The organism is Bacteroidota bacterium (assembly GCA_016706255.1).
Lineage (GTDB): Bacteria > Bacteroidota > Bacteroidia > Chitinophagales > BACL12 > UBA7236.
Genome location: JADJJZ010000003.1, coordinates 1 through 461373 on the forward strand (window position 1 = coordinate 1; position 461373 = coordinate 461373).

General features: G+C 36.6%; 397 protein-coding genes, 3 tRNA genes and 20 pseudogenes (1 of these 420 only partly in view). 187 read left to right on the plus strand and 233 right to left on the minus strand.

Annotated features, from left to right (window positions below):
• From IPI65_01645 to IPI65_01665, 5 genes and pseudogenes are all read right to left on the minus strand, one after another.
• Positions 1 to 1045 (minus strand): annotated as a pseudogene (locus IPI65_01645) (thiamine pyrophosphate-dependent dehydrogenase E1 component subunit alpha).
• Between the two features lie 959 nt (positions 1046 to 2004).
• A complete protein-coding gene (locus IPI65_01650; GenBank protein ID MBK7440261.1) occupies positions 2005 to 2292 on the minus strand; it encodes a hypothetical protein in 288 nt (95 codons plus the stop codon).
• Between the two features lie 241 nt (positions 2293 to 2533).
• Complete coding sequence (locus tag IPI65_01655) at positions 2534 to 2848, minus strand: hypothetical protein (GenBank protein MBK7440262.1); 315 nt, start codon at positions 2846 to 2848, stop codon at positions 2534 to 2536.
• A gap of 217 nt (positions 2849 to 3065) precedes the next feature.
• A complete protein-coding gene (locus IPI65_01660; protein MBK7440263.1) occupies positions 3066 to 4403 on the minus strand; it encodes an OmpA family protein in 1338 nt (445 codons plus the stop codon).
• A gap of 832 nt (positions 4404 to 5235) precedes the next feature.
• On the minus strand, positions 5236 to 6621 hold the full coding sequence (locus IPI65_01665; GenBank protein ID MBK7440264.1) for an iron-sulfur cluster-binding protein: 1386 nt from the start codon (positions 6619 to 6621) through the stop codon (positions 5236 to 5238).
• Between the two features lie 167 nt (positions 6622 to 6788).
• On the opposite strand from IPI65_01665, the gene IPI65_01670 reads away from it, so the two are divergent.
• The 4 genes from IPI65_01670 (at position 6789) to IPI65_01685 (ending at position 10793) form a co-directional block, all read left to right on the plus strand.
• Positions 6789 to 8033, plus strand: a complete 1245-nt coding sequence (locus tag IPI65_01670; GenBank protein MBK7440265.1) for a citrate transporter — start codon at positions 6789 to 6791, stop codon at positions 8031 to 8033.
• A gap of 194 nt (positions 8034 to 8227) precedes the next feature.
• Positions 8228 to 8689 carry an RNA polymerase sigma factor gene (locus tag IPI65_01675; protein ID MBK7440266.1) on the plus strand — a complete coding sequence of 154 codons (462 nt, stop codon included), beginning with the start codon at positions 8228 to 8230 and terminating at the stop codon, positions 8687 to 8689.
• Positions 8682 to 9836 (plus strand): energy transducer TonB, encoded by a 1155-nt coding sequence (locus tag IPI65_01680; protein MBK7440267.1) that lies wholly within the window; start codon positions 8682 to 8684, stop codon positions 9834 to 9836. Before IPI65_01675 ends, IPI65_01680 begins: the two co-directional genes overlap by 8 nt.
• Before the next feature lie 24 nt (positions 9837 to 9860).
• Positions 9861 to 10793 (plus strand): hypothetical protein, encoded by a 933-nt coding sequence (locus IPI65_01685; protein MBK7440268.1) that lies wholly within the window; start codon positions 9861 to 9863, stop codon positions 10791 to 10793.
• Here the strand turns inward: IPI65_01685 and IPI65_01690 are convergent.
• From IPI65_01690 to IPI65_01745, 12 genes are all read right to left on the minus strand, one after another.
• Positions 10790 to 12295 (minus strand): AMP-binding protein, encoded by a 1506-nt coding sequence (locus IPI65_01690; protein ID MBK7440269.1) that lies wholly within the window; start codon positions 12293 to 12295, stop codon positions 10790 to 10792. The two genes, IPI65_01685 and IPI65_01690, sit on opposite strands and share 4 nt — an antisense overlap.
• A gap of 10 nt (positions 12296 to 12305) precedes the next feature.
• Positions 12306 to 13952: an aromatic amino acid lyase gene (locus IPI65_01695; protein ID MBK7440270.1), complete on the minus strand. Its 1647-nt coding sequence runs from the start codon at positions 13950 to 13952 to the stop codon at positions 12306 to 12308.
• Positions 13953 to 14081: 129 nt separating this feature from the next.
• On the minus strand, positions 14082 to 15296 hold the full coding sequence (gene ccrA / locus IPI65_01700; protein MBK7440271.1) for a crotonyl-CoA carboxylase/reductase: 1215 nt from the start codon (positions 15294 to 15296) through the stop codon (positions 14082 to 14084).
• On the minus strand, positions 15296 to 16849 hold the full coding sequence (locus IPI65_01705) for an AMP-binding protein (GenBank protein MBK7440272.1): 1554 nt from the start codon (positions 16847 to 16849) through the stop codon (positions 15296 to 15298). The genes ccrA and IPI65_01705 overlap by 1 nt, the downstream gene beginning before the upstream one ends.
• 1 nt (position 16850) lies before the next feature.
• Entirely contained in the window at positions 16851 to 17609 is a 759-nt protein-coding gene (locus IPI65_01710; GenBank protein MBK7440273.1) for an SDR family oxidoreductase, read from the minus strand.
• Positions 17606 to 18607: a ketoacyl-ACP synthase III gene (locus tag IPI65_01715; protein ID MBK7440274.1), complete on the minus strand. Its 1002-nt coding sequence runs from the start codon at positions 18605 to 18607 to the stop codon at positions 17606 to 17608. The genes IPI65_01710 and IPI65_01715 overlap by 4 nt, the downstream gene beginning before the upstream one ends.
• 5 nt (positions 18608 to 18612) lie before the next feature.
• The gene (locus IPI65_01720; GenBank protein ID MBK7440275.1) at positions 18613 to 19668 is read right to left on the minus strand and encodes a hypothetical protein; all 1056 of its coding nucleotides are present in this window, start codon (positions 19666 to 19668) and stop codon (positions 18613 to 18615) included.
• Positions 19665 to 19976, minus strand: coding sequence for an acyl carrier protein (locus tag IPI65_01725; GenBank protein ID MBK7440276.1), 312 nt, complete (start codon positions 19974 to 19976; stop codon positions 19665 to 19667). The genes IPI65_01720 and IPI65_01725 overlap by 4 nt, the downstream gene beginning before the upstream one ends.
• Positions 19973 to 20794: an IS3 family transposase gene (locus IPI65_01730; protein MBK7440277.1), complete on the minus strand. Its 822-nt coding sequence runs from the start codon at positions 20792 to 20794 to the stop codon at positions 19973 to 19975. The genes IPI65_01725 and IPI65_01730 overlap by 4 nt, the downstream gene beginning before the upstream one ends.
• Entirely contained in the window at positions 20788 to 21147 is a 360-nt protein-coding gene (locus IPI65_01735) for a transposase (protein ID MBK7440278.1), read from the minus strand. Before IPI65_01735 ends, IPI65_01730 begins: the two co-directional genes overlap by 7 nt.
• A gap of 74 nt (positions 21148 to 21221) precedes the next feature.
• Positions 21222 to 21875, minus strand: coding sequence for a hypothetical protein (locus tag IPI65_01740; GenBank protein ID MBK7440279.1), 654 nt, complete (start codon positions 21873 to 21875; stop codon positions 21222 to 21224).
• A 103-nt stretch (positions 21876 to 21978) separates the two neighbouring features.
• On the minus strand, positions 21979 to 22221 hold the full coding sequence (locus tag IPI65_01745) for a DUF5005 domain-containing protein (protein ID MBK7440280.1): 243 nt from the start codon (positions 22219 to 22221) through the stop codon (positions 21979 to 21981).
• Positions 22222 to 22429: 208 nt separating this feature from the next.
• Here IPI65_01745 and IPI65_01750 point away from each other — a divergent pair, with 208 nt between their 5' ends.
• The 5 genes and pseudogenes from IPI65_01750 (at position 22430) to IPI65_01770 (ending at position 26897) form a co-directional block, all read left to right on the plus strand.
• A complete protein-coding gene (locus IPI65_01750) occupies positions 22430 to 23359 on the plus strand; it encodes a COX15/CtaA family protein (protein MBK7440281.1) in 930 nt (309 codons plus the stop codon).
• A gap of 175 nt (positions 23360 to 23534) precedes the next feature.
• A pseudogene (gene rfbA, locus IPI65_01755) lies at positions 23535 to 24394 on the plus strand (glucose-1-phosphate thymidylyltransferase RfbA).
• Positions 24395 to 24431: 37 nt separating this feature from the next.
• The gene (galE, locus tag IPI65_01760; protein MBK7440282.1) at positions 24432 to 25466 is read left to right on the plus strand and encodes a UDP-glucose 4-epimerase GalE; all 1035 of its coding nucleotides are present in this window, start codon (positions 24432 to 24434) and stop codon (positions 25464 to 25466) included.
• A 17-nt stretch (positions 25467 to 25483) separates the two neighbouring features.
• Positions 25484 to 26291 (plus strand): annotated as a pseudogene (locus IPI65_01765) (DUF475 domain-containing protein).
• Between the two features lie 27 nt (positions 26292 to 26318).
• On the plus strand, positions 26319 to 26897 hold the full coding sequence (locus IPI65_01770) for a DUF1211 domain-containing protein (GenBank protein ID MBK7440283.1): 579 nt from the start codon (positions 26319 to 26321) through the stop codon (positions 26895 to 26897).
• An 11-nt stretch (positions 26898 to 26908) separates the two neighbouring features.
• On the opposite strand, the pseudogene IPI65_01775 reads toward IPI65_01770, so the two are convergent.
• From IPI65_01775 to IPI65_01810, 8 genes and pseudogenes are all read right to left on the minus strand, one after another.
• Positions 26909 to 28016: pseudogene (locus IPI65_01775) on the minus strand (saccharopine dehydrogenase NADP-binding domain-containing protein).
• 50 nt (positions 28017 to 28066) lie between these two features.
• Positions 28067 to 28258, minus strand: coding sequence for a hypothetical protein (locus tag IPI65_01780; GenBank protein ID MBK7440284.1), 192 nt, complete (start codon positions 28256 to 28258; stop codon positions 28067 to 28069).
• Positions 28259 to 28545: 287 nt separating this feature from the next.
• The gene (locus IPI65_01785; GenBank protein MBK7440285.1) at positions 28546 to 28683 is read right to left on the minus strand and encodes a hypothetical protein; all 138 of its coding nucleotides are present in this window, start codon (positions 28681 to 28683) and stop codon (positions 28546 to 28548) included.
• Between the two features lie 240 nt (positions 28684 to 28923).
• Positions 28924 to 29073 (minus strand): hypothetical protein, encoded by a 150-nt coding sequence (locus tag IPI65_01790; GenBank protein MBK7440286.1) that lies wholly within the window; start codon positions 29071 to 29073, stop codon positions 28924 to 28926.
• Between the two features lie 20 nt (positions 29074 to 29093).
• The gene (locus IPI65_01795) at positions 29094 to 29240 is read right to left on the minus strand and encodes a hypothetical protein (protein MBK7440287.1); all 147 of its coding nucleotides are present in this window, start codon (positions 29238 to 29240) and stop codon (positions 29094 to 29096) included.
• A 301-nt stretch (positions 29241 to 29541) separates the two neighbouring features.
• Positions 29542 to 29754: a hypothetical protein gene (locus IPI65_01800; protein ID MBK7440288.1), complete on the minus strand. Its 213-nt coding sequence runs from the start codon at positions 29752 to 29754 to the stop codon at positions 29542 to 29544.
• Between the two features lie 64 nt (positions 29755 to 29818).
• Positions 29819 to 29983: a hypothetical protein gene (locus IPI65_01805; protein ID MBK7440289.1), complete on the minus strand. Its 165-nt coding sequence runs from the start codon at positions 29981 to 29983 to the stop codon at positions 29819 to 29821.
• A gap of 1 nt (position 29984) precedes the next feature.
• Positions 29985 to 30509 carry an ATP-grasp domain-containing protein gene (locus IPI65_01810; GenBank protein ID MBK7440290.1) on the minus strand — a complete coding sequence of 175 codons (525 nt, stop codon included), beginning with the start codon at positions 30507 to 30509 and terminating at the stop codon, positions 29985 to 29987.
• 415 nt (positions 30510 to 30924) lie between these two features.
• Between IPI65_01810 and IPI65_01815 the strand changes: the two are divergent.
• A pseudogene (locus IPI65_01815) lies at positions 30925 to 31843 on the plus strand (NAD-dependent epimerase/dehydratase family protein).
• A 37-nt stretch (positions 31844 to 31880) separates the two neighbouring features.
• Here the strand turns inward: IPI65_01815 and IPI65_01820 are convergent.
• The 8 genes and pseudogenes from IPI65_01820 to IPI65_01855 form a co-directional block, all read right to left on the minus strand.
• The gene (locus tag IPI65_01820) at positions 31881 to 32192 is read right to left on the minus strand and encodes a T9SS type A sorting domain-containing protein (GenBank protein ID MBK7440291.1); all 312 of its coding nucleotides are present in this window, start codon (positions 32190 to 32192) and stop codon (positions 31881 to 31883) included.
• Between the two features lie 45 nt (positions 32193 to 32237).
• A complete protein-coding gene (locus IPI65_01825) occupies positions 32238 to 32924 on the minus strand; it encodes a hypothetical protein (protein MBK7440292.1) in 687 nt (228 codons plus the stop codon).
• A gap of 286 nt (positions 32925 to 33210) precedes the next feature.
• Positions 33211 to 34014 (minus strand): annotated as a pseudogene (locus tag IPI65_01830) (hypothetical protein).
• A 319-nt stretch (positions 34015 to 34333) separates the two neighbouring features.
• Positions 34334 to 35578, minus strand: a complete 1245-nt coding sequence (locus IPI65_01835) for a HAMP domain-containing histidine kinase (protein ID MBK7440293.1) — start codon at positions 35576 to 35578, stop codon at positions 34334 to 34336.
• A pseudogene (locus tag IPI65_01840) lies at positions 35575 to 36252 on the minus strand (response regulator transcription factor). The gene IPI65_01835 and the pseudogene IPI65_01840 overlap by 4 nt, the downstream one beginning before the upstream one ends.
• 235 nt (positions 36253 to 36487) lie before the next feature.
• A complete protein-coding gene (locus IPI65_01845) occupies positions 36488 to 37711 on the minus strand; it encodes a hypothetical protein (protein MBK7440294.1) in 1224 nt (407 codons plus the stop codon).
• Positions 37712 to 38740: a PorV/PorQ family protein gene (locus IPI65_01850; GenBank protein ID MBK7440295.1), complete on the minus strand. Its 1029-nt coding sequence runs from the start codon at positions 38738 to 38740 to the stop codon at positions 37712 to 37714.
• 477 nt (positions 38741 to 39217) lie between these two features.
• The gene (locus IPI65_01855; protein ID MBK7440296.1) at positions 39218 to 40801 is read right to left on the minus strand and encodes a choice-of-anchor B family protein; all 1584 of its coding nucleotides are present in this window, start codon (positions 40799 to 40801) and stop codon (positions 39218 to 39220) included.
• Positions 40802 to 40877: 76 nt separating this feature from the next.
• Here IPI65_01855 and IPI65_01860 point away from each other — a divergent pair, with 76 nt between their 5' ends.
• The 3 genes from IPI65_01860 (at position 40878) to hpt (ending at position 43510) form a co-directional block, all read left to right on the plus strand.
• Complete coding sequence (locus IPI65_01860; GenBank protein MBK7440297.1) at positions 40878 to 41519, plus strand: O-methyltransferase; 642 nt, start codon at positions 40878 to 40880, stop codon at positions 41517 to 41519.
• 90 nt (positions 41520 to 41609) lie between these two features.
• Positions 41610 to 42977, plus strand: coding sequence for a LysM peptidoglycan-binding domain-containing protein (locus IPI65_01865; protein MBK7440298.1), 1368 nt, complete (start codon positions 41610 to 41612; stop codon positions 42975 to 42977).
• Positions 42978 to 42982: 5 nt separating this feature from the next.
• The gene (gene hpt, locus IPI65_01870) at positions 42983 to 43510 is read left to right on the plus strand and encodes a hypoxanthine phosphoribosyltransferase (GenBank protein MBK7440299.1); all 528 of its coding nucleotides are present in this window, start codon (positions 42983 to 42985) and stop codon (positions 43508 to 43510) included.
• 108 nt (positions 43511 to 43618) lie between these two features.
• Here hpt and IPI65_01875 read toward each other — a convergent pair whose 3' ends face one another.
• Genes IPI65_01875 through IPI65_01885 form a run of 3 tightly spaced genes read right to left on the minus strand, consistent with a single transcriptional unit; the run spans position 43619 to position 45125 of the window.
• Positions 43619 to 44356 (minus strand): hypothetical protein, encoded by a 738-nt coding sequence (locus IPI65_01875; protein ID MBK7440300.1) that lies wholly within the window; start codon positions 44354 to 44356, stop codon positions 43619 to 43621.
• Positions 44357 to 44361: 5 nt separating this feature from the next.
• Positions 44362 to 44781, minus strand: a complete 420-nt coding sequence (locus tag IPI65_01880; protein ID MBK7440301.1) for a hypothetical protein — start codon at positions 44779 to 44781, stop codon at positions 44362 to 44364.
• Between the two features lie 53 nt (positions 44782 to 44834).
• Positions 44835 to 45125: a nucleotidyltransferase domain-containing protein gene (locus IPI65_01885; GenBank protein ID MBK7440302.1), complete on the minus strand. Its 291-nt coding sequence runs from the start codon at positions 45123 to 45125 to the stop codon at positions 44835 to 44837.
• A gap of 112 nt (positions 45126 to 45237) precedes the next feature.
• Here IPI65_01885 and IPI65_01890 point away from each other — a divergent pair, with 112 nt between their 5' ends.
• Genes IPI65_01890 through IPI65_01900 form a run of 3 tightly spaced genes read left to right on the plus strand, consistent with a single transcriptional unit; the run spans position 45238 to position 47817 of the window.
• Positions 45238 to 45837, plus strand: coding sequence for an adenylate kinase (locus tag IPI65_01890; GenBank protein MBK7440303.1), 600 nt, complete (start codon positions 45238 to 45240; stop codon positions 45835 to 45837).
• Positions 45838 to 45874: 37 nt separating this feature from the next.
• Positions 45875 to 46879 (plus strand): GTPase ObgE, encoded by a 1005-nt coding sequence (gene obgE / locus IPI65_01895; GenBank protein MBK7440304.1) that lies wholly within the window; start codon positions 45875 to 45877, stop codon positions 46877 to 46879.
• Between the two features lie 20 nt (positions 46880 to 46899).
• On the plus strand, positions 46900 to 47817 hold the full coding sequence (locus IPI65_01900) for an EamA family transporter (protein ID MBK7440305.1): 918 nt from the start codon (positions 46900 to 46902) through the stop codon (positions 47815 to 47817).
• On the opposite strand, the gene IPI65_01905 is transcribed toward IPI65_01900, so the two are convergent.
• Positions 47814 to 48197, minus strand: a complete 384-nt coding sequence (locus tag IPI65_01905; GenBank protein ID MBK7440306.1) for a RidA family protein — start codon at positions 48195 to 48197, stop codon at positions 47814 to 47816. The two genes, IPI65_01900 and IPI65_01905, sit on opposite strands and share 4 nt — an antisense overlap.
• 178 nt (positions 48198 to 48375) lie before the next feature.
• Between IPI65_01905 and IPI65_01910 the strand changes: the two genes are divergently transcribed.
• Entirely contained in the window at positions 48376 to 51207 is a 2832-nt protein-coding gene (locus IPI65_01910; protein ID MBK7440307.1) for a choice-of-anchor L domain-containing protein, read from the plus strand.
• Position 51208: 1 nt separating this feature from the next.
• Here the strand turns inward: IPI65_01910 and IPI65_01915 are convergent, their stop codons facing one another.
• From IPI65_01915 to IPI65_01945, 7 genes are read right to left on the minus strand one after another with little or no spacing between them, the layout of a single operon-like run.
• Positions 51209 to 52672: a B12-binding domain-containing radical SAM protein gene (locus tag IPI65_01915; GenBank protein ID MBK7440308.1), complete on the minus strand. Its 1464-nt coding sequence runs from the start codon at positions 52670 to 52672 to the stop codon at positions 51209 to 51211.
• Positions 52672 to 53622: a nucleotidyltransferase domain-containing protein gene (locus IPI65_01920; GenBank protein ID MBK7440309.1), complete on the minus strand. Its 951-nt coding sequence runs from the start codon at positions 53620 to 53622 to the stop codon at positions 52672 to 52674. Before IPI65_01920 ends, IPI65_01915 begins: the two co-directional genes overlap by 1 nt.
• A 56-nt stretch (positions 53623 to 53678) precedes the next feature.
• The gene (locus tag IPI65_01925; protein ID MBK7440310.1) at positions 53679 to 54338 is read right to left on the minus strand and encodes a methyltransferase; all 660 of its coding nucleotides are present in this window, start codon (positions 54336 to 54338) and stop codon (positions 53679 to 53681) included.
• The gene (locus IPI65_01930; GenBank protein MBK7440311.1) at positions 54339 to 55847 is read right to left on the minus strand and encodes a radical SAM protein; all 1509 of its coding nucleotides are present in this window, start codon (positions 55845 to 55847) and stop codon (positions 54339 to 54341) included.
• A 1-nt stretch (position 55848) separates the two neighbouring features.
• On the minus strand, positions 55849 to 56919 hold the full coding sequence (locus IPI65_01935; protein ID MBK7440312.1) for a glycosyltransferase family 4 protein: 1071 nt from the start codon (positions 56917 to 56919) through the stop codon (positions 55849 to 55851).
• Positions 56892 to 58259: a B12-binding domain-containing radical SAM protein gene (locus IPI65_01940; protein MBK7440313.1), complete on the minus strand. Its 1368-nt coding sequence runs from the start codon at positions 58257 to 58259 to the stop codon at positions 56892 to 56894. The genes IPI65_01935 and IPI65_01940 overlap by 28 nt, the downstream gene beginning before the upstream one ends.
• Positions 58260 to 58290: 31 nt before the next feature.
• Complete coding sequence (locus IPI65_01945; GenBank protein ID MBK7440314.1) at positions 58291 to 59076, minus strand: methyltransferase domain-containing protein; 786 nt, start codon at positions 59074 to 59076, stop codon at positions 58291 to 58293.
• A gap of 53 nt (positions 59077 to 59129) precedes the next feature.
• Between IPI65_01945 and IPI65_01950 the strand changes: the two genes are divergently transcribed.
• Positions 59130 to 61325, plus strand: a complete 2196-nt coding sequence (locus IPI65_01950; GenBank protein ID MBK7440315.1) for a gliding motility-associated C-terminal domain-containing protein — start codon at positions 59130 to 59132, stop codon at positions 61323 to 61325.
• Positions 61326 to 61332: 7 nt separating this feature from the next.
• Here the strand turns inward: IPI65_01950 and IPI65_01955 are convergent, their stop codons facing one another.
• The 5 genes from IPI65_01955 to mutL form a co-directional block, all read right to left on the minus strand.
• Positions 61333 to 62835 (minus strand): cysteine--tRNA ligase, encoded by a 1503-nt coding sequence (locus tag IPI65_01955; GenBank protein ID MBK7440316.1) that lies wholly within the window; start codon positions 62833 to 62835, stop codon positions 61333 to 61335.
• Positions 62836 to 62905: 70 nt separating this feature from the next.
• Positions 62906 to 64003 carry an endonuclease/exonuclease/phosphatase family protein gene (locus tag IPI65_01960; GenBank protein ID MBK7440317.1) on the minus strand — a complete coding sequence of 366 codons (1098 nt, stop codon included), beginning with the start codon at positions 64001 to 64003 and terminating at the stop codon, positions 62906 to 62908.
• On the minus strand, positions 64003 to 64896 hold the full coding sequence (locus IPI65_01965; protein ID MBK7440318.1) for a rhomboid family intramembrane serine protease: 894 nt from the start codon (positions 64894 to 64896) through the stop codon (positions 64003 to 64005). Before IPI65_01965 ends, IPI65_01960 begins: the two co-directional genes overlap by 1 nt.
• Positions 64897 to 64898: 2 nt before the next feature.
• Positions 64899 to 65609, minus strand: coding sequence for a rhomboid family intramembrane serine protease (locus IPI65_01970; protein ID MBK7440319.1), 711 nt, complete (start codon positions 65607 to 65609; stop codon positions 64899 to 64901).
• An 8-nt stretch (positions 65610 to 65617) separates the two neighbouring features.
• Positions 65618 to 67426 (minus strand): DNA mismatch repair endonuclease MutL, encoded by a 1809-nt coding sequence (gene mutL / locus IPI65_01975; GenBank protein MBK7440320.1) that lies wholly within the window; start codon positions 67424 to 67426, stop codon positions 65618 to 65620.
• Between the two features lie 218 nt (positions 67427 to 67644).
• On the opposite strand from mutL, the gene IPI65_01980 reads away from it, so the two are divergent.
• A complete protein-coding gene (locus IPI65_01980; GenBank protein MBK7440321.1) occupies positions 67645 to 70605 on the plus strand; it encodes a serine hydrolase in 2961 nt (986 codons plus the stop codon).
• A 159-nt stretch (positions 70606 to 70764) separates the two neighbouring features.
• Here IPI65_01980 and bshA read toward each other — a convergent pair whose 3' ends face one another.
• Positions 70765 to 71895 carry an N-acetyl-alpha-D-glucosaminyl L-malate synthase BshA gene (gene bshA / locus IPI65_01985; protein MBK7440322.1) on the minus strand — a complete coding sequence of 377 codons (1131 nt, stop codon included), beginning with the start codon at positions 71893 to 71895 and terminating at the stop codon, positions 70765 to 70767.
• A 169-nt stretch (positions 71896 to 72064) separates the two neighbouring features.
• On the opposite strand from bshA, the gene IPI65_01990 reads away from it, so the two are divergent.
• The 13 genes from IPI65_01990 to murI all read left to right on the plus strand — a co-directional run bounded on the left by IPI65_01990 (position 72065) and on the right by murI (position 84438).
• Positions 72065 to 72517, plus strand: a complete 453-nt coding sequence (locus IPI65_01990; GenBank protein MBK7440323.1) for a GatB/YqeY domain-containing protein — start codon at positions 72065 to 72067, stop codon at positions 72515 to 72517.
• A gap of 42 nt (positions 72518 to 72559) precedes the next feature.
• Positions 72560 to 73111 carry a CvpA family protein gene (locus IPI65_01995; protein ID MBK7440324.1) on the plus strand — a complete coding sequence of 184 codons (552 nt, stop codon included), beginning with the start codon at positions 72560 to 72562 and terminating at the stop codon, positions 73109 to 73111.
• A complete protein-coding gene (locus tag IPI65_02000) occupies positions 73108 to 73680 on the plus strand; it encodes an aminodeoxychorismate/anthranilate synthase component II (GenBank protein MBK7440325.1) in 573 nt (190 codons plus the stop codon). Before IPI65_01995 ends, IPI65_02000 begins: the two co-directional genes overlap by 4 nt.
• Before the next feature lie 60 nt (positions 73681 to 73740).
• Positions 73741 to 74499, plus strand: a complete 759-nt coding sequence (locus tag IPI65_02005) for an alpha/beta hydrolase (protein ID MBK7440326.1) — start codon at positions 73741 to 73743, stop codon at positions 74497 to 74499.
• A gap of 1 nt (position 74500) precedes the next feature.
• Positions 74501 to 75166: a CBS domain-containing protein gene (locus IPI65_02010; protein MBK7440327.1), complete on the plus strand. Its 666-nt coding sequence runs from the start codon at positions 74501 to 74503 to the stop codon at positions 75164 to 75166.
• Positions 75167 to 75168: 2 nt separating this feature from the next.
• On the plus strand, positions 75169 to 76053 hold the full coding sequence (locus tag IPI65_02015) for an NAD kinase (GenBank protein ID MBK7440328.1): 885 nt from the start codon (positions 75169 to 75171) through the stop codon (positions 76051 to 76053).
• A gap of 148 nt (positions 76054 to 76201) precedes the next feature.
• Positions 76202 to 77830, plus strand: a complete 1629-nt coding sequence (locus IPI65_02020; GenBank protein ID MBK7440329.1) for a T9SS type A sorting domain-containing protein — start codon at positions 76202 to 76204, stop codon at positions 77828 to 77830.
• 318 nt (positions 77831 to 78148) lie between these two features.
• Positions 78149 to 79006 carry an outer membrane beta-barrel protein gene (locus IPI65_02025; GenBank protein MBK7440330.1) on the plus strand — a complete coding sequence of 286 codons (858 nt, stop codon included), beginning with the start codon at positions 78149 to 78151 and terminating at the stop codon, positions 79004 to 79006.
• Positions 79007 to 79037: 31 nt separating this feature from the next.
• Positions 79038 to 79781, plus strand: a complete 744-nt coding sequence (locus IPI65_02030; GenBank protein ID MBK7440331.1) for an isoprenyl transferase — start codon at positions 79038 to 79040, stop codon at positions 79779 to 79781.
• Positions 79778 to 82459 (plus strand): BamA/TamA family outer membrane protein, encoded by a 2682-nt coding sequence (locus tag IPI65_02035; protein ID MBK7440332.1) that lies wholly within the window; start codon positions 79778 to 79780, stop codon positions 82457 to 82459. The genes IPI65_02030 and IPI65_02035 overlap by 4 nt, the downstream gene beginning before the upstream one ends.
• A gap of 18 nt (positions 82460 to 82477) precedes the next feature.
• Positions 82478 to 83011: an OmpH family outer membrane protein gene (locus IPI65_02040; protein MBK7440333.1), complete on the plus strand. Its 534-nt coding sequence runs from the start codon at positions 82478 to 82480 to the stop codon at positions 83009 to 83011.
• Between the two features lie 31 nt (positions 83012 to 83042).
• Positions 83043 to 83543 carry an OmpH family outer membrane protein gene (locus IPI65_02045; GenBank protein MBK7440334.1) on the plus strand — a complete coding sequence of 167 codons (501 nt, stop codon included), beginning with the start codon at positions 83043 to 83045 and terminating at the stop codon, positions 83541 to 83543.
• 67 nt (positions 83544 to 83610) lie between these two features.
• Positions 83611 to 84438 carry a glutamate racemase gene (gene murI / locus IPI65_02050; protein ID MBK7440335.1) on the plus strand — a complete coding sequence of 276 codons (828 nt, stop codon included), beginning with the start codon at positions 83611 to 83613 and terminating at the stop codon, positions 84436 to 84438.
• A 6-nt stretch (positions 84439 to 84444) separates the two neighbouring features.
• On the opposite strand, the gene IPI65_02055 is transcribed toward murI, so the two are convergent.
• Positions 84445 to 85536: a glycosyltransferase gene (locus IPI65_02055; GenBank protein MBK7440336.1), complete on the minus strand. Its 1092-nt coding sequence runs from the start codon at positions 85534 to 85536 to the stop codon at positions 84445 to 84447.
• A 91-nt stretch (positions 85537 to 85627) separates the two neighbouring features.
• On the opposite strand from IPI65_02055, the gene IPI65_02060 reads away from it, so the two are divergent.
• The 3 genes from IPI65_02060 to IPI65_02070 all read left to right on the plus strand — a co-directional run bounded on the left by IPI65_02060 (position 85628) and on the right by IPI65_02070 (position 87572).
• Entirely contained in the window at positions 85628 to 85798 is a 171-nt protein-coding gene (locus IPI65_02060) for a hypothetical protein (protein MBK7440337.1), read from the plus strand.
• A 70-nt stretch (positions 85799 to 85868) separates the two neighbouring features.
• Positions 85869 to 86390: a ferritin gene (locus IPI65_02065; protein ID MBK7440338.1), complete on the plus strand. Its 522-nt coding sequence runs from the start codon at positions 85869 to 85871 to the stop codon at positions 86388 to 86390.
• A 123-nt stretch (positions 86391 to 86513) separates the two neighbouring features.
• Positions 86514 to 87572, plus strand: coding sequence for a hypothetical protein (locus IPI65_02070; GenBank protein MBK7440339.1), 1059 nt, complete (start codon positions 86514 to 86516; stop codon positions 87570 to 87572).
• Here IPI65_02070 and IPI65_02075 read toward each other — a convergent pair.
• The 4 genes from IPI65_02075 to uvrA (IPI65_02090) form a co-directional block, all read right to left on the minus strand.
• A complete protein-coding gene (locus IPI65_02075) occupies positions 87498 to 88106 on the minus strand; it encodes an SRPBCC family protein (protein MBK7440340.1) in 609 nt (202 codons plus the stop codon). The genes IPI65_02070 and IPI65_02075 overlap by 75 nt on opposite strands.
• 152 nt (positions 88107 to 88258) lie before the next feature.
• Positions 88259 to 88552 (minus strand): hypothetical protein, encoded by a 294-nt coding sequence (locus IPI65_02080; protein MBK7440341.1) that lies wholly within the window; start codon positions 88550 to 88552, stop codon positions 88259 to 88261.
• Positions 88553 to 88589: 37 nt separating this feature from the next.
• Complete coding sequence (locus IPI65_02085) at positions 88590 to 88982, minus strand: hypothetical protein (GenBank protein MBK7440342.1); 393 nt, start codon at positions 88980 to 88982, stop codon at positions 88590 to 88592.
• Positions 88983 to 88999: 17 nt separating this feature from the next.
• Complete coding sequence (gene uvrA, locus IPI65_02090; GenBank protein MBK7440343.1) at positions 89000 to 91825, minus strand: excinuclease ABC subunit UvrA; 2826 nt, start codon at positions 91823 to 91825, stop codon at positions 89000 to 89002.
• Between the two features lie 174 nt (positions 91826 to 91999).
• Between uvrA (IPI65_02090) and IPI65_02095 the strand changes: the two genes are divergently transcribed.
• The 11 genes and pseudogenes from IPI65_02095 to IPI65_02145 all read left to right on the plus strand — a co-directional run bounded on the left by IPI65_02095 (position 92000) and on the right by IPI65_02145 (position 104934).
• The gene (locus tag IPI65_02095; GenBank protein ID MBK7440344.1) at positions 92000 to 92578 is read left to right on the plus strand and encodes a sigma-70 family RNA polymerase sigma factor; all 579 of its coding nucleotides are present in this window, start codon (positions 92000 to 92002) and stop codon (positions 92576 to 92578) included.
• A 69-nt stretch (positions 92579 to 92647) separates the two neighbouring features.
• Positions 92648 to 92887, plus strand: coding sequence for a hypothetical protein (locus tag IPI65_02100; protein ID MBK7440345.1), 240 nt, complete (start codon positions 92648 to 92650; stop codon positions 92885 to 92887).
• Between the two features lie 328 nt (positions 92888 to 93215).
• On the plus strand, positions 93216 to 93734 hold the full coding sequence (locus IPI65_02105) for a 3'-5' exoribonuclease (protein ID MBK7440346.1): 519 nt from the start codon (positions 93216 to 93218) through the stop codon (positions 93732 to 93734).
• Between the two features lie 36 nt (positions 93735 to 93770).
• A complete protein-coding gene (locus IPI65_02110; GenBank protein MBK7440347.1) occupies positions 93771 to 94673 on the plus strand; it encodes a hypothetical protein in 903 nt (300 codons plus the stop codon).
• A 185-nt stretch (positions 94674 to 94858) separates the two neighbouring features.
• A complete protein-coding gene (locus IPI65_02115) occupies positions 94859 to 96004 on the plus strand; it encodes an erythromycin esterase family protein (GenBank protein MBK7440348.1) in 1146 nt (381 codons plus the stop codon).
• Positions 96005 to 96027: 23 nt separating this feature from the next.
• Positions 96028 to 96984, plus strand: coding sequence for a hypothetical protein (locus IPI65_02120; GenBank protein MBK7440349.1), 957 nt, complete (start codon positions 96028 to 96030; stop codon positions 96982 to 96984).
• 125 nt (positions 96985 to 97109) lie between these two features.
• Positions 97110 to 97882, plus strand: a pseudogene (locus IPI65_02125) (hypothetical protein).
• A 1539-nt stretch (positions 97883 to 99421) separates the two neighbouring features.
• Positions 99422 to 100015 carry a hypothetical protein gene (locus IPI65_02130; protein MBK7440350.1) on the plus strand — a complete coding sequence of 198 codons (594 nt, stop codon included), beginning with the start codon at positions 99422 to 99424 and terminating at the stop codon, positions 100013 to 100015.
• Positions 100016 to 100288: 273 nt separating this feature from the next.
• Positions 100289 to 102361 carry a VWA domain-containing protein gene (locus tag IPI65_02135; GenBank protein ID MBK7440351.1) on the plus strand — a complete coding sequence of 691 codons (2073 nt, stop codon included), beginning with the start codon at positions 100289 to 100291 and terminating at the stop codon, positions 102359 to 102361.
• 88 nt (positions 102362 to 102449) lie between these two features.
• A pseudogene (locus IPI65_02140) lies at positions 102450 to 103164 on the plus strand (endonuclease/exonuclease/phosphatase family protein).
• A gap of 195 nt (positions 103165 to 103359) precedes the next feature.
• Positions 103360 to 104934 (plus strand): class A beta-lactamase-related serine hydrolase, encoded by a 1575-nt coding sequence (locus IPI65_02145; GenBank protein ID MBK7440352.1) that lies wholly within the window; start codon positions 103360 to 103362, stop codon positions 104932 to 104934.
• A gap of 561 nt (positions 104935 to 105495) precedes the next feature.
• On the opposite strand, the gene dnaN is transcribed toward IPI65_02145, so the two are convergent.
• Complete coding sequence (gene dnaN, locus IPI65_02150) at positions 105496 to 106614, minus strand: DNA polymerase III subunit beta (GenBank protein MBK7440353.1); 1119 nt, start codon at positions 106612 to 106614, stop codon at positions 105496 to 105498.
• 86 nt (positions 106615 to 106700) lie between these two features.
• On the opposite strand from dnaN, the gene IPI65_02155 reads away from it, so the two are divergent.
• Positions 106701 to 108278, plus strand: a complete 1578-nt coding sequence (locus IPI65_02155) for a T9SS type A sorting domain-containing protein (GenBank protein ID MBK7440354.1) — start codon at positions 106701 to 106703, stop codon at positions 108276 to 108278.
• Here the strand turns inward: IPI65_02155 and IPI65_02160 are convergent, their stop codons facing one another.
• The 4 genes from IPI65_02160 to gldA are packed head-to-tail and all read right to left on the minus strand — an operon-like array spanning position 108279 to position 112767.
• A complete protein-coding gene (locus tag IPI65_02160; protein MBK7440355.1) occupies positions 108279 to 109325 on the minus strand; it encodes a DUF4340 domain-containing protein in 1047 nt (348 codons plus the stop codon). It lies immediately after the preceding gene.
• 12 nt (positions 109326 to 109337) lie between these two features.
• Complete coding sequence (gene gldG / locus IPI65_02165; GenBank protein ID MBK7440356.1) at positions 109338 to 111074, minus strand: gliding motility-associated ABC transporter substrate-binding protein GldG; 1737 nt, start codon at positions 111072 to 111074, stop codon at positions 109338 to 109340.
• Positions 111075 to 111100: 26 nt separating this feature from the next.
• A complete protein-coding gene (gldF, locus tag IPI65_02170; protein MBK7440357.1) occupies positions 111101 to 111832 on the minus strand; it encodes a gliding motility-associated ABC transporter permease subunit GldF in 732 nt (243 codons plus the stop codon).
• A 35-nt stretch (positions 111833 to 111867) separates the two neighbouring features.
• Positions 111868 to 112767, minus strand: coding sequence for a gliding motility-associated ABC transporter ATP-binding subunit GldA (gene gldA, locus IPI65_02175; GenBank protein MBK7440358.1), 900 nt, complete (start codon positions 112765 to 112767; stop codon positions 111868 to 111870).
• Between the two features lie 277 nt (positions 112768 to 113044).
• Between gldA and IPI65_02180 the strand changes: the two genes are divergently transcribed.
• Positions 113045 to 116248: a T9SS type A sorting domain-containing protein gene (locus IPI65_02180; protein ID MBK7440359.1), complete on the plus strand. Its 3204-nt coding sequence runs from the start codon at positions 113045 to 113047 to the stop codon at positions 116246 to 116248.
• Positions 116249 to 116316: 68 nt separating this feature from the next.
• Here the strand turns inward: IPI65_02180 and IPI65_02185 are convergent, their stop codons facing one another.
• Complete coding sequence (locus IPI65_02185) at positions 116317 to 117714, minus strand: hypothetical protein (GenBank protein MBK7440360.1); 1398 nt, start codon at positions 117712 to 117714, stop codon at positions 116317 to 116319.
• Positions 117715 to 118224: 510 nt separating this feature from the next.
• Between IPI65_02185 and IPI65_02190 the strand changes: the two genes are divergently transcribed.
• From IPI65_02190 to IPI65_02215, 6 genes are all read left to right on the plus strand, one after another.
• The gene (locus tag IPI65_02190; GenBank protein ID MBK7440361.1) at positions 118225 to 118572 is read left to right on the plus strand and encodes a hypothetical protein; all 348 of its coding nucleotides are present in this window, start codon (positions 118225 to 118227) and stop codon (positions 118570 to 118572) included.
• Positions 118493 to 118963, plus strand: a complete 471-nt coding sequence (locus IPI65_02195) for a hypothetical protein (GenBank protein MBK7440362.1) — start codon at positions 118493 to 118495, stop codon at positions 118961 to 118963. The genes IPI65_02190 and IPI65_02195 overlap by 80 nt, the downstream gene beginning before the upstream one ends.
• 102 nt (positions 118964 to 119065) lie before the next feature.
• The gene (locus tag IPI65_02200; protein ID MBK7440363.1) at positions 119066 to 119224 is read left to right on the plus strand and encodes a hypothetical protein; all 159 of its coding nucleotides are present in this window, start codon (positions 119066 to 119068) and stop codon (positions 119222 to 119224) included.
• A 284-nt stretch (positions 119225 to 119508) separates the two neighbouring features.
• The gene (locus IPI65_02205; GenBank protein MBK7440364.1) at positions 119509 to 124110 is read left to right on the plus strand and encodes a T9SS type A sorting domain-containing protein; all 4602 of its coding nucleotides are present in this window, start codon (positions 119509 to 119511) and stop codon (positions 124108 to 124110) included.
• A gap of 102 nt (positions 124111 to 124212) precedes the next feature.
• Positions 124213 to 126930 carry a T9SS type A sorting domain-containing protein gene (locus tag IPI65_02210; protein ID MBK7440365.1) on the plus strand — a complete coding sequence of 906 codons (2718 nt, stop codon included), beginning with the start codon at positions 124213 to 124215 and terminating at the stop codon, positions 126928 to 126930.
• Positions 126931 to 127154: 224 nt separating this feature from the next.
• Positions 127155 to 129377, plus strand: a complete 2223-nt coding sequence (locus tag IPI65_02215; protein MBK7440366.1) for a T9SS type A sorting domain-containing protein — start codon at positions 127155 to 127157, stop codon at positions 129375 to 129377.
• A gap of 92 nt (positions 129378 to 129469) precedes the next feature.
• On the opposite strand, the gene IPI65_02220 is transcribed toward IPI65_02215, so the two are convergent.
• The 3 genes from IPI65_02220 to IPI65_02230 form a co-directional block, all read right to left on the minus strand.
• Entirely contained in the window at positions 129470 to 129949 is a 480-nt protein-coding gene (locus tag IPI65_02220; protein MBK7440367.1) for a hypothetical protein, read from the minus strand.
• Positions 129950 to 130113: 164 nt separating this feature from the next.
• Complete coding sequence (locus IPI65_02225; GenBank protein ID MBK7440368.1) at positions 130114 to 130635, minus strand: hypothetical protein; 522 nt, start codon at positions 130633 to 130635, stop codon at positions 130114 to 130116.
• A gap of 87 nt (positions 130636 to 130722) precedes the next feature.
• Positions 130723 to 131067 carry an iron-sulfur cluster assembly accessory protein gene (locus IPI65_02230; protein ID MBK7440369.1) on the minus strand — a complete coding sequence of 115 codons (345 nt, stop codon included), beginning with the start codon at positions 131065 to 131067 and terminating at the stop codon, positions 130723 to 130725.
• A 397-nt stretch (positions 131068 to 131464) separates the two neighbouring features.
• Here IPI65_02230 and IPI65_02235 point away from each other — a divergent pair, with 397 nt between their 5' ends.
• From IPI65_02235 to IPI65_02260, 6 genes are all read left to right on the plus strand, one after another.
• On the plus strand, positions 131465 to 134698 hold the full coding sequence (locus IPI65_02235; protein ID MBK7440370.1) for a T9SS type A sorting domain-containing protein: 3234 nt from the start codon (positions 131465 to 131467) through the stop codon (positions 134696 to 134698).
• 229 nt (positions 134699 to 134927) lie between these two features.
• On the plus strand, positions 134928 to 135458 hold the full coding sequence (locus IPI65_02240; GenBank protein ID MBK7440371.1) for a hypothetical protein: 531 nt from the start codon (positions 134928 to 134930) through the stop codon (positions 135456 to 135458).
• A gap of 83 nt (positions 135459 to 135541) precedes the next feature.
• On the plus strand, positions 135542 to 136333 hold the full coding sequence (locus IPI65_02245) for a 5'-nucleotidase C-terminal domain-containing protein (protein MBK7440372.1): 792 nt from the start codon (positions 135542 to 135544) through the stop codon (positions 136331 to 136333).
• Complete coding sequence (locus tag IPI65_02250) at positions 136323 to 137255, plus strand: metallophosphatase (protein ID MBK7440373.1); 933 nt, start codon at positions 136323 to 136325, stop codon at positions 137253 to 137255. The genes IPI65_02245 and IPI65_02250 overlap by 11 nt, the downstream gene beginning before the upstream one ends.
• A 79-nt stretch (positions 137256 to 137334) precedes the next feature.
• Positions 137335 to 138771: a chromosomal replication initiator protein DnaA gene (gene dnaA / locus IPI65_02255; GenBank protein MBK7440374.1), complete on the plus strand. Its 1437-nt coding sequence runs from the start codon at positions 137335 to 137337 to the stop codon at positions 138769 to 138771.
• 315 nt (positions 138772 to 139086) lie between these two features.
• Positions 139087 to 139176: transfer RNA gene (locus IPI65_02260), tRNA-Ser, on the plus strand.
• Positions 139177 to 140080: 904 nt separating this feature from the next.
• Here IPI65_02260 and IPI65_02265 read toward each other — a convergent pair.
• From IPI65_02265 to IPI65_02275, 3 genes are read right to left on the minus strand one after another with little or no spacing between them, the layout of a single operon-like run.
• On the minus strand, positions 140081 to 140527 hold the full coding sequence (locus IPI65_02265) for a hypothetical protein (GenBank protein ID MBK7440375.1): 447 nt from the start codon (positions 140525 to 140527) through the stop codon (positions 140081 to 140083).
• Positions 140511 to 140882 (minus strand): phage holin family protein, encoded by a 372-nt coding sequence (locus IPI65_02270; GenBank protein ID MBK7440376.1) that lies wholly within the window; start codon positions 140880 to 140882, stop codon positions 140511 to 140513. The genes IPI65_02265 and IPI65_02270 overlap by 17 nt, the downstream gene beginning before the upstream one ends.
• 4 nt (positions 140883 to 140886) lie before the next feature.
• On the minus strand, positions 140887 to 141237 hold the full coding sequence (locus tag IPI65_02275; GenBank protein ID MBK7440377.1) for a YtxH domain-containing protein: 351 nt from the start codon (positions 141235 to 141237) through the stop codon (positions 140887 to 140889).
• Between the two features lie 331 nt (positions 141238 to 141568).
• Between IPI65_02275 and IPI65_02280 the strand changes: the two genes are divergently transcribed.
• The 12 genes from IPI65_02280 to IPI65_02335 all read left to right on the plus strand — a co-directional run bounded on the left by IPI65_02280 (position 141569) and on the right by IPI65_02335 (position 153322).
• Positions 141569 to 142186, plus strand: a complete 618-nt coding sequence (locus IPI65_02280) for an outer membrane beta-barrel protein (protein MBK7440378.1) — start codon at positions 141569 to 141571, stop codon at positions 142184 to 142186.
• Positions 142187 to 142346: 160 nt separating this feature from the next.
• Positions 142347 to 142520 (plus strand): DUF1328 domain-containing protein, encoded by a 174-nt coding sequence (locus tag IPI65_02285; protein MBK7440379.1) that lies wholly within the window; start codon positions 142347 to 142349, stop codon positions 142518 to 142520.
• Positions 142521 to 142903: 383 nt separating this feature from the next.
• Complete coding sequence (locus tag IPI65_02290) at positions 142904 to 144298, plus strand: MATE family efflux transporter (GenBank protein ID MBK7440380.1); 1395 nt, start codon at positions 142904 to 142906, stop codon at positions 144296 to 144298.
• A 338-nt stretch (positions 144299 to 144636) separates the two neighbouring features.
• Positions 144637 to 145422 carry an SDR family oxidoreductase gene (locus IPI65_02295; protein ID MBK7440381.1) on the plus strand — a complete coding sequence of 262 codons (786 nt, stop codon included), beginning with the start codon at positions 144637 to 144639 and terminating at the stop codon, positions 145420 to 145422.
• A gap of 371 nt (positions 145423 to 145793) precedes the next feature.
• Positions 145794 to 146402 (plus strand): adenylyl-sulfate kinase, encoded by a 609-nt coding sequence (gene cysC, locus IPI65_02300; GenBank protein ID MBK7440382.1) that lies wholly within the window; start codon positions 145794 to 145796, stop codon positions 146400 to 146402.
• Between the two features lie 9 nt (positions 146403 to 146411).
• Positions 146412 to 147317: a sulfate adenylyltransferase subunit CysD gene (gene cysD / locus IPI65_02305; GenBank protein ID MBK7440383.1), complete on the plus strand. Its 906-nt coding sequence runs from the start codon at positions 146412 to 146414 to the stop codon at positions 147315 to 147317.
• Between the two features lie 61 nt (positions 147318 to 147378).
• Complete coding sequence (gene cysN, locus IPI65_02310; protein MBK7440384.1) at positions 147379 to 148677, plus strand: sulfate adenylyltransferase subunit CysN; 1299 nt, start codon at positions 147379 to 147381, stop codon at positions 148675 to 148677.
• Between the two features lie 198 nt (positions 148678 to 148875).
• The gene (locus IPI65_02315) at positions 148876 to 149700 is read left to right on the plus strand and encodes a helix-turn-helix transcriptional regulator (protein ID MBK7440385.1); all 825 of its coding nucleotides are present in this window, start codon (positions 148876 to 148878) and stop codon (positions 149698 to 149700) included.
• A gap of 74 nt (positions 149701 to 149774) precedes the next feature.
• Positions 149775 to 151397, plus strand: a complete 1623-nt coding sequence (locus IPI65_02320) for a CHRD domain-containing protein (protein ID MBK7440386.1) — start codon at positions 149775 to 149777, stop codon at positions 151395 to 151397.
• On the plus strand, positions 151379 to 151615 hold the full coding sequence (locus tag IPI65_02325) for a T9SS type A sorting domain-containing protein (protein ID MBK7440387.1): 237 nt from the start codon (positions 151379 to 151381) through the stop codon (positions 151613 to 151615). The genes IPI65_02320 and IPI65_02325 overlap by 19 nt, the downstream gene beginning before the upstream one ends.
• A gap of 164 nt (positions 151616 to 151779) precedes the next feature.
• A complete protein-coding gene (locus IPI65_02330; protein MBK7440388.1) occupies positions 151780 to 152148 on the plus strand; it encodes a BlaI/MecI/CopY family transcriptional regulator in 369 nt (122 codons plus the stop codon).
• A gap of 4 nt (positions 152149 to 152152) precedes the next feature.
• Positions 152153 to 153322 carry a TonB family protein gene (locus tag IPI65_02335; protein ID MBK7440389.1) on the plus strand — a complete coding sequence of 390 codons (1170 nt, stop codon included), beginning with the start codon at positions 152153 to 152155 and terminating at the stop codon, positions 153320 to 153322.
• A gap of 56 nt (positions 153323 to 153378) precedes the next feature.
• Here IPI65_02335 and IPI65_02340 read toward each other — a convergent pair whose 3' ends face one another.
• The 5 genes from IPI65_02340 to IPI65_02360 form a co-directional block, all read right to left on the minus strand.
• Positions 153379 to 156450 (minus strand): PKD domain-containing protein, encoded by a 3072-nt coding sequence (locus tag IPI65_02340; GenBank protein ID MBK7440390.1) that lies wholly within the window; start codon positions 156448 to 156450, stop codon positions 153379 to 153381.
• 167 nt (positions 156451 to 156617) lie between these two features.
• Positions 156618 to 159422 (minus strand): PKD domain-containing protein, encoded by a 2805-nt coding sequence (locus IPI65_02345; GenBank protein MBK7440391.1) that lies wholly within the window; start codon positions 159420 to 159422, stop codon positions 156618 to 156620.
• Between the two features lie 248 nt (positions 159423 to 159670).
• Positions 159671 to 163849, minus strand: coding sequence for a PKD domain-containing protein (locus tag IPI65_02350; GenBank protein ID MBK7440392.1), 4179 nt, complete (start codon positions 163847 to 163849; stop codon positions 159671 to 159673).
• Between the two features lie 354 nt (positions 163850 to 164203).
• Positions 164204 to 167002: a PKD domain-containing protein gene (locus IPI65_02355; protein ID MBK7440393.1), complete on the minus strand. Its 2799-nt coding sequence runs from the start codon at positions 167000 to 167002 to the stop codon at positions 164204 to 164206.
• Positions 167003 to 167307: 305 nt separating this feature from the next.
• The gene (locus IPI65_02360) at positions 167308 to 170400 is read right to left on the minus strand and encodes a PKD domain-containing protein (protein ID MBK7440394.1); all 3093 of its coding nucleotides are present in this window, start codon (positions 170398 to 170400) and stop codon (positions 167308 to 167310) included.
• 99 nt (positions 170401 to 170499) lie between these two features.
• Here IPI65_02360 and IPI65_02365 point away from each other — a divergent pair, with 99 nt between their 5' ends.
• Positions 170500 to 170961, plus strand: a complete 462-nt coding sequence (locus tag IPI65_02365) for an energy transducer TonB (protein MBK7440395.1) — start codon at positions 170500 to 170502, stop codon at positions 170959 to 170961.
• A gap of 27 nt (positions 170962 to 170988) precedes the next feature.
• Positions 170989 to 171399 (plus strand): energy transducer TonB, encoded by a 411-nt coding sequence (locus tag IPI65_02370; GenBank protein MBK7440396.1) that lies wholly within the window; start codon positions 170989 to 170991, stop codon positions 171397 to 171399.
• A 9-nt stretch (positions 171400 to 171408) separates the two neighbouring features.
• Here IPI65_02370 and IPI65_02375 read toward each other — a convergent pair whose 3' ends face one another.
• Positions 171409 to 172737, minus strand: coding sequence for an RNA methyltransferase (locus IPI65_02375; protein ID MBK7440397.1), 1329 nt, complete (start codon positions 172735 to 172737; stop codon positions 171409 to 171411).
• 155 nt (positions 172738 to 172892) lie between these two features.
• Here IPI65_02375 and IPI65_02380 point away from each other — a divergent pair, with 155 nt between their 5' ends.
• On the plus strand, positions 172893 to 176894 hold the full coding sequence (locus tag IPI65_02380) for a lamin tail domain-containing protein (protein MBK7440398.1): 4002 nt from the start codon (positions 172893 to 172895) through the stop codon (positions 176892 to 176894).
• 16 nt (positions 176895 to 176910) lie between these two features.
• Here IPI65_02380 and IPI65_02385 read toward each other — a convergent pair whose 3' ends face one another.
• Positions 176911 to 177882, minus strand: coding sequence for a polyprenyl synthetase family protein (locus IPI65_02385; GenBank protein MBK7440399.1), 972 nt, complete (start codon positions 177880 to 177882; stop codon positions 176911 to 176913).
• Positions 177883 to 177974: 92 nt separating this feature from the next.
• Between IPI65_02385 and IPI65_02390 the strand changes: the two genes are divergently transcribed.
• Positions 177975 to 178772: a M48 family metalloprotease gene (locus tag IPI65_02390; GenBank protein MBK7440400.1), complete on the plus strand. Its 798-nt coding sequence runs from the start codon at positions 177975 to 177977 to the stop codon at positions 178770 to 178772.
• A 56-nt stretch (positions 178773 to 178828) separates the two neighbouring features.
• Here the strand turns inward: IPI65_02390 and IPI65_02395 are convergent, their stop codons facing one another.
• Positions 178829 to 181474: a TonB-dependent receptor gene (locus IPI65_02395; protein MBK7440401.1), complete on the minus strand. Its 2646-nt coding sequence runs from the start codon at positions 181472 to 181474 to the stop codon at positions 178829 to 178831.
• Between the two features lie 158 nt (positions 181475 to 181632).
• On the opposite strand from IPI65_02395, the gene IPI65_02400 reads away from it, so the two are divergent.
• The 3 genes from IPI65_02400 to IPI65_02410 all read left to right on the plus strand — a co-directional run bounded on the left by IPI65_02400 (position 181633) and on the right by IPI65_02410 (position 185882).
• Entirely contained in the window at positions 181633 to 183249 is a 1617-nt protein-coding gene (locus IPI65_02400) for an alkaline phosphatase family protein (GenBank protein ID MBK7440402.1), read from the plus strand.
• 32 nt (positions 183250 to 183281) lie between these two features.
• Positions 183282 to 184985 carry a hypothetical protein gene (locus tag IPI65_02405; GenBank protein ID MBK7440403.1) on the plus strand — a complete coding sequence of 568 codons (1704 nt, stop codon included), beginning with the start codon at positions 183282 to 183284 and terminating at the stop codon, positions 184983 to 184985.
• Positions 184986 to 185054: 69 nt separating this feature from the next.
• The gene (locus IPI65_02410; protein ID MBK7440404.1) at positions 185055 to 185882 is read left to right on the plus strand and encodes a T9SS type A sorting domain-containing protein; all 828 of its coding nucleotides are present in this window, start codon (positions 185055 to 185057) and stop codon (positions 185880 to 185882) included.
• Between the two features lie 54 nt (positions 185883 to 185936).
• Here IPI65_02410 and IPI65_02415 read toward each other — a convergent pair whose 3' ends face one another.
• Complete coding sequence (locus IPI65_02415) at positions 185937 to 187523, minus strand: choice-of-anchor L domain-containing protein (protein ID MBK7440405.1); 1587 nt, start codon at positions 187521 to 187523, stop codon at positions 185937 to 185939.
• Positions 187524 to 187596: 73 nt separating this feature from the next.
• Here IPI65_02415 and IPI65_02420 point away from each other — a divergent pair, with 73 nt between their 5' ends.
• Positions 187597 to 188307 carry a methyltransferase gene (locus tag IPI65_02420; protein ID MBK7440406.1) on the plus strand — a complete coding sequence of 237 codons (711 nt, stop codon included), beginning with the start codon at positions 187597 to 187599 and terminating at the stop codon, positions 188305 to 188307.
• 63 nt (positions 188308 to 188370) lie between these two features.
• Here IPI65_02420 and IPI65_02425 read toward each other — a convergent pair whose 3' ends face one another.
• Positions 188371 to 188892, minus strand: coding sequence for a hypothetical protein (locus tag IPI65_02425; GenBank protein MBK7440407.1), 522 nt, complete (start codon positions 188890 to 188892; stop codon positions 188371 to 188373).
• Positions 188893 to 188909: 17 nt separating this feature from the next.
• The gene (locus IPI65_02430) at positions 188910 to 190433 is read right to left on the minus strand and encodes a glutamate--tRNA ligase (protein MBK7440408.1); all 1524 of its coding nucleotides are present in this window, start codon (positions 190431 to 190433) and stop codon (positions 188910 to 188912) included.
• Positions 190434 to 190585: 152 nt separating this feature from the next.
• Between IPI65_02430 and IPI65_02435 the strand changes: the two genes are divergently transcribed.
• The 3 genes from IPI65_02435 (at position 190586) to IPI65_02445 (ending at position 192236) form a co-directional block, all read left to right on the plus strand.
• Positions 190586 to 191227 carry a polysaccharide deacetylase family protein gene (locus IPI65_02435; GenBank protein MBK7440409.1) on the plus strand — a complete coding sequence of 214 codons (642 nt, stop codon included), beginning with the start codon at positions 190586 to 190588 and terminating at the stop codon, positions 191225 to 191227.
• A gap of 27 nt (positions 191228 to 191254) precedes the next feature.
• Positions 191255 to 192019: a TatD family hydrolase gene (locus IPI65_02440; protein MBK7440410.1), complete on the plus strand. Its 765-nt coding sequence runs from the start codon at positions 191255 to 191257 to the stop codon at positions 192017 to 192019.
• 129 nt (positions 192020 to 192148) lie between these two features.
• A tRNA-Ser gene (locus tag IPI65_02445) sits at positions 192149 to 192236 on the plus strand.
• 104 nt (positions 192237 to 192340) lie between these two features.
• Here the strand turns inward: IPI65_02445 and IPI65_02450 are convergent.
• Entirely contained in the window at positions 192341 to 193618 is a 1278-nt protein-coding gene (locus IPI65_02450; GenBank protein MBK7440411.1) for an amidohydrolase family protein, read from the minus strand.
• A 32-nt stretch (positions 193619 to 193650) separates the two neighbouring features.
• Positions 193651 to 196611 carry an amidohydrolase family protein gene (locus tag IPI65_02455; protein ID MBK7440412.1) on the minus strand — a complete coding sequence of 987 codons (2961 nt, stop codon included), beginning with the start codon at positions 196609 to 196611 and terminating at the stop codon, positions 193651 to 193653.
• Between the two features lie 203 nt (positions 196612 to 196814).
• On the opposite strand from IPI65_02455, the gene IPI65_02460 reads away from it, so the two are divergent.
• The 8 genes from IPI65_02460 to IPI65_02495 all read left to right on the plus strand — a co-directional run bounded on the left by IPI65_02460 (position 196815) and on the right by IPI65_02495 (position 204549).
• Positions 196815 to 199127 (plus strand): gliding motility-associated C-terminal domain-containing protein, encoded by a 2313-nt coding sequence (locus IPI65_02460; protein MBK7440413.1) that lies wholly within the window; start codon positions 196815 to 196817, stop codon positions 199125 to 199127.
• A 41-nt stretch (positions 199128 to 199168) separates the two neighbouring features.
• Positions 199169 to 200059, plus strand: a complete 891-nt coding sequence (locus IPI65_02465) for a hypothetical protein (protein ID MBK7440414.1) — start codon at positions 199169 to 199171, stop codon at positions 200057 to 200059.
• A 294-nt stretch (positions 200060 to 200353) separates the two neighbouring features.
• Complete coding sequence (locus IPI65_02470; GenBank protein MBK7440415.1) at positions 200354 to 201322, plus strand: PKD domain-containing protein; 969 nt, start codon at positions 200354 to 200356, stop codon at positions 201320 to 201322.
• A 55-nt stretch (positions 201323 to 201377) separates the two neighbouring features.
• Complete coding sequence (locus tag IPI65_02475; GenBank protein ID MBK7440416.1) at positions 201378 to 201707, plus strand: cytochrome c; 330 nt, start codon at positions 201378 to 201380, stop codon at positions 201705 to 201707.
• A 39-nt stretch (positions 201708 to 201746) separates the two neighbouring features.
• Positions 201747 to 202808, plus strand: a complete 1062-nt coding sequence (locus IPI65_02480) for an anhydro-N-acetylmuramic acid kinase (GenBank protein ID MBK7440417.1) — start codon at positions 201747 to 201749, stop codon at positions 202806 to 202808.
• A gap of 41 nt (positions 202809 to 202849) precedes the next feature.
• Positions 202850 to 203518, plus strand: coding sequence for an NAD-dependent epimerase/dehydratase family protein (locus IPI65_02485; protein MBK7440418.1), 669 nt, complete (start codon positions 202850 to 202852; stop codon positions 203516 to 203518).
• Positions 203496 to 204254: a hypothetical protein gene (locus IPI65_02490; protein ID MBK7440419.1), complete on the plus strand. Its 759-nt coding sequence runs from the start codon at positions 203496 to 203498 to the stop codon at positions 204252 to 204254. Before IPI65_02485 ends, IPI65_02490 begins: the two co-directional genes overlap by 23 nt.
• On the plus strand, positions 204229 to 204549 hold the full coding sequence (locus tag IPI65_02495) for an HAD-IA family hydrolase (GenBank protein MBK7440420.1): 321 nt from the start codon (positions 204229 to 204231) through the stop codon (positions 204547 to 204549). Before IPI65_02490 ends, IPI65_02495 begins: the two co-directional genes overlap by 26 nt.
• A gap of 91 nt (positions 204550 to 204640) precedes the next feature.
• Here the strand turns inward: IPI65_02495 and IPI65_02500 are convergent, their stop codons facing one another.
• From IPI65_02500 to IPI65_02525, 6 genes and pseudogenes are all read right to left on the minus strand, one after another.
• The gene (locus IPI65_02500) at positions 204641 to 205006 is read right to left on the minus strand and encodes a hypothetical protein (protein ID MBK7440421.1); all 366 of its coding nucleotides are present in this window, start codon (positions 205004 to 205006) and stop codon (positions 204641 to 204643) included.
• A 98-nt stretch (positions 205007 to 205104) separates the two neighbouring features.
• Positions 205105 to 205716: pseudogene (locus tag IPI65_02505) on the minus strand (phosphatidylserine decarboxylase).
• A gap of 752 nt (positions 205717 to 206468) precedes the next feature.
• Positions 206469 to 206738, minus strand: a complete 270-nt coding sequence (locus IPI65_02510; protein ID MBK7440422.1) for a hypothetical protein — start codon at positions 206736 to 206738, stop codon at positions 206469 to 206471.
• Positions 206735 to 206938 carry a hypothetical protein gene (locus tag IPI65_02515; GenBank protein MBK7440423.1) on the minus strand — a complete coding sequence of 68 codons (204 nt, stop codon included), beginning with the start codon at positions 206936 to 206938 and terminating at the stop codon, positions 206735 to 206737. The genes IPI65_02510 and IPI65_02515 overlap by 4 nt, the downstream gene beginning before the upstream one ends.
• Positions 206939 to 206966: 28 nt before the next feature.
• On the minus strand, positions 206967 to 207176 hold the full coding sequence (locus tag IPI65_02520) for a CPBP family intramembrane metalloprotease (GenBank protein MBK7440424.1): 210 nt from the start codon (positions 207174 to 207176) through the stop codon (positions 206967 to 206969).
• An 85-nt stretch (positions 207177 to 207261) separates the two neighbouring features.
• Entirely contained in the window at positions 207262 to 207597 is a 336-nt protein-coding gene (locus IPI65_02525) for a hypothetical protein (protein MBK7440425.1), read from the minus strand.
• 218 nt (positions 207598 to 207815) lie between these two features.
• Between IPI65_02525 and IPI65_02530 the strand changes: the two are divergent.
• The 3 genes and pseudogenes from IPI65_02530 (at position 207816) to IPI65_02540 (ending at position 210448) form a co-directional block, all read left to right on the plus strand.
• A pseudogene (locus IPI65_02530) lies at positions 207816 to 208723 on the plus strand (tRNA-dihydrouridine synthase).
• A 1105-nt stretch (positions 208724 to 209828) separates the two neighbouring features.
• A complete protein-coding gene (locus IPI65_02535) occupies positions 209829 to 210068 on the plus strand; it encodes a hypothetical protein (protein ID MBK7440426.1) in 240 nt (79 codons plus the stop codon).
• Between the two features lie 215 nt (positions 210069 to 210283).
• Positions 210284 to 210448 (plus strand): hypothetical protein, encoded by a 165-nt coding sequence (locus IPI65_02540; GenBank protein ID MBK7440427.1) that lies wholly within the window; start codon positions 210284 to 210286, stop codon positions 210446 to 210448.
• 2603 nt (positions 210449 to 213051) lie between these two features.
• On the opposite strand, the gene IPI65_02545 is transcribed toward IPI65_02540, so the two are convergent.
• From IPI65_02545 to IPI65_02730, 38 genes and pseudogenes are all read right to left on the minus strand, one after another.
• Positions 213052 to 214107 carry a hypothetical protein gene (locus tag IPI65_02545; GenBank protein ID MBK7440428.1) on the minus strand — a complete coding sequence of 352 codons (1056 nt, stop codon included), beginning with the start codon at positions 214105 to 214107 and terminating at the stop codon, positions 213052 to 213054.
• Between the two features lie 286 nt (positions 214108 to 214393).
• Positions 214394 to 214759 (minus strand): hypothetical protein, encoded by a 366-nt coding sequence (locus IPI65_02550; protein ID MBK7440429.1) that lies wholly within the window; start codon positions 214757 to 214759, stop codon positions 214394 to 214396.
• A 229-nt stretch (positions 214760 to 214988) separates the two neighbouring features.
• Entirely contained in the window at positions 214989 to 215333 is a 345-nt protein-coding gene (locus IPI65_02555) for a hypothetical protein (GenBank protein MBK7440430.1), read from the minus strand.
• Positions 215334 to 215466: 133 nt separating this feature from the next.
• Entirely contained in the window at positions 215467 to 215655 is a 189-nt protein-coding gene (locus tag IPI65_02560) for a hypothetical protein (GenBank protein MBK7440431.1), read from the minus strand.
• Positions 215656 to 215685: 30 nt separating this feature from the next.
• Positions 215686 to 215925 (minus strand): annotated as a pseudogene (locus IPI65_02565) (hypothetical protein).
• A 276-nt stretch (positions 215926 to 216201) separates the two neighbouring features.
• A complete protein-coding gene (locus tag IPI65_02570) occupies positions 216202 to 216510 on the minus strand; it encodes a hypothetical protein (protein ID MBK7440432.1) in 309 nt (102 codons plus the stop codon).
• On the minus strand, positions 216510 to 216821 hold the full coding sequence (locus tag IPI65_02575) for a hypothetical protein (protein ID MBK7440433.1): 312 nt from the start codon (positions 216819 to 216821) through the stop codon (positions 216510 to 216512). Before IPI65_02575 ends, IPI65_02570 begins: the two co-directional genes overlap by 1 nt.
• 165 nt (positions 216822 to 216986) lie before the next feature.
• Entirely contained in the window at positions 216987 to 217589 is a 603-nt protein-coding gene (locus IPI65_02580; GenBank protein MBK7440434.1) for a hypothetical protein, read from the minus strand.
• A 619-nt stretch (positions 217590 to 218208) separates the two neighbouring features.
• Positions 218209 to 218712 carry a DinB family protein gene (locus tag IPI65_02585; GenBank protein ID MBK7440435.1) on the minus strand — a complete coding sequence of 168 codons (504 nt, stop codon included), beginning with the start codon at positions 218710 to 218712 and terminating at the stop codon, positions 218209 to 218211.
• Positions 218713 to 218781: 69 nt separating this feature from the next.
• Positions 218782 to 219480 (minus strand): YafY family transcriptional regulator, encoded by a 699-nt coding sequence (locus IPI65_02590; protein MBK7440436.1) that lies wholly within the window; start codon positions 219478 to 219480, stop codon positions 218782 to 218784.
• 203 nt (positions 219481 to 219683) lie between these two features.
• A complete protein-coding gene (locus IPI65_02595; GenBank protein MBK7440437.1) occupies positions 219684 to 220235 on the minus strand; it encodes a DUF2199 domain-containing protein in 552 nt (183 codons plus the stop codon).
• A 105-nt stretch (positions 220236 to 220340) separates the two neighbouring features.
• Complete coding sequence (locus tag IPI65_02600) at positions 220341 to 221183, minus strand: hypothetical protein (GenBank protein MBK7440438.1); 843 nt, start codon at positions 221181 to 221183, stop codon at positions 220341 to 220343.
• 242 nt (positions 221184 to 221425) lie between these two features.
• Positions 221426 to 221803, minus strand: a complete 378-nt coding sequence (locus tag IPI65_02605; GenBank protein MBK7440439.1) for a hypothetical protein — start codon at positions 221801 to 221803, stop codon at positions 221426 to 221428.
• Positions 221804 to 222109: 306 nt separating this feature from the next.
• Positions 222110 to 222600, minus strand: a pseudogene (locus tag IPI65_02610) (tryptophan-rich sensory protein).
• A 107-nt stretch (positions 222601 to 222707) separates the two neighbouring features.
• Positions 222708 to 223217, minus strand: a complete 510-nt coding sequence (locus tag IPI65_02615) for a pyridoxamine 5'-phosphate oxidase family protein (protein ID MBK7440440.1) — start codon at positions 223215 to 223217, stop codon at positions 222708 to 222710.
• A 394-nt stretch (positions 223218 to 223611) separates the two neighbouring features.
• Complete coding sequence (locus IPI65_02620) at positions 223612 to 224139, minus strand: GNAT family N-acetyltransferase (GenBank protein MBK7440441.1); 528 nt, start codon at positions 224137 to 224139, stop codon at positions 223612 to 223614.
• 177 nt (positions 224140 to 224316) lie between these two features.
• Positions 224317 to 225117, minus strand: a complete 801-nt coding sequence (locus IPI65_02625) for a hypothetical protein (protein ID MBK7440442.1) — start codon at positions 225115 to 225117, stop codon at positions 224317 to 224319.
• Positions 225118 to 225278: 161 nt separating this feature from the next.
• Entirely contained in the window at positions 225279 to 225818 is a 540-nt protein-coding gene (locus IPI65_02630; GenBank protein MBK7440443.1) for a hypothetical protein, read from the minus strand.
• A gap of 398 nt (positions 225819 to 226216) precedes the next feature.
• A pseudogene (locus tag IPI65_02635) lies at positions 226217 to 226928 on the minus strand (YggS family pyridoxal phosphate-dependent enzyme).
• Positions 226929 to 227527: 599 nt separating this feature from the next.
• Positions 227528 to 227788: a DUF2024 family protein gene (locus IPI65_02640; GenBank protein ID MBK7440444.1), complete on the minus strand. Its 261-nt coding sequence runs from the start codon at positions 227786 to 227788 to the stop codon at positions 227528 to 227530.
• 118 nt (positions 227789 to 227906) lie between these two features.
• Entirely contained in the window at positions 227907 to 228161 is a 255-nt protein-coding gene (locus IPI65_02645; protein ID MBK7440445.1) for a thioredoxin family protein, read from the minus strand.
• Positions 228162 to 228294: 133 nt separating this feature from the next.
• Complete coding sequence (locus IPI65_02650; GenBank protein ID MBK7440446.1) at positions 228295 to 228627, minus strand: 2Fe-2S iron-sulfur cluster binding domain-containing protein; 333 nt, start codon at positions 228625 to 228627, stop codon at positions 228295 to 228297.
• Positions 228624 to 229078 (minus strand): annotated as a pseudogene (locus IPI65_02655) (hemerythrin domain-containing protein). The gene IPI65_02650 and the pseudogene IPI65_02655 overlap by 4 nt, the downstream one beginning before the upstream one ends.
• A 578-nt stretch (positions 229079 to 229656) precedes the next feature.
• Positions 229657 to 230172, minus strand: a complete 516-nt coding sequence (locus tag IPI65_02660) for a fatty acid desaturase (protein MBK7440447.1) — start codon at positions 230170 to 230172, stop codon at positions 229657 to 229659.
• Positions 230173 to 230266: 94 nt separating this feature from the next.
• Positions 230267 to 230995: an iron-sulfur cluster repair di-iron protein gene (ric, locus tag IPI65_02665; protein MBK7440448.1), complete on the minus strand. Its 729-nt coding sequence runs from the start codon at positions 230993 to 230995 to the stop codon at positions 230267 to 230269.
• Between the two features lie 18 nt (positions 230996 to 231013).
• Positions 231014 to 231921, minus strand: a pseudogene (locus IPI65_02670) (tryptophan 2,3-dioxygenase).
• A complete protein-coding gene (locus IPI65_02675) occupies positions 231918 to 232361 on the minus strand; it encodes a hypothetical protein (protein MBK7440449.1) in 444 nt (147 codons plus the stop codon). The pseudogene IPI65_02670 and the gene IPI65_02675 overlap by 4 nt, the downstream one beginning before the upstream one ends.
• Positions 232358 to 232744, minus strand: a complete 387-nt coding sequence (locus tag IPI65_02680; GenBank protein ID MBK7440450.1) for a group III truncated hemoglobin — start codon at positions 232742 to 232744, stop codon at positions 232358 to 232360. The genes IPI65_02675 and IPI65_02680 overlap by 4 nt, the downstream gene beginning before the upstream one ends.
• 8 nt (positions 232745 to 232752) lie before the next feature.
• Positions 232753 to 232995: a hexameric tyrosine-coordinated heme protein gene (locus IPI65_02685; GenBank protein MBK7440451.1), complete on the minus strand. Its 243-nt coding sequence runs from the start codon at positions 232993 to 232995 to the stop codon at positions 232753 to 232755.
• Positions 232996 to 233010: 15 nt separating this feature from the next.
• The gene (locus IPI65_02690) at positions 233011 to 233415 is read right to left on the minus strand and encodes a cytochrome C (GenBank protein ID MBK7440452.1); all 405 of its coding nucleotides are present in this window, start codon (positions 233413 to 233415) and stop codon (positions 233011 to 233013) included.
• A gap of 5 nt (positions 233416 to 233420) precedes the next feature.
• Positions 233421 to 233681, minus strand: a complete 261-nt coding sequence (locus tag IPI65_02695; GenBank protein ID MBK7440453.1) for a hypothetical protein — start codon at positions 233679 to 233681, stop codon at positions 233421 to 233423.
• Positions 233682 to 233685: 4 nt separating this feature from the next.
• Positions 233686 to 234693, minus strand: coding sequence for a cytochrome c (locus IPI65_02700; protein ID MBK7440454.1), 1008 nt, complete (start codon positions 234691 to 234693; stop codon positions 233686 to 233688).
• Between the two features lie 10 nt (positions 234694 to 234703).
• Positions 234704 to 236455 (minus strand): cbb3-type cytochrome c oxidase subunit I, encoded by a 1752-nt coding sequence (locus IPI65_02705; protein ID MBK7440455.1) that lies wholly within the window; start codon positions 236453 to 236455, stop codon positions 234704 to 234706.
• 47 nt (positions 236456 to 236502) lie between these two features.
• Positions 236503 to 236937, minus strand: a complete 435-nt coding sequence (locus tag IPI65_02710) for an Rrf2 family transcriptional regulator (protein MBK7440456.1) — start codon at positions 236935 to 236937, stop codon at positions 236503 to 236505.
• A gap of 487 nt (positions 236938 to 237424) precedes the next feature.
• Positions 237425 to 238717 (minus strand): hypothetical protein, encoded by a 1293-nt coding sequence (locus IPI65_02715; GenBank protein MBK7440457.1) that lies wholly within the window; start codon positions 238715 to 238717, stop codon positions 237425 to 237427.
• Between the two features lie 172 nt (positions 238718 to 238889).
• Positions 238890 to 239669 (minus strand): abortive infection family protein, encoded by a 780-nt coding sequence (locus IPI65_02720; protein ID MBK7440458.1) that lies wholly within the window; start codon positions 239667 to 239669, stop codon positions 238890 to 238892.
• 17 nt (positions 239670 to 239686) lie between these two features.
• Positions 239687 to 240301, minus strand: coding sequence for a hypothetical protein (locus tag IPI65_02725; GenBank protein MBK7440459.1), 615 nt, complete (start codon positions 240299 to 240301; stop codon positions 239687 to 239689).
• Positions 240302 to 240443: 142 nt separating this feature from the next.
• Positions 240444 to 241307: an alpha/beta hydrolase gene (locus IPI65_02730; protein ID MBK7440460.1), complete on the minus strand. Its 864-nt coding sequence runs from the start codon at positions 241305 to 241307 to the stop codon at positions 240444 to 240446.
• Positions 241308 to 241355: 48 nt separating this feature from the next.
• Between IPI65_02730 and IPI65_02735 the strand changes: the two genes are divergently transcribed.
• Complete coding sequence (locus IPI65_02735) at positions 241356 to 241970, plus strand: TetR/AcrR family transcriptional regulator (GenBank protein ID MBK7440461.1); 615 nt, start codon at positions 241356 to 241358, stop codon at positions 241968 to 241970.
• Between the two features lie 285 nt (positions 241971 to 242255).
• On the opposite strand, the gene IPI65_02740 is transcribed toward IPI65_02735, so the two are convergent.
• The 8 genes and pseudogenes from IPI65_02740 to IPI65_02775 all read right to left on the minus strand — a co-directional run bounded on the left by IPI65_02740 (position 242256) and on the right by IPI65_02775 (position 251834).
• Positions 242256 to 243152 (minus strand): IS3 family transposase, encoded by an 897-nt coding sequence (locus tag IPI65_02740; GenBank protein ID MBK7440462.1) that lies wholly within the window; start codon positions 243150 to 243152, stop codon positions 242256 to 242258.
• Positions 243153 to 243160: 8 nt separating this feature from the next.
• Positions 243161 to 243574: a transposase gene (locus tag IPI65_02745; protein MBK7440463.1), complete on the minus strand. Its 414-nt coding sequence runs from the start codon at positions 243572 to 243574 to the stop codon at positions 243161 to 243163.
• A 111-nt stretch (positions 243575 to 243685) separates the two neighbouring features.
• The gene (locus IPI65_02750) at positions 243686 to 244318 is read right to left on the minus strand and encodes an HAD family hydrolase (protein ID MBK7440464.1); all 633 of its coding nucleotides are present in this window, start codon (positions 244316 to 244318) and stop codon (positions 243686 to 243688) included.
• A 386-nt stretch (positions 244319 to 244704) separates the two neighbouring features.
• On the minus strand, positions 244705 to 246315 hold the full coding sequence (locus IPI65_02755) for a type I restriction-modification system subunit M (GenBank protein ID MBK7440465.1): 1611 nt from the start codon (positions 246313 to 246315) through the stop codon (positions 244705 to 244707).
• Complete coding sequence (locus IPI65_02760; GenBank protein MBK7440466.1) at positions 246312 to 247634, minus strand: AAA family ATPase; 1323 nt, start codon at positions 247632 to 247634, stop codon at positions 246312 to 246314. The genes IPI65_02755 and IPI65_02760 overlap by 4 nt, the downstream gene beginning before the upstream one ends.
• On the minus strand, positions 247631 to 248266 hold the full coding sequence (locus IPI65_02765) for a restriction endonuclease subunit S (GenBank protein ID MBK7440467.1): 636 nt from the start codon (positions 248264 to 248266) through the stop codon (positions 247631 to 247633). The genes IPI65_02760 and IPI65_02765 overlap by 4 nt, the downstream gene beginning before the upstream one ends.
• Positions 248255 to 248881, minus strand: a pseudogene (locus IPI65_02770) (restriction endonuclease subunit S). The gene IPI65_02765 and the pseudogene IPI65_02770 overlap by 12 nt, the downstream one beginning before the upstream one ends.
• Positions 248874 to 251834, minus strand: coding sequence for a type I restriction endonuclease subunit R (locus IPI65_02775; protein ID MBK7440468.1), 2961 nt, complete (start codon positions 251832 to 251834; stop codon positions 248874 to 248876). Before IPI65_02775 ends, IPI65_02770 begins: the two are co-directional and overlap by 8 nt.
• A gap of 55 nt (positions 251835 to 251889) precedes the next feature.
• Here IPI65_02775 and IPI65_02780 point away from each other — a divergent pair, with 55 nt between their 5' ends.
• Positions 251890 to 252081 (plus strand): hypothetical protein, encoded by a 192-nt coding sequence (locus IPI65_02780; GenBank protein ID MBK7440469.1) that lies wholly within the window; start codon positions 251890 to 251892, stop codon positions 252079 to 252081.
• Between the two features lie 229 nt (positions 252082 to 252310).
• On the opposite strand, the gene IPI65_02785 is transcribed toward IPI65_02780, so the two are convergent.
• From IPI65_02785 to IPI65_02855, 15 genes and pseudogenes are all read right to left on the minus strand, one after another.
• Positions 252311 to 252724, minus strand: a complete 414-nt coding sequence (locus tag IPI65_02785; GenBank protein MBK7440470.1) for a hypothetical protein — start codon at positions 252722 to 252724, stop codon at positions 252311 to 252313.
• Positions 252725 to 253151: 427 nt separating this feature from the next.
• On the minus strand, positions 253152 to 253451 hold the full coding sequence (locus IPI65_02790) for a hypothetical protein (protein MBK7440471.1): 300 nt from the start codon (positions 253449 to 253451) through the stop codon (positions 253152 to 253154).
• Positions 253444 to 253962, minus strand: a complete 519-nt coding sequence (locus IPI65_02795) for a TerB family tellurite resistance protein (protein ID MBK7440472.1) — start codon at positions 253960 to 253962, stop codon at positions 253444 to 253446. Before IPI65_02795 ends, IPI65_02790 begins: the two co-directional genes overlap by 8 nt.
• 16 nt (positions 253963 to 253978) lie before the next feature.
• Positions 253979 to 255781, minus strand: coding sequence for an AAA family ATPase (locus tag IPI65_02800; GenBank protein ID MBK7440473.1), 1803 nt, complete (start codon positions 255779 to 255781; stop codon positions 253979 to 253981).
• Positions 255781 to 258304 (minus strand): annotated as a pseudogene (locus IPI65_02805) (Hsp70 family protein). The gene IPI65_02800 and the pseudogene IPI65_02805 overlap by 1 nt, the downstream one beginning before the upstream one ends.
• Before the next feature lie 32 nt (positions 258305 to 258336).
• Positions 258337 to 258681: a hypothetical protein gene (locus tag IPI65_02810; protein MBK7440474.1), complete on the minus strand. Its 345-nt coding sequence runs from the start codon at positions 258679 to 258681 to the stop codon at positions 258337 to 258339.
• A gap of 76 nt (positions 258682 to 258757) precedes the next feature.
• Positions 258758 to 259243 carry a hypothetical protein gene (locus IPI65_02815; GenBank protein ID MBK7440475.1) on the minus strand — a complete coding sequence of 162 codons (486 nt, stop codon included), beginning with the start codon at positions 259241 to 259243 and terminating at the stop codon, positions 258758 to 258760.
• Positions 259244 to 259319: 76 nt separating this feature from the next.
• Entirely contained in the window at positions 259320 to 260471 is a 1152-nt protein-coding gene (locus IPI65_02820; GenBank protein MBK7440476.1) for a hypothetical protein, read from the minus strand.
• 82 nt (positions 260472 to 260553) lie between these two features.
• On the minus strand, positions 260554 to 260955 hold the full coding sequence (locus IPI65_02825; protein ID MBK7440477.1) for a hypothetical protein: 402 nt from the start codon (positions 260953 to 260955) through the stop codon (positions 260554 to 260556).
• Positions 260956 to 261223: 268 nt separating this feature from the next.
• Positions 261224 to 261388 (minus strand): hypothetical protein, encoded by a 165-nt coding sequence (locus IPI65_02830; protein MBK7440478.1) that lies wholly within the window; start codon positions 261386 to 261388, stop codon positions 261224 to 261226.
• 20 nt (positions 261389 to 261408) lie between these two features.
• Entirely contained in the window at positions 261409 to 262002 is a 594-nt protein-coding gene (locus IPI65_02835; GenBank protein MBK7440479.1) for a hypothetical protein, read from the minus strand.
• 17 nt (positions 262003 to 262019) lie between these two features.
• The gene (locus IPI65_02840; GenBank protein MBK7440480.1) at positions 262020 to 262697 is read right to left on the minus strand and encodes a hypothetical protein; all 678 of its coding nucleotides are present in this window, start codon (positions 262695 to 262697) and stop codon (positions 262020 to 262022) included.
• An 11-nt stretch (positions 262698 to 262708) separates the two neighbouring features.
• Positions 262709 to 263800: an SPFH domain-containing protein gene (locus IPI65_02845; GenBank protein ID MBK7440481.1), complete on the minus strand. Its 1092-nt coding sequence runs from the start codon at positions 263798 to 263800 to the stop codon at positions 262709 to 262711.
• 63 nt (positions 263801 to 263863) lie between these two features.
• Positions 263864 to 264541, minus strand: a complete 678-nt coding sequence (locus IPI65_02850) for a hypothetical protein (protein ID MBK7440482.1) — start codon at positions 264539 to 264541, stop codon at positions 263864 to 263866.
• 398 nt (positions 264542 to 264939) lie between these two features.
• Complete coding sequence (locus IPI65_02855) at positions 264940 to 266067, minus strand: site-specific integrase (GenBank protein ID MBK7440483.1); 1128 nt, start codon at positions 266065 to 266067, stop codon at positions 264940 to 264942.
• A gap of 357 nt (positions 266068 to 266424) precedes the next feature.
• Here IPI65_02855 and IPI65_02860 point away from each other — a divergent pair, with 357 nt between their 5' ends.
• From IPI65_02860 to IPI65_02890, 7 genes and pseudogenes are all read left to right on the plus strand, one after another.
• Positions 266425 to 266988 (plus strand): LemA family protein, encoded by a 564-nt coding sequence (locus IPI65_02860; protein MBK7440484.1) that lies wholly within the window; start codon positions 266425 to 266427, stop codon positions 266986 to 266988.
• Between the two features lie 70 nt (positions 266989 to 267058).
• Positions 267059 to 267750: pseudogene (locus tag IPI65_02865) on the plus strand (zinc metallopeptidase).
• Between the two features lie 154 nt (positions 267751 to 267904).
• Positions 267905 to 268345 carry a 50S ribosomal protein L13 gene (rplM, locus tag IPI65_02870; GenBank protein ID MBK7440485.1) on the plus strand — a complete coding sequence of 147 codons (441 nt, stop codon included), beginning with the start codon at positions 267905 to 267907 and terminating at the stop codon, positions 268343 to 268345.
• Between the two features lie 7 nt (positions 268346 to 268352).
• On the plus strand, positions 268353 to 268739 hold the full coding sequence (gene rpsI, locus IPI65_02875) for a 30S ribosomal protein S9 (protein MBK7440486.1): 387 nt from the start codon (positions 268353 to 268355) through the stop codon (positions 268737 to 268739).
• Positions 268740 to 268757: 18 nt separating this feature from the next.
• Positions 268758 to 269636: a 30S ribosomal protein S2 gene (gene rpsB / locus IPI65_02880; protein ID MBK7440487.1), complete on the plus strand. Its 879-nt coding sequence runs from the start codon at positions 268758 to 268760 to the stop codon at positions 269634 to 269636.
• 85 nt (positions 269637 to 269721) lie between these two features.
• Entirely contained in the window at positions 269722 to 270558 is an 837-nt protein-coding gene (locus IPI65_02885; protein ID MBK7440488.1) for an elongation factor Ts, read from the plus strand.
• Positions 270559 to 270729: 171 nt separating this feature from the next.
• Positions 270730 to 273774, plus strand: coding sequence for an SBBP repeat-containing protein (locus tag IPI65_02890; GenBank protein ID MBK7440489.1), 3045 nt, complete (start codon positions 270730 to 270732; stop codon positions 273772 to 273774).
• 466 nt (positions 273775 to 274240) lie between these two features.
• On the opposite strand, the gene IPI65_02895 is transcribed toward IPI65_02890, so the two are convergent.
• On the minus strand, positions 274241 to 277204 hold the full coding sequence (locus IPI65_02895) for a GH92 family glycosyl hydrolase (protein ID MBK7440490.1): 2964 nt from the start codon (positions 277202 to 277204) through the stop codon (positions 274241 to 274243).
• A gap of 226 nt (positions 277205 to 277430) precedes the next feature.
• Between IPI65_02895 and IPI65_02900 the strand changes: the two genes are divergently transcribed.
• Positions 277431 to 278690: a T9SS type A sorting domain-containing protein gene (locus IPI65_02900; protein MBK7440491.1), complete on the plus strand. Its 1260-nt coding sequence runs from the start codon at positions 277431 to 277433 to the stop codon at positions 278688 to 278690.
• On the opposite strand, the gene IPI65_02905 is transcribed toward IPI65_02900, so the two are convergent.
• Genes IPI65_02905 through IPI65_02915 form a run of 3 tightly spaced genes read right to left on the minus strand, consistent with a single transcriptional unit; the run spans position 278687 to position 281108 of the window.
• Positions 278687 to 279634, minus strand: coding sequence for an ROK family protein (locus IPI65_02905; protein MBK7440492.1), 948 nt, complete (start codon positions 279632 to 279634; stop codon positions 278687 to 278689). The genes IPI65_02900 and IPI65_02905 overlap by 4 nt on opposite strands.
• 25 nt (positions 279635 to 279659) lie before the next feature.
• The gene (locus tag IPI65_02910) at positions 279660 to 280103 is read right to left on the minus strand and encodes a DUF1572 family protein (GenBank protein MBK7440493.1); all 444 of its coding nucleotides are present in this window, start codon (positions 280101 to 280103) and stop codon (positions 279660 to 279662) included.
• 6 nt (positions 280104 to 280109) lie between these two features.
• The gene (locus IPI65_02915) at positions 280110 to 281108 is read right to left on the minus strand and encodes an NAD-binding protein (GenBank protein MBK7440494.1); all 999 of its coding nucleotides are present in this window, start codon (positions 281106 to 281108) and stop codon (positions 280110 to 280112) included.
• Between the two features lie 215 nt (positions 281109 to 281323).
• Here IPI65_02915 and IPI65_02920 point away from each other — a divergent pair, with 215 nt between their 5' ends.
• Positions 281324 to 282091 (plus strand): TerC family protein, encoded by a 768-nt coding sequence (locus tag IPI65_02920; GenBank protein ID MBK7440495.1) that lies wholly within the window; start codon positions 281324 to 281326, stop codon positions 282089 to 282091.
• Positions 282092 to 282142: 51 nt separating this feature from the next.
• On the opposite strand, the gene IPI65_02925 is transcribed toward IPI65_02920, so the two are convergent.
• Together IPI65_02925 and rbfA are read right to left on the minus strand one after the other, a co-directional pair.
• Positions 282143 to 283387 (minus strand): ABC transporter permease, encoded by a 1245-nt coding sequence (locus tag IPI65_02925; protein MBK7440496.1) that lies wholly within the window; start codon positions 283385 to 283387, stop codon positions 282143 to 282145.
• On the minus strand, positions 283384 to 283755 hold the full coding sequence (rbfA, locus tag IPI65_02930) for a 30S ribosome-binding factor RbfA (protein ID MBK7440497.1): 372 nt from the start codon (positions 283753 to 283755) through the stop codon (positions 283384 to 283386). Before rbfA ends, IPI65_02925 begins: the two co-directional genes overlap by 4 nt.
• Before the next feature lie 72 nt (positions 283756 to 283827).
• Here rbfA and IPI65_02935 point away from each other — a divergent pair, with 72 nt between their 5' ends.
• Positions 283828 to 285645: an ABC transporter ATP-binding protein gene (locus IPI65_02935; protein ID MBK7440498.1), complete on the plus strand. Its 1818-nt coding sequence runs from the start codon at positions 283828 to 283830 to the stop codon at positions 285643 to 285645.
• 81 nt (positions 285646 to 285726) lie between these two features.
• On the opposite strand, the gene IPI65_02940 is transcribed toward IPI65_02935, so the two are convergent.
• The 3 genes from IPI65_02940 to IPI65_02950 all read right to left on the minus strand — a co-directional run bounded on the left by IPI65_02940 (position 285727) and on the right by IPI65_02950 (position 289639).
• On the minus strand, positions 285727 to 286356 hold the full coding sequence (locus tag IPI65_02940) for a hypothetical protein (protein MBK7440499.1): 630 nt from the start codon (positions 286354 to 286356) through the stop codon (positions 285727 to 285729).
• Between the two features lie 598 nt (positions 286357 to 286954).
• The gene (locus tag IPI65_02945) at positions 286955 to 287995 is read right to left on the minus strand and encodes a hypothetical protein (GenBank protein MBK7440500.1); all 1041 of its coding nucleotides are present in this window, start codon (positions 287993 to 287995) and stop codon (positions 286955 to 286957) included.
• A gap of 54 nt (positions 287996 to 288049) precedes the next feature.
• A complete protein-coding gene (locus tag IPI65_02950; GenBank protein MBK7440501.1) occupies positions 288050 to 289639 on the minus strand; it encodes a M1 family metallopeptidase in 1590 nt (529 codons plus the stop codon).
• A 94-nt stretch (positions 289640 to 289733) separates the two neighbouring features.
• Here IPI65_02950 and IPI65_02955 point away from each other — a divergent pair, with 94 nt between their 5' ends.
• Positions 289734 to 290222, plus strand: a complete 489-nt coding sequence (locus tag IPI65_02955; protein ID MBK7440502.1) for a biotin/lipoyl-binding protein — start codon at positions 289734 to 289736, stop codon at positions 290220 to 290222.
• A 755-nt stretch (positions 290223 to 290977) separates the two neighbouring features.
• Here the strand turns inward: IPI65_02955 and IPI65_02960 are convergent.
• Genes IPI65_02960 through IPI65_02975 form a run of 4 tightly spaced genes read right to left on the minus strand, consistent with a single transcriptional unit; the run spans position 290978 to position 296008 of the window.
• Entirely contained in the window at positions 290978 to 291934 is a 957-nt protein-coding gene (locus IPI65_02960) for a KpsF/GutQ family sugar-phosphate isomerase (protein MBK7440503.1), read from the minus strand.
• A gap of 56 nt (positions 291935 to 291990) precedes the next feature.
• On the minus strand, positions 291991 to 293643 hold the full coding sequence (locus IPI65_02965; GenBank protein ID MBK7440504.1) for a T9SS type A sorting domain-containing protein: 1653 nt from the start codon (positions 293641 to 293643) through the stop codon (positions 291991 to 291993).
• Between the two features lie 52 nt (positions 293644 to 293695).
• Positions 293696 to 294667: an SDR family oxidoreductase gene (locus IPI65_02970; protein ID MBK7440505.1), complete on the minus strand. Its 972-nt coding sequence runs from the start codon at positions 294665 to 294667 to the stop codon at positions 293696 to 293698.
• 27 nt (positions 294668 to 294694) lie between these two features.
• Positions 294695 to 296008, minus strand: coding sequence for a UDP-glucose/GDP-mannose dehydrogenase family protein (locus tag IPI65_02975; GenBank protein ID MBK7440506.1), 1314 nt, complete (start codon positions 296006 to 296008; stop codon positions 294695 to 294697).
• 205 nt (positions 296009 to 296213) lie between these two features.
• On the opposite strand from IPI65_02975, the gene IPI65_02980 reads away from it, so the two are divergent.
• The 4 genes from IPI65_02980 (at position 296214) to IPI65_02995 (ending at position 298874) form a co-directional block, all read left to right on the plus strand.
• Positions 296214 to 297287, plus strand: coding sequence for a Fic family protein (locus tag IPI65_02980; GenBank protein ID MBK7440507.1), 1074 nt, complete (start codon positions 296214 to 296216; stop codon positions 297285 to 297287).
• Positions 297288 to 297479: 192 nt separating this feature from the next.
• The gene (locus tag IPI65_02985; GenBank protein MBK7440508.1) at positions 297480 to 298055 is read left to right on the plus strand and encodes a dihydrofolate reductase family protein; all 576 of its coding nucleotides are present in this window, start codon (positions 297480 to 297482) and stop codon (positions 298053 to 298055) included.
• A 1-nt stretch (position 298056) separates the two neighbouring features.
• A complete protein-coding gene (locus tag IPI65_02990) occupies positions 298057 to 298377 on the plus strand; it encodes a winged helix-turn-helix transcriptional regulator (GenBank protein ID MBK7440509.1) in 321 nt (106 codons plus the stop codon).
• Entirely contained in the window at positions 298374 to 298874 is a 501-nt protein-coding gene (locus tag IPI65_02995; GenBank protein ID MBK7440510.1) for an SRPBCC domain-containing protein, read from the plus strand. Before IPI65_02990 ends, IPI65_02995 begins: the two co-directional genes overlap by 4 nt.
• A 66-nt stretch (positions 298875 to 298940) precedes the next feature.
• Here the strand turns inward: IPI65_02995 and prfA are convergent, their stop codons facing one another.
• The 6 genes from prfA to rsfS all read right to left on the minus strand — a co-directional run bounded on the left by prfA (position 298941) and on the right by rsfS (position 304858).
• A complete protein-coding gene (gene prfA, locus IPI65_03000; GenBank protein ID MBK7440511.1) occupies positions 298941 to 300011 on the minus strand; it encodes a peptide chain release factor 1 in 1071 nt (356 codons plus the stop codon).
• 94 nt (positions 300012 to 300105) lie between these two features.
• Complete coding sequence (locus IPI65_03005) at positions 300106 to 300900, minus strand: hypothetical protein (protein MBK7440512.1); 795 nt, start codon at positions 300898 to 300900, stop codon at positions 300106 to 300108.
• Positions 300890 to 301633: a UDP-2,3-diacylglucosamine diphosphatase gene (locus IPI65_03010; protein ID MBK7440513.1), complete on the minus strand. Its 744-nt coding sequence runs from the start codon at positions 301631 to 301633 to the stop codon at positions 300890 to 300892. Before IPI65_03010 ends, IPI65_03005 begins: the two co-directional genes overlap by 11 nt.
• Positions 301620 to 302291: an LUD domain-containing protein gene (locus IPI65_03015; GenBank protein MBK7440514.1), complete on the minus strand. Its 672-nt coding sequence runs from the start codon at positions 302289 to 302291 to the stop codon at positions 301620 to 301622. The genes IPI65_03010 and IPI65_03015 overlap by 14 nt, the downstream gene beginning before the upstream one ends.
• 198 nt (positions 302292 to 302489) lie before the next feature.
• Positions 302490 to 304391: an ATP-dependent zinc metalloprotease FtsH gene (ftsH, locus tag IPI65_03020; protein ID MBK7440515.1), complete on the minus strand. Its 1902-nt coding sequence runs from the start codon at positions 304389 to 304391 to the stop codon at positions 302490 to 302492.
• 92 nt (positions 304392 to 304483) lie between these two features.
• On the minus strand, positions 304484 to 304858 hold the full coding sequence (gene rsfS, locus IPI65_03025; GenBank protein ID MBK7440516.1) for a ribosome silencing factor: 375 nt from the start codon (positions 304856 to 304858) through the stop codon (positions 304484 to 304486).
• Positions 304859 to 304894: 36 nt separating this feature from the next.
• Between rsfS and IPI65_03030 the strand changes: the two genes are divergently transcribed.
• Positions 304895 to 305659 (plus strand): biotin--[acetyl-CoA-carboxylase] ligase, encoded by a 765-nt coding sequence (locus tag IPI65_03030; GenBank protein MBK7440517.1) that lies wholly within the window; start codon positions 304895 to 304897, stop codon positions 305657 to 305659.
• Here the strand turns inward: IPI65_03030 and IPI65_03035 are convergent, their stop codons facing one another.
• Positions 305660 to 306454, minus strand: coding sequence for a WecB/TagA/CpsF family glycosyltransferase (locus IPI65_03035; GenBank protein ID MBK7440518.1), 795 nt, complete (start codon positions 306452 to 306454; stop codon positions 305660 to 305662). It lies immediately after the preceding gene.
• Between the two features lie 254 nt (positions 306455 to 306708).
• Between IPI65_03035 and IPI65_03040 the strand changes: the two genes are divergently transcribed.
• From IPI65_03040 to IPI65_03065, 6 genes are all read left to right on the plus strand, one after another.
• Positions 306709 to 307869, plus strand: a complete 1161-nt coding sequence (locus tag IPI65_03040; GenBank protein ID MBK7440519.1) for a radical SAM protein — start codon at positions 306709 to 306711, stop codon at positions 307867 to 307869.
• Between the two features lie 36 nt (positions 307870 to 307905).
• A complete protein-coding gene (locus IPI65_03045; GenBank protein ID MBK7440520.1) occupies positions 307906 to 309000 on the plus strand; it encodes a glycosyltransferase in 1095 nt (364 codons plus the stop codon).
• Positions 309001 to 309239: 239 nt separating this feature from the next.
• A complete protein-coding gene (locus IPI65_03050; GenBank protein ID MBK7440521.1) occupies positions 309240 to 310367 on the plus strand; it encodes a T9SS type A sorting domain-containing protein in 1128 nt (375 codons plus the stop codon).
• 18 nt (positions 310368 to 310385) lie between these two features.
• Entirely contained in the window at positions 310386 to 311921 is a 1536-nt protein-coding gene (locus IPI65_03055) for a hypothetical protein (GenBank protein MBK7440522.1), read from the plus strand.
• A gap of 1 nt (position 311922) precedes the next feature.
• Positions 311923 to 313170, plus strand: coding sequence for a PQQ-binding-like beta-propeller repeat protein (locus tag IPI65_03060; GenBank protein MBK7440523.1), 1248 nt, complete (start codon positions 311923 to 311925; stop codon positions 313168 to 313170).
• A 6-nt stretch (positions 313171 to 313176) separates the two neighbouring features.
• Entirely contained in the window at positions 313177 to 313887 is a 711-nt protein-coding gene (locus IPI65_03065; GenBank protein ID MBK7440524.1) for a hypothetical protein, read from the plus strand.
• Positions 313888 to 313961: 74 nt separating this feature from the next.
• Here the strand turns inward: IPI65_03065 and metF are convergent, their stop codons facing one another.
• Positions 313962 to 314915, minus strand: a complete 954-nt coding sequence (metF, locus tag IPI65_03070; GenBank protein MBK7440525.1) for a methylenetetrahydrofolate reductase [NAD(P)H] — start codon at positions 314913 to 314915, stop codon at positions 313962 to 313964.
• 218 nt (positions 314916 to 315133) lie between these two features.
• Here metF and purD point away from each other — a divergent pair, with 218 nt between their 5' ends.
• Positions 315134 to 316408, plus strand: coding sequence for a phosphoribosylamine--glycine ligase (gene purD / locus IPI65_03075; GenBank protein MBK7440526.1), 1275 nt, complete (start codon positions 315134 to 315136; stop codon positions 316406 to 316408).
• A 135-nt stretch (positions 316409 to 316543) separates the two neighbouring features.
• Positions 316544 to 316948 (plus strand): hypothetical protein, encoded by a 405-nt coding sequence (locus IPI65_03080; GenBank protein MBK7440527.1) that lies wholly within the window; start codon positions 316544 to 316546, stop codon positions 316946 to 316948.
• Positions 316949 to 317082: 134 nt separating this feature from the next.
• On the opposite strand, the gene IPI65_03085 is transcribed toward IPI65_03080, so the two are convergent.
• Positions 317083 to 317223, minus strand: coding sequence for a hypothetical protein (locus IPI65_03085; protein ID MBK7440528.1), 141 nt, complete (start codon positions 317221 to 317223; stop codon positions 317083 to 317085).
• A gap of 36 nt (positions 317224 to 317259) precedes the next feature.
• On the opposite strand from IPI65_03085, the gene IPI65_03090 reads away from it, so the two are divergent.
• The 6 genes from IPI65_03090 (at position 317260) to IPI65_03115 (ending at position 324474) form a co-directional block, all read left to right on the plus strand.
• Positions 317260 to 317685: a hypothetical protein gene (locus IPI65_03090; protein ID MBK7440529.1), complete on the plus strand. Its 426-nt coding sequence runs from the start codon at positions 317260 to 317262 to the stop codon at positions 317683 to 317685.
• A 222-nt stretch (positions 317686 to 317907) separates the two neighbouring features.
• Positions 317908 to 318327: a hypothetical protein gene (locus IPI65_03095; GenBank protein ID MBK7440530.1), complete on the plus strand. Its 420-nt coding sequence runs from the start codon at positions 317908 to 317910 to the stop codon at positions 318325 to 318327.
• Positions 318328 to 318431: 104 nt separating this feature from the next.
• Entirely contained in the window at positions 318432 to 319022 is a 591-nt protein-coding gene (locus IPI65_03100; protein ID MBK7440531.1) for a TetR/AcrR family transcriptional regulator, read from the plus strand.
• 36 nt (positions 319023 to 319058) lie between these two features.
• Entirely contained in the window at positions 319059 to 321446 is a 2388-nt protein-coding gene (locus tag IPI65_03105) for a 3-hydroxyacyl-CoA dehydrogenase/enoyl-CoA hydratase family protein (protein MBK7440532.1), read from the plus strand.
• A gap of 24 nt (positions 321447 to 321470) precedes the next feature.
• Positions 321471 to 322649: an acetyl-CoA C-acyltransferase gene (locus IPI65_03110; protein MBK7440533.1), complete on the plus strand. Its 1179-nt coding sequence runs from the start codon at positions 321471 to 321473 to the stop codon at positions 322647 to 322649.
• Between the two features lie 31 nt (positions 322650 to 322680).
• A complete protein-coding gene (locus IPI65_03115) occupies positions 322681 to 324474 on the plus strand; it encodes an acyl-CoA dehydrogenase family protein (protein ID MBK7440534.1) in 1794 nt (597 codons plus the stop codon).
• Between the two features lie 147 nt (positions 324475 to 324621).
• On the opposite strand, the gene IPI65_03120 is transcribed toward IPI65_03115, so the two are convergent.
• Positions 324622 to 326148 (minus strand): hypothetical protein, encoded by a 1527-nt coding sequence (locus IPI65_03120; protein ID MBK7440535.1) that lies wholly within the window; start codon positions 326146 to 326148, stop codon positions 324622 to 324624.
• Between the two features lie 195 nt (positions 326149 to 326343).
• Between IPI65_03120 and IPI65_03125 the strand changes: the two genes are divergently transcribed.
• The 6 genes from IPI65_03125 (at position 326344) to IPI65_03150 (ending at position 332479) form a co-directional block, all read left to right on the plus strand.
• On the plus strand, positions 326344 to 327948 hold the full coding sequence (locus tag IPI65_03125; protein ID MBK7440536.1) for a T9SS type A sorting domain-containing protein: 1605 nt from the start codon (positions 326344 to 326346) through the stop codon (positions 327946 to 327948).
• Between the two features lie 716 nt (positions 327949 to 328664).
• Entirely contained in the window at positions 328665 to 328844 is a 180-nt protein-coding gene (locus tag IPI65_03130; protein ID MBK7440537.1) for a hypothetical protein, read from the plus strand.
• Positions 328845 to 328966: 122 nt separating this feature from the next.
• Entirely contained in the window at positions 328967 to 329104 is a 138-nt protein-coding gene (locus tag IPI65_03135) for a hypothetical protein (protein MBK7440538.1), read from the plus strand.
• Between the two features lie 668 nt (positions 329105 to 329772).
• Complete coding sequence (locus IPI65_03140) at positions 329773 to 330018, plus strand: hypothetical protein (GenBank protein MBK7440539.1); 246 nt, start codon at positions 329773 to 329775, stop codon at positions 330016 to 330018.
• Positions 329963 to 330898: a T9SS type A sorting domain-containing protein gene (locus IPI65_03145; protein MBK7440540.1), complete on the plus strand. Its 936-nt coding sequence runs from the start codon at positions 329963 to 329965 to the stop codon at positions 330896 to 330898. Before IPI65_03140 ends, IPI65_03145 begins: the two co-directional genes overlap by 56 nt.
• 126 nt (positions 330899 to 331024) lie before the next feature.
• Positions 331025 to 332479 (plus strand): T9SS type A sorting domain-containing protein, encoded by a 1455-nt coding sequence (locus tag IPI65_03150; protein ID MBK7440541.1) that lies wholly within the window; start codon positions 331025 to 331027, stop codon positions 332477 to 332479.
• Between the two features lie 95 nt (positions 332480 to 332574).
• Here the strand turns inward: IPI65_03150 and IPI65_03155 are convergent, their stop codons facing one another.
• The 5 genes from IPI65_03155 to IPI65_03175 form a co-directional block, all read right to left on the minus strand.
• Positions 332575 to 333828 carry a T9SS type A sorting domain-containing protein gene (locus tag IPI65_03155; GenBank protein MBK7440542.1) on the minus strand — a complete coding sequence of 418 codons (1254 nt, stop codon included), beginning with the start codon at positions 333826 to 333828 and terminating at the stop codon, positions 332575 to 332577.
• Positions 333829 to 333860: 32 nt separating this feature from the next.
• Positions 333861 to 336359 (minus strand): tail fiber domain-containing protein, encoded by a 2499-nt coding sequence (locus IPI65_03160; GenBank protein MBK7440543.1) that lies wholly within the window; start codon positions 336357 to 336359, stop codon positions 333861 to 333863.
• 130 nt (positions 336360 to 336489) lie between these two features.
• Positions 336490 to 336906, minus strand: a complete 417-nt coding sequence (locus IPI65_03165; GenBank protein ID MBK7440544.1) for a hypothetical protein — start codon at positions 336904 to 336906, stop codon at positions 336490 to 336492.
• A gap of 129 nt (positions 336907 to 337035) precedes the next feature.
• The gene (locus IPI65_03170) at positions 337036 to 337764 is read right to left on the minus strand and encodes a T9SS type A sorting domain-containing protein (protein MBK7440545.1); all 729 of its coding nucleotides are present in this window, start codon (positions 337762 to 337764) and stop codon (positions 337036 to 337038) included.
• A gap of 153 nt (positions 337765 to 337917) precedes the next feature.
• A complete protein-coding gene (locus IPI65_03175; protein MBK7440546.1) occupies positions 337918 to 339966 on the minus strand; it encodes an Omp28-related outer membrane protein in 2049 nt (682 codons plus the stop codon).
• Positions 339967 to 340123: 157 nt separating this feature from the next.
• Here IPI65_03175 and IPI65_03180 point away from each other — a divergent pair.
• Positions 340124 to 341523, plus strand: a pseudogene (locus IPI65_03180) (FAD-binding protein).
• A gap of 188 nt (positions 341524 to 341711) precedes the next feature.
• Positions 341712 to 343109, plus strand: a complete 1398-nt coding sequence (locus IPI65_03185) for a hypothetical protein (GenBank protein MBK7440547.1) — start codon at positions 341712 to 341714, stop codon at positions 343107 to 343109.
• Here the strand turns inward: IPI65_03185 and rsmI are convergent, their stop codons facing one another.
• The 4 genes from rsmI to IPI65_03205 form a co-directional block, all read right to left on the minus strand.
• Positions 343110 to 343775, minus strand: a complete 666-nt coding sequence (rsmI, locus tag IPI65_03190; GenBank protein MBK7440548.1) for a 16S rRNA (cytidine(1402)-2'-O)-methyltransferase — start codon at positions 343773 to 343775, stop codon at positions 343110 to 343112. It abuts the gene before it with no gap.
• 126 nt (positions 343776 to 343901) lie between these two features.
• Complete coding sequence (purS, locus tag IPI65_03195; protein ID MBK7440549.1) at positions 343902 to 344153, minus strand: phosphoribosylformylglycinamidine synthase subunit PurS; 252 nt, start codon at positions 344151 to 344153, stop codon at positions 343902 to 343904.
• A complete protein-coding gene (locus tag IPI65_03200) occupies positions 344143 to 344931 on the minus strand; it encodes a CDP-alcohol phosphatidyltransferase family protein (protein MBK7440550.1) in 789 nt (262 codons plus the stop codon). The genes purS and IPI65_03200 overlap by 11 nt, the downstream gene beginning before the upstream one ends.
• A gap of 119 nt (positions 344932 to 345050) precedes the next feature.
• A complete protein-coding gene (locus IPI65_03205; GenBank protein ID MBK7440551.1) occupies positions 345051 to 346340 on the minus strand; it encodes an aminopeptidase P family protein in 1290 nt (429 codons plus the stop codon).
• Between the two features lie 140 nt (positions 346341 to 346480).
• Between IPI65_03205 and IPI65_03210 the strand changes: the two genes are divergently transcribed.
• The 3 genes from IPI65_03210 (at position 346481) to IPI65_03220 (ending at position 350609) form a co-directional block, all read left to right on the plus strand.
• Positions 346481 to 347935, plus strand: coding sequence for a PDZ domain-containing protein (locus IPI65_03210; GenBank protein MBK7440552.1), 1455 nt, complete (start codon positions 346481 to 346483; stop codon positions 347933 to 347935).
• A gap of 80 nt (positions 347936 to 348015) precedes the next feature.
• Entirely contained in the window at positions 348016 to 349563 is a 1548-nt protein-coding gene (locus tag IPI65_03215) for a T9SS type A sorting domain-containing protein (GenBank protein MBK7440553.1), read from the plus strand.
• A 119-nt stretch (positions 349564 to 349682) separates the two neighbouring features.
• On the plus strand, positions 349683 to 350609 hold the full coding sequence (locus tag IPI65_03220; GenBank protein MBK7440554.1) for a hypothetical protein: 927 nt from the start codon (positions 349683 to 349685) through the stop codon (positions 350607 to 350609).
• A gap of 65 nt (positions 350610 to 350674) precedes the next feature.
• Here the strand turns inward: IPI65_03220 and IPI65_03225 are convergent, their stop codons facing one another.
• The 4 genes from IPI65_03225 to IPI65_03240 all read right to left on the minus strand — a co-directional run bounded on the left by IPI65_03225 (position 350675) and on the right by IPI65_03240 (position 357201).
• Positions 350675 to 354781: a T9SS type A sorting domain-containing protein gene (locus IPI65_03225; protein ID MBK7440555.1), complete on the minus strand. Its 4107-nt coding sequence runs from the start codon at positions 354779 to 354781 to the stop codon at positions 350675 to 350677.
• 370 nt (positions 354782 to 355151) lie between these two features.
• Complete coding sequence (locus tag IPI65_03230; protein MBK7440556.1) at positions 355152 to 355811, minus strand: outer membrane beta-barrel protein; 660 nt, start codon at positions 355809 to 355811, stop codon at positions 355152 to 355154.
• A 31-nt stretch (positions 355812 to 355842) separates the two neighbouring features.
• Positions 355843 to 356508 carry a hypothetical protein gene (locus IPI65_03235; GenBank protein MBK7440557.1) on the minus strand — a complete coding sequence of 222 codons (666 nt, stop codon included), beginning with the start codon at positions 356506 to 356508 and terminating at the stop codon, positions 355843 to 355845.
• Positions 356509 to 356766: 258 nt separating this feature from the next.
• On the minus strand, positions 356767 to 357201 hold the full coding sequence (locus IPI65_03240) for a hypothetical protein (GenBank protein ID MBK7440558.1): 435 nt from the start codon (positions 357199 to 357201) through the stop codon (positions 356767 to 356769).
• Between the two features lie 313 nt (positions 357202 to 357514).
• Here IPI65_03240 and IPI65_03245 point away from each other — a divergent pair, with 313 nt between their 5' ends.
• From IPI65_03245 to rplQ, 33 genes are read left to right on the plus strand one after another with little or no spacing between them, the layout of a single operon-like run.
• On the plus strand, positions 357515 to 357919 hold the full coding sequence (locus tag IPI65_03245; GenBank protein ID MBK7440559.1) for a 30S ribosomal protein S12: 405 nt from the start codon (positions 357515 to 357517) through the stop codon (positions 357917 to 357919).
• Positions 357920 to 357946: 27 nt separating this feature from the next.
• Complete coding sequence (gene rpsG, locus IPI65_03250; GenBank protein MBK7440560.1) at positions 357947 to 358414, plus strand: 30S ribosomal protein S7; 468 nt, start codon at positions 357947 to 357949, stop codon at positions 358412 to 358414.
• 20 nt (positions 358415 to 358434) lie between these two features.
• Complete coding sequence (fusA, locus tag IPI65_03255; protein ID MBK7440561.1) at positions 358435 to 360540, plus strand: elongation factor G; 2106 nt, start codon at positions 358435 to 358437, stop codon at positions 360538 to 360540.
• A gap of 22 nt (positions 360541 to 360562) precedes the next feature.
• Positions 360563 to 360868, plus strand: coding sequence for a 30S ribosomal protein S10 (gene rpsJ / locus IPI65_03260; protein MBK7440562.1), 306 nt, complete (start codon positions 360563 to 360565; stop codon positions 360866 to 360868).
• A 15-nt stretch (positions 360869 to 360883) separates the two neighbouring features.
• On the plus strand, positions 360884 to 361501 hold the full coding sequence (gene rplC / locus IPI65_03265) for a 50S ribosomal protein L3 (GenBank protein MBK7440563.1): 618 nt from the start codon (positions 360884 to 360886) through the stop codon (positions 361499 to 361501).
• Position 361502: 1 nt separating this feature from the next.
• Complete coding sequence (gene rplD / locus IPI65_03270; GenBank protein MBK7440564.1) at positions 361503 to 362132, plus strand: 50S ribosomal protein L4; 630 nt, start codon at positions 361503 to 361505, stop codon at positions 362130 to 362132.
• A gap of 13 nt (positions 362133 to 362145) precedes the next feature.
• A complete protein-coding gene (gene rplW, locus IPI65_03275; protein ID MBK7440565.1) occupies positions 362146 to 362442 on the plus strand; it encodes a 50S ribosomal protein L23 in 297 nt (98 codons plus the stop codon).
• Positions 362443 to 362450: 8 nt separating this feature from the next.
• Positions 362451 to 363275 (plus strand): 50S ribosomal protein L2, encoded by an 825-nt coding sequence (gene rplB / locus IPI65_03280; protein ID MBK7440566.1) that lies wholly within the window; start codon positions 362451 to 362453, stop codon positions 363273 to 363275.
• Between the two features lie 10 nt (positions 363276 to 363285).
• Positions 363286 to 363549 (plus strand): 30S ribosomal protein S19, encoded by a 264-nt coding sequence (gene rpsS / locus IPI65_03285; GenBank protein MBK7440567.1) that lies wholly within the window; start codon positions 363286 to 363288, stop codon positions 363547 to 363549.
• A gap of 5 nt (positions 363550 to 363554) precedes the next feature.
• Complete coding sequence (rplV, locus tag IPI65_03290; protein ID MBK7440568.1) at positions 363555 to 363947, plus strand: 50S ribosomal protein L22; 393 nt, start codon at positions 363555 to 363557, stop codon at positions 363945 to 363947.
• A 14-nt stretch (positions 363948 to 363961) separates the two neighbouring features.
• Positions 363962 to 364663 (plus strand): 30S ribosomal protein S3, encoded by a 702-nt coding sequence (gene rpsC, locus IPI65_03295; GenBank protein ID MBK7440569.1) that lies wholly within the window; start codon positions 363962 to 363964, stop codon positions 364661 to 364663.
• A gap of 11 nt (positions 364664 to 364674) precedes the next feature.
• Positions 364675 to 365094, plus strand: coding sequence for a 50S ribosomal protein L16 (gene rplP / locus IPI65_03300; GenBank protein ID MBK7440570.1), 420 nt, complete (start codon positions 364675 to 364677; stop codon positions 365092 to 365094).
• Positions 365095 to 365111: 17 nt separating this feature from the next.
• Positions 365112 to 365321, plus strand: a complete 210-nt coding sequence (gene rpmC, locus IPI65_03305) for a 50S ribosomal protein L29 (protein MBK7440571.1) — start codon at positions 365112 to 365114, stop codon at positions 365319 to 365321.
• 12 nt (positions 365322 to 365333) lie between these two features.
• Positions 365334 to 365597 carry a 30S ribosomal protein S17 gene (gene rpsQ / locus IPI65_03310; protein ID MBK7440572.1) on the plus strand — a complete coding sequence of 88 codons (264 nt, stop codon included), beginning with the start codon at positions 365334 to 365336 and terminating at the stop codon, positions 365595 to 365597.
• Position 365598: 1 nt separating this feature from the next.
• Positions 365599 to 365967 (plus strand): 50S ribosomal protein L14, encoded by a 369-nt coding sequence (rplN, locus tag IPI65_03315; GenBank protein MBK7440573.1) that lies wholly within the window; start codon positions 365599 to 365601, stop codon positions 365965 to 365967.
• 2 nt (positions 365968 to 365969) lie between these two features.
• A complete protein-coding gene (gene rplX / locus IPI65_03320; GenBank protein ID MBK7440574.1) occupies positions 365970 to 366314 on the plus strand; it encodes a 50S ribosomal protein L24 in 345 nt (114 codons plus the stop codon).
• Positions 366314 to 366868, plus strand: coding sequence for a 50S ribosomal protein L5 (gene rplE, locus IPI65_03325; protein ID MBK7440575.1), 555 nt, complete (start codon positions 366314 to 366316; stop codon positions 366866 to 366868). Before rplX ends, rplE begins: the two co-directional genes overlap by 1 nt.
• Positions 366869 to 366877: 9 nt before the next feature.
• Complete coding sequence (gene rpsN / locus IPI65_03330; protein MBK7440576.1) at positions 366878 to 367147, plus strand: 30S ribosomal protein S14; 270 nt, start codon at positions 366878 to 366880, stop codon at positions 367145 to 367147.
• A gap of 24 nt (positions 367148 to 367171) precedes the next feature.
• Entirely contained in the window at positions 367172 to 367573 is a 402-nt protein-coding gene (gene rpsH / locus IPI65_03335; protein ID MBK7440577.1) for a 30S ribosomal protein S8, read from the plus strand.
• Between the two features lie 22 nt (positions 367574 to 367595).
• A complete protein-coding gene (rplF, locus tag IPI65_03340) occupies positions 367596 to 368150 on the plus strand; it encodes a 50S ribosomal protein L6 (GenBank protein MBK7440578.1) in 555 nt (184 codons plus the stop codon).
• Positions 368151 to 368161: 11 nt separating this feature from the next.
• Positions 368162 to 368518, plus strand: a complete 357-nt coding sequence (gene rplR / locus IPI65_03345) for a 50S ribosomal protein L18 (protein ID MBK7440579.1) — start codon at positions 368162 to 368164, stop codon at positions 368516 to 368518.
• Between the two features lie 15 nt (positions 368519 to 368533).
• A complete protein-coding gene (rpsE, locus tag IPI65_03350) occupies positions 368534 to 369055 on the plus strand; it encodes a 30S ribosomal protein S5 (protein ID MBK7440580.1) in 522 nt (173 codons plus the stop codon).
• Between the two features lie 6 nt (positions 369056 to 369061).
• Positions 369062 to 369241, plus strand: a complete 180-nt coding sequence (rpmD, locus tag IPI65_03355) for a 50S ribosomal protein L30 (GenBank protein MBK7440581.1) — start codon at positions 369062 to 369064, stop codon at positions 369239 to 369241.
• 2 nt (positions 369242 to 369243) lie between these two features.
• Positions 369244 to 369696 carry a 50S ribosomal protein L15 gene (rplO, locus tag IPI65_03360; GenBank protein MBK7440582.1) on the plus strand — a complete coding sequence of 151 codons (453 nt, stop codon included), beginning with the start codon at positions 369244 to 369246 and terminating at the stop codon, positions 369694 to 369696.
• A 3-nt stretch (positions 369697 to 369699) separates the two neighbouring features.
• The gene (gene secY / locus IPI65_03365; protein ID MBK7440583.1) at positions 369700 to 371055 is read left to right on the plus strand and encodes a preprotein translocase subunit SecY; all 1356 of its coding nucleotides are present in this window, start codon (positions 369700 to 369702) and stop codon (positions 371053 to 371055) included.
• Positions 371052 to 371864, plus strand: coding sequence for a type I methionyl aminopeptidase (map, locus tag IPI65_03370; protein ID MBK7440584.1), 813 nt, complete (start codon positions 371052 to 371054; stop codon positions 371862 to 371864). Before secY ends, map begins: the two co-directional genes overlap by 4 nt.
• Positions 371864 to 372082, plus strand: a complete 219-nt coding sequence (infA, locus tag IPI65_03375) for a translation initiation factor IF-1 (GenBank protein MBK7440585.1) — start codon at positions 371864 to 371866, stop codon at positions 372080 to 372082. Before map ends, infA begins: the two co-directional genes overlap by 1 nt.
• A 7-nt stretch (positions 372083 to 372089) precedes the next feature.
• Positions 372090 to 372206: a 50S ribosomal protein L36 gene (gene rpmJ, locus IPI65_03380; protein MBK7440586.1), complete on the plus strand. Its 117-nt coding sequence runs from the start codon at positions 372090 to 372092 to the stop codon at positions 372204 to 372206.
• 25 nt (positions 372207 to 372231) lie between these two features.
• On the plus strand, positions 372232 to 372612 hold the full coding sequence (gene rpsM / locus IPI65_03385) for a 30S ribosomal protein S13 (protein ID MBK7440587.1): 381 nt from the start codon (positions 372232 to 372234) through the stop codon (positions 372610 to 372612).
• Between the two features lie 41 nt (positions 372613 to 372653).
• The gene (gene rpsK / locus IPI65_03390; GenBank protein MBK7440588.1) at positions 372654 to 373052 is read left to right on the plus strand and encodes a 30S ribosomal protein S11; all 399 of its coding nucleotides are present in this window, start codon (positions 372654 to 372656) and stop codon (positions 373050 to 373052) included.
• A gap of 29 nt (positions 373053 to 373081) precedes the next feature.
• A complete protein-coding gene (gene rpsD, locus IPI65_03395; protein MBK7440589.1) occupies positions 373082 to 373687 on the plus strand; it encodes a 30S ribosomal protein S4 in 606 nt (201 codons plus the stop codon).
• A gap of 24 nt (positions 373688 to 373711) precedes the next feature.
• Positions 373712 to 374710, plus strand: a complete 999-nt coding sequence (locus IPI65_03400; protein ID MBK7440590.1) for a DNA-directed RNA polymerase subunit alpha — start codon at positions 373712 to 373714, stop codon at positions 374708 to 374710.
• Between the two features lie 37 nt (positions 374711 to 374747).
• Complete coding sequence (rplQ, locus tag IPI65_03405; protein ID MBK7440591.1) at positions 374748 to 375272, plus strand: 50S ribosomal protein L17; 525 nt, start codon at positions 374748 to 374750, stop codon at positions 375270 to 375272.
• A gap of 55 nt (positions 375273 to 375327) precedes the next feature.
• Here rplQ and IPI65_03410 read toward each other — a convergent pair whose 3' ends face one another.
• From IPI65_03410 to IPI65_03445, 8 genes are all read right to left on the minus strand, one after another.
• Positions 375328 to 376215: a T9SS type A sorting domain-containing protein gene (locus IPI65_03410; protein ID MBK7440592.1), complete on the minus strand. Its 888-nt coding sequence runs from the start codon at positions 376213 to 376215 to the stop codon at positions 375328 to 375330.
• Positions 376216 to 376282: 67 nt separating this feature from the next.
• Entirely contained in the window at positions 376283 to 377206 is a 924-nt protein-coding gene (locus IPI65_03415) for a T9SS type A sorting domain-containing protein (protein MBK7440593.1), read from the minus strand.
• Between the two features lie 139 nt (positions 377207 to 377345).
• Positions 377346 to 378209, minus strand: coding sequence for a T9SS type A sorting domain-containing protein (locus IPI65_03420; protein ID MBK7440594.1), 864 nt, complete (start codon positions 378207 to 378209; stop codon positions 377346 to 377348).
• 117 nt (positions 378210 to 378326) lie between these two features.
• Positions 378327 to 379211, minus strand: coding sequence for a T9SS type A sorting domain-containing protein (locus tag IPI65_03425; GenBank protein ID MBK7440595.1), 885 nt, complete (start codon positions 379209 to 379211; stop codon positions 378327 to 378329).
• 85 nt (positions 379212 to 379296) lie between these two features.
• Entirely contained in the window at positions 379297 to 381855 is a 2559-nt protein-coding gene (locus tag IPI65_03430; GenBank protein ID MBK7440596.1) for an alkaline phosphatase family protein, read from the minus strand.
• Between the two features lie 67 nt (positions 381856 to 381922).
• The gene (locus tag IPI65_03435) at positions 381923 to 382120 is read right to left on the minus strand and encodes a hypothetical protein (protein ID MBK7440597.1); all 198 of its coding nucleotides are present in this window, start codon (positions 382118 to 382120) and stop codon (positions 381923 to 381925) included.
• A 220-nt stretch (positions 382121 to 382340) separates the two neighbouring features.
• On the minus strand, positions 382341 to 385430 hold the full coding sequence (locus tag IPI65_03440; protein MBK7440598.1) for a gliding motility-associated C-terminal domain-containing protein: 3090 nt from the start codon (positions 385428 to 385430) through the stop codon (positions 382341 to 382343).
• A 244-nt stretch (positions 385431 to 385674) separates the two neighbouring features.
• A tRNA-Asn gene (locus tag IPI65_03445) sits at positions 385675 to 385748 on the minus strand.
• Between the two features lie 213 nt (positions 385749 to 385961).
• Here IPI65_03445 and IPI65_03450 point away from each other — a divergent pair.
• On the plus strand, positions 385962 to 386882 hold the full coding sequence (locus IPI65_03450) for a sugar kinase (GenBank protein ID MBK7440599.1): 921 nt from the start codon (positions 385962 to 385964) through the stop codon (positions 386880 to 386882).
• Here the strand turns inward: IPI65_03450 and IPI65_03455 are convergent.
• Both IPI65_03455 and IPI65_03460 read right to left on the minus strand, forming a co-directional pair.
• The gene (locus IPI65_03455) at positions 386879 to 387121 is read right to left on the minus strand and encodes a cytochrome b5 (protein ID MBK7440600.1); all 243 of its coding nucleotides are present in this window, start codon (positions 387119 to 387121) and stop codon (positions 386879 to 386881) included. The genes IPI65_03450 and IPI65_03455 overlap by 4 nt on opposite strands.
• Positions 387121 to 387828 (minus strand): GNAT family N-acetyltransferase, encoded by a 708-nt coding sequence (locus IPI65_03460; protein ID MBK7440601.1) that lies wholly within the window; start codon positions 387826 to 387828, stop codon positions 387121 to 387123. The genes IPI65_03455 and IPI65_03460 overlap by 1 nt, the downstream gene beginning before the upstream one ends.
• 26 nt (positions 387829 to 387854) lie before the next feature.
• On the opposite strand from IPI65_03460, the gene IPI65_03465 reads away from it, so the two are divergent.
• On the plus strand, positions 387855 to 388808 hold the full coding sequence (locus tag IPI65_03465; GenBank protein MBK7440602.1) for an ABC transporter ATP-binding protein: 954 nt from the start codon (positions 387855 to 387857) through the stop codon (positions 388806 to 388808).
• Positions 388809 to 388828: 20 nt separating this feature from the next.
• Positions 388829 to 390043, plus strand: a complete 1215-nt coding sequence (locus IPI65_03470) for an ABC transporter permease (protein ID MBK7440603.1) — start codon at positions 388829 to 388831, stop codon at positions 390041 to 390043.
• Here the strand turns inward: IPI65_03470 and IPI65_03475 are convergent, their stop codons facing one another.
• The 14 genes from IPI65_03475 to IPI65_03540 form a co-directional block, all read right to left on the minus strand.
• Positions 390044 to 390505: a sterol desaturase family protein gene (locus IPI65_03475; GenBank protein MBK7440604.1), complete on the minus strand. Its 462-nt coding sequence runs from the start codon at positions 390503 to 390505 to the stop codon at positions 390044 to 390046.
• 21 nt (positions 390506 to 390526) lie between these two features.
• Positions 390527 to 391252 (minus strand): lycopene cyclase domain-containing protein, encoded by a 726-nt coding sequence (locus IPI65_03480; GenBank protein MBK7440605.1) that lies wholly within the window; start codon positions 391250 to 391252, stop codon positions 390527 to 390529.
• Positions 391249 to 392094: a phytoene/squalene synthase family protein gene (locus tag IPI65_03485; protein MBK7440606.1), complete on the minus strand. Its 846-nt coding sequence runs from the start codon at positions 392092 to 392094 to the stop codon at positions 391249 to 391251. Before IPI65_03485 ends, IPI65_03480 begins: the two co-directional genes overlap by 4 nt.
• Before the next feature lie 62 nt (positions 392095 to 392156).
• Complete coding sequence (gene crtI / locus IPI65_03490; GenBank protein ID MBK7440607.1) at positions 392157 to 393632, minus strand: phytoene desaturase; 1476 nt, start codon at positions 393630 to 393632, stop codon at positions 392157 to 392159.
• Between the two features lie 48 nt (positions 393633 to 393680).
• A complete protein-coding gene (locus IPI65_03495; protein ID MBK7440608.1) occupies positions 393681 to 393983 on the minus strand; it encodes a DUF4286 family protein in 303 nt (100 codons plus the stop codon).
• An 86-nt stretch (positions 393984 to 394069) separates the two neighbouring features.
• Entirely contained in the window at positions 394070 to 395872 is a 1803-nt protein-coding gene (locus IPI65_03500; protein MBK7440609.1) for a tetratricopeptide repeat protein, read from the minus strand.
• Positions 395873 to 395935: 63 nt separating this feature from the next.
• Positions 395936 to 396703 (minus strand): TonB family protein, encoded by a 768-nt coding sequence (locus tag IPI65_03505; GenBank protein ID MBK7440610.1) that lies wholly within the window; start codon positions 396701 to 396703, stop codon positions 395936 to 395938.
• Between the two features lie 77 nt (positions 396704 to 396780).
• Positions 396781 to 397164 carry a VanZ family protein gene (gene vanZ / locus IPI65_03510; GenBank protein ID MBK7440611.1) on the minus strand — a complete coding sequence of 128 codons (384 nt, stop codon included), beginning with the start codon at positions 397162 to 397164 and terminating at the stop codon, positions 396781 to 396783.
• Entirely contained in the window at positions 397164 to 397544 is a 381-nt protein-coding gene (gcvH, locus tag IPI65_03515) for a glycine cleavage system protein GcvH (protein MBK7440612.1), read from the minus strand. The genes vanZ and gcvH overlap by 1 nt, the downstream gene beginning before the upstream one ends.
• A gap of 168 nt (positions 397545 to 397712) precedes the next feature.
• Positions 397713 to 404963, minus strand: a complete 7251-nt coding sequence (gene sprA, locus IPI65_03520; GenBank protein ID MBK7440613.1) for a cell surface protein SprA — start codon at positions 404961 to 404963, stop codon at positions 397713 to 397715.
• 59 nt (positions 404964 to 405022) lie between these two features.
• On the minus strand, positions 405023 to 405610 hold the full coding sequence (gene ruvA / locus IPI65_03525; protein ID MBK7440614.1) for a Holliday junction branch migration protein RuvA: 588 nt from the start codon (positions 405608 to 405610) through the stop codon (positions 405023 to 405025).
• A gap of 308 nt (positions 405611 to 405918) precedes the next feature.
• Complete coding sequence (locus IPI65_03530) at positions 405919 to 408201, minus strand: NADP-dependent malic enzyme (protein MBK7440615.1); 2283 nt, start codon at positions 408199 to 408201, stop codon at positions 405919 to 405921.
• A gap of 129 nt (positions 408202 to 408330) precedes the next feature.
• On the minus strand, positions 408331 to 408888 hold the full coding sequence (locus tag IPI65_03535; protein ID MBK7440616.1) for a hypothetical protein: 558 nt from the start codon (positions 408886 to 408888) through the stop codon (positions 408331 to 408333).
• 603 nt (positions 408889 to 409491) lie between these two features.
• Positions 409492 to 410283 carry an enoyl-CoA hydratase/isomerase family protein gene (locus IPI65_03540; protein MBK7440617.1) on the minus strand — a complete coding sequence of 264 codons (792 nt, stop codon included), beginning with the start codon at positions 410281 to 410283 and terminating at the stop codon, positions 409492 to 409494.
• A 58-nt stretch (positions 410284 to 410341) separates the two neighbouring features.
• Here IPI65_03540 and IPI65_03545 point away from each other — a divergent pair, with 58 nt between their 5' ends.
• Both IPI65_03545 and scpA read left to right on the plus strand, forming a co-directional pair.
• Positions 410342 to 411556, plus strand: a complete 1215-nt coding sequence (locus tag IPI65_03545) for a hypothetical protein (GenBank protein ID MBK7440618.1) — start codon at positions 410342 to 410344, stop codon at positions 411554 to 411556.
• 39 nt (positions 411557 to 411595) lie between these two features.
• On the plus strand, positions 411596 to 413677 hold the full coding sequence (scpA, locus tag IPI65_03550) for a methylmalonyl-CoA mutase (GenBank protein ID MBK7440619.1): 2082 nt from the start codon (positions 411596 to 411598) through the stop codon (positions 413675 to 413677).
• A 45-nt stretch (positions 413678 to 413722) separates the two neighbouring features.
• Here the strand turns inward: scpA and recQ are convergent, their stop codons facing one another.
• Positions 413723 to 415876: a DNA helicase RecQ gene (gene recQ / locus IPI65_03555; protein ID MBK7440620.1), complete on the minus strand. Its 2154-nt coding sequence runs from the start codon at positions 415874 to 415876 to the stop codon at positions 413723 to 413725.
• A 669-nt stretch (positions 415877 to 416545) separates the two neighbouring features.
• Between recQ and IPI65_03560 the strand changes: the two genes are divergently transcribed.
• The 5 genes from IPI65_03560 (at position 416546) to IPI65_03580 (ending at position 422631) form a co-directional block, all read left to right on the plus strand.
• Entirely contained in the window at positions 416546 to 417262 is a 717-nt protein-coding gene (locus IPI65_03560) for a hypothetical protein (GenBank protein ID MBK7440621.1), read from the plus strand.
• Positions 417263 to 417372: 110 nt separating this feature from the next.
• A complete protein-coding gene (locus IPI65_03565) occupies positions 417373 to 419664 on the plus strand; it encodes a UvrD-helicase domain-containing protein (GenBank protein MBK7440622.1) in 2292 nt (763 codons plus the stop codon).
• Between the two features lie 94 nt (positions 419665 to 419758).
• Positions 419759 to 420421 carry a hypothetical protein gene (locus IPI65_03570; protein ID MBK7440623.1) on the plus strand — a complete coding sequence of 221 codons (663 nt, stop codon included), beginning with the start codon at positions 419759 to 419761 and terminating at the stop codon, positions 420419 to 420421.
• Position 420422: 1 nt separating this feature from the next.
• Positions 420423 to 421304, plus strand: a complete 882-nt coding sequence (locus tag IPI65_03575; GenBank protein ID MBK7440624.1) for an aminotransferase class IV — start codon at positions 420423 to 420425, stop codon at positions 421302 to 421304.
• A gap of 118 nt (positions 421305 to 421422) precedes the next feature.
• Complete coding sequence (locus IPI65_03580) at positions 421423 to 422631, plus strand: T9SS type A sorting domain-containing protein (GenBank protein ID MBK7440625.1); 1209 nt, start codon at positions 421423 to 421425, stop codon at positions 422629 to 422631.
• Positions 422632 to 422707: 76 nt separating this feature from the next.
• On the opposite strand, the gene truA is transcribed toward IPI65_03580, so the two are convergent.
• Positions 422708 to 423445, minus strand: a complete 738-nt coding sequence (gene truA, locus IPI65_03585) for a tRNA pseudouridine(38-40) synthase TruA (protein ID MBK7440626.1) — start codon at positions 423443 to 423445, stop codon at positions 422708 to 422710.
• Positions 423446 to 423525: 80 nt separating this feature from the next.
• Between truA and IPI65_03590 the strand changes: the two genes are divergently transcribed.
• From IPI65_03590 to IPI65_03600, 3 genes are all read left to right on the plus strand, one after another.
• Positions 423526 to 423921, plus strand: coding sequence for a DUF4293 domain-containing protein (locus tag IPI65_03590; protein MBK7440627.1), 396 nt, complete (start codon positions 423526 to 423528; stop codon positions 423919 to 423921).
• A gap of 117 nt (positions 423922 to 424038) precedes the next feature.
• Entirely contained in the window at positions 424039 to 424557 is a 519-nt protein-coding gene (locus IPI65_03595; protein MBK7440628.1) for a hypothetical protein, read from the plus strand.
• Positions 424558 to 424637: 80 nt separating this feature from the next.
• Complete coding sequence (locus IPI65_03600; GenBank protein MBK7440629.1) at positions 424638 to 425264, plus strand: T9SS type A sorting domain-containing protein; 627 nt, start codon at positions 424638 to 424640, stop codon at positions 425262 to 425264.
• Positions 425265 to 425340: 76 nt separating this feature from the next.
• Here the strand turns inward: IPI65_03600 and lysS are convergent, their stop codons facing one another.
• The 3 genes from lysS to IPI65_03615 form a co-directional block, all read right to left on the minus strand.
• Positions 425341 to 426855 (minus strand): lysine--tRNA ligase, encoded by a 1515-nt coding sequence (lysS, locus tag IPI65_03605; protein MBK7440630.1) that lies wholly within the window; start codon positions 426853 to 426855, stop codon positions 425341 to 425343.
• 121 nt (positions 426856 to 426976) lie between these two features.
• Positions 426977 to 427843 carry an SdiA-regulated domain-containing protein gene (locus tag IPI65_03610; GenBank protein MBK7440631.1) on the minus strand — a complete coding sequence of 289 codons (867 nt, stop codon included), beginning with the start codon at positions 427841 to 427843 and terminating at the stop codon, positions 426977 to 426979.
• A gap of 81 nt (positions 427844 to 427924) precedes the next feature.
• Positions 427925 to 429598 carry an FAD-dependent oxidoreductase gene (locus tag IPI65_03615; protein ID MBK7440632.1) on the minus strand — a complete coding sequence of 558 codons (1674 nt, stop codon included), beginning with the start codon at positions 429596 to 429598 and terminating at the stop codon, positions 427925 to 427927.
• Positions 429599 to 429737: 139 nt separating this feature from the next.
• Here IPI65_03615 and IPI65_03620 point away from each other — a divergent pair, with 139 nt between their 5' ends.
• Entirely contained in the window at positions 429738 to 431180 is a 1443-nt protein-coding gene (locus IPI65_03620; protein MBK7440633.1) for an aldehyde dehydrogenase, read from the plus strand.
• An 11-nt stretch (positions 431181 to 431191) separates the two neighbouring features.
• Positions 431192 to 432307: a peptidoglycan DD-metalloendopeptidase family protein gene (locus tag IPI65_03625; GenBank protein MBK7440634.1), complete on the plus strand. Its 1116-nt coding sequence runs from the start codon at positions 431192 to 431194 to the stop codon at positions 432305 to 432307.
• Between the two features lie 72 nt (positions 432308 to 432379).
• On the opposite strand, the gene IPI65_03630 is transcribed toward IPI65_03625, so the two are convergent.
• Together IPI65_03630 and IPI65_03635 are read right to left on the minus strand one after the other, a co-directional pair.
• Positions 432380 to 433549, minus strand: coding sequence for a T9SS type A sorting domain-containing protein (locus IPI65_03630; GenBank protein ID MBK7440635.1), 1170 nt, complete (start codon positions 433547 to 433549; stop codon positions 432380 to 432382).
• Positions 433550 to 433596: 47 nt separating this feature from the next.
• Positions 433597 to 434799, minus strand: coding sequence for a T9SS type A sorting domain-containing protein (locus IPI65_03635; protein ID MBK7440636.1), 1203 nt, complete (start codon positions 434797 to 434799; stop codon positions 433597 to 433599).
• Between the two features lie 109 nt (positions 434800 to 434908).
• Here IPI65_03635 and IPI65_03640 point away from each other — a divergent pair, with 109 nt between their 5' ends.
• A complete protein-coding gene (locus tag IPI65_03640) occupies positions 434909 to 435331 on the plus strand; it encodes a RidA family protein (protein ID MBK7440637.1) in 423 nt (140 codons plus the stop codon).
• Between the two features lie 171 nt (positions 435332 to 435502).
• Positions 435503 to 438331 (plus strand): excinuclease ABC subunit UvrA, encoded by a 2829-nt coding sequence (uvrA, locus tag IPI65_03645; protein ID MBK7440638.1) that lies wholly within the window; start codon positions 435503 to 435505, stop codon positions 438329 to 438331.
• Here the strand turns inward: uvrA (IPI65_03645) and IPI65_03650 are convergent, their stop codons facing one another.
• The 19 genes from IPI65_03650 to IPI65_03740 form a co-directional block, all read right to left on the minus strand.
• Positions 438332 to 440752 carry a polysaccharide biosynthesis tyrosine autokinase gene (locus IPI65_03650; protein MBK7440639.1) on the minus strand — a complete coding sequence of 807 codons (2421 nt, stop codon included), beginning with the start codon at positions 440750 to 440752 and terminating at the stop codon, positions 438332 to 438334.
• A 9-nt stretch (positions 440753 to 440761) separates the two neighbouring features.
• Positions 440762 to 441445: a polysaccharide biosynthesis/export family protein gene (locus tag IPI65_03655; GenBank protein MBK7440640.1), complete on the minus strand. Its 684-nt coding sequence runs from the start codon at positions 441443 to 441445 to the stop codon at positions 440762 to 440764.
• Between the two features lie 223 nt (positions 441446 to 441668).
• Positions 441669 to 443585 (minus strand): polysaccharide biosynthesis protein, encoded by a 1917-nt coding sequence (locus IPI65_03660; GenBank protein MBK7440641.1) that lies wholly within the window; start codon positions 443583 to 443585, stop codon positions 441669 to 441671.
• A 141-nt stretch (positions 443586 to 443726) separates the two neighbouring features.
• The gene (locus IPI65_03665; protein MBK7440642.1) at positions 443727 to 444857 is read right to left on the minus strand and encodes an aminotransferase class I/II-fold pyridoxal phosphate-dependent enzyme; all 1131 of its coding nucleotides are present in this window, start codon (positions 444855 to 444857) and stop codon (positions 443727 to 443729) included.
• An 18-nt stretch (positions 444858 to 444875) separates the two neighbouring features.
• Positions 444876 to 445493 carry a sugar transferase gene (locus IPI65_03670; GenBank protein MBK7440643.1) on the minus strand — a complete coding sequence of 206 codons (618 nt, stop codon included), beginning with the start codon at positions 445491 to 445493 and terminating at the stop codon, positions 444876 to 444878.
• Positions 445483 to 446769, minus strand: a complete 1287-nt coding sequence (locus tag IPI65_03675) for a glycosyltransferase family 4 protein (protein ID MBK7440644.1) — start codon at positions 446767 to 446769, stop codon at positions 445483 to 445485. The genes IPI65_03670 and IPI65_03675 overlap by 11 nt, the downstream gene beginning before the upstream one ends.
• Positions 446770 to 446773: 4 nt before the next feature.
• Positions 446774 to 448654: a heparinase II/III family protein gene (locus IPI65_03680; protein MBK7440645.1), complete on the minus strand. Its 1881-nt coding sequence runs from the start codon at positions 448652 to 448654 to the stop codon at positions 446774 to 446776.
• Positions 448655 to 450571, minus strand: coding sequence for an asparagine synthase (glutamine-hydrolyzing) (gene asnB / locus IPI65_03685; GenBank protein ID MBK7440646.1), 1917 nt, complete (start codon positions 450569 to 450571; stop codon positions 448655 to 448657).
• A 6-nt stretch (positions 450572 to 450577) separates the two neighbouring features.
• Positions 450578 to 452683 (minus strand): bi-domain-containing oxidoreductase, encoded by a 2106-nt coding sequence (locus IPI65_03690; GenBank protein ID MBK7440647.1) that lies wholly within the window; start codon positions 452681 to 452683, stop codon positions 450578 to 450580.
• Positions 452680 to 453828: a UDP-N-acetylglucosamine 2-epimerase (non-hydrolyzing) gene (wecB, locus tag IPI65_03695; GenBank protein MBK7440648.1), complete on the minus strand. Its 1149-nt coding sequence runs from the start codon at positions 453826 to 453828 to the stop codon at positions 452680 to 452682. The genes IPI65_03690 and wecB overlap by 4 nt, the downstream gene beginning before the upstream one ends.
• A complete protein-coding gene (locus IPI65_03700) occupies positions 453828 to 455111 on the minus strand; it encodes an O-antigen ligase family protein (protein ID MBK7440649.1) in 1284 nt (427 codons plus the stop codon). The genes wecB and IPI65_03700 overlap by 1 nt, the downstream gene beginning before the upstream one ends.
• A complete protein-coding gene (locus IPI65_03705; protein ID MBK7440650.1) occupies positions 455104 to 456207 on the minus strand; it encodes a glycosyltransferase family 4 protein in 1104 nt (367 codons plus the stop codon). Before IPI65_03705 ends, IPI65_03700 begins: the two co-directional genes overlap by 8 nt.
• Positions 456204 to 457256, minus strand: coding sequence for a hypothetical protein (locus IPI65_03710; protein ID MBK7440651.1), 1053 nt, complete (start codon positions 457254 to 457256; stop codon positions 456204 to 456206). The genes IPI65_03705 and IPI65_03710 overlap by 4 nt, the downstream gene beginning before the upstream one ends.
• Before the next feature lie 2 nt (positions 457257 to 457258).
• On the minus strand, positions 457259 to 458497 hold the full coding sequence (locus IPI65_03715) for a hypothetical protein (GenBank protein ID MBK7440652.1): 1239 nt from the start codon (positions 458495 to 458497) through the stop codon (positions 457259 to 457261).
• Complete coding sequence (locus IPI65_03720; GenBank protein MBK7440653.1) at positions 458494 to 459426, minus strand: NAD(P)-dependent oxidoreductase; 933 nt, start codon at positions 459424 to 459426, stop codon at positions 458494 to 458496. The genes IPI65_03715 and IPI65_03720 overlap by 4 nt, the downstream gene beginning before the upstream one ends.
• Entirely contained in the window at positions 459423 to 460487 is a 1065-nt protein-coding gene (locus IPI65_03725) for a glycosyltransferase family 4 protein (protein MBK7440654.1), read from the minus strand. Before IPI65_03725 ends, IPI65_03720 begins: the two co-directional genes overlap by 4 nt.
• Complete coding sequence (locus IPI65_03730; GenBank protein ID MBK7440655.1) at positions 460488 to 461030, minus strand: acyltransferase; 543 nt, start codon at positions 461028 to 461030, stop codon at positions 460488 to 460490.
• On the minus strand, positions 461027 to 461269 hold the full coding sequence (locus IPI65_03735) for a hypothetical protein (GenBank protein ID MBK7440656.1): 243 nt from the start codon (positions 461267 to 461269) through the stop codon (positions 461027 to 461029). The genes IPI65_03730 and IPI65_03735 overlap by 4 nt, the downstream gene beginning before the upstream one ends.
• Positions 461270 to 461301: 32 nt before the next feature.
• Positions 461302 to 461373: the final stretch of a hypothetical protein gene (locus IPI65_03740; GenBank protein ID MBK7440657.1), read on the minus strand. The gene runs 909 nt beyond the window's last position; only the last 72 of its 981 coding nucleotides appear in the window; its start codon lies off the right edge, out of view — the gene reads right to left on this strand; it ends in the stop codon at positions 461302 to 461304.

A 461373-nucleotide genomic window follows, 5' to 3' on the forward strand; every position in this document is an offset into this window, starting at 1 on the left:
GCATCACTAATTGCATTAATAAATTTTTTAGAAGAAGTATTTCCTGTTGCAGCAATTACGTTTTGTTGATGTGGTGCATATACATCATTAATTTCTTCATTGGTTTCGGGAATAATATCCGGTTCATTAAAACCAATTTCCAAACCGTATTCTATTTCATGTTTAATTTCTTCTCTGAATAAATTATTTAATTCATCATTTAATATACCTGCTTCGCGTAAATACATTTCATAATTTACAACAGGATCTTTTTTGCCCCACAAATCAAATAATTCTTTCGGAACATATTTTACACCACTTGCTTCCTCATGTCCGCGCATTCTGAACGTCATACATTCCAGCAATACCGGTTTATTTTCGGTGATACAATAATTTCTGCATTCATTTAATACACGAACCATTTCCAGCAAATTATTGCCATCCACCGTTAATGCACGCATGCCATAACCAATACCTTTGTCGGCAATACGCTCACATAAAAATTGTTCGCTTGTGGGCGTGCTCAGTCCATATCCATTATTTTCAACAATAAAAATTACCGGTAATCCCCAAACGGCAGCAACGTTAAGTGACTCATGAAAATCGCCTTCACTTGTTCCACCTTCGCCTGAAAAACAACGGTTACTTTATTTTCCTTTTTCAATTTTGCAGCAAGCGCAATACCGTCGGCAACTGCCAATTGCGGACCTAAATGCGAAATCATACCAACAATGTGATATTCGTTTGTGCCGAAGTGAAAACTGCGTTCACGGCCCTTGCTGAAACCACTTTTTTGCCCTGCCACTGATTAAACAATTTCCCAAACGGAATGCCGCGACGGTAAACACGCCCAAATTGCGGTGCATCGGCAAAATATATTCATCAGCTTCAGCACATAAGGCACAGCGCAGGCAATCGCCTCCTGACCAATACCGCTGAACCACTTACTCACCTTGCCCTGACGCAGCAAATTGAGCATTTTTTCCTCTATCATGCGCGGCTTCAAAATCCGCTTGTATAAATCAAGCAATTGTTCATTACTCAGGCTACTTCTATCGTATTGCATTACGCGGCTAAAATGTTGTAAATCCGTGTCCATGCCGCAAAGTTACAACGAATTCGTCGCACCATGATACCCTTCATTAGTCTTAAAACAGGTCAGAAAAATATTTGGAGTAGCAACATCCCCCACACCAACGCAATCCCTACCGGCTCTCCACTCCAACAAACCTAAAAATCCCATTTTTACTCAAAATCGGCTGTTTCATTGGTACATCGGTACATTCACCCATTAGCACATTAGCTTGTTTGTTTCCGTTTCGATCCGGACTAGATGTTACTGAGTCGTAACTATTAAAAAAAAATGACCTTAGATTTAATTTTTAATCAATTGATTTACTTTACTGAGATAAAAATGTACCAATGTACCGATGTACCAATGTACCAATGGAACAGCCGATTTTGAGTGAAAATTTAATTCGAAGCGTTGATTTATAATTTGCAAAGGGTAACCACAGAGCCCTCGGAGAAACAGCGCACAAAGGTCGCGGAGAATTACGAGTTAAACTTTAATTATATTTTACAAATTAAATTTTAATCGTAACATTTAATTTAACGAATAATTCCTCTGTGCCCTTTGTGTGTATTTTCTCAGCGTTCTTTGTGGTAAAAAAAACAATACTCCATTAAAATATTTAAGTATAAATAATAACTCAAAACGATAAGGATTATCAAATTTAGTTGTGATAGAAACGATATAGTAATTTCTAGCCCCGATCGAAATGAAAACAAGCTAATGTACCAATTTGATGATGTACCGATGTACCAATGAAACAGCCGGTTATGAGGTTTATTTAAAATTAGCTGCTTGTTGCAATGAAGAGCGGGCAACGATTGTAATTGGCGTGGGGGATGTTGATGCTCCAAAATATTTTATTTTTATTTTATTTATAGAAATTAGCAATTAAAAAAGGGGAAACGCTCCTCTCGTTTACCCCTTTATCTGTCAGGCATGAAAAAAAACTGTTACATAAATATATTTCCCAATGGCGTAGTAAATTCGCGTTTGCTGCCATCCATATCAATTGCATAAACTACAACGGTGGGTTTCATTTTTGCAAATTCAATTCCCGTTTCATCGGGGCCATAAAATTGTAAATAACCATTTTGCTGAAAATGCTCCCACGAACAATCGGCAATTTTTGTTTTACCATTAAAAAATACAATTGACTGGATATAAGCCACCGGAAGCGTTAGCGCAATATGCGTTACTAATTTTGCAATTATGTGGTCAATATTTTTCCGGTTGAACATGTGTGCTGTTTACAAGGTCAAAAATGCACACCTTACCACGCAAAATCAAATACAAAAATGTTGCGCTATCAGCAACAGAAGTTTGCCGAATACGGAAAAATAAATCAGGAAACTGTCAGGAAGTCAGTAAAATCAACGCTTTCAGACAGTCAAAACATGCGACAAAAAACCAATACCTATCGCAGGCCGATAAAATTTGTTTGTAGAAAATATTAAAATCAGGAAGCCATTCGGTAACGAATTAAATGCTGATAAGGCAGTGACACAATAAAATCTTTTCCTTTTTCATCGGTGCGGTAATTTCAATTTCGCCATGCTGAATATCTGCGGCTTCGGTTCCCGTTTGAAAAATAAAACAACTGCTGTTATTATCCTGATGAAATGCCAATGCCAAACGTTTAGCTGCTTCTTCATGTTTTTCGCTCCAGAAACAGGCAGCAACAATTGTATTTTTTACAATAAATGATACCGAATTAATATATGCAATCGGATAATTAATAGCCACTCTGGTTACTATTCCCGGTAATATCGCTTTTAAATTTTCTATGCTCAACATAATCATGTGTTTTTTTGATGATTCAAAATTCAAGTATAAACAGATATCTTTCAAATACACATTTATTCTGTTTCCGTTGTTATATCTTATAATATAAACGAGCCAAAAACTGCACCCAAGCACAAAACCCTTACAAACATTGCTTATCGGCGCATTAATCAGCTTGCGAGATTGGGGACATAATTTTTACTTTTTCGAAAATTGTGTAACAATTCCACTAATTTAATGTGGCGAGTTGCCCCGAAATATCTTTAATTGCGGTTTCCTGCATATCGAGTTTTACGGCAGTCGCTGCTGTAATCAAATCGACTTTTGCGAAATATAATTTCCCTTCGGCAGAGCCCACGCCGGTAATTATTGCTTTTTCTCCTTGAGGCACATTATGAAAAACTAATTTTCCGTCACCATTATCGCTAGGTAATATCATTCCTTTTCGGTCGGTAAATATTAAAACAATTTCCGTTTTATAATCTTTAACAGCATCAACATATAATTCAACGGTAGGTTTATTATCTTCATAAAACTGATCACAATTTATCCAACCTAATCGCGTGGCCTGCAAAATAATTTTATTTGCATTAATTGTTTTATCCATAATTAATGTATCGTATGAAGTGCCTTCATTTTCGACCCAACGTTCGGTTACTTTAATGCGCTGACCTAATTTATTAAAGTCGAATTTGCTGCGCCATTTTTCAATTGTATCGCTCACAAATAATTTTGCACCGGAAATATTCCATACCTTATCAATTTCCGAAGGATTTGCCGCCGGCGTCCAGTTAACCACCTGTGTTCTTGCATTTTCATTACCATAAAATAAACCGAACCCGTCATTTTCTTCCCGCTCTGCAAACTGCACTTCCATTAAGGTTCCGCCTTTTAATCGCAAGGCATTATCGTTTCTCGAAGCTTCAATATTTATCATGCCCGCCGATTCCAACACCTGCCCGTTTGAAGTAGTAGTTAATTTTTGATTTATAATATCCAACATCGAATAATATTCGGTAATGGCAATTGTTACATCACCATTTGGCACACTACCATTTTCATAAACCAGACTATTTGCAGGGATTTTAATTCTTGTTCCTTCGGCAGCAGTAAATTCAATATCGCGATTGGGTTTAACAACAAAAACTTGTGGTTTTTTATTTCGTTGTGCCAATTTATAATCGGTCCATAAAATAATATCCACTCTTCTGTTCATTGCTTTTTCAGCTTCCGTTTTATTTTTATTTATCGCATTTGTTTCACCATAATATTTAGTTTCCACTGCATAACGATTACCATAAAACTTAGCACTCACATTCCCCACACGCGCTTCCGACAACGACATATTTGAAGCATCCGAACCATCAGGATCGGCATATCCTTTTAAAAACACCGCATTATAACTCGAATCCTTCGCCAAAGCCAAAAAATCATCAATGGTTAAAGCATCAGCAGGATTTAAATCGGCCTTGCCCTTTTCAAAATAAACAGAAAATGTAATTGGTTGTGATTGCGCAGATAATTCAAGTATACTAAACACAAACAAAGTAGCAATTAATATACGCATAGGTGTGAGTTTCCCCAACAAACGTTAAAAGCCAAAAATTTATTGTTACCCCCAATTCTATCAAAAAAAATTACACCCACCCTTAGCGCGCTTTGCTTCCCCCACATATGCGAGAAACATATCCTACCAAACCACATCATTCAATAAAAATACATCCTACAAAAACATCATCCCAAAAAACACACCCTACAAAAAAATCACATCCACCCTTCGCGCCCTTTGCCCTTTGCAGCTTTGCGAGAATCACCTCCTACCAAGAAACACATCTTACAAAAAAACATTCATCCGAAAAACACATCCTACAAAAAAACCACACCAACCCTTCGCGCCCTTTGCCCTTTGCGTCCTTCGCGAGAAACACATCATACAGAAACACATCCTTCCAAGAAAAACATTATAAAAAAAACACATCATACAAAAACATCTCCCCGAAAAAACCCACACCAACCCTTCGCGCCCTTTGCCCTTTGCGGCCTTCGCGAAAAAAAAAACACACAAACGGGAAAAAAACCCCCCGGAAAAAACCACAAAAAAAAAAAAAAACAATCCACATCATACAGAAACACATCCTTCCAAGAAACACATTATAAAAAAAACACATCATACAAAAACATCTTCCCGAAAAAAAACACACCAACCCTTCGCGCCCTTTGCCCTTTGCGGCCTTCGCGAGAAACACATCATACAGAAACACATCCTACGGAAACACACTTGTCCGAAAAACACATCCTACAGAAACACAGGCACCCGAAAAACACATCATCGCGAGAACCATCCCTATAGGACCCAAGTAACTACCAAATAAATAATTGAAATTTTAGCGAGCAACCAATCACTCCGTTGGTGGGAATTTTTCAGCCCACATTTTATTGAAAGACTTCGGCGCAATTTTAAACATCTCCCTCCGCTTACCCCATGAATTTTTAAACAACATTTTCAGCGCCATATTTTTTATCGATGGTGAAGGTTTCTCCATCGTTTTTCTATTCATCATTGAACGTCGCCATAGTTTCCAGACTGTTCGTTCAGTTAACGTGCTATATCCTTTTTCAACCGCTTCATTTCTATTATACAACAACAAACTATGCAACTCAATATTCATAGGACAAACCTCAGTGCAATTACCACATAAACTAGATGCATTACTTAAATGTTTGAACTCATCCATTCCCTTAAAATGCGGAGAAATAATTGACCCGATAGGTCCTGAATAAGTTGTGCCGTAGGTATGTCCGCCAATATTTTTATACACCGGACAAGCATTTAAACATGAGCCGCAACGAATACAATACAATGCTTCACGTTGTCTTTCTTCTGCCAATAATTTTGAGCGACCATTGTCTAACAATATCACATACATTTCTTCCGGTCCGTCGGCTTCAATTTCTTTTTTTGGTCCGGTGAAAATGGTATTATATACAGTTACTTTCTGACCCGTTCCAAACGTAGATAACAATGGCCAGAAAATATTTAAATCGTTTACACCGGTAAGCATTTTTTCGATACCCACCAATACAATATGTGTTTTAGGAAAACTGGTGCTTAATCTGCCATTACCTTCATTTTCGGTAACTGCAATGCCGCCGATATCCGGTAAAATAAAATTCGCACCGCTGAAACCAACATCTGCCTGCACATATTTTTGACGCAAATTTTTTCTTGCAACAAGTGTTAATTCCTGTGCAGTTAAATTTAAATCGGTACCGAGTTTTTCGTGAAACAATTTTGCCACATCGTCTTTACTTTTATGCATGGCAGGCGTAACAATATGGTAAGGTGCTTCACCATCTAACTGCTGAATATATTCACCTAAATCGGTTTCAACACTTTCAATATTATGTTCCTTTAAAAACTCATTCAGGTGAATTTCTTCGGTTGCCATACTTTTGGCTTTAACAGCCATGCGGGCACCTTTTTTTTGTAGAATTTTCAGTATTTCCTGCTGAGCTTCTTTTTCATCGTTAGCCCAAATTACTTTACCACCGTTAGCAGTGAAATTGGTTTCAAATTCGATAAGATACTTATCGAGATTTTCCATCACTTTCCACTTTATGTTTTTGGCTTTTTTGCGAACATACTCTAAATCGGCATATTGTTTTTTGCCTTTAATAACGGTAGCATTATACTTTCCGATATTAAACAACAACTTGCGTTTGTGTTCACTATCGAATGCTTTAGTATCCGCTTTTTGTAAAAATGTTTGTAGTAAATTAGACATGTGTTGTTCGCAACGGGACAAAAATACTACATATACATAGATATACGTCAATATCTTTCCACAGCATATATTTGATATGCCCAAAATAGTTCTATTTTTGATTTTCCATTATCCTGATTATGCTCAAAAGAATTACTACTGCTTTATGTTGTTTCGTGTTACCGACCATGGTTTTTGCATCAGGTGGTAACGATAATACTATAGATTTCGCAGGCATCCCCGTTGAATTTATCCTGTTTGGTTTAACCTTGCTGGGTATTGCTTTAATGCACAATCATGTATTAAAAGTGGCATTGAGCGGACTTGCAGCGGTTTTGATTCTTAAAATGGGGTTTTTAGATTTTAACCTGGTGCATCACTTGGAAGAAGAATGGAAGGTGTTACTTAATTTACTGGGCTTACTGCTCGGATTTGCCATATTGGCCAAACTTTTTGAAGATACCCATATTCCGAAGTTGCTGCCGAAAGTATTGCCCGACAACTGGACAGGGCCTTTTGTGTTGTTAATTTTTGTATTTCTGTTATCCTCATTTCTCGACAATATTGCTGCGGCTATGATTGGCGGAAGTGTTGCCCACGTGGTGTTTCGGGGCAAAGTGCATATTGGATATATCGCTGCAATTGTTGCTGCCAGTAACGGAGGCGGCTCCGGTTCAGTATTGGGGGACACTACTACTACCATGATTTGGATTGATGGTGTAAACCCAATAAATGTTATACATGCTTATGCTGCAGCAATCCCAGCCCTATTGTTTTTCGGGATTTTCGCGGCGATTTTGCAACATCGTTATCACCCAATGCTGAAAGGCAGATACCAGGCACCAAAAATTGATTATCGCAAGCTTATGGTTTGTGTGTTTATTTTGGGTGGAGCCATTGCTGCCAATTTTATGCTTGATTTTCCTGCTGCAGGGGTTTGGGCAGCTATTATTATAGGGGCGCTAATAACGCAAATTGAGTGGGAAGAGCTCCAAAAAGCTGTGCCCGGGACCATTTTTCTGCTCAGTCTCGTGCTAATGGCCTCTATGATGCCCGTAAATGCATTACCCCCTGCTTCGTGGCAGACTACCTTTGTTTTGGGCTTTATTTCCAGTGTTTTCGACAATATTCCACTTACCAAACTGGCACTTGATCAGGGTGGTTACGATTGGGGTGTGTTGGCCTATGCTGTTGGATTTGGGGGTAGTATGTTATGGTTTGGCTCCAGTGCCGGTGTGGCAATTACGAATATGTATCCGGAGGCAAAATCGGTTGGTGCCTGGTTAAAAGGCGGCTGGTTTGTAATTGTAGGTTATATAGTTGGATTTTCCATTTTGATGCTCACTTTTGGCTGGCATCCGCATGCACCACATAAAACTGCCGACACGCCGGAAACCGCGCTGTATATTGATTCCGTGACTTTTAACAAATAATCCGGTAATTAGCTATTGGGTTTTTACCTAATTTTAACGTTATAACAATCGTGCTGCAACTACTATTTAACCGTTCCAAAAAATTGAGCGACCTCAGCGATGAGGTGTTGCTGAGCGAGTATAAACGCTCGGGCGACAGTAAGTATGCAGGTGAAATTTTTAAGCGATATGCCCACCTGGTATTAGGGGTTTGTATGAAATACCTTAAAAACATGGATGAAGCCCAGGATACCACCATGATTGTGTTTGAAAAAATATTGGATGAGTTGAGGCAAACCGATGTGCAACATTTTAAGAGCTGGTTGTATATGGTAGCCAAAAACCAGTGTCTGATGCACTTGCGCAAGCAAAAAAGGCATGATATTGTTGAGTTAAAAACGGAAGTGGATGAAAATGATGAATCCGCATCTATGGAAAATGTGGCAATTGGGCATCTTGATGATGTAGATTTGAAAGAAATTCAGTTGCAGCAATTGGAAGAAGGCATAAAAACCCTGAATCCGGAGCAGCAGGAATGTATATCACTTTTTTACCTTCAGGATAAAAGTTATGTAGAGGTGGCAGAAATTACCGGCTACGATTTAAACAAGGTAAAAAGTTATATCCAAAACGGAAAACGCAATCTGAAAATTTATCTGGAAAAACGAAATGTCTGAACATAAATTACATATCGAAAAAGGTGGTTACATAAGTAAAGATTTAATGCTTGCTTATTTAAACGGTAATTTGTCGGATGCAGAAAAATTGCATGTTGAACAATTAATTGCCGGCGATGCATTTTTAGCCGATGCAATTGAAGGATTGCGCGGTGCAGATACTATTCAGATAGAACAAACCCTGAATACCATTTATAAAAATGTAGACACTGCAACCGGTGAACGCAAACCATTTACTATTTCTGCAGCAATAAGAAAATATGCAGCAGCAGCTATGATTCTGGTGTTTTTTGGTGTTACCTTTTTAATTATGAACCGCTTAAATAAGTCGACCCAGGATGCAGATATTGCACTGGAGCCGGATATCGAAAATAAAATTAATAGTACCGAAGTTAATGACGGAATGGGTGCCGGCGATACACAAATAATTGAAAATACCACTCCGGCAACATCAAAAAATAATGCTGATGAAATTACTAAAGTTCAAGCACAACAAATTCCGGTTAAATCTATTACTATTGAAAATGAAGGGTATGATGAAATTGCTTTAAATAAAGTAAGTGTTAATGAAGAAGTAGTTCAAGCTCCTACTGCTACCAGTCAACAAGAAGATTTATTTTCCGATAAGGCTGAACTGGATGATGCAAAAGATGAAGTGGTAACCACTTTATCCGGTGCATCAGATGGTGTATCCTACTCTTATACAACCGGTCCTGTGGTAATTGGTGAAGTTTTAACTGATACCGAAGCTGTTAAATTTGAATCAAAACAAGATAAAAAATCAAGTGGAAAAGTAACACCTGCAACAACTGCTGATTATGATGTTGCAATTACAGATTCTGTATCTGTTATTGTAGATAAAAAACCGGAGTATCCGGGAGGACTTGATGCACTCAATAAATATTTAGCAAATAAAATTGATCTCAGTAAAGTTGAAACATTTAATGGTACTTTATATGTAAGTTTTTCGCTGGATGCAAGTGGTAATGTATATGGTGCTGTAATTACAACAAGTATAAATGCCACCGTTGATGCTGCGGTTTTAAAAGCTATTCAGGGCATGCCAAAATGGAAGCCTGCAAGGAAAAATAATAAAACTGTTGGTGTGCAATTAAATATGCCAATTTATTTTACCAAAACGCCATAAATTATTACCTTTAGTGTGTTCACCATGCACCCTAAAGTAAAACTCATAATAAGTCTGCTCGTTTTTGTAATTACAATTTGTATTACTGCTGATATTGTATTTACCCGATACTTTACAAAAACAAATCCCGTTGCAGAATCAAACAAAATTTATCGTTTAGCGGAACAAAATTATCCGGATGAAATCCCCATTTTCGGGACTTCCAGAGCAGAAAAAGGATACTATTGTGATGCCATAGATTCGCATTGTTATAATTATGGATTCCCCAACCAGAGTTTTGATATAACTGCCTTGCTTTTGCAATTTGAGTTGGCAAAAAATAAAACAACGCCTATTTTAATTGATGTGCATCACGATTTTTTTCAGCATGATGCGAAAGTCAATATTAATTTAAATACGTATTTACCATTTGTAAATTCAAATGCGGCAGTTACCACTTTTTTACAAGAAAACAACCGATTAAAGCCTTACCATTATATACCCGGAACCCGTTATTTCGGTGCATATACCACTTACCTGGAACCGATAGTTGAAAATAAATTTGGCATAGGCAAGGCGGTTTACGTTAAAGGAAGTGTACTAGATACAAAAAAAGGTGATGGCAGTGCAATTCAAAAAAGAATTCAAACGCGTTTGGAAAAGAAATTACAATTTGAACTAATACCTGAAAAAGATAGCGTATTGCAAAGTTTAATTCAATTACATCCAAATCGAAAATTTGTTTTTGTGGTTAGCCCTTATCACTGGAGTGCTAAATCAACTGTTGCCAATTTTGATGAGCTGTTAAGTTATTTCAAAAGTTTAGAAACTAAATTCCCGAATGTACGTTTTATTTATTTTAATACCGATAATTATGATGACAGTTACTTTAAGGATACAGTGCATCTAAATGAAACAGGAGCTCAAGTATTTTCTGCAGAATTACATAATCAGTTAAAGGAAAAGGGGATTCTTTAATTTCTTCCGGCCATATCTTCTTCCCGCATCAAACGTTTTAAAACTTTTCCGGATGGGCTTTTTGCCAATGTTGTCACGAAATGAAAAACACTTGGAACTTTAAAAGGTGCAAGATTTTTTTTGCAATGATTTAATATATCTAATTCAGTTGCTGATGCGTTTTTCTTTAATACTATTCTGGCTCTTACTTTTTCTTCACTTAAACTATCGGGAATTCCATAAACAGCAACTTCTTCAACATAGGGTAATTCCAAAATAATATTTTCCACCTCGCTCGGATATACATTTTCGCCTTTAACAATAACCATATCTTTTATCCGGTCAACTATGTAGTATAATCCGTTTTCATCGCACATGCCAACATCACCGGTATAAAACCATCCATCCTGTAAAACACTTGCTGTTAACTCGGGTTTGTTATAATAGCCTAACATTACATTCGGGCCTTTTACTGCTATCTCGCCCAAAATATTTGGCTCAACAATACGATGTTCACCATCGCATATTTTAATTTGCACATTGGCAACAGGTATTCCAATACTTCCGGGAAAATATTTCCCTCTAGGCACATAACTGGCAAATGGCGACGTTTCAGTTAAACCATAACCTTGGTAAATTGGTCTGTTAAAACGATTTTCCCAACTGATTTCTGTTTCTAATGCTAATTTGGATGCGGCGGAAAAAAAGTAAGTTGTATTATCAAAAACAGTATCCTCAGTTAATTCCTTTAATAATAAATTATAAATAAAAGGAACTGCAAAAAACAAAGTGATATTATCTTCCTTTAAAATTTGAATTAAGGCCGGTAATGAAAATTTTCGCATGATGAACATGGATGCTCCGGCGCTGGTAATACAATTTAAAATGGCATTTAATCCAAAACAATGTGATAATGGCAAAAACAATACAGTCCTGTCGTTTGAATTGATTTCATAACAGGTTTTTGCTGCCTCCATATTAGTTCTGATATTATTATGCGATAACAAAACGCCTTTAGCTAAACCGGTAGTTCCGGACGAATACAAAATTCCCAGCGGGTCATCGGGAAGTACTTCAACAATATTATTTGATGTTGCAGTTTCAGGTATAAAAGTCCATGAGCCTGTTTCAACTAATTCATTATCTTCAATTATCAATGATGGTCCCTCAAATAATACCTCTCCGGCAAGATTATCTAATACCGATTTATGTTGAATAAAAAACACGGGTTTACAATCCTCAATAATTTCTTTTACCTCTCTTGCTTTTAGTGTAAAACCAACCGGAACAATTACTGCGCCTAATCGGATTACTGCATTATAAAAGAGTATGAAATCAATCGAGTTCAGCATTTGTGTAACAACGCGGTCACCTTTTTTAATACCCTTTTGTTGTAATAGGGAAGTACAACGTTGCACCAGGTTTTCAGTATTACCATAAGTAAAATCAATACCCTGGTCTGTAATAAAACAATTATTTGCGTTTATTATACTTTGTTCCTGTATTAATGTACTGATATTCATAGCTTGCGTTTCAGTCATTATAATAGCATTGCAAATTATCCATTAATGTTTCCGCTGCGTCACACAACAAACCATTATTTACAATATCGTGATCAATTAACTCAATAAATTCATCCATTGGAAATCCATTGTCGTTATAAACCAATGGTAAATTAGGATCAAGGTTTTTATTACAGATTGAGCGTATTGCATGATAGGTTTTGCGGGTTGCTGCTGATAAATAATCATCTGCATTTATAGCACCCGCATTTTTTAGAATACGCAAATCAACAGCTTGCACTGCAAATATGAGCGAAATGGCAATATATTTTCTGAATAATTCAATCGATTTTTTTGTCAGCATGGATGAATTAAATCCCTGACTATTAATATTTTGATTAAACTGTTCGGCATGTGTCGGGAATTTATCTGCAATGGAATTACCATAAAATAATAACAAAGGCATAATCGAATTTCCTGAAATTTGTAATCCTTTTAAGCCCATGTTCACGCGGTTTCCGGCATTTCCTGAAAGTGAGGATGGTAATCCACCATTAAATTCCGGCATCACCAACATGGCAATTTGCGCATCAAGATGTTTGGCAATTAATCCGATATAATTACGCACCTGGTCCATTCCGATAGCAATATACTCGCCTAAAAAGTTACCACCATGCATAATCCGGAAGTTTTCGATATCGATAAGCGGATTATCGGTTACAGCATTGGCTTCTATTTCAACATTTTTGGTAACAGTTTTAAATCCGTCAATTACAGGTCCTAAAAATTGCGGAATACAACGAATACTATATCTATCCTGATACAATTTATTTTCATCATTTATTACATCACCGTTTTTGCGAATCAATTTTGAACCGTCAAGTAATTCATTAATTTTTTCGGCAATAAATATTTGACCTGCATGTGGTTTGTGTTGATGTGTAAATTCATCGAACGGCTGAATAGATGCATTTAGTGCCTGCATCATCAGCGCATGTGCGTGCAGTGATAATGCAAATAATTTATTTAACTCAACCATGTTTACTGATGCAATACCTGTTAACATAGCAGTACTGTTTACTAATGCAAGTCCTTCTTTGGGATGTAATTTAATGCGCTCCAGGTTAAATCTCGCAATTATTTCATTCAAGCCCCTTTGCTCACCTAAATAACTTACGTTGAAACAATCGGCTAATCCGATAACAGCACCGGCTACTGAGGCTAATGGCACGAGGTCGCCACTGGCGCCAATTGATCCTAACTCGCGAACGCGTGGTGTTATGTTGTTATTAATAAAAAAGGCATATCGCTCAATAATTTCAAAACGAATTCCGCTCACGCCTTTTAACAATGCATTCATTAAAATAACCATTGCCGCGCGCACATATACATCATCCAAATAATCGCCGGCTCCTGATTTTAAAAAGAATAACAAATTAGTTTGCAGTTGTTGTGTTTCTTCGTGGGACAATAATTGGTTGGCCATTCCGCCAAACGGTGTGTTTACCCCATAAATGGGTTTACCGTTTAGGGCACTGTGCTGGATGTAATCATAACTCTGTTGGATTTTTTCCAAAATAGCCGGATCGGTGGGTAATACCACACCGGATTTGTTTTGAGCAATTGTTACAATTTTCTGAATTGTAAGATAATCGCCTTGTACAGGGACTTTTGCCATTGCTGGCTTTAAGTGTTTAGATGCCGGGTTGCGCATAAGATGGTTTGATGGGTGTGATGAAATGGGATTCTAAGTTAATAAATTATATATATGTTATTTGTTAAAATTTTTATTCAACATTATTTTAAATTAATCATATCCTATTTTAATGGCAATACTTCCTTGTGGATGTTTATTATCGTGCATTAATTGTAATGCAGTTGGTAATTCATGAAAAGAAAATGTTGCTCCTAAAACGGGATTAATAATTTTTTTGATAATTAAATTATTCAGTGCAATACATTCTTCTAAATTAGCGTAATGCGAACCCTGAATACGTTTATTATTTAACCATAAATAGCGCAAGTCGAAGGTACCTGCATAACCCGTAGTTCCTGCACAAGTAACTACCATTCCATTTTTATCGCATACGTATAAAGATGTAGGAAATGTATCTTCACCCGGATGTTCGATGACAATTTTAGGTAATCGTCCGCCTGTTAAATTCAATAAATCCTTAAAAAAAGGTTTCACTTCGTTGCGCCATTTATCTTGTGTTTCAGGCAATACATCGTTGCTGCCTATAGCACCCCAATGCGAATACTCAGAACGATTTAAAGCGAGTGCCCCCAATTCGTTACAAAACACCATTTTTTCGTGATTATTTACTAGGGCTACCGGAATTGCACCGGCTGCTTTTACTAACTGAATTGCCATTGCACCTAAACCACCACTTCCACCCCAAATCAATACAACATCATTTTGTTTTAAGGTATGTGGTTCATAATGATTTAACATTCTGTATGCTGTAACGCCGCTTACCATATACACTGCAGCTGCATCCCAATTTAAATGATTTGGTTTTGGTAAACACTGAAAATATTTTACTTTACAAAATTGTGCATAGCTGCCGAAATTAGTTTCATATCCCCAAGCTCTAAACGATTTACTTATAGTAATATCACCACCTGATTTTACATATTCATCATTTTCATCATACCATCCACCTTGAATCACTACCGCATCACCAACATTAACATTTGTTACATTTTTCCCGATTTTATAAACAATACCGGAACAATCGGAGCCCGGAATATAATAGGGTAAATTCGATTCATTTCTTTGCGCCATCAATGCCATCATATCAACAGGATATGCTCTTGCTGCCCAAACAGAATTATAATTTAATCCGGCAGCCATTACCGCAACCAACACTTCATTATCCGCTATTTCAGGCACAGGAACTACCTCTGCTTCAAAAGCAGTTTTAGGTTCGCCGTAACGATTAGCACGCAGTGTTTGTGCATACATTAGTTCTGGCACCTGACCTAACTCGGGTAATTTACCTATCGGGATTAATTCCATTAGTTAATTCTTCTTTTTTTATCCTGCCAATATTTTTCACGCAATAATTTCCTTAATACTTTTCCGGTTGGGTTGCGCGGTAAAGTTTCAATTATTTCCAATACCACCGGCAATTTATATTCGGGTAATTTATTTTTTGCCCAATTGCGCAATTCTGTATTTGTTAATACGCCGTCTTTTAGGACTGCAACTACACCAACAGCTTCACCATAAACATCATGTGGAACTCCAATTACAGCAACTTCTTTTATTTGCGGATGTAATAACAGATGTTGTTCAATTTCAGCAGGATAAATATTTTGCCCTTTCGATATGAGCATATCATTTTTTCTGTCTACCAGAAACAAATAACCTTCATGATTTAAAAAACCCATATCGCCGGTAATAAACCAACCATCAGAAGAAAATATTTTATCATTTTCCGGTTTTGGGTTTTTATATCCCATGGCTACAACATCACCTTTTAAACATACTTCGCCAATTGTTTCGACAGGTAATATATTACCGTCATCATCAATAATTTTTACAGATACGCCATCATAAGGTGTTCCTGCAGAATTTAGTAAAGCTTTTAATTCCGGTTTATCAGCAACTAAAATGCGCAAGTGGTCGTCGAAACGCAGTGCAGTAGCAATACCGCTGGTTTCGGTTAATCCGTAACCTTGTGTGAAATTACATTTAAAAGTAGCGTAACAAATTTCAAGTTGCGCAGCTTCAATTGGCGAACCACCGTATTGAATATTTTGTAATGAAGATAAATTATACTGATGCACTTCTTCCATGCTACAAATAATCTTCATCATAATTGGTGCTAAAAATGTATTCGTAATTTTGTATTTATCAATCAGGCGCATCACTTCAATCGGGTCAAACATTTTTAATAACACATTTGTGCATCCGGTAAAAATTCCGAATATAAAATAACCAATGCCCACAACAGCATACCATGGGCCCGCAACTAAATTTACTGATGCCGGTCCGAACAACGGTGTTTCGCTGCGCAATGCATAATACATGGCAAAAACATTTTTATTGCTGAGCATTACACCTTTGGGATTTCCCGTTGTTCCGGAAGTATAAATTAATAATGCCTGATCATTCAAATTTAATTGCGGAAGTAAATCAGGGTTAATTGTTTGTGTATTATGTATTTCGTTAAATAATGTTTTAATTTCAATTACTTTGCCTTTATAATCTTTCACCACTTGGTTTGCAGTCTGTTCAAAAGCCTGTCCGTAACAAAACATTTTACTATCAGCATCGTCAATTATAAACCGCATTTCATCAGGGTTTAAGCGCCAGTTAATGGAAACCGGGATAATTCCTGCTAATAAACAACCATTTACAATATGTACATATTCAGCATTATTAATATCCAGCAAAGCAATATGCTCCCCTTGTTTAAATTCGTTTTGGTTCAACCATGCTGCAGCACGCAATGCATATGCATATATCTCAGCATACGTATACGAAACATCATTGCTGATTAAGGCAATTCGCTCTGCATGTGTATGCGCTCTGAATTTTAATATTTCGCTAAATAGTTGAATCATTTTAGTTAATATATTGCCAGGCTAAATGATTTCCTCCGTTAACGGGTAACGTAATTCCGGTTATAAATCCTGCCTGCGGCGATGCTAAAAAATTTACAGCAGCCGCTATATCATCCGGCGAACCAATTTTATGCATTACATTTTCTTTTTTTCTTTTTTCCATTTCTTCAGGGATATAATTTTGTAATACGGTTGGTGTTGCAATTAAACCCGGTGCAATAATATTTGCAGTAATATTATTTTTGCCTTCTTCACTAGCAAGGGTGCGTAAACAATTTTCCAATACCCCTTTTTGCATATTATAAACTGACATGCCCGGAACCCCTAAATGTGGCGACATGCTGCTGATTCCAATCCATCTTCCATATTGCTGATTGCGCTGGAATTGAATTACTTCAGGCATAATACAGAACAAATGTTTTATATTTTCAGTAATACTTTTTTCTTGTATACCTGCAGCAAGTTGTTGCAATTTTTTTCTGGGGGGATTAGAATTTAAGTTACATACTACAATATGTGGCATACCATTTTGTTGCAGGCATGCCAATAATTTTTCGCACCCGGCATCAGAAATTAAATCGGCTTGCAGTGTAATATGTTTGGCATTATTTAGGGCAGATGAAATTTCATTTAAATGATGTTCATTTCTGCTAACGGCAATAATTTTATATCCTGCATCAGCAAGTTGCAATGCAATTGATTTGCCAATTCCGCTTCCGGCTCCGGTTATGAGTGCTGTATAATTGTTTTCTGTTTTCATGCGGCCGGTACTTTATAAATTGCTGCACCTCCGGCATATCCGGATGCTGCGGTTACAAATAAAACAAGTTTCCCTGGTTGTAATTTATTTTTTGTTATTGCCTGATGTAAGGTAATAGGTAAGGTACCCGAAATAGTATTAGCAGCAGTATCGATACTAACTTCCATTTTTTCAATATCAATTCCCATCGCATTGGCAACTCCCTTCATAATAATATAATTTGCCTGATGTGGAATTAAAATATCAATATCATTCGGTCGGATGCCATAAGTGGCACATACTTTTTTTCCGATATTGGCCATAATTTCCACTGAAATTTCCACCATACGTTTTCCGGAAATCGTCATGAGTGTTCCGTGCAAACCTTTTGTTACAGTTTCGATACTTGCAGGCATTGCACTGCCACCTGCAGGAACATAAATATTTTTTAATCCGGAACCATCGGCAAATAATTCACTTACCATAAATCCCGAATCATAATCGCCGCGGGTTAAAATAACTGCCCCGGCGCCATCGCCAAAAATGGGACAAAATTTTGGGTCGTCTTTTCTTACAAAACGTGTTTTAATATCTGCACCAATTACACAAACATATTGCATACCTGTTGCAATTAATCGGATTCCATGATCCAGGGCATACATAAAACTTGCGCAACTTTCAGTTGTATCACCAACAGGACAAGTAGCACCTATTAAATATTGCACATTGCACGATGCAGCAGTATTAGTGTAATCGGGAGTTGATGTGCCCAATAAAATACGGTCGAGTTGTTTTGCCGTTATACCCGCATTATCCAAGGCCATTTGTGCTGCTTTAGCTGCGATATGGCTGGTTGCAATATCATCGGGAGCAATATGTCTGGTTTTTATTCCGATTTTATCGCGCACCATGGCAATATCAAAATCCAGATTCAGTCTTTTGCTCAATTCTTCCGTTGTAACCGGTTCACCCGGTAAACAAATTCCACTGCCTATAATTTTAACGCCCCAGCCTTTCATTTTATTTATACATTTAATATTAAGCCGCCGTAAGAAATTCCGCCACCTACAGCAAGCAGCATTAATTTTTTATTTTGGATTATTTCCCATTGCTGATATGCTGCATCCAATGCAAGTAAAACACCTACAGAACCGCAATTTGCATAATCTTTAATTACATCGACAGTATTTTCGCGCGCAATTCCTGAAGAAGCAATGGCATAGTCCAGTATTTTTTTATTTACCTGATGCGGTATTAAATAGTCAATATCACTTTTTGTTAATCCTGAACTTTGATATAATAATTGTGGAATTTCCTGCCAGGCCTGCTGAATAATTTGATCTGTTTCTTTTGACATTTTCATATCATAACCATTGGCATTCAAATCATCCTGATTAGGTGGCAGTAAACCCTGACTGCCCATTACGCCGGAATAAGTACCATCTGCCCCTAAAAAGGCAGCACCAATACCTGAGTTATCATTCGCTCTAGTTAAAATTAATGCAGCACCGGCATCTCCTACAGCATAAATAAGATTTCCTTCTTTGTCGGTAACTTTTGTTGGTGTTTCACCCGCTGTAATCAGCACATTACGGGCACCTGAACGAATAAATTGCGCCGCCAAAACTATCGCATAGATTACAGAAGCGCAACCGGTTTTTATTTCCATAGCAGGGCAGCTTAAGCCAAGTTTTCCTGCAACATAAGTGCCTGTAGAATTTGTATAAAATGGTGAGGTAACCGTTACCGAAATTACCATATCAATGGTATCGGGTAAAATATTACTTTCACGAATTACTTTTTGCGCTGCTTTAATCATTAAATCGGCAGCAGTAAGTTCATTTTTTACAATTGGCGTTCCGGGCACGTGACTCCAGTATCTGCTTTCATAACCAAGCGTATTTTTAATAAAATCGGAGTCGTAATTTTTATCAGCAAATATTTTCTCCCAATCAGGTCCACATAATAATTCATGTATTGCAGTATTACTAACCAGTTGCATCCCATCGGGAAAAGCAGTAGCAACACGTTTAATGGTAACGCCGTTTAACTGATTAAAATATCTGCCGTTGATACTCATAAAGTCACTTTCTTTTCAATGATGTTCAATAAATCACCAATAGTTTTTAATTGCATTAATTCGGCGGTATCTATATTGATATTAAATAACTTTTCTATACGTGCTATTAAAATTACATGATTAATAGAATCCCATTTGTCAAAATCGGCTGCAGAATGGGCAGGTTGCAGGATTAAACCATTGTCGTTAAACACCTTGCGGAAAACAGGGGTAATTTGTTGTAGAATTTCAGTCTGGGTCATAGTATAATACTCCCCACTCATTGGACCAGTGGGTTCGTTTGCTAAGGTAATAAATAATTTTATCATGCTGCCTTTTTTTTCATAGATTGTTCAAACATTTTATTGGGTGATATATTGATTGACTGGTGCGTTTTTTGATGATAGTATGCGATATAATCTTGTAATCCTTTAAAGAGCTCAAGGCCTGTATCGGAAGGATTTAAATAGATGTAATTATATTTAATATTTTTCCAAAAACGTTCTATCCAGATATTGTCTGTTGCTCGACCTTTCCCATCCATGGAGATTTTTATGTTTTCTGTTTCAAGATAAGTTGTCCATGCATGGCTAGTGTATTGGGACCCTTGGTCGGAGTTGATGATTTCCGGCTTGCCATTTTCTAATATTGCATCCTTCAGCACATCCAGGCACCATTTTTTCGACATCGTATTACTAATTCCCCATCCCATGATTTTCCGGCTATAAACATCAATAAATGCTGTCATATACATAAAACCCTTTGCCATTGGGATGTAAGTAATATCTGTGCACCAAACCTGGTTGGCTCGCGTGATTTCAATTCCGCGGAGCAAATAGGGCTTCACAAATTCTTTTAGAGCTCCTTTGGTGAGATTTTTTTTCCGGTAGATGGCTTCATATCCCATTAGCCTGAATAACCGTCTGATGCGCTTGGGACCAACCGGAAAACCTTTTTCCTTGAGCCAATATACCATGGACAATACCCCTTCTGTTGGATGTTGTATAAGATGATTGTCCATTAGGTTCATCATCTGTATATTTTCTGGTTTTTCCTCCACCGGTGCATAATAAAGCGAACTTCTTGGCACTGAAAGCAACTCACATTGATTTCGAATGGACAACTGCTTGTGATGTTGATCTACCATTTCAATTCGCTGTCCGGAATCCCCAATTTCCGTGCACTTTTTTTTAAAAAGTCATTCTCGACCTTCAAATGGCCAATCTGCGCATACAGCTTCTCTATCTCAACTGAGGACTCTGTTTGCTCAGGATCTTGTTTTCCCTTAAATACAGTAGAAAGATTTTCTAATGCCTCTGACTTCCACTTTGCTATTGTTACTGCATTTACCTGATACTGTTGGCTTAATTGAGCCATTGTTTTTTGATTCTTAATGGCCTCCAAAGCAACCTTGGCCTTGAAGTCCGCACTGAAGGTGCGCCTTGTTCTTTTTGTCATAAGGTTTAGTAAATTTATGATTGTTTTTTTAACTAAACCCATGGTCTAGGTTTTGGGGAGTATTATACCGGATTGCAACTTTAAATTGTAATCCGGCTTTTATTTTTTATTAAAATTTATAAATATTTAAAATAAATAAATTTCGGACGATAAATTCTGGCATCATCAAATAAATCGAAAAAGTTGGTGCTGTTTTCGTTATACGATAATAAAATATAACCATCACCTGCAGTAAATTGCGGATGGACAAATGCATTATATGTCCATGTTGCTCCACCTGTTTCAGGTGTTACATAAACAGTCTGGCGTTTTTTCCATGGTCCGGTTGCTGCTGTTGCTTCCCAGGTATAAATATTCGGACTAAATAAATCTTCCTGTGTAACCAGTCGATATTTTCCACCGGAATAAAATACTGCAAATTGTGCTGAAGTTTCAACAGGTAAACCACTTTGTTTTTCGAGGCGACCAACATTGGTAGCCGGTTCGGTAGTAACCCATGATGTGCCATTCCAAAATTCAGGAGCCGCAGTAATATTTGTTGACGGGTAACGGCTCACGTGGGCATATTTAGTTAAAAATGCCTGTTCAGCACCATACACATAAATATATCCGCCATCTTCCAAAATAGATGCGCCCCATAAAATATCATTGTTATTATAAACTGTAGTTCTGGAAGTTTCTGTAATAGTTGGCAAACTAAACGTAACTAAATCGGTGCGGACATAGGCAAAATCAAAACCATCAGGTCCTGTGCGAATAAAATACATCAAAAAAAACGTATAAATTTTCTCCAATCACGGTTCCATCTCCGGCCAATACCATTCATCTGATGGATTATCGGTATCAACCAAAGCTTGAGGTGCATCTATGGTATTACCGCAAAGGGTTGTCATAGTTGGTCCCTGCCTGCACCATAAATGTATTTCGAATAAGACTTGAACTTGGTCTGCTGTAATCGGCATAAACGGTATCTAAAAATGAATCGCCAAACATCCAAACGGTTCTGCCATCCGGTAAAGCCACTGAGTAAGTTGCGTCCCCACCGGTCCAACCATTGCCAAAACGATTGAATAAGGTATTGAATTTATTTGCCGATTTAGTGGAAACCCCTGCCAGCGCATATTCCGGATCATCGGGATTGTCTGTTAAATCCGAGTTATTACTTCTTTACAAGAGCTTATTATTAGTATAATAGCTAAAACAGGGATATAGGTAATTTTTAATAGCCTGAACATAGATTAATATTGTTTGTTTTAAATTGTTAAGAATAAAAATACATGATTTTACCTAATTGACCCGCATTTTTGCCTAAACTTCAATGCGTATGAAAAGTGTAAGAATTTGGTTGTGGACAGGCGTATTTATGGTTTTGATACAGGTGATGCTGGGTGGTATTACCCGACTGACAGAGTCAGGTTTGTCTATTACTGAATGGGATGTAGTAATGGGCAGTTTTCCGCCAACAAATGATGCTGCTTGGCAAAAAGAATTTGATCAGTATCAGTCATCTGCACAATTCGAAAAAATAAATAACGATTTTACGGTTGAGCAGTTTAAAAGTATTTTTTGGTGGGAATTTATTCATCGTTTATGGGCTCGGTTAATCGGCTTTGTTTTTTTATTTCCTTTTATATTTTTCGTTATTAAAAAACAATTTAATGGCAGTTGGATTCGCAAATTGCTGGTTATTTTTTTATTGGGCGGATTGCAGGGATTTGTAGGCTGGGTAATGGTTGCGAGCGGTTTGGATGGGGACCCGTGGGTAGATCCGAGTAAACTTACCATACATTTAATGCTTGCTTTAATTGTGTATATGTATCTGATTTGGCTTGCATTATCGTATCGTAAAAAAGCTATTATTACCGAACATCCTACAGCCCATAAAAATATTAAATGGGTATTAGCATTTATTTTAATTCAAATTGCTTTGGGTGGATTAATGGCAGGAACAGATGCCGGAAGGTTATATAATACTTACCCGCTTATGAATGGACAATTTATGCCTGATGGTACCTTTCATAATGTTTTTGGGGCAGATAAATTAGTTGCACTTACAACGGAAATAAATTTTTTGCATCGCACCTTTGCCCTAGTGGTGGCTATTTCAATATTATTGTTTTGGAAACAACAACGCAAATTCAGTTCACCAACTGTTCACCGGCTAAATAATTTATTATTAGGCGGATTGGTTTCTAATTTTTACTGGGTGTATTCACTTTACTCGGTTCAAGCGTTCATATTCCGGTGTTTTTAGGTGTGGCACATCAGTTAACAGCTTGTTTACTGTTGGGTGTTGCTGTGGCTATTCTATTTTATTCCAAAGCCAGAGCGGGATACAGCCCGAATTAATTACAGAATAATAACCTGAGCGTTCACTTCATGCGGCTATAAAAATCCGAACACCTATCTTTGCCTTAAAACATTCAACTGTGAAAGGAATTATTCTTGCAGGAGGATCAGGAACACGACTGCATCCCATTACCCTGGCTATCAGTAAACAATTGATGCCGATTTATGATAAACCCATGATTTATTACCCGCTGTCTACCCTTATGATGGCCGGAATTAAGGATATCTTGATTATTTCAACCCCTTACGACCTGCCGGGTTTCCAGCGTTTATTGGGCGATGGCTCGCGCATTGGTTGTAATTTTTCCTACAAGGAGCAACCTTCTCCGGATGGTTTGGCACAAGCTTTTACTTTGGGGGCTGATTTTATTGGCAATGACAAAGCGGCGCTGGTGCTTGGGGATAATATTTTTCACGGCGTGGGTATGGGAGAATTACTTACTGCTAACAACAACCCTGATGGCGGAATTATTTATGCTTACCATGTAAGTGACCCTGAGCGTTATGGGGTGGTAGATTTTGATGAGGCTGGAAATGTTTTAAGTATTGAAGAAAAGCCACAACAACCTAAATCGAATTATGCCGTTCCCGGATTATATTTTTATGATAATGATGTAGTTGATATTGCGAAAAATTTAAAACCTAGTCCCCGCGGCGAATATGAAATTACTGATGTAAACAAAGAATATTTAAATCGCGGTAAATTAAAAGTAAGTGTTTTGCCAAGAGGTACAGCATGGTTTGATACCGGCTTTCGATTCATTGATGGCAGCCAGCACTTTTATTCAATTAATAGAACAACGTCAGGGATTAAATATCGGATGTATTGAAGAAATTGCATTCCGCAAAAAATTCATTCAGGCAGAACAACTTGAAAAAAATTGCACAGCCATTAATGAAAAGCGGATATGGTCAATATTTAATGCGCTTAATAAAATAAATTTTTGTTTGAATTAACAATATAAATTATATATCAATTGTCATCACAAAAAACAATACTCTTAACCGGCGGCTGCGGATACATTGGCTCACATACAGCAATTGATCTGCTTCAGAAGGGATACAACGTGATATCAATAGATAATTTATCCCGTTCAAAACAATTTGTTCCCGAGCGAATTAAAAGTATAACCGGAAAAGATTTTATCAATTACCGTGTAGACTTACGCGATTTACCTAAAATAAGAACCTTAATTCATAACCATCCGAATATAGATGGCATTATACATTTTGCCGCGTTTAAATCGGTGGGCGAATCGATGTTAAAACCATTGATTTATTTTGATAATAATGTAAATTCAACCATAAATATTTTACGTATTGCTGAGGAATATAATATACCAAATTTTGTATTTTCTTCATCCTGCAGTGTATATGGTAATACTACTGAATTACCGGTAAGTGAATTTACGCCATTATCATCACCTGAATCGCCATACGGATGGTCGAAATTAGTTTCGGAACAAATGATTGCGGCGCATGCAAAAACATCTGAGATAAAATTTATTGCTTTGCGCTACTTCAACCCGGTTGGGGCACATGACAGTGGTAAAATCGGAGAAATTCCATTTGCTGAACCTGAAAATTTGGTTCCCAATATTACACAAACTGCTATTGGCAAAAAAGAACAGTTTATTGTAAACGGAAGTGATTACAATACCCAAGATGGCAGTTGTGTACGTGATTATGTGCATGTAATGGATATTGCTGAAGCGCATACGCTAGCTTTACAATTTCAAATGGAAGGCAAACAACATAAACCATTTGAAGTTTTTAATTTAGGCAGCGGCAATGGCGTTAGCGTACTGGAATTAATTCATTCATTTGAAAAAATGAGTCAGTCAAAACTCAACTACGTTTTAGGCCCACGTCGCGATGGTGATGTAATTTCCATATACGCAGATAATAAAAAGGCGATTGAAACACTACAGTGGAATGCCAAGCGCAACCTTGATGAAATGATGTTATCTGCATGGAATTGGGAGCAACAGTTGCAAAATGAGCAATTGTGATATATTTTTAGATTATGATGAGCGGATTGTTACTTTTTGATTTTGTGGAATTTTTTGGCCATACACCAACTGAGGCGGAATAATTGTTTTTAATCTTATTTTGATTGAAAGCATGTTAAGTGTTGATAATGCATTGGTTATGGGAACCATGGTAATGGATTTGCCTAAAAATCAGCGTGGTAAAGCATTACGATATGGTATTTTCGGAGCTTATTTTTTCCGAGGTACCGCCCTTTTACTTGCTGCCTGGTTAATGAAAATAGTTTGGTTAAAAGCGGTGGGGGGAATTTATTTATTATATTTGGCATTCGATTTTTTCAGAAGTAAATCTACTGTTTCAACTGAGGATGATACTTTAAATAAACAAACAAACTGGTTTTATAAAAATACCGTTGGTCGCATTGGAAATTTTTGGAGCACTGTGATATTGGTAAATATCATGGATCTAGCATTTTCTATTGATAATGTGTTTGCTGCTGTTGCATATACTGATAATATTTACCTTGTTTGTTTAGGTGTTTTATTGGAATATTAGCTATCCGGTTTGTGGCACAGGGCGTAATAAAACTTTTAGAAAAATTTACATTTTTAAATACTTCCGCTTTTTTAATTATTGCGTTATTAGGCGTAAAACTGGTACTGTCGTTTGCCTGTCACGAAATTGGCAGAGATACTGCTTTATGTAAATTTATGGAAAGTGAAAAAACAGATTTATATTTTTCAATAATGACAGTAGCAATTTTTATTGTTCCCGTTTTAACCAGTTGGTTATTTAATTTCCCAAAAAGAACAATAAGTTCAGAATCTAAGCAAACAGAAAATTAATCAGGCATACACAAAATTTCATTTTTCATGACAAAAAACAGATTGGTAGCATTCAGCGATGGTGTTATTGCAATTATTATCACCATTATGGTATTGGAATTAAAAATTCCGCATGACGCAAGCTGGCATGCATTAAGTGAATTAATACCTATAGCACTAAGTTATGTAATGAGTTTTATTAATATTGGCATTTACTGGGGTAATCATCACCATTTATTACATACTGCTAAACGTGTAAACAGTGGAATCATCTGGTCGAATTTAAATTTATTATTCTGGTTATCATTAATGCCATTTGCAACTGCGTGGATGGGCGAAAATGATTTTGCACCTAATACCGTTGCTGTTTATAGTGCGGTATTATTGCTTTGCGGGGCGAGTTATTATATTTTGCAAAAATGTATTATGGCTGATTACAAAGAGTCTTCACCATTAATTGATGCTTTGCAAAAACAAACATTAAAAGCGAATATTTCTACACTTAGTTATGCTATAGCAATTCCATTATCATATGTGCACACAGCAATAAGCGGTGCTTTAATTGTAATGGTAGCTTTGCTTTGGCTGATACCGGATAAAAATATTGAACGCGCTATTAAAGATTAATCAGGATACGGTTAGCTTATGCGAATATTGCGCGCTGCTAAATACGCCATCATATCTTTAAAATTATTTTCATCTTCACCAACAAACTCAGGTGTGCTTACACCTTTACGTGTGAATTTATTATCGAGAATTAAACGTGCTGCACCTGTGCAGGTATAACCTGTTGTGCGTGCCATTGATGAAGTTTTAGTGTTCACATCATAACGGTCGAGGAGGTCGTAAGTATATGTTTTGTTTACCATTTTCTTTACCGAAACGATAACACGCATTACGGTAAATTCATTTTCTTCATCACCTAATTTCCATTTTGGAAATAATAATTTTGCAGTAACATCTAAAGGACGAATTAAAGTTCCTTTTACCATAATTTCCTCCTTACTAAAAAATCCGATTTCGCGCATCACACGCATTAATTCAATATGACCGGATAACGTAAAGTGCGTTCAATCATATTTGGAATATGCGGCATAGTTTTTATTAATGAACGTAAACCATCAGAATTAAAAGATTCCAAAGTTCCTATTTCATTAAAGTCCATTAATTCCGGTTCGCTTAATGCAGGTTTAATCACAATTTTATTTTCCTTAACAAAACGAGCGGGTCTTGTATATTCTTCTAACACATCAATAGGTGAAAATGGAGCTTTATATTCATAAGGCCAGATACGCGCAGCAGGTAAACCACCAACGAGACAAATGAAATCAGAAACTTCCATACGTTTGTTGTGGTAGCCTAAAATAATATTGTCCATGCCCGGTGCAACACCAATATCCATTACAGCAGTAACATTATTTTTTTTCGCTAATTCGTCTAACACAAAAGGATCCTCATCAAAAAATGAAATATCGCTGGTATTTTTACCTGATTCAATTACTGTTTTAAATGTTTCGAATCCCATAAATCCCGGAACGGCGCCAATAACAAGGTCTTTATCGGCAATTAATGATTTAATTTTTCTTTATCACTTAAATCTGCCTGAATGGTTTCAATACCATAAGGTTTTAAACGGTTTAAATTTTCATCACTGATATCTGCAGAGGTAACGGCAAAATCTTTACTTAAATCAATAGCCATGGCACGACCAACCATACCTGCACCGAGAACGATAATTTTTTTCATAAGTATAAATTAATTCCGCAAAAATAAGCAACAAAAATTAACCTCTTCTTTTAGCGGCAATATTTGTTATAAATTACCGGAGTGCCTTTAATTAAACCGCGACAGGAAGGATGACCACAGCGGCACTGAAAAGGTTCCATGTTTTCGTCAAGAAAAGTTGTGTAATCGAGGGTAAGTTCTTCGCCAATTTGAATATCGCGCAAGGCGTTTACATTTAATCCATCGTAAGCTGTATTAGGCACGCAGCTGTGGTTTTGCGGCGCCCAGCCATTTGGGTCGTTATCCCACAATAAAAACACTTCGTTGCTGATGGGGTAGGCATAACGGCGAAAAACTTCCTTTGCTTCTTCCGACCAGTGTTTTTCAACATACTGTTTTGTTACAATACGCTGAGCTGATTCTTCACCGGGAAAAATAATTTCATCTTTATAAATAACTCTTGTAGCAAAAATACCATAACCCGCTTTTGAATTTCCCTGTAATTGAAATGCTTTATGTGTGCGACAGGAAGCGCAAATTCCTTCTTTAATTATGAGTTGTAAAAATCCTTTTGCCCTAATCCATCTTCGCGCAAAACATAATCTGCAGAACCTTCATAACCATCTTTATAAAAAACGGAACAGGTAAAATTAATTTCGAGAAAAAATAATTCGCCTTTATCGTTCATTCTAAAATCGAGGCGTGCATATCAACACCATTAAATCCTTCAAACATTTGCCGTGTTGCAGTATGCAGTTTTTTGTATCAGTGCAACATCGTTTACAGGAATATTTGCAGTAGGATGTAATTCAGAAGTTTTTAACGAATATGTTTTAAAAGAAAAATTTTTCCGGAAAAATATATTCTATTGGTTTAAATAAATATGGATTTGACGGTCGTAAGGATTAGCCGCAATCATTACGGTAAATTATCTTCCTGAAATATATTCTTCAACAAGTAAAGGTCCGTATTCTTCAATTATATTATTTACTTTATTGTGGAGCGATAACGTATCTTTTACCAGCGATTGATCATCTACCCCTAAACTATCGCCTGCTTTTGCCGGTTTAACGAACAATGGATAACTTAAATGTGCTGTTACGACATCCAGATTTTCATTTCCGAGATCAGCGCAAATGGCGGGGTTTTAACACCCACTGTAAATGCAACATATTTCATGAGGTCTTTAGTGGGGTCGTATAATAGTGAAGTTGGTCCTGTGAAAGGTAAACCCAATAATTCCATATAATAAATTACATCTACTGACGGAATTGTCCAGTCGGATAACCCTCACATAAATTGACGAAAATATCGAAGCCCTGTTTTTTAATTCGCGTAATTGTTTGTAGGTAGTTAATTTATTTAAAAAACGTGAACGAATTCTGCTTCAGGTAATAATGCTGATAAATCACGCGGAGGATCATAATATTGATAGTCGACATCAGAGGTTGAATAATCAGGCTGGAGCACGCATATTTTCAGGCCTTTTCCATTTTCGGTATTATTATATTATCAGCATTAATTTGCAACGTATCGTATTTATTAATTAATAAGCTTTAACTAAAGCGGGCACTTTTCGTTTTCTGTTTTTTTTCATCCATCTCAATGTGGCATCATTAATTATTTCAACAACCATTTGTGCAAACGATTTATTGCTATAACGTAAAATTGCTCCAATAGAAGTATAATTTTCATCTTCACTTAAACCACATTGCGCATTTACTTCCAAAACTGCTATTCTACCTGTAAATTTATCCATACGTAAATCAACGCGGGTATAACCTTTACCGCCATTGGACACATAAGCATCCCAACTAATTTTTTTATTTTCCGGTTAAATTTTGTGGTGCAGCAGCGTATTGATAAAAATTTCCGTTATCAGGCATCGGTGTTTCATCTTCATAAATTTCCATAAGCGGTCGAAGGATAAAAAATTTTTCATTATCCGGTAAGGCTTCATGAAAAATACGTTCAACCGGTTCATACACCTCATATTTTTTGTTGGTCAGATGAACCTACCAGCATTGCTGTAAATTCCGGACCATTAATGAACTCTTCCACCACAATTCCGCCGCTTGATAATTGCCAGCCGCGATATCCATTAAACATTTTATGAATTTGTTCTTTTAACTCAGCTTCATTGTTGACCACATTTTTAATACAAACACCCATGCTGCCACCTGAAACGGCAGGTTTAACAATAAGTGGTGCACCTAAACGTTCGAAAATTCCTGAAATATCCTGGTCAGGAGTTAAGATGGCTTCCCATTTTGCGGTTGGGACGCCGGCTAAATCGAAAGCTTCCTTCATGGTGATTTTGGAAGTGGTGATATTATAGAAATACGCATCTGCGCCGGTATAAATCAGTCCTTTTGCATCCAGTAAGTTAACAACTGATACACCTGGTGTTCCGTTAACTTCATCGCCATCGCATATATTAAATACAATAGGAAAGTTTACGCCGGTATTGCGTTCAATTACAATTTGGTCGATTACCTGCTTATACGATTGCATGGTAACGGTTGCCAAACCCAGTTAACTCAAAGTTGCTCGAATGTTTTAGTGTATTCTGCAATACTTTGAGAAAAATCCATACTTTAAGATGAGTTAGCGGGATGGACTCGTTAAGTTTAAAGGGAGTTTCTGAATGCGAGCCGTGTTCAGTGGTTAATTGCATGCGGTCGGGATGCTATGTTTTGGTTAATGTATTGTAAAAATAGTAATAAGCTGCACATGTGCAAGTGATAAGATGTGCAAATGTGTTAGGCAATACCTGAAGAGGGTTCAGATGATATAAAAACGGAACCATTCGGGGGTGAAAAAAGTCGGCTCACACCTTATTGTAACATTTACAATAAGTTAACACTAACAGCTCGTTATAGCACACAATATTTAGGTTACCTTTACGTCTTTAATAAAAAATCACATTATGCAAACCATTTTAGGAGCCGGTGGAACTATCGGTAAAGATTTAGCAAAGGAGCTAATAAATTATACATCTGAAATACGATTGGTAAGTAGAAATCCTAAAAAAGTAAATGATACGGATATTCTGCATCCGGCAGATTTAAGTGATGCAAAACAAATTGAAGGCGCAATTGCAGGAAGTGAAGTAGTTTATGTAGTAGTTGGTTTTGAATACACATTAAAAGTATGGCAAACACAATGGCCCACATTAATGCGAAATGTAATTGATTCATGTGCAAAACATAATTGTAAACTAGTATTTTTGATAACGTTTATAGTTATGATAAAGGTGAAATACCACACATGACAGAAAATTCAAAATTAAATCCACCGAAAAAAGGTGTTGTGCGGAAGCAATTAGTGGATATGATTTGGGATGCAGTAAATCAAAATAAAATACAAGCAATTATTGCAAGATCAGCAGATTTTTATGGCCCTGGTAATGATAAAAGTATGTTGATTTCTACTGTTGCAAATAATTTTAAGAAAGGTAAAACTGCAAATTATTTTGGTGGTACACAATACATCCACACTTACACCTTTACACCAGATGCAGCAAAGGCTACAGCCATTTTGGGCAATACTGCAGATGCTTATAATCAAACATGGCATGTACCAACAACAAATGAAAAAATTACCGGAAAGCAATGGATTGAATTATTTGCAAAGAGATGCATGTAAAGCCAAAAGCAATGTTGATTCCCGTATGGATGATGAAAATAATAGGCTTGTTTGTTCCGGTTTTAAAAGAATTTCCGGAGATGATGTATCAATATAAACAAGATTATTATTTCGACAGCAGCAAATTTGAAAAACGATTTGGCATTAAAGCAACATCGCCGGAAGAGGGTGTAAGATTAACGGTGGAAAGTTTGAAATAAATGCGGGGCCTTCCATTTATTTTGACACAAGTTTAATTTAGTTATTTATTGCAATGGTTTTGTTAATTGAAACAGATTCATTTGCCAAGTTAACAATGTAAATACCTGTTGGCAGATCAAGCTGTAAAATATTTTCTGAGCCTTGTATCATATTTAAATATACAAGTTCACCGGTAATGGTAAAAACTTTTAAATTGTATTCCTTGTTGATATTTTCGTCGATTTGAATATTCAGATTATTTCCATACGAAAAAATTTCAATCGTTTCTTCGTTATTTTCAAGTTCATTTTCTAGTTTACAGCTATTTGTTGAAAATGTTTGTATTGGGCAATAGGTAAGTGCTTCCATCAGTGCATAAATGCTTCTTATTCTCCATTCATAATTTATCTTAAGTTAACCCCACAACTTTCCGAAATGTTTTTTCACCTGCAATAGTTTTGGTCGTCCACATTTCAGTGCGGATTTTCGATATTGTAATTCAAAATAATCGGAAGGCGTTGTAAACCACCTTAATTTAGCGGTGGTTCCGGTTATTGCTACTTCGCCATTTGGCAATGGGGGATTACAATCAGGGATATCGCCAATAACAATTGGTTCATTAGCAATTTCAGAATAACCATAGGAATCTATCAAAATATATGCACCATTTGATTTTAGTCTAACCCACCCGTAATGTGGTTCACCGCTTATTTTTAGCTCAAATCCAACATAATGAAAGCTATAATCATTCCATGGGCCGTGCCACGAAGCAATGGAACTACCATCGTTGACATAAAGGCTGCCAAATGGAAGCATCATATTTGTTAAACTATCTGAGCCATCTAATGTGTCACCTACATTTAATTGTTCAGCAAATTGTTGATTGATAATATTCCATCCATAAAAAGACTCCCATGAAGAACTAATAAATACAACTTTGTTATCTCCTAATCCATCAACATCTGCTTCTATACCACCTATACAATAATAACAGGGGTCCCAGGTTGTATCTTTAAATAATAGATCATTTGTCCCATCTAAATTAACATCTAAATAATAGGTTACTGTTTCATCACATTCAAAACAATAAGCATCAATCATTTGATCGGGTACATATCGAAATAAATTGTTTGGCCATCAACTTTTTGCCCCTAATAAATATGTTCCAGCCATAGCGGAATAGGCTAAAAGCTGAAGATTAGATTTTCGTTGCATATTCAAAAGTCCATCTAATCAAAATAAATAAAACCTGTATTTAGTGGAATGACAATATTACGGTGTGAAATGCCTTTATAACTTAGTAAAATGAATTTTATATGCGGGAATAATCGATTACTTTAGATAACTAGTAAAATGTGTACCTGAAATTTATTTTTTGTATATAACTTTAAAAAGTAATTTGTGCCTGAATATAAAGGCGATCATCATGACCACCTGGCACATCAGTTACATTTCCTCTGAATAAATAATTTGCTAAGAACCGTATTTTATCTTTAGGCATACCATAATAAGCGCCAATGGTTAATACTTTCCATTCGTCTTCAGCACTATCGTAACGAATTAAAGGACCTGTGTTCCATTTTGTTTTTAATGCGAGTTGTGCCTGATAACCGATGGGTTCACCATAAATGGTATCTTGCACTTTGTCGATTCCTTTAGCAAATTCGCCAGCAAAAAAGCAATATTTTGAATCAAGCTGAATATCGGTGCCCAGGCGCCAAATGTCTGCATAAATATCGTCAGTTGGTGTGTAAATTGAATCATTTAAATAACGGAGTCCGCCAAACGCAAATGACCCGCCGATTTTTATTTTTAAATCATCCTGCTTATACTGCAAACCTAGTCTACCCCAACAAACCATTTTTGTATTAAAGTCAAAGGGCCCGGCAACATTCATTCTGGTTCCATTTGTGAGTGTTATGGCATTTTCGACGCGTAAATGTTCTGAAATAGCGATATGACCTAATAAACCGATTCCCACATCGCGTAAATTTTCACCTCTGCAAACCGCATCTGACATTTCTGCTCTGTTTACAGTATAGAGTTGAGTAATTGAAGTGGTGTTTTCCCAGCCAAATTGTGTTTTTTGTTGCCCGATTCTAATGTGTTGGTTTTTATATAATCTAACTCTAAATATGCATCTCGTAACATGCCACCAACTTCCGGTGCTCGTGGATCTATCATTAGTTGATAGCCTACATTTTTATTTATTTTACCACTTGCAATTAAGCGAGCGCGTAATACTCTGAATCCGTCGGGATCTCTTATTGTGTCGCCATTTGTATTAAACTCGTTCAAATAATGAACTTGTACTACACCTTCAATTTTGGGCAAATACTTTTTCTTTTAAAGAATCCGGTGATTGTTGAGCAATGGCATTAAAATAAATGCAGATAAATAGACATATCAACGTTGCTTTCATATACTTTAAATTTTAAGTTAAAGCAAAGTAAATTGCCGAAATTGGACGAATTCTATTGTAATTCTGTAGTAATTCTGAAGAAAGAAGTTTAGCTATGACTAACTATGAAAATGTAGTTACCATTTTCGTAATTGCCTGAAATTGATAAACCAGAAACCTTACAAATATCGCTAACAATGGCAAGCCCTAAGCCGGGGGAAGCGGAGGTTTCATTCGCTTTTATGAATCGTTTAAAAAAATTACTTACTTCTGTTTCCGGAGCTAAGCCGGGGTTTGAAAAAATAATTTTATTTATTTTGATGCTAATACTTAATTTACCCAAGTTGGTTTTGTGTTTAAAGCTGTTTTCAAGTAAATTTTTTATCAACACTTCAGCCAGGTGCAAGTTCATTTCATGTGTAAAAAATCCATCTTCCTGATATTCAATTATAAATTCATCGCCGAATATTTCTGTGTAAATGTTTACCTGATTTGCAATAACTGAATTAAAATTTATGCGTGTTAGTTCTTTAAATTGATTGTTGTCGATCTTCGCTAACAACAATAATGCCTCTACGATATGCGACATTCTGTTTGACGTGAGGTAAATTTTTTCAATATGACCGGCAACCGCTTCGTCTAAATTTGATTGCATTAAAAGTTCAGTATTATTTCGAATAATACTTAAAGGTGTTTGCAACTCATGAGAAGCATTTTCAGTAAATTTTTTTAAGGTGGAGAAATCTTTATTAATCTGCTCGGTCAGGTTATTCAAAACAATATTTAATTCATTAAATTCTTCAATAGAAGAGGGTTTTAAACCTAATTGATTGCCGTTTTTCAGGGTGAACGACTTCACAGTTTCAAGATTCTTATAAAAGACAGCCCATATTTTTTTATGTGAACGTTTGTTCAAAAAGTATAATATGCCAAAAATTAAGAAAAGGAACCCACTGAATGATTTTACCACAGCCCAAAAAACGTCAATGTTTTCAATAGTTTTACTTCTACAGGTTATAGCATAGTTATCACCATTAATTGATTTGTATAATGTAAATTCAGTGAATTGTGTTTGTTCGCCTTCGATTTCATCATAAATAATGGTATCATTAATGCTATATTCTACATTTGGTAATTCTTTTATTTTCTTTATTTCAGAAACGGGTGGTTGAGGATAAACAGTATCTTCATTTAAAATTTGTTTTTCAATTCTCAAGCAATTTACTGCTAAAGTATCTGTTGTTTCTTCGTGAATTATTGCTGTAATTAAAAAATACAAGCTTACACCTGCGATAAGTGATACGGCAGTTGCAGCTAAAATAAAATCTCTATTTGTTTTCTTAAGTAATTTCAATGGTCAGTAAATTTATATCCAAAACCATAAATTGTTTTAATGTAATCGTTGCAGCCAAGTTGAAGCATTTTTTTTCTTAAGTTTTTTATATGGGTATAAACAAAATCAAAACTTGGCATGTTTTCCATAAAATCGCCCCACAAATGCTCGGCTATGGCCTCTTTACTTAGAACACGGTGTTGGTTTTGAACTAAATAAAATAACAATTCATATTCTTTTTTTGTTAATATGATTTGGTCGTTATTGATGTAGGCTTCAGCGTGTTCTACATTTATAGACAGCTCATGGAATGTTATTATTTCAGTGTTATTACTTGTTTTGCGTCGTATTAAAGCATGTATGCGCGATCTCAGTTCCGCTAAATGAAAGGGTTTGGTTAAATAGTCATCAGCTCCTAAATCCAAACCCAACAGTTTATCTTCCAGTGCGTTTTTTGCACTGATAATTATAAGACCGGCTTCTGACTTATTATCTTTTAATTGCCGGAGTAAAGATAAACCGGAGCCACCGGGTAGGGTGATATCTAAAATTATGATATCATAGGTAAACATTAATAGTTTATCAGAAGCTGATAGATATGTATCAGCTCATTCGCGAATAAAGTGATCTTTAACAAGATAACTAAGTCTAGCATTCCTTATATCAGTCTCATCTTCTATAATTAATACTTTCATGATAAATACAAAATTGATGTGGAATTCTGTTTTAAATTTGAAGATTGGGGTTTAACAATACAAGATAACAAGATGTTTTATAAAATCCTATTCAACACTAATAAATTACCTGAAAGTATAGCCGCTGCTTAAACTGATTTGTTCTTAGTAGAACTAAGAAATTTCAAGCAATCATTTTCGTTGTTTATTTATAAACTTTAACAATCTAATATTCAGGTGTTTGGATTCCTAATTGTTATTCAATATCCGTATTCAGCTTGTATCTGCACACGCGATGATTGCCCTGGTCAACCACATAAACCGTTTCGCGCAAATAGGCAACACCGGAAGGATTAATAAAATTAAATGGTCCGCTGCCTTCACCACCAAAAGACGCAATTATTTGTTTGGTAGTTGAAGAACCGGCAGGAGGATTTACACCTTCGTATCCTTTTCGGGTAAATTGATATAAAGAGTCTGTGCCAGCGTCTACAACAAAAATATATCCTGTAAAATCAGGAGCAATATAAACATCAGTAGGATTGATAAAACGATTTGGTTCGTATAAAAAGCGATCTGCTTTTGTATAATCAAATACAGTTAGTGCTGCATTTTCGCCATATGTAATTCCACTTTCCGGGTCGCTGAATTGTGCAATCCACAAACATTTATATTGTGCTGACGGATTGGTTAGTGTTATTAAAAATTCGGGTGAGGATGAAATTCCGGATAAACTTTGAGGTGGTGCGGCAAATGTTGCAATTGCGCTTATATCCCATACCGAACGCAAATTGCTGGTAACAGGAGACAGTCCATTTGCATAACCGATATAACAGCCATTTTCATCGTAAAATAAAACTGCATTATCGGTTCTTGCAATTCCGGCAATATCGTTATTAGGTCCTTTTCTTGTAATATAAACGGTATTATCTGCTAAGGTGGTTACGCCGGTAAATTCAACGGCTTCATCTTCAGCGCCACGGAAAGATGTTACATTGCGGCTTACATCACAAAAGGGATGAATTAAGGTATCAATAATTTCGAGATTGCCGTTTGCGGTTCCTGTTAAATGATAAACGGCAGCTAAATTTTCTAAAATGCCATCACCATCCACATCAATATTTACCCTGCCGGTAACATAAGTATGTAGTCTTCGGTCTTGTGTAATATCTGTGGCGCCGGGAATGGCAATTGTATTATAAATAACACCTGTCTGGTCCAAAACTTTTATGCCTTCAGCATCAACCACATAAATCATTTCATCATAACCACAATAAATATCAGTCGGCTCAATAAAATCGTCCCAAAAAGGAAGAATAGGAACATAACCGGCTTCATTTTGAATAATATCGGGATCAATTGCCCCTTCTTCAAATATTTCGTCAACAGTTGCATCTTCTCTGCTGCCAAATAAAAAATCGCAACCCGACAATATTATTATTGCACTTATTAAAACAGTATATATAAAACGCGAATACATTTATTGTCGTTGTGTGTTTGATTTATTTGATTTATTCGGCAGCGTGTATGCAATACCAATTTTATTAATCATGCCCAGATTATCGAGATAATTAAAACCGTAATCTAATTTTATTTGACCAAATCGGCGATTAAAATAAGTCCCGAAACCGAAAGCCGGAAAAGCACCATTGTCGGTAGCAAAAGTATAACCTGTGCGTGCGTAAAATATTTTTTTCCAACCATATTCCAAACCGATACTATATGTTTCATTATTATCGGTTGGGTGATTTAATTGTAAGGCAGCAGTTAAAATATGTTTATCATTTTTAATAGCATCCCATGCAAACCCTAAACGAAAAACGGTGGGAACTGCAATTTCGGTAAATTCATTAATTGTTGCTGAATCGTATAAGTTTAACACTGCAATTTCGCCGCGCGGCTGGGTATTAAATCCAAAATTTGTAATTGCAACAGCGAATCGTGTGTTTTGAATTCCGATATCATATTGAAAACCGAAATCAAAAATTAAATTCTGGTTGTGGACTGATGCTAAATCTTCGCGGATATATTTTGCAGTGACGCCAAAGCTGAACTGGTCGGTTAGCTCTCTGGCCAATGAAAGGCCAATTCCCAAATCGGTAGCTCTAAAAGTTTGGCCGGTACCGAAAGGTAAAAATTCGGTGGTAACATCCATTTCACCGGCGTCAAAATACTGGAGGCTGACACCTACGAGGGTATTATCGTCGATTCTATAGGTAATTCCGGCAAAATTTAGGCTGGTTCCTGCCGCAAAATCGGTGTAGTCAACGGCAAAATTAAATTTATTGCTGTCTAATTGCGTTAATCCTGCCGGATTCCAATACAATGATGATACATCATCTACCACGGCTAAAAAGCTTTCACTCATAGCCGCAGAGCGCCCATCAGGAGCAATTTTCAGGAATTGCCAGCCGGTAGTGGCAGTGCGCGAGTCGCCATAAGCAGGCAGAATTTGTGCCTGAGCAAAATTTGCTAATAAAAACAATCCCATAAATAGGAGGCTGCGCATGCAGCAAAGATAAATTAAGATTTGAAGAAATGGAGGGGATGAATAAGGAGCTTAGGGAAAGGTAAGAATATTTTATAAAATAGGCAAAAAAGTTTTTAGTGCTTAAGAAAAATTGTGAATGATTTTGACAAAATTTGACTTTTTAGGCGAAAAAAGCCCGTTAAAAATTGGTAAAATTCGAGATAAAAATGTGGCGTGTTTTGGGAGATTTTTTGGGTAAAATTTAAGGAAAAAAGCTTGTTTTTGCTGCAATTTGCGCGTCTGCAATTTTGGCAGAGTCTCTAAAACCTGTTAGGTTTAAACCTGGAAGGTTTAAACCTAACAGGTTGAAATTCTTAACCGCTTACATCCCCAAAACCCTCAAAAAGTAAAAGGTAGCTCAAAATTCCACCTTCAATCTGCAGCCTGAAAAAATGTCATGCAATAAAAAAGTGAAAACCCAATTTCAACAAGCAATTTTTAACCCGCTAAAACGCATTAATAAATCATTATTTTTTTGGTATAAACGCCACTTATATTCCGAAATTCAAAAAAGTAGATGCCATTTGGCAATTGCGTGGTATTAAATGTATAAGTTTGGTTAGACTGAATTTCTTTATTAATAATAACCGCACCCTGGGCATTGATTAAAGTTGCACTAATTGTTTGTTGTTGATCAGATAAAAATTCCATTTGAATATTTGCATTTGTCGCATCATAAAAACAATTTAATGTATTATTTTCATTTTGCTCGTGAATATTTATTGTTCCGCAGTCTAATAATACATCCAGATTGGTTATTTCACCGCTGGATAAATTTACATCATTTATAGTCTTGGTTGCGCAACCTTCTTTTGATACAATAACTTCGTAACTTCCGGGTAAATAATATCCTGTTTTATACGCACCGATAATATTGGAACTGTCAATTACATCTGTTCCCACCAATTCAATTTTTGCGTTAATTATATTTGCAAAAGAAATATCATCCATAATATTCCCTTCAAGATAACAAGCGCGCTGATAATTTGGTTGCAAAACAATTAATCCTTGTTGTATATCTGAAACAATTATTGTCCCTGAATTAAAATAGGGGAATATGCCCCAGGCTCCTTCCAGTGCGCCATCCGGGCCAAATGGTGATGTATCGTAATGTGCTACTTCCACTAAGTTTTCAGGCCGGTGAGCATCGTGTATGGTTGCGCCTTCGCTGTAATGTGCAGTTACTAAATATCCGTTGTTGTAATAGGTATTGTGTGCAATAGTTGAATCTTTGGCTCCGTGTTTTATTTGATCTACAAGTTTCATATCGGTGATGTCGGTTACATCAAAAGCAGAAATAAAACCAGTCCAGATTTCATCTGTAGTAAATAAATATTTTCCATCATCACTTACCCAACAATTATGTGTTGCACTCGCAGATGTTGTTTGAATTCCGATTAAATCGATTGCACTTTTATCACTCACATCAAAAACATAAACACCGCCTGAATAAATACACGCAGCCCAAAGGGTGTCGTTGCGCACAAATCCGTCATGAATATACTGTGCGGTAATTTCATTTACATATACAGGTAATTCAGGGTCACTATTTAAATCAACAATATAAGCACCTTCAGATGAGCCTGTTAAAACATTATACCCAAATATATAACCATAACCACTTTCATCAATAAACAGTGTATGCGCAGTATTTAAAGGATGGTCAATAGTTCCTTTAAATGAAACCGTATCAATTGCATCAGGCAAATTGGTTAAGTCAATAATCATTAATCCGCCTCCACCCTCAGTTGTTACATAAGCATGATTATCCCAGGTTTTTATTTCGCGCCAGGTGCTTTGCGGACCCGGAACAAAAAATAATTGATTTGGTGTTAAAGGATTGGTGATGTCAACTATTGAAGTGCCATAACTTGTTCCAACCAATGCATATTCTTTTCCATCCGGACTGTTGTAACCCCAGCATCCGCTCATTTGAATTGTATCGGGATAAATAAATTCACTTGCAAACGACAGGTTATATTGAGCAGAAGCCGAACAGTAACAAACTATTGTATAAAAAATGGTAAAAATTATTTTCATTGATGCGGTTTAATATCAGATGTAAATTTATTTATCAATTTTGTACTTACTGTAATGTTAGTGTAAAAACCCAACTATGAACGACCTGATAAACGAAAATGTAAGTGCTTATATCGAAAAGTACACCACCGCTGAGGATGAACATCTTGCAGCCCTAAACCGGGAAACCCACCTGAAAGCAATGATGCCAAGGATGTTAAGCGGACATGTGCAGGGTAAGTTTTTAGAATTAATTTCAAAAATGATTCAACCGAAATGGATTCTGGAAATAGGCACTTTTACTGGTTATAGCGCAATTTGTTTGGCGAAAGGACTTGCTCCTGATGGGAAATTAGTAACTATCGATATTAATGAGGAATTGACGCCTTTGGTAAAAAAATACATTGCAGCAGAAAAAATGGAAACACAAATTGAAGTAATTACCGGAAATGCCATCAAAATAATTCCCGATTTGCCTTATCAGTTTGATTTAGTTTTTATTGATGCCGATAAAAACAATTATTGTAACTACTTTGATTTAGTTATTGAAAAAGTTCGCCCCGGAGGGTGGATTTTAGCAGATAATGTGCTTTGGAGCGGTGCTGTTGCTGAAGCTAAACATGATAAAGATACTGCTGCAATTCATGCATTTAATGAACTCATACATAAGGATACCAGAGTTGAACAGGTAATCGTTTCTATTCGAGATGGCATAACTATTGCCCGAAAAAATGGATAGATAACATATTTTGTGGATAATATACCTGATATTCAGGGCGTTAGGAAGGGTAATTTTGAGATTGACATGAGGTGCCTGCTCAAAACAAGTATGAAAAGTTTAAGTATTACATTTCTGATGGTCATTTTTTCGGCTACCTTGCTGGCGGGGCAACCCAACCAGAAGGTGTTGGATTATATCGACCAGTATAAAGAAATTGCCGTTCGGGAAATGATTACGTATAAAATTCCGGCCAGTATTACGATGGCCCAGGGTATTTTAGAAAGTGGAGCCGGACAAAGTGAGCTGGCATTAAAATCGAATAATCATTTTGGGATAAAATGTCATACCGACTGGAAAGGTGAAAAAGTATATTATGACGATGATGCTAAAGATGAGTGCTTTAGAAAATATGAACATGTTGAAGAATCTTATCGTGATCACAGCGAATTTTTAGTGAATAAAACGCGTTATGCTGCTTTGTTTGAATTAGATATCACCGATTACAAAGGATGGGCGAAAGGATTAAAGTCTGCCGGATATGCTACCAATCCGAAATATGCAGATTTACTGATTAATTTAATTGAAGATTATAATTTGCAGGAATTAGATAAAATGACTGCAGCCGATATAAAAAAATCGGATAAAAAAGACGATAAGAAAAAACACGATCCTGTTGTAAAGGAAGATGTTAAAACGGATACAAAACCCAAAAAAGTTAGCTGGGGTGGATATAATGAAGAGGTTTATTATCACAACAGAATTCCAACAGTTACCATTCAATCCGGAGATTCACCTGAATCACTTGCCGAAAAACATCATATTAAATTAAAATTACTTAAAGATTATAATGATATAGAAAATGGTGGTGATTTGCAGCCCGGAACAAAATTTTATCTGCAGCCAAAACGCAAAAAAGGTGATACCAAATACCATGTTGTAAAACAAGGTGAAACCATGTGGTCTATTTCAAGAGATGAAGGCGTTCGTTTATCGCAATTATATAAATTTAATCAAATCCACGAAGGGCAGGAACCTGCAGTTGGGGAAGAAGTGAACTTGCGTTCAAAAAGAAAAGACGACTTAAAACTTGCAACAAAAACAACAACAAAACCAAAAACTGAAGTTAACCAAAAAGAAGATAAGCCGAAACAAGAAAAATCAAATTCGGAACCTGTAGAAAAAACGGAATTTAAGGATAAAAATGATGATGCTTTTATTGATTTTGAGGAAGAAATAATTGCTCCGGAAGTTGAAGAAAAACAGCCGTCGACAAAACCGGAAGACCCTGTTTCTACCGGAGTAAAAACAACTGAACCCGTAACATCAGTTGCAATTTATCATACCGTAGCTGCACAGGAAACGTTGTATGCCATATCAAAAAAATACCAGGTAACAGTTGCGCAAATCCAAAAGTGGAATAATTTACCTGATACAAATATTAAAATTGGCCAGCAATTAATTGTGGGTTATAAATAATTCCATTGCAAATAAACAATAAAATATTTAAGCCTTATCTGGATGCCTCGGTTATTCAAAAAAGAATAACGGAAATGGCAAAAGAAATAACTGCTGAATTTCATGATAAAAATCCTGTGTTTATAATTGTGTTAACGGGGGCATTTGCATTTGGCGCAGAATTAATCAGGCAATTTCAGGGTAAATGTACTGTTCGGTTTACAAGAATTAAATCGTACACCGGTACTGTCGCCGGCGAAATTGAGGTGTTCACCGGCTTTGATATCGACCTGAAAGATAGACATATCATTTTTTTGGAAGATATAATTGATACAGGAAAAACCGTATTTCACTTAACACGTGAAGCAGAAAAATTAAAACCTGCAAGTATTACTGTTGCAACACTTCTACAAAAACATATTCTTCGCCCTAATCTGATAAAAGGCGATTATGTTGGTTTTGAAATTCCCGATGTGTTTGTTGTTGGATATGGATTAGACTACGATGAAGAAGGAAGAAACTGGAATGGTGTTTATCAGTTAGATGATAAGTGATATATTTTTCAGGTATTGCCTTTTAATTATTGATTTACCAATTTTTTCAAAATACGTTTTGGAAAACTTATTTCTGTATGGTATTCAATCAATTAAATTTAGGCTTGCTCACTTCTTTAAGATAAAATTCCCGCTTAAATCGTTAATAGCATGTGTGCGTTTCATGTTTTTACTGTAAGCATAAACGTCAACACCAATCTTTAACAATACAAATAAACACATGTAAGCTATACTGCCGATATTTTTTACATCCGGAAACAATTTTTCGCCGGCAAACATTGAAGCAAATGTTCCCAAAACAATTACGACATGAATTACAACTACACGACTATCGAATATATTACCTAAATCGCGTAAGCTTGTTGTTTTATATTCCTTATCTCTGATCCATAACACATATTCAGCTAGGTGCGTAAAGAAAAATCCTAAAAAACTCAATAACACCCATGGGTCTAAAAAGAGTAATGCATTTGCAAAAGCGATTGGGTCTTCTTCAATTGCGGTTAAAATACCTATGAATATGATAATAAATAATAAATAAAAGCCGAGCATCAACAATCGAATTATTCCGTAACTCAATCGCATATAAATTTTGCTATTCACCTGCTGATAAGTTAACGTTTTGCCATTAACTGTAAAACCCGGATCGGGTTCGCTTTTAAGCTCAGCCTTTCCCATTTTAACAAACTGAAAAATACTGATAATTACCGTTTCCCACCAATACAAATAGAATAGGGCGAAAAAGGATACATTAAAATAAAGTACACCAATAAGCGGAAGAATATTAATACAGATAATTACCGGAACAATTGGAAAACTCCTTGTGCGTGGTGATGGTGATTGCATGGAAATTATTTAGCTTTTATTCCTCTCAAATAAGCAAGACCATCATCGCTTAGTTTCTTAGTTTGCATTGATGCAGCGTATTGATAGGCTACATGTGCACAATCATCGCTTAAGTTAAATTCCATGGCAACAGAATTTTTCGGGCCAGCTCCAACTTCATCATCCATAAAATAAATAATTTGCCCGTCGTAACCACATTTTAATAATGGAATATCTTCATCGGTAATATAGGAAGTAAATTTCTTAATATCTTTTTTATCAGTTATATCTACAAAAGTATCGGGTAGTGAATCGTTGTAAAAAACAACCTGAATTTTTTTGGTGCTTTTAATTAACTCAGATATTTCAGTTACTTTTTCGCAACGCAAAAACATTACGGTAAAAAATAGTAAAATAGCGCCAACTAGAAACTTGAATATATTCATAGTAAACTAAAGGTAATAATTGTTTAATAAAAGTATCAATTCGTTTTGACTGTTCAGATATATAGTATTTCTTTTCTGAATACTTTGTAATACCCCTTTTCGATACCGGTTTTCGCCACAAGGTCAACTTTATGGTTTAACAATTTTTCTAATTCATCGGTTAGGTCAATTATTTCGATTCCGATTGGTTTTTTAAAATCAACAATGATATCGATCTCGCTTCCGGGCATAAAATCGTCTTTCACTATCGCCCCAAACAGTCCGATACTGCTCAAACTGTATTTTGATGACAGGTAGGGTTTGTTTTTAGTGAGTGTTTCTTTTATTTCCTCGAGTACGTTCATGTAACAAAGGTAACCCTATTTGGGCTTATTTGGGCAAAAACCATATTCCTGCGGTTTAGTGAAATAAATACGGCGTAACCCGCTATCTTTGCACCTTCAATTTATTCTTTTCATGATCAATTTAATACTATTCGGCCCTCCGGGAAGCGGCAAGGGCACTCAGGCTGAACGACTCAAAGAACATTTTAATCTTCTTCATATATCAACGGGTGACCTGTTGCGGGCAGAAATTGCCAACGGGACTCAATTGGGATTGGAAGCAAAAAAATTTATGGACGCAGGCAATCTAGTACCTGATGCAGTGGTTATTGGCATGTTGGGTGGTGCAGTTGAAGAGGCGAAAACCAAAGGAAAGCAGGGTATTATTTTCGATGGTTTTCCAAGAACAACGGCTCAGGCGGAAGCTTTAGATAACATGCTGATGGAAAAAGGCACCTCCGTGAGTTGTGTATTGAGTCTGGTTGTAGATGAAGAAGAACTAACCCAAAGAATACTAAAAAGAGGCCTTACCAGCGGCCGTTCCGACGATAATGATGTTGAAACCATCAGAAAACGAGTGCAGGAATATCGCACTAAAACAGAACCGGTTGCAGGGTATTATAACAATCAGGATTTGCTAATCGAGATTGCAGGTGTAGGCACCATTGAACACATTTTTAACGCATTAATGCAGGCAGTTAATAATGTGGCTTCAAATCATAGCGACAACTAAATAATTGTTGCTACAAAGGCATTGAGGAGAAAAGTTTATGGAAAAACAGAATTTTGTTGACTACGTTAAAATCCACTGCAAAAGCGGTAAGGGAGGCGCGGGAAGTGTGCATTTCCACAGAGATAAGCACACGATGAAAGGCGGTCCTGACGGCGGTGACGGTGGTAGAGGCGGGCACGTTATTCTGCGCGGCAATGCTCAGTTGTGGACCTTGCTCCATTTGAAATACCGCAAACATGTGATTGCTGAAAACGGCCATTATGGAACTGAACGCTTGCGAAGTGGTTCTGAAGGGGAAGATGTGATTCTGGAAGTGCCACTGGGAACAGTTGCTAAAGATTTTGAAACCGGCGAAGTTGATTTCGAAATTGTTGAAGACGGGCAAGAAGTAATTTGGGTGCCCGGAGGAAGAGGCGGATTGGGAAATAACCATTTTAAGTCACCTACAAACCAGTCGCCACGCCATGCCCAACCCGGTGAACCCGGAATAGAAGCCTGGAAGCTACTTGAGCTGAAAGTGCTTGCTGACGTTGGTTTGGTTGGATTTCCAAATGCAGGTAAATCAACATTATTATCGGTATTATCTGCCGCAAAACCCGAAATTGCCGATTATCCGTTTACTACATTAGTGCCCAACCTGGGTATTGTTGCATACCGTGATCACAAGTCGTTTATTATGGCTGATATACCCGGAATTATTGAAGGGGCCAGCGATGGTAAGGGATTAGGGATTCGGTTTCTTAAACATATTGAACGCAATTCGCTGCTTTTATTTATGGTGAGTTGTGAGGATAAGGATATTAAAACTACCTATAAAATATTACTGGATGAGCTCAAAAAATTCAACAAAGAATTGCTGAGCAAACAACGAATTTTGGCAATTACTAAAGCCGATTTAATTGATGATGAATTAGAAAAAATGCTGAAGAAGGAATTACCTAAATCAGTTCAAACGGTATTTATTTCATCACACACAAAAAAGAACCTGGATAAATTAAAAGATATGATCTGGACCGAATTAAATAAACCGGATTTAGATTAATTCAGGTAATAAATTAAGGCATGCAAAAATATTCAACTACAAGCTGGTTGCTGTTAATCGTATTAAGTTTAATATGGGGTTTTTCTTTCATATTTATGAAATACGGATTAAAAACGTTTACCTGGGATGAAGTTGCAGCCATTCGTATTTCGTTTTCATTTATAGCAACACTTCCACTCATTTTTATCCATTTCAAAAAAATAAAAAAAGCTGAAATAAAATATTATTGTATGGTCGGATTTTTTGGAAGTGGTTTACCGGCCTTTTGTTTTACATTTTCTCAAACCCATATAGAATCAGGTATTGCGGGTGTTTTAAATTCACTTACACCTGTTTTCACTTTTATTTTAGGCGTGCTGTTTTTTAGCATGCGATTCGAAAAAAATAAATTGTACGGTTTAATAGTTGCTTTAACCGGCGCAATTATTTTAGTTGTGTTTGATCGCTCAGCAAGTGGTGAAAGTAATTTAATTTATGCCTTGCCTTTATTTGCTGCAACAATGAGTTATGCCACATCAGCAAATTTGGTAAAACGATTTTTACAAAATGCTCATCCGCTCACTTTAGGTGCTGTTGGATTTTCATTTATCGGCATCCCTGCAATTATTTATTTATTCACCACCGATTTTTTAAGTCGTGCCAATATGCCTTCATTTAATGTGAGTTTAATGAGCGTAATATCATTAAGTTTTTTCGGAACCGTAATTGCATCGATTGGATACTATGCACTCATTCAAAGAACAGATGCCATTTTCGGTAGTTTGGTAACTTATTTAATTCCGATTGTGGCAATCATAATAGGATTTATCGATGGCGAAACGCTTCGTATTTATCACCTGATCGGAATGCTGTTTATACTTGTAGGTATTTACATCATAAACGCCAGGCCCAAAGCTGCAGTAGAACCTTTAGCGCCAAGTAAGGAAATCGGAGTTTAAGGCATAGCGACTACTGCGCTTATCTCTACGCGTACGTTTTTTGGTAAACCGGCAACGGCAACTGTTTCACGGGCCGGTGGATATTCAGTAAAATATTCTCCATAAACTGCATTTACATCTGCAAAATAATTCATGTCGCTTAAGAATATGGTGCATTTTACCACGTTGTTCATTTTACAACCGGCCTGTTCAATAATTGCCTTCAGGTTTTCCATAACCACGCGGGTTTCCGCTTTAATATCAGTACCTGAATATAGAGTGTTTGTTGCAGGGTCGATGGCAATTTGGCCTGAAACAAATACAAATCCACCTGCTGATATTGCTTGTGAATAAGGTCCGATTGGCGCAGGTGCCGAAGGTGTATAGATTACGTTTTTCATTACGGTTTTATTGGTTGAACAGGATGTAAAAGTAGTAACAATGCAACAAATGCATGTCAAAACCATTGGAAAGCGGTGTAGCATCATGTTATACAATTTGGAATTTCATATAAATTGTGTGTAAATTTATACCTCCTTTTTGAGAGAATTTCAAACCCGAATCATGCACCACTTTGGTATGCGACCTTTACTCATTTTTTGTATCACTGCGATTATGTCGCTGGGCTCCTTTAATAGTGCAAATGCTCAGATAACATGGACTACAGGTTATACAGCAGATGCAATAGCAGCTTACCTTGCAGGCGATGGGGTTGATATTGACAATGCAGTAATTGACTGCCACAACTTAGCCTTCGGTTTGTTTGATTGCGTAGATTGTAATGTTGGTATCGATTCAGGTGTGGTTTTAACAACAGGAAGAGTATCAAATATTGCGGGACCCAACAATGCCGGTGGAACGGGAACAGATAATGGCTGGCCCGGCGACCCTGATTTAAATGCTTACCCGGGTATCGGAACTACTCATGATGCCTGCGTTTTAGAGTTTGATGTGTATTCTCCGGGTGATAGTTTGCAATTTCAATATGTTTTTGGTTCAGAAGAATATCTGGAATATGTTGGCGGTATAAACGATGCTTTCGTATTTTGGATTAGCGGTCCGGGTTTTGCAACACCTACTAATATTGCCCTAATTCCAGGTACTGCGCTACCGGTTACAATCGACAACGTAAATAACTTAGATTTTCCGATGTATTACATCATTAACGGTGCCGGCGGCGGTCCTGTTTATGGTGTAGATCCTTACTATATTGAATACGATGGTTTTACAACTGTGCTTACTGCTGCTGCAGAGGTTTCTCCTTGTACCTGGTATCATTTGAAATTAGCCATTGGTGATGAATCCGATTTTGTGTTCGATTCAGGTGTGTTCTTAAAAGCAAAAAGTCTTGTAACAACTTATCTCGCTGATTTTACTTATCCCGGTTTTGATTTTGGAGAAGATGCTGTTTTTTGCACCACCGAACCTGACCCTGATCCAATGTTAGCGACCGGCGCAGATGCAGGTACATTTACCGCAACACCTGCCGGCCTCGATTTGGATGCCGGAACTGGAGCACTCGATTTGAGTAATTGTTTACCGGGATCTTATATACTCACTAATACATTAATTACCGGCTTCTGCGATTTAGATACTTTCGTTTATACAATGAATGTTATAATTGAAGAACCCGGCGTTGCAGGATTTTTATTCCCGGGCTCACCATATTGTTCAAACGATGCTGATCCGTCACCTATACCGGTTGCCGGAGCTACATTTGGTGTGTTTTCTGCCGCACCTGCAGGTTTAGTTTTTAATGCCGCTACAGGGGTTGTAGATTTAAGTGCTTCTACTCCCGGTACTTATACAATGACCAACACACTGGCTGCCGGAATGGTTTGTCCCGGCGCAACAGCAACAGCATCAATAACAATTTTCCCCGCATATACACAAACAGTTAATGCGGCAATTTGCACCGGAGAAGCATATGTTTTGCCTGATGGCGGAACAGTATTTACTGCAGGCACTTATGTTTCAAATTTATTAACTACAAAAGGATGTGATTCCGTAATTACAACCAACTTAACCGTAAACCCGGTATATAATTTTACACTGAATCCAAGTATTTGTTTAGGTGCTACCTACACACTTCCTGATGGAACAGGTGTTACTGCTGCCGGTACTTATGTAAATGCATTTACAACTGCGGCAGGCTGCGATTCAATTTATACGGTTAATTTATCTGTAAATCCTGTAATCACGTTAAATCCAACCATACATCTTTGTGATGGCGAAACATATACGTTACCTGATGGAACTGTTGTTGGTGTTACCGGTTTATATCCTGTTACATTAGTTACTGCTGCAGGTTGTGATTCAACAATTAATACTACCGTATTAGTGCATCCTGTTTTTGATATTGTATTTAATCCTGTTATTTGTGCAGATGCAAATTATACACTTCCTGATGGTTCTGTTGTAAATACATCAGGTGTTTATGTAAATAATTTCCTTACTACAAAAGGATGTGATTCAATTATTACAACTAACCTAACCGTAAATCCTATTTACGATTTAGTTTATAATCCTGAAATATGTATTGGTGAAACATATACACTTCCTGATGGAGCTGTTGTTGCTGCAAGTGGAGTATTTAATTACGGATTTACTACAGCCGCAGGTTGTGATTCGAATATTACTGTTAACCTGACTGTTCATCCATTACCTGTATTAAGTTGGGTTATAGATGATATTTTCTGCATGGAGCAAGGCGCAATAACAATGGAAGCTACACCTGCAGGAGGAACTTACAGTGGAACCGGAATTTCAGGAGATAATTTTGTTACTGCAACAGCAGGTGTTGGTGGTCCTTACACACTTACTTATGAATACACCGATATTTATGGTTGTTATAATAGTATTACCGCAACAACTTCGGTTGATGATAACTATGTAATTGCCTGGGGAGATACCAGTATTTATTATGGAGAAGATGCTGATTTATTCAGCGAAGCAGGTGGCGATTATACGTGGTCACCTACCGATGGCATTGCATGTGTAACCTGTCCTGAAACAAATGTAATTCCACCTTATTCAATCGATTATGTGATGACATCTGTTGATGAAAACGGATGTGTTGCTTCAGATAATGTTATGGTGAGTATTATTCCTGATCCACCTAACGATGTATTTATTCCGAATACATTTACACCAAACGGTGATAATATAAACGATATGTTTTTCGCCTTCGGATGGAATGTAACTTTAATTAATTCCATTCAGATTTTTGATCGTTGGGGTGAATTAATGTATTTCGCAGAAAATCTTAATCCGGGCGATATGAGCAAGGGGTGGGATGGTACCATAAATGGTGTAGCCGTAAATAATGGCGTATATGCATTTATTGTAGAAGTACAATTTGAAACCGGTCAGCGCATGACAAAATCGGGAAATGTTACCTTAATTCGTTAAATCAATTTTTTATTGCAGCAGACATTAATATTTTGCTCGAGATAATATTCGCGGCAAAATAGGGCATGGTTATTATTCTGCGTAACGCTGTTTTATTCCATTTTAATTTACCGGTTAATAGTTGATAGGTATTTTGTTTCCCTTGTGCTAAGCGGAAACGATAATGCACGTATCGGTGTAAACGTTTGTAGTATTCCGGCGAAAAAGTTGCTTTATACATCATTAATAATTCGTCGCTATCGTTCCAGTTTTGTTTTTCGTGTAAATCGTTTTTTACAATTTCATAAAACTTTGTTCCCGGTAAGGGGTAAGAAACAGAAATACCAATATCATGCGGCATTAAATCCAATAGCATATTAATAGTAAGGTCAATATCAGTTTTTAATTCACCTAAATAACCAAATTGCAGAAAAAAGCAGGGTTTAATTCCGTGTTGTTTCATTAATTGTGTAGCCGTTATTATTTGTGCGATGGTAGTGCCTTTATCCATTGCATCCAATATTTTTTGTGAGCCACTTTCTGCACCAATCCATATTTCATCACAGCCGGCAAGTGCTAAATATTGGATATTATCTGTATCTAACAACAAGTCGGCGCGACATTGAATTTTAAATTTAAACTTAAGATTTTTTTGTTGCACCAATTCACTGAATTGTTTAATCCACATTGGTTTTAATCCAAAAATATCATCACAAAACCAAAAATGTTCAACGCCATATTTAGTAATCAGCATTTCAATTTCCTGCACAACATTTTCGGCAGAACGGCAATTATATCTGTTCCCATAAATTGGCTTGGCACACCAGTTACATTTAAACGGACAACCTCGTGTTGTAGTCATGTTTAATGAAAAATAACCGGATTTTTGTTTCCACTTAGATTGATATTTTTTTATGTCAATTAAATGCCAGGCAGGAAATGGTAACGTATCTAAATCATGTAAAACTGCTCTTGCCGGGGTTTTTGTATAAATGCCATCTTGAATAAAGGCAAGCCCCGCAATATCAGGAATTACATGTAATTCCTTTTTTTCCAGTGCGCTGATTAACTCCTTTAAAGTAATTTCTGCTTCCCCAATTAAAATATAATCTGCACCTTGTTTTAAATATTCCTGCCAATGGTCTGTCGCATCGCTGCTTGAAACCATAACAGTGCACCCGTGTTGTTTTGCAAATTGAATCATACCAAAACAGGCATTGCGCATATTTACGAGACACATTTTAGTCAGGTAATTAAATCCATCATCATAAATTACAAATGTTTTTCCGGCGTGCTTCGTGATAATGGGAAATATTTCCTCAAAATTTTCAACAAAAATGGTATCAAACAAAGTAACTTGATGTTGTTCCTGTTCCAACACGGCAGCAGCGTATAAGGTAGCCAATGGCGGATAAGGCTGCATATTGGCATGCTGCTTAGGGTCAAGATTTAAGAAATAGGTATTACAAATCAGTATTTCTGCCATCACGACAAAATTACGGAATGTTTTTGCTCTATGGCTTTACAGGATTTATCAAATTCGGTAAGCACTTTAAATTGAAATCCCTGAGGATGGTGTTTTGATGAAGTTTCACTGGTGCGCAGGTTTACTTCAAAATGTTCACGCTCAATATTTGAATATTTTTTTGAGATGAAGAAACGCGTCAATTTAAAAGCGAATTTATCAATTATGTCACCTGCCTTACCCGCAAACAAGTATTCAAAAATATTTTTGAGACGAGATGGTTTTTCTGTTTTTGTTTCAGAAAATACAGGGCTAAAGTTTGGATAATAATTTTTAACCCAACTATTTGCTGCAATAAAACTTTGATAATAGCCGGCTCCGGTTTGATTGCGTAATGTAACTATTTCGGTTGCTGAAAAAAGATTTTTGTCCGGAATTTCATTGTGAGCAGTATCTATATAATAATTAATGCAAAAATATTTTCTTGAGTTAAGTAAAAATATTTTTTTATAAGCAGTTAACAGTAATCGGCAAAACCATATTCTGCCGGGCTTGGTGATGATGAAATAATCGATATCTGTTGTGTCGTCGAAATAGTTTTTGGATAAAGAGCCGGAAATATTTACACTGCGAACAAATGGAAATTTTTGAATAAAATTGGAACGGCTTTTAGCTTTTGATGCTATATTAAATGCAGCGAGGTTTCCTGCTTGTCGGCGCGTAATGAGCCAATACTCGTTTTGTAAAGTATAAAAGTCGCCAAACTGATAAACGATAAATTTTTCTTTTAACAAGTTTAATACATCCTCCAATTCACTGAGTTGATTGAAAGTGCAAGGTGCATATTTCTCAATTTCTGGTAGGGTTAATGGATAATTAAAAATATTGTAGTAAGCCAAAGCTTTTATCACTGCTGAAGCTTGTTCAGACAGCACCAATTGATTTTCTGCTATACGGTGGCTTATTTGCATGTCAGGTTGCTAAGATAACAGTTTGAGTGATTATGAAAAATAACCGTAGTTAAATTTTACTTTTTTTGGATGCTGAAAATGAAGTTTTGCTCCCATTTTATTTTTTTCTGACTAAAGTGTTGCAATTCAAGATTCGACTGTTGGGCTATCCGCTTTATTTTTTCTATTTCACATTCTTCAGATAAAATCATGAGTGCTAACGTTGTAGACGATAAATATGCAGCGAGTTGAGGGAAGAGCTTTCTGAAATATTCAAAATCAGTTCCGCAATACCAGGCCATCTCTAACTCATTACGAGCTTGTTTTGGATAATAAGGTGGATTTATGGCGATGATATCAAAATGTTGTAACGGAATGTTATCAAACAAATCGCTGTGTACACATGTAATTTCACAATTATTGGGTAGTGCATTTATTTTCAAATTAGCAATAACCTTTTCACTAATATCGCTTGAAGTTACCAAGGCACCATGTTTTGCGGCGCTGATGCTGATTAAACCGTTGCCTGCTCCTAATTCGAGAAATAATTTATTTTTTAAATCAAGTTGAAGTATCGTGTTTAATAAATACTTTGTACTAAAAAAATATGCCGGGTGAAAAACACCTGCAGGGATATGCAATTTTATTCCGCTGTGCTCATAAACAGAAGCCCTCGAAATTCTCCTTTTAATTATTGGCTGTATGAACCACTGATTTAATTTTTTTGCAATACTCATTTAAAATCCTTCAATTTCAGGTTGGCGATAATGCAGCCAATACTTTTGTAAGGCTTTTATTTCATAAGGCAGTGTATAAAATCCGGTTTTATAACGGAGTGCGGATATTCCTGAAATGATTTTTTTCCTGAATGGGGTTAACTTAATGTCGCTGGCTGTAGGGTAATAACCATTTAAAACCGTTTCAAAATTTTTAATTTTATCAATCATATATGGTTTCAACCAGGGTGTTAAAGGATTTTTACGCAAATCAAAATTTTCCCATTGTGGTGAAATCCAATCTTCTAATTTTTCCGGAAAATGAAATCCTGCAGTTTTAACGGCATTGAACAATTCACTACCTTCTGTTGGAACAGGGGAATATACATAAATTATTATTTCAGTATCAGGGTTTATCGATTTAATAGTTCTGATAAAGGTAATGTCTTCATCAATTTGTTTATTTGTATCATCCTCCGACATGCCCGGTGTGCCTAATACAAATGAATATTCAGGAACAATACCAACTTTATGCAATCTGGCCGCAAATCGTTTTATTTGTTCGCCGGTTTGTGTGCCACCTTTGTCCATCATTTTCAGGATTTTATCATTGCCGGTTTCAGCACCAAAAAAAATCATTTTACAGCCGGCATCATACATCAGTTTTAAACTTTCATCCGAAAATTTATCCAATGTATCGATTCTGCCTTCTCCCCACCACGACATATTATCGTTTTTAATGAGCTGCGAAAATTCTACGCAACGTTTTTCTGAAACAAAAAAATTGTTATCATGAAATTCAATTGCATTTCCGCCATAGGTGTTTTTGAGATAGGTAATATCTTTATAAATTAATTCGGCCGATTTACCTTTCCATCTTGCGTTATAAATTGGAACAATACCACAAAATGCACAACTAAACGGACAGCCAATACTACTGTGGTAGGCAATTGTTTTTGTGCCAAGATATGTTTTACCCAAATATTTTTGTATTGGGTAAAATGAATTTAATGTTTGATACGGCAAATCAGGCAGCGCATCCTGATCGTATAATTCATCTTTGTGATTTTTTATAACAACATTATTTTCTTTCCAGATTAAATTAGGAACCAAATGCGGAGGAACGTTTTTACTTAGGTTGTCTAATAATTGTGGAAATGCCTTATCACCTGGGCCATATATAATATAATCTACAAACCCGGAATCCATTACCACACCACTTTGATTACTCGCAAAATAACCTCCCCAAATAATAACGATTTCAGGGAATTGTAGTTTTATTTTTTTGGAAAAAGGTATAGCTTGCTTTAACTGTGGTCCGGGCATTACAGAAAGCGCAAAATATTTATAATTGCCCGTTTTTATATAATTAATAATTTTTTGAAAAGGGTCGGTTTCAAGATTGCCATCTACAATTGCATAAGGGTATTTCCCATCAATAGCTGCTGCGACCGATAAAATGGAATTCGGGATGCGCGGTTTATAATTTGCTGCTCGCGGATTAAATAATATGACTCCTTTATTTTCCATTTTATTCAACTCCCTGATAAAATTTTAAATAATCGTTATTACTGTTTTCGGTATTAATAAATTTTACCGCATTATAGTTTAAATTTTGTTGTAACAGGTTTTTGGAACTTTGTTCTAATTCCAAAACTGTATTGCAAACTATATGTTTATCGGTCTGTTCGATGCGACCAACATTATAACTAACCACATACATACCATGAGCTAGTGCTTCAGCATATACTAAACATTGGCCTTCAAAAGATGAAGTATGTAATAATACTTTCGACTGATTCATAAGTGTAAATACCGATTCACGAGGAAGGTCGCCTGTGAAATTTATGGTTTGTTGTAAATTGTTTTCTTTGACCAGAGACTCAAGCTCACGTCTTAAATTTCCATCTCCAACTATTGTAGCTTTTAATTCAGGAAACACATTTTTTAAATTTGCTACAATTTGAATAAACTGTTCGGGTTGTTTTACAGGTATTAATGAGCCGACAAATAATAAATCAATATTTCTTATAGACTCTGTTTTTATTTCAGCAGGAGGCAAAGGAAATGGAATTATAGCATCTGCATTAAATCCATAATTTTTCTCCAGTATTTTATCTTGGTTTTCACTTAAGGTAACAAAATACGTTTTAGTGTGATCGATATAACGCATTACCCGGTTACCGGGTTTTACATCTTGCCCCATAAATGTTACAACAAATTTTGAAAAATATTTTTTACTGGCATAATACCCTGCAAATGCCGCTTCTCCCATCCAAAAAGCATGAATAGTGAATTTATGTGTTTTATATAATTGTTGTATACGTTTTTGTGTACGACGCAATGTGAAATAATATTTAAACCCTTTTTTATTAGCACCACCAGATGGAAAAACATTTATTCCATGCCATTGATATGGTTTTCTGGTAAACGGGTATTGCATACTGATAATATAAATATTATTTGCACCAATTTTATTTGCCAGCGCAATTACATAATCCTGAATATAAGGCACACAAGTGCTGTCCTGCTCGTTTGCAGGAAACCCGGGCGTTATTATCAGTATTTTATTATTCATGATAACAATGTTCTGCTCATCCACATGCCTGATTTTGCTAAAATGGATTTAACTTTATATTTAATTTGATGATGCTTAAAATAGTTCACTTCATTCACTACATGACTTACCGCAAATTTATAATATCGTTCAGGATAAGTACGCTTAAATTTAATATCTCGATCGCTTGACGTTTCCCAATTTATTTGTGTGGTGAAATTTTCTTCAACTTCAGCATATAATTCTGTTCCTTTAATTGGATAGGCTACCGTAATGGTAAAATAATCGGGGTTTGATGATTTTAAATGATGAATTGTTTCTTCAATATCTTTTTCATCCTCACCGGGATAACCCAACATGATAAAAGTGCCGGTTTCAATATTATATTTTTTCGCCAGCCGTATCATTTCGCGCACCTGTTCAACATCGACACGGCGATCCATTGCATCAATTATTTTTTGTGAACCACTTTCAGCACCAATCCAAACCCTGAAACAACCGCTGCGCTGCAAAAGTTCTAATACGTTTTCATTTAAACGATCAGCGCGAGTGATACATTCAAATGGTAACTGAACATTATTTTGTTCTACTAAATCGGCAAATTCTTCCATCCATTTATGACTAACCGTAAAAACATCATCTACAAACCAAAGCGAATCGGGTTGATATGTGTTTTTTATATGCAACATTTCTTCAACAACTTTCGCCGGGCTTCTACGCCTGTAACTCAACCCATAAACTGCGCGACTGCACCATTTGCAAGTATATGGACAACCGCGCATGGTTGAAATGGAAATGGCATTTTTACCGTGATGTTTTTTCCATGCTTCAAGATATAATTGGAGATTTACTTTTTTCCGGTTAGGGAATCCCAGTACATCTAAATCTTTTATTTTTTCCCTTGGTTGTGTTGTAAAAATTTCATTTTTAAATTTATAACTAATGCCTGCAACCTGAAACATATCTTTTTTTTGTTGTAAAGATGTAATCACTTCATAAAAGGTAATTTCTCCTTCTCCTAAAACAATAATATCTGCACCATGATTTAAAAATGCATTTACATGATTCCGCACTTCAGGTCCGCCAAGAATTATTGGAATATTTTTTAATACAGGATGTTTTTTAACCGTTGTTATTATTTCAAGCACATTTACTTTTGTCATTAAGTTGACATAAATGCCAATATAATCAGGCTGATAGGTTTCAATAAATTCTAATTGTGCTTTTTTAGAGCTGAATGTTGCATCAAAAACTTCATGTTCAACATTGTTTTGTTCTAAATAAGATGAAATATACAAGATACCAAGCGGCACATAGGGGCGCATGATCACCTGCTCTTTCGGGTCATCAGCAATAAAATAGCCATGTGTAAGAAGTACTTTCAAGTCGCCTTTATGATACAAATTTACTTAAGCATTACTTCTTCTGCAATGTAATGATGTAATGATCGGCGTAGTCGGACAAAAAACGGAATGGAAAACATTTTTCCAGTCCAACTAAAAGTTTGAGCAAAAATTGTTTTTTACTGAAAAAGGGATTGAGATATGATGGTGGGATAAATAATCCGATTGGTTGCAGATTTGTAATTTCAAACTGACGAAATGCTTCGGCTAATTCATTCGGACTATAATACCATGTGTCTATAAAGGTGCCATCGTCTAATTTTGAGCTTACCGCGTTGATAGAATTTCTGCGCTTAAAACCAGCGTAATTTCCTTTAATCCGAAAATACCACTTTTCCCATATACATTTTCTCCCCATAACAACGGCCACTATTTTTCCGTCCGGTTTTAAGAGTGCGTTTAGTTGGTTGCTTAAAAGTGAAATTGCTTTTTTATCCAGACAGTTCCATCCCCCAAAATTTGAAAAAATGATATCATATCCTGTTGTTGTAATTGGAAATGGTGTATTTAAATCCCAAATAAAAGTTTGAAAATTGGATTTACCTGTTGCTGATAATTTTGTTGATGCAATTTCCAGCATACCTTCAGCCACATCTGTAGCGGTAATATGGAACCCCTGCTCTGCAAACCAAACCGCGTCAACACCAGTCCCGGCGTTGGTTTCAAGTATTTTTGCGTCGGATTTAAGGTTTAATTGCCTTAAGTAATTCCAAACGCGATTTCGCTGTGCTTTCCCAATAGGTGAATCGGAAAAAACCGTATCGTAATCGTTTGCAACACTGTTAAAAGCAATAGACATAAAAAATTAAAGATAAATTAAAACAAACATACTATTTTTATTGTTTCAATAAAATGCGCCTTTTAAAACAGATACTCCTTTTAGTTTTGTCAATAAACGCAAGTGTAATATTTACACAAACCGTTTGTGACCCGGCGGGTAATGTTATGGTTTATTCCAATTATGAAGGTGGCACTTTAAACATTGATGTTGATGTAGATATTCCAAATTTAAAAATTGGCATTTCAACTTATGAACTTGTAACTGTAAATATAAGTGGCACATACGCCGGGAATGTGACAGGCGTAATTTTTGCCGGTTTTAATGCTCCGGCTTCCATTACCGGTGTTGACCCGGCAATAGTTACTGTTTATTCGACCACAACTGATAATATTGCCATCACAAATTATCTGGGCGACGAAATAATACCCGGATTTCCACCACTTGTAAATTGTATGACAGGTGCCGAAGGCTGTGGAGAAACGGCAACCGGTGGTGGCAATTCCTCTCCTCAAATTGTTCAGTTTTTTTTAGCGGAATTTGGTCCGGGCTCCACGTTTTATGCCCACTGGACCGATTACAGCTTGTTTCCAGGTAGCGATTTTCTGATTAGCGAAGGCGGAAATTGCTGTTTTGAAGACCCCGTTACCGATCCGAATCCAATTTATGTTGGCGGAGCAGAATATAATTTTTTGCCGGACACGACTTTGTTGTGTGGTGCCGATATTACGCTTGATATTTCATTTTATCAGGTTGTTTGGGGTGACCCGGAATGGAGCACAGGCGATGTTGGGTATACCGTAACCTTAGATGAGCCCGGCGTTTATTCTTTTACCGTTGCTGATTATTGTCACTATGATCCGGGTTCTTATTTACTTACCGATACCATTGTAATTGAACCTTGTGCTACAACTATTGATACTGCAATTTGTGATGGCGATAGTTATACATTACCTGATGGAACAATAGTAACAGATTCCGGTGCTTATGAAATTACTTTAACAGGCGTTGGAGGAGATGATAGTTTGGTAATTGTTAATTTATCTTTATTACCTGTATATACAATTAATATTAACGATGCTATTTGCGATGGCATTACCTATATTTTGCCTGATGGAACTTCTACAACCACTGCAGGTATCTATACATTTAATTTATTATCCGGTTCCGGTTGCGATAGTACGGTAATTATTAATTTAACCATTTCATCTTCCTATAATGAAACAATTAATGCCGCTATTTGTGCTGGTGATAATTATACTTTGCCGGATGGATTGATTGTAAACGCTACAGGAACTTATATCAGTAATTTCACAACTGTTGCAGGTTGTGATAGTATTATTACGACAAGCTTATTAGTAAATCCCGAATATTTATTTAATATCGACACAACAGTTTGTGTGGGCGAAGATGTTTTATTACCGGATGGAACAACAACAAATATTCCCGGAACTTATTTGCTTACATTTTCAACAATTAGTGGTTGCGATAGTACATTTTCATTTACGCTGAATAATTATCCTGTTACAAATATTGTATTTGATATACCACCTGTTGTTTGTGCCGAAGCAAGTCCTGTTAATTTAATTGCAAGTCCGGCCGGCGGAGTATTTTCAGGCGATGGTGTGGTGGGAAGTACATTTGATCCTGCATTAACCGGTGCAGGCGGACCATTTACAATTGCTTATAGTGTAATTGATGCCAATGGATGTATTACAACAGCAACTTATGAAATAACTGTTGATCAAAATTTTGCAGATGCAGGAAATGACACAACAATTTTTGATACCGGTGTTGCAGAATTAAATGCAAACACCGGAGGAAATTATAACTGGTCACCAAGTGCGGGATTAACCTGCATTGATTGCCCTACAACTTATTGTTCCAGCGATACCAGTATAACGTATACATTATTTTCTGTAAATCCGAATGGCTGTATTGCAAGTGATGATGTAACTGTTACAGTATTAATTTCGAATGAAAATATTTTTGTTCCCAATTCATTTACTCCTAACGGAGATGGTACTAATGATATATTTTCAATTCTGGGTCCGGGAATTATTTTGATTAAATCATTTTCAATTTATGACCGTTGGGGAGAATTAATTTTTAATGGCAACGAAGTAGGCCCCGGCGATACCGGTTCCGGCTGGGATGGAACATTTAAATCTGAACCTGTTAATCAGGGTGTATATGCTTATACTGCTCAGGTACAGCTGGTTACCGGCAGACTGGTATTTTTAAAAGGTAATGTAACATTAATTCGCTGAAGCAAAATTATTCAGACTGCCAACTGGTTCCTTCTTTATTATCTTTTAATAAAATGCCAACACCTTGCAAGGCATCACGAATTTTATCGCTGGTAGAAAAATCTTTTTTGCTTCTTGCATCTTTTCTGATGTCAATTACCAAATCCATTACACCATTTAATTTCTCATTGTTATTATCGGCTTCTTCTGTTAATCCAAAAATATCAATTAGAAAATGATGCATCAGTTGTTTTAATCTCAGTAAAGTAAATTCCTGAATATTTGCTTTTTTGTTTTGTAAACTGTTCCAGGTATTAATTAAAGATGCAGCTTCATTTAATTCAGCGATTGCCTGAGCCGAATTAAAATCATTATTCATTGCCTCATAGGTAGCAAGCAATACTTTATTTACATTAGCTTCCTCTTCGTGATTTATTGTTCCGGAAACACTAATTTGTTCAAGTAACACTTTTGCACTGATTAAACGTTTATAGCCTTTTTCTGCGGCTTTAAGTGCATCATTACTAAAATCAAGTGTACTGCGATAATGCGCTTGCAGCATGGAAAAACGAACCGTCATAGGCGAATAACCTTGATCCAACAATGGATGTGAGCCATCAAATAATTCGGCAGGTAAAAATGAATTGCCTAAACTTTTACTCATTTTTTGTCCGTTCACGGTAAGCATATTCGGATGTAACCAATATTTAACCGGATCAACCTGATTACATGCAACACATTGTGCAATTTCATTCGTATGATGTGTTGGAATTAAATCCATACCACCACAATGAATATCAAACGTTTTTCCTAAATATTTTTCACTCATTGCAGAACATTCAATATGCCAACCCGGATAAACATCTCCCCATGGTGATGGCCAACGCATAATGTGTTCAGGTTTAGCTTTAATCATGAGTGCAAAATCGAGTCTGCCTTTTTTACTTTCCTGACCATCTAATTCTCGCGTATTATTTAATTGGTCCTCTAAATTGCGACCACTTAATTTAGTGTAAGGATAAGTCTTGGCAAATTTTTCAACATCAAAATAAATGGCTTCATCGGCTTCATAAGCAAAACCATTTTCCATTATTTTTTTTGTCATTTCAATTTGTTCGATAATATGTCCGGTTGCAGTAGGCTCAATACTCGGTGGTAAACAATTAAGTGTATCCATAATGCGATGAAATTTTACAGAATATTTCTGCACAATTTCCATCGGTTCCACCTGTTCAATTTTTGCCTGTTTGCTGATACGGTCACCCGCTTCACCACTGGTACTTTCTACGTGTCCGGCATCGGTAATATTTCTTACATACCGCACTTTATATCCGAGATGCAGCATATAGCGGAACATCAAATCATACATTACAAAACTGCGGCAATTGCCCAAATGCGGCTCATTATAAACGGTTGGGCCGCAGGCATACATACCAACAAAAGGTGCATGTAAAGGCACAAAAAGTTCTTTTTGACGGCTTATAGTATTGTAAACGAATAATTGATTCTGATGAAATAATTCCTGTTCCATGGTGTAAAGTTAGCAGGTTCGTTCAAAATGATACACATTTTGATAAGAAGTTGAACGAAATGATGTTTTGTTATTTGTTAATGATGAAGCGGGTTACGCATCCATAATGGTCGCTGGAGCCTTCTTTTATGCGGTCGAAATCCACTATTGTAAATTTATCTTCATCAAATAATTGATAATCGATGCGTATAAATGGAAAAGGCGCATAAGTAGCACCAATGCCAAAGCCGCGTTCTAAAAATGCATCCTGCAAACCTGAACTCATTTTACGGTAGGTGTAAGAAACAGGAGTATCATTAAAATCGCCACATGAAATTAATGGAAATGGCGCATTTGAAATATAATGTGAAACCGTATCAGCTTCCTGTGCACGTAATGAAAAACTACTTTTTAGTTTACCGGTAACTCTTTCGGCATCAAAATCGGTATCCGCCTCATTACTGGCTTCTATAAATTCAAGGTCGTAATGACTTAATTGTGTGCTTTGTAAATGCGAGCAAAAAATCCGGACAGTATCATTATCAATTTTTAAATCGGCATAAATTGTAGAATTTAATTTACTCAGCGAAATGTATTCTAATCTGCCGGTATCAATAATCGGATATCTTGAAAAAATCACCAACCCGAAGCTCCGTGTTGAACGTGTGTTTTCAAATGCTTTGTAATAATAATAATTATTTAATCCGGTAGCCTTTAATACCATATCCAGATTACTTTTTTCTTTTGGATGATTATGGTAGGTATTAAATTCTTCCAAACATAAAATATCCGGTTTTGCGCTGGCAATATTATTAATTATTTCATCGCGGTTTTTATATTTCCCTTCTTTATTATATGCATCAAATCCTTGCACATTATATTGCATAATGGTAAACACCTTTTTCCCATCAGTATCTGTTTTTCCTATGGAACCGATTGAAAAATAACTGAAATGTGCTTTAAATCCTAATGCTAAAAATAAGAGCAAAAAATAAAATACCTTTTTCCGGAGAAAAAACCATATCAACATAAATAACAGGTAAGCAACTAAAATTGGAAAGTAACCTAAACCTAAAAAAGCCAGTGGCCAAAAACTTTCAGGACTAACAAACATTGCCAGATAAGCACCGGCTAATAGTATGCTGATAACAATTGTTATTACAAGTATAATTTTATGCCACCACCTCATTATTTCTCGTTACTGATTTTAAACAAAAATTCTTTTTCAGCTTTACTTAAACTATCATAACCGGAAACTTTAATTTTATCCAAAATGGCATCCAGTTTTGCCTGTTTGTTAATATCGTTTTCTTTTTTAGATGTTGGTCCCGCTTGTTGATTCCGATAAACAACCTTCGGTTTCTTTTTTTCAAATAAGCCTGACAATTTTGATTCAAACCGCGGCCACCAGCTAAACCAATCTCGCCCTTTCTGATAACTGCGAATATATAAAAATCCGGTTAGGGCGCCACCAAGATGTGCAATATGTCCACCGGTATTATATTCAGAAGGAATACTCAACATGTCGATAATAATAACAACCAGTGCAATATATTTTAATTTAACCGGACCAATAAAAATCATAAAGACTGAATATTCAGGCACTAAGGTTGCAGCAGCTAATACAATTGCCATAATTGCCGCAGATGCACCTACCATTGGTATTCCTACAAAAGGACTGAGCACAGGAAAAATATTATAAGCAAGTATAAATGCAAAAACCCCAACTAATCCACCTGCAAGATATAAGGGATAAACCTTTTTTTGCTGAAAAAAATCAACCAATATCCTACCAAAAAAATACAGATATAACATATTTGATATTACATGAAAAATCTCAGTAGGATCATGTAAAAACATATACGTAAAAATGGTCCAGGGTTTTGTAATGAGCACATTAACATCGCTGCTGGCATAAAACCACTTGGCAACAAAATTCAGAAATGCTTCTTTGGAACCCGAAAAATAAGCAATGAGATAAATTACCGATTGTGCAAGATATAACAACACATTCACCAGCAACAATTTCATAATTGCGCTGCCGTGTCTGAACTGATGTTTTATATCTGCTGAAAAATTCATCTTTAATAAAAATGTCTTCTGTCCTTACTCCAGTATTTCACTAATATAAACCCAAATAAAGCTCCACCCAAATGGGCAAAGTGGGCTATATTATCATCCGGACTATTTATAAAACCCATATATAATTCTATGGCAATAAATACAATCATTAGATATTTCGCTTTTATTGGAAATAGAAAATAAAGATAGATTAAAGTATTTGGGAATAACATGCCATAAGCTACAAATATTCCAAATACAGCACCAGATGCACCAACTGTAGGAGTAAAAGCCGCAACTATTTCACGCAACTGCGATTGTGAATAGGTTGCTGAAGAGATTGTATCACCATTAATAATAACGCTGGGATTAAGCGTGCCAACTGCGTTATATAGTTCGTAAGCATTAACACCCATATGTAAAAATGCAGCACCCAAGCCCGTTATTAAATAAAAGGTTAAAAAACGTTTTGGCCCCCAAAAATTTTCTAAAACTGAACCAAACATCCAAAGCGAAAACATATTAAAAAAGATATGCCCGATATCAGCATGTGTAAACATGTGGGTTACTATCTGATAAGGTTGAAAGTCAGGTGATGTAGGGAAATATAATGCGAATTTTTGCATTAAATCCGGAAAAGTAATTGTAGCCAGAAAAACTAATCCGTTTAATATTAATAAGTTTTTAATTACAGGGGGTAAAAAATTAAATCTTGTCGGTTGAAACTGCGTCATCTGCCTGATTAATTATTTTTCTGAAACTGTTTTGCTAATTCTTCCAATGAAAAACTGGTAAATGTTAAAGTGCCAAATGGCGAAACATAAGGTGTTGCGCAGGCAAACAACTGGTCGGTTAAATGCCGCATCCCTTTTTCATCCAGTTTTTGTCCGCGTTTAATACTGTTTGTTCTTGCCAGTGAACGGGCAATTACATTGTGTTTATTCAATTTAATCGCTGAACGATCCTCTTTAAACTGTTCTAACAAGTCTTCTACCACTTTTTGTTCATTACCTGATTCAAATTCTACCGGAACACCGTGAATTACAAACGCATCTTTCCCAAATGGTTGTATATCAAATCCTAAATTATTTATATCTGCTAAAAGTTCACTTAATAAAGCTGCATCGGCTGATGATAAATTTAATGTTTGTGGAAATAATTGTTGCTGTGTATGTGGTTTTTTGTTTTGCAGTTGAAATAAATATTTTTCAAACAACACACGCTCGTGTGCTGCCTGCTGATCAATTACAATAAATCCTGATTTTATTTGAGCAACAATATATTGATTGTGAATTTGAAATGAAGGTGCACTTTCTGTAATGCCATCATAAGGTGCTTCATCTAACTCTGCCTGCTGAATAAAATTTTGCTGATTAACATCATCGTTGCGCAATGTTCGCATTTCGGGAAAAGCATGTTTTTCCGATTTAGGCGAATCATTCATCTTGCTGCCAATCGTTTTGAACGAAAAATGTTTCGAAACCGTGTCTTCAGCTTTTTTATAAAAACTGGGCAAATTGGCGAAAGTGTTATCTACATCAAAATCGAGTGTCGGGGTTACACTGTATTGCGCTAAGGCATGTCGTACACCCGCCTGAATAAAAGTGTAGATGATACGTTCGTCTTCAAATTTTATTTCCTGTTTCGTGGGATGCACGTTCACATCTATACGAGACGGGTCGATATCTATAAATATTGTATATAGGGGGTAGCTGCTTTCCGGAATCAAATCGTCGTAAACGCTCATAACAGCATGATGCAGATACGGACTGCGTATATATCGGTTATTCACGAAAAAAAACTGCTCGCCTTTGGTTTTTTTCGCAGAATCGGGCTTCCCGATATAACCTCTGATGTTTGCCACTGAAGTATTTTCTTCAACCGGCACCAGTTTTTCATTGTAACTATTCCCAAATAAATGAATAATCCGCTGGCGGTGGTTGCCGGCTTTCAGATGAAATATTTCGACACCATTATGCTGAAAACTAAAAAATATATTGGGATGTGCTAATGCCACACGTTCAAACTCATCAATAATATGTTTGAGTTCTACTGTGTTGGATTTCAAGAAGTTACGACGGGCAGGAACATTGTAAAACAGGTTTTTAACTGAAATATTGCTGCCTCCTGAACATTGCACCTGTTCCTGACTTTTTACTTCAAAACCTTCAATTACGATTCTGGTGCCCAATTCGGCATCGTGTAACCTGGTTTTCATCTCAACCTGAGCAATAGCGGCAATACTAGCCATGGCTTCACCCCTGAAACCCTTGGTACGTATGGTAAAAATGTCTTCTGTAGTCCTTATTTTACTGGTTGCATGCCGTTCAAAACACATTCTGGCATCGGTAGGGCTCATTCCGCAACCATTATCGATTACCTGAATCAGGGTTTTTCCTGCATCTTTTATCACCAGCCTAATCTCCGTTGCACCTGCATCCACCGCGTTTTCAATGAGCTCTTTCACTGCTGATGCCGGGCGCTGAATTACTTCCCCCGCCGCAATCTGATTGGCTATTGAATCCGGTAATAAATGAATAATATCTGACATGTCCTTCCTCTCCCTGTATTGTCTGAAATAATTTGCCTAAAGTTGTATCAAATAATACGGTTCCACCGTTTAATTGCAAAGGTAAGTATAATACGCTTGGCTGATTGTCTTAATTTGTGAGATGATAACATCATTTTTGGCGTAAAATATGCTCTTTGCATAACCATGAAGGTTATTTTTGCATCAAAACAGGCAAATTTCAAAATAAAAAACGAACTGTGTATATAAAATCACTCCTCATACTCTTATTTACTTTCGGATTTGCATCAGCATCTTTTCAAAGTCAGGCTCCTGAAAAAGATGTTGAACATAAAATTCCGTACTTCGACCAAAATTATCCTTGGGTTGATTCCTTAATGCAGGTGATGACTATCGACCAAAAGATTGGTCAGCTTTTTATGGTTGCAGCATACTCAAATAAAGATGCGGCGCATGTAAAAGAGGTTGAAACGCTCATAAAAAAGTATCAGCTCGGTGGTCTCATTTTTATGCAAGGTGGTCCTGCACGTCAGGTTAAACTGACCAACAATTATCAGAGTATGTCGAAAGTGCCACTGTTAATTGCCATGGATGCAGAATGGGGGCCTGCTATGCGTTTGGATTCCGTTATTTCATTTCAGCGTCAACTTACCTGGGGCGCCATGAATAATGATTCAACTGTGTATGAAGTAGGAACTATAATTGCACAACAATTAAAAAGACTTGGCGTGCATGTCAATTTTGCACCGGATATTGATATTAATAACAATTATAAAAATCCAGTAATTGGTGACCGCGCGTTTGGAGAAGATAAATATAATGTTGCTTTAAAGGGGTTGATGTACATGAATGCATTGCAGGATAATCATATTCTTGCATGTGGTAAACATTTTCCGGGACATGGCGATGTTGATGCAGATAGTCATGTTACGATGCCGGTTGTGAATCATAGCTACCAACATTTAGATTCATTAGAATTTTATCCATTTAAAATTTTAATGAACGAAGGTTTGGGTTCAGTAATGCTTGCACATTTATTTGTTCCTGCTTTAGATAATACTGAAAATAGCGCAGCATCAATTTCCCAAAAAATTGGTACCGGAATTTTACGCGACTCACTTGGATTTCGCGGATTGGTTTTTAGTGATGCGCTAAATATGAAAGGCGTGAGCAGTTATTTTAAACCCGGTGAATTAGAAGTAAAAGCTTTTTTAGCAGGTAACGATTTTTTATTATTCAGTGAAAATGTTCCTGTTGCGTTTGAAGCAATAAAAGCTGCAGTTGCAAACGGAACAATTTCTGAGCAACGTTTAGATGAAAGTGTTCGCCGTATTTTAAAAGCAAAAGCATTTGCAGGTTTAGATAATTATAAACCGGTTAATGTAACCAATATTACCTTCGATTTAAATACAACTGAAGCCACGTTAGTAAAAAGAAAAATTACGGAAAACAGTATCACACTGGCAAATGCTGTTGATAGTTTAATTCCGTTTAAAAAATTAGATACTTTATCTATTGGATGTGTAAGTGTTAGCAATGGCAACAAAACTACTTTTCAGGAATATTTAAGTAAATATGGAAAAGTAGATAATTTTCAAATAAATAAAGATGCGGATGCCGCAGCATACATTCAAATGTATGAAAAATTAAAAAAGTATGATGTGGTAATAGTTGGCATCCACGACATGAAACGTGCACGTTCAAGTAATTATGGAATTACCTCTCAAACAGAAAATTTAGTTTGGAAATTATCGCTGGTAACAAAAACTGCAGCAGTAGTATTTGGTATTCCTTATGCATTGGAAAAAGTAGATGCTGCCCAATATCATATTGTTGCTTACGATGATGATAATTATACCCAGCAAGCCACAGCCATGGCTCTTTTTGGTGCCATTCCGTTTGATGGAAAATTACCTGTTGGTATTGGCGATTTCAAAGTTAATGATGGTATGCAAACCGGTTATTTAAATCGGTTAAAATATACAATTCCTGAAGAGTTAGGAATTAATTCTGAACGTATGTCACGTATCGATAGTTTGGCCAAAGCATGTATACAAGTTGAAGCAGCACCGGGATTACAAATTTTGGTTGCAAAAAATGGTAAAATAATTTGGGATAAAGCATACGGTTATTATAAATACGACAAAAAAACAAAAGTTGAAACAAGCAGTATTTATGATCTTGCCAGTGTAACAAAAACTTCTGCAACAACCATGATGTTAATGCAATTGCATGAACAAGGTTTACTCGATTTAACGAAAACTGTTGCCGATTATTTACCGGATACCAAAGGAACAAATATAGCAGGATTAAAAATGCAGGATATTTTAACACACCAGTCCGGATTACCTGCATGGGTGCCTTTTTATAAAAAAACATTATTGGCAGATGGCACTCCGGATCCCGGATATTACAGTCAGACAAAAATTGCCGGATATACTACACTTGTTGCTGATAATTTATACATGCGTGATGATTATCAGGATACCATCTGGCAAAAAATAAAAGATATTACACTGAAAGAAAAAAATAAATACGTTTACAGCGATTTAGGATTATACATTTCACGCCGTGTTGCAGAACAACTAACCGGTCAGCGTTTAGATAATTATGTTTATAACCATTTTTATAATGCGCTTGGTATGACGACTACTTGTTTTAATCCACTGACAATTTTTCCACGTACACAAATTGTTCCAACAGAAAACGATAATTATTTCCGCTATCAAACAGTGCAGGGATATGTTCATGATATGGGTGCTGCAATGATGGGTGGGGTAGAAGGTCATGCTGGATTATTTTCAAATGCTGAAGACCTGGTGAAACTTTATCAAATGTTATTAAATGGTGGTGAATATGGTGGAGAAAGATATTTTAAAGAAGAAACAATTAATCTCTGGACAAAAAAACAAAGTGGTATTTCGCGCAGAGGTATAGCATTCGATAAACCTGATATGGAAAATACATCACCATGCAGCGGATATGCATCTGCACAAACATTCGGTCATCAGGGTTTTACAGGAATTTGTGTTTGGGTAGATCCTAAATACGATTTAGTTTATCTCTTCCTCAGCAATCGCGTTCAACCCAAAGCTGACCCAAACCGATTAAGTACGGAAGGTATCAGAAATAAAGTAATGGACGTGATTTACGAATCAATTTTTGCTGCAGATGTTCACGGTGGAGCTGCGTCGGATTAATTAGCAAATTAGCTGATTAGCTAATGGGGTTTCTGAGTTAGTTTGAAATTTTTACTCAAATTCGAATTTTATTTATTCATCGGAGATGAAAATGGGTTAATATTTATTAACCCCAATAAGAGCTCCGAATTAAAAGGTTGCTCAGCCGCGGCGGACACATTAAATCTTTACATTAACTACCTTTTTATAATAAGCCTCATACAGCGGAAGAATATTATCCAGCGAAAATTTATTCGCTTGTTTTATTGCATTTTTTCTGAATTGCATTAAAGTAGCTTCGTCGCTTAATATTTTAATTGCATTGGCTGCCATATCATCTACATCGCCTACATTACTTAAATAACCCGTAACACCCTGCACATTAATTTCAGGAATACCACCGGTGTTGGTTGAAATTACTGGCACTTCACAAGCCATTGCTTCAAGTGCAGCAAGTCCAAAACTTTCTGTTTCTGATGGTAAAACAAATAAATCGGCTATGGCTAATAATTCTTCAACAGCCTCCTGTTTTCCTAAAAAATAAACATCATCTTCCATACAAACCTGACGTGTTAATTTTTCAACGTTTTGTCGTTCAGGTCCGTCGCCAACTAATAATAATTTTGCGGGAATAGCTTCTTTTATTTTACAAAAAACTTTTACCACATCTTCAACCCGTTTTACCTTGCGGAAATTGGAAGTGTGCACAATAATTTTTTCTCCGTTTTTTGCAATTACTTTTCTGAAATGCTCTTTATCTAATTTTTTAAACCTGCTGAAATCAATAAAGTTGGGAATTACTTCAATATCTTTTGTTATTTCAAAATTCTGATAAGTTTCATCTTTCAAACTTTGTGAAACTGAAGTTATACCATCACTTTGATTAATAGAAAAAGTTACTACCGGAATAAAAGTTTCATCTTTCCCAACTAAAGTAATATCCGTTCCATGCAGGGTTGTGATAAATGGCAGGTGATAATTTTTTTCCTTTAAAATTTGTTTAGCAATATAAGCGGCACTTGCATGTGGAATAGCATAATGTACATGTAGCAAATCCAGTTTTTCAAATAAAGCAACATCTACAATTTTACTGGCTAGTGCAGTTTCATAAGGTGGATATTCAAACAGGGGATAATTACTAAAATTTACTTCATGAAAAAAAATGTTTTCGTGAAATGAATCCAACCGGAAGGGTTGCTTATAGGTGATAAAATGTACTTTATATCCCTTATCTGCCAGCGCTTTGCCGAGTTCTGTTGCAATAACACCGCTACCACCATAGGTTGGGTAACAAACAATTCCGATTTTCATGCTGTGAAGTTAGTGACATATTTAATACAATTAAGCGCAGATTTGTTCGCTAAACAGAAAATAATTCTCCAAAACCCGTTAAATACCCACCTTCCTGCCCACTATGGCCCGCCTTTCATTTCGATAACTCACAATTTATAACGAAATTTGCTCACTTAAACAGTACATTATGTCGATTTTTGATCAGGTAAATGAAGGCATTAAAAATGCCATGAAAAATAAAGAAGAAGCAACTTTACGTGCACTGCGCGGCGTTAAGTCTGCACTGCTATTAGCAAAAACTGAAAAAGGTGCTGCCGACGAACTAAGCGAAGAAAAAGAAATTCAGGTTCTGCAAAAATTAGTAAAACAACGCAAAGAAAGTCTCGAAATTTACACCGCTCAAAACCGTGCCGACCTTGCTGCAGTTGAATCGGAAGAAATTACCGTAATCGAAAAATTCCTGCCGAAACAAATGGATGAAGCGGAAGTGCGTGGTATTTTGCAAAATATTATAGTAACAGTTGGTGCAAGTGGTCCGCAAGATATGGGTAAAGTAATGGGTGTAGCTACAAAACAATTAGCCGGAAAAGCAGATGGTAAATTAATTTCCACCCTGGTGAAAGAATTACTTGCTTCTTAAGCCTGTTTTTATGCTTAGATTTTAATTCAAAATTTACAGTTAATGATAATCGACATCATTTTCTTTATCGTTTTATTATTGGCCTTGATTAATGGTTTTCGCAAGGGGATTATTCATTCAATAGTTTCTTTACTTGCATTAATTATTGGCATTATAGCAGCAGTTCGCCTGAGTGAACTAGCGGCGGTGTATATCGACAGGTGGTTTAATGTTGCTTCGCGCTATCTTCCGCTGATTTCTTTTATTGTGGTGTTTATTGGCATTTATTTATTATTCCGATTGCTGGAACAAGTGCTGGAAGGTTTCTTTAAAATGATAAAACTCAATTTTATCAATCAGTGCGCCGGTGCTTTGGTTTGGGGATTAATCTGGACCATGTTTTATTCAACAGTGTTGTTTTATATTAATAATATGGAATTGTTTGCAGATGAAACAAAAAAAGATTCCTTCGTATTTGAAAAAATTGAACCACTTGCTCCAAAAACAATTGAACTGGTTGGGAAAGTAATTCCGCCCGTAAAAAATGTATTTAATACAATGGAAATCTGGTTCGATGAATTTAAAATGAATCATCAGACCGAAGCCGAACAATGAAAATTTTATTGCTCGACAATTACGATTCTTTTACCTATAATCTATTTGATTATTTATCGCAGTGTGGCGCAGATGTGCTGGTTAAGCGCAATGATGCCATTTCGGTTAATGAAGTAAAATCCCTCCCCATAAAAGCAATTGTTATTTCGCCGGGCCCAAAACGACCTGAAGATGCCGGAATTTCCATGGATTTGATTCACCATTTCCACGCCACCCTGCCCATTTTGGGGGTATGTCTCGGCTATCAGGCTCTGGGAGCGTATTTTGGGGCATCGGTTGTCCGCTCACCCCTTCCGCAGCATGGAAAAACCTCCCAAATTGAACATAATGCCCTTGGTTTGTTTAAAAATATTCCTTCCCCAACAACAGTAATGCGCTATCATAGCCTGAATATTGCGGAAATCCCTGCTATTTTGAACATTACGGCCTCCACTACCTTAACGGGGGAGCCAATGGCGCTGCAACATAAAAATTTGCCATTATGTGGGGTGCAATTCCATCCTGAAAGCATCCAAACACCTTGTGGTATGCAGCTTTTGACCAACTGGCTGGACAGTATACCCCATTGATTGCTATTTAAATCTTTAATAACGAACCAAAATTCATATTTTTGTGATTCACTGATAGGTATGAATCACACGATAATTGAAGAAAACGGATTTAAGTATGTAGAAGAAGGCGAGGGCGAAGTGCTGATGTTACTGCACGGATTGTTTGGTGCCCTGAGTAACTTTTACGATATCATCGAAGGTTTTAAACACACACATAAAGTTGTAATCCCGATACTGCCACTGTACGATTTGCCAATAGAAGAAACTACAGTTGGCGGGTATGTGAATTATGTGGAGCGTTTTGTCGCTTACAAAAATTACAATAAGGTAATTGTGCTCGGTAACTCACTGGGCGGACATATTGCGCTTATTTACGCTTTAGCAAACCAAGATAAAATTCGCGGTGTTGTATTAACAGGAAGCTCCGGTTTGTTTGAAAGTGCAATGGGCGACAGCTATCCAAAACGCGGCGATTACGATTATATCAAGAAAAAAGCAGAACTCACTTTTTACGACCCGAAATTTGCTTCGAAAGAACTGGTTGACGAGTTGTTTGATATAGTGAACGATAGAAATAAGGTTATTCGCGTGCTGGCAACCGCAAAAAGTGCCATCCGCCAAAATCTGGCAGAAGAAGTGTCGAAAATTACGGCACCAACCTTGCTTATTTGGGGTAATAACGATACAATAACCCCACCGTTTGTAGGTGAAGAATTTCATAAGCTGATTCCAAATTCGCAATTATTTTTTATCGATAAATGCGGACATGCACCGATGATGGAACAACCTGAGGAATTTAATCGTTATTTGGGTAAGTTCCTAAACGAAATTAAATAACGTGCTGGCAAAAGACATCATATCTGAAAATATTCCTCCGCTAAAAATAAAAGATACCGGTGCTAAAGCCATTGAGTGGATGTATGAATTTAAACTTTCACATCTTCCTTTAGTCGACCACCAAAATTATATTGGGTTAGTTAGTGAAGAAGATATTCTTGATTTTAATGATACACATGAGCAACTCGGCAAATTTCTAAAAAATTTGTACAAACCTTTTGTAAAAGATACCGAACATATTTACGAAGTATTACGTGTTGCCGCAAATTTAAAAACAACTGTTATTCCGGTAATTGATAGTGAACAACATTATCTCGGATTAATTACACTCCAGAGTTTATTATACAATTTCGCAAAAATGAGTTCCATCAGCGAACCGGGTGGTGTTATTATTATTGAATTAAATAATAAAACTGATTATGTGTTAAGCGATATCGCACGAATTGTAGAAGGTAACGATGCACATATTCTCAGTTTATATTTTAATGTGGAAGCCGATTCGGGTAAACATGCCGTTACTATTAAGGTTGACAGCACTGAAATAAAACATATTGTTGCCACCTTCGAACGATATCAATACCAGGTGAAAGCTTATTTTCAGGAATCAGATATGGTTGAAATTATTAAAGACCGTTACGATTCACTCATGAATTACCTCAATATATAAATATGCAGGTTGCAATTTATGGTCGTTTAATAAAAAAAGATGCCTTGCCTTATGTGCAGCAACTTTTTGATTTATTATACAATCGTAATATTAAATTTTTAATTCATGAAGATTATTTTCCGCACTTAATTAATAATATTCAATTTAAAGATCAGCCTGAAATATTTTATGAAAAAGATAAACATAAAATAGGTTCAATTGACTTTATGTTTAGTGTTGGGGGAGATGGTACTTTACTCGACACCATTACCATTGTAAAAGACACCAACGTACCTATCGTTGGCATCAACATTGGTCGATTGGGTTTTTTAGCCAGTATTGGTAAAGATGGTATTTCCGATATGATTGATGCCCTGGAGCAAGGCACATTTACCTTAGATGAACGTTCATTAATTCACCTCGATTCAAATATTCCTGATTTATTTGGGGGAGATAATTTTGCGCTCAACGAATTTACCATTCACAAAAAAGATTCATCAGCAATGATTACCATTCACACTTATATCAATGGTGAATTTTTGATGAGTTATTGGGCAGATGGTCTCATCGTTTCAACGCCAACAGGTTCTACAGGATATTCATTAAGTTGCGGCGGTCCAATTATTTTCCCTACTTCCGAAAATTTTGTAATCACACCTGTTGCTCCACATAATTTAAATATTCGCCCAATTGTAGTTTCTGATGAATCAGTTATCAGCTTCGAAATTGAAGGACGCAGCGATCACTTTTTAGTCACCCTCGACAGCCGCTTCGAATCGGTTGATGCCTCGGTGCAACTCGCTGTTCGCAAAGAAAATTTTACTATAGCCTTAATTCGCCCCAACGAACAAAACTTTCTCGATACCCTACGCAACAAGCTAGGGCTTGGTGTTGATCAAAGGAATTGATTACTTTCCCCGACCAACCACCGGAATCGGAGCAAAGAATAAACAGTCCCTGACCAAAGCCCATCCTCCGAATCCGCTACAATAGCAAAAATTTCTACTTCAGCACGCTGTTTCGGCAATCTACCTTTGGCATTAAATACTACCGATTATGAAAATTGTAACTAAACTCGCAACACTTATTTTAATTTTAAGTGCCTTAAATGCTCAAGCTCAATGGAGTAATGACCCGATGAATCCGTTGTTATTATGTGAAGCAGAAGCCACACAAATTAATCCAAAAATTATTGCTGATAATGATGGCGGAAATTTTATTTTTTGGCTGGATCCGCGTTCCGGTTTAAGAGCAATTTATGGTCAGCACTTAGATAAAAATGGCGTTCCTGCTTGGGAAGCTGATGGAAAACTAATTGTAAGTTCAGTAAAAAATATTGATGCATTAAATGTTATACGAAATGCAGAAGGAAATATTTTATTAGCATGGTATAGTTCAGGTGATTCGTTATATGTTCAAAAATATAATGAAGAAGTGATTCCGCTGTGGGATAAACCTACAATTGTTGCTGGAAATGATCTGACTCTTACAAATACATTTTGGGGACCGGTATATCAGTTTGCAATGTTAGAAAATGGAGCCGGCTGTTTTTTAGCTTATGTACTTACAGGTTGGGGTTACGATAATTTATTATATAACAAAGTGGAAGGCGACGGTTCTTTACCTTGGGGATATAATGGCATTCAACATGTAGACATGAGCCCCGCAGGAATTGGCAATTTAAAATTATTTTCCGATGGCGCAGGTGGTGCATATATGCAAGCATCTAGAGGTTTATTTTATTTATCACGTTTTGATAGTAATGGAAATGTGATTTGGGGTGAAATGAAAACAAACGAATGTACTGCAGGTACTGGTGGAACCTATGCAAGCCATATTTATTACGAAATGCAACCAGATGGAAACAATGGCTTAATTGCAGCGTGGACAAGCGCTTCAGACGATGTATTTGCAACGAGAATTGATCAGGATGGCAATTTTGTTTGGGACCCTGAGTGTAATGCAATAATCGAAAATCCGGACCAACAGGAAGATATCACTTTTACAAAAAGTGGCGATGGCTATTATGCAACATGGCGTGATAGCAGACTTGATGCACCCGGAATTTATATGCAAAAAATAAATGCCGATGGCGAAACACAATGGGCGCAACCATTATATATTGAAGACACCAGTTTATATATTCCTGTAATGAAATCCATAGCAACTTCAGAAGGTGATGTTGTGGTTTTTTATCAGACAAGTTGGTACTTTGCTGCACAAAAAATACATGCCGATGGTTCAACCGCATATCCTCAACCAATAAAAATTTTAGAAACAGCCTATATACCTTTTTATGAAGACTATCAGTTATTTGCTACTGCCGATAATAATGTAATTGGTGTTGCTCAATATAACAGCGGTCTGGAATCAAATATTGTTATGTTCAATTTAAATTACATCAGCGGTGATACATTAATTGTTGATCCGGTTGAAATAAATGGATTAAAAAATAATTCGATTTCAATATTCCCAAATCCTGTTACAAATAATTTATTTATAGAAGCAGAGAAACAATTTAATCATGTAACAATTACAAATATGCAAGGTGCAATAATTTATGAGGCACACCAAAATAATGTTACTCAGCAGGAAATTGTATTGAATCAAATTCCATCCGGAATTTACATTTTGAGGTTGGAATTTGATGGGTATGGAACAACTACAAAGTTTGTGAAACAATAAGTGCCTGGTCAAGCACATACATGCTATCCGCGCCTCCCATTGGTTGGTCTGGGGACGCAACCAATGGAGGAACTTCGTAGCTCATTTATTCTATTCAAGTGACAATTGCGCTTCGTAGCGTACCCACTACGAAGCACAATACTCCAATCTCGGCACAAATCCCATCCCAAGCACCTCCGGTGGTTGCGTCCCCCGACCAGCCACCAGAATCGGAGCTAAGAATGAACAACCTTGCTCAAAAGTACATCTGCAGCCCAGTACAATAAACTCAATCCCTATGCGTTAAGCCTTAGTTTCCGTAACTTTGCAATCCTTTTAATGCATTCTGTTCGTCAATATTTTGTTTTAGTTTTTGCTGCAAGCGTGGTATCGTATGGCAATATACAGGCGCAGGAGGTTGAAATCGGCCTCTGGGGCGGCATTACGAACTCTTACGGCGATATAAATAATACTGTCGAAAGCTTGCAATTTTTTAAGCCGGGAGCAGGTGCTTTCTTTCGCTACAACCCAAATCCACGTATCGGATACTACCTTGGATTGAGCGGCGGACAAACTTTTGGATACGATTCCATCTCTTCAAACCCTTATCAGCTCAAAAGAAATCTCAGTTTTAGGTCAAATATTTATGATTTTACCGGTCGCATCGATTTTAACTTTTTGCCACTGGAACGAGAAAAGCCAAAATACTGGTTTACGCCTTACACTTTTATCGGTTTAAGCGTGTATTATTTCAATCCGCAGGCCTATTACGACGACCAATGGGTTGATTTACAGCCACTTGGAACAGAAGGTCAACAATATCCGGAACTCACAGGTAACGAAAAATACCAGCGCGTGCAGGTGGCAATTCCAATGGGTGGAGGATTTAAATTTGCGCTCAACAAAAATCTTACTGTTGGCCTTGAAGCAAACTGGCACTGGCTGTTTACCGATTATTTAGATGATGTAAGTAAAACCTATGTCGACCCATCGATACTGGCAACCGGCGCTGATGGCGCTCTGGCAGTGGCTTTGAGCGATAGAAGTATCGAATATGATGTTATTCCTTTAGGCGAACCCGGCAAACAAAGAGGTGATAGTCAGCACAACGACAAATACCTCTATACCGGAATTTTTCTTTCATATACATTCGTTGACCTAAAATGTCCCGGCCCGGGCAAATGGGGCACAAGATAACACCAGCCTTTTTTGATAAATTTGCACCCTGATGTCAGCCGTTCAACTCGACCTAAATAATATCCCGAAACATATCGCCATAATTATGGACGGTAACGGTCGTTGGGCAAAACAAAACGGCAAAGCCAGAATTTACGGCCATCACGCAGGTGTGGAAGCAGTGCGTAAAGTAGTGGAAACCTGCACCGAGCTTGGGGTTCAGCACCTTACTTTATATGCATTCAGCACCGAAAACTGGAAGCGCCCCGAGGCAGAAGTTAATGCCCTGATGGAATTGCTGGTACGCACCATCCGCAAAGAAACCCCGGAACTCAATAAAAATAATGTCCGCATTAGTATGATCGGCGATGGACATTCACTGCCGGAAGCCTGTATTCATGAGCTTGAAGAGGCAAAATCGATTACCGCAAATAACACAGGTTTAAATTTAATTTTGGCACTTAGCTACTCCGGTAGATGGGAAATTACACATGCCATCCGCCAGATTGCCGCAAAAGTGCAAACCGGCGTACTACATGCTGAAGATATTGATGAAAAAACCATCAGTAACCATATGAATACTGCCGGTATTCCTGACCCCGAATTATTAATCAGAACAAGCGGCGAATTTCGTCTCAGTAACTTTTTGCTGTGGCAAACCGCCTATACAGAATATTATTTTACAGAAACCCTATGGCCTGACTTCGATAAAAATGAATTGGTCAAAGCGTTACTCGACTTTCAGAAACGCGAACGCAGGTTCGGAAAAACAACAGAACAAATTCAAGTAAAATGAAACAATTAGTGCGATTAATTTTTTTGTGCGGATGGATGACTTTTTTTACTACGCTCGCTAATGCGCAGAATTTTGGAAAGGATTCAAATATTGTAGATTATGGCAATCCTAAAAAATACACCTTAGCAGCTACCGAAGTACGTGGAGTTAAATCCCCAAACATCGATATTAATAGTTTAATTGTAAGAACAGGATTAACACCGGGATTACAACTCACTGTTCCGGGTGAAGATTTTAGTATTGCAATAAAAAGCCTCTGGAAAATGCGTATGTTTTCAGAAATTGATATTGTAGTAGATAAAATTTTAGGTAATCAAATTTGGCTGGGTATTGAAGTAACGGAATTACCAAAAATTACAGGATATTATTTTACAGGCACAACTAAATCGGAAGATGAAGATATGCGCCCATTACTTGAAATTATTGGTAATGTTACACCATATGCTGATTTCACACAGGTGCATATCAATAATACCGTTCGCGATTATTATGCTGAAAAAGGATATCGCAACGCAGAAATTGATGTTTATGCAAAAATAGATACAAGCAGATTTAACAGCGTTGTTGTTTACATCGATGTAATTAAAAATGCTAAAGTAAAAATTGATGAAATAGTATTACATGGTAATAATTCGGTAAGCGACAGGAAGTTGTTGAAACAAATGAAGGATACCAGAATGCGCACGCAGTTTAATGTATTCTACAATAATCCTGAAGACCCAATCACAAAAGCTGATTTTTCGCCAAAAGGTATTGTAAATATATTATCTTCTTTAAGTTATAATAATATTGCTGATTTTGTTTCTGAACGTGCTCAGGTGCGTATATTTAATTCTTCCAAATATGACCCCGATAAGGCTAAAGTAGATGCACAAAATATTGTAACTTATTACAAAGCTTTAGGTTATCGCGATGCGCAAATTAAAATGGATTCCGTTTACGATGTAAGCAGTCGTACTATCGGAATTAGTTATACTATAGATGAAGGCGGAATTTATTATTTCAGAAATATTATCTGGAAAGGAAATACCAAATTTAGTGACCACGAACTGGATTCTATTCTCTCCATAAAAAAAGGTAGTATTTATAATCAGTCGTATTTAAATCAGCGTTTGTCATTCGATTTATCTAGTCCTGATATCACATCTAATTATATGGATGATGGTTATTTGTTTTTCAGAATTACACCTGTAGAAATTTGGGCACAAGATGATAGTATCGATTTGGAGGTCAGAATTTTCGAAGGCCCTCAGGCAATTATCGATAAAATATTAATTCGCGGAAATACAAAAACCAGCGAACATGTAATCAGAAGAGAGTTAAGAACATTGCCGGGTCAAAAATTTAATCGTAATCTGGTAATTCGTTCGCAGCGTGAAATTATTGCATTGGGATTATTTGATGCAGAACAAATTGCAGTGAATCCAATTCCCCATCCTGAATCAGGAACAGTAGATATTGAATATACCGTTGTAGAAAAACCATCCGACCAGTTAGAATTATCTGCAGGTTACGGTGGCGCAGGATATGGTATTTTAGCCAGCGTAGGTATTGTATTAAATAACTGGAGCACAAAACAAATGTTTGAAAAACATGCGTGGCGTCCTTACCCTTCCGGCGATGGTCAAAAACTTTCGTTCCGTATCAATACTACAGGTCGTTTATACCAGGCATTTAATATTGGATTTGTTGAACCATGGTTCCTCGGTAAAAAACCGAATTCATTTTCTGTTTCTTTAACCCGTACACAATTAGGTTACAATGTAAGCGGAACAACTTACGATGAAATTGAAGGAAGTTTTGCTGCTAATGGAGCGTCTGTAGGATACGGTATCCGATTAAAATGGCCGGATGATTATTTTACTTTATTAAGCTCAATTAATTATTATAATTATCAGTTAACAGACTATCCTTATTTTATTGCTGAAAATGGTAGTTATAACAACTTTAGTATTAAAGAAACTTTAGCACGTAACTCCGTTGATGATCCGCAATTCCCTAAATCAGGATCAAGTATATCGTTATCATTACAATTTACACCACCTTATTCTTCATTCAATAATAAAGACTACAGTGGTCTCGAATCAGAAGAGAAATTTAAATTCATTGAATATTATAAATGGCGATTTAATGCAGAATATTTTACACCGGTTGGTGGCAAATTTGTATTGCGCACTTCAATGAAATTAGGTTGGCTGGGTTATTATAATTCTGAAATCGGACTTCCGCCATTTGAACGTTTCCAATTAGGTGGCGACGGATTATCAGGTGGATATACCAATACATTCGTAGGAACAGATGTAATTGCCTTAAGAGGTTATGAAATATTTAACACGCCGGGAACATCGTCGGCAAGAACAGAAGCGATATTTAATAAGTATACCGTTGAATTGCGTTATCCAATTGTAAGTTCGCAAACTGCAAATATTTATGCATTGGCTTTTGCTGAAGGTGGTAACCTGTATCCTGATATTGATGCATTTAATCCATTTGAGCTGAAACGCTCTGCGGGATTGGGTGTTAGAGCCTGGTTGCCAATGTTTGGATTACTCGGTGTAGATTATGGCATACGCTTTGACGATCAAATCCCGGGCGACCTTCAAGAAGCTGACGGATTTTTCGATTACATCACTAAAAATGGAAAATTCACAGTAATCTTAGGGTTTGAACCTGAATAATTTAAAAAACTGCGTAACATGAAAAAAAGCTTACTGATTGCAATTGTAATAATTGCCACCGCTATTACCGCAAACGCTCAACGTTTTGCCTATGTAAACACGGATTATATTCTCGAAAATATCCCTGAATATAAAGCCGCTCAGGAACAAATTGATAAAATTACTGCTGAGTGGAGAACCGAAGCCGATAAAAAACAAAAGGAAATTGATGAACTCTATCGCAATTTCCAAAACGAACAATATTTATTAACCGAAGAACAGAAAAAAGCCAAAATTGCTGAAATAGAAGCTAAAGAAAAAGCAATGAAGGAATACCAAAAGGCGAAATTCGGTTATGAAGGCGAATTATTTAAAAAACGCCAGGAATTAGTGAAACCTATTCAGGATAAAGTTTATGAGGCTATTGAAAAATATGCTAAAGAACGCGGATACGATTTTATTTTCGACAAATCGAGCAGCACCACAATATTATTCGCAAATCCTGAAAATGATAAAAGCGATGAAATTATTAAACGTTTAGGTTATACACCTAAAGCAGCCGGAAACAATTAATTTATTTTTGATTAAACCATATAGCATAACTATGAAGATTAAAATTTTATTTATCAGCGCATTAATTTGTTTTACAGCCATTAGTGCAAACGCTCAAAAAATCGGTTACCTGAATACCGATGAATTACTGTCGCAAATGAAACAGGTAAAACAGGCTGATTCCACACTCAATAAATATGCAGAAGAAATGCAAAAGATTTATGCTGCTTATGTTATGGAATACCAATCGAAATTGGCCGATTACCAAAACAATGCTGCTACCTGGAGTGAAGTTAAACGCGAATCAGTAGAAACAGATTTAGGCAATTTACAAATTCGTATCAGCGACTTTGAGAAAAAATCAAATGAAGACCTCGCAAAAAAGAAAGAGGAATTGTACAATCCGATTTTAGAGGATATCAAAGCAAAAATCAAACAGGTTGGTGAGGAAAATAAATTTACCACCATACTCGACGGCTCCGCAATGTTATACACCGGTGCCGATGCGGTTGATATTATGCCAATGATGAAAAAGAAATTGGGCATCCAATAATATTAAACTAATTTTAAAATATACAGGCGCCTCTCAAGGGCGCTTTTTTTATACCTTTGTTTTGTACATGACACAACAGCAATTTCCAATTGGCGTATTTGATTCAGGATATGGTGGGTTAACCGTCCTCAAAGAATTTGTGCGCAATATGCCGGAATACGATTTTATTTATTTGGGAGATAATGCCCGTGCCCCATATGGAAATCGCTCGTTTGAAACGGTTTATGAATATACATTGGAATGTGTTGAGCAATTATTTGCAAAAGGTTGCAGACTGGTAATACTCGCCTGCAACACAGCTTCTGCGAAAGCTTTAAGAACCATACAACAACACGACCTGCAGCGAATTGACGCGCAGCGAAGAGTATTAGGTGTCATCAGGCCAACTTCTGAAGTGGTTGGAAAATTAACCGAATCAAATACAGTGGGAATTTTTGCAACTTCTGGTACTGTTAATTCGGGAAGTTATGTTTTGGAGATAGAAAAATTTTATCCAACCATTAAAGTAATTCAGGAAGCTTGTCCGATGTGGGTGCCCATGGTTGAATACAATGAATTTGATAAACCAGGTGCCGATTATTTTATCAAACAACATATAGAACGTTTATTAAAAAAATCGGATGCAATTGATACCATTATTTTAGGATGTACACATTATCCATTATTAATGCCTAAAATAAAACAGTATCTGCCGAATCATATTAAAGTAATTGCACAGGGAGAAATTGTTGCTGCAAGTTTAATGAATTATTTACAACGCCATCCTGAAATGGATGCTAATTGCAGTAAAAACGGCAAGCTGGAATTTTATACTACAGATGCAGTTGAAACCTTTAACGAACACGCAGCCATTTTTTTTGGAAAGGAAGTGCAATCAAAACATTTACATTTGTAAATTGAATTAATTCTGATGCTGCCTGCTTCCTGAGGCCTTGTTAATTGCCTCGTCTAAAAATGGTTGAAACGCCATTTCATCCGATTCAATTAAAAATCCTGACCGGCTTGATAAATTTTGTAGTGCTGTTTCCAGATTAAATTTATCCTGCGTGCTGCCATACACCATGTTTTTTTGATGTAATTCTTTAACCAAATATTCCTGCTCGGTTTGTCCGGGTGTTGGAATAAAAATACATTTTTTGTTCAGCAATGCAAGATCCATCAAGGTGCTGTACCCACCACGTGAAATTATAATTTCCGATTGTGTAATTAATTGAAACAATGCTTCTCCGGGAAGGTGAGAAATTAATCGGATATTATCGGCAATTTTTTCATCCTGTTCAATTTCAGAAATGCCGCGCACCAATATAAATTGTTGTTTAATATTTTTTGCCTGCTCAATTATTTTATCTTCAAAAATAGTACGTTGCGGTTCCGGTCCTGAAATAATGGCCAGAATATTATTTGTAGCAGGAACAGTAATTTCGGGTTTTCTGAACCTAGTTAAAATACCAATAAATCGTGCGTGTTTTGGAACCCGGTATTTATGTGAAAGGTCACCCGAAATATTATTTTCTGATGCCGTATCCGGTATCCAAACTGTGTTGAAATTGCGATGTTGCCACTGCAGCCATAAATAAACAAAAGGTTCGGCAATTCGAAATGCAGGAACTTTAACCATCATTTGATGGGTAATGATGATACTTTGCACGCTTGAATGATAAATACCATAACGGTTATCTGAAATTATCAGGTCAATATGATATTGTTTTACCAAATCAGCTGTAATTCGGTGTTCTCGTCTGATTCCACGAAAAACTTTCCCAAGCTGACCAATAATTTTAATGATAAAACTGCCCTTTTTCTGATAATAGATGTTGTACGAAGGAATTTCAATTGCCGTTAATGTCGGAAACTCCTTTTTTAACAGTTCCAGCGAACGGCCCGAAGAAGCCATTAAAACGTGGTGACCGGCATCCTTACAAGCTTTAATGAGCGGAATACATCGAGTAGCATGGCCTAAACCCCAGTCCAGCGGCGCTATTAGTATGGTCAATTTTTTTTGTTCGGGCAAGGCAATTTGATTTGAAATACAGCGTTTTACTATCTAACTCTAAAATATTGCTTACATTTAGAGCCGCAAAGCTATGAAAATCAGCAAAAAAATACTTCCTCTTCTCGCAATTGCAATGCTTTTGTTAGGATCTTGTGGCATTTTTAATGGTGGAGGCAATTGTGATTGCCCTAAATTCGGCTCCAATACCGAACAAAATGATGATGCTGATACGGAAACAGCATCCGCTTCCAGTTTAGAATAATTATAAATATTGTTTTTTTCGAACTACAATTGTGTGGTAATGTTTAACATTGCATACAAATTTTACATTTATGCTTACGAAAAAAGTTGAAACCGCGTTAAATAAACAGGTAGAAATGGAGGCATATGCTTCCAATTATTATTTATCAGCTGCATCATGGTGCGATTCTAAAGGATTAGAGGGATGTGCAGGCTTTTTATACGGTCATGCCGATGAGGAAAGAATGCACATGATGAAATTGTTTACCTATATTAATGATGCAGGCGGACATGCACTTGCACCGAATATCAAACAACCTCCGTTAAAGTTTAAAAATTTAAAAGAATTGTTTGAATCCGTTTTGGAACATGAACTTGCTGTTACCAAATCGATAAATAATCTGGTAGATTTATGTATGGGCGAAAAAGACCATTCTTCTTACAACTTTTTACAATGGTATGTTGCCGAACAGCATGAAGAAGAAAAATTATTCAGAACAATTCTCGATAAAATTAATTTACTCGGACCCGACGATTCAAGAGGTTTATACTGGATCGACCGCGAACTGGCTTCCGCTAAACCAGCCGCTGCTGGTGGTGCTAAACCCGAATAAGCTAACTTTTTTATAAAGCTGAAAGCCGCAAAATACACCTGTGTTTTGCGGCTTTAAATTGTCATTTAAATTGCCATTTATTTTGTCATTTTGTGTATAGTCAGAATGTAGTACATTTGCTGAATGAGTACAGCACAGGTAAACTACCTCAATATTGGCTTAATGATAGTTTCTGCAATTGCAGCATTTATTTTGCCCTTCGAATTGTTTTTATTTTCTTACGCCGTATTAGGTCCGCTACATTATTTAACAGAAATTTCATGGCTGCATAAACGCCAGTATTTCAGCCCGAAAAAAAGAGATTATATTCCATTGGTAATCATTACGTTATTGATTGCCATACCTGCAATATTCAGTTATTTATATTCTAATTTAGGGCCAACCGACATGCAGGGCAACCTGATTTTGACACCGGGTTTAAGAAATTTCTTTAGTTTTTTATACAATGAAAACCCCGCAACGGCACTCATTTTTATGGGGTTTGCATTTGCCTTGGTAATGGTGCTGATTAAAGATACCATCAGTCGCATTGTATCATTTGTCATCATTTTTATAATTGCAATTTTATTGCGGTCCAACCATTTTGTTGATGTTTTATTTGCATTGTTTTTGCCTACGCTTATTCACGTATTTATTTTCACCGGTGCATTTATTCTTGTCGGCGCGTTAAAAAGTAAAAGTACATCAGGGTATTTATCCATTCTGGTATTTTTTGGATGTGCAGTAAGTTTTTTCCTGATTGCCCCCGGCGGCGCTAATTACCAAATAAGCGAGTATGCAAAAAACAGCTACGATGTTTCATTTTTTTCGCTCAATAAATCCATTTTTGAAACTTTCATGCACGTTGAAAATCCTTCAACCGATATGATATACAATTCATCGGCAGGAATTTTAATTACACGATTTATTGCCTACGCCTATACTTATCATTATTTAAACTGGTTCTCTAAAACATCTATTATAAAATGGCATGAAGTTCCGCGCATGTGGTTAGTTACCATTTTTGTTTTATGGGTAACTGCTGTTGCACTATACCTGGTAAATTATGAAGTTGGATTAATGTGTTTGTATTTCCTGAGCTTCCTGCATGTAGTGCTGGAGTTCCCGTTAAACTTTCAATCGTTTAAACAAATTGGTGAACAGGTACGAGGTGGATTCAGACGAAAGGCTGCAAGCAGTTAGGCTAAATTGCCTTCGCAAAAGGTGTTTTAATATTTTAAGGGCAGTTTCCATATCCTTGCCCATCATTTTGGGTAAAAACCGGCCTAATAATTTTGCAAAACCACCGCGTTTGGTTTTTCCGGCTACAATCCAGCTTACATCAACCGATTTTTCATTTATCGATTCAATTTTAAATGTAAACTCCATTTTGAATACGCCTTTGTTAAAAATGGCATTTAAGTTAATGGTTTGATATGGGTCGGTCGAAGTTATTTGCATCTCGCCTTTGCCCATAGTGCCACCCTTCCAAAACATTTGTGCGCCGGTTCCTGCAGTTTTTTCACCATAGGAAATAGCTATACGGTGGTCCTTTTCCGGACTCCAGGCACTCCACTGTTTCCAGGTAGTAAGATCATCTATTGTGTTAAATACCTTGCGTTTATCTGCATCAATGGTTGTGGTGCGACTAAAACTGTATTTAGAAGGTATAAAAAGCCCTATAATGATAATAAGGGCAAAAAATCCGGCTATTGAAAGTAAAATAGTTCCTACCATAACTTGTTTGATGGCGATAAAAGTAGCTATTATTTGTGTTGTTATAAAATGTGCCTGTTTAAACCAAGTGGAATTGGTGATTATAATTACAATAAAACCAGACCCGCTTCAATAAACGCTGCTAATATTGGTTAACGACATACCCTATTTAATTAACTCATTTTTGATGGGATTTTCTTTCTTAAAAGATTGATGGTAAGGGTAATAAGTGCTACTGTAATCCAAACAATCAGGATGTCGTAAAAAAGGTTTACCCCATCAAATCCATGTTGCTCGCTCATATCTCCCTTAAACTGCCGATAAAAACAAAATGGAAATCCATATTCGTCAACAACAGATATATCTTCTAGTAATTTATTGAAAAATAAGTTTGAAAAAATAAAAGCCGGAATGGCAATATATGTGCTTGTAGAAATCCAATTTAAAACAAATGCATTAAATTTCATTTAATGAAAATTAATTAAAACACCATGTTTAAAATAATCATGGTTGCGCTGACACCGGCTCAGCATTTTTTACCGAAATATAAATGGAACTGAAATTCATCGGCGGCTGATTTATAGCTAATAAATATGGTGTTACTGCCGATGGTGCCGCAGTCACATCCAATAGATGTTGTTCTGCGCGAATTAATTCTTTAGTTGAAGAAAAATAATATATGGTTACATCAATATTTTTATAAGCTGTTGCATATGCCATATTTTGAATAGCACAATTCATACGATCCGCTTCAACGGTCCCGGTTACATATACAAAAATGGTTGGTCGTTCTTCTTCAGCCTGTACTTGTTCGGCAGATACTGAATTATCAGGACGAATATATTCGCATGCACTTAAAAAAAACAAACCAAATAAAACCGGAAGTAATTTCCACATATAATATTTTTTTACTTTTAAAACTTCCCTTTCAAATACCTGCCTGTATAACTTTCTTTCACCTTAATTAATCCTTCAGGTATACCTTCATATACCAGGTTACCACCTTTTTCTCCACCCTCAGGGCCCAGGTCAATTATATAATCGGCACATTTTAATACTTCGATATTATGTTCAATAACAATTATGCTGTGACCACATTCAATTAACGCGTGAAATGCGGATAATAATTTATTGATATCATGAAAATGTAAACCGGTTGTAGGTTCATCAAAAATAAATAAAATGTGTTCGCGACTTCTTCCTTTTCCTAAAAAACTTGCCAGCTTTACACGCTGTGCTTCTCCACCGGATAAGGTACTGCTGCTTTGTCCTAGTTTTACATAACCCAATCCAACATCAAAAAGTGGTTGTAATTTATGTATAATTTCTTTTTCATCTTTTAAAAATTCCAGTGCTTCTTCAACACTTAATCCAAGTAAATCAGCAATGTTTTTTTCTTTGTAATTAACTTCCAGAATCTCTTCCTTAAATCGTTTGCCGTTACATTCTTCACAGGTTAAATGTACATCTGCCAAAAACTGCATCTCCACTATTATTTCACCTTCACCTTTACAAGTTTCACAGCGACCGCCATCTACGTTAAAACTAAAAAATCCTGCTTTGTATCCACGCATTTTCGATAAGGGCTGACGCGCATATAATTCGCGAATTTCATCGTATGCTTTTACATAAGTAACCGGGTTGGAGCGACTCGATTTTCCTATCGGATCCTGATCTACTAATTCTAATTGCGTGATGCTGCGTAAATCACCTTCCAGCACTTTTGATATATAAGCAGTATCACTGGTATCATCCAGCATCTTCATTAATTCGGGATGCAGAATATGTTTTATCAATGTTGTTTTTCCCGAACCACTAACGCCTGAAACCGCAACTAAACTATGCAGCGGAATAGTAACATCAATATTTTTTAAATTATGCATCCGCGCCTGCTTAATTTTAATTTTATTAGCCGACTTTCTGCGATGTTTTGGCACGGGAATACTTCTTGCCTCCGATAAATAATTTCCTGTTAAACTATTTTTATCATTAAAAATATGTTTGAAATCACCACTGCTTATCACCTTGCCACCGTGAATGCCCGCTTCCGGACCAATATCAATAATATGATCGGCACTTTTAATTACCTCTTCCTCATGTTCAACCACAACAACCGTATTACCTAAATCGCGTAAACTTTTTAATACTTTTACTAAACGTTCAGTATCCCGCGGATGTAAACCCACACTTGGTTCATCCAAAATGTAAAGTGATGAAGTTAAATTACTGCCAAGCGTACGCGTTAAATTAATACGTTGTGTTTCACCGCCGCTCAGGGTATTACTTTTTCTGTTCAGTGTTAAATAGCCCAAACCTAAATCGAGCATATAACCTAAACGATTATTTATTTCCAATAAAATGCGCGAAGCAACTTTAGTTTGAAATGCATCCAGTTTAATATCACGAATAAATATGGCGAGATCTTCAACCGGCATATCAATTAAATCGGAAATCGATTTATCATCTATTTTCACATAATTGGCATCATTTCTAATACGTGAGCCTAAACATTCCGGACAAAGCGTTTTGCCTCTGTATCTGGCAAGCATAACGCGATATTGAATTTTATACGCATTTTCTTCCAGCATCTTAAAAAAATCATCTAACCCCGAAAAATATTCATTCCCTGTCCACAACAATTTATATTGTTCTTTACTCAGTTGATGAATCGGTTTATGAATCGGGAATTGAAATTTACCGGCAACTTTAATTAGTTCATCGAGCCAGGCTTTCATTTTTTCACCTTTCCAACAAGCAACAGCGCCTTGATAAACAGATAAATTTTTATCCGGAAAAACAAGGTCGTGGTCAACACCAATTACCGTTCCGAAACCTTCACAACGTTTACATGCACCATACGGATTATTCTGATTAAAAAAATGCGGACTCGGCACTTCGAAAATCACACCGTCAGCTTCAAAATTATTACTAAAGGTTCTGTCGCCAATATTTTCTGCATGAATTAAACAGGCACCATGTCCTTCATAAAATGCAATATCAACTGAATCGGCAATACGTTGTTGCAGTTCTTCATTAATTACTGCAACAGTATGGTGTTCAGGAATTTCCTTTTGCACCACAATGCGGTCGATTAATAAATACAGTTTCGAATTTGGGGCGATGGTTTTTGGATTTTCAATAACATCATCCAACTTCACAATAACATCTTCACAATAAAAACGCGTAAATCCTTTTTGCTGATAAATGCGCGCCAGTTCTTCCGGTTTGCGTTTTTTGTCGCTATCCAGCTCAACCAATAAATAAATTTTAGTGTCCTGTGGCAGCGATCCAACATAATCCACCACATCGCTCACTTCATCTTTTTTCACCACCCTTCCTGAAACCGGCGAATAGGTTTTTCCCACTCTGGCAAACAGCAAACGCATGTAATCATAAATCTCTGTCAGCGTGCCTACGGTGCTCCTGGTGGTGCGGGTAGTTACTTTTTGGTCAAGTGCTATAGCCGGGGCAATTCCTTTGATGTAGTCCACATCAGGTTTGTCAAGGCGGGTAAGAAATTGGCGGGCATATGAACTCAAACTTTCTACATAGCGGCGTTGCCCTTCGGCATACAAAGTATCAAAAGTAAGGCTCGATTTGCCCGAACCGCTTACTCCCGTAACCACTACAAGCTGATTGCGCGGTATTGTTACATCAATGTTTTTAAGGTTATGTTCGCGCGCCCCTTTTATAAATATTGCGTCAGAATGACCATTCTGATGGTTTTTTTTCTCTTTCAAAGGTGTTTTATTGAAACTTTTTCAAAAATATAACGTAAATGTTGTCCATTCCGTTTGGAAATCCCAAAAAAATGTATATTTGCATTAACTAAACACAAAACTACTGCCTATAAGGTTAACATCTACGCTAAAAATTATTATTCATTTTATCGTTTAACGCACAACCTTATTTGTATGCAGTCCAGAACTCTTCCTGATGACCAATTGGTCCAGCTGTACTTGTCCGGTGACGAATCAGCTCTTGGTGAACTCCTCAATCGCCACAAAGATAGGATTTACACCTACATCTTTCTTTTTGTTCGCGACACTTATACTGCTGAAGACCTCATGCAGGAAACGTTTATCAAGGTAATTGATAAGCTGCGCAGTGGCAAGTATACAGAACAAAGCAAGTTTTTACCGTGGTTATCGCGGGTGGCGCATAATTTATGTATCGACTACTATCGCCGCGAGAAGCGTTTGCCAAAAGTAACAACCCGCGATGGGTTTGATATTTTCAGCGTGCTCAAATTTTCGGAGCCCGGTGCAGAAGGTCAAATCATTGAAAATGAGTTTTCGAGCAAAATCCGCAAAATATTGGAACATTTGCCTGAAGAGCAGCGCGAAGTGGTTATTTTACGCCATTATATGGACATGAATTTCCGCGAAATTGCCGAACTCACGGGTGTAAACATCAACACAGCACTGGGTCGCATGCGTTATGCCCTTATAAACCTGCGCAAATTGATGGAAACAAAAAATATTTCAATTTGATATACTAATAAGTTGAGCCATACCGTTTTAGCTGTATTAATTTTTATGGTTAAACCTAAAACGTATTGCATGACTAAAAACATTACTCAAGACAATCTCATTCGTTACATCTATTCAGAAACAACCGCCGAGGAAACCAGCTTGATAGAAGAGGCGCTCCGAAGCGATTTTGAACTGAAAGAATTACATGACAACCTTTTAGAGACCAAATCAGAGCTCAACCGGGTTACAGTCAGTCCTTCACAAAAAGTGATCGACAACATAATGAGATACAGCAAAGACAACGCTCCGATGGAGCACTTTCAGTAAACAATTTAAAATCAAAAACCCTGACCAAAGCGTCGGGGTTTTTTTATGCCTATTAATGAAGTAAAACAAAATATTTGGGCGTTTCCGCGCAAAGTTTAATCTCGCTCCGAAAATTACCTTTTCGTGCGCGGCCGGGTTTTCCGCTGCAACCCCTTTTCCGAGGCGGACAAAGGGGGTTTCCGCTACAACCCCTAACGCGATTCGGAGTGAATTTGTACAATTGATTAGATATGAAAATTTGAAAAATGTAAGTTGTTCTTATCTGGTCAGGCGATAATTCATCAAAACATATTATTATTGATGTTAATTCTTTTATTAAATAATTACAATGGCATATATAATGGTTGACATAGAAAGCGACGGACCAATTCCGGGCGATTTTTCTATGATTTCGTTTGGAGCAGTTTTGGTAGATGAGCACCTTGACAAAACATTTTACGGAAGACTAAAATCCATTTCTGAAAAATATATTCCTGAAGCATTAGCTGTTTCCGGTCATTCAAGAGCAGATGTTTTAAACTTTGATGAACCTCAAAAAGTGATGCAGGAATTTGCAGACTGGATTAAATTAGTTTGTAAAGATCAACCAATTTTTATTAGCGACAATAATGGATTCGACTGGATGTTTATCTGCTGGTACTTTCATCATTTTATCGGTAGAAACCCTTTTGGATTTAGTTCACAGAATCTTGGCAGTATTTTTAAAGGCCTTGAAAAAGACATGTCAAAAAATTTTAAACACTTAAGAAAAACCAAACACACACATCATCCGGTTGATGATGCTAAGGGGAATGCTGAAGCTTTGCATACCTTCAAAAATGAATTCGGACTAAAAATCCGATTGTAGGTATTCTAATAATAATTAACTTTAATAACCTGATTAATGAGAACACTATTTTTTATTTTATTAAGTTTATTTATTAATGTAGGTAATACTCAAAATGTCGGAAAACTACTTGAAAAAGCATACAAGAAGGAATCCCCGGAAATGTTACATCAGTTTTTCTTAAATTGGAATAAGGAAATTCAACCAATTTCAGAAAAAGAATTATTAACGTTAAACGATACTATCCGTAATACTTACAATGTGTTTACGGCGTTTTACAAACCCCAAAGTATCGACAGCCTCGGCGGCTCAGAGTGGGGCAATTCAATTTATGACAATGTTGAATTTTTAGTAGTGCAGAATTCCATAAAAATTTATTTCGATGAAAAACTTTTTTGGAGTGAACAGGAAACAGATAAATATATTGTCGATTTTATAAAATCAAATGTAATAGATACTGCTTTACAAAATCTATTATTGAAGCGAACTGAAGGTAAATTATCAGAGAACGTTATTGATCGTTATGGTCCAAAAAGAAAAATTTATTTTGAGCGGAACGTACCTCCCGTTGATTCTATAGTTAACTTCAGACCAATAATAAATTGCAATGGGAAACGCCCTGTTTACCTTACAACAAAATATAGCGACATTTTAATTAATTTTCTGGGTAACAAACATGAGCATCTTGGTAACGGCGGAATTATGACTCCAGCCCTTGCTACAAAGTCGAGTGCAAATCGTAAAACATTTCTCGAAAATCAAATTAAAATCTGGTATGGTCACTGGGGTGGTTATTGGCAATTGCACTCCTATCCAACTGCATATGCAATTACCTTTGACCACGAAATGCAATATGCGATTATCGACTTTAGAATGATTTATGAAGGTGGTGAGGCTTTGCTAAAAAATGTGAATGGTAGTTGGGTTTTAGTTTCTTCAGAACTAACTTGGATTGAATAATAGGGCTGTAATCAATAAGATAATAAAAACGTTTTTATGTAAATCAATTTGTTTTAAATGATATGTATAAATTATTCTTTCTATTCGTTAATTAAAATATTATCGTTGGCTGTATAGAGACTTACCCTTATGTAAAATATATTTCTAAAATCGAAATTAATCCTGAAATCATTAATTTTATCCCAATGCAAATCCGCTTTATTTATTTATTGATCATCCTGATAAGTAATGGTGTATTGTTTGGTCAGGCATCTGCTGATTATGCCGATTTAATACCATTATGCCAAACTTTGGGTAATGAAAAAACAGTAGTTGGTCTTGGCGAATCTACTCATGGAACTGCTGAGTTTACTGCAATACGAGCTGAAATTGTTAAACAGCTCGTTACGGAAAATAATTATCGGGTGTTTATTCTAGAAGCTGAATTTGCAGCGTGCGAAAAGATGAATCACTATTTGCAAACAGGTGAAGGAAATTTAGATTCCCTAATGTTGGACTTACGATTTTTCCCTTGGGTGCATGAAGATTTTAAATCACTATTGGTGTGGTTGAAAACATACAATCAAAACCATCCTGAAAACAGGGTTCGTTTTTATGGTATGGACGCACAGTTCTCGAAATTATATGCTCAAAAAGACACTATTGTAAAACAATATCCGGAAGCAGGAACTCAATTATTTCAAATTATAGATGGTAATAAAAATGCAAAACAAAAAGTGCATGAAATAAAAAATCTTTCAGCAAAACTTGTCCAAAATTCCGATACAATTGACTTATTACTGCAATATTATATCACATGTCAACTCAATAAATTGTCGGCTGTTACGTTTAACACCAATACTTATCGCGATGAAAATATGGCGCAATTTGTTAAATGGATACATCAAAATCACGGTGATTATACAAAAATGATTATCTGGGCACACAACGGGCATCTGAAAAAACAAGACGGAAAACCTATGGGGCAATACTTGTCAGCAATGTATGGGGAAAGGTATGCTTGTATTGGTTTAGACTTTTATCAGGGTGGATTTTTAGCCATCGACTATGAAAATTTAACCAATCGAAAACTGGTTAGCATGACATTAAATCCTATTGAAAAAACTATTGCTCAAGATATTAATTTTGGTAATAAGTCATTTGTTTTAGTGCAATGTGATTCATTAAAAAGAAATGTTTATATAAATGCAATCGGAGCAATATATGTAAAACAGCCCGAAAAACGATCTGCATTTTATGATAAGCTCAAGCGTAATAAACAGTTTGATTATTTAATTGTTGCCAAAGTGTCTACGCCAATAAAGTTATTACCGCAATACTTAAATGAATAATATTTTTTATGAATATATTTAAAATGAAAAAAACAGTATTGTTGTGCTATTGTTTTATGCCTTTGTTATCATTTGGTCAAACCCTAATGGATACAACATTGTTTCGCATTTCTGAAAATTACAATCTCGCGCTTCAACATTATTTAAATCAAATTGCTGTTGATACTATTCATCAAAACAATTACTACCAGGCAGCCTGTTATTACGCGTTGCTTAAAAATGATAAGCTGGCATTTTCTTATTTGAAAAACGCCATTATTAAAGGCGCCAAAGGTGAGGATGTAATTACTGATACTGATTTTAATTTATTAAAGGAGGATAGTACTAAATGGAAAGAAATTGAGTTGTTGTTAAAACTTCAATATTCTCAACGCAATCCCGGCATCTCAAAATTAGATTTGGGATATGAATTATGGATGATGTGGATTGAAGACCAACGTTATCGTACATTCAAAAAGAATTATAAGTTAGTTGAGAAACCCACTTTTAATATGGCACAGCATAATGCACATTTATTTCGACTAAATGAAATTATTGAAACTTCGGGATGGCCAAAATACAGTGAGGTTGGAATTGAAGGTGGTGATGCTGTGTTTTTTATTTTCCAGCACGACAAAGCTGAGAATATGGAAAAAATATTACCACAATTTATTGCAGCTGCTAAAGCAGGTGAGGCCGACTTGACTAAAGCGGCAATGATGATTGACCGTTATTTATCCTATACAGAAAAGGTGCAGCTTTATGGTACTCAGGCATATCGAAAAATAGCGCCCGGGCAGGATAGCAAAACTATTCCATTGCAACTTTATCCTATTGCCGATGAAGAAAATCTCCTGAACAGGCGCAGTGCAATTGGCATGGGCGATTTTTTAGAAAATTGTGACAGACTGGAAGTGACTTACATACCTATTAACGACCGAACAGATTATAGGTATATTCCCATCAAAAAAAAGTGGATCAAAGCGGGTTATGTGCTTTAAGTTTTGAAATGTTGCGAATAAAATTGCCCCGAGACCAAAAATTTCAAATACTTAAGCAGCTAAATATTTTATAAAATTAAGCAAGTACATTCTGAACAAACACCTAACTTCATTGTTTCAAACCAATGTTCAACTTTATACAAAACCTAATCCTTCGTAATCCAACCTTATTTTATTTTGGCTTAATTTGTTTAGTGGCAGCTATTGTGTTTTTTTGGTGCTTACCCGCACCACTAAAACAAAAGTACTTAATGTGAATGCCTGGTATAAGCCGTTTAAGTTTGCATTTTCTACTTTTTTATATGCTTGGGCTATGGCATGGTATTGTTACTATCTGTCCGATTTTAATATCAGTATATTTAATTGGTCTATTATAATTTTGTTAGGTTTCGAAATTATTTATATTGCTATTCAGGCCAATAAAGGGCAGCTCTCACATTTTAATTTGACCACACCTTTTTATGCAACAATGTATTCACTGATGGCTATTGCTGCTACTTTAGTGACTATCTATACAGCATATATTGCAGTGCTCTTTTTTAATAGTGATTTTCCCGATTTACCCGAATACTACCTCTGGTCCATTCGGTTAGGTCTGGTGATTTTTGTTATTTTTTCGTTTCAAGGTTTTTTAATGGGCTCCACCCTCAACCACAGTGTTGGTGCAAAAAACGATAATTCAAATATGTTTATCGTAGGCTGGAGCAAAAAAGTGGGCGATTTAAGAGTGGCGCATTTTATTGGTATGCACGCACTACAAGTGTTGCCCTTCATTTCATACTACATATTAAAAAACACCACCTTGACTATCGTTGTATCGCTATTGTATGCAGCTTTAGCACTATTCACTTTAATCCAAGCACTGCAATCAAAACCATTAATAAAATCTAAATCATAAATAAAAATCCCCCGGCCTCATTGAATTTCGCAAATGCAGCTTACAGCCCTTAATCCACCAATTTTTAATATTCATCAAAAATTAAATCACAATCTCTAACCCGGCCTCATTGAATTTCGTTAGTGCAGCTTACGACACGTTAGCACCGAAGCTAAAAAGTAACAATGATTATAATCATTAAACAGACTCAGTGCTACTAAATAATAATAATGATTTAGCTAACCCGGCCTCATTGAATTGCGTTAGTGCAGCTTACGGCACGCAAGCAACGAAGCTAAAAGGTAACAATGTTTAAAATCATTAAGCAGACTCAGCGCAACTAAAAAAGTAACAATGATTATTATAAATACCAATAATTTTCAAAATACCAATTAACTAAAAATCACCTAGCGCCTTGTCTGCGCCTCGCGAAGTGTCGTTAGCTGCACTTACGCAATTCAATGCAGCCTTGATTTTTTGGTTCTTTTGTATCAAGACAAAAGAACAAAGAACTACAATCGGAGCAAAAAATCTCCAACACTCTAAATCCACCAATTTTAATAATTAATCAAAAATTAACTTTTAAATCAGTTTTCCCGGCCTCATTGAATTTCGTTAGTGCAGCTTACGACACGTAAGCCCCGAAGCAAAAAAGTAACAATGATTAAAAATAATTAAGCAGACTCAGCGCAACTAAAAAAGTAACAATGATTATTATAAATACCAATAATTTTCAAAATACCAATTAACTAAAAATCACCTAGCGCCTTGTCTGCGCCTCGCGAAGTGTCGTTAGCTGCACTTACGCAATTCAATGCAGCCTTGATTTTTTGGTTCTTTTGTATCAAGACAAAAGAACAGAGAATTACATTCGGAGGTATTAATACCAAACAGCTCCTATCCCCATGCGAAGCGCCATTAGCTGCACTTACGCAAATCAATGCAGCCTTGATTTTTTGGTTCTTTTGTATCAAGACAAAAGAACAGAGAACTACAATCGGAGGTATTAATACCAAACAGCTCCTATCCCCATGCGAAGCGCCGTTAGCTGCACTTACGCAAATCAATGCAGCCTTGATTTTTTGGTTCTTTTGTATCAAGACAAAAGAACAGAGAACTACAATCGGAGCTACAATACCAATCCACCCATAATCCACCAATTTTAATAATTAATCAAAAATTAACTTTTAAATCAGTTTTCCCGGCCTCATTGAATTGCGTTAGTGCAGCTTACGGCACGCAAGCACCGAAGCAAAAAAGTAACAAGGTTAAGACTCATTAAGCAGACTCAGCGCAACTAAAAATTAACAATGCTTATAAAAGCTATCATTAAAATTCAAAATGCAATTAAACTAAAAATTATTTAGCGCCTTGTCTGCGCCTCGCGAAGTGTCGTTAGCTGCACTTACGCAATTCAATGCAGCCTTGATTTTTTGGTTCTTTTGTATCAAGACAAAAGAACAGAGAACTACAATCGGAGCTATGAATATTCATTTAACACAAACCTCGCTGAATATCAACCATTTTTATATAAGAAATTACTTCAGTATCTTTAATTAAATGAAATTGATTTATTTTATATGTCTAATTGTATTTACGGTTAATGTTAATGGACAATCAAACACAACATGCTCATCGCCAGAGGCTTATACTTATTTAACAAAAGCAAATAAGGCGCTTAATAAAAAAAACTACAACAAAGCAACTGATTACCTTTCGCAGGCAGAAACTGCTGACAATAAAACTTGTGGTAAAACGTGGACTGAAATGAAAGGCCGCATCAGTTTAGTAAAAGCAAAGATTTATAATGGCGAAAAAGATTATGATAAAGCACTAGCTGTATTAAATGAAATGCAAGGGTGTAACCTGGGTGCAGATTGCAAAGCAAGGGACTCGCTTAAAATTGTAACACTGTTTTTAAAATTTGGCAAAGAAAAAGTAAAAACCGCATTTAAAAATGCCGGCAATGTTGTGTTTTCTGAATATAATGATTACAATTCCACCTGCTCAGTATTTCTCCCCGACTTAAATTATAAATTTAGTTTTTTAGTTTATGCCGGAACAACTTCAGGTGATGCAAACAACACACCACCAAAAAGTAAAAATTTCCACGAACTGGCTAAGGAACAGGCTTTTTATGAATTGTTGAAATAATTAACATTTATTGAAAATTCATACTATTCAATAATTTGCGTATTATATACGCAAATTAAGTATATTTATGTGAAACACATATATTTAGTTATATGCTGTTACGTTTTATATGGTGTTGTTTAAATTAATTAAATAAGAGCTTAAATCTGCCTACTTGCATGTTTTATTGGCCTAATAAACCTTGACCCAAAACCTCATTTTTTTGTCATAAAACCAAAAGCGCTTTTCTTTTCAAGAAATAAATTGCTTAATTTAGTGGTAAAGCAACCTTATATGAAAACCTTACCCATCCTGCTTATCTGTGCTTTGCTTTCATTCTATAGTACTGTAAAAGCAAATGCCGTATTAATTGTAAATGCCGAAAGTAAAACAGTATTACAATTACAATCCTCCCATGTTGATGCAACTGTTACAAACCAGGTAGCAATTGTAAAAAGCCGACAGGTATTTGTCAATCAGTTGGATACTGCAGTGCATGTAAAATATGCCTTTCCTTTATATGAAGATGCATCTGCAACCGGTCTTCGCTGGAAAATCGGTGGCATTTGGTATTCTGCCGTATTTAATCCGGAGCCTCAAGATACTACATTACCGGGTGGCGCAGCAGCAGTTGATGAAAATCTCAAATTATATTTAGGTGAAACACCCTTGTATTTCGATTTGGAACAAATGATTGATCCTGATTCAACTATTGAATTTGAACTTACCTATGTTCAATTGTTACATTATGCCTACAACGAAGTGAGTTTTACGCATCCTAATAATTATAGTTTAATTCAAACCGGAGCTATTGACACGCAATATTTATCCATTCATGTACTTTCAGACCGGACAATTGTTGGCAGTAATTTATTATCACATCCTGCAGTTTTAAATACCTATACAGTGACCACTGCGGATGTTGTGGTGGAGCGTTTATCAGAAAACCCGGATACCGATTATGAATATGTTTATCAGCTTGATCCTGATGAATTGGGCTTATTCAGCTTTAGTTATTTCTTACCGGATAGTATAACTTATTGTGATGATTTTGGTCGCGGATATTTCGGATTTATTGTTGAACCTGATCCGGTTGATTCCGTTATTATTTCTAAAACATTTACATTAATAATTGACAGGTCAGGAAGTATGGGTGAAGAAAAAATGGGGCAGGCTAAAGAAGCGGCTACATATATTGTCAACAACCTGAATGCTGTAGACAAATTTAATATTATAGATTTTGATGATGCTGTTGTGAGTTTATTTGAGGACCATGTTACTGTTAATATCGCGACCCAGAATGTGGCACTCGACTATATTGACAATCTTTATGCAAGTGGTTCAACAAATATTTCCGGTTCATTTGAAATGGCAATTCCCCAATTTGAATCCGCAGATGAAGATGAATATAACATAATCATTTTCCTCACCGACGGGCAGGCTACAGCAGGTGAAACCAGCACTGATGGAATTCTTGAAATCATTAATAATTTAATAACAACAAATGAAGTCGAAGGCTTAAGTATAAATACATTTGGTATCGGTATGGATGTGAATGAATCGTTACTTAGTCAGATTGCCACATTAAATAATGGCGTTGCCACCTTTTTTGCAGCCGGCGATTTGCTAGAAGTTGTAACAGATTTTTATATGATGATTCAAAACCCGGTATTAATTAATACCAGTATGACATTTGATCCGCCTATTGTATCGGAAGTTTATCCTGATCCTGTACCAAATTTATATTTAGGGCATCAATTAGTAGTAACCGGCAGATATGCAGTACCCGGAACAATTGATGTAACATTTACAGGAGAAAAATACGGTGAGGTAATTACCTATGAATATACGTTCGATTTAACTGATTCAACAATTGAACAAAATGCATTTCTAACCAAACTTTGGGCAATCGACAAGATTAATGCATTAATGATTGAATATTTTACAATACCTGATGGTACCTCTGAAAAAGACAGTATGTATCAATACATCACAGATTTGAGTATTTGTTATAGCGTAATATCACCATTTACCAGTTTTTCTGATAATACCGGTGCTACATCTTCAATTGATGAATGGCAGCAGAATAACTCCGGCATTCAAATTAGAAATTATCCAAATCCATTTACAAATGAAACCAGCATCAATTTTTATGCTTCAGCACGTGCAGGAATTGTTCCACTGGTAATTATGGATTTAGAAGGTCGCCTTATTCGAATTCTCGAAGTAAATATTACTCAGGCAGGGGAATTTAAAATTATATGGGATGGAAAAGATGCCGAAGGAGCAAATGTAAAAGCCGGCACATATCCTTATTACATTCAAATTGGCGAAACCAGAATGTTTGGCGTGATGCAGAAATTTTAATTTATGAAATTACTTTTAACAAATAGTAAAGAGACCTAAAATCAGCACTAATTTTTAACCATTTAAAGCATTTTTGGGAAATTCATAAATGAAAATAATAACCTGGAATTGCAATATGGCTTTTAGAAAAAAAAGCAAATGCTATTCTTAGGTATAAGCCCGACATTTTGGTGGTTCCTGAATGTGAACACCCGGATAAATTAAAATTTGATAGCGCAGTCAAAGTACCGACTGATATTTGTTGGTTTGGTGATAATCAACATAAAGGTTTAGGTGTGTTTTCATACAGCAACTATCGACTCAAGTTACTGGAAATACATAATCCTGCATTTAAAAATATATTACCTATTGCAGTTACCGGTGGTAAAATTGATTTTACTTTATTTGCCGTTTGGGCGAATAACCCCGGAGAAAAAAATGGGCAATACATTACACAGGTGTGGAAGGCCATACATTATTACGAACATTTACTACTTGATAACAAAACTATATTAATTGGGGATTTTAATAGTAACACAATTTGGGATAAACCTAAACGCGAAGGCAATCATTCTACAGTAGTAAATAAACTTGCAGAAAAAAAAATATACAGCACATATCATACCTTCTATAAGCAAAAACAAGGTTCAGAAAAACATGCTACCTTGTTTATGTACAGACATATCGACAAAACCTACCACATTGATTATTGTTTTGCCTCAAATGATTTTATGAGCAAACTTAAAAAAGTGGAAGTAGGAAAGTATGCAGACTGGACTAGCTATAGCGACCACAAACCTTTAATGGTAACATTTAAAATTTAATTTGCTGCAACAGGCAAAAGAGTTCGTTATATCCAATCGGGTTACCTTAAAATATTTCTTCAATTAATTTAGTAATTAATTGGTGTTTCAAGGCTGGATATTTTTTGTATTTTTACTTTAAAGACTGATACTGATACGCATAAGGCTTATTACAATTAGGTAATTATAACCACACAAACGAACCAAATACTTTCTATGGCTGATAAATTATTTAAAAATGATATTAATAGAAAACAAATATGTTTTTTATTAATAATGGTATGCACATTCTTCTTTTGTTCATTTGGCTTTGGGCAAAACCAATCAGCTGAGTTGGATCAATTTTTCGCAACAATAAATGCAAATGGAGATTTAAATGGCAGTGTTTTGGTAATGGAGAATGGAAATGTGTTGTACCAAAAATCATTTGGATTTGCCGATAAGCAAAACAAAATTCAAAATACAGAAAACACCTTATTTCAGATTGCCTCTGTATCTAAAATTTTCACTGCAGTGGCAGTGCTGAAATTAGAAGAGCAAAAGAAATTAAATATTCAAGACAAAATTGTATCCTATTTTCCTGATTTTCCTTATTCGGATGTTACAATCTACAATTTGCTTTCGAATACGTCGGGCGTGCCTGATATTGGTGAGTTGCTAGTTCCATTTTGGCGATTGAACAGGGACACTGTTTTTACTTTAAATGACTTAATTCCAGCACTAAACGCAAGTAAAATGCCACAAAACTTTGAAGCCGGCATGGCTTGGGAGTATTCAAATACGAATTTTAGTTTACTTGCTCTTTTGATTGAAAAAACCAGTGGACAAAAATTTGCTGACTACATGAATAAAAACATTTTTAAACCGGCAGGTATGCATAACACGTTTGTGAAGTCCTCAGGAGAAAATGCATATGTTCATAACAACGTAGCATATAATTATGGCTTGCCTTATATATTTTCAATCACCCCAGTTCGTGTTGATTCTTTTGCAATAAATGATTTTAAGGTACATTACAAAACATTTCCATCAGAAGGTGATGCGAATATATACACTTCGGTTATCGATTTGGCCGCATTTGATAAAGCACTATACGGGGGTTTATTGTTAAAAGAAAAAAATTTAAATCTCCTCACAAGTCCTTCACGAAAAACCAATGGAAAAAAAATAGTTCTACATGGCTTAGGCAGTGAAATTGGTGTAATAGGTGATTTCTATTGGGGGCTCGGAAATCGTATTGATTTAGATAGTTCCATGGGAAAAATTGTGTGGTGTAGTGGCGGTATGCCCGGTTGCTCAGCTAACATGTTAACGAATAGTACTAAAAATCAACTTATTATATGGCTCAATAATGAACAAAGTAGTTCTGCAATGGATAACATGTTTGGGGCCTTAAATATTATTAATAATAAACCGGCCTCAGCTAAAAAAGCCAAAGGAAATGGAGCAATAATTTATGCTCAGCTTTTACAAAAAAATGATAAAGAGCACGCGTTTGCGAAATTAATCGAAATGGCAGACGATACCACAAATTTTATTGTAGACGAAAATACATTAAATGATTTGGCATATGAATTTTATGAATTTGTAAACGAAAATTTAGCATTCGAAACACTTCGGTCCGCAATATTTTTATTCCCCAACAATGATAATCTTTATAATAGTTACGGTGAATTATTAGCAAAATCGGGCAAAAAAGAAGAAGCAATAATAATGTATAAAAAATCATTAATACTAAACCCTGAAAATGAAGATTCAATTAACTCATTAAACAAATTACAAATGGAATAAAAATTATTTATAAAACTAAAAAAGTGATGCAGTCACCCACATCACTTTTAAATTATTTTATCATATTTCCTTCACATCCCTAACAAGAATCTACACATACACCCATCCTACCTTCGCGCTCTTTGCCCTTCGCGTCCTTAGCGAGAACCCCACACAACCCTCCAATTCATCCTTAGCAAGAACCCCACACATCCATCCCATCCAACCTTCGCGTCCTTTGCCCTTTGCGTGCTTTGCGATAACCCCACACAACCCTCCAATTCATCCTTATCAAGAACCCCACACATCCATGCCATCCAACCTTCGCGTGCTTTGCGATAACCCCACACAACCCTCCAATTCATCCTTAGCAAGAACCCCACACATCCATCCCATCCAAACTTCGCGCCCTTTGCCCTTCGCGTGCTTTGCGATAACCCCACACAACCCTCCAATTCATCCTTAGCAAGAACCCCACACATCCATCCCATCCAACCTTCGCGCCCTTTGCCCTTCGCGTCCTTAGCGAGAAACCACAAATCCATCCATCGCGAGAAACCCTACATCCTTTGCGCGCTTCAATTACACGTTCATCATCACCGGCATCACCAACATCAATAAATCCTCCGCTTCATCACTTTCTGTTGGCAACAATAAACCTGCTCTGTTTGGCGTGCTTAACTCCATGCGTACTTCTTCATTATCCATCGCATTCAACATCTCTAACAAAAACTTCGCGTTAAACCCGATTTCCATATTGTCACCTTCGTAAGTGCAATCTAAACGTTCATTAGCTTCATTACTAAAATCTAAATCCTGAGCATTTACAATCAACTCATTACCTTTTATTTTCAAAATAACCTGATGTGTAGTTTTATTCGAGAAAATAATTACACGACGTAAGGTATTTAAAAAGTCAGCGCGATTAATTGTTAAACGATTCGGATTTTCAGTTGGAATAACTGCGTTGTAATCCGGATAACGTCCTTCGATTAAACGACAAATTAATTTCACATTATTATAGCTGAAAAATGCGAATGAACTATTATATGAAATGGTTACCTGTGTTTGTTCACCAGGTAAGTTTGATTTCAACAAGTTCAATGCTTTTTTAGGCATAATGAGTGATGCAGGATTATTTGTTTTTGCATCTGTTCTGCGATAACGCACTAATTTATGTGCATCTGTTGCTACGAAATTAATTCCATCTTTATTTAACTGGAATAAAACACCTGTCATAGGCGGACGTAACTCATCTGTTCCTGTAGCGAATGCAGTTTTATTAATTACCTTTTGTAACACACCAGATGGTAAAGTGATATCACTCATTTTATCATCGCTGGATACACGTGGAAAATCATCACCGTTTTCGCCATTCAGTTTGTATTTACCACGATCGGTAGTGATTTCAACCTGACAGCTATCTTCATCAATTGAAAATGTAAGCGGCTGTTCCGGTAATGTTTTTAAATAATCAACTAAAATTCGGGCAGGTATAGCTACTTTGCCTTCCGACTTTGATTCGATGTCCATCCATGTTGTAATGGAGGTTTCTAAATCGGTTCCCGAAATGGTGAGTTTGTTCTTTTCCACCACAAATAAAAAATCTTCCAGAATAGGCAAAACCGTATTCGGACTCACAACGCCATTCACCGTTTGGAGATTGCGCAATAACGCAGTTGTACTTACTATAAACTTCATGCTGTTAATTTTCAGTTACGGCAAAGGTAAACATTAGTGCCAAAAGTGTTTTCAACAAATGGTGGATTTCATACTAACTTTGTACTATGCGAATACAGACCCCCTTTTTTACGATACTACTTTTGGCCGGAATCTGTCAAAACCCTTTGTCAGCGCAGGTTGCACCACCTCCCTTCACCATTACCCTGGAGGAGGTAACCTATAACGATTGGCCGGGTTTGCATTCTTTTGCTATCGGCGAATGGGATGGCAGGTGGTTAATCGCTACCGGAAGGACAGGTGGTTTGCATGGTTTTCTGCCCCCAACACCTTTTCCGATACTGGAAGCTAACAAACAAATTCACCTTTTTGACCCCGTAACCGGCGATTATGCTTCGGCTAATATCTTCGGCTTGCCTGCGGGTATTCAGGACCAATTACAATGCACAAACCCACAATATTTTCAACGCGATAACTATTTATACATTATTGGCGGTTACGGTCATCAACAAGCAACCGATAGTATGGTAACTTTTCCCTCGTTACTCGCAATTGATCTGGAAATGATTGCTGATTTAATTGACGCAGGTGAATCAGTTGAACCTGCAATCAGACAAGTTGAGGATACGTTATTTGAAGTAAGTGGTGGTGAAATCGGATTGCTGCAAGATGAAATTTATTTATACGGCGGACATGTTTTTGCAGGAGAATATTCTAAACCTGCAGGCCCACAATTTTACCAAAAATATACAGATGCACTTAAAAAATTTAAATTAACTGATGATGGAGCTACAATCTCAATTACTGATGTAGAAATAATAAAAGACACAACCGTTTTTCATCGACGCGATTTAAATTTTGAACAAATAATGTTGCCGGGAGAAGTTGAAGCATTGGCTGCATTTAGTGGTGTGTTTCAATACGAGGCAGACTGGGTTTGGTTTTCACCGGTTTATATTAGTACCGCTGGATATACTGAAGATGAATCTTTTTATCAGAAATTAAATAATTATACTTGTCCGGTAATGAGCATTTATGATTCTGTTTCACAAAATTATTTCGCAACATTATTTGGTGGCATCGGTCAGTATTATTATGATGAAGATGATGATACTATTAAACAGGATTTAAATGTTCCGTTTGTAAATGACATCTCAACCATAATAAAATATGCTGATGGAATAACTGAACAATATCCCCAACCGATTCATTTTGATGCATTATTAGGTTCAAATGCGGAATTTATTTTAAACCAGGATATTCCGCATTACAATAATCGTGTTATTAAATTGCATGATTTAAACGGTACTGTTTTGGCCGGATATATTTTTGGTGGTATAGATGCACTTATTCCAAATTTTACACCAAGCGCTGCAAGTAACCAGTTATTTAAAGTTTGGATAAATTATACCGCACCGGTTGCTGTGAACAATGTTCCAATTAACGAAATCAGCATTTACCCGAATCCTGTAAGTGGGGAAATTACTATTTCGAACAGCTCGTTAAAAAACCTGGAGCAAATTCAAATTATTAATCAGCTTGGAGAAGTAATGCCATTGTTGCAGGCTAAATGTATGGCGGGAAGTTCCATTACAATTGACGTAAGCGCATTTGCATCAGGATTATATATCGTAAAAATGTTTGGTGATGATCGTGTAATTACAAAGCAACTGATAAAACTGTAATTATTTTTTCAGCCCTTCGTTCAACACATTTAAATTTTGTGGGCGCTGACGATAAAAGTATTGTGGACCTACCATGAGTTTACCAAATACAAAGTTTTGAATAATACCTAAATCGCGGTCATTATTAAATACACCATAATATTTATCCAAATCAAATTCAATTGGTTTATTATCTAAAGTGTATTGCATTTTTGAACGATAGGTGAGCGGTCGGTAATATATTTTTAAGCTAGTGGTTATTTTATTGTTATCTGTTATGCTCACCACACAGGCCGGTTTTGTTCCCAACAGCGAGTCGCGTTTTTCAGGTTCAAGAATAAAATATTCTGCATTTAATAACTTGTATTGTTTGAGATAGTAATTTACAATTTCAGGATTCAGTGGTTTGTTGGAAACGGTATTACCTACCAATTCAAATGTATTATCGGCCTTGCGCACAATACTAAATGAAGAATCGCGCAAATTGGAATAAGTAATATCTATTTGCTGAATATTTTCAGGGTCATAAGCAAAAATTTGTTTGCTTTTCCAATCGGTTTCATCAGTAAAAAACACAGTAGCTGCAAATCCTGCAAATCCGGGAATATTTACTACAAATGCGTGTTCAGAACCTTCCATTAACATAAAAGTTCCATTAAGCTGGTCAGTATTATCTCCAATAAAATACCCTTTGGTTTTTTCGCCTTTGGTATTATAAATTTCAACCTTTGTTCTGCGGCCGGCAATATTGGATACTACATTATTATGCATTGATTTCGCAACGGGCATTTTTACTTCCAGTTGATGCATGGTATTTAGTAAATTATGTAATGCATCAGGTCGTGGCGGGTAAATGCCATTCATCATCCAAACACCATTTTTATTTTCTAGCGTGATGCTATCGCCTTTTAAATTGGTTAATCTGATTTTACCAATTGCTGTGGTATCCTCTACTGCAAAAGCAGTATCCTTTTTTGAATAAGAACTATCATTATCGCGAATAAGTGTGAAATAGGCGATTACCACCAATACCACTAAAATGCCAAAGTATAACCAGTTCCTATTCATAGTAATGTATAATTAAGCCGCGTATTTTCTGTTGCGGATAAAGAAATAAATTCCGCTGAAAATATACAGCACCAATAAAGGCGCAATCATATTCAGCAATTGCCATTGTATGCGGTTATCACCCACTTTTTGATCATCCAAAGGGCGCAGTTTTACTTCCTTTGCACGTGTTTCAATTAATCCGTCCTGATCACATAAATATTCAATACAATTCATGGCAAAATCTTTATTGCCATAAATATATCTTTCAATATAATTGATACCTAACATATCAGGTTTGCCTTCTTCATCTACATAATTTTTTATCAAATCACCATCACCTATCATAATTTGTTTAGAGCCTACACCTTTTTCCATATAAGGTGCATTCTGATAGCCGAAACCTAATTGATGTAAGCGGTTAGCTGTTGGTTTCAGTGATTTAAATGCTGATGGGAACTGACCTTCTAACAAAACCGCAACAGGTGTATTTGGTTTGTTATATTGTGCATCAGTTGGTGCAAATTTATTATCAACAATATTAAAATTAACTCTTGCCGGTGCCGAAATATATCGGCTTAAACCTGATGTTGATACTAATATTGTTTTTTTAATGCCTGGCACCGAAATAGTATCAACTGTACTTACAAACTTACCTTCAATAGCATCCACGTTTTTACTGATAGGATGATTCGGATTAAAATTATTTAAAATCGGATTATATGGCCATGGCCGCATCACAAAATTTTCACCATTCGAAACGGGAACATTAATATGCGAACATTGTTTATCCTGCACAATATTAGAGTTTATACGCGCTCCATATTGTAGTAGCATATCCGTAATATTTAATTCACGGTCAATAGCCATAAACTGGCCCTTGCCGGTATATAAACTATCGAAATCAGCAATAACGGGATCAATCAGCCACATTACATTTCCACCCTGCATAATAAATTGATCAATAATATATTTGCCTTCCATCGAAAACGAAATCAATGGTTTAGCAATTACCAACGCCTTACATTCTCTGGGAATTTCGAACGTGCTGTCATCTTCCAATTCAATTTGTGTAACATTATACAGCTCATTTAATGAACCGGCAATATCATTTAATTCGAAACGATTTAATTCACCATGTCCGGAAACAAACGCAACATAAGGTTTGTTGTCATCCGTAATTTGACGGATAGCTTTAGTGAAATTATATTCCAGCAGTGAAATGGAAACGGAAGGGTCGCTATCCGGATTTAAAGGCAATGGCATGGTTCCACGGTCGATAAGCGGAAACGCAATTTCAACATCCTTATAACTGATACTTGCAAAGGGAAATACATATTTTACAGAAGCTTCATCGGTTGCGCTTTCAAAAAATTGAACACTTAAAATACCTTTTTCTTCCAGTTGTTTAATAAACTCAGTCTGATTTTCTTCATTTGGAATGCTAAACGGATCAAACACATCGTATTGCAGATTATCACCCGCATAATTTTTAAACTGATCGAGCATTTCCGTTGTAGACTGTTGCAGGCGCTTTAGGTTCGGCGTTAAATCTCCCCCCAAATAAACGCGCACAAATAAAATATCTTGTTGTTCTTCTAATAAATGTTTGGTTGGTGTGCTCAGCGAAAATCTTTTTTCTTCAGTTAAGTCCATTCTGAAAAAAAATCCCGACAACAAAACATTGGCAATCACAATTATGCCAATGAGTAAAAACAATTGTAAAATTGCCCGTCTCCTGTTTTTTTTATATTGATCTTGTCGTTCCATGCTGTTGTAAAAAACAAAATTTTAAATTACCATTTTCTGCTGCCCAAAGCCGTTTTTGTCATTAAAATAAAAATGCCCACCATGCTGCAGAAATAAATTACATCGCGTAGGTCAATATATCCTTTACTAATATTCTGGTAATGCTGGTTGATACTTATTGCATTAAAATATTTATCGATAGTTCCAACAAAATAAGGAATTAACGAAAGGCTGTCGAATGCGAGGTAAAAAAAGAAACAGGCAAACATACCGGCAATAAATGCAACTATCTGATTGTTGGTTATGCAGGATGTAAATAAAGATATAGCAACAAAAGTAGCGCCCAACAATAATAATCCGATATAAGAACCAATAATTCCGCCCGTATCAACATTGCCCACCGGTGATGCTAATGCACTTACAGTAAAATAATATAATACTGTAGGTAATATAGCAAAGGCAACCAACACGAATGCAGCAAAATATTTTCCGAAAATAATTTGCATATCGGTAATTGGCCGTGTGGTAATAAATTCAAGTGTTCCGCTATTTTTTTCTTCCGCAAAAGAACGCATGGTAATTGCGGGAATCAAAAACATTAAAATCCAGGGCGCGAAATTAAAAAACGAATCCAGTGTTGCATATCCGTCGTCTAAAATATTTGTATCCGGAAAAACCCATGCAAATAATCCGTTCGCAACCAAAAATATGGTAATGGCTATATAGCCAATCAGTGAACTGAAAAACACATTTAATTCTTTTCTGAATATCGCGATCAAAGCAAACTGTTTTGTTGTTTAGAAATGAAGTTGTGTTATTTTGTTAATTCCTGGAATACGTCTTCCAGATTTTGTTTTTCGATATGCATATTCAGCAAGGTATATTTATGTTCTACCGCAAAACGGAATAATTGTTCGCGAATATCACCTTCACCGTAATACGTAATAACTAATTTGTTATCACCTTTCACATTGCGCACACCGGGAATTGTTTTAATTAATTTATGATCAACATTTTCTTTAAATTCAACCTGAATTATGGTTGTGCCTTTTTGTTGTGCTTGTATACCGTCAACCGAATCGTCGGCAACAATTTTTCCCTTATTGATAATAATTACGCGACTGCAAATTGCCTGCACTTCTTGCATAATATGGGTTGAAAGAATTACCGTTTTTTCTTTCCCGATATTTTTAATGAGATTGCGCACTTCAGCTAATTGGTTAGGGTCTAATCCGGATGTTGGTTCATCCATAATTAACACTTTCGGATTGTGCAACATGGCTTGTGCTAAACCAACACGCTGACGATATCCTTTTGATAACTGACCAATTTTTTTTCTCCGTTCTAATGTTAAACCGGTAATGCCAATCATTTCCTCAATCCGCTTATCCGCATTTTTCATTCCGTTTAAACGAGCGGCGAATTCCAGATACTCTTTTACATACATTTCGGGGTACAGCGGGTTATGTTCAGGTAAATAACCAATATTTCGGCGCACATCAATACTGTTTTTTTCGGTATCGAACCCGCAAACACTGGCTTTTCCGGCTGTTTGAGGTATAAAACAGGTAAGCATTTTCATGGTAGTGCTTTTTCCTGCACCGTTGGGGCCCAGAAATCCGACAATTTCTCCGCTGTTTACAGTGAATGAAATCGAATTTACCGCCGTCTGTTCTCCGTATACTTTCGTGAGCTGGTCAACTATTACTGACATAATTTACGGGCAAATTTACGTTAAAGGTCGCTTTAAAAAAGGCATTGTATGCACAATAACGTTATCTGACAAAAAAGTGTATATTTATCATAGCAAACAGGCATCTATTACCCACATCTACATATCTGCAATTCAGTATTTAATCGCTTGAAATGCTTGGTACATGTGCATTTCTTAATATAATACGTTTTTAACATAACGTTAATTTAATTTTGTATAACATGTGCAGGATATTAGTCATTTTTGCAACTCAACTTTCACTCTTTAATTCAAACCAATGAAATTCCTTTACAAAATCTCATCTAAAAGATTGTTTTTGGGATGTGCGTTGATGGTTTCCACGGGCCTTTTTGCTCAAACCAACCCCACGCCGCAAGCCATCCCTTATTCCCAAAATTTTTCCGGTTTATTGCATACTTCTACCACTTACCCTGCCGGTTGGCAAGGTTGGAAGGTTAGCAGTGCAGCAACTAATACCTACCAAACTGTAGCAGCTACCGGCGATCAGGCATTAATTGCCAGCTCTAGTGCTTCTAATAATTCCGGTGGCGTTCATAACTACAACGGTAAAATAGGTGAACTCGCTTCAGGCTCTACCAATCCGGCTATTGCATTGGCTTTGGTTACTACAGGAAGTTCAAACATTAAAGTTACCTACGATATTATGGTGATTCGCAACCCTTATGATGGAGGCGCAAATAACCGTATAAATGAAGCAACGCTCCAATATCGTGTTGGTAATACAGGTGCTTTTACAACATTAACTGGTATAGAATATCAGAGTGGAACTACTTTACAAACAACCACTGGTGTTACAACACCGCAAAACCCGCAAACAAAATCAATTACCCTCCCATCTGCTTGCGATAATCAGCCAATTGTTCAAATTCGCTGGATTTCAAAAGATGTTACAGGGGGCGGTTCACGTCCAAGTTTTGCTGTTGATAATGTAAGTGTTGACGCAGATAATGATAATGATACATATGTATCATCATTAGATTGTAACGATAATGACGCAACAATTTATCCCGGCGCAACCGAAATATGTAATTTTATCGACGACGATTGTGATGCAACTGCCGATAATGGTATAACTTATTTAGCTGTTTATGACGATGCTGATGGCGATACTTATGGTGCCGGTTTAGCAGCAAATTATTGCACTTTCCCGGGTGCTGGATATTCATTAAATAATACGGATTGTGATGATGCAAATGGTTCAATTAATCCAGGTGCAACAGAAATTTGTAACGGATTAGATGATGATTGTGTTGGCGGATTTGATGATGGCTTAACGTTTTTAGATTATTATGCAGATGTTGATGGCGACGGATATGGTCAAGGTGCAGCATTCGGATTTTGTGAAGCTCCGGGTGCACCATATGTATTATTAACGGGCGATTGCGATGATGCAGATGAAAATATTAATCCAGGTGCAACAGAAATTTGTAACGGATTAGATGATGATTGTGTTGGCGGATTTGATGATGGCTTAACGTTTTTAGATTATTATGCAGATGTTGATGGCGACGGTTATGGTCAGGGTGCAGCATTCGGATTTTGTGAAGCTCCGGGTGCACCATATGTATTATTAACGGGCGATTGTAATGATGCAGATCCTTCAATTAATCCAGGTGCAACAGAAATTTGTAACGGATTAGATGATGATTGTGTTGGCGGATTTGATGATGGCTTAACATTTTTAGATTATTATGCAGATGTTGATGGCGACGGTTATGGTCAGGGTGCAGCATTCGGATTTTGTGAAGCTCCGGGCGCACCATATGTATTATTAACGGGCGATTGTAACGATGCAGATGCTTCAATTAATCCAGGTGCAACAGAAATTTGTAACGGATTAGATGACGATTGTGTTGGCGGATTTGATGATGGCTTAACATTTTTAGATTATTATGCAGATATTGATGGCGACGGATATGGTCAAGGTGCAGCATTCGGATTTTGTGAAGTTCCGGGTGCACCATATGTATTAATAACCGGAGATTGTGATGATGCTGATGCTACTGTTTATCCGGGTGTAATTGATTTATGTAATGGCATTGATAACGACTGCGATGGTAATATCGATGACGATGCATTATTTACAACTTATTATTTAGATAATGATGGCGATAATTATGGTGATCAATTATTTGCCGGAACTACATTCTGTTATGTTCCAGCAGCACCTTATGTATTAGATAATACTGATTGTAATGATGCAGACGCTTCAATAAATCCTGGCGCATCAGAAATTTGTAATGCAATAGATGAAGATTGTGATGGTATTGCAGATGATGGATTAACATTCACAACTTATTATAAAGATAACGATGGTGATGGTTATGGAGATGGTACTTATGGCACTGCAACAACTTGCGATGGTGCACCTGCAACTTATGTAGCAGATAACACCGATTGTGAAGATTTTAATGATGCAATTAATCCGGCAGCAATTGAAGTATGTAATTTTATTGATGACAATTGCAGTGGTATTTCAGATGAAGGTTTACCAATATTAACTTTTTATCAGGATGCCGATGGTGATAATTTTGGAAATCCTTTAGCTACACTAGAAGCATGCGGACCATACGGTGCAATGTGGATTACCAATAACGAAGATTGTGATGATACAAATGATGCCGTTTACCCTGGTGCAACAGAAATTTGTGATGGTTTAGATAATAATTGTGATGGTAATGTAGATGATGGTATAGTTACTGCAACTATTTCGCCATCAGGTGTTGTGGTAACTTGTAAAGGTGTTCCGCAAACATTTACAGCAAATACAGGTATTGGTTACACTTATCAATGGTTTAAAAATGGAAACATTATTGTTGGTGCAACAAGTTCAACTTATTCATCAAATAAACCTGCAAACTATCAGGTACAGGTAAATACACCGGAAGGATGTTTCGCATTATCTGAACCAACCGGATTAGGTGTGTCACCAAATCCAAATGCAAATGTATCTGCACCTAACGGATTAAATATGTGCCTTGCTACAGTGAAATTAAAAGCAAGTTTCGGAGCAACATATACCTATCAGTGGTATTTAGATGGAACACCAATTTCAGGTGCTACTAATTTTACCTATTTCCCGGTTACTACAGGAAATTATTATTGTGAAATTACTAATGAATTTGACTGTTCAAGAACTACAGCTACAGTAACTGTAATTAATGTTTGTAGAGAAGGATTATCGACAGAACCGATAGCAGCCAATACAACATTAGCAGTATATCCAAACCCTGCAGATAATTTATTTAATGTAGAAATGGAATTGGATGAATTAAATACAGATGCAACTGTTACTGTGTTTAACATTTTAGGTGAAGTTGTTTACAATGCACAAGTAGCGTTGTTCAACGGAACTTTAAATACAACAGTTGATGCTTCATCGTTTACATCAGGTGCCTATATCGTATCTGTAAGTGTGAATGGAAAAATGTATACTACTAATTTAATGATTACAGAATAATCATTAAACAATAAACAAAAAACCGGTTGTTGAATAATCAGCAACCGGTTTTTTTTATGTGGTTTGTTTTACATTTCAATTAATCTGTTCAGTAAAAGTCCATACTGTGCTAAAGTGCTTTTTTGCATTTCAGCCAGCATAAATTTTTCATCCTCATCAAACAAACGATGTTTTTGTTTGTTTTTGATAATTACTTTTATGAGTCGGCTGTGGTAAGTATATTCAGGAATTAAAATATGCATTTTTTTAGAGCGCATAAATTTTAAATTCTTTTCAGCAAGAACTAGCGCAGTTTTATAATCTCGGTTCAGGTAATGATAGGCTGCAGTTAATTCGCGTAAGGCAAATTGAAATTGCAGCGATGATGTTTTTGTTGTAAGTTTATGCAGCGCATCAAGTTTGATAGCTGCTTCTTCAAATCGACTGGTATGAATAAGGAATTTTACGCATTGAATTAATGCCGACAAATAAAAATTCCCGTTGCTATCTCCAAAAAACTTCTCAAAATATTCTTTACAAATGGTTTCGGCTAAATCGTAACGACCCATTACCAGGCACATTTGGAAATATTCTGCAACATAAATGTACCAACGCAATGGTTCATTTACATTGATGCGGCCATACAAACTATGATAAATATTAAAAGCCTCTTCAAATTCACTGCTCATAAATAATATCTGAGCATAATGCCATTGTGCAGTTAATATTTCGGCTTCTGTAAAGGCTTCTTTGTAGCTGAGAAATAAATCATTTATTTTGCTGATATAAATTCGGCTCTGGGTAAAATCTTTGAGCAGATTATTTAAAAAAATACCACACAACTTGGCTTTGTATAAACACATTGCCGAATTAATAGCAGCTGCTTCACTAATAAGCCGTTCCAGTTTTGAAAATAATTCTTTGTGCCGCTGTGCTTCTGTAAAATCAGCTTTAGTTGTGCTGATATTAATTTCTTTTCTAAATATGGAAATTTTTATCCAAAGCTGGGTTTCGTCAAAAGTAGCTTTCGGGCAATCCTCTAAAATAGCATCACTAATACGCTGAACCTCTGTATCAACATTTTGAACTGCAGTATTAAATAATAACCATTCGAAATAAAATTTATAAAATTCGAATTTTTCGTTTTTGTCTTTTGATAAAAGAATTACTTTTTGTTCATGGTGTTTTAATATACGCAGCGACGCTTTCCATAAACCATTTTTCTGATCAAGATAATTTATCTGGTGATAAATATTGGTGCCGGCTATCGATTCAATTACCTTTTTAAATAAAATGGAATTGATTTTATCCAGATGTGAGGTAGTAATATTCAATCGTTTGCACACAGTAGAAGATGGAAATATCTTGCTGTGTAATTGCAACATCTGTTGCAAAACGTCCCGTTCACGATCCTGAAACGGCAAAGCCAAAACCTTGTCAGTTTCAGTTGGGCTCAGCGTTTTAATTAGCTGATAAATAATTGGCATACTTTAGATAGCTGTTGTGTGTTGTCGCACTCAAAGGTAAGGTTTTTATGTAAGGAATAACCAGTTTTAAGCATGGTTTGCCTATCTTTTTTGCTGTTTTACAAAAAGGGGTATATTTAAAATTGAGCCTTATAATGACGAAACACCTTGCCGCTTGTGAATTTCAAGCTAATTTATAGTTAAAAATCGATTAAGATTATGGAATAATTAGGATGCTTAAAGTTTTAACTTTTCACTCAATTTGCTGTGTACACATATAATGCCTTAAAAATTACGTGCTCAAGTAACTCCAAAAATTGATTCCTATCGCTCAAGGAGCCAAGATTTTTAGTAACTAACTATAAATACTCTTGCTTTTTCCTCAAATTTGCTATCCATTTTACTTATTAACCCAAATTTTATGAACCTAAAATTTACACTCAAAGCAGGTTTACGAACGCTTGTGGTGTTGATGCTATTTGTTAGCAGCAACGTACTTTTGGCCAAAGTGGTATTTATGAAAGTTATGCTGTGCTCAATATTAACGGCGCTGGTAATGCTTTCTATGATATGCAGGCCATAACCGGAAACCCCGATTTACAGGGCGCTAACCTCGGTACCTTTACAATAGGTGCCGGCAATTCACTGGTAATTGCCGGTGGCGAAAACAAAACGTTTAAATGTTCACCATGCGATATTACCAATGGTAATTTGTGGTATCGCGTTTGGTCGGGAAGCCCCTCAGGCTCTTTTTCAAGCATTGGCCTTGCTTTTAACAGCAACCTTGGAACAGGTTGCGGTGGCAACGACCAAAAATGGCAAACACTTTCCGAACCACCAATATTCTTACAGGCCTGCCTGCCGGAAGTTATACTTTGAAATTTATAGCACAGCCGACTACACTGGTTGCGGAACCGGAACAAATTACTCAAGTAATGGAGGTGCCAATTATCAGGCAACATTTACCGTTAATTGCCCTGTTATTACCGTAAGTGAAACACATATTGATGCAACGTGTATAGGCGGAAGTAATAAGGGTAGTATTGATTTATCAGTGAGTGGAAGAGCGCCGTTTACTGCACCGATAACACAAAATACTGCGCAGGATTTTAATACATTATTAAATACAGGTACAAACAATCCATGGGCTGATAATACTACTTTAGCAAATTGGTATTCAAACAGAATAACTTATTGCCAACACAGGAAGTTCAAATACTGGTTGGTGCCTTATAGCTTTGGTTCAACAGATTCAACGACCGATGTTTAGGATCATTAGGTGGTTCTGCGAACCCTTTATTATATGGTGTCAAATTACAAATAGAACAGGTGAAACTTCAAATTCAGTAAACGTAACATTTACTGGCGAACAATGGAGAACGGAGGCTCAACATCTGTTGCAACAACATTAGATTTTGATTATCAAAAAATGCATCAATCATTAGCTACCGGAACTTGGACAGATGTTAATACATTAGATTTACAAGTCCAATTGCTACTGCTACAGCGGCTGCATTGGATGGAAATTTAGCCGCCAACAGAATCAACTTTAATCAAATCGTTTTCAGTAACAATTCTACCAGGAGAAACAATTTGGTTACGATGGTAAGATATTGATAATACATCAAATGATCATGGATTTTGGTGTTGATGATTTAATCGTGACATTGAACAGCGGTTACAGTTAATTATTATGGATACTCATGGTCAAATGGAGCAACTTCTCAGGATATTTCCGCCTTAACAACAAATACATATTCAGTAACAGTTACTGATGCAAATGGTTGTACGGGTACTAATAATATTTTTGTTGAATTGACAGGTCAATCTGTTTATTATGCAGATTCAGATGGCGATGGTTATGGTGATAATGATGTAAGTGAAACTGCCTGTTCACCTTCAGTTGGATATGTTGCAGATAACACCGATTGCAATGATACAAACGGTGCAATTAATCCGGGTGAAATAGAAATTTGTAATGAGATAGATGATAATTGCGATGGAAATATCGATGAGGGTGTATTAAATACTTTTTATGCAGATATTGATGTTGATGGTTTTGGAAATTCAGCAATGTCTACCGAAGCGTGCACAGCACCTGTTAATTTTGTAATGGATAATACCGATTGTGATGATAACAATGACGCAATAAATCCTTTAGCTACAGAAATTTGTGATGGTATTGACAACAACTGCGATGGTAATATCGATGAAGCAGTTTTAAATACTTATTATGCTGATGTAGATTTAGATACCTATGGTGATATTTTAGCAACAACAATGGAGTGTTCTGCGCCAATTGGATATGTTGCAGATAATACTGATTGTGATGATGCCAACGACGCAATTAATCCCGGTGCGACAGAAATTTGTAATGCTATTGATGATAACTGCGATGGTAATAATGATGAAGGTTTAACATTCACATTATATTATGCAGATAATGATGGTGATACTTATGGTAATGCAATAATGACTGCTGAAACTTGCGACGGTGCACCAATTGGTTTTGTATCTGATGATACAGATTGTGATGATAGTGATGCAGCAATTAATCCTGCAGCAACAGAAATTTGTGATGGTATTGATAACGATTGCGATGGTAATATCGACGAAGGTGTATTAAACACTTATTATGCTGATGCTGATGGCGATACCTATGGTGATATTTTATCATCAACAACTGCATGTTCGGCTCCTATAGGTTATGTTGCTAATAGTAACGATTGTGATGATAGTGATGCAGCAATTAATCCTGCAGCTACCGAAATTTGTAACGGTGTTGATGATGATTGTGATGGTTCAACCGATGAAGGTTTAACTTTCACAACTTATTATGCTGATGCTGAAGGTGATGGATTTGGTGATCCTGCATCAAGTGTTACTGCATGTGCAACTCCTGTTGGATATGTAGCTAATAATATTGATTGTCAACCATTATTTATCACTTATGCTGATGCTGATGGTGACTATTTTGGTTATGGTGCTCCAATTCCATGTGGTCCGGTAATTAATAATTCAGATTGTGATGATACACAATTATTATATGCTGATTCCGATGGTGATGGTTTTGGTGCAGGCCCTGCAATTGAATGTGGTGTGCCAACAAATACCGATTGCGCTCCATTTAACAATGCCATTTATCCGGGTGCTATTGAAATTTGCAACGGTATAGATGAAGATTGTGATGGCAATGTAGATGATGGTGTATTAAATACTTATTATGCAGATGCAGATGGTGATACTTATGGTGATGCAACTTCAAGCACTGAAGCTTGTTCAACTCCGGTAGGTTATGTATCTGATGCAACAGATTGTAATGATGCAGATGATGCAATTAATCCTGCAGCAACTGAAATTTGCAACTTTGTTGATGATGATTGTGATGGTATAACTGATGATGGTATTACTTACTTAATTTATTATACTGATGCAGATAATGATAATTATGGTACTGGTTTAGGTGCAAATTATTGCGCTGACCCTGGTTTAGGATATTCAAATAATAATTCGGATTGTGATGATACAAATGGTTCCGTAAATCCAGGTGCCACAGAAGTATGTAACGGTGTTGATGATGATTGTAACGGAGATATTGATGAAGGTTTAACGTTCATTACATATTATGCCGATGCTGATGGTGATACACATGGTGATGCTGCTGTTTCTACAACAACTTGCGATGGCGCACCTATGGGTTATGTATTAAATAGTGATGATTGTGATGATAATAATGATGCTATTTATCCGGGCGTAATTGATTTATGTAATGGCATCGATAACGACTGCGATGGTAATATCGATGATGATGCATTATTTACAACTTATTATTTAGATAACGATGGTGATACTTATGGTGATCAATTAGATGCCGGAACTACATTCTGTTATGTTCCTGCCGCACCTTATGTATTAGATAATACAGATTGTAATGATGCAGATGCTTCTATTAATCCTGGTGCATCAGAAATTTGTAATGCAATAGATGAAAATTGTGATGGTATTTCCGATGACGGATTAACATTCACAACTTATTATGCTGATGCGGATGGTGATATTTATGGTAATGCTGCTATAACTACAACAACATGTGATGGTGCTCCGGTAGGTTACGTTATTGATGATACAGATTGTGATGATTCAGATGCATCAATAAATCCTGGTGCAACAGAAATATGTAATGCAATGGATGAAGATTGTGATGGTATTGTAGATGACGGATTAACATTCACAACTTATTATGCAGATGCAGATGGTGATACTTATGGTAATGCTGCTGTTACTACAACAACATGTGATGGTGCTCCGGTAGGTTATGTTATTGATGATACAGATTGTGATGATTCAGATGCATCAATAAATCCTGGTGCAACAGAAATTTGTAATGCGATGGATGAAGATTGTGATGGTATTGCCGATGACGGATTAACATTCACAACTTATTATGCAGATGCAGATGGTGATACACATGGTGATGTTGCTGTTTCTACAACAACTTGCGATGGTGCTCCAATGGGTTATGTATTAAATAGTGATGATTGTGATGATACAGATGATACTGTTTATCCGGGCGTAATTGATTTATGTAACGGAATCGATAACGACTGCGATGGAAATATCGATGATGATGCATTATTCACAACTTATTATTTAGATAATGATGGTGATACTTATGGTGACCAATTAGATGGTGGAACAACATTCTGTTATGTTCCAGCAGCACCTTATGTTTTAGATAATACAGATTGTAATGATGCAGATGCATCAATTAATCCTGGTGCAACAGAAATATGTAATGCAATGGATGAAGATTGTGATGGTATTGCAGATGACGGATTAACATTCACAACTTATTATGCAGATGCAGATGCTGATACTTATGGTAATGCTGCTGTTACAACAACAACATGTGATGGTGCTCCAATGGGTTATGTAATTGACGATACTGATTGTGATGATGCGGATGGTTCAATTAATCCGGGTGCATCAGAAATTTGTAACGCGATAGATGAAGATTGTGATGGTATTGCAGATGATGGATTAACATTCACAACTTATTATGCAGATGCGGATGGTGATACACATGGTGATGCTGCTGTTACAACAACAACATGCGATGGTGCTCCAATGGGTTATGTATTAAATAGTGATGATTGTGATGATACTGATGATACCGTTTATCCTGGTGTAATTGATTTATGCAATGGCATCGATAACGACTGCGATGGCAATATCGATGATGATGCATTATTCACAACTTATTATTTAGATAACGATGGTGATACTTATGGTGACCAATTAGATGCCGGAACAACATTCTGTTATGTTCCAGCAGCACCTTATGTATTAGATAATACAGATTGTAATGATGCAGACGCTTCTATTAATCCGGGTGCATCAGAAATTTGTAATGCGATAGATGAGGATTGTGATGGTATTGCAGATGACGGATTAACATTCACAACTTATTTTGCAGATACAGATGCTGATACTTATGGTGATGCATTTAATACAACAACAACTTGTGATGGTTTACCTTCAGGTTATGTAACAGATAATACTGATTGTGATGATACACAAAACACTGTTTATCCTGGTGCAGTTGAAATTTGTGATGGTTTAGATAATAACTGTGATGGTAACTTTGATGAAGGAACAGTAACTGCATCAATATCACCTGCAGGTTCAGTTCAAACTTGTAAAGGTGTTCCAACAACATTAACTGCAAATACCGGTTTAGGTTATACTTATCAGTGGTTTAAAAATGGTAATATCATTGTAGGTGCAACTGCATCAACTTATGGTGCAAATAAACCTGGTAATTATCAGGTTCAGGTAAATAGTCCTGAAGGATGTTTTGCATTATCTACACCAACTGTTGTTTCTGTATTGGCAAATCCAAATGCAAATGCATCAGCTCCAAACGGAACAAGTCTTTGTACTACTGTTAAATTAAAAGTAAGTTACGATGCAACTTACACTTGGCAGTGGAAAAAAGACGGAACACCAATTCCGGGTGCTAACAACTATTTATATTTCCCAACAACTGCCGGTTCATATACTTGCCTTGTTACAGCTGCAACAGGTTGTTCAAGAGAATCAAATGCAATAGTTGTAACAGCATGTAAAGAAGGTGAAACAGTTGAGCCAATTGCAGAGGAAACATTTGATATGTTCCCTAACCCAACTGAAAGTGAATTTGTAATTGAATTAAGTATAATTACAAATGCAACTTCTGCAGATGTGCAATTATTTAATATCATGGGTGAAATTGTTTACAATAACAATGTTTCCGTTAACAATGGAAATATCAGCGAAAGCATCACATTAAATGATGCCGTTCCTGCAGGTATGTATATTGTTAAAGTAACAGTTGATGGTAAAGAGTTTACCAAACAATTAATATTGCAGAAATAAATAATTATTTAACCGCTAAATCCCGGATTCCACTTTGGATTCCGGGATTTTTTTTGCTTAATTTTGATAAATATTTGAACCTGCTCATAAAGCAACCAAGTCATGCATATTCGTAAACTAATTGCCATCATGGGTTTTGCAACCCTGATTACAACAAACCTGTCAGCTCAGGTTAATATACTTTCACAAGGTTTCGAAGCCCTGCCTTTTCCTCCAACAGGGTGGTCGAATGTGCGCCTTACCGGTCCTTCATTCCCGGGCAACTGGGCAAGGTTTGGAAATGGCGTTTCTCCGGTTCAAACACCACATACAGGAGCATGGCAAATCCGTTTCAACTCAGCAAATTTCGGCGCAGGAACTTCCGGTGAATTGAGAACCAATGTGCAGGATTTTACAATCGCCGGAACCTATACAGTTAGTTTTTGGATGTACAGAGATAACTGGGTTGGCAACGATAAATTGGAAGTGTTTGTAAATACAGCTCAAACTTCTGTTGGTGGTACTTTATTAGGCACCATTAATCGCGATCGCGCTCAGTCTCCTGCTGAAGGAACTAATGGTTGGTATAAATATACGTTTACCATTCCTTCAACATTTAATACAGCAACAAATTATGTAATTTTTAAAGCAACTTCTGCTTTTGGAAAAGATATTTATCTTGATGATTTAAGTATCGACCGTTTAGCTGCAGCAACTCCCGGTTGTGTTACTTCATTTGTTCCGGCTTCAGGTTCAACAGGAATTTGCACCAATGAAACTTTAACATGGGATATCGTTCCACTCGCTTCAGGTTATAAAATTACTGCCGGAAATAATGCTCCCGATTATAATAATGTGGCAAATAATATTGATTTAGCTGTTGCATTAAATTATACTAATATTTTTAATCCCTCAACAACTTACGGTTGGAAAGTAACACCCTATAATGGTTATGGTGAAGCAACCGGTTGCCCTGTAAATACATTTACAACAGGAAGTGAAGTGTGTTATTGCACACCCGTTTATTTAGAAGGTTCATGTGGTTCAGAAGATTTTATTGATGATTTTTCAACTACCGGTGGTGTAACAAATATTACAAATAATAATACCGGTTGCACAACTAATCCTAATAATTACACCCATTTTGCAGCTCAAAATTTAACCATCGCTCAAGGCGCAATTTTTAATGTAAGTATGCAATCTGGTCCGGAATTCACTGAAGGTTTTGCCATATGGATTGATTATAATATTGATGGTGATTTTGATGATGCCGGTGAATATGTTTTTAATTCTGTTACTGCATCTATTGATGTAATAAATGGTTCAATAACTATTCCATATACTGCAACTGCTGGAAATACAAGAATGCGTATTCGTTGTGCATATAATTATGTGCCTACATCAGGTACAGCATGCGCAACTTTTAATAATGGTGAAACTGAAGATTACAATGTTACCATCACTGCTTGCACTCCGGTAACTTATTATGCCGATAGTGATGCAGATAATTTTGGTAATGCTGCAATTTCTACTCCATTTTGCACGCCACCGGTTTCCGGTTATGTTTTAAATAATACTGATTGTAATGATGCCAGTGCTACCATTTATCCCGGTGCTGTAGAAATATGTAATGGCATAGATGATGATTGTAATGGAACAAATGATAATGGATTAATATTTGTCACTTATTTTGCAGACACTGATGGTGATACTTATGGAAATAACTTAGTTACATCAAATACCTGCAGCGGCGCACCAATTGGTTATGTAAATAATAATACGGATTGTAATGATATAAATGCAACAATTAATCCAGGCGCAACAGAAATTTGTAATACAATGGACGATGATTGTGATGCGTCATCAGATGAAGGTTTAATATTCACCACTTACTATGCAGATGCTGATAGTGACACTTATGGAAATAATTTAATTACTTCAAATACATGTAGCGGCGCTCCAATAGGATATGTAATTAATAATACCGATTGTAATGATGCCAACGCAGCAATTAAACCCGGTGCAACAGAAATTTGTAATGCAATAGATGACGATTGTGATGCATCAACAGATGAAGGTGTTGTTGTTGCAGTAATTACACCATCCGGTCCAACTTCATTCTGTAGTCCGGGAACCGTTACATTACAAGCTACAACCGTTGCAGGATATACTTACCAATGGCTGCGCAATGGCGGAAATATTGGTGGTGCAACAGCTGCAAATTATACCACAAATAAATCAGGAAATTATCAGGTGAAAGTTTCCGTTGCCGGTGGATGTACATTAACATCTGCAACTACCGCAGTTAATGTTATAGCCGCACCAAAAGCAACTATAACTGCACCGGGTGGAACTGATTTGTGCGGATTACCAAGTTTATTATTAAAAACAGGTAATGGTGCAGGATATACTTTCCAATGGATTAAAAACGGAGCAAACATTGCAGGAGCTACTTCAAATACATATACCGTTACAACTATTGGAAATTATAAAGTGAAAGTAACCAATGCATCAGGATGCGCAAAAGTATCTGCAACAACTGCAGTTACTAAATCATGTAAAATGGAAGGTGGTGATGCAACGATCAGTTTAGGTATAAATCCGAACCCTGCTTCCGATTTAGTGCAGTTGTATATTCAAAATGAAACAATAGCAAATCAGCAATTACAAATTGAGATATTTAATCTGGCCGGACAAATAATTTCCGCATCTAATGTTACTATGGATGGTGCAGAATATATTTTATCATTAGATATTAATTCCTGGCCATCAGGTATGTATCTGGTTAAGGTAACAACCGAAGGATATACTACAACCCAACAATTGGTGATATCAAGATAAAACAGTGATACAACTATTTCACAAACCCTTCCATCTAATTTTGGAGGGGTTTGTTTATTAAAGCCCCCGCAAACGCTTAACTTTGCGTTGAGAAATAAATCTAATTAGAATTAAAATAACTGTTTAACATGTTTAGTATGAGACTTCCCATCAAAATCACACAACCATTTTTTGTGCTAATGCTCTGTCTGTCAATGAGTTATGTTAATGCTCAGGACACAATTATGGAGCAATCATTCGATTTTCCGGCATTATTTCCACCTGTAGGCTGGACAAACACTAAAGTAGCCGGTGTTGGCGCTCCGGGCAATTGGGCCAGGGTTACAACAGGTGGTTCACCAATACAGGAGCCGCATTCTGATCCTGCGGAGGCAAAGTTTAACTCCTATTTTTATCAGGTCGGAACTGCTGCCGACCTGGCATCATCTGTTGTTGATTTGTCGGTTCTTGGAACCTATACCGTAAATTTCTGGATGTATCGCGATGGCGGTAATGGTAACGATAAAATGGAAATTTATGTGAACACAACTCAAGCTTCTGCAGGTGGCACATTAATCGGAACAATTTACCGTAAAAAATCGTTAGCCCCAGTTGAAGCAACCGATGGCTGGTATAATTATACGTTTACAATTCCTGCGGCATTTAATACAGCAACAAACTATATTATTTTCAAAGGCGTTTCTGATTATGGATTTAATATCTTTTTGGATGATATTGCTGTAATTAAAAATGTTGTTTCTATACCAACATGCGGAACCGGATTATATCCCGTTACAGGTGCAACAGATATTTGTCCTAATTTAGTTTTAAGCTGGGACAATGCACCCTATGCTACCGGATATAAAATAACACTAGGTAATAATGCACCTAATTATAATAATGTTGCAAATAATTTAGATTTGGGTAATGTTTTAAGTTATTCGGTATTACTTGCAAACAGTACAACTTACAAATGGAAAATACGCCCGTACAATGAAAATGGTGTATCAACAGGATGTATTCAAAATTCATTTACAACTGCATCAGGTGTGTGTTATTGCACACCGGTATTTATTGAACCGAATTGTGTATCGCTCGATTATATTGATGATGTTTCTACATCAGGTGCAGTTACCAATATTTCTAATTTAAATACCAATTGCGCAGGTGGCTCCGGAAATTATTCTTATTATTCCGCATTAACCATTGATGCCAATCAGGGTTCATCTTTTACACTAACATTACAATCCGGTCCTGATTACGAGCAAGGATATGGTGTATGGGCCGACTGGAATCGCGATGGTGATTTTGATGATGCAGATGAATTTGTTTATCAGTCTGCTACTCCAACAACAGCTATTGTTAATGCAACAATAAATGTTCCGGTAACTGCTGCTTTGGGTGTAACACGTTTCCGAATTCGTGCATTTTATAATGAAGCACCTTTAGCATCGCAAGCATGTGCAACATGGAACGAAGGTGAAACAGAAGATTATAATATTAATGTAACTACTTGCACATTCACAACATATTATCAGGATGCCGATAACGATGGTTTTGGAACAACAGCATCAACTACTACAAGTTGCACAGGTGTGCCACCGGGATATTCTGCATTTAGTACCGATTGTAATGATGCAGTAAATACAATTTATCCGGGTGCAATTGAATTATGTAATTTAATTGACGACAATTGTAATGGTACAAATGATGATAATGCAGCAGTAGCAATAATAACTCCTGCCGGCGCAACATCTGTATGTAAAGGATCAAGTCTTATATTAAATGCCAATACCGGAATCGGATATACATATCAGTGGATTCGCAATGGAGCAAATCTTGCAGGCGCAACTTCAGCAACATACAATGTAACTAAATCGGGAAATTATTCTGTAAAAGTTACAGTGCCTGGCGGATGTAATGCAACTTCAACCGCAATTGGCTGCACGGTAAATGCAAATCCAACAGCAAATATCTCAACACCTGAAGGAACTAACTTATGTGGTTTACCTGATTTAGATCTGGTAGCAAACGGTGGTGCCGGTTTTACATACATCTGGTATAAAAACGGAGCAATAATTGCCGGCGCAACAAATCAAACTTATGTTGTTACAACAATTGGCGATTATCGTGTAAAAGTATTTAATGCTGCAGGTTGTAGTAAAACATCGCCAATTAAAACAGTAACTACATCTTGTAAAACAGGCGATTTGAATGAAAACATGTTTTCAATTCAACCAAATCCAAGCACTGATGCTACCCTGATTCAAATCAGAATAAATAATGATGCTTGTAATTTAGTTGTAACTGATGTTGTTGGGAAAGTGCTATTTACTGAAAAATATGCAGTGGAAAATAATCTGTTGGATGTAACCTTACAAACAGCTAACTATCCTTCCGGATTATACTTTGTTACTTTAATTACCGAAACGGGTTCTGAATCAAAACAGTTAGTGGTGATTCAATAATCATAAACAAAAAAAATCCACCTGAATTTTATTATTTAAAATTTTCAGGTGGATTTTTTATTTGGAATAACCCCTTGCCTTTTTAATCTTAATTAATTACCCCCAAGTCCAGGAGTATTGCAATTGTTGCTTGTAGTAATTGTGCAAGATGATTCATCGTATGTTTGCGGATCAACCATAGCACCACTGTCAGCCTGTAATTTTCCAACCACTGTAAATTGCTGCGGAATTTGACCATGAAAAACTTCATTTAAATTAATTGTATATGATCCACTCCATACACCAGATCCATATTGATAAGGAATACCAACGCCAATCGGATTATTGTTTATAGTTACATATACTCTTTGTTGGTTCGAAGAATTTGCGGTGAAATTGATACGAACTGTAGGATTACTTACTGCACCAAATCCACCCAGGCAAACAAAATCGGGCTCTGCATAAAATTCGGTTATTTCACCGGTTTGCGGTGTAGGTTGAGGGCCGCAATCAGAATAAATACAGGAAAAGGCCAATAGCACTGTTAAAAATGCACCGGTAATACTTAATGTTTTTTTGTTCAGGTTTTTCATAAGGTTTAAAATTTAGTTTAAATAATGATGTAAAATAAATCTTATTCAATCTAAACTTAAATAGCCAAAACTGGTGATTATTGATTGCTGCTATATGGCTTACATAAATAAAAAACCCTCAATAAAATTACTATTGAGGGTTTCGAATTATTTAACAATCAGAATTAATAATCATCAATTTCATCCTGCAATTCATTTTCAATAATTTCGAAATTATATTTTGCAGCAAACGCCTCCTGTGCTGTTTGAAAATTTCCATCTAAAACAGCTTCCTTGGCCGATATGTCCGCAAGTATTTCATTCATCCTCTGAATTTGTGGATCGCCTATTGCATCGCCAAAAATAATACCAAGCATTTCTTTATACTCATTTTGAAAAATGGTGAGATAAAATTGAAATAATTCGGAAGCGGCATTTTTCAAATCGCTGTTACCTTCATAGGGTAAAACATCCTTCATCTTGCTGATAGCATTTTTGGTATTTTCTATCATGGCATCATAATAAGGTTGTATGCCGGCTGCAGTTATAGTGTCAGTTGCCATTACATCATTAAATGTAACAATTGATTCGCCAATGGTGTTTTGTAAATTAACAATGTAATCATTGTATGCTATTGCTTTGTCATCCGATTGAGCTTGTGCGCTTATAGCACTTACCAACATCAACCCCAAAATAATTTTCTTCATATTTATTGCTTACTTTAATTAATAAAAAAAACGACATCAATAACGTTTTCCGATATCAAAGTCGTTTTAAAAATAGTTTAAATTTATTTAAGCTTCGAAACTTGTGCCGCAGCCGCAGGTTTTTGTAGCGTTTGGATTGTTAAATGAAAATCCTCTGTTATTTAATCCGTCAACAAAGTCAATTTCCATTCCGGCTAAATACATGCCATGGCTTTTTTCCATTATAATATTAATGTCGCCAAGCTGATATAAATTATCATTTTCCTTTTGTAAATCAAATCCCAAAACATACGACATGCCGCTGCATCCGCCACCTTTAACGCCAACACGTAGGCCATATTCGGCAGGAATATTTTTTTCTGTTATAATGTGCTTAATCTCTTTGATTGCACTTTCTGTTAAACTGATTGGTGATTCTATTAATACTTCCATAGTTATTGTGCTTTTGTATCTGCAAAAATAATAAACGATAATCCATTAAATAAAGTTTCACAACCATACTTTGCCGTAACCTTGTCACAAATGATAAAAAAACTGCTCATTGTGACTTCGCCGTTTACCGGCCAAATCCTACTTTTGATTAATTTATCACTACAATAGTAACTACACTGTTACTATCAAAATATATAGTTATTTTTTCGAAAGCGGCTGTAAGTGCTATTAAATCTATCTTCTGTGATTTGAATAGCTTCTATATTGTGACATACTAATATATTGATTATCAAGGGATAATTTTTAATTATTAAATAAAAATTTTCATCTTACCACCCTTATCTCCCAACAGTCAAACACAATTTAACAATTTTGTTTTACACCTAAACCACACATTATGAGAAAAAGGTTTTTACTCTTATCCCTTGTGGCAGCTGCGTTTGGATTAACATCCGTAAATGCTCAGTTGTACAATTACACGACAGACCTCTCGGGGGTGCCTGCTTCAGTGGCATCAAACACTTCAGCTTCAAATTTGGGACGCGTAAACGGGGCACTTGCTGCTACCGGATGTCCGGATGGATTTAACTCCAACAAGTTTTCTGAAGCTACAACCTATGCCAGCACACGTCCGGCTATGGAATTTTCAATTACACCAAACTCAGGATACCAATTGGATGTAACATCACTTTCTGTTGATGCGCGTCACAATAATAAAGGCCCTGTACTTTGGCGATTAGCTTACTCAACCGATGGTGGCGCTACCTGGGTTGATAATGGTACTGACGGCAGCGTAGGTTCAGTTGCTTGTGGTTCTTCAACTGCAATAAGTTGGGACATGACCGATTTTTCAACCTATTCTACTTTAATGGTGCGTATTTATGCATATGCATCTGCAAGTAACCTGAATGGTGTTGCCACAGCAAAAAATGTTGTTTTAGGCGGTTCAGTTTCTTTTGCCGATGTTGATGGCGACGGTTATACTTCTGATGTTGATTGTCAGGATAATAATGCAGCAATTAATCCCGGTGCAGCAGAAATTTGTAACGGTATAGATGAAAATTGCGATGGCAATATCGATGAAGGCGTTCAAACTACTTATTATGCTGATGCAGATGGCGACACTTATGGTGATGCCGGTTCAACAACAATGGCGTGCTCAATGCCTGAAGGATATGTTGAAGATGCTACAGATTGTAACGATGTTGATGCAGCAATTAACCCTGCAGCAACTGAAGTTTGTAATGGTGTTGACGATAATTGCGATGGTAATATAGATGAAGGTTTAACGTTTACTACTTATTATGCTGATGCTGACGGTGATACCTACGGAGATGCTGGTTCAAGCACTTCTACTTGCGATGGCGCACCTGAAGGTTATGTTTCAGACGCAACAGATTGTAACGATGCCGATGCAGCAGTAAATCCGGGAGCAACAGAAGTTTGTAACGGTATAGATGATAATTGCGATGGAAATATAGATGAAGGTTTAACTTTTACAACTTATTATGCTGATGCTGACGGTGATACCTACGGCGATGCAGGTTCAAGTACGACAACTTGCGATGGTGCACCTGAAGGATATGTTTCAGACGCAACAGATTGTAATGATGCTGATGCAGCTGTAAATCCGGGAGCAACCGAAGTTTGTAATGGTATAGATGACAATTGCGATGGTAACATCGACGAAGGTGTTCAAAATACTTATTATGCTGATGCTGATGGCGATTCTTATGGTGATGCAGGTTCAACAACAATGGCCTGTTCAGCACCGGAAGGATATGTTTCAGACGCAACAGATTGTAATGATGCTGATGCAGCTGTAAATCCGGGAGCAACAGAAGTTTGTAACGGTATAGATGATAATTGTGATGGTAATATCGACGAAGGTGTTCAAAATACTTATTATGCCGATGCGGATGGCGACACTTATGGTGATGCAGGTTCAACAACAATGGCATGTTCAGCACCTGAAGGATATGTTTCAGATGCAACAGATTGTAATGATGCTGATGCAGCTGTAAATCCAGGAGCAACAGAAGTTTGTAATGGTATAGATGATAATTGCGATGGTAACATCGACGAAGGAGTTCAAAATACTTATTATGCTGATGCCGATGGCGATGGTTATGGTGATGCCGCTTCAACTACAATGGCATGCGAAGCACCGGAAGGTTATACAGCAGACGCAACAGATTGTAATGATGCTGATGCAGCTGTAAATCCAGGAGCAACAGAAGTTTGTAATGGTATAGATGATAATTGTGATGGTAACATCGACGAAGGAGTTCAGTCAACTTTTTATGCTGATGCCGATGGCGATGGTTACGGTGATGCCGGTTCAACTACAATGGCATGCGAAGCACCTGAAGGATATGTTTCAGATGCTACAGATTGTAATGATGGTGATGCATCCGTAAATCCTGCCGGAACAGAAGTATGTAACGGTATCGATGATAATTGTGATGGCAACATCGACGAAGGAGTTCAGTCAACTTTTTATGCTGATGCCGATGGCGATGGTTACGGTGATGCCGGTTCAACTACAATGGCATGCGAAGCACCGGAAGGTTATACAGCAGATGCTGCAGATTGTAACGATGGTGATGCATCTGTAAATCCAGGCGCATCAGAAGTTTGTAATGGTGTAGATGATAACTGTGATGGTAATATCGACGAAGGTGTATTAATTACATTCTATGCTGATGCCGATGGCGACACTCATGGTGATGCAGCTTCAACTACAGATGCATGTTCAGCTCCATCAGGTTATGTATCAAGCAACGACGATTGTAATGATGCATCAGCAACTGTATATCCAGGTGCCGTTGAAATTTGCGGTAATGGTATAGATGAAGATTGTGATGGTGGTATCGATGTGATTTCAACTATTGCTGCAGACGGTCCTACAACATTCTGTTTAGGCAGCAGTGTAAACTTAAACAGCACAACTATTGGAACAGGCTATAGCTACCAATGGATGAAAAACGGTACAAACATAGCAGGTGCAACATCTTCAAGCTTAAATGTTACATTACAGGGTAACTATAAATGTAAAATCACTAAAGGTGAATGTGTAAGCACTTCAAGTGTTATAACCATTTCTGTAAATCTTAACCCTAATGCTACAATTGCAACATTAGACGGAACTGATCTTTGTGGTAAAACTTATGTAAGATTAAGAGCTAATTCAGGCACAGGTTTAACATACCAGTGGTATCTTGATGGTGAAATAATTGAAGGTGCAACTACAAATGTTTACTATGCTTCAATTCCGGGAGATTTTTATGTGGTGGTAACCAATGCAAATGGTTGTAGCAAAGAGTCTGCTCACGTTGCAGTTATTTCAAGTTGTCGTTTAGCTGAAGCTGGTGGAGTGGCCTTTAATTTGATGCCAAACCCTTCAAACGGTAATTTTGAATTGAATGTAGATATGGGTAACGATTTTAATGGTTCAGCAATGATTAGTGTAATGAATATTGCCGGCCAGCAGGTTGCTCAGTTAAGTGGTGTTGTAGTGAACGGAAAAATGCATACTACTATCCAAATACCTCAGGTTGCAGGTATTTATATGGTGGTTGCTGAAATCAACGGCGTTCAAATCACTGAACAAATAATGATTACAGAGTAATTAGCTTATTTTGTATATATCTGAAAGGGCTGCCTGCATGGGCGGCCCTTTTTTATTTAGGCAGCTCAGTTTAATAAATTGGATATATATAATTTTTTATCTGTTTACCCGTTCTTATGCGGATACTGCACAATGGGGTAAGTTTTTCAATTATAAAAGATTTTTTTGCTCCGGGTATTGTATTTATTATTCTTAATTTTATTTTTGCAACCCTCCCAAAAAGTGAACAATGGATTTAGTACTGCAAATTGTAGGTTATATTATCCCTGCCCTGGTGGTTTTTTTAACTACCTATGTGGTTATCAGGGCCTTTCTTGACCGTGAACAGCGCATGCGTGAAATGGAATTCAGGCAGGCCAATTTGCGTGAATCGCTGCCTATTCGTTTGCAGGCATATGAACGCCTTACACTTTTTTTGGAGCGAATAGCCTTAAATAATTTATTACCTCGCGTAAGAAAGCAGGAAATGACTGTTGCCGAGTTCAGAACAGCCCTTATTAATAATATCCGCATGGAGTATGAGCATAATTTGAGCCAGCAGGTGTATGTTACCGCCGAAACATGGGGCATGATAAGAGCAGCCAAAGAAGAAACAATCAGTGTAATTAACCGCAATGCCATGTCGCTTATGCCCGAATTGCCGGGTATTGAGCTCCATAAAAAAATAATTGGTGAATTGGCAGAAAGTGAAGATGATGCCATCACGCTGAAAGTGCTGGTTCAATTAAAAAAAGAAGTGATGTTACTTTACGGTAAATAAACTTTAAATCCTGTTTATCCCTTTCAATAATTTTATTTTTTTTAATGTGTCCGCCAAAGCCGATACATATTTTTACAACCACTGTGTTACAACTGCTATCTACATACCCGAAATTGCCCACAAGGCATAATAAGTCATTGCTCCATATTGGTTATGTAGTTTTTTTCTTTTTATTGTCATCCTGCAGTTATTATTACGCTGAATCGAGCCATCAAACTACACAGGTTAGAGTAACTGACATTCCTGCTGACTCATCAACAAGTGCAATTATTGCACCTTACAAATCAGCGCTTGATGGTGAAATGAATGCGATAGTTGCCGAATTGGCAGTCGATATGAAAAAGGGTAAACCCGAATCAACCCTTGGTAATTTTATTTGTGATGTAATTGTTAAGCAGGGCGAAAAAGTTACGGGCAAAAAAATTGACTTTGGTGTATATAATTATGGTGGAATTCGGCAGGATAATTTAAGTGCGGGCCCGGTTACAAAAGGTAAAATTTTTGAGTTATTACCATTTGAAAATTTTGGAGCTATAGTAACATTAGACGGACCGTCCACATTATTATTAATTCAAAAAATAATTAATGAGGAAGGATGGCCCATTTCTTCAGGTTTGCGAATTGTTGTAAAAAATAATTTACCTGAAACTATTTTAATAAATAATGAGCCATTTGATCAAACCAAAACTTATGTTGTGGTTATGAATGATTATATGGCTGGTGGCGGAGATAATTCTGCATTTTTAGTCGGGCAAAAAGTCGAAATTTTAGGTACAACAATTCGTGATATGATGTTACAATATCTTGCGGATGAAACTGCTGCCGGAAGAAAAATTTATTCAAAAATGGATGGGAGGATAACCTATGCAGAATAGAAGAACATTCATAAAAAAAATTGCATTAGGCAGTGCTATGGCAGGGCTGGGTTCTTTGAGCCTTGAGTCGTTTGCAGCAGTAGGCGCTGATAAGCTTGTTATTTTACATTCAAACGATGTGCATAGCAGAGTGGATCCTTTTCCTGATAATGATAAAAAATTTCCCGGCATGGGAGGTATGGCAAATAAAGCAGCCATCATAAAAAAAATAAGAGCAGAAGAAGACAATGTATTATTACTCGATGCAGGAGATATATTTCAAGGCACACCATATTTTAATTTTTATCATGGTGAATTGGAAATGAAGTTAATGAGTGAAATGCAATATGATGCCGGCACAATGGGCAACCATGATTTTGATGCAGGTGTTGATGGATTTGAAAAACAATTGGTACATGCTAATTTCCCAATCCTGGTTGCTAATTATGATTTTACCGGCACTGTTTTAGAAAATAAAATTCAACAATACAAAGTTTTTCAGAAAAAAAATATTAAAGTAGGTGTATTTGGTTTGGGTATTGAATTAAAGGGTTTGGTGCCTGAAAAGTTATATGATAAAATAATATATCTTGACCCGGTTGCGAAAGCAAAGGAAATGGTTAGTATATTACGCGATCAGGAAAAATGTGAATATATTATATGTTTATCACATTTAGGTTATCAATATAAGGATGACAAAATTTCAGATGTGATGCTGGCACAGCAAACGGAGGGTATCGATTTGATTTTGGGAGGCCATACCCATACCTTTTTAGACGCCCCTGTAATTTACAAAAATCTTGCCGATAAAGAAGTGTTGATTAATCAGGTAGGATGGGCTGGGGTGTGGCTTGGAAGGGTTGATATTTTTTTTGAGAAAAAAAGAACAAAAAAATGGCATTCTGGTAAACCTGTCAAGGTTTCGAAAAAAACAAGGGGATAAAAATTTTTTTTAGAAATATTTTTTTCACACCTTCGTTATCCCGCTGTGAATAAATAATTAAAAAATTCTAAATTCTGAGATGAGTAGCAAAGATTTTCAAACTGTGTGGGCCAATTGTCTTAAGATAATAAAAGACAACGTGAATCTTCAGAGTTTCAAAACCTGGTTTGAGCCGATTGAACCGGTTAAATTGGAGGATGAAGTTTTAACGATTCAGGTACCCAGTCAATTTTTTTATGAATGGTTAGAAGAACATTATGTAACTTTATTAAGAAAAACAATTAAACGTGAATTAGGAAACAACGCCCGGTTAGAGTACAGGATAGTAGTAGAGAATAGCTCTGGTAATAACTCACCTTTCACTATCGATTATCCGAATTACAATACCGGTAACAACAAGAACCCTGAAGTAGCGGCTCCATTAGTTATGGGAACAAGCATCAAAAATCCGTTTGTAATACCCGGTTTGAAAAAAGTAAATATCGAATCAGGGTTGAACGCCAATTACAACTTCGATAATTTTATAGAGGGTGACTGTAATCGTTTATGCAGAAGTGCTGGTTATGCTGTTGCGCAAAAACCGGGAGGCACTGCATTTAATCCTTTAGTAATTTACGGTGCAACCGGGTTAGGAAAAAGCCACCTTGCACAGTCAATTGGTAATGAGGTTAAACAGAACTTTCCAAACAAAACGGTATTATACACGAATGCTGAACGATTTACGAACCAGTTTATCGAATCATTAAAAAATAATTCAGTTAACGATTTTGTTCACTTTTACCAATTAATAGATGTATTAATAATAGATGATATTCACTTTTTTGCCAATAAAGCAAAAACACAGGATATTTTCTTCCATATTTTCAATCATTTACATCAGGAAAGCAAACAAATTATCTTAACCAGCGATCGTCCTCCGCGCGACTTAGAAGGTGTTGAAGAAAGATTGTTGAGTCGTTTTAAATGGGGATTGAGTGCAGATTTACAAGCACCTGATTTTGAAACCCGCGTAGCCATTCTCGAAAAGAAAATGTATGCCGATGGTATCGAGTTACCAAAAGATGTGGTTGAGTTTGTAGCATATAATATTACAAACAACGTTCGCGAACTGGAAGGTGCATTAGTTTCATTGCTGGCTCAAGCTTCATTGAATAAAAAACAAATCGACCTTGACCTCGCTAAAAAAATCGTGAAAAATTTCGTGAAAAATATGTCTCGCGAAGTTTCTATCGACTTCATCCAAAAGGCAGTTTGCGATTATTTTGAAGTTCCGGTTGACAAGCTTAAAGAGAAAACGCGTAAACGCCAGGTTGTTCAGGCGCGTCAGTTGAGCATGTATTTGTCTAAAAACTTTACAAAACATTCACTTAAAGCCATTGGTAAACACTTTGGTGGCCGTGACCACTCTACGGTTATTCATAGCTGTCAGGCCATTCAAAACCTGATGGATACCGATACTAAGTTTAAAGAGAGTGTTGACGACTTACAAAAAAAGATACAAATGAGCATTTCATAATGCCCGAAAACGATAAATTGAAGTGCCTCCCCTTCCGGGAGGCATTTTATTTTACACTATTGCTCAAATTTTTAGGATAAAAAAAACCGTTTTATTACCTTTGCCGTCCTTTCGATAGAATGCCAGGTCAAAAAGGCAGGAATATTGAGTTGTTCTTTAGGTTTTGAGGATTCAAAATTAACTTTAACTAATTACCCGGTGAGATGGGTGAGTGGCTGATCCGCCGCGGCGGATGCTAAACAGCCGGTTATTAATATTAATAATATTAATAAACATAAAAATTAAGTATCTGATGAAAATCAGAGTTGACATTACGGTGAGGTGGGTGAGTGGCTGAAACCAGCAGTTTGCTAAACTGCCGTACTGGAAACGGTACCGAGAGTTCGAATCTCTCCCTCACCGCCATCATATTGAAAGATAACCGTTCGGGGCGTAGTTCAGCCCGGTTAGAATGTCCCGCTTAAGGCGGGAAGGCCGGAAGGTCGAAAAGATATTGTTCGGGGCGTAGTTCAGCCCGGTTAGAATGTCCCGCTAAGGCGGGAAGGCCGGAAGGTCGAAAAAGATATTGTTCGGGGCGTAGTTCAGCCCGGTTAGAATGTCCCGCTTAAGGCGGGAAGGCCGGAAGGTCGAAAAGATATTGTTCGGGGCGTAGTTCAGCCCGGTTAGAATGTCCCGCTTAAGGCGGGAAGGCCGGAAGGTCGAAAAGATATTGTTCGGGGCGTAGTTCAGCCCGGTTAGAATGTCCCGCTTAAGGCGGGAAGGCCGGAAGGTCGAAAAGATATTGTTCGGGGCGTAGTTCAGCCCGGTTAGAATGTCCCGCTTAAGGCGGGAAGGCCGGAAGGTCGAAAAGATATTGTTCGGGGCGTAGTTCAGCCCGTTAGAATGCGGAGTGAAAGATTGGGGCGATTGCCCGGTTAACTGCTTTGGGAGCAGGAGGCCGCTGGTTCGAATCCAGCCGCCCCGACAGAAACCATCAACGAAGTTGATGGTTTTTTTATGTACACTATTTCCTGAAAAACACGCTTCGTCCTTACAACAGCACGGCCGCTGGTTCGAATCCAGCCGCCCCGACAGAAACCATCAACTTCGTTGATGGTTTTTTTATGTACACTATTTCCTGAAAAACACGTTTCGTCCTTACAACAGGACGGCCGCTGGTTCCCTGCCTGCTAGCGCAGTCAGGCAGGGAATCCAGCCGCCCCGACAAAAACCATCAACTTTGTTGATGGTTTTTTTATGTACATAAAAAAGCCCCCGGTTTCCCGGGAGCTTGGATATATATAGAACGAATAAATAGTAAATGTTATCTCTAAAAAATACCTTTCTCTTCTTCAGGTATATCTTTTTTGAAGATTTTTTTTATTGAATCAACGTGTTCGCTGCCGTTTTTTGAGAAAACGTATTTTGTTGCCTGCGCTAAGCCGTAACCGATTAGTGTTTGGAATAATAACTTTTTACGGCGTTTTAAAATCATGCGACCGGCAATGGCAGGAACTAATGGCATTGCTAACTTCGCCAGCGATAACCCATTATTAAATGCGGAGTTATTTTCAACTTGTTGAAATTTATCCGTAATGGTATTTTTTATTTTAGTAAACTTTTGAATTGTGGAAAATATCGGACTTAAGTCAGTTGCTATTTCTTTGTATTGTGATTTGATGTCATATTCCAATACTACAGCACGATTCCGCAGTTGCTGGCGTTCAGCATTCAGCTCGTTCCAGTCATTCAATCTAAGTTTATTTGCCTTTTCCATCGTCGTCGTCGTCGTTTGTGAAATCTTTTATAAAGAGATTAGTTAAGCCGATTTTAACACCTTTCGAAAATATAAATTTGACCACGATCAGCACTAATAGATAAAATCCAGCTACAGCAATAAATCCAAGCGTATAACTATCTAACAAAATACTGAGTGCAAAACCTCCGGCCAAACTCAAGAACAATACAAAAAATAATCCTGCAATTAATAATATACTATTCGAGATGAAATTGGATAAGGTGAATGCAACCTTTTCGGTCACATTCAGCCTTATTATCTGTAATCGCACATTGACATATTCTTTTATATCATCAGTAAAATCGCGTAATTCGTTTTTATTGAGTGTTTCCACAATATTATAATTGTTTTACAGCTTGTTTGCCATTATCGTGCATTTTGTTCGACTCACTTTGTGTTTTGTCGATGAAGTCAAGCACTTTTTGTTTGCCATCTTCTTTCATATCACCCAGTGATTGCAAAATTTGATCTTTAAGCGAAATACCTTTGCCTTTAAATTCGCTTGCTTTTGATTTTAATTCATCAAATTCATTGATGATTTTTTCTTTAATATCATCACTCACGGAATTCAGCGCTTTGCCAATTTTTTTTCGAAGTTTGTCATTTTTTTCAGATGCAAACCAATATCCCAGGGCAGCTCCGGCACCTAATCCGGCTAATACTGCAAACATTGTTGTTTTGTTACTCATATGCTAAAATTTAATGGTTAAAAATTAAAGTTGCTTAAATATTTAAATCAGCGTTGTGCCAATTCCAAAATTTAAAATTCAAATATCAAGCCACAACATTTTATCATTTGTTAATTGTTGAAACATGTTGATTAAACAAAATCAATTGTCTCATCAAATTGCTTAAATGTTGGAGAATAAAGGTAGCTGTGTAATCAGATTGGAACGTTATATCATTTTATACAAATGTTACAGAATTATCAGATTTCTGCGGTTTCATAATATTATTATGTAATGTTGTAATAATTGAACTAAGAACCTTTATTTAAAAGAATTAAAAATCAATTTTATTATGCGTAAAATTTTATTACTTGCAGTTATTTTTATAGTGGCAAACGCCTGTGTATCAGCACAATATGTTACGTTTGGACGTGCGTTCAGTTTTGGTCACGCATATATAACCGACAAAAATTCACAACAACAGTTTTTATTTAGCCTCACCGGTGGTTTGTCTATAACGTATGCAGATAATGAACATTATGGATATGCTGCAGATATAGTTTATTCTACTGAGGGTGGTAAGTCAAAATATAATATTGGCGGGGCTGATTTTAATTCAAAAACGAAATTATCGTATCTCCGCTTACCATTGAAATACATTATTTTTTTAGGTGAATATGGCGACCCTATTCGACCTAAGATTATGTTCGGTCCATCTTTCGCTTTCCTAGTGCTGGCTGATACGGACAAGGAAAATACGATCGACAATTTTAATCGGTTCGATATGGGTTTGCATATTGGTTTTGGTGCAAATAAAATAATATGCGACCGCATTTGGTTGAATACAGATATTACCTATACACAAGGAATAATTGATATTACAAAAAACACTAATTTGAATAATGAGATTAATTTAAATGGTAATATCAGATTAAATATTAGTTTACTACTTGGTACTAATCGAAAATGAGTGGTTGATTTCCGCAAATTGGGAAAAAAATACACAAAAAAAATAAAATGTTGTGTATTCCATTCCTTAAAAAACCTTTATTTATAACCAATTTCGATTAAGGCACGTTAATCGTATAATTATTTTCAAACCTATTGTTTCACATTTTAAATCTAAGATTATGTTACGTTACGCTGTTATATTTTTTGTTATTGCTCTGGTTGCAGCAGTATTTGGTTTTGGGGGAATTGCCGCAGGTGCAGTTTCTATTGCACGTATTTTATTTTTCATATTTATTGTATTATTTCTGTTGAGTTTAATAGGAGGCTATACTATTTTCAGAAAAAAATCCTAACCATCTCAAAATTTCGTATTTAATTTATTTGAGGTAGTTATCACTATAAATATAAATATGTTACTATGGGCACTTACTAATTGTTTATTAAACTAAACAAAGGGTATTTGCCCATTTTTTTGTTTCAAGGTCTTTACCAAACGCTTTTATAAGGGTTTTAAGTAATGTTAAGGTTTACATTTTCTTAAAATCAGCCCTTTTAAAATTTCAAACTCCTTTACTATATTTGCATTTATAACTATACAGGCATATGATTTTTTTAGCTTAAGCTTTCACTTTTCCGAAGTCGGTTAGCTTTATTTTCCCGGAATTTTTGCTGTCTCCAGTCAGGTGGAAACGCAGACAGTATGTACTCAATTATTTTATTTACTTAAATCACGATTATGTCGGGAATACGTACATTTTTTACATTATTAAAAAAAGCCCTGAAAGGGGAAAACATAGATGCCACACAGGGAAAAGTTGATACAGTAATATTTTTGTTGGCAGTTCCTATGATTGCAGAAATGTTAATGGAAAGCATTTTTGCTTTGGTGGATATCATTTTTGTCAGCCGGATTAGTGTTGAAGCAGTTGCAGTGGTTGGATTAACCGAAAGCACATTAACGATTATTTATTCGCTGGGTTTTGGATTGAGCATGGGCGCAACAGCATTAGTTGCCAGACGTGTTGGGGAAAAAGATTCGGTAGGTGCCGCTGAAGCCGGTATGCAGGCGATTTATCTTGGATTAGGATTAGCTTCAATCATTTCAATAATAGGCATTTTTTATTCAACGGATATTCTTGAATTAATGGGTGCCAGCGCGGGAATGATTGAAACAGGTTCAGGATATATTAAATGGATGTTATGCGGAAATTTTGCGATTTTATTGTTGTTTTTAATAAATGGGATATTTCGCGGTGCAGGTGATGCCGGAATTGCCATGCGCAGTTTAATGTTGGCGAATGCTATTAATATTATACTTGATCCATTATTAATTTTCGGTATTGGATTTTTTCCTGAATTAGGGGTTAAGGGTGCAGCTGTTTCAACTACAATTGGTCGTTCTATTGGCGTTTTATATCAATTGTATTATTTGGTAAACGGCAAATCTTTAATTGTATTAAAAGGAAAAATCTGGAATATAAAAACAAAAATTATTGGACAACTAATTTCGCTTGCTGCCGGAACTGCGGGACAATTTATAATTGCATCAGCCAGTTGGATTTTTTTAATGCGTATTATGTCTGAGTTTGGGGAACATGTTTTAGCAGGATATACAACTGCAATCAGAATTGTTGTATTTACCATTTTACCGGCCTGGGGTATTTCGAATGCTGCTGCAACATTGGTTGGACAAAATCTGGGTGCAAAGCAACCGGACCGTGCTGAGCAATCTGTTTGGCGGACAGGTTTTTTTAATATGTTGTTTATGGGTTTTGTGATGATTTTATTTTTTACAATTCCTGAACAGTTGATCCATTTAATTACACGGGATGAAGCTGTTGTTAAAGAAGGCGTTTTATGTTTACGCATATTGTGTTTGGGTTACATTGCATATGGTTATGAAATGGTTTTGGCAAACGCAATAAACGGAGCCGGTGATACAACAACTCCTACGATTGTAAACTTCTTCGGATTTTGGATATTACAAATTCCTTTAGCTTATTTTTTATCCACTGTTTTAGATTTAAAATCAACGGGCGTATATATGGCAGTTCCAATTTCAGAGGCATGTATGGCAATTGCTTTTGTAATAATTTTTAAGCGTGGAAAATGGAAAACTCAGGTAGTTTAAATCGAAAATATTAAGATTTTTAATTTTTTAGAACCTGACAAATTTACAGAGGGTGGATTTATTCATTTTTACTCATAAATCACACATGTATTGTTGAGCCAGATTTAATTTAAACGTGTAAGCGCGGATAAAAAATTTTGAACCTGTCAGGTTTAAACCTGCGAGGTTTAAACCTAACAGGTTTTAGAGACTCTGTCAAAATTGCAGGCGGGGGAAAACTCAACTTTTACCGGAAATTTGTGTTCAATTGCAATATAAATTTGAATAACACGTCAGCATAAATATCCTGCCCGAAAACTGCAATAATTACTTTATAACTCAACTACAAAAATTTTAATATGCCAACTGCATTAATTACCGGTGCCTCATCAGGTATCGGTCTCGAATTTGCTAAAATACATGCCGCGAAAGGTGGTGATTTGATTCTTGTTGCCCGAAGTGGCGATAAGCTGGAGCAATTAAAAACAGATTTAATTAATTCCCATCCTATTAAAGTGCATATTGTTGTAAAAGATCTGGGTGCTCCAAATGCTGCTCAGGAAGTTTATGATGAAGTGAAAAAACTAAATCTTCAGGTTGATTACCTAATTAATAATGCCGGCTTTGGCGATTTTGGTTTGTTTCTTAATACAAGCTGGGATAAAGAACAACAAATGATGCAGTTAAACATGATTGCATTGTCGCAACTTACTAAGTTGTTTGTGAAGGATATGGCTGCGCGCAAATCAGGGAAAATATTAAATATTGCCAGCACCGCTTCGTTTCAGCCAGGACCAACAATGGCGATTTATTATGCGACCAAGGCTTTTGTTTACTACTTTTCGTCAGCACTTTATAATGAATTGAAGCCTTATGGAATCAGTGTAACGTCGTTTCATCCCGGACCTACCAAAACAGGATTTCAGGATGCGGCCGATATGCATAGTTCGCGGTTATTGAAATTGGTGCCTGTTCCGGAAGCACTGCCTGTGGCAAAAAAAGGGTATGCTGCCATGATGAAAGGTAAAAGAACTGCTACGCCTGGTTTGATAAATAACATTTTCCAAATTTCGTCGAAACTAACGCCATGGGGAATTATTATTCCGGTTACCCGCTATTTGCAGGGCAGTGAACAGGTGAAATAAGCAGGTCAGTATACGAATAATTAAATGCGCCGGAGTGCAGATAATTAACTCTTAGCCGGGATTGAGCGGCTTGGGTTTGCAGTGGCTGGCGAGTTGCTTATTAATGTAATAACCACAACAAAACGCTGTTGACTGCTCTAAATAGCGAAAGCCCGTGGTGGATGTCATAGCCGGAAAAATTGTGCTGCTCCAAAAAATCACAATAACTGTAACCCTTTGGCATTCAATACCGAAGTTTTAGCTGTTTTAGCTACTGTTCTACTTTATTAATAGAATATTGGGCTTACTTTGTGCCAATTCTTTACTTTTTGCTACAATTCCTCGGCTTCAATCCTTAACTTTGCACCGCTTTTAAAGCTGATTTTAACAATATGAACCCGGTTCAGGACAATATACACCCTATTTTTCACCGTCTTCTGCAGCGAAGCGACAAGGAAACTATGCTGAAACAGCGCTCGAAAGTGATATGGCTTACGGGTTTAAGCGGTTCAGGTAAAAGCACTATTGCTGAAGCGGTTGAGAAAATTTTGCATGAAAAAGGTTACCTCACCATGCTGCTTGATGGTGACAATATCCGGACAGGAATCAACAACAACCTCACTTTCAGCGATGCCGACCGTATTGAAAACATCCGTCGAATTGCAGAAGTAAGCAAATTGTTCCTTAATTGCGGCATCATCACGCTGAATAGTTTTGTGAGCCCAACCAACGAAATTCGCGCCATGGCAAAAAATATTATTGGCGAGGCTGATTTTGTTGAAGTTTATGTGAACGCACCGCTTGAAGTTTGTGAAGCCAGAGACGTGAAAGGCCTGTATGCAAAGGCAAGAGCCGGTTTAATACCTGATTTTACCGGAATTACTTCACCATTTGAAGCACCTGAACATCCTGCTTTGGAAATTAGAACCGATCAGATGGAAATTACGGAGAGCGTGCAACGTTTAATCGATTTTATCATACCTATCATACAACATTCATAAATATTTGTCATGAGTTATAGTTTAACACATTTAAGAGAACTTGAAGCTGAGAGTATCTACGTGATGCGTGAAGTAGCTGCGCAGTTCCAAAAACCTGCACTGCTTTTTTCAGGTGGAAAAGACTCTATCGTTATGGTTTATCTCGCAAGAAAAGCCTTTTGGCCTGCGAAATTCCCTTTTCCTTTAGTTCATATTGACACCGGACATAATTTTGAAGAAACCATGGTTTACCGCGACTGGCTGGTAAAAGAAATGGGTGCTAATTTAATTGTGGGTAGTGTTGAGGAATCTATTTCGAAAGGAACTGCTGTTGAAGAAAAAGGTTTAAATGCGAGTCGTAATGCATTGCAAACTGTTACCTTACTTGAAACACTCGAAAAAGAAAAATTCGATGCTGCTATGGGTGGTGCACGACGCGATGAAGAAAAAGCACGCGCTAAAGAACGTTTCTTTTCACACCGCGATGAGTTTGGTCAATGGGATCCTAAAAATCAGCGTCCTGAATTATGGAATTTATTCAACGGTAAAAAACATATCGGCGAACATTTCCGTGTATTCCCAATTTCGAACTGGACTGAGATGGATGTTTGGCAATATATTTATCAGGAAAATATTCCACTTCCAAAATTATATTTCTCACATCAGCGTGAAGTAATTGTGCGCGATGGTGCATTAATTTCTACTCACCCTGAATGGGTTAAAGTTCGTCCAAATGAAACACCTACAACAATGACGGTACGTTTCAGAACATGTGGCGATTTACCTATTACCGGTGCTGTTGAAAGTGATGCTGATACTGTAGAAAAAATTATTTACGAAGTTGCAACAACACGTGTTACAGAACGTGGTAGCCGCGCAGATGATAAACGCAGTGAAACATCGATGGAAGACAGAAAAAAAGCAGGTTATTTCTAAATACAATTTTGAAATTATCAGCTTAAATAAACAATTTATTAAATCACTTATCCAATTATAAATGGAACATTTAGTTCAAGACGGAAAATTTGACCACCATGGTTATTTAAACATGGAATTGTTGCGCTTTACCACTGCAGGTAGTGTGGATGATGGTAAATCAACTTTAATTGGTCGTTTATTATACGATTCAAAATCTATTTTTCAAGATCAGCTTGAGGCTATCGAAAAATCGAGTAAATCGCGTGGTGAAGATTATGTGAATCTTGCATTATTAACCGATGGTTTACGCAGCGAACGCGAACAAGGTATTACTATTGATGTGGCTTACCGCTATTTCAGTACGCCTAAACGTAAATTCATTATTGCTGATACGCCCGGCCATATTCAATATACCCGTAACATGGTTACCGGTGCTTCTACTGCAAACCTTGCAATCATACTAGTAGATGCTCGTCACGGTGTTGTTGAACAAACTTATCGTCACTCATTCATTGCTTCATTATTACAAATTCCGCATATCGTTATTTGTATTAATAAAATGGACCTTGTTGATTACAGCAAAGAAAAATATGATGAAGTTGTTGAACAGTTCCGTCATTTCGCATCTAAGTTAGATGTGCAGGATGTTCGTTTTATTCCAATCAGTGCATTGCTTGGCGATAACGTTGTTGATCGCAGCACAAAAATGCCTTGGTATGAAGGACCAACATTAATGTATACACTTGAAACTGTACACATTGGTTCTGACCATAACTTAATTGATACACGTTTCCCTGTTCAGCATGTAATTCGCCCGATGAGCAATGAATATCACGACTACCGCGGTTATGCTGGTCGCGTTGCAGGTGGTGTTTTAAAACCGGGTGATGAGGTAATGCATTTACCAAGTGGTATTACTACCAAAATTGCTGCCATTAAAACAATTGATGGCGATTTAGCTGAGGCCTACCCTCCGCAATCGGTTACCATTACTTTGGAAGATGATGTGGACATTAGCCGTGGCGATATGATTGTGCGTGAAAACAATGTTCCGAAAATCGGCCAGGATATTGATATTATGGTTTGTTGGATGGATGATAAAAACCCATTGCGTTTGAATGGTAAATACAGCATTCGCCATACTACCCGTGATGCCCGTTGCGTAATTAAAGAAATACTTTATAAAGTAGATGTTAATACATTACATCGTATACAAGACGTGGATTCGTTAACTTTAAATGAAATTGGCCGCGTTAAAATAAGAACTACGGTTCCGCTGTTTTACGATGAATACCGCCGTAACCGTAACACAGGATCACTCATCATTATTGATGAAGGATCAAACACCACTGTAGGTGCAGCAATGATAATTGAATAACATTTTGACCAAATCAATATGTAACCCGGTAGTGAGGAGCTGCCGGGTTTTTTTGTGTCCAAAATTTCATAATTCTGTCATATTGTAAGGTTGAAGTTGCAAAATGGTAATGATCGTTTTATGTTTGAATAGCGACTAAAAACTCTGAATTAAATAATCTTGTTTAACAGAGTAAATTATTCTGTTGTAAAAAGGTTTATGGAAAATACGAATACGCATTTTACTATTGCAGCAAAAGATGATTTAATTGCGGATATAGATATTTGGGATGCTCCGGTTCCTGGTTTGTATGAACCGGCACATTCACATGCATATTATGAAATTTTGGTTTTTAATACCGGTGGTGGTACACATCGGATTGGAAATAATATTTATGATGTTGCCGACTTTGATATACATTTTGTACCGGCAAATACTATTCACGAATTAAAACGGGTGGAGCATACCGATGGCTATGAAATAATTTTTTCTGAAATGTTTTTGGATAAAATTCAAGCGTTTGACCCGAAAACGAATTATTTTCAATTTGCAAATACCGAACAGGTGATTCACCTTAACGCAGCTGATTTTGAGCTGTTTCGCGGATATTTTAATAAGCTAACTGCTTATAAATTACAATCATCCTTGTTCAACTCAGTTGTAGCTTTATTTGTATTACAATTAATACAGTATACAACAAATTCGAAATTAGCTGTAACTGAAATTGATTTGGAACGCAATATTCGTTTGTTAATTAATGAGTATTATAAAAACAAACCACCACTTGAGTTTTATGCCGATAAATTAAATATGAGTGTGAATACGCTACAAAGAAAATCGAAACTCTTGTTTGGCAAAAGCATTACTGAAATACAAAAAGAAAAAATTTTACAAAGTATTAAATATTTGTTAGCCAATACAGGCACGCCTATAAAAGAAATTGTATTCGAATATAACTTTTATGATGAATCGCATTTTAATCGTTATTTCAAAAAACAAACCAGTATTACTCCCTCACAATTTAAATCTACAATATTGAGCTAAGTTTACAATCTATTGCCATCTATTTCCTATTTTGAATAAATAAATGATTGCACTTTTGTTCAAAATTAGATGACATGAAAAAAATACTTTTACTTTTATTAATGAATTATGGCGTCAGTGCTTTTGCAATTCATTTTACAGAGCATATTTTATTTACTGCAAAACTTGGAGGCGCAGAAATGGTTCCACCTGTTGTTGGACAAGCTTCAGGAGTTAGTGCGTTTACATTAAATCCAACCAGGGACAGTATTGCAGTGAATGCATGTTTTAATCAATTGAGTAGTGCCATTACCCAGGTAGCCATATATCGCGGTGAAGCCGGAACAAATGGTGAAATGGTGCTTGATTTGAGTGCATACGTTGGAAATAATGTATTAAATACATTTTTAACTCCTGATTTTTTATCAGATAATTTAGCTTACTTTTTTGATGAGTCTTTGTATATACAAGTTGCTACCGATTTGCATCCGGACGGCGAATTACGCGGACAAATTTTATTGGAAGCCGATCAACATTATGTAACAGATTTATCGAGCGAAAATATAGTGCCGGAATTATTTACAACTGCCTATGGATTAGGCTCATTTTGGTTGTCATCGACAAATAAACAATTTAATTTCACCATTATTTGTCAGGAGTTAACCGGATTAATTACCAGTGCAACTATTCATAGCGGTGCTTCGGGAGTAAATGGAGATGTGATTTTGGATTTATCGGCATTTATTAATGGCAATGTAATAAAAGGGGAAATTACACCTTCAGCCGAATTATTAAATGAATTAAAAACCGCTGATGTTTATTTGAGTATTCAAACTGCCGATAATCCTTCAGGAGAATTGCGCGCTCAACTCACCAGACAAATCGGATTGAGTTTTGATGCTTTTGCAGATGGGATTCAAATGGTGCCTGATGTCATTACTACGGGACTGGGCATTTGTGTTATAAGGCTAAACTCGGGATTAGATTCGCTTTTTTATGACGTGGTGGTGGATGCTATTAACTCAAATATTGATTATGCGCATTTGCATATAGGTGATTATGGACTAACCTATGGTGCTTTGCAGGTGGACTTTTCTCCATCGATAAGCGGTCACCGAATTCACGGATTTAAAACCGGTGCAGGACTTTCTGTGGCAACTATTAATAAATTGCTGGTTAGTAATTTAACCCTGATTGTGCACACTGTAGATTATCCCGGAGGAGAAATTCGCGGACAGGTTGTTCGTTTTGCCCGCAAAGGATATACATTTAATTTAGAAGGTGAACAGGTTGTGCCACCTGTAATAACAAGCGCTTATGGCTCAGGTATATTGTCGGTAGACAGAGATGAGCAAAATGCACATTTGATGTTAGCAGGTGGAAATTTAGATCAAATGGCAACACAAGTATTTATTAATTATGAGGTTGCGGGACAAAATGGTCCAATGATTTTTGATTTAAGTGCTGCAATGCAAATAAATGCAACAGATGTAACTGTTGATACATATTGGGATAATGATTTTACCCCGGCGTTTGATGAAAATATTTCAGGAAGTTTAAATAACGACAGCGTTTATATTGATGTGCGTAACGAATCATTTACCGTGGGGAAATTCGTGGTCAAATTCAAGCCGGATTTCGTTTATATACGCCAACTACTGCAATTCAGCAATTTGGTGGTTCAAATAACACATTTGTTGTGGCTCCAAATCCGGTGATTGACCAAGTTTCAATCCAATGTCCGGCTCAAATGGAACAAGCAATGGAACTTAAGATTACCAATATTGCAGGTGCAATGGTGTTCAGTCAAATAATTCCTGCAAATCAATCGGGACAATACTTTGTATTGGATGCGTACAATTTTATTTCTGGAATTTATATAATAAAAATATCTGATAGCAATACCTTATATACTGCTAAGTTTATAAAACAATAAGCCAAGTGGGAGGGTTATTCTGATGATAAATATTGAGATTAGTTGTATTATATAAATTTAGCCCGGCACTATTACCGGGTTTTTTTTTGCCAGGATTTCTCAGATTTTTGTCATTTTCTAAAAAATTAGTTGTATAACTAAAAAGTTAGTTATATGTTTGTGGCATGAAGGAACTTACCAAAGCCGAAGAGCAGGTAATGCAAATATTATGGGCATTAAAAAAAGCTTTTGTTAAAGATGTACTGGAACAATTACCGGAACCTAAGCCGGCTTATACCACAGTTTCTACAATCATTCGTATTCTGGAGCAAAAAGAATTTGTTGGATATAAAGCTTATGGTAAAACGCATGAGTATTTCCCATTAGTGTCAAAAGATGCTTATAAAAAATTTATAACTAAAGGTTTGTTGAGAGATTACTTTAGTGGTAGTCTGAAAAATCTGGTTTCCCATTTTGCTGAAAAGGAGAAAATTGATATTCAGGAGTTGGACGAGATTATGAAAATAATTGCTCAAACTAAAAAGAAAAAATAACCATATGCTGTACCTGATAAAACTAAATTTGTTGCTTGCTGCGGGATATTTATTTTACCGTATCATTTTCCAAAGTGGAACTACATTAAATGCCAGAAGGTATTTTCTTTTGTTTGTGGTATTATTTGCTGCAACAATTCCATGTATTCAAAATTGGAATATTAATGCTGTTCAGTCGGATATTCCTGTTTTACAAAGTATACAGGTTGGAGCAGATAACCTACAAAATTCTGTTGTTCAACAAACAAACTCAACAAAACCGATTGCGCTGATTTACCTGATAATTGCAGGCGTAATGTTTGTGATTTCCATATTAAAAATTGCCAAACTTGTGCGTTTATTGCGTATATCAGGAAAAGAAAAAACCGGAAATTATTATTTGATTTGTAATGAACAAATACCTGCACCGGCTTCTTTTTTTAACTACATATTTATGCCGGCTAATCTGGATGTAAAATCAAATGCACTTATTTTAATTCACGAAAAAATTCACGCTGCGCAGTGGCATTCAATTGATGTATTAATAACCGAGGTTGTTAAATGTGTTTGCTGGTTTAACCCGTTTGTTTATTTACTACAACGCGATTTACGATTTGTGCACGAATGTATAGCCGACCACGAAGCGGGTAAAGCGCACCAAACTATTTATCAGGAGCTTTTGCTGCGATTCCATTTATCTACTTCAATAAATATTTTAACAAATCATTTTAATCAAACATCTAATTTAAAAAGGAGGATCACAATGTTTAATTCATCATTTTCAACAAAAAAGAGTTTTTTAAAACTGGCATTGGTGTTGCCATTTTTTATTGTAGCCGGTATTTTACAAACCGGAGCACAAAATCAAATTGTTTCATCTGTAGTTGTTACGGAGTCGGAAGTGCAACCGGAGTTTCCGGGTGGTATGGATGCTTTAATTAAATATTTAAGTGAAAATATTAAATATCCGGAAGCAGCAAAATCGGATAATATACAGGGAACTACTTATATAGAATTTACAGTAAGTAAAAGCGGCAAGATTAAAAATGTAACGGTAAAAAAAGGCAGTAATGATTTACTGGATGCAGAAGCAGTGCGCGTGGTAAAATCGATGCCAGACTGGACACCGGGTACTAAAGAAGGTAAAAAAGCTGAATTTGTGCAAGTATTACCAATTCGTTTTGCATTAAACTAAATAAGTATATAAAAAAGAAAAACCCCGGCAAGAAACCGGGGTTTTATTTTGCTTGATTAATCCTTAAAGAATTTCCCTATATAAATGGTATTATCCTGTTTGATATTTATCAGATAATTTCCAGAAGGCAAATTTCCTACATTTATTTGTAAAGTGGAACCATTTTGAATAATATTTTTTCCACCAATATTTACATCTTGTCCTAAAACATTTAAAATGCTGATTTGAGCACTTTCAGAACCGGTGTAATTGATTGTAATATAATCGGTTGCGGGATTTGGGTAAACATTAATTTGATTTAAAACAATATTATTTACCCCATTACTTAATTCAAAACTCATACAGGTTGAATCGCTGCCAACATCGTTTGTAGCGGTTAAACATACCTGATATAAATCGAAGGATGCATAAACGTGTGTTGGGTTTTGAATTCCGGAAACCGAACCATCACCAAATTCCCATAACCAATCGGTTGGTGCATTTGTTGAATTATCAATAAAGTTTACTGATAATGTATTTGTTGTATTTATTTCAAATAACGCTTCAGGTGCAGCGGCGCCATTTGCAATTACAATATCTTCACAACCTTCATCAACACCTCCGGGATTTGAAACGGTTAAACAAACTGTATATGTTCCGTTTTCAGCAAATGTATGTGATGGATTTTCCAATGGACTAAAATCGCCATCACCAAAATCCCAGAACCATGAATTTGGTGAATTTGTACTTAAGTCGGTGAAATTAACTGTTGGGTCACCACTATAATCAAATAATGCAGTCGGCGCTAAATAACCATCAATAATTACAACTTTACAATTTGTTCCTGAACCTGTTGGGTTGGTTGCAGTTAAACAAACATCGTAACTTCCGTTAGCCGGAAAAACGTGTACCGGATTTTGTAATGTAGATGTTCCACCATCATCAAAGTCCCAACTCCACGATGTTGGTGCATTTGTACTCAAATCGGTAAACGTTACAGTCGGATCACCGGTATATGAAAAATCAACAACAGGAACTACATATGAATCGATTGTTACGTCCTGACAAGTTGTATTGGAACCGATGGCATTTGTTGATGTTAAACAAACATTATACACGCCATTTGCAATGTAATTATGAACAGGATTTTGTAATGTAGATGTAAACCCATCATCAAAATTCCAGCTCCATGAAGTTGGTCCGCCGGTACTTAAATCGGTAAATGTTACAGTTGGATCTCCTGAGTAAACAAAATATGCAGTAGGTGCTAAATAGCTATCAATAATTATATTTTCGCAATGTGTATCTGAACCTGCAATATTGGAAACTGTTAAACAAACATTATATGTTCCGTTTGCTAAATAATTATGTACCGGATCAGTTTCTGTTGATGTAAATCCATCACCAAAATTCCATAAATAAGTATCAGGACTTCCGGTACTTAAATCAATAAACGCAACTTCCGGATCGCCGATAGAAGTAAAATCCGCAACCGGTTCATTTACTGCAACAATTGTTTCACAAACTGTTGCTTCGCCATATACATTATATCCGGTTAAACACACTTCATATTCTCCCGCTGCATAAGTATGTGATGGATTCATTAATGTTGATGTTCCACCATCTCCAAATTCCCAATAATAACTTTCTGCATCAACCGATAAATTAGTAAATGCAACAGAATAAGAAGCGCCTATCGGTGTAATTACATAAGTAAAATCAACTGTAGGATTATATGGCTCGAATCGTGCTGCTGTCCACGGTGCATATATAATATTACTGGTAATAATATCATCGGCAGGTGTATCTAAAGCGGTACCGGGTTCACTGTCTTCCTGCCAAATTACATGTATAATTCCATCAACAACTCTTGGGTAAGCGCTTGGATATGCATTTTCTTTATCGAGTGGCGTAGTATAAGTTAAATTTACCGGATCACTCCATGTTGTTCCATCATCAGTTGAATACATTCCAAAAATATCATAACGTGTTTGATTGCCCGGAGTGGTTTGATATTCAACCGGCGACATATACATTAAAAATACTTCATCTGTTACAGGGTCCCATGCTGCTGTTGGAAATGAAGTAACACCTTCTGAACCATAAGCAGAAAAATCTGTACCAATTCCGCCATAAGGATTATTCATACCATCAGCATTATTCCAATCAATAAATGCATCTAACATAATTGCTGATGCCATACCTGTAGTCCAATACCAAATACCATCTGTTTTAGGAACATAATAATATCCTGCAGCAGTTGTTGGATCATAAATGCGCATTCTTCCACTGAACACATGAATGCTTCCATCGTCTTCAATTAACATTTCCAATTTACCATCACTTGAGGCAATAGTATCTTTATCACCATCACCATCAAAATCGGAAGTTTCTCCGGCTTCACCATTAAAATTATCTATCGGAAAATTTAATAATACTTGAGTTGTCCATGTTCCTGCAGCACCTTTTGAAGCGGAATGCATTAAAATCATATCACAAAAATTCGCGCCGTATAATACATACACATCATCACCTTTAGCAACTACCTGATAACATGCTGCTGCAATAAAATCGATGCCATAGGCTTCTTCTGCAAATGGCAAAGCATATTCAGCAATTGCCCAGGTTTCACCACCATCATCGGAGCGATTAAACATGAGTGATTCCTGTGTCGTTTTTTTGGCTGCGATTACATAAATATCATCAGTACCTGCAGGGCAAAAAGAAACCGGATAATAACCGTCAATATCTTGTGAACCTGCAGTTTGTGTCCAGTCGGTAGCACCAACAGCACTGTTTTTATGAACCATTACAGTAGATGTTTCATCTGTTACAATTACTTCGTGGTCCATTACGCGCAATAAATCGCCGTCGTACGATTTTTTGTCTTCGGCGCGACTACTTGGGAATGCGCCCCAGGTGCTGCCATTAAAATAATTGGTGAACATTCCGCGGTCGTTGTATGCTGCTGCAAATCCATCGGAACCTAACCATCCGGCAGTTACTTTACCATCGGTATAAGCTACAACGCGATTGTGATTACCGCTGTAAGTTTGAAAATCGTAAGTTGTTGTACCGATAACTGTCGGTTGGGCGCGTGTGAGGAGGGGGATTGAAAGAACAAAAACAATAGTTAAAAGTTTTTTCATATCCATATGTTTAGTGTGTAAATTACATTGCCTTATAATATTACATCTAATTCTAATGGATAAGGGTAGTTAACCCAAAAAGTTTATTTTTTACTCAGGTCACAAATTTCGCATTCAAAAAAAAAGCGGGCAATTTGCCCGCTTTTAAAATATTGTTAATTTATTAATCAGAGTTTCACAAATTTCCCGATAAAATGGGTTCCTTCATTTATCAGTGAAATAGTATAAGCACCTGCTGCTAATTGTTGTGTATTTATTGTAATTGTTCCATTTGTATACGTAACAATTGAAGCGGTATTTATTTCCTGACCTAAAGCATTAACCAGCGTTAAAGTAGAAATATCAGCAGTTGCCATATTTCCGGTTATGATCGTATAATCTGCTGCCGGGTTTGGATATAATGTGAGGTATTGCACACCTTGGTCTAAAATACCGGTAGTTAAATCTACAACCTGACAATAGGTATTAAATCCGAAGTCGTTAGTGGTTGTTAAACACACATTATAAATATCTTCCACTGCATACGTATGCACAGGATTTTGTAAACCTGAAATTGCGCCGTCACCAAAATCCCAATACCAATCGGCCGGGGCGTTGGTAGATAAATCGGTAAATATTGCTGTAAGGCCGATAAGTTCAAAAGAGAAATCCGTAGAAGGTGCTGAGCCGTTTGCAGCAACAGTTACATCCTGGCAATAGGTATCAGAACCACCTGCACCCGTAACTGATAAACATACATTATAAACGCCATTTAAAGCATAGGTATGAATCGGATTTGTTTCGGTGCTAACACCACCATCGTCAAAACTCCATAACCAAGTTGCCGGGTCGTTCGTAGATAAATCGGTAAATGAAACTACCGGGTCACCACTGAACGAGAAGTTGGCCACCGGAGCCGGGTATGATGAAATAATAATGTTTTTGCATTCAGAATCCTCACCTGCAGCGTTTCCTGATACTAAACAAACAGTGTAAGTTCCGTTTTCAGCATATAAATGAACCGGGTTTTGAAGGGTAGATGTACCACCGTCTCCAAACGTCCAGTTCCAATATGTAGGAATATTTGTACTTAAATCGGTAAAGCTTACTGACGGTTCACCGCTGTATGTAAAGTCAGTAACAGGCGTAACCGGGTATCCTACAATATTAATTGTATTACAATCGGTGCTGGAGCCTATTGCATTTGTTGCTGTTAAGCAAACAAAATAAGAGCCGTTGGTTGCATAAGTATGAACAGGGTTTTCGAGGGTAGATGTAAATCCGTCACCGAAATTCCAGTTCCAAGAGGTTGGTGTATTTAATGAGTTGTCGTTGAAGCTCACAACCGGGTCGCCGGTATAGGTAAAGTCTGCTACCGGAGCCAGATAGGAATCAATAACAACGTTATGGCAAGCAGTGCTGAAACCAATTACATTGGTAGCAGTTAAGCAGGCATTGAATGTGCCGTTTGTAGCATAAGTGTGAACAGGGTTTTGTAAAGTTGAAGTTCCGCCATCACCAAAATTCCAGGCCCATGAAGTAGGAACGCCTGTAGTGAGGTCAGTAAAGGTGGTTGTAGGATCGCCGGTGAATGAAAAAGCGGCTACCGGAGGAACACCTTCAACAATATTTACATTGTAATCTTCAGTTTCACCAAAATTATATTCTAAACAAGGGTCAATTCCAAATGTTAGATATACCTCACGAACACGCATTTTGGTAGTTCCGGGAACAGCATCAATTGGCACGGTAAAGTTGATAATACCTGTAGTTCCACCGGCTAAACCGGTTTTCTCACCGAGTTTTTCTGTTGCACCAAAAACGCCATCCTGATTATAGTCGATCCATGCGGCAAATCCGTTATCAGTAACATATGTTCCTACTCCCACAGTTAATGAGTTAGTGGTTCCGGTTGTCAGGTTCGTTGACAGTGCATCATAATAATAGTAGTAAGGACTAGGTAAGGCGCCAGTTACATTGTTTATAGCACCTAAAAGTACTTTACTGATAAAATCGCCTTCAGTTGTTCCGGTTACGTAAGTTGGTATACATGTACAAACATCGGGGTCGTTCATGCCAACAAAGGCTGGTAATGAATTTGAGTTATCGCCACTCAATGTGCAGGTAACGGTACATCTGAAATATGTTGGATCCGATTGGGAGGTATTTAAGGTTGGAGCTGTAGCGCCGGGTATCGTTGTCCATGTAACACCATTTGGTGATGATGACCATGAATAGGTTATTCCAAATTCTGCGATTGGTTCAATAGCAACTGTAAATGGGTCAAAAGCACAAACTGAAAGTTCAGAAGCAATTGCAGAGCCAATTATTGGTAAATCAGCACAATCGGTAGCAGGTGAAGTTAAAAACGTTACTTGCGGACGATAATCTGGCCCGCCCGGTTCGGCATCATAATATTCACCACCTGTATAACCACATGGGTCAAGTTCTATATCACTTTGGCGCGTATGTGAGCCGTTAAATCCAAGTGGACCGGTCCAGGTAACACGCGCATTTTTAGTATATGTGCCTAAATCATCGCCTCCGCATATCTCAACTATCACGTTTGAGCTGCCATCCCATAAAAAAGGAACATCCAACACAAATGTATTAATACCTGCAGTTGGTGTATAGTCTACCGGACCCCACACTGTTGTAGCACCGGGTTCCCAGGTTGTTATACCTAACGAACCTACGGGAGAGGCCAATAATTTAATAGTATACTGTTCGGTTACATCTACCGAAGGTGGCAGTGTAACAACATTCCAGCGAATTTCATTGATAAAGCCGGCTGTCATACCCGCAGCCGTTAATTCTGATGCACGATACAAGAATTGCGCGCGCATGGTTTTATAGTAATCCCCAAAAGGTGAGGGGTAAACCATGGAACCGTTGGTACCGTTGTCGGCGCCTATTGTATATTGTGCTGATAATGAGGTAGTTAATGAGGTAATTAGCAGTATTATTACGCTAAAACGTAAAAATAATCTCATGTGTGTGAGTTGATTTTAGTAAAATGAAACAATGAATGAGTGCCAAAAGTAATAATTTTTTAATTGAATGTTAAAAACTTGTGGATTTTTGACAGAATCCATACTGGAATTGGCTTCCAAATAGTTGAATCAAACAAAAAAAGGTCGATTTACGGTGTCACATTTGGTGAAATATTGTAATTTTTCAGACCGCATTTCCCGCTTTTTTGGGGGGTAGATGGCAGGAATAGGTATAATCACGTTCCCGTTTATTGTTTAACAAACGAGATTACCTGTTGGGTTGAGTTATTGGATAGCGCGATAAAATAAACACCGGCCTGCAGGGTTTGGGTAAAAACTTGTATTTCGGATGATGCAACAGAAACCCATTCCACGTCAAAAACTTGTCCGTTAATATTATACACAACAATCGTTTCCGGATTTATTGCTGCGGGGCAACTTAACATGATATTTTGAGTTGTTGGGTTAGGGCTTAGAGTAATTTGTGATTCTTCAGTTGTGTTTATTGAAGAACCCAGGTTAACTGAACGACAAATTGTATTTGCACCAAACGTATTTGATGCTGTAAAACAAACATAATATGCTGCAGCATTTAAATAGGTATGTGATGGATTTTGTAATGCAGAAAATGAACCATCACCAAAATCCCAGAACCATTCTGTAGTTGTTCCAACAGAATTATCATTAAATGAGATGGTATTTTTATCAATGGTATAAGTAAAATCAGCAACCGGTGCTACATCGTTTGCAATAATAGTAACATCATCGCACCAGGTATCGGAACCGCCTGCGCCAGTTGCGGTTAAACAAACTGAATAAGTGCCATTGGTTGAATAGGTATGATATGGATTTTGAAATTCACTGTATGCACCATCGCCAAAATCCCAAACCCATGAGGTTGGTGCATTTACTGTCATGTCGTTAAATGTTACACTCGGGTCACCTGAATAATTAAATGATGCCACAGGTGTTAAATAAGTATCAATAATAATTACTTCGCATTTTGTATCTGAACCTGCAATATTATTTACAGTTAAGCAGGCAGTATATGTACCGTTTGTTGCATAATGATGTGTTGGATTTTGAATTGTAGCAGTTGCGCCATCACCAAAATCCCAAAACCATGATGCCGGAATATTGCTGCTTTCATCAGTGAAATTAATTATTGGATCACCTGTAAAACTAAATTCAGCAACCGGTGTAACTGCATATCCGGAAACTGTAATGCTTTTACAAATTACATCTGAACCTAATTCATTTGTAACTAATAAACACACATTGTAAATTCCATTTTCAGCGTAAGTATGTGATGGATTTTGTTCTTCCGAAATTACACCATCACCAAATACCCAATACCATGCATCAGGATTATTTAATGTGTTATCGGTAAAATAAAATGTTGGATCGCCGGTATAAGTAAATTCGGCATCAGGAGCCAAATAACTACTAATAATTACATCATGGCAATTGGTATTTGCACCATGTAAATTACCTGCAGTTAAACAAACATTATAGGTGCCATTTTCTGTAAATAAATGTGTTGGATTTTGATCGCTGGAAGTTGCACCATCATCAAAATTCCAAAGCCATTCAATAGGTGCACCTATACTTAAATCGGTAAATGAAACTTCCGGTGTTCCACTAAAAGAAAATTCAGTTACCGGTGCTGCATAAGATGCAATGGTTATGTTTTGACATAATTCTGTGTTGCCTGCAGCATTACCGGCTGTGAGGCACACTTCGTAAATGCCATTAATTAAATAAGTATGCTCCGGATTTTGAAGCGTAGAAAAATTGCCATCTCCAAAATTCCAGTTCCATGTATCGGGTTCATTAATACTTGCATCACTAAAAATTACTGTTGGGTCTCCGGAGAAATTAAAATCAGTAATTGGAGCAACTATATTTTGTGTAATGGTAATTGTTTGACAAGTAGTATTATTTCCTGCAATATTTTCTACTGTTAAGCAAACATTATAAGTTCCATTATCAGTAAAATTGTGTATTGGATTTTGTTCTGTAGTAGTGATGCCATCTCCAAAATCCCAAAACCAAGTATCGGGCGTGTTTGCAGATAAATCGTTAAATGAAACTATTGGATCGCCACTGTAATTAAAATCTGCAATTGGTGTATTAATATTATTTTCAATTATTACTGTTTGGCAAGAAGTGTTTTCACCTTCAATATTACCGGCGGTTAAACAAACTAAATATGCACCATTTGCTGTAAAATTATGAATTGGGTTTTGCTCAGTAGATGAAAATCCATCATTAAAATCCCAATACCAGTTTAATGGATTATTTGCAGATATATCATTAAAGGTTACAGTTGGGTCGCCGCTAAAATTAAAATCACTTAACGGCGCGAGATAGCTATCAATAATAACATCCTGGCAAAACGTATTTTCAATTTCACCATTGCTAGCTGTTAAACAAACGGTATAGCTATTATTAGATAAATAAGTGTGCAGGGGATTTTGTTCTGTGGAATTATTGCCATCACCAAAATCCCAGAACCATTCGGAAGCACCACCTGTAGATAGGTCGTTAAATGCAACCGAAGGATTACCGGTAAAACTAAAATTTGAATTTAAAGGAATATAAGCAGCAATAGTTACAGTTTGACATACTGTTGATGTGGAAAAAATATTATTTGCTGTAAGACAAACAGAATAATCGCCATTCGTTAAAAATGTATGTTCGGGGTTTTCTTCTGAAGAAGTAATTCCGTCATTAAAATCCCAATACCATGTTAAATCAGTACCAACTGAATTATTGGTAAATAAAACAGTAGGGTCACCGGTAAAAACAAATGCTGCATTTGCATCAACATAAGTTGTAATATTAACATCCTGACAAATAGTATTTGATCCGGTAATATTTGATACTGTTAAACAAGTATTATAAATACCGTTTTCTGTGTAGGTGTGTTCGGGGTTTTGTTCAGTAGCAGTAATTCCATCACCAAAATCCCAACTCCATGTTGCAGGGAAACCTGTGCTCGCATCGGTAAAATTAACTATAGGGTCGCCTGAAAAATTAAATTCGGCAACAGGTAACGGTACGGAAATTAAATTAACAATATAATCTTCTGTTTCTCCATAGGTATAAGTATCACAAGCTTGCAAATCGGTAATGCCATTTGCATTGCGCACGCGTAAAATTACCGGAGCAACAGTTGCTGTAAGCGGAACAGTAAAATTAATTTCTGCAGTTGCGAAAGCAGGAAGGTTAATTGATTCACCAATTTTTTCTTCGGCACTAAAAATACCATCATCATTAAAATCGATCCATGCAGCAACAGTATTTACTGATGTGTTATTTCCTGTTGTAATATTTAATTGTGCACTTAAGCCAATATATAAATCTGTTTCTGCTTCATTATAATTTGTATAAAATGGTGCAGTAGAAGTGCCTGAATTATTATTAATTAAACCAATTGAAACATTGCTGATATAATCCTGATTAACTGTGCCCGAAATATATTGTGGTATACATGCACAGGCATCGGGTGCATTCATGTCAACAAAAACTGTTGATGAAAAAAACTGTTCACCGGAAACAGTACATGTGGCTAAACAACGATAATAAGTTGCTATTGCCTGGCTGATATTTACCGACGGTGCTGCATCAACTGGAATTACACCCCAGTCAATATCATTAGCAGAACTATACCAACTGTAATTAATGAAGTCGTTTTCAAAAGGCGTAACCTGTAATGTAAATAATTGATCACTGCATACCGATGTTGCGCTGGAAGTTGCTTCACCAATTAAACTGATTTCTTCACATGAAGGGATAGCAGTTATTTCTATAAGTGGTTTATATAAATTGTTGCTTATTACATCAGGCAAAGTTTCATTGCCGATATAGCTGCATGGTGAAGCTTCAACATCACCTGCAAATGTTCTCGAAACCGGATTTAAAGCCGGGCCGGATAATTCAATAACAGCATTTCCGGTATTACTTCCTTCTAAACTACCGCTGCAAATTTCAATGATGATATTTGATACGCCATCCCAATAAAATGGTGATGTTAGAAAAAATCCATTTTTTCCAATTTGAGGGGTATAATCCGCAGGTCCCCAAGAAGTTATTGCACCACTTTCCCAGCCGCTTGCCGTAAGTGATTCAACTGCTGAAGCTAATATACTAATGGTAAAATTTTCGCAAGTAACAGCCAGTTCCGGTATTGATAAAACATTCCAGGAGATGTCGGTTATAACACCTGCATGAAAGCCGGCGTTACTGAGTTCGGCCGCTGTGTAAAGGTATTGAGCGCGTTGTGTTTTGTAAAAATCATTAAATGGAGTAGGATAAGTAGTTTCTGTGTTTGCTCCACTTGCTGTGCCTACTACTGCAACCTGAGCTAAACCTGCGTGGCAGCTGATAGATATAGATAGCAACAGGATTAAAAATCTTTTCATTGGGTGTGACTACTTAGATTTCGAAATTTTTGTGTGGTTTTCGAAGGCTAAAGATATTGGAATTTTTTAAAGCGTTGAGTGAAACCCTTTAATATTAGGCAAATTCACGGTTTTCCGTCAATTCAGAATTATTCTAATCAACGTAAAAAAAATCGAAAAAAATGTACAAAAAATGAGATTTTGTGACAATGAAATTAAATGTTAAATCGCATACCGAGTCGGCATGCAAAAATTGTCTCAATTTGTGACAATGAAAAAACCGATAAAAATAAAGTAAGGAATATCTCCGATTCGGTCAAAATAAAAAAAGCTGCCTAAAATAGGCAGCTTCTGAATATGAAAAGTAGGTCGCTTTTACTGTTTTACGAAATTTACTGTTCCAAATATTGATGAATTGTGAACTAAAATAACGTATGTTCCTGCAGGCAGGTTTTGAATATCTAAAACCAAGGTATTTGCATTGTAAGTATTGAAGGAAATTTGAATTTCCTGACCAACAGCATTGTAAACCGTAACAACAGGTTCATCAATATTTTGTGGTAATGATAAGGTAACTGATGTAGCAGCAGGATTTGGATATAAATTAATTGCTATGATTTCCTGCAGTTCAATTCCGGTGCTAAGGTCAATAGTTTTGCAGGTTTGATCGAAACCAATATCGTTAGTAGCTTTTAAACAAACATTATAAATTTCCTTATTCACATAGGTATGAGAAGGGTTTTGTAAACCTGAAATAAATCCGTCGCCAAAGTCCCAATACCATTCATCAGGATTATTGCTGGAAAGGTCAGAGAATGCAACGGTCATTCCCGTAATACTGAATTCAAAATCAGCTATAGGTGCAATTGCATTTGCAGCGATAATCACATCCTGGCAATAGGTATCAGACCCACCTGCAGCAGTTACAGAAAGACAAACGTTGTAAGTGCCATTTAAAACGAAATTGTGGGTTGGATTTTGCTCTGTGCTTACATCACCATCATCAAAATTCCACAACCAGGTAATTGGTGTATTTGTAGATAAATCTGTAAAATCAACTATTGGATCACCTGTAAAAGCAAAGCCTGCAGCCGGTGCAGCGTATGCATCAATTACGATGTTTTGGCAAACTACATCGCCACCTGCTCCGTTACTTGCTGTGAGACAAACATTATATGTTCCGTTTGAAGTAAAGGTATGTGATGGATTTTGTTCGGAAGAAGTAAAACCATCGTCAAAATTCCATTCCCAAGCGGTTGGCGTATTGGTACTTAAATCGGTGAAAGCCACATCGGGGTTACCGGTATAACTGAAAGCTGCTTCAGGTACTTCAGGATACCCGGTTACGTCAACAAATTTGCAGACAGTATTGGAACCAATAACATTAATTGCTGTGAGGCAAACGAAATAGCTGCCATCAGTAGCATAGGTATGTGTTGGATTTTGTTCGGTAGAGGTTGCTACATCGCCAAATGACCAGTTCCAGGAAGTTGGCTCATTGGCAGATAAATCGGTAAATGTTACAGAAGGGTCGCCTGTATAAGAAAAGTCGGCAACCGGAGTAGCATAATAATCAATTACAACGTTTTGGCAGCTTGTATTAGAGCCTAAATATCCTGTTGCTGTTAGGCAGACGTTATAAGTGCCATTAGTAGTATAAGTATGTACCGGGTTTTGTTCGGTTGAACTCGTTGCATCATCAAAATCCCAATGCCATTCGGTAGGTTCGCCGGTTGATAAATCGGTGAATTCAACCGTAGGTTCGCCGCTGTAGGTGAAAATGGCAACCGGTGGAATTCCTGCAATAATATTTACATTATAATCTTCAGCTTCACCATATTCATAGCTGCCACAAGGTAAGATGCCTACAGTATTGTATACATCGCGGATGCGCATACGTGCCACCCCCGGAATAGCCCATGCCGGTGTAATAAATGTATAATCAACAGTTGCAAAAGCAGTTAAGCCGGTTGATTCACCCAATTTTTCACTTGCATCAAAATCGCCATCTCGGTTAAAATCTATCCATGCAGCTATACCATTATTGGTTTCATATTCACCAACTGTTAATGATAATGTATAAGTTTCACCGGTGGTTAAATCGGTAGAAAGGTCGTCATAATAAATATAATATGGTGATACGGTTGGTCCTGTTGCGTTACTGATATCACCCAGCTCTACATTGCTGATATAATCGCCGGAAGTAGATCCAAGCACATATGTTGGAGCGCAATAACATTCACCGGGATCTTTCATGTCGATAAAAACCGGAACAGAATTGGAGTTATCTCCACTAAAAAGACAAGCCACTGTGCATCTGTAATATGCGGCGTTGTTTTGTGTTGTAGTTAATGCAGCATCGTTGGCACCCGGAATATTAGTCCATGAAATACCATTTGGTGATGTTGACCATGAATAGATGATTCCTAACTCGGCAACTGCGCCAATGGAAAGTGTAAATGGAAAGTCTGCACAAACGGCAATATCAGTGGTATTGGTAGCGCCGATAATTGGTAATTCACTGCAATTTATAGCAGGGCTGGTGCCAAATGTAACGCGTGGGCGATAGTCATAACCTCCGGGCGTAGCGTCATAAAATTCTCCACCCTCATATCCGCAAATATCTGCTTCACCGTCATTTGCATAGGTTCTTGAACCATTAAAAGCTAGAGGACCGGTCCATGTAACACGGGCATTTTTAGTATAATCGGCTGCCGGGTCACCACCGCATATTTCAATAATAATATTGGAAACGCCATCCCAGTAATAAGGATAATCCAGATTAAAAGTATTTGTACCAACAGTAGGAATATAATCTGCCGGCCCCCATACCAAAGCGGCGCCGGTTTCCCATGTAGTAATTCCTAATGAGCTGGTGTTGGTGGCTAATAACTTGATAGTATAATTTTCAGTAGTACCTGTTCCGGCAGGCACTCCGATTACGTTCCAACTAATTTCATCAATAAATCCGGAAGTCATTCCCGCTGCCGTCATTTCAGAAGCCAGGTATAAATACTGCGACTTCATGGTTTTAAAATAATCGGAAATTGGTGTTGGGTAACTTGTAGCGGAGTTTGCTCCGTTATCTGCCCCGATAGTAAATTGTGCCGTTAAGTTTGTAGAGATTGCAATAAAAGATAAACAGGCTACAACAAGGTGTCGTATTCTTTTCATGATTGTGTGTGTTGATTAAAAATTATGCTTAATTGTGTTTTCTAAACACCAAATGTAATAAACTTTCACCTTTATCTAAAAGGTTTTAGGTTGAATTTTTAATATCTGTATATACATTGATATTGGGCAAAACAGCCTAAATACTTAGAAAATGGTTTTTATTTTGGTAAAACCGACCGGAGTTTCGTTGTCACAAACCGCCTGAAAGAGAAAATTTGCCGTAGGTAATTATGATGTGGTTTTGCTATTATTTCAAACAAAAAAGGCTGCCCGAAGACAGCCTTTTTTGTTTGCTTTATTAAAATTTATTCTTTCACAAAACTTGCAAAAGCTTTACCGTTTTCACCGGTATATTGGATAATATAAGTGCCTGCTGCCAGTTGGTTTACATTGAATGTAATCGCTGTATTGCCGGCATTAAATATTGGATTAACCTCCATTTCCTGGCCTAATGCATTAATTACCTTCAGGGTGCCATTATTCATGTTTTGTGGTAATAAAACAGTAAGCGTTATTGATGCAGGATTAGGGAAAATATTTAATGGTATAATTGAATTGTCGACAGTTCCGGTTAGGGTGACCATTTGACAAACAACATCGCTTCCACCGGCGTTGCCTGCAGTTAAGCAAACATTAAATGAACCTGTGGTGCTATAGGTATGCACCGGGTTTTGTTCGGTTGAAGTTCCGCCATCACCAAAATCCCAGCTCCAGAAAGTTGGGCTATTGGTTGAGTTATCAAAAAATGAAACTGAATTAGCAACACCAAAGAAATAATCAAAATCTGCAACCGGAGTAATAACCACATCGCTTATAATTACATCCTGACAAGCAATATCGCTTCCGCCTGCTGCAGTAACTTCTAAACAAACATTATAAGTACCGTTGGCAGTATAAGTGTGCACCGGATTTGCTTCTGAGCTAAATGAACCATCATCAAAATTCCAGAACCATGCAAACGGGCTGTTGGTAGATAAGTCGGTAAAACTTACTGTCGGTTCGCCGGTATAACTAAATGCAGCATCAGGTGCAGGATAATCGGCAATAATTACTACTTCACATCCGGTTCCGGAGCCTATTGCATTTGTAGCAGTTAAACATACACTGTAGCTGCCGTTTTCTGTATAGGTATGCACAGGGTTTTGGTCGGTACTGAAAGCGCCATCACCAAAATCCCATGACCATGAGGTAGGGAATTCAGTAGATAAATCGGTAAATGTTACAGTTGGGTCACCGCTGTAATTAAACAATGCGGTTGGTGGCAAATAGCTGCCTATGGTTACATCCTGACAGCTTGTGCTGGTGCCTAATGCGTTGTTTGCAGTTAAACAAACATTATAAACGCCATTGGTAGCGTATGTATGCACAGGGTTTTGGTCGGTAGATGTTCCACCATCTCCAAATGTCCAATCCCAGCTGGTAGGGTCGCCAATTGTTAAATCGGTAAATGTTACTGTAGGGTCGCCGGTAAAGGTGAAATTGGCAACCGGAGCTGCGTAAGTGGTGATAAACACATTTTCGCAATAAGTTGATGTACCACCAACGTTAGAAGCTGTTAAACAAACATTATAAATGCCATTTAAAGCAAAAGTATGCACAGGGTTTTGGTCGGTAGATGTTCCACCATCGTCAAAATCCCAATCCCAGCTTGTCGGTTCATTTGTAGATAAATCAGTAAATGTTACCGTTGGGTCGCCGGTGTAATCAAACAAAGCAGATGGAGGAAATACTGCAATTATTGTTTCGCAAACGGTTGCTTCACCATAAACATTGTAGCCGGTTAAGCATACGTCATAAACACCTTCAGCATAGGTATGCGTTGGGTTTGTAGCTGTTGAGGTTCCGCCATCACCAAAATCCCAAAAATAACTTTCGGCATCAACAGTAAGATTGGTGAATACTGCATTAAATGAAGGTCCTGCAGGAGTTAACGTGTAGGTAAAATCAACTGTTGGTACATAAGGCTGAAAACGAGTTTCATCCCAAGCTGCATAACGCATATTGTTTGTATGAACAGGGTCGGCAGGGGCTGCATCTACCGCTGTTCCGGGATTATTATCTTGTTGCCAAAGTATATGCACTTTGCCATCTACAACTCTGTCGTATACCATTGGGAAATAATTCTCCTCGTCGGCAAATGCAGAATAGGTAAGGTTTACAGGGTAAGTCCAGCTTTCGCCTGCATCATCGGAGTAAATACCAAAAATGTCGTTTTTCGACTCGGCGCCGGCTGCAGTAGGGTCGTCAAACTGGTCGGTATATTCAACCGGCATGGTATAGGTTAAATAAATTCTGCCCGTAGCTGCATCAAACGCAGCTGAAGGAAGTGTAGTAAAACTTTCACCACCGTAAGCGGCAAAAGAACCGCCAATTCCGGCATAAGGATCATCTAAACCATCATCATTTTTCCAGTCAATAACTACATCGAGGTAATACATACCGGTTAATCCGGTTTTCCAGTAAAGTATACCACCAACTGTTGGAAAATAGCTCCAACCTGCAGTTCCTGCATCATCATCCAACATATACATGGTTCCTGCAAATACATGCAAGGTGCCATCGTCGGTAACAATCATATCATAAGCGCCATCAGTAGTTAAAATGGTATCAAAATCGCCATCCGCATCGTAATCGCTGTCTTCTCCAACTGCGCCGGTATAGTTTTCAAGTGGATTATCCCAAATTATTTCGGATGTCCATGAACCCGGGTCGCCATTTGCATCAGAATGTAATAAAACCAAGTCGGCATAAGATGCGCCATATAAAATGTAAACATCAGAACCATAAACAGCAATTTGATATGCTTCACCTGAGATAATGCCGAAACCCTCGTCTGTTGTTAAATAAGGTAATACATATTCCAGCACTTCCCAGTTTTCGCCACCATCAGTAGAGCGTGAAAAATAAACTTGTGTCGGGGTTCCGCTATTGGCGTTTACAACATAAATATCGTTAGTTCCTTCAGGGCAATAAGCATTAGGCCAAAGACCGGTAATATCAACACTGCCGGCTGTTTCGGTCCATGTTGTGCCACCTAATTCGGTGTTTTTATATACACGGATATTGGTTCCATCGTGTGAAAACATCACTTCATGGTCACCAACTTTTACGATATCACCAAAACCGGTTCGAAAGCCTTCAATTCTTGTAGTTGGAAATGCACCCCAGGTGCCACCGTTATTCGAATTAAAAAACATGCCCCGGTCAGAGAATGTAGTAAGTAAACTGGTAGAACCTGTCCACATAGCAGAAACAGTTCCATCATCATGTACCAAAAGCCTGCTTTTATTGCCGCCGTTGGTTTGGAGGTCGTAAGTAGTTGTACCTACAACGGTAGACTGTGCCTGCAATGCTGCAAAGGAGCACAATCCGATAAAAAGGGTAAAGATTTTTTTCATAACAATAATTATAATTAAAACAGGCAGGAAAATTAAAAATAAAATTTTGAAGAAAATATTTTTTCTTTGTAGTATATAATTCACAGAAACACCATTCCTATGAAATACATTTTGTTTTTGTTCATGTTTGGAATTTGTGGTGCAGTAAATGCTCAGCATACTGATTCTTTGCATACACAGACAGACTCTTTACTTACACAGAAAAAAATCTATGATTTTCTTGACCAAATGCCGGAGTTCCCGGGTGGCTTTAAAGCCTTATTTGACTTTATGTATGCGAATTTGCAGTATCCGTCTGAAGCAATTAAAAAAGAAATTGAAGGTATTGTTTATGTAAAATTTATTGTTGATGAATACGGTAATATTAGCAATCCTGTTGTTGTGCGAAGCATTGGTGGTGGATGCGATGAAGAAGCTGTGAGAATAATTAATTTAATGCCACAATGGAACCCTGGCGCTGAAAATGGCAAGCCGGCAGCTGTTTGGTATACTTTGCCGGTTAAGTTTACAATTGTTGATACGTTTGAAGAAAACAGCAATAAAAAAAAGAAGAAAAATTAATTATTATAACTAATATAAATTCTACCTATGAAAAAAATATTTTTTTTATTACTTGTTATAATTTCCGGAGAAATCAGTGCTCAGGTAACAGACTCTTTGAAAACTTCTAACAGTCCTAAAGAGATTCTAGTTAATCCGGAAGTATTACCGGAATACCCGGGCGGCACGCAAGCGCTGTACACTTTTTTAGCAAAAAATATTAAGTATCCTAAAACTGCAAAGAAAAATAATGTTGAAGGAACCGTTTATGTAAAATTTGTTGTTGATGAAGATGGTAGTGTAATAAATCCTGTAATTGTCAGAGGCATAGGAGCGGGTTGTGATGAGGAAGTAATTCGTGTTATTAAAAAAATGCCCAAATGGAAGCCGGGGGAAATTAATGGAAAAAAAATTGCAGTTTATTATACACTTCCCTGTAAATTTTCATTGAATAAATAAATAAAATAATTACTTCCTTATCCTTAATTCTACCGGATAATAATTATTTATTCTGCCGGGAATAACTTTAATCCAGCCAAGCGATAATTGTTGGTAGGTTACTAAACACCAACCTTTTATTTCAGTGTCAATTTGAACGGTGTTTTTTCTTAAATAGGCAATTGCCGTGGGTTCATCCAGTTCTATTCTCGGAATATTTTCGGCAATTAAAGTGCTTAAAGCCAGCTCGTGATCGGGAATTAATTCGTTGTGTTTAATTTCGCCAATGGCAGTGCCTGATTTAATTAAATATAAATTACCTAATGCCATTTGAGCTGCTTTAATTACTTCAGGGATACAATAAATTATATTTTTATGTTTATAAAAAAATAATTCTTCTGGCGCTTTTAAATAGGGAGATATAATTGCTGTTTCGCTTGGTGTTAAGGGCTCCGTTTTTTTATTAAATGCCTGCTCATCCTGATTGTCTGTTTCGGTTTTTTGTAAAATACTGACAAAAAATCCTTCGCCCTTTATTTTATCAGGATAAAAACGATAACCATATTCGTTGGTAATAATATTACCAAAATCGGATGGCAGTGTTTTATTTACTAACGGAGTAAAACCTTTAGATGCTAACTGCATCACAATTTGTTCGTTTTCTACTACTGAGTATGAACAGGTTGCATAAATCAATAAACCATTTTGTTTTAAAGCAGGAATTACATCTTCCAAAATACGCGACTGGCGTTTGCTGCAATGCAATACATTTTCTTCACTCCATTCATTTTTTGCTTCCGGTTCTTTTCTGAATAAGCCAGAACCACTGCAGGGCGCATCTATGATAATAACATCGAAAAAATTTGTTAATGCCGAAAAATCACGCGGGTCATTATTTGATACTACTACATTCGGATTGCCCCATTTGTCAATATTTTCTTTTAAAATGCGTGCGCGCGATTTAATTACTTCATTACTTACTAATAATGAATGTTCATTCATTAATCCCGCAATTAATGTTGATTTACCACCGGGAGCAGCACATAAATCTAAAATTTTTAATGGTTTTATTTTATCGACATAAGTGCTAAAAAGATAACCGGTAAACATGCTCGAAGCCTCCTGCACATAATATGCGCCTGCATGAAAAAGTGGGTCAAAAACAAATGCAGGGCGAACGGGTAAATAATATGCATTGCTACACCAAGGTACATTTTCAGCGTGGTGTATATTTGTTTTTTTATTTGGATTTAGGCGGATAGAAACGGGCGCAGGGGTTTCATGTGCAAGCAAAAAAGGGTCTTCCTCAAAACCTGAAGCACTTTGTATTTGTTGTATAAAACCTGCGGGAAATTCCATTTTTAAATTTAAGCAAAGGTAAAGGTAAGGCGCGTCAACAGCGCATAGAACATAACTTTTTAAATTTATAGCGGGTTTAAAAATCAAAGGCTGCGAATTTCCATTTTTTTCGAAACCTGCTAAAATGTTTAACTTTAGGTTAATATTCCGATAATATGCGATTGCACACACCACTTTTTTTTGCCCTAACCTGCATTGCACAGGTGTTTACCGGACAGGTTGTAATAAATGAAGTTACTTCACGAGGCGCATTAACCGATGCTTCCGGAGAGCAGGTGGACTGGATTGAAATTTATAACGCAGGTGCTACAGCAGTTAATTTATCCGGATATGGATTAAGTGATAATGCGATAATTCCATTAAAATGGCAATTTCCGGATTACGAATTGGGTGCTGCCCAACATATGCTGGTGCTGGCAAATGGCATGGATATCCTGGCAATAACAAATCATTGGGAAACAGCAGTTTATAATAATACTACTTGGAAATATTTTGTCGGAACAACCGCACCACCTGCAGATTGGAGCAGCACAGGATTTGATGATAGTGGTTGGAGTTCAGGTACCGGAGGCATGGGTTATGGTGATAGCGATGATGGCACTACAATATCGTCAACCGTTAGTGTTTTTATGCGCAAAACGTTTACCGTTGATGATATTGAAGTAATTGAATCGGCTAAATTACATGCTGATTACGATGACGGATTTGTTGCTTATTTAAATGGTGTAGAAATAGCCAGGTCGGGAAATATGTTAGGCGCTCCTCCGGCATATAACACAACTGCCAACAGTGATCATGAAGCCGGTTTATATGCAGGATATACTCCTGAAGAATGGCATATTTCTGCTGATATCATTAATAGTTTATTAGTTGAGGGAGATAATTATTTATGTATACAAACGCATAACGTTACTGCAGCTTCTTCAGATTTATCATCTAATTTTTGGTTATCGTTTGGGATTAATAATGCAAGCACCTATTTTTTCCCGGTACCGGGATGGTTTGTTGCACCTTATGAATACAATCAAACAAATTTTAAATTAAGCAACAGCGGTGAAACATTATATTTAAGCGATGCTGACGGTAATATTTTAGATTATAAATATACCGGCGATATTGCCTATGCGCAAAGTATGATGCGTAAACCCGATGGCGCAACTACATGGTGTATTACAACAGATGTAAGTCCGGGTTACACAAATAATTTTGCAACCTGTTACACCGGATATGAACCCGAGCCGGTTTTTTCCGCAGCATCAGGATTTTATGAAGATGCATTATTAGTTTATCTTACTTCGCCCTCACCAACATCAATTATTCACTATACGTTAGATGGTTCAGCAGTTACTGAAGCATCGCCAATTTATTCCGGCGCTATTTTACTTACCGATAATAAAGTGATTGCTGCAAAATGTTTTAGCAGTGGAGATTTATTGCCGGGAAAAATGCAAAAGAACACCTATTTTATTGCCGAAGATGATTATACATTACCAATACTTTCTATTTCAATTGACCCGGGAAGTTTGTTTGATTATGATACCGGCATTTATGAATTGGGATGTTGTTACGATGTAAATTATCCTTATTACGGAGCAAATTTTTGGGAGCCATGGGAGCGTTTCGCACATATCGAATATTTTACACCAACCGGTGCGCCACAATGGGAAAAAGATATGGCTTTAGAAATACACGGCGGATGGAGTAGAGCCGAGGCACAAAAAGGTTTTCGTGTAGATTTTAAAAATCAATATGATGGCGAGTTGGAGTATCCTTTATGGGGTGGTAAACCTGATTTAGGACCAATTAATAATTTTAATTTACGAAACGGTGGACAGCATGTGTGGACATATAAATTTCAGGATGCATTTTTAGCGAAAGTAATGCAGGAAACACATATCGATTATGAAGAGTGGCAACCTTGTATGTTATTTATAAATGGTGAAGCCTGGGGGTTGTATGAAATTAGAGAAAAAGCCGATGAACATTTTGTGGAAAGTAATTATGGTATAGATAATAATTCGGTTGATTTATTAAATGCATGGTCTGCACTAAATGGCAGCGATAGCGGATTTATTAATTTGTACAGCAGTTTAATGGCTATGAATCCATTAACAGATGATTATTATAATAAATTTGATCAGAACGTTGATATTCAAAATTACATCGATTATTATATTGGTGAAATATATTATCAAAATGTTGACTTTGGGGGATATTATTGGGGCGTAAATAATACAAAATTATGGCGCGAACAAAATGGCGGTAAATGGCGATTTATTATGTATGATATGGATGGCGCAATGGGATATTTCGGTTCGGCACCAATTGATAATTATATTAATTTGACCAGAAACCCAAGTTACCCAAATGCCTTTTCTCAAATATTTGACCGGACTTTAAATAATATTGATATCAGAAATTATTTCGTAAACCGTTTTGCTGATTTAATAAATACAATTTACAAGCAGGAAAATATGGAGGCTATCGCCTATACCATGCGTGATTCGATTATTTCAGAAATACCGCATCAATTAAGTGCATGGGGTGCGCCCACTGTAGCAACTGTTGATTCGTATTTAGATGCTATGCTTAATTATAATAACACACGCCGGAGCACCGCAAGAACACATATAAATACTTCGTTCGGATTAGGCGGGCAACGCTCACTTACCATTGATGTTGAACCTGCCGGCGCCGGATATATTATTTTAAATACCATTACACCAACCGAATTACCATGGACAGGGATATATTTTGATGGAGTGCCTGTCAGTTTAACCGCTGTTGCAAATCCGGGATATACGTTTAGTAACTGGGAAGCCAACGATTTATTGCCTACGGGTTCAACAGATATTGCTTTATCGATAAATTTAGATGAAGGCGACAATTTTACTGCAGTGTTTACCGGAAGTGCAATTGATCCGGATATTGTGGTTACAGAAATTAATTATAACAGTAATAATGATATTGATGCCGGCGACTGGTTTGAGTTGTATAATAACAGCGGCACAACTATTGATTTAAGTGAATGGAAGGTTAAAGATGGTAGTGAAGTATATAAATATACTATTCCTTACGGAACAAAATTAAATGCAGGAGCGCGTTTGGTAATTGCACAAAATCTCGAAAAATTTAATTTGATATATCCCGCAATTACCAATGTGGTTGGTGGATTTGTTTTCGATTTTAATAATGATTTTGATGCTATTATTTTAACAGATATTGCCGGAAATGTTATTACAGAAGTACATTACTCCGATGAGCCTGCATGGCCACAGGGCTCAGATGGTACAGGTCGTACTTTGGAATTAATTTCCTTTGCTGCAGTGCCAAATAATCCGGAAAGTTGGTTCGACGGATGTTTGCGTGGTTCGCCGGGCGTAGTGTATGCACCTTGTAATGATGAAATTGTATTTAGTGAAATAAATTATAACAGTTCAGTTACAAACGATGCCGGCGACTGGGTTGAATTATATAATAATAGCACTGAAGTTATCGATTTATCGAAATGGCAATTTGTAGATGACAATGATTCCGCTGTTTTTGTTATTCAAGAAGGCACACTATTATATCCGGCAGAAAGAAAATTAATTGTAGAAGATATTGCAAAATTTAATTCGATTTATCCGATTATAACAAATTACATCGGCCCATTTGATTTCGGATTAAAAAGTGAAGGTGAAGAATTGCGTTTATTTGATAACCATGGTAATTTGCAGTTTACTATGATTTACAGCAACACCTACCCATGGCCAACCACACCTGATGGTGGACGTTATACGCTTGAATTGCTCGACGCAAATGGCAAAATGAATAACGCTGAAAACTGGTTTGCCGGCTGTCAGCTTGGCTCACCTGCCGCGGCTTTTGATCCTGATTGTAAAGTAGATATCGAAAATATTAACCTAAACGACTTTACGATTTATCCAAACCCTGCAAATGATTATTTCATTATCGAATTATCTAATACACACGGAACTGAAACGATGATAACTTTAATTGATTCAAAAGGAGTTGCAGTAAAACAGGAAATGGTAATGGAAGGAACGAATATTATCTCCACCCAAAACCTTGCATCAGGAATTTATTTGGTAAAAATAAATAGTGGCGATGTAATTATAACAAAGGCATTAATGGTTACAAATTCGGAAAATTAAAATACCGGGATTGTAATTATTTTTTTCTTTCGATGGTATATCGCACTAATTCTATTAGGGAAGACTTACTTTCACTTTCAGGAAACTGTTCGAGCAACTGAAATGCTTCTGCCTGAAAATCTTTCATTTTTTGTTCGGCGTATTGAATGCCGCCATTTTGTTTTACAAAATCGATAACCCAATCAACTTTAGCTTTATTTTTATTTTCGTTTTTTACGATATTGATAATCTTGCGTTTATCAGCAGGGCTGGCGTTTTGCAGGGTGTAAATGATGGGGAGGGTAAGTTTGCGTTCCTTAATATCTATGCCTAAAGGTTTACCGATGTCATCAACACCATAATCAAGTAAATCGTCTTTAATTTGAAATGCGATACCTATTTTTTCGCCAAACAAACGAAAAGTTTCAATTAATGTTTCATCTTTTGTTGCACTTGCTGCACCGGCACTGCAGGCGCTGGCTATTAAAGAAGCTGTTTTTTTTCTTATTATTTCATAATAAATCGATTCCTTAATATCCAGTCGTCGTGCTTTTTCAATTTGCAGCAGCTCGCCTTCACTCATTTCTTTTACTGCAGTTGAAGTAATTTTTAATAAACGGTGTTCATTATTATCCAGCGAAACCAATAAACCTTTTGCGAGTAAATAATCGCCAATTAAAACGGCTATTTTATTTTTCCAGAGTGCATTTATGGAAAAAAAACCACGGCGCTCATAAGCATCATCTACAACATCATCATGCACCAGTGTTGCTGTATGTAAAAGTTCAATTAGTGACGCTGCGGTATACGTAGACTCGGTAATTCCGCCACAAACTTTTGCGCTCAGCATCACAAACATGGGCCGCATTTGTTTGCCTTTGCGTTTTACGATGTAATACATCACACGGTCGAGCAAGGCAACATTACTCTTCATCAGCTCCTTGAACTTTGATTCAAATAATGCTAATTCAGTAGAAATTGGGTCTTGGATTTTGCTGATTGCAGACATCAGCGTGCAAGTTAAGGCACATTTTAATTATAACAAATTAACTTTGGCGTTCAATTTGCTTATGAACATCCTGAACCCTAAAACGAAGGTCTATGAAACGATTTAAAATCCCATTTATAGTAGCTGCAGCTTCGGCTGTTTTGCTCGGCAATAGTTGTTCTGAAGGAGGAGGTGTAAACCTTTTTTCGCTGGAAGATGACATTGCACTTGGTGCACAAATTGCCGCTGAAATTGAGGCAGATCCTGCTACCTACCCGATTCTTGATTCTGTAGTTTATGCCGAAGCCTACGATTTGGTTTACGATATCCGTGACCGCATTCTGGCCTCAGGTAAGGTTTATCATAAAGATGATTTTGCCTGGCAGGTGCGTATTATCAATGATGATGATATTGTAAATGCCTTTTGCACACCCGGAGGTTATATCTATGTGTACACAGGTTTAATCCGTTATCTGGAAAATGAGGCGCAGTTGGCCGGTGTTTTAGGCCACGAAATGGCACATGCCGATTTAAGGCATTCTACTGACCAGTTAACTGAAGCATACGGTATTTCATTGTTGCTCAGTATTGTTTTGGGTGAGCAGGAAAGTATTTTGGCAGATGTTGCTGCAAGCTTAACCCAATTGGCTTTTAGCCGTGGAGATGAATCGCAGGCAGATGAATATTCTGTTATTTATTTGTGTCCTACAGAATATGTTGCATCCGGCGCTGCGGGATTTTTCCTCAAAATAGAAGATGAAGGTGGGGTTGAAATACCGGAATTTTTGAGCACTCATCCAAATCCTGACAACAGGATTGAAAATATTAATGCGACAGCAGATGAATTATTATGCATTGGCGATGAAGTATTTGCCAGCCGTTATGATGATTTGATTGATGCGTTACCATAAAAAAATCCGCCGATTGGCGGACTCGTAAATCAAAAACAAAATAAAAAGTTCGGGAATCAGAAACTCATGCTGATTCCCGCATTTATTTGCATAAAACCGTAAGGAAATAATCCGCCGGTTGCTCTGTTTAATCTGGATGAACGATAAACTGAATTTGTTAAATTTTTTCCTGCAATAAAAAAGGTTGTTTTTTCAAACACGCCGCTTTCGTTTAACAGTGTGTAATTTAAATTCGCATTGATATAATAATAGGCCGGTAATTTTCCTATGGAACCATCAGCAGATTCATTTTCGAAGCTGAAAAATTCCGTATATTGTTCACCGGTGTAATTTAAACTTAGGTCGGCATTAAATTGTTTAAAGGTGTAGCTCAAATTAGCATTTGCAATTACTGCAGGCACATACGGCACCGCATATCCTTCTGCTTTGCCATCACCATAAGTAATAACTAATTTAGTAATATCCTCAAATACATCAGGTGTTACTTCGCCTTCATATAATGCACCATCAACATATATTTCAAAAGCTTCCGGCGTGTTATTTATTTTATCAATTAATTCATTTTGAGTTGCTTCAGTATGAATAACAGTAGTAAATAAATCATTATCACTTAAACTGCCTGAAGTAATTTCAGATTGCATAAAGGTTAAAGCCGTTCCGAAATTTACCTGATGTTCGCTGTTGCCAAATGCCTTGCTGATATTCATGTTAAACGCAAATTCTAACCCGCTGATGCGAACACTTCCGAGCGATTCGAAAGCCTGGGCTCTTGCCGGCGAATAAAAATTATTGATATCCATATTAAACAACGCAACCTGGCCATTATAAACCTGATTTTTTTGAACAAAACGGCTGCCAATCTCAGTGTTAATGCTGGTTTCCGGCTTCATATTCGTTTCGTCGCCTGTAGTTGGTACTACTTCACCATTTTCAACCGTAACGAATGCTATAGCTGTAGTGGGTGATGAATATCCTTTGTAAATACTACCATACACTTCAAATTGTGTTTTTGATAAATTAATATCTCGATAAATTATATTTAAACCCGGTGTAATTTCATTAAAAGTGTTTTTTATATCACCATAATCCGGCCCATTATTGTTGCCGGTATTACCATTTTTTAGGAGGTCGTTTTTGGTAAGATATAATAATTCGATACGGGCAATTGGTGTAATTTGTAATTTGCCGAAATTAAAATCATTTTTTACATAACCTGATGGAGCAATCAGATAATAACACAAATCGGCAGTGGTTGTACCTGATAATGCCCAGCGGGTTGAATCATTTTTTATTGTGATATCGTGGTAGTTTTCATAGTGTAATCTTGCACCTGCTTCAAATTTATGTACACTGTAATTAGTAGTAAATTTTTCCTGTAATCCAGCTACCTGATATGCCCAGCGACTATCGGAATTACTTTCATATCCGTTTACAATTTTTCCAACGCGAACATAATCTTCATCACCAAAAGTTTGGCCACTTAAATAGCTGTATTTTTCATTAAAAATTTCATCTCCAACATAACTCTGAACATCAGCAGCCTTAATAACTACACTATTTTGTTTCCACCAGTCGCGATAAAAATCAGAGCCGTAAATTTTTGATTGTAATCCTGATTTATCATTTATTTTCCAGTTGTGAATTAAATCGATTCCGTAACGGTGGCCGGTAAATAAATCGGCATCAAACGGATTTTGTGTAGGGTCAAGTTCTAAGGTATAAGGTGTAATGCCACTTAATGAATTTTGAACATTTTCAGTCTGAAAAACGAGTTTAAGATATAATGATTGGTTTGCTGATAATTCGCTAAACCATTTTGCAGAAAAATTCAACATGTGTAATGCGGAGTTATCGCTAAAGCCTTCAAAATTTTTATACATCGCCATAAATTCAGCTCCGGTATTTTTCCAAGTGCCGCCATAATTTGCCACTGCTGATGCATAATTGCGTTGTCCGCCTGTTAAACTTAAATTAAATGTTGGGTCCTGTGAAGGTCGTTTGGTGATATAATTTACGACACCAAAAATATTATTTGCACCATAAACTAATGTCTCCGGTCCTTTAATTACCTGAATACCCTCTAATCTGTCGGCAGGAACATTATAATAAGCTCCGGGTGCCAGATACGGTGCCGGTGAAATCGGCGAACCATCTTCCATTAATAATATTTTATTGGAACGACGCGGATCACTGCCTCGAATTGAAATATTTGGTCTGTTACTTAATCCCTGGTCGCCGGCAATATTTACACCGGGAATAGTGCGTATCATTTCTTCACTGCTAATAGGCTGTATCTGTTTTATTTTTTTTAGGGAGATAACATTATTCGTTCCTGCAAATCTTGTGTCATAAACTTTTTGTTGTTCAGAAATGGTAATTTCTTCAATCATAATTGCTGTTAAATTCAATTTGATTGCACCTAAATCAACAGTTGGGTTATTTGCACTAATAGTAACCTGAGGAACGCTGTTTATTTCATAACCAACACAAGTAATATTTACGGTATAGGTGCCATAAGGAACATTCTGAATACTGAAATTGCCATCTTCTGCAGAACTTGTCCCAATTGTATTATTTGCAACAACATTCACAAATGCCAGTCCCTGACCTGTACTAGCTGAAATTACACGACCATTAATCGAACCCGTTTGTGCGAGTGCTAAAAAAGGTAGTAAAAAGAATAGCGTACAAAGGTTTTTCATACTATACATTTTAAGGTTCGTAAAATTAACCCCAATGCGACCTTTTAAAAAGGTGTTTACATAAAATTTACAGAGTTGAAATTTGAACTGTACCGCTTGAAATATGGTGTTAAATAGTTACTTGTGCTTAACTTTAAGCAAAATTAAGCGCATAAAATATGAAAAGGATTTTACCGGTTTGGATAGTAATGATAACTGCCTTAAATGTTTTCAGTCAAACAGCACCTGCCCAGCCCAAGCTGGTGGTTGGTGTGGTAGTGGACCAGATGGCATATGAATTTTTATACCGTTATAGTGAACAGTATACAGAAAATGGATTTAAACGTCTGTTAAAGGAAGGGTACAGCTGTGAAAACACCCATTACAGCTATATTCCAACGTACACCGGCCCCGGACATGCGTCGATTTATACCGGTTCGGTGCCTGCGGTTAATGGAATTGTATCAAACGACTGGTACGATGAAAAAACAGGACAATTTATTTATGTGACGCAAGATAATACGGTAACACCTGTTGGGGCAGTTGCGGGCAATCAGCAGTCGCCACGCAATTTGCTGACTACAACAGTTACTGATATGCTGCAATTGAGCAATCAGCAGGAATCAAAAGTGATTGGTATTGCTTTAAAAGACCGCGGCGCAATTTTACCGGCCGGACACACCGCTGATGCAGCTTATTGGTATGATGGTGCCGCAAATGCCTGGGTTATCAGTAGTTATTATATGCCAACATTACCACCATGGGTGCAAAATTTTAACGCACAAAAACCGGCTGAACAAATGATGAATCGCTATTGGAATTTGTTACTGCCACCAACCGCCTACAAAAGTGCAACTGCCGATAGTGTGAGTTGGGAAACTGTTTACATTGGCGAAGCTTCACCAAAATTTCCGCATTACATGAATTTTACCGGTAACAGTGAAGCAATAAAAGGAACACCATTTGGAAATACATTAACCGCAAATTTTGCTAAAGCAGCTATTGAAAATGAAGAATTAGGTAAAGATAATGTTACCGATTTTTTATGTGTGAGTTTTTCTTCCACCGATTATGTTGGACATGCCTATGGCCCGCATTCGGTTGAAGTAATGGATACTTATTTACGATTAGATCGCGACCTTGCCGAATTATTAACGTATTTAGATACCAAAGTGGGTAAAGGTAATTATGTATTATTTCTAACTGCCGATCACGGCGTTTCACCAACACCACAATATATGGAATCGCTGAATATTCCTGCGGGCACAACAACTGAGGTTATTATGACTGATACCATGAATGATATATTACATGCAGCATTTGGTCCGGGTGAATGGATTAAAGCTTATACCAATCAGCAAATTTATTTAAATGATAGTTTGTTATTGGCTAAAGGAAAAACTAAAAAGGAAATTTTTTCGGCACTATATGAACCTTTGTTAAAAATGAATGGCGTTGCTTATGTAATATTAATTAATGAATTAGGACAAGCAACTTTAAATTCAAACATTAAAGAATTGGTAATCAATGGTATTTACCCTAAACGATGTGGCGATATTCAAATTTTATATGAACCATATTGGTTTGAGGCGTATCGGCCAACAGGCACTACCCATGGTTCGCATTTTAGTTATGATACACATGTGCCATTAATATTTTTTGGCTGGAAAGTTAAACCGGGTGCACTTTACAGAGATGTGCAAGTAACCGATATTGCACCAACTATTTCTGCTTTATTAAAAATATCGGAACCAAATGGTTGTGTGGGAACAATAATTCCGGAAGTGGTTAAATGAGATAAATTAACGTGTAGTCAGCAATAAAAATCATGAAAAAAAAATTAGGACTTTTAATTGTAGCAGGAACAGTGTTGTTAACATTTGTTGTGATGTTAATTGTATTTTTTAAACAAAAAGATGAAAATAATTTTCATCAGTCTTCACCAAAACCTACACAGGTGATGGAAAATAAAATGGATGAAGAAAAGCAACATGAAGACCGGGAAAAGTTTATCGAATTAATGCATAGCGCAGCTCCGGGAACCAACTGGAGAAAAATGGATGCTGATTTACGGTATCAGAAAATGAAGGAACGTGCAGCAAAAAATAATATGCGCATTACAGGTGGCGAATGGGATACACTGGCATCAGGCAATGTAATTGGAAAATGGGATGAACTCGGCAGCTTTAATACATCAGGCAGAATATGGGCTACTGATGTGGATTATACTACTGATAACATTTATGCATTTACCGATGGTGGTAATTTATGGAAAGGAGAAATAGATGGCAGTAACTGGAATGTGATAAATGATAATTTTAAAATAACCGGCACCCATTTGTTAAGAAAAATTGATGGTCGTTTAATTGCTGCATCATCAGCATGGGGAACTCAGGGTGTATTTTATACCGATGATGAAGGTTTAACCTGGAACGAAGCAACCGGTTTAGAAAATATGGAAACCTGGGGCAATTTATTTGATGCGGAAATTTTGGATGATGATTTACATACCATGTTTGTTTTAGTTTATGAATGGGATTATACCAATTGGTATGATATCGTTTCCATATATAAATCTACCGACTTAGGTGCTTCATTTGAAAAAATTACTTCATATGATGTGCCCACTTATGGTGGTGGTAATCATTTTGTATTATGGGCGGCATATAATGGCGCACCGGTATGTTATTTTATTGAAAACAATCATGTAAATATGATTGACGCAACCGGAACCATTACTGCAGTTGGAAATTTACCTGAGCTGGAAGACGGTGATATCATGCTTTGCGGATTTGAAGGTGTTACGGCAACAAGTTTGTATGTAGCACATCATAATTATGTAAGTGGAGAAACAGATTTTTATAAATCGGGCGATAATGGTGTTAACTGGTCGGCAACCGGAAATATAGCTGAAGGCAATTTCAGTAAAAACAGTTTTTATTGTTCACAAAAAAATGAAGGCTATTTATATTATGGTGGTGTTGATAGTTACCGCAGCACAAGTGCAGGTGCAAGTTGGGTAAGAAATAATTATTGGTATGAATACTATGATAATATCGAAAATAATTTACATGCTGATATTCCATTTATCCATACATTTATTGACCCGAGTGGTGGGGCAGAAATGGTATTAATTAGTACAGATGGTGGTTTATATCGTTCAGATAATAATGGATTAACATGGAATAATTTAACCGAAGAAGGTATGCGAAATGCACAATATTATGATGTATATACCTATCGGTTTGTTACGGATATTATTTTTGCCGGCGCGCAAGATCAGGGTTATCAGCGAAGTGCTTATGACATTGATGATAATTATTATTTCGATCAATTAATTAGTGGTGATTACGGACATATTGTATCGCGCAGTGGTGGTGATAATATTTGGTGCGTATATCCCGGATTTGCGATGTATATAAATGATGCAGCAGCGAGTTCCGATTTGTATTTCTGGGATTTTCAGGGAACGGGACATTTATGGATGGCGCCAATTATGGCCGATCCGTTAGATGATGAAGTGGCTTGGTGAGGCGGTGGTTCCGATGCCGGAGGCGCTTATTTATGGCGATTAGAAAAATCTGGCGGAACAATAACCGGTGTGAAACAACCTAAAAACTTTTCAGTTGCCGGAGGCGGTTCAATTTCTGCTATTAATTATTCACCTATAAATCCAAATTATTGGTATTTGCTTACAACCGGCGGTAATTTTTATTATTCAACTGATGCAGGTGATACATGGACAATGACTTCCGGTTTCGACGGACCGGGTTCGCATTATTTTTATGGCGCCAGTATCGAACCATCTAAAACAACATTAGGTGTGGTGTATATTGGGGGAAGCGGATATGATAATCCGGCAGTATATGTTTCTGAAGATAATGGTGTGAGTTTCACCGGACTTACAGATGGAATGCCTTCAACATTGGTTTACGATTTAGCAATTTCTACCAACGATAGTTTATTATTTGCGGCTACTGAAGTTGCTCCTTATGTTTATGTGAAAGCAGAAAATAAATGGTATGATTTATCAGGTGTGGACGCACCTTTGCAAACTTATTGGAGTGTTGATTTTGTTGATGAAATTCAATCTGTGCGTTTTGGAACTTACGGCCGCGGTACCTGGGCGTTTAAATTGTATGAAGAACCTGAAGTAATTGCTGTTGATGATATTAATGATGTTGAAGTATTAAAGGTTTATCCAAATCCTGCAGTTAACAGCGTTCAATTACTAGTGAGTGCATTTATACCGGATGCAACAATTGACATTATTGATATGCAGGGAAATATTGTAACATCAAAAAATGCTGCCATCAACAAAAATATTCCTTACAAATTAAATGTAAATAACCTTGGAGCCGGACAATATTTTATCCGGATAACAGGACGAGGTGCGCCTTTAATTGAAAAACTGATTATAACAAAATAGGCATAAAAAAACCGCATCCAGATAAAAGATGCGGTTTTTTTATTTTAGATCGGTTTACAATTTTTCAATTTTTTGTGAAACAATTGTTCCGTTATTATTTATTTCCACGAAATAGATACCAGCTGCTAAATTGCTGATATTAATTGTTGTGTTAGATGATGCTGCAGAAGTTGTATTTACTACTTCACCAACAATATTTTTTACCTGAATTACAACATTTCCTGAAAGCGGAGTTGTAAATGCAACCTGAATAAATTCATTTGCCGGATTTGGAGATATTGTAATATTGTTATCAAGGTCATTTACAGCCAGGTCAACACCTACTTCAGTTGTTTGGCATGTGATGTCATCACAACCATAAACATTTACAATTGATAAACAAACTTCATAAAGGCCTGCTACAGCATAGGTGTGCACAGGGTTTAATTCGTTTGAAGTATTGCCATCACCAAAATCCCAACTCACTGATTCAGCAACACCTGAAGTTTCAGTAAAGCTGATGGTTAATTCATCCTCTGCAGATGTAAATGATGCCGGTGCAGGTTCATCATCAATTAATAAAGAAAGTGTATCGTAAACAAATCCTGATTGTGGATTATATAAATATAATTCTACGCTTTCGAAACTTTCAGCAACTGCATCGTGTAATGGAATAATTTCGATAATACCTTCACTTTCAAAAGCAGGAATAGTAAGTTGATTAGGAATTAATTCATAGTCAACACCATTTGTTGCGCTACCTGCAATATAATAATCAATCACTAAAGGTTCTGCACAAGGTACTTCGTTCGTAATTTTGAAATAACCATTTGCACATTTTTCAACGGCATAGGTTAAATCATTATCTGCTAATGTTTGATGTTGCATGCGCAGACTGCCTAATGAGCCGGTTTCTAAAAACACGCCTGAATCGAGAATGCCATCACCAGCATCAGCAACAGCCATTTTCATATGATAAGTGCCACCGGCAGTTACCGGAATTGTAGCAAGTAAAACGGTAGTTAAACCATCATATTGAACATAGGCAACATCAGATGCATAAGGATCAGAAAAACCATCACCATTATATAAATAATATTCAGGATTTGTTGCATCATTAATATTATTAATTGTTACAGGTATATCAGTACCGGGAACAACTGCAATATTTACAGGTGTTAAAATATCAGGGCCACTTACCCAAAAAGCAAATACATCATTAAATCCGCTACCAACAAATTCAGCATATTCTTCTGAGCCAAATACATATTGTAATTTAAGTGTATCGGCTGCAACGTCCATATCAAACTCAATAATACAGGCATCATAAGTTGTCCAAATGGTAACTGCATCTAAATCGGCGTCACCTAAAGTACCGTTGTAACCGGAAGCAGAACCCATATTATTTGGGCCAAGGGTATTTAATAATGTTCCGGAAGTAAGTGCAATTCCGTTATCGATGCCCACATTTGCTGAGGTTGCATCAAAAAAGCCGGAAGCACCATCAGCACAGGTTCGTTCAATATTTGAAACAACTATACCGGGACCTGCAAGGGAGTAAATAAAGGTAGTATCGTTTGGTTCATCGGTTACGACGAGCTGAGCTCCTGCATTAAATGCAAGCGGCAAAACGAACAAAGGGAGGAGTAAAGTTTTTTTCATAAAAATTTGATTTCAATCTAAAATTAGTAATTCAGATGGAATATCGGGGCTTTTTATGGAGTTTTGTTTCCGAATGTCCGCTTTTCAATTTAAACAATTTACGATATATCAGGATAAAACAGCCATGAAAGTGGGCACCGATGGGGTTTTATTAGGTGCCTGGGCAGCTCAACGGATAGGTGGAAGTGCCATTTTGGACATTGGCACCGGAACGGGATTGATTGCCCTGATGCTAGCACAAAAATTTCCTGCTGCAGCCATTTGTGCTATTGAAAGAAATGAAGACGCATTTGTTCAGGCCAGGGAAAATATCGCAAATAGCAAATGGAGCAATCATATTCAAATACATCATATTGATTTACAGGATTTTATTTTACAATCAGATTCGAAATTTGATGTGCTAGTTTGTAATCCGCCGTATTTTATAAGGGGTTGGCAAGTGGAAGATGTTGCGCGAAAAATGGCAAGAGATGCCGACCATTTACCGCATGATTTATTAATAGCAGGTTGTAAATCATTATTAACAGCGGAGGGACATTTATATATAATTCTTCCGGTAACTGAAGCTGCATTATTTATTGTGGCTGCTGAAGCAAGTGGATTTTATTGTAATCGGAAAACCAATGTAATCACACGAGACGGGCAGGCTCCTAAAAGGGTATTAATGGACTTTTCTGCCATATCGGAAAGTGTAATAGAAGATTTTATACAAATTGCAGATGCTGAAAATAATTATACTGACGGTTACAAAAATTTAACATCCGACTATTACCTGAACTTCTAAACAAAAAAAAGCGCCCGAATTATCGGGCGCCATGATATTTGGAAACACTGTTTTGGTCAGATTTTAATATCGGTCATCAAAATCACCATCATCAAAGTTATAGCTGTCCTCTTCGCCAAAGTCGTCGGCCATATCATCTATGAACTCTTCCTCATCGAAATCGTCCTCTTCCTCATCTTTTACTTTTTTTCCTTCACCTTCATCGTCAAGGTCTTCATACATATGTTTACCCTCATCGAATCCAAAGTCTTCTTTTTCATCCTTTTCATCAAAGTCGAATTCGTCTTTAAAGTCTTTGTCGTTAAACTGACGGAATTCTTCAAATTCATCGGCAATTTCGTTTAAGTCCTCTTCGTCATCTTTAGCAACTTCTGCATCATCATCATCGTCGTCGCCGAGTTTAGCATATGGAAGGTCTTCCAAACCCTTAAACTTTTTATCATCTACATTTTTGTTCAGGAATTTGTTGAGTTTATCGATATCGGTATTAGACGATATCTTTTCAAATTCATTAATATTCATTTCAAAACCATCAAAATCTTTGTACACTTCAAATTTACCTTCCAAAGGTTTTTTCTTAGGCATAGGTTAATTCTGAATTTTCACTGAAAGTTATCAAATATTTTAATTGAATTATGCAAACGGGTAACAGAAATATTTTTTCCTAATACGTCCATCATAGCAAAAACTGGTGGTCCTTGTAAACCGCCGGCGAGTGCCACTCTCAAAATCGGCATAACATCTCCCATGCCCAAATTGTTATTTTTCATAAACGTTTTAACTGTTGTCTCAATTTCCGGTTCGGTAAAATTAGTAATAGATTCAATTTCACCAATCAAATTTACAAAGATTTCTTTTTTTTCAGGTTTCCATTTCTTGCGAATGGTATCCTCATCAAAATAAGTAATGTCTTCAAAAAAGAATTTACCAGCTTCATACAAATCGGGAATGAACACTGCCCGCTCTTTCATTGCATTACAAACCTTTACTAAATATGAATGGTCAAAAGTAAGGTTTTTTTGTTGCAGATATGGAATTAATAATTCTGCAAGTTCTTCACCTGATTTTAATTTAATGTGTTGCTGATTAAACCACTTTGCTTTTTCAGGATCGAAACGTGCTCCCGATTTCCCGATACGCTCAAAACTAAAGGCCTGAATCAATTCTTCGCGTGAAAATACTTCCTGGTCGGTTCCTGGGTTCCATCCTAAAAATGCAATAAAATTAATATAGGCTTCAGGTAAAAATCCTTTTTCTTTTAATCCCGAAATATTTTGTTCTTTCCAGTCGAGCGAATAAAGTGGAAAACCATATTTATCGCCATCGCGTTTACTTAATTTTCCGTTGCCTTCGGGTTTTAATATAAGCGGTAAATGCGCAAAAGCAGGCATTACATCTTCCCACCCAAACATTTTATAAGTCATAACATGAGTTGGTGCACTTGGCAACCACTCTTCACCGCGCACCACATGTGTAATTTTCATCAGGTAATCATCCACCACATTTGCCAAATGGTAAGTAGGCATGCCATCACTTTTAAATAAAACCTTATCATCCAGCTGCGACGAATTAAATGTTACCCAGCCTCTGATGAGGTCGTTAAATTTAATTTCTTCATTGCGCGGCATTTTTATTCTGATAACATAAGGGTCGCCATTTTGTAATCTGCGGTCCACTTCATCTTTACTTAAAGCAACTGAATTTTGCATGTACTGACGGGTAATGTGGTCATATGCCGGAGAAGGATTTCCCTGTTCCATCATACGGTTGCGCATAGCTTCAATTTCTTCAGGTGTGTCGAATGCATAATAGGCATGTCCTTTTTCAATAAGTTCATCAGCATATTTGCGATATAACGCTTTGCGTTCACTTTGGCGGTAAGGCGCATGCGGGCCACCTATGTGTACACCTTCATCAAATTCAATTCCGGCCCATTTGCAACTATTTATTACATATTCTTCGGCACCGGGCACATATCTGGTTTGGTCGGTATCTTCAATACGTAAAATGAGTTTACCACCCATTTTTTTCACAAATAAATAGTTATACAGGGCGGTTCGTATACCTCCAAGGTGCTGAGCCCCGGTCGGACTCGGCGCATATCTTAATCGTACTTGTTGCTCCATTTCTTTTGCTGTAAGTTGCAAAGTTAATGGCATGTGGCAAATTCAGCTAATATCTGCGGTAATTACCTGATTTTTTTTGCTTTTAGATTTCAAACCGATGTTTACTTTAAACCTTTAGGTATAATTTTTGTCAATTAGGTAACTTTGCGCGAATGTATTTTATAAAAACACCCTGGTATTTAAAAAGTGTGTATCCAAGTTTAGTTTGGGATATGCCTAAACCAAATACCGTTTACCTCACGTTTGATGATGGTCCGGTGCCGGGTGTTACTGATGTTATTCTGGATATGCTTAAAGCGCAGTCAATAAAAGCAACTTTTTTTTGTATTGGCGATAACGTGCAAAAACATCCGGAATTATTCAACAGAATTAAAAACGAAGGTCATGCAATTGGCAATCATACCTATCATCATTTAAACGGATGGAAAACAGAAAATCCTGTTTATTTTGAAGATATTGCTGCCTGCGATGAAATAATACATTCCGAATTATTCAGACCACCATATGGTAGAATCGGATTTAATCAGATTCAGGAATTGAAAAAAAAATATACCATTGTAATGTGGGATGTTTTAAGTGGAGATTTTGATTTAGATATAGATGCAACACAATGTATTAAAAATGTTACTGAACATGTTACCGATGGTTCCGTAATTGTTTTTCACGATAGCGAAAAAGCTAAAGAACGTGTATTACCTGCATTGCCGGAAGTGATTGAAACACTTGTAAACAGAGGGTTTCGATTTGAATCAATTATTCCCGGTATGCACAACGGTTTAGTTCCCACACATTAAAAAATAATACTCAAATAATTAATTATAATGATTGATACGCATGCGCATATTTATTTACCGGAGTTTGATCACGACAGAGCTCAAATGATTCAGCGTGCAAAATCGGCAGGTGTATCTAAAATATTATTACCTGCTATCGACAGTGAAGTAATAAATGAAATGCTGCATCTTGCCGAAACTGAAAAAGGATATTGTTTACCAATGATGGGATTACATCCCTGCAGTGTTAAAAATGAATTTGAAAAAGAATTATCCATCGTAACCGAATATTTAAATAATCCGGAATATGATTTTATTGCGGTGGGTGAATGCGGATTAGATTATTATTGGGATAAAACATTTGTGCCTCAACAAAAAGAAGCATTTGCTTTTCAAATTCAATTGGCGAAAGAACATAAATTACCGATTGTAATTCATTCAAGAGAATCAACCGACGATTGTATTGAAATGATTGCACAATATAAGGATGCAGACCTGCGTGGCGTTTTCCATTGTTTTTCCGGAACCATTGAACAACTGGAAAAAATAATAGCACTTGATTTTTATGCCGGTATTGGTGGCGTGTCTACCTTTAAAAATGGCGGACTCGATAAAATTCTTACAGAAAAACATTTACAACATGTATTGCTGGAAACCGATGCGCCTTACCTTGCTCCGGTTCCTTTTCGCGGCAAAAGAAATGAACCGGCTTACCTTAGTTATGTGAAAACCCGCTTGAGCGAAATTTTACAAATTGACCCTGTTATCATCGATGAAGTTACTACAGCAAACGCGCAGCAATTGTTTTTTTGAGGTAATTGTCTACTCGTATGCTGCGCTTATTTTCCTATTCGAATATTGCTGTAATAAGCGCTTTTGTGTGGTTAACAGGTTTTAAATGATAAAATTGAGCGCTTATTTTCTTACTTTTGCATTTTTATTGGAGAGATGTCCGAGTGGTTTAAGGAGCACGCCTGGAAAGTGTGTATACCCCTAAAGGGTATCGAGGGTTCGAATCCCTCTTTCTCCGCTGGTATTAGCAATTAACCGCAATAAAATTTCAGCACCGGCAATTAGCTTACAATGAATTGCCATCTCTAATTAAATAGTAAAATGCAGATTTAAGCTTTGAAATTATTTTACTTCAATACCGTATTTAATTTCATATTTTTTACTCAAATCATTCTGCCAGTTTTCAACTTTTATTCTTTCACCATTAATAAATATATTGGTAAGAATACTTGTTTGCATATCTAAAGCATCACCTTCACATACAAAAAGGGTAGCACTTTTTCCTGCGGTTAATGTGCCATAGGTATTTTCGATGCCTAAAATTTTTGCATTGTTTAAAGTGATTAATTGCACTGCTTCTTCTTTACTTAAACCATAAGCTGCTGCTGTTCCGGCTATAAATGGTAAATTGCGCATACCCCAAAAACTATCACCACCATCGCTCATCGTTAAGCCACATAAAACGCCTGCTTTTACCAGTATAGAAGGTAATTTATAAGGTAAATCAACAGGGTCGCCATCAAATGAAGGCAGCTCATGTGTTGTTTCTATAATAACAGGTATATTATTTTCTTTTAATAAAGTAGTAACACGATAGCTTTGTCGGCCACCTACAATTACAATTTTAATTCCATACGTTTTTGCAAAATCAACTGCGCCAATAATTGCTTTTTCGCTATTTGCAGCAATAAACATTTTTTGTTTTCCTGCAAAAATGTTGCGCATAGCTTCAAACTTTAAATTTTTCTCTTTATGCGTTGCCACAGTGCAATATGCTTTAGCCTCAGCCATAAAATTATTTATCATCAATAATTCCTGATTATACGTGCTGCTGATTTCATTAGTGCCTTTCTGATAATTATAACTGTAAATACCGGGCCAATACATATGCATGGCATTATCCGGCACCACAACTGCATCTTCCCAATTCCAACCTGCCAGTTTCATAATACTGCTTTGTCCGCTGATTACAGCTCCGCCCGGAACAACTTCTGCAATTAAAACACCATTGCTACGTACGGTAGGAATTACTTTTGAATCGGTATTATAAGCAATAAGCGACCTCACATTCGGATTAAATACACCAACCTCATACGCATCGCGTGTTGCACGAACTGCACTGAATTCAATTAAACCCAAACCTGAGCCGGTGGCAATAAAACCGGGATACACATGTTTGCCTGTGCCATCAATCATTGATGCGGTATTAGCATCAAAACCATCGGTTTTTGCAACACCTGCATATTCAATTTTGCCATTTTTAAATATTACGGTACCATTATTAATAACGGTGCCATCACCAATATGTAAGGTAGCATTTGTAATTACAACCGGAACCTGTTGAGCAACAACACAAAATGCCATTAAACAGATTATGGATAATATATATATTTTTTTCATGATTCTCCTTTTAATATTCAATGTTAATTTTATTATTCACCCTGCATAAAATCAAACTGATCTTCGCATTCGTATAATTTATTTTCTTTTACTACAACCGGAATTACCGGTGCGCCACCATTTTTTTCTGCAATCATTTTTGCAATAATTCTTGAACGTTCTTTTGCAGCGGCTTGTAATAACATATCCTGTTGCATATAATCGTAATAAATAATACCGTCAATAATTGTTTTTTCTGCTATGGCATAAATACTTAACGGGTCAGCACTCCATAAAACCACATCTGCATCTTTTCCTTCTTTAATACTGCCCACGCGATTGTCGACATGCAGTAATTTCGCCGGATTCAGCGTTACCATTTTTAATGCATCTTCCGGACTCATACCCATGTATTTAATTGATTTGGCAGCTTCCTGATTTAAACGGCGCGCCATTTCTGCATCATCTGAATTTATTGCTGTTACTACACCTTCATTAGTTAATATGCCGGGGTTTTGCGGAATAGCTTCTGCCACTTCATATTTATATGCCCACCAGTCGGCAAAACTGGATGCACCTGCGCCGTGTAATTTCATTTTATCGGCAACTTTATAACCTTCTAAAATATGGGTGAATGTATTAACACGAAAATCAAATTGATCGGCCACCTTCATCAGCATATTAATTTCGCTTTGCACATAACTATGACAGGTAATAAATCTTTTTTCCTGCAATATTTCTGCGAGTGCTTCCAATTCTAAATCGGTGCGCACTAATTCTGTTTTTGAATTTTTAGCCGCTATGTATTCCTGAGCACGTGTAAATCCATCAACAAAAACCTGCTCAACACCCATTCTTGATTGCGGGAAACGAGTCGTATTATCATCGCCCCAATTACTTTGTTTTACGTTTTCGCCTAAAGCAAATTTGATAAAACCGTCAGCACCTTCAAATTTCATTTGCTCAGGTGCTAAACCCCATCTTAATTTAATTAATTGTGTTTGTCCGCCAATGGCATTTGCCGAACCATGTAAAATATGTGCGCTGGTTACACCACCACTTAATTGTCGGTAAATATTAATATCATCACAATTAATTACATCACCAATGCGCACTTCAGCACTTATTGATTGGGTTCCTTCATTTACACCTGATGTAACGGCAATATGCGAGTGTTCATCTATAATTCCCGCTGTTAAATGTTTACCGGTTCCATCAATTACCAAAGCGTTTTTTGCAGCAATATTTTTTCCGATTTTAATAATTTTTCCGCCTGATATCAATACATCATAATTATTTAAAATGCCTTCTTTTTCGTTTGTCCAAACTGTTGCGTTGGTTATTAGAATATCCTGTTGTTTTGGTGCTTGCAAATAACCGTATGCAGTAAACGGATACATCACTTGTCCATAAGGAATGGTATCTCGTTTTAAAGTATCATCTTTTTCAGCATACACATTGGTGTACTGTGCATTCCATTCAACCCATGTGCCATTAATTTGTCCGCTGCCACCAAAATTTTTATCTTGTTTCCAACCGCTTAATCTGAACAACTCAACACCATCACTAAATGATATTGAAATGTTTGCATCGGTAATATTTCCTGATGCTTTTAGTGTGTCGGTATTTTTAATTACAGCATATTCAGGTGCATCAACTTTACCACTGATAACCAATCCATACACACGATTGCCAACACTTAATTTATATACACCACGCGCATCAGCAGCTTCGGGTTTAACAATATATTGTTGACCATTCACCCAGTTTTCATAAATTACCGTTTCCGCATTAAAAATATTTCCGGAAGTAATAATAAAGTTTGCAATTTTTCCTGAAGCTAAAGTGCCTAATTCATTTTGTGATTTAATTATTTCTGCAGGAATAGTAGTTAATGCCTGTAAAGCCATTTTTTCGCTAAGGCCATACTGAACGGCTTTTCTTAAAGCAGGTAAAAAATCAGCTTTGTTTTCCAGACCGTCAGATGTAATACTAAATTTAATTCCGGCTTTTTCCAACATCGCACAATTGGCAGGTGCCATTTCCCAATGTTTTAAATCTGATATACTTAATAATTCCGCATCATAAGGGTCGCTAACATCGGGAGTTTTTGGATAATTTAATGGAATAATTAAGGTAGCACCTGATGCTAAAATTTCATTTACGCGTTGGTATTCATTGCCACTGCCTTTTACAACAAATTGAAATCCGAATTCTTCACCAATTTTATCTGCACGTAATATTTCGAGTTTTTCATTTGAATCAAAAATTTGCACCAGCGATTTATTATTATTGATTGCCAGCAATGAAATATTTTTTTCAATTTTATCTCCACCCTTCGCATACCAATCTGCATCGTAAAATGTTTGTCGCAGTAATGCAATACTGCCCATTTCCGATGTAGGATAGTCCTGTGTTGAACTGCCCTTCATAAATGAATAATGACTGCTCACATTTTCTTTCAACAACATTTTTCCTGAAGATTCATTTCCTAATAAAACAAGAGCACCTGTTCCGCGCATAATGCCATCTTCACGATGTGTTAAACTTGCACCAAAACCGGCACCACGAAATTTGCTACCTGAAGCGGTATCAGGCGAAAAAACAGTAAATGCCTGAAACTCCGGTGTAACTGCCTGATTCCAGTTTACGGCATTGGTATTATTATTTACCATTTGTGGTCCGCGACTGCGATCAGGATTTTCTTTTGCGGGAATTCCATATCCGGCATTCAAATCGATAAATGAAGGATAAATATATTTTCCTGTTAAATCAATAATCACGGCATCAGATGGTATTGCAACACCTGCACCTGCAGCAACAATTTTTCCCGATTTAATCAGCAGGGTTGCATCATTGGTTGTTGTTGATGGGTCAATTACTAATGTTGCATGCACAAATGCATACACTTTATCTCTTTCATCTGCCACTCCGTTTACCGGATAGGTAGATTGCGCAAAGCCGGAAATAACCAGCATTCCGATAAAAAAACTCAATAAAATTTTCTTCATAATCGTGGTTTGAATAAACTTGCCCTGATAGATATTATCCTGAAAAGCGCACTAAGATAAAAATTGCCCTGATAATCAATGGTTAAACCTTTTTAAGATTTTTCCCGTCTTATAGCCTAAATGACATAATTATGAACCACTTTAACATTTAAGTGGAGTAACTTTAGCAGCAAATGTGGGCAAAAAAAATTGGTTTATGTTTTATCATGGCTGTTCTGTGGGGCAATGCTTTTGCCTTTCACATTATAGGTGGTGAAATTATTTACACCCGCACTACAGGCAATAATTTCGATATTGTACTTAAAATTTATCGCGACTGTGCCGACCCGGAAGCCGCGCCATACGACGATCCGCTGCAAATTTACATCTACGATACACTTGGTGTTTTGATTCAAACACTGGACATTTATTTCCCCGGTGCCGACCTCATTGACCCGGCAATTGTAAGCCCCTGCATGAATGTATATCCCGATTTATGTGTGCAGGAAGCCATTTATGAAACTACAGTGAATTTACCACCCCGGGCAGGTGGTTACGACCTGGTTTACCAGCGTTGTTGCCGAAATTCAACCATTATCAATATTGAAGAACCGGTTGCCACAGGTGCAACATATACAACCCATATTCCTGACCCGGGCGCTATTATCAATTCCAGTCCGCGGTTTAATACGTTACCTCCGGTTTCACTATGTGCCGGTTTCCCTTTTGAATTTGACCATGCTGCAACTGACCCTGACGGCGACCAGTTAGTGTATGCATTTTTTACACCTTATTCCGGAGCAACTTCCGATGTGCCTGACCCGGACCCAGCGCCGGCTCCACCATTTAATGAAGTAATTTTTACACCACCGTTTAACGAAGGATATCCCATTTCATCTGACCCGGCTTTTACCATAAATAATGTTACCGGATTTATGGAAGGAACCCCCGATATGATTGGGCAATATGTTGTTGGGGTAGAGGTAAAAGAATACCGCGGCGGTGTATTAATCGGTACCCATTACCGCGATTTTCAGTTTAACGTTACCGACTGTGAGCCTACTGCAGTGGCTAATGCACCGAATGTTATCAGAAATTGTTCAGATTATACCGTAACATTCGAAAATTATAGTTTTGGGGCAGATGATTACTATTGGGACTTTGGAGTTGATGGCATCACAACGGATACATCTACCCAAAAATTTCCCACTTATATTTTCCCGGATACAGGAACTTACGAAGTTATGCTGGTAATTCTGCCCGGTTCCGATTGTTCCGATACCGACTATATTCAGGTTTTAATTTATCCCGGTTTTGAAGCTGCAATTAGTTTTGATAACACCTGCGCTCAAACTGAAGTGGCATTTACCGACCTCTCAACTACGGTATACGGAAATCTTACCAACTGGTCATGGAATTATGGTGATGGGGGCGGAAGTTCAATTCAAAACCCATTTTATGCTTACGATGGCCCCGGCGATTATATGATCATTTTTAACGTGACTAATTCGGTAGGCTGTGAGCTGGAAGTGATTGACACCATTACCATCTACCCAAAACCTTTCCCATTTTTAACTTTCGATAATGTTTGTGAAGACCAAATCGGTACAGTTTCAAATGCTTCTGTAATTATTGGAACTAGTGAAATCACCGATGTGGAGTGGATTACACCCGATGGAGGTTATGTAAATGCCGATTCATTCGACTATTATTTTGATACTGCCGGAGCTTACCCTGTTGCGTTAATTACAACGAGTAATTATGGTTGTGTAGATACACTTTTTGATACTCTAATTGTTCCTCTACCCATAATAGCAACCGAATTAAATGATGTGACCATTTGTGAAGGCGACAGCATACAATTATTTGCCGACGGCGGAACCTATTACAATTGGCTGCCTGCTACACATATTTCATCGCCAACCGAGCAGTCACCCTATGTTTGGCCGACAACAACGACCGAATATGCAGTAATTGTTTCAGATGAATGTACCAGTGATACTGCATTTGTTATTGTAAATGTTTTACCTGCACCAAACCTGATTGCAGGCCCTGATACAATAGTTTATAGTAATCACCCGGTTCAGATGTATGCGACCGGAGGAATTAGTTATGAATGGAGTCCGGCTACAGGATTAACGGATGCTTTTATTCCTGATCCGATTTCGATGCCGGATGAAACGGTGCAATATATTATTACGGCTTCCGATGAATCGGGTTGTACGGCCGTTGATACGGCATTGGTATATATTATACCAAGTTGTTTTCATTATGTAACTGTGAATGCATTTTCTCCCAATGGCGATGGGGTAAACGATAGATTTCGCTTTGTAACTTCAGGAGATGAGGAGCTGATTACAATGCAAATTTATAATCGCTGGGGAGACATTATATTTGAAACGACAGATCTGGAAAACGGGTGGGACGGCACCGACGGGTCAGGTCGTGAACAAGAGATAGGATCATACATTTACCGGCTTATTACTATTTGTGATGGAATTCAACAGGCATTAAGCGGAAGTGTAACCCTATTACGGTAAAATTTATTTTCTTAACTTTAACACCTTAACCAAACTGCGCAATGAAAAAACTCAGGCTTTTGCTCCTCCTCATCCCGATGCTTGCATGTATTCAACAGGTTAATGCTTCGCATATAATTGGTGGTGAAATCAAATATGAATGTATAGGTGAAAACCAATATCTGGTTACCCTTATTTTATATCGCGATTGTACCAGTCTTACCCCTTTTGATAATCCGGCTTACATGACCGTGTTTACGCAAGACGGTGAATACGTTACCAATTTTACTTTAAGCGCTCCGGTATTATCGGATGTTCCTGCTGAATCGGATAACCCTTGTTTGGATGCACCCGATGATATTTGTGTTGAACAGGCCATTTATACTAAAACCATTACATTGGCTGCCTCTGAAGTAGGCTATTTATTAGTATATCAACGTTGCTGCAGAAATGCAGGTATCGTAAACCTGAATGCACCTGAAGATACGGGCGCTACCTGTACGCAGGAAATTCCGCCAAATTCAGCGGCTGAATGTAATAATTCACCTTATTTTAATGATTTACCACCAACAGTAATTTGTTTGGATGACCCAATTGTTTTTGATCATTCAGCAACTGATATTGATGGCGACTCATTAGCATATTCATTTTTCTGGCCTTATGATGGTGCCGACCCGGGTGCTCCGGCTCCAACTATTGCATCAGACCCACCATATGTTGGTGTTGTTTATGCAGCAGGTTTCGATGAATTTAATCCTATTACTGCAGCACCTGCTTTTAATGTTGATCCAATAACAGGCTTATTAACCGGAACTGCAATTGCAGAAGGAAGATATGTGGTTGGTGTTGTTTGTGAAGAATATCGCGATGGCATTTTATTAGGTAATCACATTCGTGATTTTCAGTTCAACGTTGTGGCATGTACCGGCAGTTGTTGCACAGTTATCTATTGAAGATGTTATTTTTAATGATATCGATTCCACTGCAGTGTTTTTTAGATTGCACAGATTTTTTGGTTGAATTTGATAATTTCAGCACGGCGGTGACTCTTATTTCTGGGATTTTGGTGATGGCGGCTTTCAACTGAAGTAGATCCACACATATTTATGCTGATACAGGAATGTATTATGTGACCTTGATTGTTAACCCGGCTTTACTTGTGCAGATACTGCTTTAGGTGCTGTTGGTGTTTACAATACATTAACCGCAGCTTATGATTTTCTGCAGGATGTTCAGGAACACCTGTTGTGTTTGATGACAATTCTACTTCAACTGAAGCAGGCGAAATAAATGCATGGGATTGGGATTTTGATGATGGTTCCGCATCAACGGATGAAAATCCTGAACATGAATATGCAGATGGTGGAACATATACCGTTACACTCACCGTGCAAACAGATAAAGGATGTGAATCTAGTATTGCCTATGATATTCTCGTAGAACCCGGACCTGATGTGGCTTTTGATGTGGATGATGTTTGTCAGAACGTTGAAGCTGAATTCGATAATAATACAACCATTACAACAGGATCAATAAGTAGTTATGCCTGGGAGTTTGGTGATGGTTCAACTTCGGCAGAAGATAATCCAAGTCATTTATATGGAGCACCGGGAACGTACACTGTTACTTTAATCGCTTTTTCAGCAAACGGTTGTTCGGATACTTTGATGCAGGATATTTATATCGGTGAATTACCATTTGCTGATGCAGGTGAAGATGACACTGTAGCCTATCTTGAAACCTTCCAGTTAAATGGTTCAGGTGTGGGTGATTTTTACTGGTTGGCAGGTAATCCGATTATTACACCGGCAAGTATTTCCAGCGTTACAGTAAATAATCCTACTGTGGAATTAACTGAAACAACAACATTTACATTAACCGTAACAAGCCCTGATGGTTGTTCCGAAACTGATGATGTTACTATTTATGTGACACAATATACCATTGTGGAAGTGCCTAATGCATTTTCACCGAATGGCGACGGTTATAACGATGAAATTTTTGTGTTGAATCACGAAGTAAGTGAGTTGCTGGAATACACCATTTATAATCGTTACGGTCAAATTGTATTTACAACAAGCGATATTAATGGTGGTTGGAATGGTATGGTAGGAAATGATGAAGCGGAAATCGGTACTTATATCTACCTGGTTCGCGCTTATGATATGGATGGAGTTTTAATTCAACGACAAGGAAATATTACTTTAGTAAGGTAATTTCTCATACAACTTAATACTTGAATAAGTAGCTTTGCACTGAATTTTATTCAGCATGAAAAAGCTACTTATTTTTTTTGTAATTATTTCAGCACTTTCATTTGCAAGTTGCTCACAATCTGATAAATCAAACCCTGCAACTCCTGCTGCTGTTGTAACTCCGGGCGAACAGGTTTATATTAAACATTGCAAATTATGCCACGGCAGTAAGGGCGATCTTGGTTTAAGTGGTGCTGCAAACCTGAAAATTTCAGCACTTAATGTTGGTGAAGTTACACAGGTAGTTGCAGAAGGTAGAAAAGCCATGCCGGCCTGGAAAACGCAGCTTACACCTGAAGAAATTCAACTGGTTGCAAATTATGTTGTGACCCTGCGAAAAAATTAAATCTTGATACCCGAAAAAAAGTTGAACATAATTGGATTAATGTCGGGAAGTTCACTCGATGGGTTAGATATTGCTTATTGCGAAATAATTACCGGTAGTCGTTTTCAATTTAAAATTATTGCTGCAGATACAATTGCGTTTAATGCAAATGAGCAATTAAAACTGCGCAATATTGTTCCCGATATTTTTAATGATTATAAATACGAACATCAATTTTTTGCTGAGTTATCTGCAAAAGCGGTAAATGTTTTTTTGGGAGATAATAATTTATCCAAGCCGGATATTATTGCATCACATGGACATACTGTTTATCATTTTCCTGCTCAGGGTAAAACTTGTCAGATTGGAGATGGACAATTACTTGCAGATTTAACCGGATGTAAAGTAATTAATAATTTTCGGCAGGCGGATATTGATGCAGGTGGACAGGGAGCGCCATTGGTGCCAATTTGCGATAAATTATTTTTTACGGATTATGATGCTTGTTTAAACATTGGCGGGATATCCAATATTTCTTTCGAAACAAAAAACGGACGTATTGGTTTTGATATTTGTGGTGCTAATCAATTACTCAATTATATTGCATCAACAGTAGGTCTAGAATACGATGAAAACGGAGAACTGGCGGAAGCAGGTAAAATTGATATCGATTTATTGGATGCATTAAACAACTGCAGTTATTTTGAAATGCCTTATCCGAAATCGCTGGATAATCATTTTGTTCGAAAATATTTTGTTGACCGTATTGCCGCCTGTGATATTCCTGTTAACGATAAACTTGCAACGGCAACTGCACATATCGCCCAACAAATTGCAGCAGTAATAATTAAACATAAAGCAGAAATTAAAAGTGATTATAAAATATTAGTTACCGGTGGCGGCGCATTTAATGGTTTTTTAATTAAAAGCATTGAAGAAGCTGCACAAATAAAAATAAATTTGCCGGCAACTGAAATTATTCAATTTAAAGAATCGCTGGCAATGTGTTTAATGGGGGCGTTGCGATTATTAAATCAACCAAATTTTTTACCTTCGGTAACAGGAGCAACTGTTGCTGTAAGCGGAGGTGAAATATTTTTACCGAATACGAAACGGAATTAAAAAAATAAAATAATGTCAATACATCTGATTACCTTTCAATCATGATATTAGTAACCGGAGCAAATGGATTAGTGGGCAGTTATTTATGTCGTTTTCTTGTAAATCAAGGCAATCAGGTGCGTGCTATTAAACGACCGGAAAGTAATTTGCGTTTGGTTGCTGATATTGCAAATAAAATTGAATGGGTAGATGGCGATGTGAATGATATTAGCAGCTTGGATGATGCCATGCTGGGTGTGGAACAAATTTATCATTGTGCTGCGGTGATTTCATATGTGGGAAAAAATGCCAATCATTTAATGCAGGTAAATGTAGAAGGAACGGCAAATGTGGTGAATTTGGCGCTGGATAATAATATTAAAAAACTGGTACACATCAGTTCCATAGCAGCACTGGGAAGAACCGGAAAAAAAGATGAAATAGTAACCGAAGCAACACCCTGGGACCGCAAAAATTTAACCTCCGATTATTCTATCAGTAAGTTTCTTGCAGAGCGGGAAGTGTGGCGTGCAATGGCTGAAGGATTAAATGCAGTGATTGTAAATCCATCTATAATTGTTGGTGCCGGAAACTGGGATAGTGGTTCCTGTAAATTATTTACAACTATTTACAACGGATTTAAATATTATACTAACGGTGTAACCGGTTATGTTGATGTTCGTGATGTGTTAAATTTGTTACCGGTTAATGGAAAGCGAAATTACCGGTGAACGATTTATTTTAAATGCTGAAAATGTTTCGTATCAGCAATTTTTGGGCGACATTGCAAAAAATTTAAAGGTGCAGGGGCCAACTGTTTTGGCTGGAAAAACATTATCGGGTTTAGCCTGGCGGGCAGAATGGATTAAATCACTTTTTAGCGGTAAAGAGCCATCTGTTACAAAACAAACTGCAACAATTGCAAATAAAAAAGTGTTTTTCGATAATAAAAAAATACGTGAAACTTTAAACTACGAATTTATACCGGTTGCAAAAAGTATTGCAGATGCAGCGAAAAGTTTTAATATGGAAAAACAAGATAACCAATTTCATCCCTTCAATTTTAATATGGCCGGCTTAAAACATATTATTTTCGATTTAGATAATACCCTTTGGGATTTTTCAGGAAACTCGAAACGTATTCTTGCAGAAATATTTGAAAAATTTAATTTGCGTGAAGCAGGCATACCTGACTTTGATAATTTTCATCAGCAATATAAATTCAGGAATGAATATTTATGGAACCAGTATGCATTAGGTAATGTAAGCAAAGATGAAGTGCGGTTAAATCGATTTTATGCTGCATTTAATGATTTCGGAATTAATAATTATGTTTTAGCAAATGAAGCTGCCGATCACTATATCTATCACACCCGTAGACAAACCGATTTATTACCCAATACATTGAATTTATTAAATCATCTCAAACAAAAATATCAGTTTGCATATTATTACCAATGGTTTTGATGAGGTGCAATATTTTAAATTGGAGAACACAGGTTTGAAAAACTATTTCCATACGGTAACCACTGCAGAAGCTGCCAATGCATTAAAACCGAATATTCGCATTTTTGAATATGCTTTAAATGCAATAAATGCAGAGGCTGCTCAGTGTATGTATATTGGCGACTCACCTGAAGTTGACGGACATGGTGCATTAAATGCAGGAATGCAATTTGTTTGGCTTAATACCGAAGGCCGTGAAAACAAATTTAATTTCCGTCAAATTGCCGATTTGGGTGAATTGATAACGGTGTTGTAAGCAGAAATAATTTTCTGTTCCGATATGCACTTCCTTAAATAAAAAAATCCCGCATTGCTGCAGGATTTTATTTTATAAATATTCTTTTAATTTAATTATCAGGTGTTTCATCAACTTTCATTGCTTCAGGTTTTGCGGCGCTTACACCCACAGAAACTGGATTTGCAATTTTCACGGTAGTTGCTGCTTCAGAAGTTGTAGCTGCTTCGGTTGATGTTGAATTTGATGCTTCTGTTGAAGTTGCTGCTTCAGCTTTGCTTGCACCATGACTGCAACATGCACCTGTTTTTGTTTCAGATGAACATTTTACGGTGTTGGTAGTAACATCTGCAGCTTTAATTACAGGAGTTGCCTGTTCGGTTGCTGTTGTTGTATTAGAAGTTGGAGCAGCAGTTTGAGCAAAAGATACCGAAGCACCAAAAGCGATTATAACTGCGAAAGCAAATAGTTTTTTCATAGTAACAAATTTATTTTATAGGATAAAAATAATACAATTATTTGGTTCTGGCAATACGCGCAATAACGGTTTGTCCACCTTTAACTTTTCTCCGATATTCACCCCTCAACCTTTGAATCGAGTGGTAAAAATAAGTCTACCCTTGAACCAAATTTGATAAACCCGAATTCAGAGCCCTGGGTAACTTCATCACCTTCTTCAACATAAAACTTGATGCGTCGTAAACGGTTCCCTGCAATCTGGCGCATTAAAATTTCCATGTTATCATCCTCATCCTCAATTACATACGTAGTTCTTTCGTTTTCGGTAGAAGATTTTGGGTCCCCATGCAAGCAGGTATTTTCCGGGATGGTATTTAAAGTATTTCACTTGTCCGCTGATTGGGTGCGGTTAATATGCACGTTTTCACGCTCATAAAAATCAAACCTGCAATCTGCGGTCTTTAAAATATTCGTTTTCGGTAGTTTCTTCAATTACCACAACTTTACCATCCGCAGGAGCAATAATGGCGCCTTCTTCAATAAAAAGACGGCGTTTGGGTTGCGGAAAAACATCATCACAAACAAAATACCACCCAAAGAGGCGATTAAAATGAGGGTGTTGAAACAGTCTTTCTTCCGGTAAAAAGTAGTGCGGCAAAATTTAAAGCGACTAAAAGGCCAAAAAGCGATAATAATGTTACGACCTTCTTTATGAATGAATCTTAGCATAGTATAGTTTCCCTATTGAATAGGGATGCAAAGGTAATACAATTTATACGTCATTTTTGTTCGGGGTTCCTAAACTAGTTAAGTAGTTCAAAACCCAGAGATAGGCTATTGAAAATGGCAGCGCTATCAGGATAAACCCGTCAAAACGGTCCAGAAACCCATGGCGGATAAAATGCTGCCACTGTCTTTGTGCTATGTCCGTTTCAGTAGCGATTCGGCTAATTCGCCCAAAGTGGCGCTCAGCGATTACAATTATTGCCCAACCCATCCATTGAAACAGAGGGTTAGGTCGTCATATAACACACTTAAAACGGCTGAGCAGGACAATAGTCATCAACATTCCTCCCCAAAGCCTTCCCAAGTTTTTTAGGAGATATGCGTTCAAATAGCTTCGTTTTGCCAAAGGCGACCCGCGAAATAGGCAAATGAGTCGTTAAACCAAACCATAAAAGTAGTCCTACGGCGAACCAGGTGTTTATGACATCCTCCTCTAATCCGTAATTGATATAATGGCCGAATGCAATCGGGAATATAAATAATGCCCAATATGTTTAATCCAATATTTGAAACGGATTGTCACGATTATAAAATATTTCCGCAATTATAAATCCCGCTAAAAAAGCAATATTTAAACAACAAGTTGATAAACTGAGCATCAAAAAATATTGTTTAGAATTATAAAAAATATTAAACCAACCAGAATTGCATAAACAATTTCGAAAATCGGTTTTTGTAGAAAGATTGCTAAAAGTTCATATATTCAAACGGGTTGCAGTGCCAATCAAACCAAATACAATAACAAATGCCCACGCATCTAAAAATATGCTGCCTATAATAACGCCGTACCAAGTAATCCTGTTATTATTCGTAATGCCAAATTTTTCATTCGGGTAAGTTATAAATAAAATCAAGTGCTTCTTCAGCTTGTTTAAAATGGACGATAACGATATTCCCGGATAATATTCCTTCTCCGTAAGGTGAATTAATTTATCGAACAAAACAACAATTTTTTTGTTCCTCAAGCATCTCCTTTATGTATAATGCTTTCAGATTGTCTGTCGTCGAATACACCATCATCCAGTCTTTTTCCATCTGCTAAACTTAAAGGCGTTTCAGTTCGTTGAAAAGTACCGCAGCAATAAAAATACAAAAGGAATGATATTAATGCGGCCCAGATGTTGGTTTCTTCTGTAATATTATCTTCAATCAAACCCTTATTCAACAGGTAATACGCAATAACAGTAGCAATATTATTGACAAAAATGGGCTAATATGGCACTCCATAAACTTCCGCTGTAAAAATATAAATACCTAACAACGCGCCCATGAGCAGTCTTGGAAAAATCCGAAAAACTGAAATGTATAAAGCTGAATAAAATGCGCTGATCCAAATTGCCAGGTGTGCTTTTAGCTGCTCGAAAATATAATATTTGTAATATGCCTCTGAAAAATCTCCTCACCAATTGCGGCAAGAAATCCAATAATCAAAACATTCAAAGAAATCCACCAAATACAGTTGTTCGCAAAAAAACTTCTGTTTGCACTTTAGCTTGTTCTTCGAGTGAGCACATGGTATTTTTCCATTTCATTCCATGCGGCGGGTAAATGCAAATTTTGATTCCATTCATTAATTACGCTGATAAGTGCACCTGATGCCATTAACCCAATTAAAATAATGGTGCCAATGAAACAGATTTTATTTTTTGTCGATGATAAATAACTCCAAAAATTTTCCGCATAAATAAATGTAAATCCAGCAACTAAAATAAACCTACCGACGCCGGTAGTAAACTGATAAATTTTTAATGCGCGTTCCTTGTTAAAGTCATACGCTGTCGCTGGAAGTAATTTTTCGAATCCGTAATAAAATTTAAAATCCATACCGGAAATACGGCATTAATTTCTTCAACCACAACCATGGCAAAAATGGTTTCGCCTATCAGGTATATGCCTAATAAAATTAATAATTTACCATACCATGGAATTGACTTGATGCTACCTTTCAATGGGTAATCTTTAAGGTGTAAAAATAGGTAAATACGAGCATCCGACAAGCGCTTTAACCCTGTTTAACCACTTTCGCACTAACTTTGACCCGCATGCCTCAAATAGGAGATATTAAATTGCCGGATTTTCCCATCCTGTTGGCGCCCATGGAAGACGTGAGCGACCCGCCTTTTCGCGTATTATGCAAGGAGTTAGGAGCAGATTTGATGTATACCGAGTTTATTTCTACTGAGGGTTTGATTTGAAATGCCGAGAAAGTCTGAAAAAACTCGAATTCAGAAACTGAACGGCCAATTGGCATTCAAATTTTTGGCGCAGACATAAGTAATGAAGGGAGTTGCGCCGAAATTGTTGGGCAAGCAGGCCCTGATTTGCTGGAGAACAATTTAGCTGTCCAGTAAAAAAGTTGTGTGTAAAGATGCAGGCGGTATTTTAAAGGATATACCGCGTATGGTTCGGCTTACTGCAGATTGTAAGGCCACAAAATTGCCTGGGTTATGCAAAAACTCGCCTCGGCTGGGGACATAACTCCAAAAACATCATGGAAGTGGCTGAAGGCTGCTTTAGGGATATTGGTATTAAAGCTTACCATTCCGGAAGAACCCGTGCACAAATGTACAAAGGTGAGGCAGACTGGACCTTGATTGGTGATGTAAAAATAATCAGCGCATCAAGTTCCCATTTTCGGCAATGGCGATATAGATTCGCCACAAAAGGCATTGGCAATGAAAACCGTTATGGGTAGATGGCATTATGATTGGGCGCGCAGCTATTCGGTGCACCTTGGGTGTTTCGTGAAATAAAACATTTTTTGGCCACGGGGTGAAGAATTATCACCCACCAACAATTGCCGAACGCGTTGATATTTGTCGCAGGCATTTAATTAAATCTATTGAATGGAAAGGACTGAATATTGGTGTATTTTAGAAATGCGCAGGCACTATACAAATTATTTAAAGGTATTCCCAATATTAAATCATACTCGCAAAACAACTGGTAACCAAATTCGTTAGAAGAAATTGATGAAGTGTTATTGGAAATAATCAGACTTTCAAATGACAATGTTGAGGTAGGAGTTTAAATTTTTTTGTATATTTATTTTCTCAATTATACAAACCTCCTATGAAATTAATACAGGTATTTTATTTTTCCTTCTTTTATTAAATAGGCAAAGCTTACTGCATCCATCAGAATTTGCAACGGATTGGAGCAGAAATGGTGGCATGGTTTCGTGTGGAATGGGAATGGACTTTGAACAAAATGTATCATTATCTTGGTCAAAGCAGGATACCATTTTATTTGGCCAGGAATGTAGCGTCTTAAGTAAATTTTATATCCATTTAGTGAAGAAAAAGTAGCTGATATTTTGTTTATCAAAGTGGAACACTGTTTTTATGCGATAGATTCATTAGCCGGAGAGTTGATGGATACCTCTTTCATATTTTATATAATTTTGCGGCTGTGCCCGGCGATGTTTGCCGCTCGGTATTGGCGACTATTTGGGGTATGAGGATATCATTTGCGGAGTAGAGCCTGAGCATATGTTATGGTTGATTCGGCAAATGTTGAAACAATAGCCGGACTTACGCTCAAAAAAGCTCTTTCCATTCAGAGTCATATTGGGGTTACTGGATTTTGCCCGAGAGGCTGTGAAATATTTGGTAATAAAAAATATTTATTTCCCTATTCGGATGTTATGTTAAAGATCCTTTCCTAACTATTTGAATTATTATGAAGACCCAAATATTGGTCTGATTCAATTTTCACCTTATGGTTGGCTGAGCTTAGTGAAGTAATAACAGTTTCAAATGAATTATCTCTTTATCCCATGCCTTTTTCATCTTATTTTAATTTGAAAAGCGTGCAAATTGCACAAATTTCAATTTACGGTATTGATGGGGTTTGAATTATATTCAAACAAATAATGTTTATAACTACAGTAAATATAACTCCAAAGTGAAAGGTGTTTTATTGATGAAATTAATTTATGAAAAAACAACAAATTTCGTAAGATCAATTTAGTGAAGGGTTTAAGAAGTAAACTTTATTTGTTACATGAATTATTAAATTATTTCCTCACTTAATTTTAATAAAATTAATGAATTATGAAAAATTATACCTTTTTAATTATAGCAATATTTTTTATTGATAGATGTTTTTCCCAAACAAATAATTTTGCTCCAATTGGTGCTACCTGGTATTATAGTGATATTTACGATATTGACTATGATGACACCTTGGACATAACCGGGTACAACAAAGTTGAAAGTATTGCTGATACCAATATCGGCGGAATAAATTGCAGGGAATTAAAATTTAGTTTTGTAAACTTACCGGCGGTTTAGAAGGTGAGTTAAAATATTATGTTTATGAAAACAACGAAAAGGTTTATTTTTTAATTGGAGATAAATTTAAACTCGTTTATGATTTCAGTGGTGCAGATTGGTTTCCCATGATGTGTATTACAACTTCGGTGATTCCACTTTGATTGAGGTTGATTCGGTAACTATGGAATTGTATGATGGGGTATTATTGAAAACCATTCATACCCATATCAATTTTGATTACGATTTGTTTTTATACATCAAACACGATTGTTGAAACAATAGGCCCACTAGGTTATATGTTTTTATATTATGGTGGAGATGATTCTTTTCCGCCAAACGGATTGCGTTGTTATGCCGATGACGCAATTGATGTTCAAATAAACGAATCCATGCCATGATTCTTTAACGCCAAATAACCGCTATCAATCAGATAACAAACGAATTGGGAATAAATGTATATCCCAACTGACTAACGGAATTGTATTTGTTGATTGCTCAAACATTAATTCCAATGATAATAATATACTTATCATCGATATCACCGGTAAACAAATTTATTCAACAAATTTAACGGCTCCAGAGTGTAAATAAAATTGACATCAGCTCAATTCCAAACGGATTATATATTGCAGATTTAAAAATGGTGATGGGGTTTTGGATTCGGTTAAAATTGTGAAGGAGTAAAAATTATGAATGAATGTGCAAGAATAGGTTTGCTATTGTCATTCTTTATTTATTGGGTCAGATAACTATTAAATAAAGCAACAGCAATATTGTTTCAAATTTTGCTGTTGCCAAAATAAATATTAGAACTTGTTGGTCATGAATTCAATAAGCTTTCATCACTCATTTTTACGAAGTAGACACTTCGGTTTTGCTATTCTTAAATTGAGGAGTCGTAGATAGGAAATGGATAAATTGTTCCTGGGCTTGTCCAGTACCTGTAACATGCACATGTGTAGCATTTACCAAATGTGATGCTATTTCTTTAAAAAATTTTAATTATAGATTGCTCATGGTTGTTTGAGGTTTTTCCGCTCCGAATTTGGGGGATTCGTTTCCCCTTTTATGTGAGCAATTATCATTAATGGGCTGTCTTCTGTATTTCCGCCACCTACTACTGTCGCGTTATAGCCTCCATCAGACCCAGAGTTGTTTTTGATTGTTCATCAGTAATATTTTTAAGGGGCAATAAATGCCGTAATAACCGTGCCTCGAGGGGCGATGGCGTATTAATGGAGGAATTCCCGCTTTATTATCATCAAACGCCCAAATGCATGCGCCGCTGAGAAATAATTTTGCGGATGTTGTATAGAACAAAAGGTATAGATTTATTACCAATGCTGATTGAAATAAATATTCTGATCGATAAATATTTATCGGTGCACCACAAGCAAAGAGTTTGCCAAATTGTTACGCACAGATAAAGAAGCCGTAATTAGTCAACACACAATATTTAAAAAGGATTAGTTTATTACGTGGATCTAAGAAGTTTTATTAGCATATTAAATAAACAAATCGCCTGTTTTATTTTTCCGTTTACCTATCCTCATTTCAAACCAAAATTGTAATTCTCTTTTCCGATATGGTGAGATGCTTAAACTTGGTTGTATTCCGTCATAAATAGTGTCCGGTATAATTCGAGTGCTAACCAGATATATTCTGAATGATACTGAAATGCCAATTTGGATGTCGTGTTTAAAGTTGGCTCTAAAAGTTCTCTCTTGATTGTGGGTTTTTATATTGAACTATAGCTAGATATAATACTCTAATCAACGAGTGGTTAAAGCTAGTGGATTTCTTAATTTCATCGGAATGAATGGCAGACAAATAAGTAAAAATGCACTATCCGGAAAATATTTTACAGCTTGTAATCCATAATATTGAATGTTTGATTGTTTTGACGTGAGTCGTTCAATTATAAATTCTTTATCTTGTTGTTGCTGAAATTTTGAAAGTGCAATAAGTGCATTATCATCTTTTTCGTTAATTAATATTTCACGTATTCTATTATAGTAATGTGGTTCAGGTTTTATTTTTTTTAAAACTTCAGATTTAGCATTTAGTTTGACATTTTTACCGAATATTATAATACTATCAATTTTTTTTCTTTCAATTTCTGTAAGTTTATAAGCATCTAAATTAACATGTTGTGGTGTTACAACTTCAAGAAAATAATCGCCAACACTTAAAGAACTAATTAAGCAACCCTGAAAAGTTGGAATAATTGCAGTGTCTGTTAAATGCTTAATTAAAACCGAATAAATATTTGAATCCTTTCTTGTTGCCAGCGCCTCAAAAGAATAACAACGTACTACACCATTTTTGTGATCTGTAAGTGCTATAAGTTCTTCATTAGTTGCATGCTCCTTTAAAGCAATATATCTGTCCCATTGATCGGTCCTAATTCCTACATATCCAACTCCTTACTTTCTTAGCCATTATCTTTGGCAATACCGTTTACGATTTTCTCAATTTCCGGTCTAACTGTTTGGCCAATTAGCGTTGACAAGACTGTTAGGGTATATATTAATAAGGTCGTTAATCTTTTCATTAAAACACTATTAATTTTTGAATATTTGTAAAGGTTGGGTGTTTTCCTAAATATGTTAATTCGAAGTTACAAATATTTCAGTAACTAAAAATCTCTCAGCAGAATAAAAAATCCACCTTTTGCAAATGTGTTACAGGCTGGGTTTCTACCACCCTTTTTTATAAGATTGATTTTCTAAAATCTATTTTTATCCAAATAGATAATGAGATGGCAAGCCCGATTACTGTTGCCCCGCATGAACGGGCATTCCAACACAAACGTTTATTCGAAGATACAAATTTTCATAACCATCAGTCGCCACTGATTTGCGGTGCGCGAAACCCACCCTATTGTAAATGTGCTGTTATTCTGCTGTGGGTTATTTCTATCCTATTCTTAATTTCACGTACCATTAATTACTTTTTTGTCCCAATTGATCAGTAGATTGCGAACTTCAGTCCAATACTTTTAGTTCGTCCAAGTTTCCTTGTCTTTAGCATTCACGAATTTTTCTCCATCAAAAATGCATAGTCCTTGCCAACTTCCAAACCAAATTTGCCCTTTTTTATCTTCGAGAATACTAAGTGTGACATTGGAGGTTAAACCATCATCTGTTGTGAATTGCTTGAAATTATTGCCATCATAACGGTAAACACCATAACCTTCAGCCGTAAACCAAATATTCCCTTTGCTATCTTCATAAAAATTATAAGCTTCTACACCTGCGATAATTCCATCCATCGTGAAGTTGGTATATGTTTTACCATCAAATTTGCTCACACCGCCATTAAAAGTCCCAATCCAAATATTTCCATGTTTGTCTTCTAAAATATCTGCAACATTATTATCGGTGAGTTCTTTTTTAGCTGTTAGATGAATAAATACTCCATTTTTATATTTAAAAATTCCATTCCCATCAGTAACAAACCACATATTTCCTTTGTTGTCTTCAATGATTTTAAAAACCAATTTATCAGATAGCATCGGTTTTGCATTTTCGACTTTTAAAGTTGGCAATGAAAAAGGTATAAACTGTTCACCATTAAATTGACAAACTCCTCCAATTGCCCCAACCCAAATAAGCCCGTTTTTATCTATTGTTAAACCCCAAATTTCTGCATCCACACCTGGCAGTCCTTCTTCGAAAGAGAATGTTTTAAATTTTACACCATCGTATTTTATCAGTCCTTCGGATGTTCCGAACCAAATATTACCTATTGTATCTTCAACAATCTCTAAAACCCTAAAATGTGGGCTGATACCTTCAATTGTGATTTTTTCAAGTATTCGTCCATCGTAACGGATAATGCCATTTCCATTTGTTCCAAACCAATAATTCCCTTTTTTGTCCTGATACATTGATCTTACAAACTCTCTTACCATTCCATTTAAATTGGTATGAATTTGCGGAAAGACTGTGCTTTGATTTACAGTGATTGGTTGTGTGTTTACTTCATTCTCCAATGTATCAGTAACAGATTTTTCTTTCACTTGTCCTGTGCAAGATGAGAATTGAAGTGTCAAAAGAACCAAAATTAAATTTGTTGTTTTGAATAATATCTTAATGCCAATGTTTGTCATATTGTTGCTTTTATGTGCCCTTATTCTTGTTTGATATCTTTTAGCTTGTTGGTCCCGAAGTAAACAATCTTATCGCAATACGAAATGGATGAATTATTTCATTCTCTCCTCCACTAATTGCTATTAATTGTAATTTTTCAGCAGTCTCATCGTGTAGCTAAACACAAAACCCCAATTTTGCCAATCTGTTTTTAGCGGTACGTTGTTTTTTGCCTTGATATTAATTTGTTTATCTCCCTTGTAAATTAAAAACTGTTCCTGCTGGGTCTTGAATCCAATGCATATTCTTAGGAAGTTTTTCAATTTCGTCACACGTCTCAACGCCATTCAATAGCAAATAACTTGTCGCGTCTGCTACGTCTGGAACAGTAAGCTGCAACCAGGTTTCTGAGTGTGTATAGTTGTCAACGCAGTCTAACCAAATAACATTATTACCAAACTTTACTTCGTGAGTTCTTGAAATGGTAGGATTGTCAATAGGCTTCTCTTCAACTTCTAACTTCAAAATATTTTTGTAAAAAGCAACCGTTTGGTCGTACTTACTTTTCGGAATTTTTATCGCAATGTTAATTCCGGCTTCAAATTTTATATCCATTGTCGTTTTGATTTTTCTATGCCAAATTACTGTTTTTTCAATTCTTTGGTTCTGTCGTGGGTTCGTTCTGTGTCTTTTTGCAATGACAGCTACTGTGTTGTAGCTACCCGAAGGGCGGGACTTTTACCGCAAGACTTTATTTAAAAATAATGTTTGATTAACCAAAAAACTGTCATATGAGGCATTGAACCGCCAATTTCTTGAAGGTGCTGTTATGCGTTCTTATTTTTTACCAAGGTCCGTTCTTTGTAACATTTATAAATCTGTCATTTTCATAACGATATGCTCCACCATAGCCCACAAACCAAAGTCGTCTTTGCCGGTCTTCGTAAATTTGAAAAGTCAGTGGACCATAATTTCCTTCTTCTATTCGATATTCAGTGAGTTTTTCACCACTTAATCTGTATATACTGCGAGAGCAATTAAACCAGATATCACCCTTAAAATCTACAATTATACTGCCTGTTCCTTTGCTTTCCTCAAAATGCAATTCTGAAATATTGGTAAGGATATTCTCATTAAGATAAAAAGTCCTTTTGAAGTCGAAACCCAGAATCCACCTTTTTGTCTTCAACTATTTTGCTAACAAAATTTGTTGGAACACCTACTTCGTTTGAAATATTCTTTAAATTTTTATTTGTATATGAAAATATACCTGCATTAATAAAACCATATTGTTCCCTTACTATCTTCAAGTATACTATGAATCATTTTGGTGCTGATACACCAACAGTTGTATCCATCTTCCCTTCCGGCAGGTCGAAATTATTGAATCCTTGTCCATTAAATATACAAGCACCTTCTATTGTCCCAACCCAAACATTACCATTGACATCCGTCTCAATGCACCATACATCATTGCTTATTAAGCCATCTGATTCGTAATAATTGGTCACTGATGTACCGTCAATACTGCTAATACCATCAGTATGTCCAAACCAAATTATCCCATCTTTATCTTCTGCAATGTCTTTAATTGTTACTTTTCCGCCTGATTCACTTCTAATACTATCAATATAAATTAACGAATCGCCAGCTAGTTTGAACGCTCCCCCCTGGGCTCCAAACCAAATGTTTCCCTTGCTATCTTGAAAAATAGTCCTTACAACGTCACTTATCTGATTGTTGAAATTTGGAAATATATCTGTTCCCTTTTCTTTTATTATATTTTGTTTATCAGTTTTATTCGCTTGCCCATTACAAGACGTTATAAAAAAAAACGCAATACCTGTAAACCATTTTATTCCGTAAAATGATGAATTCTCTTTTTCATTGAATCTCTATTTATATGACGCACAATGTTTTTGCAGATTTGCGATGAGATGGAATTTTATCACAAATGTTTCATTCGAAGATACAAACTTTCTTTAAAGACAAGGCTGTCCTTAGCGAAAACCCGACTATTGCAAATGTCCTGTTACTGTGCGTTTTTTTGTCCATTGTCATTTTGGAAATTTTGATAAATCCAACCCAGCAGATTCAACATAAATTTCATCAAAGTCAGCGGAGTCAGTCACACCAATACCACCTTCCGGTTTTAATTCTGTGTTATCCTCAAGAATAATTCGAAAATTAAAGTTATCTATGTTAGAAATTCCTTGCTTCTCAAAATGTTGCTGAATAGTCTGCTGATATTTTTTGTAATTGTCGTTTGCGATTAAGTTACCGCCAATTCCGCCCATACTTTCTTCTATGATTAAAAAATTAACTTCTCCAATTTTATCATTGTCTATGTATAGATAACCTTTCATTAATCTTGTTCTTCAATTGTAATGTTTAAATATTCGCTCTCTATTTTGATTCCGAGTAATAGGCCAATGGTTTCATTGTCGGCAGAAACTATGAGCAGTTTGTATTTATTATCTTCACTTGAAATTTCAACATCTTCTATCGCTTTAATTCTAAAGGTCATTGAAAGTGATTGGTTAAATGGCACATTTATGAACCAATTTTCTTGCACTGTGCCTTCTTTTAATTGTCCGATTAAATAAAATTCGTTCCTGCGTCTAATCGCAAAACTGTCAATTACCTCAAATTGTCCTTGTCTTATTTCTGTGTTCATTGTCGATCTCATTAAAATGCCCTGTAACGTGACGGGGCTTTGCGTTCGGGCGGGTTTCGGAGCACAGCAGCTAGTTTTATTACTTATGTTTAATTGAAAAACTACTGTTGAATTTTGCACTTCAGCCCGCCTGATGCAAAACCATTGTTATAGCCAGTTTTTCTTTTAGTCTGTATCTGTGATGTCAATGATTGTGATTTCATATTTTCTCTTGTCAAAAAGTAAAATTGAATAGTCCCAAGCAATGTCGTAAAACCACTGTGATGTTTCAATTACAAAGTCATACGAATTGAATTCTTCAAATCTATTTTCAAGCTCGTTTTTTACAAAGTCCGTAGCGACTGTCCAAGCGTGTCTTTGGTCAATCTTTTTGTAAGCACCACCAAGTCCCATAATTCTTGAAAGTCGTCCTGGCAGTTCATAAATGTCTGTCCAGTATTTTACATTTTTGACCTCTGGTTTATTGTCTTTAATTTTCAAGTCCGTTCGATAATCATCAAGGTCTTTGTGTCTGAAAATATTTTTTAGAAAGTCAATTTCGTCCAAGCGATTTCTTTGAGCGAACCAGTCAAAATGTTGATTACTTGAAACTTTGTATTTGTGAAGTTGAATTCCACCGTTACAATGAGTTTCCGAAATCTTTTCTTTCAAAATATTGCTTGACTGAGACCAATTGTCGAGCCTTGAAAGTCGAATAGAAGTCCAAAGTCCAGTAACCTCTGATGAAGTTGGTCTTTCTTGTTCCCAGTCTATTTGTAATTCGTTCATTTGTCAGTTACGGTTATCGTTCTAAAATTGGCTAAAACAGCTTTATATACACAACCTCATTACACAAATTTCTCCCATTCAGCACGATTTACGCAATAAAGTAAGATTCTGCCCAAAACTTGATTGCTAAAAATATGCGTTATTCAATAGTTCAACGCCATAACCCGCAAATTCAAGGTATACCGTGAACCCCAAAAATGTCACATTTTATCAAAATTACAAAAATGCAGCTAAGGTGAGCCGCTTGACTAATGTCATAAAAGTCAGCATCCCACCCACTTTACCCTGTCACAAAAAAAACCTAACTATACGAAAAATGACTGCCTTGAGTTGCACTGCTCCTAACATTTTGAAACAAATTCAACGAGTTTTTTACACAAAGATTCGGTTCCGTCTTTGTTGCGTTTTCAGCTGTTTCAAGTTAAACTAGTAATTTTCATGTCAGCAAACAGATAAAAAAAGGACATTGCATAACCACCGCCAATGCTCAAATCAAAACTAAAAAGATTGACCGTCACTTTTTTATATCGACGAAAAAATAAAGTAGTATCTGCTTCTTGAGCATTAAACTATCACACCAAAGCAAAATGATACTGTCTTGGTCAAAATTCTATAAAGTTTATTTGTTAGAAGTCATTAAAGAGAAAAATAGAAAATCTGTTGAAGGCATTTCAGTAAAGTCCAAATTGTGCGCAATTGTTACAATTTGCCCACGATGATACGTGCCGTGATTAAATAAATGTTGCAGATATTCTACAAGTGTAAGGTTTGCTTCAAACCAAGGTGTTTTGATATGCACTTTTTCAGATAATTCCTCTTCTGTTAATTGGTTTACTTTCTCAGCAATAATTGACGATCTATTTAGTAATCCTTCAAATACCTCCTTGGGTTTTAGGTCTTTTATATCATATCGATTTACGGCATCCGTGTTTTTGAAAAGGTTAGTACACCACATTTCTTCAATAGCCCAGATATGGTTTAAAGTTTGAAGTATACCGTTAAAACTAGATTGAACATCTTTTTGAAGTTGTTCTTCTGATTGGTTGTTTAACCATTTTACAAATTGCTGATTAGCACTTAAATTGTAAGCTGCATAGCTTGAAATTAATTTTTTGATACTCATTTTATTGCTTTTTTAATTATTACAATACAAAAGTATAATGAGCTTGTGACAACAGTATGTCAAGGGTGTTTATTGGTCGTGATATTTTTCAAAAAACTCTTGTAGCGTCATTTTATGAGGTGTGAAATTTTCTCGTTGAACTTGCAGTTTTTGAATTCTGTCCAACCGAAAATAGCGAAATTCTTTGCGCAGACGGCAATAGGCAACCAACAACCAACCTTCTGAGATGTTTAATAAAGCAAATGGCTCAACAGCTCTTTTACTATCTTTATTTTTTGCGTTGATGTATTCAAAATTTACAAGATAAAAATTGGTAAGTGCAGTTTGTAAAGAAGATAAAATGTTGCTATTTATTTCATAATTATCAAGTTTCGCAAATTTTGTTCTTAATGAAAGTAAGTTAGCTTTGTCTTTCTCGGTTTGTCTTAAAACTGCTTTTATCTTGTCAATGGCTTCGCCATAATCTTTAATTAATGAACTGTCTCTATTTTTTAAAACCAATTGTTCTGAAAGAATTAATGCGTTTGCTTGGTTCTCAGTAAACATAATTGGTGGAATTTTGTAACCTTCCATCAAAGTATAACCTTTACCATCTTCTGTCAAAACCGGAACACCTGCTTGTGCTAATGCTTTTAAGTCCCTATAAATTGTTCTTGTGCTAACGCCAAATTTTTCAGCAAGTTTAGTAGATGTTACAAGTCGTCTTGCTTGCAACTGTGTTAAAATTGCAACAAGTCTTGAAAGTCTTTTTGTATCGTTATCATTCATTCTACAAATGTCTGATTTTTTTTAGTTTTAGTGTTTCCTAAAATGGCATATAACGATTTCGGGATTTGCGAAGAAGCGGATTTCGAAGCACTAAACCATCTGCCAGCACGAAACTTAATACGAAGCATAATGATTCATTTAAGTACTGAACGCGCCTTTTTGCCAAGCGTCTGTAAGCAGTAGCTCTTTTGTCTATCGAAGTTTTAGTTTGCATTGTGTTGTCGTCTAATTATTTCGTCCACTATTTCTACCGCTCGTTTGTATGTAATTCCGTTTTCTTGATCAAATGTCAAACGATGTTCTTCTTCTATTGATTTGATTTCTGGAATTAATCCAACTTCTTGCTCTATCGCAATTGTCTTGATGTTTAATGTGTCGCCATAGGTTGGAACAATTGTTTGTAACCAACCAAAATATGGTTCTTCTTTTGTCCTATTTATATCTTCCCACAAGTCCATTCGTTTGCCAAAGTTGTCAGCACTTATTGATGTCCACACTTTAAAAATTAAATTCTCGTTATGGTCAGTTATTGGAATTGTCAATCTACCACGATGAAAGAAATGGTGTTCGTCCACCACACATAAACTCTCTTTAAGTTCAATTCGTTTTTCTCGTTCGTTTTGTGGAACAGAAAAGTAATAATCAGGATAGTCAGACCCAAAGCAAAGCGGCAACTCGTCATAAACCTTTCCGCAACAAGAACACTTGTAGATCGGTTTGGGTTTATCTTTCTTTAAGAATGAGAAAAGTTTCATATTTCTATTTGTCGTATATCTATTTAATGAAATAAACTTAATAACTGCAGTAACCCGTTATAGTTCCAGTGTGCTGATATAGGCTTTAAGCAACACACAGTTAATCTAACTATATTTTATCAATTTTTTGATTGTCAAAGTTTTTGTTGCCTTCTTACTTTTCTTTTCATGATCAAATTGCTTGTTTGCAGTTTCAATCAAGTCAATCCAGTCTCCGCAATACATAGAATTTATATCATTCTCATCTTTACCTTCAATGTCAAAAGTAGCGTTTACGCCAACTTTTCCGATCAGTTCAAATAAGTGGTTGTAGCTTTTTCTGAATCCATTCGCTGGAAACCATCCTACAAAAGCTCCACCTAAAGTTTGGGGACAATTTATATACAAAACTTCAGACCTTAGAAAGTCTATAACTTCCGGTTTTTCATTTTGATTTATTCTTGTCAAAGCAATAAGGTTAAATCCAAATTTGGACTTGTGTTCAGCCGCAAGTATTATTGCTCCTCCAAAGTTTCCATTCAACAACTTAAAAGATAAACAGTCACCTACATTAAATTTTGAATTTTTGGGCTTTCTCTTAGCTAAAGGTTTTGCCTTTGGTTTTTTAATTTTTAATAAAAATTTGTCTAATACGATTTTTCTTTTTTTGATATCATTTTCTTCACCCTTCAAGCCCCGCCATATATTTAAGTCAATTCCGGTTTCAACTATATGGATAACTTTTTCAAAAACCATTTTGTCTAAGGAAACGGTTTCCCATTGTGCTAAAGCCAATGCAAGCCAGAAATTGGTAAATTCCTCAGGATCATTAATTAAATCAGAATTAGCAGCTATAATGTTTTTAGAAATTTGTTCAGATTTCAGACCGTCATTGTAGTAGTTGAAAAATTCTGCGTAAATGTCAGAGGAAGTGTCATTTTCTTTAATTCCGGTTCCCCATGTTCCCATAATTTCGATGTTGTTTATAATTGTCTTACTACGTATGCGCTTATTGCCGATACCGTTTTGCAGATTTGCGACGGACGCGATTTCCACAACAAATTATAAATCGAAGATACAAATTTTCTGTGGCTACTAAACTATCAGCTGAGCACGAAACCTCGCCTATTGCAAATGTGTTGTTATAGTCTGTCTTTCTTGTTGTCTGTTTATTTGTCATTAGTTTCTCTGTACTATTTGTGGTCTTGTTATTACCATTGTCCGCCTGGTGAAAATAGAAATTCGATTGGCGTGTCAATGTCGTAAAGCCATTGATAACTATTGTTGTCTTTTTTGCAAAATGGCTCTATTAAATTTATCATATTTTCATAGCTGTTTCTCGTCAAGTCGCAGAAAAAAGTTGAATTGTCATTGCTATTAATACCTAAGTCTATTTCTGAAATGCGCAATGTCAAATTACAATTAATTGCTTCTATAAAATCTATTTCCTTTAAGTCAAGTTGTCTGCTGTTGTCAATAATTGTTTGTTGAATTACCTTCTTAAAATTGTCGGCTTGAATTTGGTCAAAGTCATAAAGCCGAACAAGTTGGTCAGTCACAACTCCGGTAAATTGTCCGGCGTTACTAATGTTGTCAAGGAATTCAAGTTTCATATTAGATTGTCATCTTTTCAGGTTGCCTATTACGTTCTGCTGCTTGGCCAAGGTGCCGATTTAACCACAAATCTTCAACCAAAGCACACACTTCAAATTTATAAAAAACTTTCATACGAAGCACTGAACCCCCACTTTTGGCAAACCCCTATTAGCAGAAACCGTTCTTACCCTCCGAAGTGATCTTGGTGCAAGTTTACACTCAGCCAGAGCGGTCGTAAAAAATAAATTTGTGTAAAAGTGTGGGATTGGTTTTGAATTATATTATTACTGCCCCAATTTTCAACGATTTAAATTCCAAATAGCAAAATTTAAAATCGTGGCGAATGAAACCCATGAAATATAGGGCACAAGCAACCAAGCAGCAAGTTTTGAAAAGTTTGAAAAAGTAAATATGGTGATTATGATAATAACCACCATTAAAATAATATCAAGTAATGCAAATGCCGGGGAATGAAAGTGAAAGAATATAATGCTCCACCAAAAATTAAGAAATAGTTGTAGTGCAAATAAGAAATAAGCTTTGCGTTTGTTTGGTTCAGTTGAGTTGTTGTTCCAAATTATGCCTAACGAAATTCCCATGAGCAAGTATAGCGTTGTCCACACCGGCCCAAAAAGATATGCAGGTGGATTCCATGTTGGTTTGTTAGTGTGTCAAACCAAGGGTTGTTGTTTGCACTTGCTAAAAGTCCACTGATTATTCCTACACTTTCGCATAATATGATTGCAATGATGAATTTCCATGCAGTAGGTAACCTTTTTGTTGCTGCCATTGAATTAAAATTCTTTACTGAGTTTCAATCACCAATAGATAATTCAGTTATTCATTAATTGTTCTTAATAATTATTTATGAAATGATTAATTGCTTTTGACTTTTAATTAAACCTTTAATTCCCCTTCTGTACTAGTAACTAAATTTGTTCCTGTAACAACCGATGCTACCATCTTTAAGAAGTTTATCATTTTGTTTCCGTCTGTATCCCAGTAGTAAGCTGTAGTTGGGGTTACTTTAATTATAGAAATATTAGGGTCGTCCTTACCCTCTTTAAACCAAGTTTTGGCAAGGGGAGTCCATAGTTCTTCAATTTTTTTCTGATCTAAAATTATTTCTGCTTCACCGTTTACAACTAAGTAGCTGCTTTTTGCAGGATGAGAAAAAAAGAGTTGCACAATTTTATCTGCTGCAATGGCCTTATTTTTATCGCTGTTCTTTTCGCTGAAAAACCAAATATTGCCCTGGTCGCAAACTTTTATTGCGGACATAGGTCGGCAAGTAGCGCCATCGTCTGTTTTCAAATTGGTGCAAAAAAGACAAACCATAATGTCATCGACTAAACTTTTCAATTTGTCAATAGCTTCTTTGTTGTTAAGATTTTCTGTATTGTTCATTTTTTATTTTGTTTAGTGATATTACATTTTGTTGTAAAATTTCAACTATACAAAATTGATACTATTAGTGTTCTTGAGCATTTTATAATTAATGAGAATATTTACATAATTCACAGTTTTTATAATTGAAGAAGTCAGTTAATGCATTAGCAACAACAAAACAGCCCCGTTTTGGGGCCCGTCTCTTGATGACCAAACGGTCGGGCATAGGGTTTCTGCTAACGAAAAGGGCTTGGCGACAAAGCGGATTTTTAGGACAAAAGCTCAATAGAATTCCAAATTTTGAACTTCGTATAAATGTTTCATAGAAGCATTCAGCCGCCCATATTGTCAAACCGATGTTATGCGGTTCGAACTTTTGCTCGTAATGTATTTTGGTTTCTTGTAGCCAATATTATTGTGTCAAAGTGAAAATATTTAAGTTAGGATTTTCTGTGTCTTTTTCTATTGATTTTAAAAAATTAAATTTTAACAGAAGATTGTTTGAATTCTGATTCTCATAATGTGTAACTGCAATTATTTTTTTAAATTTTAACGTCTGAAACACGTAGTCAATTACTATTTGCGCCGCTTCATTCATTATTCCTTGTCCCTGAAATTGCGTCATTAGTTCATACCCAATTTCACAACTATTTTTTTCGCTTGAAAAGTCAAATAGGCAAATTGTCCCCACAAGTGTTTTTGTGTCTGTCAAGGTAACCGCCCAATAAAACGTATTGCCTATTCCAATGTTAACATTGATCTTGTTGATGAAATTTATTGCATCTTCAGTGGTCTTACATGGTTGTCTATCAAGAAACTTGTTAATTTCCGGGTCAGAACGCAAAGCAAAAATATCTTGCTGGTCGTCAATTAATAATTGTCTGAGTGTTAATCTTTCAGTTGTCAAAATTGGAAATGTCGCAGAATTCAAATTTGTCATTCAGTTATATTTTATTGTATTGGGTTCGTCATAGCCTGACCGGTAACGTTATGCAGCTACCCGAAGGGCGGGATTTTCACCGCAAAACTTGATTAAAAGTAATAAACTTCCGTTAAGCACATAACTTTCTTTGGAACGCGAAACCCCACCTTTGGGGTAACTGGTGTTAGGCGTTCGTTATTTTATTTCGTTTGTCATTCTATTAAACAATTGTTCTACTTCTGTCCAGTAAGTTTTGTCTTCTGTCTCTTGGTCAAGTAGAAGAAGAGTTGAAAAGAATTCATCTTTTCTTTCTTTGTGTTCTTCAACCAACCTTTGCTTGTCTATTTTAATATTTCCCCATTCATTTGCAACAGCTAACTCAACCTGTTTGTCCATTGCGGCAAAGAAAGATTGGCCAAATGTTTTTATTTTATCTACAAAGTCGGAATAGGCCATTTCAAAACTTCCGTCCTTGGCTGTCCACAAGCTAATGCCATTTTCCAAAATATGTTCTGTGTCCCAAACAATTCTCACTTTATTATTACTTCTGAAAAATGATAAGTTTGGTCCGCCAATTAAGTGTGCAGAGTCAAATGTTCTTTGATATGTCCACGAAACGAGTTTGTCATACTTTTCATAATAAAAAACACTATCTAAATCTTCTTTTTCATCATTAAGGTCGAGCCATTTCTTTGCATCAGATTGAAACTTCTTTAAATCTTTTGTCAGGTTGTAGAAGTCTTCAGGAATTGCCTCTCTTATTTTGTTAAAAATGGCAATAAAGTCTTCAATAAATCTTGATAACTGATAGTCATTGTATGGAGTCTGTTTATTTCCCCAATAGTCAATAGCTTCTTTCGTGTATTCATAAATTGTTTCATTTCCGAAAGTCAACCACAAGTCTCCGTCTGTCAATGCAAACCAATGTAATGATAATTCGGGTTCTTGTCCCCAAGGTAAAATTTTGTTTATTTCTCTTAATTTAAAGTTTATCACTGTCGGTTTTTTATAATGACGCCTAACGTTTTGGCGCTTGGCGAAGAAGCGGATTTCGAAGCACAAAACTGTCTGCCAGCACTGAACTTGATACGAAGCACAAAGCTTCATTTAAGCACTGAACCCGCTTTTTTGCCAAACGCCTGTAACCATTAGTTTTTTTAGTCATTTCCGTTATCTTCTCTGCTTTCGACAATTTTAGATGTCCATTTGTCATTCGTGTATTCGAATAACTTTTCAATAAATACATGGTCATTGTTGTAACTATAATTCTCATAAATTTTTACAGCGTTATTTGTTACAGCTTCTCCAGTTATAGAAAGCACAATTTTGTTTTTTGAAAAACAGTCCCAAACGCTTAATGAGTCTGTATTGTTTTTGCATATTCTATCCATAAGAGCGGACAAACTGTCTCCTGTGCACAAAGTCGTCTTTTGGGTTTTTAATTTTAAAATGTCGAAGTAAGGTTGTTCATTTAAATTTGGTTCATAATAACGGTTCAATTCATCTTTACTTGAATTTCCGCAAATTCCTAAGAACGATTCGTAAATAATGGTGTCTCCAACTGTAAATGGAATCTCAATACTATTGACAATTTCACGTCTTAATTTTTCGGGTTCTGGGAATTTGTCAGTCGAAACCGTGCATTCAGTAAAAATTAAAAGAATGAGAAGTAATAATATGTTTTTTGGCGTTGTCATATTTGGTCTTCTTATATTACTGCTAACGTTTCTCAGCTATACGCAGGCAGGGATTTTTACCACTGAACTTCCTACGAAGAACTGAACTTTAAATTTAGCACTTTCCTGTCCTACGAAGCACGAAACCCCTGCTTGCGTATAGGTGATGTTATAAGCTGGCCTTCTGTCTGTCGTGGTTGTAAAGTCCTTGTAAATTGTGAGTTTCGGTGTTGTTGTCAAGTTAAGGTTGGGTCTGTTTGTGTTGGCTGTGGTTAGTGGTTTTAAAATTTTAGAAGGGAAGGAAATTTTAAAAATAATTTTTCTTTGTCCTTAGGTGGGAAAGGTGGAAGCTCTTTTGCAAGCTTTGGTCTGTGCTTGGGCTTGTGCGGCTTGCAAATGTGCTTACACCTGTGCGTTGGCTATTTGTCGTCATTCCAATAATAGCTGTCTGGAAAGGTCGTTTGCCGAATATTGCAGTTCCAACACGAATTATCGTTGAGCCTTCTTCTATGGCTGTTTCTAAGTCGTTGCTCATTCCCATTGATAACTCGTAAACAGGGAAGTCTTTGTCTAACATTTGTAATTGAATTTTTTGAGCAATTGAAAGCATTTGCGAACTTTTTTCTTTTCAGTAGAAAAAGGCCGATTGTCATTAATCCTTTAATGTTTAATCAGTCAAGTTGTTTAATTTGTTGAGTAAAAATCAAAGTATTTTCGGGTGAAACACCAAACTTACTTGCTTCATAAGAGGTGTTAACTTGGATAAAAACATCTAGGGTTCTATTTTCAAATTCTAATCTCTTTGCAATTTTTCAGCTAATTCCAACCTGTCAACCGATTGTATGCAGTCAGTATATTTTATAACTTCCTTGATTTTGTTGGTTTGAAGATGTCCTATGAAATGGGTTTGGTGTGGCGTATTTTTAGTTCTTCATATTTGTCTTTGAGCTCTTGTATTTTATTCTCTCCAATCAGTGTTTCTCCTGATTCAATCGCTGTAATAATATTTTGAGCTAAAACAGTTTTTGTTGCTAAAAGAAGTTTGATTTCATTAGGATTTCTTCCAGAAAATTCAGCTGCTGTTCTAATTCTACGTTTAATATTGACAATGTTTTCGATTATAAAACTCATAATTGTAATTCGTGTTCAGGGCAATCCACTCTCAACTCGTTTTCGGCAAGTTTACTTTTAAGGAGTTTACAGTAGTGCACCTTTGTCCAAGTTGGTAATTGGAACAAGTAAACACATTCTTTGAATGGTAATGATTCCTGATTTGTTTAAGTCATAAATCAATTTCAGCAATCCATTAAGCATTATTGTTTTGTTCCTGTGTCAGTTTTTCAATGGGTTTGTTCTATTGATGAAGCAAATAATGATGACTTTTTGGCTATTTTTTTTCCTTCGTTTGTGAGTGATAGGAAAAACTTCTCGTATCAATGGGGTCAGTCTCCTTTGGTTACTAATTCTTTTAAAAGTAACACTTTTACGCTGTCGCTTATTGTGGCTTTGGTCATATTAAACTCATCAGCCAAATAACCCACTTTGCATTTTTCCAATGAATGAAAATAGATAAAAATTAAAAATTTGAATTTGTATCGGGCTTAATGAGTTTTCTTTGCTTTCATTCCATAATAATACTCTGAATGCTTCTGAAATTCGTTCCAAAGCCACAACAATGCGACTTTCAATTTTTGGTTTTGCTCGTTAAGGTGAAAAGAGGAATAGTTCATTTATTTACAATTTTCCATTTCAATGATAAAATATCCTTTTTGTTTAATCTCTGCTTCCCATTGCGGTCTTACGGTTTCAATGTGACAAAAACTGCATTCTTTTGATGTTAAGGATTGTTCTTCTTGCCCTTTTGTTTTTAAATATTCTCTACCATAAGCGTATATTATGGTAGTATCTTTTATTTCTTCAGGTGCGATAATGTCGAAGTGCATTATGCTACCGTCTTTTGTTACATATGTGTCCCAAACTGCTACTTTCATTTTTTTTGTTTTATTGTTTTGTGCGTTTGCAGTAAATGCAAACAACATTATTGCTATACTACTTAAGATTCTCATTTGTTAGTGATTGTTATAAAAATGCCCTGCAAAGATAGGAATCCTAACAATGCAGGGCAATTTTTTTAACCTTTACATCAGCCATAGAAGCTCCAAAGTTGATGTGCAATACATTTCCGTTTGGTGTAACCAAAGCTGGAACAGATTTTACACCTGCTTTTTCCGCTTCCGCAATTCGGTTACGGTCTTCGCCAATGTGAACGATTTCTACATTAGTTGCACCAATTAGGTTAACGATGTCGTGTTCTGCACTCACGCATACTGGACATCCTGCGTGATAGAAAATTGATTTTGCCATTTTGTTTAAGAATTTAAATGTTGTTTAGCATTATTGCCGCTGCAAATATAGTAAGGAATCCTTACTATGCAAATTATTTTAAAGTTTTTAATGCGTTCAGTTAGATTGTTTTATCTGGATTTTGAAAAATGCTTCAATTTTCTTCTAACACCGAAACTATTGCCCCGTCCAAATCTGCCGAAACTAACAATTGACAAGAAAGTCGAATGCTTGGATTATCTTCAAAACCATATCTTGCAAGTGTTACAGGTTCATTCCTATCTTTTTTTACTGAACTTCCTTGTAATCCAGTTACGTGTAAAATGCAAGTAGCACACCTGCCCATTCCGCCACATTCGCCAAAACAATCAAAATAGAGTTTATCCTTTAACAATTCCATTAAATTTCGATACTCACCTTTGTAGGTTTTAATGGTTTGTTCTGTCCCATTTTCAAGAACGGTAATTTTTATGGTACTTCTCGTCATTCCCAAAAAGGATCTGATAGGTTTTCATAAAAACACTTATCCGAACAATCAATTTCTATTTGGATCAATTGCTCACTGCTTGCTAATGACTGTATTGCGTTAAAAGCACCCGTTCTTCAAAGCGAATATGCTTCTCTAGTTCTTCTTCAATCAAACTATTGGTTTTGGAAAGGTCATCTTCATTTTCAAAAAGACGTTTTAACCGTCTGTGTTCGGCAAGTGCTTGTTTTACCAACTCGTTTTCGTTTCCCAAAACAGTAAATACAAATTGTTCTTCTATTTCAAAATGTGGTTTTAAATAACTCATCCAAAACCAATCCAAATACTTTTTTATTCTTTCGGGTTCAACATTTAGCTTGATGCCTTGCCTGATTTTCCAGCTGAGCAATAAGCCGTGATGATGGTCACGGCTTAATGGCTTGAGTGCTTCGTATCTTTTAATTGGTTTCATTATCTGTTTTTTAAACCTAGATTCATTTATAAATGTAAATGCTGAGCCTCTAATTGCGACCCAATTGATGTAAAAGTCTAACGTGAGATAGCAAAGCGCTCTTAAAACTTGGTTGCAGATTATACTTCATACCATTTGAGCTGTTTTTCAACTATTGGCGCTAATTTTATGTAATGAATATGCAAATATGAGGGAATAAATGATGTTCAATCTGGAAATTTAACCACCCACAAACCAATTCAAAAATTTGTTATTTCTCCAAAGTCAGCAGTTGTATTTAGTTGGTGAACACTCCACTCTGATAGAATATTTTCTTTAAATTCTGGTTGCTCCGCCCTTCTACAACGTGAGCCATCTGAAAAATAAAACTCAAAATAATACTTGCAACCCATGCATAATTATAAACCAAGCAATATTTGAAGAAGAGAAGTCAGTAAACAAGGGCAGACCAAAATTGCAATTATTTTCTCAAGACATTTTAAAACTCGTGATTCAATTGTTTATTTTGATTTTTGACAAGACCAATTTGTTATATTTATGCAATCCCGTAAAATCGTTGAATAACTTTGAAAATGTCATTAAACCATATAAAACAAAGGCATAAAGAAATTGATACTTATGGTATTTTTTGAGAGGCGAATGTCGAGATAATCGTATGGGTCCTTTATCGTTAATATCTTCATCCAAACCTGCAATTTGGTGTAAGAATGATGTAATACATTATGTTGTATTTTCCAATTCAAAACGTTACTTCCTAAGAGATGAAGTGTTCCTGCAAGCAATTTATTTATCCATTCTTTTCTCGAATACGCACCGTGGCAGGCATCATGCATCACGCCCATTCCTACACCAGCTATTCCGGTACCCATTAATACACATAATAAAATAGCAACGATGGTATTGGGCGGTAATACCAAGATCAATATAAATGGAATCAAATATAAATTGAGTAAAATAATGGTTTTAAAAACCATTGCAGCGTTCGCTTTAGTAGAAATATTATTTTCCCTGAAATAATTATTTATCCTCTTTTTTAAGGTGGTAACAAATTCCTTTTCTAATTTATCTTGGCTTGCGAATTTTACAGTATTCATTTCTAATTGGTTTTTTATAATGATTTACAAATGGATTATTTAGCAGAGATATTTAGATGAAATCTCAATACCTCTGCTAATAGTAAACCTACTTTCATTCACCTTTTAATTGTTTTTCAAGCTCAATGGCTTTTGGAAACAAAATGTTGTTTTCCAAATGAATGTGTAAATGCAAATCTGCTTCAAATTCTTTTAACAAGGCAAATGTCACTCGATAGGTATTGCAAGCATCCGCAGGTGGCGTATAGTTGTCGCTCAATGCTTCTATTTTTCTAAATCGTTCGCCTTCGGCTGTGTGTTCGTGCATCATCATTTGAATAGGATTTTCTACCGTGCCAAAATGTGGTGCTTCTAGTTTAATATTTTCCTGTTTCACCTTTGCCATTTTGCGAATAAACGGAAACAAAATCAATTCTTCTTTTTTCATATGTGCTGCTAATTCACTGGCAGTTGCATTAAAGTGTTCATTGATTTCTAAAAGCTCAGGATGACGGTCACCGTGCACTCGGCAAATTTTGTCGAGATAAGGTTTAATTTCTTGCGTTTTGTTTTCCACATATCGGTGGTGTTTTTTCTCTATGTAATCTGCCATAAGGTCTATTGGCCAAGATTGATAATCGATGGCACTTTCTGAAGTTGCTTTATTTGCTTCGTTTAAATCGGTTACTACCGAAGATGCGTCAATTTGTTTAGCTTCACAAGCATCTTGGATAGTACGATTGCCTTGACAACAAAAGTCGATGCCATATTTTTTAAAAACGGAAGCTGCACGGTAATCTTGTGCTACCAATTCTCCGATAATGTTATTTTCTTGAATATTCATTTTATTTTGTTTTAAATGTTATTTGTTACTTCCCCAATTGGTTATTTCGTCATTGTTCCAAAGTGTTGGGAAAATTTACGCTGCTGAAACTTTGGATGCAGATATTTTTTCCATTCGCTGCCACCTGTCGCTGCTTTGTTTTCACCTTTTAGGTCGAGATAATGTTGAGCTGTTTCCAAATGAACTAAAGGCCAAGCCACATTGTACAAATGGTCAAACTCTTTCAATTTCGTTTTCAATGCTTCCGAACAATTTTGCATTTTCAAAATTCTATCTTCCAATGTAGAGCCTTTCGTTTTGTTTGCCATTGCAACTAATCGGTCTAAATACTTTTCTTCAAACTGCAAAAGCGTGAGTGATTTTTTGCCTGTTTTTCTATTCAATCCAGCATCTTTCCAGTAGATATGTTCAAAATAATCGGTTGTGTTTGGGTTTTCTCCAATTCGGTTTTTACCTTCTTCGTTGATGAGGTTTTCTAATCGGGTGCAATAGATTTCTATCAGTCTAAATGTGACAGACTGAAAACCACTTGCTGGGGTTAAACTGCTGCGAAAAGTATTGTAGTCGTCATAATTCATTCCGTATTTCATTACGTCAAACGAACCTATAAGCATATTTGTGTATCGGTTCAAACGGTCTAATTTTTCTAACCATACAGATTCATTAAAAGGTTCATAAACCAATTGCTTTATTTCGTGAACCATCATTTTTAGGAATAGTTCTGTTACTTGATGATACATTATAAAGATTTCTTCGTCTTTAAAATTGGTTCTCGGTTTTTGCAAGGAGAGTAGTGTATCTGCTTCTACATAATCCCAATAGTTGATTGGTTTTGCGTGAAGTAATCCTTTTAGATACGTTTCGGGATTTTCGCCCAATTGCTGATATTTATTTTCAATATCATTGATGATTTTTTCGTTGCTCATATTGTTGTGTTTTTAAAAAGTGTTAAACCAAAAAATGTAAGACCTACTACTTTGACTATTTCCATTGCTACATAATAAAAATGGAGGTTTGATGGTGGTAAAAGCTGGCCTTGAATGTGTAGCTCTGCTCTTGTATCTAATGCAGGTAATAGCCACAAAGTTTGAATTAATAAAAGAATAAGAGGGAAAGCAAAAGACAGATTTTGCCATTTCAGAATTTCAGATGTATTATAAAAAATGTTGATGATGACAACCAAAGCAAACAGCAATTCAACTTTATTAAGGGCATTAAAAACCAATCTACCAATGCCCAAACCCAATGGCACATTAATTCCTGGAGCTCGGAATTTGAGCCAGGCTTCCATAAAGCTGATGGCACAAACAAATCCAATCCATAGGAAAGTGCAAATAAGGGCTATGGGCATTTTTACTACGGTCATAGCAATGGAATGGAAGGATTATTTTTGTAATACTCAATTTTTGAATGAAACATTTCTGCCATTCGTTGTCCTTGCCATTTCATTCGTTCTGCTTTTTCACCTTCAAAATTTTCATCCACCGTTTCATAAAACAGTTTTAACCATTGGTTGAAATGCTCAATGCCAACAGGAAGTTTTGCGTGAGGCACAAACGGACTGCCATAATAGGTGTGTTCATCCAACAAAACCGTTTGCCAAAAGCGGTACATTTTTTCCAAATGTGCAGGCCAACGGTCTTGAATTACATTATTGAAAACATCTTTCAATTGTTCGTCATTTCGTACTTTATCGTAGAAACAATCCACCACCTTTTTAACATCATCAAGATTTAGTATGTCTTTCATTATTAAATTTATTTTTCAGTTTTCCAATAATTATTCGCTGCCGCAATAGTCTGAAACTCGATTGCAATTACATTGGCAGAAGCAATAAGTTGTGCGGTATCATTGGCATAATCGCTTCTTAATTTTTTTCTTGTTTCGGCATCTGTTTGTATGGCTGCGATAGACTTTCTTGCCATTTTTATAGCTAATCCTCTACCTTCTTGAGGGGTGTCGGTGATTAATGTCTCTAACCAAATTTCCTTGTTATCCATTTCTATTTTATTGAATTACAGACTAAAATTTGTGATGATATAAAATGCTGCCCAACCCAAAAAAGCAATGAGCAAAATCCAAAGCCAACTCGGGATACTTTGCGGAGTTTCACTACCTTCAATAAGGAATTTTTTTTGATTGCCCTTGTCATAAGCATTTATCATCAACGGAATAACTCCGTCAACTACGCCATTATCACTCAATCCTTCTACGGAGATAGCAGGACCATTTTTGACAATAAATTTTATTTTCCTTATACCTTCTCTGCCTGTGGGTGATTTGCTAATGAGTTTTAAGGTGTGCTCGCCATCTGTTAATTTGCTGGTGTCAAAATCAAATTGCACCGGTGGAACCAACTCCGCTATGGGTTGTTGTTCATCATCCACAAAAAGTTTAATTTTGCTTTTATATTCTTCCATCTTATTTAATTGCTTAAGATTGATTGTTTGATGTGGTTTTCGTTTTTCTCTCCGGGTTTTATCAGGTATTTTATTGAGTAAATCAGCGTTAAAACCGTTAAAAGTGAAATGATGGCAATGATTACCCAATCCCAATTGCTTTGTGGTCCTGCACCGTGAGTTAATCCTTGCGTTATTTTAGGTTGTTGCTTTTCGCAAACAGGACAAGCGATAGCTATTTGAGCTATAAAAATGAAAAATACGGGTATGAGATTTTTTACTTTCATCTTGTTATTTGTTAGATGTTAATTTTATAAAATCCATAATTTTTTTCACTTCTTCGGGAGTTACTGTTTTGGCATTATTACCCCAACTTGTTTTTTCGTGATTAATAATGGCGGTAACTTCTTCGGGAGTAAGGTTATTATCTAAACCTACCGCATTCATCACTGCATATTCTGGTCTTGCATCATAACCAAGCATTATAATGTTGACGAATAATTCGAGCTCATCACCCAAAACTATCGGGCTACCCTTTAATGATGGGAAAGCACCTTTAAGTCCTTCGCCATTGGCTTGGTGGCAACTCATACAGTTATTGGTGTACAATAATTTGCCATCAGGTAGGTTAGCCTTATTTTCATTTACTACCACAGGAATTTCTTTTTTCTTGTACAAAAATTCCATAGGTAATTTACCATCAGGTAGTGGCGTTTGTTTTAGGCTTTGGAGATACGCTACTAATTGGAGTGCTTCTTGCGTGGCAACAATTCTTCCGCTAATCCCTTTTCTATACGCATCAGGCACTACTACTTCAACATCTTTTTCGCCTAACTCATTTTTTATTTCAAATAGCCAAGGGTAAGCTGGCATTATTGATTTTTCTACTACGGCTCTGGGTTGGTAGAGGTGCAATAAATTCCACGCCAAGCTCGGTTGTCTTGAACCGATATTCGTTAAATCGGGACCAGTTCTTTCTGTACCCATTAGTGTAGCAGTGTTACGCCAAAAATCGGTTCTCGAAATCCCTGCATAATCGGCTGGTATTCCGGGTCTACTGCCCCAAACATTGTCCATATCTACATTTCTTACTTGCTGTGTATGGCAAGCCACGCAGCCGTTAGCAATAAAACTTTTTTTACCGAGATAGGCTTCTTGGGTCAACGGTTCATAGCCAGGCAAAGGAGCATTATTTTCTTGATTATTGATGGCAGGCATTATGGCAACAATTATTGTTAGCCCAACAAATAATACCAGTGCCGTTCTGAATAGCTTTTTATGATTGTCGAAAAATTCCATTTCGTATATATTAATTTGTTACTTCTTGATTGTCTATTTCCACCTTTGCAGTTAGAATGTCTTTTGGTGAAGTGGGTATCTCTATCTCTTCTTTCTTTTTTACCATAACATAAAAATTGTAGGCAAACAAAATGTGGGAAAGCCACATCAAAGAGCCTCCAATAGCACGCCACAACCAATACGGAGCCATTAATTCTACACTTTCAATAAATGATTTGGTACCTTCCATCCACATTAAACCCCTGAGTGTTGAACCGTACATTAATGGGAATGTGTAGAACAACAATCCAATTAATGCTAACCAAAAATGAGCACCAACTGTAATTTGAGGAGGTTCTTTTCCTGTCAATCGTGGTACAACGGTATAAATAAAGCCCCAAAGCATAAAGCAAATAATGCCATACATTGTGAGATGTGAATGAGCTACAGTAAAATCGGTAAAGTGCCATACTAAATTGGTAAACTTGAATGCTTCGGCAGTTCCCTGTAATGAACCCGTGAAGTAGAATATGATGCCAATCAAATAAAACGGAAGGGTATAACTGCCTGAAAGCTTGTGCCAAGACCCTTTGAAAGTCATCAAGAAATTTGTAGTCCCAGCAACAACGGGTATTATCATACCTGCACTTCCCACAATGGCAACAGTTTGCAACCACCAAGGAATCGCACTAAAAATGAAATGATGCGTTCCAATTAAAGTATAAAATAGGATTTGAACCCAAAACGCCAAGATTCCTAAACTGTATGAGTAGATGGGCTTGTTTAATTGTTGTGGAAGGAAATAATACATCAATCCAAGATTGAAAAGCATAAACCACATACCTACACCTTGGTGCATATAGTAACCTTGTATAATTGTTTCGCCTAAGCCATTTTGCCAACTTGGCCAATACGCAATTACGGCAATCACCAATAGAAACATCATTGCAGAAATGATGTACCAATTAGAAACATAAATTTCTTTGGTTGTTCTTTTGGCTATGGTTTTGTAAAAATTTCTTAGCGAAATGATAACACCAATACCAAACAACGCCATCACTGGCCAAATGTATTCTCGGTATTCGCCACCGCCATTGTTGATGCCAGCCATTAGGAACAAACTACCAAGTACAACTGAAGTGTTTATGAGAATGAGAGTTCGATAACCCGTTTTAATACTTGCAATTGGTACATTGCTCACTCGTGGAATAACATAATATGCCAAGCCTAACATTGCCAAAGATGCCCAGCCCCAAAATACAGCGTTAGTGTGTACAGGTCGTAATCTTCCAAAACTCAACCAACTGTATTGGTCAACATCTGGAGCAACAAATTTAATCCCTACATATTCACCAACAGTAGTTCCAAACAACAACCAAAAAGTGGCACAACCTAAATACCACAGAATGAGTTTGGTTAAGTCTGGTTCAATATAAGGTCTTGCTTGACTTTTCTTCTTTTGTTCAATAAATCGCAATGAACTTGCTTCGCTTACATTGTCAATTAATCCTTTTTCGTCTATAGGTGTCGTATCGCCAGCTAATTCACTATTAGAAAGCGAAAATTCAAGTTCTTTTTTTCGTTGCTCTAATTTTTGAACTTCTTCGGGGCTTAAACTTTTCAAATACTCATTAAACTTTTCGAGTTCTTTTTTCTTCAAGAAATTCTTTAGAATATTCTTGGCTTTAATGATTACCAATATCGAAGCAACAATTACTGGTATTGCTATCAGCAATAGTGTGAGGATAATGCCCGATTCGCTGAATATATTTTTTGTTTCCATTTCTTATTTATATTGGATATTATTGTCCACTATTTATTCAAATTTTTTTATCGTTTTAAAAATGTTAAGCCCTTCTCAAAATCCATTGCCAAAGTTTTTACAGTAGTAGTTTCAAGCATTTTTTTAAGTTCATCTCTTATGACTTTAAATTGATTGTGTACCGGACAAGGTTTATCCGCATTGCATCGTTTTAAACCCAAACCACAGCCATTGTAAACAGTATCTCCATCAATTGCATAAACAATCGAACTTAATTTCACTTTTTCCAATTCACTTTTGTCCATTGAAAAACCACCTGTTGGTCCTTTGTCAGAATTGATAATGTTGCTTTTGGATAGTCGCTGCAAAATTTTGGAGGTGTATGCTGAGGGCGATTCAATAGCTTCTGCCACATCCTTCAAGCTCACTTTTCTGTCAAGCAAAGATTGCTCTGCAATGAAAATTGATGCTCTAATACCATATTCACAAGCTTTAGAAAACATATTTTACTTTTTGTCAGTGCAAAGATAAGTCCTTTTTTTGAATAGTGGATATATTTGTCCAATATCTTTTTTTGAGCGTGGGAAATTGGCTCTTTTGTAAAACTTGGATTGTGTGTTGGCTCGTGCGGTTTTGCAAATGTGCCAATGTGCGACTGGCTAAAATTATTTTTTAAAATGTGCGGTGGGAAAAATTTTAAAAACCATTTGGGTCGGCTTGGGTGTCGGAAAACAAGTAAGGTCTGTGTCGAATTACAGCGAAATTGTCAACCGAGTTTTTGTCGTCCGAAAGTTAGTTTGGAAGTCAAAAGTCTGGTCGTTTTGGTGTCCGCTTGATGGTTGCACGGTCGTCTTTTAGGCTTGCTTATAACGGTTTGCAGCTACCCGAAGGGCGGGACTTTTACCACAAAACTTGATTTGAAAAACTAATGTTTGATTAACCACAAAACTGTCTTTGGAACACGAAACCCCGCCTTTTGGGTAGGTGCTGTTACCTGCCGTTTTTCTTTCTGTCGAGTAGTTGTCTTGTTTCCAAATAGCTGTCATATTTAATTTCTTTTTTTAGCCTGTCTGATAATACGTTGTTTTCTATAAGCACTTCAATAATTCCGTTTCGGTGAATGCCACAGTTCATTTTGTCGTATAAAACTTCAAGCGGCTCTTTACATTCTTTTGTCTTGTTTGCTTTGAAAATGTCAACATAACTGCCAGCAAGACTTTCAATGATGTGTTCGCTTCTGGCTTTGTCGGCAATAGTTGTCAATAGCTTATGGTCGCCCTTTTTGTAGTTAGAAGTTAAAATATCTATTAACGATTCAGGCCGTTTTGTTTTAGGTATGTTTTCTAAAGCAAACTGTCTAATATTATCACTTTTTAGAAACTTTAAAGAGTCAATTGCGTATTCGTTGATTCTATTTTTAGAAGTCGCTTTTTGTTTTGCCAATTTCAAAATAAACTCGCTGTCGAAAGGGAATTTGTGAATTGTAAAAACGTTAAGAAGTTTTTCTATATTTATGTTATTCTTTTCTTCCAAAAGTTTCTTTGCAATTTTGTTCAACTCTTTTTCTTTCAATTCCTTTCTGCGTTTGAAAGATAGAAACGGTTTGCTATTTATTACTTCATCAATAATGTCCTTGAAAGTTTGTGTTTCTCGAACGTAGCTTTTCCTACTTTCTTCGGTTCTTTTAATGCAGTCAAGATATAACTTGATAAACTTATTTGTCTTAGATAATTTTTCAAGTTCTTGAAATGCCTTAATATTTGGATTGTCACCTTGGAAATAACGAATTATTGAATCGTCTTGCCAATCATCGGGATTTTTATCAATGTGTTTTCCGAATTTTTCAGCGATAAATATTAAACCATTAAGTCCGTCAAGTTCTATTATTTCAGAATAGCCAACCCAATCAGAACCTTCGATTGGATTATTTAAAAACCTGTCATAAATAGCTTGGCGTGCTTCATTGTCGGCTTGTTGAGCAAATAATTTTGCAAGGTCAAACAAGTGTGTCAAACTCCAAGTGTCGTTTTGTTCGGTTGCAAGTCCTTTCAAAACTGCTTTCCGGATTTTTGCTTTTTTGTCTGAAAGTGAAATAAGGTCAAAAACATATTGTGCTCTGCTTCCTTCAGATTGTCCGTCATAAGCGTAATTACGCAATGCTCCTTTGATGATGTAACCCGAAAAGTCAATTGTCGGGTTGTTTTTCGCTATCAAATACGCTTCGCCTGTCCCACGTTTTAGTGAGTTGAAAAAATGTCGTTTTATGTCTGCTGTGTCGGTCATTTAAAATGGCAGGTAACGTTTTCGGGCTTGGCGAAGGTGGCGATTTTCACCACAAATGTTGATGCGGAGAACCAAACTTTGATTAACCACAAATGTGTCTGCGGAGCACTGAACCGCCACTTTTGCCAAACCCGTGTTAGCGGTTCGCCATTTTTTTAGCACTGTGGTATAATTAAAAAGGAAGTCCGTCATCTTCTACTACTTCTTTTGGTTTGGGGAATTTTGTCTTGTAATATGAGTTAAGAAAAAGTCCAACTGTCGTAACCGCATTTACTACAAAGTATGTGTAAATAGTGTCTGTTATTAAATAGTCGTCATTTGTCTTGCCGTGAAAATCTGTTTTTTCGCTGCGTAATTTCTCGATGGATTGATTTATTGCTAAAAGAGAACTACCAATTGTTTTTATTTCTTTTGGATGCTCATCGTTAGTAATGTTGAATTCCTTCAATATTATAGTTGTCAACTTATAAAGTGTTTCACCACCGCTAATTTTACTGGATATTCGGTCGTCTTTTAATATTTCTTTAATTATACTTTCAAGTGCTGAATTAGCTAAACCTACTGCAATACTTGGGTCAGTTTCGATTTGCTTAAAGGCTTTATTAAAAGTGTCATAGGCTGTCTTGTATTCAGATTTCAGTTCGTTTTTAAAAGTTGGTATTGATGGAATAAAATCTGGAGTATCAACACCTAAATCAATTGCAATTTTCAGTAAATCAGTCCCTGAAAAGTTGTGAAGTGTTGAGGTTAAGTCAATCTCATTGTTTGGCTTTTCTACGATTGCAAAGTTCTCCCAATAGTCACTATTAAAGCCATTTGGGTCATAATTATTTTTATGCCATTTGTTAATATATAAACGGACTTGCTTGTATGATTTATACTCATCCCAAATCGCTTTCTCCACGGAGCTTACAAGTTGCATTTGATATTTAGGGGAAACTAAGTCATCCATGTTTTCTCAATATTAATTTAAGCGAATTGCATCATGTCATTCTTGAAATCGTCAAATGTTTTCCAACTCAAAAGCTCGACAACTTCAAATGCCATGTTGGAAGTCCGAAAACGATTAAATTTTGCGTCTATATCATTTGTCAAGCTATCAAAGCATGCTACAACTTGCGGTTTGAAATTTCCTTCTTCAAAGTGAATTGCTTGATTTCTTGCTTGCCAAATAACATTCTTTAAAAATTGTGTTCCAATATTTCTTCCATTCGGGCAGTTTGGTAGTCCACCATGTTTGATGGAAATACCTTGCTTTGCAATTTGTAGCAATGAGCCAGAAAGTGAATTAATTGCAAATTCATGAGTTTGGTAAGTCTGTCTTTTTGCTTCCAAGTCCTTGTCCTTATGAAATGCTTCTTTGTCCTCTGAGAAGTATGCGTCCCACATTAAACCCACGCCCATCATATAATCGTCAATGTCTTCGCTTTGTTGCAAGTTGTCAGCACGTCTGTATTTGTCTTCTGCGATTTTTACAAGTCGAATTATCTCTTTGTCAAGTTTGCTTATTGCTTCCTGTTCCTGCCAAATTGCATGAATTGTAGTTGTCGCAGCGTATTCTATGTCGTTTAAATATTGTTGCATGTTTGTATGTCTTTATGGTGACCGCTAACGGTTTGCGCCTAGGCTTAGTTTTTTTGCTAATTCAAAGTTATACATTTGAGCGGTATTCGCAAAAAATTGAGCTTAGGCGCTGTTAGCGGTTCGGGCTTTTATTACTTTTTAATTATTCAATCCAATCTTTAATTTTTTGTTGTATTTCTAAGTAGTCAACTTTACTTGGCATGTGTTTACATTGCTTTAGTATGTGAGCTTCTTTAAAATTTTTGAATATTTTTTTTACTCTGTTTATAGCTTCATAGCCAGGGAAAAATACATCATTATCAGCTACTATAATATAAACAGGAGAGATGAAATTTTGTACATCTTTTTCTTCGAGTAAAATTGGTCTTCGATAATCCATATTTAAGCCTGTAAGTAAAGCCTTTTGTAGTCTGAACATAAATTCATCTTCTTCGGGAACAAATGCTTTAATAAATTTCTTGAGGTGTGCGTCCTTTTTAGTAATCAAAAATCTAATTAACGGAAGTGATAATTTTGTTATAGAAACACCAATTTTTCCATTGACTAAACCACTTGGAACGACAAATATGCATTTTTTCACAATTACAGGTTTGTATTTGACTAACTTCTGAAGAATATACGCCCCATATGATATGCCTATAAAAAATGCCTCTTTTATTCTCAATTGACTTAAGACTTCTTCAGCCCATATAGCATAAGAATTGTCTTTTATGTTTATTCGATTTTCATCACTCATAGTTGCTTGACCAATAGTGTCAATGGCAAACAATAAGTAGTCTTTACGTAGGTCTTTAACCGCTTCTAGGGTCAAGGGTGCTCCTGCATTTATACCATGAAATAGCACGATAAGTTTACCACTTTCATTGCCCGTTTTGATAATCCTAGTCTTTCCAAAAGATGTATTTACATCAATCTCCTCGTAGTCGATTTGTAAGCTTTTTAGTTTCTCTTCATAAAGACTCATTATAGCGGTCTTCGCTTGTTCATTTTTATATAAATTCTTCATGTAAATATTTTTTTGCAAATATAGGCCATTTGGACTAAATTTGCAACCATGAATATAAAAAAACAAATTTTAGAAGCTAGTCGGTTATTATTCAATGAAAAGGGAGTGATGAACACTACATTAAGGGATGTTGCAAAGTCTATGAATAAGAGTTACGGCAATATAACTTATCATTTCCAAACCAAAGAAGATGTTCTTTTTAGCTTGTTAGATGAAATGAATAAAGAATTAATTGCGCTTCAAGAAATAAAGGAAAGCGAAAATTTGTTGCTTTACTTTTTTAATCTGCCAAATTCTAATTATTCAATTTCCTTAGAATATCTTTTTTTTATCCTTGATCATTTAGAGCTAAAGAGAAATTATCCTGCACTCTTTAAAAAAATAAATGTATTGAACGATAATAGAAAGGGCATTTGGATGAAAATTTTACTTCAATTGAAAGAATTAAAATATTTCGATGAAAAAGTAACAAACAATGATTTACAATATATTATGTTTTTAAGCTATAGTCTAAGAGTGACGTATTTTCAAACGATAGAATTAAAGTCTTATAATAAATCAAAGTATACGTTGATCGTTACTAATCTACTGAAACCTTATTTAAGCAAAAAAGGCTATTTAATTTACGAAAACTGGCTTGAGTCGCTGACTGTTTCAAAGTAAACTATAAGTCTTGTTTGTTATAATATTTCGCGAAATTCACACTTAGGGTCTTTTGTATTTGTAAACACTATCATGATTAATAGTACGATTGATATTTTACTGAAAATTGCCCATACACTTAGACATTACAGCCTGACCGCTAACGGTTTGCAGCTACCCGAAGGGCGGGACTTTTACCACAAAACTTGATTCGAAAAACTAATGTTTGATTAATGACCCGTCCTAAAATAAGTTTACAGTTTTAGTTTATTAATCCTGTTATAAATTTACAATAAAAAGCTAATCCTAAAATAATTTTACGGTTTTAGTATTAAAATAATTCTTCCATTTTCTTTGAGTCTTTGTATTGGTTGAATGAACGTGTTCTGGAGTAAGTAAACTAATACTTAAATGTGGTCGTTCATGATTATACAACAACACTGCTTTTTGAAGAATAAATTCTGCTTGTTTTATGTTTTTTGGTTTGTATCGCAAAAGATATTCATGCTTTAAAATTCCATTTATCCTTTCTGCAATTGCATTCTCTCGTGGATCACCATTCTCTGTCATGCTTATTAAAATATTGTTACGTTTCAATATTTTAATGTAATCATGTGAGCAATATTGTACTCCTCTATCAGAATGATGTGTTAAATCATCATAGTTGCTATTATTGTTTATTGCCATCATCAAAGCCCTACAAGTGCTTTTTTGTTCTAATGTTGGAGCTAATGAATAACCTACTACCTTTTTTGAATAAGCATCCGTAATCAAACTGATGTACAAAAATTTGTCTGCTACTTTCCAAAATGTTATGTCGCTTACCCAAAGTTGGTTTGGTCTATTGGTAACTCTTCCTTTGATTAAGTTGGGCCATTTACGCATCCAGTGTTGAGAATAGGTTGTATTGACCTTTCTAATTCGTTTTCTTATTAACAACTGATTGGCTCCAAGTAAATTAAATAAAGCGTCTCTGCCTATTTTTATATCATTCTCTATTAAAAAAGGTTTCATCAGTTCAAATAGTTTTCGCGTGCCTATTCGATAATGACTAGCTCTAATTTGATTCACGCGCTGAATTACCAACTCCTGCTTTAAATTTAAAGTCTGGTTATTCTTAAAATATTGATAATTGGATTGTCGTGTGACACCAAATAATCGACAAAACAACTCTAAGCGTATATGCTTATGTTTTGCCTTCATTTCACGGATTACTTGGTGTTTGGCTTTTTTCTTATATTGAGTTTATAGTCACTTTCGGCTATCTCAATAACACGAGTAAGCATCTCTGAGCGTATTTGTTCTTCTTCCAGCTTTTGTTCTAGCTCTCGAATACGCTTCTCTAATGCTTTTTTCTCTAATTCTAACTCGCTTGGACTGGCTTGTTTCTTTTTCAAACGATCAAGATTTATTACACCAAGATAATCCTTTTTGCCAAAAGGATCACTTATTCCATATTTTCGCATCCACGATTGTATGGCACTATTTGAACGAATTCCATACTTATCCAAAATTTCACGTTTGGTTAAATCACTTTCAAGATACTCTGCAATAATTTTTTTCTTGAATTCTTCTGTAAATACAGTTGGTGGTGTTGGTCGTTTTTTTGCTTCTGATTTTTTCATGTTTACACGTTTTTAGTGTAAACCTATTTCAGGACGAGACAAATTGTTCAAATGTTTCTATTCGCACCGTCCGCCCATTAACGCAAAACCCGTGTTAGCGGTTGTGCATTTTTAATTGATTATTAAACCTAGTTCGTCAAATGAATTTATGTAATGTCTTGCATTGTTTCCTCTAATTACATTTTCTCGTAAAATTTGAATTGTCGTGAAATTTAATGCGTTTCCGGCTTTTATTTCAGATTCAGGGTTGTCGCCAATAACATAGGTTGTCTCAGGATTTAATTTGAATTCAAGTTTTAGCTCATAAAAAATGTCTTGTTTAGTTTTCGTTTCTTTAAGCGTGTCATTGATAATAATTTTGTCAAAATCATTTTCTATTTTGAGTGCTTTTATTTTTGCTTTTTGCAATGCTGTCAACCCCGTTGTTACTAATAGCTTTTTTGTCTGTATGTTTTTAATGAATGTATAATCTTGAAAAGTTGATATTTTTAAATATAGGTCTAAATTCTCAAGCAGGTCAATAGATTCAGCAATTGTTGTAAAAGGAATGTTATATTTTTTTATTACAATGTCAAATGGTCTTTGCCATAAATCGCTAACAATTCTTTCAATAATTTGTTGGTCAAAATTAGTTTTTAGTTTTAAAATTAAATGATTAAAGAATGGCTCAAATATTTTAGCATCCATTGATTTCGTTTGAAAAATGGTGTCGTCTAAGTCTAATATAATTGTCTTTGTCGTCATTCTTTGTTCTATAAGGCATTACCGCTAACGTTTTGCGGCTTGGCGTAGTGGCGGATTTTTAGCACAAAAGTTCAATCGAAGAACTGCACTTGAACCTACCACAAAACTGTCATACGAAGCACTGAACCCGCCATTACGCCAAACCGCTGTTACCGGCTGGTGTTCTGTCGTCCGTCCTTGCAAACCATTGTCAGTATTGAGTTTCTGTGTCATTGAGTGTCGGCTGTGCGTTGCGTTTTTTATTTTTTTTGAAGGGTCGGGAAATTTTTTAAAAACAATTTTTCTTTTGCGTTGGCTTTGCAAGCTCTTTGACAAAGCTTTGGTCTGTGCGTTGGCTTGCGGGGCTTTGGCAATGTGCTTGCAAATAGCGTTGGCATTTCGTCTTGTTATATTGGTGGAAGTCCCAATTCCTTTAAAAATTTATTATGTGTCTCTCTTGCTTTGGTTATGTCCTTGTCAAGGTCAACGAGTTTTTTGTTTACTTCTTTTAAGTCAATTATTTCTTCGTCTAACGATGTGCTTACATAGCGTGAAATATTCAAGTTGAATTCGTTCTTAATGATTTCGTCCATTGATACTCTACGAGAATAACGGATTTCTTCTTTTCGGTCTCTGTATGTTTCAACTATTTTGTCAATATTTTCAGGTAGTAAATTGTTTTGTCGTTTGCCCTTTTCAAAATGGTCAACGGCATTGATAAACAAAACATCGTCAAACTTTTTGCACTTCTTTAAAACCAAAATAGAAACTGGAATACCTGTCGAGAAAAACAAATTGGCTGGAAGTCCAATTACCGTGTCAATGTTTCCGTCCTCTAATAATTTTCTTCTGATGCGTTCTTCTGAACCACTTCTAAATAAAACACCGTGAGGCAAAATGATTGCCATTGTTCCCTCTTTACTCAAGAAGTGAAAACCGTGTAACAGAAAAGCAAAGTCGGCTGCTGACTTTGGGGCAAGTCCATAACTTTTAAAACGGAAATCTTGTCCCATTTCTTCTGATGGTTCCCAACGGTAGCTGAAAGGTGGATTGGCTACAATGGCATCAAATTCTAATTTCTTTGAAGGATTTATTTCATTTAAAATCTCCCAATCGTTTACTAATGTATCTCCGTGATGAATTGCAAATTCCGTGTCCTTAACTCCATGCAAAAGCATATTCATTCGGGCTAAGTTGTAAGTTGTGATATTTTTCTCTTGTCCGAATATTTTGCCGATTGTTCCACCTGCATCTGTCATTTTTTTGCGGACGTTGAGCAACAACGAACCTGAGCCACAGGCAAAGTCTAAAACTCGTTCAATCTTTTTCTTTTCTCCTTTACTTGGGTCTTGGCTGTCAAGCGTTACGATTGCGGAAAGAATGTCTGAAATACGTTGTGGAGTGTAAAATTCTCCTGCTTTTTGACCTGAACCTGCTGCAAATTTTCCAATCAGATATTCGTAAGCATCGCCTAAATAGTCAATGTTTTTATCAAAGCTGTTGATGCCTTCTGCAATTTTCTGAATGATGTTGCAGAGTTTCTTGTTTCGTTCTTCGTAGTTCTTGCCAAGTTTATCAGAATCTAAATTGATTTCGGAAAATAATCCTTGAAAGGTGCTTTCAAAAGATTCATTTTCTATGTATTTAAAACCATCTTGCAAAGTGCGAAGCAACTCTTTGCTTTGTGTTTTAGCCAATTCAGCAATGCTATTCCATAAATGAGAAGGTTCAATTACATAGTGAACTTTTCTCCTCATTTGCTTTTCAAATTCCTGAACATCATCAGGATTGTTCTCATACCAAACCGACAAAGGTGTTCGTTTATCACTTTCTTTAAGGACTGGATAATCTTTCCCTAACTCTTTCTTTGCTGCTGTTTCGTAATTGTCGCTTAGATAACGTAAGAACAAAAATGAAAGCATATAATCTCTGAACTGGTCAGCGTTCATTGCTCCACGCAATTCGTCTGCGATTTTCCAAAGTGTATTGCCTAATTGTGTTTGATTATTGTCTGTCATGCTGTTGCTGTTTCTATTGGTTTTTCAAGTAAGTCTTCATTGAATTTATAGTTCGTTCTGAAGTTCTTGAATATTTGTTTGAAATATTTCTTGTTTTCTTCTCCCATTTCCTTTGGCTCAAACATTGAATAACCACCGTGATTCAGGTTGTTGACCATTCGAGTGAATAGTTTCTTTTCTTCATCATCATCGTCAATGATTATACAATCTGAAAAGCCATTGAAGCCATGAAAATTAGCTGCCTTTTCAAGAATTGTTCTGAGGAAGTAGAAATGGTAAGTGTAAATTTTATCTGCATTGATTGCCTTTTGTAAATCCTGAATCATGGAAACATGATAAAAGAATGGGCTGTCTGTTGTGTCTTTTAAAAAATAAACTCCATCAGATTTACTTAAAAAAAGTCGTGGTGCATTATTTCCAAGTTCATTACATACAACATTGAAAAATAAAGCGTGGTGAGTTGATACAATTGACTTTACATCGCCATTGCCCTTTTTTAACATAGAGCCAAGATGATGTGCAATTGCAATTGTATTGTTGTCGTCCAAGGAAGAAACTGGGTCATCTACGTAAATGTATTTTACCCAATCGTAATTTTGATGCCTATCTATTGCTAATTGTGCTACTGCTAAAAAGAAGCACCATATAAAAAGGTTTTCTTCGCCTCTTGAAATTTTTACAAATTCAACATTTTGAGGAGTTCCTGCAACAATTTCTTCTCTGATAAAGTTAACTGCCCAATATTCATTTTCGTCTTTGTCTTTGTATTCGTAATCAATAAGGAAATTGAAATTTGAGTAGCGATGAATAAGAGGCCGAATTTTATTGTCCATATCCAATGCCCGAACACCTGCAATAAAAGCAGAATATTTATTTATGAGCAATCTTCTATGTGTGTCGCCATCTAAATCATTATCCCATGAAAACAAGTCTTCGGTAAAAGCATTAAAATATAAAGTGTCTCTTTCTGTTACATTGCCGTCTGCATCAAACTCTTTTCCCTTTTGTCTGAAATCCATAGATAGGCGTGTTTTGCCTGTTCCATTGTATGCAAATAGTAAAACATATCTTTTATCTAATTCACGTAAATATTCAGCTAATTCCTCTATTGACAAGAATGGTAAGAAGCTAATTGATTTGAGTTTAAAGGTTAGTTTGTTAGTTATTGCTTCACTCAATCCTGCTTTTAGATTGTAAACATTTTCAGCACCGTCAAATACATAATTGCTCTCAAATAAAGCTTTGTCTGCTTTATTGAGTTTACTCAATATTTTATCCTCAAAATCAGCTTTCTTTATTTTTAATAACTCAGGTCTCATTCTTCATTATTTATTGATGGAAACAAACCTTGCAACAATCCTTTCTTATGAAGTTGCAGAGCTTCCAATTTTTGATTTTGTGCGTTTATCAAATCATCAATTGAAGAAAGTGTATCAGCAATTTTATCTTGTTCTTTTGGGTCTTCTGGTATAAGCAATGGACAATTCAAAACATCATCTTTTCTTAGATTGGTTTGCTTTACGCCATCATCAAATGCCAAAAAGTATGGATTTCTGTTTAGCAAATAGTATAGAATTTTGCTATTGACATTTCGTGGCGTAATTCTGCAAATACGCTGATTAACAGTGTAGCGATTATCTTCTTCAACCAAAAAACATTTTGCAATGGCTTTTCCATTTGGAATATCACTCAGCACCATTAAAACATCTCCTTTGCTTGCAGGCAAAAAAGCGGTATTGGTGAATTTCTTTACTTCGCCATCTTGTGAAATGAACTTTGAATTCACAACTATAAATTTGCCATCGTCTGCAATATCTTGTTCGTGGGCTTTACCGTTTTCGTAATCTGCAACTTGGGTCAAAGTAGTTTCTTCCCATTCTGCACTATCTTCAAACTCACTGAACCGAAATTTTGGAACTGTTTCGCCCTCCTGCGGCAATAGGTTTTGCAATAAGCCCTTTTTGTGGTCTTTCAGTATTTCCAGCTTTTCGGTCTCGGCTGTAATTACTTCATCTAAAGACGAGAGGCAAGCAGCGATTTTTTGTTGCTCCTTTGGAGAAGGTAGCTTAACAACAAATTGACTCAAAACTTCTTTTGTTATCGTTTTGATTATTCCACCAGGAGCTTTTAGTTTTTCAATTTCAAAAAGCAGGAATAATAAATAAGCAAAAAAAGTCTTATCTAATTCTATGTAAAATTCTTCAAACAACAAAAGAGTTCTATCAATATAGGCATCATATTGAGTAATTGCCACTCTGCCGATTGACCCTTGAATTGTAATTATTACAGTCCCTTTTGGAATAAATACACTCTGTTCCGCTCCTAACTTGCTAATTTTATTTTTGGTTTTTGGCTTTAATCTAAAATCTTCGCCAACATCGTAAACCTGTATAAAGGGCATACCATTAATGTCATCATACCATTTAGGCAGACCATAAGGTTGAGGAAAACTTCCTCTCCGAAACCCAGCTATATTTATTAAGGTGTCTTCGACCCAATTAGCGTCATTTAGAAACTCAGGAAATCGAAGCCTTGGTACCAATCTAAAATTGTTTTCTCTATTCATATGCTTTCAGTCCTGATATTTCCCGCCCTTCGGCTTGTTTTTTTAATAAAGGTGTCAATTCTTCCATCAATGCCAACTCTCGCTTGGTTCTTTCTTTCCAGCCTAAGTCTAAAGGGGCAAAAAGTTCACTTAATTTGTCAGCATCAAAAATCATTCGGCTAATGATGGAAGTTGTAAATTGCTGTAAAGCCGAAATCTCCAAGCCATTATTTTGTGCTATTTCTGCTAATCGTTTGGCAATTTTTGCTTCTTTAAAGTTTTGATAGCCGTCTTTTATTTCATGTTCGTTTAATGCTTTTCCTACTTCCAAATTTTTGATGTAGTCAATAATATCCTCCCGTTCTTCCAATAGATTTGAACTACTACTTAATACACCAATTAATTGGTCACGGGTCATTTTCTGCTTTTTCGGTGTGCCTTGTGTGTATTTGGCAATCAGGTTCATTATGTAATCATAATCAACCACCGAAGAAGCAAACAACACAAATTCAAAATCCAACTGCTGAATATTTTCAGGGGCTTTGTCGCCTTCTTTTTGCTGAATTTCTTTGAGTTGCTTGGCAATTTCTAAATACGAACTACGGAACGAACGCAATTGCTCTTCGGGCATTAAATCGTCAATTTTTGGTTTCTGTTCTTCGTTCAGGTCAGTGTATTGGTCAAGCTGTGTTTTCAATCGTTGCACTTCTTTAAAACGATTGATAAACTCTACTCGGGCCGCATCACCTTTGATGTTGTAAACTTCTTGCGGTTCGGCTACCATGTTTTTGTCTTCCATCCACTTCTCCATTGCTTTCACTGCCTCTTGGTATTTCTCAATCACTTTCGGAGCAGGGTCAACCAACCAAATTTCTTTGGCTCGTCCTGTATCTTCTCCGCTGAATAGGGCAATGGCTCTGTCAACTTCGGCTTGTTGCGGGCGGAAATCTAAAATGTTGCCGTAAGGTTTGCTGTCGTTCAATACACGGTTGGTTCTTGAAAATGCCTGAATCAGGCCGTGGAATTTCAAGTTTTTGTCCACATACAAAGTGTTCAAGTATTTGCTGTCAAATCCAGTAAGCAACATATCCACCACAATCACCAAATCTATTTTGTTCTTGTGCGGATAATCGGCATTGCTGAACTTCTGAAATTTTATACGTTGCTGAACATCTTGGTAATACAAGTCAAATTCAGTGATTTTATGGTTTGAGCCAAATTGTTCGTTGTAATCACTGATAATGGCTTCAAGTGCTTTTTTCTTCTTTTCAGGTTCAACTTTGTTGTCTGCCTTCTCTTGTTGTAAATCTTCCTGCAATTGCTGAACGTCTTTGTTCCCTTCGGCAGGCGGTGAAAACACACAAGCAATATTTAATGGAATAAAGTTTTCATCTTCTTTTGTCTTGCTTGCCTGAATGTCTTTGAATAGTTCGTAATATTCAATAGCATCATTGATAGAAGCAGTTGCCAATAAAGCGTTAAAGCGTTTGCTGTGTGTTGCAGCATCATGTTTTTTTAGAATAGCATTTACAACCGCTTTTTTATGGTCAGTGCTTCCAACCGTTACATTTTTTTCAGGTTTGAAATAGTCAATATGAAAACGCAATACGTTTCTATCTTCTATTGCATGAGTTATGGTGTAGTTGTGTAACGGATTTTGAAAAATATCTCTTGTTGTTACATACGAGCCAACTGTTCCGTCAATTTGCTTGTAGGTTGCATTGTCGTCAAAAATGGGTGTTCCAGTAAACCCGAATAACTGTGCTTTCGGAAAAAACTCTTTGATAGCTTTATGGTTTTCGCCAAACTGTGAACGATGGCACTCATCAAAAATGAAAACAATTCGTTTGTCGCTTAATGCTTGTAAGCGTTCTTTATAATTGTTCTTGTTGTTTGGGTCTAAAGCCAGTCCTAATTTTTGAATTGTCGTAACAATTACTTTGTTAGCGTAATCGTCAGAGAGCATTCGTTTTACCAATGTTTCTGTATTGGTGTTTTCCTCAACGCAACCTTCCTGAAATTTGTTGAACTCCTCACGGGTTTGTCTGTCCAAGTCTTTGCGGTCAACCACAAACAAACATTTTTCAATATTCGGATTGTCTTTGAGCAGGGTAGATGCTTTGAAAGAAGTAAGCGTTTTTCCGCTTCCTGTTGTGTGCCAAATGTAGCCGTTGCCTTTGTGTTCTTGTATTGAATTTACAATTGCCTTAACTGCATAAATCTGATATGGTCGCATGACAAGCAACTTTTGTTCGCTTGCAACCAATACCATGTATTTGCTTATCATTTGGCTCAGGGTGCATTTGCTCAAAAACTTTTCTGAAAAGTCGTCTATGTGTGTGATTTTTTTATTGTCCTCACTTGCAAATTGATAAACAGGCAAAAATTGTTCATCAGCATTAAAGCTGAAATGTGAAGAGTTGTTGTTAGCGAAATAATAGGTGTTACTGCGATTGGTTACAATAAAAAGCTGCATGAAACAAAGCAATGAGTTTGTATAACCATTGCCTGGGTCACTTTTGTAGTCCACAATTTGCTGCATGGCTTTTCGTGGGCTAACTTCCAACGTCTTCAATTCAATTTGAACAACGGGAATGCCGTTAATCAATAAAATCACATCGTAACGGTGGTTGCTGTTTTCTGTATTTATGCGAAGTTGATTGATAACCTCAAACTCGTTTTTACACCAGTCTTTTATATTTACCAGAGTGTAATGCAAAGGCGTTCCGTCCTCACGACTGAAGGTGTTGATTTCTCTTAGTCGTTTTGAAGAAGCAAAAACGTCTGAATTGATTATCTCGTCCCGTAGTCTGGCAAATTCAGAGTCGGTCAGGTTAACTCTGTTGAGAGCCTGAAATTTTTCACGGAAATTCTTTTCCAGCGAAGCCCTGTCCTTGATGTCCGACCTGTAACTGTATTTCAGGTCAGTCAGTTTGGCTATTAAACTATCTTCTATTTGTTGCTCTTTAATCATCTAAAATTTATATCGGTCAAAGTTACTTTTTTAATCACGTTAATCGGTCTGTGCGTTGGCAAAAAGTGGCTCTTTTGGCTTTGCGAAGGGTCGGCTTGCGGGTGGGGCAAAGCCAAATGTGCCACTTGCGGGCTGGCTAAAATTGTTTTTAAAAAATGCGGGTGGGGAAAAAATAAAAAACACAGGGTCGGCAATGAGTGTCGGCTTACTCGTTGTCCGCTTGAAATATGGTCTGTATGTTGTCTAACTGTCAAAATGGTTTGTCCTTGTGTTAATGTTCAATTTTTAGTCGTCTGTTCAATGGTTGTAGTGTCGTTTTACACTTGCCGCTAACGTTTATGTTTATGACGGCTTGGGTTTTCGAAGCGCTTCATTGTCCCACGCTGCCGAACGAAATTAAGAAAACAAAACTTGATACCAACACTAAGCCCCAAGCTGGCATAAACATTTTGTTAGCGCCAGTACCGATCACACCATCACACCACTCGTCCGGATGGTTTTGATTTCTTACATTCCACTTCGTTTATCCAAATTGACTCAGCATCCTTGTCAATTTCAATCGTAGATGAGTCAATTACTCTAAGAACCTTTTCATTTCTTACTGTGTCCAAGTAAGGGTGCCAGGTCTCAGGAACAAAATAGAACCTCATTTGGATTTTCCCATCGTCTTCAGTCCATTGTCCGGAAAAGTTGATTGGCTGGTCATTCTTAATTGTGAATTCAGTGTCGTCAAAATAGACCTTAATGGCAAACTTATTTGATTCGTCCAACACCAACTCCATAGTTTTTATTGAGTCCGGGTCAGTCCCTGTCCACTTAAGGTAGTCACCATAGACTGGATCATATTGTCGAATGCTGCGCTCAGGTCCATCCATGTCATCAATGGTCATGTGTGTCCTTCGCTCACATGCAAAAATCATCGTCAAAAATCCGAAAAATATTACTAGTCTCATTATAGGTATTGGCGCTAACGTTTTGCGGCTTTGCGAAGAAGCGGATTTCGGAGCACAAAACTGTCAACATAGCACAAAAGTTGATGCGAGGTAGAATGTTCAATTAACCACTGAACCCGCTTTTTTGCAAAACCGCTGTTACCTGCTGGCCTTCTGTCCACCGTGTCGTTGTAAGCCTTGTCAATATTGAGTTTCAGTGTCATTGTCTGCTGTGTTTGTCGGGCTGTGTGTCGGTGTATTTTTATTTTTTTTGAAGCGTTGGGAAATTTTTAAAAAAACAATTTTTGTCTGCGTTGGCAAAGCAAGCTCTTTTGCAATTTTTGGTCTGTGCGTTGGCTTGTGCGAATTGCAAATGTGCTTGCTTTTAGGGCTGGCTTTCCTTTGGTTTCATAAATATTGATATTAAAAGTCCTATGCCCACAACTACGTCAACTATATTCCACATTTGTCTGCCAAGTGCGATTTTGAAAAACGGTTGAAATAGAAAAGCAAGTCCACCATAAATTATCATTTCTATATGTCTGCCTTGTTGGTGTGTTTGATAGGCTAAAATTGCAAATCCAATTAACCCAGCGAACCTTACAAACTGGTAAAAACCGTAAGGCATATCTGCTAAACACAGAAAAAATAAAATGGCTAATACTATTTTAATGGCGTTATTCATCTTGTTTATTGTTGTCAGCAATACTGATTAAGTCAAACTGCGGTAGCTCAGAAATTTCAAAATATTGGCTTGTGATTTTGTCAAGGAAAGTGTCAGTTATTATGTCGTCTTCCAAATACTGTTCAATATCAGGGAAACGAGCTAATATTTTCTCATCGCTTACATTCAAACGGTGTCGAATATTTTTGAAAAACTTAATTTCTGAATACTCGATTTGTTCGTCTGCATTGATTGTTTGTATTGCAAAATCAATCAAGGTCAGTTCTTCTTGTTCATTAAGTTGCGTTTGCTTTAGCAAGTCAAAATAATATTGAATAAAGGTTTTACCACCATTGTTGATTTTACCAACAAGCAAATTGATTTCTTCTTGAAAGTTGAAATTGGTAAACATTGGAGATTTTTCGCACATTGATTTTATAAGGGAAATTTCCCTATCATCAATATTACCGTCTGCTGCCATACAGCAAAATGCTGTTTTAAGCAAAAGTTTGTCAAAAGTTATTGTGTCCATATTGTTTTCTATTTTGTTATTTAAAACCGATGCGTGGTCTTTCGTTTTTCTGTTCGATGTTTTCTCCGTCCATTTTTGCTTTTATTACTTCGTATTTTTTCAACTCCTGTAATGGCACAGAGGGTTTTGTATTCTTAATTACTTCCTCCAGAATTTTCATTGATATTCTTGACTTAGTTTTCAATGCCAATCTTGATGCTTCATTGACTAAAAGTTCAATGTCTGCCGAAACATAATGTTCTGTTATTTTGGAGAGTTGGTCGTAATCAATACCAAAATCCAATGGACGATTTTTCAAATACAATTCAAACATTGATTTTCTTGCTTCAAAATCGGGTGGGGGCAAATACAATTTCTTGTCTAAGCGACCAGAACGAAGCATTGCTGGGTCAATCATATCAGGGTAGTTAGTTGCACCGATTATGAAAATTCCTTTTTCGCCTGTTCTGTCCATTTGTGCCAACATTTCATTTACTGCACTTTTAGCCATTTCGTGGGCATCACTATCACGGTTTGGCAATAGCTCATTTATTTCATCTATAAAAATGATTGTTGGAGCATTTTTTTCTGCTTCTTCAAACATTTTAGCAATGTTTTCTTGGGTTGCGTTTATGTATCGGCTTTTCAAAGTGCTTGGAGTAGCCAACATAAAATTAAAGCCGACTTCCTCTGCGAAGTGTTTTGCAAAGAATGTTTTTCCGCAACCTGGTGGGCCATATAAAAGCATTCCGTTAGGAATGGTAACACCATATTTTGCGTATTCTTCTGGACTGTGTAGAGCATCAATAACATCTAATTTCAATTGTGCTTTCAACTCATTCATTCCTGCAATAGCATCAAATCCTTTTCCTTTGGCTTTTTTGCTTTGTATTTTCTTTTCGGGCTTGTCGTCTGACTTTACTTTTTGAACCTTGTCAACGTCTTCAACTTCAATCTCTCCATTCAATGCTTGTAGAAACTCATTTGTACTTTGAAAACGGTCTTCTGTATCTTGACTTAATGCTTTTTTCAAAAGCAAGTTTGTCTGCTCTTCATACCCAATAAAGTCATTTGCAATCTGTGGAAAGGACAAGGGTTTACTTCTTTCTTGCAAAACCAGTTCTTCTGCATTCGTTCTGTCTGCTTGAAATTTTGAAACGTCTTTAAACCAAGGTGGTAATCCGAAAAGTAATTGATACATTACTGCACCAACTGAAAAAATATCACTTTGAGGTGAATACAATCCATTAAAACATTCGGAAGCAACATAATTCAAATTCAATCCAACTTTATTGAATGCTTTTGTTGATTGATGAAATGAACGAGCAAAACCAAAATCAATAATTTTTGCTTTTGGAACATCACTTGACAAGTCAAGCATTATGTTTTGCGGTGTGATTTCATTATGAATTATCGGCTCGGGTAAACTATGCAGATAATTTAAACCTTTTAAAATATCAGATATTATGCTTTGAATATCATAGTAGTTGTTAAACATCTCACGGCTTATTTTCTCCGATAATGTTTCACCAGCAATAAAGTCTAAAACCAAATATCCAAACTTCTTGTTTTCATAAATAACCTCACCGCTATCCTTGTAAGAAACAATGTTTTCGTGCTTTGCTTTTTTCAAAAGTTCAATTTCCAAAAGATTATTGTCGCTGTCGAATGCTGAACGATGCAGTCTGGAGTAGTTGAATAATTTCAAGAAATACAACTTACCGTCAGTTCCTTTAACACGATATGTTTCGGCATTACTTCCCTGCTTGATAAAAAGCAAAACGCTGTATTTATCATTTATGGAAAAACCTTTTGGTAATATGCCTTTGCTATTGCTCATTATCTTAGAGTATTGGTTGGTTTTTCATTATCAGGCATTAAACCAATTATTTGAATAAGAATATTGCGAATACCTGATGTGTTTCCATTTGTAGCCATTTGTAAGCCTTGATTTACTAATTGTCTTGCTTTTGTGGCATCTTTCCAATGGTATGAATTGAACGTGTCATTTATGTGGCGTAAATACTGAACGTCCATTGCATTTCCAGTTACGGCATTTCGCAACTCAAAATCCAGTTGCCCAATTTCTCTTGTCAGTTCTTTTGCTTCCTTGATGTTCTTTTCTTTAATAATGTGTTCAACCTTTTTTCTGTATTCTTCCAAATGACTTTCAATTTGGTTGATATTCAAATTACCGTCATCAGCATTTCGTTTGATTTTTTCAATCAAATCTTCTAATTCATAAAATGCTTCTTTTAGTTCTTCTTCAACTTTTGGATATTCTGCCGATTTTTCAGCACCGTCTAATTTCAATAACTCTTTACGCAAGCCATCCAAAATTTTCATTTTTCCGTCTGCACTTCCTTTTTCGTTTTCTAATTGCTCTTCAAAAGCGTCCAATTTTTCGGCAACATCATCAGCATTTACCTTTTGTGCGATGCGTTTGGCTTTTGAAATTTCCTTCGTTAAAAATTCTTCTGTCGGTGGTTCAGTTTGCTTAATTTCAATTTTTAGTTCTTCTGTGTGTTCAATGGTAGGAAACTATGCAATAAACTTCATTATTTGTGACCTATCCACTTTAATTGTAATATCTACATCACTTCCTTCAGGGAGTAGTTTTGGTAAAGTTTCACCGCTGATAATTACTTCGGTAATTAGATTATTCAGAACTGGATTTGTTCCCTCTGCATTGTGGTCGCCTTGATAAATTGGAATGCGAATAAAATCACTTACCATTCCGGGTCTAATTGCTGACCTTGTTTTTAAGCCATTACGAACACCAGTAGCTGGAACCTTTTTGCTTTTCTCTAATCCTTTTACTGGCTCAAACAAATCTTTTTCCTCTGCGTGGAAATATTTTGCAATACCAATATGATAAGGTAAAACTTGCATTCCATCCAAACCGCCAATGCCTTGTAAAATGCTGAATTGGTTGGGTTGACATTCTAACTTATTTCCCGCTTCATCATAAACATTAACATCAAAAGAATTTGACTGACCTTCATTTAACACCACTTCAACTATTGATGCTTTTTCACCAATTAGTTTTTTACCACTTGACCAAGCACCATCAAAACGAACTACATCAGCATAAATCTTTTCAGGAAAAGTGCCTGTTGTTTTTTCTTTCAGCACTTTCATATTCACCATTTCATCCAACTCAACAGTTGTGGCTTCATATTTAATGTCTAACTGCAATTTTGTTTTATCTCTCGTTTCTTCTTTTACTTCATCTGATACGGTTATTGTTGAGGCAAACAATGCGGCACCTTTTGCGACTACGGTCATTGGGTCAACGGAAGTATCTACTTTATCCGTGATTTGCTCTTTGAGCATTTTGCGAAGGATTGGCGAATAAGTCGGACCCCCAACCAAAATCAATGCTCCAAGATCTGAACCTTTCAAATTGTTTCGTTTCAATAATTCTTTAGTAATATCAATTGCTTTTTGAAAAATAGGAGCAACAACATTTTCCATATCTTTTTGTTAACCAACACTTCAATTTCTGGTTCTTCTCCGTTTTCATCTTCAAAAGGCAAATCCTAAAGTTGGAGAAGAATATAGTGTATCTTTAAATGACATTTGAATTTTTGTTTCTTCTGCAAAGAATTTTACAGCATTTCTTAAAATTTCCTTTTTAGTGTCTTCTAAAATACTATCAATAGCATAGTTTTTTTGAAGGTTTGGAATGATAATTTGGTCAACTATAGCTTCGTCTAAGTTTTTACCTCCAAGCCAGTTGTCGCCATCTGTGTCTTTTACAGCTAAAATTCCTTCCTCTGCTTTTATCAAAGCAGCATCAAAAGTTCCACCACCAAAGTCAAACACTAACCAAAAACCGTCCTTACTCTTTGGCCCGAGACCATATGCAGTAGCGGCGGCCACTGGCTCTTGTAATAGTTCAATATGTTTAAATCCTGCAAGTTTTGCGGCTTGCATTGTTGCTTCATTTTGTGGATTCAGAAATTTGGCCGGAACAGTAATTACAATTGAATAAATGTTTTCATCCTGTACAAACGATTTTAATTTTTTCAAAACTTCTGCAGATAATTCTTCTGATGAAGTTCCTTACCCATATTAGAACATTCATAAGTATGGTAGTTCCCATTGTTCGTTTGAACTCAATAAATGTATTTGTTTTACCTTTTCAAAAGTTTTTAATGCTCTTGTATTATCGTTTTTCATAACGTTGAAAGCCGTATCTCCCACCAAAATGTCCTTGCGTTTGTTGAAGTGAATACAAGAAGGAACTGTATCTTTTAAAGTATCCGATTTTTTAATTGTTGGAACTCCGTTTTCCATTCTTGCAATTGCTGAATTGGTTGTTCCCCAAGTCAATTCCGTAGTCAATTTTATTTCTCATATTTTATTATGTTGTTACTGTTGTTTTAAAAATTACATTCCGACAGAAACCTCAATCTGTGCTGATTGTATCATTTTGTTGTTAAAGTTTACTTGTGGTATCAATACCTTGGTAATGATTTCCGAACCCTTGTCCAAATTTTCATCAGGAATTGAACTGGTTACAATTACTTTCATTCCTTGATGATATTGTTTGCCCAATAATTCAGGCATTTCATAACCGTTTGCTGAAAGATTATCTTTCAACTTGCCAACTGAACGTTCTAATTGTTTCAAACCTTTTGTTCCTTTATCCATTAGGTTAATGTTTCGTTCTATCAAGTTGATTTCACTTGCAACCTTTAAAGCCAGTGAATGGTCAGGCTCAGCATTTGTCACTTTTAGGGCTATCTTTTCTGTTGGCTCAATAACTGCAATTCACATTCAATCAATCTGGTTTGCTTGCCAAATTCTTTTACCAAACTTTCTTCAATGGAAGATTTTGTTTGCTCAATTGTTCAATAAAATCTGTTTTATCAGTTTTTTGGCGTTTGCTTAATAGCCAATACAATAGACCTGAAAGCAAGATTGCTGAAAGCACTCCGATAATTCCGTAGAGAGAATTTGTGCTTAAAGATTGTCCGACTTCATCTATTCTTTTGTTTGCAGTTTGTTCAGTAGTTGTAATCTGAATACCTAATTGATTTGCGGTTTGAGAAATAGCGGAGCTATTTTCTTGTGTCAGAGTTCTTAAACTGTCAATACATTTGTTAGCATTTGAAAGTTTAGTGTTCAGATTGCCTATTTCAGATTTTAAACTTACGTTCTCTTTCTGCAAGGTCTGAATATTTGTCTTTATAGGTTGAAGTTCCTTAGCCAAATCCTCTTTAGTTAAGGTTTCTGTTTGAGCAAAAGCGTTTACGCTTGCCAAAATGAATATTGATATTACTGTCCTTTTCATTATTTGATGATTTTGATAAATTGGTTTAAAAACTTTCTAATAAGTGCATTTATACTCCTTCGGTTCTTTAATAACATTACAAGTTTGGGTGAAATAAAATAGTATGACTTAATAAATACTCTCCCAGCGAGGTTTTGGCTAAAATTTCATCCCTGAACTTCCGCAATTCTAATACTTGTGGGTGTTCATAACTACCATAAGCCATTGTTGCTATGTAACAGCCACTGCTGCCACCTGATGAACTTGAACTTGATGTTGGTCTTGATGTGCTTGAAGAACTTGTAGTTTTTGGTGTTTCCCAATAATTGATATATGCTATTCTGCTCTTGTATGAGTTACTTATTTTGCTCATTAAGAAATTGACTAAACTTTTGTATTCACTTACTTTAGTTGTATTGCTTGCTCGTTTTATTTTTTCAATGTTTTGAGAAGGGATTGCTTCACGGATAACCTCAGTTACTTTGTCCCAAGCAAGACAGTTTCGTTTCATTTCTTCCACCTTGCTCCAATTTATTGAAACATTATGTTTAGGAATTCTTAAAGGTGAACTTCCCCCAAAACTTGGAAATGTATCGTATTGTAATTCATCAACTTGTTTATCAATTTGACGGCAGGCCTCTTCGTAAGCTGCTTTAATGGATTGTAACACAGCAATAGCTTGTGAAAGCTCTCTGTCTTTCATTTCAGCAAGCGTTTCAATGCTGTCTTTAACTCTGTCTTTGGTAAGTTTGCCAATAGCAAGGGCTTCTGCCTGTTTTGCTAATTTCATTGCAGTTTCCGCATAATCAGAACTGCTGTCTTTTTCTTGGCTGTCATTAAAATAGTCAATGCTACATTGTAGAATTTCGTTTGCAACTTTATCAGAAATAGAAGTGTATTTTAAATCAGTTGCACCAACAATACTTTTGAGTTGTGTCAAATCGTTTGCAGTTGCTGTGAATAGTTCTTGACCCGCTTTTGCTCCATTGGCTTTGCTTGCTTTTCGTTTGTTTTTTGCGGTTTCAATTTTATGCTCAATTTGCTCTATGGGCTTCTGAACAAATCCTTTCATAAAATCTTGCTTCGCAACAAATTCTTGTTTGTTTAGAATTTCAAGAAACTTAGGCAGCGATGCTTTTTTGTTGGCTTCAAGGTCTGAATAAAGTTGATTGAGAAAGATTAGTTGTAGCTCTTTTTTGCTGGTTTTGTGCGTTTCATCTGCTACAGATGAAACGAATTTATTAACCAAATCACTTTCAAGAAAATAGAGACTTGCTACAATAGCATTATGTAAATTACCATTGCTTCGGATTAAATTGAGAACTGAACAATTATGAAAAGCAGATTATTTTTTCAGTAACTGGCTTCCAAAATCTTTTTCCTTCATCGTCAGTTTTTGTAATCAGTTTGTCCCAAATTTCATAAGCTGCTTCTATGTCTCCGCTTTTCAAATTTTCAAATGCTGCTTCGTCAGTAATTGGGTTATCATTCCAAAACCAAAACAAAGCTGCATTTATTTTGTCATTGTCAAGGTTAAGTTTTGATGCTGCTTCTTCAACACTATCAATCGTTCTATGGAAGTCGCCAAGTGCAGGAAAACTAAAATCGTCCTGCGGGTCTTGTTCGGCTTCAATATATTTTCTGAGCCTGCTTATTTGTTTTGTCTGCTCCTTTGCTGTCGCCCCGACAAGCAAACCAACTGTCCTGTATGGGTTGTTTTTAATTAAGTTCATCTATACTGTCAGTTAATAATTTTCGAATTTATGGTTTTCAGTCGTGCGTGGGCAAAAAATGGCTCTTTTGGTTTTGCGAAGGGTCGGCTTGTGTGTCGGGCAAAACCAAATGTGCCATTTGTGCGGCTGGCTAAAATTGTTTTTAAAAAATGTGCGGTGGGAAAAAATAAAAATACAGAAGCGTTGGCTTTTGGGTCGGCTGTCTGATGGTTCATTTGTCCAGTCACTTTATGTTTATTTCTGTCGTTCATTCTTGCTGTGTCGTCTTTTAGGCTTGCAGGTAACGGTTTGCAGCTACAAGAAGTTGGCGATTTTTACCACTAAACTTCATACGAAGAACGAATGTTTGTTTAACCACAAAACTGTCATACGAAGCACTGAACCGCCAATTTCTTGTAGGTGCTGTTACCTGCTGAACTTCTAATGGTTTCATTTTTCTTACGGTCATTATAGTCAAATAGAGTCAGGTTTAGGTACACGTAAAATTGAAAAAAGTTGTTCTTTGTCAAACTCCGAAACACCATTGTCATATGCCATTTGCAATGCTTCTGTATATGTAGGTTTTGTGTTGAAGAATTTGCGATTGAAATAGTCATATTTAATGTAAGACCAAAAGTAATAGTAAATTCCTTTAGGTTCAATCATCAACGCTGCATTAATATATTCTTCAATCTTATCAATTGTTGGACGCTGTGTTAGAAATGCTTTGTTTCCTTGTAATAGACAAATTGCGGTATAGAAATAAATTTCTGAATTATCAAAATTATCAACAATCGCCTTTTCAAATGAAGATAATGCTTTATCATATAGATTTAATTTAAGGTAGCAGAAGGCAATTGATGCGTTAAGTTCTTTGTTCTCGGGATTTTCATTTAGCCCTTTCCTGTATTCATTTGCATACTTATTTACTTCAGGCATTGGCATTGAATAGACACTTGTAAAGGTTGAAATAACAATTGGACCGAAACAATATTGACACTCGCTTTGTCCAGTTGTTACTCTTGCTCCACACCCAGGGCAGGATATATCAATTAGTTGATGAGCCATTTTTTATTTGATTAAATTTAGTTTGAAAGTTTTAATAATCTATTTCTTTCTTCTGCTAAGTGTAATATTCTGTTTGATAAAGAAAGAATATATTCTTTGTCATTTTTCAATACAGCAGTTTCAAGGTTCTGAACTAATTCTATTATTTCCTTCTCAATTTTTCTGACACTAATAGATGATTTAGACGGACTACCATGAATTACGTCATAAATACTTTCGATTTTGTTCGATAGCAATTTGTCTGAAACCTTATTGAGAATTGACTTAATCTTTGATGATGTTTCTTTTATGTATTTTAATTCTATTTCACGTATTTCGATGCTATCGGCTGTATATTCATTTGCCAACAAATTAGAAATAAAGAAAAACAAAAAGACAACTGTTATTATGATATGTGCAACTAATGGAATTGTGTAATCAGAAGGATAGACAAAAAAGTTTATGACACCAGTATAATATGAAATGTAGAAGAAAGCATATGTGATTACGAATAGAGGTCTTCCATAATCAGCAGATGCACTTCCCTTTCGTATAAAATAAGGAGTAAGCAGTAATGCTAAGTAGGCCAAATGAATAAATCCATATGAAATCCAAATTGGCAAAGGGTGCTTACTGCCCTTTAGTAAAAAAAAACATGAGTTGAAAGCAATTAAAAAAATTGAATCAAGTATATACCAAAGGTTACGCTTTTTCATATAAATAATTTTCACATTTTACTTAAAATCTCTTTTTTCTTAGCATCAAATTCTTCTTGTGTAATTGCTCCTAAATCAAACATCTCTTTTAATTGTTTTATCTTTTCTACTAGATTATCTTTAGATGATAAGTCCTGATTAGTTTTCTGTTCCTGACCTGTATTGAAAATTTGCTGATTCATACCACCAAAAACACCTGCAACACCTAAACCCATTCCTAAGCCTGCCCCTGTGGAAGCTAAACCATTTGGATTGTTTGCGACACTCTTTAAAATATCTATTTGTTGCTGTTTTGACCAATCCTCGCCTAGTATTCCCATAACATTTTTATCAGCCTGTGCATTCCTCATTTTAGATATTGCATCTATCCCGATTTCGTCATATCGTTTTCTTAGTTCATCATCGTCTATATCTATAGCATGAATTGAAAATTTGGTTAACCTAATTCCATATTCAGCGAGTATTTCTTGAACAAATGGGGAAATAGCATCAGAAAACTCGTCTAATCTAGCGTCAATACCAAGCAGTTCTTGTGTCGATTCGTTTGCTGCTCTTGCGATACTTGATTTTATTTTGCTTTGAAATTCACTAGCAAAATATTTATTTAACTCTTTTTGAGTTTGGAAGGTAATGTTGTTACCAACCAGTTTTTCAAGGAACTTTACAGGATTCTCAATTTGCACTTTGTAAGAACCTCTTGCTTTTAGTTTAGTAGCAACACCAAGCATTTTATCTCTTACTTGAATTGGCGAATCTGTGCCCCAATAAATTTCTTCGGAATGAGCTTTTCTGACGAAGTAAACTACACAATTAAATGTGCTTATACCTCCAGTAAAAGCGTTTCGTAATCGACTAATAAAGGGGTAGTTCTCAGTTGAAAGTGTGTAAGTACCATTTTCAAATGTTTGTTCTACTGTACCACCTTTAATAAAAATTGCTTCTTCGCCCGGCATAACTATAAGAGTAGAATTTGTATTAAAATCTTCCTCAGGTTGTCGCCAAATTAATAATTCACCAGCACCAGTATTTTTAATTACATCAGCCCAGTGTTTTTTACCGCCTGTAAACTCGGTTTCGTTTGGATTTTTATTGAATATTCCCATATTATTTTTTTTTAGAATTAAACAATAGTGGCACGAAGCCACTATTGTTTAACATTGAAATAATTAACCTTTCTTTTCTCTTAATTTTGCTTTCATGCCTTGAATTGCACGTTCCGTGTAATCATTTTGCTCCATTGAACAATAAAATTTGTCACCAGGTACTGTTATTGCAAAATCATTTGAATCAACATTTTTAACGTAATATTTTTTCTCGTTTGAATTCCAAAATTGCTGTTCAACTGTATCTGTAACAGTTGAGAAATTGGTAATGTCCTTGTAAAAATATTCTTCAGTTGAGACCTTTTTATCGTCTTTGCTAAAGTGTATGGTATTTCTATATATATACACTTGAGAAGAAGAAAAAAACAGCCAAGTAATTTGATAGGCGGAACTACGATATTTATTATCTGTTCCCTGTTTTGCCCAATCAACATTTTTGCCAAAAGTCCATCCCTCAAAATGAACGGGTTCAATTTCACTTACTTGTGATTCATCTAATCCAATTTTAGCCAATGCCTTTTGTTTAAAATCACTTTGCTTAATTGTGCTTGCAACTAAATTGTCATACTCTGCATCTGTTATTCTTTTGGTTAAAAATCCACCTTTACCAAAAAAATACTTGATTACATCTTGTTGTTGTTGAGGTCTGCCTTGAATTAATTTCTTTAATTCAGCAGGTTCGGAGATTCCTTTGAAGTAAATATAACCTCCGATGATTAAAATAACGATTACGATTCCCATTTTTTTTATTTTTTATTTTTTTTAAATTTATGCCTACTCTATTTATTATTAAGGTTTTCGGCTACTCCTTTTTGTATTTGTATCGCTGTAATGTGCATTAACTTGTGTCCATAGGCATATGAATTATTTTTTACTTAAAGGTTCAAAGTTAACTGTCAAAGTATAAGAATTGAACCGTTTTATTCTTATAGTTTGTTTTTTCTTCTTTGTTTTCAATATGTCAATTCTCTTCTCCGTTGGCATTGTGGTCTGTTTTAGTTTTGCAGGTAACAATATATTTGCGAATATACACAACTTGAACAATTTTGCCTAAAAATCATAATTCATTGATTATCAATAGTAAAACTTGCGCATTTTTGGATATAAATCAATGCGGGAGTTGCGCAAAGCCATTTTGATCAAAGACCTCTACGCATTAATTTATCGAGCGGACTTTCAATTGAACCCAATGATTTTCGGGAAACATGGGTGTATATTTCTGTGGTTTTTAAACTGGCATGGCCCAGCATATTTTGAATGTAACGAATGTCGGTTCCGGCTTCCAATAAATGTGTTGCAAAACTGTGACGCAAACTATGAAAACTTGCCGGCTTTTTAATGTTAGCCAATTGTTTGGCATTTTTAAAAACTTCCTGAATGCTTCGTACACTGTAAGTTTCACCATATTGGCCCTCAAATAAATATACCTTTGGTTTATACTTGACAAAATACAATCGCAAATTTTCCAGTAAAACCGGCGAAAGCGAAACATACCGATCTTTGTAACCTTTAGAATTTCGTATATGAATTAACAGTCGCTCACTATCAATGTCGGTTAACTTCAAATTGACAACTTCACTTATTCTAAACCCGGCGCTATATGCAAGATATAATATTGCACGGTGTTTTATGTTTTCTAATGCGGCTAATAACCGATAAACCTCATCTTCACTTAAAATATTAGGTAATTTATTGGGCTTTTTAGGTCGCGGCAAATCGTAAACACGACGTGCCTGCTTTAACACTTTTTCAAAATAAAATTTAATTGCGTTAATTCGTCCATTGGTTGCAGAAGCACTAATTTTTTCCTCTTTTATCCCATGTAACATATATTGCCGTATTTGTTCACTTGTTATTTCTTGCGGACTCAGCCCATTGTAATAATTCAAAAATCTGAGAAAATCGGAACGATAGTTCTTTCTTGTATTGATGCTGTAATTCATTAATAATAACTCTTCATCAAACCGAATTAAAGCGGCTAATTGCTCATTGTTATTTGATATTAGCGCATGTGCCGAATTATCAACAATCGTTGAGTGCTCATCCGGTTTTACAATAATTAATTCGTAATCATTTGCTTCACTGAACAATTGTTTCAAAAACTGAAAATGTGGCTTCGTGTACGCAACATACCAACAACTGTGCGTTTTACTCCATTTGCCACCCGTTTTTTTAAGCGCGTTTACAAGTGTAGCATCATAAGCAAATTCGATTTTAATTTGTTGCTCACCTCTATGGTGGAAAGCACTTAGTGTAACTTTTTTCATTTTAAGGGTTTAAACAATTCAAAAGTATGTACAATATTTTAAATAATTGGATACGGTATTCCGAAAAGTTGGATTATGTAAAATTGATGGAAAGTGATCTATGCCGGGCATTTTTTTTATTAATTGCTTCAATAATAAAATGTGTTGGTGTCGACTAAGCCTAATCTAGCCCCGATAGAAGTGGAAATTGCTTGCGAGGAACGAGCAAACAATTGCAACGGATAGCGGGTGCCAAATGAAATTAGGGAGCGAAATTTTGCTGCTTCAAATAATTTTATTTCCCAAACCGGGCTCGGGTTTACAATATATCTTTTCCATATTCGTCATCTTATTATCTTTACCTGAAATATCACAGCCATGTTACTTATACCTATTATTATTATTGTTGTATTGTTGCTCATTATTGTGGGTTTGTACAATACCCTTGTTGGTCGCAAAAACCAAGTGGAAAATGCGTTTGGAACAATTGATGCCATGCTTAAGAAGCGCTTCGATTTAATTCCAAACCTTGTTGAAACCGTTAAACAATACATGACCTACGAGCAGGATACGCTTACTAAAATTGTAGCCCTGCGCAATTCTATTCAGCAACAACCCAATATGCCTGCTCAGGAGCGCATCGGACTGGAAAATCAGCTTACCGGTTTGCTTAGCAATTTGCGTATTGCGGTTGAAAATTATCCGGACTTGAAAGCGAATAACAGTTTTATTCAATTACAAAGTACCTGGACCGAAATTGAAGAACAAATTTCTGCTGCGCGACGTACTTACAATGCCGCCGTAACTGCCTATAATAATTCAGTGGAAATGTTTCCAACCAATATTATGGCAAACATGATGGGTTATAAGCGTAAAGAGGTGTTAACAATTGAAGAAGCAGAACGCAAAAATGTTTCTGCCAAAGATTTGTTTAACAATTAATTAAGAAACTTTTTCCCGATTTTTTAGTTATACTATTATTCATTTAATAGTTTAAAATCAGGAGAGTAAAATGATAGGTTCCGGTGCGATGGTGATCGGTTTGGTTTTTATGGTTATCGGATTAATTGTGAGTGGTATTTTAAAAAGTAAAATTGCTAAATACCAGCAAATTCCGGTAAAAGGTGGTTTAACGGGTAAAGATATTGCTGAGCGGATGTTATCGGAAAACGGCATTCACGATGTGCAGGTGGTTTCGGTGCCCGGACGGTTGAGCGACCACTATAACCCCCTCAATAAAACAATTAACCTCAGCGAAGATGTTTACAGTCAAAGTAACGTTTCGGCCGCTGCAGTAGCTGCACATGAATGTGGACACGCGGTTCAGCATGCTACGCAATACAGTTGGCTGCGCATGCGCAGTCAGTTAGCCCCTGTGGTAGGTTTTGCTTCAGGATGGGTAATGTGGGTGATACTTGCCGGCTTATTAATTGCAGGCAGTTTGGGTCAAACGCTGTTACTTGCCGGTATTATATTATTCGGAATGATAACGCTGTTCAGCCTTATTACACTTCCGGTAGAAATTGACGCCAGCAACAGGGCTATAAAATGGCTGCAAGGCAGCAGTGTTGGATTACCATGGAAATGGCCAACGCCCGCGATACCTCAAATTGGGCCGGTTATACTTATGTAGTTGCTGCTATCGGCTCGCTTACTACCCTCATTTATTACATACTTTTGTTTATGGGTAGAAGGAGTGAGTAATAAAAAAGTGCAAAAATTTTACTGATAATCAGCGAGTTATGAAGGTGACTCGCTTTTTTTTGTGCATTTTCCTTGTATTTTGAAAGGGGTAAAGGTATCTTTGCTGCCCCGTAGATAAAACGGGTATTTTAAAACAGTTAACAAAAACCATACAGTGGATACTTTAAGTTACAAAACCAGATCGGCCAATGCGGCAACAGTTACGCATGATTGGTGGCTGATAGACGCTGACGGTCAGACTTTAGGTCGCCTGAGCGCAAAAGTAGCTGCCATCTTAAGAGGTAAAAACAAACCGTATTTTACCCCTCATACTGATTGCGGTGATTACATTATCATTATCAATGCCGAAAAGGTAAAACTTACCGGTAAAAAAATGCTGGAAAAAGAGATTGACTGGTATACAGGATACCCTGGTGGCCGTAAGGTTGCCAATCCTAAAACAGTTTTAGCTAAACAACCGCATAAATTGTTGGAACGCTCCATCAAAGGCATGTTACCGCACAACAAACTCGGTTCTGCCATGTATAAAAAATTGTTTGTGTATGCAGGTACTGAACATCCGCATGCCGCTCAAAAACCTAAAACATTAAAATAATTACAGCATGGAAACAATAAATGCAGTTGGCAGAAGAAAAAATGCGGTTGCCCGTGTTTTTCTTAAAAAAGGCAAAGGAACTATTACCGTAAATGGTAAAGATTATAAAGAATATTTCGCAGCGAAACACTTATTGCACAATGTTACTGATCCACTGGAAACAGTAAATATGGCTAATGATTTCGACGTAGTTGTAAACGCAACAGGCGGTGGCATTAAAGGTCAGGCAGAAGCTGTTAAAATGGGGATTTCAAGATGTCTCGTTAAAATGAACGAAGAGTTAAAACCCGCATTAAAAGCAAAAGGTTTTCTCACTCGCGACAGTCGTATGGTGGAAAGGAAGAAATTCGGTCTTCACGGTGCACGTCGTGCTACACAATTCTCTAAACGTTAATCGAAAAAGCGAAATCAAATGGAAAAATTATCATATAACGAGTTATTGGAAGCCGGTGTACACTTTGGACACTTACGTAAAAAATGGAATCCGAAAATGCTTCCTTATATTTTCATGGAGAAAAAAGGTATTCACATTATTGACCTTTACAAAACTCTTGAAAAATTAGATGAAGCTGCTGCAGCTTTGAGAAATATTGCACGCAGTGGTAAAAAAATCATGTTTGTTGCCACAAAAAAACAGGCAAAAGAAACAATGGAAGAACAAGCACGCCGCGTTGGCATGCCGTTCGCAACCGAACGTTGGTTAGGTGGTATGCTTACCAACTTTACTACCATTCGTAAAAGCATTAAAAAATTACAAACTATCGAAAGAATGTTGTCTGACGGTTCGGCAGAAAACATGACCAAAAAAGAGCGCCTGGTGTTAAGCCGCGAACGCGATAAATTGGAAAAAGTTATCGGTGGTGTTGTTCAGTTAAACCGCTTACCTGCTGCTTTGTTAATTGTTGATATCGGACATGAACATATTGCCATTGCTGAAGCACACCGTTTAAATATTACTACTTTCGGTATGGTTGATACCAACTGTGATCCTAATAAAGTTGATTTTGCAGTTCCTGCAAATGATGACGCAGCTAAATCAATTGCCATTGTTGTTAAATATTTAACCGATGCAATTGTTGAAGGTTTGGAAGAACGTGCTAAAAACAAAGAAGAAATGGAAGATGCACGTCACGACGGCAGAGACGAATTTTCTGACAAGGATGAGGAAATCAGACTTGCAGGTGAAGAAGATGCTGACGGACAACGCAAAGGCCCAAGAGGTAAAGGTGGTCCAAGAACAGCAGACAGAAAACCTGGTGCTCGCAGACCAATGACTCAGCGCAAGAAATAATTTGTTTTTAAATAATACTTAATAAACAAAACCCTTCCACCTGAGGCGGAAGGGTTTTTTAAAATAAACAAAAAGGAGAATAATTATGTCAGTTACAATTACTGCCAGTGATGTAAACAAATTGCGTCAAATCACAGGCGCAGGTATGATGGATTGCAAAAAAGCACTTGGTGAAACAGGTGGTGATTTTGAAGCAGCAATCGACTATCTGAGAAAAAAAGGACAAAAAGTTAGCGAAAAACGCGCCGATCGTGAAACAAACGAAGGTGTTGTTATTGCTGTAACAAACAATGATGGTACTTTCGGTACTATTATGGGACTTGGTTGTGAAACCGATTTCGTGGCTAAAAATCAGGATTATATCGATTTCGCAAAATCTATTTCTGATATGGCTATGGCAAATAAATCTGCAACAAAAGAAGATTTACTTGCTTTAACAATGGACGGTATTACCATCAGCGAAAAAATTGCTGAACAGGTTGGTAAAATCGGTGAAAAAATTGATATCACTGATTATGCCTTATTAACCGGCGAAACTGTTGTTGCTTACAACCACTCAAATGGTAAAGTAGGTGTGTTGGTTTCCCTCAATAAAAAAGGTGATGCCATTGTTGCTGCAGGTAAAGATATTACCATGCAAATTGCTGCAATGTCACCAATCGGTATCGATAAAGATGATGTGCCTGAAGAAGTTAAAACCCGCGAAATGGAAATTGGTCGCGAACAGGCTCGTGCTGAAGGTAAACCTGAAGCTATTCTTGAAAAAATTGCAACCGGTAAACTGGAAGCATATTTTAAAGATGCCACTTTGTTAAATCAGAAATTTGTTAAGGATAACAGCAAATCTATTCGCGATGTATTAGCATCTGTTGAAAAAGATTTAACTGTTACTGCTTTCAAACGTATTGGTTTAGGAGCTTAATTTTTAAAATCAACATAATTATACGCCGCTGGATTTACTTCCTGCGGCGTTTTTGTTTTACAGGCAGCTGACTTGTGGGGCAACGTAAACCGCTTATTTGTAGTCTAACTAAAAATGGTATCTTTATCTACGAAACAAAGCAACTATTTCATGCGGTCAATATGCACACACATGACCTTATGGATAATGCTGTTGTGTTCTATGTCGTTATACGGACAGCAGGCGCAATTGCAAACATCTGTAAATCAGTCTTCTGATATACTTTTTATTGAAAATAAAGGTCAGGTTATAAATGAAAATGGCCGGCCGGCAACGGATGTACTTTTTGTAATGAAGCAACCTGATTTTTCAATCTTCATTTATAAAGATGGATTGAGCTATCAGTTTACAAAAAACATTGGAGCTGCACCTTCTCAAATACCAACTACTTTAACTGATTTAATGGAGGATTTTCCATTAAATGAACTACTCATAAGCACACATCGTGTTGATGTTAAATTTCAATCGGCAAATAAAAATGCGGTTGTAACACCAATGCTAAAAAATATTTACACCGAAAATTATTTTGGTAATGCTGATATCACCAATATTGCTTCCTTCGAAAAAATTGTTGTAACAAATATTTATTCCGGAATCGATTGGGTATTATATCAATTGGATGGAAAATTAAAATATGATTTAGTTGTGCATCCCGGTGCAAATGTGCAGCAAATAAAAATGGAAATTATTGCTGCGGATGAAACTGTTTTACTCAACGATGATCATCTCCAAATAAAAACAACACTTGGTGAAATTAATGATGCCGGTTTATTGTGTTATACAAAAAATACAGGTGTACACATAGATAGTAAATTTGAATTAAAAAATAATGTGGTGCAATTTAATATTGCTGATTATGATGCATCACAAACATTAATTATTGACCCTTCACTCGATTGGTCTACTTATTATGGTGGTTTTGGTGAAGATGCTGTTAACGGAATGGAAGTGGATTTGGATGGTAATATTTTAATTACCGGCTATACCAGCAGCAGTAATAATATAGCTGCACTAGGTTATAAAAATAGTTATTTGGGTGGATTTTTTGATGTGTATGTTGCAAAATTGAACAACAGCGGACATCGCATTTGGGGCACTTATTTTGGTGGTAATAAAGGAGATTATGGAACAGAAGTAGCCGTAAATCAAATTAACGAAATTTATGTAACCGGATTTACATTCAGTGCCAATTTTGAAACTACACCCGGCGCACATCAGGAAGACCTTGGGAATAATTACGATGCATTTTTATTTAAATTAACAGAAGATGGTGATTTAATGTGGTCGACTTTATACGGCGGCGGCAATTATGATTATGCACGTGGTTTGGCAATAGATACATCCGGTAATATTTATATTTCGGGTTCAACTTCCAGTGGTTCTGCTATTGCAAGTGGTGGATGGCAAAATATTAAATCAGGTGGTGATGATGAATTTCTTGCAAAATTTGATGGCAATGGTGTTCGCCTTTGGGCAACTTATATGGGTGGAGAAGCAGGTGATTACAGTCGCGCTGTAGGTGTTGATCACAACAATAATGTATATATGGTTGGCTATACTGAAAGCACAACCGGAATTGCTTATAATGGTTTCGATGAAATTTGGAGTGGCAATTATGATTGTACACTCACAAAATATGATGAAAACGGATTGATGATTTGGTCTACTTATTTTGGTGGGAATGGAGAAGATAATGCCAACGGAATTGCATTTGATATTAATGATAATATTTATGTCGCTATTCAAACCGGAACAAATACCGGATTAGCATTGGATGGTTATCGCGGAACAAGTGGTGGCGGAATTGATGCCATGCTCGCAAAATTTAATTCCGATGGTAACAGATTGTGGTCAACGTATTATGGCGGCGCAGGTGAGGATATGGCAAAAGCTGTTGCTGTTAATAATGAGTATGTTTATTTATGCGGACATACTTCTTCTACTTCAGGAATTGCACAATATGGTTATCAAAATACCAATGGTGGAATTCGTGATGTGCTATTAACAAAATTTGATGTATTCGGTAATTTTTATTGGGCAACTTATGCAGGCGGATATTGGGATGAATACGGAAGAACAATAGATATTATTGATGATGAACATGTAGTTTACGGTGGAAAATCATTTAGTTGGGATTTTCCTACAACGCCGGGCGCACATCAAAAATATTATGGTGGTGGTCCTGCAGATGGTGTTGTGCAACATGTTTACGATTGCGCAAGTGCAGAAGTTTATTATGCCGATTTTGATGGTGATGGTTATGGTGCAGCTGGGACAAATATTTTATCTTGTAATACTATACCGGGTTTTGTTTTAAATGGCGATGATTGTAATGATACAGTAAATACCATTAATCCTGCCGCAATAGAAATATGTAATGGTATTGATGATAATTGCAGTGGATTGATTGATGAAAATTTAGTTACAGCAAACATCACTGCTTTAGGTGTTACTACTTTTTGTCAGGGTAATACTGTTGTATTACAGGCCGATTTTGGAGTAGGATATTTATATCAATGGCGAAAAAATGGTGTTGATATAATTGGAGCGACCGGACAAAATTACACGGCTGGTGCAACAGGGGCATATACTGTTTTAGTTTCTGTTGCGGGAAGTTGTTCTGCAATTTCTGCTTCAATATCAGTAACCGTTAACAAAAAACCCAAACCTGCAATTACTGCTTTAGGTAGTTTAGATATTTGTTTAGCCGGAAGTGTAAATTTAAAAACGGCAAATAAAGTAGGCAGCACTTATCAATGGTATAAAAATGGAATTGCAATTGCAGGTGCTACAAGCAATTTGCACACAGCAACTGCAGCCGGAAATTATTATGTGCGTGAAACAAGTGCAGCAGGTTGCGTAAAAAATTCCACATCAGTTGTGGTAACCAGCAGTTGTAAAACAGGTGCAGATGATAATTATCTGTTTACAGTTTCGCCAAATCCGGCAAATGATTTTATCACTATTTATTTTGAAGCGTCAATTTCTGAAAGCAAGGACGCGGAAATATTCTTATATAACGAACTTGGCCAGGAAATTTTACATATTCAGGAAACGATGTCCAACCATGGTTTAAATAAAACAATACAATTACCGGCAGGCATTGCCACCGGTATGTATGCTATAAGAATTATCGTAGATGGGAAAACATATCAGCTGCCGATAATAGTGCAGTGATTTAATTAGCTAATTAGCTGATTAGCAAATTAGCTGATGGGGTTCATAGTTGGAATGAAAATTATGCTCAAATTCGAATGGTGAATTAACTCAATTTTTTTTAACCGCGGAGGCCGCAGAGAAAATACACGCAGAGGAAACACAGAGGGATGATTAGTAAAGTCGAATTTTAAGCTATACATGTTAATTAAAAACTATCAATATCATACCAACTCAAAATTCTCCGTGCGCTCTGTGGGCTGTTTCTCCGTGACCTTTGTGGTTACTTTACTCAATAATTTGAAATAAATCCAACCTTAAATTTAGCTCCGAATGAAATACTTACTCAAAATCGGCTGTTCCAATGATAATTAATCACATTACGAGTCGGGCTAATATTGATTAACCCCAACGAGAGCTCCGAATGAACTACTTACTCAAAATCGGCTGTTCAATTAGCACATTGGTACATTCTCACATTGGTACATCAATTCACCCAAACCTCATCACAAAAAATCCATGAATTCCCACCTTTTCCCGGATGCCAATCGGGCACAGTGCCGTAATTAATAGCTTTAAATTTGATATACCTTGCTGTTGTAGCAGGAAAAGTAGTTGTTAAATTTTGAATTTCTTTTGAATCATAATTATCTGCAGCAACTGTATTTTTAATTGTTGTGAGTAAGGTGAATTTTTTGCCATCATCAGACACATAAATTTCCAAAACAGATGGCATCCAAACCCAACTCCGAACATCCTGCAAAAAACCTGCACCTGCTGAAGTAAATGTTTTTTTAGCACCGCAATCTAATACCACTTCCATATTCTCTCCCCACCAGCCTTGCCACATACCTGTTCTGAAATCGCTACTGCCGTGTAAACCATCAATTAAAGCAGTGTTACCACCGGCGGTATATTGTTTATTATAATTGGTAATATAATTAACCTGATAATTATTTTCCCGTTGTGTGAATTTTGCTGTAACTACACCTGAACAGTATAATTTTCGGTCATCCATACAATATGTTGCTTTAATTATTGAGGTAGATGCTATTTTAATTGTGATTGGTTTGTCAGTTAAAGCAGTCAAAATTCCCGGTTCATCATTAATGGTGTAATAAATATAACCCAATATCATATCTGAAGCAATGGTAATTGTTGCTTCGCCGGTGAAACTGGTGCCGGGCCCTGTAATAATTGGAGCATGCATTGCACCCGGCTCAACAATATTTTTACTTTGACGAACACTCAGGTTTTTATTATCCGTAAAATTAAATTCCAACGAACCGCCCTGCATTATTTGCTGATGTGAAATTGAGTAACCGTTAACTGCAGTTCCATTTAATTTGGACGAGGCGAGATAAATACTTTTATCAGTTCTGTTATTGGTGGTAATGGTAAATTTTTTATTGTTTTCTAATTGAATTACAACTTTATCGAAAATAGCGGCGCCAAAATCATATTTCGGAAGGCCCGGACAAACCTGATATAATCCCATTGCACTTAATACATACCACGCACTCATTTGTCCGCAATCTTCATTGCCAATTAATCCGTCAGGTGTGTTTTTATAAAACTCCCGCATTATTTTATCGACATAAAATTGTGTTTTATAAGGTGTTGATGTGTAATTAAATAAATAAGCATAATTGTGACTCGGTTCGTTGCCATGTGCATATTGTCCGATTAATCCGGTAATATCCGATTGCACCCGTCCTGATGTTGCTGAAGTTGTTGTAAATAATTCATTCAGGTGTTTTTCAAACGCTGCACTTTCTTTAATGGCCTGCGGGAAAAAAAATGCATATTGCCAGGCATTCGCTTCCGTATAATTAAAATTCACTTCAGTAGGATCAAACGGACTATACCATCCGCCATTAAAACGTGGACGTGCAAATTGATTGTCCATTAAGTTTTTATAATTGCTACCTCTGTTTGTAAAATATGTTATTTCCTCAAATGGAGCTTTTACTAAATTCGCCATTTGTGCAATACACCAGTCATCATAACTATATTCCAAAGTTTTTGAAACGGATTCAGGTTCTTCATTGCTCTCAATAAATCCTTTTTCTTTATAAAAACTTAATCCGTAATGATCGGCCATGGCACTGCTTTTCATGGCTGTGTAAGCCTTTTGTAAATCAAAATCATTAATTCCCTTCACAGCAGCATCTGCAATTACGCTTACTGAATGATAACCAATCATACATTCTGTTTCATTGCCACTTAACTCCCAAACCGGTAATCGCCCGCTCTGCTCATATTGTGCAATAAAAGTATTGATAAAATCATTTGTTCTGCTTGCATCTGTAAGTGTGAGTAAGGGATGTAAGGCTCTGAATGTATCCCATAATGAAAACACCGTGTAATTATTAAATGTTTGGGAAACATGAATGGTATTATCACGGCCGCGGTATTTATCATCAACATCTTCATAAATATTTGGAGCGAGCATGGTATGATAATAGGCAGTATAAAATATTACTAAATTATTATCGGGGTCGGTAAGTGATTTTTTTTCATCAGCAGCACTACTTACAGCTATTTTACTTAATTCATAATTCCAGATATAAGCGGCTTCATTTTTTACTTTATCAAAATCCCAATCGGGAATTTCTGCCTGCATATTTTTCCAGGCGCCTGCACAATTAACCGGCGATAATGCACATTTTACCAAAAGTGTTGCATTGGCAGAAGTATTGAACGTAAAAAATGCTTTTAAATCTGTACCACTTAAAATAATTGGGCGGAAACCTTGGCCAGCAGTTTTTTGTAATAAATTAGAATCGGAAACGCCTGCAATGGTAAATGGTTGTGAAAATTCTATCGCAAAATATAACCACTGATCTTTTGCCCATGAGGAGGATCGACGTAAACCTTGAATTTTAGTTGGAGATATTACTTCAATATAACTTCCCTCCAACAATAAATCGCGATGTGTTAAATCTAAAATTACGTTTGATTCTTTGCCCGGTATAAACGTATATTTATGTAGCCCAACCCTTGCTGTGGCAGTTAATTCTACATTAATTTTTTCATCATTTAAAATTACCTGGTAATACCCGGGGCTTGCTTTTTCATTAGCATGCGAAAAGGTAGAAGCATATCCCTTTTTGGTATCGTTATTTACACTACTAATTGTAGTGGGAATTCCTGAGGTGGGCATTAATAAAATGTCACAATAATCTGCCACACCGGTACCGCTTAAATGGGTATGTGAAAAACCATAAATAATGCTGTCGCTATAATGGTAACCCGAGCAGCCATCCCAATCGTTGTATCCATCAGGGCGAGTGTCGGGACTTAACTGCACAAACCCGTAGGGCAGGGTAGCACCGGGAAAAGTATGGCCATGTCCGCCTGTTCCGATAAATGGATTTACATATTGGGTGAAATTTTGAGCCAGGGCAATTTGGGAAATAAAAACAAAAAGGAGTGTAAATCGTTTCATGGCATGAAGTTAAAAAAATTGGGATGAACAAATTATGGTTACGCACGTTTTTTCCCATATTGGGGAATATATCTACAAAACCAACTGAACATTAATTTCGTATATAGATTTTTTTTTAGAAATTGGCTTGTTTTACGGCTTTTAATTATATTTACTTTTTGATAGCACAATTATTGTAAATAATTGATTGTTAGCACACTACCATCTATAAAACGTTTTTTTACATATGTTAAGATTCATCAAACTCGGACTCCTCGTGTTAACACCGTTTTCTTTTACATTTGGTCAAAAAGACTGTTCATTTGACAATACCGGAAAAATTCCGCTCATTGATTTGGCCGGCGGATATTTTAATGGAGTGGCCGGCGGACTTTACCCCGGAGGTACAAATAGCAGACCACCTGAACATCTTGCAAAATGTATTGAACATGTTTCATTAATTCAACCATTAAATACAGCAGGCAATCCTGACCCGAATGGTAAAGTTGTAATGTTGGGTATCGGCGCAAGTAACCCAATGGTGGAATTTCAGCAATTCAAGGAATTTTCAGAAGCATTTGATCCACTGAATGATGCATTGGAAATTATTAATGCATGCCAGGGTGGAATAGCCATTCAAAAAATGTATGAAGCATCCGATACTTTTTGGATTGGTGTAGATAATTTACTTGAAGATAACGGATTGAACCCAAAACAGGTGCAGGTAATTTGGGTGGAACAAGAAAACACCAATAGTTATGATACACTTTTTAATACCGCAACAACTGCATTGGTAAATGATTTTTTGCGTTTAATGAAAGTTATTAAACTTAAGTTTCCGAATGCTCAAATTTGTTATGTTTCTGCCAGAACTTATGCCGGCTATGCTGATCCTATAGATCCTGAATTATCAAAAGGGTTATTATACCCACGCGATTATTTTAACGGATGGGCAATAAAGCGACTGGTTGAAAATGTAATTAATGCAACAGGCGAATATGATTACGAAGGTGTGGATGCAATAATTCCGCTGGTTACCTGGGGCACTTATAATTGGACTGATGGATCAACACCACGTAATGATGGAATGTTTTTAGATTGCTACGAAGATACTGATCCCGATGGTTTACATTTGTCAGGCGTTGGTGAACATAAATTCGGGGAATATATGTTCGAATATTTTAAAACAGATACCACTGCTCAATATTGGTATTATGATGAAGGATTTTTAGATATTAAAAATCAGGATTTAGCAAAAAGTGAAATAATGATTGTGCCGAATCCGGCAAGTGGCAATACAATTAAATTTAATGCCACAGCCTTTTTACCAAATGAACAGATTAATTATCAGATTGCTGATGCAACAGGTAAATTAATAACAACAGGCATTGGTTATGGTAACGAAAATATTGATATTACAATAAATGATTTACCATCCGGTTTATATACCATAAATGCATTTGCAGAAAGTGGCGTTGCAGCGGGTCGGTTTATTGTAACCCATTAATTTAAATCTTTCCAGATAAGTGAAGCGCTACCTAAAATGGCTGCTTCACTTTCTTTTAATCCTGATGGCACGATCGGGATTTTATTTTTATATATCGGCAGCAAATAACTTTCGAAACTTTTTATTGTTGGTTTAAAAATTAAATCCCCGGCCTGTGCTAGTCCGCCGAATAAAAATATTTTTTCAGGTCGCGTATAACAAACTGAATTACTTAATGCGAACCCAAGAATTTCACCTGTTTTTTTAAATGCTTCCATAGCAATGGTATCACCTTCAATTGCTTTTTTATAAATTTCAGCACTATCTATCATATTACCGATACTGGTTCTAAACTCATCCAGATTTTGGTTGCGCACCAATTCATAATATGTTTTTACAATACCGGGTGCACTTACATATTGTTCCAAACAGCCTCTTCTGCCACAAGGGCATTCACGGCCATTTCTGTAAACAATGGTATGCCCTAATTCACCGGCCAGGCTATCATAACCGTAAGCGATATTTCCATTTACCACAATCCCACTTCCTAAACCTGTACCTAAAGTGATAAACAAAAAATCTTTCATGCCTTTTGCAGCACCAAAATACATCTCGCCAATTGCAGCAGCTTTTGCATCATTCGTTAAGGCAACAGGTAAGGAAAATGTTTTTTCAAAGTATTTTTTCAGCGGAATTACACCCTGCCATGGAAGATTTGGTGCAAAATCGATGGTGCCTTTATAATAATTGCCATTAGGCGTGCCAATACCAACACCTACCAGCTTAACACCTAGTGTTGAACATTGCTCCTGCGCCCATTTATACAGGTCAGCAGGTAACATTTCCGGGTTGGGGTAGCCCTTGGTTTTCGCTTTGTCGGTCGCTAAAATGTGGCCATTGTGGTCAACAATACCAAATTTTATCCCGGTTCCACCTATGTCAATTCCTAAAACTACCTCGTTCATTTAGCTGTTTTGCGGTAAAATTAAATTATTTGTTCAATAATCGGCGATGATAGTTGATTTGACCCTGGTGATAAGCCAAATGTGCCAGCAAATGGAACAACACATAATTTATCGTTTTACCTGCTCCAAATTTATCGGTTGGATATATATTAGCAGTACTTCCGTCTTCCATTTTATCAAAGGTAGTTGACACTACATCCGAAGTAATGGTAAGCAGCGATATTAATTCCGTTTTCGGAATATCTTTTAAACTGAATTCAGCATCACGGTCGCGCACATACGGTGTGTCACCTAAAATTGCACCAACAAACAAACGTAAATTTCCGGCTAAATGCAGTGCAAGATTTCCGGCACTATTATTAATTCCGGGAGCAACTTTCCAAATATCCTGTTCATTGGTATAGGCAGTAATATCATCAACTGCCATTTTTAAATACCGTGCATACATTTCATTTAATTCTTTGAGCATATTGTTTTATTTAAATAATAAAATGGATTGATTAATCTGTTTTTTTGAACCCATAATAATTACTCCGTCGCCAACCTGAATAGCAGCGGTAGGTCCCGGATTTAAAATATATTTTTCCGAACCTGATTTAATACCAATTATTGTAGCACCTGTTTTTTTCCAACAATCCACTTCACCAACTACCAGGTTTTTTTCAGCACTGATTTCCTGTATAATAAAATCATCGCCGGTAGAGGTGGACATAATATCAATAAATTCTTCAATATCCGGATTGTTCACCAGCATGGCCATATGCGCTCCGCCTATTTTATCGGGCATAATAACATTTTTTGCTCCCGCACTTTTTAATTTTTTAATGGAGGTTACATGTGTGGCGCGACTAATAATTTTAATTTTCGGATTTAACGATTTTGCGGTAAGACAAACAAATACATTTAATGCATCATCAGGCAAAGTTGTAATAATTGCATCTGCAACCATTATTCCTGCACTTAACAACGTTTCATCTTTGGTGGCATCAGCTTGAATAAAATGATAGCCGGTTACTTCAGGATGTTCCTGTATTTTATTGATATCATTTTCAATAATCACCAAACCATCACTTGTTTTATTTAATATACGTGCGGCTTCTCTGCCATTTCTGCCAAATCCGCAAATAATGGTATGCCCTTTTAATGTATCGATATCTTTTTGCATCTTATATTTTTTATAATAACGTATAAATTCTCCATCTAAAAAATATCTTGAAATTTGAGTAATAAAGTATCCAAATATTACCAGGCCTGCCACAATTAAAAATATGGTAAATATCTTCCCTTCATCACTCAATGGATGTACCTCCGAAAACCCAACCGTTCCCAAAGTGATTATGGTCATATAAAAGGCATCCAGTAACGAAAAATGTTCAATCAGCATGAACCCGACAATGCCTATAAGTATAGCGCCACCTAATAAAAATAAAGCTAAATAGGTTTTTTGAAACGGATTATTTCCCGAAAATTTCATTTTTAAATAATTGGAAGTGGCAAGGGTAAAATTAACAGTAAAAATAGGATTCAAGTGCAAACAAATGTCACCGATATCAATTTAAAGTAAGGGTTGGATAGCAAAATCCAATTCGCATATTTTGCGCGCTATTTCGTCATTAAAGCAGGTTGTGGAATAACTGCCTTTGCAAAAGCAGATTTTATGTAAGATTTTTGCAGCTCAAGAAAAGAAACATGGATTTTTCAATATTTGCACATGCTGATGCCTGGATTGCCCTCTTAACCCTTACGGTACTTGAGATTGTACTGGGTATAGACAACATCATTTTTATCAGCATCCTCTCTACAAAACTACCTGAAGCGCAACAAAAACCTGCCCGTCGCTGGGGTTTGGGCCTGGCAATGGGTACCAGAATCCTGTTATTACTATCCATTAGCTGGATTTTAAGCCTGCAGGAGGACTTGTTTAAAATTGGCTCCATGGGCATTTCCGGTCGCGACCTGGTGCTCCTTTCGGGTGGTTTATTCCTTATTTATAAGGCAACCACCGAAATCCACGCCAAAATTGAAGGCGATGAACACGATGAGGAGGCAAAAGTGAAACGTCCTTCCTTTATGTCTATCATTCTCCAGATTTTATTGCTCGATATCGTGTTTTCACTCGATTCCGTTATCACAGCAGTAGGTATGGTGGATGCCGATAAGGTGATAATTATGATTTTGGCTGTTATTATAGCCGTGGGTATTATGCTTTTTGCCGCAGACCCAATCAGCAATTTTGTCCAAAAACACCCAACCGTTAAAATGCTCGCCCTCTCATTTTTAGTGATGATCGGCGTTAGTTTACTTATTGAAGGTACAGGAGGCCATGTTGAAAAAGGATTTATTTATGTTGCAATGGGCTTCTCGGTTGTAGTTGAAATGCTCAATTTGCGCATGCAAGCCAAGGCCAAAAAACGTAAGGAACAGAAAAATTTAGACGAAAACGAATTTGGTAATTAATACAAATAAAAATATTATAGCAGCCCGGTAGCTTTTAGTTACCGGGTTTTTTTATTCACTTTTAAATAACCACTTTTGACGCGCTGCCATATACGCCGGAAAATACGCTGCCGCACATCCTACAAATAATACCGTTAAAAATACATTCACATAATCTTTCCATTCCAAAGCAATAGGATAGGCAGTTACCACAAATGTTCCCTGTCCAGGAATAGTTACAATGCCAAATTTCATTTGTAAATAACACAAAATTGTAGCGAGGGTAAATCCGATACCAATACTTACTAAAGTTTGTAAAATACCCTGAATAAAAAATATATTGCGAATAGTAGATTCAGTTGCACCTAACGAACGTAAAATACCAATGTCTTTTTTCTTGTCAATTACCAGCATCGCAATTGAACCAATCATATTAAATGCAGCAATAATAAAAATGAATGTCAGAATAAAATACACAGCCCATTTCTCCGTGCGCATTACACGATACAAAAATTCATTTTGCATGAAGCGGTTTTTAACCACATAATCATCACCCATTATTGCACTAATACGTTTCATTATGGCATCAACTTCTTTCGCAGATGTTGTTTTAATTTCTAAAGAACTCACTTCGCCATTTTCATATTCTAATAAACTGCGAATAAATGGCAAAGAAGTAATTACATATTTACTGTCAAATTCCTGCTGAATTCTAAATACACCCATAGGCTGAATACCGCGCTGCACAAAGGTGTTACGCGGATTTGCTGATGGTTTTGCACCCCGCCGCGGCATAAAAATCTGAACAGCGGGATAATCTAAACCCAAACTTACATTTAAAGTAGATGCCACACCGGAACCCATTACGGCGCAATCTAAATTGTAATTCAAATAATTATAGTTTAAAATATATTCACCATAAAAAACACTATCGTCAACTGCAGTAACATAACGATACATGGTATCCACACCTTTTATAGTTGCAATATGTTCCTGTTTATTGTAAGCGAGTAAAACATTTTCTTCCAGCGTTTCAGAAATATAAGATACACCTTCCAATTGTTGTATTTGTGCAATTTTGGTGCTGTCAGGAACAAAAACTTTTCCTACTAAAGGTGTTATGGTAATATCCGGATAAAAAGTGCTGTATAATCGCGCAACTAAATTTTCGAAACCATTAAACGCAGATAAAACAATAATTAAGGATGCACTGCCAATAATAATTCCCGACATCGATATGCCTGAAATAATATTAATGGCGTTAGTCGATTTTTTGGAAAAGATATAACGCCAGGCAATCCTTAACGTAAGTTTCATTCAGATGCGTTATTATTATCTTCTTCCTTATTTTTTTTGAATAACTCCTCTAAGCGGTAAACATTATCTAATGTATCGTCGAGAAAAAATTGCATTTCCGGAATTATTCTTAATGCATTACGCATAATATGCCCAAATCGCCTGCGGATATCTCTGATATTGCTATTCAGCTTTTCTACAACTGCTTCACCTTCATTTTTATCAAAAACACTTACATAAATCTTACAGGTCTGAAGGTCACTGGTAATTTTCACTTCTGTCACCGTTACAAACTTATTACCGTAATAATTGGCGCCCTCCTTTTGCAGAAAAATGCTCATTTCGTCCTGCACCAGTTGATTTATCTTCTTTTGTCGTCTGCTATCCATAATGTGCTAAGTTACTGCGTTTCTTGCATTCAGTAACAGCCCGAGGGAGATTTTGTAAATTTGCCGTTGATTATGAAAAGTTTCCTAAGGATAATGAAGTATGTAGGCCGGTTCAGGAAGTATGCCATCCTGAATTTTGTGTTCAACCTGTTTTATGCCTTTTTCAATCTGTTTTCGCTGTTAATGATGATCCCTTTCCTCCAGATTATTTTTAACACCGTTCCACCACCAACCCAAAGGCCTGAATTCGAATGGAGTGCCATGGGTTTAATCAAATCGCTGAATTACACTTTTGCACTATATGTAAATGAACATGGACCCTATCAGGGTTTAATAATTGTTTGCGTAGGTGTAATTGTGATGTTTTTACTTAAAAACATTTTTCGTTATAACGCATTGTTTTATCTGGCTCCTTTAAGAACCGGTGTTGTGCGCGAATTACGTCAGGGTGTATTCGATAAAATTTTGCAGTTACCAATTTCCTATTTCAGCGAAACCCGAAAAGGAGATATCATAGCAAGAATGAGTACCGATGTTAAAGAAGTGGAAAATAGTATCATGAATACCATTGAATCTACTTTCCGCGATCCGGTTACCATGCTCATATTTTTTATTGCACTTATGATGATGAGTTTTGAGCTGACCATTTTTGTTTTAATTCTGATTCCTATCGCCGGATTTGTTATCGGCAGAATTGGTAAATCATTAAAACGTAAATCACATCGCGAACAAAAACAATTGGGTTACCTCATGTCGCTGTTTGAGGAATCATTGTCCGGCTTGCGCATCATCAAAGCCTTTAATGCTGAAAGATATCAGAAAGGAAAATTTTTACGTGAAAACAGAGAACTGGAATCCCTCGCAACCAAAGCCGTTCGCCGCTGGCAGGTTTCCAGTCCGCTGATCGAATTTCTGAGTATTTGTATGACCTCCGCATTATTATATTATGGTGGAAGTATTATTTTAGATGGCGATCAGGGTTTAACAGGTGAATTTTTTCTCACTTATATTTTGGTATTTGCTAATATGTTAGGCCCTGCAAGAAATGCTGCAAATGCATACATTTATATTCAACGTGGTATCGCATCACTCGAACGTATCGAAAGTATTATGGATGCCGAAATTAATATCAAAGAAAGTTTGCATGCTACTAATATCAAAACATTTGAACGCGCCGTTGAATATAGAAATGTAAGTTTTCAATATGCAGAAGCACCCGTTTTAAATAATATTAGTTTAAAAATCGAAAAAGGAAAAATGGTGGCGCTGGTTGGTCCATCCGGTTCCGGAAAATCCACCTTTGCCGATTTATTAGCAAGATATCACGACGTTACATCAGGAGAAATATTAATTGACGATTACAATATTCGCGATTTACGAATTGGCAGTTTGCGCAATCAATTAGGTATTGTTACGCAAGAATCCATTTTATTTAACGACACTGTATTTAATAACATCGCGTTTGGTATCGACAACGCCAATGAAGACGATGTAATTAAAGCAGCAAAAGTGGCCAACGCACACGATTTTATTATGCGTTTGGAAAATGGTTATCAAACCGTAATCGGCGATCGTGGCAGCAAGTTAAGCGGTGGCGAACGTCAGCGTATTACCATTGCCCGCGCCATTTATAAAAATCCGCCAATCCTGATTTTAGATGAAGCAACTTCTTCCTTAGATACCGAAAGCGAAAAACTGGTGCAGGATGCCTTATTTAAACTCATGAAAAACCGTACCTCAATTGTAATTGCGCACAGACTTTCAACCATTCAGTTTGCTGATGAAATTATTGTTATGCAGGAAGGAAAAATTGTGGAAAGAGGAAACCACACTGCCCTTATTGCAAAAAATGGTTTATACGCTAAGCTGGTGGAAATGCAGGCGTTTTAAATTTCCATTCTAAAAGAACTTAATTGAGGTTAAAGTAGTAAAAGGAAAATTGAAATTCTCATTATAATAAACACCTCCTATTTATAGTTTAAAATTAATTATGAGAACAAGAGGTAGCGTAAATGCAGTATATATATTTACAAATTCAGGATCAACTATAGATGGCTTTTCCGGATATAAATCTGTAACTGGTAAATAAGTTCTGGTATTGCTTATTTTTTCAACAATTAGTGCGAGTGAACTTTCTGTTGTAAGATTTATTCTATCATTAATTTTAAATCCAATGCCCAACAATGGTGCAATACCTAATTGTTGAGTAGTATTTATATTTCCGTTTGCATAACCACTATTGTAATAATTAACATCGTTATCGACGTTGGCTGTTCTTCCAATTATGTCAACTCCGTAATACATTAACCATTTTTCAGAAATCGATTTTACTTGCTCTAAACCAATACTCAAGTTAAGGTCAAAACTTTTGTTTTGATATGTATTGGAATCTTCCTCTAAACTTGGAATTGGAAAAGAATTACTGAAACTACTTCCAAAAGCGGCGCGGAAATTCCATTTGTTAAATAAACGCTTATATGTAATTATATTTAATGGAATATCCGGGTAACTATATTCACTAAAAAGCAAATGTGTTTTTATTAAATAACTAGCGTCAATTCCCAGTTGATTTTTATAAGTTTTAGAAACCCAACCTGGCAAAAAAAACCAGGGGGGGAAAAAAAACCGGGGGAGGGGGGGAATTTTTTTAATTATAAAGAGTGTGTTAATAAAAAATAAAAAAAAAAAAAAAAAAAAGGGGGGGTGAAAAACAAAAAAAAAAAAGTTAAAAAAAAACCAGGCCCTCCCGGGGGGGCCAAGAGGGGGGGGGTTAAAGGAAAAAAAAAAAAAAAAATTTTACATAACAAAAAAAAAAAAAAACAAAAACCGGTTTTCAATTTTTACGGGTATAAAAAATAGAAAAATAAAAACAAAACCCCGCCCCCCCAAAAGGGGAGGGCCCCCAAAAAAGAAGGGGGTTGAACTTCTTCTTCATGCGCCAATTAATCTGCAGTTTAGTGACATGGCACTTGCACCATAATAACCGTTTTCCGCTGTTTTGTATTCGGTTAGTTTTTATACTTTATTTACTTTGATGTCAGTTAGGGGCTATACAAGAAGTTATCAAATATAGTATGTAAAATTTATTAATCAGCAACATTGAAGTCAAAATATACTATTTTGATACAGGGCTCTAAAATGGGACTTGACAAAAAAGAGGCTGAGTTTAGCTCAGCCTCTTTTTTAAAAGGTAATAATATTAATAATCCCCTTCATCCGAAGTGCCAAGCTCTTTTAACACATTCGTAATGTAATCAATAGAAACCTGCAGCGATTGTTTAATTTGAGGATTCGTTTCATTTTCCATTGCTGTTTGATAGGTTGGAATCAATCCACTCAAAATATTCGAAGCCGTAAACGACATCCAGAAATTCTCATCGTCTGCTGCTATTTTTTTCAACTGATCAACACCTGCATTAATTACATATGAATCAGTCATGCGCTGTAAAAACGGCTCGTAGTTCAACATCGTAAAATAACTTTCGTAACCGCTGGCGTTTTCAAATTGTTCAATAAAATAAGCATTATCAATTGCATCACCACTTCCACCTAAAATACTCATTACACTGTAAGAAATGTTAAAGTTGTCGATGGTTTTATATTTACGCGCAATTTCTAAACCTGCTTTTTCATCGTTATTAAATATGGCAAACATAGCAGTAGAAACTACCGTGTAAGAACTGTCATTTAATGCATTGTTATAAACTGTCCATGCATCAATTCCTGTAATTTCTGCTAATTTGCTCAGTGCTGCTGAACGAACATAACTACGTGGATCGTTCTTCGCCATATCCAGAATTTTATCCTTAATTGCCTGTGTGGTATTTTCATCAATTAAAAGTGTATCCACGGCAGTCTGACGAATAAACCAATGTTTATCATTTAATGCAGATTCAATTAACTGACGGTAAGCAATATTTTCATATTGATACATGGAAACATTTTCAACCGCTTCCATTCTGTCTTTAAATAATGGCGCATTGTTGTATTGAAACACAAATTCATCAAGCGATTTGTTGTCATATTTACTGCAAAGCAACATCTTTTCCGCATCCACATTCACCAAATCAGGCCTTGTTGCTGCAGGGAAAGTAAATATCTGAATGGCTTTATCTACAATAATATTTTTGCGCTCAACTTTACCATTGCTGTATATATCAACTGCCATTGGCAACACATAAATCGGAGCAATCGTAGTATCCTGATTTTGATAAATGGTAACAATTTGTTGCTGATTCACATCATCATATTCATAATAAATACTTAAATCCGGGTGACCTTTATCTAAAAACCACTAATTAAAAAACCAATTTAAATCTTCACCACTTACAGCTTCCATCGCCAAACGTAAATTGTTGATTTCAACTGAACTGTACTTATTGTCTTCCAAATATTTTTGTAATCCTGCAAAAAATGCTTCGTCACCTAAATATTTACGCAACATATGTAAAACACGTCCACCTTTAGCATAAGAGTGCGAATCAAACATGTCTTCACGTGTATCATAATTAAATCGAATTAAATCAACCTGCTTGTAGCTAGCTTCATCCAGATAAGTATTTAGATCGTTCATGCCTGCGTAATCAGCATCATCTCTGCCATATTTATATTCTCTCCATAAATATTCACCATAAGTAGCAAACGATTCGTTTAAAGGTAAATTACTCCAGCTTTCAGTAGTAACTAAATCGCCAAACCACTGGTGAAACAATTCATGTGAAACTACATCTTCATAATTTTCGTCCAATCTTTCGCGTGCATGTTGTTGTAAAAATTCACCGTGAATTGTTGCTGTTGTATTTTCCATTGCACCACTCACATAATCACGCACAACAATCTGACTGTATTTCGGCCACACATATTTTACACCTAATATATTAGAATAAAATTCTATCATTTCAGGTGTGTTGCCAAAAATACCTTTTGCATCATCAGCAAATTCTTTTTCTACATAATAATTTACCGGAATACCTTTCCACGTATCTTTCACTATGGTAAATTCACCAACTGCCATCATAAATAAATATGGTGCATGTGGTAAATCCATTTTCCAATTATCGGTGCGTGTGCCGTCAGCATTCTTTTTTGAACTTGCTAAAACACCATTCGATAATGTTTGATATTTATCTTCAACCGTTATAAAAAAACTATTCGTGCAACGTTCATTTGGTTTGTCAATTGTAGGGCACCAGCACGATGTAGCCTCAGTTTCACCCTGGGTCCAAATTTGTTGTGGTTTATCTTTTTCCTTGCCTTCATTATTAATAAAATACAAACCTTTATCCGATGTAATTGCAGCACTTCCACCAACAGGTAAATCATTTGGCTTAGCAATATAATCAATATAAATTGTGTATTCTTCCGTGCGTTTAAATTCCCTTGGCAACGTAATTACCATTTGCATGGTATCAATTATCGAATCGGTATTGTATGTATATTTTAAAGGTGTTTTTACATTACCTGCAACCAAAGCAACTTCTTTAATAGTAAGTCCTTTTGCATCAAGTGTTAAGGTAGAAGTCGGATAAAAATAAGGTTTAAATGTCAACGTCGCTTTTCCATACATCCATGCTTTTGCCCAGTCAAATGAAACTTCCAATCGTGTATTAATTAAATCATTTACACGTTTTTCAGAACCGCGATAAATAGCAGCACTCCACGGACTGCTCGCAGTGTCTGTATTATAATAATCATATTCATAATCACCTTCGCTGTCGTAGTCACCATAATAATCACCTTCGTAGTATTCATCCTGAATAGCCACATTCGAAATTGTATCTACTTCACCAAGGTATTCCTCAGTTTTATACAATTTTTTAGTCGGGTCACACTGGTAAAATAAAACCGCCAAAAGTGCGGCAATCATAACAATTTTAAATTTCATAGTTTTATTTTTGTTTCTCGTTTCAAGAGGTGGTAAAGTTAAACATTCCGAGCTACCTTTAAACGATTTTGCACCAATATCTAATATCTCAGCAATGTATAAAGTAAGTGTAAACGGCAATAAAAGTTTTTCTGTTGAGGGTAATACAGTCGACGGACAGCAGGTTTTAACCGATATTATTGCACTCGAGGACAGGTTTTTTCATCTGCTTTCAGATGGTAAATCTTATAATATTGAAGTGGTAAAGGCCGACAAAGCGAGCAAACTCGTTACCCTTAAAGTAAATGGCAATATTTACGAAGTCAGTGCAAAAGATAAATTCGACCTCCTCATGGACCAAATGGGCTTCTCATCTGCCGATGCCGGAAAAATCAAAGAACTCAAAGCCCCAATGCCCGGCCTCGTAATCGAAATCCGCGTCAGCGCCGGCGATACAGTCAAAAAAGGCGACCCAATCATCGTGCTCGAAGCCATGAAAATGGAAAACGTCCTCAAAGCAACCGGCGAAGGCACCGTAAAATCCATCGAAGTCCAAAAATCCCAAAGCGTAGAAAAAGGCCAGGTCCTAATCATTTTCGAGTAAATAAAAATTTTCCCTTTTTGGAGCAGCACCATCCCCCTTCTAATATACTTCCCAACCTGCTTTCCGCTGCAACGGGCCTCAACATCACAATTAAGCCTCAAAACCCTCGTCCCATTTACATTCGCCACAAAGTACAAATTGAAGTATCAGCACATCATGCGGCTGTTCAATTAGCACATCAGCATCCGCCGCGGCGGACACATTAAGCAGTTTCCCCAAAATCAGGGCTAGGATTCTTTGAAGTTCATGACATAAAATCAGCTTTATACCCTAGCCAACCATTAAAATGTTTCCGCTACAATCAGGGCTAGGATTCAATTTAGAAGTTCTAATGACATAAAAAACAGCCGTTAATTAGCAAATTAGCTAATGGGATTAATCGTTGAAATAACAATCTATCTCCTATTCGCAATTTCGAAAAATGATTAATAATTTAATTTCGAGTCGGGCTAATATTGATTAGCCCCAACGGCAGCTCCAAATGAAATTCTCACTCAAAATCGGCTGTTCCATTGGTGCATTCATAAATTTTCCAAGCTTCAAATAGAGCTCCGAATGAAAAGAATACTCAAAATCGGCTGTTTAATTGGTACATTGGTACATAGGTACATTCGCACATCAATAAAGCCTCTGAATGAAAAGTATACTCAAAATCGGCTGTTCAATCAGCACATTAGCACATCAGCACATTAGCACATTATCTAAAACTCCGAATAAACCTCCCACTCAAAATCTGATGAATAATCAAAACATTCTTAGCCTTGATAAATGTCATGTATCCTAATTAAACCCACACAAATACCATCTAACACAACAGGTAAAACCGATAATTGAGAGCTGCGGTTTTCCATTTTATCTACGGCCTCTTTTAAGGTGGCATGCGGAGAAATTGAAATCGGATTGTGGGTCATAATATTCGTTACCAGAAGCGTATTAAAATCGGTACCATGTAATAAACTTCTTCGTACATCACCATCAGTAACCAATCCAATTAATTTATTTTTTTCATCAACAACACATGCAGCACCCCAATTTTTTTGTGTCATCGAAATAATTAATTCACGAAATGTACTTTTTTCAGATATTAAAGCGACATCATGCAACTCATGCATTACATCTTCAACTTTTAATAATAAGTTTTTACCTAATTGTCCGCCCGGATGAAAACGTGCAAAATCTTTTTCTGTAAATCCTCTTGCATGCATTAAAGCAACTGCCAGGGCATCACCTAACGCTAAAGCAACCGTTGTACTGGCTGTTGGTGCAAGATTCAGAGCATCAGCTTCTTTATCTACACTGCCATCTAACACAAATGTGGCATTGCGTGCAATGGGTGAATTATTATTCCCCACAATGGCAATTACCGCAGAGTTTGCATTTTTGAAAAACGGAATAATACGCAACATTTCTTCAGTAGTCCCACTTTTCGAAATCATTAATACCGGATCACCATCTGCATAAACACCCAAATCGCCATGCGCCGCTTCCGCAGCATGTAAAAAAACAGCCGGCGTGCCGGTACTGCATAAGGTTGCCGTAATTTTTTGCGCCACAGCCCCCGACTTGCCTATGCCACAAACCACAATTTTTCCGCTGGCAGCCAATATTGCCTGAACAGCATCATCAAATTGTGCATCCAGTTTGTCCATGGTTTTAAGCATCTGCTCAGATTCAAACCGTAACACATTTTTAGCAATATTGAGATACGACATAGCGGGTAAATTGTTCTGACCTCAAAAATACAAAGTGTAAGCGGAAGTAGGTGATATTATTTTATAATTACTGTTTTAACAGTAGCAATTCCGCCACCATCTATTTTAATAAAATAAGCACCGGGATTTAGTTGTTTTGTGTCGAAATGAAAATCATTGGAACCAGCTATAATAGGTAACCGCTGTTTAATTATCAATTGACCGGTTGTATTATACAGCGCTATCGAAATAAATGGTTTTGTAATTCCATTACAGCTTATCGTTAATTCTCCTTCAGCCGGATTAGGAAAAATCCGGAAATAATTTTCAGTTTCCGCTTCGTTAATATCCAAAGGAATATAAATCCTTTCTAAACAAACAGCAGTATCATTTAATTCAAAAAATGTTTTTAATTGATTCGATTGTATTTTTAATAAATCTATACTTGCAGTTAATGATTCCGGAATTTCAGCATCTGAATAAAGGTAACCTACAGTAACACAAGTAGATGCTCCCGGTCCAAATTCACCTAAATAAAAACTCCCCACACCACGTCGGTCACTTGGCGTATTACCGGTATAAATTTCACTCCAAGCTGTCACGTCATGTACATCACCACCATACATATAATTCGTGTAATCGGTTGAAGCAGCACTATATCCGTCACCACCCGAAGTTACGCGCATGCCATCACCAAATTTGCCTTGTAATGCATATAGGTAATGCTCTGCAATATCAGGAAATCCCATCGGACTAAAATCATTATTAAAATACATAAATGCATTTAATTGATGCGATAAAGTAACACAACCAAAAGCAGGTAATGTGTTGTAAACATCAATTCCCGGACCATCGGTTAAATCGCCATTGTAGCCGAAAAATAAATTTAAACTGCTGTCGGAACCGCAATAATCATCGCTGTAATAACCAATATTTAAATCTGCAAAAGCACCCCCGTATAATGAATCTATAACAAAATCACCTCTGTTAATTACCGAATAATTTACAAATAAACTATTGTCTAAATAAGTATTTTCACTTGCCTCGAAAGCATAAATCATTACATGCACTTCAAAATTTAAATTTTTATTCTGCGACATTTCTGCTTCATAAAAAGTATTGTCATGATACATAGCAAAAATTGCAGCATCACCTTTAATTAACGGATAATCTCCCGATAATGGTTCGTAAATAAAATTATTATTCACATCAACGTATGGTGCAATTTGTGCACTAAATCCATCAGCAACATTCCCATTTCCCGGCCAGTTTAAAATGGCATCAGGAATTATATAACCTGCATTGGCATATTGCAGTTTATGTGTTTCAATTTCCTGTTTTGTTACTTTCCAAACGCGGTTGTAAGGAATATATTTTAATGCGTAGACGTCAGGTGTATACAACGCTGCATTGCTGTTATAAGGGCCAAAATGTGTTTCTTCCTCCACATTTGACCAGCTCGGGGCAAATGCTCGTACCACACCCTCCTGATCTTTACCCGCCAGCCAAAACCATGCGCCGTATAGCGGACTTGTTGTACTTCCGGCAGGAACATGAAACATAGGCGGATTTGCTTCACCATATCCAATAGCACCGCTGGGGTCAAGCGATACTTCAATATTATTTATATCCAAAATGTAATCGTAAGCTGAAATCCGGTTAGAATTTTGCCCTGATAAATTGCTGACAACAATCAACAATAAACCCAAAAACAGCATGGGGTGTCGCATTGTATAAAATTAATTAATACCACTGAACCGCAAGTAATTAAATTGTAAAATTTCAAAACTGCTTGCCGTCAATATCCTTATACAATTCCTCCTGTGGCAACGATTTAAAATAACTATAGGTAATTTTTAATCCTTCAGCACGACCAATTTTTGGTTCCCAGTTCAATAATTTTTTTGCAAGCGTAATATCCGGCTGACGTTGTTTTGGGTCGTCTACAGGTAAAGGTTTATTAATGAGTTTTTGTGATGTTCCGGTGAGTTTAATAATCTCTTCACCAAATTCATTAATGGTAATTTCATCAGGATTGCCAATGTTAACCGGATAAGCATAATCACTTAATAATAAACGATAAATACCTTCAATTAAATCATCAACAAAACAAAACGAACGTGTTTGCGAACCGTCACCAAATACAGTGAGGTCTTCACCGCGCAACGCCTGTCCTATAAATGCCGGCAACACACGACCATCATTTAATCGCATGCGCGGGCCATAGGTATTAAATATTCTGGCAATTCTTGTTTCTAATCCATGATAAGTATGATATGCCATGGTAATGGCTTCCTGAAAACGTTTTGCTTCATCGTAAACACCGCGCGGACCAACAGGATTTACATTGCCCCAGTATGCTTCACTTTGCGGATGCACCAGCGGATCACCATATACTTCACTGGTAGATGCTACTAAAATACGTGCATTTTTTGCTTTTGCTAAACCAAGTAAATTATGTGTTCCCAGTGAACCAACTTTTAATGTTTGTATGGGAATTTTTAAATAATCAATCGGTGAAGCCGGTGAAGCAAAATGTAATATATAATCCAGCGGTCCGGGCACATGCACAAATTTGGAAACATCGTGAAATAAAAATTCAAAATGTTCAAGCCCAAATAAATGTTCTATATTTTTTTTATCACCGGTAATCAGGTTGTCCATTCCAATTACATGATATCCTTCACGTATAAAACGATCACATAAATGTGAACCCAAAAATCCTGCAGCTCCTGTAATTAAAATTCTTTTCATGGTAATATTTACATATTAAAATTAATATCAGCCTTCAACAATTTTTCGGCCAATACTTTCATAATAAAATCCCTGTTCACGTAACTCTTCCAATTCAAATAAATTACGTCCGTCGAAAATCATTTTATTTTTCATCGAACGTTGCATTAATTCAAAATCAGGTGTGCGGAATACACTCCATTCGGTCACAATTATTAATGCATCCGCATTGTGTAATACCTCATATTGATTGTTACCGTATGTTATACTGTCACCAATTTCTTTTTTCACATTTGGCATCGCCTCAGGATCAAAAGCCTGAATTTTTGCTCCGCGTTCCAATAATGTTTCAATTAAATATAATGCAGGCGCTTCACGAATATCATCGGTGTTGGGTTTAAATGCCAGTCCCCATAGCGCAAATGTTTTTCCATGTAAATCACTGCCAAACTGATGAATAATTTTTTCTAAAAGTATGATGCGCTGGTTGTCATTTACTTCCATTACCGATTGTAATACTCTAAAATCATATCCCGCCGAATTTGCCATTTGATTTAAAGCTTTCACATCTTTCGGAAAACAACTTCCGCCATAACCAACCCCCGGAAATAAAAACCTTTTTCCGATTCTACTATCACTTCCAATTCCTTTTCTAACCATGTCAACATCTGCACCCAAACGTTCGCAGAGGTTGGCAATCTCATTCATAAATGTAATTTTCGTTGCTAAAAATGCATTGGCAGCATACTTTGTTAACTCAGCACTGCGCTCATCCATAAAAATAATCGGATTGCCCTGCCTTACAAATGGGGCATATAAGCGGTTAAGCATATCCTGCGCTTTTTCACTTTCTGTTCCAATTACCACACGTTCGGGTTTCATAAAATCTTCAACAGCCATACCCTCACGCAAAAATTCAGGATTACTCACCACATCAAACTGATGTTTACAATTTGCCGCGATACGCGCACGCACAAGGTCAGCAGTACCAACCGGCACCGTGCTTTTATCGATAATTATTTTATAACCATTTATGATATGGCCCAAGTCATCAGCCACTTTTAATACATATTTCAGGTCCGCACTACCGTCTTCATTTGGTGGGGTAGGGAGGGCAAGAAATACAATATCGGTTTGTTCAACCGCAGTTTTTAAATCGGTGGTGAACTCCAGATTGCCCTGCTTGATATTTCGGTGAAATAAGGTTTCCAAACCCGGCTCATAAATGGGAATTTCTCCTGACTGCATCCTTGTAACCTTAGCAGCATCAATATCTACGCAAATAACATGGTTCCCCGTTTCGGCAAAACATGTGCCCGTAACCAGGCCAACATAACCCGTCCCGATAACTGAAATTTTCATGTGGTAAAGGTAAGAAGATGAAACGGAATAATGCACCCGCATCCACGCGAGCTGCGATTTGCCTTTGTAGGGTTTTTATCCATAAGCGTCACCATATGTATAGTTTTTCTGATTTTCTATACATAACAGTCACTAAATGTATAAAATTCTCCATTTTTTATACATATTCCCTATATTTGTATAGAAAATTTAATTTTCTATACAAATGGAACGCGCTATGTTAAAACCACTTCCGGTGCATTTCGACCTCGAGACGAAACAGGTACTGCGACGGCTACCTGCCGCCCATGCTGCCATGGCTGAACTTAAAGTACTTGCTGAAACTTTGCCCGACCCGAACATTTTAATAAATACCCTTGGATTGCAGGAAGCAAAAGATAGTTCTGCAGTCGAAAATATTATCACAACACATGACGAGTTATATAAATCGGAATTATTTTTTGAAGATTATAAATCGTTGAGTGCAAAAGAAGTCCAAAATTATATTGCTGCTTCTAAAACCGGATATCATTTGTTAATGCAGTCACGCATGTTAACGAATCGGACAATTTTACAAATTCAGGAAATATTGGAAGCCAACAAAGCGGGTTATCGGAAATTGCCCGGTACAAAAATAAAAAACACGTCCACCGGTGAAATAATTTATGAACCACCTCAGAATCCCGATACAATTATTGCGCTCATGTCTAATCTGGAGCAATTTATTAATGATAATGAAATGTGTGATTACGACCCACTCATTAAAATGGCAATTATTCATTACCAATTTGAAAGTATACACCCTTTTTATGATGGCAATGGCCGGACAGGTCGAATAATTAATTTATTATATCTCATTTTACAAAACCTGCAAACCCTGCCAATACTGTATTTGAGCAATTTTATAATTAATAACAAAGCTCGGTATTACCATTTATTACACCATGTACATAATCAGGAAACATGGGAAGCATGGATTGTTTTTATGATTACTTGTGTTGAAACTACTGCACGTGAAACAATTGAAAAAATAAAAGAAATTAAAAAATTAATGCTGCAGACAAAATTGCAAATTCGGAATAACTACAAATTTTATAGTCCTGAATTAATACACAATTTATTTAAACATCCTTACACAAAAATTGAATTTGTAGTTCATGATCTTGGTGTAACCAGATTAACGGCAGCAACTTATCTGAATAAACTTGCCGCTGATAAAATTTTAGTCAAACAAAAACTTGGCACCGGGAATTATTATATCAATCAGCCATTGTTCGACCTGCTCACAAATGGGAAGTAAATAAATTAATGTCTAAGCATTGATGAGTTTCCATGTGCTTAATTTTAATATACACATTCAACCATAATCGGATTAAATTTACAGGTATCTAAAAATCAATTTTTTTAAATTTAACTTAAAAACCTTTGCGAAACCAATCGGTTGCATATATATTTGCAACCAATCGATTGCATAACTCAAAACAAAAAACAGATGAGAAAACTTAAACTTCAGGTGCAAACCACCATAGACGGCTTCATGGGCGGCCCTTCAGGCGAATTAGACTGGGCAGCAACAGAATGGACCGACGACCTTAAAAACTTCGTCATTGGGCTTACCGGTCCGGTAGACACCATTTTATTAGGCAAAAACCTCGCAATGGGTTTTATTCCATACTGGACCGCTGCATTAAATGAACCGGTTCCGGCTGAAGGCGCTAAAATTTTTGTAGAAACACCCAAAATTGTGTTTTCATCAACGCTTAATGCTGATGATCCAATTACTAAAGACTGGCAAAATACCAGTATCGAAAATGGTGATTATATCGAAAAAATAAACGCACTTAAAAATGAAACCGGTGGCGATATTATTGTTTACGGCGGAGGAAAATTTGTTGCATCACTCATTAAAGCGAATCTGATTGATGAATTGAATTTATTTATCAATCCCGTTGCCATAGGAAAAGGCATGCCGATTTTTAGTGCAGTCGAAAGCCAACAAAAATATGCGCTTTCAAGTGCAAAACAATTTGTTTGCGGTATTTCTGTACTTACTTATACTAAATTATAACATGCGACGAGATGTTTTTCAGGCCATTGCCGACCCAACACGCAGAGCAATTATTGCACTTATTGCAGTACATGCTTTAACACCAAATGCAATAGCAGAACATTTTGAAACAAGTCGTCAGGCTATCTCAAAACACCTGCGCATTTTAACGGAATGTGAGCTGGTAAAACACGAACAATCAGGCAGAGAAATATATTATCTTTTAAATGTCCAAAAAATGAAAGAAATTGATAAATGGCTGGAGCAATTCCGAAAAATTTGGGAAGGCAGATTCAGCGAACTCGACAAAGTATTATTTCATCTTAAAAATAAAAATGAATGAACACAAATTTGTTATTCGACTTTTCCGTAAATAAGGAAAATAATAATATCACGGTTAAACGTGAATTTGCTGCAAATAAAAACCTGGTATGGGCTGCCTTTACAACACCCGCAATATTAGATGAATGGTGGGCTCCTAAACCTTATAAAGTAAAAACAAAATTAATGGATTTTACAGTTGGCGGATTTTGGTTGTATGCCATGATGGGCCCCGAAGGCGATACACACTGGTGTCGCGCCGATTATAAAAGTATCGACGTTGAAAATAGTTTTTCAGGTTTAGATGCTTTTTGTGATGAAAATGGTAATGTAACGCAAAATTTTCCACGTTCACTGTGGCACAATTCTTTTATCGATAAAGGTGAAACAACTGAAGTGCATATTAAAATAAAATACGACTCATTAGCCGATTTAGAAAAAATTATTGAATTGGGCTTTAAAGAAGGATTTACTATGGCAATGGGAAATCTGGATGATTATTTTGCCGAACATAAATAATTATTGCGCTGCTAAATAAGGTACAGATTTAATTTGTGCCTTATTTTTTTTCTGATAATTAAGTAATTACCCTTCCCGCATTTTTTCCGCATTTTCCGCAACTTGCAATGCATCTAATATTTCATCTATATAACCATTCATCGCATCCGGTAAACTGTATAGCGTTAAATTAATTCGATGATCAGTTATTCTGCTCTGTGGAAAATTATACGTTCTGATTTTTGCCGACCTGTCTCCGGTTGATACTAATGTTTTTCTTTGTTGTGAAAGTTTTGCAAGATGTTCATTGTGAAATTTTTCATATACACGCGTGCGCAAAACTTTCATTGCCTTTTCACGATTTTTTATCTGCGAACGTTCATCCTGACATTCAGCTACAATACCTGTAGGCACGTGTGTCATACGCACTGCACTTTCTGTTCTGTTTACGTGCTGACCACCCGCACCACTCGCACGAAATACATCTACCTTAATATCATTTACACTAATATCAATATCAAATTCTTCAGCCTCAGGTAATACTGCTACAGTTGCTGCACTGGTATGCACCCTTCCCTGACTTTCTGTTGCCGGAACACGTTGCACACGATGTACACCACTTTCATATTTTAACTTGCCATACACATTTTCACCGGTTACCTCTAAAACAATTTCTTTAAACCCGCCCTTTTCACTTTGATTTTCATTCATCACTTCAACCTTCCAGCCTTGTTTATTGCAAAAACGGGTATACATTTCACTTAAATCGCCCGCAAAAATTGCAGCTTCATCACCACCTGTTCCGGCACGTATTTCTATAATAGCATTTTTTTCGTCTTCGGGATCTTTAGGTATCAGTAAAAGTTTTATTTGCTCTTCCAGCTTTTCTTTTTCAGCTTCAAAATGTTGCAATTCGGCTTTTGCCATTTCACGCAACTCATCGTCTTTTTCTGTGTTTAATATTTGTCTGCTATCTTTTAAATTGCCTAAAATATTTTGATATGTTTCAAAGGCATCTACTACCGGTTCCATATCGCGGTAACTTTTATTTAATCCCTTAAAACGTTTCATATCAGCAATAATTTCCGGGTCACTCAGTTGTTCCTGAATGTTGAGCCAGCGCTCCTTTATTGCCTGTAATTTTGATACAAAATCCATTGCTGCAAATTTAAACTTAATTGCTGAAATCAGAATAGTTTACCACAATGCACTCCGGCAATTAGTGGTTTCCTCATTAACCGCACGGTTCACGTTAATTGCTACCCTGAAATTTAAACACACCAATGGAAGTGCCGTTATGAACAAAAATTTTGTTTCCCATCAAATAAACAGCATCTCCCTGAATGGGGTAACTAATGGTTTCGAGACTACGCAAATCATAAAACTGAAGCGCATTTTTATTTAGGCCGATTATGTAGTTATCGGTAATTTGATGCACCTGCATGTTTACTTCAATGGTATGCACATAACTGGCATAAGCATCAAATAGTAAAATGCCGTCACTTTTTGTATCAACATACACCTTATCATTAACACAATACAAAGTATTTACTTCCACATCAAAACTAAATAACTGGTCAAATGATTCACTCGATGCCAATACATTTCCTGCTTCATCAAGCCTTATTAATTTTCTCGACAATTCATCATAAAGCCAGATGTGGTCGGTGCCGCTATGTTTGCAGATAGCAGCAGGCTGATAATTCGGTTTATTTACATTCCCTTTTAATGATAATTGCGATAATTCAGCTAACTGATTATCTAAAATAACCACCGTTTGCTGATCGGGATAAAATACAAGTATTTTTAATGGATTGCTTACATCTATGCGCGTAGGTTTACCCAAATTGCTATTGCTGTAACTGATAAAACTGCTGTCGCTGCAAGCGGTTTTAATAATCTCGTTTACCGAATTAATGTAATAAATGTTTTCGCGCACATCTATAGTAAAATAATCTGCAGTAATATCTTTTTTACACAATAAGGTATCGCTGGCGTTAACCTGCATTGTTATTAATAAAAACAGAAAAAAAATATTATTTTTCAAAATATTTTATCTTACAAATAGTACCGTCAAATTCGGCATATGTGAAATGAATAATCCAGTCACCTAAATTAATAAATGTGGTATTTTCTGCAATCGGTTTATCTAAAACAATATGTCGGTGACCAAATAAAAAATAATCGAAATGCTCTTTCTGCAACACTTCTTTTGCATAAATAATCTGCCATTCTTTATCGTCACCTAAAAATGCTTCTTCTTCATTTGCCCTTCTGCTGTTATGTGAAAAAAAGCGGGCTACTTTAAATGCAATATAAGGATGTAACATGCCATACAAAACCTGTGCCGCCTTACTTTTAAAAATGCGTTTCATAAATTTGAAACCATTGTCACCCGGCCCAATGCCATCGCCATGTCCTACAAAAAACTTTTTCCCGCCAAATTCAAATTGAATAGAATCACGGTGAACAGGAACTTTCAGTTCTTCTTCAAAATAACCATACATCCATAAATCGTGATTGCCGGTAAAAACATGAATATCTATTCCCTTATCTTTTAATTCGGCAATTTTTCCAAGCAAACGAACATGTCCTCGTGGAACTACATATTTATATTCAAACCAGAAATCAAATAAATCGCCAACTAAAAATATTTTTGTAGCATCGTTTTCAATACTGCTGAGCCAGCGTACAATTTTTTTCTCGCGTTCCAGACTGCTGTCAAAATCGGGAATGCCTAAATGGAAATCGGAAGCAAAGTAAATTTTATTTCTCTCCATCCCATCCGGCAACCGGCCAGTTTTCAATTAAGAATACATATACTTCGCGAGGACCATGTGCACCTAACACAAGTGTTTTTTCTATATCTGCTGTACGGCTCGGTCCGGTATTTAAATTTACCATACTCGGAAAATTACCATCGTATTTTTTTCTGATTGCAGTAAATCCTTCCTGTATATCCATTACTAATTGTCGTGTAGATGCAATCACAATGTTTACTTCCGGAAAAATAGGTAAGGTTCTTCCACTTGCTTGTCGGCTTGAAATTAATACACTGCCTGTTCTTGCAATTAATGCTTCACAACACATTATTCCGGCATCGGCTGTAGTTACCGGCATATCAATTTCATAATTAATAAACTGATTGCGGTCAAACATTTCGTGTAATGGAATTTCCGGACAACTAATATTTTTCCAGCCCTTTTGTGATACCAGTTCTTTTAATGTGTCAACACATTCTTTTTCATTTTCACAATACACAAACTGCCCCGATACTTCTGTAAACTCAGAAGCAAAAATGATTTCAAGTGGCTCATTTTCCAAAGCATAAATGGCATCGTTGGATTCCAGATTCGGATAAGGTTGTTTGTTTTGATGATACAAAGCCGCCCGAACGCTGCTCAGCATCTTTTCTTTGGAAGATAAAATTTTTGCCATAATCTGTTAGTTTACTTACCTGTTCCGCATAACCTGCCCAACACCCCCAAATTTAGGTCTTTTCCAAGAAATTTCTGCTATATGGCATGTGGACTAGTGTGGTAATGGTACATAAATGACCCTGCTAAACCCTTTTATAAATGCAACAAAAAAACCGATAAGCATATACTTATCGGTTCTCTTTTATTTTGAAACTGATTAAACTTCAGTTTTTTCGTCATTAAAAATGATAGCATCTTTAATTACTTCCGGTTCAGGATTTTTTTCCTCAAACGGACGATGACCAATCAAACGCTCCATATCAGCTTTAAAGATGATTTCTTTATCAAGCAATTCTTTAGCGATAATTTCCAGTTGTGGTTTTTTATCATTTAACAATGCTTTGGTGCGGATATAAGCATCAGAAATCAATTTTTTTACTTCCTCATCAATTGCCTGAGCCATTTGTTCGCTATAAGGTTTAGCAAAACGATAATCCTGCTGCGGGTCATTGAAACTGATATTTCCGATGCGTTCATTCATACCATAAATGGTAATCATGGCATAAGCCATTTTAGTAATACGCTCTAAATCGTTTTGTGCACCGGTTGAAATTCTGCCGAAAATGATGTCTTCAGCAGCACGTCCGCCTAAAGTCATACACATCATATCGGTGAGCTGCTCAGTAGTATATAAATATTGTTCTTTTGGTAAATATTGCGCATAACCTAATGCTGCTATACCTCTTGGCACAATCGACACCTTAACTAAAGGGTCAGCATGTTCAAGATACCATCCGCAAATAGCGTGTCCGGCTTCGTGATAGGCAACAATTTTTTTCTCATCCTGACTAATCAGTTTATTTTTCTTTTCTAAACCACCAATCACACGGTCAACGGCATCATTAAAATCCTGCATCTCAACAAACTTTTTACCACGGCGTGCAGCAATCAATGCAGCTTCGTTACATACATTGGCAATATCTGCCCCTGCGAAACCCGGTGTTTGCAATGCCAATTTATGTGCATCCAGATCCGGAGCTACTTTGATTGGTTTTAAATGCACCTTAAATATCTGCTCACGACCCGCTAAATCCGGCTTGTCGATTGAAATCTGACGGTCGAAACGACCCGGACGTAACAATGCCGGATCCAATACATCGGGACGGTTGGTGGCAGCTAAAATGATAACACCTTTATCTGTTCCAAAACCATCCATCTCAACCAATAACTGGTTCAGGGTATTTTCACGCTCGTCGTTGCTTTGAATCATGTTTTTACCACGGGCACGACCAATTGCGTCAATTTCATCAATAAATATCACACAAGGCGCTTTTTCACGTGCCTGACGGAATAAATCACGAACACGGCTGGCACCTACGCCCACAAACATTTCAACGAAATCGGAACCCGAAATACTGAAAAACGGCACCTGGGCCTCTCCGGCCATAGCTTTTGCCAACAGGGTTTTACCTGTTCCCGGGCTACCTACTAATAATACGCCTTTTGGTATTTTACCGCCTAAAGCAGTGTATTTTTTTGGATTTTTAAGGAAATCCACCACTTCCATCACCTCTTCCTTCGCCTCATCTAATCCCGCAACATCATTAAATGTCACGTTTACTTTGGTGTCTTTGTCATATAGATTGGCTTTCGACTTACCGATATTGAATATCTGGCCACCGCCACCCATGCCACCACCGCCTGTTACACGACGCATAATGAAAATCCAGATGGCTAAAATCAATACGATTGGCAGGATATAACTCAATAATCCCAATAAAATGTTACTGCGTTTCTCATAAGAAACAGTAATTGGTTTATCGGTTCCACCTTGCTGCCATTCAGCCAACTGACGCTCAAAAGTTTCAGTTGAGCCTATGGTCCAGGTATATTGAGGGCCTTTTTCAGGCACCTTATCCTTTACATAAATGTCTTTTTTGAGTTTATCTTCTTTGATATAAATCTCTGCAAACTCTTTATTTATAACCACTACACGGTTCACATCGCCCTGCTGCAACATTTCGGTTTTAAACTTTTCAATATCCTTCAACTCTTTAGGCTGACCCTGAAAAGGGAAAAACTGCAAGCCTATAAGAATTACGGCTATTAATCCATAAATCCAGTAAAAATTGAACTTCTTAGGCGGAGTTTGCTTGTTCTTGTTTTGATTGTTCTGTTCGGGTACTCATTACTTATTATATACGTAAAAAATTAACTGACTTTTTTAATCGCGGCATCGTGCCAAAGGTCCTCGAGCTGGTAGAAGTAACGTTTTTCCTTATAAAATACGTGCACTACTACATCCGAATAATCAATGATAATCCATTCGGCATTTTCGAAGCCTTCTTTCCCAAAAGGTCGGGTTCCTCCTTTCTCTAACACATTTTCTACAATATGGTTTCCAATAGCCATCACTTGCGTGGTTGAATCTGCATGACAAATGATGAAATGATCGGCAACAGCATCGTTTAATGCGGTTAAATCAAGATGAACTACCTCTTCCCCTTTTTTGTCCAGGATACTATCAATGACGAGGTCAGTTAAAGAATATTGTGTAGTTGTTGGTTGCTTTGTTTTTTTTCTCACTTACTTTGTTCTTGATTGCAAAACTACGAATTCTTATTGCGCCCTCCAATCAATACCATATTCATTGGCAAAACCCATCATCATATTGCCCGGGTTGAAAGCACGAACGACTACGTACGTAGCTTTCTGGAACTAAGCGAAACTGCAGTTCCCGAAGGGTTACTTGTTACAGCAGATGAACAAACTGCCGGAAAAGGACAAGGCGGGAAAAAATGGATGGCTGAACCCGGTTGTAATTTAATGGTGAGTATTTTACTCAAACCGGTGTTTTTAGAGCCTCGGCATGTATTTTATCTCAACAAAGCAGTTGCACTCGCAATTCATGATACCCTCGCTACCGAAACATATGGCATAAGTATAAAATGGCCAAACGATATGTATTTCGAAAACAAAAAACTGGCAGGCGTTTTAATTGAAAATGTGCTGGGTGGAAATCGCATTTTACAAAGTATTGTCGGAATCGGCATCAATGTTAATCAGAAACTGTTTGATGAAAACCTGCCGAATCCTGTTTCATTAATACAAATTACCGGTCGTGAAACCGATTTATCTCAATTACTCGCGACACTCTGCACACAAATCGAAAAATATTATCTGCAATTACGCAGTCACCAGTTTACCACCATCGATGCATTATATCATCATTATTTATTGAAACATCAAAAGGAAAATCAGTTTATCATAAATAATGAATTAATTACTGCAACCATTAATGGCGTTTCAGCCGGCGGGAAATTAATTTTATCTACTGCCAATAAAAAAATGGAGCTCGCAGTTGGTGAGGTAGAATGGGTTTTGTAATTATTTAAAAATTTCTTTCCAGAAGATACTGAAAAATGCCATGTCCTCAATAAAAAATCTTCTGAATAAACGACGTGGTTCCTGAACAAAACGATGAAACCATTCCATACCCAAAAAACGTACAAACTTGGGTGCGCGTTTTTTTATACCAAGATAAAATTCAAATGAAGCGCCTAATAATAAAAACAACGGCATTTTAATTGATGTTGCATTTTCTATTAATCGGGTTTGCAGATGTTCAATTGCACTCAAAGCAATAAAATGTTGTTTCGGGAACCGAATACCAATTAACACCATGTCCGGTTGTAGGGTATTTATTTGTTGGATACAATTTTCAATCACTTCATCTAATGCAGCTTTATTATTTTCATCAAAAAATGGCGGGACATAATAATGCAGATGTGCATATTCTTTTGATAATAAATCGCCAACACGTTCATCAGGCGCTATTAATAAAATTGTTTTATCAGTCTCTTTTATTTTTTTCCATAATGCCGGAAATAAATCGCTGCCGGGTAATCGTTTTTTTAATGGATTTTGTAATAACCAGCTCGACCAAACTATAAACTGTCCGTCAGGTAGTATAAATGAGGCTTTGGTCATATTATCTGCAATAAATTTATTTTCAGGCTTACTGAATTTTACAACATCATCAACATTTGGTGTAATTAGTAATGGTAAACGCGTATTGTAATAATCTTTAAAATATTCAAATTGCATTATTTCGGTCACCACCTTTTCAAAATCAGCTTCGTTGATAAAATCAAGGTCATATATTTTTTTTCGGGCTAACATGGTGCATTAGGGGTATTAATGTAGAAGTATATGTGTATTTTACATTTAAAGGTAAGCGAAATAGTTTTTGACATCCAAATTTATCGGCAAAAAAATTATAGAGAATTTGCCGTCAATTTTGTTTACTAAATAGATTGTTCATTTCACATCAAAAACCGGTCATTTCGCTCGAAGTCCCTTGTGGGAACTTAATGAAATACCTACTTTCAGTCATCCTTAACACAATAAATATTTAATCCTTCACTCAAAACATCATGACTAAACTCACAAACCTTTACCGAAGAAGTGTAGCCTTCAAAAGATTGCTGACACCTGAAAAAAAACCACCTGTTTATTTATTACAATTTGTAACCAACAGATGTAACGCAGCATGCGACCATTGTTTTTATTGGCGCGAATTAAATGAAAAAGTGAAAGATGAATTATCGCTTGCCGAATATGAAAAAATTGCAACATCATTAGGACCAATGTTGCAGGTAACATTAACAGGTGGAAGCCCTGAGTTACGTGCCGATTTGCCTGAAATTGCAGAAATATATTCGCGCATTTGTCGCCCGGCAAATATTACTTTTTGTATGCTCGGATTTAGCACCAGCAGAATTGTTGATCAGATGGAAAAAATTCTAACGCGTATGCCGCATCAGCGTTTTACCGTTGCTATTTCGCTTGATGGTATTGGAGAAGAACATGATAAGTTACGTCGACTCGATGGTTGTTTCAATCGCGTGGTAGAAACATTTAAACAATTAGGCGAGATGAAAAAGAAATATAAAAATCTTCGCCTCGCTGTTGGAACCGTTGTGCAAGGATTAAATTTTGAAACAGTAGCAAATACGGCATTATGGGCGCGCCAAAATTTACCTATCGATTTATTAAAACCGATTTTAGTGCGTGGCAATCCTTTAAACAGCGAATCTAAAAAAGACATTTGTGTGGAAACATATTTAGATGTAATTGACCGCGATAAACAATGGATGAACGGAACAAATGGAGGTATGACTACCGCTATGGATTACGTAATTGCAACTAAAGAAAATATTCAACGCGATTTAATTGCTCAAATTGCTATGACAAAACTCGCTCGACATAAATGTTCCGGTGGTCGCGAAACTGCTGTTATTTATCCCGATGGTAATGTGGCAGGATGTGAATTACGTGATGATATTTTAGGAAATGTACGAGAAGTAAATTACGATTTTAATAAAATTTGGTTAGGCGAAAAAGGTGATGCGTTTAGAGCTACCACAGGTAAAGTAGAAGCTTGTCAGGGATGTTATCATCATTGTTTTTTAAGCCCTACCGTTTTCAGAACACCTGCCCTCTGGCCAAAAGTTGCTCAATCTGCTTTACACGTTTACAGGAATAACCATAAACGCAAAGCCAAAGATTACCAGGTAATAAACGCTGCTTCATGAATAAATACAATTATTAAACCATTACAATAAATCACCATGTTTACGCATAAAACACAAACCCAAATTATAACACCTGTTAGAGTTGTAATTCCCGCTTACAAAGCCCGCGATTGTATTAATGCCTGCTTAAAAAATGTATTAATAGCCTGTAATTATTTCAGCGATATAGAAGTTGTTGTTGTGGCTTACGATACGGCCATCAATATCAACTTTGATCATCGCCTCCAAATTATCGAACCCGGTAAACCCTTAAATGCAGGTGAAGCTAGAAACCTCGGCGCATTAAACAGTAATAACAGAATAATTGTTTTTATTGATGCTGATGTTTTAATTGACCCTGAATCGTTACCCAAATTATTGCAACCCATTATAAATGGAGAGGCCGATGCTACGGTTGGAAATTATGCTACCAATTTAATCAGCAATAAGTTTTTCCAGAATTACAAAAAATTATATATTCATCAGGCTTATGCACGCGAAGGATATATAAGCAATGAATTCTGGACAGCTTATGCAGCAATTTCACACAAAGCATTTTTTACGGTTGGCGGATTTTCCGAGCAGTTTAAATTTAAAGGGGGAGAAGATACAGAAATCGGAGTGCGTTTAACAGCAAGAAATTTTAAAATATATGCTGTTGCAAATGTATTCGGTAATCATTTAAAAGAATTTACTTTTGGCTCGCTGGTAAGTAATGATTTTGTTAAAGGTTCGCGCACCGTATTTTTAGCATTAAACAGAAAAATGTCGCTACAGGAAAACCGACACGCTAAAAAAAGTGACCAGGTTGCAGTTGCCCTTGCATGTATGATTGCACTAGTTATAATTGGTGGAGGCATCTTACATTGGATTTGGTTGTTTCTGCCCTTATTGATGGCAATGTATATCGGTTCACGATTTAATTTTTTATCGGCTTGTAGCAAGCAAGGAACATGGTTTTTTATAAGAGCCTGCAGTATGGCCTGGCTGCTCGATATTGTCCGTGCTGCCTCCATCGGTAATGGAATGGCAATTTATTTTTGGACGAAATGGTTTAAACATCAAAAACAATCAACCATTATTCCTATGCCATCTCTTGAATCAAATGTTTATACAAATGATGAAGCACCGTTTATCCATTCCCGTGCATAGTTCAAAAAATGTCGTGATGATTTGAATAAAGCGCAACCGTAACAGGTTGCGTTTTTTTATTTTTAATTGGTCGTTAACCGCTTAATTGCTTTAGGTTGTTGAGATGCAGTTTTAAAATAAAAATGTTCATTTTGTTAATTTAGGAAAATCAAAAAATAATCACAAAAAAATTTGTTTAGCCAAAAAAATAATTTTAGCATTGTTACCTGATTTTATTGTTTAACCTTAAAAAAAATTGTATGATGATGTCTCGAATGGGTCTCTACCACGACCCGCAGACAGGCGTTGCCGCAGCATTTGCGCATGGTCCTGTAAGTTGGTGGAAATTACCTTTTGGTTTAATCCTGCTTATTTTTATTTCAAGTTTCGTAAACGAAGTTGCTGCTCAGGGTGCTGTTAAATACACACTCACTTATGTTGCAGAAACTACAACGAGTTTTCAAATTACCGATTCCGTTCAGGCTTTTAGTATTCGGGATCAGGTCGATTTAATTCCATACACCACACGCGATTCTGTTATCAAACAGGTGTATACTAACAACGATATTAAATCAACCATTTTTCATCAATTAAACACAGCTTATCCGGCGTGGATGACGCGACCGGCTAAAACCGTGATTGACAAAACACGAATTAAAGTTTACAGCGCCACAGGTTCATTAATGGTTAATCAAGTACACAGCGCTAAATACAAAAGTGTTAACAGTCAATTAAAATCCTTCCTTACAACAAATAGTGCAGATGTAATTACAAATTTCGTTTTTTTATCCGCTGCTATGAAAACAGAATATACTGCTAATGGGTTTGTAATGACAAATATTGGGGATGGCACTTTTCGGTTTGTAAAAGATTCTGTGACATTATATTTTAATAATACACGGCGCATTAATCAGGTGGATTTATTTCATAGCGACGGGACGTTAAAATTGTCGGTGAAGCGGGCATTTGGAATGAATTCTTATGGGCTGATTGTGCCGAAATTTGAAATTGAAACACGCACTGATAATCGATTTACATCGCATTGTGTTCAAGAGGTAAAAGTAACATCTTACCCCTATTACCATTACACAATGGCCGGAGCAGGAAAGTATGCAGTAGAGGAATCTGAAGAAGATATTGATGAGCCTTTAAGTATAGAAGTGTTGCCTAACCCTGCTGATGATTTTATAATCATTAATGTGCCTGCTGAAGATTATAATCAGCCCATCCGCATTTATGATAATACCGGAAGATTAATTCTGGAAGAAATAATTCAGGCCGGTGATTTTGAAATAAAAATTGATATTTCTACTTTTCAAAGTGGAATGTATTTCGCCCAATTGCATAAAAATGAAGCCTTAATTACCCAAAGTTTTATCAAAAATTAATCACCTTAAAAACGAATTATGAAAAAATTATTGTTTTCCTTTTTGGGCATACTTTTTTATATAAATATGTTTGCCCAGGCTCCGGAACCTTGCAATGATCCGGATAAAAGTATTACCGTTACACCAACTGTTCCGCTTGCGTATATTCCCGGCACTTTTACTGCTGATATTTGGGCTACACCGGATATTATTTATGACAGACCGGTGTATTTTATTCATGGATTAGGCGGACAGGGAGATGATGATGGCTCATTGGGTATCAGTTGGAGTCAGGCTTCCTTATGGTCGGAAGAAATGTACTATATAAATGCCCGAAGACCTGATTATGCGGATGTTTCGCTCGATTTTGCAGCAGCTGAATTAAAAGGTGACCTCGAATTATATGCAGAATTTGACCCGAACGCTTTTATTATTGCCCACAGTCAGGGTGGTATTGTCAGCAGAAGAGTGGATCAAATGATAGCCACAAACGAACTCGGGTTTGAACCGCGTACTTTTAGTGGTTTAGTTACATTCGGAACCCCGCATCAGGGTGCAATGATTCTCAATAACCGGGATGAACTACTCGCATGGGTTGGAACAACGTGCGATAAACTGATTGACGGGCCGGTTACAGAAACTGTAGAATCCAGCTTTTTCCTCGATTTGGCTTTGAGTCCGGCTTCGATGGACACTTTCAGGACGCAATTTTGTGATATGCTGGAATTCAATATCTCGCCTTACCTTTTTAAAGACTATTTTTCGGGAATTACTGAAAGTTATAGCGTTGGTTCACCACAATTAATTGAGCTTAATGAATTTTTAACAGAAATTCCTTATGTTTGCTTTTACGGAATTGAAACGGAGCCAATCTTCTGGAATACAATCACACACGTAGTTCCTGGCCATGAACCTAATAATGTTATAACCTATGGTGAAGAACCATTCGGTGCAGGTAATGATGTAACAATGGTGGAATTTGCTGATGCAATGACTGCAAAGTATTATTCCAAGTATTATGCATACGATTATCTGGCCGATATGTATAGTGATTTAATTTATGGTATTGATTTAACAACGATTACTTGTTACATGACTATATTTTGCGCAATAGGAGCAAAAACTTCATTTGATGAATGTACTGATATCAGTGCAGCATACCACAGTGGGTACGATTGGTTTATTCATGCAAATGAAGTTTGGGAAGGACTAATCGGTGCCGGAAGTTTACAACCGGAATCGGAAACCTGCTATTGCATCGACTGGGGTCCGTTAGGTGACGTAAATGATGATACTTATGAAATCGTTCCCGGCGGCACTTGTTATACTGATGATGCAAATACCGATTGCACAACAACTACTAATTATGCATGGGTAGTTAAAGAAAATGATGGTGTCGTTCTTGCAGAATCTGCTGCAAATTGTAATGGTAATATTACTCCCGGTTTGGGTTATTCAAGAGCGATGGCCGGCAGTAACCATTTTAGTATGCGAAATGATATTAATACAGGCTTAAAATTAACTGAACTGTATAGTGGTGTACATGGCGAATTTTTTAGAACAAATATGCGATAAAATGAAATTGATTTTTTCCCTTATTACCTCCATCCTGATACTCTGTTATAGCTGTAAACAGGAAGAAATTATATCAACCAATGGTGGATATAATACAAACAACCAGGAAGAACCGGAATTGTTATGGAAATTTCCCTTATCTCCTGATACAACCGAACGGTGGAGCATTACACCAATATTATTTAATGAATACATTGTTTTTACAGGAAAAATTCCACTGGCCCCCCTGCCGAATACAGTTAAATGTATTGATTCCATTTACCTTACCTATTTATGGGAGGCAGATGATGTGTTTTTAGAAGATTGTGCGGATATGAGTTATACTGGTGGCAGTGGATATGGTGTTTATCAAAATTACATGGCAACACTATGTTATGATAAACCCAGAGTGTTTGATTTAAATACCGGTAATGTAGTTTGGGATTATAATCCCGGTAACGGAGATATCAATATGTCGGTTTGGAACGATAAATTTATCCATACAAGAGTAGTGGGAACCAACCCGTTTACTAAAAGTGCTATCACGATGTCAGATTTCGACACACCTGATTTTGATACACTTTATTATGTAGATTCAGTTGATGGGTTTAGTTGCCATTTATATCCTCCCGCATTTATGATAGATGATAATAATGATACGCTAATCGTGTTTCAAAACCGTCAATGGAAAAGTCCACCCTATCAGGGTAAAGTGGATTTATATGGATACAATATTTCAGACGATACATTACTGTGGAAAATAGAAAGTATTGATGACTATGGGAGTAGTTCGGTTTTTCCACCGTTGATTGATAACGGCAATGTTTATTTTAAATCTGATTATTCGGTTCATTGTATTAACGTTAAAACCGGAAATGAAAATTGGGTATGGGAAAGTATTACGGGCTCCGATTTATTACTCGCCAATTTATTAATTGCAGATGGAAAATTAATCGTAAAAACAGGTGGTAATGAATTATATGCATTATCATTGTCGTCAGGAGCAGTGATTTGGGAAAATACATCAGCAGGATTAACCCCTGAACCTTTAACTATGTTTGAAGACGTGATATACTATGTAACAGCCGATGGAAAATTGCACGCAGTTGCCCTTGAGGATGGAAAAGAACTTTGGTCCTTTGAGTCACCAAACAATGGTCAAGCCCCATCTTATATTACTTATTTTTACAACGGTATTTCAATTGACCCTGTTACTAAAAGAATGTATGTTACCGACATACATTACCTGAATTGTTTCCAACTAAAATGACCAGATATGAAAAATTGTTTTGTTTTATGCATCCTTTTGACCGCGTTCACAGCTACGCAGGCTCAAGACCACACAGGCCCTACACACCATTTTGCAATTGCACTGGGTTCAGATTATTTGTTCCCATTCGACAACCAACTTGATAACGTAGCAAAACCTGCAGGGTTTAACGGCAGTGTAACCTACACGTTGCAACAAGACAAAATTGGTATTCAATTGTCGCCCTTCGCTAAGTTGCATTCCGGTGAAGATTTTAATGCCATGAAACAATATTTTAAAGATGATGGTCAAACATTAACCAGTTATAATGGTGGGACCTATATCTCAACAGGTATGGACATGGGTTTGCAATTTACATTAATCGACCACGGTAAATTACCCGTATTTAAAACATTTGTTCAATATGGCTTATCCAGCGTTCGCGTTCCGGAAGTAAGTTATAGTTCTGAATCTGAAGCTTCCGGTGGCATCGATGTTCGTGCTGATCCGGGTTTAGGTTTAGGATCTAATTTACAATTCGGAATTATTTGTGATGCATTTCAATCAAATAATACAATCTATAACGTAAAACTTGGATTCATGAGCGAGTCGGCAAATATTGCCATACCCACTTCTACACATTACGATGCATTAAACGAAACAATTCGCACCAACGATATTTTTGAATGGCGTGCATTTTCACTCTATTTAAATTTATCAGTTTCGTTCGATTTATAAGAAATTAATTCGCATAAAAAAAGTTCCATAGCAAAATGTTATGGAACTTTTTTTATTATGTAAATCGATGTAATTCAATATACCTCGCTAACAATTACACGCATCGCATCTACATTGCCCATCGTATAATAATGAATACATGGCACGCCAGCTTCAACTAATTCCTGCGATTGTTGAATACACCATTTCACGCCCGCAGCTTTCACAGCTTCCGGTGTTTTACAATTATCAATTACATCACTCAATGCCTCCGGAATATCTACATGAAATGTTCTCGGAATAGAATGTATTTGCGAAGCTGCAGTAATCGGTTTTATTCCTGGTATAATCGGAACTGTTATTCCTTCTGCCCGACATTTATTTACAAAATCAAAATATTTCTGATTGTCATAAAACATTTGTGTTACAATGTAATCAGCCCCTGCTTCCACTTTCTGTTTCAAAAAACGCATGTCGCTTTTTAAATTCGGACTTTCAAAATGTTTTTCCGGATAGCCGGCAACACCAATATTAAAATCAGTTTTATATCCCTGAATACTATCTTCTTCTAAATAAATACCGTGGTTCATATCAACCACTTGTTTTACAAGTTCAGATGCAAATTTATGACCTCCGGGTTCTGCAATAAAATCTCTTTCGTTTTTTGATGCATCACCTCGCAACAATAAAACATTATCTATGCTCAAATAACTTAAATCGATTAATGCATCTTCAGTTTCCTCTTTCGTAAAACCACCACATATAATATGCGCAACAGCATCAATTTTATATTTAAATTGAATGGCGGCACAAATACCAACCGTCCCGGGACGTTTACGAATAAATACCTTGTCAAATCGATCATCACCACGTTTTTTATAAATGTATTCACTGCGGTGATAAGTAACATTTATAAACGAAGGTTTAAATTCAACTAAATGATCTAATACATCATAAATTCCATGAATACTTTTACCTTTTAACGGCGGTAAAATTTCCAGCGACAATAATGTTTTATCAGCTTTTGCTAAGTGCTCGGTAACTTTCATGAATAATTCAAATGCCTGTTCTAATAATCAGCTAACTGCCAATCCGGCCTAAAGATAGCTACACAATACATGTTATTCAAGTTCATAACATGTTGTAAATAACATATCCTTATTTGGGCAAGATGAACAATATCCTGACACTAACTTACCCGTTCTAAGCAATATGATTTGCCATTAACCAAGGCTGCCACACACAAACAAATGCCTATCTTTGCACCATGAACATTTTATTGCTTGGCTCCGGTGGTCGTGAACATGCATTGGCATGGAAAATAGCCCAATCTCCTGATTGTACACATTTGTTCATCGCACCAGGTAACCCCGGTTCGGCGACCTTGGGTATCAACGTCGATATTAAGCCAACAGATTTTGAAGCCATCAAATCATTTTGTCTCAATACACAAATAAGTATGGTGGTAGTTGGTCCTGAAGATCCACTGGTAGCCGGTGTTGTCGATTTTTTTGAAGCTGATGCACAACTAAATCATATCCCCGTTATCGGACCAAATAAAATTGCAGCGCAAATGGAAGGCAGTAAAACTTTTGCTAAAGCCTTCATGATGCGCAATGGTGTTCAAACGCCTGCTTATAAAGAATTTAATACAGCTAATAGTAACGAAGCAATAAATTATATTCAGCAACATGCCATGCCGGTGGTAATAAAAGCCGATGGACTGGCAGCAGGAAAAGGAGTGGTGATTTGTAACGATGCGGCATCAGCAACATCAGAATTACAATTAATGCTCAGCGGAAAATTTGGCGCTGCAGGAAATAAAGTAGTAATTGAACAATTTTTACACGGCATAGAATTAACCGTAATTATTTTAACCGATGGCGATAGTTATATGATTTTACCGCCATCAAAAGATTATAAACGAATTGGAGATGGCGATACCGGATTAAATACCGGTGGCATGGGCGCTGTTTCTCCGCCGCCATTTGCAACCGATGCGTTTATGGAAAAAGTAAAAAATAAAATTATTGAACCTACTTTAAAAGGTTTAAAAAAAGAAAATATCAACTACAAAGGATTTTTATATTTTGGTTTATTTAATTGTAACGATGAACCTTATGTAATTGAATATAATGCGCGTATGGGTGATCCGGAAACACAGGTAATAATGCCGCGCATAAAAAATAATATTATCGATTTATTTTCTGCTGTCGCTACTACAACCTTGCGCACTAAAACACTCGAAACCGATAACCGCGCCTGCGCAACAGTAATTCTTGCCAGCCATGGATATCCTGAAGCTTTTGAAAAAGGATTTCCGATTACAGGAATTGAAAATACAGAAAACTGTATGGTATTTCATGCCGGAACATCTGCAGGGCCAAACGATGAACTTGTTACTTCCGGCGGACGCGTCATGGCCGTTTCTGCGTATGGGAATGATTTGGCTGAAGCTTTGCGCAACTGTTACATCAATGCAGGTAGAATTTATTTTGCCTCAAGATATTTCAGAAGAGATATTGGGTTTGATGTAATGTGATATAATTGGTCAACGTTTTGTTCGAACTAATTTTCGCTTTTTAATTGCTAAAGTATGCATTACTAAATTATTGTGATGTAAATCCAAGTGCCTGATTCTCACGTAAATCTCTCCAACAAACAAGCACTTAACACAATGAAAACTTTAATTATTACAATTGCAACCCTTATAACTTTGGCCGGTTGCACTAAACAAACAGCATGTATTGGAATCGATTGCGTTCTGCCGGAAGCCGCAATTGCCATAGATTCGGTAACAACATCCGGTATTTATGTTAATTTGCCAAACAACGAAGGTGGATTTTACGCTGTTACTTTACAATTGGCTGCTGATATTAATCAGGACGATTTTTTAGAGGCTGCTTCAGCCTACACTACTGCTTCACCTTTGCCTGGAAATGAAAATGAACCATTGCCTATGCTTAAAGTTTATTATATCGCTGAAGATCAATCTTATGTGCGTGAAAATGCAAGATATATTCATGCATCCAACACTAAGTTAGAAATTATAAGTTATGGAAATAATCTCGAAGTAAATTGAATTAATTATCGATATTAAAAATTAATCACCCTTTTTTTACCTCCAACTTTGCTGAATAACCGTACGTTTCGTAAGGTTATTTTAATTTTTATATGTATTTACATACAATTTTCGCCGAATAAGTTATTTTTTCGTTACCCTTCGAAACACTTGCCTGCATTGGGTTTTACGAGATGTTTTTTGAAGATGGTATTAATAATTATCATCGGAAACCACGTTTTTCTGTCGCAAATTACACGCAACTTTTCCTGAATCATCACCGTTTTACCTTTCAAATGATAACAATTAGCAAAACAAAAAAATTAAAACGTATGAAAAAAATAATGTTGATGTCAGGCATTTTACTCGCTGTATTAATAATGCCTTCCTGTTCGAAAGATGCCCTTTCGGATGTAACAATTACGGAAGCAGAAACACTTGCAGGTGGAAGTTGGAAAGTGGTTTATTATTATGATAATAGTGACGGTGTTAGCAACGATTTTGATGGTTATACATTTGATATTGCTGATGATGGAACAATTACCGCCACCAAAGGCGCTTCAAGTTATACCGGAACCTGGCTGGTAAAAAGCAGTGATGATGATCCGGATTACAGCAAAGAAATTGAATTTACCATTGCCGGTGACAAACAAATGGACAAGCTGGATGGCAAATGGTTGATTGCAGAATTAACTGAAACCTCGATGCAGCTTAAAGATGACACACCTTCTGAAGAAATTCATCTTGAAAAACAATAATCCATTTGTAGTGTATTTAGGTCGGTAAAAAAGTTTTCACCATTGCATACTAAGTGACAGGCAAATACAGTTTATTAGCCAAGCACGAAGTTTTGTAAATCAATAAACTAAAGGAGGTGATTCAGCCAAATCGATTCTGAATGTGACATACGGTAAATGGAAGCCATGCAACGGCACACGCTTAAAAACCATTTTATTTGTAGACAACAAAACAAGCTTAATATGAGAAATTTTAGAATCCTTTCGGTAATGGTGCTCGCAGCAGTATTAGTTACCTCTTGCACGAAAAATGAGTTGAACAATATTTCAATCGCTGAGGCCCAAAGTATATTACCGGGCTCGTATAAAGTGAACGATTTTGCGGGAACGGGCGACCTGGCTCAATATCAGGATTACACCTTCGAATTTTTGAACAGTGGTGTTTTGGTTGCCACTAAGGGTGCTGAAACGTATACTGGAACCTGGACATTGGTTTCTATCAATACTGACCCGGTGTATGATCGTGAAGTAAACATCACTATTGACGGGAATGAAGAAATGACTGCCCTGAATCACAGTTGGTTCGTAAAAAACATGACAGATGTGACATTGAACCTGATTGAAGATGCAGCCGCTTCAGAAATACTGTTTATTAAAATATAATCTGACGATAAATGAAATTGGTCTGCCGGAGGGCGGGCCAATTTTTTTGCCCATTTTATCAAACAAACGTTTGGTAAATTCAAAAAACCAGATATCTTTGTTCTATGCCGGTTAAAAAAGTTGAAAAATTCGACATTATTAAGGAAGCCCTCGCACTCTTCAGAACCCAGGGCTACCACAAAACCACCATGGCTAATATTGGCGATGCATGTGGATTGCTAAAAGGTAGTGTCTATCACTACTTCTCTTCCAAAGAAGATTTAATGCGTGAAGTACTTGAAGTACTCCGCGACCATTATCGCGATAAGGTTTTTATTTATGCTTATGACGATGCACGCTCATCAACCGAAAAACTGCGCTTACTCGGTGAAAAAAGTATTGAAGTTTTTGTAAATGGTGAAGGTGCCTGCCTCATGGCAAATATTGCCATGGAAACAAATGATGTAGTACCCGAATTCAGAAAACCTATACGCGATTTTTTTGATGATTGGATTAATGCACTGGCACATATTTACAGCGACAGATATAGTAAAGAAGCGGCGCGCATTTTTGCGCAGGAATCCGTTTGTGCAATTGAAGGTGCTGCCATGATGATGCGCATTTATAATGATAAAAGTTATTTGATTACCGCTCACGATATGATTATGAGCAAATTCGAAAAAGCCAATAAATCAGCTTTAATTAATAGTAAATAATTCAATAGTTACCATATTTTTTAAAATTCAATATCAATGAACAGAATTATTAAAAAGGTTGCCGTTTTAGGGTCAGGAGTTATGGGTAGTCGCATTGCCTGCCACTTCGCAAATATTGGCGTTGAGGTGTTGTTGCTCGATATTGTGCCAATGCAACTGACAGATGAGGAGAAAAAAAATCCTGCATTGCGCAATAAACTTGTTAATGATAGTCTGCAAATGGCCATCAAACAAAATCCCTCACCTGTTTATGCACAAAAAGTAATTAAAAAAATTACAACAGGAAATTTTGAGGATGATTTATCAAAAATAAAATCTGTAGACTGGATAATTGAAGTGGTTATTGAAAATTTACAAATCAAACAACAATTATTCGAAAAAGTAGATGCACTTCGCCAACCGGGAACATTAATTACATCAAACACTTCCGGTATCCCGATTCATCAGATGATTGAAGGCAGAAGTGATGATTTTAAAAAACATTTCTGCGGCACACATTTTTTTAATCCGCCTCGTTATTTAAAATTATTGGAAATTATTCCAACCCCAAATACCGATATTTCAGTTGTTGAATTTTTAATGGATTATGGTGATCGCTTCCTGGGAAAAACTACCGTACTTTGTAAAGATACACCCGCATTTATCGCTAACAGAATTGGCGTATACAGCATAATGGTGGTTTTAAATGTGATGGAAAAACTGGGTTTATCAATTGATGAAGTTGATGCCCTCACAGGACCAATTAGTGGTCGCCCGAAATCAGCTACATTCCGCACTGCAGACGTTGTTGGAATTGATACATTAGTTAAAGTAGCAAAAAATACTTACAACGATTGCCCTAACGATGAAAGTCGCGAGATGTTTGCCGTTCCTGCATACATAGATAAATTAATAGAAAATAAATGGCTGGGCGATAAAACAGGAAATGGCTTCTTTAAAAAAGTAAAAAATGCTGAAGGAAAAAGTGAAATTCATGTGCTCAATTTAAAAACATTTGAATACAGCCCTTCAACAAAAAGTAAATTTGCCACACTCGATGCCGCAAAACCAATTGATGATTTAAAATTGCGCATAAAAGCATTACACGCCGGCTCAGATAAAGCGGGTGAGTTTTATCGCAATGTAACTGCCCTGGTAAATAAATATGTTTCATTCCGCATTCCTGAAATTGCAGATGAATTATATAAAATAGATGATGCCGTAAAAGCCGGATTTGGATGGGAATTAGGACCATTCGAAACATGGGATGTGCTGGGTGTTGCCAAAACCACGGAAATGATGCTGGCAAACGGAATTGAAGTGGCATCTTGGGTGAAAGAAATGATTGCTGCCGGAAATAAATCTTTTTATATTACCGTAAATGGAAAAAGAAAATATTACGATGTTAATTCGAAAACATATCAAGTAATTCCGGGAGCAGATGCATTTATTGTAATGGATAATTATCGTTCACAAAAACCAATTTATCAAAATGCAGGTGCAACATTACACGATATTGGTGATGGTATTTTAAATCTGGAATTTCATACTAAAATGAATGTGATTGGTAGTGAAATTCTGGAGGCCATGCATAAATCAATTGATATTGCTGAAAAAAATTATCGCGGACTGGTAATCGGGAATGATGCTGCTAATTTTTCTGCCGGTGCAAATATTGCCATGATGTTAATGCTCGCCATTGAACAGGAATATGATGAACTCGATATGGCAATTCGTTATTTTCAAAATACGATAATGCGTGTGCGTTATTCCGCTATTCCTATTGCTGTTGCGCCACACGGATTAACCCTTGGTGGTGGTTGCGAGATGACCATGCATAGTGATGTTGCGGTTGCCGCTGCCGAAACATATATCGGTTTGGTTGAAGTTGGTGCCGGATTAATTCCCGCCGGCGGAGGTACTAAAGAATTAGCCTTGCGCGCAAGCGATAAATATTTTAAAGGTGATATCGAAATACCAACGTTGCAGGAAATGAGTTTAAATATTGCAATGGCAAAAGTTGCTACAAGCGCACGTGAAGCATTTGACCTCGGAATTTTAAGAAAAGGTATTGATATAGAAGTAACTAACAGTAATCGGGTAATTGCAGAAGCTAAAAATGCTGTGCTCGAACTTGCAAATAAAGGATACACACCTCCACAATATCGCAACGATATTAAAGTATTGGGAAGAAGTGCCTTGGGGAGTTTTTATACCGGTGTCGCATCAATGCGCATGGGAAATTATATTTCAGCCCACGATGAATTAATTGCAAAAAAAGTGTGCTATGTAATTTGTGGTGGTGATTTAAGTGCACCTACCGAAGTAAATGAACAATATTTACTGGACCTCGAACGTGAAGCATTTTTATCATTACTCGGTGAGAAAAAAACACTGGAACGCATGCAGTTTATTTTAAAAACAGGTAAACCATTAAGGAATTAATTATCACAATAATAAAATTATTATATGCAGGAAGCCTATATTGTAGCAGGATTAAGAACAGCAGTTGGTAAAGCACCAAGAGGTGTATTTCGTTTTACCAGACCCGATGATCTTGCCGTTGAAGTTATTCGACAATTATTATTAAAAGTTCCGCAGCTCGATCCCGCACGTGTGGAAGATTTAATTGTTGGTAATGCTGTACCTGAAGCTGAACAGGGTTTACAAATTGGTCGTATGATTGCCGTTCGTGCATTGCCAATTGCTACAGGTGGTATGACGGTTAACCGATATTGTGCAAGTGGTGTCGAAACTATTGCCATCGCTACAGCAAAAATTAAAGCGGGAATGGCCGATTGTATTATTGCCGGTGGCGTTGAAAGCATGAGTCTTGTGCCAACTGCCGGTTGGAAAGTTGCATTAAATTATGAAACAGCAAAAGAACATCCCGATTATTATGTTGGCATGGGATTAACCGCAGAAGCTGTTGCACAACAATTTAATATCAGTCGCACAGATGCCGACCAGTTTTCCTATGAATCACATCAAAAAGCAATTAAAGCAATCGAGCAGGGTTATTTTAAAGATGATATTGCTCCAATTGATGTAACTGAAGTGTATATCAACGAAAAAAATAAACGCGCCGAAAAAAAATATACGGTTACCACCGATGAAGGTCCGCGAAAAGATACTTCGCTTGAAGCACTTGCCAAATTAAAACCGGTATTTGCAAATGGTGGTATTGTTACAGCAGGAAATTCATCACAAACTTCTGATGGTGCCGCATTTGTAATTGTAATGAGTGAGCGCATGGTGAAAGAATTAAATCTACAACCCATTGCCAGAATGATTAGTTGTGCAGTAGTTGGTGTTGAACCGCGCATTATGGGAATAGGTCCTGTTGCAGCAATTCCTAAAGCACTTAAAATGGCTAACATGCAATTACAGGATATCGATTTAATCGAATTGAATGAAGCATTTGCTTGTCAGGCACTTGCTGTAATTCGTGAAGCTGGCCTTGATCCGTTAAAAGTAAATATTAATGGCGGCGCCGTTGCATTAGGGCATCCACTGGCCTGCACCGGAACTAAATTAACCGTACAAATTGCAGCAGACCTTAAACGATTAAATAAAAAGTATGGTATGGTAACAGCTTGTGTTGGCGGAGGTCAGGGCATCGCAGGAATTTACGAACGCATCAATTAATGGTAAATATTCAAATTATAAAAATATTGTTATGGCAGAATTAACAGAAAAAATAAACACCCTTAAAGGCGGCGAATTTTTAATTAAAGACGCAACACCACAGGATATTTTTACTCCGGAAGAACTCAACGAGGAGCAATTAATGATTAAACAAATGACGAAAGATTTTGTGGATACGGAAGTAATTCCCAATCTTGATCGTATTGATAATCATGAGCCGGGATTAATGCCTGCATTATTAACCAAGGCAGGCGAAATTGGTATTTTAGGATTGCCAATTCCGGAACAATACGGCGGTTTTAGTAAAGATTTTAATACCATTTCTGTAGTTACCGAAATGACCGGAACTGCGCATGCATTTTCGGTTGCTTATGGTGCTCAAAGTGGAATAGGAACGCTGCCGATTTTATATTTCGGAACCGAAGCTCAAAAACAAAAATATTTACCGGGATTAGCTTCCGGGAAATTACATGCCAGTTATTGCTTAACTGAACCCGGAAGTGGTAGCGATGCATTAGCAGCAAAAACCACAGCAGTATTAAGTGCAGATGGTAAAAATTATTTGTTGAACGGACAAAAAATGTGGATTACCAACGCAGGGTTTGCTGATATATTTACCGTTTTTGCAAAAATTGATGGCGATAAATTCACAGCATTTATTGTTGAAAAAGGTGCAGCAGGTTTTACTATTGGTGTTGAAGAAAAAAAGATGGGCATTAAAGGTTCTTCTACCTGCCAGATATTTTTTGAAAACACACCTGTTCCTGTAGAAAATGTATTAGGTGAAATCGGAAAAGGACATTTAATAGCATTTAACATTCTCAATATTGGCCGTTATAAATTATGTGTTGGCGTTTTAGGTGGCGCAAAAGCATTAATTGACATTTCTGTTAAATATGCAAATGAACGTATTCAGTTTAATGTGCCTATTTCAAGTTTTGGTGCAATTAAATATAAATTAAGTGAACAGGCAGTCCGCACATTTGCTGCCTTAAGTGCAACTTACCGCACAAGCGATTATATAGATAAAAAAGAAAAAGAACTACTCGCAAAAGGTGTAAGTTTCGAAAAAGCATTATTGGGTGCAGCCGAAGAATTTGCCATTGAATGTGCAATTTTAAAAGTTTTTGGTTCAGAAGTACTCGATTTTGTTGTTGATGAATGTGTACAAATTCACGGTGGTAATGGTTATAGCGAAGAATATCCTGCAGCCCGCTCATACCGTGATGCTCGTATCAACCGAATATTTGAAGGCACAAACGAAATTAATCGTTTGTTAACTGTCGACATGCTGTTAAAACGTGTTATGAAAGGTCAGCTTGATATGATGGGACCCGCAATGGCAGTTCAAAAAGAATTAATGGCAATTCCTGATTTTAGTGCAGGTGATGAAGGTTTATTTGCTGCGGATGAAAAGGCACTAAAAAACATGAAAAAAGCATTTTTTATGGTAGCCGGCGCTGCGGTGCAAAAATTAATGATGCAACTAAAAGATGAACAGGAAATTTTAATGTGTGCTGCTGATATGATGAATGAAATTTATGTTGCCGAATCAATGTTATTGCGCGTAAAAAAATTAACCGAAAGCAGAGGTGAAGAAGCAACCACCATTTATCGCGATATGGTAATAATATACTTTACCGACAGTATTGACCGTTTAAATAAAGCCGGAAAAACAGCAATTGCTGCATTCGCCGGTGGTGATGAGTTACGAATGATGCTACTCGGATTAAAACGTTTTACTAAATATGATGTTGTTAATACCACTGAATTAAGAAGACGCGTTGCGGATAAAATGATTGCGGAAGGTGATTATTGTTTTTGATTAAATAATCATTTAGCGCACCAAACTGTTTAAATTTCAGCTATCGTGTTTTATCAAATGCGATAGCTGTTTTTTTTGCTAAATACGTCCATCTTGCAAAATTTGTGTTAAAAGGCTCGATTTTGAGACTTTTTTTATTACTGTTGATCAACTAATCATATTGTTTTTTCTGTAAACCTCCAGAAATGGCAGTTTTTCAATCTTACTTTCCACCCAACTGATAACATCGAGATGCGTAAATTCCTTTGCTTCGAATTTGTTGCTTTTTATTTCCAATAAAGATGTATGTAATTTATATAATGCCGCTTTATCTATTGTTTTATGCTTTAAAAAATTGATAATAATTTTATCATAACGGGTTAATTCGCCCGACTTCAATAAATAGCGGTAGGTATTGATAGCCATGTATTGTAAAAGCCTGAAATTTCGCATTTCAAGATGAACCATCAGTAGGAGCAGTCGATAACCCCTTTGAATGTATTTGTCTATTTGTCCGGTTGGGAAATTAATTAACTGCTGTAAAAATTGAAACGCTTTATCATAATTTTCGATTTTAAAAGCTAAATACGCTAATGAGTATAAAATATGCACCACAAATCTTGGGTCCATTTTTTTGCTTTGTATGCTGATTGTTTTTTCTACATCTTGTAAATGAAGCTCAATATCTCCGGATTTGCCAAAATACCCGAAGTAAGTAGTCATATTCAAAATTATGCTTGTTGTAGCCAGTGTTTTTATTCTTTCCACTAAAAGATGGTCATATTTTTTTAATGTAGTTTTAATTTTATTGATGCTGGATAATCCATCCGCGTATTTATGTAAATTGAATTCAGTGCTGGTTAAATTGGTTAGTGCAACAATATAATTTCCAATATAAGGGGAGGTTTCCAATGTATTGCCTTCCATTAGTTCAACAAGATTTTTCCTGTAAACATAACTTTTTTCCTCTTCATCTAAAATGTGATAACCAATTCCATTTATCGTATTAAAATAAATGCCGGAATACAAGGATATGGCATTGTGCTCATTGCTTAATAAGGGATGATTTAAAATGGACAGTATTGGTTTATTTGATTTCCCATCAGTAAAATTATCCGTATTGCGAATAGCATTTAATAACTGACAGTCAAGATAAATATACTGCCTTGTGTTATAATATTGATTAATGGTATTTAATTCGTATTCAAAATTTTGGTTAAATGTTGTTTCGTATTGCTGAATGGAATAATGTATTTTACTAATATTTTCCTCCAACTGCAAAATGCTTATTAAATCAATGTAGCGATGTTCTGAGCTTGCAATCTTTTTTGCTTTCTGTACATATTTCAAACTCTGGTTGAGCAAATTTTTGTCATATAACATTTGTGCCTTTCGGAAATATTCCTTTACCCTGTAACCTCTGTGATTTTCATAATGGTAATTTGTAATATGGTCCAGAACGAGATTGTGGAGGTAATTTTTCATCACCGAAAAACTTTCCCCCTTCTTGCTTTTCCCCATTGCTGTTTTAATGGCAAGCTCGTCATAAATATTTTGCCTGCTAATCGCATTAAATAGGGTGAGGTAATTTTTTGCTTTAGCTCCGCCTGTGTGTTTAGTGTGTAGGGTGAAATGAATTTTTTCCTTTCTACTCATCGATTTTATGAGCTCAAAGAGGTCGTTTGAAGGGGTCATGCAGAATAAGGTTTTTAGATGTACAGGACGTTATTGGTTCCAAAGTTAACTAATAATAACAAGCCTTAAAAGCCCTTTAAATATGTAAGGAATGGTTATTCAGTTTATAAACTAACCTAATAATGAAATATATTTAATATAATAAATAGAGTGCCTGTTTCTACTTTTGGCATCATAAAATAACCTTAAATAGCAATGAAATCTATGCTTTCAACCAATAATTGTTTTCTGTTAAGATTGTTTACAGCGGTGGTTGTGCTTTTAACCGCTTTACCTGTTCGGGCTCAAATATCTCAGGAATGGGAATTCAACTACAACGGCACAGAGCTGGTAGGCGACATGGGTTGGGATATCGCAGTTGATGCCAACGGAAATTCAATAGCTGTTGGTTATGAAAATGATAAAGATGCTGTTGTTACAAAATATGACCCCGCAGGAAACCTACTATGGTCAATTGCCCACAATGGCAGCGCAAATGACGTAGATATTTTTTATGCTGTTGCCTTAGATGCCACAAACAATATTTATGTAACCGGTTTAAGTCAGGAAATTGGCAGTAGTTGGGATATTATTACCAATAAATATTCGCCGGAGGGTGATTTAATGTGGTCAAAATTGAAAAATGGAACTTCTGATATCGAAGAAAACGGAATAGATATCGCTGTTGACGAAGAGGGTAATGTATACACCGCCGGTTATATTGATCAGATTGAAACCGCTCAGGATTATTGTCTGATTAAATACGATAACGACGGAAATGAATTATGGATGGAAACCTGGTCAGGCGAAAGTGCATTAAGTGATGTGATTTACGAAATAGTAATTGATGGCAATGGCAATATTATCGTAAATGGCAGAAGCGATGGCGGAGGTGAAAATTACGATGATTTTGCCACAGCAAAATATAGCCCTGACGGCACATTACTTTGGTTAAACAAATACCATCAGATATACGGTGAAACCGGCTTTACTATTGATGTTGATGATGCAGGAAATGTTTATGCCGGTGGCTGGGCAGCCGATGGAATTTCGATGGGCGATGCTTTGATAATTAAGTATAGTCCTGATGGAGAAAATTTATGGGAGCAACGTTACGATAATGGCGCTGAAGGCATTTCAGAAGCCTGGGTAATCAGAACATTTAATGATGTTGTTTATATGGCTGGTGTTTCTGCTGATTTTCCTGAAACTAATCAGGATTTTATGATTTTGAAATATGATAGCGATGGCAATTTAATCTGGGATATTGCTTATGATGACGGCAGTGCGGATAATGAATATTTGACAGATATGGATATCGATAACGAAGGTAATATTGTTGTTTCCGGAACCATTTATTATGAAACCACCAGTGATATCTTAACTCAAAAATATGATGCAGATGGTAATTTAATCTGGTCAATAAAATATGATGGTGATGCGAATAGCGTAGATGAAGGTTATGCAGTTGCTACTGATAATGACGGTAATGTTTTTATAACCGGATTTGATATCAACCAAGGCATGTATACCGATTTGTTTGTAGTTAAATACAGTGAAGCAATAATTGAAAATATTTTACAAGATAATAGCTCTGAATTTGTAATTTATCCTAATCCTGCTGATGAAATGATATTTATTGATGCGCCATTTTTAGATGGCGATGTTTATATATATAATTCAATAGGGCAGTTAGTGCAAAGTAATCATATTAATAATGTTAATCGCTCAATTGCAGTGGATGAATTAGTTGCGGGAAATTATTTTATTTTCTGTACAACAGATAAAGAAACCGGTTGGGGCAATTTTATTATTAAATAACATTTGAAGAGGGTTTCCGTTGTAAGGAAAACCGGATGATACAAATATGATAAACACAGTTTTAATGTTGTTCGTGAATTTGTTGACATATTTGAATATCAAATGGTTTTGTTTTCAGACCGACATTTACCCGGATGCCGGTCTGCTTTTTATTTAGGCTGAAACCCTTTTAGATGTTGAGTTCTAAGCATAAATATTATTTTTTTTGAAAACATATTTAAATCGTAAATAAAATGAATTTCATTAAAATATTTCATTCGGCTTTGATAGTATTTAGTGCATTGAATTACCGGGTCAACGAAAATTTAATTATGCCGATATTATAAATTAATATATCTGTTTTAACCAATAAGAATTGAGGTGATTAGTGTTTAAAGGGAGCGGCAGTGGTCGATAAAAACTAGCGCAGCTCCCATTTTTATTTTATCATAATGCAGTAAATTGTTAATCAGTAGATAGAAATATATTTTATCCTATCTAATGATTACTAAAAAAATTAACCTTTTTTTCCTGCTAATTGCAACAAGTGTTTTTACGTTACGCGGGCAAGAAATTGAATTTGAATGGGTAAAACAAATAGCTGGTGACCACTTTTATGATTTACTAGATTAGGTACAGTTTACACCGAAAGTGGTGATTATGCGCAATCTTTTGAAATAGATGGCGCTTGCGAAAGTCTTATAAACCTTCATCTTATAATAAACCCATCACCTGTTGTGGAAATAGTTGCCAAAGAAAATTCTTTAACAGCAACTGTGGGTTTTAGCACTTATCAATGGATAAGTTGCAGCGATTTGTCTGAAATTCCCTACGCCAACGCTAATATTTTTGAGGCGGGTGCATCGGGTGAAGATGTTGTAATAGCTGCAACTGCAGCCGGTTGTGCAGATACATAGGACTGTATTGTGATAATATTTCAGAATTTGGCTGAATTCAATGAACATTTTGATTTAATTTATCCAAATACTGTTGTAAATGAGCTAGTTATAAAATCTGTTACATTTAGAAAATTCAATTTTTGTTTACTGATATTTATGGACGGGTTTTGATGGATAAAAAAATTAATAGTTATACAATTAATATTCCGGTTGCAGATTTTAAACATGGTACTTATTTTTTATCTGTTGCTTCAGGCGGATACCAAAGGGTTTATTAAGTTGTTTTATTGTAGATCGATTTTAAAGTAATAATCCGTTTCAGTTAAATTTTATTGATCAATAATTTTTTGCAAAAATGTAAGTTTCAATTTATTAGTTGCATTTGTGATGTCACTTTACACTGTAAACTTTTATTATTTTAACCTTTAGGTCTACTCAATTCAGGACTACTAAAAGGTTATTTACTATCAATGTTATCACTTACCGCGCATTAAAGTATTGAAATGCAAATGAATGCATAAAACGCCTTTGCGGGCAATGGCTAAATGCCAATTTCCATCAGAAACCTGCCAATTTTGCCGTGTTTTATTATAAATATCCGCTATTTTGCGTATATTAAATTAGACAATCAAGTAAGAATGGGCGAAATGAAGGCGAAATTTTCACTTCACAAATTATTAATATGTGAAAAGTACCAACAAACCCCATTTTGCAAGGGTTTGATGTACATCTGCCTCTCATTTCAATTTATTGCAAATTTTTCATCATTTTGGGCAAAACGCTGTCATTTTTGCAACTAATCCTAACTTTAACGAACCCTCAAATTGACGGAAAACCGTTAATATGTTGACATTCAAGAATTTTTTTTTGTTTGTACTTTGGAATTCAAATTCGAAAGCTATACTTTTGAATCCTGATTTTTACCAAAGTCACAAACACACACAGAATGAAACATTTTTTTATTACCTCATTATGCACATTTGCGTCGATAGCAGCGTTTTCCCAGCCTGCATCGTATTTCACCGCTGATTTAGAAAACTGGACCGGCTTATGCGAATGCTTAAACCACCCCTCTGTTTCATGGGCTTCAGTTGCAGGTTCACCGGGAGGAGCTGCCAAAGGAACTGATAATGCTAATGGAACTTGGTACTTTAATAGCCCGGCTGCCTTTAATATCGACTTGTCTACTTAATTATGGTGGAACTTTAAAATTTGATCAGAAGCAAAATGGTACTATTGCATCTCAAACAAATTTAGAAGATGTAATGTTGGTAAAATCTGATGGGACAAGAATTGTTTATAATACTTCATCTAATCCATCTAGTGTTGCTTGGTCATCATATGCAATAACACTAACTGAAACAGGTTGGACCTATACCAATTTAGCAGGTGCAGCAGTTAGTTACACAGACTTTATGGACTTTCTCGCAACATTTGCTGTAATAAAAATTAGAGGAGATTATTCCACGTCTACAAGTGAATCAACCTGGATGGACAATGTTATTTTAGCAACTCCTCCAATCCTGCCAATAGAATTAAGCACTTTTACCGGTCAACTTGAAAATAACTCAACTGCAGTAATAAACTGGGAAACTTTAACTGAACACAACGTAAGCCATTTCGCTATTCAAAAAAGCAGCGATTTAGGACAAACATTTGATATTATTGGTAAAGTAGACGCTTCCGGTAACAGCACCGTTGAGAATTTTTATTCATTTATTGATGAAAATTGCACAGGTGAAAGTTATTACCGTTTGCTTGTTATTGATAATGACAATAGCATCGCCTATTCACCGGTTATAGTTGTTAAAGGTAATACTGTGAACACAGGTAGTATCGAATTATACCCAAATCCGGCGAATACTAATCTTGTAATTAATAATTCAATCGTTGGTTTTAACTACGATTTTATTGTTATCACCGATATCTATGGTCGTGAGGTTAATCGCATTGCAAATGCAGATAACCAGCAGTATAATCTCGATTTAAGTAACCTTGCCGAAGGAATGTATTTTGTAACATTAAACAATGCTACTACATCTTATTCAGCACCTTTTCAAATTGTTAGATAATTAAAGGTTACCAAAACAAACTAAATTTTATTATTTAATCGCTGTCTAAACGGGGCCTGCTTGACCCCCATATATGTATCAAGTTTATTGAACCTTTATTTCAAAAAAAATTAACACTTACTAATTATGAAAAAGTTCTCCTTATTAACGCTGTCATTTATCCTGGCCTCGTTTATCACCACTCAAGTTAAAGCGCAAATTACGCTTTATAACTATTCGACAAATATCAATGGCTTTGCCAACTATGTTGATCCAAACTTAACTGCAGAAAAACTCAGAAGAGTTAAAGGTGCTTCCGGAACAGGCGCAGGTATTATTTGCCCTATCGGTTTTACCTCTAAATCTTTTAGCGAATCAGAAATCTGGGCTGATAATATGCCTAGTGTGGTTGCAACTTTACTTCCCGGAACCGGCGTAGATATGGTTGTTGGAAAAGTTGATTTCGATATGCGTATTTCTGAAACCGGTCCTATTTATGTTCGTGTTGCCTACAGTGTTGATGGTGGTACTACATGGATTGATAATGGTACTGATTTCACACCTCCAATTTCTGATTGTGGTGATGTTACTGCTCACGTAGAATGGGATATGGCTGATTTTACTGCTACTGACAAATTTTATGTTCGTGTATATGCTTTCGGTTCTGTTAACCCTGGTGGAAGATTTAATATCAGTAACCTGAATGTATATGGCGCTTTAGATATGGTTGATGCCGATGGCGACGGTTACGGTGAAGCTATCGATTGCGATGAAACTAATCCTGATATACATCCGGGTGCAGAAGAAATTTGTAACGCTATCGATGAAGACTGTAATGGTGTTTCTGATGAAGTTTCTGTTGCTATAACTCCAACAGGTGAAATCTATTTATGTAATAATGAAGAAACAATCGAATTGTTTGCAACTCCGGGTTATGAATCATACCAATGGTACAAAAACGGTAGCCCAATTCCTGTAACTTCTGCAAGTATAATTATTGAAAATCCTGGTTACTATCAGGTTGAAGCAACTCAAGGTCTTTGTTCTGCAATTTCTGAAGTTCAGGCAATTGCTTCTTCTGAATCTCCATTCGCAAATATTTATTACCCTGATGGATTAGATCTTTGTGTTGATGATTCTTTATTAATTAAAGCAAGTTATGATGAATTATATAACTGGCAATGGTTCCGCGATGGTTCTCCTATCGATGGTGAAATTAACTACAAAATGTTAGCACTTTTACCTGGAACTTATTATTGTGAAGTAACAACTGTATTAGGTTGTGTTAGAAATACAGAAGAAATTGTTATTACACCTTGTCGTTTAGGTAACGATTTTGCAATCAGCTCAATGACTGCTTATCCAAACCCTGCAAACTCTACAGTGTCATTTAATATTCAAACTGGTGACAATACAACTACAACTGCTGTTTTATCTATTATCAGCCTGAATGGTCAGGAAGTAATAAATATTCCGGTTGAAATTGTTGATGGTTTATTTAATACATCAGTAAATATCGAAACATTAACTAACGGTATTTATACTGCAAGATTAATTACGGGCACTAACCAGTTTACTTCTCGTTTTACGGTAGTTAAGTAATAGTAGCTTTATTTTATAATTCGAAGGGCCAGCTGAATAAGTTGGCCCTTTTTTTATTTATCTAGTACAGCTTTTTAATATGCTCAAATGATTAATTAATGCAGGTAAGGTAAATGAATTGTATATGTATAATCGCTATTAGGAGCAACAGCATTTAGTCTTAAAATATACATGCCTGAAGCAATTTTATTTTCATTGATTACAAATGAATTGAAATTATCATCTATCGCAATGGTATTGGAATATACCACTCGCCCTGATAAATCGAATAAATTTAAATTATAGTTGCCTGCTGTTAAGTTGTCGGTTTGCAACGTTATTTCTTTTAATCCTGAAATAAATGCAAACGCTGAACCTTCCGAATTAAATGCGCAAGCAGTATATACTACACCTAACTCATTTGTACTTAAATCGTAATTTACTAAACGCAATTTGTAATAATCTCCTGCACGAGCATCTGCAATAAATTCGTATTGCTGACTTTCGTTCGAATTACCAATTGCATTTATTGTTGCAACATCATTAAAATGTAAGCCATCTGTGCTTGCAGATAAAATAAAATAGGCCGTGTTTTGTTCCTGTGCAGTTTCCCAACTAATTATTGTTTCATCATTACCGCATACTGCGTCGAAACCGGTTAATACTAGTGGCAAGGTATGCGTAGTTTGATCAAGTAACGTCCATACTCTTGTAAAATCCGTATTATTAAACGGAACGCCTGATACTTCATTGTTTGCTGTATTTACTACACCGCCAACAGGAAATAATTCCCAGTCATCTGTGGCTTCATCATAACGTTCCGCTTTTAAATCGGCTTCAGTTATTGTATTGCCGGGCGCAAGATATTCTCCATCGATATAGGTGAATAATATATCACCTGAAGGTTTATTGCTATAACCGGTCGCATCTAACATCCAAAACCGGTCTATCACCTCACCTGAATTATTTGTAAAACCCATATTGGTCATATTTAATACACCAATCGGTTTATAAGTGTCGTTATCCCAGTTGGCACCCGGATAAGTGGAAAATAAAATGGCTCCTGAACCGGTTCCGCCAATAGTTACATTTAAATTAACCGGAATTTTATTTCCGGATGCACTGGTAAACGGTACAACAAAATTTCCACTGTTTGTCCCAATATTCCATTTAATAATATTGTTTTCTGATTCACTAATAATATTTCCACCTGTGCCAAGTGTTGAAATAGCATTTGTATTGTTATTGTCTATTACCACATAAACCGAATTGGATAAAACAATATTCGCATCGTTATTTATTACAATTCGCGATTGTGCATTTGCATTTACAACCAATAATAAACCTGTTGCAATTAAAATCGTTTTCATAAACTACAATTTAATTAATGCTGAAAATAAATTTATTCACCAATTTTTATTTTCAGGGTTTCTACTTCCTGCATTAAAATTGCAATTTGTTTTTGCTGCGTTTCAATTATTGCCTGTTGCTCCTGCATGGCCTGAACCATCGGCACAACAAATTCTGAATAACGCAATCCATATAATCCATTTTCATCAGTAGGTTTATCAACCCCACTGAAATCATAATTAACTTGCTTTGCCGCAGTTTCAACTTCCTGTGCAATAAATCCGGTGTAGATAATATCTGATTTTGATGCAACTGAATTCTGATTAACAGTTGAGTCGGCAATATTTAATTGATTATTAATTGCATTTACATTTAAATTATAAGTAACCGGTTTTAATTGCATGATAAAACTTAATCCCGGAACATTTTCCTGAACATTTGTTTTTACACGACCATCAGAAATATTTGTCCATGCAACATAACCGCCTATACTTGTTACGCTTGCATTACCAATACGAATTTGATTACTTGCTGTTATACGTGAACCATTTCCAACAGCAGTTGAATTATCGAAATTTGTAGCCACTGCTTGATCGGCATCATAACCTAAAAATGTACAGTAAGTATTTGCATCATTAAACCCTCCTGCACTGTAACCTCCTGCTGTATTGCCTGTTCCTGTTAAATTGGCGGCTAATGCATCTCTACCGATAACTGTATTATATGAGCCGGTTGTGTTTGAATTCAAAGCCTGAGTACCAACTGCTGTGTTATTATTACCGGTAGTTGTTTCGCGTGCAGCATTATAACCCAATGCCACATTATTGGCTCCGGTTGTGCATGCGTACAAGGCAAATGTTCCTGCTGCGGTATTTGAACTAGCGGTTGTGCTTGAGCGTAAACTTTGATACCCCACAGCCAAATTATAGTTTCCGGAAGTATTGGTATAAAGTGCTTCTAGTCCTAAAGCAGTATTATTAACACCGGATGTATTAGCAGACATTGCTGATAATCCGATGGCAGTATTGTTTGAGCCTGTTGTATTATAGCGCAAAGCGTTTAATCCGAATGCTGAATTATTATATCCGGTTGTATTAGCATATAATGCATATGAACCAAACGCACTATTATAATATCCTGTTGTGTTTGACCGGCCTGTTTGTGTACCAACATAAGCGTTGTCGTATCCTGTTGTGTTGGCATAACCTGATTCTAAACCAATAAAAACATTATTATTTGCAGTGGTGTTTGATAATCCGGCGTCTGTTCCTATAATAATATTATTACTTCCTGTGGTATTATCATGTCCGGCTCCGACACCAATAAAATTATTTTTATTACCTGTAGTTGTAGCCTGACCACTATTTACACCAATAAATGTATTAAATAAACCTGTTGTGTTTGCATATCCTGCATCTTCACCAATAAATGTATTCCAATAACCGGTAGTATTTGCGCGACCTGATTCTTGTCCGACAAATGTATTTTGATAACCTGTTGTATTGAGTAGACCGGAATTTGTACCAATAAAAGTATTTGAACTTGCAGTAGTATTTTGTTCGCCGGCATCTGTGCCAATAAATGTATTTTCGCTTCCTGTTGTATTAAAATATCCGGCATCCTGACCAACAATTACGTTAGAGTAACCTGTTGTATTTGTGTAACCACTTTGCTCTCCAACAAATGTGTTTGAAAATGAAGTGGTATTAGAATAACCGGCATGTTTACCGATAAATGTATTTAAATAGCCTGTAGAATTTTGTCCGCCTGCACCATATCCAACAAAAGTATTTGAAGCACCGGTTGTATTAAAATTTCCTGCAGTGGCACCAACTGCAACATTATAATTCCCGGTTGAATTCAAAATCAAGGCATAACTACCAACTGCAGTATTAAACGATGCAGTTGTATTACTATATAAAGCTGATTCTCCAAAGCCAACATTGCCAAACCCTGTAGTATTGCTGTATAAGGCATAATTACCAAATGCAGAATTCGCAGAGCCTGTAGTATTCAAATAAAAAGAATTAGCTCCGGTAGCAGTATTCCAGGCGCCTGTCGTATTGGTATATCCTGAGCGATAACCTTCAAAATGATTTTCTGTTCCTGTTGTAATGCCGTTTCCGGCTTCTAAACCAAAAAATGAATTGGTACCATCTTCAAGATAAAATGCTTTCATGTTATTCACCTTGCCCATAAATGCCGCCCCATCGGTAGTTCCAATAAAATTGGTGCCTGCCGTGGTTCCTGAATTACCGGTGATACTCCAGCCAGCACTGGCGGTGGAAATATTTACCCAAACGCTGCCATTGTAATACCAGAACCCTGCTGTTCCATCTGTCTGGTAAATTAATAATCCTGTAGCCGGACTAGCAATAGCCGTTTTTTGGGCGGCTGTAACTCGCGGAACCAGGAAACCTTTGGTGGTAGATTTTATTTCCAGCATAGCCGAATTATCTGCGGCGCTGCCATCGGTGTTTATTGCAACATTTTGTGCATCTAATGTTGCAGCGAGCAGAATGGTTACTGCCAGCATAAGTAGCTTATTCATAATAACTGGTTTTGGTAGTAAATCAGTTACAAGATTATACCGGATAGCAATAAAAAATAAGTAGACTTTTTAGGCATTGTAGCGACAAAAGGCACTTAAACTGTTACATAACCACTTGATTATAAGGTAGTTATAAAAAAGAATGTAACCAAGCTACAGCAGACTGGTCATCACCAAAAATGCGGGTAGGACGAACCGGTTTATTTACTTTCAGGTAAAAATTGGCTAAAACACGAATCGGCCAGTTATCATGAATAACTAAGGCGTCTGCAATTGTTAATTCATGAGCAGCAACAATATCTTTAGCTTTTTTGCTGAATCCAATATTGGTAGCATATAGGGCCAGGATAGGGAATTTTTTACCCTGGCTAACACTTTTAATACCTTCTAAAACCTGGGTAACATCAGGCACATCAAAAAAATGACCTTGTTTTATTTGTACCTGAACGATTAAATCGTGGCGTAAAAAAATGGTGAATTTATTTGTGTCAATTATTTCTGAAACAGGAATCTCAGGATGTTTAATATTGGCGGAGATAATTGACATGCGACTATAAATCTCGGTTATTTTTAAACCAACACCAAATTTTTATTCAAATCAATTTGCAAATTCCTTACAAAACAAAAACCCCGGCTTAATGATTAAGCCGGGGTTTTGTTGAATTATTTTATGTATTTATTCTACAATTACCTTTTCAGTGTAAACACCGGAATTATCAGCATTTATTAAACGAACAAAATAAATACCCGCAGGTAAATCATTTAGGTCGAAGGTCATTTTACCGGAAGCTGTTTCCCAGTTGTAACTTCTTACAATATAACCTGTTGTGCTTACAATATCAGCATGTTGAATGTTTGCGCTAAATGAAGCAACAGCGTTAATTACATTTTTTGCAGGATTAGGATAAATTAAAAAATTATTATCGTTAACCGGTGTAACAATTAATGTTTCACAATCAACAGCTTCAACACCTAAACGCGCATGAAACACACCTAAAGCATTATAATTTGCGCTATCCAGCACGCTGTAAAAATTAACTTCTACAGTTCCGCATCCCGGAAGCGGATCAAACGCACCATCGTGATAATTACGTGCATCAAATTTTACGTACACAGTTCCGGTTGTATCTGCAGGAGCATCAAAATAATAATCAGGTTCATCAGCAAAATCGGCCCAACATAAATTAAAATCACATACCGAAGTTTTCCAACCTTCAGGTATATCATTTACTGTTCTGGTCCAGGTCATTGTTTGATTAGTACCCATATTGTGAAATTCGATATGTACTTCGTTAATGGTAGTAGGATCGCCATCAATTTCGGCAGTAGCGGGTGTCAATGAGATTTGTGAAAATGCCGAAATGGATAACATCGATATACCGGCAACAAGAAATACTTTTTTCATATGATAATAAATTAATAAGGGTTATTTTTTTAATATTTTAATGTTGTTCCAGAGAGATGAGGAAGGTGATTTGTTTTTTCTGCTTAAATACTAAGCATCTGAAATTTAAAAAAGAGCAGCACGATTTAATGTGCTGCTCTTTCTAAAAATGAATTATTTTATAACATTTAATTTTTCAGTTTGAGTGCGTTGTGTTCCATCTGTTAAATAGAAGAAATACATACCGCTCCTTAAATCTGAAGTCATTAACTGATAAGCATCAGTGCCGGCTGCAATTGCATCCTGCATAATAATTTTACCAGTGATATCTGTAACTACAAGGGTGTAATTTTTATCGATATTACTTAATGAAATTACAGTTGAGTTTACAGCAGGGTTTGGATTCGCAGCACCTAATAATCCTTGAATAGCCTGATCGTAAGCAATACCATCTAAATCACCTTTAAAGTAAAGGTAAGTTGCTTCCATAACTGCATTACGAACAGCATCATCTTCAATCATTTCTATACCAATACCCAAATAAACTGTTTTGTAGTCAGATGTTTCAGAACGAACACCACCTACTTTAGTTCCGGCATTGTAAGTGAAAATATCAAAACCATCAACACCGTTTACTTCAATTTGATCAGGATAGTAATATGTGGTACCATAAGGTTTGCTGATATCACTTGCAGCAACATCACCATACCAAGGTTCATCAACAACTGCAGTAAATGAAGTAGCACCTGCAGCAGCATCATTTACAAATGAAGCGTGTAAATAATTTTCATAAAAATCAACAGCTTCAGGATAGTATGCAGCGTATTCATTTACTTCCCAACCTATATCTTGTCCTGAAATAAATAAATTACCACCATTATCGAGGAAATTCATTAATTGATCAATTTTCGCAGCATCGCTAACTAAACCAGGGAAGGTCCAGCCTACGTTGTAATAAATATTTTCAACGCCATCTAATGAACCGCTGTCGAAACCTTTTTTCATTGTAAAATGAGAAGTTGCAGCCCATGTAGTAACGCCTGCAGCATCTAATGCATCTGTATATAATGATTCCCAATCGTAAGTTCCATAAGGTGTTCCATCACCGAAACTTACTTCGTTATTTACAACTAAATCTGTAACGCCGGAAATAACATAATAATTTAATACCTGCGGCATAATTTCCGGATTATCAGGAAATTCAACTGTAATTGTATATTCACCAATTGCAGATGTACTTCCAACGTTAACATTTAAATCGATTGGTAAAGTACTTAAAGCATTAATTGTTGAAGATGCAGTTGATGTATAAGTTGTTCCGTTATAAACAAATTCAGCACTCCAGTCGCCCGGTTGTGAAGCAGTTAATGTAATGTCAATATTCGCATTTGCATCACCAAGGTTGATAATATCACCAGCGAATGCATTTGCACCACCAACTGTTCCTTGTGTGAAAGCTGCAGCTGACATATTTACAACTTCTACTTCAGGATCGCCTGCTGCACCTGAATTTAAAACTTCTTTTGTTGCAACATTTTGTACCCATGCTAAAGTCATCATATTAGCTGGAACATAAACTGCATCATAAGTATAAGAATAATCAAATGAAACTGATGAGCCAATTGCAGCAGGTGTTATAGCAACACCACCTGAACCGGTTAAAAATTCACGAAAAACGTTAGGAAATTCAGTTTCACCATTTGTGCCGGGAGCTGATACATAATCAATTATATGTTCAACTGCAGCAGCTTTTAATTTATAAGTACCAGCAGGAACAGTTCCAACAGTTTGCACTTCAATATGCACGTTAACTGTTGAACCGGCAACTGTTTCAGTAACCAAAATACGAATAGGGCTTGATTCAGCAACAAGGTTGTTAACGATGTCTTGTGTTACACCTGCAGGTGAACCAAATTCGGTTCCGTTTGCAAACATATCAGGCACACCTGAAACACCATAATAATCTACCATGGCATCACTTTCACTCGGATTAAAATCATACATCGGGTCAATTCCCGGCCATGAAGTATGGTAGGCAACGTGGTGTACATTACTTTCATTCGCGTAATAAACGTCCTGAAAAAATGGATTCTGAGCCGCACACGGTCCGCATGACGCTTGTGTAAAATGCTCAAATAAGGGATATTTTTTTGCTTGCGCAAAGGTGGTAGCAGATGTTAAAAGGAGCACTGCAACCGATAATGAGTAAAAAATTTTTTTCATTTTTAGCAATTTTAAGTATTAAAGGTAGCGACTTAGTACAATCTTTACAAAGGAAAAAGGCTGTACTGACATGGAAGTGACAATTTTTTCTGATAGTTGACGATTTCGGTGGATTACGATTGAGGTGTAGCCCAAGCAAAACCAATACCTTTGTAACATGTTTCAGCCAATAAATGAGGCCATTATTGCTGCTCTGAAGGCAATAACAGGCGAAAATTTTGTTTTTTTCGATGCGGAAAACCTTGAAAAATACGCCCATGATGAAACGGAAGACCTGCGATATTACCCTGAAATAGTAGTAAAACCGGGCACTCCGGAAGAAATTGCAGCTATTTTAAAGTTGGCTAACCTGCATGATTTTCCCGTAACCCCTATGGGCGCACGAACCGGATTGAGTGGTGGAGCACTGCCTGTTTTTGGTGGAATTGCGCTGAGCATGGAACGATTTAACCGCATTCTCGAAATAGATGAACGTAACCTGCAGGTAACAACCGAACCCGGCGTTATTACCGAAGTGCTACAAAATGCCGTTATTGAAAAAGGATTGTTTTATCCACCAGATCCTGCCAGTAAAGGGAGTTGTTTTATTGGTGGAAATGTAGCCGAAAATTCAGGTGGACCAAAAGCGGTTAAATATGGTGTTGTAAAAGATTATGTGCTCAACCTTGAAGTGGTATTACCTACAGGTGAAATAATTAAAACCGGTGCAAATGTTTTAAAAAACGCAACTGGTTATAACCTTACACAATTATTTGTAGGTAGTGAAGGTACACTTGGAATTATCACCAAAATTGTTTTGAAATTAATTCCGTATCCACAAAAAACACTTTTACTGCTCGTGCCTTTTACAGATGCAACAAAAGCTTGCGCAGCAGTAGCCGAAATATTTAAAGCCGGCATAACGCCTAGTGCCATGGAGTTTATGGAGCGTGATGCAATTGATTATGTATTAAAATTTAATACAGATATTAACGTTGAAATTAAAGACCATATTAAAGCACATTTATTAATTGAAGTGGATGGAAATAATATGGATGTATTAATGCAGGATTGCGAATTAATTACTCAAATAGTTGAACAATTTGATTGTGACGAAATATTATTTGCTGAATCAGAACGTGAAAAAAACGACTTATGGAAAATGCGTCGTAAAGTAGGGGAAGCTGTTAAACAACATTCTGTTTATAAAGAAGAAGACACCGTAGTGCCTCGTGCTGAATTACCAAAATTATTGTCCGGTGTAAAATTAATTGGTGCTAAATATGGTTTTCAATCGGTATGTTACGGACATGCGGGAGATGGAAATTTACACGTTAATATTATAAAAGGCAACCTTACTCAACAGGAATGGGATTCACGTTTGCGGCAGGTATTACCGAAATTTTTGAACTGGTAATTGGATTAGGGGGTACAATTAGTGGTGAGCATGGCATTGGTTTAGTGCAAAAAAAATATATGCCATTGGCATTCAATGAAGTACAGCTAAATATCTTCAGGAACCTCCGTAAACTATTCGACCCAAATGGGATTCTGAACCCTGGAAAAGTGGTGGATTAAACAATTTTTTAAAGTTTTTTACGTTTTTTTCGGAAAGTTCATTTTTTTGTCATAATTTTTCAGCAACAAAGTCGGCTGCCCTGCGTTTTACTACCTCAAACGACAGGCAAAATGAAACAAACACCTGTCTGCACACACTCACCTGATCGCACACACACAGGTTTGTTCACTTATTAGATTACCACTTTATGCCACGACAGGTATTATTTATAGTTGTTGCTGTATTACTACTGTGCAATTATCAAATTTATGGTCAGGAATTTTCCGGTCTAAGAACGGATAATTATTCCGGGTCGAATGGTATGTTGTTAAATCCCGCAGCACCTATTTCAGGGAAATTACCATGGGACGTCAATATTCTTGCTTTTGGAATTAATGAAGATAATAATTACCTAAAAATTCCGGACCCACTTTTTAAATATGTAACTACTTCTGATAGTATTACAGATGTTGATTTTTATAACCCGAATAAATTATATGGTCATGGAAATGTATTGTTACAATTGCCTTCAGGATTTATAAAATTTGATGATTATGCAACGGGAATTTTTTTTACTGCTCGTACTGCAGGATATGTGTTAAGTAAAAAAGATACGCAGGCTGTTTCAAGAGTTTTGGATGTTCCTATAGATTCTACTTTGTATATGCCTGAGTTTAATGCAGGTGCGCTAATTTGGGGAGAGGTTGGTGTAAATGGGGAAATGACTTTGGCAAACAATTCATTATTTGCCATACATCTCGGTATTAACTTGAAATATCTTGCAGGGTTTGAAGCAGTGTCATTTAGAAATAACAACGAATTTAATTATTTAAAAGATACACTCAATACTACTACTCCTTATTTTGATGCCAATTTTGATTATACCCGTAATCTTGGTTCTAACTTATTATACGACCCTTCTAATTATGCATTAAATGGAAGTGGTTTTGGAATTGATATTGGTGGATATTTTGAAATTCATAAAAGGTCAAAATTTAAGTATTCAAAAAAACTGGAATACACATGGAAATTTGGTGCCGCATTAGTTGATTTAGGTGCAATAAAATTCAAAATGAATTCCGGATCATATCACTTGGTGCAGGATGAACCACTGGTTGTTTCAAATCTTGTTTTAGACTCAATTGGTGATATTGATGAATTTAACAGAACCGGTTCACGAACAATTTACGATAATAGTGAGCAATCAAAAGACCGTAGCTCATTTGCAATGTATTTGCCTGCTGCATTAATTTTAACTGCAGATAAACCGCTGCCACATAACTTTTATATTCAGGCAATGATTGTACGTCGTTTGCCGAATTTTGAAACTAATTTAATTGCAAGGTCCAATTTATTTAATTTAACTCCACGCTATGAATCGCGTAAGTTGGGTGTTTCTATGCCGCTATCGGTTTATGAGGACAGGGAGTTTAGAATGGGAGCCTCTGTCCGGTATTTATTTTTAACAGTGGGTTCAGATAATCTTCGTACCTGGACGCATGAAAAAGATTATGCATCAATTGATTTTTACGTAGGTATTAAAATAACACCGTACTGGCTGGTGCCTGATTCGAAAAAGAAATTTCTTGAATGTTTAAAATGGTAATTATAACGGTGCTATTACCATAACAAATTCGCCGCGTGGATCATGTTTTGTAAAATGGGCGAGCAATTCTGCAGCAGTGCCGCGCCTTGTTTCTTCGAATTTTTTAGATAATTCCCGCGACACACTAATTTTTCTTTCACCACAATACTCAACCAATTGCGTTAATGTTTTAATTACACGATGTGGCGATTCATATAAAATAATTGTCCGTGGTTCTGCAGCAAGTTCTTTGAACTTGGTCATGCGTCCTTTTTTAACGGGTAAAAATCCAATAAATACAAACTCATTATTCGGGAATCCGGAATTTACCAGTGCGGGAACAAATGCAGTAGCCCCCGGAAGTGTTTCCACTTCAATGTTTTTTGCAACACAAGTATGTACTAATAAATATCCCGGGTCAGAAATTCCCGGTGTGCCGGCATCAGAAATAAGCGCAACATTTTTCCCGTCCGCAATTTCATTTGCAATTTGCTCGACCTGCGCATGCTCATTAAATTTATGATGCGCAATGGTTTTTGTTTTAATATTATAATGATTGAGCAAAACATATGAAGTGCGGGTATCTTCAGCTAAAATCAAATCTACCTCACCCAATATTCTAACCGCCCTGAAGGTAATATCTTCAAGATTGCCAATAGGTGTGGGTACAATATATAATTTAGCCAAGTTGCTGATTTTATTATTATAAATTTTTATCCCGTTACAAATAATAATTATTATTTGTTGCACGATAAAAAGCCTGAAGTAGTTTATTCAGATAAAATCAGTTTACTGAATGCTTCCTGTAATTTCTCAGGCTTCTTTAATTTCAATTTCGAAACTTTCCATTATCGCATTGGCAAGTAATTTTTTACATGCTTCCGTTGCAATTTGCTCAGCCTCAGCCTTGCTTCCCGCCTCAATGTGCAGCTGGATATGTTTTCCGATGCGTACATCTTGTACAGCGTTTAAATTTAAATTTTTCATGCTGCCTGCAACTGCTTTACCTTTTGGGTCAAGCAATTCTTTTAAAGGCATTACATTTATTTCAGCTTTATATGCCATTTTCTGATATGTTTTTTGCTATTGAAATAATAATATATAATAAAATAATAACCGGAATAATCACAAAATATACATGCAATATTAATATTCCGATGAATGATATAATTAAACTTAATAATATCAACCCGAAAAGCCATTGATTTTCTTCAAACTTTAAGGATTTTATTTTTAAACTTAACATGCGAATATCACTTACCATTAAATAACTTAACCCGGCAACAATAATTAACAACACCCAGTTTTTTGTCAGCATTGTAGTTAAACCCATTTCATCACGCAATATGATTAATGGTAATGAAATAACAAAAAATGCCATACTTGGTGAAGGTAAACCTCTGAATTCATTTGCCTGTCTTGGGTCAATATTAAATTTTCCTAAACGCACTGCTGCAAATATGGTTAATGCAAATCCAATGGCATAAAATAAGATAGGATAATCAAACGCATTATAATTTGAATAATAGGAACGTCCTAATAATTCATACATGATAAGCCCGGGTAATAAACCAAAAGTAACCATATCGGCAAGTGAATCTAATTGTTTGCCTAATTCACTTTGCACTTTTAATAATCGTGCAATAAATCCGTCAAAAAAGTCAATAACACCAGCTAAAAGCACACAATAACAGGCGAGATGAATTTCACCCATGTCGATAAACATATCGCGTTCACCACTCATAATCACCATGTGATCATTAAATAAATAAACTACACCCATACAACCCAAAAACAGGTTGAATAATGTAAGGAGGTTTGGTATGTTTTTTACTAAGTTCACAAAGTATGTTTAGCAAATTATTTAGGATATTGGCGTTATTAATTTTTTATAAACGGATTAATTGGTAAATTGTTATTTATTGTTGATTCAAGGATTCAATTTTTTTAAATCGAAAATTATTATTTAGCCATCAAACTTTCAATTTCATCCACTTCAACCGGACAATCACGCATAAAATCGTATTTACCGTTTGATGTAATCATAATGTCGTTTTCAATACGAATACCTATACCTTCTTCAGGGATATAAATTCCAGGTTCACAGGTTAATACTGCACCTTCTGCCAAAGGAGCATAATGATCACCGATATCATGAACATCTAAACCCAAATGATGTCCTGTTCCATGCATAAAATATTTTTTGTAAGCAGGATTATCAGGGTTTTGATTTTTAATATCAGTATCAGTTATCAATCCCAGTCCCAATAACTCTTTTTCCATTACCTTACCCACTTCTGCATTAAAGTCTTTCAATATCATACCAACATGCATCATATTTATTGCCTCACGCTGAACGCGTAATACTGCATTATATACATCTTTTTGGCGCGGTGTAAATTTGCCGTTCACAGGAATGGTTCTGGTTAAATCGGCACAATAATTTGCATATTCCGCACCAAAATCCATAAGTATTAAGTCGCCGTCGTTGCAGGGTAAATTATTATCTACATAATGTAATACACAAGCGTTGGCTCCACTGGCGATAATACTTCCATAAGCCTGGCGGGTAGCACGGTTGCTGAGAAAAGTGTGCATGATTTCCGCTTCAATTTCAAATTCCATCACACCCGGTTTAACAAATTTCAACACGCGGTGAAAGGCTTTGTTGGTGATGTCGCAGGCAGTCTGCATTAATTTTTTCTCAAATTCACTTTTTCTGGTGCGCAATTTTGCCAATATCGGAGCACATCGTTCAAATTGATGTAAGGGAAAGCGATTTTTAGTATCTGCTATAAAACGAGCATCACGTGTTGGCACTATAATATTTGCCCTGTCGTTTTCATTCGTGTTCAGATATACATTTTCAGCATGATTCATCAACATATTAAAAATGGCAGGGAATTCTTCTTTCCAATGAACCGTACTGATACCGCTGGTTGCAGTAGCCTCGGCCTCGGTATATTTATGACCTTCCCAAACTGCTATATAGGCACTGGTTTTCTTTAGGAATAGCGCTTCGCGGTATTTAGGATTAGGGCAATCAGGGTATATAAGCAGTATACTTTCCTCCTGATCAATGCCGCTGAGATAAAAAATATCGCTGTTCTGTTTGAAAGGATGTGTTTGGTCAGCATTAAACGGCATTTCATCATTACTGTTAAAAATGGCTATGCTGTTGGGTTTCAGGTGTTTAACAAAGTTGTTTCTGTTTTGGATAAACAACTGGCTGTCGATTGGCAAATACTTCATATTGTTATTCGGTTGCGGCGCTAAAGGTAGTGAAAAATGCGTTTGGGGTTCTTGTCAAATTATTGCATTTCTGCACAGGTGCTAAAGAGAGTAGGGGTTTTATATCAATTTTTAATAATTTTAAACTGAAAACCACACTTATGAAGACATTTTCCTTTCTTTTTTTATTCCTTACTATTACTAGTCATCAACTTACAGGACAAGTGAAAATTCAGGCTAATGGTGTACTGGGATTCCAATATCTTATCGATACGATTTCCGGTTTGCCCATGGTAGATTTATGTGTACCCGGCAGCCCGGCTTCAGTCAATGGTTTAAATCATGGTGATAAAATATTAACAATAAATGGACAAAATACCAATGGTATGTCGCTTATTGATGTGTCAAACGCTATTAAATCAAATGGAACCGGCGATGCAGAATTATTTATTGAACAAGTAAATGGGAATAAACAATTATTTACAATTCCTAAAAAAGGTTTTGTTAATATTTCCACCGGGCAATTAACATATAATATTTACTTCAACAGTGATTTTACTGTTTACACTAATAGCACCGAACCATGTATTTGGGGTATTGATTGTTTTAATGGATTTGGGTATTATGCCTATTCCTCATCAGAGGCGTTTCTGGGTGAAATTTTAAACGGGCAGCGGGTAGAAGGGCTATATTATTATACGGAAAACAATAAACCTTATTATTATTTCGGGGCATTTAAAAATAATGATTATTCGGGCCATAGCGAATTGTCGTATCATGATGAACAAACTAATGAGGATAATATTTACATAGGTGATTTTGATTACGGTGTACCTCATGGTTATGGGGAAATTAAAAGGACAAACGGTGAATTAATTTATGCTGGATATTTTTTTTACGGTATAGAATCCGGATATGGTAAAGGATATTACGCCGGCAAATGGGAAGAAGGGTTCTGGATAAATAATATGTATTGGCGCCCGTGGCCTGAAGGTGTGCCACATTATAATCCGGCAACAGAGTTTGCATTATATGACATGGTATTAAAACAAGAAGAAGCAGCCTTTAATCTGGAAGTTGAAGCAGCAAAAAAAGATTTGGAAGCGTATTTTAATTCCACATCAAATTCTACCTTAACCAGCACGCAAAATAATACATCAACACAAACTTATTCTATAGAAAACTACCCTTTCGGAAGTAGCGAGCAGTTATCCAATTTGCGTTCGCTTTGTGAAGGTTTACAAAATACAAGTAATTCTTATTACACCTATTCTAATCCCGGCTCTATTACATTTGATACTTATGCGGTTGCAGATATTCAATACGTTTCATTTGATATACCCGCCGGTAAAGAATTGCAGGTAGTATTTTTTATCGAATCTCCCCAATATGAAAAAATTCGTATTTATCCGAACACCGTTGCATTCAATTATGAAAATACAAATGGAGGTGAACCAACTATGTTTTTTACAGATTGGTTATCTGCCGTTAGTCAAACTGTTGTTGTAAGAAATACGCATACCATCGACGGACATGTTTTAATTAAAATAGTTGCTGACCCATCGCAATATTATCAAAAGCGAACAATTTATTATGTGAGCGGAATTTCGAAATAATAGATAGCATAATCTATTCACTCCCCCAATTGTGGTATTTCCAACAATAACGGTTACATCGACCTTTGCTAAAAAGGTATATGAAAAATATTTATTTGATTGGATTGGTGCTTGCGGCACAATCGGTGTGCGCTCAACATTACGACGAAACGTTTAATGGTACAGGGGTCGTTACCGGTTTTACCACATTTAATGGCATTAATATGATAGAACTGCCTATTGATGTGATTTATGAGCCGGGCACAGAAAAAATAATCATGATGAACCAATTTAACGGCGCAGGTGGAACCTTGCACAGATTTAATACAGATGGTTCTCCTGATTTATCATTTGGTGTAGACGGCGTGCAGGAAATTGAACCCGAAATTGACAACAGGTTTATAAATGTTTTTCCAAAACCTGATGGATATGCAATTGCAGGGTTTGTTTCTCCGGCTTATAATGTATATAGTCCCTTTGTAATGCACATCAATTATGATGGTAGCACTGATACTGATTTTGGGGTAGATGGAATTAATGCAATAAACAGCATCGATTCATTAATTACTTATTATGCTTCAATGGGTAACTCGGGTAAAATTTCAATTACCGGTTGGGATTACAAACCGTTTTTTTCTGAACCGGCTGCCGGCTTGATGCAATTTGACGCTGAAGGGAATTATAATACAGCATTCGGCTATGAAACATTGGGAATTGAAGAGTTTACCCAATTTCATGCAGCATATGAGCTTGCAGACGGACGAACTATTGCTTACGGTTCTACCTACAATATTACACATGATACCACAATTGGTTTTGTAACTTGTTATCTGGAAAATGGTTTGCGAGATGAATCATTTGGTGTTGATGGTTTTGTTTTTCCTAAACCTGAATCCCCTTATTATAATTTTCAATTCTACCGCGCTACTCAAGGTGCCGATGGTTCTATTTATTTGGCAGGAATAAAATCCAATAATCCGGTATATTATTTATATGTAGTAAAAATGGATGTAAATGGAAATATTGATGAAAGTTTTGGAACTAATGGAAATGCTTACGTAAATGCCACCGATATAACGGAATGCAGACAAATTGTTGTAACGCCTGGTAATGAAATTTATTTACTAAGTTCCGGCCATATGCAAGATGACGCGACACTTCAAACCAATATATTAAAATTATTACCAAATGGAGAACCTGATTTATCATTCACAAATGGATTGCCGGCTGAATTTAGAATTACAATTGATGGCACAAATGACAATGATGATATAGACGGCCATCAAATGATTATTCAGCCTGATGGTAAATTGGTTGTAACCGGTGAAGTAGATGGTTTATCGGGTAATACTGATTATTTTGTTTGTAGAGTTGTTACCAATTCTTTACCCATTGCAATTAATGAAACCAATGTAAAAACACAAATATCGTTATCGCCAAATCCAACAGTAAATCAATTTACAGTTCAATCACAGGAAATCATTAATAAATGTGTAATTTATTCCGCTAATGGCGCAGTAATTAATTCGCTTTATTTTAATAGCAACAATTTTAATTACAACACTGCCGATTTGCCACAGGGTTTGTATTTTATTAAATTATATCTGCAAAATAACCAACAGGAAGTTTTATCTTTTATTAAAAACTGATTTTTCATAGCTGTTTATACATTGGGAAACTATTTTTTTAGATGTAATTACTGTTAAAATTTCATCTACTGAGTAGTGTTCCCAATGTTTTACTTATATTTATAGCCAAAACTATAAATATGAAAATCTTCAAATTAACAATCCTGTTGGTGCTCCTCGGCTCCATCGCCCCGGGATGTCAAAAACCACTTGACATTTTAGAAGAAACCTCCACACTCCAATCAACACCTGATTACCGACTCATGACCCCGGCTTATTACCGAGAGGCAGAAAATGGTGCATCCATTCAAATTCGTTTCTACGAATCACCACGAATTTATGACCTTGCAAAATCACACCCTGATTTTGACGTTATTAAAAAAATGGTTGATGATAACATCACTTCAAAATTACCAATACGGGTTTATGAAGGCGGTAAACTAACACCATTTATTACATTGGTTGAAGCTGAAGCTGCTTCTGCTGAGGAAATAGCATTGGACAAACAAAAATATGTTATTACACCCGAAGCTACCTCGTACAAAAAATATGTGCCTAATATGACTATTCTTAATGGCATATTTGATTTTTGTGCAGCTCAGGGTTGTGCAACAGGAACAGCTACTATTGATTATTGTATTCCATTTCAATATGTGGTTGATGGTTGTTACGCACGCGCACATAAAATGCGCCAGATTATGCTCAGCAATTATAATGTCAGTTGCGAAAAAGTATTTAGTTACGAAGATGTAACAGGATTTTTAGCAGTTGATGCCGGCGATTGTTGCGTATACTGGTGGTATCACGTTGCGCCACTCGTTACTGTAAAAAATGTAGGTGGCGGATATACAAAATATGTAGTTGATCCAAGTATGTTCGAAGGGCCGGTTACAATTGATACCTGGACTTCAGCTCAAGAAAATTTGAGTTGCTCTCCTTCCGCTAATTTTGGTTATACAGAAATTACACCTGGTTATATTTACTCACCGGGTGGAGGAACCGATAATTCATATATTTCAACTAACTGGACTTTGCAGGCTTACGCAAATTTGGAAACCTGCGATTGAATATTTCTAAATAAAAAAAAGGCCGCAAACTATTATGGTTTGCGGCCTTTTTTGTAAAACTAATTTTATTTAACAATCGCTATCGTTTTTTCGAATGTAGCATTGCCAACCATCACTTTAACAATATATAATCCTTCAGCAAGATTATTTACCGGTGTGATTTCTGCATTAATTGTGTTGTTATTAATATCAGTATTCGTCTGATAAACAACTTCACCTACCATATTGAATAATAAGATATCAGCAGATTCTGTTTCATTACCAATTATTGATAAATCAATGGTAAAGGTTCCATTACTTGGGTTTGGATAAACGTTGAAAGATGAACTTTCGATTCCTGCAACATCACCTTCTTTACATGATTGAGTTATGGTATATTTAGGAGAACGCTGAGAACAACCTGTAGCTGTATTTGTTACTTCAACAGCATAATTTCCTCCCGTTGTTACGTTATAGATATTTGAAGTTGCACCTGCAATTATATTTCCGTTTCTAAACCACTGGTAAGTTAAACTTACACCACCACTTGTTTTAAGTTTTATTGGATTAGCAGTACACAAATCAGTAAAACCTGTAACGTTTGTTATTGTAGCTGTAGGGCTAGATAAAAGTGTAACTACAACTGCATCAGATAAATCAGAACAACCACCGGGAACGGTTACCATTACAGTAAAGCTACCGTTTTTACTAGCATTATATGTCATGTTTGTTGCTCCGGCAATGTTTGTACCATTGCGTTTCCACTGATAGCTATAGCCAACACCTGAATTAGCAGTTAATGTAACAAAATCACCTTTACAAACTGAAGTTGAACCTTCAGGTGTAATGGTAGCAGTTATTACATCATCAATATTGCCATCACAATTATCATCTATACCATTACAAATTTCAATAGCACTTGGATTTACACTTACGTTACTATCATTACAATCAGTACTATCGGTAACATAACCTGCTGGTAATCCACAAGCAAGTGTTGTTGAAGAAATATCCCCAAAAGTATCATTATCGGCATCAGCATAATAAGTTAACTGTGTGCCGGTTATTGTAACAGTTTGATTTGCTGTTAAAAAATTTCCGTTAACATCAGTTACAGTCCAAACTACTGTAGTTACACCTAAAGGGAAAATAGCCGGTGCATTGTTGGTTACAGATGCAACACCGCAATTATCTGCAGTTATAGGAGTTCCTAATGAAACACCGGTTGCAGTGCAACTTGAATCAGCTGCAATTACTAAAGCTGCTGGTGCAGTAATAGTAGGTAATACATCATCTGTTACAATTACAACTTGAGTTCCTGTAGCTGTATTTCCTGAACCATCAGTAACTGTCCAGGTAACAGTTGTGTTGCCTAACGGAAATGAAACAGGAGCATCATTTGTTACACTTGCAACTACACAGTTATCAGAAGTTATAGGAGTTCCTAAAACAACACCAGTAGCACTACAAGCTGAATTTGTGTTAACACGAACTGTATCGGTTGCAGTATAAATACCTGTTTCAGTTTCAGGATTATACATTACTAATAACTGGCCACCTTCTACAACGGCACCGGGAATTGAATAATGTGCCTGGTCATCAAGTAATAACATTCCAGGACCTAAAATTGAAGAAACATCAATAACTCCTGAAGATTCTTCGTCTTGCGTTAAGTAAGAAGGGGCGCCTAAAATATATCTGTTTTCGTCGTGCTGAGCAAGTTCAATTAACTCATCGGTTGCAATGCGATATTCCCAAATACGGGCTAAGTATTTTTGATTACCCGGATCTTCCTGAATAATAATATTACCTGCATTGTCTACAGTCATATTATCCATCATTTTTGGTCCTTCAGTTCCATCTAACAACACAGTAATAGTACCACCTAATTCAGGATTACTAATATCAGTAAATTCTAATTTCCATAAACGGCTTGGTGCTGTAAATGAGTTGGTAGTTACAAAATAAAATATTGACGGATTTTGTGGATCCCATGCACCATCTTCAGGACGTAAAAAGTTTGTTACACCCGCAGTAATAGAATTAGTATTTAAGGTTGCACCTGATAAACCAATAACAGAACCAAGTGAAGTTAAGGTAAAGTTAGTGTTTGGAGCAGGTATACTTAATGAAGATTCAGTTGAAAGACCATCAACAGTAATTCCGTATAAAATACCATTTGATAAACCAGCTTTTTCAATTTCTAATCCGGTATTCGTTTTTGTTCCTACATAAACATAAACCTGACCATTTGTAGTATTATCATCTAATTCAACAACAATAGTTTTATCCTGAGCCAAAGTGTTTGCAACTGAATTTTCCCAACCTGCTTTTCCAAGTGCAGATAATTCATATGAATTACCAGCTTCTGCACCTGTTACAATATGTGCAAATTGACGGCCTTCGTTGCCTGACTCTTCACCATTCATGAATATTTTTTCAGTTGAACCATTTCCACTGGCTGCATTATAAAAAGCAGTTTGCTCTGGAAGATCCGCTGAACAAAAACGGCTAAAAGCTGCAGCAGCCGGTTCATAGGCATTAGTTAATGCATTCCAAACAAAAGCATTTTGCATTAAGTCTTCACCTGAAACAACAGATAAGTCAGCTTTATTAATAATCCATTTTGAAACAAAAGTGCCAATAAAACCATGGTCGCGAACAACTCCTAATGTATTGCTAATTTCATGATTAATTAAAACAGTAAAGGTACCATCACCGTTATCATAAGCTCCAATACCATCCATCAAACCTGATGCTGTATAACCACCAAAAATATCGCCAGCGGTAAATACTGATGTAAATTGAACGCCAGGTTTTAACGGAGTTAAATAGGGTGATTGAGAACTTGATGGACCTGTTAAACCGGCAACTAATTCGCTTGAAGCAAACGTAATAATCGGATTTATAAATTCTTCATCTGCAGTGCCATCACAATTGTCATCTATTGAATTACAAAGTTCTGTTGCTAAAGGATTAATTAAACTATCAGCATCATTACAATCAGTACTATCAGCAACATATCCAACAGGCATATTGCATGCTAATTCAGTTGTTGCAATATCACCATAATTATCTCCATCTGCATCGGCATACCATAATACTGGTGTGCAATTTGCTTCAGGTGCCATTGAAATACCACGAATTGAAGTATTTGTAGCAGCTGTTAATAAAACGGTTGGTGTTCCTGTTAAAGTACCATTATATCCTGAAGCATCAGTTATTGTTACTAATTGGCCGCCACCAGTTGCGCCTGAACCACCTTTAATAGTGCAAAATAAAGTAACGCTTGAGCCATTTACTGTGCCTGTAATTCCTCTGTAATCATCAGCGTCAACACCTATAGTTCCATTTAGTGTCCAAGTACCAGCTACTAACGAATATTTTCTTAAAGCGTTTGCACCATCATCAGCAACATAAATTACATCAATACCGGGTATACCATCCAGATCAGCCATAAAGTATCCATATGGTGAACCTGTTGCAGCAGGAATTCCGGATAAATGCGATAAAGTTTGTAACCCACTAGTTGGTAATCCTGTGCCAACTGTTCCAACACGGTAAGTAGTTCCGCTTGCAGTTGAAAAATACAATTGATTGTCAAAAACCTGAACAACACGAACGTTTGCTAACGTAGCACTTGATAAATCATTCGATGTTGTTCCACCTAAGCTAGCATAACGAATACCACCTGCACCACCTGCCATCCACAAGTCAGTTCCGTTTGTTGTAGTTGCAGAACGTGGATTATTGGCAGATGCAAAATCTGTTAATGCAGTAGTTGTATTTACTGTACCATCTGCATAAACTAAACCAATAACACGATTTACAGAAGCAGCAGTTGTTCCGCTTAACGACGGACCACCGGTTGCTGCATCATAACCGGTCAAAACAATTGCAGAACCGTCGGCCGACCTGGTTAAGGCGCCTTCCGATGTTGCAGTACCACTTAAAATTAATCTTTTGTTTGCTCCACTAACAGTGGTTGGAAGAGCAATCGATTGAACTAATGTTCCGGATGTTGTATACTCGTCAAGATAAACAGGATTTCCTGTGTTTACCAACGAAGTAGTACCATCTCCTACACGAACAACCACAATGTTGCCCGCCGTAAATGCTGTTTGCGCATAAGTTTGTTTAAACAAACCCATAACTGAAAACAACATTCCAAAAATGTACATTTTGCGAATCATAAAATTGGTTTTTTGAAATGATAAAATGAGAAAAGTCCTGCAAAATTCCTCACCAACTGTTGTGTTTATATTAAAAGAAACGCAATTAATGATTTGATAATAAAATGTAGAATCTTTAAGCGGAGTACTAATACTATTAATGTTTTATGTGAATTTGCCTTTAATTGTAAGTTGCATAATACAATTAATGTAACACTTTTATTTTATTGGTTGATTATTAAATATTCAGTGTTAATTATTTATATTTTTTATGCATATTAAATGTAACTCAATTTTAATCACAGGTATATTTAATAATTTAATTTAAAGCCAATGTAAATAAAAAAAGCGGCTCAAATGAACCGCTTTTTTATATAAATATATTTTGTAGTTAAAATAAAATTCCTGCTCTTATACCCAACTGTTGAGGAAACATATTATCATCATTCGCATCATCTATCAACATGTTTTTTGTGCCATTCATAAAAAAGGCATTTATCATTAAATCCATATTATCGTTTAATGCATATTCTATACCTGCACCCATAGTTAAGCTGGTATTCATGCCTTCATAATCAAATGAATCACCACCGTTTTTACCATCCCTGAATTGAATGTTATCGGCAATGGTAAATCCAAGCGTTAATCCATATTGAGCAAATAAAACTGTTTTACCTAATTCATCAGAACGTAACCTAAGTAATAATGGTAAGTCAACAGTTTTAATTGAATAATCCCAAGCTTTTCCCTGGAAACTTAGCGACTCCGGATTTTGTTCAAAAGCGCCCGGTGCGGAAGTGAAATTTAATCCGCTTTGTAAAGCAAAACGTTCATTTTCTCCTAAAGTTAAATCCAGCATACCGCCAACCTGAAAACTTAAATTTGAACCTGAACTGATATATAAATCACCTTCAACAATCCACCAGTTTACTCCGGGCGCAATAAATGCACCGTAACGAAATTGTTGTGCGTTTGACTGTAAAGCAATACATCCTAAAATCAAAACAAAACTGATTTTACAAAATGTGCCTGTTATATTTTTTAAGTACATATAAATTAAAAATTGAATGTTAATGAATTAATTAAAATAATCCGGCTATTTTAATTCCGGTCTGATTCAAAAAAAGATTACTATCTGTATTGTTATCTTCATACACATTCATTAATCCTTTTGCATGAAAAAATCCAATCATGATAGAAGCTGTTTCGGTGATTGCAATTTCAGCTCCGCCACCAAAAATTAAACTGGCATTTGCAGGTTCATAAGTAATACCGTTTGAATTGCCTTTGTCGAAGAAATCAAAATCAGAATCCAAACGTTGACCGTTTAATTCATAATCACCAACTGCACGTGTTGCTTTTCCGTACGAGGCACCACCTTCACCATAAATAGTAAAAATGCCGAACTGAGGTGTACGTAAACGCATGGTTAATGGAATTTCAATGTACCGACCTCTAACCGCCCAATACTTGTCGTCATCAGATGGTTTGTTTTGTACGGTTGACATACCACTATTGGTGTAATTTAAATTTAATCCCAATGTAAAGGCAAGGTATTCACCTTTTCCAATGGTTTGGTCTAAAATTAAACCATACTGAAACCCACGAAAAGCAACAGCTGGATCATACAAATCGCTTTCAATACTCAAAATGTTTTTTGCCGGAGCAATAGAAAACCCGTAACGAAATTGTTGTGCCTGAACAACAACTGTACTTACACAAAAAAGTAAAAGGAGTGTTTTTTTCATATATCTTTTAAAAATTGGCTGTGAGCCGCAAATATATGTATGAAAAAGTAACAAAGTTGTCACTGCCGCAATAGAGAGTAATACTATGACACCGGGTTTTTGGGCATATCCACCTGATAATCAAGAAAATATCAATAATAAAACTTAAAAATAGCTAACCTTACCTCGTCACAAAACACTAATTTTTGCTCAAAAATTAATAATATATGTTAATACATACATTTATTTAAGCTGCTGATTTAGTATTTTGGTGATGGTTTATTTTATACTGATAAGTGTAATTGGTCTGCCTGCCATGCGGACGCCTTTTGGCTGTGGCGTCATATTGGCCTCAAAGGTTACCGATTTGCCATCTACCTTAAAAGCGTCACTTAAGTTGTTGGGGAGATAGTCAGTGCCGTCTGTACCGGTCGTTCTGATTACCCATATATCACCTTTTTGCACAATTGTTCCTTTTCCCGACACATCGGCCTTAATAGTTGGTTTTTCAGTTATCGGTTCCACTTTTTCCTTTACCTCATTAACCGGTGGCACCGGTGTTACGGTATCTATTGGTTGCACTTCAGGTTGAGTTGTTACAACTGCAGTGGTATCTGTAGTTTCAGGAGCTTGTTTTTCCTGTTTTTTATTTCCACAAGCGCCCGTTAAAACGAGCAAACAGATCAAACTTAAGGTTTGTAGGGTTTTCGACATATATATATAATTGGTGTAAAGGTAGATAAAAATATGGTGGGTGTGGATTTACAATGCAGCCGGGAGTGGGTTTTTGCGGGATTTGCACATAAAGTACACATTTTTTTCAGCCTTAGTTTGGATTGTTCGGTACTTTGCTTACCTTTGCAGTCCATTTTTAAGGCCGCGTGTCGAAATTAAGGGGGTAAACACCGATAGCGTTTACAATATTGGCTCGACTGCACTACTTCGCAAGATTTGTGCACACCGATTTGTTAATTACCTCCCTAACTTCTATCTTTGCAGCCCCAAAAGAAAAGTTGAAGTTTAACAAATGCCTACAATACAACAATTAGTTCGCAATGGAAGGGTAGCCATAAAGGCACCTAGCAAGAGCCGTGCACTGGATGCATGTCCTCAAAAACGTGGTGTATGCACCAGGGTTTATACAACAACCCCAAAGAAGCCAAACTCTGCATTACGCAAGGTGGCTAAAGTGCGTTTAACTAACCAAACCGAAATCATCGCCTATATTCCGGGTGAAGGTCACAACCTGCAGGAACACTCAATCGTATTGATTCGTGGTGGCAGGGTTAAAGATCTTCCGGGTGTTCGTTACCACATTGTTCGTGGTGCATTGGATACTGCCGGTGTAAACAACCGTAAAAAGAGCCGTTCAAAATACGGTACTAAACGTCCTAAAGCAGGTGCTGCAGCAGCTCCGGCAAAGAAAAAATAATTTGAAAAAAGGTAGCAATTATAACAAATGAGAAAGCTAAAACCTAAAAAAAGATATTTACCATTAGATCCAAAGTTTAATGATGCACTGGTTACCCGTTTCGTAAACATGATGATGTACGAAGGTAAAAAGAGTATCACTTTCGGTATTTTCTACGATGCAATTGAATTAGTAGAAAAACAAACAGGTGAAAATGGTTATGAAGTATGGAAAAAAGCACTCAGCAACGTAACACCGGGTGTTGAGGTAAAAAGCCGCCGTATTGGTGGTGCTAACTTCCAAATTCCAACAGAAATTCGTCCTGACCGCAAAATTTCATTATCAATGAAATGGCTGATTGGTTTTGCACGTAAACGCAGCGGTAAATCAATGGCAGAAAAATTATCTGCAGAAATTGTAGCAGCAGCTAAAGGTGAAGGTGCAACAATCAAGAAAAAAGAAGACGTTCATAAAATGGCTGAAGCGAACAAAGCTTTCGCTCACTTTAAATCATAATATAGTTAAAGACAAATAAAATGGCAAGAGATTTAAAATACACTCGTAACATAGGGATCGCGGCTCACATCGACGCCGGTAAAACGACTACCACTGAGCGTATTTTGTTTTATACAGGTATTACGCACAAAATCGGTGAAGTTCACGATGGTGCTGCTACCATGGACTGGATGGAGCAAGAGAAGGAACGTGGTATTACCATTACTTCTGCTGCAACAACTACCCATTGGAAATACCGTAATGAAGATTTTAAAGTAAACATTATTGATACACCGGGCCACGTTGACTTCACTGTTGAAGTTGAACGTTCTTTACGTGTATTGGATGGTGTGGTTGCCTTATTCTGCGCAGTTGGTGGTGTTGAACCACAATCTGAAACAGTTTGGCGCCAGGCTAACCGTTATAAAGTTCCACGTTTAGGTTTCGTAAACAAAATGGACCGTTCAGGTGCCGATTTTCTTGAAGTTGTTAAACAAGTGAAAGAAATTTTAGGCGCTAACCCGGTTCCACTGGTTTTACCTATCGGTGCAGAAGAAACATTTGTTGGTATCGTTGATTTGATTACCAATAAAGCTATCATTTGGGATGATGAAACTCAGGGTATGACTTACAAAGAAGTGCCTATTCCGGATGATATGAAAGACCTGGTTGTTGAATACCGTAATCACCTCGTTGAAGCAGTTGCTGAATACGATGATGCATTATTGGAGAAATTTTTCGACAATCCGGATTCAATTACTGAAGAAGAATTAATTACTGCAATACGTAAAGCAACTATCGACATCGCTATTATTCCGATGTTGTGCGGTTCATCTTTCAAAAACAAAGGTGTTCAGTTTATGCTTGACGCGGTTTGTCGCTACCTCCCTTCACCACTCGATATCGATGCGGTAAAAGGAACAAACCCTGATACAGAAGAAGAATTAACCCGTCAGCCGGATTCTAAAGAACCGTTTACGGCGTTAGCATTCAAAATTATGACTGACCCATTCGTTGGTCGTTTAGCATTCTTCCGCGTATATGCCGGTAAATTAGATGCTGGTTCATATGTATTAAACGTAAGAACAGGTAAAAAAGAACGTATTTCACGTATCCTTCAAATGCATGCCAATAAACAAAACCCACTCGATACTATCGAAGCAGGTGATATTGGAGCAGCAGTTGGTTTTAAAGATATCAGAACAGGTGATACCCTTTGCGACGAAAACAATCCGATTGCATTGGAAAGTATCAAATTCCCCGATCCGGTTATCGGTTTGGCAATTGAGCCTAAAACTCAGGCCGACGTTGATAAACTCGGTATGGCGTTAGCAAAATTGGCTGAAGAAGATCCAACATTCAAAGTAAATTTTGATGAGGAAACAGGTCAAACAGTTGTTCGCGGTATGGGTGAGTTACACTTAGAGATTATCGTTGACCGTTTGAAACGTGAATTTAAAATTGAAGTTAATCAGGGTGCTCCTGAGGTTGCTTATAAAGAATCGTTTACCAAAACAATTAAACACCGTGAAGTTTACAAAAAACAAACAGGTGGTCGTGGTAAATTCGCTGATATCCAGTTCGAAATCGGACCTGCAGACGATGGTGTTATTGGTTTACAGTTTGTGAACGACATCTTTGGTGGTGCTATCCCGAGAGAATATGTGCCTTCAGTAGAAAAAGGTTTCAAAGAAGCAATGGGAACAGGTGTATTAGCCGGCTATACAATGGATAGCTTAAAAGTTCGCTTGTTTGATGGTTCATTCCACGCAGTTGACTCCGATGCATTCTCATTCGAGATGGCAGCTAAAATTGCCTTCCGTGATGCAGGTAAAAATGCAGGCCCACAATTACTTGAGCCAATCATGAAATTAGAAGTTATTACTCCTGAAGATCATATGGGTGATGTAATTGGTGACTTAAACCGTCGTCGCGGTATGATTGAAGGTTTTGATAACAAAAACAATGCAACCGTTATCAAAGCAAAAGTTCCACTGAGCGAAATGTTTGGTTATGTTACACAATTAAGAACCATCACTTCAGGACGTGCAACATCAATTCTCGAATTTTCACACTTTGCACCGGCTCCGGCTTCAGTTGCTGAAGAAGTGATTTCGAAATCAAAAGGTAAAGTAACAGTTAGTTGATAAAAAGTAAGAATACAGTAGTATGACCTATAAAATCAGAATGAAACTGAAATCTTTTGACCACACATTGGTTGACAAAACGGCAGAGAAAATCGTGAAGACCGTTCGCAACACAGGTGCAGTGGTTACGGGACCAATCCCGCTGCCTACGCAGAAAAAGATTTACACAGTATTGCGTTCTCCTCACGTTAACAAGAAAGCACGTGAGCAGTTCCAAATGTGCACGTATAAAAGGTTGCTTGATATTTACAGCGCAACCAACAAAACAGTAGATGCATTGCAGAAACTGGAGTTACCAAGTGGAGTAGAAGTTGAAATTAAAATCTAAAAGATTCTAAAGAAAATGAAAGGAATCATAGGCAAAAAACTCGGCATGACGCACTTTTACGGTGAGGAAGGAAAATTAATTTCCTGCACTGTAATCGAAGCCGGACCATGCGTGGTTGTGCAAAAGAAAACCGACGATACTGACGGCTACAGCGCTATTCAGTTAGGTTTTGAGGAACAGAAGGAAAACAATACCAACAAGGCTCAAACCGGTCACTTCAAAAAATCAGGCGCTAAACCAATGCGCAAGATTAAGGAGTTCCGCAACTTTGACCTCGATAAAAATGTAGGTGATAACATCACAGTTGACATTTTTGAAGAAGGTGAAAAGGTAAGTGTAGTGAGCACTTCAAAAGGTAAAGGTTTCCAGGGTGTTGTAAAACGCCACAATTTTAGTGGTGTTGGTATGCGCTCACACGGTCAGCACGATCGTCACCGCGCTCCGGGTTCAATCGGACAATCATCATATCCTGCGAGAGTATTCAAAGGTTTGAGAATGGCCGGTCGTATGGGTAACGACACCGTTAAACAACGCAACCTCAAAGTAGCAAAAATTATTTCTGACAAGAACTTAATCTTAATTAACGGATCAGTTCCGGGAAGTAAAGGTTCTTATGTAATAATCGAGAAATAACATGAAAGTAGAAATCGTAAAAATATCAGGCGAAAAAACCGGTAAACAGGTTGAGCTCAACGAAGAAATCTTCGGCGTTGAACCAAACGACCACGCTATTTACCTTTCAGTAAAGCAATACCTCGCTAATCAGCGCCAGGGAACGCATAAATCGAAAGAAAAAGGCGAATCAGCCGGTTCAACACGCAAATTACACCGTCAGAAAGGTACTGGTGGTTCACGTAAAGGAAGTATTAAAAACCCTTTATTTCATGGTGGTGGAACAATTTTCGGTCCACGTCCGCGCGACTACAGTTTTAAACTGAACCGCAAAGTGAAAGAATTAGCAAAACGTTCTGCATTGTCGTATAAAGCGAAACAAAACAGCATCGTAGTTGTAGAAGATTTCACATTGGATACACCAAAAACCAAAGCCTTTGCCGGTATCATGAAAAGTATTGGTGTAAGCGATAAAAAAACATTGTTTGTTCTTGGCGACAATCAGAACATTCGTTTATCGCTGCGTAATTTACCAAAAACAGGTGCGTCAAAAGCAAGTGACCTGAACACCTATGACATCATGAATGCACAGTGTCTTGTTTTAAGCGAAAGCACGGTGAATCTGATCAATCAAATGGCAGAAAACAACTAATAAAATAAGTAAAATGGCAAAGAGAATATTAATAAAACCGCTCATCACCGAAAAAACCCAGAAGCTCACAGAAGCTCATGGTACTTACGGTTTTGTAGTTGGTATGGATGCCAATAAAATCGAGATAAAAAATGCCGTGGAAAAAAACTACGGTGTTACAGTGGCGGACGTAAAAACGATTACTGATAATGGCAAATTTGGCTGGAAAAGAACACCGTTCGGAATCAGTCAGGGAACCAAAGGACGTATGAAAAAAGCTTACGTTACTCTCAAAAAAGGCGAAACAATTGATTTTTTCAGCACAATTTAATCTGAAAGATGGCTTTAAAGAAATATAATCCGGTTACACCAGGTACACGATTCAGAATAGGCAATGCTTATGCTGAGGTTACTACGGATACACCAGAAAAGAGTTTGACAGCCCCGTTTAAGAAAACGGGTGGACGTAATAGTTCAGGAGCATTGACCATGCGCTATATCGGCGGTGGCCATAAAAAGAAATACCGTATCATCGACTTTAAGCGCGACAAACATAATGTTCCCGCTACAGTTAAAACGGTAGAATATGATCCGAACCGTACTGCATTTATTGCATTGGTTAATTACGCAGATGGTGAAAAACGTTACATCCTGGCACCTAATGGTATTCAGGTAGGACAAACCATTGAGGCAGGCGAAAATGCTGCTCCTGAATTAGGAAACGCGTTAATGCTCCGCAATATACCACTGGGTACTATTATCCATAACATTGAAATGCAGCCTGGTAAAGGTGGTATGATAGCTCGTAGTGCAGGAAGCTGGGCACAGTTATCGGCAAAAGAAGGTAAATATGTTATCGTGCGTATGCCATCAGGTGAAACACGTATGATTTTAGATACTTGCTTTGCAACTGTTGGAACGGTATCGAATCCTGACCATAACTTACAACAATTGGGTAAAGCCGGCCGTAATCGCTGGTTGGGTGTTCGCCCTCGTAACCGAGGCGTTTCCATGAACCCTGTTGATCACCCGATGGGTGGTGGTGAAGGTCGTTCATCAGGAGGACATCCTAGATCACGTAACGGTAAATACTCAAAAGGTATGAAAACCCGTCACCCTAAGAAAACAACATCTAAGTTTATCATTACAAGACGTAAAAAATAATCAATAGTTAATGGCACGTTCGATAAAAAAAGGACCTTATGTGGATCATAATCTCGCCGGCAAGGTAGAGAAGTTGAATGACAGCGGAAAAAAGACAGTGGTTAAAACCTGGTCACGCCGTTCAACCATTTTCCCTGATATGGTTGGTCATACATTCGCAGTTCACAACGGAAACAAATTTATTCCGGTGTTTGTAACTGAAAACATGGTGGGTCATAAATTAGGTGAATTTTCACCAACAAGAAACTTTAAATCACACTCTGGTAACAGATAAGAATTATGGAAGCAGTAGCAAAACTCATTAACAACCCGAGAACCAACAATAACGCAGGTTCACCACGTAAAACAAGATACGTAGTTGATCTGATCAGAGGGTTGGATATCGATAAAGCACTTAACGTGTTGAGGTTTACCGATAAGGCAGCCGCTACACCGATAGAAAAATTATTAAGAAGTGCGATTAAAAACTGGGAGGTAAAATTCGAACAGGATGCTGCCGACAGTAACTTATATGTGAAAGAATGTTTTGTAGATGGTGGTAAAACAATGCGTCGTTTTCAACCTGCGCCGCACGGAAGAGCTTACCGTATCCGCAAACGCACAAATCACATTACAATTAAAGTTGCATCAAGAACTGCAACAGCTAACGTTAACCAAGAAACCAAAGAATAAAATAATTAATTCGAATGGGACAAAAATGTAACCCGATAGGCAACAGATTAGGTATCATCCGCGGATGGGACAGTAACTGGTATGGCGGAAAAACCATGGCAGAGAAACTGGTAGAAGACGAAAGAATCCGTCAGTACCTCAGCGCAAGGATATCTAAAGGTGGAATTTCAAAAATCGTGATTGAAAGAACCCTTAACCGCATCACAGTAACAATCCATACTTCACGTCCGGGAATTATCATCGGAAAAGGTGGTGGAGAAGTTGATAAAGTGAAGGAAGAATTAAAGAAAATCACTGATAAAGATGTTCAAATCAATATCATTGAAATCCGTCGCCCGGAATTAGATGCAGCTATTGTAGGTGAAACAATCGCTCGTCAGCTTGAAGCACGTATCAACTTCCGTCGCGCCATTAAAATGGCAATCGCATCAACCATGCGTATGGGAGCTGAAGGTATCAAGATTCGTATCAGCGGACGTTTGAACGGAGCAGAGATGGCACGTTCTGAAGAATACAAACAAGGCCGTGTGCCATTACATACTTTCCGCGCAGATATTGATTATGCATGGAAAGAAGCACAAACAGTATACGGTAAACTCGGTGTAAAAGTATGGATCTGTAAAGGTGAAGTATTAGGAAAACGCGACCTCCAGCCGAATGTTGGTTTACAACAGGAAAAAGATCGCAATAACAAGAGAAGAAGAGCTAAACGTTAAAAAAATAAATCATGTTAGCGCCAAAAAAAGTAAAACATCGCAAAACGTTTAAGGGTAAGATAAAAGGTAATGCCAAAAGAGGTAGCCTGTTGTCGGCAGGATCGTTCGGTTTAAAAACCCTTGAAGAAGGCTGGATTACCGACCGTCAGATTGAAGCTGCCAGGATTGCCTTAACCCGTCACCTGAAACGTGAAGGTCAGGTTTGGATCAACATCTTCCCTGATAAGCCTATTACCAAAAAACCTGCAGAGGTTCGTATGGGTAAAGGTAAAGGTGCCCCTGAATATTGGGTGGCAGTAGTACAGCCGGGAAGAATCATGTTCGAAGCTGATGGAGTGCCACTGGATACTGCACGCGAAGCAATGCGTCTTGCTGCAGGTAAATTACCGGTTAAAACAAAATTTGTAGTCCGTAGAGATTACGTTTCATAAAATAAAAAATTTGGCAAATGGCTAAGTTAAAAAGAGAAGATTTAAACCAGCTCAGCATGGAAGACCTTAAACAAAGGCTTCATGACGATACTGATCGTTTACAAAAACTGCGTTTCAACCATGCGGTTAACCCAATCGACAACCCAACGCAAATTACATATGTGCGTCGTGAAATTGCCCGATTGAACACAGAAATTCGTAAACGTGAATTGGTTTCAGCCAAATAAAAAATAAACAGGATGGAACAAGAAACAAGAAATCTGAGAAGAACAATTACCGGAGTGGTAACCAGCAACAAAATGGACAAATCCATAACTGTTGCAGTTGAGCGAAAAATCATGCACACCAAGTACGGTAAGTTCCTCAAAAAAACAAAAAAATATCATGCACACGACGAGGCAAATGATGCTAAAGTGGGTGATAAAGTAGTAATTATGGAAACCCGTCCGCTGAGCAAACTCAAAAGATGGAGATTAGTTGACGTAGTCGAAAGAGCTAAATAACATGATACAACAGGAATCAAGACTTAAAGTAGCTGATAACAGCGGAGCACGCGAAGTGTTGTGTATCCGTGTATTAGGCAGCACAGGCAGAAGGTATGCTTCACTTGGCGATAAAATTATCGTAACTGTGAAAGATGCACTTCCCGGAGGTGGTATCAAAAAAGGTACTGTATCTACCGCAGTTGTAGTAAGAACGCATAAAGAAGTGCGTCGTAAAGATGGATCTTATATCCGTTTTGATGACAATGCTTGTGTGTTGTTAAACGCATCTGACGAGCCTAGAGGAACTCGTATTTTCGGTCCGGTAGCTCGTGAACTCAGAGATAAACAATTTATGAAAATCGTTTCATTAGCACCGGAGGTGTTATAATTATGGCAACAAAAAATACAACCAGCCGATTTAAACCAAAATACCACGTTAAGAAAAACGATATGGTATTGGTAATCACCGGCGACGACAAAGGAAAAAAGGGACGTGTAATTGAAGTAAATTATACTACCGGTCGTGTTATGATTGAAGGTATTAATATCATTTCAAAACATACACGCCCAACTCAACAATATCCTAACGGCGGTATCATTAAAAAAGAAGCACCAATTCACATCAGCAATGTGCAACTGGTTGATCCGAAAACCGGAAAAGGTATCAGGGTAAACCGCAAAGAAGTGGATGGTAAAATAGTTAGAACTAATAAATCAGGTGAAATAATCAAATAATGGAAACTAGAACTCCACGTCTGAAGAAAAAATATAGCGATGAAGTAGCAGCTTCACTGCAAGAGAAATTTAATTATAAAAGCTCTATGCAGCTGCCTAAACTCCTTAAGATTTCAATAAATCAAGGGGTTGGTAAAGCTACTCAGGACAAAAAAATGATCGATGTAGCAATCGACGAAATGACACGTATTACCGGTCAGAAATGTGTTGCTACCGTATCGAAAAAAGATATTTCGAATTTCAAATTACGTTCTGCCCAACCAATCGGTGTGAAAGTAACTTTGAGAGGTGAAAATATGTATGAATTTCTCGATCGTTTATTCTCTGTTGCCCTACCACGCGTTCGCGATTTTAAAGGTGTAAACGACAAGAGTTTCGATGGAAGAGGAAACTATACATTAGGTATTACCGAACATATCATTTTCCCTGAAATTGATATCGATAAAGTAACAAGAATAAGTGGTATGGATATCACTTTTGTTACCTCGGCTAAAACTGATGCTGAAGCATATGAATTATTAAAAGGATTAGGAATGCCATTCCGCAAACCATAAAAAAATACAATGTCAAAAAAATCAATAATTGCAAGAAATACCAAACGTCAGCACATGATTACACATTATGCTGACTTACGTAAGCAACTGAAGGCAGAAGGAAAATGGGAAGAGTTGGATAAACTCCCTCGTAATTCTTCAAAAGTAAGATACCGCAACCGTTGTAAATTAACCGGTCGCCCAAGAGGTTACATCAGCGACTTTGGTATTTCAAGAATCAAACTTCGTGATTTGGCCTTATATGGTAAAATTCCGGGAATGACAAAAGCAAGTTGGTAATAAATAAAATAGTAAAAACAGCAAATGAAAGTTACAGATCCAATAGCTGATTTTCTGACCAGAATCAGAAATGCTCAAAAAGCGAATCACAGAATTGTTGAGGTGCCTGCTTCAAATATGAAGAAACGCCTTACCGAAATTTTGTATGAGCATGGTTTCATCTTCAGATATAAATTTGAAGAAGAAGGTCCTCAGGGTGTTATCAAGATCGCGTTAAAATACGATCCTGTTACAAAATCCCCAGCCATCAAAGGTCTTACGAGAGTAAGTAAACCAGGATTGCGAAAATACGCAGGTGTTGGTGAAATGCCACGCGTTCTTAGCGGATTAGGCTTAGCAATAGTGTCAACTTCAAAAGGAGTAATGACAGAAAAAGAAGCCAAACGCCAGAATGTAGGTGGTGAAGTATTATGTTACGTTTATTAATTAAAACAGAAAGTAAATTACAATGTCACGAATAGGAAAATTACCCATTCAATTACCGGCAGGAGTAACTGTTTCAGTTGCCGACAACAACGTTGTTACCGTAAAAGGTAAACGCGGCGAATTAACACTGAAGGTTGATACTGATATCACCATTAAACCGGAAGGTGCAGTTGTTAAACTGGAGCGTCCTACTGAACAAAAACGCCATAAGGCGATGCATGGTTTATACCGCGCATTAATTGCCAACATGGTGAAAGGTGTATCAGAAGGATTTAGGAAAGAACTCGAATTGGTTGGGGTAGGTTACAGAGCTGCAAATACAGGTCAGATTCTTGAAATCGCTGTTGGTTACTCTCACCCTATCATGATGATGATTCCTAAAGAGGTAAAATTGTCAACCGTGAGTGAAAAAGGTAAAAACCCGACTATCATTCTCGAAAGCAACGATAAACAATTATTAGGTGCAATTGCTGTAAAAATCAGATCGTTCCGTAAGCCTGAACCGTACAAAGGAAAAGGTATTAAATATTCTGATGAAGTATTGCGTCGTAAAGCTGGTAAAACAGCAGGTAAATAAAAGCATTAGCTATGTTATCCGAAAAAGTAATAAGAAGACAAAAAATCCGCTATCGTATCCGTAAAAAAATTACAGGAACGGCTGAGCGTCCACGATTGGCAGTTTACAGAAGCAATAAAGAAATTTATGCTCAGTTGATTGACGATGTAGCTGGTCACACACTTTGCTCTGCATCAACAGCCGACAAACAGGGTAAAACCATTGCCGGAACAAAATGCGATAAAGCTAAAGAAGTGGGAAAAATGCTGGCTCAAAGAGCAGCAGAAAAAGGTATCGTATCAGTATCTTTTGACCGTGGCGGTTATTTGTATCACGGTAGAATTCTTAAACTGGCTGAAGGTGCCCGCGAAGGTGGTCTTCAATTCTAAAACTGAACTTGAGTTATGGCAATTAACAGAGAAATACAAAGAGTTAGAGCAAGTGAGCTCGAATTAAAAGAAAAAATTGTTGGTATCCAGCGTGTAGCTAAAGTTACCAAAGGTGGTAGAACATTTAGTTTTTCTGCCCTGGTAGTAGTAGGTGATGGCAACGGTATCGTTGGTCATGGTTTAGGAAAAGCCCGCGAGGTTACTGAAGCCATCCAAAAAGGTATTGATGATGCAAAGAAAAACCTGATTAAAGTTCCGGTTCATAAAGGCACCATCCCACACGAACAATTAGGAAAATTCGGAGCAGGTAAAGTAATGATTAAACCAGCTGCACACGGAACAGGCGTTATCGCCGGTGGTGCAATGCGCGCAGTATTTGAAAGTGCCGGTGTAACCGACGTACTTGCAAAATCACTGGGTTCATCAAATCCGCACAACGTGGTAAAAGCTACTTTTGATGCATTGGCACATTTAAGAACACCAATGACCATAGCTCAACAAAGAAATACACCATTAAAAAAAGTATTTAATAATTAATCAGTTATGAGCAAGATAAAAGTAACATTAGTTAAGAGCACAACTGACCGACCAAAAAGACAAAAGGCAACAATGATTGCACTTGGTCTTCGTAAAATGCACCATTCTGTGGAAGTAGAAGCAACACCTCAGATAATCGGTATGGTGAAAGCAGTTCAACATTTAGTTAAAGTAGAAAATATTTAATAATGGATTTATCAAATTTAAAACCGGCAGAAGGCTCGATTAAGAAACGTCACCGCATTGGTCGTGGACAAGGTTCGGGCTGGGGTGAAACTTCAAAACGAGGCTTCAAAGGAGCAGGTTCCCGTTCAGGTAATTCTCGCAAGAGAGGTCATGAGGGTGGACAAATGCCATTACAACGCCGTTTGCCGAAACGTGGCTTCAACAACAAAAACTTTGAAGTAAAATACGTTTCCTTCAATTTAGATCAAATTCAGGCTATGGTTGATAAATACGAAATCACCAAGCTCGATCTGGATATGTTAAAAGCAAACAGAATTATCAAAGGCGATGAGCGCTTAAAAGTACTCGGTCGCGGTGAGTTAAAAGCGAAAGTTGAAATTTGGGCGCATGCATGCAGCGAAACAGCTAAAAAAGGAATCGAAGCAGCAGGCGGAACAATTAATGTGATAGCTTAATACATGAAAAAATTCATACAGACATTAAAAAATATCTGGAGCATCGAAGATCTCCGTAAACGATTGACCTACACTATCGGTTTGATATTGTTGTTCCGTTTCGGTTCTTATGTTATGCTTCCCGGTATAGATCCGGAAATTTACGGTCAGGCCGCCAATGTTAACGGTCAGAGCGGATTACTGGGTTTAATAAACTTATTTGCAGGTGGTGGTTTCAGCAGAGCCTCAATTTTTGCACTCGGTATCATGCCTTACATTTCGGCATCTATCGCGATTCAATTATTGACCATTGCAGTTCCCTATTTCGCCCGTTTACAAAAAGAAGGTGAAAGCGGCCGCCGCAAAATGAATCAATATACCCGTTACCTCACTGTTGTAGTTACAGCATTGCAGGCATCAGGATATTATGCTTACTTAAAAGGAATGTCTGAACAAGCTGACTTTATCCTTGCTCCAAACGGTTTATTCTGGTTTATCTGCGTTATGATTTTGACAGCAGGAACATTATTTACTATGTGGATGGGTGAACGTATTACTGATAAAGGTATAGGTAATGGTATTTCCATGTTAATCATGGTTGGTATCGTGGCCGGTTTACCTGCAGCGATCCTGAATGAGATTACACATCGTGGTGCTGATGGCGGTGGCGGATATATTCCATTCGTTCTTGAAATTGCCTTCATGATTTTAGTGATTATGGGTTGTATCCTGCTCGTTCAGGGAACAAGACGAATTCCGGTTCAGTATGCTAAACGTGTTGTAGGTTCTCGCCAATACGGTGGAACCAGAAACTATATTCCATTAAAAATAAACGCTGCCGGCGTAATGCCAATCATCTTTGCTCAGGCTTTGATGTTTATTCCCGGCATTTTTGTTCAGATAAATGAAGATTGGAGCAGTTCTCCGGTTCTTGTTATGCTGAACGATTTCCAAAGCGTAGGATATAATATCATTTACGGTTTATTAATTGTGTTGTTTACTTATTTCTACACCGCTATCATCATCAACCCTGCACAAATGGCTGATGAATTAAAGAAAAACGGTGGATTTATTCCGGGTATTAAACCAGGTAAAAAAACAGCAGAATTTATAGACAACGTTTTATCAAGAATTACTTTACCGGGTTCAATTTTCCTTGCATTAGTTGCAGTGGCTCCGGTAATTACCCGCGTAATTGGTGTGGATCAAAGTTTTGCCAGATTTTTTGGCGGAACATCACTCCTTATCATGGTAGGTGTTATTCTTGATACATTACAACAAATTGAAAGTCACCTGTTAATGCGTCATTACGACGGTTTGATGAAGTCGGGACGAATTAAAGGTCGCACATCATCACCAGTAGGCGTGCAACAAGGATGATTTATTATAAAACAACAGATGAGATAAAACTCATCAGAGAAAGTTCTTTACTTGTTTCAGAAACGTTAGCCCTGATGGCGGGATTAATAAAACCCGGTATCACAACACTTGAGCTTGATGAAAAAGCTGAAGCGTTTATCAGGGATAATGGAGCTCGTCCGTCATTTAAAGGATATCGCGGGTTTGCACATACATTATGTATTTCGGTAAACGAAGAAGTAGTGCATGGTATTCCATCAAAACGCGAAATCAAAAACGGGGATGTAGTTTCTGTAGATTGCGGTGTTTACAAAAACGGATACCACGGTGATTCGGCTTACACTTTTTTAGTTGGCGATGTTACCATGGATGCAGTAAACCTTGCCAGAGTTACCAAAGAATGTGTTTTCAAAGGTATCGAAATGGCAATAGCAGGAAACAGAATCGGGGATATCAGTTATGCCGTTCAAAATTATGCTGAATCGTTCCATGGTTATGGAGTTGTTCGCGAATTAGTTGGGCATGGCTTAGGAAAGAGCCTGCATGAAGAACCGGATGTGCCAAATTTTGGTGCAAGAGGAAAAGGGCCTAAAATGCAGGAAGGGTTAGTGATAGCAATTGAACCGATGATTAACTTGGGTACAAAAAATGTGGTTCAGGAAAACGACGGGTGGACAATAAGAACGAAAGACAGAAAAATTTCCTGTCATTTTGAACATACCATTGCGGTAACAAAGGAGAAAGCGGATATTTTATCCAGTTTTGAACCAATTGAAGCCGCGGTGAAGCGAAATAAAAATTTATATCAGGAAACTGAAACAGTTAGTTAATGTCGAAACAAGGACTAATAAAACAAGACGGAACAATTACTGAAGCATTGAGTAATGCAATGTTCAGAGTGAAGTTGGAAAACGAACACGAAATTGTAGCCCATATTTCAGGGAAAATGCGAATGAATTACATTCGGATATTACCGGGCGACAGAGTGACAGTGGAGATGAGTCCGTATGATTTAACAAGAGGAAGAATTATTTACCGTTATAAATAACATTGTTATGAAAGTAAAACCATCAATAAAAAAACGCAGCGTCGATTGTAAGATCGTGAGAAGAAAGGGAAGGCTGTATGTGATCAACAAAAAGAACCCTAAATTCAAACAACGTCAAGGTTAACATTTAAAATTTTTGAATTAATAATATGGCAAGGATTGCTGGTATTGATTTACCTAAAAACAAAAGAGGCGTAATAGGCCTTACCTACATCTACGGGATTAGTAACTCTACTTCCAAGAAAATTCTGGCTTCAGCAAATATTGATGAAAGCAAGAAGGTAAAAGATTGGAACGATGATGAGATTAATGCTATTCGCTCATTTATAAATGATGAGTTGAAAGTAGAAGGTGCATTGCGTTCTGAACAACAACTGGCTATCAAACGCCTAATGGATATCGGATGCTATCGTGGTGTTCGTCACCGTAAAGGTTTACCGGTTCGTGGTCAACGCACCAAAACAAATTCAAGAACCCGTAAAGGTCGTAAGAAAACAGTTGCGAATAAAAAGAAAGCACCTAAAGGATAATAATTAAACAGTAAGTTTTACTATATACATTTATTTATAAAATGGCTAAAACAACAACAGCAAAAAAGACAGTTAAAAAAAGGATAGTAAAGGTGGAAGCCGAAGGACAGGCCCACATACTAGCTTCTTTTAACAATCTGATTATCACTTTTACCAATATGACCGGACAAACCATTTCATGGGCTTCGGCAGGTAAAGCAGGATTCAGGGGTTCTAAAAAGAATACGCCTTATGCGGCGCAGGTAGCTACTTCAGATGCAGCGAAAGTTGCTTATGATGCAGGTTTGCGCAGAGTAGAAGTATTTGTAAAAGGACCTGGCTCAGGACGTGAATCAGCAATTCGTTCAATTGTATCATCAGGAATAGATGTAACAGTTATTCGCGATATCACACCACTTCCGCACAACGGATGCCGTCCTCCTAAAAAGAGAAGAGTATAATCAACTAAACAATTAAATCTAACAGATCAATGGCAAGATATACAGGGCCCACCACGAAAAAATCAAGATCATTTGGCGAATCCATATTCGGATACGACAAATCATTTGATAAGCGTAAATATGCGCCGGGTCAGCACGGACAATCCCGTAAAAAGAAAAGCTTGAGCGAATATGGTGTTCAGCTTAAAGAAAAGCAAAAAGCGAAATACACTTATGGTGTATTAGAACGTCAGTTCCGCAAAACTTTTGAAGCAGCAACCCGTCGTCACGGTGTTACCGGTGAAGCATTATTGCAATTACTGGAAGCTCGTTTAGACAATACAGTTTACCGTTTAGGTATTGCTCCAACACGTCGCGGTGCTCGTCAGTTAGTTAACCACAAACATATTGAGGTGAATGGTTCTGTTTGCAGTACACCATCAGCTTCTTTACGTCCCGGTGATGTAATTACGATTCGTGAAAAATCAAAAGATATCGAATGGTTAAAAGAAGCGGCTTCCACAGCATCCAGAAAATTTTCATGGTTAGAGTGGAACCCAACTCAAATGAAAGGCGTTTTTGTAAGCTACCCTGAACGTGATCAGATACCTGAAACGATCAAAGAACAGCTTATCGTCGAACTTTATTCTAAATAAAATAATTAAAAAACACCTATTAATATGGCATTACTTTCATTTCAGCGTCCTGATAAAATCACTTTACAAAAAGCAACGGATTTTGAAGGTACTTTCGAGTTTAAACCTTTGGAGCCAGGCTTTGGTGTTACAATCGGAAACGCGTTACGCAGAGTATTATTAAGTTCACTGGAAGGTTTTGCAATCTCATCAGTAAAAATCAGCGGCGTTGATCACGAATTTTCAACCATCACCGGCGTTATGGAAGATATTACTGAGATTGTCCTCAACCTTAAACAGGTTCGCCTGAAAAAAGAATTGGGTGGCGATGAAAATGCAGTAGAAAAAATCTTCATCTCGTTAAAAGATAAAGAAGAATTCAGAGCCGGTGATATCGAGAAACATACAAACAGTTTCCGCGTTACCAATCCTGATTTACTCATTTGCAGAATGGAACCTTTTGTAAAACTGGATATCGAATTAACTATTCAGAAAGGAAGAGGTTATTTACCAGCAGAAGAAAATAAAAATATCGATAAAACAATTGGTGTTATTCCAATTGATGCTATTTATACGCCAATTAAAAACGTAAAATACAATATCGAAAATACCCGTGTGGAACAAAAAACCGACTACGAAAAATTAGTAGTTGAAATTAAAACTGATGGAACTATTCATCCTGAAGATGCCATTAAAGAAGCTGCAAGAATTTTAATTCAGCACTTAATGTTGGTTACAGATGAAAACATCACTTTCCATACCAGCGGCGAAAAAGAAGTTAATGTAGTTGATGAGCATACTTTACACATCCGTAAACTGTTAAAAACACCGCTTGAAGATTTAGATCTTTCAGTTCGTGCCTATAACTGTTTGAAAGCTGCGAAAATCAATTCATTATCTGAATTAGTAAAATACGATACCAACGAATTATTAAAGTTCCGCAATTTCGGTAAAAAATCGTTAGTGGAAATTGAAGCAATGGTGTTGGACAAAGGTTTACAATTCGGTATGGACCTTTCTAAATATAAATTAGAAGAAGATTAATCTCGATGTTGTGAAACATCACTAAAAAAATTGAATAATGAGACACGGAAATAAAATTAACCACCTCGGAAGAAAATACGCGCACCGTAAAGCAATGTTGGGTAACATGGGTGTATCGCTCATCATGCACAAGCGCATTAAAACAACTTTAGCTAAGGCAAAAGAATTACGCGTTTACATTGAGCCGATTATCAATCGCGCAAAAGAAGATAATACGCATAATCGTCGTGAGGTGTTTTCTCACCTGCAGGATAAAGAAGCAGTAAACGAACTGTTTACAGAAATTGCAGGAAAAATTGCAGGACGCAACGGTGGTTATACCCGCATTTTAAAAATAGCTGAAACCCGCGTTGGTGATAGCGCTGAAACTGCTTATATCGAGCTTGTTGACTACAACGAAAACATGCTTAAAACTGCTAAAACAGCAACTAAAAAACGCAGTCGCCGCGGTTCTGGTAAAGCATCTGATAAAAAAGCAGTTGACGCTGATGCAACAGCTAAAACCGAAACCAAAAAAGAAACAAAAACAGAAGAATCTGCTGAGGAACAAGCTGCAGAATAATTTTGATTTTTTAAATACTACTCAAACGGGGGTGAAATTTTTTCATCCCCGTTTTTTATTTTCCGGAAAGATATACCTGCTTGTTGTCGGATGTTGTTTCACTATTTAGTTGCACAATGTAATTTCCTGCCGGCAGTTGAGGTGCAATAATTGTAGTGGAGAGATTAATAACTTTCTGAGTCATGATACATTTTCCCTGTAAGTCATATAAATTGAAATATAAATCTGAAATAACTGTTTGATATATTTCAAGATGAATGGTATTACCTTCTGCAAAAATGGTATTTACATTTAATGCTTCAGATGCATGCACACCTACAGGAATAAATGTTGAAATGGGTGTATTAGGCGTAGATTCAATTGCATAGTCTCTTATGGTAAATGATTTATTATTTATAGCCACATCTAATCTTGCCCACCCGTAATAAGTACTGTCGTTATCCTGTAAACGTAAACCAATATATTTTTTTGTTTCACCGAAAATCCATTGGCCTGCTGCATAAATAGGATAATAAAAATAAGATGCAACAATTGCATAAAACTGATAAACCATCGTTTGTGTTGCATCACTTAAAAAATTTCCGGCATATGGGCCGATTTCTATTCCTTCGTCAATTACATAAGGATAGGCGTAAGCACCGCCGCTTGCCGTAAACGCAGCTATGGCGTTACCTGCTTCGGGTAATGCAAAAATTCCATTGAATACATAAAAATTAGCGCCGCCATAATAAGTGAAATTTAAAAAATTGGTGCTTGTAAATAAGAATGTGAAATCGTCGGCGCCATCGTTGTTTAAATCCAATAAATATAACTGACCGGGATTGCTAATAAATATATCCGGTTCAATATCAGTATATTGTATTTCTGCTGATGCATTTGATGATTGTAAAAAAGTAACAGCAATAGCAGAATAGGTGGCTATATTTAATTTATTTGACCGCATTCTTATCTTAAAAATACAAAAAAAACCTCCGGGTGTTCCCGGAGGCTATAAAAAATAATGTTAAATATTATTTTTGAATGCTTACTGTTTTAGTATACACACCGCTTTCGTTTGTTACAACCTGCAATGTATAAGCACCTGCTGCAACATTATCAAGATTGATTTGCATACCGTTCATATTTAATTCATTTTGGTAAACAACTTTACCTTCTAAATTAAATACTTTAACTGTTGCACCTGTAGTTTGTAAATCTTTAACTACAACATTAATTGTTGATCCAAAACTATAAGCATTTAATTGATTGTTTTGAATAACTGTATGAATACCAACAGTTTCTCCTGTTTCAATTGCAGCTTCTTCTGACATTTTAACAGCATAATCGTGAATGGTAAATTCATGATTGTTATCATCAACAGATAAACGCGCCCAGCCATAATAACTTGCACCGCCATCATCTAACCTTAATCCAACAAATTTTTCAGTTTTGCCAGACCAGTTTCCAACAGGTGAAGTGAACCAAGCTAATGTAGTTCCGGAAGCATAATAACTTTGGATACCTAAATAAAATGCCATTATCTGATTGCCATACAAGGAGTTCGTATTAAATTGCATGTCACCATCAATAGTAACACCGGCATTTAATGCATAAGGTAATAATGTGCCTGAAGTAAATGAACTTCCGCCTACGGCACCATTATATGAATAAATTAAAACATCCTGAATTAAACCACCCCAAGTTGCACCACCGGTGCTATTGAAAACTCCGGGAGCACTAAAGTCATTGATTTTAAAAGCAAAATCAACTGAACCATCACCGTTAAGGTCTAATTCATAAAATTCGCCGTTTTCGCTAAATGTTTCATCAGGATTTACATCAGTATACATCACTTGTCCTGATGCAGACGTGTGTGCCAAGATAAATGCACCGGCCATACCTGAGTAACCGGCCAATTTTTTTGCAAATTCTTTTTGGGTAGAAACTTTTTTCATTGTTACAGATTAAAGGTTAGTAAAATATAAGGCGAATGTAATAAACTTTTGTGATTCGAAGTATCATGGAATTGTTATTTAACTGCATAAAAAAAGCCCCTGGAAAACCAGAGGCTTAAAATATGCTATACGTTCAGAATTAATTCTGGATGTATAATTTTTTAGTGAATTGAGCGTTATCAGCGCCGGTTAATTGCACAGTGTATAAGCCTGTAGCAACTTGATCAAGGTTGATTGATAAGTTGTTAGCAGAAACACCAGCAGTGTAAACTACACGACCGTCGATGTCAAATACGTTTACAGTATTGATACCTGCGTTTACGTCTTTAACGATAACGTTGATTGTACTTCCGTAGCTATAAGCAGAAACCTGGCTTTCGTTTAAAGAAACGATGTTGATTCCGCCACCAGTTGTAGCACCGGCTAAGATTGCAGCATCAGCTACATCGTCATAAGCATAATCTTTTACAGTTACGCTAACTGGTCCAACTTCTACATCTAAACGAGCCCAACCGTAGTGAATTTCACCATCGATGTCGAACATAACGCCCATGTAGCTATCAGTTGTACCTGCAAACGGTCCGTAAGTAACGCTGCTGTAAATTGAAGCTAAGAAAGCAATGTTAGCGCTGTTTGAAAGGAATCCTTGATCAGGTCCGATATCATCACCAGCAGCTAAAGCACTACCGTAAGGTAAAATTGCTCCAGTGTAACCAACAACCATGTTTGAAGGTCCACCGTAACCGTAAGAACTTAAGTTACCAACTACGTAACCCCAAGTCCAGTTACCAGCGCTGTTAGCAGCACCAGCCATTAAGAAATCAGAAACACCGTTGTTATCAAGGTCAAGCGCATAAAGTTCGCCAATACCAAAAGTAACATCTTCGATGTCTGTGTAAACTACTGTTGCATTTGCATCAGTACCAGCTGCAACAAATGCACCGGCCATTGCTGAATAAGCTGCTAATTTTCCAGCTTTTTTTGAATTGTAAAGTTTTTTCATATCTGCAGATTGTTTTAAAAATTCAAGGGCGAATGTAACAATTTTTTTTGATTGTGATTAGGTTTCTGACCAATTTCTGACAAAAAAAAACCGGGAATTTAGTTCCCGGCTGAAAGTTTATTTTGTTAAACTGACCTGTTTTTTCATGCTTAGGTCGTTTTGGCTTATATAAACCAGATAATTTCCGGAAGGTAAATCGTTACAATCCATAGTAAAACTGCCACTTGTAGCTTGTTGAGCCTTTACTTGTTTACCGGAAAGGTCAAAAATTGCGATTTCCGAATTGCCTTTCACTGATTCGGGAATTGTTACATACACTACAGAAGCATTGCTGTAAACAGAAGCATCTGCTAATGGATTATTCACCACATCGGTAGCTGTTTGACCTGTAAAAATGGCCTTGTTGGCTTCATTTTCATAAGCATAGTCATGAATAGTGATTGAACCGGCGTTATCAGCAACGGAAATACGCATCCAGCCATAGTAACGGTCTTTGTCAACGTTAAGTCTGAAACCCATATAACCCATATTGCTATCTAACCAAATGCCACCCTGATATTCATAATAAGGGAATCCTGCAAGCGAAACCTGCACACTTACACCGAGGGTTCCTGAGCCTTCTGCAAAATTATCTTCGCTGTTGATGCCTTCGCCATCAGGTAAAATTGGTGCATAAACACCACTATAACCGCTGTAGGTAACCAAAGAACCTAAAATTTCGTTGCCATTAAGTGCTGACATGCCTGCAACGCGAACATTGTAGGTAAAATCGATACCATAGTAAGTGCCGGTGCCCAAAATAGAATAAACAAAGAATCCTAAATCATCGGTGCCGTCGCTATTTACATCAATTGTAATCTCACCGCCTTCACCACCAATTGCTAAATCAGGATCTAAATCTGTGTATACTACAGTTGCCTGTGCACTGTTTACTGCTAAAAATGCAGCAGCACTTGCCGCATATTGAATTAATCTTTTGTTTGAAAGTGTATTGTTTTTCATACTGTTTGTTTTATGATACGAAGATAGATATAGTTAAAAGTTTGAAATGCTAAATATTGTTAACCAAATTCAAATGAAGGTCATTTTATTTAGCACTTTTTTCACGATGTAAACTTTTGTCAACCACTTTTGCCATTTCTTCAATATTCAAAGTATTACCTAAAAATGCATTTACTTTTTGTAATTCCGACATCGGGTCATTAACTAAATTGCGATGTGAAACAAAAAGTATTTCCATATTTTGTTGAGCCGGAACCCAAGTGTGAATACGTTCAAGATTTTGTTTGAACACATTCAATACACGAATATTTAATGCATCTTCTTTTGCTTTGCCATCGCGCACGAGCATTTTATGCTGACTTTGAATTACTTCATCCAAATCGCGTTCCATAAATATGATTTTATATTTATAGTTGGCAGGTAATTCAAATAATAACTGGCTAATTACTTTTACGCATTTGCCCATTGCATCTTTAACCCAGTTTTTATTTCGAGCTAATGATTTTACGAGTTCATGTTCGTAATATCCTTTAGGATTATTTTCGTCGGGTTGACGAATGCCATCTGTAAAAATATCTAAGCCACCTTTATCCATCATTTGCATCATCATACTGGTGCCGGAACGTGGTAAGCCTGAAACAATTACAATATCGCCTTTAAAATATTCCTGAATTTTTGCTTTATGGTCTTCTGCAATTTCAGGTTTTTTAAGATGGTCGTTATAAATTGTGGTGAGCATTTGTCGTGCTTTATTTATACCCGGCGCCATTTTTAAACATACTTCAAAAGCTTCAGCACTGCGTTCGTATTCTTGCATGTAATATAATGCTTCACCCAAATGATAATGTGCAAACGGGAAGAAATACGTTAAACCAACTGCATTCAGAAAACAATCAACAGCTTCTTCAAAGTTTTTGCGACGTAAATGCGTAACGCCCAAACCGTGATGTGCTGCGGAATTGCCCGGATCGTGTTCTAATTCATTTAAGAATGCTGTTTCTGCTTTTTTCCATTTTTTTAATGCAAGATAACAACGTCCTAATTGCATATTTACTCGCGCAACCGAAGGCATATCTTTTTCGATTTGTTCGAATAAAGTCATTGCATCTTTAGGGCGGTTTTCGATAAGCAATAAATTGCCTTCCATAATTTTCATGCTGATAGATTCACGACCTTGTTGTACATCTTTTAATTTAGATAATACATCACGTGTTTCTGCAACTTTATTTATCGATTGATAGGCGTGAGCTAATCGCATTCCGTAACGCGTAGTTGATGGATTTTCTTCAAATAGTTTTGTAAGAATTTCAATCGCTTCATTATATTTTCTTCCATTCATATAAGAACGGGCGAGATAATAATTATTTTCGTTTACGGTACTTTTAATTGCCTTTTCAATATTTTCACTTGGGCGTTCAATATATCCGAGTTCAATTAATTGCTCCATTGCTTCTGCTGCTGCATATGGATCTTCCTGTTTATCTTTTGGATGTTCACCACTGTTACCCGGAATATCATCCCAGCTATCAATTTTATCAGGAATAATAGATTCTTCGAAAGCATTTACTAATACATTTCCATCCATATCGGCACCAATTGGCAAACCGAACATGGTTAAAATTGTTGGAGTTACATCTAAAATTGATGCACCATAAATACGTTCATCTTTTTTAATTCCCGGGCCGTTTAAAACGAAAATTCCATAAGGGCTGTGTTCCAAAGCAGGAGCAGCAGGTTCTTTAGGTAATTCGATAGGACGTAAATGGTCAGGGTGGAAACCGTGATCAGAAATAAGCATAACGGTAACATCAGGACCTGCAAGCTGAAGTAAACGTTCCAGCATCATATCATGATATTTGTAACCGCTGATCACTACATCTTTATACAGATTAAATAAATCGTCCGGTACCATTGGCATTTGTGGCGGATGGAATTTCATAAATCCGTGACAGAAGTGGTCAATTGCATCGTAATACACGCCAACAAAATCCCATTCTTCATTTTCGAGGATATAAGTTGCGGCAGCGTGAATGGTTGAACAATCGGCAATTACTTTTGTAAGCATGCCCAATCGTTTATCTTTTTCCTGGTCAATTTTAGCTGCATCAGGAATAAACGGCATAATATGGGCAGCAGTTAATTCACCCGGATGAATGCGCAATTTTTTGTAGAAATCTGCTTTTTCAGCAGGGTGCACGGTGCCATCCAACATTGGCCATGGTTCGTTCATTGGCTTGGTAGCACGCTGATATAAGTTGGAAATCATGGTACCATTAATCGGCTCAGCCGGATGTGATGGCCACCAGCCAACAACATGGCTTTTCATGTCGTGCTGATTAAATATATTCCAGATTGCTTTTACTTTTCTAGAAGTAATATATGCAGGACGGATACCTTTTCCTGAAGGATCAGGTTCAGTGAAGCCAATAATACCGTGTTTGTACGGGCGTTTTCCGGTTGAAATGGACGTCCATAACGTTGGCGATAAAGGTGGATCTAATGTTGCGAAATTTCCCATAACACCACCGTTTACTAATTTTTCGAGTGTTGGCATGTGGCCGGCATCCATTAAGGGACTAATCACTTTCCAGTCGGCTGCATCCCACCCGATAAGGAGTACTTTTTTTGCTATTCTTTTACCCATGATTAAATTGTAAGATTGAATTAAAACAATACATTTTCAGCAATAATTGATTTACTGAATTGTGTGTTTAATTTTCGGTTTGATTGTTTTCAGTTTGCTGTTTATTGGCCTCTCTGGCTTTTTGGTATTGACGACGAACCTGGCGCCATGCAATTACACCTTTATATCCGAGGGCTAATAAACCCAATGAGCCTTCAACAGGAATTTTGAAAGGCTTGCCATCAGGAGTTGTGATAGCTATTTTTTGTGCTTGTTTCTTTTCCATTGATAAAAATTAATAAAGAATGCAAATTTAACGGATACCGCGCGGGTTTACTAATTTGAACTGATGATTTTGCTCAAATAATAACATGGTTGGGCATCTTTAATATTTGGTGCTGCCATTAAGTTTAACTCAGGCAAAAGAATAAGATTCGGAGGAAATTTGTCGATTCCGGCAAAAAATGATTTCTACCCCCAAAAATGGTTGTTAAAAAAATTGCCGATTACCGAATCAGGGTAACGTTACCTGTTACGAGCTGACGCACATTTTCCTTGAGTTGTACTTCCATCATATACACGTAAACGCCCTGACTGAGGGCTTCTCCGTTCAGTGTGCCATCCCAACCGGTTGTTGGATTGTCGGCAGGTAGATTTTGTGTAGTAAACACTAATTCGCCCCATCTATCGTAAACGTTCATCGATAAAATGGATTCCAAATCGGTGCCGAAAGCAAAGAGGTAATCGTTAATATTATCGCCGTTTGGCGTGAAGGTATTCGGAATAAAAATGACAGGTAAAAATACCGGTACAACGGTTACCAGAATATCGTCGGTAGCCACGCAGCCATAAATATCCCAAGAGGTAACGGTATAGGTATTAGATAACAATGAGTCGAAAATTGGTGATGCACAATCCACACAACTCAACCCTGCAGGCGGTTCCCAAAGGAAGGTGCTGCCACCGGTTGCGTTTAAAACGGTAGTGGTATATTCTGCAATTATTTTATCTGTACCTGCATCTACGCTGTTTTGAATTACTTCAATAGTTGCGGTTGCAGTATTAGTGCATCCATTATAATCTGTGTAAGTATAGGTGGTGTTATATATTCCGGGAGTGCCTGCGAGAGCCGGGTCAAATTCATCTCCTAAAACACCGGTACCGCTGTATGTTCCTCCGGTTGGGTCGCCGACCATTAAAACCGCATCACCTTCTAAACAAACAACTTCGGGAATTGTAAGGGTTGGAATTGGCAATGCATTTACCGTAATAAAAAATGTTTTTGTTTCAGGGCAACCCGGGCTGGTGTAAGATACGGTATAAGGTCCGCCGGGTGTTGATGCAGCCAAATTTATGGCGCCGGTTGTTCCATTAATGGAAAGGCCGGGATCCGCAGTAAATGAGCCACCCGGATTTAGCACATAATCGGGTGTAACTGTTCCGGTGGCACAATAGGTGTCTTTATCGTATGAAAAACTGGCATCGGTTAATGGTAAAATTTCGATAACCAAGGTGCTGTTATCGCTGCATAAACCGGCAGGAGTTGTATAAGTGATGGTATATAGACTTCCCGGAATACCTGTTGTTAAATCAATTAGACCTGTTGCAGGGTTTACAGATAATGTTGGCGGGCTAACCGTAAAGGTTCCCCCCGGAGTAGCAATTGTTGTAATAGCCGCTGTGCCATAATTACAGAATTCTGTAGCGCCATATGAAAATGCAGGGTCATCTAAAGGATCAATCGTAATGGTTTCAGTTGAACTATTTGAGCATGGCCCTGCCGAGGTGGTGTAGGTAATGGTATAAGTTGTTCCTACATCGCCGGTAGCCAGATTAACCATACCTGTTGCCGCATTGATACCCATAGTTGGAGGGGAAATTGTAAATGTACCTCCCGGTGTTGTTACAAAAGCCGGTGACATGGTTCCCGTAGGGCAATAACTAGGGGCGCTGTATCCAAACGCAGGGTCATCGAGCGGATCAATTAACACTGTTGTGGTGCCTGTTGAGTTACAAGGACCGGCAGGAGTTGTGTATGTGATGGTATATAATGTGCCAACAGCACCGGTTGTAAGGTCAATAACGCCTGTAGTGGGATTAACTGTTAAACCTGCAGGGGCAACCGAAAATGTTCCACCCGGGGTTCCGATTGTTACCGGAGTTGCTGTGCCTGTAGGGCAAAAGCTTGGTGCACTGTAAGCGATAGTAGGATCATCCATCGCATCGATGGTAATGTTAACTGAATAATCACTTATACAGATTACCCCAACAGTATAGGTAATGGTATATGTAGTTCCGATTGTGCCTGTACTCAAGTCGATTTCACCTGTAACAGGGTCAATTACCAAACCGGCAGGCGAAGCAGTAAAGTCACCACTTGCTGTGGCGATGTAAGTAGGTGTAGTAGTGCCACTCGGGCAATAACTTGCTGCATCATAGGTAATGGTAGCATCCGGGTCAGTAATAATTGTAAAGAAGTCGGTTGCAGATTCAGGGCAAAGTCCGCCAATACTGTAAGTAACTGAGTATGAGCCTGGTGTACTTGCTGCGAGGTCAATTTGACCGGTTGCCGGGTCAATAACCAAACCTGCCGGTACCGATGTAAAGGTTCCACCCGGGTCGCCTGTAATTACAGGTAAAGCTGTGCCGTATGTGCAATAAAAAGGGTCGTAAGAAAAGGAAGGGTCAGGATCAACAACAATAACGGTTACCTCTTCTTCATAATCTATACCTGAACAGCTTTCTAAAAATGCCGTGTAAGTAGTGGTTACGGTTGGGCTTACCGCAATTGAATCGCCGTATCCAACTATTGCGCCTGCTGCGTCGTACCAAATTATACCATTTGGCACAAACCTGGTGCTTTCATTTGAGGTAGTCCAGGCAGTTGAATTCCGGCCGGGAGCGGTAAATGCTGTTAAACCATCTAAACTATGCACACCCTGAGTGGCAGTTCCACCTGCCCAGGCCGGGCAGTTTGGCTTATTGGTCAGGTGATTTTCAATTATGTTGGTTGTTTCGTTGAGTACAATCTGAAATTTACCGAAAAGGCCTGTGCAGCTAAACATGGGCACATTATCATAACTCACTACAAATTTTCGGTTAGGGGCAGTTCCAATAGTTTGGTATTTGATACAAGAACCGACAGGAGTGCATAAGCCGGGATGCCAGTCCTGCCAAGGCCCCATAATACAATTTTTAGGCACATTAACACCTGTGCTTGGAATTGTAGCCGACGTGTAGGTTGTAGTAAGTGCTCCGGGGCCACCAAAACTTACCCATCCGTTTGAGCCTACATAACACTTCGTGTATTCGTTACCTAAAAAACAAAATGAAAATCCGAGGTCAATAGCCTGACTGTAGCTATCATCGGTTAATCCGCCACCGCCGGTTTTAGGAACCATTGTTCCATCGTAAAGCTCAGGTGCGTAAGGGTACGTTTCGAATGTATAACTTGAAGTACCATAAGAGGGCGCTGAAAACACCTCTAATATTGCGGTTCCGCCGGGACAAATAGAAGTATCTTCTGATGCAACTATTTGTGCCTGTGCCACTTGTAACACAAAAATGGTGGTAAGCAGGGCTGAAATTCTCCTCATTATGGCTGATAGGTGTGTTTATAAAAAGTGGTGCAAGTTAATCAAATTTAAAAAAAATCAAAGCAAAAGTTAACAGGAGAAATGCACCATGTAGGGAAAAGCCAAAAAACGGTGATGAAATGGCAGTTTTTTGCTCCCCAACCTGTCCCGATAGCTATCGAGAGTACCAGGTATCTACATTTTTTTGGAAAATATTATTGGAAATTATATAAAACACAAAAACCTACCAAATGGTAGGTTTTTGCTCCCCAACCTGGACTCGAACCAGGGACCTACTGATTAACAGTCAGTCGCTCTAACCAGCTGAGCTATTGAGGAATGTTTCTTTTGAAACGGGATGCAAATTTATTTTCTTAAATCCATAATGCAAAGAATTTTGACAAATTTAATTAAGCTAAATATTTCGTTTTCGCTTGAAACCCTTTGATAGATTGTGTTTTCGGCGTTAAATTAAAGTTGTGTAAATAAAAGTAATATTAAAAAAGAGCATCTTAAGCACATAAGTGTTTTCTTTGCAGCAAAATTTAAAATATGAGTATTCTGGTAGTAGGAACGGTAGCTTTTGATGCAATTGAAACGCCTTTTGGTAAAAAAGATAAAGTAATTGGTGGTTCGGCTACTTATATCGGTTTGTCGGCTTCTTATTTTTATAACAAGATAAAATTGGTGTCAGTAATTGGCAGTGATTTTCCAAAAGCAACTATTGCCCAGTTTAATAAAAAAGGTATCAACACTGATGGTGTTCAGGTGATGAAAGGTCAAAAATCATTTTTTTGGTCAGGCCGTTACCATATGGATATGAATACGCGCGATACGCTGGTGACAGATTTAAATGTGCTTGCAGATTTTAATCCTGTATTACCGGAAAGTTCACGTAAACCCGAATTTTTGATGTTAGGTAATATTGAACCATCATTACAAATAAAAGTAATTGAACAATTAAAAGCGCGTCCAAAATTAATTGCTATGGACACCATGAATTTTTGGATGGATATTGCGCGCCCTACATTAGATAAAGTATTAACCATGGTTGATTTATTAATTATCAACGATGAAGAAGCGCGTCAGCTTACCGGCGAATATTCGTTAGTAAAAGCTGCGAAAAAAATTATGAAAAACGGCCCTAAAACGCTTGTTGTAAAAAAGGGCGAACATGGTGCATTATTATTTCAGGGTGATCAAGTATTTTTTGCGCCTGCACTACCACTTGAAGAAGTTTTTGATCCGACAGGGGCGGGTGACACATTTGCTGGTGGTTTTATGGGATATCTTGCAAAAACAAAAAACATTTCATTCACCAATATGAAACGCGGAATTATTTATGGTAGTGCGATGGCTTCATTTTGTGTTGAAAAATTCGGTCCGGAACGTTTATTGGAATTAAAAAAATCGCAAGTTGCTGAGCGAGTTCAATCGTTTGTGCAATTAACGAAATTTAATATCAAAGCTTAATCGTTAATTAAGCGGCCGATTACTTTAAATTTTTCAAAAACACTTTCCGTGTGCGGCGCATCGGGCAGTTCGTGTGTTAGGTCTTGTCCGGCAAAATGCTCGTAGTGTTGTCCGCGGCGCCATAATCTGCTTTCGGTTACGTCATAAATAATGCCTTTATACGCAATCCATATTTCGTCACGGTCTTGTCCGTTGCGCAATGCCAATTGAAATTTATTGTATTCGGGAATTGTATTCATTATAACCAGATATGATAAATATTTTCCTGTTTAATTATTTTACCGCCACATTTTTCATACAATTTAATTGCCGGTAAGTTGGATAATTGTGTTGCAACAATTAAATGGTTTAATTTTTTTTCGAAAGTAATATTTTCTACAAATTCAACGAGTAGTTTGCCATAACCTTGATGTTGATATTCCTGTTTAACGGCAATTAATCCAATTTCTGCAAATTCATTTTTAAAAGCAATTGTTATCATAGCGTTGGGGTCATCTGCGTTACCGATAAAATAAATCTCATCGCCCATGTTACCATTTAACGATTGGAACACCCATTCGCGATACATTTTTTCAAAACTATTTTCCGGTAACAAAGGGTCATTTTTAAAACGGGAATATTTACCACTGCTTATTCCTAAACTGATCAGATTTTCATTTGCCGGGTCGGTCCATTTTTTTACCAGATTTATTTTTTGAGGTTGTATTTCGGAGCAGGGTAATTCAAATACTGTTTTGGTGTCGCCGTGAAATACGTTATTGGCCGATGCAATTTGGTTTGCAGTTAAATCTTCAACAGGTATTTTCCAATACAATAATTGATAATTTTTCTGTTTGGCCGAATTAATTACTTGCGGAAATGCACTAATATCTCCCGAAAAGGTAAGTTCTCCGGTTTTGAAACCAAAAAAAGCAGAATCCCAAACTTTATCTTCAATAACAAACATGGTTCACAATGTTGCTTATTTAACTTATGTATAAAAATGATACATTTACCTTCCAATTAACCACTATGCTCAGCGTAAATTCTATTTCTAAATCGTTTGACAATTTTAAAGCTGTTGATGCCATTAACTTATCGCTAACGCCCGGTATGTTTTATGGATTATTAGGCCCAAATGGGGCAGGTAAAACTACAACAATTCATATGATCAGTGCTATAATGCCACCTGATTCGGGAAATATTACTGTGGCAGGAATTGATGTTTACAGCAATACACAACAGGTGAAAAAGCATATGGGTGTGGTGTCGCAGGAAATTGCTTTATATGATGAGTTGAGTGCATTGGATAATTTATTGTTTTGGGGAAGTTTATATGGTATAAAAAACACAGATGCAAAAAAACAGGCTAGCCATTTACTTGATTGGGTTGGGTTATCTGACCGTAAAAACCAGGCAGTGAAAACGTATTCAGGCGGCATGAAACGCAGAGTGAATATTGCTTGTGCACTCATGCATAATCCATCATTAATAATTATGGATGAACCAACCGTTGGAATTGATCCTCAAAGCCGGAATAAAATTTATGAACTGCTTGCGGAATTGCATCAAAACGGGAAAACGATTTTGTATACAACTCATTATATGGAAGAGGCCGAAAAAATGTGCGATAAAATCGGGGTTATTGATAAGGGTAAAATAATAACAGAAGGTTCATTAAATGAATTAAAATCAAATCACCCTTTAGAAGATACTGTGGTTATTACTTATACCGGAACTTCCGAAGGTGTAATAAATGGTTATACCACAAATCATGACCCGGCTTTAAATGCAATTACGATTCAATTAAAAGATGCAAAATTGCATTTGTCGGATATTATCAATAAATGTAATACAGCAAATATTAGTATCCATAATATCGATGTTAGAAGCACCGGCCTCGAAGCAATATTTTTACATTTAACCGGAAGGCAATTAAGGGATTAATTTTTATTAATATTATTACTATGTGGAAAATCACTAAAAAAGATTTACAAATATTTTTTACCGATAAAAGGGCAATTATTTTATCGTTAATGTTGCCAATTGGTTTAATTACGTTATTTGCTTTAGCGTTTGGCGGAGTTGGTTCTGATGATGAGGGTGATGCTACACCAATTACGGTATTATATTTTGATGCTGACAATACGGTTGCTTCTAAAAGTATTATTGCTGAATTGGATGCAATACCGGGAATTGAATTTATTGCTACTGACACACAAACGGCAGTTCAACAAATAAAAAGTGGCGATCAAATTGCGAATCTTATAATTCATAAGGGATATGAAGCGGCACTTAACGGCGGTGCAACTATTCCTGTTGAATTACAATATGATGAAAGTCGCTCTATGGAAATTAGTATTTTACAAAATTTATTGGTTAGTCGCGTGTCAGCCATTAAAGGTGAAAAAGATGCTGACAAAGGTGTAGAAAGAATTATTCAAAATATGTTTTCAGATTTGCCACCTGTTGCGCAGGACTCCATTCGTTCTAATTTAAAAACCGGATTGGCAAAGGAGCAGCAGGAAGAATCGGTTGTAACCATGACCAGCCTGGTAGGTGATGCTAACAGCAATTGGGGTTTGATACAGGCAGTGGCAGGAACCGCAATTATGATGTTACTTTTTAGTGTTCGTTCAATTGGCTCCGGAATGTTGGAGGAAAAAGAAAGTGGGGTATTAAAAAAATTATTGCAATCGCCAATTACACCTTTTGAAATTTTATTTGGTAAGATGTTAACTGCAGTAATCGTTGCAATTTTTCAATTGTCGGTCATGTTTATTTTTTCGTGGTTAGCTTTTGGGTTAGATATATTTATCGATTTGCCAGCGCTAATTATTATGATAATTACAACTTCAATTGCCTGTTCCGCTTTTGGTGTTTTATTGGCGAGTATTGTAACAACAAAAAAACAAGCTGATTCACTTAGTACAATTATAATATTATTTATGAGTGCAATTGGCGGCAGTATGATTCCGTTGTATATTATGCCGGCTTTTATGCAGAATGCGGCTGTAATTTCAGTAAATTACTGGAGTATTCAAGGGTTTTACGACATTTTTTGGCGCAAAACAGGCATGGATGCAATCATTCAAAATGTAATTGTACTACTTGCCATCAGTGCAGGCGTTGTGGCATTGAGTGCTGTGTTTTTCAAAAGAAATATTTTGAAAATATCCTGATTATTCGTCGGTGCGTTTTACATCATATTTAGGATGTGCAAATAAAAATCCGAATGCCTGACCTTCTTCTTTAGACATTTTTTTATGATGTACTTTATGCGCACGCATAATGCGCAACATATATTTGCTGTGTGGTTTATAATGATGTTTCATTCTGCGATGAACAATTACATCATGAAATAAAAAATAGCAAAAACCATAAGCCGTTATTCCGGTACCAATCCAAAAAATATAATTGTATTCAGGTGAACCAATATACATTAAAACTATTGCCGGCGCCGCGAAAATAATGGCATATAAATCGTTTAATTCAAAACGACCGTGGCGGGGTTCGTGATGTGATTTATGCAAAAACCATCCTATACCATGCATCACATATTTATGTACAAACCAGGCAAATGCTTCCATAAAGGCGAAAGCGCCAACAAATGCTATTATATTTATTAAAAGGGAGCTAATCATATTCTAAATAACAAATTTACTTCAAATGGGTTCAGGCGACAAATGTTTTTTACTGTTTCTTTTGCTGCGCAGCCATTCGATTATGGTTATATTCATCAACATTAAACTCAAACTATACAAACTATCTTCAACAGGAATTGTACCCATGCGGATGCCGAGGTTTTCGGCATTGTTATACCAAACTACTTCATCCTGAATGCCTGTTCCTGTGAGTAAACCGTTTACTATAAAAAAGGGAATGAGGTGCCAAAAATAGAAGCGATAAAATCTCCCCATATAATTGCCTTTAACTACAAATAACTGTAAGCTCAACAGGACGATTGCATATCCGCAATTTAATGCAGTGTAGGCCTTGTCGTAATTAAACAACATTAAAGCTATTGCAATAAACAATATTACAAATGATATTTTACGTTGTATTTTATCCAATATTGGCGTATTCGGCCAGAGGTGATTTACGAAAGCGTAAATAAAAATACTCGCATAAGGAACTGTAATAAAAAATAATATTTCCTCTAATGGCAAACCGGCAATATTAATACCTGTTGTATAAGTTGGATTAAATCCCCAAACACCATGAAGGGTAAAAAAGTAATCCCAAATTAAAAAGATGGTTGCCGTAATAATTAATGCAGGAAATAAATAGCGCCACCATTTATAGTAGGCTACACGTTTTTCAAAACTAAAAAGTAATGGAAAAAGGATAGTTCCAATATTAATGATGAGATACAGGTACCCGGAATTCATGGTGCATAGATACCTAAAACATTTGAACGCAGGTAGAGAGAAGCCCAGATTCCTATTTTTCGTGGGTTAGAAACACGAATTCGGGTATGCATTACCTTTTCTGCTTCTGTTTTACGAATTTTTTTGAAGAGATTTAAATAGTATTTATAAGCTAAGTATACACCAAATTTGGCACCTTCTGGCAACATTTTTATGCCTTCATATGCTTTTTCGAAATCCGCTTTAATGTCAGCTTCAATTGCATCTTTTTGGTTTCTGCAAAAATTATCAAAATCTACATTGGGAAAATAAACGCGACCGCGCTCTTTGTAATCAGATTGCATATCGCGTAAAAAATTCACTTTTTGAAAAGCTGCGCCAAGATAACGGGCCGGTTCTTTTAAACTGAGGTATTGTTCTTTGTTGCCTTCACAAAATACCTGCAGGCACATTAATCCAACTACTTCTGCGCTACCATATATATACTCCTCATAAAATTCCTGCTTGTAGTTATTCATATAGAGGTCCATTTCCATACTATGCAAAAAGGCATCAATCAACTTTGGGTCGATTTGATATTTGTGCACGGTTAACTGAAATGCATGCAATATTGGATTCAATGAAATTTTTTGTTCTATAGCCTCATAAGTATCGGATTTAAACTTCGCTAAAAGGGCTTGTTTATCCCAATCGTGGAAAGTATCCACTATTTCATCAGCAAACCTTACAAATCCATAAATTCCGTAAATGGCATCGTGGTATTTTTTGTCTAAAGCCTTAATTCCAAGGGTAAAGGAAGTGCTGTAACGTTCCGTAACCTTGCGGCTGCATGTGAATGAAGATTGATGAAATAATTCGAGCATACCGATAATTGAGCAATACTAACCCAATTTACGGTATTTTGTTCACGGTAGTTTAAAAATATTTAATTTTTGAGCGCTTTTTCAATTTCACCGGCTGCAACATAACCCGAAATCAGCGAAGGCGGAACACCGGGACCGGGAACCGTGAGCTGACCTGCATAGATGAGGTTTTTGATATGTTTATTGCGCATTTTTGGTTTAAAAATGGCTGTCTGCATCAATGTGTTGGCCAGTCCGTAAGCATTGCCCTTGTAGGCATTGTAGCGGGTTACAAAGTCCTTGGGAGCAAATGAACGTTTATAAATGATACGGTTAGCTATGGTATCACCGGTAAATGCTTCAATCCGTTCAAGCACTTTATCGAAATACATTTCGCGGAGTTGTTCCGTGTCTTCCAGTCCGGCAGCTACAGGAATTAGTATAAATAAGTTTTCATCTCCATCCGGCGCAACACTTGGGTCGGTTTTAGAAGGTGCAGAAACGTAAAACAATGGGTTTGCAGGCCAGCGTGGGTTGGTATAAATTTCATCAGCAAACTGCTCAAAACTCTGATCGAAAAAGAGGTTATGGTGTAATAAATTTTTAACTTTTCCTTTTATACCAAGGTAGAAAATGATGCTTGAGGGAGCAAATACTTTTTTATCCCAATAATTTTCATCGTAATTTTTTTTGGGTTGAGATAATAATTTTTCCTCAACATGATGATAATCGGCTGCGGCAACAACTGCATCTGCTGCTATAAAATGAGTGTCGATTTTAACACCGGTTGTTTTGTTATTTTCTGTAACAATTTCGGTGACAGGTGCATTAAACATAAATGTAACACCCATTTTTTCGGCAACCCTTTGCATACCTTCAATTATTTTATACATACCACCTTGCGGATACCAGGTGCCTAATACCAAATCGGCATAATTTAATATTGAATATAATGCAGGTGTGTTAGAAGGTAACGCACCTAAAAAGTAAACAGGAAACTCAAGAATTTTCCTGATTTTTTCATTTTGGAATTTACTATAAACTTCTTTGCGTAAAGAGGTAAATAGTTGCATGGTAAATAATGCTTTTACCATCCGTAATTCGGCAAATTCCATTATTGAATTGCATGGTTTAAATACCATGTCTTTCATACCAATTGCATATTTTGTTTCAGCATCTTTTAAAAATTGCTGTAACTGTTTCCCTGAGCCGGGTTCAAGCTGTTCGAACAGGTCGTGTAATTCTGAAATTGATGCAGGAATATCGGTAATTTCATCTTTACCAAAATAAATTCTGTAACCAGGATCTAAACGAATTAAATCATATTGCTCTGCAACTGATGAACCATATTCTTTAAAAAACCATTCAAAAACATCAGGCATCCAATACCAGCTTGGGCCCATGTCGAACATAAATCCGTCAGCTTTAAAAAATGATGCACGACCACCGGCGCATTCATTTTTTTCTACAACGGTTACGCGGTATCCTTTTTTAGCTAATGCACAAGCTGCAGAAATTCCACTAAATCCGGACCCAATAACTACGATATGCTTCGACATTTGTTTAAATTAGGCTTTCAGAACAAAAATATAAGGTTATTGTTCAAATTATAAAATCTCCATGAGTGTGCGAAAAGCAACAAAATCGTTACCGAATTTCTCACTTACTTCTTTTTGCAGCGCGGGTGCTTTGCTGATTTTGTATTTCAAAAAATCATTTAAATCGGCACAGGTATATTGAATGGCAAACGTAACACCATCCATATCACCTTCATCCACAAGGCGGCAAATTCTGTTTTCGGTAAAAAAGCCGGTTGCCATTACATCCGGTATATGTTTATCCCGCATCCAGTTTAACCATTCGTCGGCGCGCGATTGTTCTATTTTAACGGTTACATTATAAATGTACATGCTCTTTTTTTGCAACGAAAATAGGCAATAATTTTACAACCAATGCTGACTTTTGGCATTGAAAATATAAAAAAAGGTAGTTGAAATTAATTTAAGGTATCCCCTCTTAAAGTGCGGTACCGTTTACGAGCCTCATTCACATATAGTGAATCTTTGTAATTCAAAATGATTTGTTCGTAACACAATTTCGCTTTTTCAGGTTGTTTTAAATCAAACTGATAAATTTCAGCCAGTTTAAAAATAGCATCGTCGGCAAGTAAATCGTAGCTGTATGAACTTCTTATTTCTTCCAAACGGTTTACCGCTTCATTGATGTCTTGTTTTTTTAATGCAATTTCGGCTTTCAAAAACAATACATCATCGGTAAGCTGGTGAGCAGGAAAAGTTTTAGTTAAGGTATCCAACGTTAATAAAGCTTCAGGCAATTTATTTTGAAAAACATATAAATCGGCTTGTGCAAATTTCATCATTGGTTCTAATAAAGAGTCGAGACCGAGGTTGGTTGTAATAAACACCGATAATTTCATTGCATCATTAGAAACCAACTCACTGGTGGATGCTTTTAAAACATTCAACAAACCCTGCGCATAAGAAAAATCTCCTCTGTAATAAGCCAGTTTCGCATTTTTAAAACGTGCTTCTTCTCCAAGTGGTTCATCTTTCATCGCTTTATCAACTTGTGAGTATAATAAAGTTGATTCCCACACATCACCACTTATTAAATAAAAATCACCAAGGTCTAATTTAAATCGTCCTCTGTCGGCAGGTGAAAGTGCAGGCCATTCTACAACAGGTTCTAACAAATTAATTGCCGCATCTATATCATGCACATAAAAAGCTTCCAGTTTTGCAAGATCATCGGTTGCCTGTGCAGCACGTAAATCTTTTTTATTGTATTCGGATAGAAATTCAGTATAACTTGATTTCAAGATATTAATATCTTCTGTGGTGTAACTGTTTGTTTTAAAGATTTTATCTTTTCTACAATTTAATATGCCGTTTTTTGAACTGAAGTAATAGGGAAAATTATTTCCTTTGGCAATGATATAGTTATAGCCATCTATAGCAGCATCATATTCACCTTCAACCCTTGCCGTTTCTGATAATTCAAAAACGCGTTCACCATTTTCTTTAAAGCGTTTGTCTAGGGCTTTGGTTTGGATAAATGCACCTTCAAAGTCTTTTAATTGAATATAATCCCAAATAAGTAATTCGGTATATTTTATTTCATTATCACCTTTTTGGATTCGGTCGAACAATAGTTCCTGCAAAAGTGCATGGTCTTTTTCTTCATCTAAAATTCTGGTAAATGCAGAAGTAGTTTTTGAGTCGGCATTATTATCGTTTTCTACATAATAATCCAGATAAGTTTTAATACTTAAATCGAATTGTCCGAGACGATAATATAATCCGGCAAGTTCATAATTAAATGTATATCCCTTTACCGTTTTTTTTCCTTTTTCATAAACAATAATGGCACGCTCAAGATTGTCTAAGGCTATAAATGCATTTGCAAGAAGGGTTACCTGTGCTTTGTTATCTGAAATTTTTTGAATGGCAATATCAAATTGTTTTTCTGCAGATTTTACATCTCCCTGCTTTTTATAAGCATTGCCCAGGTCGACAAAATAGGTAAGGTTATCCGGATTTTTTTTGATTTGTTTTTCGGTAATTTTCTCAATTTCTTTCAAATCGTTCAAAACCATTAAACAATTGTAATATGCTTTATAATTAGCATTCGCATTTTCGTTAAATAGTTTTTTATAAATATCTGCAGCCTTATCATATTCACCGTTTCCCATATACTGCTGTGCCAGCTGAGCATCGTTTTGTGCAAAGCCAACGGCAGCAATAAAACAGAAAGTAAGTATGGTGAATATTTTTTTCATATTAATTGAATAACGAAATTACGGTTGTTTCAATTGTAAATGTGAATTGGCAACATAAATTAACTATTCCTGCAATTGAAAGTTGATTGGTAAACGCATATAAACTGCAACCGGTTCACCACCTTGTTTTGCAGGTTTCCATCTGCGCATTTCTTTTACAATACGCATGGCTTCCAAATCGCAGCCGCCGCCGATACTATTTTCAACTTTTACATCTGAAACAGAACCATCTTCATTTACAACAAATACTACATTTACTGTGCCTGTTATGCCATTTTCTTTGGCAATGTCAGGATATTTCAGATTATCACTTAAATATCGTTTCAACCCTTTAGTTCCGCCCGGATATTCCGGTTGAACTTCGGCACTCTGATAAATTGTTTTACCATTACCTGTTACCTGTGAATTCGGATTGTTTCCGCCGGTATTGCTCCCTGTTGCACTCGAATCAACAACCGCTGAATTGTTCGTTTTTTCAGTATCTTTTACTTCTTCATCTTTTTTCACATCGATTTCTGACAAGTCGTCAGGCAGTAATTCAGCTGCAGCAGGTGGCACAGCGGGTGGTAATGTTTCTAAAATGGGCGGTGGTTCTGCTAATGTAATTTGGTTGGTTGTAATAATAAGTGGCTGCGTTTGCTTTTTAAGCAACGAAAAATCGATTAAATACAAAGCGAGTAATACGATAACTACGCCGGTAATGAAACACAGGGCTGCAAACGTATTCCGTCGGGCAATTTGACGCAATAAGTAAGAACCATATTGTTTATTTCTGTTTTCAAAAACAATATCGTCGAACGACTTTTTTTGGTATGGGTTATACAAATCCATGTTCCGGTTGACCAGCTATACTGACAAAAAACATTCCTAATACGATAAATACGAGGAATTTATTGGTCAGGTTGCTGTTAATCTGTGATTTTGCCCCTTCTTTGCCCCGAAAATAATAAAATTAGACCGCCTGCCAGTAAACATCCTGATGAATTGGCCACAGCATCCAGTAAATCAAAACTTCTGGTTGGAAGCAGGAGTTGTATCAATTCGATGACAAAACCATATAAAATGCATAAAATGATAGCATATAAAATGGTTTGTTTCGGGATAAAGCGATTTTTGGAGATGGAAAATGCCAGCAAACAGCACAAAATGCCATATACCAGGGCATGCATCACTTTATCGGGCTCCCAAATTGATAGGGATGGTAAATCTTCACCCGGAATAACAGAAACTACCAATATTATCAGTGCCCAGGCACCCGCAAAATAGGGGTAGTAACGTTTCAGTTTAGCCATTATGCAGAAACAAGTTCGCTGTATTGCGAAGCTGTAAGCAGTCCATCAATTTCGGAAAGATCAGATAATTCTACTTTAATCATCCAGCCACTTCCGTAAGGATCTGAGTTCACAGATTCAGGAGCTGCGTCAAGATTAGCGTTCATTTCGATAATTTTTCCTGAAACGGGCATAAACAGTTCTGAAACAGTTTTTACAGCCTCAACAGTACCGAAAGTTGCTTCTTTAGCCATTTCAGTTCCAACACCATCTATCTCAACATAAACGATGTCGCCCAATTCGCGTTGAGCAAAATCAGTGATGCCAATAGTGCCAATATTACCTTCAACCAAAACCCATTCGTGGTCTTTTGTATACTTCAGATTTTCAGGAAAATTCATTTGATATTATTTTTCACAAAGGTAATGTTTTGGTGGAATATACATAAACCGGATTAACCGAAAATTTGGTTAGGAAGAACAGGTGGAATTGGAAACCAATTGGCTTATAAAAAAACTACCGCTTAATTATTAAAACTAAGCGGTAGTTGATATGGTTTATAAGTTAAATTACTCAGCTAAACTAAATCTAATCTTAACTCCGGCGTTTGTTGAGGTGATAGGATATGATGTTGAAATTTTAGGGTCAGTCACCTGTCTGTCGAAATATAACTGAATATTAAAACGATCATTTACTACATAATCAATTGTAGGAGAAATAGTAATACTGGTTAAACCACCGGTAGGTTCATTTAAATCCTGATCCAAACGGAAGTTGGTGGTAATATCATCTCTGAAACTTAAATCAAATTTAAAGGTAAGGTCGTTTTCTAAGTTCGGGCGGCGACCATTTATTTTGAATGGGAAGGTAAATCCGCTCATTTTATATCCTGCACCAATTGTAAATTCGGTTGAATGAATTTGTGTTAATTGATAATCGATAAAACTCATAGTGAGTGTTCTTGATTTCTTGAAATCAAACTTAGAAGTAATACCATTTATCCAGGTAACATCAAATCCAATTAACGGAGAAAGTGATTCGTTAATTAAGATATTTGGAATATCATATAAAGTGATAAAGTTTCCGGATAAGGTATCTACCACGTGTGCATATACATAATAATTACCATCAAAATCTAAATCTGTTGCGAAACTATTTAATGATAATGTTGATGAATAGGCACTTGTAATCGTAAACGATGAAAATAATTTTTTGAATCCCGGCAATTTACTCAAACCATTATATGTGATGCGATAGTTTGGCTTTGGTGTCTGACTAAATGGATTTAAAGAAACATCGTTTGCAGATTTTCCGGTATAAGCTGCTAAAAATGCAGGTATCAATACATCTTGCGAATAAGGGCCGTAACCTTCCGCATAACTTGGAAGGAAAGTTCCTGTTAATGGGTTGTAAAAAATGTCGTTTGAATAAACGGTATTTTCTTCTGTTTGCCAGCGGTTAGAGATAATTTCCCGGTTGGCTTCAAATTCTTTGAACGTAGCACTTACTTCTTTCGGGTCTAATTTTTCGAAAACGGTTCCCATAATACTGTAACTGATACTGAAACTTCCTGCATCAACAGCATTGATATGCTCAAATAAAGGGTCTTCAACAGTTAATGTATTTTTGAAATATTCAGAATGGTTTTTCGAATAATTTTTATTGAGGTTGATGTCTAAACGGAAATCTTTTATCGGTTCAAAGTTAGCACGCACATCTAAAACTTCACTGTTAGTTTGAAGGAATAAATAATTGAGTGACGTTGCAGTACTTAAATATCCCAAACGCGATATACTATCCATCCATTTATAAGTAGGCTGATAACCGAATATGAAATCAAATCCAGGAGCAGCAGTTGCGGTGTTTAATCCTAAAATTTCAGAATGTGGCATAAATCCAGGAAGGGTAGTGCCATAATTTTGTGTGTAATTTATAGTTACACGTTTTAATCCGATTAATAAACGAACCAGTGTTTCAACAGGCGCGGAAACGGTAGGTGTTGTATTTTTTTTCGGGTCGGTTGCAGCGGCTTTTCCGGTGTCTTCATCTTCATCTTCCTCATCTTTTGAGCCTTTTGTATTTGTTTTTGCCGGAGAAGTATTTGAATTGTATTGTTTAAAGAATTTCGATTTATTGTAAAGGTTTCTAAAGTTCAATTCTCCATTAACTGATCTCGATTGTGTATTATTTACAGTATTACCTAATGTATCTGCTAATCCAAGTGAACCTGCAATCCAGCCATAACTGGTATTGTAATTTGCTTTAACAGTAACCCAACTGAAAATTGGTAATTTACTAATTGGCAAAGTATAGGTTGCTGAAAGTGTATGACGATAATTTGTAGTTCGGCCTAAGTCCATGAAACTCATCCAAACAGAATCACGTTTTTCCTGTGTATCAAGTTCGCCATAAGGTTCATCAATACGCGCATTGTTTGTTGCACTGAAATCTATTTTAATTGACTTAGCTGGTTCCAGTTTTAAACCATAGTATCTGTCCCAGGTAAAATATTTATCGTAAGTAGGATCAATTAATCCGTCGCCATAAATATCGCGCATTAATGTTTCACCAAACTGACGATTTAATTCGGTGCGGAAACTGTATCCGGTTGGTAATAAATTGAAATTAAAATCACGAATTGGTGTTAGCCATTTATATTTTTTATCAATTACTTTTTCAAGTGGTGTAATATATTTTGCTTTCTGATTGAAGCTATATCCCAAAGCAGCTTTATAACGATTCACTACATCGTATTCTAATGTTGGATTACTATTGTATTCCTGCGAATAAGCTAATGTTAAGTCAAAATTTTCCTTATCCCATGGCATTGGTGTTCCCGCTTTATCACCACGTTCAAAACGAATGTTTGATAAGTTGATACTTTTTACTGCAATATAATCTACCACCGATTGTTTATAGGTATTTGCAGAATCACTTCCGTAGGTAGTTGCAATTTCTTCAATTTTATCTTTTAAATCTACATCCAGTTCATACGGATCGAATTCAGGATTGCTGTATGATTCAGAAATACTTGCATAAAAAGGTAAACGCAAATTAGCACCTTGTGGTAAAAATTTACCAAGTTCCAAACTTAATGATGCAGCATACTGATAAAAATTATCTTTATAACGTTCATCTATTTGTTGTTCTAAAGTTCCAAATCCGGCAGTATGCATATTACCTGAAACAGTAAATGTACCTAAGTCAGCCAATTTAAAATCAGCTCTTGCCAATGCAGCCCATCCGCCACTTTCGTCGATGCCGGTTAAACGTAATTCATTCACCCAAACTTCAGCACAATATTCTTCACCACTTCCTGTTAATTCTTTCGGATTGCGGATACCAATCATAATTTCTTCAACATACCCTAAATCCGGATTACCAATAATTGAATAGGTAATGCCATCGGCAGCATCTACTGAAAATGGTGTTAATGGAGAAATTTCATTTTGATTACGCAAAGTTTTTACAGCAACTAAAGAGTCGAGCGGGAAATCAATTAAAGTTGCCCAAATAGCTTCACGAACCGCATCATCTTCTGTTGTTCCTGCAGGTAATGGTAATTTGGTTACTTTCAGCGGAACATCATACTCGTAATAGTTATTGGTAAAATCTGAACCCATTCTGATAAATAAATGTAAATCACCATCATTTAAAGTTGCAAGCGGTGCATCCGGAAGTGGTTCAGCATGCACGTTCATAATCATGCGACCGTAACGGCGTAAATCAATATTCAGTGATTTAAAAATTGCTCTTGCATCACCATCCTGCAACGGACAAACCTGCATACTTAATGATTGCTCATTTTGCTGATATGTAGAAACAGAACTTCCACTTCCTAATGTTTGTTCGCGTTCAACACCCGGAGGCAACGCATAAGGAATTGGCTGACGTGCACTGTTTTCTTCTATACTAACTGATGATACATTAAAATCGGTTTCATTACCATCATCATCCGGTAAATATTCGCCCGGATTTAATAAACTGAATTGGAATCTTCTCCACTGATTTCTCACTAATTCTAAACGAGCAAAACGCATTACCACCGGTTGCTCGAATTCAGTCATGTATAAACGAATAAAACGAATCGATTTAAAATCCTGAATACTACCAACACGCGAATCATACTGATCAATAGGCACTTTAAACTGATACCATTTAACGCTATCGGTACTGCCATCTTCAAATGAATGTGGTGCAATTACTACATCTGTAATATATGGATTGGTTGCTTCCATACCAGGTTCCATTTTAATCCGGTATTGGAAATAAGATTCTGTTTCTGTTAAAGTAAAATCATCATTTAAATCTTCAGTTTCAGGAATTGTTGTTGCTGCTGTCGGATAATCTTCAGGTGATGATTCTGTAGTTGGTGAGTTGCCTTGTGGATTATTATATTTTTTATAACGCTCAAGAATACTTAATTCCTGATTATCATAATCTGTTCCACGATAATAATGATAATCATCTGAGGAAGGGTCATTATTAATTAAATCGATTGGTTCACTGCCACCACCTAAAACATCGGTTGCATCTGCTATATAAACATCAAAAAAATCGGCTTCCTGCACGCTGTTTAAACCATCATAACCTTTATCCTGATTTTCACGTGATTCAACATCGTTATCAAATGCTGTTGTAATTGGCAACGTTCTTGGAACATTACCCCAGTTTGTTTGATCTAAACCATCAGCGCTGCCATCTTTTGGCATACCATTTTCAAAAAACATTCTTGAATCTTTTAAGATGTCTTCTGAAACGTTACCTAAGTTGATATATAAATAACCACCATCTACAACCTGTTCACCATCAATAGGTCCTCTGTTGTCAAAAGGATCCATTACCCAGAATTCTACAAATTCAATATTGGCAGCTTCAAAATCGTTGGTTTCAAGATTACGCATGATACCACCCCAGCGTGATGCCGCATTTATTAATTTACCGTTTGCATCAATACCGTCAGAAAATAATCCCGGTTTTACATCGTAATTATATTGTCCACGTTCTTCTGGATAATATGCTAAATCGAAAGTAGATAATTGTGTTAATACAGTAGTTTCAAAATCGGCTTGCGGAAAAATTTCTTTTTCATCAATTTGAATCGTGTAGTGATTTGATAAATCTTCTGCCGTTAAGTGATCAGGGCGTGATGGATTATTATCTTCATTAAATAATGGGTCGATATTATACCAAGCTAATTTCGCGCGATTTTTTCCGTATTCTAAACTGTCAAATAAAGTAGCTTCCGGAAATAATACATCACCAAATTCATCAACTGCGTTTTGTGGTGTACTGGCGAGTACCCAACTTGCAAACGGGAATTTTAAATCGTAGGCACTTCTGCTGCCTTCAAAATCGTCGATATAAATTGTACCTGCATCATCTTTACCAATTGCTTTGCTGTGACCCGGGTGGAAATATGCATATTCACCGGTAAATGAAAATGTAGAAGCTTCTTTCGTGCTGTAGAATGGTAATTTATCTAACGCACGTGTCATCCACGGTGCATCATCAGTATAATTGATGTCAAAACCGTAAATACTATTTGAAATCGGATCATCACCGATATTTACTTTTTGCGTGTAAGGACGTTCACTTAAATGTAACCATGTTGCACCTAAGGTAAAATTATCATTAATCCAATAATCTAATCTGGTTCCAATTAACGATTTCGTTTGGAAACCATAAAATGCATTATTTTCAAACGTAACATTAATTTGTTGTCCTGAATTTAATATGGATTCATTAATAATTTTTAATCGTCCTAAACTATAATCAATGGTATAGTCAACATTTTCTGTTAATAATTGTCCGCCTGCAGTTACCTGAACCGAACCTTTAGGTAAATTAAATGCACCGAGATAAATTTCAGAACTCACACTCGATTTATATTCACCAGAAATTACATAACGGTCGAATTGCGGAAATTGTAATGCGATGGTTTTTGTTTCGTCGTATAATTCGTCGTAAGCAAATTTTTCAACTTCTAAATCGCCATCAAAAACGGCCGGCGACCTTAAATAATCACCAAATGGTTCCAACACAGGAAAATACACACGACCATTTTGTGTGTTAATTGTAACACCATTTACAAAGTCGAAAATACCATCCGGTTGAGGGTCATTATTATTATTTAAACGGTCTAAACCTAATAATTTAATTAATGGCTGACTATTTACGTCTGCATTATTTGCAGGAATAAATCTTTTTAATCCACCACCCGGATCCTGATATAAAACATCTAAACGGAAACCTTCATTACTTACCTGAAATGCACCTAATGAATAAACGTTTTTCATCATCAAATCCCATAAAGGAATTTGCGTAATTGCTGAAGTGCTTTTCAGCATTTTCATAAACAATACATTTGATGTATCTACACCCGGTGGTAAGTCGCTGGAAAATTCACCCACCTGAAATGTTTGTCCTTGGTAAGTATATTCGTAAGCAACGGCTAAAACATCATCAGGTTGTAAAGTAGTATTTAATGAAATAAAACCGAGTTGCGGGTTGTAGATATAATCTGTCGGTTCTAATTTACGCATGCGTGCTTTTTCATAATCCTGCACTGCCTGCATGTTAAATGTTCCGCCGGATAAAGTAGAAATCACACTATTTAAATCGCGAGCACCGGCTGCACCATTTAATTTCTGGTATAAATCGTTGGCATTATTTGCAGGTAATCCGCCCGGCGTTAAACTATTAATTGTTCCTGCAGGATTTATTACACCCCAATAAATAGAATCCGGCTCACCTAAATCGGAAAAGGCAACAATGTCGCGCGTATTTTCAGTTTCACCTGTTGTATTGGTTACCCAAACCTCCATCTTTGTAACATTAATCGGAGAACTTACATAAGGCAATGTTTTTAACCAGCCTTCGTAACCTTCACGAAAATAATGCGACATAAAGAAGTGACGGTTTTCATCATATTCATCAGCAAAAATTTCGAATTCTCTTTTTTGCGCACCGCCTTCAATTTGTATACTTTGTGTTTGTGATTTTTGTTGCGATAAAATATTGGTCATTGTTAAGCGACCAAATTGAAATTCAGTTTTAATACCAAATAAACTTTGTGTTCCGGGAATTAATTGTGTTGTAAGTGGCAAACTAACGTTACCTGCTTCAATTCCTTTTACTATCTGATCATCTTTGCCTTTGTACTCCAGTTTAATTTGATTTTCGAAATCGAATGTTGCCTGCGTATTGTAATTAAAATTCAGTTTTAAATTATTTCCAATTGAACCGATAACATTCGCATTAATATCCATTTTAAAATCGAAACCACCTTGTTTGCGTTGATTTTCGGTTAAGATTGGATTTTGGATATTTTGAAAACTTCCACCAAATGTAAGTTCAACATTTCCCTGAGGGCGAATTTCAACATTACAACCATCAAACAAACGACATTCCTTGTTAAAAGGTGTAAGTTCAATTCCTTGTCCGCTACCACCTAATATATTAGACGCATCTGATCTTTCCTGCCAATAATCATCAATAGCTTTATCACCTTGTGCTTCCAAGTATTCTTCGAAAGTGATGTATTGCGGATTTTCATAAAACTCGGTTCCCATTTCTGGCTGATAAATGTATTCATCAGTCTCAGGGTCGTAAATAATGGTAGGTTCTACTTCAGGTTCGAGGTCGAAATTATTTTCGTCGTCGTTAAAAGGGTCTGAACCATCATTTGGGTCGATAGGATAGTGGAGGGTAGGTGGTGTATCACCTGGTGCAACGGGATTAAAATAATAACCATTTGCATCACTGCTATGTGCTGTCACTGCCGGTTCAGAGTAGAAAAGCGGCCAGTGCTGAGGCACCAATAGTAGCTCCTATTATAATTTGGGGAAAAAATTTCGATACTGCCAAAACCTCTTGTTTACAAGTTCTTCAATGCTAATTTAATCAAGCTTTCTACATTCGCGGGTGTAGGGTTCAGTTTCATCGCACTTCCAATAGCTTTTTCGCCTTGTTGACGTGTAAACCCGAGCATCGCCAAAGCACTTAACGCTTCTTCTTTCATAGTATTGTGTCCAAACCCAAAAGAATTTTCCGTTGCTCCTGTTCCCTTGCCAATCTTGTCTTTAAGGTCGATTACAAGCCGTTTTGCGGTTTTCGGACCTACACCTTTTATGCGTTGAATGAGCACATCATTTTCGGTTCTTATTGCTTCTTCCAGATCGCCCGGACTCATACTCGACAAAATCATTCTTGCCGTGTTGGTTCCAACGCCCTGAACGGAAATTAAACTGATAAATAAGTTTTTCTCACTTTCATCTGCAAACCCGTACAAAATCTGCGCATCCTCACGAACATGCAAATATGTGTGTATTTTCCCTTTATCCAAAGTTTGAAGCTTAGAAAAGGTATTTAAACTGATGTTTACCTGATACCCCACGCCGTTGCACTCCACTATAAAATACGCGGGGTTTTTTACTTTAAATTCACCGTTTAAGTATGCGATCATAATTGGTTAATTAGCTAATTAGCAAATTAGCAAATGGCGACTGCAGCGCAATCTGCGGTTTATTTGAATTTTTTACTTTACGTTTTCGATGTTGGTTGCATGAATGCAAACAACAAAATTTTATTTTGTCGATAAACACGAGGGTTAACACATGGGTTAACCCCTACAGGACCTTCGATTGGCAATCCGGGTGTTCTATCCGCTGTCCCATCAACACATTGTTCGTCGGGTTAACACATGGGTTAACCCCTACACGACCTTCGATTGGCAATCCGGTTGTTCCATTAGCACATCAGCACATTAGCACATTAACCCCGTTTCGATTTCACTTGTGCATCGGTTACCGCAATGGCAACCATATTCACAATTTCCCTTACTGATGAACCCAGTTGTAAAATATGAACAGAACGTTTCATGCCTAATAAAATTGGTCCTATTACCTCACATCTGCCTAACGAATGCATGAGCTGATAGCCAATGTTTGCTGCATGCAGGTTAGGGAATACGAGGGTATTTACATTTTTATCGGCAACCGCACTAAACGGATAATTTTCTTTCATCAATTCGTTGTTGAAGGCAATGTTTACCTGCATTTCACCGTCTACAATCATACCCGGAAAACGTTCTTTGAGCATAGTAACGGCGTTTCTAACACGAATGGTCTCCTCATTTTCTACCGACCCGAAATTGGAATAGGATAACATCGCAATTTTGGGTTGAATGTTAAACTGACGAACTGCTTTTGCAGTCAGTGCAGCTATTTCAACCAACTCTTCACTTGAAGGTGTAAAGCTCACGGTTGTATCCGCAAAAAATATAGGGCCCTGGTCGCGGGTTAAAACGATATGCATACCGGCTACACGGTTAGTGCCATCTTCTTTTCCGATGATTTGAAGTGCAGGTTTTATTGTTTCAGGGTACTGACGCGTTAATCCTGAAATCAGTGCATCAGCTTCACCGGTTTCCACCATCATGGCGCCGTAATAGGTGCGATCGCGCATCATTTTTTTGGCTTCATACAGGTTGATACCCCGGCGCATACGTTTATTAAAAAATAATTCGCCGAATTGGGCACGTTTTTCATCCTGTTCGCGGGCGCGGGTGTCAATAATCGGCACATTTTGAAGGTCTAACTGATTTTCTTCAATTATGGCTCTGATTTTATCTACCGGTCCTAATAAAATAGGTTTAGCAATACCCTCTTCCTTAACAATTTGGGCAGCTTTTAAAATTTTGAAATTATCTGCCTCAGCAAAAACCACTCTTTTTGGATTTTGTTTAGCTTTACTTGTGATTGCTTTTATCAATCGCTCTTCAAGTCCTAAGCGGTTTTCAAGCGATGTTGCATAATCATCCCAATCTGCAATATTCTTTTTAGCAACACCCGATTTAATTGCAGCTTTTGCTACAGCCGGCGCCACACGCGATATTAAACGTGGATCAACCGGTTTTGGGATGATGTACGTTCTGCCAAACTGAATATTTTTTTCGCTGTAGGCCATATTCACAAACTCAGGAACAGGCTCTTTTGCCAAACCGGCAAGTGCACGCACAGCAGCAACTTTCATGGCTTCGTTAATTTCAGTAGCCTGAACATCTAAGGCGCCACGGAAAATATATGGGAAACCCAATACATTGTTTACCTGATTAGGATGGTCGCTGCGGCCGGTTGCCACAATTACATCTTCGCGAGTTGCCACTGCTAATTCATAAGGTATTTCAGGGTCAGGATTGGCCAGGGCAAAAACGATAGGGTCTTTTGCCATGGTCATCAGCATTTCAGGGGTAACGATATTACCTTTCGAAAGCCCTACAAACACATCAGCACCAACCATTGCTTCAGCTAAAGTGGTTAGTTCAGTATCGTTAACAAACTGACTTTTATATTCATCTAAACCTTCGCGGGTTTTATTAATAACGCCCTGACTGTCGAGCATCATGATATTACTTCTTGTTACACCAAGGGAAACAAACAATTTGGCACATGAAATGGCAGAAGCACCTGCTCCGGAAACCACTACACGCACATCAGCCAAATTTTTACCGATTATTTCAGTTGCATTCAACAGCGCAGCACTGGCAATAATTGCCGTTCCGTGCTGGTCGTCGTGCATAATCGGTATTTTGAGCTCTTGTTTCAGGCGTTTTTCAATTTCGAAACATTCCGGGGCTTTAATGTCTTCGAGATTGATACCGCCGAATGTAGGCTCCATGGCTTTAACGATTTTTACAAAATCGTCGACATTATCGCAATTCAACTCAATATCAAAAGAGTCGATATCGGCATAAATTTTAAACAACAGGCCTTTACCTTCCATAACCGGTTTACTGGCTTCGGGGCCAATATTGCCTAGTCCTAAAACGGCAGTTCCGTTGGTAATTACCGCAACCAGATTGCCCTTGGCGGTATATTTATATACATTTGAAATATCCTCAGCAATTTCCAAACAAGGCTCTGCAACGCCCGGTGAATAAGCCAGACTCAAGTCGCGTTGTGTTTTAGTCGATTTGGTTGGAACTACTTCAATCTTTCCCGGTCTGCCGGATGAATGATAATCAAGTGCGTCTTTTTTTCTCAGTTTTTCGGGCATAAGCCTCCCTTTTTACCACTTTCTGGTGTGTGATGTAATATAAAAAACTCCTTCGGTTTAAACCCTAAGAAGGACGGCAAAAATAGTGACTTAGAACGGGATTACAGATGATATTTAGCGGAAAATGACTTATTCCTTATTTTTCACATACCTGACACTAAATCCGTTAGCTCTTCTAAAGGATGTGATGTCGAATTCGCCGGTGGATTTTGTGATATGGACGGCGTAAGCAGTTTGTTCTCCGTCGGGAGTTGCAGTCCAGTAAAATGCGTAAGTATCTAAAAACCCGAACAGGATTTCACCTTCATTAATATTGGCACTTTTGTATCCGCCGGCAACTAAATTAATGCCATAAGCCGTGTCAAACATTTTGAGACCTGCTTTGCTTAATCCGCCAAGGGTGTCAATTAATTCGTACCATTCATCCAAAGTTGGCAAATGCCATCCCGGAGGGGCCGCAGCTAAAGCATTACTGAAATAATATAAACGACCATATTTTGCATCCAAAGTGGAGTCGTTATTGTAGAAAAAACTTTTTGGTGTTTTATAATCCCAATTCACCGTCATCCACTCCTGATTCCCAATTTTTACCGAAGGAAAAGGTTTCTGAGCATTCACCTGTGCATGAACATCCGCACAAACAAATAGCATAAGCAGCATTAAACCCGTGTGTATTCGTTTTTTCATAGCTCCCAACTCCCACAAATATCGGGCTAAATTTTTATTCAAAATACAATTTCGGAATAGAACATTTATCCATAAACATACGTAAATCTGATATGTAAGGGCGGATGCAATTTGTCGCAACCATACGTAAATCTGATATGTAAGGGCGGATGCAATTCGCCCCTACATATCAGATTTACTTACATTATCGAAAAAAATGAAATTTGGTTGTTCAAAAAATCAATATCAAACTACCCACTCCATCCAAAAAATCAGCGTCCCGCTAGCGGGCATCCATCCCACAACCAATAAAAAAATCAGTTTAAATCCATCCAAATCAGCGACCCGCCTGCCGGTAGGCAGGTTCCAAAAAAATCCGTCCCCTATCCGTCCAATCCGTTCAACCCGTGTTCCCTTTAAACCACACCATCCAAAAAATCAGCGACCGCTTGCGGCATCCATCCCTACAACCTATAAAAAATCAGCCTAAATCATCCCAAATCAGCGACCCGCTTGTCGGGTTCCGCGTTCCTTTTTACTACATTATCCCCAAAAAAATCCGTCCAAAACCCGTTCAATCCGTTCAACCCGCGCCTGCCTGCCGTGGCAGGTTCCTTTACAAATTCACTTCCCCTTAAACTCCGGCTTCCGCTTCTCCAAAAACGCCGATGTCCCCTCAACAAAATCCTCAGTCTCCATGCATTGTCCAAACTGCGTGATCTCCCCCTGATAACTATCTCCAACATACCCACCACCTCTGTAATGGGCATTCACACACTGAATCACCTTCGATACAGCCACCGGCCCTTTACTCATTATTTTATTCAAAATTTCCTCACATTTTGCCATCAAATCGGCCTGCGCTACCACATGATTCACCAAACCCAGGTCTTTTGCCATGGCAGCATTGATGGAATCCCCTGTCATCAACAGTTCCAGCGCTTTTCCCTTGCCAATAAGTTCAACAAGTCGCTGAGTGCCTCCGTATCCGGGAATGATACCCAAATTCACCTCCGGTTGCCCGAAAATCGCGTTTTCGCTGGCTACACGTAAATGACATGCCATTGCGAGTTCACATCCACCCCCCAAAGCATAACCGTTTACAGCGGCTATAACAGGCTTGGTATAATTTTCAATTTTATCGAAAGTATCATGTCCGTTTTCACTCATTGTTTTGCCCTGAGCAGGCGTAAAATCAGCAAACTCAGAAATATCCGCACCCGCTACAAACGATTTTTCTCCCGCACCGGTCAATATTACACCCTTCACATCATCATTATACATGTATTCTTCAAACACCTCATCTAACTCTACAATAGTTTTAATATTCAGCGCATTCAGGTTTTTGGGGCGATTTATTGTGATATACAGGATATTGCCTTTTATCTCCGTTGTTAAATTTTCAAGTTGCATCATAATAATTTTTCACAAATATAAAGACGTTACAACAAACAGGTTTTAATACCTTTGAACAATGAATGAATTGTTTCATGAAATTGCGCCTGTTTCGGCAGACCAATGGCTTGCACAGGTGCAGAAAGACCTGAAGGGTGCGGGGTTTGAAGAAAAACTCGTTTCTAAAATCGAAGATATCGCCATACAACCACTGTATACCCGCAATAACTTACCCGAATTTGAAAAAGATGAGTCGTCCGAATTTTTATTGGATTTAGACCCTGAATTTACCGACGCAGTTCAGGATAACGGAACACAAACGCTCACCTGGAATGTTGCTGAAGAGATGTTGGTAAATGAAGATTCAGATATGAATACCCTCGTTACCGCAGCAAGAAAAAGAGGTGCAAGTTATATACGACTGAGCGTTACCTCCGATCGCGTTTGGGATCATGTGGTAAATGAAATTATCAAACTGACAACACCGGCAAATTTTACATTTAATATTGATGCCGATTTAAATGATGAAGATATTGTAAGTAAATGGCGCGACAGAGTTGGTTATTTAGGAGAGCGTGACCGTTTATTAATTGGAATTGAATTTGATCCAATTGGTTATTGGAATAAAAATGGAGAACCTGAACATAAAGGAACAGCATTTGCACATTTAGCAGATTTATTTTTCAGATTGAGCGGACATTTACATGATTGTCGGTTAGTAAAAATTGATGCAACAGCATTTGCTGAAAAAAATGATACTGCAGTTGAACAATTAGCGCAAACATTATTAATTACATCAAATTATTTCGACCAAATGGAAAAAAGAAATGTTCCTTTGGAAGAATTAATGCAATTGGTTTCATTCCGTTTTGGTATTGGCACCAATTTCTTTTTCGAAATTGCAAAATTGCGCGCATTTAAAATATTGTGGAACAATTTTGTGAAAGCTTACATGCCTGAAATGGATTTTATTCCAAACCCGGAAATTCAATGTGTTACAGCAACAGCATCATTTACAGAAAACGATGAACATAGTAATTTACTGCGCACCACCACAGCAGCCATGAGCGCAATATTAGGTGGCTGCGATGCACTAATTGTTGCACCTTTTTCAAAAAATGAAGACCCAATTATTGCACAGCAATTAGCTACCAATATTCAAAATTTATTGCGCTACGAAAGTTATATCGACCGTTACCGCGATGCAGCCAATGGCAGTTTTTATATTGAAAGTTTAACTGCATCAATTGGCGAAGCAGCATGGAACAGATTTGTTGAATTAAAAAGTAATTAATTACCACCCGAATAATTTACATTATTCAAAATAGTAAATATGAAACGCGATTTTAAAAATATTCCATATATCCATTATTCTATTAATCACGATATTGTTCAGCCGACTGAGGCATTTAATAATGTAATGGATTCACAACCGGGACTTGCACCGTTTTTGCGCGGGCCATACACTACAATGTATGTAATGCAACCATGGACGATCAGACAATATGCGGGATTTTCAACAGCGGAAGCATCTAATGCATTTTACCGGAAAAATCTTGCAGCGGGACAAAAAGGATTATCTGTTGCATTTGATTTGGCAACACATCGCGGATACGATTCTGATAACGAACGTGTAGTTGGTGATGTTGGTATGGCAGGTGTTGCAATTGATACTGTTGAGGATATGAAAATATTATTTGATCAGATTCCATTAGATCAAATGAGTGTGAGTATGACCATGAACGGAGCAGTTATTCCGATTATGGCATTTTATATTATTGCAGCAGAGGAACAAGGTGTGCAACCTGCGCAATTGGCAGGCACTATTCAGAATGATATTCTCAAAGAATTTATGGTGCGCAATACTTATATCTACCCACCTGCACCAAGTATGCGCATAGTGGCAGATATATTTAAATATTGTTCTGAAAAAATGCCAAAATTTAATTCCATTTCTATTTCCGGTTACCATATGCAGGAAGCAGGGGCAACACCCGAAATTGAATTAGCGTATACATTGGCAGATGGAATTGAATATGTAAGAAAAGGAATAGAAAACGGGTTAAAAGTAGATGATTTTGCTCCGCGATTATCGTTCTTTTTTGGCATTGGTATGGACCACTTTATGGAAATTGCCAAGTTGCGAGCAGCACGTGTGTTGTGGTATAAATTAATGTTGCAGTTTAATCCGCAAAATACAAAATCGTTGATGCTGCGCACGCATTGCCAAACATCGGGATGGAGTTTAACGGAACAGCAACCATTTAATAATGTTGCAAGAACCTGCATCGAAGCATTGGCAGCAGCATTAGGTGGCACACAAAGTTTACATACCAATAGTCTCGACGAAGCCATTGCATTGCCAACTGATTTTTCTGCACGCATTGCAAGAAATACACAAATATATTTACAGCAGGAAACCAATATCTGCAAAACAGTTGACCCATGGGGTGGAAGTAATATTGTTGAAGCGCTCACCGAAAAAATTATTGAGGATGCATGGAAATTAATTGAGGAAGTAGAAAAATTAGGTGGCATGCAAAAAGCAATTGAAGCCGGTATTCCGAAAATGCGAATTGAAGAAGCTGCTGCAAAAAAACAGGGAAGGATAGACAGTGCTACTGATATTATTGTTGGTCTTAATGCATTTATAAAAGACGAAAAGTCGAATTTCGAAATATTAGAGGTTGATAATTCGGCAGTGCGTGATGCACAAATTGATAGAATTAATCAGGTAAAAGCCAAACGAAATAATAACGAAGTAGAACAAATTTTAAATAAAATTACCGAATGTGCTGAACAGGGTAATGGAAATTTATTAGCATTAGCAGTTGAAGCAGCACGCAAACGCGCAACATTAGGCGAAATAAGTTTTGCCATGGAAAAAATATTTGGACGTTATACGGCAAATATTCAATCTGTTTCAGGTGTATATCAAAAAGAAGTTATGGACAACGAAAGTTTTACCACAGCACGTGCACTCAGCGATACATTTGCTGAAAAAGAAGGACGACGTCCCCGCATTTTAATTGCTAAACTCGGACAAGATGGTCACGACCGCGGCGCGAAAGTTATTGCTTCCGCATTTGCCGATATCGGATTTGATGTAGATATTTCTCCATTATTTTTAACACCGGCAGAAGCTGTGAAACAGGCTATCGAAAATGATGTGCATGTTATCGGTATTTCATCGCTGGCTGCAGGCCATAAAACGCTTGTTCCTCAGGTAATTGATTTACTGAAAGAACAAGGTCGTGGTGATATTTTAGTTGTTGTTGGTGGTGTAATTCCGCAACAGGATTATGAATTCCTTTATTCCGCAGGAACCTCATTTATTTTCGGTCCGGGAACTGTTATCTCTATTGCCGCAATCGATTTATTAAATAAATTATTGCATAACAATACAGAGGAATAAAAGCATATCCAGAATTACTTATTTCTTATTTTACTATAATAAATATTACCGCAACAAAAATTCCATGTGTGCCATCACCATGCGTATTTCGCCATAAGTGTAATCTTCACCCAATGCCTCTTTAATCGGGACTAATTTTCGTTCAGTAGCGCGACTGGCAACTTTGGTTATTTCTGCTATACTGTCAGGTTCTACCAATTGTGTAATCGGAATTTCTCCGGTTAAAATAAAATCTGCCAAATGGGTTTCAATTGTCGATTCTTTAAATCCCCTTTCTGCAGCAATTTCTTTTATCGATTTCCCTGAACGAAATAAATATAAACTCACCCGTTTTGTTTCAGCAGGTGTGGCAGATTTTGGAGCAGCCGGTTTTTTTACTTTCTTTTTTTGTATCAGGTCCATTCGCGTAGAATACTTATGTAATGTGCAATAACGAACAATGATATCTAAAAATAATTTCCCGTATTTTTCAATTTTCACTTCTCCAAAACCGGAAATATGTTCAAGGTCTTCCAATTGCATCGGATAAAAGGAAGCCAGCTCCTGCAGGGTAGTATCTCCAAAAACCATATATGGTGGAAGGTTTTCATTGTAAGCAAGTTTTGTCCTCAGCGAGCGCAATTGCTCAAATAAAATATTATCATATTCAACCGGGATTTTTTCCTTCGTAACCTTGCGTTCTTCAGCAATCGAAAAATAAACCTCTTCTTTACCCTGCAACACACGATGTCCTTTTTCTGTTATCGATACTTTCGGATAATCACTTCTTTCCTCCCGCGATAAATAATCCTGTTCAATTAATTCCTTAAAATAAATCGCCCATTTATCGCGCGAAATATCCGCACCAATACCATACGTTTTATATAGTTTGTGTTTCTCCCATATTTTTTCACTTTTGCTGCCACGTAAAAAATCAATTAAATAATTCACGCCAAATTTTTCCTCAGTCCGCATCACAGCGCTCAGTGCTTTTTGTGCAATAATTGTCGCTTCAAAATTGTTGCGTTTGCTTAAACAATAATCACAGCTTTGGCAGTTTCCACCGGAATAAACTTCATCAAAATATTCCAGCAGCAATTTCCGGCGACATTTATTCGTGTTACAAAAATTGGCCATCTGGTCCAGCTTTTTTAACATGATTTTCGCCTGCTCCTTATTTTCCGATTCAGCAAAACGGCGCATGTTAATCACATCACCATAAGAATAATATAAAATGGCATCACTCGGCAATCCATCACGACCCGCGCGACCGGTTTCCTGGTAATAACTTTCAATGTTTTTCGGGAGATTATAATGTATTACAAAACGCACATCCGGCTTGTCGATACCCATGCCAAAAGCAATGGTGGCAACAATGATATTTATTTTATCCTTTTTAAAATCTTCCTGCACACGTGCCCGCGACTGCGCATCCATACCGGCGTGATAATAACTCACCAAATAACCCTCATCACTTAATTGTTGCGAAAGTGTTTCTGCGCCGTTGCGACTTAACGTATATATAATACCGCTTTGATTGGGATGTGCTTCAATATATTCCACAATAGAACTCAACGCGTCCTTTTTCGGCTCAATAAAATAATTAATATTCGCGCGATTAAAACTCGAAATAAATATTTTCGATTGTAAAATATTTAATTTAACCGCAATATCTTTTCTGGTAATGGCATCCGCACTTGCTGTTAATGCAATAATGGGAACCTTTGGAAATTTTTCTTTTAAAATTGCCAACTGCAAATATTCCGGTCTGAAATCGTGACCCCACATGCTCACACAATGTGCTTCATCAATGGCAAATAAATTTATTGGCAGCGATAACAAATAATCCAAAAACCGGCCCCCTTCGCTCAATATACGTTCCGGAGCAACATACACCAATTTAATTTCATTATTATTAATTCGGTTAATCGCAATACGTTGCGCATCCGCAGTCATCGAACTGTTTAATGCAATAGCCGGAATTCCGTTGGCATTTAATCCGTCCACCTGGTCTTTCATTAATGCAATTAATGGCGAAACCACAATCGTAATTCCATCCATAATCATCGAAGGCACTTGAAAACAAACCGATTTTCCGCCACCGGTGGGCATAACAACAACAGCATCTTTTTTAGCAAGAACATGATTAATTATCGCCTCCTGCTGATCACGGAAATTATCGTATCCGTAATATTTTTTTAGAATTTCTTTAGGCGTCATAAGAGATATTTGATTCAAAAGTAAGGCTTATCGTGGTGTATCTCCAAACCAAAAACGAACTTAAGCGGTTAGAGACATTTACGCTATTAATTTACGGGCATTTTTTCAGAAAAATATTTTTTGGGCAGCACAATTTTTCACACAATATAAATCCCAACCGGCTTTTCGTTGCAACAAACCTATCAAGCAACATTTTTCCAAGTTGTACGTGAGCGCTGGATGAAAATAATTTAGCAGTAATGTAGTCCGCACTCCAAATTCGGCTGTTAATCAGCACATCAGCACATCACCATATTAGCACATTAGTTTGTTTGTTTCCACTACAATCCGGTGCAAGAGTGCATGCATCCTCTTTATCATCTCAAACAATCTTTCGCTCCTACAGAGTTATGTGAAAATTAATTAGCAATTTGGCCGATTAGCAAATTAGCTAATTGGGGTTTATTATCCGAATGGAAATCTCAGTACAATTTAGCAGATTAATTAGCAGTTAATTAAGTAATTCGGAGCTAGGGTCAATATTGATTGACCCCAACAGCGCTCCGAATGAATTTTTTACTCAGATTCGGCTGTTAATCAGCACATCAGCACATCAGCACATAACCCCATCAGCTAATCAGCTAATCAGCTCATCAAATTACTATCTTCGAACATCAATTACCTTCACCTATGGCAGTTAAAAAACTTACAAGAGCACTTAGCCTCAAAACGAAAAACTACCGCAAAGTGGCGGTTATTGAAATTGTACTTATTTTTTTAGTGCTCATACTTGGTGATATTACCGTTAAACTTGATTTCGCGAATCCGCATACTTTAGTGTCTTCAGTGTTGTTAATTCCGGAAGCAGTTTATCTGATAATTTTATTTCAACTGGCACAGTTGTTAAATCCCGATAAACGCACCCAAACCTTTATTAAAATTGCGATAGCCTGTATTTTTATTATTTCATTTATTGCCCTGAACCCTTTTATTGATGTTACTGCAATTAAAGTAAATTTATTAATTGCGACACATATTTTATTGTGTAGTATCGAGTGTTATATTATTGCGCTCGGACTACGCGATATTTATGCGGAAAATTTGCATATCAGCGAAAGGTTATGGGGTTCGGTTGCTGTTTATTTATTAATTGCTTTGGGCTGGGCGAGTTTTTACGAGGTGTTTTTATTAATTGACCATTCTGCACTTGGATTTGCCCTGGAGCCCGGTTATCAGACATACTCCGAAAGTTTATATTTTAGTTTGTGCAGCATCAGTGGAACCGGCTCAGCTTATCCGAATCCTACACACATAATCCGAAACCTGGCGCTTATTGAGTCGGTTTGGGGTGTTTTGTTTTTGGTGATGCTCATTGGGCGTTTATTTTCATTACCCGCAAAAGATTAAATTTTTTTCCAACCACTAAAACAAAGCCGGAAGCATTTAACAACACTTGCTTTTTATATTTCAACAGCCATTTGTTGTATAAGCCTGCAGCTTTGCCGTATTTTTATACCGTGAAATTATTAGATACTTTAAATGAAGCCCAATTGGCGGCCGTAACCAATATCTACGGCCCAACGATGATTATTGCGGGTCCGGGCTCAGGAAAAACCAGAGTGCTTACCTTCAGGGTTGCTTATTTAATGCATACCGGAATCGATCCGTTTTCCATTTTAGCCCTCACCTTTACCAATAAAGCAGCGCGAGAAATGAAAAACCGTATCGAACAATTGTACGGTACCGAAGCACGCAATTTGTGGATGGGCACTTTCCACTCCGTATTTTCCAGAATTTTACGCAGCGAAGCCGATAAATTAGGTTACCCTTCCAATTTTACAATTTATGATACAGAAGATGCAAAAAATCTGCTCAAAACAATTGTGAAAGAAATGGGTCTCAACGATAAGTTATACAAACCCGGTTATGTATTATATCGCATCTCCCTTTGTAAAAATAATCTCATCGGTCCGGAAGCTTATGCAGTAAATACCGACCTCATTAGTGAAGACGAAGGTAATGGTCGCCCGAAAATGGCTGAGGTGTATAAAAATTATACGAAACGTTGTTTTCGCGGCGGCGCAATGGATTTTGATGATTTATTATTAAAAACACATGAACTGCTCGAACGTTTTCCTGATGTATTATATAAATATCAACATCGTTTTAAATATGTAATGATTGATGAGTTTCAGGATACTAACTTTTTACAATATTCTATCGTAAAACGCATTGCTGATGTATTTCAGAATATTGCTGTTGTTGGTGATGATGCGCAAAGTATTTACGCTTTCCGCGGTGCAAGTATTGCTAACATTTTAAATTTCGAAAAAGATTTTCCCGAGGTAAAAACATTCCGCCTCGAACAAAATTACCGCTCTACAAAAATTATTGTGGAAGCCGCAAATCATATCATCGGAAAAAATCAAAATCAGCTAGCCAAAAAAATATGGACCGATAATGTGGAAGGCGATACCATAAAGGTAATTCGCGCCATGAGCGATAATGAGGAAGGTCGTATGGTAGCAGACAGTATTTTTGAACAGCGTATGCGCGACCATATTAAGAACGGTGAATTTGCAATATTATATCGCACCAACGCTCAAAGCCGCGCATTTGAGGAAGGTTTGAGAAAACTCAATATTCCTTATCGCATATATGGAGGTATTTCTTTCTACCAGCGAAAAGAGGTGAAAGATTTAATCGCTTATTTAAAATTAACAGTAAACCCACACGATGAGGAATCATTTAAACGTGTAATTAATTATCCAGCACGCGGAATTGAAAAAACCAGCATCGAAAAATTAATGGTTTACGCGGCAGACAATGATAAAAGTTTGTGGACCATGTCGGAAAATATTGACTTGTTGCAATTTAATTCCGGGACAAGAAAATTATTCGCCGACTTTGTTACCATGATCAAAAGTTTCCAGACCATGCTGGATAAAAAAGATGCATATGAAGTTGCGAGTCATGTTGCTAAATCTACAGGATTATTAAAAGAATTATACAACGACCAAAGTGTTGAAGGTTTAAGCCGTTATGAAAATATTCAGGAACTACTCAACTCTATAAAAGAGTTTGTAACACCTGATGAAGTTGATTCACCTGAATTTGTGCCAACGTTTACCGATGAACTGAAGGAAGAAAAAACGCTGAGCAATTATTTGCAACAGGTTGTTTTACTTACCGATGCAGATGCTGAAGGTAATGAAGATGAAACAGTAAAACTCATGACCATTCACGCTGCGAAAGGTTTGGAATTTAAAAGTGTATTTGTTGTAGGTCTGGAAGAAAATTTATTTCCGGGCACCTTATCCGTTTCCTCACGTGAAGATTTGGAAGAAGAACGCCGATTGTTTTATGTTGCGGTTACCAGAGCTGAACAAAAACTCACCATCACGCATGCTGCAACGCGATATAAATATGGTAATCTGGAATATTGCGAACCAAGCCGCTTTTTAGAAGAACTGCCACAAAATTTATTGCAATATGTAGGTTATAATTCAAAAAGTTGGACTGAAGAAAAAAGTAACAAACAATATGAAAACGGTACTCCGGTTACAAAAGTAAAACCTACAGTTCCGGTTAACACATATATCCATAAACCATCTGATAGTTTTGTCGCAGCATTTCCGGAAGAGTTACAATCAGGAATGGACGTTGAACATCAAAAATTCGGGTATGGCAAAATTCTGGCAATGGAAGGTGCTAACGATGGTAAAATGGCAACCATATTTTTCCAGAACGCAGGTCAAAAAAAGTTATTGTTAAAATTTGCGAAACTGAGTATAGTAAAATCTGCATAACAGCAGCAATTCATCACAGGAATAATTTAATTTATTGAAACCGGCTCAAACTATTATCAACCTCTGGTCAGGTCCGCGGAATATTTCTACGGCAATGATGTATGCATTTTCGCAACGTAAAGATGTGCGCGTTTTTGATGAACCACTATATGCGCATTACTTGCGTGTAACCGGATTAAATCATCCCGGCAGAGAAGAAGTACTCGCTGCACAAAACAATGATGGTGATGCTGTTATGGATAATTTTTTATTCGACAATTTTACACGCCCGGTACTGTTTTTAAAACAAATGACACATCATTTGGTAGATATTGATTTGCGTTTTCTTGAGCAATCAAAAAATATTATTTTAATTCGCGATCCCAAAAAAGTGTTGCATTCGTATGGTAAAGTTATTGAACAACCAACATTGGAAGATATCGGCATAAAACAAAGTTTCGAATTGTTTGAATACCTGCAAAAAGCACAATTGCATTGTTTAGTGGTTGATGCAGATACCATATTAAAAGACCCCGAGGCAGCTTTAAAAACCATTTGTGTTTCATGTGATATTCCTTTTTTACCGGCTATGTTAAGTTGGGCACCGGGGCCAAAAAAGGCAGATGGTGTTTGGGCGAAATACTGGTATGAAAATGTGCATGCCTCATCCGGTTTTCAGGAATATCAGGAAGAGGAAATACACTTATTGTCGAATTTACAAAAAGTATATGAAACGGCAGTTCCGTTTTACGAAAAATTAAAAAAACACGCCATCTGATATGCAGCAGCAATTTAATCCGAAAAACGAAAACATTTTTATCTGGGTAAAAGATAAATTATATCCGCGCAGCGAAGCAAAAATTTCTGTTTTTGATTCTGCGGTTCAGGGTGGTGATGCTGTTTGGGAAGGATTACGTGTATATAATGGAAATGTGTTTTGTTTATATGAACATCTTGAACGCCTGCAGGCAAGTGCACATGCTATGATGTTTCAGCAAATACCGGATAATGATTTTATTATACATGCTATTGAATCAACGTTAAAGGCAAACGATATGTTCGATGGTGCACATATTCGTTTAACATTAACACGTGGTGAAAAAATTACCTCAGGAATGGACCCGCGCTTAAATCAGTCTGGTTGTACATTAATTGTGCTGGCAGAATGGAAAGAACCGGTTTATACAAATGCAGTTACACTAATTACATCTTCTGTTCGTCGCAACAGTCCTGCCAATTTAGATTCAAAAATCCATCACAATAATTTAATCAATAATATTCTTGCAAAAATAGAAGCCAATGTCGCTGGTGCTGATGATGCTTTGATGCTTGACAATAATGGTTTTATATCGGAGACAAATGCCTGTAATATTTTTATGATTAAAAACGGAATGGTATTTACACCAAATGCCGATGCTTGTCTGCCCGGAATTACCAGAAAAACAGTAATTACCATCTGCAACCAAAATAATATCCCAATCCATTTAAAAAATATTTCGCTCACCGAAATGTATAATGCCGATCAGGTTTTTACAACAGGAACAATGGGTGAATTAACTGCCGTGAAAATGATTGACGGACGAACAATTGTGAATAGGAGTGGAGTTGATTTGATGCAAACCATTAACAATTTATTCAGCAAACTTACTCATGGAGTGTAAATTGTTTTTGCTCTATTTTGACTGTAACCATTTGATAACTACTTAATTCTGTTTTATTTATATGTATTGGTGATTGCGAATGATATCAAATTTTGGTATATTTGATAAAACCTTCCATATGAAATTAACAACTACCCCAAAACGCTTGACGGCCTATTCTACGATGGCTGCAGCAGTTTTAGCCATTCCAAAAGATGCCGATGCCCAAGTTATTTACACCGATATTAATCCTGATAAGGTGGTATTTACAACGGGACCTTTGGACTCTTTACATCTTGATGTAGATGGCGACTCAGTAACCGATTTTATTTTTAATGCATTTTATTTTTACTCTTCCTACACAGCTTCAGGAAATAATTACGACCATCTTGGTGTCCAGGGAGTTAATGGTGCAAGAATTGCCTATACCTTGCAATCGACAAATATTTATACCTTTTCGAATGCATTATTTACTAATCTAAGTGCAAAATTTGCACAAATATTACCTGCAAATACACCCATCAATAACACATTAAATTTTGCTAATAATGCTGAATTTTTTTACCAACAATGTTTCAATGCAATATATTCGAGTGCGCCTGATTATTGCTGGACTCAAGGTATGGGTATCGGCGTTGTAAAATATATTGGCTTCCGGTTAAAAAACGGCCCACTAAAATATTATGGCTGGATGCGGGTTTCAATCAGTAATACCACACCGTTTGTTCCAGTGCCAACTTCCATTAATATTTTAGATTATGCCATCAATTGGACACCAAATACGCCAATTCTTGCAGGTCAGGGTCTCATTTGTATTGTTACTGATCCATTAGGCACTGGAACTACCGCTGCACATTGGGCAAAAGTATATTGGGAGCCACAACCGGGATTATCCTATTACGAAGTAGCTTACCGGGAACCGGGTGGTGTTTGGGAATCTAAATTAGTAGCACCGGATAAAACGAGCACTAAAATAAACGGATTAAACTGCAGTACTGATTATGAATGGCAAATTCGTTGTGCCTGCGCCGACGGGTCGTTGTCTGAATATTCTGAATCACAGTTTTTTACAACAGCTTCGTGCAGACTTGAAAATGAAGCAGACGACGATTCAGATGAAGCAGTTTCTATTTATTCGAATGCAAATCGGGTATTTGTTTATTTTGATGAACCCTTAACAGAACCTGCTCAATTATTTATATATAACATGTTGGGGCAAATAATGTTAGCCACACCGGTTGAAAATCAGCAAAATATTTTCGAATTAAATTTACCTACGGGAATGTATACTGCAAATCTCGTTACCCCAACCGGTAACATTGGAAAAGTAATTGCAATTAATCAATAATAAATTGAATGAATCAAATAAATATGATTGGCAAAATCGTATTTATTTGATTTTTTGTATTGTTGAGTAGTAATAATTAATCGATATAATCATAATCCACCCGGATTAAAAATAATCCATGCGCAGGCGCGCTTAATGCAAATTTAAAACGCTCTTTATTGCTAATGCCTGAATCAAATTCGGCAATTGTCATTTTATGTTTGCCGATTTGAATCATTGCGCCAACAATTAACCGTACCATACCACGTAAAAATCGGTCGGCTGAGATGTAAAATACTTTATTATCCCCTTCATCCCGCCAATAACAATCTACAATATTTACGATAGTTGTTTTTGAACCCTGATTGCTTTTACAAAAAGATGGAAAGTCGTTATATTTTTTTAAAATGTCACACGCTTGTTGCATCAAATCAAAATCCAGGTCCCGAAAATGACGAAATACCATCAGGTCGGTTGCAAATGGATTTTTTTGAAAAGTGATGTGATATTCATACGCTCGTAATTTTGCGTCAAAACGGCTATGTGCTTTTTCGTGGACAGGAATACAACGTTTTATAGCAATCCGTGCAGGTAAAAACTGATTTAATCGTAAAGTGAATTTTTCCGGAATTTCTGAATTGGTATCAAAATGTAAATAAAATTGTGATGCATGAACCCCGGCATCGGTTCGACCGCAGCCAACGCAGTGGATGTCATCTCGCAAAATAGTGGATAACGCTTCATCAACCTTTTGTTGCACACTGATGCCATTAGGCTGCCATTGCCAGCCCACAAAATCGGTTCCCCGATAGGCAATTTCTAAAAAATACCGCACAGTGCAATATTAGGTAAATCTGCGATAATTGCCTGTGTAAATTTGTTTGCGGGTGCGTATCTTTGTCCAAACTTTAATTTATGTGGCAACGTATTCAAACCGTATTTCTTTGCATCGCCGCACTGGCAGCAGTTGGATTTTTATTTGCTCCAATCGCAATAGAAAATGATGTTGCTGTTTACGGAAAAACTAATGTAATCGCTTCAGCGATCGCCATTGGTATTGCTTTATTGAGCCTGTTTATTATTACCCAGTTTCAGGACAGGAAATTGCAAATGCGTTTCACGATGATAAATATCATTATTGCATTTGTTCTGGCAATTGTAGCGGCAATTGGGGCTATGGGTAATTCGGCTACTCCGCGTTATGAATTTGCAATTGGAATTCCGGTATTAATCATTATTGCCTTATTACTTGCCTATCGCAATATCAAAAAAGATGAAGACCTGGTTAAATCAATGGATCGTTTCAGGTAATTAATTGATATTCAGCATCTATCGATGAATCCGGTGCTAATAATTGTTTTTTTGACAATACGCACTTAATATTCAGCTAATCTTTCGCAGATAATTTTGTGCCTTAATCGGCATAAAATGAAATACCTGAGCATACTAATTTATGCTGTGATTGCACACTTAACTTGTACCGCACAAATTGCTGCCGGAGATATTGCGTTTGTTGGATTTAATGCGGATAACCCGGATCAGTTTACCATTATTACTACTAATTATTTAGAAGACGGCACCCAAATTTATTTTACGGATGCAGGTTGGACGGGCACTGCTTTATATGCAAGTGAAGGTAGTATTTTATGGACCGTGCCGACAGGCGGTTTACCAACCAATACCATGGTTACATTTACAGGTGCTGGAGCTGGAGGATTTACAACTTTTCCGACCGGAACCCTCGAGACCGGTGTGAGCGTTTCTTCAGGAACCATAGTAGCGAGTGGAATTGCAGCCAGTATGGCACTTACAACAAGTGGTGATCAAATATTGGCATTTACAGGTTCAATTGCCAGTCCGGTTTTTATTGCATGTGCTAATTTTAATGGCAGTTGGTCGTGGACAGGAACAAATAATTCTGAACAAACATTAACTCCACCCGGTTAACAAGTGGAACAGATTGTGTAGTATTAAGCGATAGAGATAATGGCAAAATAGACTGTTTATTATTACCCGACCCGGCAACAGTGAGTGATTATAATAATGCTTCTAATTGGGTATATAATGATGCAACCAGATATACACTTCCACCTACATTAGGCACTTGTGAATTTTTATTGCCATTAGATTTAATTGCATTTGATGGTACTATTTCAGAAAACGGAAATCAACTTAATTGGACAACTGCTAATGAAATCGATATAAAAGAATTCATTATTGAAAGAAGTGCCAACGGTGAATCGTTTATTGCTGTTGGTGCTGTTGATGCAATTGGAGATGCACTTTCAGCTAATAGTTATGAATTTATTGACGATATGCCTGCTGGAGGGGAAATGTATTATCGTTTAAAAATTACCAATCTGGATAATACTTATACCTACAGCAAAATTATTTTGATAGAAGATGAATTAACAAATACAATAAAACTTTTCCCTAACCCGGTAACAGATTATGCAACACTCATATTTTCTAATAACTGCAACAATTGTAATATTCAAATATATTCAGCAAACGGAAAGGTGATTGAAAATTTAGCAGTTTCTGTAAACGGCCAACAACATCTTGAAATAAACACCCAAAATTTACAACCGGGTTTTTATGTAATAAGTATAGTTGGAGATGCGGTCAATCTAGCTATTCCGTTTATAAAATAGTTATCCATTGCTTTGAATTAAAAATCCGCGGTATTAATTAAAATTTCCGCGGATTTATTTTTTATTTTAAATGTGCTTATTTCGATTCCGGTCGCATGTGCGGGAAAAATAACACATCCTGAATAGCGTGCTGATTGGTCATAATCATTGTTAAACGGTCAATGCCAATGCCGATGCCTGCTGTAGGTGGCATACCATATTCAAGCGCGCGTAAAAAGTCTTCATCCAATTGCATCGCTTCTTCATCGCCACGTTTGCCCAGTTCAAGTTGTGATTCAAAACGGTTGCGTTGGTCAATCGGGTCGTTTAATTCGCTGAATGAATTCAACATTTCTTTTCCATTACAAATAGCTTCAAATCGTTCAACCAATCCTTCTTTGCTGCGATGTTTTTTCGCAAGCGGGCTCATCTCAACCGGATAATCAGTTATAAATGTAGGCTGAATTAAAAACGGTTCACATTTTTCTCCAAAAATTTCATCAATTAATTTGCCCTTCCCCATAGTTGCATCTACATGCACTTTTAAATTTTTTGCAGTAGCAAATAATTCCGTTTCATTCATATTTGAAATATCGATTCCGGTAAAATGTTCAATTGCTTCAAACATGGTAAAACGTTTCCATGGTCTTTTAAAGGAAATTAAATTATCACCTACCTGCACTTCTGTGCTGCCATTAACTTCAATTGCAACCTTTTCAATCATCTCTTCAACAAAATCCATCATCCAGATATAATCTTTATAAGCAGCATAAAATTCTACCTGTGTAAATTCCGGATTGTGAAACCTGTCCATACCTTCGTTACGGAAATCTTTTGAAAATTCATACACCCCATCATATCCGCCAACAATTAAACGCTTTAAATACAACTCGTTTGCAATACGCATATATAATGTCATATCAAGTGCATTGTGATGCGTTTTAAACGGACGCGCAGCTGCACCACCATACATAGGTTGTAAAATAGGTGTTTCTACTTCTATATAGCCAAAGCTGTTTAAAAATGTACGGATCGTATTTACCAGTTTTGTTCTTTTAATAAACACTTCACGAACTTCAGGATTTACAATTAAGTCGACATAACGCATTCTGTAACGTTGCTCACTATCGGTAAATGCATCGTGCACATTTCCATCGGCATCTGTTTTTACAATTGGAAGCGGACGTAAACTTTTACTCAAGAGTTTAAATTCACTAACATGAATGGTAGTTTCGCCTGTTTTGGTTGTAAACACATATCCTTTTACACCAATGATATCTCCGATGTCTAAATGTTTTTTAAATACTTCCTCGTATAAGGTTTTATCTTCTCCCGGGCAAATTTCATCACCCTTAACATAAATCTGAATTTTTGAAGAGCTGTCCTGTATAACAGCAAATGCTGCTTTACCCATAATACGTTTACCCATAACGCGACCGGCAAGGCTGACAGCTTTAAAGGCATCCGGATTTTCCGGAAATTGTTTAAGGATATCTGCTGCCGGATGACTAATTTCAAATAATTCGGCAGGGTAGGGTTCAATTCCTAAATTGCGCAATGCCAAAAGGCTTTCGCGGCGTATTTGTTCTTGTTCTGTTAGGTGTTGTGACATTGTATTAACCTGATAATTTTGCGCAAAGATACACAGTTAGGAATTGTGATTCGAAATTTGATGCGCAAATGCTGTTGTAGGTTAGTTTAAACACATCAGTAAAAGAGCACTAATTGAATTTTTACCGGTACTTAAAATACAGAATTCGGGCTTTCCCCTCCTGACCTTCATTTGTAATATACATGTCGCCGTTTGGGGTAAAAGTAATGCCTTCGGGTTTGTTGAATAGTACCGGGTCAAGCAATTTTATTTCTTTAATAGTACTTGTTTCATCTACAACAAAAATTGCATGGTCTGCGGCATTTAAAATATATAAATTTCCGGTTTTAGGATGCAGGGCGATTGCTGAAATATTGAATTTAAAGGTGTTTTTATTTTTGCCTTTTTTATTAGCGCCAATTTCACCCATGTCAAGATTCTTTTTTCGGGCATAGGCCATTGCGTCATCAACAGTTAATGCGTATGTTGGATTTTTATGTAATTCTTTTTTCTCCCAGTCAAAACGATATATCTGTCTTGCGTTTTTTTCAGCATCGGCATCAATTATTTTATTTTTACAACCAATCAGCAAACTTTTCGTATTCCGGTCAAAACATAAACCTTCATTATTGTCGGCAGGAACTCCGGTTGTATAACTTTTTGTTTTTATTTTCTTGCTGCTGTAATCACTTATTTCAAATAATTTACCATCACTTCGTAAAATATAAATATAATTATAGGCAATGGCAATACCCTCGTAATCACCGTCTGCATGAAAGGGATAACGTTCTTTAATGAAATTGTTTTTAATATCATAAATAAATAAAATGCCATTTTCGTCCTGCACACAGGCAACAGTGCTGTCGTTAATAAAAGCAATACCGGAAATTTCCCTTAATGAGTCCGGTAATTCCAGCACTTTATCAGGTTGTGATAAATTATAATGCTTCAATTCCCGGCCCTGCACAAAAGTGAGCGCGATAAATGAACATACGAGGAGGTAATTCATTTGGTGAAAATAACAAATTTCGTGCGAAACCTAAAACCGATGCATATTATTAAACGAAACTTGGTGGAAATTTAGTGCAACTTATTTTACCTCAATTTTTTGATGATAAAGTTTTCCGTCTATTTCTGCTTCTAATAAATAAATAGATGTCGGTAAATCTTTAATTTCAAATTGATAAGTATTTTTTCCAGCAGGAATTCTATCATAATAAAATTGTTGTACATGTTTGCCGTCAATACTAATTATTGAAAATTTAGCTGTTGTTATAGTTGCAGATGAAACAATAAAACATGCATTGCCATTGTTTTCAAATAATTCAACCGAAATGGTTGACGTTGTGGTTTCAACAGGTAAAGAAAAACATTCCAATACCTCAGCGGCAGCACGGGCGCCACTTTCCAATGCACCGTGAACAGTAGAAGGATGGTTGTTATTAGTGGCTTCTCCTGCGAAAAATATTTTGCAATCTATCGGTAAGGCCAAATCAATACGTGTGGTGTCTGTTTCTGTAGTATACGTATTTAATGCAGGGAATGAATATGCACCTTTAATGAATGGATGTTTGCCCCAATCAGAAATAAAATTGTCAAGATAGTTTGCTGTTGCAGCACCATCAAATAAAGCATCAAGTTCTGCGAGTGCAACATCAACAGCTCCGGCTCCCAAGCTACTCATATATTCTGCATTTTCTCCCATTATAAAACAAATTAAAACAGCATCAGTAGCGCCGGTTTTGTCGCGACCCGGATCCCAGATAAAAGTGGTATAACCATCCATCGTCATATCCTGTATTTCATCTCCCCAAAAACGATTCGAAAATTTTAAAATTAATTTCATTCCTGCACCCATTTGTAAGGCATTAATAGCTGTTGATTTTACAAATGATAATAATGGCGTAAAAGAAATAGTATTTTCTTGTAAAATAGGAATAGGAACAGTAACAATTACTTTATCAGTTATAAATGATGAACCATCAGCACATGAAACAATGGCATTGGTGCCTGAATAATTTATAGCAGTTACTTGTTTATTATATTGAATATCACTTAATATCGGATTAAAAAATAATGTTTCCAGAATTGATAAATAACTGTCGTCTAATAAATAATCTTTGCCTCCGGTTAACCACAATACTTCGCTAATGGCAATACTTTTCATACCAATACGTTTAATGGTAGTACCAAATTCAGAGCCAATCCATGCTTCGTAAACATGCCAGTATGGGTGACTTTCATCTATGCTATATTCTGAAAATAAATAATCACTCATAAAAATATCATCACCTGTATAGGCATACATGTTTAAATAAAATTGCCATGCAGCTTCCAGGTCGGCATCCCAATAAGGTTCTACTTCATAACCGGTGCCAATTTGATACATTTCTTTATAAGCACCGTATTCCAATAATAAATCTGGATTGTAATCATTTATGGAACTCCATAAAAATGATGGTGGATCACCGGCAGTATTTCCTTTACCATGCACAAATTCAGCGCCTGCCTCTACATGAAAATCAGCAAATCCTTCCAATGGTTTTACGCGTCCGCCATGGGTATCTGATGCTTCAAGAATAATAACATTTATGCCCGCTTCTTTTAATACTTTGGCAGCATATAAACCTGCTGCACCGGCACCAACTATAATTACATTTCCGGATGTAAGTTTTGGTGATAATGTGGCTTTTAAAAATGATGGATTGATTAGCATTCCCGGAACAAGGAGGCTAAGGTTACGGACAAATTTTCTTCTGCGCATAAAGCAAATGTATTAAATCTGCTTGTTAAAAAATAGACCTGTCAGGTTTAAACCTGCGTGGTTTAAACCTGACAGGTTTTTCAGTTACTTTTATTATCTTCGCAACCGTTAATCAATTCGCAAACTTTACGGATACGATTTGTTCATATTATCAAACTATATTGGAGGCAAGCTTCAACCGCCTGTAAGCGGTAATTATCTGGATAACTACAATCCGGCAACAGGCTCCGTATACGCACAAATTCCTGATTCAGACGAAAATGATGTTGAACTGGCTGTAACAGCAGCTAAAAACGCCTTTGCGGACTGGTCAACAACTGATGCAGTTACCAGAAGTCGCATTTTATATCGGATTGCTGAGCTTATTGGTGAACGATTTGATGCTTTAGCGGAAGCCGAGTCAATGGATTCAGGTAAACCATTAGCCTTGGCAAAACGTATGGATATTACCCGGGCACGTGACAATTTTGAATTTTTTGCTGCTTCGGTGCTCCATTTTTCAAGCGAAAGCCATAACCAGAAAGGAAAATTCATCAATTATACTACACGCTATCCAATAGGCGTTGTAGGTTGTATCTCTCCCTGGAACTTACCCTTATACTTATTCACCTGGAAAATAGCACCTGCTCTGGCCGCAGGCAATTGTGTTGTCGCCAAACCATCGGAAATCACACCGGTAACGGCTTTTATGTTATCTGAAATTTGTATCGAAGCCGGTTTACCAACAGGCGTCCTAAATATTGTACACGGAACAGGGCCGAAAACAGGTGCGGCCATCGTGAAACACCCATTAATAAAGGGAATATCGTTTACCGGAAGCACCAGAGCGGGCCGTGAAATTGCATCCGTGACGGCTCCGATGTTTAAAAAGGTCAGCCTGGAATTGGGCGGAAAAAACCCGGTAATTATTTTTGCCGATTGCGATTATGAGGAGATGCTGAATACTACGGTAAGAAGCTCTTTTACCAATCAGGGGCAAATTTGTTTGTGCGGAAGCAGGATTTATATAGAAAGCAGCATATATGAGCGTTTCAAGGCAGATTTTGTTGAAAGGGCCAAAAAGCTCATTGTTGGCGACCCGAAAGCGGCTGAAACCAATGTTGGTGCTGTTGTTTCTGAGGTGCATTACAATAAAATATTGAGTTATATCGACTTAGCTAAAGAGGAAGGTGGTAAGGTATTATGTGGAGGGGAAGCTGTAAAATTTTCAGGTGACATGGAAAAGGGCTGGTTTGTTGCTCCTACTGTGATTGAGGGTTTAAATCAGCAGTGCAGGACGGTGCAGGAAGAAATTTTTGGGCCTGTAGTTACGCTACACGCTTTTAATAACGACGAGGAAGCCGTAAATTTGGCCAATCAATCCGATTACGGTCTGGCCGCTGTAATCTGGACGAATCATTTAACTAGGGCACATCGCTTGTCTGAGCAGCTTGAAAGCGGTATTGTTTGGGTAAACTGTTGGTTAGAGCGCGATTTGCGCACACCATTCGGAGGCGTTAAACAATCCGGCGTAGGTCGCGAGGGCGGGGTTGAGGCTTTACGGTTTTTTACCGAACCTAAAAATATTTGTATAAAAATTTAAAACGGAGGAAAGTGGCTTATTTTAAAAAAATCAGAAGAACCCCCACAACAGTTTTTACAGTCGGATTCGCGGCTGCGGCAATGTTCAGTGCATGTGGCACCTACACAGCTGCCGTACAAAACGATAACACAAAATACACAGCGGTTGATACCGGAATTACACCATCTGAAGATCTTTTATTCATAGAAGATTTTTACGCTGAAGATGCTTCTAAAAAGGCAGAACCACGTTTAACAATTGATTACACTCCCGAAGCAAATCTTCGCGGCCAGTTAAAATCTGCCGACGAACAATTGCCGATCAGTGAACAGTTGGTTTTACTTGGTGAAAATATTCGCCTTAGTGAGCAGGCTGAAAACGAAAATATCGGTGGTCTCGATTATGCTACTCCTGAAGAAGCAGAAGATTTTGAAGTGTATGACGATTTGTTTTTAGCAAACGAATTAAATGCCGGTGCAATTTTTGACCCTTCTAAAATGACGGATAGCATTCAGGTGTTTTTAGTGAGTCCTTTTAGTAACTGCTATACGTTCCCATTAGGTAACAGTAAAGTAAACTCCGATTTTGGCTGGAGAAAAAGTCGCTTCCATTCAGGTATCGATTTAGACCTTGAAGTTGGCGATGATGTATATGCTTCATTCGATGGCATTGTTAAAAAGGCAGATGTTGTTTCCGGATATGGAAATTTAATTGTGGTAAAACATTTTAACGGACTGGAAACATATTATGCGCATTTATCAAAAATATTAGTTGCAGAAGGTGATACTGTTAGCTCAGGCGAAAAAATTGCATTAGGTGGAAATACCGGCCGAAGCACCGGTCCGCACTTACACTATGAATTACGTTACCGCGGAGCAGCAATTAATCCTAAATATATTGTTGATTTTAAAAATGCAGACTTAATTGCAGAAATGTTTTATTTGAAAAAAGAACATTTTAAACCAACAACTTCTACAACAAATGCTGCAGCATCAACAACAGCAAAAAAATATTATACCGTAAAAAAAGGTGATACTTTAGGAAAAATTGCTTCTCGCAATCATACCACAGTAGCTAAAATTTGTAAACTCAATGGCATCTCAAGTAAAAAAGTACTGAAGCCGGGGCAACGATTGAGAATAAAATAAAAATATTTAAATATTAAAAGCCCTCCAACTCGGAGGGCTTTTTTTTGATGTGTTATAAGGAGGAAACGTTAATTAATGCTTTACCACAAATTTTTTGGTATCGATTGTTGAATTTTCTTCATTGTAAATCCGAAGCACATAAACTCCCGAAGCAAAAGTATTTGTCGCTATTTTCATGTCACTATTGCGGAATTGTTTTGTCGTAATCAGCACACCGTTTATATCGAAAATTTCAATTCTGTATTTCCCGGTATTAGTTACAGCAACAGAAATGAAATCACTTGCCGGATTCGGATATAAATCGGTTATTATAGAAGTTTTACTGGTAACAATTTCTTTTGGTTTCCCGATACCATCAATATTTCCCTTTATTCCAATAACAACAGGATAAAAATTCATATTCACACGCGCATCCTTTGCCATGGTTATAATTTGTTCCATGCTATAATTGCTGCGCGGAGGTAATAAACTCGGTGCATCGCCAATTAATAATACAATACGTTTTCTTCCGGTAATCCAATTCATTTCCTCAATGGTTTTAGCGATAGCATCATTTACACTTTCTTCATAATCGCCACCACCTGTTGTGGTTATACCATTAATAATAAATGGCAATGTATCATAATTATTTGTAAGCGGATATTTCTCAAACCATAAACCGATATCTGCATTTTTATCACCATAAAAAACAAATCCAACTCGGGTATTTTCATAGGTTTTAATTTGTGATACAATTTTTGAAATACTTGTTTTTATTTCTGCAATATCATCAGACATGCTTCCGGTTTTATCTACTAGAAAAACTAAATCGGTTTCACCTGACATATAAGTTTTAATGATATCACTTATGGCATCAACTACAAATTTGGCGTTGTCAATCATATAAACTTCACCACCTGAAGCATCTGCAATTCCTGAAAACATTTTAACCGTAATGTTATTATAAGCATCAGCAACACTATTTAATTGCGGAAGATCAGGATTTAATTTCAATTGCCGCTGTATTTCTTCATCAATACTAAGGTCCACCTTTTTTGAAAGAGGCGTTTTTTCTTTGCGTTTTGCATTTAGTACAATGTCAGGTGCCGGAATAGAATCTGCTTTTTTTGTAATTGGAGCACTAATGGTGTCTTTAACTGAAATTTTGGTGGCAGAGGAAACAGAATAATCCGGTTCGGCATTATCGCAATTTGTAAGTAAAAACAACAAGCCGATAAGTGTGGTAAAATAAACTTTTTTCATAAGAACGGATATGGTTTAGGTGCTTAAAAAAATGGCATTGAATAATATTATTTATGTTGAACAATAAATTTTATTGTGTCTGCGGTTTTATTGGATTCGTTTATAATTCGAGCAATATAAACGCCCGGTGGTAAATCCCATGTATAAAAAGTAAAGTTGTCGCCTGTAAATGATTTAGACTGGAGCAAATTACCGTTTATATCAAAAAGTTGTGCAGTATAGTTGCCGGCTGACTGCGTGTGTAATAACATTATATTATCTGCCGGATTTGGATAAATTGTTTTTATAATTGCACTTGATTTAGGTTCGATATCAGCTATGCCTACCTTGCTATTAATACCTTCCTTTAATCCGATGACTATGGGATAAATATTCATCGTAACATTATATCTGGCAATACAATTTAAAACTTCTGTTGTAGTAAATTCACTAAGCGGGGGTTCCAGACTTGGTGCATCGCCAATCAATAAAACTAAACGCCTTGCAGTGAATGACCAATTCATATCATTTAAAGTATACATGATAGCATCATTAACACTTTCAGGTAAGTCATAACCACCACCGTAGGTTCTTGTATTTTGAATTATAGAACGAATCTCATCAGTGTTTTCAGTTAGTGGATGTGCCTGAAGCCATTTTTTACCATCAGTATTTTTATCAGCATAAAATACTAAACCAATTCGAATTGGCTTAAATTGTTCTAATACATTTATAATTTCAGTTAATCCATTTTTTACCGCTAACAAATCATCATTCATACTTGTTGACCGATCCATTAGAATTACTAAATCGATTCCACTTTCTCCATAATTGGTAAATACATCAATAATAGCCGGCACCAAATATTCTGCATTATCAATACAATAAAGTTCTCCCTCCGAAGCATCAGCAATGTTGTTAAATAGCTGAACCTCTGTTTCATCAATTAGTTTTTTTAATCCCTTAATTTTTGGTAATTCCGGATTTAAAAGCATTTGCCGTTCAATTTCGGCATCAGTTATAGTTGCTAATTTAGATATTAGGTTACTCGTTGCAGAGCCGATTGTTGTGTCAACCGTTTTTGCATGCCAGGTAATTTTTTCCGGTAAAACGGCTGTCTCCCCTAAACCAACCAATAAAGTAATCTCAGGTGAAACATAAACAGTGTCATAAAACGTTATAGTCGCTATATTTTCAGGCGGAGTAATTGTGGGGTCGCAACTACTAATAATAAAGCATAATAAAATAAAATGGGTACAGTTTGGTTTCATAAAAAGTTGGTTGGAGTGAAACGAACTGCCGCAGAGAAAATGAATAACGGTGGACCATTTAAAATTCGTATGTTAAATTGTAATTTTGTCAGTATTGAATCTTTAAATCATGAGCAACAATATCATCCATACCAACAAAGCCCCTGAACCTGTAGGTTTATATCCGCATGCTCGAAAAGTGGGCAATTTGCTTTTTTTATCAGGCATTGGCCCTCGTGAAGCAGGAACAAACAAAATACCCGGTGTGGAAATCGATAAAAATGGTAATTTCAATACCTTCGATTTTGAAGCGCAATGCCGTTCGGTATTTAATAATGTGCGCACTGTTTTAGAGGCTTCCGGCGCCAAATGGGAAGATTTGGTGGATGTAACTGTTTTTCTAACCAATATGCAACGCGACTTTGCTACTTATAACCGCATTTATGCAGAGTATTTTAAAGATGCCCAGCCTTGCAGAACCACAGTTGGTATTACATCACTCCCTACACCTATTGCAATTGAACTAAAGTGTATAGCCGCAATTTCGGAATAAATCTGCTCCGTTAAATAAACTTTTATTCTTAGCATTTCCCTGCTTTTCGATGCCAAAAGCCTTACCTTTGCACGTTCGAATATTTTGGAATTCGGGGGAGAAAAAGTGAAAAAAACAAAATCTACTATAAAAGAAGCCGTGCAAAACCTGCCGGAAATCAGCGAGAAGGAAATGACCTACCTCGAGGTGCAGGGTGCGCGAGTGCATAATCTTAAAAATATTAATGTTTCTATTCCTAGAAACAGTCTGGTAGTTATTACCGGTGTTAGCGGCAGCGGAAAAAGTTCGCTTGCTTTCGATACCATTTATGCAGAAGGTCAGCGCCGGTATATGGAAAGTTTTTCTGCCTATGCGCGACAGTTTTTTGGTGCGATAGAAAGACCTGATGTAGATAATATTTCAGGTTTAAGTCCGGTTATTTCGATTGAACAAAAAACAACAAATAAAAACCCGCGCTCTACAGTTGGAACAATAACTGAAATTTATGATTTTATGCGACTCTTGTTTGCAAGAGCTTCAGATGCATACAGTTATGCGACAGGTGAAAAAATGGTTCGCTTTACCGAAGAACAAATTATTCAAAGTGTTATCGGTAAATTTAATGGTAAACGCATTGTGCTACTGGCCCCTGTTGTGCGTGGCAGAAAAGGGCATTACCGCGAATTGTTTGAGCAAATTCGCAAACAGGGATTTTTAAAAGTAAGGGTTGATGGCGAGATAAAAGACCTTTTACCAAAAATGCAGGTCGACCGATATAAAATGCACGATATCGAAATTGTAATCGACCGGTTTAAAGTAGATGAAAATGATTTGGTGCGTATTAAACAAAGTGTTGCACAAGCATTAAAATCGGGCAAACAATTTATCATGGTAATGGATGCGGATAAAGGAACCGTATTTAATTATTCTAAAAAATTAATGTGCCTCGCTTCAGGCATTTCTTACGAAGAACCATCGCCTAATACATTCTCATTTAATTCACCTTATGGGGCCTGTCCGAAGTGTAAAGGGCTGGGTGTTGTTTATGAAGTAAATCTGGAAACCCTTATGCCGGATAAAAATAAAACCATTAATAATGGTGGTATTGTGGCTTTGGGCGAATTCCGCGATAATATTTTATTCAAACAAATTAAATCGATAGCTACAAAGTATAAATTTAATTTATCTACACCAATAAAAGATATTCCTAAAAAGGGTTTAAATGCAATTTTATTTGGGGGAGAAGGTGATGCGGAATTGCCTGAAGATGATACGGTTTTTTTAGGCGAAGCAGACAGATGGTACACACTCGAATTTGGCGGATTAACAAAATTAATTAAACGCTGCTTTTCTAATTCCATTTCCGAAAACATGCGACGATGGTCAGAGGATTTTATGGAAAAAGCAACTTGCGATGAATGCAACGGAACAAGATTAAAAAAAGAAGCGCTGTATTTTAAAGTAGATGAAAAAAATATTGCCGAATTGGCATTAATGGATATTAAAGATTTGCACGATTGGTTTAGTGATGTGGATGAAAGAATGAGTGCAAAACAACAAACTATTGCAAAAGATATTTTAAAGGAAATTCGAGCACGTATTGGCTTTATTAAAAATGTGGGGCTCGATTATCTGTCACTCGACAGGCCAACCAGAACACTAAGTGGTGGCGAATCGCAGCGCATACGACTGGCAACACAAATTGGCTCTCAATTGGTTGGTATTACATATATTTTAGATGAGCCCTCAATTGGCTTACATCAGCGCGATAACAATAAATTAATTGAAGCCTTAAAAGATTTGCGTGACAGCGGTAATACCGTTTTGGTTGTTGAACATGATAAGGACATGATGATGCATGCCGATTATGTTATCGACCTTGGACCCGGAGCAGGTATTCACGGTGGCGAATTAGTTGGTGAAGGCGACCCGGTTACATTTATGAAAGCAGGAACCATTACTGCTGAATATTTAACAGAGCAAAGAAAAATTGAATATCTTACCACAAGAAGAAAAGGTAATGGGAAAGAAATTGTATTGCAAGGTGCAACAGGACATAACCTGAAAGATGTTTCTGTAAAGTTTCCCCTAGGTATTTTAATTTGTGTTACCGGTGTGAGTGGAAGTGGAAAATCGAGTTTAATTAATTCCACTTTATTTCCCATCATGCAACAACATTATTATAACTCACTGAAAAAACCTTTGCCTTATAAAAAAATAGACGGATTAAAACATATTGATAAAGTAATCGAAATTGATCAGTCACCAATTGGCAGAACACCACGTTCTAATCCTGTTACTTATATTGATGTGTTTTCTGAAATTCGAAATTTATTTGCCTTAGTTCCGGAAGCAAAAATTCGTGGTTACAAAGCAGGACGTTTTTCATTTAACGTAAAAGGTGGACGCTGCGATGTTTGTGAAGGCGGAGGTATGAAGGTTATTGAAATGAATTTTTTACCGGATGTGTATGTGGAATGCGAAAAATGCAGGGGTAAAAGATACAACCGCGAAACCCTGGAAATTTATTATAAAGGAAAAAATATTGCAGATGTACTGGACATGACCGTTGATCATGCTTCAGACTTTTTTGAAAATCATCCGCGTATTTTCAAAAAAATAAAAACTTTACAGGAAGTTGGTCTAGGATATATTCGTTTAGGGCAGGCCTCCACAACATTAAGTGGTGGTGAAGCTCAACGTGTTAAACTGGCTGAAGAATTATCGAGAAAAGATACAGGCAATACTTTTTATATATTAGATGAGCCTACTACAGGATTACATTTTGAAGATATACGCGTATTAATGAATGTAATTAACGATTTAGTAGAAAAAGGCAACACGGTTTTAATTATTGAACACAATCTTGATGTAATTAAACTGGCTGATCATATTATTGACCTTGGCCCTGAAGGCGGCGCCGGCGGTGGAAAAATTATTGTAGAAGGTACACCGGAACAGGTTGCAAAAAATGCAAAAAGTCACACCGGTAAATATCTTAAACTGGAAATGAAACTGTAATTATTTTTTACGAATTCTGTTGAATGTAAAAAAACGTTTCCAAAATGATTTCGGATTAACTGTATCTGAATAATAATCATTGTATCCGGTATAACCGTAGCCATAACCATATCCATAACCGTAGCCGTAACCATATTCTGTTCCACTGGCATTAGCATCATTTACTACAATACCAATATTGGTCAAATGATTATCATTATACAAACGATTAACATTTCCGATAAAGTTGCGTTTTGAATAATTTACACGAATCATGTAAATCGCTAAATCTGCTTTTGCCATAATAGGAATAGAGTCAGAAACTATACCTACCGGAGGGCTGTCAATTATTACAAAATCGTAAATGGCCAGCAAATCTGCCATTAGTTTATCACATGCCGGTGATACTAATAACTCGGCCGGATTCGGTGGCACAGGACCTGCAATTAAAATATCGCAACCGGCTTCTTCAAGCGGCTGAATACAATCCTGGAAATTATCTTTATTAATCAGGATAGTACTAACCCCCTGCTGATTTTTTAATTTAAATGCTTTATGCACTTTTGGTTTCCGTAAATCGAAATCCACCAAAATAACTTTTTTACCTGCTGAACTAATTACGTTCGCTAGATTTAATGCCGTAAACGTTTTACCCTCACCACTCACGGTTGAAGTAATTACAATCAATTTGCCTTTGTCATCACTTTTAAGGAAATATTGCATATTACTTCGTATTGCTCTAAACGACTCGGCAATATGTGATTTCGGACTTGCAGTTACCACAATTTGTGGGGTGTCCATTTTCGATTTATTATACATAGGCAATGCACCAAGTAAAGGTACATTTGTTGATTTCTCAACATCAGGAACACCAATAATTGTGCTGTGCAATAGGAAGCGTAAATATATATGGGCAAATGATATACCAATACAAATGAGTATCGCTAAACCCCAGATTTTAGCTTTTACCGGTGCTACCAGTGAGCCACGTTCACCTGAATCAAGAATAATGTAATCACTGCTCATACCCGCAAGCGTAATTTCATATTCCGATTGTTTTTCAAGGAGTAATAAATAATATTTTTCCTTTAAATCATTTAATCGGGTTAATCGCGCAAATTCAGATTGTTGTTCAGGTAATTTTAAAAATTCACCTTCGTATTTGTTTTTTTCTTCAGTAAGGTAATTATCACGAACCTCAAGCTTTTTTTCAGCGTTTACAATTGCCTGTTTAAAGTTTTCGGTAACTTTTGAAATTTGTTTGTTGATAGAAGTTAAACGTGGATCTGAAGATGGTACACTGAGTATGAGCGTTTCTTTTTCTTTGTTTAAATCAACCAGCGAATTGAGGTAAGGCGTAAAATCACTGTATTCTAAATCACCAAAATAATTCGCCAGCGCATCAAGGTCACTGTTTTTGTTATTCGTAAAATCTTTAAGCCACTTTAAACTTTTTTGTTCAAGGGTAACCTGAAATTTAGCCTGATCAATCTCATTTAACTTTTGAACAATATTAGACTCTGCGAGTTCCGGGCTAATTATGAGATTTTCCTTTTTGAAGGTTTTCAACAAATTTTCCTGGTCATACAATTCTTTTTCAAGCGAATCAATTTGATCTTCAATAAAATTGATTATCATTTCGGCACTTCCGGCTTTTCTTGTTAAACTCATATTCACAATTTCGCCGGCAATCGTATTTACAACATCTTTTGTTTTTACAGGATTATTATCCCGATAGTTAATTACAATTTTACCACCATAAAGATTATCTACATCTATCTCTACTTTCCCTTCAATTCGTTCGGCTTCTCTATTAATGTCATTTATAACAAAATAATAATTTTCATAAAACGACTTTTCTCTTTCTTTTTTCAGGTGGGCAGTAATATTAAATTCAGGAGTGCTAAATGGTTTTTCAAAATCGAAATTATATTCTATATGTTCTCCGCCTATTTCATATTTTATCACATAATGCGAAGGATCAATTACGTGTAAATCAATTTTTTTACCAACGATGCTGGAATCCAGCACTTGTACTTTTACGTCAAACGGACTTGCATTATAAACCTCACCCTCCTTTACGCGTTCACGAATAAAATAAGATACTTGCAATGGAAGCGATTTCAACGCTTTAATTTTATAACCTTTAGAATTAAGGATGGTCATCTCCTCATTCAAACGGTCAACATTGGTATTGGAAACGAGTATACCTAAATCAATGGAGTTATCTTTTGATTTATCTTTAAATTGAACATCCGCCTGCGATTCATACAGTGGGCTGGTATATCGCCCTATTAAATAGGATGCTACAAATGCTAATATGATATATAAAACTATCCACCAACGCGTTAACCATCCAATCGTTAAAAATAATTTCCAGTTAAACGACTGATCTTCGTTCGCATCACTGCTATTTAATATTTCATTTCCATTAGTTGCCATTCCGCACAATTATTTACTAAGATTAACAAAGAAAGCATATATCACAACAATGCTGGAAACTGTTGTGATAATCGGGGCCAATTCACGAAAAACAGTGGCATTTAATACGGGTTCTATATAAATAATATCATTTGGTTGCACATACGTGCTCGCGGCTTGTAAGCCTGATATTTCTGAAAGATCAATTATCTGAGTTTGAGGTGCACCATTAATGTTTCTGATAACAGTAATTTTAGCTGCTTTACCATTTTCGGGAACACCACCTGCAGCACCAATCGCTTCTATTATTGTCATGTCGGGCCTGTCCAACAAAACTTTACGCGATTCTGAACTCCCGCGATAAACCGTAACAAATTTATTTACGACTAATACATTAACATATGGGTCAATGTAATTTTTACTGTAAGCTTCAGTTAATTTTATTTCAGCTTCACGTGTAGTTAGTCCTTGTAATTGTATTACTCCGATTATCGGCAAATTAGCTTCACCTTTTGCATCAATCGTGTAACTTAATGAAGTTGTTGACGCCTGCAAGGCAACTTCATTCGATGAAACAATTTGTGGCTCTATCAATGAATATCCACCCTTTGGAAAAACCAACACATTCAGTACATCACCTTGTGTTATCCTAAAATCAGGGCTTACTGTATCCAAAAAAGTAGTACCCACATAATTTTTATCTGCCTTAAGCATCCGATTCGGATTAAATACGCTGCAGGCTTGGAAAATTGGTGTTATAAATGCTAAATATAGGATACCCCTTAAAATAAAGGTCAATTTCTTATCGCTGGTCAACATTATCTTTTATTGTGTGCTGTTTTCTAACCCCCTAATAACCAACAAATATATGATTTCAGACTGATTCCCAATGGAATTTTGACCTTAAATAAGGTTATTTGGTAGCGGTAATATCTGCCTACCGGCTTTTGTCTAAGGCTTCAAAATCAGAATTTTTACTGATAAATTCCGGAATAAATGCCTTTAAGGATGTAACAACCTGAATCGTATCTCCCGAATTCAAGGCTAATTTAAGATTATTTATATGTGTTTGCACCACCTCACTCGGGTATTGTGTAGTTATCGCAATTTTAATTTTGTGATGATGTGTAGGTAAGGTATTTTCATTTGTATTGAGCAATTCTTCATGTAATTTTTCGCCCGGACGTAATCCGGTGAAAATAAACGGAATATCTTTTTCCGGCTCCAGACCGCTCAATAGCACCATTTTTCTTGCCAAATCAATAATTTTTACCGGTTCACCCATATCAAATAGGTATAATTCGCTGGTTTTACCCATTGTGGCAGCCTCGAGCACTAACTGACAAGCTTCTGCAATGGTCATAAAATATCTGGTTACTTCAGGGTGCGTTATTGTAAGTGGTCCACCCGCTTCAATTTGTTTACTAAAGTAATTTACTACAGAACCATTACTACCCAATACATTTCCAAACCGTGTAGTAGTAAATACCGTTTTAATGGATGTATCTTTCGATTTATCCTGAACATAAATTTCGGCAGCCCTTTTTGTTGCACCCATTACATTTGTCGGATTAACTGCCTTGTCAGTTGATATCATAACAAATTTTTCAACCGCATTTGAAATTGCAAGGTCTACCAGATTTTTTGTCCCGAAAATGTTTACATCAATCGCTTCAATTACATTTTGTTCCATTAATGGAACGTGTTTGTAAGCCGCTGCATGAAAAATAATTTGCGGTTTATAATTTGTAATGATTTGTTCTAAACGTTTGTAATTGGTAATATCACAAATAACATATACGATACTGCAATTATTGTTATTTAATTTAAAAAACAAATCCATTTTCACATCAAATAAAGCACTCTCTGCCTGGTCTAATAAAATAAGCTGACCTGGTTGAAACTTTAAGATTTGTTTCACCATTTCACTGCCAATTGAGCCGGCAGCTCCGGAAATTAGAATGGTTTTTCCCGAAAAATTATTTTTTAATTTTTCATTTTCAAGCAAAATAGGCTCCCTGCCTAAAAGGTCTTCAATGTTAATATTTTTAATTTGTTGTAAACTCAATTGACCGTTAATCCAATCGGTAACAGGAGGCACAGACTTAACGCTGATCTGATTTTCAAGGCAATAAGCAACCACTTCATTTTTACGGTTTATTTCTATATCGTTAATGCCAATTATCAATTCTTCAATGGCGTATTTACTTAAAAGGGTGCTTAATTTTTTTGAAGAATAAATTTTTATCCCTTCAATTGTCTTATTGATTTTAGACGCATTGTCATCTAAAAATGCAATAACAGAATAATTGGTATTTGTATCATTTTTTAACGCCTGTAAAACACTTAACCCTCTTCTTCCTGCACCATAAATAACAACAGGAATAGGGGTTATTTTATGCCTGTTCGCCTGATAAAAAAATACTTTTATACCATATCGGCTGAAAATTAAAAGCGAAATACTTAATGCAGCATGAATAATGGCAATAGCAATCGGTAATATTCCAGGTGTAAAATAATATGTTTTACTTAATCCGGAAATAATTATTACTAAAAGTGTGGCAGCTAATCCTGCTTTTATTAAACGCAGCGCATCTGCAATGCCGGAGTGACGAATTATTCCATCGAATGATTTAAAGGCAATAAAACTAATTCCAAAAAGTGCCGTTGTTAAAAAGGTATCACCCAGGTAATCTTTAAATGAAATTGCAGCTACATTAAAATTATATCGCAAAATATAGGCGACTCCATAGGTGAATATGGTAATGATAATATCAAAACCAAACACTACCCATTTGGATAAAATGCGTGTACCGAATTCACGGTTTATATAATTGTTCCACCTTTCGGTCATAAACTTTGGTTCAACTGACAGTTGTTCAAGGGGACAGAGTAATGGCTGTTGGTGCTCAGGTTATTGGTTCACGGCCAATAACATGGGCTTTCAATATGCAAATGTAGAATAAAAAAATGAGTGGAGAGATGCTGCCTTTTATTAGGCAGTTGCTGTTTCCAGTAAAGTGCAGATTTGATCTAACTGAGATTCTGTTAGTGCAGAGCCCGACGGTAAGCAAAGGCCCTTATTAAATAGGGTTTCACTAATACCTGTTATAAAAGCAGGATATGATTTAAAGACAGGCTGCAGATGCAATGGTTTCCATAGCGGACGACTTTCAATATTATGCTTTTCGAGTTCTTGCCTGAAATATTCAGGTGAATGCGTAATTTCTTTATTATTAATTTGTAAAGTAGTTAGCCAGCGATTTGAAAAATAATGCGCAGGTTCATTTAAAAATTCAAAATGACCGGAACCACCTAACCTGTTTTGGTAGTACGAAAAAATATTTCTTCGTGCGGTGATACGTTGTGGCAACACTTCCATCTGGCCCCTGCCAATTGCGGCACAAATATTACTCAGCCTGTAATTATAGCCAATTTGCGAATGCTGGTAATGTGGTGCTGCATCTCTTGCTTGTGTAGCCAAAAATCTTGATTTTTTTATCGCTTCATCATTGTTTGAAATAAGTGCTCCACCACCGGATGTTGTAATTATTTTATTTCCATTAAACGACAAAATTCCGTAGCTGCCCAAAGTGCCTGTTAATTTATTATTAATTTTTGAGCCTAACGATTCTGCAGCATCTTCAATTACCGGTATTCCATGTGCGTTTGCAATTTGTAACAGTTCATCCATTTTTGCAGGCATACCATATAAATGAACAATAATTATTGCTTTTGGTTTTTTATTTTGACGCAAACAAAATTGAATGGCTTCTTCCAACTGCTCCGGGTCCATATTCCATGTTTCCGGTTCGCTGTCTACAAAAACAGGTATTGCCTTTTGATAAATTATTGGATTTGCTGATGCTGAAAAGGTGAACGAGGGACAAATTACATAATCATTCTGTTGAACATTTAATAAAATTAACGCAAGATGTAAAGCTGCCGTGCCTGATGATAATGCCGCACACGATGTAATAGGTAAATAATTTTGAATTGCTGTTTCAAATGCATCTACATGCGGGCCAAGCGGAGCAATCCAATTGGTATCAAAGGCATTTTGGATATACTCCATTTCTTTAGCCCCCATATGGGGAGGAGATAAATATATTCTTTGATTTTCCATCTGCTGTTTTTTGTATGCTTAAATATTTTTATGATTACGCCGCACAATATCAAGATCTGCTAATTGTGAACGAGGGTCAGAAACTACACCACTTCGCCGCAAAACATATTTAACGGTTTTAATTACAATTTGTACATCTGTTTTTAAACGGATGTTTTTTACATAGGTAATATCGTATTGTAAGCGTGTATCCCAGTCAATAGTGTTTCTCCCGTTTACCTGTGCAAGTCCGGTAATTCCGGGTTTTACTAAATGCCGTTGATGCTCAGTTGTTGTATAATATGGCAGGTATTTAATTAATAATGGCCTCGGACCAATCCAACTCATTTGCCCGAATAAAATATTAAATAGTTGAGGTAATTCATCCAGTGACGTGCTGCGTAAAAATGTGCCAGCTTTGGTAATACGATGTTTATCACTTGCATAATTATTTTCTTTTTCAGGCAACATCGTAATAAATTTATATATGGTAAAAATGCGCTCGTTTTTGCCAACTCGTTTTTGCACGAAAATAATATGACCCTTAAAATTGATAAAACAAAATAGACTAATAACCAGCATTAATGGAGAAAGTATAATAACTGCCATTAATGCAAATACAAAATCCAATAGCGGCTTTATGATATTACGATACATTTCTACTTGTAGTATAATCTGGTGTAATTTGTTTTTTGCCAAGATGTAATTTAATAGCCTGAAGGTAATTTAAAGCCAAAACATTTCTGTCAAAATGTACTTTTGCATAACGATAGCCATTTTCGCCCTGACTAATTATTAATTCCTTGTTCAACAAATATTTTTCAATTACCTGAGCCAGATGGTGTGGGTTTTCCGGTTCAACAAAAGTGCCGGCATTTGCAGTTTCAACCAGTGCTCGGGAAACTCCGTCAATGGCTAATACTACCGGTTTTTTGCAAGCCATATAATCAAATGTTTTATTGGAATATACTGTTTTAAAAGTTTCCGCTTTTTTTAACACTGATAATCCCAAATCACAAGCCAGTATATATTTTAATGCAGCTTCTTTAGTTACAGAATCTATAAAAATTACATTTGTTAAACCCTTTTGTTTAGCTTTTGCAATTAGCTCCTGTTTTTGCATGCCATCACCAATTAACAAAAACACAACATCCCGGTGCTTTAATAAATCAGCCGCTTCGAGCACTTGTGTTAAATGATTAGCCACGCCATGTGCACCTACATAACAAAGTGCAAGAGTTTGTTCATTTATACCAATTGATTTTCGATATGCCTTTATGTCGAAATTTGCTAATAAATTATCGCTGATATCAAAATCAGCAGCATTTGGGAAATAGATAATTTTTGATTCAGGTATGCCTTTTTTATCAATTAATGTATCACGCATAGCCGGTGTTAGCACATTAATTAAGGTAGATTTTTTGTATAAAGATTTTTCAAGCCGATAGGCCATTTTAATGGCTGATTTATTTTTAAGCACCCCCGTATCAATAGCCGACTCCGGCCAAAGGTCTCTGATTTCAAAAATAAATGGTATACGCTTAAATAAACTTAATACCCGTGCTATAATACCCACTGTTAAAGGTGGTGAGCTCACAATAATACAATCATATTTTTCACGTGCTTTAATTAACCCGCCATAAATACCGGAAAAAACAAATGCAAAATAAGCATTGAGGCGACCTCTGAAATGATTATTATATGATTTTGAAACATGTGTTCGAATCACCTTAATGCCAGGCGCAAATTGTTCAACATGTACATATTTATTATCATACTTAGGATTGCGAATACCTTTTGTGTAATGGGTCATTCCTGCAATTACTGTTACCGTATTGCCTTCTGCAACCCAAATTTTACTCATAGCATTCCATCTCAAACCACCCGGGTCATCGGTCTCCTGAAAATATTGATGAATGAGTAATATGTGCATGCTGTTAAAGGGCTCTGATATGTGTGGTTATTTTATTTGTATGTGTACTAAAAATGTATTGTTCACATTTTATTTTTTCTGCGTAGCTGCCTGAATAAAACCCTGTTTCAATTTGACGCTCAATATTAATTCCTTGTTCATCAACAGCACTAATTACAAAGTTGGTGTCAAAACTAATATCTGGGTGCCATATTTGTTGAACTGGCTTTTTTTCAGAGTTATCAATTATATCTATTATTGTCCAATCCGGCCGGCCTTTTATTTTAGTAACCGTTCTTTCATGTGTAATCCATTTTCCGGATTGCCGGAATGCTTTTATTTTCCCGTTAAACGTATAACTGTTTTCATCCTCAGTTGTGGTAGCATGAATTACTTTGGACCAGAAATACCAAATAAATCTGGGGCCTTTTAACATCTGATCCAATTGATTATATGTTACGGTATTGTGCGACTGTGTTCCAAAAAAATATAGGATATCCGATTTATCTGTGTTATATCTAAAGCTGCCACCATCTCTCATTATATTAATATCACCATTCCAAATATCAATATGTAACTGGTCGGCTTGGGATGGTCTGTTTTTAAATGCACAACAGGTAATATAGGTAAATTGTTCTTTTTCTCTAAAAGTATAATACCCGCTGTCGCTATAATTGCGAACCCCTTTTAATGGTGCATAATTTGTCTGAAACCCGGAAGTTTGATTTTGAAACCATAAAGTGTCTTCAAAAACAGTATTTTCTAAATACTCAATTCCTAAACTATTTGCCAGGCACTGTAACTGAGGTCTGAAGTCATTAAACAGATTATCATTTAACGGAAAAAATAAGGAACCATCGTTAGCTCCGTAGTTGGGTAATTTTCCCGTTTTTTCATTCGTGCATTGAATTAAAAATTGTAAGGATGATGTTAATCTTGTAATTAATTTTTCACTAAGCGATATCGAATTTAATTTTGCTATTTTCAAAATCCATGTGTACACCTGTATTATTACCCGATGGTAATTCATAGAATATTGCAAATAGGTGCCATCGTTGAAAATTTGGTAAACGCCTTCACGCTCTAAAATCGATAAGGCATATTTTTGCCAGTGTTGCGCTTCCTTCAACTGCGGAAATAAAACACTGTAAACAAATAATGCCGCAGCTTCTGTTATCACGTGGTTATTGCGAACGAACTTTTCTGCATAATGGAAATTACAATAAATAAGTTGTAATTGTTCGTAAACTGAACACATTATTTTTTGCCAAACGGCTTCATCAAATTGTTCATCTTGTTGATAGAAGTGTAAAGCAAATAGCCAATTTAAAACACGAATGGCTATTTCCTGGCCCGAAATATAATGTGGGCCGAAATTGATTGGATTAGCATCAATAAACGAGGTAATTTCACTAATTACAAATGAAGTTGAATTACTTGAATAATGATGGTCATACCGAATAATGTCAAAGAGGTAACAAAAACGAGCTCTTTCCCAAATGTTTTTAATGTCTTCACCTTCAGAGAAATCGTCGAAATCAAGATAATGTTTATCTGCCGTATATTTTTTGCCTGTAAAAGGATCGGTATGCCAATCGCGAATGTTTGGAATTGGCAAATATTGTGTGTTGAAAAATGGATAAGCGCCACCAAATATTTTGTTGGCTTTGGTTTCTAAAACAGGGTTTTGTTTTTTGGGGATAACTATTTGTTCTTGTGGTGGGATAAAAAATTTACAAGTACTATTTTCCCACTCAGATTTTGATACCGGAAATATTTTAACAGGTTCAACACTGTGTTTGTTTCTATAAATAACTGATTTACTCCAAATAGAATAAACACCTCTGTTTAATAGATACCTGAAACCGGCTTGCTGAAAATATGAAATATATTTATTTATGGCCAATTAATTCTGTCTGCTATCGTTAGTATAAAATTGCTCCATCCAGCTTTGAATCGCCATCATTGTTAATATGGTATAGGAGCCATCCACTCGACCCTTTTTATTATCAGCAATTAATTGCTGCACTGCAGGGTAATTAAATATTTGGAATTTGTTTAACGCTGATTCCGACAAACGCTCTTCCAACATTTCCGCTAAATCATGATTTATCCATTTACGCACAGGAGCGCCGAAGCCTGTTTTGGAACGGTTTACGATATTTGATGGTAGATGTTTGCCTGCTATTTTTCTTAATACATGTTTTGTTTCTAAATTCCTGAGTTTAAGATTCGGAGGAAGTTTAGTGCTCATTTTTACCAAATCCAAGTCTAAAAAGGGAACACGCACTTCTACACCGGCTGCCATTCCCATTTTGTCCGTATAATTTAAATTATGGTCAACTAAAAAAGATTTTAAATCCAAATACAACATTTTATTTAATAAACTTTCCTCATCCGGTATCTGTTCCAGTGCGAGATATAAATATTCTTCCGGGTTGTAATTAATAACCTGTGACTGGATATCAGGATGGAACAATTGTAAATTATCACAAATCGGAAACCATTCAAAATAACCAATCAAACGCGATATTGAACTATCCTTATTTCTTTTAATGAATTTATTTAATCTTCGAATGGTAGGTTTATTTACATCTTTTAACTGTAAATATTTTGTAGCACCATGAAAAATGAACGATGGAACATTTTTAATTAGATTATCCATTTTAATCGCCTGGTGGCGGCGGTACCCCGAAAATACATCATCGCCACCTGCTCCACTAATTAAAACTTTTATTCCCATGTTTCTGGCAGCCTCACAAACTTTGTAAACATATAATGGCGCAAAATCTGCTTGCGGCTCATCAAGATGCCAGATCATTTTGTCAAATTCCTGAACAATACTAATACTGCCATCTACATGGTGTAATTGAACACCTAACTTTTCCGCTGCTTGTTTGGCGTAATAAAAGTCAGCTTTAAATCCTTCACTTTCTTCGTCATTGCCGCTCTGTATGGTAAAACAATTAATGGTAGTATTTGGTGCGCTGCGTTTTGCTTCGGCAACTAACACGGATGAATCGATACCGCCTGATAAGAAAAATCCTACCGGTACATCACTTAATAACTGCGACTGAACTGCATTTTGAATTTTATTTTCTACAGTATCAATCCACATTTCATCTGTATAAAATTCTCGTGAACCATCAAATGGTATTTCGAAAAACTTCTTTTTTACATAAGTGGAACTATCTTGTGTATTAATAGTAAAACATTCTCCCGGTAATAATTTGCTCACATACAAAAATGGTGTCACTTCACCCGGCGACCATAAGAAATTCATATAATTTACCAGTGCCCGATAATTTATCGTTTTATCGAACCCATCCAGATATATTAATGATTTTAATTCTGAACCAAAGGCAAAAGCGGCCCCTTTTTTATAAATATAAAATGGTTTAACACCCATTTGGTCCCTTGCTGCAAACAAATTATGCGATACTTTATCATAAATAGCAAAAGCAAAAATGCCATTTAACATGTTCAGTATTTTTTCACCAAACTGTATATAGCCTAATAATACGGTTTCTGTATCCGACTGACTGGCAAAAGTTACACCGTAAAGTGCTAATTTATTTCTGATGTCAAAATGATTATAAATTTCACCGTTAAAAATAATAACATACCGACCGCTTGAATCATACATTGGTTGGTCGCCATGTGCACTGAGGTCTTGTATTTTTAAACGATGGGTGCCTAAAATGACTGAATCATCTTCATAAATGCCACTTTTATCCGGACCGCGATGTTTAATTACATCAAATGCGGCAGCAAACGAATTTTTTGTATTACTATTTTTAATTAATCCTAAAATGCCGCACATAAAATATCAATCAATTTCGATAACCTTTTTTGTAGCAATACTTTCTTCAGCAGCAAATGTTGCCAAAGTAGTATTTTTTAATGATTCGAAGCTGGTATATGGAGACTTCCCATTTTCTAAAATATCAATTACCGCTGCAAACTGTGCGTCATGACCCTTGTCCTGACTGTGCAGCGGATTTTTAAATGTGGTTACTCCAAAAGTTTTCAGGGATTTAAAATTGTCAATTACAATTACCTTATTGCCGACAAAGATTTCAATTTTTTCTTTGGGATATTGCTTGCTGCCATTGGCCAGGTAATTTATAGTTCCATGGCTGCCATTTTTATATGTTAAATGAATTATTGTATTTTCAAGATGATTAGAAACAGGTGCATCAGTTGCATAAACAGTATTAATTAAACTACCGGTAAAATAACTCATCAGATCAAAGAAATGACAAGCTTCACCTATTAGTCGGCCACCTCCGGTTTTTTTATTATATAACCAATGGTCATCTGGTAATTTACCTGCATTAATTGTAATTATAATATTCGCCAACATGTTATCTCCAACCAATGATTTTGCCTTAACTGCAAGGGGTGCATGACGCCTGTTAAATCCGGCAAATAAGGCCGTTTCTGTTGTATAGTGAGCTGTTATTTGCTCAAGCTGTTCTAAATTTAATGCTAAAGGTTTTTCTACAAATACATGCTTACCGGCAGCTAAAAACTGTGCTGTTAGTTCGGCATGTGTATCGTGGCGTGTTGCTATTATTACAAAATTAACATCTGGGTCGTTTAAAATAATTTGATTATCTGTAATAGCCTGATGAATGCTGTGTTTTTTTGCAATATCGGTAACATCTAAACCATCATTGCCGCTAATGTATTTAATATAAACACCGGTTTTCGATAAAGCAGGCAATAAGGTTATTTTACTAAAATTACCTGCTCCAATAATTGCTGCAATCGTTTTGCCTTTTGATTTTATATTTTGTGTAACCGTAATACGTTGTGTCGGGTGATTTGAGCCGGAATATGTTATTATCGCAGCAATCGTATGCGCATCTGATATTTTATCGTAAAGTGTTATTACATTTTCAAATGCTGTTTTTTGCGTAATTAATGGCGTTACTGCAATTTGTTTTGTTGCAAGCGCCTTTAGTACAGTCTCGAAATTCCGTTTAGCGGTCCATTTAACATAGGCCTCCGGATAATCTATGCCCTGCTGTTCATATTGCTCATCATAACGTCCCGGTCCGTATGAGCACGAAACCTGAAATAGTATTTCTTTTTTATAAAACTCGCTACGCTCAAGGTTTAGGTCAATAACTCCAATTAAAATTATGTGCCCGCGTTTTTTGGTAGCCCTTGCAGCAATATTAATCAGGTTATCGTTTTTTGCGGATGCTGCTATAAAAATCACATCGAATCCAAGCCCATTGTTTTGACTTTCACTTATGCTTTCAATAGATGTAGTATTGGTATTATAAGCTTCAATTTGTAATGATTTTGCGATTTGTATTTTTTCAGGTGCAATATCAAAAGCTACAACATGACAGCCCGATGCTTTTAGTAGCTGACAGGTGATTAATCCGATTAACCCTAAACCAATTACAGCAACAGTATCGCCTATTTGAGGTTTTGCTAATCTGATTGCTTCCAACGCAATGGAGCCTACAACTGTAAATGCAGCTTCCTCATCTGAAACATTTTCAGGAATTAATGCAACAAGATTTTTTGGCACACAAACAAACTCAGCATGAGTGCCATTACTTGCCACGCGATCACCAATTTTAAATTCTTTTATATCATCTGCTATTGCAACTACTTCACCTACATTACAATAACCAAGTGGCAGCGGTTCATCCAATCGCCGGAAAACTGCATCCAGAGTTGGTAATAAACCATCTGTTTTAATTTTATCTAGAACCTGCGCAACACGGTCGGGATTTTGTCGCGCTTTCGTTATTAAATTTGCTTTACTGAATTCAACCAACATTTTTTCCGTGCCCGTAGATACCAAACTTGTGGTAGTGCGAATTAACACATGTCCGGGTTTTAGCGCCGGAGAAGGTACATCTTCCAAAATTGTTTTACCGGATTGGAGATGTTGAATCAGTTGTTTCATTTAGGTTGTAATTTTTTAATGGCATTTGCATTTTTAAGAAGCCATTTTGTAATTCTTTCTGCAGCTTTGCCGTCACCATACGGATTTGTTTTTTTCGACATTTTCGAATAAACACTTTTTGAAGAAAGCAATAAGTTGATTTGTTGCACAATTTTATTGATATCTGTCCCTACCAATTTAACCGTGCCCGATTTTATTGCTTCCGGACGTTCAGTTACATCACGCATTACTAAAACAGGTTTACCTAAAGATGGTCCCTCTTCCTGTATGCCTCCTGAATCGGTTAATATAAGATAAGCTTCTTTCATTAAATAAATAAAATCAGGGTAGGAGAGTGGGTCAGTTAAAATGATATTTGGTGTGGCACCAAGTTCTGTTTCAATTGGCGTTTTTATATTGGGGTTTAGATGTACAGGATATATAATTATTGCATTAGGATTTGTTTTAGCAACTTTTAATAAAGCCTTACAAATATTTGCAAAACCTTTTCCAAAATTTTCTCGGCGATGACCCGTAACTAAAATAATTTTTTTACCGGAGCCAACAGCCAGTTTTAATCCTAAATCATTTACCTGATTAGAAAATCCAGTCACCTTTTTAGCAGTGTGCAATAAGCTGTCAATTACGGTATTTCCCGTTTTTACAATTTTTGTTTTTGCAACGCCCGACTTCACGAGGTTAGTTGTGTTAAGCGTTGTTGGCGCAAAATGAACAGAAGCAATTTGTGAGGTTAACACCCGATTTGCCTCCTCAGGAAAAGGAAAATTTAAATTCCATGTGCGCATACCTGCTTCAACATGTCCCACTGGAATCCTTCGATAAAATGCGGCAAGGGCAGCGGCAAAAGAAGTATTGGTATCACCATGCACCAATACAATGTCCGGATTGGCTTGAGTGAAAACAACATCTAAACCGGATATGATTTTAGCAGTAATAGCATTTAGTGATTGATCGTGCTGCATGATGTTTAAGTCAAAATCAGGGACTATATCAAAAAAGGATAATACCTGATCCAACATACTGCGATGTTGTGCAGTAACACATACTAAACAATTACTGTTTTTCTGTTTTTTTAGATTTAAAACTACCGGTGCCATTTTAATTGCTTCCGGCCTTGTTCCAATTATTACTAAAGTAGTTAACATTATAAGGGTTTTATCGAACCAATTACGATTTTCTTTTTTGTCAGCATTTCCTGATTGGCCTTCAAACGTTTTTGATCATAATAAGGCGGAATATTAAACAATAACATAAAAATAAACCATGGGTAAAACAAAAACTGACCACCGGTTAAATTACTTTCAAAAAAGGGAATAATTGCAAATGGTGTTATTAATAGAAAGTATTTAGAATAGTATTTCGCATAATAATAGAACGGTCGAATGATCATAAAATTTATAAACATTAAAAATAATGCAATACCACCGCCGAATAATACTTCCAGATAGGAATTATGATAGTCACCTAATCCTTCACCATGAATTATTCTTTCGTAATTAAACATACCCGCTCCGGTTACCCATAAATATTTATCTTCATTAAATTCACTAATGGCGAGTTTTGCTGTATTAAACCGGGCTTCCCCAGTTTCTAACTGTGTTTCAGTATCATTTAAACGTGTTTGCAACGAAGAGTCCGGTAAGTTATAAAACCATATGATACCTGCAATCGGTAAAATGGCCAGTAATATTTTGAAATCGGTTCGTATTGTTTTTAAACGGAGCGCAAAAATTACCATGGCTAAAGCTATTGCCAGCCATGATGCCCGGTTCCCACTTATTAATACAAGATATAATGCTACTACATTGGTAAACAATAAAAATATTTTATATGTTTTTCCGGGTTTTGTACTTAGCCATACATCCAGACTGGTTATCATGAATACAGCACATGACCAGCCATATTGATTGGATACTAAAAACTGACCTTCGGTTGATCCCTGCCCGTAAATGGTAGTTTGTGAAAATCCGGCCCCGCTTAGCAAGAATAAAAAGACCGGCATTGCGTAAATAATATTGAATGACCTTGCAAACGCCTTCAGCAAGGCAAATGCATTGTATTTATTTGTTAAATTATGAATGGATACATACAAATATAAAAAAGGTAATAAAAAAGTCATCGAACGCGAAATGGCAAAATAAACGTTCTCAGCAAAAAAAGTCATGAGTAATACCCAAAATGAAAATACCATCATATAAAGAAACGTTGGGCTGGGAATTGGATTTTTACCCAATTTGGCATTTCTGAATAAAGAAAAAATAGAAAGCACTAAAACAAAACTTTTTACAATTTTCATTATACCTACCGATTGCAATTCTGTATAAACGGCTAAGGCATAACCGAAAATCACCAGAAAAGCATTAATATTCAGTAATATGAAATCCATATCTCTGAATATTTTTTTATTTTCGGATAATTGCTTACTCAAACCTTATGATTTTGGTTACAAAATTGCTAAATAACGCCTGCAGGTTAAATTGTTTAACATATGTAAGGGCAGCTAAACGTTTTTCGGCTGCTAAATTAGTAAAAGTAAGGGCTTCATGAATTGCCCCTGCTAAGTCTGTAATATTTCCCGGCTCCACCATCCATCCATTTTTACCATTGTCCATAACTTCAGGAATGCCACCGGTGTTAGAAGTAACAATTGAACAACCTAAAGCCATGGCTTCTAAATTTGCTACACCCAAAGCTTCTTTAAAAGAAGGGACACAGAAAATATCTGCCGATTTCATCAGCTCATATATTTTTTCCTGCGGCACAATGCCTTCAAACTGCAAATGCACATCACTGCCCTTCAATTTTTCTAAAAGTTGATCGGCTACATAGTGCGGTGTGCCTGCAACTATGAAAGTCAACGGGCGATTCAAATTTTTAAGTGCTTCAGCAAGTATAAACAACCCACCCCGTTGATAGTCATTTTTTACAAATAAAATTACAGGTTCGGTGTTGTTTCTTGGTGATAAAAATGGCGCTATTTCAATTGCTTTGTATAAATAATTTATTTTTCGTGGTGCAATAGCATATTTGACTTTTAAATAATTATAGAGATAGTTTGAGTTTGCTACTATTTTTCTACAGGTTTTTGAGGCAAGCCATTCAGTAATAAAAAACACATGCGCTTTATTCCACTTAAATTTTAAAAAACCGGCCTTAAAATTGGCAGATGCATTATTATCGTCATTTATAAAGCCAATCGTGTTTTTGAACCATATGCCACTCCATAAACCAATAATGGCATTGTTGTAAATAAGAATATCAAACGGGTAACCATTTTTCCGAATATGCATTGCTGTGGAGTGATATTGAAACATCCGTAAAAACATACCGGCAGGTTTTAATACTGAGGGGATATTTAAATTTTGTTTGTAAACTTTTCCTGCAATAGGTTTTTGTACATCTTCAGTTAATACCCGAACTTCGTAATCAGGATATACATCCTGTAATCGCAATAACAAATGAGCAAATTTTGCCGGGCCATTCGATACCACCTCAAAAGCATTTGTGCAAAATAATATTTTCATTTTGCGTGCGCGGTTATTAAAATGTCCTCGATTTTTTCCCAGGTATATGTTTCAATCAAATCTGGAGAAAATGAAAATGTATTCTTTTTAGCACTAAGTTCGGCAAGTAATTCGATGGGATTGAATGTATTGTAATTATCGATAACTACACCGATTTTATTTTCTTTTACAAAAGTTGATATTTTTATTTCTGCATTTGCAATTACCGGTGTGTGTGTTTGAATGGCATCATATATTTTGTTTGGACTTGCATTAATATTGTTCTCGTTGTTGGAGGCGTAAACACATAAAATGTAATCAGCCTCAGTTGCTGCAATACTTAAAGCCTGTTCTTGAGTCATAATTCCTCTGTAATCTACCTGAGGATGTTTAATTAATTCCCTTGATTGTTCATCGGCAAACCAGCCTGCCATAATAATTTTAACATTATTATCAACGGCTAATAACTGGTTTACTAAATCTGTTCCCCTGTTTTTACCCAACCATCCATTGTAAAGCAGTGTGAGTGAAGATGATGCGGAGTTAACCCTGATTGGACCGGTGTAATGATATGGGAAATTTTCAAGGACCCGTATTTTATCTTGGGTAAAATCGGGCATCAACGTTTTTCGGTTATTGTCTGTAACTAGAATTACATCTACCGGCGCATATATTATTTTTTTTATCAGTAACCATTTATTCCTGCTTTTATTTTTCATGAGGAATATTGAGTCGAAAATATCCAACACAACATGTTTTCCAAACATGAAGGGATAAAAAAAGATCATCAATTGTTCATTGATAACATGTATGCTGTCATAACCCTTAAAAGCTAATTTAGTTACCAGCCATAACTGCTTTAAAATTGTAAGTGGCCTGTTTCGCTTACCGGATATAAGATAAAAATATTTACAGTAATTCCGGGCATAACTTTCCTTATTGGATAATCCAACTCCTATAAAAGTTACCTCATATTGCTGCGACAAGGTTTTAAGTTCCTTGTTGATACGCATATCAGAACCATCATTGGAGCTGATAAATAATACGCGGCGTTTAGCTGATTTATTCAATGTTAATTAACCTGCTTTACCTGAGTTTTCGGAGCAAACAATTTATAATGGATAAGAATATTATACAAACCTGCTACTAATAATACATAAGCGCCAAATAAATAGGCCTGTATTGGTGGGTAGTATAAACAAAACGAGCCCGCATACAAAGCAATACTTATTAATATGAGATATTGTTTTGAGGTTATTAATAAAATAAAGAAAATAAAACCTGTAAAAGCCAGTAGCATATTTAACCACACAATATTTAAAGTAACATACCCCGGCGAAAAACTTTGGAAGCTGTTGAGTATGGCATTTCTAATAAAAAGCCATGGGTTTTCATTGGCAATTTCAACTACGGCATCCTTCGTGATTGTTTGATAGGCATTAATAACTTCAGGGTCATAATAATTATACCCAATGCGCGCCTCTAATTCTACTCCTGTTACTTTTTCATAAAGGGCATAACCTTCTTCATCAGAAAGTGTTTTTACGTGTTGGTTCGGGTAAGCAGCAATGCCAACATAAATGGTATGCCAGATGTTCTTTTCTGTTGGTTTGTTAATGGTGATAAAACCTATTGCAAATAAAGTAGTAAGGGCAACAGCATGTTTAATAGGAATATATTTAAATAACAAACCCAAAGTCAGCAAGCTGATGAATAGAATGGTAATTCTGGAAAGCGTAGCAAAAATTAATATTATCCCTAGAAGGTATACGAGTTTTACATTTTTAACGGACGCATTCAGCAGGTAAACTATTAAAAAACCGGGTATGCATTGCCAGAAATAGTAGTAATCTAATACAACGAACTTAATAATTATTGGATTAATAACATATAATAAAATAAATAGTATCCGAAATTGTTTTGTCTTTATCGTGTTCAATAATAAAAAACATAATAGTAAATGTGTGATAACTTGTAATAATATCAGTGCATTAATATCTCCGGCAAATGGAAAAACAAAAGTTGCAAACCGAATAATATAAGCAAACCCTACAGGGTTGTGATTGTAATGTTCAAGATTTGAAGATTTATTGAAATGATATTTATATTGATCGAAGATTGGAAGCGTTTTAAATTTAATGACTTCTTCTTCATCAATCATAAAATCACCACCGGCACGCAAATTGGCTGCAGCTGAAAAATAAGGGCCGGTCCAGTTGTTGTTTTCTAACGTGGATGCAGTATACCTTACAATAAAGTATCCCTCAATTGCTACCAATAATATTAATAAACAATAATGCCAGATTCTCATTTCAACAAACTTTCATAGTCTAATAATTCCCTTAATCCAATTTCTATATCATACATGCACTTGAACCCTCCGGTTGCAGCCAGTTTATTTGTGGCGCCTTTTTGAAATAATTTGTCCTGAGCTCTATATTTAAGCGGATTTGTATTAATGATTATGTTTCGGTTAGTGATTGTTCCAATGAATTCTATTATATCTTTCATAGCATAATCAACGCCGGAACATAAATTAATTGTTTCTATAGTATTGCCCTTGGTTCTATTGCTTATTGCAATAATTCCTGCAGCAGCATCTTTTACATAAATAAAATCGCGACGTGGTTCAATATTACCTAAGTCTAAAATATCGCCCTGTTTTAGCTGATTTATTATTTCCGGAATAATATGTGGATTAGTCTCCCTGGGTCCATAAACATTAAACAAACGAATCACATGATAGCGGGTAACAGGATTGCGTATCGCATATAATTTGCATAAATTTTCAACTGCCAGTTTCGAGTGGCTGTAAGCATCAAATATTTTTATTTCAGATGTATCTTCTTCTAACCCTAAATCACTATCCGCATAAATTGAACCACTAGATAAAACAGTGCAATTTGAGATGTTATTAATGCTGCAACTTTCTAAAACATGTATCGTACCTGTTACATTTACCGACTGTGTCTTTAATGGAAATTGATTGCATTGCGGTATAAAATGCATAGCAGCCAAATGTATAACAGAATCCGGCATTTCTTTACTGATGCAGTTCTGCACTTCGTCAAAAACTGTAATATCTGATTTGTATAATTTAATTTTATCAAGGATGTCCCCAATGTCAGGAGCCATTCCTGTGCAATTGTCTAACACTACAACTTCATTATCCGCAGCTAGTAATTGTCTGACAAGTTCATTGCCCACAAAACCTAATCCACCTGTTACAAGGTATTTCATAAAATAAGATGTTGATAATACTGTAATAATAATTTCCCTACAGTTTCAGGACTGTTATCTTTCACTGTTGAATCAACAGTCAGGTTATTGTGTTTATGTAGAAGTGCATTTTGCATACTATTTAATAAACTCGATATATTTCCCGATTCAAATGGGTAATAGGGCAAATTTTCACAACTTTCAGCAATTACAGGATGATTATTTGCAATCACAGGAATATTAAAATCTTTAGCCATAACCAGTGAACCCGGATTAAGGGGAACATCTAAATAATTCAATATTAAACAATCTGCAGCATTCATAAACTGTTGTATCTCATTATTGGGAATAAAACTATTGTTTAATATTATACTACCATCTAATAATTCACCTGCCTCTAATTGTAATTTATTGAAATAGTCAGACGATATACTTTTACCGGCAATAATTAATTTGCAGTTTTGATTTTGTAATAATTTGAAGGCTGCGATAGCTTGCTCTATTCCTTTATACGGTTGTAAGCGACCTAAAACCAAAAAAACAAATGAACCGGATACGCCCATCTTTTCTTTTGCTTCCAATTTGGTAATTTGATTCGGGTATATTGATTTGTAACTGATATGAGGAATTATGACAGTTTTTTTGTTTTGAATTTGATAATAACTTTCAAATATTTCTTTTGCTGCATCACTCATAAACACAATGCCACGGCAGCGTTTTAGTATCTTCCCAATCCATTTTAATTCTGTTGCTTGCGACATGCCAATAGGATTGTGGGCACTTATATTTTCAGCAGAATATACAGTAGGATACTTTTTAAGTATGTTTAATGTTAGCAATAAACTGATTTGTTTTACAACCCTTGTAAAAATATTTTTCCCCATATATAAATCATGAGGCCAAAATACATGAATGATGTCCGGTTGTGCAGGTTTAAGTGTAAGTAACGGAAAAAATTTTATACCAGGAACTTTTATTACTTCCACGCCATTATTTTCTAAACCCTGTATAATTAGATTCTGATATGGGTTTGCCTGGGTAAGGCCATAAGGGAAAAAAGCAACTTTTATTTTAGCTTGCATTTATTGAAATAAAGGCCTGTGCTTTTTAGTATATAATAATTTACTTTCCCTAACCCCTATTGGTTTAGCCGGCATGCCGCCAACTATTACCATCGGCTCAATCGATTTAGTTACTACAGCACCTGCGGCAACTACAGCGCCTCTGCTTATTTTAATTCCGGGCAATATGGTAACTCTGGTACTAATCCAAACAAAATCCTCAATTATAACCTCGCCACCGCTGTCTTTATGATAATCATCATGAACATCATGTTCCAATGTCCAGATATTTGTTTCCTGCGCTATATCAACGTTATTGCCAATAGTTAATTTGGCATTTCTGCCATCTAATAGCACACGTTGATTGAATACATTATTATCGCCAATAAAAATATTACGCGGATTTCTAAATGTGACACCCATTAAAAAGGAATTGTTTTTACCAATACTGCCAAATAGTGGTTTGAAAAACAACAACCTGATATGGTGCGAAGGTATGTTTGTTATGCACCTGTTAATTATATACAGGTAAAATGAATAAATGAAATAATTTATCTTTTTCATACCTGCATAGTTAAAACCGCTGCTAATGCGTCAAACGATTGAACTGTAAATCGTGCAGCGGTTTTTTTATTGAAATCTAAATATTTGTCAGATTGAATATCCTTCAATGTTGCGATTAACTGGGATTCTGATGTTATCACATTCAATGGGTTATCAGTTATCAAATACTTTTCATTTTGATACTGATGAATAAAATGATATAAACTAATTGCCGCATTGTTATAAGTTGTGATATCCAATATAAAAGAGGGTGTATTTGTAAAGCATGCTTCTAATCCCAGCGTTGTGCCAAGATGAAAAAAGCTACAGCATTATTTATGGATGTGAATTTTGAAATAATGTC

Coding starts and splice junctions, on each gene's coding strand:
- IPI65_02440 (MBK7440410.1), top strand. CDS start 191,255: ATGATTGATACGCATGCGCATATTTATTTACCGGAGTTTGATCACGAC.
- IPI65_01825 (MBK7440292.1), bottom strand. CDS start 32,924: ATGATTGATGCTTATTGTTTTGAATGTGATGAAACAGTAACCTATTAT.
- gldG (MBK7440356.1), bottom strand. CDS start 111,074: ATGGAACGACAAGATCAATATAAAAAAAACAGGAGACGGGCAATTTTA.
- IPI65_02750 (MBK7440464.1), bottom strand. CDS start 244,318: ATGACGACAAAGACAATTATATTAGACTTAGACGACACCATTTTTCAA.
- obgE (MBK7440304.1), top strand. CDS start 45,875: ATGGAAAAACAGAATTTTGTTGACTACGTTAAAATCCACTGCAAAAGC.
- IPI65_01655 (MBK7440262.1), bottom strand. CDS start 2,848: ATGTTGAGCATAGAAAATTTAAAAGCGATATTACCGGGAATAGTAACC.
- murI (MBK7440335.1), top strand. CDS start 83,611: ATGACACAACAGCAATTTCCAATTGGCGTATTTGATTCAGGATATGGT.
- IPI65_03060 (MBK7440523.1), top strand. CDS start 311,923: ATGAAATTGATTTTTTCCCTTATTACCTCCATCCTGATACTCTGTTAT.
- IPI65_02915 (MBK7440494.1), bottom strand. CDS start 281,108: ATGAAATTTTCGGGAAATAATCCGTTTCAAAAAACCTATTTAGCTTTA.
- IPI65_02845 (MBK7440481.1), bottom strand. CDS start 263,800: ATGGGAATATTCAATAAAAATCCAAACGAAACCGAGTTTACAGGCGGT.
- rplB (MBK7440566.1), top strand. CDS start 362,451: ATGGCTTTAAAGAAATATAATCCGGTTACACCAGGTACACGATTCAGA.
- IPI65_02745 (MBK7440463.1), bottom strand. CDS start 243,574: ATGAAAAAATCAGAAGCAAAAAAACGACCAACACCACCAACTGTATTT.
- IPI65_01735 (MBK7440278.1), bottom strand. CDS start 21,147: ATGGGTTTAGTTAAAAAAACAATCATAAATTTACTAAACCTTATGACA.
- IPI65_03580 (MBK7440625.1), top strand. CDS start 421,423: ATGAAATTAACAACTACCCCAAAACGCTTGACGGCCTATTCTACGATG.
- IPI65_02660 (MBK7440447.1), bottom strand. CDS start 230,172: ATGAATACTGTAAAATTCGCAAGCCAAGATAAATTAGAAAAGGAATTT.
- bshA (MBK7440322.1), bottom strand. CDS start 71,895: ATGAAAATCGGAATTGTTTGTTACCCAACCTATGGTGGTAGCGGTGTT.
- IPI65_02355 (MBK7440393.1), bottom strand. CDS start 167,002: ATGAAAAGAATACGACACCTTGTTGTAGCCTGTTTATCTTTTATTGCA.
- IPI65_03495 (MBK7440608.1), bottom strand. CDS start 393,983: ATGTACATTTATAATGTAACCGTTAAAATAGAACAATCGCGCGCCGAC.
- IPI65_02815 (MBK7440475.1), bottom strand. CDS start 259,243: ATGAAAAGGACAGTAATATCAATATTCATTTTGGCAAGCGTAAACGCT.
- IPI65_02705 (MBK7440455.1), bottom strand. CDS start 236,455: ATGGAAACAAAAAATATATTCAGCGAATCGGGCATTATCCTCACACTA.
- prfA (MBK7440511.1), bottom strand. CDS start 300,011: ATGGATTTTGTATCAAAATTACAGGCAATAAAGGAGCGCTGGCTCAAC.
- IPI65_02035 (MBK7440332.1), top strand. CDS start 79,778: ATGAAACAATTAGTGCGATTAATTTTTTTGTGCGGATGGATGACTTTT.
- IPI65_03450 (MBK7440599.1), top strand. CDS start 385,962: ATGAGTATTCTGGTAGTAGGAACGGTAGCTTTTGATGCAATTGAAACG.
- IPI65_03210 (MBK7440552.1), top strand. CDS start 346,481: ATGAAGACATTTTCCTTTCTTTTTTTATTCCTTACTATTACTAGTCAT.
- IPI65_03235 (MBK7440557.1), bottom strand. CDS start 356,508: ATGAAAAAAACACTCCTTTTACTTTTTTGTGTAAGTACAGTTGTTGTT.
- IPI65_01650 (MBK7440261.1), bottom strand. CDS start 2,292: ATGTTCAACCGGAAAAATATTGACCACATAATTGCAAAATTAGTAACG.
- rplX (MBK7440574.1), top strand. CDS start 365,970: ATGGCAACAAAAAATACAACCAGCCGATTTAAACCAAAATACCACGTT.
- IPI65_02630 (MBK7440443.1), bottom strand. CDS start 225,818: ATGACAACGCCAAAAAACATATTATTACTTCTCATTCTTTTAATTTTT.
- IPI65_02620 (MBK7440441.1), bottom strand. CDS start 224,139: ATGACAAATTTGAATTCTGCGACATTTCCAATTTTGACAACTGAAAGA.
- rplP (MBK7440570.1), top strand. CDS start 364,675: ATGTTAGCGCCAAAAAAAGTAAAACATCGCAAAACGTTTAAGGGTAAG.
- IPI65_03560 (MBK7440621.1), top strand. CDS start 416,546: ATGGCAGTTAAAAAACTTACAAGAGCACTTAGCCTCAAAACGAAAAAC.
- IPI65_02315 (MBK7440385.1), top strand. CDS start 148,876: ATGGAAAATACGAATACGCATTTTACTATTGCAGCAAAAGATGATTTA.
- rpsQ (MBK7440572.1), top strand. CDS start 365,334: ATGGAACAAGAAACAAGAAATCTGAGAAGAACAATTACCGGAGTGGTA.
- IPI65_02235 (MBK7440370.1), top strand. CDS start 131,465: ATGAGAAAAAGGTTTTTACTCTTATCCCTTGTGGCAGCTGCGTTTGGA.
- rpsC (MBK7440569.1), top strand. CDS start 363,962: ATGGGACAAAAATGTAACCCGATAGGCAACAGATTAGGTATCATCCGC.
- IPI65_02715 (MBK7440457.1), bottom strand. CDS start 238,717: ATGACCGACACAGCAGACATAAAACGACATTTTTTCAACTCACTAAAA.
- IPI65_03655 (MBK7440640.1), bottom strand. CDS start 441,445: ATGCTTAAGGCAGATAAAAATTATGTGGGTACTACTTTTTTGGATACA.
- rpsN (MBK7440576.1), top strand. CDS start 366,878: ATGTCAAAAAAATCAATAATTGCAAGAAATACCAAACGTCAGCACATG.
- IPI65_02040 (MBK7440333.1), top strand. CDS start 82,478: ATGAAAAAAAGCTTACTGATTGCAATTGTAATAATTGCCACCGCTATT.
- IPI65_02850 (MBK7440482.1), bottom strand. CDS start 264,541: ATGGGAATCGTAATCGTTATTTTAATCATCGGAGGTTATATTTACTTC.
- IPI65_03055 (MBK7440522.1), top strand. CDS start 310,386: ATGAAAAAATTATTGTTTTCCTTTTTGGGCATACTTTTTTATATAAAT.
- IPI65_03165 (MBK7440544.1), bottom strand. CDS start 336,906: ATGTCAATTATCTCCGCCAATATTAAACATCCTGAGATTCCTGTTTCA.
- IPI65_02485 (MBK7440418.1), top strand. CDS start 202,850: ATGATATTAGTAACCGGAGCAAATGGATTAGTGGGCAGTTATTTATGT.
- rpmC (MBK7440571.1), top strand. CDS start 365,112: ATGGCTAAGTTAAAAAGAGAAGATTTAAACCAGCTCAGCATGGAAGAC.
- IPI65_02725 (MBK7440459.1), bottom strand. CDS start 240,301: ATGCAACAATATTTAAACGACATAGAATACGCTGCGACAACTACAATT.
- IPI65_02360 (MBK7440394.1), bottom strand. CDS start 170,400: ATGAAAAAAATCTTTACCCTTTTTATCGGATTGTGCTCCTTTGCAGCA.
- IPI65_01890 (MBK7440303.1), top strand. CDS start 45,238: ATGATCAATTTAATACTATTCGGCCCTCCGGGAAGCGGCAAGGGCACT.
- rpsD (MBK7440589.1), top strand. CDS start 373,082: ATGGCAAGATATACAGGGCCCACCACGAAAAAATCAAGATCATTTGGC.
- rpsM (MBK7440587.1), top strand. CDS start 372,232: ATGGCAAGGATTGCTGGTATTGATTTACCTAAAAACAAAAGAGGCGTA.
- lysS (MBK7440630.1), bottom strand. CDS start 426,855: ATGTCACAACACCTAACAGAACAAGAACAAATACGCCGCGAAAGCCTT.
- IPI65_03125 (MBK7440536.1), top strand. CDS start 326,344: ATGAAATCTATGCTTTCAACCAATAATTGTTTTCTGTTAAGATTGTTT.
- recQ (MBK7440620.1), bottom strand. CDS start 415,876: ATGACGCCTAAAGAAATTCTAAAAAAATATTACGGATACGATAATTTC.
- metF (MBK7440525.1), bottom strand. CDS start 314,915: ATGAAAGTTACCGAGCACTTAGCAAAAGCTGATAAAACATTATTGTCG.
- infA (MBK7440585.1), top strand. CDS start 371,864: ATGTCGAAACAAGGACTAATAAAACAAGACGGAACAATTACTGAAGCA.
- dnaA (MBK7440374.1), top strand. CDS start 137,335: ATGAGTAGCAAAGATTTTCAAACTGTGTGGGCCAATTGTCTTAAGATA.
- IPI65_03110 (MBK7440533.1), top strand. CDS start 321,471: ATGCAGGAAGCCTATATTGTAGCAGGATTAAGAACAGCAGTTGGTAAA.
- IPI65_02695 (MBK7440453.1), bottom strand. CDS start 233,681: ATGAAAGTAAAAAATCTCATACCCGTATTTTTCATTTTTATAGCTCAA.
- IPI65_03155 (MBK7440542.1), bottom strand. CDS start 333,828: ATGAAAACGATTTTAATTGCAACAGGTTTATTATTGGTTGTAAATGCA.
- rpsG (MBK7440560.1), top strand. CDS start 357,947: ATGAGAAAGCTAAAACCTAAAAAAAGATATTTACCATTAGATCCAAAG.
- IPI65_02015 (MBK7440328.1), top strand. CDS start 75,169: ATGCAGGTTGCAATTTATGGTCGTTTAATAAAAAAAGATGCCTTGCCT.
- IPI65_02650 (MBK7440446.1), bottom strand. CDS start 228,627: ATGACGAGAAGTACCATAAAAATTACCGTTCTTGAAAATGGGACAGAA.
- IPI65_01860 (MBK7440297.1), top strand. CDS start 40,878: ATGAACGACCTGATAAACGAAAATGTAAGTGCTTATATCGAAAAGTAC.
- IPI65_02885 (MBK7440488.1), top strand. CDS start 269,722: ATGTCAGTTACAATTACTGCCAGTGATGTAAACAAATTGCGTCAAATC.
- cysC (MBK7440382.1), top strand. CDS start 145,794: ATGAACCCGGTTCAGGACAATATACACCCTATTTTTCACCGTCTTCTG.
- IPI65_01990 (MBK7440323.1), top strand. CDS start 72,065: ATGTCGATTTTTGATCAGGTAAATGAAGGCATTAAAAATGCCATGAAA.
- rpsJ (MBK7440562.1), top strand. CDS start 360,563: ATGACCTATAAAATCAGAATGAAACTGAAATCTTTTGACCACACATTG.
- IPI65_02265 (MBK7440375.1), bottom strand. CDS start 140,527: ATGGAAAAGGCAAATAAACTTAGATTGAATGACTGGAACGAGCTGAAT.
- map (MBK7440584.1), top strand. CDS start 371,052: ATGATTTATTATAAAACAACAGATGAGATAAAACTCATCAGAGAAAGT.
- IPI65_02060 (MBK7440337.1), top strand. CDS start 85,628: ATGAAAATCAGCAAAAAAATACTTCCTCTTCTCGCAATTGCAATGCTT.
- IPI65_02775 (MBK7440468.1), bottom strand. CDS start 251,834: ATGATTAAAGAGCAACAAATAGAAGATAGTTTAATAGCCAAACTGACT.
- IPI65_02415 (MBK7440405.1), bottom strand. CDS start 187,523: ATGAAAAAAACTTTACTCCTCCCTTTGTTCGTTTTGCCGCTTGCATTT.
- rpsB (MBK7440487.1), top strand. CDS start 268,758: ATGGAAAAATTATCATATAACGAGTTATTGGAAGCCGGTGTACACTTT.
- IPI65_02115 (MBK7440348.1), top strand. CDS start 94,859: ATGCAAATCCGCTTTATTTATTTATTGATCATCCTGATAAGTAATGGT.
- IPI65_01855 (MBK7440296.1), bottom strand. CDS start 40,801: ATGAAAATAATTTTTACCATTTTTTATACAATAGTTTGTTACTGTTCG.
- IPI65_02900 (MBK7440491.1), top strand. CDS start 277,431: ATGTTAAGATTCATCAAACTCGGACTCCTCGTGTTAACACCGTTTTCT.
- IPI65_03670 (MBK7440643.1), bottom strand. CDS start 445,493: ATGTATCGTAATATCATAAAGCCGCTATTGGATTTTGTATTTGCATTA.
- IPI65_03045 (MBK7440520.1), top strand. CDS start 307,906: ATGTTTACGCATAAAACACAAACCCAAATTATAACACCTGTTAGAGTT.
- IPI65_03015 (MBK7440514.1), bottom strand. CDS start 302,291: ATGGCAAAAATTTTATCTTCCAAAGAAAAGATGCTGAGCAGCGTTCGG.
- IPI65_01680 (MBK7440267.1), top strand. CDS start 8,682: ATGTCTGAACATAAATTACATATCGAAAAAGGTGGTTACATAAGTAAA.
- IPI65_02830 (MBK7440478.1), bottom strand. CDS start 261,388: ATGAAACCATTAGAAGTTCAGCAGGTAACAGCACCTACAAGAAATTGG.
- IPI65_03240 (MBK7440558.1), bottom strand. CDS start 357,201: ATGTCGAAAACCCTACAAACCTTAAGTTTGATCTGTTTGCTCGTTTTA.
- IPI65_02120 (MBK7440349.1), top strand. CDS start 96,028: ATGAAAAAAACAGTATTGTTGTGCTATTGTTTTATGCCTTTGTTATCA.
- IPI65_02425 (MBK7440407.1), bottom strand. CDS start 188,892: ATGCCTAAGAAAAAACCTTTGGAAGGTAAATTTGAAGTGTACAAAGAT.
- IPI65_02400 (MBK7440402.1), top strand. CDS start 181,633: ATGAAAAGGATTTTACCGGTTTGGATAGTAATGATAACTGCCTTAAAT.
- IPI65_03215 (MBK7440553.1), top strand. CDS start 348,016: ATGAAAAATATTTATTTGATTGGATTGGTGCTTGCGGCACAATCGGTG.
- uvrA (MBK7440638.1), top strand. CDS start 435,503: ATGACCTACCTCGAGGTGCAGGGTGCGCGAGTGCATAATCTTAAAAAT.
- rplW (MBK7440565.1), top strand. CDS start 362,146: ATGGCAAAGAGAATATTAATAAAACCGCTCATCACCGAAAAAACCCAG.
- IPI65_03610 (MBK7440631.1), bottom strand. CDS start 427,843: ATGAATTACCTCCTCGTATGTTCATTTATCGCGCTCACTTTTGTGCAG.
- rplQ (MBK7440591.1), top strand. CDS start 374,748: ATGAGACACGGAAATAAAATTAACCACCTCGGAAGAAAATACGCGCAC.
- IPI65_03145 (MBK7440540.1), top strand. CDS start 329,963: ATGGAACTTGGTACTTTAATAGCCCGGCTGCCTTTAATATCGACTTGT.
- IPI65_02420 (MBK7440406.1), top strand. CDS start 187,597: ATGTCCGCTTTTCAATTTAAACAATTTACGATATATCAGGATAAAACA.
- IPI65_03500 (MBK7440609.1), bottom strand. CDS start 395,872: ATGAAAAAAATATTCACCATACTTACTTTCTGTTTTATTGCTGCCGTT.
- IPI65_01685 (MBK7440268.1), top strand. CDS start 9,861: ATGCACCCTAAAGTAAAACTCATAATAAGTCTGCTCGTTTTTGTAATT.
- IPI65_02825 (MBK7440477.1), bottom strand. CDS start 260,955: ATGAACTTAATTAAAAACAACCCATACAGGACAGTTGGTTTGCTTGTC.
- IPI65_03465 (MBK7440602.1), top strand. CDS start 387,855: ATGTATAAAAATGATACATTTACCTTCCAATTAACCACTATGCTCAGC.
- rplF (MBK7440578.1), top strand. CDS start 367,596: ATGTCACGAATAGGAAAATTACCCATTCAATTACCGGCAGGAGTAACT.
- asnB (MBK7440646.1), bottom strand. CDS start 450,571: ATGTGCGGCATTTTAGGATTAATTAAAAATAGTAATACAAAAAATTCG.
- IPI65_02730 (MBK7440460.1), bottom strand. CDS start 241,307: ATGAAGAATTTATATAAAAATGAACAAGCGAAGACCGCTATAATGAGT.
- IPI65_02860 (MBK7440484.1), top strand. CDS start 266,425: ATGTTACTTATACCTATTATTATTATTGTTGTATTGTTGCTCATTATT.
- IPI65_03095 (MBK7440530.1), top strand. CDS start 317,908: ATGAGAAATTTTAGAATCCTTTCGGTAATGGTGCTCGCAGCAGTATTA.
- IPI65_02135 (MBK7440351.1), top strand. CDS start 100,289: ATGAAAACCTTACCCATCCTGCTTATCTGTGCTTTGCTTTCATTCTAT.
- vanZ (MBK7440611.1), bottom strand. CDS start 397,164: ATGGCTAAACTGAAACGTTACTACCCCTATTTTGCGGGTGCCTGGGCA.
- secY (MBK7440583.1), top strand. CDS start 369,700: ATGAAAAAATTCATACAGACATTAAAAAATATCTGGAGCATCGAAGAT.
- IPI65_01750 (MBK7440281.1), top strand. CDS start 22,430: ATGAAAAGTGTAAGAATTTGGTTGTGGACAGGCGTATTTATGGTTTTG.
- IPI65_02375 (MBK7440397.1), bottom strand. CDS start 172,737: ATGGAATTTCCCGCAGGTTTTATACAACAAATACAAAGTGCTTCAGGT.
- rplE (MBK7440575.1), top strand. CDS start 366,314: ATGGAAACTAGAACTCCACGTCTGAAGAAAAAATATAGCGATGAAGTA.
- IPI65_02450 (MBK7440411.1), bottom strand. CDS start 193,618: ATGAAAAAAATATATATATTATCCATAATCTGTTTAATGGCATTTTGT.
- fusA (MBK7440561.1), top strand. CDS start 358,435: ATGGCAAGAGATTTAAAATACACTCGTAACATAGGGATCGCGGCTCAC.
- IPI65_01690 (MBK7440269.1), bottom strand. CDS start 12,295: ATGAATATCAGTACATTAATACAGGAACAAAGTATAATAAACGCAAAT.
- IPI65_01795 (MBK7440287.1), bottom strand. CDS start 29,240: ATGGAATTATTGGGTTTACCTTTCACAGGACCAACTTCACTATTATAC.
- IPI65_02435 (MBK7440409.1), top strand. CDS start 190,586: ATGTATTTTATAAAAACACCCTGGTATTTAAAAAGTGTGTATCCAAGT.
- IPI65_01970 (MBK7440319.1), bottom strand. CDS start 65,609: ATGACGCAGTTTCAACCGACAAGATTTAATTTTTTACCCCCTGTAATT.
- rpsS (MBK7440567.1), top strand. CDS start 363,286: ATGGCACGTTCGATAAAAAAAGGACCTTATGTGGATCATAATCTCGCC.
- IPI65_03665 (MBK7440642.1), bottom strand. CDS start 444,857: ATGGAAAATCAAAGAATATATTTATCTCCTCCCCATATGGGGGCTAAA.
- IPI65_02320 (MBK7440386.1), top strand. CDS start 149,775: ATGAAAAAAATACTTTTACTTTTATTAATGAATTATGGCGTCAGTGCT.
- IPI65_02575 (MBK7440433.1), bottom strand. CDS start 216,821: ATGAACACAGAAATAAGACAAGGACAATTTGAGGTAATTGACAGTTTT.
- IPI65_02380 (MBK7440398.1), top strand. CDS start 172,893: ATGCGATTGCACACACCACTTTTTTTTGCCCTAACCTGCATTGCACAG.
- IPI65_02280 (MBK7440378.1), top strand. CDS start 141,569: ATGCGTAAAATTTTATTACTTGCAGTTATTTTTATAGTGGCAAACGCC.
- IPI65_03160 (MBK7440543.1), bottom strand. CDS start 336,359: ATGAATAAGCTACTTATGCTGGCAGTAACCATTCTGCTCGCTGCAACA.
- IPI65_02065 (MBK7440338.1), top strand. CDS start 85,869: ATGCTTACGAAAAAAGTTGAAACCGCGTTAAATAAACAGGTAGAAATG.
- IPI65_01920 (MBK7440309.1), bottom strand. CDS start 53,622: ATGCAAATAAGCCACCGTATAGCAGAAAATCAATTGGTGCTGTCTGAA.
- IPI65_02130 (MBK7440350.1), top strand. CDS start 99,422: ATGAAATTGATTTATTTTATATGTCTAATTGTATTTACGGTTAATGTT.
- IPI65_01875 (MBK7440300.1), bottom strand. CDS start 44,356: ATGCAATCACCATCACCACGCACAAGGAGTTTTCCAATTGTTCCGGTA.
- IPI65_01960 (MBK7440317.1), bottom strand. CDS start 64,003: ATGAGGTGGTGGCATAAAATTATACTTGTAATAACAATTGTTATCAGC.
- IPI65_02405 (MBK7440403.1), top strand. CDS start 183,282: ATGAAAAAAAAATTAGGACTTTTAATTGTAGCAGGAACAGTGTTGTTA.
- IPI65_03570 (MBK7440623.1), top strand. CDS start 419,759: ATGATGTATGCATTTTCGCAACGTAAAGATGTGCGCGTTTTTGATGAA.
- IPI65_01660 (MBK7440263.1), bottom strand. CDS start 4,403: ATGCGTATATTAATTGCTACTTTGTTTGTGTTTAGTATACTTGAATTA.
- IPI65_02335 (MBK7440389.1), top strand. CDS start 152,153: ATGCTGTACCTGATAAAACTAAATTTGTTGCTTGCTGCGGGATATTTA.
- IPI65_02465 (MBK7440414.1), top strand. CDS start 199,169: ATGAAAAAACTCAGGCTTTTGCTCCTCCTCATCCCGATGCTTGCATGT.
- IPI65_02095 (MBK7440344.1), top strand. CDS start 92,000: ATGCAGTCCAGAACTCTTCCTGATGACCAATTGGTCCAGCTGTACTTG.
- IPI65_01945 (MBK7440314.1), bottom strand. CDS start 59,076: ATGTCTATTGCTTTTAACAGTGTTGCAAACGATTACGATACGGTTTTT.
- IPI65_02430 (MBK7440408.1), bottom strand. CDS start 190,433: ATGGAGCAACAAGTACGATTAAGATATGCGCCGAGTCCGACCGGGGCT.
- IPI65_03540 (MBK7440617.1), bottom strand. CDS start 410,283: ATGATGCAACTTGAAAATTTAACAACGGAGATAAAAGGCAATATCCTG.
- IPI65_03440 (MBK7440598.1), bottom strand. CDS start 385,430: ATGAGGAGAATTTCAGCCCTGCTTACCACCATTTTTGTGTTACAAGTG.
- IPI65_03595 (MBK7440628.1), top strand. CDS start 424,039: ATGAAATACCTGAGCATACTAATTTATGCTGTGATTGCACACTTAACT.
- IPI65_01950 (MBK7440315.1), top strand. CDS start 59,130: ATGCGCCTTTTAAAACAGATACTCCTTTTAGTTTTGTCAATAAACGCA.
- IPI65_03065 (MBK7440524.1), top strand. CDS start 313,177: ATGAAAAATTGTTTTGTTTTATGCATCCTTTTGACCGCGTTCACAGCT.
- IPI65_03660 (MBK7440641.1), bottom strand. CDS start 443,585: ATGACCGAAAGGTGGAACAATTATATAAACCGTGAATTCGGTACACGC.
- IPI65_02995 (MBK7440510.1), top strand. CDS start 298,374: ATGAACACAAATTTGTTATTCGACTTTTCCGTAAATAAGGAAAATAAT.
- rbfA (MBK7440497.1), bottom strand. CDS start 283,755: ATGGATAGCAGACGACAAAAGAAGATAAATCAACTGGTGCAGGACGAA.
- IPI65_01675 (MBK7440266.1), top strand. CDS start 8,228: ATGAAATACCTTAAAAACATGGATGAAGCCCAGGATACCACCATGATT.
- ric (MBK7440448.1), bottom strand. CDS start 230,995: ATGAATATTCAAGAAAATAACATTATCGGAGAATTGGTAGCACAAGAT.
- IPI65_02250 (MBK7440373.1), top strand. CDS start 136,323: ATGCAGAATAGAAGAACATTCATAAAAAAAATTGCATTAGGCAGTGCT.
- IPI65_02840 (MBK7440480.1), bottom strand. CDS start 262,697: ATGAAAAAGCGTAACCTTTGGTATATACTTGATTCAATTTTTTTAATT.
- IPI65_02105 (MBK7440346.1), top strand. CDS start 93,216: ATGGCATATATAATGGTTGACATAGAAAGCGACGGACCAATTCCGGGC.
- IPI65_01930 (MBK7440311.1), bottom strand. CDS start 55,847: ATGGAAAATAAAGGAGTCATATTATTTAATCCGCGAGCAGCAAATTAT.
- IPI65_02580 (MBK7440434.1), bottom strand. CDS start 217,589: ATGAACGAATTACAAATAGACTGGGAACAAGAAAGACCAACTTCATCA.
- rpsE (MBK7440580.1), top strand. CDS start 368,534: ATGGCAATTAACAGAGAAATACAAAGAGTTAGAGCAAGTGAGCTCGAA.
- IPI65_01955 (MBK7440316.1), bottom strand. CDS start 62,835: ATGGAACAGGAATTATTTCATCAGAATCAATTATTCGTTTACAATACT.
- rplV (MBK7440568.1), top strand. CDS start 363,555: ATGGAAGCAGTAGCAAAACTCATTAACAACCCGAGAACCAACAATAAC.
- IPI65_02595 (MBK7440437.1), bottom strand. CDS start 220,235: ATGAAACTTTTCTCATTCTTAAAGAAAGATAAACCCAAACCGATCTAC.
- IPI65_02385 (MBK7440399.1), bottom strand. CDS start 177,882: ATGTCTGCAATCAGCAAAATCCAAGACCCAATTTCTACTGAATTAGCA.
- IPI65_03590 (MBK7440627.1), top strand. CDS start 423,526: ATGTGGCAACGTATTCAAACCGTATTTCTTTGCATCGCCGCACTGGCA.
- IPI65_02835 (MBK7440479.1), bottom strand. CDS start 262,002: ATGGCTCATCAACTAATTGATATATCCTGCCCTGGGTGTGGAGCAAGA.
- IPI65_02590 (MBK7440436.1), bottom strand. CDS start 219,480: ATGAATGATAACGATACAAAAAGACTTTCAAGACTTGTTGCAATTTTA.
- IPI65_02200 (MBK7440363.1), top strand. CDS start 119,066: ATGGAGAACGGAGGCTCAACATCTGTTGCAACAACATTAGATTTTGAT.
- IPI65_01665 (MBK7440264.1), bottom strand. CDS start 6,621: ATGTCTAATTTACTACAAACATTTTTACAAAAAGCGGATACTAAAGCA.
- IPI65_01900 (MBK7440305.1), top strand. CDS start 46,900: ATGCAAAAATATTCAACTACAAGCTGGTTGCTGTTAATCGTATTAAGT.
- crtI (MBK7440607.1), bottom strand. CDS start 393,632: ATGTCGAAGCATATCGTAGTTATTGGGTCCGGATTTAGTGGAATTTCT.
- IPI65_03115 (MBK7440534.1), top strand. CDS start 322,681: ATGGCAGAATTAACAGAAAAAATAAACACCCTTAAAGGCGGCGAATTT.
- IPI65_02285 (MBK7440379.1), top strand. CDS start 142,347: ATGTTACGTTACGCTGTTATATTTTTTGTTATTGCTCTGGTTGCAGCA.
- IPI65_02755 (MBK7440465.1), bottom strand. CDS start 246,315: ATGACAGACAATAATCAAACACAATTAGGCAATACACTTTGGAAAATC.
- IPI65_02490 (MBK7440419.1), top strand. CDS start 203,496: ATGGAAAGCGAAATTACCGGTGAACGATTTATTTTAAATGCTGAAAAT.
- ruvA (MBK7440614.1), bottom strand. CDS start 405,610: ATGATCGCATACTTAAACGGTGAATTTAAAGTAAAAAACCCCGCGTAT.
- IPI65_01785 (MBK7440285.1), bottom strand. CDS start 28,683: ATGAACGATAAAGGCGAATTATTTTTTCTCGAAATTAATTTTACCTGT.
- IPI65_03185 (MBK7440547.1), top strand. CDS start 341,712: ATGCCACGACAGGTATTATTTATAGTTGTTGCTGTATTACTACTGTGC.
- IPI65_02800 (MBK7440473.1), bottom strand. CDS start 255,781: ATGAGCAATAGCAAAGGCATATTACCAAAAGGTTTTTCCATAAATGAT.
- IPI65_02005 (MBK7440326.1), top strand. CDS start 73,741: ATGAATCACACGATAATTGAAGAAAACGGATTTAAGTATGTAGAAGAA.
- IPI65_03100 (MBK7440531.1), top strand. CDS start 318,432: ATGCCGGTTAAAAAAGTTGAAAAATTCGACATTATTAAGGAAGCCCTC.
- IPI65_02000 (MBK7440325.1), top strand. CDS start 73,108: ATGAAAATTTTATTGCTCGACAATTACGATTCTTTTACCTATAATCTA.
- IPI65_02350 (MBK7440392.1), bottom strand. CDS start 163,849: ATGAAAAGATTTTTAATCCTGTTGCTATCTATATCTATCAGCTGCCAC.
- IPI65_02145 (MBK7440352.1), top strand. CDS start 103,360: ATGGCTGATAAATTATTTAAAAATGATATTAATAGAAAACAAATATGT.
- IPI65_03730 (MBK7440655.1), bottom strand. CDS start 461,030: ATGAAAAAGATAAATTATTTCATTTATTCATTTTACCTGTATATAATT.
- IPI65_03640 (MBK7440637.1), top strand. CDS start 434,909: ATGAGCAACAATATCATCCATACCAACAAAGCCCCTGAACCTGTAGGT.
- IPI65_02790 (MBK7440471.1), bottom strand. CDS start 253,451: ATGAATAACGCCATTAAAATAGTATTAGCCATTTTATTTTTTCTGTGT.
- IPI65_03410 (MBK7440592.1), bottom strand. CDS start 376,215: ATGCGGTCAAATAAATTAAATATAGCCACCTATTCTGCTATTGCTGTT.
- IPI65_01730 (MBK7440277.1), bottom strand. CDS start 20,794: ATGGTAGATCAACATCACAAGCAGTTGTCCATTCGAAATCAATGTGAG.
- IPI65_02785 (MBK7440470.1), bottom strand. CDS start 252,724: ATGACCATTGATGACATGGATGGACCTGAGCGCAGCATTCGACAATAT.
- IPI65_03535 (MBK7440616.1), bottom strand. CDS start 408,888: ATGAAAAAACGAATACACACGGGTTTAATGCTGCTTATGCTATTTGTT.
- IPI65_02950 (MBK7440501.1), bottom strand. CDS start 289,639: ATGAAATTTAAAATTGTTATGATTGCCGCACTTTTGGCGGTTTTATTT.
- IPI65_02240 (MBK7440371.1), top strand. CDS start 134,928: ATGGATTTAGTACTGCAAATTGTAGGTTATATTATCCCTGCCCTGGTG.
- rpsK (MBK7440588.1), top strand. CDS start 372,654: ATGGCTAAAACAACAACAGCAAAAAAGACAGTTAAAAAAAGGATAGTA.
- IPI65_03435 (MBK7440597.1), bottom strand. CDS start 382,120: ATGGAAAAGAAACAAGCACAAAAAATAGCTATCACAACTCCTGATGGC.
- IPI65_03150 (MBK7440541.1), top strand. CDS start 331,025: ATGAAAAAGTTCTCCTTATTAACGCTGTCATTTATCCTGGCCTCGTTT.
- IPI65_02685 (MBK7440451.1), bottom strand. CDS start 232,995: ATGGATAACAAGGAAATTTGGTTAGAGACATTAATCACCGACACCCCT.
- IPI65_02110 (MBK7440347.1), top strand. CDS start 93,771: ATGAGAACACTATTTTTTATTTTATTAAGTTTATTTATTAATGTAGGT.
- IPI65_03425 (MBK7440595.1), bottom strand. CDS start 379,211: ATGAAAAACAATACACTTTCAAACAAAAGATTAATTCAATATGCGGCA.
- IPI65_02645 (MBK7440445.1), bottom strand. CDS start 228,161: ATGGCAAAATCAATTTTCTATCACGCAGGATGTCCAGTATGCGTGAGT.
- ccrA (MBK7440271.1), bottom strand. CDS start 15,296: ATGGAATTAATCCCGATAGGTAAATTACCCGAGTTAGGTCAGGTGCCA.
- IPI65_02795 (MBK7440472.1), bottom strand. CDS start 253,962: ATGGACACAATAACTTTTGACAAACTTTTGCTTAAAACAGCATTTTGC.
- IPI65_01770 (MBK7440283.1), top strand. CDS start 26,319: ATGACAAAAAACAGATTGGTAGCATTCAGCGATGGTGTTATTGCAATT.
- IPI65_03575 (MBK7440624.1), top strand. CDS start 420,423: ATGCAGCAGCAATTTAATCCGAAAAACGAAAACATTTTTATCTGGGTA.
- purD (MBK7440526.1), top strand. CDS start 315,134: ATGAACATTTTATTGCTTGGCTCCGGTGGTCGTGAACATGCATTGGCA.
- IPI65_02740 (MBK7440462.1), bottom strand. CDS start 243,152: ATGAAGGCAAAACATAAGCATATACGCTTAGAGTTGTTTTGTCGATTA.
- IPI65_03470 (MBK7440603.1), top strand. CDS start 388,829: ATGTGGAAAATCACTAAAAAAGATTTACAAATATTTTTTACCGATAAA.
- IPI65_01925 (MBK7440310.1), bottom strand. CDS start 54,338: ATGAGTATTGCAAAAAAATTAAATCAGTGGTTCATACAGCCAATAATT.
- IPI65_02955 (MBK7440502.1), top strand. CDS start 289,734: ATGTATAAAGTAAGTGTAAACGGCAATAAAAGTTTTTCTGTTGAGGGT.
- IPI65_02275 (MBK7440377.1), bottom strand. CDS start 141,237: ATGAGTAACAAAACAACAATGTTTGCAGTATTAGCCGGATTAGGTGCC.
- IPI65_02910 (MBK7440493.1), bottom strand. CDS start 280,103: ATGCTCAAAGAATTAAATGAAATGTATGCACGGTATTTAAAAATGGCA.
- IPI65_02185 (MBK7440360.1), bottom strand. CDS start 117,714: ATGCCAATTATTTATCAGCTAATTAAAACGCTGAGCCCAACTGAAACT.
- cysN (MBK7440384.1), top strand. CDS start 147,379: ATGGAACATTTAGTTCAAGACGGAAAATTTGACCACCATGGTTATTTA.
- IPI65_03245 (MBK7440559.1), top strand. CDS start 357,515: ATGCCTACAATACAACAATTAGTTCGCAATGGAAGGGTAGCCATAAAG.
- purS (MBK7440549.1), bottom strand. CDS start 344,153: ATGGCATATAAAGCTGAAATAAATGTAATGCCTTTAAAAGAATTGCTT.
- IPI65_02080 (MBK7440341.1), bottom strand. CDS start 88,552: ATGAAATTTAATGCATTTGTTTTAAATTGGATTTCTACAAGCACATAT.
- IPI65_03460 (MBK7440601.1), bottom strand. CDS start 387,828: ATGTTTGTTATTGAAGATAAAGTTTGGGATTCTGCTTTTTTTGGTTTC.
- IPI65_03415 (MBK7440593.1), bottom strand. CDS start 377,206: ATGAAAAAAGTTTCTACCCAAAAAGAATTTGCAAAAAAATTGGCCGGT.
- IPI65_03120 (MBK7440535.1), bottom strand. CDS start 326,148: ATGACCCCTTCAAACGACCTCTTTGAGCTCATAAAATCGATGAGTAGA.
- IPI65_03090 (MBK7440529.1), top strand. CDS start 317,260: ATGAAAAAAATAATGTTGATGTCAGGCATTTTACTCGCTGTATTAATA.
- IPI65_03725 (MBK7440654.1), bottom strand. CDS start 460,487: ATGCAAGCTAAAATAAAAGTTGCTTTTTTCCCTTATGGCCTTACCCAG.
- IPI65_02100 (MBK7440345.1), top strand. CDS start 92,648: ATGACTAAAAACATTACTCAAGACAATCTCATTCGTTACATCTATTCA.
- gldA (MBK7440358.1), bottom strand. CDS start 112,767: ATGTCAGTAATAGTTGACCAGCTCACGAAAGTATACGGAGAACAGACG.
- IPI65_03035 (MBK7440518.1), bottom strand. CDS start 306,454: ATGTTAGCCCGAAAAAAAATATATGACCTTGATTTTATCAACGAAGCT.
- IPI65_03475 (MBK7440604.1), bottom strand. CDS start 390,505: ATGATTAGCTCCCTTTTAATAAATATAATAGCATTTGTTGGCGCTTTC.
- IPI65_01885 (MBK7440302.1), bottom strand. CDS start 45,125: ATGAACGTACTCGAGGAAATAAAAGAAACACTCACTAAAAACAAACCC.
- IPI65_02970 (MBK7440505.1), bottom strand. CDS start 294,667: ATGAAAAGAATTTTAATTACAGGAGCTGCAGGATTTTTGGGTTCACAT.
- IPI65_01810 (MBK7440290.1), bottom strand. CDS start 30,509: ATGCAATCGTATAAGCAGGTAATCGACCAAATTGTAATTGAACGCAAT.
- IPI65_01880 (MBK7440301.1), bottom strand. CDS start 44,781: ATGAATATATTCAAGTTTCTAGTTGGCGCTATTTTACTATTTTTTACC.
- IPI65_01715 (MBK7440274.1), bottom strand. CDS start 18,607: ATGAAAGGCTGGGGCGTTAAAATTATAGGCAGTGGAATTTGTTTACCG.
- IPI65_02680 (MBK7440450.1), bottom strand. CDS start 232,744: ATGAAAGACATACTAAATCTTGATGATGTTAAAAAGGTGGTGGATTGT.
- rplR (MBK7440579.1), top strand. CDS start 368,162: ATGTTATCCGAAAAAGTAATAAGAAGACAAAAAATCCGCTATCGTATC.
- IPI65_03715 (MBK7440652.1), bottom strand. CDS start 458,497: ATGAGAATCTGGCATTATTGTTTATTAATATTATTGGTAGCAATTGAG.
- IPI65_02960 (MBK7440503.1), bottom strand. CDS start 291,934: ATGTCGTATCTCAATATTGCTAAAAATGTGTTACGGTTTGAATCTGAG.
- IPI65_02700 (MBK7440454.1), bottom strand. CDS start 234,693: ATGGAATTTTTCGACAATCATAAAAAGCTATTCAGAACGGCACTGGTA.
- IPI65_01905 (MBK7440306.1), bottom strand. CDS start 48,197: ATGAAAAACGTAATCTATACACCTTCGGCACCTGCGCCAATCGGACCT.
- IPI65_01820 (MBK7440291.1), bottom strand. CDS start 32,192: ATGGAAGCACTTACCTATTGCCCAATACAAACATTTTCAACAAATAGC.
- IPI65_03140 (MBK7440539.1), top strand. CDS start 329,773: ATGAAACATTTTTTTATTACCTCATTATGCACATTTGCGTCGATAGCA.
- IPI65_02220 (MBK7440367.1), bottom strand. CDS start 129,949: ATGAAAAACCTGAACAAAAAAACATTAAGTATTACCGGTGCATTTTTA.
- wecB (MBK7440648.1), bottom strand. CDS start 453,828: ATGTTAACTACTTTAGTAATAATTGGAACAAGGCCGGAAGCAATTAAA.
- IPI65_01845 (MBK7440294.1), bottom strand. CDS start 37,711: ATGTATTCGCGTTTTATATATACTGTTTTAATAAGTGCAATAATAATA.
- IPI65_02215 (MBK7440366.1), top strand. CDS start 127,155: ATGGAGCAATCATTCGATTTTCCGGCATTATTTCCACCTGTAGGCTGG.
- IPI65_02345 (MBK7440391.1), bottom strand. CDS start 159,422: ATGAGATTATTTTTACGTTTTAGCGTAATAATACTGCTAATTACCTCA.
- IPI65_03485 (MBK7440606.1), bottom strand. CDS start 392,094: ATGCTCGAATTATTTCATCAATCTTCATTCACATGCAGCCGCAAGGTT.
- IPI65_02890 (MBK7440489.1), top strand. CDS start 270,730: ATGACCTTATGGATAATGCTGTTGTGTTCTATGTCGTTATACGGACAG.
- IPI65_02155 (MBK7440354.1), top strand. CDS start 106,701: ATGCGAATACAGACCCCCTTTTTTACGATACTACTTTTGGCCGGAATC.
- IPI65_02535 (MBK7440426.1), top strand. CDS start 209,829: ATGAAAAATTATACCTTTTTAATTATAGCAATATTTTTTATTGATAGA.
- scpA (MBK7440619.1), top strand. CDS start 411,596: ATGAAACGCGATTTTAAAAATATTCCATATATCCATTATTCTATTAAT.
- IPI65_02025 (MBK7440330.1), top strand. CDS start 78,149: ATGCATTCTGTTCGTCAATATTTTGTTTTAGTTTTTGCTGCAAGCGTG.
- IPI65_01695 (MBK7440270.1), bottom strand. CDS start 13,952: ATGGCAAAAGTCCCTGTACAAGGCGATTATCTTACAATTCAGAAAATT.
- IPI65_02160 (MBK7440355.1), bottom strand. CDS start 109,325: ATGAATAGGAACTGGTTATACTTTGGCATTTTAGTGGTATTGGTGGTA.
- IPI65_02550 (MBK7440429.1), bottom strand. CDS start 214,759: ATGGATATAAAATTTGAAGCCGGAATTAACATTGCGATAAAAATTCCG.
- IPI65_02710 (MBK7440456.1), bottom strand. CDS start 236,937: ATGTTTTCTAAAGCTTGTGAATATGGTATTAGAGCATCAATTTTCATT.
- IPI65_03455 (MBK7440600.1), bottom strand. CDS start 387,121: ATGAATACAATTCCCGAATACAATAAATTTCAATTGGCATTGCGCAAC.
- IPI65_02340 (MBK7440390.1), bottom strand. CDS start 156,450: ATGAAAAAACTTTTAACTATTGTTTTTGTTCTTTCAATCCCCCTCCTC.
- IPI65_03545 (MBK7440618.1), top strand. CDS start 410,342: ATGAATGAATTGTTTCATGAAATTGCGCCTGTTTCGGCAGACCAATGG.
- IPI65_02500 (MBK7440421.1), bottom strand. CDS start 205,006: ATGAAAAAACTATTTGCTTTCGCAGTTATAATCGCTTTTGGTGCTTCG.
- IPI65_02935 (MBK7440498.1), top strand. CDS start 283,828: ATGAAAAGTTTCCTAAGGATAATGAAGTATGTAGGCCGGTTCAGGAAG.
- IPI65_02460 (MBK7440413.1), top strand. CDS start 196,815: ATGGCTGTTCTGTGGGGCAATGCTTTTGCCTTTCACATTATAGGTGGT.
- IPI65_02395 (MBK7440401.1), bottom strand. CDS start 181,474: ATGAAAAACCTTTGTACGCTATTCTTTTTACTACCTTTTTTAGCACTC.
- IPI65_02475 (MBK7440416.1), top strand. CDS start 201,378: ATGAAAAAGCTACTTATTTTTTTTGTAATTATTTCAGCACTTTCATTT.
- IPI65_03170 (MBK7440545.1), bottom strand. CDS start 337,764: ATGAAAAAAGTATTTCTTGTTGCCGGTATATCGATGTTATCCATTTCG.
- IPI65_03650 (MBK7440639.1), bottom strand. CDS start 440,752: ATGGCAACTAATGGAAATGAAATATTAAATAGCAGTGATGCGAACGAA.
- IPI65_02895 (MBK7440490.1), bottom strand. CDS start 277,204: ATGAAACGATTTACACTCCTTTTTGTTTTTATTTCCCAAATTGCCCTG.
- dnaN (MBK7440353.1), bottom strand. CDS start 106,614: ATGAAGTTTATAGTAAGTACAACTGCGTTATTGCGCAATCTCCAAACG.
- IPI65_01910 (MBK7440307.1), top strand. CDS start 48,376: ATGCGACCTTTACTCATTTTTTGTATCACTGCGATTATGTCGCTGGGC.
- cysD (MBK7440383.1), top strand. CDS start 146,412: ATGAGTTATAGTTTAACACATTTAAGAGAACTTGAAGCTGAGAGTATC.
- IPI65_02085 (MBK7440342.1), bottom strand. CDS start 88,982: ATGTGGAAATTACTTCCGGTTTTATTTGGTTTGTTTTTTTTAAGTGCA.
- IPI65_01720 (MBK7440275.1), bottom strand. CDS start 19,668: ATGAGTATCAACGGCAGATATTTTAATCAGTTAAACGGCGTTACCATT.
- IPI65_03505 (MBK7440610.1), bottom strand. CDS start 396,703: ATGGATTTGTATAACCCATACCAAAAAAAGTCGTTCGACGATATTGTT.
- IPI65_02675 (MBK7440449.1), bottom strand. CDS start 232,361: ATGACCGTAGTAAAAATGCCCATAGCCCTTATTTGCACTTTCCTATGG.
- IPI65_02030 (MBK7440331.1), top strand. CDS start 79,038: ATGTCAGCCGTTCAACTCGACCTAAATAATATCCCGAAACATATCGCC.
- IPI65_02290 (MBK7440380.1), top strand. CDS start 142,904: ATGTCGGGAATACGTACATTTTTTACATTATTAAAAAAAGCCCTGAAA.
- IPI65_01710 (MBK7440273.1), bottom strand. CDS start 17,609: ATGAAAACAGAAAACAATTATACAGCACTCATAACCGGAGCCGGAAGC.
- IPI65_03705 (MBK7440650.1), bottom strand. CDS start 456,207: ATGAAAATATTATTTTGCACAAATGCTTTTGAGGTGGTATCGAATGGC.
- rpmD (MBK7440581.1), top strand. CDS start 369,062: ATGAGCAAGATAAAAGTAACATTAGTTAAGAGCACAACTGACCGACCA.
- IPI65_02855 (MBK7440483.1), bottom strand. CDS start 266,067: ATGAAAAAAGTTACACTAAGTGCTTTCCACCATAGAGGTGAGCAACAA.
- IPI65_03230 (MBK7440556.1), bottom strand. CDS start 355,811: ATGTACTTAAAAAATATAACAGGCACATTTTGTAAAATCAGTTTTGTT.
- IPI65_02180 (MBK7440359.1), top strand. CDS start 113,045: ATGAAATTCCTTTACAAAATCTCATCTAAAAGATTGTTTTTGGGATGT.
- IPI65_02600 (MBK7440438.1), bottom strand. CDS start 221,183: ATGGGAACATGGGGAACCGGAATTAAAGAAAATGACACTTCCTCTGAC.
- IPI65_02720 (MBK7440458.1), bottom strand. CDS start 239,669: ATGGATGACTTAGTTTCCCCTAAATATCAAATGCAACTTGTAAGCTCC.
- IPI65_03675 (MBK7440644.1), bottom strand. CDS start 446,769: ATGCACATATTACTCATTCATCAATATTTTCAGGAGACCGATGACCCG.
- IPI65_03635 (MBK7440636.1), bottom strand. CDS start 434,799: ATGAAACCAAACTGTACCCATTTTATTTTATTATGCTTTATTATTAGT.
- IPI65_03420 (MBK7440594.1), bottom strand. CDS start 378,209: ATGAAAAAACTTTACAATTCAAAAAAAGCTGGAAAATTAGCAGCTTAT.
- IPI65_02920 (MBK7440495.1), top strand. CDS start 281,324: ATGGATTTTTCAATATTTGCACATGCTGATGCCTGGATTGCCCTCTTA.
- rpmJ (MBK7440586.1), top strand. CDS start 372,090: ATGAAAGTAAAACCATCAATAAAAAAACGCAGCGTCGATTGTAAGATC.
- IPI65_03480 (MBK7440605.1), bottom strand. CDS start 391,252: ATGAATTCCGGGTACCTGTATCTCATCATTAATATTGGAACTATCCTT.
- IPI65_02330 (MBK7440388.1), top strand. CDS start 151,780: ATGAAGGAACTTACCAAAGCCGAAGAGCAGGTAATGCAAATATTATGG.
- IPI65_03105 (MBK7440532.1), top strand. CDS start 319,059: ATGAACAGAATTATTAAAAAGGTTGCCGTTTTAGGGTCAGGAGTTATG.
- IPI65_02735 (MBK7440461.1), top strand. CDS start 241,356: ATGAATATAAAAAAACAAATTTTAGAAGCTAGTCGGTTATTATTCAAT.
- IPI65_02985 (MBK7440508.1), top strand. CDS start 297,480: ATGAGAAAACTTAAACTTCAGGTGCAAACCACCATAGACGGCTTCATG.
- IPI65_02980 (MBK7440507.1), top strand. CDS start 296,214: ATGGAACGCGCTATGTTAAAACCACTTCCGGTGCATTTCGACCTCGAG.
- IPI65_03225 (MBK7440555.1), bottom strand. CDS start 354,781: ATGATTCGCAAAATGTACATTTTTGGAATGTTGTTTTCAGTTATGGGT.
- IPI65_01995 (MBK7440324.1), top strand. CDS start 72,560: ATGATAATCGACATCATTTTCTTTATCGTTTTATTATTGGCCTTGATT.
- IPI65_03720 (MBK7440653.1), bottom strand. CDS start 459,426: ATGAAATACCTTGTAACAGGTGGATTAGGTTTTGTGGGCAATGAACTT.
- IPI65_03615 (MBK7440632.1), bottom strand. CDS start 429,598: ATGCGCAGAAGAAAATTTGTCCGTAACCTTAGCCTCCTTGTTCCGGGA.
- rplC (MBK7440563.1), top strand. CDS start 360,884: ATGAAAGGAATCATAGGCAAAAAACTCGGCATGACGCACTTTTACGGT.
- IPI65_01725 (MBK7440276.1), bottom strand. CDS start 19,976: ATGATAAAATTATTTATTACCTTAGCAAACGAACCCACTGGTCCAATG.
- IPI65_01850 (MBK7440295.1), bottom strand. CDS start 38,740: ATGCGCAGCCTCCTATTTATGGGATTGTTTTTATTAGCAAATTTTGCT.
- IPI65_01670 (MBK7440265.1), top strand. CDS start 6,789: ATGGTTTTTGCATCAGGTGGTAACGATAATACTATAGATTTCGCAGGC.
- IPI65_02905 (MBK7440492.1), bottom strand. CDS start 279,634: ATGAACGAGGTAGTTTTAGGAATTGACATAGGTGGAACCGGGATAAAA.
- IPI65_02020 (MBK7440329.1), top strand. CDS start 76,202: ATGAAAATTGTAACTAAACTCGCAACACTTATTTTAATTTTAAGTGCC.
- IPI65_02230 (MBK7440369.1), bottom strand. CDS start 131,067: ATGGAAGTATTAATAGAATCACCAATCAGTTTAACAGAAAGTGCAATC.
- IPI65_01965 (MBK7440318.1), bottom strand. CDS start 64,896: ATGAATTTTTCAGCAGATATAAAACATCAGTTCAGACACGGCAGCGCA.
- IPI65_02070 (MBK7440339.1), top strand. CDS start 86,514: ATGAGTACAGCACAGGTAAACTACCTCAATATTGGCTTAATGATAGTT.
- IPI65_02075 (MBK7440340.1), bottom strand. CDS start 88,106: ATGGTAGGAACTATTTTACTTTCAATAGCCGGATTTTTTGCCCTTATT.
- IPI65_03205 (MBK7440551.1), bottom strand. CDS start 346,340: ATGAAGTATTTGCCAATCGACAGCCAGTTGTTTATCCAAAACAGAAAC.
- IPI65_02225 (MBK7440368.1), bottom strand. CDS start 130,635: ATGAAGAAAATTATTTTGGGGTTGATGTTGGTAAGTGCTATAAGCGCA.
- IPI65_02990 (MBK7440509.1), top strand. CDS start 298,057: ATGCGACGAGATGTTTTTCAGGCCATTGCCGACCCAACACGCAGAGCA.
- IPI65_02615 (MBK7440440.1), bottom strand. CDS start 223,217: ATGAACAATACAGAAAATCTTAACAACAAAGAAGCTATTGACAAATTG.
- IPI65_02525 (MBK7440425.1), bottom strand. CDS start 207,597: ATGGATTTTAAATTTTATTACGGATTCGAAAAATTACTTCCAGCGACA.
- IPI65_03630 (MBK7440635.1), bottom strand. CDS start 433,549: ATGAAAAAAGTTTATTTTACCACACTTATCGGCTTGTTGTTTTTACTT.
- rpsH (MBK7440577.1), top strand. CDS start 367,172: ATGAAAGTTACAGATCCAATAGCTGATTTTCTGACCAGAATCAGAAAT.
- IPI65_02370 (MBK7440396.1), top strand. CDS start 170,989: ATGAAAAAAATATTTTTTTTATTACTTGTTATAATTTCCGGAGAAATC.
- IPI65_01800 (MBK7440288.1), bottom strand. CDS start 29,754: ATGGATAAATTTACAGGTAGAATAGCAGTTTTGGAAGTAAATGCGCAA.
- IPI65_02925 (MBK7440496.1), bottom strand. CDS start 283,387: ATGAAACTTACGTTAAGGATTGCCTGGCGTTATATCTTTTCCAAAAAA.
- IPI65_02390 (MBK7440400.1), top strand. CDS start 177,975: ATGAAACGATTTAAAATCCCATTTATAGTAGCTGCAGCTTCGGCTGTT.
- IPI65_02640 (MBK7440444.1), bottom strand. CDS start 227,788: ATGAAAGTAGCAGTTTGGGACACATATGTAACAAAAGACGGTAGCATA.
- rplO (MBK7440582.1), top strand. CDS start 369,244: ATGGATTTATCAAATTTAAAACCGGCAGAAGGCTCGATTAAGAAACGT.
- IPI65_02210 (MBK7440365.1), top strand. CDS start 124,213: ATGCATATTCGTAAACTAATTGCCATCATGGGTTTTGCAACCCTGATT.
- IPI65_01705 (MBK7440272.1), bottom strand. CDS start 16,849: ATGATTCAACTATTTAGCGAAATATTAAAATTCAGAGCGCATACACAT.
- IPI65_03430 (MBK7440596.1), bottom strand. CDS start 381,855: ATGGGTAAAAGAATAGCAAAAAAAGTACTCCTTATCGGGTGGGATGCA.
- IPI65_02295 (MBK7440381.1), top strand. CDS start 144,637: ATGCCAACTGCATTAATTACCGGTGCCTCATCAGGTATCGGTCTCGAA.
- IPI65_02570 (MBK7440432.1), bottom strand. CDS start 216,510: ATGAAAGGTTATCTATACATAGACAATGATAAAATTGGAGAAGTTAAT.
- IPI65_02690 (MBK7440452.1), bottom strand. CDS start 233,415: ATGGAAGAATATAAAAGCAAAATTAAACTTTTTGTGGATGATGAACAA.
- IPI65_03050 (MBK7440521.1), top strand. CDS start 309,240: ATGATGATGTCTCGAATGGGTCTCTACCACGACCCGCAGACAGGCGTT.
- IPI65_03220 (MBK7440554.1), top strand. CDS start 349,683: ATGAAAATCTTCAAATTAACAATCCTGTTGGTGCTCCTCGGCTCCATC.
- IPI65_01915 (MBK7440308.1), bottom strand. CDS start 52,672: ATGGCAGAAATACTGATTTGTAATACCTATTTCTTAAATCTTGACCCT.
- IPI65_02975 (MBK7440506.1), bottom strand. CDS start 296,008: ATGAAAATTTCAGTTATCGGGACGGGTTATGTTGGCCTGGTTACGGGC.
- IPI65_03690 (MBK7440647.1), bottom strand. CDS start 452,683: ATGAAACAACTGATTCAACATCTCCAATCCGGTAAAACAATTTTGGAA.
- IPI65_02045 (MBK7440334.1), top strand. CDS start 83,043: ATGAAGATTAAAATTTTATTTATCAGCGCATTAATTTGTTTTACAGCC.
- IPI65_02480 (MBK7440417.1), top strand. CDS start 201,747: ATGTCGGGAAGTTCACTCGATGGGTTAGATATTGCTTATTGCGAAATA.
- IPI65_02365 (MBK7440395.1), top strand. CDS start 170,500: ATGAAATACATTTTGTTTTTGTTCATGTTTGGAATTTGTGGTGCAGTA.
- IPI65_02760 (MBK7440466.1), bottom strand. CDS start 247,634: ATGAGACCTGAGTTATTAAAAATAAAGAAAGCTGATTTTGAGGATAAA.
- IPI65_03175 (MBK7440546.1), bottom strand. CDS start 339,966: ATGAAAAAAATTTTTTACTCATTATCGGTTGCAGTGCTCCTTTTAACA.
- IPI65_02585 (MBK7440435.1), bottom strand. CDS start 218,712: ATGAGTATCAAAAAATTAATTTCAAGCTATGCAGCTTACAATTTAAGT.
- IPI65_03400 (MBK7440590.1), top strand. CDS start 373,712: ATGGCATTACTTTCATTTCAGCGTCCTGATAAAATCACTTTACAAAAA.
- IPI65_03530 (MBK7440615.1), bottom strand. CDS start 408,201: ATGCCCGAAAAACTGAGAAAAAAAGACGCACTTGATTATCATTCATCC.
- rpsI (MBK7440486.1), top strand. CDS start 268,353: ATGGAAACAATAAATGCAGTTGGCAGAAGAAAAAATGCGGTTGCCCGT.
- IPI65_03010 (MBK7440513.1), bottom strand. CDS start 301,633: ATGGAGAGAAATAAAATTTACTTTGCTTCCGATTTCCATTTAGGCATT.
- IPI65_01865 (MBK7440298.1), top strand. CDS start 41,610: ATGAAAAGTTTAAGTATTACATTTCTGATGGTCATTTTTTCGGCTACC.
- IPI65_03040 (MBK7440519.1), top strand. CDS start 306,709: ATGACTAAACTCACAAACCTTTACCGAAGAAGTGTAGCCTTCAAAAGA.
- rplN (MBK7440573.1), top strand. CDS start 365,599: ATGATACAACAGGAATCAAGACTTAAAGTAGCTGATAACAGCGGAGCA.
- gcvH (MBK7440612.1), bottom strand. CDS start 397,544: ATGAATTTTCCTGAAAATCTGAAGTATACAAAAGACCACGAATGGGTT.
- IPI65_02965 (MBK7440504.1), bottom strand. CDS start 293,643: ATGCGACACCCCATGCTGTTTTTGGGTTTATTGTTGATTGTTGTCAGC.
- rplD (MBK7440564.1), top strand. CDS start 361,503: ATGAAAGTAGAAATCGTAAAAATATCAGGCGAAAAAACCGGTAAACAG.
- IPI65_03080 (MBK7440527.1), top strand. CDS start 316,544: ATGAAAACTTTAATTATTACAATTGCAACCCTTATAACTTTGGCCGGT.
- mutL (MBK7440320.1), bottom strand. CDS start 67,426: ATGTCAGATATTATTCATTTATTACCGGATTCAATAGCCAATCAGATT.